This is a genomic window from Streptomyces sp. NBC_00554 (assembly GCF_041431135.1).
In the GTDB taxonomy this organism is placed as follows: Bacteria; Actinomycetota; Actinomycetes; order Streptomycetales; family Streptomycetaceae; genus Streptomyces.
Genome location: NZ_CP107799.1, coordinates 394943 through 855248, shown reverse-complemented (window position 1 = coordinate 855248; position 460306 = coordinate 394943). Strand labels below are relative to the sequence as shown.

General features: G+C 70.0%; 405 protein-coding genes, 9 pseudogenes and 3 riboswitches (1 of these 417 only partly in view). Of the genes and pseudogenes, 212 read left to right on the top strand and 202 right to left on the bottom strand.

The genetic code is table 11. The annotated features are described in order from the left end of the window. Positions 1-1327 carry the 3' end of a bifunctional cytochrome P450/NADPH--P450 reductase gene (locus OG266_RS03970; protein WP_371542750.1) on the top strand. Its footprint begins 1958 nt before the window's first position, so only the last 1327 of its 3285 coding nucleotides appear in the window; its start codon lies beyond the left edge, outside the window; it ends in the stop codon at positions 1325-1327. Positions 1328-1421: 94 nt separating this feature from the next. Here OG266_RS03970 and OG266_RS03965 read toward each other — a convergent pair whose 3' ends face one another. The 4 genes from OG266_RS03965 to OG266_RS03950 are packed head-to-tail and all read right to left on the bottom strand — an operon-like array spanning position 1422 to position 6004. Then, positions 1422-2780: a GH1 family beta-glucosidase gene (locus tag OG266_RS03965; protein WP_266471970.1), complete on the bottom strand. Its 1359-nt coding sequence runs from the start codon at positions 2778-2780 to the stop codon at positions 1422-1424. A 29-nt stretch (positions 2781-2809) separates the two neighbouring features. Continuing rightward, entirely contained in the window at positions 2810-3682 is an 873-nt protein-coding gene (locus OG266_RS03960; RefSeq protein ID WP_266471969.1) for a carbohydrate ABC transporter permease, read from the bottom strand. Beyond that, complete coding sequence (locus OG266_RS03955) at positions 3675-4673, bottom strand: carbohydrate ABC transporter permease (protein WP_266471968.1); 999 nt, start codon at positions 4671-4673, stop codon at positions 3675-3677. The genes OG266_RS03960 and OG266_RS03955 overlap by 8 nt, the downstream gene beginning before the upstream one ends. A gap of 14 nt (positions 4674-4687) precedes the next feature. Beyond that, on the bottom strand, positions 4688-6004 hold the full coding sequence (locus OG266_RS03950; RefSeq protein WP_371542747.1) for a sugar ABC transporter substrate-binding protein: 1317 nt from the start codon (positions 6002-6004) through the stop codon (positions 4688-4690). Positions 6005-6206: 202 nt separating this feature from the next. Between OG266_RS03950 and OG266_RS03945 the strand changes: the two genes are divergently transcribed. The 3 genes from OG266_RS03945 to OG266_RS03935 all read left to right on the top strand — a co-directional run bounded on the left by OG266_RS03945 (position 6207) and on the right by OG266_RS03935 (position 8859). Further along, positions 6207-7514 (top strand): ROK family transcriptional regulator, encoded by a 1308-nt coding sequence (locus tag OG266_RS03945; protein WP_266471965.1) that lies wholly within the window; start codon positions 6207-6209, stop codon positions 7512-7514. A 145-nt stretch (positions 7515-7659) separates the two neighbouring features. Beyond that, positions 7660-7902, top strand: coding sequence for a hypothetical protein (locus OG266_RS03940; RefSeq protein WP_371542745.1), 243 nt, complete (start codon positions 7660-7662; stop codon positions 7900-7902). 123 nt (positions 7903-8025) lie between these two features. Continuing rightward, entirely contained in the window at positions 8026-8859 is an 834-nt protein-coding gene (locus OG266_RS03935; protein WP_371542742.1) for an alpha/beta fold hydrolase, read from the top strand. 44 nt (positions 8860-8903) lie between these two features. Here the strand turns inward: OG266_RS03935 and OG266_RS03930 are convergent, their stop codons facing one another. Together OG266_RS03930 and OG266_RS03925 are read right to left on the bottom strand one after the other, a co-directional pair. Then, on the bottom strand, positions 8904-9863 hold the full coding sequence (locus OG266_RS03930; RefSeq protein WP_371542739.1) for an SDR family NAD(P)-dependent oxidoreductase: 960 nt from the start codon (positions 9861-9863) through the stop codon (positions 8904-8906). Positions 9864-10206: 343 nt separating this feature from the next. Beyond that, positions 10207-11244 (bottom strand): PHP domain-containing protein, encoded by a 1038-nt coding sequence (locus OG266_RS03925; RefSeq protein ID WP_266471957.1) that lies wholly within the window; start codon positions 11242-11244, stop codon positions 10207-10209. A gap of 113 nt (positions 11245-11357) precedes the next feature. Here OG266_RS03925 and OG266_RS03920 point away from each other — a divergent pair, with 113 nt between their 5' ends. From OG266_RS03920 to OG266_RS03905, 4 genes are all read left to right on the top strand, one after another. After that, a complete protein-coding gene (locus tag OG266_RS03920) occupies positions 11358-11594 on the top strand; it encodes a hypothetical protein (protein WP_266471956.1) in 237 nt (78 codons plus the stop codon). 213 nt (positions 11595-11807) lie between these two features. Next, complete coding sequence (locus OG266_RS03915; RefSeq protein WP_371542735.1) at positions 11808-12221, top strand: hypothetical protein; 414 nt, start codon at positions 11808-11810, stop codon at positions 12219-12221. 3 nt (positions 12222-12224) lie between these two features. Continuing rightward, a complete protein-coding gene (locus OG266_RS03910) occupies positions 12225-12956 on the top strand; it encodes a hypothetical protein (RefSeq protein ID WP_371542732.1) in 732 nt (243 codons plus the stop codon). Next, positions 12953-13330 carry a peptidase inhibitor family I36 protein gene (locus tag OG266_RS03905; protein ID WP_266471951.1) on the top strand — a complete coding sequence of 126 codons (378 nt, stop codon included), beginning with the start codon at positions 12953-12955 and terminating at the stop codon, positions 13328-13330. Before OG266_RS03910 ends, OG266_RS03905 begins: the two co-directional genes overlap by 4 nt. Before the next feature lie 75 nt (positions 13331-13405). Here OG266_RS03905 and OG266_RS03900 read toward each other — a convergent pair whose 3' ends face one another. From OG266_RS03900 to otr(A), 4 genes are all read right to left on the bottom strand, one after another. Continuing rightward, positions 13406-14656 carry a ricin-type beta-trefoil lectin domain protein gene (locus OG266_RS03900; protein WP_371542727.1) on the bottom strand — a complete coding sequence of 417 codons (1251 nt, stop codon included), beginning with the start codon at positions 14654-14656 and terminating at the stop codon, positions 13406-13408. Between the two features lie 139 nt (positions 14657-14795). Beyond that, entirely contained in the window at positions 14796-15362 is a 567-nt protein-coding gene (locus tag OG266_RS03895; protein ID WP_371542725.1) for a VanZ family protein, read from the bottom strand. Between the two features lie 108 nt (positions 15363-15470). Continuing rightward, positions 15471-16121 (bottom strand): DUF4230 domain-containing protein, encoded by a 651-nt coding sequence (locus OG266_RS03890; RefSeq protein WP_371542722.1) that lies wholly within the window; start codon positions 16119-16121, stop codon positions 15471-15473. Between the two features lie 315 nt (positions 16122-16436). Further along, positions 16437-18296, bottom strand: a complete 1860-nt coding sequence (gene otr(A), locus OG266_RS03885; RefSeq protein ID WP_371542720.1) for a tetracycline resistance ribosomal protection protein Otr(A) — start codon at positions 18294-18296, stop codon at positions 16437-16439. Positions 18297-18556: 260 nt separating this feature from the next. On the opposite strand from otr(A), the gene OG266_RS03880 reads away from it, so the two are divergent. Together OG266_RS03880 and tuf are read left to right on the top strand one after the other, a co-directional pair. Further along, complete coding sequence (locus OG266_RS03880) at positions 18557-19510, top strand: ribose-phosphate pyrophosphokinase (RefSeq protein ID WP_266471943.1); 954 nt, start codon at positions 18557-18559, stop codon at positions 19508-19510. 93 nt (positions 19511-19603) lie between these two features. After that, entirely contained in the window at positions 19604-20797 is a 1194-nt protein-coding gene (gene tuf / locus OG266_RS03875; RefSeq protein WP_371542716.1) for an elongation factor Tu, read from the top strand. On the opposite strand, the gene OG266_RS03870 is transcribed toward tuf, so the two are convergent. Then, on the bottom strand, positions 20778-21158 hold the full coding sequence (locus tag OG266_RS03870; RefSeq protein WP_371542713.1) for an anti-sigma factor antagonist: 381 nt from the start codon (positions 21156-21158) through the stop codon (positions 20778-20780). The two genes, tuf and OG266_RS03870, sit on opposite strands and share 20 nt — an antisense overlap. 253 nt (positions 21159-21411) lie before the next feature. Further along, a complete protein-coding gene (locus tag OG266_RS03865) occupies positions 21412-21849 on the bottom strand; it encodes a MarR family transcriptional regulator (protein WP_326718693.1) in 438 nt (145 codons plus the stop codon). Positions 21850-21996: 147 nt separating this feature from the next. On the opposite strand from OG266_RS03865, the gene OG266_RS03860 reads away from it, so the two are divergent. Then, complete coding sequence (locus OG266_RS03860) at positions 21997-23454, top strand: aldehyde dehydrogenase (RefSeq protein WP_371542711.1); 1458 nt, start codon at positions 21997-21999, stop codon at positions 23452-23454. Between the two features lie 67 nt (positions 23455-23521). Beyond that, positions 23522-24628: an NAD(P)-dependent alcohol dehydrogenase gene (locus tag OG266_RS03855; protein WP_371542708.1), complete on the top strand. Its 1107-nt coding sequence runs from the start codon at positions 23522-23524 to the stop codon at positions 24626-24628. A gap of 90 nt (positions 24629-24718) precedes the next feature. On the opposite strand, the gene OG266_RS03850 is transcribed toward OG266_RS03855, so the two are convergent. Further along, positions 24719-25669 (bottom strand): NADP-dependent oxidoreductase, encoded by a 951-nt coding sequence (locus OG266_RS03850; RefSeq protein WP_371542705.1) that lies wholly within the window; start codon positions 25667-25669, stop codon positions 24719-24721. A gap of 70 nt (positions 25670-25739) precedes the next feature. On the opposite strand from OG266_RS03850, the gene OG266_RS03845 reads away from it, so the two are divergent. Beyond that, entirely contained in the window at positions 25740-26687 is a 948-nt protein-coding gene (locus OG266_RS03845; RefSeq protein ID WP_371542702.1) for a GlxA family transcriptional regulator, read from the top strand. Positions 26688-26754: 67 nt separating this feature from the next. Next, positions 26755-27612, top strand: coding sequence for a hypothetical protein (locus OG266_RS03840; protein ID WP_371542699.1), 858 nt, complete (start codon positions 26755-26757; stop codon positions 27610-27612). Positions 27613-27619: 7 nt separating this feature from the next. Here the strand turns inward: OG266_RS03840 and OG266_RS03835 are convergent, their stop codons facing one another. The 3 genes from OG266_RS03835 to OG266_RS03825 all read right to left on the bottom strand — a co-directional run bounded on the left by OG266_RS03835 (position 27620) and on the right by OG266_RS03825 (position 29958). Continuing rightward, positions 27620-28174 carry a TetR/AcrR family transcriptional regulator gene (locus OG266_RS03835; RefSeq protein ID WP_266471923.1) on the bottom strand — a complete coding sequence of 185 codons (555 nt, stop codon included), beginning with the start codon at positions 28172-28174 and terminating at the stop codon, positions 27620-27622. Then, the gene (locus tag OG266_RS03830; RefSeq protein ID WP_266471921.1) at positions 28171-28533 is read right to left on the bottom strand and encodes a DUF1304 domain-containing protein; all 363 of its coding nucleotides are present in this window, start codon (positions 28531-28533) and stop codon (positions 28171-28173) included. The genes OG266_RS03835 and OG266_RS03830 overlap by 4 nt, the downstream gene beginning before the upstream one ends. Positions 28534-28608: 75 nt before the next feature. Next, positions 28609-29958 carry a cytochrome P450 gene (locus OG266_RS03825; protein WP_371542695.1) on the bottom strand — a complete coding sequence of 450 codons (1350 nt, stop codon included), beginning with the start codon at positions 29956-29958 and terminating at the stop codon, positions 28609-28611. 177 nt (positions 29959-30135) lie between these two features. Here OG266_RS03825 and OG266_RS03820 point away from each other — a divergent pair, with 177 nt between their 5' ends. The 6 genes from OG266_RS03820 (at position 30136) to OG266_RS03795 (ending at position 36501) form a co-directional block, all read left to right on the top strand. After that, positions 30136-31728: an oxidoreductase gene (locus tag OG266_RS03820; protein ID WP_371542693.1), complete on the top strand. Its 1593-nt coding sequence runs from the start codon at positions 30136-30138 to the stop codon at positions 31726-31728. A 245-nt stretch (positions 31729-31973) separates the two neighbouring features. After that, complete coding sequence (locus OG266_RS03815) at positions 31974-33842, top strand: ATP-binding protein (RefSeq protein ID WP_371542690.1); 1869 nt, start codon at positions 31974-31976, stop codon at positions 33840-33842. Positions 33843-33847: 5 nt separating this feature from the next. Next, positions 33848-34258 (top strand): roadblock/LC7 domain-containing protein, encoded by a 411-nt coding sequence (locus OG266_RS03810; RefSeq protein WP_266471905.1) that lies wholly within the window; start codon positions 33848-33850, stop codon positions 34256-34258. Then, positions 34255-34626, top strand: coding sequence for a DUF742 domain-containing protein (locus OG266_RS03805; RefSeq protein ID WP_266471902.1), 372 nt, complete (start codon positions 34255-34257; stop codon positions 34624-34626). The genes OG266_RS03810 and OG266_RS03805 overlap by 4 nt, the downstream gene beginning before the upstream one ends. Then, positions 34607-35212: an ATP/GTP-binding protein gene (locus tag OG266_RS03800; protein WP_266471900.1), complete on the top strand. Its 606-nt coding sequence runs from the start codon at positions 34607-34609 to the stop codon at positions 35210-35212. The genes OG266_RS03805 and OG266_RS03800 overlap by 20 nt, the downstream gene beginning before the upstream one ends. Next, positions 35209-36501 carry a cytochrome P450 gene (locus OG266_RS03795; RefSeq protein WP_371542685.1) on the top strand — a complete coding sequence of 431 codons (1293 nt, stop codon included), beginning with the start codon at positions 35209-35211 and terminating at the stop codon, positions 36499-36501. The genes OG266_RS03800 and OG266_RS03795 overlap by 4 nt, the downstream gene beginning before the upstream one ends. A gap of 72 nt (positions 36502-36573) precedes the next feature. Here OG266_RS03795 and OG266_RS03790 read toward each other — a convergent pair whose 3' ends face one another. From OG266_RS03790 to OG266_RS03780, 3 genes are all read right to left on the bottom strand, one after another. After that, a complete protein-coding gene (locus OG266_RS03790; RefSeq protein ID WP_266471895.1) occupies positions 36574-37605 on the bottom strand; it encodes a 7-epi-alpha-eudesmol synthase in 1032 nt (343 codons plus the stop codon). A gap of 229 nt (positions 37606-37834) precedes the next feature. Then, on the bottom strand, positions 37835-39466 hold the full coding sequence (locus OG266_RS03785; protein WP_371542682.1) for an amidohydrolase: 1632 nt from the start codon (positions 39464-39466) through the stop codon (positions 37835-37837). Between the two features lie 39 nt (positions 39467-39505). Beyond that, complete coding sequence (locus tag OG266_RS03780) at positions 39506-41002, bottom strand: APC family permease (protein ID WP_371542680.1); 1497 nt, start codon at positions 41000-41002, stop codon at positions 39506-39508. 127 nt (positions 41003-41129) lie between these two features. On the opposite strand from OG266_RS03780, the gene OG266_RS03775 reads away from it, so the two are divergent. From OG266_RS03775 to OG266_RS03765, 3 genes are all read left to right on the top strand, one after another. Further along, positions 41130-41861, top strand: coding sequence for a TetR/AcrR family transcriptional regulator (locus tag OG266_RS03775; protein WP_371542677.1), 732 nt, complete (start codon positions 41130-41132; stop codon positions 41859-41861). Positions 41862-41910: 49 nt separating this feature from the next. Then, complete coding sequence (locus OG266_RS03770; protein WP_371542674.1) at positions 41911-42375, top strand: pyridoxamine 5'-phosphate oxidase family protein; 465 nt, start codon at positions 41911-41913, stop codon at positions 42373-42375. An 83-nt stretch (positions 42376-42458) separates the two neighbouring features. Further along, positions 42459-42851 (top strand): VOC family protein, encoded by a 393-nt coding sequence (locus OG266_RS03765; RefSeq protein WP_266471875.1) that lies wholly within the window; start codon positions 42459-42461, stop codon positions 42849-42851. A 157-nt stretch (positions 42852-43008) separates the two neighbouring features. On the opposite strand, the gene OG266_RS03760 is transcribed toward OG266_RS03765, so the two are convergent. Both OG266_RS03760 and OG266_RS03755 read right to left on the bottom strand, forming a co-directional pair. Continuing rightward, positions 43009-43452, bottom strand: coding sequence for a nitroreductase family deazaflavin-dependent oxidoreductase (locus tag OG266_RS03760; RefSeq protein WP_371542672.1), 444 nt, complete (start codon positions 43450-43452; stop codon positions 43009-43011). A 124-nt stretch (positions 43453-43576) separates the two neighbouring features. After that, a pseudogene (locus OG266_RS03755) lies at positions 43577-43858 on the bottom strand (carboxymuconolactone decarboxylase family protein); the annotation flags it as partial. 62 nt (positions 43859-43920) lie between these two features. Here OG266_RS03755 and OG266_RS03750 point away from each other — a divergent pair. Beyond that, positions 43921-44121 carry a ferredoxin gene (locus tag OG266_RS03750; RefSeq protein WP_266471869.1) on the top strand — a complete coding sequence of 67 codons (201 nt, stop codon included), beginning with the start codon at positions 43921-43923 and terminating at the stop codon, positions 44119-44121. Between the two features lie 9 nt (positions 44122-44130). On the opposite strand, the gene OG266_RS03745 is transcribed toward OG266_RS03750, so the two are convergent. Continuing rightward, positions 44131-44742 carry a TetR/AcrR family transcriptional regulator gene (locus tag OG266_RS03745; protein ID WP_371542668.1) on the bottom strand — a complete coding sequence of 204 codons (612 nt, stop codon included), beginning with the start codon at positions 44740-44742 and terminating at the stop codon, positions 44131-44133. 92 nt (positions 44743-44834) lie between these two features. On the opposite strand from OG266_RS03745, the gene OG266_RS03740 reads away from it, so the two are divergent. Together OG266_RS03740 and OG266_RS03735 are read left to right on the top strand one after the other, a co-directional pair. Continuing rightward, positions 44835-45293 carry a nuclear transport factor 2 family protein gene (locus tag OG266_RS03740; RefSeq protein ID WP_371542666.1) on the top strand — a complete coding sequence of 153 codons (459 nt, stop codon included), beginning with the start codon at positions 44835-44837 and terminating at the stop codon, positions 45291-45293. A gap of 10 nt (positions 45294-45303) precedes the next feature. Beyond that, positions 45304-45838 (top strand): annotated as a pseudogene (locus OG266_RS03735) (flavoprotein). On the opposite strand, the gene OG266_RS03730 reads toward OG266_RS03735, so the two are convergent. The 7 genes from OG266_RS03730 to OG266_RS03700 all read right to left on the bottom strand — a co-directional run bounded on the left by OG266_RS03730 (position 45822) and on the right by OG266_RS03700 (position 54993). Beyond that, entirely contained in the window at positions 45822-46769 is a 948-nt protein-coding gene (locus tag OG266_RS03730) for a hypothetical protein (protein ID WP_371542664.1), read from the bottom strand. The pseudogene OG266_RS03735 and the gene OG266_RS03730 overlap by 17 nt on opposite strands. 104 nt (positions 46770-46873) lie before the next feature. After that, complete coding sequence (locus tag OG266_RS03725) at positions 46874-48532, bottom strand: ArnT family glycosyltransferase (RefSeq protein ID WP_371542662.1); 1659 nt, start codon at positions 48530-48532, stop codon at positions 46874-46876. 204 nt (positions 48533-48736) lie between these two features. Next, a complete protein-coding gene (locus tag OG266_RS03720) occupies positions 48737-49651 on the bottom strand; it encodes an endo alpha-1,4 polygalactosaminidase (RefSeq protein WP_371542659.1) in 915 nt (304 codons plus the stop codon). Positions 49652-49850: 199 nt separating this feature from the next. Continuing rightward, complete coding sequence (locus OG266_RS03715; protein ID WP_371542656.1) at positions 49851-50657, bottom strand: phytanoyl-CoA dioxygenase family protein; 807 nt, start codon at positions 50655-50657, stop codon at positions 49851-49853. 78 nt (positions 50658-50735) lie between these two features. Further along, positions 50736-51218 carry a universal stress protein gene (locus OG266_RS03710; protein ID WP_371542653.1) on the bottom strand — a complete coding sequence of 161 codons (483 nt, stop codon included), beginning with the start codon at positions 51216-51218 and terminating at the stop codon, positions 50736-50738. Between the two features lie 5 nt (positions 51219-51223). After that, positions 51224-52522 (bottom strand): arsenic transporter, encoded by a 1299-nt coding sequence (locus tag OG266_RS03705; protein ID WP_371542651.1) that lies wholly within the window; start codon positions 52520-52522, stop codon positions 51224-51226. An 80-nt stretch (positions 52523-52602) separates the two neighbouring features. After that, a complete protein-coding gene (locus tag OG266_RS03700; protein WP_371542648.1) occupies positions 52603-54993 on the bottom strand; it encodes a SpoIIE family protein phosphatase in 2391 nt (796 codons plus the stop codon). A 304-nt stretch (positions 54994-55297) separates the two neighbouring features. On the opposite strand from OG266_RS03700, the gene OG266_RS03695 reads away from it, so the two are divergent. Next, entirely contained in the window at positions 55298-58396 is a 3099-nt protein-coding gene (locus OG266_RS03695; protein ID WP_371542646.1) for a glycoside hydrolase family 2 TIM barrel-domain containing protein, read from the top strand. A 379-nt stretch (positions 58397-58775) separates the two neighbouring features. On the opposite strand, the gene OG266_RS03690 is transcribed toward OG266_RS03695, so the two are convergent. The 10 genes from OG266_RS03690 to OG266_RS03645 all read right to left on the bottom strand — a co-directional run bounded on the left by OG266_RS03690 (position 58776) and on the right by OG266_RS03645 (position 68650). Continuing rightward, positions 58776-59930: a PLP-dependent aspartate aminotransferase family protein gene (locus OG266_RS03690; RefSeq protein ID WP_371542645.1), complete on the bottom strand. Its 1155-nt coding sequence runs from the start codon at positions 59928-59930 to the stop codon at positions 58776-58778. Positions 59931-59945: 15 nt separating this feature from the next. Next, positions 59946-61160, bottom strand: a complete 1215-nt coding sequence (locus OG266_RS03685; RefSeq protein ID WP_371542642.1) for an NAD(P)/FAD-dependent oxidoreductase — start codon at positions 61158-61160, stop codon at positions 59946-59948. After that, positions 61157-61483, bottom strand: coding sequence for a bifunctional 3-phenylpropionate/cinnamic acid dioxygenase ferredoxin subunit (locus OG266_RS03680; protein ID WP_371542640.1), 327 nt, complete (start codon positions 61481-61483; stop codon positions 61157-61159). Before OG266_RS03680 ends, OG266_RS03685 begins: the two co-directional genes overlap by 4 nt. Then, entirely contained in the window at positions 61480-62646 is a 1167-nt protein-coding gene (locus tag OG266_RS03675) for an aromatic ring-hydroxylating dioxygenase subunit alpha (protein ID WP_371542637.1), read from the bottom strand. The genes OG266_RS03680 and OG266_RS03675 overlap by 4 nt, the downstream gene beginning before the upstream one ends. A gap of 43 nt (positions 62647-62689) precedes the next feature. Next, complete coding sequence (locus OG266_RS03670) at positions 62690-63652, bottom strand: glycine betaine ABC transporter substrate-binding protein (RefSeq protein WP_371552640.1); 963 nt, start codon at positions 63650-63652, stop codon at positions 62690-62692. 56 nt (positions 63653-63708) lie between these two features. Then, a complete protein-coding gene (locus OG266_RS03665) occupies positions 63709-64476 on the bottom strand; it encodes an ABC transporter permease (protein ID WP_266471830.1) in 768 nt (255 codons plus the stop codon). After that, the gene (locus tag OG266_RS03660) at positions 64466-65470 is read right to left on the bottom strand and encodes an ABC transporter ATP-binding protein (RefSeq protein ID WP_371542633.1); all 1005 of its coding nucleotides are present in this window, start codon (positions 65468-65470) and stop codon (positions 64466-64468) included. The genes OG266_RS03665 and OG266_RS03660 overlap by 11 nt, the downstream gene beginning before the upstream one ends. Beyond that, complete coding sequence (locus OG266_RS03655; RefSeq protein WP_266471829.1) at positions 65463-66110, bottom strand: ABC transporter permease; 648 nt, start codon at positions 66108-66110, stop codon at positions 65463-65465. The genes OG266_RS03660 and OG266_RS03655 overlap by 8 nt, the downstream gene beginning before the upstream one ends. After that, on the bottom strand, positions 66107-67315 hold the full coding sequence (gene solA, locus OG266_RS03650) for an N-methyl-L-tryptophan oxidase (protein ID WP_371542630.1): 1209 nt from the start codon (positions 67313-67315) through the stop codon (positions 66107-66109). The genes OG266_RS03655 and solA overlap by 4 nt, the downstream gene beginning before the upstream one ends. A gap of 69 nt (positions 67316-67384) precedes the next feature. After that, complete coding sequence (locus OG266_RS03645; RefSeq protein ID WP_371542627.1) at positions 67385-68650, bottom strand: PucR family transcriptional regulator; 1266 nt, start codon at positions 68648-68650, stop codon at positions 67385-67387. A 237-nt stretch (positions 68651-68887) separates the two neighbouring features. Here OG266_RS03645 and OG266_RS03640 point away from each other — a divergent pair, with 237 nt between their 5' ends. The 4 genes from OG266_RS03640 to OG266_RS03625 all read left to right on the top strand — a co-directional run bounded on the left by OG266_RS03640 (position 68888) and on the right by OG266_RS03625 (position 73006). Then, on the top strand, positions 68888-69133 hold the full coding sequence (locus OG266_RS03640; protein ID WP_266471821.1) for a hypothetical protein: 246 nt from the start codon (positions 68888-68890) through the stop codon (positions 69131-69133). Between the two features lie 3 nt (positions 69134-69136). Continuing rightward, the gene (locus OG266_RS03635) at positions 69137-69514 is read left to right on the top strand and encodes a toxin Doc (protein ID WP_266471819.1); all 378 of its coding nucleotides are present in this window, start codon (positions 69137-69139) and stop codon (positions 69512-69514) included. A 63-nt stretch (positions 69515-69577) separates the two neighbouring features. Then, on the top strand, positions 69578-70600 hold the full coding sequence (locus OG266_RS03630; protein WP_371542623.1) for a pyridoxal-phosphate dependent enzyme: 1023 nt from the start codon (positions 69578-69580) through the stop codon (positions 70598-70600). A 531-nt stretch (positions 70601-71131) separates the two neighbouring features. Continuing rightward, positions 71132-73006 carry an RICIN domain-containing protein gene (locus OG266_RS03625; protein WP_371542620.1) on the top strand — a complete coding sequence of 625 codons (1875 nt, stop codon included), beginning with the start codon at positions 71132-71134 and terminating at the stop codon, positions 73004-73006. A gap of 33 nt (positions 73007-73039) precedes the next feature. On the opposite strand, the gene OG266_RS03620 is transcribed toward OG266_RS03625, so the two are convergent. The 5 genes from OG266_RS03620 to OG266_RS03600 form a co-directional block, all read right to left on the bottom strand. Further along, on the bottom strand, positions 73040-74017 hold the full coding sequence (locus OG266_RS03620; protein ID WP_371542618.1) for a 2-hydroxyacid dehydrogenase: 978 nt from the start codon (positions 74015-74017) through the stop codon (positions 73040-73042). Then, positions 74014-75183: a lactate 2-monooxygenase gene (locus OG266_RS03615; protein ID WP_266471811.1), complete on the bottom strand. Its 1170-nt coding sequence runs from the start codon at positions 75181-75183 to the stop codon at positions 74014-74016. The genes OG266_RS03620 and OG266_RS03615 overlap by 4 nt, the downstream gene beginning before the upstream one ends. A gap of 145 nt (positions 75184-75328) precedes the next feature. After that, positions 75329-75997, bottom strand: coding sequence for a cyclase family protein (locus tag OG266_RS03610; RefSeq protein ID WP_266471809.1), 669 nt, complete (start codon positions 75995-75997; stop codon positions 75329-75331). Between the two features lie 21 nt (positions 75998-76018). Beyond that, positions 76019-77602 (bottom strand): cytosine permease, encoded by a 1584-nt coding sequence (locus OG266_RS03605; RefSeq protein ID WP_266471807.1) that lies wholly within the window; start codon positions 77600-77602, stop codon positions 76019-76021. A 227-nt stretch (positions 77603-77829) separates the two neighbouring features. Beyond that, on the bottom strand, positions 77830-78387 hold the full coding sequence (locus OG266_RS03600) for a hypothetical protein (protein ID WP_266471795.1): 558 nt from the start codon (positions 78385-78387) through the stop codon (positions 77830-77832). Between the two features lie 309 nt (positions 78388-78696). Between OG266_RS03600 and OG266_RS03595 the strand changes: the two genes are divergently transcribed. After that, positions 78697-79131, top strand: a complete 435-nt coding sequence (locus OG266_RS03595; protein ID WP_266471791.1) for a protease inhibitor — start codon at positions 78697-78699, stop codon at positions 79129-79131. 157 nt (positions 79132-79288) lie between these two features. Then, positions 79289-80593: an MDR family MFS transporter gene (locus tag OG266_RS03590; RefSeq protein WP_371542612.1), complete on the top strand. Its 1305-nt coding sequence runs from the start codon at positions 79289-79291 to the stop codon at positions 80591-80593. Here OG266_RS03590 and OG266_RS03585 read toward each other — a convergent pair. After that, entirely contained in the window at positions 80533-81030 is a 498-nt protein-coding gene (locus OG266_RS03585; protein WP_371542609.1) for an isoprenylcysteine carboxylmethyltransferase family protein, read from the bottom strand. The two genes, OG266_RS03590 and OG266_RS03585, sit on opposite strands and share 61 nt — an antisense overlap. Positions 81031-81137: 107 nt before the next feature. On the opposite strand from OG266_RS03585, the gene OG266_RS03580 reads away from it, so the two are divergent. Then, on the top strand, positions 81138-82700 hold the full coding sequence (locus OG266_RS03580) for a bifunctional phosphatase PAP2/diacylglycerol kinase family protein (protein ID WP_371542606.1): 1563 nt from the start codon (positions 81138-81140) through the stop codon (positions 82698-82700). A 79-nt stretch (positions 82701-82779) separates the two neighbouring features. On the opposite strand, the gene OG266_RS03575 is transcribed toward OG266_RS03580, so the two are convergent. Next, positions 82780-84282 (bottom strand): MFS transporter, encoded by a 1503-nt coding sequence (locus OG266_RS03575; RefSeq protein WP_266471783.1) that lies wholly within the window; start codon positions 84280-84282, stop codon positions 82780-82782. Between the two features lie 180 nt (positions 84283-84462). Here OG266_RS03575 and OG266_RS03570 point away from each other — a divergent pair, with 180 nt between their 5' ends. After that, positions 84463-84816, top strand: coding sequence for an ArsR/SmtB family transcription factor (locus OG266_RS03570; protein ID WP_371542602.1), 354 nt, complete (start codon positions 84463-84465; stop codon positions 84814-84816). Between the two features lie 6 nt (positions 84817-84822). Next, the gene (locus OG266_RS03565; RefSeq protein ID WP_371542598.1) at positions 84823-85359 is read left to right on the top strand and encodes an SRPBCC family protein; all 537 of its coding nucleotides are present in this window, start codon (positions 84823-84825) and stop codon (positions 85357-85359) included. Between the two features lie 4 nt (positions 85360-85363). On the opposite strand, the gene OG266_RS03560 is transcribed toward OG266_RS03565, so the two are convergent. From OG266_RS03560 to OG266_RS03545, 4 genes are all read right to left on the bottom strand, one after another. Continuing rightward, positions 85364-88180, bottom strand: coding sequence for an NHLP bacteriocin export ABC transporter permease/ATPase subunit (locus OG266_RS03560; protein ID WP_371542595.1), 2817 nt, complete (start codon positions 88178-88180; stop codon positions 85364-85366). A gap of 1 nt (position 88181) precedes the next feature. Continuing rightward, complete coding sequence (locus OG266_RS03555) at positions 88182-90404, bottom strand: NHLP family bacteriocin export ABC transporter peptidase/permease/ATPase subunit (RefSeq protein WP_266471774.1); 2223 nt, start codon at positions 90402-90404, stop codon at positions 88182-88184. Continuing rightward, positions 90401-91210: an HlyD family efflux transporter periplasmic adaptor subunit gene (locus OG266_RS03550; RefSeq protein WP_266471773.1), complete on the bottom strand. Its 810-nt coding sequence runs from the start codon at positions 91208-91210 to the stop codon at positions 90401-90403. The genes OG266_RS03555 and OG266_RS03550 overlap by 4 nt, the downstream gene beginning before the upstream one ends. A 90-nt stretch (positions 91211-91300) precedes the next feature. Beyond that, positions 91301-91516 (bottom strand): type A2 lantipeptide, encoded by a 216-nt coding sequence (locus OG266_RS03545; RefSeq protein ID WP_266471771.1) that lies wholly within the window; start codon positions 91514-91516, stop codon positions 91301-91303. A 677-nt stretch (positions 91517-92193) separates the two neighbouring features. Between OG266_RS03545 and OG266_RS03540 the strand changes: the two genes are divergently transcribed. Continuing rightward, the gene (locus OG266_RS03540; RefSeq protein ID WP_371542592.1) at positions 92194-93510 is read left to right on the top strand and encodes a S1 family peptidase; all 1317 of its coding nucleotides are present in this window, start codon (positions 92194-92196) and stop codon (positions 93508-93510) included. 111 nt (positions 93511-93621) lie between these two features. On the opposite strand, the gene OG266_RS03535 is transcribed toward OG266_RS03540, so the two are convergent. Then, positions 93622-95679 (bottom strand): SpoIIE family protein phosphatase, encoded by a 2058-nt coding sequence (locus OG266_RS03535; RefSeq protein WP_371552638.1) that lies wholly within the window; start codon positions 95677-95679, stop codon positions 93622-93624. A 272-nt stretch (positions 95680-95951) separates the two neighbouring features. Here OG266_RS03535 and OG266_RS03530 point away from each other — a divergent pair, with 272 nt between their 5' ends. Both OG266_RS03530 and OG266_RS03525 read left to right on the top strand, forming a co-directional pair. Further along, on the top strand, positions 95952-98393 hold the full coding sequence (locus OG266_RS03530; protein WP_371542589.1) for a SpoIIE family protein phosphatase: 2442 nt from the start codon (positions 95952-95954) through the stop codon (positions 98391-98393). A 63-nt stretch (positions 98394-98456) separates the two neighbouring features. Next, entirely contained in the window at positions 98457-98960 is a 504-nt protein-coding gene (locus OG266_RS03525; RefSeq protein ID WP_371542586.1) for a metallophosphoesterase, read from the top strand. Position 98961: 1 nt separating this feature from the next. On the opposite strand, the gene OG266_RS03520 is transcribed toward OG266_RS03525, so the two are convergent. The 6 genes from OG266_RS03520 to OG266_RS03495 all read right to left on the bottom strand — a co-directional run bounded on the left by OG266_RS03520 (position 98962) and on the right by OG266_RS03495 (position 105833). Then, positions 98962-100074: an XdhC family protein gene (locus OG266_RS03520; protein ID WP_371542583.1), complete on the bottom strand. Its 1113-nt coding sequence runs from the start codon at positions 100072-100074 to the stop codon at positions 98962-98964. A gap of 69 nt (positions 100075-100143) precedes the next feature. After that, positions 100144-101274 (bottom strand): VWA domain-containing protein, encoded by a 1131-nt coding sequence (locus OG266_RS03515; protein ID WP_371542581.1) that lies wholly within the window; start codon positions 101272-101274, stop codon positions 100144-100146. Beyond that, positions 101271-102155, bottom strand: a complete 885-nt coding sequence (locus OG266_RS03510) for an AAA family ATPase (RefSeq protein WP_371542578.1) — start codon at positions 102153-102155, stop codon at positions 101271-101273. The genes OG266_RS03515 and OG266_RS03510 overlap by 4 nt, the downstream gene beginning before the upstream one ends. A 5-nt stretch (positions 102156-102160) precedes the next feature. Then, the gene (locus tag OG266_RS03505; protein WP_371542576.1) at positions 102161-103009 is read right to left on the bottom strand and encodes a xanthine dehydrogenase family protein subunit M; all 849 of its coding nucleotides are present in this window, start codon (positions 103007-103009) and stop codon (positions 102161-102163) included. Further along, positions 103006-105366 carry a xanthine dehydrogenase family protein molybdopterin-binding subunit gene (locus OG266_RS03500; protein WP_371542574.1) on the bottom strand — a complete coding sequence of 787 codons (2361 nt, stop codon included), beginning with the start codon at positions 105364-105366 and terminating at the stop codon, positions 103006-103008. The genes OG266_RS03505 and OG266_RS03500 overlap by 4 nt, the downstream gene beginning before the upstream one ends. Beyond that, positions 105363-105833 (bottom strand): (2Fe-2S)-binding protein, encoded by a 471-nt coding sequence (locus tag OG266_RS03495; protein ID WP_266471752.1) that lies wholly within the window; start codon positions 105831-105833, stop codon positions 105363-105365. The genes OG266_RS03500 and OG266_RS03495 overlap by 4 nt, the downstream gene beginning before the upstream one ends. A gap of 261 nt (positions 105834-106094) precedes the next feature. Between OG266_RS03495 and OG266_RS03490 the strand changes: the two genes are divergently transcribed. Both OG266_RS03490 and OG266_RS03485 read left to right on the top strand, forming a co-directional pair. Then, the gene (locus tag OG266_RS03490; RefSeq protein ID WP_371552636.1) at positions 106095-108068 is read left to right on the top strand and encodes a GTP-binding protein; all 1974 of its coding nucleotides are present in this window, start codon (positions 106095-106097) and stop codon (positions 108066-108068) included. Positions 108069-108204: 136 nt separating this feature from the next. Next, the gene (locus OG266_RS03485; RefSeq protein WP_371542572.1) at positions 108205-110073 is read left to right on the top strand and encodes a cellulase family glycosylhydrolase; all 1869 of its coding nucleotides are present in this window, start codon (positions 108205-108207) and stop codon (positions 110071-110073) included. Here the strand turns inward: OG266_RS03485 and OG266_RS03480 are convergent. After that, a complete protein-coding gene (locus tag OG266_RS03480; RefSeq protein ID WP_371542569.1) occupies positions 110066-111319 on the bottom strand; it encodes a YncE family protein in 1254 nt (417 codons plus the stop codon). The genes OG266_RS03485 and OG266_RS03480 overlap by 8 nt on opposite strands. A gap of 198 nt (positions 111320-111517) precedes the next feature. Here OG266_RS03480 and OG266_RS03475 point away from each other — a divergent pair, with 198 nt between their 5' ends. Next, a complete protein-coding gene (locus OG266_RS03475; protein WP_371542567.1) occupies positions 111518-112201 on the top strand; it encodes a TetR/AcrR family transcriptional regulator in 684 nt (227 codons plus the stop codon). A gap of 56 nt (positions 112202-112257) precedes the next feature. Here the strand turns inward: OG266_RS03475 and OG266_RS03470 are convergent, their stop codons facing one another. Both OG266_RS03470 and OG266_RS03465 read right to left on the bottom strand, forming a co-directional pair. Then, a complete protein-coding gene (locus OG266_RS03470; protein ID WP_371542565.1) occupies positions 112258-113691 on the bottom strand; it encodes a DUF4157 domain-containing protein in 1434 nt (477 codons plus the stop codon). Positions 113692-114041: 350 nt separating this feature from the next. After that, complete coding sequence (locus OG266_RS03465) at positions 114042-115310, bottom strand: glycosyltransferase (protein WP_371552634.1); 1269 nt, start codon at positions 115308-115310, stop codon at positions 114042-114044. Between the two features lie 253 nt (positions 115311-115563). Here OG266_RS03465 and OG266_RS03460 point away from each other — a divergent pair, with 253 nt between their 5' ends. Next, complete coding sequence (locus tag OG266_RS03460) at positions 115564-116559, top strand: hypothetical protein (protein WP_371542562.1); 996 nt, start codon at positions 115564-115566, stop codon at positions 116557-116559. Between the two features lie 30 nt (positions 116560-116589). Here OG266_RS03460 and OG266_RS03455 read toward each other — a convergent pair whose 3' ends face one another. Together OG266_RS03455 and OG266_RS03450 are read right to left on the bottom strand one after the other, a co-directional pair. Next, on the bottom strand, positions 116590-116931 hold the full coding sequence (locus OG266_RS03455; protein WP_371542560.1) for a hypothetical protein: 342 nt from the start codon (positions 116929-116931) through the stop codon (positions 116590-116592). 56 nt (positions 116932-116987) lie between these two features. After that, entirely contained in the window at positions 116988-117677 is a 690-nt protein-coding gene (locus tag OG266_RS03450; RefSeq protein ID WP_266471735.1) for a DJ-1/PfpI family protein, read from the bottom strand. Positions 117678-117903: 226 nt separating this feature from the next. Between OG266_RS03450 and OG266_RS03445 the strand changes: the two genes are divergently transcribed. After that, positions 117904-118365 carry a GNAT family N-acetyltransferase gene (locus OG266_RS03445; RefSeq protein ID WP_371542557.1) on the top strand — a complete coding sequence of 154 codons (462 nt, stop codon included), beginning with the start codon at positions 117904-117906 and terminating at the stop codon, positions 118363-118365. A gap of 27 nt (positions 118366-118392) precedes the next feature. Here the strand turns inward: OG266_RS03445 and OG266_RS03440 are convergent, their stop codons facing one another. Further along, entirely contained in the window at positions 118393-119088 is a 696-nt protein-coding gene (locus OG266_RS03440) for a type 1 glutamine amidotransferase domain-containing protein (protein WP_371542554.1), read from the bottom strand. 107 nt (positions 119089-119195) lie between these two features. On the opposite strand from OG266_RS03440, the gene OG266_RS03435 reads away from it, so the two are divergent. Further along, positions 119196-120122, top strand: a complete 927-nt coding sequence (locus OG266_RS03435; RefSeq protein ID WP_266471727.1) for a LysR family transcriptional regulator — start codon at positions 119196-119198, stop codon at positions 120120-120122. Between the two features lie 16 nt (positions 120123-120138). Here OG266_RS03435 and OG266_RS03430 read toward each other — a convergent pair whose 3' ends face one another. Together OG266_RS03430 and OG266_RS03425 are read right to left on the bottom strand one after the other, a co-directional pair. Next, a complete protein-coding gene (locus OG266_RS03430; protein ID WP_371542550.1) occupies positions 120139-121149 on the bottom strand; it encodes a PHB depolymerase family esterase in 1011 nt (336 codons plus the stop codon). Continuing rightward, the gene (locus OG266_RS03425; RefSeq protein ID WP_371542547.1) at positions 121146-121274 is read right to left on the bottom strand and encodes a hypothetical protein; all 129 of its coding nucleotides are present in this window, start codon (positions 121272-121274) and stop codon (positions 121146-121148) included. Before OG266_RS03425 ends, OG266_RS03430 begins: the two co-directional genes overlap by 4 nt. A 100-nt stretch (positions 121275-121374) precedes the next feature. On the opposite strand from OG266_RS03425, the gene OG266_RS03420 reads away from it, so the two are divergent. Continuing rightward, entirely contained in the window at positions 121375-122226 is an 852-nt protein-coding gene (locus OG266_RS03420) for a helix-turn-helix transcriptional regulator (protein ID WP_371542545.1), read from the top strand. Here the strand turns inward: OG266_RS03420 and OG266_RS03415 are convergent, their stop codons facing one another. Continuing rightward, positions 122227-123075: a bifunctional 5,10-methylenetetrahydrofolate dehydrogenase/5,10-methenyltetrahydrofolate cyclohydrolase gene (locus tag OG266_RS03415; RefSeq protein WP_371542542.1), complete on the bottom strand. Its 849-nt coding sequence runs from the start codon at positions 123073-123075 to the stop codon at positions 122227-122229. A 23-nt stretch (positions 123076-123098) separates the two neighbouring features. Next, positions 123099-123185: riboswitch (ZMP/ZTP riboswitch) on the bottom strand. A 51-nt stretch (positions 123186-123236) separates the two neighbouring features. Here OG266_RS03415 and OG266_RS03410 point away from each other — a divergent pair. Beyond that, the gene (locus tag OG266_RS03410) at positions 123237-124631 is read left to right on the top strand and encodes a hypothetical protein (protein ID WP_371542539.1); all 1395 of its coding nucleotides are present in this window, start codon (positions 123237-123239) and stop codon (positions 124629-124631) included. Between the two features lie 202 nt (positions 124632-124833). On the opposite strand, the gene OG266_RS03405 is transcribed toward OG266_RS03410, so the two are convergent. Then, entirely contained in the window at positions 124834-125199 is a 366-nt protein-coding gene (locus tag OG266_RS03405; RefSeq protein WP_266471709.1) for a nuclear transport factor 2 family protein, read from the bottom strand. Positions 125200-125370: 171 nt separating this feature from the next. On the opposite strand from OG266_RS03405, the gene OG266_RS03400 reads away from it, so the two are divergent. Beyond that, positions 125371-125664 (top strand): hypothetical protein, encoded by a 294-nt coding sequence (locus OG266_RS03400; protein WP_266471707.1) that lies wholly within the window; start codon positions 125371-125373, stop codon positions 125662-125664. 205 nt (positions 125665-125869) lie between these two features. Further along, the gene (locus OG266_RS03395) at positions 125870-127330 is read left to right on the top strand and encodes an aldehyde dehydrogenase family protein (protein WP_371542536.1); all 1461 of its coding nucleotides are present in this window, start codon (positions 125870-125872) and stop codon (positions 127328-127330) included. 46 nt (positions 127331-127376) lie between these two features. Here the strand turns inward: OG266_RS03395 and OG266_RS03390 are convergent, their stop codons facing one another. Beyond that, positions 127377-129131, bottom strand: coding sequence for an ABC transporter ATP-binding protein (locus OG266_RS03390; protein ID WP_371542534.1), 1755 nt, complete (start codon positions 129129-129131; stop codon positions 127377-127379). Positions 129132-129407: 276 nt separating this feature from the next. Between OG266_RS03390 and OG266_RS03385 the strand changes: the two genes are divergently transcribed. The 11 genes from OG266_RS03385 to OG266_RS03335 all read left to right on the top strand — a co-directional run bounded on the left by OG266_RS03385 (position 129408) and on the right by OG266_RS03335 (position 140332). Next, complete coding sequence (locus tag OG266_RS03385; protein WP_371542531.1) at positions 129408-130715, top strand: MSMEG_0569 family flavin-dependent oxidoreductase; 1308 nt, start codon at positions 129408-129410, stop codon at positions 130713-130715. A 10-nt stretch (positions 130716-130725) separates the two neighbouring features. After that, on the top strand, positions 130726-131541 hold the full coding sequence (locus tag OG266_RS03380; RefSeq protein WP_371542529.1) for an amidohydrolase family protein: 816 nt from the start codon (positions 130726-130728) through the stop codon (positions 131539-131541). A gap of 64 nt (positions 131542-131605) precedes the next feature. Continuing rightward, on the top strand, positions 131606-132127 hold the full coding sequence (locus tag OG266_RS03375; RefSeq protein WP_266471696.1) for an MSMEG_0572/Sll0783 family nitrogen starvation response protein: 522 nt from the start codon (positions 131606-131608) through the stop codon (positions 132125-132127). Positions 132128-132137: 10 nt separating this feature from the next. After that, positions 132138-133238 (top strand): MSMEG_0568 family radical SAM protein, encoded by a 1101-nt coding sequence (locus OG266_RS03370; RefSeq protein ID WP_371542525.1) that lies wholly within the window; start codon positions 132138-132140, stop codon positions 133236-133238. A gap of 27 nt (positions 133239-133265) precedes the next feature. Beyond that, positions 133266-134684, top strand: a complete 1419-nt coding sequence (locus OG266_RS03365; RefSeq protein ID WP_371542523.1) for an MSMEG_0567/sll0787 family protein — start codon at positions 133266-133268, stop codon at positions 134682-134684. After that, on the top strand, positions 134681-135571 hold the full coding sequence (locus OG266_RS03360; protein WP_371542520.1) for a carbon-nitrogen hydrolase family protein: 891 nt from the start codon (positions 134681-134683) through the stop codon (positions 135569-135571). Before OG266_RS03365 ends, OG266_RS03360 begins: the two co-directional genes overlap by 4 nt. After that, a complete protein-coding gene (locus OG266_RS03355) occupies positions 135568-136404 on the top strand; it encodes a carbon-nitrogen hydrolase family protein (RefSeq protein WP_266471685.1) in 837 nt (278 codons plus the stop codon). Before OG266_RS03360 ends, OG266_RS03355 begins: the two co-directional genes overlap by 4 nt. After that, on the top strand, positions 136401-137480 hold the full coding sequence (locus OG266_RS03350; protein ID WP_266471683.1) for an MSMEG_0565 family glycosyltransferase: 1080 nt from the start codon (positions 136401-136403) through the stop codon (positions 137478-137480). Before OG266_RS03355 ends, OG266_RS03350 begins: the two co-directional genes overlap by 4 nt. Before the next feature lie 86 nt (positions 137481-137566). Continuing rightward, positions 137567-138652 carry an S-(hydroxymethyl)mycothiol dehydrogenase gene (locus tag OG266_RS03345; protein ID WP_266471681.1) on the top strand — a complete coding sequence of 362 codons (1086 nt, stop codon included), beginning with the start codon at positions 137567-137569 and terminating at the stop codon, positions 138650-138652. Then, entirely contained in the window at positions 138652-139281 is a 630-nt protein-coding gene (locus OG266_RS03340; RefSeq protein WP_371542516.1) for an MBL fold metallo-hydrolase, read from the top strand. Before OG266_RS03345 ends, OG266_RS03340 begins: the two co-directional genes overlap by 1 nt. Before the next feature lie 124 nt (positions 139282-139405). Further along, complete coding sequence (locus tag OG266_RS03335) at positions 139406-140332, top strand: SDR family oxidoreductase (protein ID WP_371542513.1); 927 nt, start codon at positions 139406-139408, stop codon at positions 140330-140332. A 2-nt stretch (positions 140333-140334) separates the two neighbouring features. On the opposite strand, the gene OG266_RS03330 is transcribed toward OG266_RS03335, so the two are convergent. Beyond that, positions 140335-140874, bottom strand: a complete 540-nt coding sequence (locus OG266_RS03330) for a hypothetical protein (RefSeq protein ID WP_371542510.1) — start codon at positions 140872-140874, stop codon at positions 140335-140337. A gap of 50 nt (positions 140875-140924) precedes the next feature. On the opposite strand from OG266_RS03330, the gene OG266_RS03325 reads away from it, so the two are divergent. Continuing rightward, positions 140925-141722 carry an SDR family NAD(P)-dependent oxidoreductase gene (locus OG266_RS03325; RefSeq protein ID WP_371542507.1) on the top strand — a complete coding sequence of 266 codons (798 nt, stop codon included), beginning with the start codon at positions 140925-140927 and terminating at the stop codon, positions 141720-141722. An 11-nt stretch (positions 141723-141733) separates the two neighbouring features. Here the strand turns inward: OG266_RS03325 and OG266_RS03320 are convergent, their stop codons facing one another. Further along, the gene (locus OG266_RS03320; protein WP_371542504.1) at positions 141734-143134 is read right to left on the bottom strand and encodes an aspartate aminotransferase family protein; all 1401 of its coding nucleotides are present in this window, start codon (positions 143132-143134) and stop codon (positions 141734-141736) included. Positions 143135-143194: 60 nt separating this feature from the next. Between OG266_RS03320 and OG266_RS03315 the strand changes: the two genes are divergently transcribed. The 3 genes from OG266_RS03315 to OG266_RS03305 all read left to right on the top strand — a co-directional run bounded on the left by OG266_RS03315 (position 143195) and on the right by OG266_RS03305 (position 145843). After that, positions 143195-144586: a PLP-dependent aminotransferase family protein gene (locus OG266_RS03315; RefSeq protein ID WP_371542501.1), complete on the top strand. Its 1392-nt coding sequence runs from the start codon at positions 143195-143197 to the stop codon at positions 144584-144586. 188 nt (positions 144587-144774) lie between these two features. After that, on the top strand, positions 144775-145470 hold the full coding sequence (locus OG266_RS03310) for a L,D-transpeptidase family protein (protein ID WP_266471662.1): 696 nt from the start codon (positions 144775-144777) through the stop codon (positions 145468-145470). A gap of 184 nt (positions 145471-145654) precedes the next feature. Then, a complete protein-coding gene (locus OG266_RS03305) occupies positions 145655-145843 on the top strand; it encodes a hypothetical protein (RefSeq protein ID WP_266471659.1) in 189 nt (62 codons plus the stop codon). A gap of 49 nt (positions 145844-145892) precedes the next feature. On the opposite strand, the gene OG266_RS03300 is transcribed toward OG266_RS03305, so the two are convergent. Further along, positions 145893-147272 (bottom strand): S1 family peptidase, encoded by a 1380-nt coding sequence (locus tag OG266_RS03300; protein WP_371542498.1) that lies wholly within the window; start codon positions 147270-147272, stop codon positions 145893-145895. Positions 147273-147401: 129 nt separating this feature from the next. Further along, positions 147402-148748 carry an NAD(P)/FAD-dependent oxidoreductase gene (locus OG266_RS03295; protein WP_371542495.1) on the bottom strand — a complete coding sequence of 449 codons (1347 nt, stop codon included), beginning with the start codon at positions 148746-148748 and terminating at the stop codon, positions 147402-147404. A 231-nt stretch (positions 148749-148979) separates the two neighbouring features. Between OG266_RS03295 and OG266_RS03290 the strand changes: the two genes are divergently transcribed. Both OG266_RS03290 and OG266_RS03285 read left to right on the top strand, forming a co-directional pair. Next, entirely contained in the window at positions 148980-149618 is a 639-nt protein-coding gene (locus OG266_RS03290) for an HAD family acid phosphatase (RefSeq protein WP_371542492.1), read from the top strand. A 23-nt stretch (positions 149619-149641) separates the two neighbouring features. Next, entirely contained in the window at positions 149642-150028 is a 387-nt protein-coding gene (locus OG266_RS03285; protein WP_371542489.1) for a PPOX class F420-dependent oxidoreductase, read from the top strand. Between the two features lie 54 nt (positions 150029-150082). On the opposite strand, the gene OG266_RS03280 is transcribed toward OG266_RS03285, so the two are convergent. Beyond that, positions 150083-150757 (bottom strand): hypothetical protein, encoded by a 675-nt coding sequence (locus tag OG266_RS03280; RefSeq protein ID WP_371542487.1) that lies wholly within the window; start codon positions 150755-150757, stop codon positions 150083-150085. A gap of 254 nt (positions 150758-151011) precedes the next feature. On the opposite strand from OG266_RS03280, the gene OG266_RS03275 reads away from it, so the two are divergent. From OG266_RS03275 to OG266_RS03265, 3 genes are all read left to right on the top strand, one after another. Further along, on the top strand, positions 151012-152571 hold the full coding sequence (locus OG266_RS03275) for a sigma-70 family RNA polymerase sigma factor (RefSeq protein WP_371542484.1): 1560 nt from the start codon (positions 151012-151014) through the stop codon (positions 152569-152571). 272 nt (positions 152572-152843) lie between these two features. Next, complete coding sequence (locus OG266_RS03270) at positions 152844-153824, top strand: polysaccharide lyase family 1 protein (protein WP_371542481.1); 981 nt, start codon at positions 152844-152846, stop codon at positions 153822-153824. A 33-nt stretch (positions 153825-153857) separates the two neighbouring features. Then, positions 153858-154664: a pectate lyase gene (locus OG266_RS03265; protein WP_371542478.1), complete on the top strand. Its 807-nt coding sequence runs from the start codon at positions 153858-153860 to the stop codon at positions 154662-154664. A 65-nt stretch (positions 154665-154729) separates the two neighbouring features. Here OG266_RS03265 and OG266_RS03260 read toward each other — a convergent pair whose 3' ends face one another. Together OG266_RS03260 and OG266_RS03255 are read right to left on the bottom strand one after the other, a co-directional pair. After that, positions 154730-155140: a Zn-ribbon domain-containing OB-fold protein gene (locus OG266_RS03260; protein WP_371542475.1), complete on the bottom strand. Its 411-nt coding sequence runs from the start codon at positions 155138-155140 to the stop codon at positions 154730-154732. Positions 155141-155295: 155 nt separating this feature from the next. Beyond that, on the bottom strand, positions 155296-155964 hold the full coding sequence (locus OG266_RS03255; RefSeq protein WP_329550013.1) for a TetR family transcriptional regulator: 669 nt from the start codon (positions 155962-155964) through the stop codon (positions 155296-155298). Between the two features lie 503 nt (positions 155965-156467). Here OG266_RS03255 and OG266_RS03250 point away from each other — a divergent pair. Together OG266_RS03250 and OG266_RS03245 are read left to right on the top strand one after the other, a co-directional pair. Then, the gene (locus OG266_RS03250; RefSeq protein ID WP_371542472.1) at positions 156468-157409 is read left to right on the top strand and encodes an LAETG motif-containing sortase-dependent surface protein; all 942 of its coding nucleotides are present in this window, start codon (positions 156468-156470) and stop codon (positions 157407-157409) included. Positions 157410-157559: 150 nt separating this feature from the next. Further along, on the top strand, positions 157560-158282 hold the full coding sequence (locus OG266_RS03245; protein WP_371542469.1) for a transporter substrate-binding domain-containing protein: 723 nt from the start codon (positions 157560-157562) through the stop codon (positions 158280-158282). A gap of 9 nt (positions 158283-158291) precedes the next feature. On the opposite strand, the gene OG266_RS03240 is transcribed toward OG266_RS03245, so the two are convergent. Then, positions 158292-158675, bottom strand: a complete 384-nt coding sequence (locus OG266_RS03240) for a luciferase family protein (RefSeq protein ID WP_266471628.1) — start codon at positions 158673-158675, stop codon at positions 158292-158294. A 1050-nt stretch (positions 158676-159725) separates the two neighbouring features. On the opposite strand from OG266_RS03240, the gene OG266_RS03235 reads away from it, so the two are divergent. The 21 genes from OG266_RS03235 (at position 159726) to OG266_RS03135 (ending at position 187309) form a co-directional block, all read left to right on the top strand. Then, positions 159726-161204 (top strand): sugar transferase, encoded by a 1479-nt coding sequence (locus tag OG266_RS03235; protein ID WP_266471625.1) that lies wholly within the window; start codon positions 159726-159728, stop codon positions 161202-161204. Positions 161205-161286: 82 nt separating this feature from the next. Next, positions 161287-162603, top strand: a complete 1317-nt coding sequence (locus OG266_RS03230) for a nucleotide sugar dehydrogenase (RefSeq protein ID WP_371542465.1) — start codon at positions 161287-161289, stop codon at positions 162601-162603. After that, positions 162593-163879, top strand: a complete 1287-nt coding sequence (locus OG266_RS03225; RefSeq protein ID WP_371542463.1) for a glycosyltransferase family 4 protein — start codon at positions 162593-162595, stop codon at positions 163877-163879. The genes OG266_RS03230 and OG266_RS03225 overlap by 11 nt, the downstream gene beginning before the upstream one ends. Further along, positions 163869-165236: a Wzz/FepE/Etk N-terminal domain-containing protein gene (locus OG266_RS03220; protein WP_371542460.1), complete on the top strand. Its 1368-nt coding sequence runs from the start codon at positions 163869-163871 to the stop codon at positions 165234-165236. Before OG266_RS03225 ends, OG266_RS03220 begins: the two co-directional genes overlap by 11 nt. Beyond that, on the top strand, positions 165233-166747 hold the full coding sequence (locus OG266_RS03215; protein WP_371542457.1) for a Wzz/FepE/Etk N-terminal domain-containing protein: 1515 nt from the start codon (positions 165233-165235) through the stop codon (positions 166745-166747). The genes OG266_RS03220 and OG266_RS03215 overlap by 4 nt, the downstream gene beginning before the upstream one ends. A 3-nt stretch (positions 166748-166750) precedes the next feature. After that, positions 166751-168685 (top strand): asparagine synthase (glutamine-hydrolyzing), encoded by a 1935-nt coding sequence (gene asnB, locus OG266_RS03210; protein ID WP_371542454.1) that lies wholly within the window; start codon positions 166751-166753, stop codon positions 168683-168685. Between the two features lie 47 nt (positions 168686-168732). After that, entirely contained in the window at positions 168733-170904 is a 2172-nt protein-coding gene (locus OG266_RS03205; protein WP_371542451.1) for a bi-domain-containing oxidoreductase, read from the top strand. Then, positions 170901-172859, top strand: a complete 1959-nt coding sequence (locus OG266_RS03200) for an alginate lyase family protein (RefSeq protein WP_371542448.1) — start codon at positions 170901-170903, stop codon at positions 172857-172859. Before OG266_RS03205 ends, OG266_RS03200 begins: the two co-directional genes overlap by 4 nt. Positions 172860-172868: 9 nt before the next feature. Continuing rightward, complete coding sequence (locus OG266_RS03195) at positions 172869-174410, top strand: right-handed parallel beta-helix repeat-containing protein (protein WP_266471601.1); 1542 nt, start codon at positions 172869-172871, stop codon at positions 174408-174410. 1 nt (position 174411) lies between these two features. Next, on the top strand, positions 174412-175716 hold the full coding sequence (locus OG266_RS03190) for an O-antigen ligase domain-containing protein (RefSeq protein ID WP_371552631.1): 1305 nt from the start codon (positions 174412-174414) through the stop codon (positions 175714-175716). A gap of 2 nt (positions 175717-175718) precedes the next feature. Continuing rightward, a complete protein-coding gene (locus tag OG266_RS03185) occupies positions 175719-176960 on the top strand; it encodes a glycosyltransferase (RefSeq protein ID WP_371542445.1) in 1242 nt (413 codons plus the stop codon). Then, positions 176957-178207: a methyltransferase domain-containing protein gene (locus OG266_RS03180; RefSeq protein ID WP_371542442.1), complete on the top strand. Its 1251-nt coding sequence runs from the start codon at positions 176957-176959 to the stop codon at positions 178205-178207. Before OG266_RS03185 ends, OG266_RS03180 begins: the two co-directional genes overlap by 4 nt. After that, on the top strand, positions 178204-178998 hold the full coding sequence (locus OG266_RS03175) for a glucose-1-phosphate cytidylyltransferase (protein WP_266471591.1): 795 nt from the start codon (positions 178204-178206) through the stop codon (positions 178996-178998). The genes OG266_RS03180 and OG266_RS03175 overlap by 4 nt, the downstream gene beginning before the upstream one ends. Continuing rightward, a complete protein-coding gene (locus tag OG266_RS03170) occupies positions 178995-179642 on the top strand; it encodes a PIG-L family deacetylase (protein WP_326718578.1) in 648 nt (215 codons plus the stop codon). The genes OG266_RS03175 and OG266_RS03170 overlap by 4 nt, the downstream gene beginning before the upstream one ends. Positions 179643-179645: 3 nt before the next feature. After that, a complete protein-coding gene (locus OG266_RS03165) occupies positions 179646-180671 on the top strand; it encodes an NAD(P)-dependent oxidoreductase (RefSeq protein ID WP_266471587.1) in 1026 nt (341 codons plus the stop codon). Beyond that, positions 180659-181942, top strand: coding sequence for a DUF4910 domain-containing protein (locus OG266_RS03160; protein WP_371542439.1), 1284 nt, complete (start codon positions 180659-180661; stop codon positions 181940-181942). Before OG266_RS03165 ends, OG266_RS03160 begins: the two co-directional genes overlap by 13 nt. Continuing rightward, complete coding sequence (locus OG266_RS03155) at positions 181939-183237, top strand: hypothetical protein (protein ID WP_371542436.1); 1299 nt, start codon at positions 181939-181941, stop codon at positions 183235-183237. Before OG266_RS03160 ends, OG266_RS03155 begins: the two co-directional genes overlap by 4 nt. Beyond that, a complete protein-coding gene (locus OG266_RS03150) occupies positions 183234-184181 on the top strand; it encodes a glycosyltransferase family 2 protein (RefSeq protein WP_371542433.1) in 948 nt (315 codons plus the stop codon). The genes OG266_RS03155 and OG266_RS03150 overlap by 4 nt, the downstream gene beginning before the upstream one ends. Beyond that, positions 184178-185419, top strand: coding sequence for a polysaccharide pyruvyl transferase family protein (locus OG266_RS03145; RefSeq protein WP_371542430.1), 1242 nt, complete (start codon positions 184178-184180; stop codon positions 185417-185419). Before OG266_RS03150 ends, OG266_RS03145 begins: the two co-directional genes overlap by 4 nt. Beyond that, positions 185416-185967: a dTDP-4-dehydrorhamnose 3,5-epimerase gene (locus tag OG266_RS03140; protein ID WP_329543747.1), complete on the top strand. Its 552-nt coding sequence runs from the start codon at positions 185416-185418 to the stop codon at positions 185965-185967. Before OG266_RS03145 ends, OG266_RS03140 begins: the two co-directional genes overlap by 4 nt. Before the next feature lie 7 nt (positions 185968-185974). Further along, the gene (locus OG266_RS03135; protein ID WP_371542427.1) at positions 185975-187309 is read left to right on the top strand and encodes a glutamate-1-semialdehyde 2,1-aminomutase; all 1335 of its coding nucleotides are present in this window, start codon (positions 185975-185977) and stop codon (positions 187307-187309) included. A 7-nt stretch (positions 187310-187316) separates the two neighbouring features. On the opposite strand, the gene OG266_RS03130 is transcribed toward OG266_RS03135, so the two are convergent. Further along, entirely contained in the window at positions 187317-188003 is a 687-nt protein-coding gene (locus tag OG266_RS03130) for a phosphatase PAP2 family protein (RefSeq protein WP_371542424.1), read from the bottom strand. 343 nt (positions 188004-188346) lie between these two features. On the opposite strand from OG266_RS03130, the gene rpmF reads away from it, so the two are divergent. The 3 genes from rpmF to OG266_RS03115 all read left to right on the top strand — a co-directional run bounded on the left by rpmF (position 188347) and on the right by OG266_RS03115 (position 190008). Further along, positions 188347-188517, top strand: a complete 171-nt coding sequence (gene rpmF, locus OG266_RS03125; protein WP_371542421.1) for a 50S ribosomal protein L32 — start codon at positions 188347-188349, stop codon at positions 188515-188517. Position 188518: 1 nt separating this feature from the next. Next, complete coding sequence (locus tag OG266_RS03120; protein WP_266471575.1) at positions 188519-189481, top strand: ATP-binding protein; 963 nt, start codon at positions 188519-188521, stop codon at positions 189479-189481. Positions 189482-189615: 134 nt separating this feature from the next. Then, positions 189616-190008 (top strand): SCO5389 family protein, encoded by a 393-nt coding sequence (locus tag OG266_RS03115; protein WP_371542418.1) that lies wholly within the window; start codon positions 189616-189618, stop codon positions 190006-190008. Positions 190009-190066: 58 nt separating this feature from the next. On the opposite strand, the gene OG266_RS03110 is transcribed toward OG266_RS03115, so the two are convergent. Further along, positions 190067-192481: a SpoIIE family protein phosphatase gene (locus OG266_RS03110; RefSeq protein WP_371552629.1), complete on the bottom strand. Its 2415-nt coding sequence runs from the start codon at positions 192479-192481 to the stop codon at positions 190067-190069. A 358-nt stretch (positions 192482-192839) separates the two neighbouring features. Here OG266_RS03110 and OG266_RS03105 point away from each other — a divergent pair, with 358 nt between their 5' ends. From OG266_RS03105 to OG266_RS03080, 6 genes and pseudogenes are all read left to right on the top strand, one after another. Next, positions 192840-193931, top strand: a complete 1092-nt coding sequence (locus OG266_RS03105; RefSeq protein ID WP_266471572.1) for a substrate-binding domain-containing protein — start codon at positions 192840-192842, stop codon at positions 193929-193931. Between the two features lie 115 nt (positions 193932-194046). Continuing rightward, positions 194047-195354: an ABC transporter substrate-binding protein gene (locus OG266_RS03100; RefSeq protein ID WP_266471570.1), complete on the top strand. Its 1308-nt coding sequence runs from the start codon at positions 194047-194049 to the stop codon at positions 195352-195354. A 128-nt stretch (positions 195355-195482) separates the two neighbouring features. Next, positions 195483-196445, top strand: coding sequence for a carbohydrate ABC transporter permease (locus OG266_RS03095; RefSeq protein WP_371542414.1), 963 nt, complete (start codon positions 195483-195485; stop codon positions 196443-196445). Beyond that, a complete protein-coding gene (locus tag OG266_RS03090; protein WP_266471567.1) occupies positions 196442-197359 on the top strand; it encodes a carbohydrate ABC transporter permease in 918 nt (305 codons plus the stop codon). The genes OG266_RS03095 and OG266_RS03090 overlap by 4 nt, the downstream gene beginning before the upstream one ends. A 2-nt stretch (positions 197360-197361) precedes the next feature. Beyond that, positions 197362-198408, top strand: a complete 1047-nt coding sequence (locus OG266_RS03085; protein WP_266471565.1) for a hydroxyacid dehydrogenase — start codon at positions 197362-197364, stop codon at positions 198406-198408. A gap of 13 nt (positions 198409-198421) precedes the next feature. Beyond that, positions 198422-199234, top strand: a pseudogene (locus OG266_RS03080) (alkaline phosphatase family protein); the annotation flags it as partial. Positions 199235-199241: 7 nt separating this feature from the next. Here the strand turns inward: OG266_RS03080 and OG266_RS03075 are convergent. After that, complete coding sequence (locus OG266_RS03075; protein WP_371542410.1) at positions 199242-201689, bottom strand: polysaccharide lyase 8 family protein; 2448 nt, start codon at positions 201687-201689, stop codon at positions 199242-199244. 165 nt (positions 201690-201854) lie between these two features. Between OG266_RS03075 and OG266_RS03070 the strand changes: the two genes are divergently transcribed. Continuing rightward, entirely contained in the window at positions 201855-202550 is a 696-nt protein-coding gene (locus OG266_RS03070) for a peptidoglycan-binding protein (protein ID WP_371542407.1), read from the top strand. A 25-nt stretch (positions 202551-202575) separates the two neighbouring features. Here OG266_RS03070 and OG266_RS03065 read toward each other — a convergent pair whose 3' ends face one another. After that, positions 202576-203310 (bottom strand): glutathione S-transferase C-terminal domain-containing protein, encoded by a 735-nt coding sequence (locus OG266_RS03065; protein ID WP_266471555.1) that lies wholly within the window; start codon positions 203308-203310, stop codon positions 202576-202578. 140 nt (positions 203311-203450) lie between these two features. After that, positions 203451-203516 (bottom strand): putative leader peptide, encoded by a 66-nt coding sequence (locus OG266_RS03060; protein ID WP_353962418.1) that lies wholly within the window; start codon positions 203514-203516, stop codon positions 203451-203453. Between the two features lie 36 nt (positions 203517-203552). Beyond that, positions 203553-203698: riboswitch (SAM riboswitch) on the bottom strand. A 216-nt stretch (positions 203699-203914) separates the two neighbouring features. After that, a riboswitch (SAM riboswitch) is annotated at positions 203915-204028 on the top strand. 45 nt (positions 204029-204073) lie between these two features. Between OG266_RS03060 and OG266_RS03055 the strand changes: the two genes are divergently transcribed. From OG266_RS03055 to OG266_RS03035, 5 genes are all read left to right on the top strand, one after another. After that, complete coding sequence (locus tag OG266_RS03055; protein ID WP_323178354.1) at positions 204074-204190, top strand: putative leader peptide; 117 nt, start codon at positions 204074-204076, stop codon at positions 204188-204190. A gap of 77 nt (positions 204191-204267) precedes the next feature. Next, positions 204268-205527 (top strand): LLM class flavin-dependent oxidoreductase, encoded by a 1260-nt coding sequence (locus OG266_RS03050; RefSeq protein ID WP_371542404.1) that lies wholly within the window; start codon positions 204268-204270, stop codon positions 205525-205527. An 18-nt stretch (positions 205528-205545) separates the two neighbouring features. Continuing rightward, on the top strand, positions 205546-206934 hold the full coding sequence (locus OG266_RS03045) for an NtaA/DmoA family FMN-dependent monooxygenase (protein WP_266471536.1): 1389 nt from the start codon (positions 205546-205548) through the stop codon (positions 206932-206934). After that, positions 206931-208067: an LLM class flavin-dependent oxidoreductase gene (locus OG266_RS03040; RefSeq protein ID WP_266471534.1), complete on the top strand. Its 1137-nt coding sequence runs from the start codon at positions 206931-206933 to the stop codon at positions 208065-208067. The genes OG266_RS03045 and OG266_RS03040 overlap by 4 nt, the downstream gene beginning before the upstream one ends. 15 nt (positions 208068-208082) lie before the next feature. Continuing rightward, positions 208083-209210 carry an LLM class flavin-dependent oxidoreductase gene (locus OG266_RS03035; RefSeq protein WP_266471532.1) on the top strand — a complete coding sequence of 376 codons (1128 nt, stop codon included), beginning with the start codon at positions 208083-208085 and terminating at the stop codon, positions 209208-209210. A gap of 33 nt (positions 209211-209243) precedes the next feature. Here the strand turns inward: OG266_RS03035 and OG266_RS03030 are convergent, their stop codons facing one another. The 6 genes from OG266_RS03030 to OG266_RS03005 form a co-directional block, all read right to left on the bottom strand. Continuing rightward, positions 209244-209699, bottom strand: a complete 456-nt coding sequence (locus tag OG266_RS03030; protein ID WP_266471530.1) for a GNAT family N-acetyltransferase — start codon at positions 209697-209699, stop codon at positions 209244-209246. Between the two features lie 212 nt (positions 209700-209911). After that, positions 209912-210658, bottom strand: coding sequence for a 2OG-Fe(II) oxygenase (locus OG266_RS03025; RefSeq protein ID WP_266471528.1), 747 nt, complete (start codon positions 210656-210658; stop codon positions 209912-209914). Beyond that, a complete protein-coding gene (locus OG266_RS03020; RefSeq protein ID WP_266471525.1) occupies positions 210655-211173 on the bottom strand; it encodes a methylated-DNA--[protein]-cysteine S-methyltransferase in 519 nt (172 codons plus the stop codon). The genes OG266_RS03025 and OG266_RS03020 overlap by 4 nt, the downstream gene beginning before the upstream one ends. Positions 211174-211263: 90 nt before the next feature. Then, complete coding sequence (locus tag OG266_RS03015; protein WP_266471523.1) at positions 211264-212751, bottom strand: AlkA N-terminal domain-containing protein; 1488 nt, start codon at positions 212749-212751, stop codon at positions 211264-211266. A 99-nt stretch (positions 212752-212850) separates the two neighbouring features. Continuing rightward, positions 212851-214788, bottom strand: a complete 1938-nt coding sequence (locus tag OG266_RS03010; RefSeq protein ID WP_266471522.1) for a phosphatase PAP2 family protein — start codon at positions 214786-214788, stop codon at positions 212851-212853. A gap of 172 nt (positions 214789-214960) precedes the next feature. Further along, positions 214961-215860 (bottom strand): BadF/BadG/BcrA/BcrD ATPase family protein, encoded by a 900-nt coding sequence (locus tag OG266_RS03005; RefSeq protein WP_266471519.1) that lies wholly within the window; start codon positions 215858-215860, stop codon positions 214961-214963. 494 nt (positions 215861-216354) lie between these two features. Here OG266_RS03005 and OG266_RS03000 point away from each other — a divergent pair, with 494 nt between their 5' ends. The 5 genes from OG266_RS03000 (at position 216355) to OG266_RS02980 (ending at position 222868) form a co-directional block, all read left to right on the top strand. Beyond that, the gene (locus tag OG266_RS03000) at positions 216355-217488 is read left to right on the top strand and encodes an ROK family protein (protein ID WP_266471515.1); all 1134 of its coding nucleotides are present in this window, start codon (positions 216355-216357) and stop codon (positions 217486-217488) included. 274 nt (positions 217489-217762) lie between these two features. Further along, positions 217763-219094 carry an ABC transporter substrate-binding protein gene (locus tag OG266_RS02995; RefSeq protein ID WP_371542396.1) on the top strand — a complete coding sequence of 444 codons (1332 nt, stop codon included), beginning with the start codon at positions 217763-217765 and terminating at the stop codon, positions 219092-219094. A gap of 53 nt (positions 219095-219147) precedes the next feature. Next, positions 219148-220125 (top strand): carbohydrate ABC transporter permease, encoded by a 978-nt coding sequence (locus tag OG266_RS02990; protein WP_266471509.1) that lies wholly within the window; start codon positions 219148-219150, stop codon positions 220123-220125. A gap of 19 nt (positions 220126-220144) precedes the next feature. Then, positions 220145-221032 (top strand): carbohydrate ABC transporter permease, encoded by an 888-nt coding sequence (locus tag OG266_RS02985; RefSeq protein ID WP_266471507.1) that lies wholly within the window; start codon positions 220145-220147, stop codon positions 221030-221032. Positions 221033-221035: 3 nt separating this feature from the next. Then, positions 221036-222868, top strand: coding sequence for a hypothetical protein (locus tag OG266_RS02980; protein WP_371542392.1), 1833 nt, complete (start codon positions 221036-221038; stop codon positions 222866-222868). Here the strand turns inward: OG266_RS02980 and OG266_RS02975 are convergent. After that, positions 222798-223493: a nucleoside/nucleotide kinase family protein gene (locus OG266_RS02975; protein WP_266474904.1), complete on the bottom strand. Its 696-nt coding sequence runs from the start codon at positions 223491-223493 to the stop codon at positions 222798-222800. The genes OG266_RS02980 and OG266_RS02975 overlap by 71 nt on opposite strands. 26 nt (positions 223494-223519) lie before the next feature. Continuing rightward, a complete protein-coding gene (locus tag OG266_RS02970) occupies positions 223520-223840 on the bottom strand; it encodes a DUF6191 domain-containing protein (RefSeq protein ID WP_266471503.1) in 321 nt (106 codons plus the stop codon). Between the two features lie 148 nt (positions 223841-223988). On the opposite strand from OG266_RS02970, the gene OG266_RS02965 reads away from it, so the two are divergent. From OG266_RS02965 to OG266_RS02955, 3 genes are all read left to right on the top strand, one after another. After that, a complete protein-coding gene (locus OG266_RS02965) occupies positions 223989-224141 on the top strand; it encodes a hypothetical protein (protein WP_266471501.1) in 153 nt (50 codons plus the stop codon). A gap of 75 nt (positions 224142-224216) precedes the next feature. After that, positions 224217-224957 (top strand): HAD family phosphatase, encoded by a 741-nt coding sequence (locus OG266_RS02960; RefSeq protein WP_266471500.1) that lies wholly within the window; start codon positions 224217-224219, stop codon positions 224955-224957. Next, a complete protein-coding gene (locus OG266_RS02955; protein WP_371542388.1) occupies positions 224954-227299 on the top strand; it encodes a glycoside hydrolase family 65 protein in 2346 nt (781 codons plus the stop codon). Before OG266_RS02960 ends, OG266_RS02955 begins: the two co-directional genes overlap by 4 nt. A 16-nt stretch (positions 227300-227315) precedes the next feature. On the opposite strand, the gene OG266_RS02950 is transcribed toward OG266_RS02955, so the two are convergent. From OG266_RS02950 to OG266_RS02930, 5 genes are all read right to left on the bottom strand, one after another. After that, positions 227316-228560, bottom strand: coding sequence for a serine hydrolase (locus OG266_RS02950; protein ID WP_266471498.1), 1245 nt, complete (start codon positions 228558-228560; stop codon positions 227316-227318). 168 nt (positions 228561-228728) lie between these two features. Next, positions 228729-230105: a CAP domain-containing protein gene (locus OG266_RS02945; RefSeq protein WP_371542385.1), complete on the bottom strand. Its 1377-nt coding sequence runs from the start codon at positions 230103-230105 to the stop codon at positions 228729-228731. A 73-nt stretch (positions 230106-230178) separates the two neighbouring features. Next, complete coding sequence (locus OG266_RS02940) at positions 230179-230490, bottom strand: DUF1232 domain-containing protein (RefSeq protein WP_266471493.1); 312 nt, start codon at positions 230488-230490, stop codon at positions 230179-230181. Positions 230491-230574: 84 nt separating this feature from the next. Then, positions 230575-230955, bottom strand: a complete 381-nt coding sequence (locus OG266_RS02935; RefSeq protein WP_266474902.1) for a hypothetical protein — start codon at positions 230953-230955, stop codon at positions 230575-230577. Positions 230956-231182: 227 nt separating this feature from the next. Further along, positions 231183-232106 carry a MurR/RpiR family transcriptional regulator gene (locus OG266_RS02930; RefSeq protein WP_266471491.1) on the bottom strand — a complete coding sequence of 308 codons (924 nt, stop codon included), beginning with the start codon at positions 232104-232106 and terminating at the stop codon, positions 231183-231185. Positions 232107-232270: 164 nt separating this feature from the next. On the opposite strand from OG266_RS02930, the gene OG266_RS02925 reads away from it, so the two are divergent. Beyond that, entirely contained in the window at positions 232271-233104 is an 834-nt protein-coding gene (locus OG266_RS02925) for a DUF1206 domain-containing protein (protein WP_266471488.1), read from the top strand. Positions 233105-233239: 135 nt separating this feature from the next. Continuing rightward, positions 233240-234397, top strand: coding sequence for a glycoside hydrolase family 88 protein (locus OG266_RS02920; protein ID WP_266471483.1), 1158 nt, complete (start codon positions 233240-233242; stop codon positions 234395-234397). Between the two features lie 57 nt (positions 234398-234454). Here OG266_RS02920 and OG266_RS02915 read toward each other — a convergent pair whose 3' ends face one another. The 3 genes from OG266_RS02915 to OG266_RS02905 all read right to left on the bottom strand — a co-directional run bounded on the left by OG266_RS02915 (position 234455) and on the right by OG266_RS02905 (position 239380). Beyond that, complete coding sequence (locus OG266_RS02915) at positions 234455-235765, bottom strand: RICIN domain-containing protein (RefSeq protein ID WP_266471481.1); 1311 nt, start codon at positions 235763-235765, stop codon at positions 234455-234457. A gap of 19 nt (positions 235766-235784) precedes the next feature. Then, a complete protein-coding gene (locus tag OG266_RS02910) occupies positions 235785-237923 on the bottom strand; it encodes an RICIN domain-containing protein (protein WP_266474900.1) in 2139 nt (712 codons plus the stop codon). 122 nt (positions 237924-238045) lie between these two features. Then, positions 238046-239380 carry a ricin-type beta-trefoil lectin domain protein gene (locus OG266_RS02905; protein ID WP_371552626.1) on the bottom strand — a complete coding sequence of 445 codons (1335 nt, stop codon included), beginning with the start codon at positions 239378-239380 and terminating at the stop codon, positions 238046-238048. Positions 239381-239653: 273 nt separating this feature from the next. Here OG266_RS02905 and OG266_RS02900 point away from each other — a divergent pair, with 273 nt between their 5' ends. After that, on the top strand, positions 239654-240430 hold the full coding sequence (locus tag OG266_RS02900; RefSeq protein ID WP_371542379.1) for a TMEM175 family protein: 777 nt from the start codon (positions 239654-239656) through the stop codon (positions 240428-240430). On the opposite strand, the gene OG266_RS02895 is transcribed toward OG266_RS02900, so the two are convergent. Continuing rightward, the gene (locus OG266_RS02895) at positions 240411-242150 is read right to left on the bottom strand and encodes a cholesterol oxidase substrate-binding domain-containing protein (RefSeq protein WP_266471477.1); all 1740 of its coding nucleotides are present in this window, start codon (positions 242148-242150) and stop codon (positions 240411-240413) included. The two genes, OG266_RS02900 and OG266_RS02895, sit on opposite strands and share 20 nt — an antisense overlap. Before the next feature lie 160 nt (positions 242151-242310). Here OG266_RS02895 and OG266_RS02890 point away from each other — a divergent pair, with 160 nt between their 5' ends. Continuing rightward, positions 242311-243294: an aldo/keto reductase gene (locus OG266_RS02890; RefSeq protein WP_371542375.1), complete on the top strand. Its 984-nt coding sequence runs from the start codon at positions 242311-242313 to the stop codon at positions 243292-243294. Positions 243295-243343: 49 nt separating this feature from the next. Here the strand turns inward: OG266_RS02890 and OG266_RS02885 are convergent, their stop codons facing one another. Beyond that, positions 243344-244012, bottom strand: coding sequence for a DUF2238 domain-containing protein (locus OG266_RS02885; protein ID WP_329550007.1), 669 nt, complete (start codon positions 244010-244012; stop codon positions 243344-243346). Between the two features lie 311 nt (positions 244013-244323). On the opposite strand from OG266_RS02885, the gene OG266_RS02880 reads away from it, so the two are divergent. Next, the gene (locus OG266_RS02880) at positions 244324-246750 is read left to right on the top strand and encodes a GH92 family glycosyl hydrolase (protein ID WP_371542373.1); all 2427 of its coding nucleotides are present in this window, start codon (positions 244324-244326) and stop codon (positions 246748-246750) included. 48 nt (positions 246751-246798) lie between these two features. Here the strand turns inward: OG266_RS02880 and OG266_RS02875 are convergent, their stop codons facing one another. Beyond that, entirely contained in the window at positions 246799-247830 is a 1032-nt protein-coding gene (locus OG266_RS02875; RefSeq protein ID WP_371542370.1) for a hypothetical protein, read from the bottom strand. 253 nt (positions 247831-248083) lie between these two features. On the opposite strand from OG266_RS02875, the gene tgmA reads away from it, so the two are divergent. Continuing rightward, the gene (gene tgmA / locus OG266_RS02870; protein ID WP_266471469.1) at positions 248084-248275 is read left to right on the top strand and encodes a putative ATP-grasp-modified RiPP; all 192 of its coding nucleotides are present in this window, start codon (positions 248084-248086) and stop codon (positions 248273-248275) included. Positions 248276-248290: 15 nt separating this feature from the next. Next, positions 248291-249247 carry an ATP-grasp ribosomal peptide maturase gene (gene tgmB, locus OG266_RS02865; protein ID WP_371542367.1) on the top strand — a complete coding sequence of 319 codons (957 nt, stop codon included), beginning with the start codon at positions 248291-248293 and terminating at the stop codon, positions 249245-249247. A gap of 26 nt (positions 249248-249273) precedes the next feature. Here the strand turns inward: tgmB and OG266_RS02860 are convergent, their stop codons facing one another. The 5 genes from OG266_RS02860 to OG266_RS02840 form a co-directional block, all read right to left on the bottom strand. Beyond that, positions 249274-250893 (bottom strand): serine/threonine protein kinase, encoded by a 1620-nt coding sequence (locus OG266_RS02860; RefSeq protein WP_371542364.1) that lies wholly within the window; start codon positions 250891-250893, stop codon positions 249274-249276. 178 nt (positions 250894-251071) lie between these two features. After that, entirely contained in the window at positions 251072-252283 is a 1212-nt protein-coding gene (locus OG266_RS02855; RefSeq protein WP_371542361.1) for a 4-hydroxybenzoate 3-monooxygenase, read from the bottom strand. Between the two features lie 66 nt (positions 252284-252349). After that, positions 252350-255628, bottom strand: a complete 3279-nt coding sequence (locus tag OG266_RS02850) for a family 78 glycoside hydrolase catalytic domain (RefSeq protein ID WP_371542358.1) — start codon at positions 255626-255628, stop codon at positions 252350-252352. A gap of 142 nt (positions 255629-255770) precedes the next feature. Next, complete coding sequence (locus OG266_RS02845) at positions 255771-256391, bottom strand: HAD-IA family hydrolase (protein WP_371542355.1); 621 nt, start codon at positions 256389-256391, stop codon at positions 255771-255773. Between the two features lie 82 nt (positions 256392-256473). Beyond that, positions 256474-257676 (bottom strand): MFS transporter, encoded by a 1203-nt coding sequence (locus tag OG266_RS02840; RefSeq protein ID WP_371542353.1) that lies wholly within the window; start codon positions 257674-257676, stop codon positions 256474-256476. Between the two features lie 89 nt (positions 257677-257765). Between OG266_RS02840 and OG266_RS02835 the strand changes: the two genes are divergently transcribed. Further along, positions 257766-258527: a DeoR/GlpR family DNA-binding transcription regulator gene (locus OG266_RS02835; RefSeq protein WP_371542350.1), complete on the top strand. Its 762-nt coding sequence runs from the start codon at positions 257766-257768 to the stop codon at positions 258525-258527. A 69-nt stretch (positions 258528-258596) separates the two neighbouring features. Here OG266_RS02835 and OG266_RS02830 read toward each other — a convergent pair whose 3' ends face one another. Further along, entirely contained in the window at positions 258597-258956 is a 360-nt protein-coding gene (locus OG266_RS02830) for an excisionase (protein WP_266471454.1), read from the bottom strand. Positions 258957-259024: 68 nt separating this feature from the next. Between OG266_RS02830 and OG266_RS02825 the strand changes: the two genes are divergently transcribed. The 3 genes from OG266_RS02825 (at position 259025) to OG266_RS02815 (ending at position 262424) form a co-directional block, all read left to right on the top strand. After that, the gene (locus OG266_RS02825) at positions 259025-259996 is read left to right on the top strand and encodes a Clp protease N-terminal domain-containing protein (protein WP_371542346.1); all 972 of its coding nucleotides are present in this window, start codon (positions 259025-259027) and stop codon (positions 259994-259996) included. Positions 259997-260333: 337 nt separating this feature from the next. After that, on the top strand, positions 260334-261461 hold the full coding sequence (locus OG266_RS02820) for an FAD-dependent oxidoreductase (RefSeq protein WP_371542343.1): 1128 nt from the start codon (positions 260334-260336) through the stop codon (positions 261459-261461). Positions 261462-261629: 168 nt separating this feature from the next. Continuing rightward, complete coding sequence (locus tag OG266_RS02815; protein WP_329543697.1) at positions 261630-262424, top strand: SDR family oxidoreductase; 795 nt, start codon at positions 261630-261632, stop codon at positions 262422-262424. Between the two features lie 18 nt (positions 262425-262442). Here OG266_RS02815 and OG266_RS02810 read toward each other — a convergent pair whose 3' ends face one another. The 9 genes from OG266_RS02810 to OG266_RS02770 form a co-directional block, all read right to left on the bottom strand. Next, positions 262443-262793, bottom strand: a complete 351-nt coding sequence (locus OG266_RS02810) for a UBP-type zinc finger domain-containing protein (protein ID WP_266471446.1) — start codon at positions 262791-262793, stop codon at positions 262443-262445. Continuing rightward, positions 262790-264283, bottom strand: coding sequence for an ATP-binding protein (locus tag OG266_RS02805; RefSeq protein WP_266471445.1), 1494 nt, complete (start codon positions 264281-264283; stop codon positions 262790-262792). The genes OG266_RS02810 and OG266_RS02805 overlap by 4 nt, the downstream gene beginning before the upstream one ends. Beyond that, positions 264280-265956, bottom strand: coding sequence for an FAD-dependent oxidoreductase (locus tag OG266_RS02800; RefSeq protein ID WP_371542338.1), 1677 nt, complete (start codon positions 265954-265956; stop codon positions 264280-264282). The genes OG266_RS02805 and OG266_RS02800 overlap by 4 nt, the downstream gene beginning before the upstream one ends. Before the next feature lie 118 nt (positions 265957-266074). Further along, positions 266075-267325, bottom strand: coding sequence for a DUF4032 domain-containing protein (locus OG266_RS02795; RefSeq protein WP_371542335.1), 1251 nt, complete (start codon positions 267323-267325; stop codon positions 266075-266077). 56 nt (positions 267326-267381) lie between these two features. After that, positions 267382-268206 (bottom strand): amidohydrolase family protein, encoded by an 825-nt coding sequence (locus tag OG266_RS02790; protein ID WP_371542332.1) that lies wholly within the window; start codon positions 268204-268206, stop codon positions 267382-267384. Between the two features lie 72 nt (positions 268207-268278). Beyond that, positions 268279-269076 (bottom strand): N-formylglutamate amidohydrolase, encoded by a 798-nt coding sequence (locus OG266_RS02785; protein WP_371542330.1) that lies wholly within the window; start codon positions 269074-269076, stop codon positions 268279-268281. Positions 269077-269121: 45 nt separating this feature from the next. Next, positions 269122-269574: a cyclic nucleotide-binding domain-containing protein gene (locus tag OG266_RS02780; protein WP_371542328.1), complete on the bottom strand. Its 453-nt coding sequence runs from the start codon at positions 269572-269574 to the stop codon at positions 269122-269124. Positions 269575-269717: 143 nt separating this feature from the next. Next, positions 269718-270518: a VOC family protein gene (locus OG266_RS02775; RefSeq protein ID WP_266471433.1), complete on the bottom strand. Its 801-nt coding sequence runs from the start codon at positions 270516-270518 to the stop codon at positions 269718-269720. Between the two features lie 156 nt (positions 270519-270674). Continuing rightward, complete coding sequence (locus tag OG266_RS02770; protein ID WP_266471430.1) at positions 270675-270890, bottom strand: DUF4177 domain-containing protein; 216 nt, start codon at positions 270888-270890, stop codon at positions 270675-270677. 129 nt (positions 270891-271019) lie between these two features. On the opposite strand from OG266_RS02770, the gene OG266_RS02765 reads away from it, so the two are divergent. Further along, positions 271020-272492, top strand: coding sequence for an aminotransferase class V-fold PLP-dependent enzyme (locus OG266_RS02765; protein WP_371542324.1), 1473 nt, complete (start codon positions 271020-271022; stop codon positions 272490-272492). A gap of 38 nt (positions 272493-272530) precedes the next feature. On the opposite strand, the gene OG266_RS02760 is transcribed toward OG266_RS02765, so the two are convergent. Next, positions 272531-274234 (bottom strand): ATP-binding cassette domain-containing protein, encoded by a 1704-nt coding sequence (locus OG266_RS02760; RefSeq protein ID WP_371542321.1) that lies wholly within the window; start codon positions 274232-274234, stop codon positions 272531-272533. Positions 274235-274432: 198 nt separating this feature from the next. Between OG266_RS02760 and OG266_RS02755 the strand changes: the two genes are divergently transcribed. Then, positions 274433-275047: a DUF6629 family protein gene (locus tag OG266_RS02755; RefSeq protein WP_266471424.1), complete on the top strand. Its 615-nt coding sequence runs from the start codon at positions 274433-274435 to the stop codon at positions 275045-275047. A gap of 38 nt (positions 275048-275085) precedes the next feature. Here the strand turns inward: OG266_RS02755 and OG266_RS02750 are convergent, their stop codons facing one another. Then, a complete protein-coding gene (locus OG266_RS02750) occupies positions 275086-275505 on the bottom strand; it encodes a helix-turn-helix domain-containing protein (protein WP_266471422.1) in 420 nt (139 codons plus the stop codon). A 94-nt stretch (positions 275506-275599) separates the two neighbouring features. Here OG266_RS02750 and OG266_RS02745 point away from each other — a divergent pair, with 94 nt between their 5' ends. Continuing rightward, positions 275600-276538: an NADP-dependent oxidoreductase gene (locus OG266_RS02745; protein WP_371542317.1), complete on the top strand. Its 939-nt coding sequence runs from the start codon at positions 275600-275602 to the stop codon at positions 276536-276538. Positions 276539-276574: 36 nt separating this feature from the next. Here the strand turns inward: OG266_RS02745 and OG266_RS02740 are convergent, their stop codons facing one another. Further along, complete coding sequence (locus OG266_RS02740; protein WP_371542314.1) at positions 276575-277075, bottom strand: DUF6174 domain-containing protein; 501 nt, start codon at positions 277073-277075, stop codon at positions 276575-276577. 193 nt (positions 277076-277268) lie between these two features. Between OG266_RS02740 and OG266_RS02735 the strand changes: the two genes are divergently transcribed. From OG266_RS02735 to OG266_RS02725, 3 genes are all read left to right on the top strand, one after another. After that, the gene (locus OG266_RS02735; RefSeq protein ID WP_371542311.1) at positions 277269-277799 is read left to right on the top strand and encodes a PadR family transcriptional regulator; all 531 of its coding nucleotides are present in this window, start codon (positions 277269-277271) and stop codon (positions 277797-277799) included. A gap of 139 nt (positions 277800-277938) precedes the next feature. Next, entirely contained in the window at positions 277939-278556 is a 618-nt protein-coding gene (locus OG266_RS02730; protein ID WP_371542308.1) for a hypothetical protein, read from the top strand. Then, complete coding sequence (locus OG266_RS02725) at positions 278543-279907, top strand: carotenoid oxygenase family protein (protein WP_371542305.1); 1365 nt, start codon at positions 278543-278545, stop codon at positions 279905-279907. Before OG266_RS02730 ends, OG266_RS02725 begins: the two co-directional genes overlap by 14 nt. Before the next feature lie 221 nt (positions 279908-280128). Here the strand turns inward: OG266_RS02725 and OG266_RS02720 are convergent, their stop codons facing one another. After that, entirely contained in the window at positions 280129-282030 is a 1902-nt protein-coding gene (locus tag OG266_RS02720) for a long-chain fatty acid--CoA ligase (RefSeq protein WP_371542302.1), read from the bottom strand. Between the two features lie 246 nt (positions 282031-282276). Then, the gene (locus tag OG266_RS02715; RefSeq protein ID WP_371542300.1) at positions 282277-282978 is read right to left on the bottom strand and encodes an alpha/beta fold hydrolase; all 702 of its coding nucleotides are present in this window, start codon (positions 282976-282978) and stop codon (positions 282277-282279) included. Positions 282979-283134: 156 nt separating this feature from the next. Here OG266_RS02715 and sthA point away from each other — a divergent pair, with 156 nt between their 5' ends. Together sthA and OG266_RS02705 are read left to right on the top strand one after the other, a co-directional pair. Further along, entirely contained in the window at positions 283135-284538 is a 1404-nt protein-coding gene (sthA, locus tag OG266_RS02710; RefSeq protein ID WP_266471405.1) for a Si-specific NAD(P)(+) transhydrogenase, read from the top strand. A 62-nt stretch (positions 284539-284600) separates the two neighbouring features. Beyond that, the gene (locus OG266_RS02705; RefSeq protein WP_371542297.1) at positions 284601-285359 is read left to right on the top strand and encodes an SDR family NAD(P)-dependent oxidoreductase; all 759 of its coding nucleotides are present in this window, start codon (positions 284601-284603) and stop codon (positions 285357-285359) included. A gap of 13 nt (positions 285360-285372) precedes the next feature. On the opposite strand, the gene OG266_RS02700 is transcribed toward OG266_RS02705, so the two are convergent. Further along, positions 285373-285846 carry a DUF5990 family protein gene (locus tag OG266_RS02700; protein WP_266471401.1) on the bottom strand — a complete coding sequence of 158 codons (474 nt, stop codon included), beginning with the start codon at positions 285844-285846 and terminating at the stop codon, positions 285373-285375. Positions 285847-286177: 331 nt separating this feature from the next. Between OG266_RS02700 and OG266_RS02695 the strand changes: the two genes are divergently transcribed. Next, the gene (locus tag OG266_RS02695) at positions 286178-289495 is read left to right on the top strand and encodes a S8 family peptidase (protein ID WP_371542295.1); all 3318 of its coding nucleotides are present in this window, start codon (positions 286178-286180) and stop codon (positions 289493-289495) included. Between the two features lie 156 nt (positions 289496-289651). On the opposite strand, the gene OG266_RS02690 is transcribed toward OG266_RS02695, so the two are convergent. Then, positions 289652-289981: a deoxyxylulose-5-phosphate synthase gene (locus tag OG266_RS02690; RefSeq protein WP_266471396.1), complete on the bottom strand. Its 330-nt coding sequence runs from the start codon at positions 289979-289981 to the stop codon at positions 289652-289654. Positions 289982-290036: 55 nt separating this feature from the next. Next, positions 290037-291563 (bottom strand): hypothetical protein, encoded by a 1527-nt coding sequence (locus tag OG266_RS02685; protein WP_371542291.1) that lies wholly within the window; start codon positions 291561-291563, stop codon positions 290037-290039. A gap of 339 nt (positions 291564-291902) precedes the next feature. Here OG266_RS02685 and OG266_RS02680 point away from each other — a divergent pair, with 339 nt between their 5' ends. Then, positions 291903-292235 carry a hypothetical protein gene (locus OG266_RS02680; protein WP_371542288.1) on the top strand — a complete coding sequence of 111 codons (333 nt, stop codon included), beginning with the start codon at positions 291903-291905 and terminating at the stop codon, positions 292233-292235. A 367-nt stretch (positions 292236-292602) separates the two neighbouring features. Here the strand turns inward: OG266_RS02680 and OG266_RS02675 are convergent, their stop codons facing one another. Further along, on the bottom strand, positions 292603-293412 hold the full coding sequence (locus OG266_RS02675) for an SAM-dependent methyltransferase (protein WP_371542286.1): 810 nt from the start codon (positions 293410-293412) through the stop codon (positions 292603-292605). 155 nt (positions 293413-293567) lie between these two features. Between OG266_RS02675 and OG266_RS02670 the strand changes: the two genes are divergently transcribed. After that, a complete protein-coding gene (locus OG266_RS02670) occupies positions 293568-294023 on the top strand; it encodes an RpiB/LacA/LacB family sugar-phosphate isomerase (protein ID WP_329543673.1) in 456 nt (151 codons plus the stop codon). Positions 294024-294060: 37 nt separating this feature from the next. Here OG266_RS02670 and OG266_RS02665 read toward each other — a convergent pair whose 3' ends face one another. After that, positions 294061-294747 (bottom strand): DUF2848 domain-containing protein, encoded by a 687-nt coding sequence (locus OG266_RS02665; RefSeq protein ID WP_371542283.1) that lies wholly within the window; start codon positions 294745-294747, stop codon positions 294061-294063. A 121-nt stretch (positions 294748-294868) separates the two neighbouring features. Here OG266_RS02665 and OG266_RS02660 point away from each other — a divergent pair, with 121 nt between their 5' ends. The 3 genes from OG266_RS02660 to OG266_RS02650 are packed head-to-tail and all read left to right on the top strand — an operon-like array spanning position 294869 to position 297418. Then, a complete protein-coding gene (locus OG266_RS02660; RefSeq protein WP_371542280.1) occupies positions 294869-296224 on the top strand; it encodes an MFS transporter in 1356 nt (451 codons plus the stop codon). A gap of 49 nt (positions 296225-296273) precedes the next feature. After that, positions 296274-297077, top strand: coding sequence for a nitrilase-related carbon-nitrogen hydrolase (locus OG266_RS02655; RefSeq protein ID WP_371542277.1), 804 nt, complete (start codon positions 296274-296276; stop codon positions 297075-297077). Further along, positions 297074-297418: a cupin domain-containing protein gene (locus OG266_RS02650; protein ID WP_371542274.1), complete on the top strand. Its 345-nt coding sequence runs from the start codon at positions 297074-297076 to the stop codon at positions 297416-297418. The genes OG266_RS02655 and OG266_RS02650 overlap by 4 nt, the downstream gene beginning before the upstream one ends. Before the next feature lie 15 nt (positions 297419-297433). Here the strand turns inward: OG266_RS02650 and OG266_RS02645 are convergent, their stop codons facing one another. Continuing rightward, positions 297434-298060, bottom strand: coding sequence for a GntR family transcriptional regulator (locus OG266_RS02645; protein ID WP_371552623.1), 627 nt, complete (start codon positions 298058-298060; stop codon positions 297434-297436). Positions 298061-298166: 106 nt separating this feature from the next. Then, positions 298167-299042 carry an AraC family transcriptional regulator N-terminal domain-containing protein gene (locus OG266_RS02640; protein WP_371542271.1) on the bottom strand — a complete coding sequence of 292 codons (876 nt, stop codon included), beginning with the start codon at positions 299040-299042 and terminating at the stop codon, positions 298167-298169. 87 nt (positions 299043-299129) lie between these two features. On the opposite strand from OG266_RS02640, the gene OG266_RS02635 reads away from it, so the two are divergent. Next, positions 299130-300143: an aldo/keto reductase gene (locus tag OG266_RS02635; protein WP_371542268.1), complete on the top strand. Its 1014-nt coding sequence runs from the start codon at positions 299130-299132 to the stop codon at positions 300141-300143. Between the two features lie 16 nt (positions 300144-300159). Here the strand turns inward: OG266_RS02635 and OG266_RS02630 are convergent, their stop codons facing one another. Beyond that, positions 300160-301173 (bottom strand): endonuclease/exonuclease/phosphatase family protein, encoded by a 1014-nt coding sequence (locus tag OG266_RS02630; RefSeq protein WP_371542265.1) that lies wholly within the window; start codon positions 301171-301173, stop codon positions 300160-300162. Positions 301174-301427: 254 nt separating this feature from the next. Between OG266_RS02630 and OG266_RS02625 the strand changes: the two genes are divergently transcribed. Genes OG266_RS02625 through OG266_RS02615 form a run of 3 tightly spaced genes read left to right on the top strand, consistent with a single transcriptional unit; the run spans position 301428 to position 303962 of the window. After that, a complete protein-coding gene (locus OG266_RS02625; protein WP_371542262.1) occupies positions 301428-302393 on the top strand; it encodes an aldo/keto reductase in 966 nt (321 codons plus the stop codon). 5 nt (positions 302394-302398) lie between these two features. Then, complete coding sequence (locus OG266_RS02620; protein ID WP_371542259.1) at positions 302399-303346, top strand: NAD(P)-dependent oxidoreductase; 948 nt, start codon at positions 302399-302401, stop codon at positions 303344-303346. Continuing rightward, positions 303336-303962 (top strand): TetR/AcrR family transcriptional regulator, encoded by a 627-nt coding sequence (locus OG266_RS02615; RefSeq protein ID WP_371542256.1) that lies wholly within the window; start codon positions 303336-303338, stop codon positions 303960-303962. The genes OG266_RS02620 and OG266_RS02615 overlap by 11 nt, the downstream gene beginning before the upstream one ends. Positions 303963-303967: 5 nt before the next feature. On the opposite strand, the gene OG266_RS02610 is transcribed toward OG266_RS02615, so the two are convergent. Together OG266_RS02610 and OG266_RS02605 are read right to left on the bottom strand one after the other, a co-directional pair. Continuing rightward, positions 303968-304987 (bottom strand): LLM class flavin-dependent oxidoreductase, encoded by a 1020-nt coding sequence (locus OG266_RS02610; protein WP_371542254.1) that lies wholly within the window; start codon positions 304985-304987, stop codon positions 303968-303970. A 752-nt stretch (positions 304988-305739) separates the two neighbouring features. Next, complete coding sequence (locus OG266_RS02605; RefSeq protein ID WP_371542251.1) at positions 305740-306099, bottom strand: hypothetical protein; 360 nt, start codon at positions 306097-306099, stop codon at positions 305740-305742. A 49-nt stretch (positions 306100-306148) separates the two neighbouring features. Here OG266_RS02605 and OG266_RS02600 point away from each other — a divergent pair, with 49 nt between their 5' ends. After that, entirely contained in the window at positions 306149-306724 is a 576-nt protein-coding gene (locus tag OG266_RS02600; RefSeq protein WP_371542248.1) for a hypothetical protein, read from the top strand. Here OG266_RS02600 and ligA read toward each other — a convergent pair. Continuing rightward, positions 306712-308793 (bottom strand): NAD-dependent DNA ligase LigA, encoded by a 2082-nt coding sequence (gene ligA, locus OG266_RS02595; RefSeq protein ID WP_371542246.1) that lies wholly within the window; start codon positions 308791-308793, stop codon positions 306712-306714. The genes OG266_RS02600 and ligA overlap by 13 nt on opposite strands. Positions 308794-309160: 367 nt before the next feature. Beyond that, a complete protein-coding gene (locus OG266_RS02590; RefSeq protein WP_371542243.1) occupies positions 309161-310810 on the bottom strand; it encodes an alkaline phosphatase in 1650 nt (549 codons plus the stop codon). 110 nt (positions 310811-310920) lie between these two features. Here OG266_RS02590 and OG266_RS02585 point away from each other — a divergent pair, with 110 nt between their 5' ends. Both OG266_RS02585 and OG266_RS02580 read left to right on the top strand, forming a co-directional pair. Continuing rightward, entirely contained in the window at positions 310921-311214 is a 294-nt protein-coding gene (locus OG266_RS02585) for a hypothetical protein (protein WP_371542240.1), read from the top strand. Positions 311215-311279: 65 nt separating this feature from the next. Continuing rightward, positions 311280-311720 (top strand): OsmC family protein, encoded by a 441-nt coding sequence (locus OG266_RS02580; protein ID WP_371542237.1) that lies wholly within the window; start codon positions 311280-311282, stop codon positions 311718-311720. Positions 311721-311752: 32 nt separating this feature from the next. Here the strand turns inward: OG266_RS02580 and ppdK are convergent, their stop codons facing one another. Together ppdK and OG266_RS02570 are read right to left on the bottom strand one after the other, a co-directional pair. Next, positions 311753-314440, bottom strand: a complete 2688-nt coding sequence (ppdK, locus tag OG266_RS02575; RefSeq protein WP_371542235.1) for a pyruvate, phosphate dikinase — start codon at positions 314438-314440, stop codon at positions 311753-311755. A gap of 12 nt (positions 314441-314452) precedes the next feature. Beyond that, the gene (locus OG266_RS02570) at positions 314453-315355 is read right to left on the bottom strand and encodes a universal stress protein (protein ID WP_371542232.1); all 903 of its coding nucleotides are present in this window, start codon (positions 315353-315355) and stop codon (positions 314453-314455) included. Between the two features lie 178 nt (positions 315356-315533). Here OG266_RS02570 and OG266_RS02565 point away from each other — a divergent pair, with 178 nt between their 5' ends. Next, entirely contained in the window at positions 315534-316400 is an 867-nt protein-coding gene (locus OG266_RS02565; protein WP_371542229.1) for a universal stress protein, read from the top strand. Between the two features lie 71 nt (positions 316401-316471). Here OG266_RS02565 and OG266_RS02560 read toward each other — a convergent pair whose 3' ends face one another. The 7 genes and pseudogenes from OG266_RS02560 to OG266_RS02530 form a co-directional block, all read right to left on the bottom strand. Next, positions 316472-317512: a zinc-dependent alcohol dehydrogenase family protein gene (locus OG266_RS02560; protein WP_371542226.1), complete on the bottom strand. Its 1041-nt coding sequence runs from the start codon at positions 317510-317512 to the stop codon at positions 316472-316474. An 84-nt stretch (positions 317513-317596) separates the two neighbouring features. Further along, a complete protein-coding gene (locus tag OG266_RS02555) occupies positions 317597-318106 on the bottom strand; it encodes a flavodoxin domain-containing protein (RefSeq protein WP_371542223.1) in 510 nt (169 codons plus the stop codon). A gap of 16 nt (positions 318107-318122) precedes the next feature. Beyond that, positions 318123-318854, bottom strand: a complete 732-nt coding sequence (locus OG266_RS02550) for a CBS domain-containing protein (RefSeq protein WP_371542220.1) — start codon at positions 318852-318854, stop codon at positions 318123-318125. A gap of 13 nt (positions 318855-318867) precedes the next feature. After that, positions 318868-321561, bottom strand: a complete 2694-nt coding sequence (locus OG266_RS02545) for a GNAT family N-acetyltransferase (RefSeq protein ID WP_371542217.1) — start codon at positions 321559-321561, stop codon at positions 318868-318870. 150 nt (positions 321562-321711) lie between these two features. Continuing rightward, positions 321712-322002: pseudogene (locus tag OG266_RS02540) on the bottom strand (glycosyl hydrolase family 65 protein); the annotation flags it as partial. A 111-nt stretch (positions 322003-322113) separates the two neighbouring features. Further along, a complete protein-coding gene (gene gap, locus OG266_RS02535; protein ID WP_371542215.1) occupies positions 322114-323127 on the bottom strand; it encodes a type I glyceraldehyde-3-phosphate dehydrogenase in 1014 nt (337 codons plus the stop codon). A gap of 47 nt (positions 323128-323174) precedes the next feature. Next, on the bottom strand, positions 323175-325556 hold the full coding sequence (locus tag OG266_RS02530; protein ID WP_371542212.1) for a phosphoketolase: 2382 nt from the start codon (positions 325554-325556) through the stop codon (positions 323175-323177). Between the two features lie 75 nt (positions 325557-325631). Here OG266_RS02530 and ppk2 point away from each other — a divergent pair, with 75 nt between their 5' ends. Beyond that, entirely contained in the window at positions 325632-326435 is an 804-nt protein-coding gene (gene ppk2, locus OG266_RS02525; protein WP_266471324.1) for a polyphosphate kinase 2, read from the top strand. A gap of 14 nt (positions 326436-326449) precedes the next feature. Here the strand turns inward: ppk2 and OG266_RS02520 are convergent, their stop codons facing one another. From OG266_RS02520 to OG266_RS02505, 4 genes are all read right to left on the bottom strand, one after another. Next, positions 326450-327328, bottom strand: coding sequence for a universal stress protein (locus tag OG266_RS02520; protein ID WP_371542209.1), 879 nt, complete (start codon positions 327326-327328; stop codon positions 326450-326452). 5 nt (positions 327329-327333) lie between these two features. Next, positions 327334-328356: an alcohol dehydrogenase AdhP gene (gene adhP / locus OG266_RS02515; RefSeq protein ID WP_371542206.1), complete on the bottom strand. Its 1023-nt coding sequence runs from the start codon at positions 328354-328356 to the stop codon at positions 327334-327336. 22 nt (positions 328357-328378) lie between these two features. After that, the gene (locus tag OG266_RS02510; protein ID WP_371542203.1) at positions 328379-329284 is read right to left on the bottom strand and encodes a universal stress protein; all 906 of its coding nucleotides are present in this window, start codon (positions 329282-329284) and stop codon (positions 328379-328381) included. A gap of 152 nt (positions 329285-329436) precedes the next feature. Then, positions 329437-330066, bottom strand: coding sequence for a hypothetical protein (locus tag OG266_RS02505; protein ID WP_266474889.1), 630 nt, complete (start codon positions 330064-330066; stop codon positions 329437-329439). A gap of 276 nt (positions 330067-330342) precedes the next feature. On the opposite strand from OG266_RS02505, the gene OG266_RS02500 reads away from it, so the two are divergent. Further along, the gene (locus OG266_RS02500) at positions 330343-332055 is read left to right on the top strand and encodes a SulP family inorganic anion transporter (RefSeq protein WP_371542201.1); all 1713 of its coding nucleotides are present in this window, start codon (positions 330343-330345) and stop codon (positions 332053-332055) included. Here the strand turns inward: OG266_RS02500 and pflA are convergent. The 4 genes from pflA to OG266_RS02480 form a co-directional block, all read right to left on the bottom strand. After that, complete coding sequence (pflA, locus tag OG266_RS02495) at positions 332049-332792, bottom strand: pyruvate formate-lyase-activating protein (protein ID WP_266474887.1); 744 nt, start codon at positions 332790-332792, stop codon at positions 332049-332051. The two genes, OG266_RS02500 and pflA, sit on opposite strands and share 7 nt — an antisense overlap. Then, entirely contained in the window at positions 332783-335041 is a 2259-nt protein-coding gene (pflB, locus tag OG266_RS02490) for a formate C-acetyltransferase (protein WP_371542198.1), read from the bottom strand. The genes pflA and pflB overlap by 10 nt, the downstream gene beginning before the upstream one ends. Before the next feature lie 172 nt (positions 335042-335213). After that, positions 335214-336044, bottom strand: coding sequence for a universal stress protein (locus OG266_RS02485; RefSeq protein WP_371542195.1), 831 nt, complete (start codon positions 336042-336044; stop codon positions 335214-335216). Positions 336045-336097: 53 nt separating this feature from the next. Beyond that, complete coding sequence (locus OG266_RS02480; RefSeq protein ID WP_371542192.1) at positions 336098-337006, bottom strand: universal stress protein; 909 nt, start codon at positions 337004-337006, stop codon at positions 336098-336100. Positions 337007-337297: 291 nt separating this feature from the next. Here OG266_RS02480 and OG266_RS02475 point away from each other — a divergent pair, with 291 nt between their 5' ends. After that, the gene (locus OG266_RS02475) at positions 337298-337762 is read left to right on the top strand and encodes a cyclic nucleotide-binding domain-containing protein (protein WP_266471305.1); all 465 of its coding nucleotides are present in this window, start codon (positions 337298-337300) and stop codon (positions 337760-337762) included. A 155-nt stretch (positions 337763-337917) separates the two neighbouring features. Then, positions 337918-338619: a response regulator transcription factor gene (locus OG266_RS02470; RefSeq protein WP_266471302.1), complete on the top strand. Its 702-nt coding sequence runs from the start codon at positions 337918-337920 to the stop codon at positions 338617-338619. A gap of 54 nt (positions 338620-338673) precedes the next feature. On the opposite strand, the gene OG266_RS02465 is transcribed toward OG266_RS02470, so the two are convergent. The 3 genes and pseudogenes from OG266_RS02465 to OG266_RS02455 form a co-directional block, all read right to left on the bottom strand. Then, on the bottom strand, positions 338674-340407 hold the full coding sequence (locus OG266_RS02465; protein ID WP_371542189.1) for a GAF domain-containing protein: 1734 nt from the start codon (positions 340405-340407) through the stop codon (positions 338674-338676). A 165-nt stretch (positions 340408-340572) separates the two neighbouring features. Further along, complete coding sequence (locus tag OG266_RS02460) at positions 340573-341136, bottom strand: cysteine hydrolase family protein (protein WP_371542186.1); 564 nt, start codon at positions 341134-341136, stop codon at positions 340573-340575. Positions 341137-341590: 454 nt separating this feature from the next. Next, positions 341591-342594: pseudogene (locus OG266_RS02455) on the bottom strand (LacI family DNA-binding transcriptional regulator). A 243-nt stretch (positions 342595-342837) separates the two neighbouring features. Here OG266_RS02455 and OG266_RS02450 point away from each other — a divergent pair. After that, positions 342838-343584, top strand: a complete 747-nt coding sequence (locus tag OG266_RS02450; protein ID WP_371542183.1) for a class E sortase — start codon at positions 342838-342840, stop codon at positions 343582-343584. 419 nt (positions 343585-344003) lie between these two features. Here OG266_RS02450 and OG266_RS02445 read toward each other — a convergent pair whose 3' ends face one another. Beyond that, positions 344004-344180: a hypothetical protein gene (locus tag OG266_RS02445; protein ID WP_266471293.1), complete on the bottom strand. Its 177-nt coding sequence runs from the start codon at positions 344178-344180 to the stop codon at positions 344004-344006. A 195-nt stretch (positions 344181-344375) separates the two neighbouring features. Here OG266_RS02445 and OG266_RS02440 point away from each other — a divergent pair, with 195 nt between their 5' ends. Next, positions 344376-345302 carry a DUF5829 family protein gene (locus OG266_RS02440; protein WP_371552620.1) on the top strand — a complete coding sequence of 309 codons (927 nt, stop codon included), beginning with the start codon at positions 344376-344378 and terminating at the stop codon, positions 345300-345302. A gap of 29 nt (positions 345303-345331) precedes the next feature. Here the strand turns inward: OG266_RS02440 and OG266_RS02435 are convergent, their stop codons facing one another. Then, positions 345332-346357, bottom strand: a complete 1026-nt coding sequence (locus OG266_RS02435) for a winged helix-turn-helix transcriptional regulator (RefSeq protein WP_371542179.1) — start codon at positions 346355-346357, stop codon at positions 345332-345334. 115 nt (positions 346358-346472) lie between these two features. Between OG266_RS02435 and OG266_RS02430 the strand changes: the two genes are divergently transcribed. Both OG266_RS02430 and OG266_RS02425 read left to right on the top strand, forming a co-directional pair. Then, the gene (locus OG266_RS02430) at positions 346473-348026 is read left to right on the top strand and encodes an AbgT family transporter (RefSeq protein ID WP_371542176.1); all 1554 of its coding nucleotides are present in this window, start codon (positions 346473-346475) and stop codon (positions 348024-348026) included. Between the two features lie 53 nt (positions 348027-348079). Then, positions 348080-349261 (top strand): M20 family metallopeptidase, encoded by a 1182-nt coding sequence (locus tag OG266_RS02425; protein WP_371542174.1) that lies wholly within the window; start codon positions 348080-348082, stop codon positions 349259-349261. A 102-nt stretch (positions 349262-349363) separates the two neighbouring features. On the opposite strand, the gene OG266_RS02420 is transcribed toward OG266_RS02425, so the two are convergent. Together OG266_RS02420 and OG266_RS02415 are read right to left on the bottom strand one after the other, a co-directional pair. Beyond that, positions 349364-349756: a VOC family protein gene (locus tag OG266_RS02420; protein ID WP_371542171.1), complete on the bottom strand. Its 393-nt coding sequence runs from the start codon at positions 349754-349756 to the stop codon at positions 349364-349366. Next, a complete protein-coding gene (locus OG266_RS02415) occupies positions 349753-350055 on the bottom strand; it encodes an ArsR/SmtB family transcription factor (protein ID WP_371542168.1) in 303 nt (100 codons plus the stop codon). The genes OG266_RS02420 and OG266_RS02415 overlap by 4 nt, the downstream gene beginning before the upstream one ends. Before the next feature lie 262 nt (positions 350056-350317). Here OG266_RS02415 and OG266_RS02410 point away from each other — a divergent pair, with 262 nt between their 5' ends. Together OG266_RS02410 and OG266_RS02405 are read left to right on the top strand one after the other, a co-directional pair. Next, positions 350318-350704, top strand: a complete 387-nt coding sequence (locus tag OG266_RS02410) for a hypothetical protein (protein WP_371542166.1) — start codon at positions 350318-350320, stop codon at positions 350702-350704. Positions 350705-350832: 128 nt separating this feature from the next. Next, positions 350833-351369, top strand: a complete 537-nt coding sequence (locus OG266_RS02405) for a DUF2269 family protein (protein ID WP_371542163.1) — start codon at positions 350833-350835, stop codon at positions 351367-351369. Between the two features lie 16 nt (positions 351370-351385). Here OG266_RS02405 and OG266_RS02400 read toward each other — a convergent pair whose 3' ends face one another. The 4 genes from OG266_RS02400 to OG266_RS02385 all read right to left on the bottom strand — a co-directional run bounded on the left by OG266_RS02400 (position 351386) and on the right by OG266_RS02385 (position 357076). After that, a complete protein-coding gene (locus OG266_RS02400; protein WP_371542160.1) occupies positions 351386-352009 on the bottom strand; it encodes a DUF305 domain-containing protein in 624 nt (207 codons plus the stop codon). 70 nt (positions 352010-352079) lie between these two features. After that, positions 352080-352916 carry a DUF1996 domain-containing protein gene (locus OG266_RS02395; protein WP_371552618.1) on the bottom strand — a complete coding sequence of 279 codons (837 nt, stop codon included), beginning with the start codon at positions 352914-352916 and terminating at the stop codon, positions 352080-352082. Positions 352917-353514: 598 nt separating this feature from the next. Continuing rightward, positions 353515-355488: a glycosyl hydrolase family 28-related protein gene (locus tag OG266_RS02390; RefSeq protein WP_371552616.1), complete on the bottom strand. Its 1974-nt coding sequence runs from the start codon at positions 355486-355488 to the stop codon at positions 353515-353517. Positions 355489-355741: 253 nt separating this feature from the next. Further along, complete coding sequence (locus OG266_RS02385) at positions 355742-357076, bottom strand: glycoside hydrolase family 18 protein (RefSeq protein WP_371542157.1); 1335 nt, start codon at positions 357074-357076, stop codon at positions 355742-355744. Positions 357077-357379: 303 nt separating this feature from the next. On the opposite strand from OG266_RS02385, the gene OG266_RS02380 reads away from it, so the two are divergent. After that, a complete protein-coding gene (locus tag OG266_RS02380) occupies positions 357380-358495 on the top strand; it encodes a WD40 repeat domain-containing protein (protein WP_371542155.1) in 1116 nt (371 codons plus the stop codon). A 1173-nt stretch (positions 358496-359668) separates the two neighbouring features. Here the strand turns inward: OG266_RS02380 and fahA are convergent. The 11 genes from fahA to OG266_RS02325 form a co-directional block, all read right to left on the bottom strand. Continuing rightward, positions 359669-360898 carry a fumarylacetoacetase gene (gene fahA, locus OG266_RS02375; protein WP_371542153.1) on the bottom strand — a complete coding sequence of 410 codons (1230 nt, stop codon included), beginning with the start codon at positions 360896-360898 and terminating at the stop codon, positions 359669-359671. Between the two features lie 73 nt (positions 360899-360971). Next, complete coding sequence (gene hppD, locus OG266_RS02370; RefSeq protein ID WP_371542150.1) at positions 360972-362177, bottom strand: 4-hydroxyphenylpyruvate dioxygenase; 1206 nt, start codon at positions 362175-362177, stop codon at positions 360972-360974. Between the two features lie 235 nt (positions 362178-362412). Then, entirely contained in the window at positions 362413-363291 is an 879-nt protein-coding gene (locus OG266_RS02365; protein ID WP_371542147.1) for an amidohydrolase family protein, read from the bottom strand. Positions 363292-363331: 40 nt separating this feature from the next. Continuing rightward, positions 363332-364129 (bottom strand): HpcH/HpaI aldolase/citrate lyase family protein, encoded by a 798-nt coding sequence (locus OG266_RS02360; protein WP_371542145.1) that lies wholly within the window; start codon positions 364127-364129, stop codon positions 363332-363334. A gap of 18 nt (positions 364130-364147) precedes the next feature. Beyond that, a complete protein-coding gene (locus OG266_RS02355; protein WP_371542143.1) occupies positions 364148-365350 on the bottom strand; it encodes a DUF5624 domain-containing protein in 1203 nt (400 codons plus the stop codon). 65 nt (positions 365351-365415) lie between these two features. Further along, positions 365416-366516 (bottom strand): hypothetical protein, encoded by a 1101-nt coding sequence (locus OG266_RS02350; RefSeq protein ID WP_371542140.1) that lies wholly within the window; start codon positions 366514-366516, stop codon positions 365416-365418. Beyond that, on the bottom strand, positions 366513-367244 hold the full coding sequence (locus OG266_RS02345) for an ABC transporter ATP-binding protein (RefSeq protein WP_371542138.1): 732 nt from the start codon (positions 367242-367244) through the stop codon (positions 366513-366515). The genes OG266_RS02350 and OG266_RS02345 overlap by 4 nt, the downstream gene beginning before the upstream one ends. Continuing rightward, a complete protein-coding gene (locus OG266_RS02340) occupies positions 367241-369079 on the bottom strand; it encodes an ATP-binding cassette domain-containing protein (RefSeq protein ID WP_371542135.1) in 1839 nt (612 codons plus the stop codon). The genes OG266_RS02345 and OG266_RS02340 overlap by 4 nt, the downstream gene beginning before the upstream one ends. Beyond that, positions 369076-369960: a branched-chain amino acid ABC transporter permease gene (locus OG266_RS02335; RefSeq protein WP_326718446.1), complete on the bottom strand. Its 885-nt coding sequence runs from the start codon at positions 369958-369960 to the stop codon at positions 369076-369078. The genes OG266_RS02340 and OG266_RS02335 overlap by 4 nt, the downstream gene beginning before the upstream one ends. Beyond that, complete coding sequence (locus OG266_RS02330; protein ID WP_371542132.1) at positions 369957-371186, bottom strand: amino acid ABC transporter substrate-binding protein; 1230 nt, start codon at positions 371184-371186, stop codon at positions 369957-369959. The genes OG266_RS02335 and OG266_RS02330 overlap by 4 nt, the downstream gene beginning before the upstream one ends. A gap of 554 nt (positions 371187-371740) precedes the next feature. Then, the gene (locus OG266_RS02325; protein WP_329543614.1) at positions 371741-372379 is read right to left on the bottom strand and encodes a GntR family transcriptional regulator; all 639 of its coding nucleotides are present in this window, start codon (positions 372377-372379) and stop codon (positions 371741-371743) included. A gap of 317 nt (positions 372380-372696) precedes the next feature. Here OG266_RS02325 and OG266_RS02320 point away from each other — a divergent pair, with 317 nt between their 5' ends. From OG266_RS02320 to OG266_RS02305, 4 genes and pseudogenes are all read left to right on the top strand, one after another. Further along, on the top strand, positions 372697-373401 hold the full coding sequence (locus OG266_RS02320; RefSeq protein WP_371542128.1) for a VanZ family protein: 705 nt from the start codon (positions 372697-372699) through the stop codon (positions 373399-373401). Between the two features lie 68 nt (positions 373402-373469). Continuing rightward, the gene (locus tag OG266_RS02315) at positions 373470-374174 is read left to right on the top strand and encodes a response regulator transcription factor (RefSeq protein ID WP_266471214.1); all 705 of its coding nucleotides are present in this window, start codon (positions 373470-373472) and stop codon (positions 374172-374174) included. Further along, complete coding sequence (locus OG266_RS02310; protein WP_371542125.1) at positions 374167-375270, top strand: sensor histidine kinase; 1104 nt, start codon at positions 374167-374169, stop codon at positions 375268-375270. Before OG266_RS02315 ends, OG266_RS02310 begins: the two co-directional genes overlap by 8 nt. Before the next feature lie 139 nt (positions 375271-375409). Then, a pseudogene (locus tag OG266_RS02305) lies at positions 375410-376891 on the top strand (glycoside hydrolase family 30 beta sandwich domain-containing protein); the annotation flags it as partial. A 130-nt stretch (positions 376892-377021) separates the two neighbouring features. Here the strand turns inward: OG266_RS02305 and OG266_RS02300 are convergent. Further along, positions 377022-377585 carry a DUF4232 domain-containing protein gene (locus OG266_RS02300; protein ID WP_266471204.1) on the bottom strand — a complete coding sequence of 188 codons (564 nt, stop codon included), beginning with the start codon at positions 377583-377585 and terminating at the stop codon, positions 377022-377024. 475 nt (positions 377586-378060) lie between these two features. On the opposite strand from OG266_RS02300, the gene asnB (OG266_RS02295) reads away from it, so the two are divergent. The 4 genes from asnB (OG266_RS02295) to OG266_RS02280 all read left to right on the top strand — a co-directional run bounded on the left by asnB (OG266_RS02295) (position 378061) and on the right by OG266_RS02280 (position 383228). Then, entirely contained in the window at positions 378061-379887 is a 1827-nt protein-coding gene (gene asnB, locus OG266_RS02295; protein ID WP_371542122.1) for an asparagine synthase (glutamine-hydrolyzing), read from the top strand. Between the two features lie 67 nt (positions 379888-379954). Next, entirely contained in the window at positions 379955-381172 is a 1218-nt protein-coding gene (locus tag OG266_RS02290) for an acetyl-CoA C-acyltransferase (RefSeq protein ID WP_371542119.1), read from the top strand. 109 nt (positions 381173-381281) lie between these two features. After that, positions 381282-381827, top strand: coding sequence for a TetR/AcrR family transcriptional regulator (locus OG266_RS02285; protein WP_329543607.1), 546 nt, complete (start codon positions 381282-381284; stop codon positions 381825-381827). A 63-nt stretch (positions 381828-381890) separates the two neighbouring features. Further along, entirely contained in the window at positions 381891-383228 is a 1338-nt protein-coding gene (locus OG266_RS02280) for an FAD-dependent oxidoreductase (RefSeq protein WP_371542116.1), read from the top strand. Positions 383229-383251: 23 nt separating this feature from the next. Here the strand turns inward: OG266_RS02280 and OG266_RS02275 are convergent, their stop codons facing one another. Then, on the bottom strand, positions 383252-383641 hold the full coding sequence (locus tag OG266_RS02275) for a VOC family protein (protein WP_371542113.1): 390 nt from the start codon (positions 383639-383641) through the stop codon (positions 383252-383254). Between the two features lie 85 nt (positions 383642-383726). After that, positions 383727-384479, bottom strand: a complete 753-nt coding sequence (locus OG266_RS02270) for an SDR family NAD(P)-dependent oxidoreductase (protein WP_371542110.1) — start codon at positions 384477-384479, stop codon at positions 383727-383729. A 146-nt stretch (positions 384480-384625) separates the two neighbouring features. On the opposite strand from OG266_RS02270, the gene OG266_RS02265 reads away from it, so the two are divergent. The 5 genes from OG266_RS02265 to OG266_RS02245 all read left to right on the top strand — a co-directional run bounded on the left by OG266_RS02265 (position 384626) and on the right by OG266_RS02245 (position 392114). Continuing rightward, positions 384626-385216: a TetR/AcrR family transcriptional regulator gene (locus OG266_RS02265; RefSeq protein WP_371542108.1), complete on the top strand. Its 591-nt coding sequence runs from the start codon at positions 384626-384628 to the stop codon at positions 385214-385216. 213 nt (positions 385217-385429) lie between these two features. Next, positions 385430-386209 (top strand): hypothetical protein, encoded by a 780-nt coding sequence (locus tag OG266_RS02260; protein WP_266471180.1) that lies wholly within the window; start codon positions 385430-385432, stop codon positions 386207-386209. Further along, the gene (locus OG266_RS02255) at positions 386206-388377 is read left to right on the top strand and encodes a bifunctional serine/threonine-protein kinase/ABC transporter substrate-binding protein (RefSeq protein WP_371542104.1); all 2172 of its coding nucleotides are present in this window, start codon (positions 386206-386208) and stop codon (positions 388375-388377) included. Before OG266_RS02260 ends, OG266_RS02255 begins: the two co-directional genes overlap by 4 nt. Before the next feature lie 2 nt (positions 388378-388379). Then, positions 388380-390560: a bifunctional serine/threonine-protein kinase/ABC transporter substrate-binding protein gene (locus OG266_RS02250; protein ID WP_371542101.1), complete on the top strand. Its 2181-nt coding sequence runs from the start codon at positions 388380-388382 to the stop codon at positions 390558-390560. A 108-nt stretch (positions 390561-390668) separates the two neighbouring features. Then, positions 390669-392114: a glyceraldehyde-3-phosphate dehydrogenase gene (locus tag OG266_RS02245; protein ID WP_371542098.1), complete on the top strand. Its 1446-nt coding sequence runs from the start codon at positions 390669-390671 to the stop codon at positions 392112-392114. A 258-nt stretch (positions 392115-392372) separates the two neighbouring features. On the opposite strand, the gene OG266_RS02240 is transcribed toward OG266_RS02245, so the two are convergent. Next, positions 392373-393257, bottom strand: a complete 885-nt coding sequence (locus tag OG266_RS02240) for a helix-turn-helix domain-containing protein (RefSeq protein WP_371542095.1) — start codon at positions 393255-393257, stop codon at positions 392373-392375. Between the two features lie 142 nt (positions 393258-393399). Here OG266_RS02240 and OG266_RS02235 point away from each other — a divergent pair, with 142 nt between their 5' ends. The 7 genes from OG266_RS02235 to pgm all read left to right on the top strand — a co-directional run bounded on the left by OG266_RS02235 (position 393400) and on the right by pgm (position 401486). Further along, entirely contained in the window at positions 393400-394416 is a 1017-nt protein-coding gene (locus OG266_RS02235) for an aldo/keto reductase (protein WP_371542093.1), read from the top strand. 571 nt (positions 394417-394987) lie between these two features. Next, positions 394988-397027, top strand: coding sequence for a DUF1996 domain-containing protein (locus tag OG266_RS02230; RefSeq protein ID WP_371542091.1), 2040 nt, complete (start codon positions 394988-394990; stop codon positions 397025-397027). A gap of 113 nt (positions 397028-397140) precedes the next feature. Continuing rightward, complete coding sequence (locus tag OG266_RS02225) at positions 397141-397398, top strand: hypothetical protein (RefSeq protein ID WP_329543589.1); 258 nt, start codon at positions 397141-397143, stop codon at positions 397396-397398. Further along, positions 397395-397766: a fic family toxin-antitoxin system, toxin component gene (locus tag OG266_RS02220; RefSeq protein WP_371542087.1), complete on the top strand. Its 372-nt coding sequence runs from the start codon at positions 397395-397397 to the stop codon at positions 397764-397766. Before OG266_RS02225 ends, OG266_RS02220 begins: the two co-directional genes overlap by 4 nt. An 88-nt stretch (positions 397767-397854) precedes the next feature. Next, entirely contained in the window at positions 397855-398736 is an 882-nt protein-coding gene (locus OG266_RS02215) for a PP2C family protein-serine/threonine phosphatase (protein WP_266471151.1), read from the top strand. 8 nt (positions 398737-398744) lie between these two features. Further along, positions 398745-399752: an MASE1 domain-containing protein gene (locus tag OG266_RS02210; protein WP_371542084.1), complete on the top strand. Its 1008-nt coding sequence runs from the start codon at positions 398745-398747 to the stop codon at positions 399750-399752. Between the two features lie 93 nt (positions 399753-399845). Further along, positions 399846-401486, top strand: coding sequence for a phosphoglucomutase (alpha-D-glucose-1,6-bisphosphate-dependent) (pgm, locus tag OG266_RS02205; protein WP_371542081.1), 1641 nt, complete (start codon positions 399846-399848; stop codon positions 401484-401486). Positions 401487-401495: 9 nt separating this feature from the next. On the opposite strand, the gene OG266_RS02200 is transcribed toward pgm, so the two are convergent. From OG266_RS02200 to paaI, 3 genes are all read right to left on the bottom strand, one after another. Next, positions 401496-402116, bottom strand: a complete 621-nt coding sequence (locus tag OG266_RS02200) for a TetR/AcrR family transcriptional regulator (protein ID WP_371542079.1) — start codon at positions 402114-402116, stop codon at positions 401496-401498. Positions 402117-402183: 67 nt separating this feature from the next. Further along, positions 402184-403548: a phenylacetate--CoA ligase PaaK gene (gene paaK / locus OG266_RS02195; protein ID WP_371542076.1), complete on the bottom strand. Its 1365-nt coding sequence runs from the start codon at positions 403546-403548 to the stop codon at positions 402184-402186. Beyond that, the gene (paaI, locus tag OG266_RS02190) at positions 403545-403934 is read right to left on the bottom strand and encodes a hydroxyphenylacetyl-CoA thioesterase PaaI (protein ID WP_371552614.1); all 390 of its coding nucleotides are present in this window, start codon (positions 403932-403934) and stop codon (positions 403545-403547) included. Before paaI ends, paaK begins: the two co-directional genes overlap by 4 nt. Positions 403935-404177: 243 nt before the next feature. On the opposite strand from paaI, the gene paaN reads away from it, so the two are divergent. From paaN to OG266_RS02140, 10 genes are all read left to right on the top strand, one after another. Then, the gene (gene paaN / locus OG266_RS02185; protein WP_371542073.1) at positions 404178-405899 is read left to right on the top strand and encodes a phenylacetic acid degradation protein PaaN; all 1722 of its coding nucleotides are present in this window, start codon (positions 404178-404180) and stop codon (positions 405897-405899) included. Then, the gene (locus tag OG266_RS02180) at positions 405892-407112 is read left to right on the top strand and encodes an acetyl-CoA C-acyltransferase (protein WP_371542070.1); all 1221 of its coding nucleotides are present in this window, start codon (positions 405892-405894) and stop codon (positions 407110-407112) included. Before paaN ends, OG266_RS02180 begins: the two co-directional genes overlap by 8 nt. After that, a complete protein-coding gene (locus OG266_RS02175) occupies positions 407109-407861 on the top strand; it encodes an enoyl-CoA hydratase/isomerase family protein (protein ID WP_371542067.1) in 753 nt (250 codons plus the stop codon). Before OG266_RS02180 ends, OG266_RS02175 begins: the two co-directional genes overlap by 4 nt. Continuing rightward, complete coding sequence (locus tag OG266_RS02170; protein WP_371542065.1) at positions 407858-408724, top strand: 3-hydroxyacyl-CoA dehydrogenase family protein; 867 nt, start codon at positions 407858-407860, stop codon at positions 408722-408724. The genes OG266_RS02175 and OG266_RS02170 overlap by 4 nt, the downstream gene beginning before the upstream one ends. Before the next feature lie 123 nt (positions 408725-408847). Continuing rightward, on the top strand, positions 408848-409822 hold the full coding sequence (gene paaA / locus OG266_RS02165; RefSeq protein WP_329543579.1) for a 1,2-phenylacetyl-CoA epoxidase subunit PaaA: 975 nt from the start codon (positions 408848-408850) through the stop codon (positions 409820-409822). Then, the gene (gene paaB / locus OG266_RS02160) at positions 409819-410103 is read left to right on the top strand and encodes a 1,2-phenylacetyl-CoA epoxidase subunit PaaB (RefSeq protein WP_266471115.1); all 285 of its coding nucleotides are present in this window, start codon (positions 409819-409821) and stop codon (positions 410101-410103) included. The genes paaA and paaB overlap by 4 nt, the downstream gene beginning before the upstream one ends. 14 nt (positions 410104-410117) lie before the next feature. After that, positions 410118-410954, top strand: a complete 837-nt coding sequence (gene paaC / locus OG266_RS02155) for a 1,2-phenylacetyl-CoA epoxidase subunit PaaC (protein WP_371542062.1) — start codon at positions 410118-410120, stop codon at positions 410952-410954. Next, positions 410948-411469, top strand: coding sequence for a 1,2-phenylacetyl-CoA epoxidase subunit PaaD (paaD, locus tag OG266_RS02150; RefSeq protein WP_371542059.1), 522 nt, complete (start codon positions 410948-410950; stop codon positions 411467-411469). Before paaC ends, paaD begins: the two co-directional genes overlap by 7 nt. Next, positions 411469-412563 carry a 1,2-phenylacetyl-CoA epoxidase subunit PaaE gene (paaE, locus tag OG266_RS02145; protein WP_371542056.1) on the top strand — a complete coding sequence of 365 codons (1095 nt, stop codon included), beginning with the start codon at positions 411469-411471 and terminating at the stop codon, positions 412561-412563. Before paaD ends, paaE begins: the two co-directional genes overlap by 1 nt. Positions 412564-412686: 123 nt before the next feature. Further along, the gene (locus OG266_RS02140) at positions 412687-413913 is read left to right on the top strand and encodes a glucuronyl hydrolase (RefSeq protein ID WP_371542054.1); all 1227 of its coding nucleotides are present in this window, start codon (positions 412687-412689) and stop codon (positions 413911-413913) included. A 13-nt stretch (positions 413914-413926) separates the two neighbouring features. Here the strand turns inward: OG266_RS02140 and OG266_RS02135 are convergent, their stop codons facing one another. From OG266_RS02135 to OG266_RS02125, 3 genes are all read right to left on the bottom strand, one after another. Further along, positions 413927-414298: a hypothetical protein gene (locus OG266_RS02135; RefSeq protein WP_371542051.1), complete on the bottom strand. Its 372-nt coding sequence runs from the start codon at positions 414296-414298 to the stop codon at positions 413927-413929. A gap of 27 nt (positions 414299-414325) precedes the next feature. After that, positions 414326-415039 carry an SDR family NAD(P)-dependent oxidoreductase gene (locus tag OG266_RS02130; protein WP_371542048.1) on the bottom strand — a complete coding sequence of 238 codons (714 nt, stop codon included), beginning with the start codon at positions 415037-415039 and terminating at the stop codon, positions 414326-414328. Positions 415040-415359: 320 nt separating this feature from the next. Beyond that, a complete protein-coding gene (locus OG266_RS02125; protein WP_371542046.1) occupies positions 415360-416025 on the bottom strand; it encodes a hypothetical protein in 666 nt (221 codons plus the stop codon). A 431-nt stretch (positions 416026-416456) separates the two neighbouring features. On the opposite strand from OG266_RS02125, the gene OG266_RS02120 reads away from it, so the two are divergent. Next, positions 416457-418157: a xylosidase gene (locus OG266_RS02120; protein ID WP_371542043.1), complete on the top strand. Its 1701-nt coding sequence runs from the start codon at positions 416457-416459 to the stop codon at positions 418155-418157. A 54-nt stretch (positions 418158-418211) separates the two neighbouring features. On the opposite strand, the gene OG266_RS02115 is transcribed toward OG266_RS02120, so the two are convergent. After that, positions 418212-419135: a LysR family transcriptional regulator gene (locus tag OG266_RS02115; RefSeq protein WP_371542041.1), complete on the bottom strand. Its 924-nt coding sequence runs from the start codon at positions 419133-419135 to the stop codon at positions 418212-418214. Positions 419136-419546: 411 nt separating this feature from the next. On the opposite strand from OG266_RS02115, the gene OG266_RS02110 reads away from it, so the two are divergent. From OG266_RS02110 to OG266_RS02100, 3 genes are all read left to right on the top strand, one after another. Continuing rightward, positions 419547-419849: a muconolactone Delta-isomerase family protein gene (locus OG266_RS02110; RefSeq protein WP_329543570.1), complete on the top strand. Its 303-nt coding sequence runs from the start codon at positions 419547-419549 to the stop codon at positions 419847-419849. Between the two features lie 88 nt (positions 419850-419937). Next, on the top strand, positions 419938-421212 hold the full coding sequence (locus OG266_RS02105; RefSeq protein WP_371542039.1) for a YbfB/YjiJ family MFS transporter: 1275 nt from the start codon (positions 419938-419940) through the stop codon (positions 421210-421212). Positions 421213-421402: 190 nt separating this feature from the next. Further along, entirely contained in the window at positions 421403-422008 is a 606-nt protein-coding gene (locus OG266_RS02100) for a GPP34 family phosphoprotein (protein ID WP_371542035.1), read from the top strand. Between the two features lie 52 nt (positions 422009-422060). Here OG266_RS02100 and OG266_RS02095 read toward each other — a convergent pair whose 3' ends face one another. Together OG266_RS02095 and OG266_RS02090 are read right to left on the bottom strand one after the other, a co-directional pair. Further along, positions 422061-422681 (bottom strand): TetR/AcrR family transcriptional regulator, encoded by a 621-nt coding sequence (locus OG266_RS02095; protein WP_371542032.1) that lies wholly within the window; start codon positions 422679-422681, stop codon positions 422061-422063. Positions 422682-422785: 104 nt separating this feature from the next. Continuing rightward, positions 422786-424777 (bottom strand): hypothetical protein, encoded by a 1992-nt coding sequence (locus OG266_RS02090; protein ID WP_371542029.1) that lies wholly within the window; start codon positions 424775-424777, stop codon positions 422786-422788. A gap of 258 nt (positions 424778-425035) precedes the next feature. On the opposite strand from OG266_RS02090, the gene OG266_RS02085 reads away from it, so the two are divergent. The 3 genes from OG266_RS02085 to OG266_RS02075 are packed head-to-tail and all read left to right on the top strand — an operon-like array spanning position 425036 to position 428192. Then, positions 425036-426412: an ABC transporter substrate-binding protein gene (locus OG266_RS02085; RefSeq protein ID WP_371542027.1), complete on the top strand. Its 1377-nt coding sequence runs from the start codon at positions 425036-425038 to the stop codon at positions 426410-426412. Beyond that, positions 426409-427347, top strand: coding sequence for a carbohydrate ABC transporter permease (locus OG266_RS02080; RefSeq protein ID WP_371542023.1), 939 nt, complete (start codon positions 426409-426411; stop codon positions 427345-427347). The genes OG266_RS02085 and OG266_RS02080 overlap by 4 nt, the downstream gene beginning before the upstream one ends. Then, entirely contained in the window at positions 427344-428192 is an 849-nt protein-coding gene (locus OG266_RS02075; protein ID WP_371542021.1) for a carbohydrate ABC transporter permease, read from the top strand. Before OG266_RS02080 ends, OG266_RS02075 begins: the two co-directional genes overlap by 4 nt. A 13-nt stretch (positions 428193-428205) precedes the next feature. Here the strand turns inward: OG266_RS02075 and OG266_RS02070 are convergent, their stop codons facing one another. Further along, positions 428206-429417 (bottom strand): RNA-guided endonuclease InsQ/TnpB family protein, encoded by a 1212-nt coding sequence (locus OG266_RS02070; protein WP_371542018.1) that lies wholly within the window; start codon positions 429415-429417, stop codon positions 428206-428208. Positions 429418-429573: 156 nt separating this feature from the next. Here OG266_RS02070 and OG266_RS02065 point away from each other — a divergent pair, with 156 nt between their 5' ends. The 5 genes from OG266_RS02065 to OG266_RS02045 all read left to right on the top strand — a co-directional run bounded on the left by OG266_RS02065 (position 429574) and on the right by OG266_RS02045 (position 436164). Continuing rightward, positions 429574-431421: a glycoside hydrolase family 36 protein gene (locus OG266_RS02065; RefSeq protein ID WP_371542015.1), complete on the top strand. Its 1848-nt coding sequence runs from the start codon at positions 429574-429576 to the stop codon at positions 431419-431421. Continuing rightward, complete coding sequence (locus tag OG266_RS02060) at positions 431418-432416, top strand: LacI family DNA-binding transcriptional regulator (RefSeq protein ID WP_371542012.1); 999 nt, start codon at positions 431418-431420, stop codon at positions 432414-432416. Before OG266_RS02065 ends, OG266_RS02060 begins: the two co-directional genes overlap by 4 nt. A gap of 101 nt (positions 432417-432517) precedes the next feature. Then, entirely contained in the window at positions 432518-433198 is a 681-nt protein-coding gene (locus OG266_RS02055; protein ID WP_371542009.1) for a TetR/AcrR family transcriptional regulator, read from the top strand. A 237-nt stretch (positions 433199-433435) separates the two neighbouring features. After that, positions 433436-434647, top strand: a complete 1212-nt coding sequence (locus tag OG266_RS02050) for a prolyl oligopeptidase family serine peptidase (RefSeq protein ID WP_371542006.1) — start codon at positions 433436-433438, stop codon at positions 434645-434647. Between the two features lie 167 nt (positions 434648-434814). Then, positions 434815-436164: an MFS transporter gene (locus tag OG266_RS02045; protein WP_371542004.1), complete on the top strand. Its 1350-nt coding sequence runs from the start codon at positions 434815-434817 to the stop codon at positions 436162-436164. Between the two features lie 6 nt (positions 436165-436170). On the opposite strand, the gene OG266_RS02040 is transcribed toward OG266_RS02045, so the two are convergent. Further along, positions 436171-437355 carry a glycoside hydrolase family 64 protein gene (locus tag OG266_RS02040; protein WP_371542001.1) on the bottom strand — a complete coding sequence of 395 codons (1185 nt, stop codon included), beginning with the start codon at positions 437353-437355 and terminating at the stop codon, positions 436171-436173. Between the two features lie 243 nt (positions 437356-437598). Beyond that, positions 437599-440496, bottom strand: a complete 2898-nt coding sequence (locus tag OG266_RS02035; protein WP_371541999.1) for an alpha-L-rhamnosidase — start codon at positions 440494-440496, stop codon at positions 437599-437601. A 393-nt stretch (positions 440497-440889) separates the two neighbouring features. On the opposite strand from OG266_RS02035, the gene OG266_RS02030 reads away from it, so the two are divergent. Both OG266_RS02030 and OG266_RS02025 read left to right on the top strand, forming a co-directional pair. Then, positions 440890-442752: a glycoside hydrolase family 76 protein gene (locus OG266_RS02030; protein ID WP_371541997.1), complete on the top strand. Its 1863-nt coding sequence runs from the start codon at positions 440890-440892 to the stop codon at positions 442750-442752. Positions 442753-442845: 93 nt separating this feature from the next. Further along, a complete protein-coding gene (locus OG266_RS02025; RefSeq protein ID WP_371541994.1) occupies positions 442846-443658 on the top strand; it encodes a maleylpyruvate isomerase N-terminal domain-containing protein in 813 nt (270 codons plus the stop codon). 93 nt (positions 443659-443751) lie between these two features. Here the strand turns inward: OG266_RS02025 and OG266_RS02020 are convergent, their stop codons facing one another. Beyond that, entirely contained in the window at positions 443752-444363 is a 612-nt protein-coding gene (locus OG266_RS02020; protein ID WP_371541991.1) for a glyoxalase, read from the bottom strand. A gap of 118 nt (positions 444364-444481) precedes the next feature. Between OG266_RS02020 and OG266_RS02015 the strand changes: the two are divergent. After that, positions 444482-444685 (top strand): annotated as a pseudogene (locus OG266_RS02015) (IS5/IS1182 family transposase); the annotation flags it as partial. Here OG266_RS02015 and OG266_RS02010 read toward each other — a convergent pair. The 3 genes from OG266_RS02010 to OG266_RS02000 form a co-directional block, all read right to left on the bottom strand. Continuing rightward, on the bottom strand, positions 444654-445937 hold the full coding sequence (locus OG266_RS02010) for an MFS transporter (protein WP_371541988.1): 1284 nt from the start codon (positions 445935-445937) through the stop codon (positions 444654-444656). The pseudogene OG266_RS02015 and the gene OG266_RS02010 sit on opposite strands and share 32 nt — an antisense overlap. Before the next feature lie 278 nt (positions 445938-446215). Next, on the bottom strand, positions 446216-447166 hold the full coding sequence (locus OG266_RS02005) for an alpha/beta fold hydrolase (protein ID WP_371541985.1): 951 nt from the start codon (positions 447164-447166) through the stop codon (positions 446216-446218). A 50-nt stretch (positions 447167-447216) separates the two neighbouring features. After that, positions 447217-447726 (bottom strand): nuclear transport factor 2 family protein, encoded by a 510-nt coding sequence (locus OG266_RS02000; protein ID WP_371541983.1) that lies wholly within the window; start codon positions 447724-447726, stop codon positions 447217-447219. Positions 447727-447890: 164 nt separating this feature from the next. Here OG266_RS02000 and OG266_RS01995 point away from each other — a divergent pair, with 164 nt between their 5' ends. From OG266_RS01995 to OG266_RS01980, 4 genes are all read left to right on the top strand, one after another. Further along, a complete protein-coding gene (locus OG266_RS01995) occupies positions 447891-448370 on the top strand; it encodes a MarR family winged helix-turn-helix transcriptional regulator (protein WP_371541980.1) in 480 nt (159 codons plus the stop codon). Positions 448371-448712: 342 nt separating this feature from the next. Further along, positions 448713-449171 (top strand): transposase, encoded by a 459-nt coding sequence (locus OG266_RS01990; RefSeq protein WP_371541978.1) that lies wholly within the window; start codon positions 448713-448715, stop codon positions 449169-449171. Further along, positions 449168-449530: a transposase gene (locus OG266_RS01985; protein ID WP_371541976.1), complete on the top strand. Its 363-nt coding sequence runs from the start codon at positions 449168-449170 to the stop codon at positions 449528-449530. Before OG266_RS01990 ends, OG266_RS01985 begins: the two co-directional genes overlap by 4 nt. Positions 449531-449623: 93 nt before the next feature. Then, on the top strand, positions 449624-450415 hold the full coding sequence (locus tag OG266_RS01980; protein ID WP_371541973.1) for a class I SAM-dependent methyltransferase: 792 nt from the start codon (positions 449624-449626) through the stop codon (positions 450413-450415). A gap of 76 nt (positions 450416-450491) precedes the next feature. Here the strand turns inward: OG266_RS01980 and OG266_RS01975 are convergent, their stop codons facing one another. From OG266_RS01975 to OG266_RS01960, 4 genes are all read right to left on the bottom strand, one after another. After that, entirely contained in the window at positions 450492-450707 is a 216-nt protein-coding gene (locus OG266_RS01975; RefSeq protein ID WP_371541970.1) for a transposase, read from the bottom strand. Between the two features lie 164 nt (positions 450708-450871). Then, complete coding sequence (locus OG266_RS01970; protein WP_329549956.1) at positions 450872-451375, bottom strand: hypothetical protein; 504 nt, start codon at positions 451373-451375, stop codon at positions 450872-450874. A gap of 151 nt (positions 451376-451526) precedes the next feature. Next, entirely contained in the window at positions 451527-451724 is a 198-nt protein-coding gene (locus OG266_RS01965; protein WP_371541968.1) for a hypothetical protein, read from the bottom strand. Between the two features lie 201 nt (positions 451725-451925). Continuing rightward, positions 451926-452552 carry a hypothetical protein gene (locus OG266_RS01960; protein WP_371541966.1) on the bottom strand — a complete coding sequence of 209 codons (627 nt, stop codon included), beginning with the start codon at positions 452550-452552 and terminating at the stop codon, positions 451926-451928. Positions 452553-452715: 163 nt separating this feature from the next. On the opposite strand from OG266_RS01960, the gene OG266_RS01955 reads away from it, so the two are divergent. Further along, positions 452716-452838 (top strand): hypothetical protein, encoded by a 123-nt coding sequence (locus OG266_RS01955; RefSeq protein WP_371541963.1) that lies wholly within the window; start codon positions 452716-452718, stop codon positions 452836-452838. Between the two features lie 63 nt (positions 452839-452901). Beyond that, positions 452902-453120: pseudogene (locus OG266_RS01950) on the top strand (IS5/IS1182 family transposase); the annotation flags it as partial. 15 nt (positions 453121-453135) lie between these two features. On the opposite strand, the gene OG266_RS01945 reads toward OG266_RS01950, so the two are convergent. Continuing rightward, positions 453136-453693 carry a hypothetical protein gene (locus OG266_RS01945; RefSeq protein ID WP_371541960.1) on the bottom strand — a complete coding sequence of 186 codons (558 nt, stop codon included), beginning with the start codon at positions 453691-453693 and terminating at the stop codon, positions 453136-453138. A 156-nt stretch (positions 453694-453849) separates the two neighbouring features. Beyond that, a complete protein-coding gene (locus OG266_RS01940) occupies positions 453850-454419 on the bottom strand; it encodes a TetR/AcrR family transcriptional regulator (protein WP_371541958.1) in 570 nt (189 codons plus the stop codon). 95 nt (positions 454420-454514) lie between these two features. Here OG266_RS01940 and OG266_RS01935 point away from each other — a divergent pair, with 95 nt between their 5' ends. Further along, entirely contained in the window at positions 454515-456005 is a 1491-nt protein-coding gene (locus OG266_RS01935; RefSeq protein WP_371541956.1) for an MDR family MFS transporter, read from the top strand. Between the two features lie 214 nt (positions 456006-456219). Continuing rightward, positions 456220-456342, top strand: coding sequence for a hypothetical protein (locus OG266_RS01930; RefSeq protein WP_269647887.1), 123 nt, complete (start codon positions 456220-456222; stop codon positions 456340-456342). A gap of 181 nt (positions 456343-456523) precedes the next feature. Here OG266_RS01930 and OG266_RS01925 read toward each other — a convergent pair whose 3' ends face one another. The 5 genes and pseudogenes from OG266_RS01925 to OG266_RS01905 all read right to left on the bottom strand — a co-directional run bounded on the left by OG266_RS01925 (position 456524) and on the right by OG266_RS01905 (position 460215). Beyond that, a complete protein-coding gene (locus tag OG266_RS01925; protein WP_371541953.1) occupies positions 456524-457072 on the bottom strand; it encodes a TetR/AcrR family transcriptional regulator in 549 nt (182 codons plus the stop codon). Between the two features lie 25 nt (positions 457073-457097). Further along, entirely contained in the window at positions 457098-457571 is a 474-nt protein-coding gene (locus OG266_RS01920; protein ID WP_371541951.1) for a nuclear transport factor 2 family protein, read from the bottom strand. A gap of 193 nt (positions 457572-457764) precedes the next feature. Then, positions 457765-457914, bottom strand: a pseudogene (locus OG266_RS01915) (IS5/IS1182 family transposase); the annotation flags it as partial. Between the two features lie 55 nt (positions 457915-457969). Further along, positions 457970-459139, bottom strand: a complete 1170-nt coding sequence (locus tag OG266_RS01910; protein WP_371541948.1) for a TIGR03620 family F420-dependent LLM class oxidoreductase — start codon at positions 459137-459139, stop codon at positions 457970-457972. An 11-nt stretch (positions 459140-459150) separates the two neighbouring features. After that, entirely contained in the window at positions 459151-460215 is a 1065-nt protein-coding gene (locus OG266_RS01905) for an AraC family transcriptional regulator (protein WP_371541945.1), read from the bottom strand. Positions 460216-460306 lie beyond the last annotated feature (91 nt).

Sequence of the window (460306 nt, the reverse complement as noted above, 5' to 3'; positions counted from 1 at the left end):
CGCCTCGGGCGACCTCGGCGGCGCGGTCCGCGCCTTCACGGCCCGACTGTGCGCCGCCCTCCTCGAGCGGCACGGCGACCCCGACGCCACGGACGGCACCGAGGAGCCGATGCCCGCGTACGAGGTCCGCACGGTGACCGGCGGCCCCCTCGACGCGCTCGCAGAGCGGCACGGCCTCGTCCCCATGACCGTCACCGAGGCGTACGACCTCACCGCGCCGGGCCACCCGAGGGCCAAGCGCTTCCTCCGCCTGGCGCTGCCGGACGGCGTGACCTACCGCACCGGCGACCACCTCACGGTGCTTCCCGTCAACGACCCGGACCTCGTCGAGCGGACCGCCACCGCGCTCGGCCTCGACCTGGACACGGTTCTGGACATCCGGGCCGTCCGACCTCGCCGCGACGGAATCACGGTCGACCGGCCACTGACGGTACGTCAACTCCTGTCACACCACGTCGAGTTGCAGGAGCGTCCGACAGCCGACCAGCTGTCCGTCCTCGCCGCGGCCAATCCGTGCCCACCGGAGCGCCGGGAACTCGCGGCGCTCGCGGACGACCCGCGGACACTGGTCGAGGTCATCGAGGCACACCCGGCCCTGCGCGGCGCGCTCGACTGGCCGCCCCTCCTCCAAGACCTGCTCACGCCGCTGCGCCCGCGCCACTACTCGGTCTCCTCGTCCCCGGCGACCGACCCGGCCCGCGTCGACCTGATGGTCTCGCTCCTGGAGGCCCCGGCCCGCTCCGGCAACGGGACGTACAGGGGAGTGGGCTCCTCCTACCTGAACGCGGTCAAGCCCGACGAGACCGTGCTTGCCCGTATCCAGCCCTGCCGCGAGGCGTTCCGGGTCGACGACTCCTCTCCGGTCGTCATGGTCGCGGCGGGCACGGGACTCGCGCCCTTCCGCGGAGCCATCGCAGACCGCCGCGCGCGTATCGCGGGCGGAGTCGAAACGGGAGGCCAACTCACCCCGGCCGTCTGCTATTTCGGCTGTGACGCCCCGGACGCGGACTTCCTCCACGCCGATGAACTCCGCGCCGCCGAGGCCGCCGGGGCGGTCTCCCTGCGCCCGGCCTTCAGCGCGGCCCCTGTCGGGGGAGTCACCTTCGTACAGCACCGGATCGCCGCCGAGGCGGACGAGGTCTGGGACCTGCTGAACGCCGGAGCCCGTGTCTACGTCTGCGGCGACGGCTCCCGGATGGCACCCGGCGTCCGTGAGGCCTTCCGTGCGCTCCACGCCGACCGCACTCCGGGCGGTGACTCCGAGCGCTGGCTGAACGACCTGATCGCGTCCGGGCGTTACGTCGAGGACGTCTACGCGGCCGGATGAGTCCGAACGGACCGGTGGGCCCACCTGAGACAGAGGGCCCACCGGAACGCCCACGCGAGCGTAGGTCTTTCAAATCAGCCGAACCGGCCGGGAATCAGGCCGCGTTCCGCCGCTTCCTCCCATGCGCCCGGATGATGTCCGCGTACCGGTGCCCGCTCCCCTTGATCGTGCGCCGCTGCGTCTTGTAGTCCACGTGCACGAGCCCGAAGCGCTTGTCGTAGCCGTACGCCCACTCGAAGTTGTCGAGCAGCGACCACGCGAAGTAGCCGGCGAGCGGAACGCCCTGGCGGGCCGCCGAGGCGCAGGCCGCGAGGTGCTGCTCCAGGTACTCGGTGCGCTCGGGGTCGTCGACGGTCCCGTCGGGACGCACGATGTCGGGATAGGCGGAGCCGTTCTCGGTGACGTAGATCTTGCGCGCGCCGTAGTCGTTCGTCAGGCGGAGCAGCAGGTTCTCGATGCCGGCGGCGTCGACCTCCCAGTCCATGGCGGTGCGGGGTACGCCGAGACGGCGGACCGTGCGGACTCGGGGCGCCTGGCCGGTGGGGTCGTCGGCGACCGTGGACGGGAAGTAGTAGTTGAGGCCCAGCCAGTCCAGGGGCGCCGCGATGGTCTCCAAGTCGCCCTGCTGCTCGGGGAGTTCGACTCCGTAGACCTCCTGCATGTCCGCCGGGAAGCCGCGGCCGTGCACCGGGTCGAGCCACCAGCGGTTGGTGTGGCCGTCGAGCCGACGGGCCGCGGCCACATCCTCGGGGCGGTCGGTGGCGGCCTCGATGTAGGAGAGGTTGTTGACGATGCCGACCTGGGCGCCGGGGACGGCCGCGCGGATCGCCTGGGTGGCGAGGCCGTGGCCGAGGAGGAGGTGGTACGAGGTCCGCACCGCGGCCGTGAGGTCCGTCCAGCCCGGGGCCATCAGGCCCTCCAGGTGGCCGATCCAGGCCGAGCACAGCGGCTCGTTGAGCGTGGTCCAGTGCTTGACGCGGTCACCGAGGCGGTCCGCGACGACCGCCGCGTACGACGCGAAGTGGTGGGCCGTGTCGCGGACGGGCCAGCCGCCCCGGTCCTGCAGTACCTGCGGCAGGTCCCAGTGGTAGAGGGTGACGGACGGGGTGATGCCCGCCTCCAGGAGGGCGTCGATCAGCCCGTCGTAGAAGTCGAGACCCTTGGCGTTGACCGGGCCGTCGCCGCCCGGCATCACGCGTGGCCATGCGATGGACAACCGGTAGGCGTTGGTGCCCAGTTGGCGCATGACCCCGATGTCCTCGCGCCAGCGGTGGTAGTGATCGCAGGCGAGGTCCCCGTCGTCGCCGTTGTCGATCTTGCCGGGGGTGTGCGAGAAGGTGTCCCAGATGGAGGGGGAGCGGCCGTCCTCGGCGACGGCGCCCTCGATCTGGTAGGCCGACGTGGCCGTGCCCCACAGGAAGTCCTCGGGGAGGGCGGCAAGGTCGATGGTCACGGAAGTCCCTTCGGGGAGAGGAGAGTTGGTCACTTGACGGCTCCCGCGGTGAGCCCGGTGACCAGAAAGCGCTGGAGGAGCAGGAAGCCGGCGACCACGGGGACGCTGACGACGAGCGACGCGGCCATGATCTGGTTCCAGTAGACGTTGTAGAGCGTGGAGTAGCCCTGGAGCCCGACGGCGAGTGTGCGGGTCTCCTCGTTGGTCATCACCGAGGCGAACAGCACCTCGCCCCAGGCGGTCATGAAGGCGTAGACGGCGACCGCGATGATGCCGGGGATCGCGGCCGGCACGACGACCCGGAACAGCGCGCCGAGCGGCCCGCAGCCGTCCACCAGTGCCGCCTCGTCCAGGTCGCGCGGCACGGAGTCGAAGTACCCGATCAGCATCCAGATCGAGAACGGGAGGGAGAAGGTGAGATACGTCAGGATCAGACCGCCGCGGGATCCGAACAGGGCGATGCCGGTGGCGTTGCCGATGTTGACGTAGAGAAGGAACAGCGGCAGCAGGAAGAGGATGCCGGGGAACATCTGGGTGGACAGCACGGTGACCGTGAAGACGCGCTTGCCGCGGAAGTTGTAGCGGCTGACGGCGTAGGCCGAGAAGACCGCGATCACCACCGAGCAGGCCGTCGCGGCGCCCGCCACGATCAGCGAGTTCACGAAGTACCTGGCGAGCGGGATCGTCGTCCAGATGTCGATGTACGGGCGGATGGTCAGGCTGCTCGGCACCCATTGGAACTTCGTCTGGACGTCCTGCAAGGGCTTCAGCGAGCTGGAGACCATGACGTAGACGGGCACCAGGACGAAGCCGGTGAGCAGGGTGAGGAAGATCCGCCGGGTCCAGAGGAAGGACTGCGGCTGGGCCATCGGGGAGCGGAACTTCGTGGAGGTACTAGACATCGGACGTCTTCCTTCCTCGGGAGGTCAGCAGGAGGTAGACGCCCGTCACGACGAGCAGGAAGAGCAGCAGCAGGACGGACATGGCGGAGCCATAGCCGAAGTTCCAGTTCACGAACGACGCCTGGTAGATGTGCACCGAGATGAGGTCCGCGGCCGGCGGAGCTGTTTTGCCGAACAGGACGTACGGCGTGTTGAAGTCGTTGAACGTCCACAGGAACAGGACCAGGATCAGTACCTGGTTGACGGGCCGCAGTGAGGGCAGGGTGATGCGGCGGATCTGCTGCCACACACCGGCGCCGTCGAGGGCGGCCGCCTCGTACAGGTCCTTGGGGATGTTCTGCAGGCCCGCCATGACGATGAGGAAGGCGAACGGCCAGCCCTTCCACACGGACACGGTGAGCAGCGCGTAGAAGGCGTTGTCGCCGAGGAGCCAGAAGGACGGCTTGTCGGTGATGCCGAGCTGGTCGTGCAGGACGTGGTTCACCAGGCCGTTGTCGTGCTGGAACATGAACACCCAGGTGATGACGGCCGCGTAGACGGGCAGCGCGTACGGCACCAGGAACAGGGCGCGCAGCAGACCGCGGCCCCGGAAGGCGTCCTGCATGCAGAGCGCGGCCGCCGTGCCGATCAGCCAGCACAGGCCGACCGAGAGCAGGGTGAAGCCGACGGTGGCGAAGAACGAGTCGAGCAGCGCCTTGCCGACGGGCGCGTCGAAGTCCACCGTCACCTTGTAGTTGTCAAGGCCGGACCAGGGCGCGGTGCCCCAGTCGCGGATGTAGAACTGCGTGAGCTCCTTGAAGCTCATCACGATGCCGATCACCATCGGCACCAGATGGACTAGGAGTTCGAGAAGCAGGGCGGGCAGAAGGAACAGGTAGGGCAGTCCGATGCGTTTGATCCGCCCGGGGCGGCGCGGGCCGCGCGCCGCACCGGGGGAGTTCTTGCGCACCGTGCGATCGCCGGCCTCTTGGGAGGCGGTCGTGGTGGTCATGTTTGTGCTCGCGCTCACTTCGTCGGCATCTGCGTCTGGGCCTTCTCGAGCTGGGCCTTCACCGACTCCGTGGTCACCGGCTTTCCGGCGGCGGCGTCGGCGAACAGGTTCTTGATGGCCGTACCGACGGCCGTCTCGAACTGGGACTCGTCAGCGACCTGCGGAGCCGCGACGGCGCTCTTGGCGAGCGTGTCCTTGAGCACGGCGGTAGCCGGGGTGTTGAAGGCGGCGTCCGTCTGGGCGGTCTTGACCGGCGGGATGGAGCTGTACGCCGTGTTGAGGATCTTCTGCTCGGCGTCGCTGGTCATGAACTTCACGAACTTGGTCGAGCCGTCGAGGTTGTCGGTGTTCTTGAAGACGGACAGGTTGATGCCCATGACCATCGAGTTGACGTTGTCGCCGGTCCCCGGGGCGCCGGACTGCACGGGCACCGGAGCGATGCCGAAGTCGTCCGCGCTCATGCCCTGCGACTCCAGGTTGGCGGACGCGGACTGCCAGAGCAGCATCCCCGTCTTGCCCGTGGCGAAGTCGCTCACGGACTGGTTCTGCGCGTACTCGGCGTTGCCCGGCGCGACGATCTTGTCCGTCGCCATCAGGTCGACGAATTGCTTGACCCCCTCGACCGCGCCGTCGTTGGTGAAGTCCGGCTTGCCGTCGGCGGTGAAGAAGTCGCCCCCGTGCTGCTTGGCGAAGACGACGGCATGGTGGATGTTCTCCGCGGGGTTCGAGCCTTCGAAGGCCGTTCCCCACTTGCCGCCCTTGGAAAGCTTCTTGCCGTCGGCGACGAACTCGTCCCAGGTGGTCGGCGGCTTGGCGATGCCGGCGTCGGCGAACATCTTCTTGTTGTAGTAGAGCGCGTACGACATCGAGTACAGCGGCACCGCGGCCGGGTCCTGGCCCTGCGCGCCCGTGGAGCCGAGCGCCGAGTCGACGAAGCGGTCCTTGCCGCCGATCTTGTCGAAGTTCTTCGTGTCCCAGGGCAGCAGCGCCCCGGTGGCCTGCAGCGAAGCGCTCCAGGTGTTGCCTATGTTCAGGACGTCGGGGCCCTGGCCCGAGGTGGTCGCGGTGAGGATCCGGTTGAGCAGATCCGACCAGGGCACGACCTCCAGTTCCACCTTGATGCCGGTGTCCTTCTCGAACTTGTCGAGTTCGGGCTGGAGGACCTTCTTGTCGATCTCGACGCTGGCGCCCTGGTTGGAGGCCCAGTAGGTCAGCGTCTTCGGCGAGTCATTGGATCCACCGTCCGTCGACGAGCCGCCACCACAGGCGGTCACGGCGGTCAGCATGGAGACAGTGACCGCACCGGCGGCCGCGGCTCGGATTCTGCGCATGGCTCAGGCGTCCCTTTCCGAAGGAGAGTCATGACGGCGTCCGCGGCATGTACAGGCACCCCGCGTACGTCCCTTGCGAGTGTTCACTTCTCGAACGCCCCTCACGACTTAATTTAGGATGTGAGTTAAGACTCGGAAGAAAGTCGCGTCAAGGGATCGCACAGCTGTATCTTTCAAGTCGGGCGAACCGGAGGGGAGCCACATGACGGGGCGGAACGGGCGGACAGTCCGTGACCTGCGGCGGGGCAATCGAACCGCTGTACTGCAACGGTTGTATTTCGACGGGCCGATGAGCCGCTACGAACTGGGTCCGGCCACCGGACTGAGTTCCGGTTCCATCAGCAACGTGGTCGCGGAACTGGTCGCCGACGGTCTGGTCGAGGAGGCCGGCAGCGTCGACTCCGACGGCGGCCGCCCGCGCACCCTGCTGCGGGTGGCGCCCGCCAGCGGCCACATGATCGGCGTGGACGTCGGTGAAACCCGCGTGCGCGTCGAGCTCTTCGACCTCACACTCACCGAACTCGCCCGCACCGAACGCCCGTTGGAGCAGCAGGGCTACGACGTCGAGGTCATCGTCGGCCACATCCGCGACGGCATCGCCGAGGTCCTGGCGGAGACGGACATCGCCCCGGAGCAGCTCCTCGGCGTCGGCATCGGAGTCCCCGGCATAGTGGCCCGTACCCCCGGACTCGGCGCGGTGGTGCACGGCCAGACGATCGGCTGGGACGCCGTCCCGCTCGAATCCCTGCTCCGCCAGACCTGCGAACTCCCCGCCACCGTCCCGTTCTTCGCCGACAATGGCGCCCGCACCCTCGGCCAGGCCGAGATGTGGTTCGGCGCCGGCCGCGGCGCCACCAACGCGGTCGTGGTCCTCTTCGGCTCCGGCGTCGGCGCGTGCCTCGTCACGGAGGACGTGGAGTACGGCAGGGCCGTCGAATGGGGGCATCTGACCGTACGGGTCAGGGGGCGCCGCTGCCGTTGCGGCGCCCTGGGCTGCCTGGAGGCGTACGCGGGGGCGGAGGCGCTCCTGGAACGCTGGCGCGAGGAGGGCGGGCGCCCGCCGGAGGGCGTCGACGAGGAGACGGCGCTGACCGCGATGCTCGCGGCCGCCTACCCGCCCGAGGACGCCCAGGGTGCCCCGCACACCGAGCCCGACGCCGTGGCGCTCGCCGTTCTTGAGGAGACCGCCGAGTACCTGGGCGCAGGCCTGTCCGACCTGATCAACCTCTTCCAGCCCGAGCGCATCCTCATCGGCGGCTGGGCGGGCCTCCAGCTCGGCTCCCGCTTCCTGCCCGCCGTACGCCGGTACGCGTCCTCGTACGCCCTGCGCTATCCGGCCGAGCGTGTCTCCATCGACCTGGGCAAGCTGGGCCCGGACGCGGTCACCGTCGGTGCCGCGATCCTGCCCCTCGCCGACTTCTTCGCCCGCGGCGGCCGACGGGCCGAACCGGTCGGCGAGGGCCCCTCTCCGGCCTGGCGCACGGCGCTGGAGGACCGCGCACCGCACTGATCCTCTGCAGAACGGTTTCGCCACCCACTGCCGAGGTACTCGCGCCGGGCCGGAAACGGCCCGGCGGCGGTGTGTGCGGGCCGTGTCGGCAACGGCCCGGCCCGGGCGTGCCGGCCGCGCCGACCTGCTGATGATTGGGTGCGACATGACTGCATACCGGCCGGAGAGCCCCGGCGAGAACACCGACCCGGTCCCGCGGGACATGCCGGACCAGCAGGTCCAGGATGGCGAGGACCCCTGGGACCCGGCTCCCTCGGCGGATCCCGGCGACGCCGGGCCCGGCACGGACGTCCCCGACACGGACGAGGCGGGCACGGGCAGAAGCGGCGCTCCGCGCTCGGACACCGTCCACCCCGAGGATCCCGAGCCCGGCGAGTCCTCGGGCTGACCTCGACGGGGAGCTCTCACGGGCGGCATGACCCGAGAGGTAATCGACCCGGCCGGGAGCTCCCGGAACCATGAAGGGCGTACCCACTCGACTCGCCCGACACCGGATTCCGGGAGGTTTCCCATGCCGTACTTCGAGAGCCCCGTCGATGGCGCCCGGCTGCACTTCGTCGACTACGGTCCGGCCGGGGGACCGGTGGTCGTGTTCGTCAACAGCTCGTACTTCGGCACGGAGATGTGGGAGTACCAGATGCTGCCGCTCGCCGAGGAGGGGTACCGGTGCGTCGGGCTCGACCGGCGGGGGCACGGGCGGTCCGACGACGTCTGGGGCGGCTTCGGCCTCGACAGCCTGGCCGACGATCTCGACGGGCTGCTGCGGCACCTCGACCTCCGCGACGTGACGCTGGTCGGCCATTCCCTGGGCACCGCCGAAGTCGTGCGCTGCCTGACCCGGCACGGCGTCGACCGGGTGGCCGGGGTGATGCTGGTCGCCGGCATGGTGCCGGGGATCGTCCGGTCGGCGGACCACCCGGGCGGCGTCGACCCGGACCTCATCAGGGCGGGCAACGAGACCTTCCGGCGCGACCGGGCCGCTTTCTTCGCGGACGGCGCCCGCGCCTTCTTCGCCCTGGACCTCCCCGGCAACGAACTCTCCGCCGCGTACGTGCGGTCGATGGTCGACCGTTGCCTCGGAGCGACCGCGCGCGCCTGTGCAGCCCTGGGCAACCTGGTGGCCACCCTGGACGTGGCCCCCGAACTGCCCAAACTCGGCCTGCCCGTCCTCGTCGTGCACGGCACGCACGACACCTCGGCGCCCCTGGAACTGACCGGCCGCCGGGCGGCGGAGCTGCTGCCCGACAGCACGCTCAAGGTCTACGAGAACGCGGGCCACGGCCTGTTCGCCACGCACGCCGGGCAACTGACCGCGGACCTGAGGGAGTTCATGGCCCGCGCCTGACGCCGTACGCAGGCGACAGGCGTTCGGCTGACGCCGTACGAACGTCACGCGAACGCGTTCACCCCGGTCAGCTCCGCCGACAGCTCCCACAGTCGTGCGGCCTGCTCGGGGTCGATCGCATAGGCCTGTACGCCGGTCCGCTCGCCGTCCGCCGGAGCGGGCTCGGCGATGTCGCAGTCCTCGCAGTACACCCCGCCCATACCGGCCAGTTGAGGCGAGGTCGCGGCCCACACCTGAGTGGCCGCGCCCTGCTCCGGCGTTTTGAAGGCGTCGGGGTTCACCAGCTTGCCGTCCTCGTCGATCCAGCCGCGCTCCACCATCTCCTCCTTGGCAAGGTGACGCTGGAGCGGCGTGAGGATACCGCCGGGATGCAGGGAGAAGGCCCGTACGCCGGACTCCTGACCGAGGCGGTCGAGCTGGACGGCGAACAGCACGTTCGCCGTCTTCGCCTGCCCGTACGCCTGCCACTTGTCGTAGCCGGTCTTCCAGTGCGGGTCGTCCCAGCGGATCGCCGAGTTGTGGTGGCCGCCCGAGGACACGGAGACGACGCGCGCCCCGCCGGGTGCGATCGCCGGCCAGAGCCGGTTGACGAGCGCGTAGTGGCCGAGGTGGTTGGTGGCGAACTGGGCTTCCCAGCCGGGTCCGACACGGGTCTCGGGGCACGCCATGATCCCGGCGTTGTTGATGACGATGTCGACGGTGCGGCCAGAGGCGAGGAAGCGCTCGGCGAAGGCGCGGACGCTGTCGAGGTCGCCGAGGTCGAGCTCGTCCACCTCGACACCCTCGATGCCGTCCACCGCCGCACGGGCGGCGTCGGGGCGCCGCGCGGGAACGACGACACGGGCGCCCGCCTTGGTGAGTGCGCGCGTCGTCTCCAGGCCCAGGCCCGAGTACCCGCCCGTGACGATCGCGAGCTTTCCGGAGAGGTCGATGCCCTGAAGGACTTCGTCGGCGGTGCTCCGGGCGCCGAAACCGGAACCGATCTTGTGCTGTGCAGTGGTCATGCCCGGAACGCTACGAATTGGAGAGCACTCGAAGTCAAGGGGACACTCGCCCCCGGGTGAGGGCATGGGAAAGACCCCGACCGGACGGGGGAATCACGGTCGGGGTCGTCAGTGGTGGGCACGGACGGCGGTCGCCTCTCGGCGGGGGCTCCACAGGGCTTCAGCCGAACGATCTTCCCTGTGGGCGAAGGGTTAGGCCCGGGGACACTGTTCCATCCGCACCCACAGTTTGTTCAACGGGGAACTACCGGTAGGTGTTCCCGGGGAGGGGGACGGACCCGGTGACGTGTGTCACGGCGGGTACACCGTGGTCATGCGGGGAGTGGGCGTGCGGTGGCGGACGTCAGGCACCGCTCACGCGAGCCGGGGTCGTCCGGTCCCTGGTCCAGGACAGCAGCTCGTCCGCCGTCCACGTGGTGATCACTCGCTCCGCCGGCACCCCGCACTCCTCGGCCCGCGCGCAGCCGTGGATCTGCCAGTCGAGCTGGCCCGGAGCGTGCGCGTCGGTGTCCACGGAGAACAGCACGCCCGCGTCGACCGCCCGGCGCAGCAGCCGGCGCGGCGGGTCGAGCCGTTCGGGGCGGCTGTTGATCTCCACGGCGGTGCCGGACTCCGCGCAGGCCCCGAAGACCGCGTCCGCGTCGAACTCCGACTCGGGCCGTCCGCGCCCGGTGATCAGGCGGCCCGTGCAGTGCCCGAGCACGTCCGCCAGCGGATTGCGTACGGCGGCGACCATACGGCGGGTCATCGGCCTCGCGTCCATGCGCAGCTTGGAGTGCACGGACACCACCACGACATCGAGCCGCTCCAGCAACTCCGGCTCCTGATCGAGCGACCCGTCGTCGAGGATGTCGCACTCGATGCCGGTGAGCAGCCGGAACGGCGCCCACCGCCGGTTGAGTTCCGCGACCACCGCCAACTGCTCGCGCAGACGGTCCGGAGACAGCCCGCGCGCCACGGTCAGCCGCGGCGAGTGGTCCGTGAGCACCGCCCAGTCGTGCCCGAGCCGCGCCGCGGTCCTGCCCATCTCCTCGATCGGGCTGCCGCCGTCCGACCAGTCGGAGTGCAGATGGCAGTCGCCACGCAGCAGCGCCCGCAGCCCCTCACCCCCCTGGGCGAGCGGCGCCCCGGCCGCCTGCTCGAGCTTCTCCAGATAGCCGGGCACCTGACCGGCCAGCGCCTCCCGCACGACCTGCGCCGTCTTGGGTCCGACGCCCTTGAGCGACTCCAGTGACCCGGCGGCCACGCGCTCTTCCACCTCGCCCTCGGGCAGCGCGGCCAGCACGGCCTCGGCGGTGCGGAAGGCACGTACGCGATAGGTGGGGGCCTGGTCCCGCTCCAGCAGGAACGCGATCCGGTCCAGCGCCTCGACGGGATCCATGGGCACCTCCCTCCTCCAAGCCTTGCCCAGCCGCCGCCGCCCCGCACGGCGGATGGTCACCGCCGCCGGGAAGCGGGAGCGCTGACCGGGGGGAACCGTTCTACGCTCGACTCATGACCGAAATCGCGAGCCCACACCTGTCCTACCCGCGGATCATGGTGCTCGGGGTACAGCCGGGGACGCCGCCGTTCCGGATCATGGAGATCGACGGCGAAGTGGTGGGCCAGGCGAGGGCGCTCACCGACGTACTGACAACGGCCGCGGCCTACGGCATCACGGTGCACGATCTCGACGACCCGGACGTGGTGCGCTGGGTGGGCGGCGACAAGCTGACTTGGATGCCGCACTAGGACCGGCCGGGGCGTCCGGGCCGGCGTCCGGGGAGCGCGCGGACCTGCGGGTTTCGCGCCGGTGTGAGCTGCGAATGGGACGAATGACCCCGCACTCCACCAAAGATCATCATTCGGCGGGAACCGCGCATGCGCCCGTTCTCACGAGGGCACGTTGATCCTGCCGGTGGTCAGGACCCGCCCCGGCGTCGCTTCCTCCCACCAGGAGTCTCCATGTTCCGTGGCTTCGCCATGCCCGCAGCCGCCGCCCTCGCCGCCACCGCTCTGCTGGGCGGCGCCGCCACGGCGACCGCGGCCGGTGCCGTCCCCTCGACAGCCGCCGGAGCCGCACCCGTGACCGCCCTCGGCGCTCCGCAGGCCGGGGACGTCTGCTTCTGGACCGGCGCGGGGCAACACGGATCGTCCTGGTGCTACACACCGCCCGGCTATATGGACGTCCCGGAGTTCCTCCACGACAAGGCCGCCTCCTTCCGCTCCAGCGCGGATTCCGCCGTGTACGCCATCGACTGGGGCCGCGGCACCTGCTACTACCGGCTGATCCGCGCCCACGACCTCGCCGACAACTGGCCCTGGGGCGCCCGGCTCGACGGCGTCGCCGACACCACGATGAACTGCGAGGTCGGCTGACCCGTGCGACCGCACAGCACGCTGCGCGCCACCGCACTCGCGGTGCTGGCGACGCTGGCGCTCGCCGGGTGCGCCACGCCGTCCGCCGAGCGAGGCACCCCCGCGCTGCCCACCACCGAACGCGCCCAGGACGACCTCATCGACACGGCCCAACGGGTGCTCGTGGACGAGTGTCTGGCCCGCCAGGGGCTGTCCGTACGGCACGCCTCGGCCCACGAGCGCCCGTCCGGCCAGGAGGACCGCCGACTCCAGGACGCCCTCTTCGGCCGCGGCCGCCCCGAACTCTCCGTCACCCTCGCCACCGGCTACACCGTCACCGCCCACACCGACGGCTGCCTCGCCGCCGCGCAACGTGAGCTGTACGGGGACCAGCGCCGCTGGTTCCGCACCAGGGTCGTGGTGAACAACCTGCGCGCCGAGGCCCAGCAGCGTATGAAACGCGACCCCGACTACGGTGCCGCGTCGGCCCGTTGGACCCGCTGCGTCACCCCGGCGAACGGGCCCCGGCCCAAGCGCCCCGACACCGCCGTCTCCGCGCGCTGCGCCCGCGAGAGCGGCCTCGCCCGGCTCCGTGCCCGCCTGGAACCGGCCCTGCTGGCCCAGGTACGCGCCGAACGGCGCGAGCAGTTGACCACCTACACGCAGTTGCGCACCCGCGCGCTGCACCGCGCGGCGGCCCTGTACGCCGAGCGGACCGTCCGGGTAACCGAAAAGAAAGGCAACACCTCTTCATGATCGCCAAGCGTCTCGCCACCGCAGCAGCAGCCGCCCTCCTCGCCCTCGGGGGCGGACTGGCCCTTGCCACACCCTCCGGCGCGGCGGACTGTCCCAGCGGCAACTTCTGCGTCTGGGAGAACGCCAACTTCGACGGTCAGCGAGCCAACTGGTCCGGGGACGACGGCTGGTGGGAGAGCTGGATCGCCGACACGGACTCCTCGTGGGCCAACCACGGCATCTCGGGACCGGGCGTCAAGGATCACGTCAAGGTCTACGAAGACGCCTACCAGGGCGGTGCCATGACCATCTGCCTCACCCCGGGCGAGGAGGTCGGCTACAACGGCGTCGCCAACGACCGCGGCGACTCGCACACATGGGCCATGAGCTGCTGAGGGAGGGGTGAAACACGGAGGGTCCGGCAGGGGCAACCCTGCCGGACCCTCCGCCTGCCCGCCCGGGGCGGTCTGTCAGCCAACCGTCCACTTCTGGTTGGCCGCACCGGTGCACGTCCAGATCTGCAGACGTGTGGCATTGGCCGAGTTGCTGCCCGTGACGTCCAGGCACTTGTTGGCCTGGGGGTTCACGATGTCATTGGCCGAACTGACGACCCATTGCTGGGCGGCACTCCCGTTGCAGTCGTAGAGCTGCACGGTCGAGCCGTCCGCGGTGCCGCCGCTCGTGACATCGAGGCACTTGCCGAGGGCGCGGATCGTGCCGTCCGAGCCGACCGTCCACTGCTGGGCGGCGCTCGAGTTGCAGTCGTAGAGCTGTACGGCGGCGCCGTTGGCCGAGCTGGCCCCGGCCACGTCCACGCACTTGCCCGCGAGGCCCCTGATCGGGACCCCGGTGCCCGAGGTGGTGCCCGTCGTCACCTTCACCTCATCGACGACGAGGTACTGCGGGAAGACGGTGGAGCTGTTCGGGTCGCCGGGCCAGTAGCCGCCGACCGCGAGGTTGAGGATCAGGTAGAACGGCTTGTTGAACACCCATGCGTTGCCGCCCACATCGGCGGGCGTGCGCGTCTGGTAGACGATGCCGTCGACCGACCACTTGATTGAGTTCGGCGCCCAGTCGACCGCGAAGGTGTGGAAACCGTCCGCGAACTGCTGGCCGTTCGGCAGGGTGTACCCGGCGCCGATGCCGGCCGAGCCGGAGTATCCCGGTCCGTGGATCGTGCCGTGGATGGTCGACGGCTCGTAGCCGACGTTCTCCATGACGTCGATCTCACCCGACGCGGGCCAGCCGACCGAACCGATGTCGTTGCCGAGCATCCAGAACGCGGGCCACATGCCCTGCCCGCGCGGAACCTTCAGGGTGGCCTCGACACGGCCGTACTGGGCGGTGAACTTGCCGGCGGTGTTCAGCCGGGCCGAGGTGTACTCGCACCTTCCGTACCAGCACTGGTAGTTGGCCGGATTGTCCTTACGAGCGGTGATGACCAGGTGGCCCTGGCCGTCCAGCGCCGCGTTGTTGGCGCCGGCCGTGTACATCTGCCGCTCGTGGTTGTTGACGTTGTCGCCGGTCTCGATCTGCCACTTGTTGGGATCCACGGCCCATCCGCCGGAGCCGTCGAAGGTGTCCTGGAACACCACGGCCGCGGCGGTCACGTCATCGGCGGCCGCGGGACCCGCCTGAGCGGGAGCGATGGCGGCAGACGCGACGAGTAATGCGGAGAGAGCGGCAAAGAGGCATCTTCGGAGCAGGCGTGGGGAAGCCACGACTCTCCCTTCCGTATTGCGACCCGGGGAGAGGGGCGGGCCGACTGAGGTGGGGGGTACATGCTTTGCCTCTTGATTTAAGAAGTGAGGTAAGGGGGTGTCAAGGTTCTGGTCCGGACCAATTATTCACAGTGCCGCGTCAGTCGCTCGTGGAAGTGTTTCGCTTGCGCCGACCGCCGTGCACAGCCCTGCCGAGCCTGCGCCCGAGGAGCAGGTAACCCAGCAGTGCCCCGCTCGTGTTGAGGATGACGTCGTCGATGTCGAAGGCCCGCCCGGTGATGACCGCTCCCTGGATCAGCTCGACCAGCAGCATGACCACCGCGGTCAGCAGGAGGACCCGCAGGACTCCCCGGGCCTTCGGCCACAGCACGGGGAGCAGCAGTCCGAAGGGCACCCCGAGCAGAATGTTCCCGCCGATCTGCCTGAAGGCGTCGCGCATTTCCGGCTGGTTGAGATACGCGTTCAGGGAACGGCCGGGGTGCAGATTGGTGTGGATCAGTGCCTCCGACGCCGGGGACGGTTCCAGCGTCAGCCGGGCCAGCACGACCGCGAACGCCACCATCCCCCCGAGGGCCAGCAGCATGAAGAACAGCCGCACGGGAAGGGGGAGCGACCTCCGCCCCCGCTTCCGCCCCTTCTCCGGTGCCGGTGCCGGCGCCTTGCGACCCGACTTCGCGGTACGAGCGCGCAACGCCGTACGGAGCATGCGATCCTCCAAGTTTCAACTGCCCGATGGATAAAGGTGACTACCCGTGTTGGGGGAATCGATGTCGAACGGCACGGCGGCCGGGTGAGCTTTGCGCCAGGGCGCGGCTCACTTGCCGTACGTGACGTTCACCTCCTTGAAGCCGAGCGAGCTCAGCAGGCCTTCGAGCATGCCGGTGGTGTTCTCCTCGGCGCGCGCGGTGAGGCGGCTGTCCTTCGCGGCATCACTGATGTGCTTCACCGCGAGCTTCTGCACGGCCTGCTCGCCGTTCGGGTTGTCCGAGAAGATGTCGCCGATCCGGTCGAGGAGACCACGTTGCTTGGAGACGGCGTACGAACGATCGGGGTCGAGCGCGGGCTTGCCCAGCGCGGCGTGCGGCAGCCGGAGCGTGGCCGACGTGCGGTCCTCGTTGACCGTCACGTCCTTGTCGGCGAGTTTGCCGAGGTCGACATATGCGTCGACGGTGCCGGCCCCCACGTACAGCGTGCGGGTGCCGCGGAGCGCGTCGGGCAGGTACTTGGCGTCCTTCTCCAGGTCCACGACCACCTGGAAGTTGCCTGACGCGGCGTCGTAACGGCTCATGTCCTGGATCGATTTGAGGAGCGCGGGGCCCGTCCGGTCGTTGGTCTCCGTGCCGAACACATCGCGCAGCCCCGGCAGTACGGCGAGCCGCAGGCCGGCGAACAGCACCACGAGCACCAGCACGAACGCACTGAGCACTTTCGCCCACCCGGGCAAGCGCTTGATGGACGTCGTCATGTCGACGGTCCTCCTTTCCCTGGTAACCGAATGCCCCCCAAATCCCTTGGTAGGCCGACCTGTTGGAGAACCGGTGATGATGACCGGGGTGCGGGGTGCGTCCGGCGCGGGTGTACGCACCGGCGCGTCGGGAACCGCATGCCCCGGGACGGCACTTACCGGCCTCTTTTGCCCCTGCGTGAGGCGACCGGCCCGGGCCGGCCGCACCCCGGCGCGCACCCGGTCACCCCGCGGTTCGCCGTACACCGAGGACGCACCGCGTCTACTCGCGGACCGGATCAGCTGGACGCCACTCGTGCGCCACCGGCCCTCACCTCAGCGGACCACCCGGTCCCCCGAAGCACGGGACCACCACACGCCTTCGCCCCGCGTCAGCCCGGGCAGCCGCAGCTCGACGTCCCGCACATGCCGGGCCGGCAGCTCACCGGTGACCAGCCAGGCGGTACGTCCTCCGGTGGTCTCCTTGAACTCCGCTCCGTACGCGGCCAGTCGAGCTGTCACCGGGGCCAGTGCGTCCAGCGGGAGTTCCACCTCGAAGGAGTGGTAAGGCTCGTACACCCGGGTCCCCGCCCGCTCCAGAGCGCGGCGCAGTACGACCGGGGTCAGTCCGCGGAAGTCGGCGGCCGTGCTGATGGGCGCGGCGAATCCCGAACGGACCAGCGTGACCCGGTAGTCCGTCACCGGCCGGCCCTGCCGACCGGTGAGCAGGGTCGCGTGAACGGTGTCCTCGATCGCCTGGTGGAAGGCCCGGGGGAGGGCGCCGAGTTCGGTCTCGTACGTGAAGACGCCGCCGGAGCCGTGCGGCCCGGGCTCGACGCGCAGCCCGACCGTCGCCCAGAACCGGTTGTCGCCGTGCCGCTGAATCTCCTCGTATGCCTCGCCGGTGCCTTCCGGCCGTTCCAGGAACCGCACCCGGCTCGGCTCGAACTCGGCCTCGATGCCGAAGTCCTGGGCCAGCGTGGCCGAGAGCACCTCCTTCTGCACCTCGCCGTAGAGCAGCAGCGCGGTACTGCCGGACTCGGCGGGCCTGGCATGCGTCAGCGGGTCCTGATCGGCGAGGGCGAGGAGGGCGGTGCGCAACGCGGCCGCCTGCTCGGGGTGTCTCGCCCGTACCGTCGTCTCCAGCGTCGGGGCCGCGAACTGCGGGGCCCTCTCGGTGACTTCGCCGAGCCGGTCGCCGACGCGGATGCCTCCGACGCCCCGGAGCGCGGCGATGTTGCCCGGTGTGAGCGGCACCGCGCCGGGTCGGCCGACCACCTCCAGGCCCAGTGCCCGTCCGGACACCTGCGCCGTCCGCCCGTCGGCCTCACGGCGCAGGAACGTCAACTGCTGACGACGCGTCACCTCACCCCCGTACAACCGGAGATAAGCCGTGCGCTCGCCGCCGGGTCCCGGCCGTACGGCGAAGACCGTGCCGCGCGGTTCGCCGGCGCCGGGGTACACCGGGCGCGGAATCAGCCGGACAAGACCCCCGACCAGTTCGGCGACTCCCTGCCCGCCCACCGCGGACCCGAAGAAGACAGGGTGCAGGGACCCGTCGGCGGTCCGCGCGGCGAGCGCGGCGCGCAGTTCGTCCTCGGTCGGCGCGGGCCCGTCCACGACCGCGGCCAGCACGCCCGTGTCGACCTCGGCGAGGGTGCCGGACGCCGTGTCGTCCAGCGGGCGCGGCACGACCCGGGCGCGGGGGGTGCCGATGTCCCGCACCCCCGTGAGGGGCACGACGTACGGCGTGAGGCGGCGCCGGATGTCGGCGAGCAGCTCCTCCTCCCGCGCCCCCGCCCGGTCGATCTTGTTGACGAAGACGAGCGTGGGCAGCCGCAGCCTTCGCAGGGTCCTCATCAGGACACGCGTCTGCGCCTGGACTCCCTCGACGGCGGAGAGCAGCAGCACCGCGCCGTCCAGGACCTTCAGGGCACGTTCGACCTCGGCGATGAAGTCGGAGTGCCCGGGGGTGTCGATCAGATTGACCTGTACGTCCCCGACGGTGAACGCGGCGACGGCCGAGCGGATGGTGATGCCGCGCTGCCGCTCGATCTCCCCGTCGTCCGTCCGGGTGTCACCGGCGTCCACACTGCCGAGCCGGTCGATCGCGCCGCCGTCGAAGAGCAGCCGCTCGGTGAGGCTGGTCTTACCCGCGTCGACGTGGGCCAGAATTCCGATGTTCAAGGTGTGCATGCGTGGTCGAGTCCTCGAGAACAGTCGTCCGGTAGGGGCGCTGAGAAGTTCCGAGGAATCGGCGCATTCCGTCTCTCCTGTGTTCGAGGGGCTCGCAGGGGTGCTGGTGCCGCCATCATCATGGCGGGTCCCCGGTGACCCTCCGCAACCGGTTTTCTCCCGGTGGGGACACCCGGCGCGGGCCAGTAGCATGAGGCACGCATCCCGGATCGATCATGCCGACCGGCGGCGCATCCTGTTCGATCATGCGAGGAGCGTCCGTGCGTGACATCGCCGTGTTCAGCGGTAGTGCCCATCCCGAACTGGCCGCTGAGGTCTGCGCCCATCTCGGTGTGCCCCTCAGCCCGAGCCGGACCAGCCGGTTCGCCAACGACTGCCTGGAAGTGCAGCTCCAGTCCAATTGCCGGGAGCGCGATGTCTTCCTGGTGCAGCCGCTGGTCAAGCCGGTGCAGGAGAACCTCGTCGAGCTGCTGATGATGTGCGACGCGGCGCGCGGCGCGTCCGCGGGGCGGATCACCGTGGTCATGCCGCACTACTCCTACGCCCGCTCGGACAAGAAGGACATGCCGAGGATCTCGCTCGGCGGGCGGCTGGTCGCGGATCTGCTGGTGGCCGCTGGGGCGAGCCGGGTCCTGGCCATGACGCTGCACTCCCCGCAGGTGCACGGGTTCTTCTCCGTCCCGGTCGACCATCTGCACGCGCTGCGGGAGCTGGCCGCGCACTTCCGCCACTACGACCTGTCGCGTACGACGGTCGTCTCGCCTGACCTGGGCAACGCCAAGGAGGCCGCCCACTTCGCGCGGCTGATCGGTGCCCAGGTGGCCGCCGGTGCCAAGCAGCGGTTCGCCGACGACCGGGTCAGCATCAGCTCCGTCATCGGTGAGGTCACCGACCGGGATGTCATCGTGCTGGACGACGAGATCGCCAAGGGCAGCACCGTTCTCGAACTCCTCGAGCGGCTCCGGGAGCTGGGTCCGCGCTCCATCCGGGTCGCCTGCACCCACGGTCTGTTCGCGGCGGGCGCGCTCAAGCGGCTCAGCGACCAGCCCGACGTCCTTGAGATCGTCTGTACGAACACCGTGCCGATCCCGGCCGAGGAGCACACCGAGAAGCTGCGGATCCTGTCCATCGCCCCGGCGCTCGCCGAGGCCGTGCGGCGCATTCACAACGGTGAGTCCGTCAGCGCCCTGTTCGACACGCCTGAGAACGAATAGACCGGAGTAGTAGCGAGACTTCCTGCTGTCGCTCAGCCAGGGAGCAACGCACAGCAACGCTCGGCGTCACCCAGGTGATCAGGAGGGCTTGCAGTGGCGAAGGCGAAATTCGAGCGGACCAAGCCGCACGTCAACATCGGCACCATCGGTCACATCGACCATGGCAAGACGACGCTCACGGCGGCCATGACCAAGGTGTTGCACGACCAGTTCCCCGACCTGAACCCGTACACACCCTTCGACCAGATCGACAAGGCCCCCGAGGAACGCCAGCGCGGGATCACGATCTCGATCGCCCATGTCGAGTACCAGACCGAGCGCCGGCACTACGCCCACGTCGACTGCCCCGGCCACGCGGACTACATCAAGAACATGATCACCGGTGCCGCCCAGATGGACGGCGCGATCCTGGTCGTCGCGGCGACCGACGGCCCGATGCCGCAGACCAAGGAACATGTGCTGCTGGCCCGGCAGGTCGGTGTCCCGTACATCGTCGTCGCCCTCAACAAGACGGACATGGTGGACGACGAGGAGATCCTGGAACTCGTCGAGCTCGAAGTGCGCGAGCTGCTCACCGAGTACGAGTTCCCCGGCGACGACGTCCCGGTCGTACGGGTCTCCGCGCTCAAGGCCCTTGAGGGCGACACCCAGTGGGGCGCGTCGGTCCTCGAACTCCTCGCGGCTGTCGACGAGTTCGTGCCCGAGCCGGTACGGGATGTGGACCGGCCGTTCCTGATGCCCATCGAGGACGTCTTCACCATCACCGGTCGCGGCACGGTCGTCACCGGCCGCATCGAGCGCGGGATCCTCAAGGTCAACAACGAGGTCGAGATCATCGGCATCCACGAGCAGAAGACGAAGACCACCGTCACGGGCATCGAGATGTTCCGCAAGCTGCTCGACGAGGGCCGGGCGGGCGAGAACGTCGGGCTGCTGCTGCGAGGGGTGAAGCGCGAGGACGTCGAGCGCGGGCAGGTCGTCATCAAGCCCGGGTCGGTGACCCCGCATCTGGAGTTCGAGGCGCGGGCGTACATCCTGTCCAAGGACGAGGGCGGCCGGCACACACCGTTCTTCGACAACTACCGCCCGCAGTTCTACTTCCGCACGACGGACGTGACCGGTGTCGTGACGCTCCCCAAGGGCAACGAGATGGTCATGCCGGGCGACAACACCACCATGCATGTCCAGCTGATCCAGCCCATCGCCATGGAGGAAGGGCTGAAGTTCGCCATCCGCGAGGGCGGCAGGACCGTGGGTGCCGGGCAGGTCACCAAGATCCGGAAGTAGCCTCCGGCTGGCCGAGTGCCTCGTCGAGGGACGCGGACGGGGGCAGCAGGTGTACGAGGCCGGTCACCTTGAGGATCCGCAGGATCAGCGGCTGGGTGCAGACGAGGTGCAGCCGGCCGTCCCGGGCGAGCACGCGTCGCCTGGCCCGGTACAGCAGGCGCAGCCCTGAGCAGTCGAAGAACTCGACCGGCCGCAGATCGATCACGATCTGCGGTGCCGGGCCGCTCGTCGCGGAGTCCAGGAGCGGGGTGATCTCCACCGCCGCGAGGATGTCGATCTCCCCGTGCAGTTCCAGCACGGTGTGACCCTGGTGCCGGTGGACACGCAGATGCCGGGTGGGTGTCGCGGGGTCGTACACCACGACGGCATCACCTCCAACCGGCTGCAGAACCACTCCTCGTCGCAGGGTCCGAAGTCACCAGGGGCCGGGGTGACGGCGCCCGTGATCCTAGACGCGACACGGGGGTACTGGTGGTTGCAAAACCGTTCCTTGCCCTGCAAGTTACCCCCGGTGGAGTGAATTTCAGCATGTTCGATTGACATATGTCTTCGATTTGCGCGGCGCGTCGCCCTACCGGTTGAGTGCCGGTGTCCTCCAAGTTGCGGTACCTGAGTTACGACAGCGCGTGCCAGGCCTTGGACAGCGCTTGGCGGAACTGGTCGGTCTGGTGTGTCGTGAGGTCCCGGACCATGCGTTCCTCCAGTTCCCGGACGGGCCCCGCGTACCGCGCGAGCAGTTCGCGCCCCTGGTCGGTCAGCAGGATCAGGAGTTCGCGCCGGTTGCCGGGGTTCCGCTCGCGGCGCACGAGTCCGCGGTTCTCCAGTGACCGCACCACATCGGCCACGGACTGGGCCGTCACGAACGAGTCCCGCGCGAGCTGCGCCGCCGACAGCCCGTCGTGCCGCTCCAGGACGGTGAGCGAGGTGTACTGCAGTGCAGTGATCCCCGCCGGTTTCACGAGCTCGTCGAGGTGTGAGCGGACGACGAGCTCCACCTGCTTGACCATGTAGAGCAGCGACGGGGGTGCCTTCGTTGCCTGGGTGACGACCATGGGTTCAGCCTAAGGCATTGACAGGAAACCTGTCTGTAAAGAGACTGCGAACCAGACGGTGGACCAACAGGAATCCTGTTGGTTGAAATCTTGGCGATCAATGCTGGGGCGACTGGCGCCGAGGCGATCAAGGCTGAGGAGTGGGCAATGACGACCACCTTCGAGAGCAGCCCTGGGCTGCTGTTCATCGGCGGCCAGTGGCGCGAGGCGGCCGACGGGGCGCGTACGGACGTGATCGATCCGTCCACGGGAGGGGTGTTCACGACCGTCGCGGAGGCGGGCGCGGCCGACGTGGACGCGGCCGTACGGGCGGCGCGGGATGCCTTCGACAACGGGCCCTGGGCCGCCCTGAGCGGTCGAGAGCGCGGCCGGGTGCTGCACCGCGTCTCCGAGCTGATCCGTGAGAACGCCGACGAGCTCGCGGCGCTGGAGAGCCTGGACGTCGGCAAGCCCCTCTCCCTGTGCCGCCCCGTCGACGTCCTCACCGCCGCCGACGAGTACGAGTACTGCGCCGCCCTCGCCCAGACCCTGGACGGCGCCACCCGCGACACCCCGCTCAACGCCTTCGCCTACACACGCCGCGGCCCGCTTGGCGTGGTTGCCGCGATCACGCCCTTCAACTTCCCGCTGATCCTGTCCAGCTCCAAGATCGCCCCGGCCCTCGCGGCCGGCAACGTCGTGGTGCACAAACCCGCCGACGAGACCCCGCTGAGCGCCCTGTACATGGCCCGCCTGCTCCAGCGGGCCGGTGTCCCGGACGGCGTCCTGAACGTCGTCACCGGCAGCGGACCGGTCGCCGGCGAGGCGCTGCTGCGCAACCCCGGGATCGACAAGGTCGCCTTCACCGGGTCCACCGCCGTCGGCCGGTACGCCGCGAGTGTCGCCGGTGAGGCGCTCAAGCCCGTCACGATGGAACTGGGCGGCAACGCGGCACACCTCGTCTTCGAGGACGCCGACCTGGACAAGGCGATCGGCGCGGTCATCAAGGGCTTCGTCTTCAACACGGGGCAGTTCTGCATGGGCGGCCCGCGGCTGCTGGTCGCGCGCCCGCTGTACGACACGGTCCTCGGCATCCTCGCCGACGCGGTACCCGGCGTACCGGTCGGCGACCCGCGGAACCCGGAGACCGTCGTCGGACCCATGGCGGGGGAGAAGCACCTCCAGAAGGTCGAGGAGTACGTCGCGCTGGCACGCAAGGAGGGCGCCCGCATCGTCTGCGGAGGCGAGCGTCTCGACCTGGACGGCGGCTACTACTACAGGCCCACCGTCGTCGCGGGCCTCGCGAACGACTCCCGCGTCATCCAGGAGGAGATCTTCGGCCCGGTCCTCACGGTGCAGCCCTTCGACTCCGAGGACGAGGCCGTCGAGCTGGCCAACTCCACTCCGTACGGCCTGGCCTCGGGCATCCAGACCACCGATCTCGCCCGCGCCCACCGCGTCGCGGACCGGCTCCAGGCGGGCATCGTGTGGATCAACGACTGGGCGATGCTCGACCCCGCGGTCCCGTTCGGCGGCGTCAAGGACTCCGGCTTCGGCCGGGAGTACGGGCCCGAGGCGCTCGCCGCCTACACCAAGGTCAAGTCCGTCGTCGTCTCGCTCGACTGAGCGCGCGCAGGCAAGAACGCAAGCAAGAACGCAAGCAAGAACACAGGCAAGAAGAGGAGTTCACGCGATGTCCACCACAACCCGCGCGGCCGTGGTCGAATCCGGGGGAGCGCCGTTCACGCTCGCCGACGTCGAGCTGGACGAGCCCGGTCCCGGCGAAGCCCTTGTCCGCATGGTCGCAACCGGCCTGTGCCACACCGATCTCGGCGTGGCGAGCGGCGGTCTGCCCTTCCCGCTCCCCGGCGTCCTCGGCCACGAGGGCGCGGGAGTCGTCGAAGCCGTCGGCCCGAACGTCACCGGTGTCGCACCCGGCGACCATGTCGTCCTGTCCTTCACCTCCTGCGGCGGCTGTCACAACTGCCGTGACGGGCACCCCGCTTACTGCGCGACATGGCTGCCGCTGAACCTCATCGGCGGCCGGCGCGCCGACGGCACCAGCACGATCAGCCGCGACGGGGCGCCGCTCGGCGGTCACTTCTTCGGGCAGTCGTCCTTCGCGGAACGGGCGTTGGTGGACGAGCGCAGCCTCGTCAAGGTCGACCCGGACGTGCCGCTGGAGTCGATCGCCCCGCTGGGTTGCGGGGTGCAGACCGGTGTGGGTGCCGTCTGGAACGTACTGAAGCCGCGAGCGGGCAGCACGCTCGTCGTCCTCGGTGCCGGAGCCGTCGGCCTTTCGGCGGTGATGGCCGCGGCGATGACCCCGGCGGCCAGGGTCATCGCCGTCGACAGGGTCGGCGAACGCCTCTCGCTGGCCAAGGAGTTGGGCGCCACCCACACCGTCAACGCGGGCGAGGCCGACGTCGACGACGCGATCGCGCAGCTGACGGACGGCCAGGGAGCGGACGGCGTCATCGAGACCACCGGCAGCGTCGCCGTCCTGCGCAAGGGCGTCGACGCGCTCGCCGCACGCGGCACCCTCGTCGTCGTAGGGGCCCCGCCCTTCGGCACCGAAGTCGCCCTGGACGTCAACGGGTTGCTCTCGGGCAAGCGGATCGTGGGCCTCACCCTCGGCGACAGCGAGACGCAGACGGTCATCCCGGCCCTGGTCCAGCTGGTCAAGGAAGGCCGGCTGCCGCTGCACCGCCTGATCAGCACCTATCCGTTCGCGGACATCGATCAGGCGGTGCGGGACATGAGCGCGGGCAAGACCATCAAGCCCGTGCTGACCTTCTAGCGAACGCCCTCAGCCGACGACTACTGACGAACGATCTCAGTCGACGACTTCCGGCGAACGATCTCAGCCGTCGACTTCCGGCGAACGCCGTCAGCTGACGACGAGCACCAGCTTCCCCGCGGTCCGGCCGGTGTCGCCGAGCGCGTGCGCCTTGGCGGCATCGGCCAGCGGGAACGTCCCGGCGATCGCCGCGCGCAGCTTCCCCGCGTCGACGAGTTCCGCGATCGCCTGCATACCCGCGCGGTCGGCGTCGACGAGCAGGCGGACGGCCCGAACGCCGAGCCGCTCGGCCTCCTCGTAGAAGTCGTCCGAGCCGACCGGCAGGATCGAGACCACGATCCCGCCCGGCCGCAGGACGTGCAGGGAGCGGACCGAGTTGTCGCCGCCGATCGTGTCCAGGACGACGTCCACGTCCTTCACCGCCTCGGTGAAGTCGGTGTCCCGGTAGTCGATCGCCTCGTCCACGCCGATCTCGCGCAGGAAGTCGTGCTTGCCCGCGCTCGCCGTACCGATCACGTACGCGCCCCGCGCCTTGGCGATCTGCACGGCCACATGCCCGACGCCGCCGGCCGCCGCGTGGATCAGCACGCGCTGGCCCGGCTGGACGTCCGCCGTCTCGACCAGCGACTGCCACGCCGTCAGCGAGACCAGCGGCAGCGCGCCCGCCTGGATGTGGTCGACTCCGGCCGGCTTGAGGACGAAGGCGCGGGCCGGGGCGGCGACGTACTCGGCGTGCGAGCCGTGGCCCCACGGGTAGGACAGCATCCCGAAGACCTCGTCGCCGGCCTTGAAGCGGGCGACGCCGACGCCGACGGCCTCGACCACGCCGGAGACGTCCCACCCGAGGACGAACGGCGGCTCGCCGAGGAAGCCACCGGTGGAGCGGTGCTTCCAGTCGGTCGGGTTGACCCCGGCGGCATGCACCTTGATCAGGATCTCGTTGGCCCTCGGCTCGGGCCGTTCCACCTCGATCACTTCGAGGACCTCGGGCTCGCCGAGGACGTGCTGGCTGATGACTCGCATGGTGTTCACAGTGCTCATGGCGTTCAGCCTGCCCGGTGCCGCCCGACAGGAAAATGGCAAGATTGCCAATCTTCGATAAGATCGTGCCATGCGGCATGTGGAACGAGTGGTGGTCCTGGCGCTGGACGGCGTCTATCCCTTCGAGCTGGGCATCCCCAGCCGGATCTTCGGCGCGGCCGACGGTCGCTACGAGGTGCTGACCTGCACCGTCGACGGCCGTCCTGTGCGCACCAACGCCGACTTCTCGGTCGCCGTGGACCATGGACCTGAGATTCTCGAAACGGCGGACACGGTCGTGGTCGCCTCCATGTCGACCCCGGACATCCCGACGGGGCTCCCGGCCGATATCGCCGACGCCCTCGCCCGTATACGTCCGGACGCGCGCATCGTCTCGATCTGCACGGCCGCCTTCGTCCTCGCCGCCGCCGGTCTCCTCGACGGCCGCCGCGCCACCACCCACTGGCAGGTCGTCGACCGCTTCAGGGCCGAGTATCCGCAGGTCGACCTCGACCCGGACGTGCTCTTCGTCCACGACGGCCGGATCCTCACCTCCGCCGGCGCGGCCTCCGGAGTCGACGTCTGCCTGCACATCGTGCGCACCGACCACGGCAGCGAACTCGCCAACACGGTCGCCCGCCGCTGCGTCGTCCCGCCGTTCCGGGACGGCGGCCAGGCCCAGTACATCGAGCAGCCGGTACCCGAGGCCGGGGCCACGAGCACGGCCGCCACCCGCGACTGGGCGCTGACCCGGCTCGGCGAGCCCCTCGCCCTGGCCGACCTCGCAGGGCACGCCCGGATGAGCCCGCGCACCTTCGCCCGCCGCTTCAACGACGAGGTGGGCCTGAGCCCCGGCCGCTGGCTGATCCAGCAGCGTGTCGTCCGGGCCCGGCACCTGCTGGAGTCGAGCGACCTGTCCGTGGACCAGATCGCCGGCCGGGTCGGCTTCGCGACGGGTGCCTCCCTGCGCCAGCACCTGCACGCCTCGATAGGCGTCTCCCCGCAGGCGTACCGGCGTACGTTCCAAGCGGCCCGCTAGGCACTGAACGATCACGGCTGCTCCGGCGTCGGAGGAGGGAACGGCAGTCGGGCAGACAGGGGTGGGGATGCGTAATCGAATCGCGGCGACGGTGATGCTGCTGGGGCTGACAGTCGTGGGGTGCGGCGACGAGGGGATACGTGACGACCTAGTGGTCACCGGAACGCCGCCGGCCACGCCGTACGCCGGGCGCTTGGACCTGCCGTTCCGGGAGAGCGCCGACGGCAGCGAGCGGGAGGCCGAGGAGGGTTTGGGCGCGGCCGGCCGGGCTCTGGAGTGCGACGGTGAGATCTACTGGGGGAGTGGCGGCGATGGCTGGGGCAAGGGGGAGGGCGGCTCGACGCCGGAGGAGGGTCTCAACGCGTACTTCGACATGGTGCAGCCCGAACTGCCGGACCACGGCTACCGGATCGAGAGCGAGCAGGGAGACCGTGTCCTGTTCTCGTACGACGTCGGAGGCAGGACCAAGGTGGCCGTCGTCGTGGCCAAGGACCAGCCGGACCGCCCCGGTTGGGGACCTGAGACGAACGCTTCCTGCGACCCCGCCGAACTGCCCGCGAGCTTCACCGACTCGACGTCGGAGGAGATCTGGACCGACCGCGGCGGCCACCGGGTGGCCACCACCGTGCTGTCCAGTTACGAGGGTGCCGAGCACTGCGGCTGGGAGAGCGCGCACTTCCTGGGGATGGGCCGGGACAAGGACAGCAGGCAGTACGTGCGGGATCCGCAGGGGGTGATGGAGGGCGAGATGCTCACCGCCCCGTACGACGGTGACGTCCGCATGCCCGCCGGCGCGCACGACACCGGATACCGCTACGACGACTGGCAGCTCTGGCTGACGGACGACAAGGCGACGGCGTACATGCGTACATCGGACGGGGTGGAGGCGTGGCCCGAGGCGAAGGACTTCGTGGCCTGCAAGTAGGCCGGCGTCATCGGCTCCGGTGCAGTGCGACGAGCAGCTGCCATACCTGGTGGGCGACTTCGTCCGGAGTGGCGTCGAGCAACCCGTGCAGCCAGTCCGCCAGGACCCCGGCGAAGGTGGCGGCGACGGCGGAGGCGACGAGCGGGGCGTCGGGCGCACCCACGAGGGTGCGCTCGGCGAGGCTGCGGGCGCGCAGATCCCGGTGCAGTACGCGGCCGAGCGGGCCGCCGCCGCCCGGGCTCAACAGGGCGCGGTAGAGGGTGGCGTGCGGGGGGAGCCCGGCGAAGAACGCGAGCAGGGCGGGCGGCGCGGACACCGGATCGGGCCGGCCGCGCCACGCGTGCAGCGCGTCCACGGCCTCCCGTACGACATCGGCGCAGGCGTCGACGGCCAGCGCTTCCAGGTCGGCGTAGTGCACGTAGAAGGTGGCCCGGCCGACCCCGGCCCGCCGCACCAGGGCGGCGACGCCGACCTCCTCCAGCGGGTGCTCGGCACACTCCTCCAGGAGCGCCTGCCGCAGTTTCGCCCGGGTGCGGGCGGCCCGCGGGTCCTGCGGGGTCACCGCGCGACGAGGACGGCGGCCAGGGCGAGCGCGCCCGGCAGCGCCTGCGCGAAGAGGATGCGCCGGTTCGCGGTCACCGATCCGTACACACCGGCGACGACCACGCACACCAGGAAGAAGACCTGCACGCGGAAGCCGGTCGGATCCGCGGCGATCAGCCCCCACACCAGGCCCGCTGCGAGAAACCCGTTGTAGAGGCCCTGGTTGGCGGCCAGCGGCGCCGTCGCCCGCGCCATCTCGGCGTCGAAGCCGTGCAGACCGCGCCCCGGCTTGCGCTCCCACAGGAACATCTCCAGGACCAGGATGTACGCGTGCAGCGCGGCCACCAGGCCCACCAGTACGTTCGCGACCGTTTCCATCGTCGGCAATCCCCACTGCTCAGTCAGGCAAATCTTGGACAGGTGTCCACTATAGCTGGACACCTGTCCAAAAAATCACGCGGCTGCCACGCGAGGACTTGCCGTCATCAGCAGGGTGCTCGGTCGTACGGTGGCCCGGGCCACGGGACGGACGGTCTGGCCCGGGGTGAGCTCCAGACGCCAGTCCCGGACGATCGTCGCGATCGCCGTGGTCAGTTCGGACTGGGCGAAGCGGTCTCCGATGCACTTGTGCTTGCCCGCGCCGAAGGGCAGGAACGCCCCCTCCGCGAGTCGTGCCTGGTTCTCGTCCAGCCACCGGTCGGGGTCGAACTTGAGTGGATCCGGGAAGAGTTCGGGGTCCCGGTGCAGGGCGTGCTGGCAGTACGCCAGTTCGGTTCCGGCCGGGATCTCCCACTCGCCGATGCGGGTCACGTCCAGGGTCCGGCGGGTCACGAGCCAGCCGGTGTGGTGCAGGCGGAGGGCCTCCATGATCACCCGGCCCAGGTAGGGGAGCCGCGTGAGGTCCTCGAAGGTCACCGGACGGTCCCCGAGGACCCCGTCCAATTCGGCGTGGACCTTCTCCCCGACCCCGGGATTGCGGGCGAGTTCGTACAGCACCCAGGACAGGACGGAGGCCGTGGTCTCCGTGCCGGCCACCGCCAACGTCAGGATCTCCGAACAGATCTGATGGCCGGTCAGCGTTTCACCGGTCTCCTCGTCCTCGGCGTTCAGCAGCAGGGACAGCATGTCGCCGGTGTCGCGGCCGGAGTCGCGCAGCTTGTCCACCGCGCCGCCGATGGTGGCCCGGACGGCGTCGCGGGCCGCGGTGAAGCGCCGGTTGGCGGGCAGCGGCAGACGTTCCGCCCAGTCCGGCAGCATGATCCTGGTGCCGACGCCGTTCATGACGACGGACAGGTCGCGGCGCAGCTGGTCGAACGCCTCCTTGTCGATGCTGGAGGAGAAGACGGTCGCGGCGAGCATGTCCAGGGACAGCTTGACCATCACCTCGCGCACGTCGAGCACCTCGCCCGGCTTCCAGCCGGCCGTCGTGGCGGTCACCTGCTCACGCATCAGGTCGACGTACCGGGTGATCTCGGCGTGCCGGAAGGCGGGCTGCAACTGGCGGCGCTTGCGGACGTGTTCGGAGCCCGCTGCGGTGACCACACTGTCACCCAGCAACTGGCCCATCTTCTCGAAGAACCGGCCCTTGTCGAGGGTCGGTCCGAGGTCCACCAGCATGGTGCGGATGAGCACGGGGTCGTTGACGACGATCATCGGCTTGGGGATACGGATCTCGACCAGGCGGCCATAGCTTCGCAGCGAGGCGATGAAAGCGAGGTTGTCGCGCATGAGGGGGGTCGCGTGACCCAGCAGCGGGAGCGAACCCGCCGCCCTGGGTATGGGGGGAGGCGCAGTGATTGTCACGACGGCTCAGTGACTCCTCTTCGCAGTGATCATGGCGCTCACATGACTTCCCTACCTGCCCCCGGCGCCATACGTGTTGTTGGCCACTCTGCCGCCGGGGCCGGCGCGGCCCGGGTTGCCGTGTGCGCCTGCCGGGTAGCGATGCAGCCGTCTTCTGTAGCCGGAGAGGGAGTTGACGTGTCGGGCAGCCTCGCGCCTGCTGGGTGGAGCGGGAGTGAGCGGGGGATGTGGGCCGCTTTCCGCAGGGGGGAGTGGTACACGGACGGGGGCGAGGTCAGGGCGTCCGTCGTACGGAGGCTGCTGCTCGCCCCGCCGCCGCCCGAGCCGGGACATCTGCCGCGACTGAGGCTCAGGGACGTGCGGATCACCGGGCGGCTCGACCTGGCCGAGGCCGTCGTCGCGGGCACCCTACGGCTGCGCAACTGCCGCTTCGAGCACGCTCCTTGCCTGGACGGCGCCTCGCTGGGCGCCCTGGAGATGCGTGACTGCGTACTGCCCGCCCTGTCCGCGGTGGGAGTGACGATCGGCGGGAAGTGCGAGATCGCCGGGTGCCGGGTCGAGGGGCCGATGGATTTCTACGGCGCCTCGATCGGTGGCACGCTGCAGGTGGAGAACAGCCATCTGACCGGGCGCGGTGAACGCCGCGGTGAAGGGGCCCTGCAACTGGTGTGCGCCACGGTGGGCGGGGACATCCAGGCAGGCTGGGGGCTGCGCGTCGACGGCTGCACGGACCTGCGGGACACCTCGGTGCGCGGCAGCGTCGTACTCAAGCGCGCCGAGCTGATCAACCCGGAGGGGAACGCGCTCAAGGCCAACAGGCTGCACATAGGCGGGGACTTGAACTGCCGCGGCGGGCTCGTCGCCGAAGGCACCGTCGACCTGTGCGACGCCCGGGTGGGCGGCGGCGCCCTCTTCGAAGGGGCCTCGCTCGCCGCGGATCACGGACCGGCCCTGCGCGCCCACGGCATCGACGTGGGCGCGGTGTTCAACTGCTGTGACGGGTTCACCGCGCGCGGCAGGGTCACGCTCAGCAGCATCACCGTGCGCAGCCGGGTCTCCTTCCACGACGCGGTCATCGACGTACCGGCGGGGACCCCCGCCCTGACCTGCCGCCGCTCCACGGCCTCCGAACTCGCCCTGCGCCCCCGGGAACCCGTGCGCGGCACCGTCGACCTCAGTCACACCCGGGTGACGATATTGCGCGGCGCACCGGAGAGCTGGCCGAGCACGGTCCGCCTCGAAGGTGTCCTGTACGACAGCCTGTTGCCCCAACTCCCGGCGGTGCAGCGGCTTCCCCTGCTCACCCGCGATCCGGAGGGCTTCACCCCGCAGCCGTACGAGCAGCTCGCGGCAGCGTACGGCCTGCACGGCCACGACGCCGACGCGCGCACGGTGCTGCTCGCCAAGCAGCGGCGGTTGCGCGGCACACTGCCGTGGCCGGGGCGGGTGTGGAGCGGGCTCCAGGACGTCACCGTCGGATACGGCTATCGGCCGATGCGTGCCGTGTGGTGGCTGTGCGCGATCATGCTCAGCGGAATCCTGCTGTTCACGCGATGGCCTCCGCAGGCGCTCGACCCGGGCAAACCTCCCCACTTCCAGGCCGCCATCTACACCTTCGACCTGGTGATCCCGCTCGTCGACTTCGGGCAGGAGGAGGCGTTCAGCCCCCGTGGCGGGCTGCAATGGGCGACCGTCGTGCTGGTCTGCCTGGGCTGGCTGCTCGCGACGACGGCCGCCGCCGGCGCCAACCGCATGCTCCGCAGATCTTGACCTCACCGGGGCCTGGCAGCACGGCCGCCGATCAGATGGGGAGACTCTGCGCATTCCTGTCGGAGAGTGACCGAATACTCACCGATGTGAGAAGGGGAGTTGATCGTTTTGATCTCGGACCAGATAAGCTCCCCTGCGGCGTTGCGAGTTGAAGCGAACACACTCGGTCGCCCAGCGCTGCGTGCTCGGCACGTATCGCGCCTGCATACCCCCCTGTTCGATCGTGTTGCTTTCGAAGGATGCAGATGGAACTCGCCACTCCGCCCCCGGCGGCGCGGGCACCGGTCGCCTGGTACAGCTGGTGGCTGATGCCGCTGGCCTTAGGTGCCGGAACCGTCACGGCCGTGGTCGTGGGACCCGACCAGACCCAGATACCCGCGACCTTCGCCGGCGCCGCGGCCACCGCGGCAAGTGCCGTCTGCGTACGGCTCCTCGTCCGCGCCCAGCTCCAACTGCGCCGGAACTCGGGCGACTTCCGTGCCTCGCAGTCCGAGCTCACCCAGCAGTGGCAGCAGCACGCGTCAGGCCTGGAGCGGAAGTTCGCGGCGGAACACTCCGCTTGGGAAGCCCAGCTGACCGAGCAGGCCCAGACCTATGAGGCGCGGCTCGCCGAGGAGACGCACGCCCTTGAGGCCCGGCTCGCGGAGGATACGCACACCTACGAGGCACGGCTCGCGGAGGAGGCGCACACCTACGAGGCCCGGCTCGCCCAGCAGATGGAGGCCTACGAGGCCCGGATCGCCGAGCAGACCGCGGCCTCCGAGTCCACGCTCGCCGCGCAGACCGAGGTCTGGCAGGAACAACTGGCCGGGCAGCGGGCGGCGGTCGCCCTTCTCGCCGACGAACAGCTGCCCGAAGCACTGAAGCGGCTGCGGGCCGGAGACGCGATCGACGACCTCCTGCCGTCCGTCACACAGTGCGCGGAGGTCGGTCCCGATCTGCAGGCCGAGCTGCGCAAGGTGCTCAGGACTGCGCTGATCGGCGTGGAGCGGGAGTTCGACCGTTCCACCTCGGCCGAACAGGCCGTGATCAGCATCGGCAGCCGTATCCATGTGCTGACCAGCAAGCTGCGCGGGCGTCTGCACGAGATGCAGGGCGAACACGGGCGGTTGCCCGCGGTCGCCCAGGGCCTCATGGAGCTCGACCAGGAGATCGGCCCCGCCGACCGGCTCGCCGCCAGCATCGGCGTGCTCGGCGGCTCCGACCGCCCCGGACGCCAGTGGCAGGAGCCGCAGCGGCTGCTCAGCGTGGTCCGCGGTGGTATCGGCCGTATCAAGGACTTCGACCGTGTCCAGGTGCGCCACCTCCCCGAACTCGGCGTCGACGGCGGTCTGGTGGACCACCTCACGCTGATCTTCGCCCACCTCCTGGACAACGCGGCGCGCTATTCACCGCCCACCGAACCCGTGGTCGTCTCCGGCAAGGAGGTCCCCAACGGCGTCGGCATCGAGATCCAGGACGCGGGCAAGGGCCTCAGCGAGGAGAAGAAGCAGGAGGCCGCCCAGGCGCTCGAAGGCACCGCGGCGGGCCCCGGCCTCGGCGGTGTGTCGGAGGACGCCAACCTCGGTCTGCGCGTGGTGGGTTCACTCGCCCGCCGTTACGGAATCCGGGTCACCTTCGCGGACTCGCCCTGGCTCGGCACCTCGGTGGTCGTCGTGGTCCCGCACAAGTACTTCAGCCAGCTGCCCGCCGCCGTCACCGAACCGGCCCTGGCCGCCGCGGTGACCCGCGAGCCGGTCGAGGCCGAGCCCGAGGCGTCCGCCGAGGAAGCCGTGGACACCACGCCCGGCGGACTGCCCAGGCGCAGGAGCCGGCGGAACGATCCGGCGACACCGTCGGCGCGCCCTGCCGCCGCCGAGCGGGAGGAGACCGTGGCCGCCGTACCGCCGGACGCGTCCTTCACCGGCCTCGCCGCCTTCGCCACGGCCGGCCGCGAGAGCGGACCGCCGCACGCGACGACCACGGACCGCGAACCGGCAGCCGTCGGCGAGAACACCGCGGACCGCGAACCGGCAGCACTCGGCGACACCACCGCGGACCGCGAACGGACCGGCTCCGGCGAGACGACTGCCGGGCGCGAGTTCAACGAGCACCGCACTGAAGAGAGCGACTAGTCCACATGACGCAACAGGGAACCGACGTGAGCTGGGCGCTCCGCGACCTGACGGAGAGCATCCAGGAGATCCGCTTCGCCCTCGTGGCATCGAGCGACGGCAAGGCCATCACCTCCTACGGCGCCGAGGACCCCGACGACGTGGACCGCTTCGCGGCCGTCGTGGCGGGCCTCCAGGCGCTCGCCCAGCCGGTGGCCGAGCAGTTCCCCAAGTACGCCGGGCAGCTGCGGCTCGCGATGATCGAGGTGGACGGCGGCCACCTGTTCGTGGTGCGGGCCGGCGTGGAGACGTACCTCGGAGTGCTCGCCAAGGAAGGCCTCGACCAGGGTCTTCTCGGCCATCAGATGAGGGATCTGGCCCGCAGGATGGGTGAGCTCCTCGGCACCACTCCGCGCCTGGAGGAGCACTCTGGATGAGTGCTCCCCGCCGGCCCACGGACCCGTCCGGTCTCGAGCGCTACTACGTCCTCACCGGTGGTCGCAGCGGACCGGGCGGTTCGGCGTCGAGTCTTGACGTGGCGACCCTGATCGTCTCGCGCGCCGCCCCGTCCCCGGGGATGCAGCACGAGCACGAGGAGATCGTCCGGCGCTGCCGCGAGCCGCTGTCGGTCGCCGAACTCGGCGCCCATCTCGGACTGCCCTTCAACATTCTCGCGGTGCTCCTGACCGATCTGCTGGACGCAGGCGGCGTCGAAGCCCGTAATCCCATCCCGGCGTCAGGCGCCGGCAGCGGGCCCGACCTCGCGCTCCTTGAGGAGGTACTCAGTGGACTTCAAAGGCTTTGACCATCCCGACCGGGGGTCGGACGGCGGCACCCGCTCGGTGAAGGTGATGATCGCCGGAGGCTTCGGCACCGGAAAAACGACCATGGTGCGCTCCGTCAGCGACATCAAGCCGCTGACGACCGAGGAGACACTGACCCAGGCCAGCGCGGACGTCGACAACCTGATCGGCGTCGCGGACAAGACGGAGACCACCGTCAGCCTGGACTTCGGCAAGATCGGCATCAACGACGAACTGGTGCTGTACCTGTTCGGGACGCCGGGCCAGGAGCGGTTCTGGTTCCTGTGGAACGGTCTGTTCAAGGGCGCACTCGGGGCGGTGGTCCTGGTCGACACCCGACGGCTGGCCTCCAGCTTCCGGGCGATCGAGGAGATGGAGCGGCAGGACGTCCCCTTCGTCATCGCCCTGAACGTCTTCCCCGATTCCAAGGACCACCCGGTCGAGGAGATCCGCGACGCGCTGGACATCTCACCGCACATCCCGGTCGTCGCCTGCGACGCCCGTGACCGGGCATCCAGCCGTGACGTGCTCATCGCGCTGATACGTCACCTCAAGGAACGCTCGGCAGTCGCACTGGAGTCCCGATGAACGACCAGCCCTTAAACGGTCCCGACGCTCCCCGCGGCTGCCCCGTCGCGCACGGCGGAGCGGACGGTGGCGCGTCCGGTGGCGCGGACGACCTCACCCGGCTCTACGGGCCGGACGCGGCGATCGACCCGCACGGAATCTACGCGCGGCTGCGCAAGGAGCACGGCGCGGTCGCTCCGATACTGCTCGAGGGCGACGTCCCGGCGTGGCTGGTCCTCGGCTACCGGGAGAACCGGCGGGTGCTCGACAACCCCCGCCAGTTCAGCCGGGATTCGCGTATCTGGCGGGACTGGAAGGAAGGACGCGTGGACAACGCGTCCCCGCTGATGCAGATGGTGGGCTGGCGCCCCGACTGCGTGTCCCAGGACGGTGAACCGCACCGCAGACTGCGTGGCGCGGTCACCGACAATCTGCAGGCCATGGCCGGGCGGGGCATCCGCCGTCATGTCACGCACTTCGCGAACAAGCAGATCGACGCGTTCGCGGACGCGGGGAGCGCCGACCTGGTGGTTGCGTACGCCGAGTACCTGCCGATGCTCGTCCTGACCAGGGTCTTCGGACTCGCCGAGGGAGAGGGACGCAGTCTGGCCGTGTCCTGTGCCCATGTGATCAAGGGCGGTGAGGACGCCCTCGTCCACAACGACCGCATCATGCGCATCCTCGCGGAACTCACCGAGCGCAAGCGCGTCGAGCCCGGCTCCGACTTCACCAGCGGGCTCCTCGAACACCACGCCGACCTCGACGACGACGAGATCCTCAACCATCTGCGCCTGGTGCTGATCACCGCGCACACCACCACCAGCAACCTGCTGGCCCGGGTACTGCAACTGATCCTCACCGACACCTCCCGGCTCGCGGGTCTGGTCAGCGGCCAGCTCAACGTCTCCTCGGTCGTCGAGGACGTCATGTGGAACACCCCGCCGCTGGCCGTCCTTCCGGGGCGCTTCGCCACCGCCGATCTCGAACTCGGCGGACTGCACATCAAGGAGGGCGACCTGCTGGTGCTCGGGCTCACCGCGGGCAACCTCGACCCGGAGATCCGGCCCGACGCGGGCGTGTCCCTGTACGGCAATCAGTCGCACCTCGCGTTCAGCGGCGGCCCGCACGAGTGCCCGGGCCAGAACATCGGCCAGGCCATCATCGAGACGGCCGTCGACGTCCTGCTCCACCGGCTGCCGGGCCTGCGCCTGGCAGTGGCGGCCGACGAACTCACCTCGACCGCCTCGACGTGGGAAGCGCGTCTCGACTCGCTCCCCGTCGAGTTCACGGCGCAGACCGCCGGGGTCTGACCGTTCGTGACCACTTCTGCCCGGCCGGTGCATCCGGCCGGGCAGAAGCCGTTCACGGCGTGAACCGCCGCGTCACACCGCCAGCAGATCGTCCAGCGATCCCTTGCCCGCCAACTCGGCCGTGGCGGCCGGGCCTTCCTTGGCCGCGGCGTAACGCCCCGAGGTCAGCGCCCATTCGTAGTTGCCGTTGATCCAGTGCTGGATCGCCTCCACGCCCATCCGCACCTGGACCCGCTGTTCGGCCGTGAGACCGAGTTCCTCACACATGCGCGGTACCTGGCCCTCGAGTTCGAGGTACTCGTCGAGGCACTCCGTGGTCATCCGGTACGCCTCCGCGGCGGCCTCCTCCCAGGTGCAGCCGCGCTCCCGGTGCAGTACGGCGATCAGGTTGTGGCCGTCCCCTCGGCGTTTCTCCCGCTCGAAGGAGTGGATGTCGTTCATGAACCCGATGGTGTCGGCGGCCAGATCCCGCATCCGGACCATGAGGGGATGCGCCTGCACCTGTGCCGGTACCTCGAAGCCCCGACTGCGTTCACCCGCGTCGATGCTGTGGTGGATGCCCACCGTGCGGCGCCGGAACTCGGCGTACTCCTCGATGCCGAGCGTGCCCGCCAGGCCCCGGGCCGCCAGGTCGACCTCCTCGGTGTGCGCCACCAGGAACCTCCCCCAGGAGGCCGCGAACCGCGTGCGCCAGGTCAGTGACATGCCGTCCGAGAGGTGGGCCCAGACCTCCGCCCAGGCGACGGTGATCGGGCACTCCACCCGCGGCGGGGTCCCGGCGGGCCGCAGCGGAGTGGTTATCAACTCCCGCGCGACCTCGGCTATCCGGTCCGCGCGGTCGGGTTTGCCGGTGTCGAACTGGTCGTCGAAGAGGAAGGCCAGGGAGAACCAGTTCATCAGGACGACCATGTCGTCGGCCGAGGCGTGGGGGTAGGTGCGCGCGGCCGCTTGGGGGAGGTCCCAGGACTGATACTCCTCGAAACCGGCCTGGCTGCGCACCAGGCCCATGTCCCACACCCACCGCAGGTGGCGCTCCCGGGCGTATTCAAGATGCTCACTGACGGGGGTCTTGAACGGGAGGTCAAACCTGACGTCCTGCGACATTCGCGTCCTCTCTTGAGACATTCACAGGCCCCCGCCCCTGCGTGCGGGCGATCGGAGTTGTCGGCCCGCTGACTCGAACTGCCTTCGATGAGCCGAAAGTTGACGACTCAAGTCCGCTTCGAGACTGCCCAGAGCCTAAACGATCTATGGTGTGACCTCCGCAACGCGTGATGCAGGTGTGGTTGCGATCAACTCGCCCCCTCACAGGTGGAGTCGGTGGAGTCGGGTGTCACGCGTCGGGTGCCGCGTACACGCGCTCGCCTCCCACGTAGGTCAGCGCGACCTTCGTCTCCGCGATCGCCTCCGGCGGCCCGGCGAACGGATCGCGGTCGAGGACGGCCAGATCCGCCAGCGCTCCCACCCGTACGCTCCCGGTCCCGTCGAGGTGGTTCGCGTACGCCGATCCCGCGGTGTACGCCGTCAGCGCGGCCGTGAGACCGATGCGCTCGGCGGGCAGGAACACCGGGCCCTGCTCCTCCGGGGCTACGCGGTTCACGGCGACATGGATGCCCTGGAGCGGGTCGGGGCTGCTGACCGGCCAGTCGCTGCCCGCCGCGAGCCTCGCCCCGGACCGCAGGAGCGCCCCGAACGGGTACTGCCAGGCGGCTCGTTCGGGCCCGAGGAAGGGGATGGTCAGCTCGTCCATCTGCGGCTCGTGCGCGGCCCACAGCGGCTGGATGTTGGCCGTGGCGCCGAGGCGGGCGAAACGGGGTACGTCGTCGGGGTGCACGACCTGGAGATGGGCCAGGTGGGGACGCGTGTCGCTCGACCCGTTCGCCTTCCGCGCCGCCTCCACGGCGTCCAGGGCGTCGCGTACGGCCCGGTCGCCCAGCGCGTGGAAATGGCACTGGAAGCCGAGCGCGTCCAACTCGCTCACATACGCGGGAAGTTGCCCCCGGTCGATGAAGCTGGTGCCCCGATTGGCCGTGGCGCAGCCGCACTTGTCGAGATAGGGGTCGAGCAGCGCGGCCGTGCCGGTCTCGGCGACCCCGTCCAGCATGAGCTTGACGCTGGTGGCGCGGAACCGCCCGTGGCTCAACGCCGCTCGTTTCTCGACGAGTTCGGGAATCTGCTCCGCCCCGCGCTCACGGTCCCACCACAGCGCGCCGACGACCCGCGCGGTCAGCGAACCCTCGCGGGCCGCCGTCAGATAGGCCTCGGACGGATCGTCCATCCCGAGGAAGTCGCCGACCAGCGCGTCCTGCCAGGCCGTGATGCCGAGCGCGTGCAGATGCCGCTGGGCGTACAGCAGGGCGGCCAGCCGGTCCGCCGCGGTGGCCGGGGGCGTGAGCCGGCCGACGTACTGCATGGCCCCCTCCTGAAGCATCCCGGTGGGCTCGCCCGACGCGTCCCGCTCGAAACGGCCGTCGGCCGGATCGGGCGTCTCCCGGGTGACACCGGCGAGTTCCAGCGCGCGGCTGTTCACCCAGGCGCCATGGTGGTCGCGGTTGGGCAGATACACCGGCCGGTCCGGTACGACCGTGTCCAGCAGCTCCTTCGTCGGCGTACCGCCCTCGAAGGCCTCCATGGACCAGCCGCCGCCCGTGATCCACTCCCGCCCGGGATGCGCGTCGGCGTACGCGCGGACGGCGGCGAGGGTGTCCTTGGCCGTCTTCGCCCCGGTCAGGTCGCACTGGGAGAGCTCCAGGCCCGCCGGGACCGGGTGGATGTGCGCGTCCTGGAACCCGGGCAGGAGCAGCCGTCCGGCGAGGTCGACCACTTCGGTCCTCGGGCCGATCAGCTCGTGCGCCTCGGCGTGTCCGACGGCGGTGATCCGGTCGCCGGTGACGGCGACGGAAGTCGTGGCCGGCCCGTCGGGGGTGAGGACGGGGCCACCGGTGAAGAGGAGGTCAGCGTGCATGTTCCGTTTCCTTGGGTGAGCGGGTGCGGTGTGTCCTGGTCAGCGTGAGGTGGTCGCCAGCAGTTGGGGCGCGTCGGCGTCGGTGCCCCGGCCGGTGCGGAAGTACGGGGACTTGCGCACCCACTTCGCCCACGCGGCGGCCACGAAACCGGAGGCGATCATCACCGTGGGGGCGAGCAGCAGGAACCAGCCGTTGTCCGCGCTGACTTCGAGGTGGTCGGTGGAGGTGTAGAAGGAGTGGGCGAGGTAGCCGCCGAGCCCGAGCAGCGCCGCGGCACTGAGAGAGGGCAGCACCACCGCCCGGATCCCTTGCCGCCAGTCCTCGCGCAGCAGCCCGCGGAAGCGCACGGCGGCCGCGAGAGCGGTGAGCGCGTACGAGAGGGCGACGACGATCCCGACCGCGTTGACCGTCGCCATGATCATGTCGGCGAGCCGGGGTATCACCAGCGCGAGCGCGGCCACGCCCGTCGCCAGCGCACCGATCAGCAGTGTCCCGGCCGCCGGAGTCCCGTACCGGGAGCTCACCTTGGACCACACGGGCCCGAGCGTACGGTCCCGGCTCATCGCGAACATCCCGCGGGCCGTGGGGATCACCCCGGCCTGGAGCGAGGCGACGGCTGAGAACATCAGGGCCACCAGCGGCAGCGCGGCCAGCGGCTGCGAGGCGAGCCGCTCGCCGAAGAACGCCAGCCCCTCGGCGCCGTGCCCCGCCAACTCCTCTTCCGACAGCACGCGTTGGAAGGCGAGCGAGCCGAGCATGAACAGCCCCAGCATGGTCACCAGCGTGATGATCCCGGCGCGTGACGCGTCCCGGGGATCGCGCACCTCCTCGTTCACCGTGAACGCCGCCTCGAAGCCCCAGTAACAGAACACCGACAGCAGCAGTCCCTGCGCCAGGGCCGTCGCCGAGGGGATCGCGAACGGGTCGAACCAGCTCAGGCTGAAGGGGTGCGGTCCGGTGACGATGCCGTATCCGCAGAAGCCGAGGAGGACGACGTACTCGAAGACGAGCAGCCCGCTCTGCAGCCGCGTGGCGGTCCTGATCCCGGTGACCGCGGTGAACGTGACCGCGACGAGGACCCCGATGCCCACCGCGGTGGTCTGGGCCGTGGAGCCCGGGTCGAGCGCGAGCCCCGCCACCTCATGCACGCCTGCCTGCCCGGCCAGTTGGAGCATCGCCGAGCCGGTCACGGCCGTGGTGTACGCGAGGAACGCCACCGTGGCCACGATGCTCACCCAGCCGACCAGGAAACCGAGCCAGGGATTGAGCGAACGGCCCACCCACACATAGCCGTTGCCCGCGTTCGGCTCGACGCGGTTCAGCCGGGTGTAGGCGCCCGCGATCCCGAGGATGGGCAGGAACGCCAGCAGCATGATGGCGGGCAGATGCAGCCCGACGACCCCGGCGGTCACCCCGAGACCGATGCCGATGCTCGTGGTCGCCGCCGTGCTGGACGCGGCGATGGCGACGCCGTCCACGACGCCGAGGGACTTGCGCAGGGTCGGGGGGTCCACACCGTACGGCTTCTCCGTCATGACCTGCTCCGATCGCACCAGGAGGCGGGCCCGATACCGGCCCGGTGACCGGAAATGAAACTGCCCGGGGCCTTAACAGGTCAACGCCGTTGACATAAGGTGCCCCGCAAGCACCCAGGGAGAGACCATGAACGACCGAGTCGTCCCGCCCGCCGCCCGAAGGCGCCGGCGCCCCACCAAGACGGGTGTCGTGCTCTCCGAGGAGCTGATCGTCGAGACGGCGCTGAGGCTGCTCAAGGAGCATGGCGCCGACGCCCTCACGGTCCGCCGGCTCGGCCTCGCCCTGGGCGCCGACCCCAGTGCCCTGTACCGGTACTTCCACGACACCGACGACCTGCTCCTCGCCATCGCCGACGAGCTCATCGGCCGTACGCTGCGCACCTGGCACCCCACCGGCGACTGGCGCGCCGACCTCCGCGACCTCGGCATGCGGGTGCACTCGGGGTCCCTGGCGCATCCCCAGGCCGCCGTGCTGAGCTCCTACCGCGTCACGGGCCGGATCCACGAGATCCAGGCCGTCGAGACGATCATCGGCGTCCTGCGCGGCGCGGGCTTCCCCGACCCCGAGGCCGTCCGGATCTACCACGCCTTCGTCGACCAGGCCCTGGCCTTCGCGGCCCTCGACGCGGCGAGCGTGGCCCTCCCGCGGGCCGCGCGCGAGGCGGAGGCCGGCGTGTGGCGGGCGACGTACGCACGGCTGCCCGCCGACACACACCCGCACATCGCCGCCACGGCCCGCCATCTGGTCGCCGACATGCGGCGCAGCGCCTACCCGGTGGCGCTCGACATGCTGCTGACCGCGGCGGCGGCCCGACTGGGAGAGATCACCGCGGCGGGGGATGCCCGCCCGTCACAATGAGGGCCGCTCAGCCGTCAATCATGTACGACGTCCACCAGGAGGCTGCTCGATGACGAACCCGCCCGCCCGCACCCCGAAGCAACGCAAGCAGGACACGCTCAACCGGCTGGAGCACGACGAGGACACCTGGGTGGCCACGGCCGACGGCGACGGGGGAACGCCGTACTTGGTCCCCCTGTCCTTCCTCTGGGACGGCGAGACCTTGCTGCTGGCCACGCCCGCTGAAAGTCCGACGGGACGCAACCTGCGGGCGACCGGCAAGGTGCGTCTGGGCATCGGCCCGACCCGCGACGTGGTCATGATCGAGGGCACGGTGCGGTCGCTGGAACCCGTCGAGCTGGCGGACGGGGTCGGCGACGCCTTCGCCTTCAAGACCGGTTTCGACCCGCGCCAACTCACCACTGCCTACCTCTACTTCAGCGTCACGCCGCAGCGCGTACAGGCCTGGCGCGAGGCCAACGAGATCGCCGGACGCGATCTCATGCGGGACGGCGAATGGCTCGTGGCCGACTGAATTCGCCGGACGGGGTACCCGGGGAGGCGTGGCAGCAGGTGGCCGAGGAGCCGTCGGCGCCCGGGAATCCGTACGGAGGAAGCATGACACTGGTCACGGCAGGCGTTGTGGTGCTGGACTGCGCCGAGCCCGAGAAGCTCGCCGCCTTCTACAAAGAGCTGCTGGAAGCCGAGGAGACCGACACGAACGCGAACCGTGTGGAGATCAGGGGCACCGACGGCATCCGGATGGCGTTCCGCCGGGATGTGTCGGCGACGCCGCCGAGCTGGCCGCGTCCCGAGAACTCCTTCCAGGTGCACCTGGACTTCCACGTGGAGGACCTCGACGAGGCGGAGCGCAGGATCATCGGCCTCGGCGGGCGCGCCCTCGAAACGAAGGACCCGTCCGGGCCTTTCGAGGAACGGGGTTACTCGGACCCGGCCGGCCACTCCTTCACGTTGCGCTACGCGGCGGCGACCGCGCCGAAGCAGGACTGACAGCAGGGAAGGGGCAGGGGCGCCCCCGCGGCGCGGGGGCCCTGGCAGGGGAAACCCCGCCGCGACGGGGGGACGCGGCGGGGCCTGAGCGTCGGGTGCCCGGTGGACGCGGGGTCATGCGTACTGAATCCCGCGAATTATCGCCCGACCCCTACGGTCAGTCGGTCGGCTCCAGCACGAAGACCGGGATCTCCCGCTCGGTCTTCTTCTGGTAGTCGGCGTACGGGGGATACGCCGCGACCGCGCGCTCCCACCACAGGGCCTTCTCCTCGCCGGTGACCTCACGGGCCGTGAACTCCCGGCGCGCGGCGCCGTCCTGCAGCTCCAGGCGGGGATCGGACTTGACGTTGTGGTACCAGACCGGGTGCTTGGGGGCACCGCCCAGTGAGGCGACCGCCGCGTAGCGTCCCTCGTGCTCGACGCGCATCAGCGGGGTCTTGCGGATCTTGCCGCTCTTGGCGCCGAGGGTGGTGAGAATGATGACGGGCAGCCCCGTTTCCATCAGTGTCGTCCCCTTGGTGCCACCGGAACTCTCGTACAGCTCCACCTGGTCGCGTACCCATTTCGTCGGGCTGGGTTCGTACTCGCCCTCAAGAGGCATGACTTCCGTCCCATCGTCGCGTCGTGCGGGTTCTGTCTCAGCACAGTTCAACAACCGCACCGGCGCAAGTCATCCCCACCGCTGGATGGCGGGTAATCGCCGCCCGGGGCCGACGCCGGGCCGGTCATCCCCAGGTGGCACCCGCCGGCTCCTTGATCGTCGCGTTGGGCCGGTTGAAGAGGTTCGTCGTCGCGATCCACAGGATGAGCGCGGCGAGCTGCTGCGCGTCGTAGTGGTCGGCGACCTCGTCCCACAGCTCGTCGGACACCGCATCGCCCGAACGGTCGCCGAGCCGGGTCATCTCCTCGGCGAGCGCCGGCGCCGCCCGCTCCGCGTCCGAGTAGTACGGCGCCTCACGCCAGGCGGCCACCGCCCACAGGCGCTCATCGCTCAGGCCCGCCTTCCGGCCGCGCCGCCCACCGGCGCTCCCGGCTGGCACACCCCGCCACCTGGTAAGAAGCTGCGGTCATGAGCAACGACATCTCCATCGACAAGGACGCCTGCATCGGCGCCGGGCAGTGCGCACTCGCCGCCCCGAGCGTTTTCACGCAGGACGACGACGGTTTCAGCGAGCTCCTGCCGGGCCGCGAGGCCGGCGCGGGCGACCCGATGCTGCGAGAGGCGGCCCGGGCCTGCCCGGTCGGCGCGATCACGGTGTCCGGCGCCTGACCACGAGCCCTAGTTCTCCCGGTGCTGCGCCTCCACCAGCAGCCGCGCCGCCGCACTCGCCTGCCCGGCCGGATCCGCGCTCCCCGTGATGCCCGCGGTGACCATGGCTCCCTCGGCGAGCAGGTACAGCTGGCCGGTGAGTGCGGCGGGGAGTCCCGCGTCGGTCACCAGGCCGCCCAGGTAGCTCTTGAACGCTTGTTTGTGGGCGTGGACTTGGGCGGTGACGCGCGGCGAGGTGGCGCCGAGTTCACCGTAGGAGTTGATCCAGGCGCACCCGCGGAAGCCGGGCTCCGCGAACCACAGCCCCAGCCAGTCGAACACCGCGAGGACGCGCCGCTCGGGCTCCCGCTGCCGGTCGACGTGCTCCGCCAGCCGCTGCCGCCAGCGGATGTCACGCCGCTCCAAGTACGCCTCCACCAGCTGCTCCTTGGCGGGGAACAGTTGGTAGAGGCGCTTGAGGGAGACCCCCGAAGCGCCGCGGATGTCATCCATGCCGACGGTCTGGATGCCGCGGCCGTAGAACAACTCCTCGGCGGCGTCCAGCGCCTGCTCGCGGGCGAGGTTCAGCGCCTGTTCGCGGGAGGGGTCCGGTGCCTGGCCGCGGGCGGCTGTGCTGTCCATGTACGGGCCATTCCTTGACGGGAGAACGATCGTTCTCTACGTTAGCAGCCATCGAGGAGAACGATGGTTCTCCCGCTGTCCGAGGAGACTCCATGGCCGACCGCCCGCCCCTCCCGCCGTTCACCCGTGAGACCGCCGCCCAGAAGGTCCAGGCCGCCGAGGACGCCTGGAACACCCGCGATCCCCACAAGGTCTCGCTCGCCTACTCCGAGGACTCCGTCTGGCGCAACCGCGACACCTTCGTGACGGGCCGCGCCGAGATCGTCGAACTCCTGACGGCCAAGTGGGCGCACGAGCTGGAGTACGCCCTGCGCAAGGACCTCTGGGCCTTCGACGGCAACCGAATCGCCGTCCGGTTCCAGTACGAGTGCCGCGACGCCGAAGGCCAGTGGTGGCGCAGTTACGGCAATGAGCTGTGGGAGTTCGACGAGCACGGCCTGATGACCCGGCGCGAGGCGAGCATCAACGACGTACGGATCGAGGAGAAGGAACGCCGGATCCTAGGCCCGCGCCCCGAGGCCGAACGTGGGGACACCTTCCCGCTTCACTAGGGTTTCCCAGGTGAGCGAACACGCCGGAAAACCCTTCCTCTACGTCGTCGTCTGCGCGGCCGGTATCGCGGTGGGGGTCCCTGAACTGATCACCGCGGCACAGGAGCGGGACTGGGAGGTCGGCGTCATCGCGACCCCGCAGGGCCTCGGCTTCATCGACGCGACGGCCCTCGAAGAACAGACCGGCCGCCCGATCCGGTCCGCCTGGCGGTCTCCCGGCGACCCGCGCCCCTTCCCGGCCCCCGACGCGGTGGCCGTGGCACCCGCCACCTTCAACACCGTCAACAAGTGGGCTGCCGGAATCTCCGACACCCTCGCACTCGGAACTCTCTGCGAAGCGTTACGGACTTGGTGTCCCGATCGCCGTACTGCCCTGTGTGAGCGAGGCGTTGGCGGCCCACCCCGCCTACCGGGCGAGTGTCGACCGGCTGGGCGGGATGGGGGTCCGGTTCGGGGAGCCGTACTCCGGAGAGCCTCAACAGGACGGCGGGCGCCCGGAGTTCCGCTGGGAGCGGGTCCTTGACCTGCTTACTCCTGGCAGGTGACGGTGGGGCCGACGAGCATGCCCCCGGTGAACACGGCCTGGCCCTGCGGCATCCAGTAACCCGCTTTGGAGACGACGGTGGAGCAGGTGTCCTTCACCGACACACGGACGACGACGGTGGAGGGCCTGCCCGGCTGGAGATCGGTGAGCGCGCAGTCCAGCGCGTGGCCGCTTCTCGTCGTCGACGGGTAGCTGCCGGTCAGCGGATTCACGCAACGGGCGTCGGACGTGGTCAGCTCCACGCCGGACGACTCCTCGGCGATGATTCCGAGTCGTGCGCTGCCGTCCCCGCGGTCGCTGTCGCGCGCGACCGTGTACGTCAGGGTGGCCACGGTGTTCGGGCGCAGCACGCTCCGGTCGACCTCGATGCGGTGCGTGGGCGGCGCCTTCGGCTCGGTCAGGATCAGCGTGGCGTGGACCTCTCCGCGCAGATCGACACCGGCGGGCGACGAGGTCACGTGCACGCTGCCGCTGACCTCGTAGGTGCCGGGGCCGGGGTACTCCTTGCCGCTGGGGAGCGGGCCCGTCCCCACGGTCTGCCCGTCCCGCCGTACGGTCCAGGTGCCCGAGGTGAGGCAGGCGTACCGCACGGACCCGCGCCGCCCGCAATGGGCCGGAGCCGACACGGACATGTTCGGACCGCCGGTGCCCACGCACAGACTGACCGACGCGCGCTGCCCGCCCTCGCCCTTGAGGGTCCCCGCGTGCGCGCAGAGCGTTGCCGGAGTGGGCGCCGGGACAGGTGCCGGGGCGGTCGCCGAGGGAGCCTCGGACCTGAGCACGGCTTCCGCGGGCGGCGGCCCCCAGGCGGCCCACCCGAAGGCGGCGGCCAGCACCGCCACCACGCCGAGTGTCCTGGACGTCCTACGAGGCGTGGAGCGTGTGAGCACCGGTTCCTCCTGCACGGCCGCGACCGGCCCGGTGCCGGTCATGCGCAGTTGACGATGCGCGACCGGCCGACCGCCGTGAGGCTCCCACGCCGGACCGTCACCTGAGGGCAGGAACCTCACGGGTGTCCGGGGCTTCGGTCCCTGTCCTACGGCCTGCGGAAGATCGTGATGGAGTGACCGACCTCGTCGACCGGTGTGCTGCCCTCGAGCAGCGCGGCCAGCCGTCCCTCGGCCGTGGCGATTGAGGAGTCCGACACGACGAGCAGACCGTGCACGTCGTCCGGCGGCACCTCGCGCGGGTCGGCCGCCTCGATGCCGTAGTACGAGGGCACCCCCGCGCCCTTGTAGACGAGCCAGACCTGCTCGTGCGGGTAACGCTCGTCCAGACGGTCGGCCAGCCGGCCCAGGTCCTGGCCCCAGTCCACGTTCGAGTCGTGCAGCCGCAGATGGGTCTTCGACGGTCCGCCGAACGCCTCGTTCGAGTAGGGCAGGTAGTACGGGTACGTGCGCAGCGAGCTGACGGCCACGAACAGGACCAGGGCCGCCGTGACGACGTAGGCCCAGCGCTGCCGGACCGCGACGACCGCTGCCACCGCCACCGCGAGGAACATCGGAACGAAGAGGGCGTAGCGGACGCCGAGGTCGCGGGAGCCGCCCATCGCCACGGCCAGCAGCAGCGCCGGCGGGATCAGCACGTACGGGGCCGCGGGCCGCAGCCGGCGAACGGCGAACATCGCCACCGCACCGGCCGACCAGAGCACCAGCATGCCGAGCGGAGTCTTCACCAGCAGCGCGGTCGGCAAGTAGTACCAGAGCGCACCGTGATAGTGACGGCCGAACAGGAAGCCGCCCCACTCCTGGTACTCGTAGTTGAACTGGATGCGCATGCCGTCCCGGAACGGCTGCGGGAAGGGCAGCCAGTCGACGAGGAGCCCACGCGTTCCACGGATGACCGGCAGGTCCCCGGGAGCCGTCCAGCGCAGCTGCGGATCGACGACGAGGTACGTGGCCCACACCACGGCCAGGGCCACAAGGGCCACACCGGACGCCGCAGCCACGCCTCGACGCACCTTCGCGGCCGTGCCGAGGTCAGGCACCCGCCAGACGGACACGACAGCCAGGAGCAGCAGCAACGGAACGGCGGCCAGCACGCTCATCTTCGTGGCGATCGCCGCGCCGAGCGCCGCCCCGGCGAGCGGGAGATACAGCAGTGGACGCCGACGCGCCCGCCACAGCAGCCACACCGACGTCAGGAGAAATCCGCAGGCCGGCACGTCGAGGGTGGCGAGCGAACCGTGCGTGATGATGTCGGGCGAGAGGGCGTACAGGGCGAGTGCCACCAACCCGCCCGCACGGCCCACGAGTTCACGGGCGAACGACAGGACGACCAGACCGAACAGCAGCGTCAGCGCGATCACCGGCAGTCGTGCCCACAGCATCAGCCGCCAGGGGTCGTTGCCCGACTCGTACAGCAGACGCTTTCCCAGGGCCGTCTGATCACCCTTGAAGTCGGCGTCCAGGTGCGGGTGGGCGAACACCAGCCCGCTACCGATGATCAGTTTGCCCAGCGGCGGATGTTCCGGGTTGTAACGCAGGCTGTGCTGCTGGACGTAGACCACCGCCGTGCCCACGTACACGGGTTCGTCGATGGTCGGCGTCTGCCGCACGGCCGTCGTGACCATCGCGAACGCCATCTGGGCCAGCAGTGCGACCGCAGCGAGCACGAACAGCCACCGCCGGGGCACGTGGAAACGTCTCGGCGGCCTCCCGCTGTTCTCCGACAGGTGTTCCTCCTGCCTGCCCATGGGGAATGTCAGCATGCCTGTTGGTACGTCCGCTCCGTACGCGCCCACTCATCGAGGGCGGCTTTCTTTGCGCGCCAGTCGGCCCGCCGACCGGTCGTGGTCATCCAGCAGGAGCCACGACCGGGATGCCGAGTATGCACCGTCACATGACCTTCCGGGTCGCGCATGGCGTGCCGTTGGAGCGGAGCGAGGCGGTACCGGGCGTCAGCGGGTCTTGCGGACGTACTCCTCGTCTCCGGGCGTCGACACCATCACATCCCGGCGCACGATGCTCAGCCGGTCACCGAACCCCGAACGGGCCTTGCGCAGACCGCTGTCGGTGTACTCGATCACGACCACCCGGTCGTCGAAGGCCTTCGCGTACGCCCCGCACTCGTCGTACTCGCCACACTCTTCCGCCACCGCGAAGTCGAGCCCGGTCTTGGCCCTGAGTCCCGCCAACTCCACAGTGTTCTTCTGTGCGATGGCGAGATCGCGCGTATGCGCGTGGGCCGAGAGCAGGGTGATGAACGCGGTGGCGTCGTCAGCGGTCAGCAGGTCTTGGGAGCGGGTGTAGCTGTCGTAGTTGTCCGGCTCGACCGCGTCGAAGCCCTTGTCGGCGCAGCCGTCGATCCACTGGTCGACCCGCGCGGCAACGCGCTTGCGCTTGGCCGGTGTGCGGATGTCGAGCAGCACCTCGTCCCAGTCGCCGTCGACGACGAGCTCGCCCTGCGCGTCGCGCAGCAGCAGGTCGGCGGGCCACTGCTTCTCCTCGCCCGGCTGGACCTGGAAAGCGTTGACGTAGCAGATGTTGTAGAGGCCGGGCGCCGGGGACTCGGAGCGGTCGCGGCTGACGATCTGTACACCGGACGGCGGGGGATAGGCGCCGCCGATCTGGTAGTCGAACCCCGCGTGCAGCGGCGGGAGTTCGATGGCTGTCGAGGTGGCCGACCCGGTCGAGGAGACGGTCGGGGTCGGGGTGGGAGTTGTCGGCCTCGGGGTCGAAGTCGTCCCCGACGGTCGCGGCGCGGCATCCGCGCCCTCGCCTTCGTCGGAACCGCAGCCCACGAGCATCGACAGGGCAGCCAGGACAGCGACCGTCCCCAGACCACCGACGCGGGCAACACGCTTGACGGACATGTCCGCTCCAGCAATCGCGAGTACGGCCCCGCCTCGGACGCTCCCGCGATCCTGGCGACTTGGGCCGGACTTGAACCATGTCCGCTACCGGCTGGGCGTACCTCTGCGTGCCGGGTCTCAGCACGGCACGAAAAGATCCAAGCGTGCGGGCACCGCCCACGTCAAGGTGGACCGCTGTCGAGCGGGGACGCCGGTCGCGTCAGTGGGGAGCCGGCGCGGCGAACTCCGTACCGCAGGGTCCCGCGCCCTCGCTCTCGGGCAGGGCGACGGGTGCCCCGCTCATCGTCAGCGTCCGGTAGAAACCGCCGATCCGCTCGGTGGAGCGGCCGACATAGTGGCCGATGAACGAACGGCGGAAGCGGACGGTGCTGCGGTTGGGCCCGGAGCCGTGCACCAGGCTGCCGTTGAAGAACAGCACGTCACCCGGCGCCATGTCGACGGGGACGGAGGCAAGACCGGGCGGCGGGGGCACATAGTCGCGTACGAAGGACAGTTCCGCGTCCGCCTCCTCCGGGCAGAACAGGTCCATGCGGTGCGTGCCCGGTACGACCTCCAGGCCGCCGTTCTCGCGGTCGATCACATCGCAGGCGATCCAGGCGGCCACACAGGTGCCGGGCTCGACCCGCAGATAGAAGTTGTCCTGGTGCAGCGCCTGACCGCGGGCACCGGGCGGCTTGAAGTAGAACATGCTCTGCGCGGCGAGGACTTCCTCGCCCAGCAGCGTTTCCATGATGTCCCGCAGGCGCGGGTCGAGCAGGCGGCGCAGGGAGAGCGCGTTGATGCGGTGCGGGTGCAGGACCCGGGGATAGGCGTGCAGCGGATCGGCCGTACCGTCGGCCTCGGTGGCACGGGGTTCGAAGTGTCCCGGCACCGGGCGCGCGGCGTGCAGCGCCGTGAACTCCGCGCACAGCGCCTCGATTTCGGCGCCGGTGAACAACCCGGGCACCACCGCGAAGCCGTCGCTCTCGAACCGGTCGTGCAGCGCGCTCATGTCCGTGACTGTCATCCGGCCGTCCCTTCTCACCTGTGTCAAAGATGCCCTACGCCGGGTCGCCCTGCCTTGCGACGAGGTCTGCCGGAAGCCTTAGGGCGCGACGCCAGGCAGGGTCGTGACGTCCGGTGCCGTTTCCGGCCAGACCAGCAGCACAGGGCAGGGGACGTGGTCGACGACGAAACGGCCCGCCGGTCCCAGGCTGTGCGGGCCGAGGCGGGAGCGGTCGCCGTCCCGGGCCAGCACGAGCAGGTCGGCGCCCTCGGCGGCGGCGACCACCTCCCGCTCGGCGCGCCCGGTGCGCTCGAGCCGCGTGCAGGGGCGGGCCAGCCGCTCGGCCGCCGCGTCGAGGAGCCGCTGCGCCGAGGAGGTGCCGAGGTCCTCGAGGCGGTCGCCGGGGTCGTGCTCGGAGTGGGCGCGGCCGAGCAGTCCGGCGAAGGCGCCGTGTGCAAGGCCGGGGACGCCGGGCTCGTCGACGTACAGCAGGACCACATCCGTCGCGTGGGGCGCGTGACGGTGTACGGCGTCCACGCACGCGGGCCAGGTTCCCTCGACGAGCCAGACGATCACCCGCATGTGTTTCAGCCTCCGATGACTTGGAGTGAGAGCCACAGGGCCAGTACGGCCGGGATCAGTGCGGCCGGCACGGCGATCAGGCCCAGCCGGGTGAACTCCTTGAGGTCGACACCGTGTTCGTGTTGGTGCACGATACGCCGCCACAGCAGGGTCGCCAGGGAGCCCGCGTAGGTCAGATTGGGGCCGATGTTGACCCCGAGCAGGACGGCAAGGACCGCGCCGGAGCCGGATCCGGCGGCCAGCGGAATCAGTACGAGGACCGCGGGCAGGTTGTTGATCAGGTTGGCCAGCACGGCAGCGAGCGCCGCGATGCCGAGCAGCGCGAGCAGGCCGCTGCCGTCCGGGAGCAGCCGCCCGAGGGCGTCGGCGAGACCGTTGTCGACCACCGCCCGTACGACGATGCCCAGCGCGAGCACGAACGCCAGGAAGGCCGGCGCGCCGGCGCGCACCACGGTGAGCGGGGTGGCCCTCCTGCGGACGAGGGCGCGGGTGGCGAGTACGAGCGCCCCGGCCGCGGCCGACCACGCCGGATCGATGCCGAACGCGGAGGCGACGACGAACCCCGCAAGCGTGCAGCCCACGGTGACCAGCGCGAAGAGCGGCATGGCGGGCGGCTCGTCGACGTCCGGCGTCGGCAGGGCCGCCGCGCCCAGGTCGCGGGCGAAGAAGCGCCGGAAGACCACGTACTCGGCGCCGATCGCGACCAGCCAGGGGAGGACCATCAGCGCGGCGAAGCGGGTGAAGCTCAGACCGCTGGCGCTGAACGCGAGCAGATTGGTGAGGTTGGAGACCGGCAGGAGCAGCGAGGCGGTGTTGGAGAGGTGGGTGCAGGCGTACACGTGGGGCTTGGGGCGGGCGCCCATCCGCGCCGCGGTGGCGAACACGACGGGCGTGAGCAGCACGATGGTGGCGTCCAGGCTGAGCACCGCGGTGATCGCCGAGGCGAGCCCGAAGACCGCGGTCAGCAGACGGCCGGGGCGGTCCGCCGCCCAGCGCGCCATCCACGCTCCACAGGCCCGGAAGAGCCCTTCGTCGTCGCAGAACCGGGCCAGCACCAGCACTGCCGCCAGGAAGCCGATCACCGGTCCCAGATGCGCGGCCTCCGCGACCACGTGGTCCCAGGAGATCGCGCCGGTGACGATGACCAGGGCGGCCGCGGGAACCGCCACGACCGCCTCGGGCCAGTCGAAGGGGCGGATCACGGCGCAGCCGAGCACCACGACGAGCAGGGCGACGGAGAGGGTTTCGGCGAGCGGGGCGTTCAGGGTTCGGTCCTCCGGGACACGGTCGTGGTGCCCGTTCATCAAATCAGGCCCGTGGACGACCGTACGACCGGGGACTTCCTCCGAGGCAGGAGGCCGTCAGCGGACAATCCCCGACTTCGTCAGTCCTCGACCAGCGTCATCTCCGCCCAGATGGTCTTCCCGTCGGCCGTGTGGCGGCTGCCCCAGCGTTGCGTCAACTGGGCGACGAGCAGCAGTCCTCGGCCGCCCTCGTCGAAGATCTTGGCCCGGCGCAGATGCGGTGCGGTGTGGCTGCTGTCGGAGACCTCGCAGATCAGGGTGGTGGCGTCGTGGATGAGGCGCAGCCGGATCGGTGGTTCGCCGTACCGGATGGCGTTGGTGACCAGTTCGCTCACCACGAGTTCGGTCGTGAACGTCGCCTCGCTCAGGCTCCAGTCGTCCAGCTGAGCGACGACCTGCTTGCGGATCGCCGCGACGAGGGCGGGGTCGGCGGGAATGTCCCAGGTCGCCACCTGAGAGGCGGGAAGCCCGTGGGTACGGGCGAGCAGCAGGGCCACGTCGTCCGGGGCGCCGCCCACCGGAAGCAGCGACCGGAGGATGGCGTGGCATGCCGCCTCCAGGGAGTCCGAGGAGGCTTCCAGCGCTTCGCACAACAGCCGATGGCCGGCGTCGATGTCCCGGTCGCGGCTCTCGATCAGGCCGTCGGTGAACAGCGCGAGCACCGTGCCCTCGGGGAGCGCGAGTTCGACGGACTCGAAGGGCAGTCCGCCCAGGCCGAGCGGCGGCCCGGCGGGGAGGTCGATCTCCTGGGCCGGGCCGCCCGGTGGGAGCATGACGGGCGGTGGGTGGCCCGCCCGGGCCAGGGCGCAGCGCCGCGAGACCGGGTCGTACACCGCGTACAGGCAGGTGGCGCCGACCTCGCCGGTGGTGCCCTCCGCTCCGGCCTCCGCGGAGAGCCGTACGACGAGGTCGTCGAGATGGGTGAGCAGTTCGTCCGGGGCCAGGTCGATGTCGGCGAGGGTGCGGACGGCGGTGCGCAGCCGCCCCATGGTCGCCGAGGCCTGGATGCCGTGGCCGACCACGTCGCCGACGACCATGGCGACCCGCATCCCGGACAGCGGGATCACGTCGAACCAGTCGCCGCCCACCCCGGCCCGTGCCGCGGGAAGGTAGCGCGAGGCGGCGTCCACCGCGGCCGTCCGGGCCAGTGACTGGGGGAGCAGACTGCGCTGGAGGGCCAGCGCGGTCTCGCGCTCGCGGGAGAAGCGGCGGGCGTTGTCGATGCAGACCGCGGCCCTCGCGGTGACCTCCTCGACGAGCAGCACGTCGTCGGCGGTGAAGGGGTCGGGCCGCCGGTAGCGGGTGAGGACGGCCACCCCGAGGGTCTGGCCGCGGGCCCGGATCGGCACCGACATCGTGGTGTGGATGCCGAACTGCTCGACGCGCTCGGCGCGCGCCGTGTCCACGGACAGCCACTGCTTCAACGAGGCGGCGGCGTCCGGTGCCACGATCGTCCGCCCCGCGGTCAGGGAACCCGCGTGCGGTGAGACGGCGGGGTAGACCTGGACGTCTCCGGGCTTCAGGACCGCCTCGGGGGAGCCCGGGTGCACCGACTGCTGGGCGGCGCGGCGCAGGGTGATCGGAGCGGTGGGGGGCTCGAGGCGGTGCTCGCCCGCGTGCTCCGGGGGATCCAGCAGATCGACGCTGACGAAGTCGGCGAGCGCGGGCACACAGACGTCGGCGAGTTCCTGGGCCGTTCGTGTGACGTCGAGGGTGCTGCCGATGCGGACGCTCGCCTCATTGACGAGCTGGAGGCGCTCGCGGGCCTTGTGCTGCTCGGAGAAGTCGTGTGCGGCCATGCATACGCCCCGCACCCGGCCCTCGGGGTCGATCAGCGGCGCGATCCGCGCCAGCCAGGCGTGCGCGCGGCTCTCGCCGCCGGTGCGCAGGAACGTCTCCACATCGCGACCCGTGCCGGAGTCGAAGACCTGGAGCAGGTGCTCCTCCAGCTCCTCGCTCTCCGGTTTGCCGCCGATCTCGGAGAGCCTGAGGCCCAGGATGCGGTCCTCGGGCAGACCGACCACGTCGGCCATGGCGCGGTTGACCCCGTACAGCCGCAGGCGTTCGTCGTATACCGCGGTGGGGCATGGAGCCTGCGCCAGCACGGCGGTCGTCAGAGGGTCGTCTAGTGGACGGCGCGGGCTGGCCTCCAGCGGGGTGACCACGAGCCAGTCGCCGGGCTCGTCCTGCCGCGGCGGCCGGTGATGGGCCAGCACCCACACGGACACGGTGGAGCCGTCGCGGTGCCGCAGATCGAGGGTGCCGTACCAGCGCTCACCACGACGGACTCGCGACTCGGCCGGAAAGGTCGCGCCCGCGGCCAGCAGAGCGGCGGCGGGCCTGCCCTCGACGTCCTGCGGGGCATGGCCCAGCAGACGGCGGGCCCCCTCGTTCCAGTGGACCAGGGTGCCGTTCTCGTCGATGACCGCCCGTGCTGTGGCGGCCTCGTCGAAGGGGTGGACCGGGCTCATAGTCGCCACTCCATTGCGCACACTCACAGTGAACAAGCGCGTCACTCCTGTACCAGCGTAGTGCGTGGACGGCCACAGCACTCGGGGCACAGGTCTCCGCACCGGGGGCACGTTCTGTCGATCGCACCGCCCGTCCGGCTGTCGATCGCACCGCCTGTCCGGCCACGCCGGTTTCGGGCCGATCGTGACGCGCGGGACGGAAGTGAGTGCCGGACCCTTGACGGCTGCACGTGTCACCCCGTCAGAATCTGTTTATTCACGATCAGTTGTGATGACTTATGGGCCCTGATGAGGGAGAGCCGCCATGACGGTCACTCGAAGATCGGTATTGATCGCAGGAATCGCCTTACCGGCGGCCGGAGCGCTCGTGGGCGCCGCCGACGCCTGGGCCGTGTCCCCCGGGCACACCCCGGGCAGACGCACGGTCGCCTTGCGCGACGGCTGGCGCTTCGCGCTGGTCGACCCGGGCGGTGTCACCGACCCCACCGGCGCGTACGAGGGGGCCGCGGACCCCGGCTACGACGACTCGGCGTGGCGTGAGGTGGCCGTACCGCACGACTGGAGCATCGAACTCACCCCGACCACCGAACACGGCACCAGCAGCGGAACAGGCTTCCTTCCCGGCGGCCTCGGCTGGTACCGCACCACCTTCACGCTGCCGCCGGCGCTCGCGGGCAAGCGGATCTCCGTGGAGTTCGACGGTGTCTACATGGACTCGTACGTGTACTGCAACGGCACGGAGGTCGGCCGACACCCCTACGGATACACGGGGTTCGCCTTCGACCTCACCGAGCTGCTGCACACGGACGGCACCACCGACAACGTCATCGCGGTGAAGGTCAGGAACCAACTCCCCAGCAGCCGCTGGTACTCGGGCAGTGGCATCTACCGCGAAGCCCGCCTGGTCGTCACGGAGCCGGTGCACGTCGAGCGCTGGGGCACCTACGTCACGACCGAGGAGCTGAGCGACGCGCAGGCGGTCGTCCGCGCGCAGGCGACCGTCGTCAACGCGTCCGGCACCGAGAGCCGGGTCACCGTCCGGTCCAGAGTCGTCGGCCCCGACGGGCGCACTGTGACCCGCGCCGATTCCACGGTCACGGTGGGAGCGGTCCCACAGGTGGAACCCCACGAACTCACCGTGCCCCGCCCGCGGTTGTGGTCCTTCGACGCCCCGCACCTCTACACCCTGGTGACAGAACTGAGCGTCGGCGGGGAAACGGTCGACACCTACCGCACGACCTTCGGCATCCGTCAGGCCACCATCGACCCCGACAACGGCCTCTCGCTGAACGGTGATTACGTCAAACTCCGGGGCGTCAACCTCCATCACGACCTCGGCGCGCTCGGCGCCGCCGTCGGCTCGGACGCCGTGGAACGCCAGCTGACCATCATGAAGACCATGGGCGTCAACGCCCTGCGCACCTCCCACAACCCGCCCTCGCCGCAGGTCATCGCCGCCTGCGAGCGGCTCGGCATCGTCATGATGGTCGAGGCCTTCGACTGCTGGCGGCGCGGCAAGAACACCTACGACTACGGCCGGTTCTTCGACCAGTACGCCGACACGGACATTGCCGAGATGGTCGGCGCGGCCCGCAACTCGCCCGCCGTCATCATGTGGTCCATCGGCAACGAGATCCCCGACTCGACCTCGACGGCGGGTCTCGCCATGGCCGACCGGCTGATCGCCGGCGTCAAGAGGCTCGACACCAGCCGCCCGATCGTCATCGGCTCGGACAAGTACCGCTCGCTGCCCACCGTCGGCTCCCCGGCCGATCTGATGCTCGCCAAGATCGACGGACTCGGCCTCAACTACAACACGGCCAAGTCGGTCGACGCCCTGCACGCCCGCTATCCGAAGCTGTTCCTGTTCGAGTCGGAGTCCTCGTCGGAGACGTCCACGCGCGGCACCTACCAGGAGCCCGAACACCTCAACACCGGCGAGAACCACACCCCGGGCAAGCGCGCGACCTCCTCGTACGACAACAACCTCGCCTCCTGGACGATGAGCGGCGAGTACGGGCTGAAGAAGGACCGTGACCGCAAGTGGTTCGTGGGCGAGTTCCTGTGGTCGGGCATCGACTACCTCGGGGAACCCACGCCGTACGACGTGTTCCCTGTGAAGGCGTCCTTCTTCGGCGCCGTCGACACCGCCGGGTTCCCCAAGGACACGTACCACCTCTTCAAGAGCCAGTGGACCAGCGAGCCGATGGTCCATCTGCTCCCCATGAGCTGGAACCACGAGGAGGGCGACACGGTCGAGGTCTGGGCGTACGCGAACGTCGACACCGTGGAGCTCTTCCTCAACGGAACTTCGCTCGGCACAAGGAGCTTCGACACCAAGAAGACCACCGACGGCCGCCCCTACCTGGAGACCACGGAGGCCACCGGCGACGACAAGACGGTCACCGGGGGTCCCTGGCCCGGCAGTTACACCAGCCCGAACGGCAGTGCGGGCAAGATCCACCTCAGCTGGAGTGTGCCGTACGCGCCCGGCGAACTGAAGGCGGTGGCGCGCAGCGACGGCCGTACGGTCGCCACCGACGTCCTGCGGACGGCCGGGGCACCGCACGCGATACGCCTCACCGCGGACCGCAAGTCACTGACTGCGGACGGGCGTTCACTCGCCTTCGTGACGGCCGAGGTGGTCGACTCCCGAGGCGTGGTCGTGCCCGACGCCGAGAACCTGATCGCGTTCGCGACCGACGGCGGCTCGCTGGCCGGACTCGACAACGGACGCGAGGAGAGCGCCGAGCGCTACCAGGCCAGCACACGAACAGCCTTCCACGGCAAGGCACTTGCCATCGTGCGAGCGGGCACGAAGGCCGGGCCCGTGAAGGTGACGGCACGCTCGGACGGGCTGCGCACGGGGACCGTCTCCCTGCGCGCCACCCACGGGCGCTCCAAGGCGACCACTCCGGCCGCCGCCTTCGAGCCCGACCCGGGTCCGGGCGCCCCGAACCACCCCTTCGCGGACGCCAGTTACTCGGGCCGTCCCGACACCCTGCCCGCCGCGATGCTCGACGGCGACGCGGCCACCGGCTGGTCCAACGCCTTCTACAAGTCGGCGACGGCCCTGCTGCCCGCGTTCAGCGGAGCCCGCCCCGAGGACTGGGTGTCGGTGACCTGGGCCCGTTCCCGCACCGTCGACCGCGTGGAGGTCTCGTTCACCGTCGACGCGACACACACCCTGCCCGCGTCGGTCGAGGTGGAGGTCTGGGACGGTGAGCGATATGCGCCGGTCAAGGGAGCGGCGGTGGACTGGGCGACCGCGTCCGACGCGGCGACGGTGATCACCTTCGACGCGGTACGGGGCTCACGGCTCCGGCTCGTCATGACGAGCCGCCATCCGGGCGAAGCCCACGGGCACCACCGCGTGAGCCGACTGGAGGTGCCCGCGGGCTGAGCGCCCAGAGTCGTGGGTGGCTGAGCGCCATGGTTGTCGTCGGCTGAGCGCCATGGCGCTCGGGTGGCTGGCCACCACGGGGCGCGGGCGGTCGGCCGGCCACGGGGTGTGTCCGGCTGGCCACCACGGGGTGTGGGTGGCTGGCGGCACGGGGTGTGGCCGGTCGGCCACCACGGAGTGTGGGTCGCTGACCGACGCGGCTGATGGGGGGCCGACTGGCACGGCTGACGGGTGGCTGATCGGCGCGGCGCTGCTGGCCCTCCTCATCGTCGACCTCACGGGCATGAGCAAGGCGGAAACAGAACGCATCTGGCTGCTCCCGGCGCGGCTGGTGGCCGGCTGGCCGGCACGGCCTGTGAGTGGCGGGCCGGGCTGCCACTCAGCCGCCCAACGCCCGGTCCAGATCCGCGATCAGCTCGTCGCAGTCCTCCAGGCCGATGGACAGCCGTAGCAGCGAGTCGTCCACGCCGACCGCTGTTCCGGCCGTGGTGCAGTGGGTCATCCGGGCCGGGTGCTCGATCAGTGATTCCACGCTGCCCAGCGACACGGCGAGCGTGAACACCTCGGTGCGTTCGCACACCAGGCCCGCCGCGTCCGCGTCCCCGTCCACCACCAGCGACACCACACCGCCGAACCCGTGCCGCATCTGTTTGGCGGCCAGCGCGTGGTCGGGATGGGAGGCGAGGCCCGGGTAGTGCACCTCGCGCACCGCGGGGTGGCCCTGGAGGAACTCGGCGATCCGCTGGGCGCTCTCGCAGATCTGCCGCATCCGTACCGGGAGCGTCTTGACACCGCGCTGTACCAGCCAGGCCTCCTGCGGCGCCGCCATCGTGCCGAGCATCCCGACATGACGGGTGATCACCTCACCGAGCTCCGGGTCTGCGCACACGACTGCGCCGCCCGTGATGTCGGAGTGCCCGCCCAGGTACTTGGTGGTGGAGTGCACGACCACATCGGCGCCGAGGGCCAGCGGCCGCTGGAGATACGGTGACGCGAAGGTGCTGTCGACCACGAGCAGCGCCCCCGCGTCATGGGCCAGTGCGGCGACGGCGGCGATGTCGGTGACCTTGAGCAGCGGGTTCGACGGTGTCTCGGCCCAGACCAGCGCGGTGACACCGGGACGCAGCGCGGCGGCGACGGCGTCCGGGTCGCCCATGTCGACGGCCGTGTGCTCAAGGCCCCATCGCCGGTAGACGTCCGAGACCAGGTCCCAGGTGCCGCCGTACACGTTGTCCGGGATCACGATGTGCGCCCCGGACCGGCCGAGGGCCTGGAGCACCGTCGTGCTCGCCGCCATGCCGGAGGCCACGGCCACCGCCGATGCCCCACCCTCCAGGGAGGCCAGGCATTCCTGCAGGGCGTCACGCGTGGGATTGGCGATCCGCGAGTAGTCCCAGCCGTCGTCGACGGGCCGGGCGTGCGGTCGTACGAAGGTGGAGGCGAGGTAGACCGGAGTGGTCACCGAGCCGTTGTGCCGTGCCGGGTCGTGTCCGGCGTGCACGGCGCGGGTCGCGAAAGAGCGCTCGGAGGTCATGGTGCGGAGGTCTCCTCATCGTCGGTGGTTCTGGGGGACCTGCGGCGGCGCGGGAGAGGCCGGCAGCGGCCCGGCGGCGGCGATCAGCCGACGGGCCCGGCCGAACAACTTGGGCTGGTTCATGGCCAGTACGGCCGTCGGCACACCGCACCGGCGGAAGACCGCCAGAAAGCTGCGCGACGCGAAGCTGCCGTCCGTGATCTCGACCTGGTCGTCGGGCTCGGCGTGTCCGGCGAACTGGATCCGCACGCCGAACTGGTCGGACCAGAAGTAGGGAGCGGAGGTGTACTCCGCCGTGCTTCCCGGACCGTCGAGCAGCCGTGCGGCCGCGACGGCCGGTTGTTCCAGGGCGGCGGTCCAGTGCTGGGCACGGTGATGACGGCCCAGCCAGGGGTGGAAGGGGCGGGCACAGTCGCCGACGGCCACGACACCGGGCAGGGCGGTGCCGCACGCCGCGTCGCACACCACGCCGTCGTCGAGCACGAGACCGCTCCCCGCCAGCCAGTCCACCGCGGGACGGGAACCGATCGCGACCAGGACCACGTCGGCGGGCAGCTGCCGTCCGCCGGCCAGCCACACCCCGGTCACCCGGTCACGGCCCGCCAGACCGGTCACCTCCGCGCCTGTGATCAGGCGGATCCCGTGCTCGGCGTGGAGCGCGGCACTGACCTCGTTCCCGACCCGGCCGAGGATCCGGGTGAGCGGCGCTGGCCCGCGCTCGACGACGGTGACATCGAGGCCGAGGGTCGCCGCACTGGACGCGGCTTCGGCACCGATCAGCCCGGCGCCCACGACCACCAGCCGTGCCCCCGGCCGCAGTTCGGCCCGCAGCGCCTCTGCGTCTGCGAGAGTGCGCAGCACATGAACGCCCGCCAGCCGCGCCGTGCCGGGCAGCGACAGGGCGCTGCCGCCGGTGGCCACGACCACGCCGTCGCACACCACCCGGGTGCCGTCGTCCAGGTGCACGGCACGCCCCACCGTGTCCAGCAGGACTGCGCGCCGACCTAGCCGCCAGTCCAGGTCCAGCGCGGCGTCGGAGTCCGCCGTCAGGGTGAGGTCGCCGGCCTGCGCGCGGCCCAGGAGGAAGTCCTTCGACAGCGGAGGCCGGTCGTACGGCGGGACGTCCTCCGCGCCGACGATCACCAGCCGCCCGTCGTAACCCCGGGCCCGCAGCGCGCGGGCGGCGGACAACCCGGCCAGTGACGCACCGACCACCGCGACACTCCTCATCCGTCACTCCCGGACGGCACCGTCCCGGCGTCCACGTGAACGACACCGTCGCGCACCTCGACCGCGTACACCCGTACCGGCCCGGTGGCGGGCGGTCCGGTGGGGCGGCCGGTACGCAGGTCGAAGCTCGCCGAGTGCAGCGGGCATTCGACGAGGCAGCCCTCCAGCCAGCCGTCCGAGAGGTACGCCTCCTGATGGGTGCAGCGGTCGTCGACGGCGTACAGCTCTCCGTCGGCGTTGAACACCGCGATGCGCCGGTGCGCGGTCTTCACCACGGCCACCTCGCCGGGCGGGAGTTCGTCCAGCCGGCACACCTCGATCACGACCTTTCCCCCTGCCCTGCGGGGTCCAGGCCCATGGCCTCGTGGTACCAGCGGTAGTACCAGCGGCCGATGATCTCCTGCTCGGTGGGCACCAGGACCCCGCCGTTGCGGTAGGCGCGTGACTTCATGTTCGGCTGGCACCACTCGGACGCGGCGAAGTCCTGCTCGTTGACGCGGTGGAACAGCTCGACGCTGTCCGCGATGTCGTACGGCGCGTCCTGCGCGACCGTCTGCGGCGGGAACAGCCACTCGCACACCACGCGGGTTGTCTCGGGCGAGAGCATCTCGAAGCGGTGGACGATGACATGGTCGGGGAGGAGCGAGATGAAGCAGTTGGGCCGCATCACCATCCCGTAGTACTTGCGGTCGTCATGCTCCTCCAGGCCTCCGATGCGCGGCAGTTCGGCGTTTCCGCTGACGGAGAAGGAGGCCTTGCCCTCGGCGAAGAGGTAACCATCGGTGTCGTACGTCGCGTCCGCGCCCCCGGTGAGATTGCGGAACTGGGGGAGTGTCTCGACGAGTTCGGGGTGGATGGTGCCGCAGTGATAGCACTCCTGGAAGTTCTCCTGGATGATCTTCCAGTTGGCGGCGACCTCGTAGTCGACGCGCTTGCCCAGCACCAGATCGGCGAGCCCGTAACGGGCGAACTTGTCCCGGTCGCCACCGAGCCGGTAGTCGAGCTGCGGCCAGATCTGCTCCTCGAAGGGCTCGGGGTCGGCGGCCAGGCTCACCCAGACCAGGCCGTGCCATTCGGCGAGGTGCACCGGGTGCAGGCTGTAGTCGGCCTTGTCGATGGAGTCCATGGACTGCCAGTTGGGGGCCGTGATCAGACGGCCGTCCAGCTGGTAGGCCCACGCGTGGTACGGGCAGCGGATCGCCTTGCCCGCGTCCCCGGAGTCGGTCAGGCACAGTTGGGCGCCGCGGTGCCGGCACACGTTCAGGAAGGCCCGCAGCTTCTGGTCCCGGCCGCGCACCACGAGCACGGTCTCGTCGCCGAGCGCGGTGCGCACGAACCGGCCGGGCGTGGGCACGTCCTCGGCCCGGCACACGTACATCCACTGCTTCTCGAAGATGTTCCGCTTCTCCAGTTCGAAGACCGCGGGGTCGGTGTAGTAGTGACCGGGCAGCGTCGGCAGGAACACCGAGGCGGGGGCGGTGGTCATCGGCGTACTCCTCTCAAGGGCCGGGGGACCGGGTGCAGTGAGGTCAGTTGAGAAGGCCCTCGGAGTCGAGCCAGTCCTGGGCCGCCTCCTCGGGGGTCAGGCCGTCCACGTCGACGTCCGCGTTGAGTTTCTGCAGGGTCGCGTCAGTGAGCTTCGCGGTGACCGGGGCCATGATCTCGGCGATCTCCGGGTACTTGTCCGCGATGGATTCGGGCAGCGTCAGCGAGGCGTTGTAGACCGGGAAGAAGTGCTTGTCGTCCTCCAGCACCTTGAGCTTGAGCGACTCGATGCGGCCGTCGGTGGTGAACACCTCGCCGAAGGTGCAGGTCTCGCCCTCGCCGGTCTCGTTGTAGATGACGCCGGTGTCGAGCATCTTGATGTTGTCGTCGGGCACGTCGATGCCGTACGTCTTCTTCACGCCCGGCCAGCCGTCGTCGCGGGTGGAGAACTCGCTCTCCAGACAGAAGGTCGCCTTGGACGGGTCGGACTTGGCGAGCGACGCGATGTCGGAGAGCTTGGTGAGACCCAGTTCCTGCGCGGTGTCCTCGCGGAGCGCGAGGGCGTAGGTGTTGTTGAGCGGCGCCGGCTTCAGCCACACGATCTTGTTCTTCGTCAGGTCCTCGTCGCGCACGTCCTCGTACTGCTTCGTCGCGTCCGCGATCGGAGTCGTGTGTTCGAGGTAGCTGATCCAGCCGGTGCCCGTGTACTCCCAGTACAGGTCGATGTCACCGCTGGTGAGGGCCTGGCGGGTGGTGACCGAGCCCTTGATGTTGGTCTTGTCCTCGACCTCGGCGCCATGCGCCTGGAGCACCTTCATGGTGATCTGGCCGAGCACGATGTTCTCGGTGAAGTCCTTGGAGCCGACGGTGAGCGTGGCGCCGTCGAGTTCGTCACCGGCGCTGCCGGTGGCGGCCTGGGTGTCGCCGCCGCAACCGGAGGCGAGCAGCACGGTCGCGGCGGCCGAGGCGAGTAGGGCGGAGGTTCTGGCAGGGCGGGGCAGAGGCATGGACATGGCGTGACTCCGTGCTGGTGAGGTGACAGACGGGAATGGTCGGACAGGCCCTACAGCCCTCTGGGCTTGAGGAGGCTCTCGGCGAGGCTGCCGAGCCAGTCGAGGAGGAAGGCGACGGCGCAGGCCAGCACGCTGCCGGTGACGAGGACCGGCATCCGCTGCAGTTTGATGCCGTTGACGATCATGTCGCCGAGACCGCCCGCGTTGACGAAGGTGGCGATGGTCGCCGTACCGACCGCGAAGACCAGGGCGGTGCGCAGTCCGGCGAGGATCACCGGCACGGCGAGCTTCAACTCGACGAGCAGCAGCACCTGAAGGGGCCGCATGCCCATGCCCCGCGCGGTCTCCACGAGGGAGCGGTCGACCTGCTCGATGCCGGTGATCGTGTTGCGCAGCACCGGGAGCACCGCGGAGGCGACCAGGCCGATGACCGCCGTGCGGAAGCCCACGTCGAGCTGGATGGTGAGCAGGACGAGCAGCCCGATCGCGGGGACTGCCTGTCCCGCGTTGGCGATGACTAGCACCAGTGGAGTCGCCCGGCGCAGCAGCGGCCGGGTGACGAGGATGCCGGCCGGCACGGCTATGACGACGACGAGCAGCGCGGCGGTGAAGCTGAGCCGCAGATGCTCGGTGACCCGCTCCACGATGTATGTGCGGTTCAGCGTCCGCTTCTCGATGGAGTCCAACTCCTGTGCCGAGACCCAGAGATAGAGCACCCCGAGCACCAGGGCGAGGGCGGCCGGGGTACCGAGGTGACGGAGGGCGGCCGGCCGGCGGAGTACCGGGACCTTGACGGGGGAGAGCGATTCAACCGACACGGGTCTCCTCCTGCGCCGACAGGGCCCGGCACACGTCCGGGAATGCCAGCGTCCCCGCGACCGCGCCCGCCTCGTCCACGACGGTGACCGGGTCGCCGCCCCGCTGGAGGATCAGATCCATCACGTCCCGCAGGGAGGCCGAACCGTCCACGGTGGGCAGCGAGTTGGGTGCCTCAGGCGCCGGGCCCAGCTTCACGTCGGCCACGGTCGCCAGGGCCAGTTGCTTCAGATAGGGAGCTGAGCCGATGAAACTGCGTACGTAGTCGTCGGCCGGGGCGGCCAACAACCGCGCCGGGGTGTCGTACTGGACGATCCGCGAGCGGTCGGCGAGGACGGCGATCCGGTCGCCGAGCTTCAGCGCCTCCTCGAAGTCATGGGTGACGAAGACGACCGTCTTGCCCAACTCCCGTTGAAGACGGCGGAATTCGACCTGCAGTCGCTCCCGGGTGATCGGGTCGGTGGCGCCGAACGGCTCGTCCATCAGCAGGACCGGGGGATCGGCGGCCAGGGCACGGGCGACACCGACGCGCTGCTGCTGGCCTCCGGAGAGCTGGCGGGGGTAGCGGGCCCGGAAGGCGGCGGGGTCGAGCCCGGTCATCTCCAGCAGCTCGTCGACCCGCGAGCTCACCTTCGCCTTGTTCCAGCCGAGGAGTTTCGGCACGAGCCCGATGTTCTGCGCGATCGTCATGTGCGGGAAGAGACCGATCTGCTGGACCACGTAACCGATGTGGCGGCGCAGCTCGTTGGGGTCGAGGCCCAGCACGTTCTGGCCGTCGATGCTGACCGTGCCCGAGGACGGTTCGATCAGCCGGTTGATGATCTTCATGGTGGTGGTCTTGCCGCAGCCGGACGGCCCGACGAACATCGTCGTCTGCCCGGCCGGTATCTCCATCGTGACCCGGTCGACGGCGGGTTCGCGCTGTCCCGGATAGACCTTGGTGAGCTCGTCGAGGCGGATGCTCAGGCCGCGACCCGTGCGCGCGGTGTCAAACATGGAGCCCCCTCGGGGTGGTCAGGCGGCGCAGCAGTACGTAGAAGAGGTCGAAGGCGAGTGCGACGAGGACGACGCCGACGGTTCCGGCGATCGCTTCGTTGAGCGCGTTCGCGGAGCCGAGTCGGGACAGCCCGTCGAAGATCGGCAGGCCGAGCCCGGGACCGGCCACGTACGCGGCCATCGCCGCGATGGCCACCACCATCTGGGTGGCGACGCGGATTCCGGTGAGGATGTACGGCCAGGCGAGCGGGAGTTGGACGATCGCGAGCACCCTGGCCGGGCCGAGGCCCATCCCGCGGGCCGCCTCGACGACGGCCGGGTCGACCTCGCCCAGGCCGACGATGGTGTTGCGCAGGATCGGCAGCAGCGAATAGAGGGTGAGCGCGGTCAGCGAGGGCGCCCAGCCGAGGCCGAGCAGTGGGATCAGCAGGCCGAGCAGCGCGAAGGAGGGAAGGGTGAGCAGCCCGCCGGCGGTCGCGGTGGCGGCCGCGGCGAGCCGGGGCCGGTTCCAGGCGAGCAGGCCGGTGCCGACGGAGACGGCCGTGGCGATCAGGACCGCGAGCGCCACCAGCAGGGCGTGCTGGCCCGCCTGGTCGAGGAGCAGGTCGCCGCGGCGCTGCAGATACTCGCCGAAGGTCATGACCCGCCCTCCGGGTTCCGCGCGGCCTCGGCGAACCGGAAGTCGCTCGGGTGGTCGGGGTCCGTGATCGCCGGGCGGTCGACGGTGAAGGCCTCGATGGGCCAGTCCGTGTCGCCCTTGGTCGCCAGGTCGGCGAGGATGTGGCCGATCAGCCCCGCGAACTTGGCGGCGTGCCCGGCCCCCACGAAGACGGAGATGTTGGGGTGTCCCGGCACGGTGTCCAGGACGAAATTCCGGTCGGCCGGGAGGTCGTAGACGCAGGTCTTGCTGAGCAGTTCGGGGCCGACGGCGCCCGGCAGGTACTCGGCCAGGAACTCCGCGACCTCCTCGGTCTGCTCGGGATTGGGTTCGTACGAGCGGGTCTCCTGGGTGACGAAACGGCCCGACATGTCACGGGCGGCCTTCACCGCGGCCTCGCCGTACACCGGGAAACCGTAGAAGGTCCGGTCGTGCCCGTGGAAGATCCAGATGGGGAAGCGGTCCGGTGCGAAGGGGCGCAGGTCGGGGGCCGCGAAGTAGGTGACCTGTTCCTGGGTGAGGGTGAGCGGGATGTCCAGGTCGAGACCGGTCAGCGCGGTCCCGGTCCAGGAGCCGGCGCACACGGTCAGCGTGCCGCCCTCGTACACCGCGTCGTCGGTGTGCACCTCGACATGGCCGGGGTGCGGAACGATCTTCCGCACCGGAGAGTTCTCCACGAAGGTCACGCCGAGCGCGAGCGCCCGTGAGACATGCGCGGCGTTCGCCCGGCGGATGTCGAGGATCCCGGACTCCGCCTGGAACAGGCCGAGTACGTCGTCGCCGATCCGCCACTGCGGCCAGCGCTCGCGCAGGGTGCCCGCGTCCAGGACCTGGTAGCGGTGGCCCTGCTGGGCCAGGGCTCGCGCGTAACTGCCCAGCTCCGCCTCGCCCGCGCTGCCCGCCGGGGCCAGATGCAGACCGCCGGTGATGTGCAGCAGCGGAAGTCCGGTCTCCTTCTCCAGTTCCCGCCAGTGGTCGTAGGAGTCGCGGGTCAGGGCGGTGTAGTCGGTCGAGTGGTACGAGTGCCGGATGATCCGTGAGTGGTCCTCGGAGGCACCGCGATCGTGCCCGAGCCCGAACTGCTCGACGGCGAGGACGTCACCGCCGCTCTGCCTGCCGAGCCAGTAGGCGGCGGCGCTGCCGATGCCCCCGACGCCGAGCACGATGTGCGCGTACCTCTTCTTCATCCGGCATCCTCCCGCTGTGGTGGGCGTGCTGCTGGTGTTCGGAAGAGTCGCAGCAGCGCCCGAGCGGGGTCATCCGGCACGACGTCGGACGTTCGGGGCCTCGCTTTCGACATATGTAGGAAGGGCGGTCCGTCGAGGGAGGGATCCGGGAAGCGTCGCTCCGTGCAGGCGGCGCAGTCCGAGGACCAGGTGCAGCAGCAGCCGGTCGCGGCCGTCGCGCAGACTCAGCCCGGAGATCTGCTCGGCCCGGCCGAGCCGGTAGTAGAGCGTGGTGCGGTGCACGCACAGTTCCCGTGCGGTGCGCTGCACATCGCCGGCGCAGTCGAGATACGTCTCCAGGGTCGGCACGAGGACGGCCGCGGAGGGATCCGCGAACAGGGTGAGCACACCCTGCGGGATCAGCGTGTCGTCCCAGACCGGCGGCGCGAGCTGGGCGAGCAGGGCGTGGGCACCGAGCCCCGACCAGAGGGCGACGGTTCCGGTGTCGGCGGCGGCCAGCGCGATGTCCGCCTGGCGTTTCGCCGTGGGCAGCCCCGCCAGTGCGGGCACGGGGCCGCCGGCCCCGACGCGCCGGCATCCGGCGAGCGCGGGTTCCGCGGTGAGCTCGGCGAGCAGCGCGTGGGCGGCCCGGTCGAGCTGCGCGTCCGGATCGGCCGGGCGCAGCGCGAGGATCACGGTCGCGCGCCGGGGCCGGCACGCGGCGAGCACGGACGCGCCGGGCAACCCCCGGCAGAACCGCTCCACGGCCGCCGCGAAGGCGGGCCCCGCGTCCTCGCCCTCGGCGCCGCCGCCACGGCCGGCCAGCAGCACCGCCACCGGCCCGTCGACATCGAACAGCCCCCGGTCGAGGACCTCTTCGCGGGCCGCACGACGCGTCGCGGCATCCTGGCTCAGCAACTGCTCGACCAACTGCCGCCGTACGCCGTGCTCGTGGCCGGCGGCGAGCCACCGCCCGTACATGAGCGAGCCGAGTGTCTCCGCCGTACGGGTAGCGTCGGCGATCTGGACGTCGGGCAGATCGCCGTACCGGTCGGTGATCCAGACGAAGCCGAGGAGCAGTCCGCGGCAGCGGATGGGAACGTACAGTCGCTGCCACAGCTCGAGGTCCGGGTTCTCCGGGATGTGGCCCGGGCCCGTGGACCGTTTGATCCTGTCGAAGCACACGTCCTCGGGTCGCGTCCTGCGGTGCAGCAGCGACCAGATGCGGGCGGGATCGGCGTCCCCGAAGTCCTCGCTCACCGCGACCAAACGCAGTTCCTGGTCGTCCACGACCACGGCACGCCCCAGGCGCGTGGCGAGTGCGTCCACCAGTGTCTGAATCTGCTCAACACTCATGCCCCACTGTGGCCGCGCGGTGTTACGGCGGTCTACGGGGGAGTGTTACGGGCTTGCGGAGTCGCACCCTCCGTAAGCCCGTCGTCATTGGCGCTCAGTACCTCGGTCGCCCGGTCGTTCGGCGAGCCGGTCGAGGGCAAGGTGCCCAGCCGTGCCGAATGGGCCTCGGGTACCGCAGTACATGCCCCGTGACCTGGTGGTATTTACGGGTAAGTACCCGCGCGGTACCGTGAGCACATGCCAGCTCTCAACGTGGAGTTCAGTGACCGCGAGCTAGAGGATCTGCGGCAGATCGCCAAGGAGCGCGGTACGTCGATGAAGGCCCTGGTGCGGGAGGCCGCCGCGGCGGACATCGTGCGGCACCGGGCGCTGCAGGAAGGCGCGGAGGTGTTCCGCCGGTTCTTCGCGGCGCACGCGGCCGAGTTCGCCGCCGCCTTCCCCGAGGACGAACCACCCGGCGACGGCGAAGGGCGGGCCGCCTGACCCATGGCCCCCGTCATCCATATCGACGTGCCCTGGCTGCTCCAGCGCCACGAAGAGGTAATGCCCGACCAGCCCACGGTCAACGACTTCTCGGCGCTCGTCGCCGCCGTGGCCCGCCACCGCGTCGACCCGCCCCGGCTCGGCGTCGACTCCGACCCGGCCTGGCGCGCCGCCGCGCTCCTGCACACCCTGGCCCTGCTGAAGCCCCTGCCGACCGCCAACGCCCGCTTCGCCTGCTCGGCGGCGGTCGCGTACATGTTCGTCAGCGGTGTCGGTATCGACCCGCCGTACGGCGCCCTCGTCGACCTCGCCCGCGATCTGATCGACGGCAAGACGGACGTCTACGGAGCAGCGGACCGATTGAGGTCCTGGCAGATCTGAGACGGTGCTGCGAGAGCGGATCTGACCCGGTGCAGCGAGAGGGGAGGGTGGCACGCTGGTCGTATGCGCCTGATCATGAGACCTGCCGCCCGGGACTGGAGCTGTCCGCCCGCCCCCGACGAGGTGCGCGCCTTTCACGCCGCCCTGCCCGGCTACGCGCCCACTCCGCTCACTGAACTGCCTCTCCTCGCCGCCGAGTTGGGTGTCGCCCGGGTCTTCGTCAAGGACGAGTCGTGCCGCCTGGGCCTGCCCGCGTTCAAAGCGCTGGGCGCGTCCTGGGCGATCCACCGCATCCTCGCCACGGCCGACGGCCCGCTCACGCTGGTCACCGCCACCGACGGCAACCACGGCCGGGCCGTGGCCCGGACGGCCCGACTGCTCGGGCAGCGCGCCCACGTCCTCGTGCCGAAGGGCGTGCGCCAGGGTGCCGTGGACGCCATCGCCGGCGAAGGGGCGCGGGTGACGCGGGTCGACGGCCCGTACGACGAGGCGGTACGCCGGGCCGCGGCGGTCGCGGACGAGCCAGGCAGCGTCCTGGTGCAGGACACCGCGTTGCCCGGCTATGAGGACATCCCTGCCTGGATCGTGGCGGGCTACTCCACGCTGTTCGCCGAGATCGACTCCCAACTGGCCGCGGCGGGAGCCGAATCGCCTGATCTCGTGGCCGTCCCGGTCGGCGTGGGCTCCCTCGCGCAGGCGGCCGTCACGCACTACCGCAGCCGCCCTGCCCCCGGACCGGTCCTGCTGTCCGTGGAACCCGAAGCGGCGGCCTGCGTGCTGGCGAGCCTCACCCAGGGCCGGCCGGTCAGCGTGACCACCGGTGACACGATCATGGCGGGGCTCAACTGCGGTACCCCCTCGGGCCTTGCGTGGCCCTTCCTCCGGGACGGCCTGGACGCGGCTGTCGCCGTCACCGACGCCGACAGCGCTCGTGCCGTCCGCGACCTCGCCGTCCTCGGTGTCTTCAGCGGCCCCTGCGGCGCCGCGTCTCTGGCGGGCATCCGGGTGGCCGCCGGCCAGGGCCTCACGCTCGACCCCGCCTCGGTCGTCGTCCTGCTCAGCACCGAAGGGCCCGTCGAGAACTGACCGCGGGGGCGTCGGGCGACCCGCCCTCGGGGCCGCCGACCGAGGGCGGGTGGATCGGGGTCGGCGGCCGTTTCGCGCGGGAGAGCCGCCGTCCCGCGCGGGGCCTCCGAGGAGGGGCCGGTTCCAGTGGACTACCTGGTTCCGCGCGCCGGGAGCGTGCGCGGGCCACCGGCGCGAGCGCGCGGTTCACACGGGGCGCATGAAATTTCGAAAGCCGGTGCGAGTCGCGAGAGTTGCGGGCCAGGTCCGACTTACTTTCAGTGGTGCGGAAGTTACTCAAGTGTCTTGTTGGTCATGAGCATTTCGTGCGAGGGTGACCTTCCTGCGCCGGGTCAATGGCGGGTTCGAATCGCTGTTCGCTATTCCGGGCTGTTGAGAGCTCAAAGGGCTCAAGACCGACGGTCGTCGTACGGCGTTCGCTCCGGCCCTTATCCCGGCGCTCCGTCAAAAGGTATGCACCAATCAGGAGCTCCCTTTTCGGCGGTGAAGAACTTCTGTGTGCCGCCTTGCACCTTGGAAGGAACCCGCTCTGTGCACACCCCCCACCCCCCTCGTCCCCCTTATCCTCCCGGCGGTGCTCCCGGCGAATCCGACGAGAGCCTCGCTGCCCAGCTGAGAGGCCGGCCGGAGAGCGAGACCGCCCATCCGGTCGCCCTGCTGATGGCCCGGCACTGGCAGCCCGCGTACGACTACTCGGTCATCTGCCTCGCTTCCTCGGCGAACATCGCCTCCATGGTGACCGCGACCTCCTTCCACCAGGTGCTCGACCGTCTGATGCGCGGCGAGACCGGTGTCGCCCTGCGGCCCCGGCTTCTCGTGACCGTGCGGGACACCGTCAAGGCGTGGTCCGCGGAGGACCGGATATCCGGTGTGCTGCCGGACTTGAGGAAACCCGCCGGGGGTCGCGGTATGCGGGCGGCCAAGTCCATGACGGCCGAAAACCGGAAGCTCGCCGAGCGCTCTTTCCACGCTCTGCCCCCTCTCGCCCAGTCCCTGTTGTGGCACACCGAGGTCGAAGCCGAGCACATATCCGTACCAGCCGGTCTGTCGGGTATGGATACCGACACCGCGTCGGCTGCTCTGGAGCAAGCCCGCGAGCAATTCCGGCAGGGCTGCGTACACGCCCACCGGGAACTCGCGCCGAGCAAGGAATGCGGTTTCTACAACCGGTTGCTGGACGTCCCCATTCGCCGCGGTGGCGCCTTGCTGCCCGATGTCCAACAGCATCTGATGGAGTGCCGCTACTGCCGTTTCGCCGCCGAGCAACTCAGCCATTTCGAGGGCGGGTTGGGCCTTCTGCTCGCCGAATCGGTACTCGGCTGGGGCGCCCGGCGCTATCTCGACTCCCGCCCCGGGCGTGCCCAGCAAGGCGTACGGCCCCGCGGCGGATCCCCGTTCGGCGGCAGGCGCCAGGGCAGCGGCGTCCTCCCGGGAAGCGGACTTCCGGGAAGCGGAGGACGCCATCGCCTGCTGTCCCAGATCCCCACCCCGCGCCGCCTGCCCGAACCGGCACAGCGGCACGCGAAGGCCCTGATCACCGGAGCGGGCGTGGTCTCGGCCACCCTGCTCGTGACCGCCCTCGCCACCAGCCTGTGGTCGGACGACGACAGCGGCGCCGACCCCGCCGCCACCACCGGCGCGAGCAGCAGCCGCACGGTGGCACCCGTGCCCGGCTCCCAGGATCCGCCCGCCGTGTCAGCGCCCCCCACCTCGGCGGGACTCCCCACCACCATCGAGCAGACCCGGCTGCGCAACTTCGCCGCCGACCTGTGCCTCGACATCCGGGGCGGCGAGGCGAAGGCCGGCGCCGAGACCGTACTGGCGGTGTGCTCCTCAGCGTGGACCCAGCAGTGGTCGTACGGGGACGACGGCCTGCTGCGCAGCGTCGCCGACCCCGAACTGTGCCTCGACTCCCGCGCCGACGACGGGTTCGTGGTGCTGGAGCGCTGCGCCGCCGAAGACGCGGCGCGCGGGGCCGATGTGCGCTACGACCTCACCGTGCGGGGCGAGTTGCTGCCCCGATGGAGCGAGCGGCTCGCCGTCGCGCCCAGCTCCACGGACCCCGGCGCCGATATCGTTGTCAAGGTCCGCGACGGCTCCGACGCGCAGCGGTGGCGCACCGACGCCGCCTCGGCGGCCCCCGAGTCGCTGTCGGTCTCGGGCACGAACAGCCCCTCACCAGGGCCCGCGAGCCCCCCGCCGCCCGCCGACGACAGCACACCTGCGCCGCCGGGCGAGCAGCCTCCGGGCGAACAGCCGACGCCCGTACCGGTCGCCCCGGAGGCGACCGAGTCGGAGCCCTACCAGGAACGCCGATCCGTGAACGTCAGCGACGACGCGAGCCCGGAGCCCGTGCTGCCGCTGATCGCGGAACTCACCGCGGTGGTCAAGGGAGTTGGCCTGTAGGGGTTATGAGCGGAGCGGTCGCGGGACGAGGGATCACGAGACGACGTCCCGCGGCGGCTTGCCGTCCATGAATTCGGTGGCGTTCCGGACGGCCGCCCGCGCGATCCGGACGACCGTCTCGCGCGTGACGCCCGCGACATGCGGGGAGAGCACCACGTTCGGGGCCTTGAGCAACCGCAGGGCCGAGGTGGGCGGTTCGGGGTCGAAGACGTCGATGCCCGCTCCGGCCAGGGCGCCCGCCTCCAGCGCGTCCGCCAGGGCGTCCTGGTCGATCAGGGCGCCCCGCGCGGTGTTGACGACGAACGCGGTGGGCCTGAGGAGCGCGAGCCGCTCCGCGTCGAGGAGGTGCCGCGTCTCGTCGGTGAGCGGCATGTGCAGCGTGATGTAGTCCGACGTACGCAGCAGTTCGTCGAGTTCGACATGGCGGGCGCCGCCGAGCCGGGCCGCCGTCTCCGGGTCGACGGACCGCCGGCCCGCGTACACGATGCTCATGTCGAACGCGGCCGCGCGGCGGGCGACTTCCTTGCCGATGTGCCCGAGCCCGATGATGCCGAGCGTCTTGTCGGACAGCTCGGTGAGGGACCGCTGAAGCCTCGGCAGCGCCCAGTCGGCGTCGACGAGCGCGGTGTGCGCCGGGACCAACTGCTTGGCGAGGGCGAGCATCAGCGCGAAGGTCTGCTCGGCCACGTTCTGCTTCTCGGCGCCGCTGGAACCGATGTTGCAGACGGACACGCCGTTGGCGCGCGCGGCCTCCAGGTCGATGTAGTCGAAGCCGTGGTTTGCGCACTGGATCAGCTCCAAGTCCGGTGCCGCGGCGATGTGTTCGGCGGTCACCGGGCCGAGTGCCGTGACGACGACGTGTGCTTCCCGCAGCGCGACCGGGTCCTCGTCGGTGGCTTCGACCACGGTGACACGGGCCCCCTCGGGGAACAGGGTGGCGAGCGCCGCGCCCGCCCTACGGCCTCCGACATGCGGTGGGCCGACGGCGAGCACGTTCTTCGTCTCGGTCATGCGATGTCCTCGATCAGGTCATCGGGACCGATGCTGGAGGGGCGGGCGTGCCCGGACAGGGCCAGCGTGAGGTCGAATTCGGCGAGCAGACAGCGGATGACGTGCTCGACGCCCGCCTGGCCGTCGAGCCCGAGCCCGTAGGCGTACGGACGCCCGACGAGGACGCCCTGCGCGCCGAGGGCGAGCGCCTTGAAGATGTCGTCGCCTGTGCGGATCCCGCTGTCGAAGAGAACGGTCAGCCGGTCGCCCGCCGCCTCCACCACACGCGGCAGCGCGTCCGCCGCGGCGACGGAACCGGCCACCTGGCGGCCGCCGTGGTTGGAGACGACCACGCCGTCCATTCCGGCGCTGGCCGCACGACGGGCGTCGTCCGGGTGCAGGACCCCCTTGAGGACGATCGGGCCCTCCCAGTTCTCCCGCAGGAACTCCAGGTCCGGCCACGTCTTGCCCGGGTCCGCGAACATGCCCACGAAGTGCATGACCGCCGCGTTCGGGTCCTCGTGCACCGGCTTGGCCAGGCCCGCCTGGAACGCCGGGTCGGTGAAGTAGTTGGCGATGCCCACACCGTGCAGGAACGGCAGATACGCCTGGTCGAGGTCGCGCGGACGCCAGGCAAGGAGGGGCGTGTCGAGAGTGACGAACAGCGCGGTGAACCCGGCCGCCTTCGCCCGGTTCAGGAAGCTGAGGGTGACCTCGCGGTCCTTCGCCCAGTACAGCTGGAACCAGCGCTCCGCGTCGCCCATAGCCTCCGCGACCTGCTCCATGGGCGTGCTGGACGCCGAGGACAGGATGTACGGCACGCCCTGGGCCGCGGCGGCCCGCGCGGCGGCGGACTCCGCGTCCGGGTGCATGATCGACAGCACGCCGACGGGCGCGAGTGCGAGTGGAGCGGGCAGTTGGCGCCCCAACACCTCTACGGACAGGTCGCGTTCATGCACATCGCGCAGCATGCGCGGCACGATTCGCCGCCGTTCCAGCGCCTCCCGGTTGGCCCGGGCGGTGCTTCCGTTGCCCGCGCTGCCCGCCACATAGCCGACAGGACCGGGCCCGAGCCGCTGTTCGGTGAGCTCTTCCAGCCGCGTCAGATCGGTGGGCAGCCGGGGTACGGCCCCCGTCATCCCGTTGAGATAGATCTCGTACTGGAAGTCGGCCCAGTGCTTCGCCATCCGTACGTCCTGCCTCTCGTCCCTGAGATCGCGCTGTACGGGGTTGATCCTGGCGACTGTGACAAGGTCCGTCCACTGGGCTGCGCCGCCACCAGCTCTGTTCCGGAGGTGGCGAGTCGGCAGTCCGGGGACCGGGAACGGGCCCTCAGATGCGGCGGATCCGTGCCGTGGCCCTGACGGGAGCCCCGTCGGCCCCCGCCAGCCGCAAGGGGAAGAGGAAGACCTCGATCGAGTACCCCGCGGTCTGCGCGCCGGCCACGAGGTCGAGACCGGTCAGGTTCTCGGCGATCACCCCTCCCGCGCCGCACAGGACCCGGTGCGAGAGAAGGTCCGTGCTGCCGATGGGGTCCACGCTCAGCGCGTCCACTCCGACCGTGCGGACGCCCGCGTTGACGAGGTCCTGCGACGCTTCCGGCGTGAGCCAGGGGTGTGCGAAGTACTGGTTCGTGCCCCAGTACGCCGACCAGCCGGTGGCGAGCAGCAGGATCGCGCCCGGTTGGAGGTGGAGGAGGCTCAGCGCGGGCGCGAGCAGGCCGGGAGTGATCGGCGTCCCGGGCGGGAGACCCCGGACGTCCGCAAGGACCGCCGGTCCCGCGAAGCGTTCCAGGGGCAGCAGGTCGAGCGTGGGCCAGGCCGAGTTCACGTGGTAGGGCGCGTCCACATGCGTCCCGGACTGCGAACCCATGTGCAGCCGCAGGACGTTGACCCCGTCCGTCGCGACCCGCAGCGCCCTTTCCACATCTACCTGCGGGTCGCCGGGATACACGGGCATCCCGGCGACCAGGGGGACGGACAGATCGAGCCAGGACTCCATCAATTCCCCTCCAGGACTTGCTCAGTTGCCCTCGACGGCGAGCGCCGGCGCCGGGTCTTCGGCCTTCGCGCCCGGTCCGGTGATCGCCGCTACCGGAACATCGACCGTACGCGCCAACCGTGCACCCTCCGGCCCGTACACGGCCCGGGGTTCGGGAAAGAGCCGCAGTAGTGAAAGGAAGAGGACGGCGGCGACGGCCAGCGAAAGCGGCAGGCCGATGTCGATTCCGTTCGCCAGATCGCCCAGCGGCCCGACGAACTGCCCGGGGATGTTGGTGAACAGGACGCCGATCACCGCGGCCACCCACCAGGCGGTCATGCCCCGCCAGTTCCAGCCGTGCGAGAACCAGTAACGGCCGCCGCGCTGACGGCGGTTGAAGACCTGGAGAGCGTCCGGGTCGTACCAGCCGCGCCGGGTGTAGAAGCCCAGGATCATCACGACCATCCAGGGCGTGGTGCACGTGATGATCATCGTGGCGAAGGTCGAGATGGACTGCACCAGGTCGAACCCAAAACGCCCGACGAAGATGAACGCGATCGACAGCACACCGACAAGCACGGTCGCTTGGACCCGCGACAGACGGGGGAACACGGACGAGAAGTCGAGCCCGGTTCCGTACAACGACGTCGTGCCCGTCGACATGCCGCCGATCAGCGCGAGCAGACACACCGGCAGGAAGAACCAGCTCGGCGAGATGGCAAGCAGCCCGCCCACGAAGTCGGGGGCCGCCGGATCGACATACTCCGGGGCCTTCGTCGCGATGATGCTCGCGGTCGCCAGGCCGAAGACGAACGGCAGCAGGGTCGCGATCTGGGAGAGGAACGCGGCACCGACCACCCTGCGGCGCGGCGCGTCGGCCGGGATGTAGCGGGACCAGTCGCCGAGGAACGCGCCGAAGGAGACCGGGTTGGACAGCACGATCAGCGCCGAGCCGATGAAGGAGGGCCAGAACAGCGCCTGCGTCGCCGAGTCGGCCGAGGACGTGAAGACACCCGCGTACGAGGGATCGAAGTCACCGGCGAAGGCGATCGCGCCGAGCAGGAACAGGACCGTCGCGGAGGTCACCGCGATCTTGTTGACGAACAGCATGAACCGGAAGCCGTACACGCACACCGCGAGGACCAGCGCGCCGAACAGTGCGTAGGCGACGACGTACGACAGATCGCTGCGCTCCAGGCCGAAGAGCCGGTGCGCGCCGCCGACCAGGGCGTCGCCGGAGCTCCACACCGAGATCGAGAAGAACGCGACGGCCGTGAGCAGGGAGAGGAACGAGCCGACGATGCGGCCGTGCACGCCCAGGTGAGCGGAGGAGGCGACCGCGTTGTTCGTGCCGTTGACCGGGCCGAACACCGCCATCGGGCACAGGATCAGCGCGCCGACGACGACTCCGAGGAGTGTCGCGGCGAGCCCCTGCCAGAAGGAGAGGCCGAAGAGGATGGGGAAGGCTCCGAGGACGCAGGTGGAGAAGGTGTTCGCACCGCCGAAGGCGACCCGGAACAGGTCGAGAGGGGACGCGGTGCGGTCCGCGTCGGGGATGCGCTCGACGCCGTACGTCTCGACCTCGGTGAGCGACGGGGGAGCGGTGGACGGGGAGTTGTCGGACAAGAGTGCTCCAGCGAAGTGCTGCCTGTACCCCTAAGGGCGGTGGAGCGCGTGGTGGCGCGGGGAGAGGGACGGCCGGTTGTCGCCGCTGGGGTGTGCGGCGTGAGCGGATGGCGTCCTCGCGGGGTCTGCCGACGCTAAGGCGGCGCGTCACCACGGCACCAGAGGACGGACCATCCATCTTCCGCGTCTTCGCTGGACGATTGCTCCACAGAGGGTGGGGGCGGGTGTCACTCCTCGTCGTCGGTGGCCGGGGTGTCCTGCGGCTCGGCGTCCGGACCCTGTGCCCGGACCCGCTGCACGTGCTCCAGCGAGTCCCGCAGCTCGGCGAGCCAGTCGTCGGTGTGGCGCTGCACCAGGCGTACGCACCAGGCGAGGGCGTCGCTGCGGCTGCGGGCCACACCGGCGGCGATGAGGGTGTCGAGGACCTGGCGCTCGGGCTGGCGCAGCCGGGTCATGACCGGCGCGGCGATGTGTGTGAACAGGGCGCGCTCGCCGCCGCACTCCACACCCCAGGAGACCTTCTTGCGGAACCGGTGCTCGGCCTCGCGGGCCACCGCGATCCGCTCCTCGCGGGTGCGCTCCCGGAATTCCTGGATACGCGCCTGGAGGGCCGCCTCCTTCTCGGCGTCCGAGGCGCCTTCGGTGAGCCGGGGCTCGGGGATGCGGCCGACGACCGTGATCTCCTCGCGGTCGACCGTCACCTCCGCCAGGCTCTCGAAGAGATCGTCGGGCAGGCGGCCGGCGAACCAGCCGCGCAGCTTCTCGTGCTGCTCCGTTGTAATCATGTAATGACGATTGCTCCGGAAGGGTGGATGCGCAAGGGGGGTCCGCCATGGGCTGAAGCGGAATGTTTCAGGCCTATTGCTGAGGCAGGGGAATCCGGCCAGGAAGGCCCGCCTGATGATCAGTAAGCGCTAGCTTCCGGGCCTGAACGGTCGAATTCTGTGACTTCACGCCACTGATTCAATACTCAAAGTTACTGAAACCTGTGGGTCGGATGTGTCTTTCCGGTCCGGACTCGGCAGACTCACGCTCGCCGAACCGGCACTCAACCGAGCCGGTACGGCCTTCAATCGAGCGGAAGGATGCACACAATGCCGACCACCGCGCGTTGGGCAGCGACTCTCACCCTGACGGCCACCGCCGTCTGCGGGCCCCTGGGCGGATCCGCCCTCGCCGCCCCGGGCCCCGGCCCGTCCGCGCTCTACGCCCCCTCTGCCCTGGTGCTCACCGTGGGCCACGGTGACAGCGCGGCCACCGCCACCGCGGAACGAGCGGTCACGCTGAACTGCGCCCCGACCGCCTCCGGCACCCACCCCGACGCCCCCTCGGCCTGCGCCGAACTCCGCAAGACCGGCGGCGACTTCGACGCCCTCTCGGTGAGAGCCGGCGCGCTGTGCACGAAGGAGTTCCACCCCGTCGTCGTCACCGTCGACGGTGTGTGGCAGGGCAAGCGCGTCGCGTACGAGCGCACCTTCGCGAACGAGTGCGTGAAGAACTCCTATGGGGTGAACGTCTTCACGTTCTGACGGACCGGGATCGCGTGGTCCCCGTGGGCGTCCAACGAGAGCCCGTGACTGGGGAAGGCGGGGCTCGTCGCGAGTGTCACGCGATCTCGTACCGGGGGCCGGCCAGACGGAGTGGGGCCGTCGGCCGGTCCCCGGCATTGCTGCATAGGGTGTGCAGGTGCTCGACCATGAAAATAAGGCCACGGCTCCCGGCGGCCCGAAGACCGTCCCCCGCCGCCGCACCTGGAGGCAGCTGTCTCCCCTCCTGCGCCTGCTGATCCTGACCCAACTCGCCTTCAACATCGGCTTCTTCGCCGTGCTGCCCTTCCTGGCCGAGCACCTCGGTACCGCGATAGGGATGGCGGGCTGGCTCGTCGGTCTGGTGCTCGGACTGCGGACGTTCAGTCAGCAGGGGCTGTTCGTGGTGGGCGGCGCGCTGGCCGACCGGTACGGGGTTCGGCCGGTGGTGCTCGCCGGATGTGCGCTGCGGATCGCGGGCTTCGGATGGCTGGGGTACGCGCGGGAGACCTGGGCGGTCGTCGGCGCCGTCCTGCTGATCGGTTTCGCCGCCGCGCTGTTCTCACCCGCCGTGGAGTCCGAGGTCGCGCGGCAGGCGGTGTGCTGGGAGGAAGCGGGGCGCGGATCCCGTACCCACGTGCTGGCGTTGTTCACCGTGGCCGGACAGGCCGGGGCGTTCGTCGGCCCGCTGCTGGGAGCGCTGCTGCTCGCCGTGGACTTCCGCGCGGTCTGCCTCGCCGGGGCCGCTGTCTTCGTGTTCGTCCTGGCGGGCCACGCGTGGCTGCTGCCGCAGCACATCCCCGGCCGGACGCGGGTGAAGGGCGGGGGAGGCGTCCGCGCGCTGCTGCGCAACCGCCGCTTCCTCGCGCTGTGCTGCGCGTACGGCGCCTACCTGCTGGCGTACAACCAGCTCTATCTCGTCCTCCCCGCGGAGGTCGAGCGCGCGGCGGGCTCACAGGCGCCGCTGGCCTGGCTGTTCGCGCTGTCCTCGCTGCTCGTCGTGACCGCCCAGCTGCCGGTCACCCGCTGGGCGGCGGACCGGCTCGACCTGCGCCGGTGCATGGCCGCCGGGCTGCTCCTCATCGCCGCCGGATTCGGCGTGGTGGCGCTGGCGAGGCCCGCCGCGTGGACGGGTACGGCGGGGCTGGGGCCCGCGGCAGGCTTCGTCGTCCTGCTCACCCTCGGCCAGATGCTCGTCGCACCCGCCGCCCGCGCCTGGGTGCCGGACCTCGCCGCCGACGGCAGGCTCGGCCTCTACACCGGCGCACTGTCCTCCATCTCCGGCCTGATCGTCCTCGTCGGCAGCGCGGGGACCGGCTCGCTTCTCGACACCGGATTCCCGCCCGCCGTGCCCTGGCTGGTCCTCGCCGTCATCCCCGTGGCGTCGATCGCGCTGCTGCCACGTCACGAGGGACCGCGCCAGGGACGCGCCCTCGGCCACCAGCCGGGCACCGCACGCCGGTAGCGCTCGTACTCCGCGCCGAATCTGCCGGCCAGCTCCGGCTCCTCGTACCACCGCGCGAAGGCCCACATCACGAGCCCGGCGATCGCCGCGTACGTCAGGAGTACCGGACGGGCGAACAGCAGGGCCTGCCCGGCGATGGTGGCCACGACCGCCACGTACATCGGATTCCGTACGTGCCGGTAGAGCCCGCCCACCACCAGATGCTCCGTGGGCGCGACCGGCGCCGGGGTGCCCAGGCCCTCGGCGACGAACCGTGCGAAGGCGGAGAGCAGCACCACCGCCCCCGCGGCCAGCGGGACGAGGCCGAGCAGCCGGACGGGCCCCGGCCAGTGACCGGCCTGCCACCCGGTGAGCCACCAGGGGAGGAGGACGGCCACGGTGCCTGGGGCGAGTGCCAGGAAGAGGGAGCTGCCGAACGCTGCCGCGGGTCTGCGCATACGGTCACGATGGCCGCCGTACGCCGTGCCGTAAACCGTGAGGATGCTGCTCCGGTTGGAGTCGCGGCGGAATGCGGTCCGCCCCCGCTCCCGGTAGGAGTGGGGACATGGGCGTACTCGGTGAACTGGATCTGCGGCTGTTCAGGCGGGTGGCCGCCGCCCGGTTCCCCGCCGCGGATCCGGCGCTGCGGCGGCTCAGCCATGCCGCCGACCACGGACGGCTGTGGTTCGGCGCGGCGGCGGGCCTCGCGTTCGTCGGAGGCCGTACCGCCCGGCGGGCGGCCCTGCGAGGTACGGGCTCGCTCGTCCTCGCCTCACTGACCGTCAACACGGTGATCAAGTGGAGTACCCGCCGCCCCCGCCCGCTGCTGGACCACGTACCGCGGATCAGACATCTCGGACGGCAGCCGCACACCACGTCGTTCCCCTCCGGACACTCCGCGTCCGCCGCGGCCTTCGCGACCGGAGTCGCCCTGGAATCCACCGGATACGGCGCTCTGGTCGCGCCCTTCGCGGCATCGGTCGCCTTCTCGCGCGTCTACGTGGGCGTGCACTACCCCGGGGACGTGCTGGCCGGGATGGCGATCGGCGCCGGGGCCGCCGCGCTGACCTGCCGCTGGTGGCCGCCGCGCTCCGCACGGCCGGAGCGGGAGCGGCCCGGGGCCGACGCGCCCGCGCTGCCCGGGGGCCGCGGACTCGTCGTCTTCGTCAACAGCCGGGCCGGCACCGGCGCTCCCACCACGCCACTCCCGCCGGCCGAACGGCTGCGCGGACTGCTGCCCGACGCCGAACTGATCGAACGCGCCCCGGACGACGACTTCGCCGAGCTGCTCGCCAAGGCGGTCGAGCGGGCCTCGGAGTTGGGCGGCGCGCTGGGTGTGTGCGGGGGAGACGGCAGCGTGAACGCCGCGGCTCGCGCGGCGGCCGAACGGGGGCTAGCGCTGGCGGTGTTCCCCGGCGGCACCCTCAACCACTTCGCGCAGGACGTGGGCGTACCCGACTTCGAGGACACCGCCGTCGCGGTCGCCCGGGGCGAGGCGGTGGCCGTGGACATCGGCGTGGCGCGCTCGGCGGCCGGGCACGAGGTGCGGTTCCTCAACACCTTCAGCATCGGCCTGTATCCCGAACTCGTCCGGCTCCGCGAGCACTTGGAGGAGCGCTGGGGCAAGTGGCCGGCCGCGGCCGTCGCCCTCACCCGGGTGCTGCGCACCGCGACCCCCATCGAACTGCGTGTCGACGGCCGCCCCCGGCGCCTGTGGCTGCTGTTCGCGGGCAACGGCCGGTACGTCCCGGACGGCTTCGCCCCCGCCTTCCGGCCGTGCCTGGACGACGGTCTGCTCGACCTGCGTGTGATCGACGGCGCCCACCGGCTCGCCCGCACCAGGGTCATCGCCTCCGCGCTGGCCGGAGCCCTCGGCCGTTCCCGGGTCTACAGCGCCGAACGCGTCTCCTGGGTCGAGCTGGAGGGTCTCACCGGCACGGACACACTCGCGTACGACGGTGAAGTCGCGCCCATGCCGGGTGAGTTGAGGCTGGAGAAACGGCACCGGGGGCTCGTCGTGTACCGGCCGGCCGTACCGCAGAACGAGCTGGCGCAGCAGGCTCGCCTCGCCGCGGCGACGGCCCGCTACCGAAGGCGCGTGAGGGGCCGCCCGACAGGAAACGTATGAGAGGCCGCTGCGCGAGAGACGGATGAGGGGCCGCCGTCTCCCTGCAGACGGCGGCCCCTCGGTCTGAGGTCCGGCGCGATCACATGTGGACGACCTGTGCCGCGTCCGGGTCCTGCTCCAACTTGCCGGGACGGTAGAGCAGGAAGGCGATCACCGCGCCCGCGGCGAAGAAGCCGGCCGACCACCAGAAGGCGGTGGTGTAGCTCTCGATCGTCGACTGCGCCTGGACCAGCTTGTCGGCCGGGTTCTTGCCGGCCAGGTAGCTCGCCGCGGCGCTCGCGGCCAGCGTGTTCAGCAGCGCCGTACCGATCGAACCGCCCACCTGCTGCATGGTGTTGACCGTCGCGGAGGCAACTCCCGCGTCCTCGGCCGCGATCCCGATCGTGGCCAGCGACATCGCGGGCGGCATCACGATGCCGAGGCCCACGCCGATCAGAATCAGCTGCGGCAGCACGGCGGTCGAGAAGGACGAGCCGACATCGATGCCGGTCAGCCAGACCATGGCGATCGCAGCGATCGCGAAGCCCGCCGGGATGACGATCTTCGGCCCGACGCGCGGCACCAGGATCGTGGTGGAGACCTGGGCCATGACCATCAGGGCCGCCATCATCGGCAGGAACGACACGCCCGTCTTGGTCGGGCTGAAGCCCAGGTTCAGCTGCAGGTAGTAGGTCAGGAAGAGGAAGACGCCGAACATTCCCGCGCCGGTGATCAGAATGGCGATGAACGAAGCGGCACGGTTGCGGTCGAGCAGCACGCGCATCGGCAGCAGCGGGTGCTTGGCTCGCGTCTGCCACCGGGCGAACGCCGTCAGCAGCACCCCGCCCGCGGCCAGGAAGCCCCAGGTGGCCGGCGAACTCCAGTCGTGCGTCTCGGCGTTGGAGAAGCCGTAGACCAGGGCGAAGAGTCCCGAGGAAACCAGCAGAGTACCGGGCAGGTCCAGCTTGGAGTTCGCGGCGTCGCGGTGGTTGTTCAGCAGCATCCAACCGCCGACGAAGGCGATGATCGCGAAGATGAGGTTGACGTAGAGAGTCCAGCGCCAGTCGAGCGCGTCGGTCAGCACACCGCCGAGCAGCAGCCCCAGCGCGCCACCGGCGCCGGCGATCGCACCGAACACGCTGAACGCCTTGGCGCGGTCCTTCGCCTCGGTGAACGTCGTGTTCAGCAGCGAGAGCGCGGCCGGTGCGAGCAGTGCGCCGAAGACGCCCTGGAGGGCACGTGCGGTGACCAGCATCCCGAAGCTGGTCGAGGCGCCGCCCAGCATGGAGGCCGCGGCGAATCCGGCGACACCGATCAGGAAGGCGGGCTTGCGTCCGAAGAGGTCGGCGATGCGTCCGCCGAGCAGAAGCAGGGAGGCGAACGCCAGCGAGTAGGCGGTGACGATCCACTGCCGGTTGCCGTCGGAGAAGCCGAGGTCCGCCTGGGCGGACGGCAGGGCGATGTTCACGATGGTGGCGTCGAGGACCACCATCAGCTGCGCGATCCCGATGATCGCGAGGATCCACCACCGCCGCTTCGACGATTGCGCCGGCGCGGCGTCCACCGCACCCGTACGGGCACCTTCAGTCACGGTCTGAGGCATGAGGGAACTCCAGGGAAGTCGCTCTGGGTTTCGTTTACGTAAACGAAACGGTTTCGTACACGTCGAGACTAGACCCCCTCTATCGAAACTGCAACGTTTCGATGAGTGACCTGGATCTCGGCGACGAGCAGGTCCGAGTATTCCTTGACGGGTATATAACCGCAGAGGCATATTGGAGTCATGTCCGATGCCACTCCCTGGGCCGCGCTCGCCGACCCGAACCGTCGCGCGATCGTCGCGCTGCTCCTCGAGCGTCCGCGGCCGGTCGGTGAGATCGTCGAGGCGAGCGGGCTCAGCCAGCCGAGCACCTCGAAGCATCTACGGGTGCTGCGCGACGCGGGCCTGGTGCGGGTCCGACAGGACGCGCAGCGCCGTGTCTACGCTCTCGACCCGGCTCCGATCGCCGAACTCGACGCCTGGCTGTCCCCGTACCGGAAGTTGTGGAACGAGAGCCTCGACGCCCTCGGCCGTCGCCTGGACCGGGCGGCGGGGGAGTCGTCGGACCAGCCCGATGAGCCCTCCCCGAAGGACTGAGCCACCATGTCCGCCGAATCCCCCGCCCCCACCGGCACCTACCTCACCCTCGACGACGGCCGCCCCGCCGTCCGCTTCACCCGGACCTACGACCACCCCGTCGACCGCGTCTGGCAGTTCGTGACCGACCCCGACGAACTGGTCCACTGGTTCCCCTCCCGCGCCGAGATCGATCTGCGCCCCGGCGGGACCGTCACCTTCAGCGGCGACCCGAACATGCCGGAGTCCACGGGCCGGGTCATCGCCGTCGACGCGCCCCGGCACCTCTCCTTCGAGTGGGGCGGCGACGAACTCCACTTCGACCTGGAGGCCCTGGACGACAAGCGCACCCGGTTCACGCTCACCAACGTCCTGGAGGCCGAGAACACCGCCGCTCGTAACGGTGCCGGGTGGGAGGTGTGCCTCGGCGCCCTCGACGCACACGCGCGCGGCGAGGAGCACGAGGGGCCGCACGCCGGGAGCGCCGCCCCCTGGCAGGAGATCTACCGCCGGTACATCGAGGCCGGGATCCCTTCCGGAGCCCCGGTCCCCGGGCACGGCTGACTCCTCACCGCATCTGCCTCCGCACCAGTTCGTGCAGCCGGCCGCCGGTGTCCGCGAGGAGCTGCGCGGGCGGGCCCTGCTGGGCCACCTTGCCGTCCTCCATCACGATGACGCGGTCCGCGTCCATCACGGTGGACAGGCGGTGCGCGATCACGACCCGGGTGGCGTTGAGCGCCCGGGTGCTCTCGATGACCGTGCGCTGTGTCTCGTTGTCCAGGGCGCTGGTCGCCTCGTCGAAGAAGAGGATGCGGGGGCGGCGTATCAGCGCCTGGGCGATCATCAGGCGCTGGCGCTGGCCGCCGGAGACCGCGCCGCTGCCCGAGACGATGGTGTGCAGGCCCATCGGCATGCGCTTGATGTCCTCGGCGAGGCCCGCCATCTCGGCCGCCGCCATCGCCTCCTCCGGCGTGTACGGCTCGGTGCCGCAGATGCAGTCCAGGATCGAGCCGGTGAAGGGCTGCGCGTGCTGGAGCACGACACCGCACTGGCGGCGCACGGCGGACTGGTCGAGGGCCGCCAGGTCCTGGCCGTCGTACAGGACGCTGCCCGAGACGGGCTTGTCGAAGCCGATGAGCAGCCGCAGCAGGGTGGACTTGCCGCAGCCGCTGGGCCCGACGATCGCCACGAACTCGCCCGGCCTGATGTCGAAGGACACGTCGTCGAGGACGAGCGGGCCGTCGTCGGAGTAACGGAAGGAGAGCCCTCGGGCTTCGAGCCCGCCGGACAGAACCCCGGGGCGGGTGCTCGCCACGCGCACCTCGGGTGTCGCGTCGAACACCGGCTTGATCTCCTCGAACATCGGCAGCGCGGCCGCGGCCGAGACGAACGCGCCAGTGATCGAGGTGACCGAGGTGAGCAGCATCGTCATCGAGGTGTTGAAGGTGAGGAACTCGGCGGCCGACAGTGAGTCGCGTGCCGGGCCCGCGAGCAGCATGAACATCAGCAGGGAGCAGAGCGGCAGATACACCGCCCCCATCACCGTCGTCAGGTTCTTGATCCGGCCGACCTTCTGCTGGAGCTCACGGCTGCGCGCGAACTCGCCCGCCCAGGCGGCGTACGCGTAGTTCTCGGCCGCCGCGACCCGCAGCTTGGGCAGGCCGCGCAGGGTCTGGAAGGCCTGGTTGTTGAGCTTGTTGCTGAGCACGACCAGACGGCGCTGCCAGCGCACCTGCCACAGGCCGAGCCCCAGGAACCCGGCAGCGATGACGACGAGCATGCCGATCGCGGCCAGCGCCATAGGGACGCTGTACCAGAGCAGCAGGCCCAGGTTCATCGCGCCGATCGTGCCCGCCTGCGCGAGTGTCGGACCGACGCCCGCGAGAAGGCGGCGGATCGCGCTGATGCCCATGGCGGCGCTGGCCAGTTCACCGGTGGAGCGGGAGGTGAAGAACTTCGTGGGCAGGCGCAGCAGCCGGTCCCAGACGGCCGGCTGGAGCGTCGCCTCGATCCGGCCCTCCAGCCGCAGGATGGTGAGGTTCTGCAGCAGCATGAACGCCGCCGACACCACGCTGGTGATCATGATGGCGAGACAGACCTGCACGATGAGACTGTGCTGGGCCTTCGGCACGTACTCGCCGAGCACCTTGCCGGTGGCGATCGGCACGATCGCGCCGATGGCCACGGTCACCAGACCGCTGATGGCGAGGTTGCGCATGTCGCCGCCGGTGCCCTGGAGGCAGAACCTCATCAGCCGCAGCGGGCTCAGCTTCCGCTCGGGCAGCGGACGGTAGAACATCGTGGCCTGCGGTTCGTACTCGCCCGCGTTGGCCTTCTCGACCGGGGTCTCCCGCCCGGAGGACGGCTGTACGGCGACGTATCCGCCGCGCCGCCACAGCAGCGCCACCGGTGAGCCCGACACGGCACGGTGGCCCACCAGCGGGCCGATGTTGTCGTGCCACCAACGCCCGTCGAGACGTACGGCACGGGTGCGGACGCGCGAGGCGATCGCGATCCGCTCGACCGGGTCGAGCCGGTCGCTCTCCGCTCCGCTCTGCATGGCCTCCGCGAGGGTGATGCCGGCCGCGCCCGCGACCAGTTTGCAGGCCGCGTACGTGGCGTCCGCGTCGGCGGCCGTCGGACGCTTCGCCGACTGCTTGCCGATCGACGCGAGGAGGGTCCGGTCGGCCTGCGCGCGGACGGCCTCGCCCGCCTTGATACCCGCCGCCGTACGGTCCTCGTGGCGCGACTCCAACCGCTCGATCCAGCGGTCGAGTGTGGTGAGGAGCCGGTACTGCTGGTCGACCATGCGCTGCCAGACACCGGAGTCCATCAGCAGGTCGGCCGCCGCCTCCGCCCCGTACAGGGAGCCGTACTGCACACTGCCGGGCGGCACCTGCATCCAGAAGACGTCGTCGTCCGTGAGCGCGGCGGCGTTCTCATGGGCCATCGGCGCCTGGAAGAGGATGGAGAGGCTGCGGCCGACGCCCAGGGCGAGGGCGTATTCCAGCGGGCTCGAAGTCGGCGGTACGTACTGGGCGTTGCCGTACTCGTCGTACGACCAGGTCTGGGTGTCGGGCTGCTGGTACAGCTCGCGCAGCCCGATGCGGCGCACCACGCAGTCGCGCAACGGCCGCCCGACCAGGGTGTGTTGGGGGCCGGTGACCGGGCCGAGCAGCAGGGAGCCCGCTTCGAGGCGGCCGAGGTGGTGCCAGTGGCCCTGCTGTACGGCGTCCACCGCGAACAGGTCCATGGTGCCCGCCGCGACGAGCCACAGGACCTGCGGGCCTTCCAGATCAAGGCGGTTGAGAGTGGAGCAGTCGATCGGCGTGCCCATGCCGCCCAGCGCGCCGAGGACGAGGTCGCCCTCGTTGACCGTGGTCATCTCATCGCTCCTTGACCAGCTCGGCGTACGGACCGCCGGCCGCCACCAGGGCGTCGTGCCGCCCGCGTTCCACGATCGTGCCGTGCTGCAGTACGACGATCTCGTCGCTGTCGCGCACCGTGCTGAGCCGGTGCGCGATCACCACACAGGCGCAGCCGCGCTTGCGCAGGTTGTCGATGACGGTCTGCTCGGTCTCCGCGTCCAGCGCGCTGGTCACCTCGTCGAGCACCAGGATGCTGGGCCTGCGCACCAACGCCCGTGCGATCTCCAGGCGTTGACGCTGGCCGCCGGAGAAGTTCCGGCCGTCCTGCTCGACCCGGCTCTGGATACCGCCGGGGCGGCGCGTCACCACGTCGTACAGTGCCGCGTCCTCAAGCGCCGCGACGACCGCCTCGTCGGGGATCGACGGGTCCCACAGCGCCACGTTGTCGCGGACCGTCCCCTCGAAGAGGAAGACGTCCTGGTCGACGAAGGAGACGGAGGAGGCGAGGGCGCCGCGCGGGATGTCCTCCAGGCGCTGGCCGTCGATGCGGATCGTCCCTTCCCAGGGGGCGTACAGGCCCGAGATCAGGCGGGACACCGTCGACTTGCCGCTGCCCGAGCCGCCGACCAGGGCCACCTGCTGGCCCGGGCCGACCGTCAGGGAGAAGCCGGTGAGCAGCGGTTTGTCGAGCGGGCTGTAGCCGAACGTGATGTTCTCCAGCTCGACATGGCCGTGCAGGCGGCGGGTGGAATCGCCGGTGCCGTGGCGGTCGTACAGCGGGTCCGCCTGGAAGTTCTCGACGTCCTTGAGGCGGGCGACGTCGGCCGCGAAGTCCTGGATGCGGCCCGCGACGCCGTTGAGGCGGGTGATCGGCGCGGTGAAGCGGGTCACCAGGGCCTGGAAGGCGACGAGCAGACCGACCGAGATGCCTCCCTCGATGGCCCGCATACCGCCGATCCACAGGATCAGCGCGCTGTTGAGCGTCGCGAGCATCGGCGCGACCACGCCCAGCCAGGCGCTCGGCACACCGAGACGCTGCTCCTCCTCCAGGGTGGTCGCGTGCTGCCCGGCCCACTTGCGGAAGTAGCCGTCCTCGCCGCCGGTGGCCTTCATCGTCTCGATCAACTGGAGCCCGCTGTACGCCGTGTTGGTGAGCCGCGCGCTGTCAGCACGCAGCTTGGCCGTGCGGGTCGAGCGCAGCCGGATCACCACCCGCATCGCGACCACGTTGAGCAGCGCGACGCCGATGCCCACGGCCGTGAGCTGCGGGTCGTACGTATAGAGGAGTACCGCGTAGAGCACGACCACGACCGCGTCCACACCGGCCGCCGCGAGGTCTCGGGACAGCGTCTCGGCCACCGCGTCGTTGGACTGGAGTCGCTGCACCAGGTCGGCCGGGCTGCGCTGGGAGAAGAAGGTGACCGGCAGCCGCAGCAGATGGCGCAGGAACCGTGCGCTGGAGAGCGTCGAGGAGATGATGCGGCCGCGCAGCAGGTTCGCCTGCTGGAGCCAGGTCAGCACCACGGTCAGTGCCACCGAGGCGCCCATCGAGGCGAACAGCACGCCGAGCAGTGAGGACTGGCCGCCGATGAGGTAGCTGTCGATGTACGTTCGGCTGAGCGCGGGCACCGCGGCGCCGACCACGACCAGGAGCAGACTCGCGAGGACGGCCGCGGGCATCGTGCCCGACGTCCCGCGCAGCCGGGCCGGCATGGCGCCCAGGACGCCCGGCTTGCGGCCGCCCCGGTGGAAGTCGGGGCCCGGCTCCATGACCAGGGCGACGCCGGTGAAGCTGGTGTCGAAGTCCTCCATCGGCACGAACCGGCGGCCCTTGCCGGGGTCGTTGATGTGTACGCCGCGCCGCCCGAAGCGGCGCCCCATGCCGTCGTAGACGACGTAGTGGTTGAACTCCCAGAACAGGATCGCGGGCGCCCGTACTTCGGCGAGCGCAGCCGTGTCCATCTGCATGCCCTTGGCCGTCAGGCCGTAACTGCGCGCCGCTTTGAGCAGGTTGCTGGCGCGCGACCCGTCGCGGGAGACACCGCAGGCGATGCGCAGCTCTTCGAGGGGGATGTGCCGCCCGTAGTGGCCGAGCACCATGGCGAGGGAGGCCGCGCCGCACTCCACGGCCTCCATCTGGAGCACGGTGGGGGTACGGACGGTCTTCCCCTTGCCCTTGGGGACCGGGCGCTTCGGCGCGTTGGCGCGGCGTCTGCCGCGGGTGTCCTGTGCGGCGGTCACGGGAGGAGCCAATCGGCGGGGCGCTGGTCGGCCAGCCGGATCGAGCCCGTGGCCAGGGTCATGGAAGTCAGCTCGAACGGCGGCCCGTCCGCCGAGGACCACTTGAGGCCGCTCTTCGTACTGGACCTGGGGTCGAGACGGACCAGGACGGCCACCGGCCTGCCGTCCTTCGTGAACTGCTCGCCCAGCTGGCTGTCCCCGAGGAACGCGGCGATCTGCTGCTGGGTCTGCACGGTCCGGTCCACCGCCTTCACATGGCCGCGCAGCACCCCGTACTGCTGGGTCGGCACCGACTGGACGGTGAGATCGACGGACGCGTTCTCGGGGATCGTGGCGGCGTTCTCGGCGGGGACGTACACCGTCGCGTACAGCGGATCGCCGGCGTGGGCGACCTTCTCCACGGCCGCGACGTTCGCGCCGGTCGAGATGATCGCGCCGATGGTGGCGGCGAGCGCGGTGATGCGCCCAGCGGCCACGGTGCGGACGACCGCCGTCTCGCCCTCCGCCGTACGGACCTGCAGCACGGGGGCGTTCGCGGCGAGCCGTACGCCCTCCTTGGCGAGGACCGCGGTGACCTGCCCGGCGACCGGGCTCTGCAGCACGTAACTGCCCTCACCGTGCGTGAGGATGGCGGGCGCGCTGACCGTGGACGCCACAGTTCCCGTCACGGCCCAGACGGAGGCCGCGGCCATGACGACGACCGTCACGGACAGGACGAGCCAGCCCTGAGGACGGGCGAAGCGCACCGGAAGGTCGAGTTCATCCGGTGATTGGAGCTTGGCGAGGGCCTGTTGGCGGAACTGCACGGGACTTCCCTCACCTGTTCGAGAGATTTACGGCACCCGAGAGTCCCGGAACCATGGATTGGTTCCGGGACTCAGCGGCATGAAATGCGATCAGAGACCGGCAACCAGGCCGGTGACCGGGGCGGTGTTCAGGCCGGTCACACCCTCGACCGTGCCGACGACCGTGCCCACGAGGCCGGAGACCGGGACAACCGAGTCAACGAGGCCCGTGACGGTGCCAACGGCGTTCAGGGACAGGCCGCCCGAAACGGCGTCGAGGTCGGCGTCCGAGATCTCGGCGGTGGCAACCTGGGGGGTGGAGTTCATGATGGAACTTCCCTTCGTATGCGTATTCATAAGGGGGGAGAGCGGCCCCCTCTGGGGACAGATGGTCGGCCGCGGCCGCAGGCGTCAGGCACCCGTTTCCGGAAGCCCCCGGAGTGACCCGTGACCCCCGCGGTGCAACGGATCAAAGCACGCTGCCGTGGCACGCATCCAATCAACCGACGCTCTCACCAGGGCAATTGAGCGCCAGATCCGGTCATCCGTGCAGGAGCACGCACTGTTCGATGGCGACTTCTTCACATGCCGCGCGTCAACGCCGCGTACATGCGGTTGCCACCCGCTTCCCGAACGGGACACTCCCGCCCCAATGGCCCCGCGTGCCCCTGCCCCCTGTGGAGATCCTTCGCACGCGGTGACTTCGTTGCGTATTCGGTGTGCAGATTCCCCGAAGCCAGGATTCCGGTCAGTGCTGTCGACGGGGTGTGACCGAGTGCTCGCAGAGTGTGCTGTGCGGCTCGTTGCCATGGCCCCTCGGCCGAGATGTGCGTACGTAAAGGTGCGATTGCCTCGCAATCCACGCCTTTGGCCTGCCTAACTCCTGCCATTTGTAAAGGCAGTTGAACACCCCGTGTGACGCGTGCGTATCAACAGGCATCCAGGCGCCCCCCAGTTCAGCTGCAAGACGGTGGCAACGGACCCCGTCCCCAGGAGGTCAGAAGTTGAGTCACAAACGCATACCCAAGCGCAAGGCCGTAATAGCGGCAGGAAGCGTGGCGGCGCTCGGAGCGGCGGCACTTCTGCTGCCCAACGCCATGGCGTCCCAGTCGGACTCGGACGACGCCACCGCCACGGCCAAGACGTTCAAGGCGGCCGATGTCTCGGACCTGGCCTCGCAGCTCGCCTCCCAGCTGGGTGATGCCTTCGCCGGGTCGTACTACGACGCGGGCAACCAGCAGATCATCATCAACGTCGTCGGTAACAACAGCAATGTGATCAACGAGATCGAGGCTGCCGGCGCGGTTCCGAACCAGGTGCAGAACAGCACCGACGCGCTCGAGACCGCCGCCGCGACGCTGAAGGCCGACGCGACGATCCCGGGCACGGCGTGGTCCGTCGACCCGAAGACCAACGAGATCCGCGTCACCGCCGACTCCACTGTCACGGGCAGCAGCTGGGACACGCTGGAGTCGACCGTCGAGGGCCTCGGCTCGGGCGTGGCGACCATCACGAAGTCCGCGGGCACCTTCAAGACCTACGTCGACGGCGGCGACGCCATCTTCGGCGGCGGCGCCCGCTGTTCCCTGGGCTTCAACGTCACCGCGGGCGACGGCGCCCCCGCCTTCCTCACCGCGGGCCACTGCGGTGTCGCGGCCGCCGAGTGGTCGGACGCGCAGAACGGCGCCCCGATCGCCACGGTCGACCAGGCCACCTTCCCCGGCGACGGTGACTTCGCCCTCGTCAAGTACGACGACCCGGCCACCGTTGCCAACAGCGTGGTCAACATCGGCGACGGCCAGACCGTCGAGATCGCCCAGGCCGCCGAAGCCGCCGTGGGCCAGCAGGTCTTCCGGATGGGCAGCACCACGGGCCTCTTCGACGGCTCCGTCCTCGGTCTCGACGCCACCGTCAACTACCCGGAGGGCACGGTCACCGGGCTCATCCAGACCGACGTCTGCGCCGAACCCGGCGACAGCGGCGGCTCCCTGTTCACCCAGGACGGCAGCGCGATCGGCCTGACCTCCGGCGGCAGCGGAGACTGCACCGTCGGCGGCGAGACCTTCTTCCAGCCCGTCACCACCGCGCTGGCAGCGGTCGGCGCGACGCTCGGCGCGGGCGACGCGGCCGGAGACGCCGGAGCCGGTGCGGAAGACCCCGGTGCGGTGGACCCCAGCGCGAGCGCCAGTGACCCGGCGGCCGGCGACGACCAGGCCGGAGCAGGCGAAGAGGCCGGAGCCGGCGAAGAAGCGGGCGACGCGGGTGACGACACCGGCACCGGCCTGGACGACGGCTCGGGGCTCGTGAACATCAACCCCTGACACCCCAGGCACCGGTGACCCACAGCCACTGACCCGGCCGCGGAACACAGCGGTCCCGGTCGGCAGTGGAAAGGTCCGGCCCTCCGGCGGGAGGGCCGGACCGCTCCGCGTTCAGCCGCGTGCCCGCAGGAGCAGCAGCGCGACATCGTCGGGCCGCTCCTGCGCCGCCGCGTCCTCCTGCTGTACGAGGCTGTCGGCCAGTACGTCGAGCGGCTGGTCTCCGTACTCGGCGAGCCGTCGCCCGAGGCGGGCGATGGCGTCCTCGATGTCGACGCCGGGGGACTCGATCAGCCCGTCGGTGTAGAGGGCGAGCACCGAACCGGGGCCGAGCGGGACCTCGGTCGTCGGATACGTCGCCTCCGCGTCGATCCCGAGCAGCGGCCCTCCGGCCAGGTCGAGCACGCGGACCTTGCCGTCCGGCCGCCGCAGCAGCGGAGGCGGGTGGCCCGCACGCGCCATGACGGCCACCCCGCGCGCGGGTTCGAGCCGCAGATAGAGACAGCTGGCGAACAGTTCACTGCCCAGGTCGATGAGCAGCCGGTTGGTGCTCCGCATGACCTCCTCGGGCGGCTGGCCGACGGTCGTGTACGCACGGACGGCCGTACGGATCTGCCCCATCAGGCCCGCTGCCGTGACGTTGTGCCCCTGTACGTCACCGATCACAGCCGCGGCCCGGCCCTGCGAGAGCACCAGATCGTAGAAGTCCCCGCCGATGTCCATGCCCTGGGTGGCCGGGAGATAGCGCGCGGCCGCCTCGATCGAGGGCACCGACGGCAGCGAGTGCGGCAGCAGCGCGGCCTGCAGACCGTGGGCGAGCCGGAGCTTCGCGTCGTAGAGAAGGGCCCGCGCCAGCGCCTGCGCGATCAGACCGCCCAGACTCGTCAGCACGGCACGCTCGTCCGCCGGGAACGCATGCCGTTCCGTGTACGCGAGGACGCAGACGCCCACCGGGCGCCCGGACGCGATGAGCGGCAGATACGCCCACGCCTCCATGCCGTCGGGTGTCGTGTGCCGGGACGGATAGAGGCGCTCCAGCTGCTCACGGGAGTCGAAGAAGGCCGGAACACCGGTGTTCAGCGTCTGGGTACCCGGGGTCTGCGCGTCGAGCGGCAGCCCGTCGAAGCGCTCCACCACATGGGCGTCCGGGTATCCCCGGTGCCCGAGCACGTGCAGGCGTCCGGCCTGCGTGCCGAGCACCACCAGGGCCTGACTGCCCACGGCGGGGGCGATCTCGTCGGCGACCAACTGCACCACGTCCTGCACGCTCGCCGCCTCCGTCAGCGCGCTGGCGAGGCTCAGCACATGGGAGATGGTCACCAGGCCTGGACGGGTGTCGTCGCTGTCCCCCGGGTCGGTGCGCCTCATCTCGGACACCGCCCGGGCCCGCGAGATCCGCACGCTCAGCCCGTTCGTACTGGGATACAGCCGGAACGACAGCCAGTCGCCGGGCGGCCGCAGCGCCACGAAGGACGTCACGTGCTGGCTGAGCAGCGCGGCCCGGTAGCGGTCCTCGTAGACGGGGTCGTTGAGCCAGGGCACGGACGCCCACAACTGGGTGCCCAGCAGACCGCTGACCGGGACGTCGAGCAGCTCGGCCGTCGCCTCGTTGGCGTAGTTGACGCGCCCGTGCAGATCCAGCGCGCACAGTCCGTACGGCAGCCGCGCCACCATCTGTGCCGCCTCCACCGTGCCGAGCGTGCCGGACACGTTCGCCCCGGTGGCCGGCCCGAGCAGATCCGGCTCGGGGTGCACCGGGTGGTGCGCGGCGGCGGCCCGCTCCAGGCGCAGCGCGAGCCGGTCGCAGGCCGCGGTGAGCTGGCCGCGTTCCCGGTCCGACAGCTCGGGCGGATGCGATCCGGGCCAGGTCACGAAGACGGCGCCGTACACCGTGTTCCCGGTGGCCACCGGGAGTGCGGCCAGCGCGAAGGGATAGGGGAGCACCACGGCGACCCGTGGATAGCGGCCGGCCATCTGCTCCTCGCCGCTGACCCAGATCAGCCGCCGCTCGCGTGCCGCCTCGGCGACCGGGATCGGCGCGCTGAGCCCCACCCGCTCCCACGGGGCGGCGAAGGCCCTGGGCAGCCCCGCCATCACCGCCATCTCCAGGACCGGTTCGCCGGGCGCCAGCAGATATACGGCGCCGGAGTGTGCCTGGACCTCGTCCATCATCGCGGCCAGCGCCAGTGACAGCAGCGGTTGTCCGACCGGCGCCGGTCGAGTGGCCGGTGCCTGCCCGAAACCCTGCGAGACGGACACGCCGACCACCTCCTCGCAGGGCCGCGTGATCAGGTCCCAGAGGTCAAGGCTCTCTCCTGGCGGCTCTTCGCGCACGGCGAGCGGGCCGTCCACGACGCCACGCCGTCCTGACAGCGGGCTTTGCCGGGGGCCTGACGTGCCGGGAACGGTCACAGGGGCTGCGCCGGAGCCCCGGAAGCGCTGTAATGACGGACGTGGTCAGTGAGGACGCTGCGGGACGGAGAACGCGCACGCCGCGTGCCGAACTTGCCCTCAAGACGCTCACGACCGACCTGAACCCCCGTGAGCGGCTGCGCCGAGTCCTCGAACAGGCCCTCGTCTTCACCGGCGCGAGCGTCGTCGCGGTGTACGCGTCGGACCCGAACGGCGGCGAACTGAGCCTCGCCGAGTCGGCGGGCGTGCCGAGAACCCTCTACGGGCTGCGCGACAGCTACCCCGTCACCGGCGGATCCCCGGCGGCGGACGCGCACCGCTCCGGCAGGGCGCTCTGGCTCGGCCCCGAGGAAGTCGGCCGCCAGGCCGACGCCCGGCGACTGCCCTCCCAGGACTTCTGGCTGGCCGCCCTGCCCCTGCGCGACGACGGCTGTCTGCTCGCCGTCAGCGAGCACCCGGACGGCTTCGACCCCGAGGACCGGGACTGCCTGGGCCTGATCGCCGAGGCCGTCGTCTGTCCGCCGCCCGCCCCGGAGACGGGCACCGACGAGTTGCCCGCCAGCTCCTTCAGCCTCGCCATGGACAGCGGACGCGTCGAGGTCGACGAGGTGATGCTGGAGCTGTTCGGTCTGAGCCCGGCCGACTTCGACGGCAAGGTGGAGACACTGCTGTCACTGACGGTTCCGGAGGACCTGCCCTCACTGATGTCCGTGGTGGAGGCGGACCACATGTCCATCGGTGACCGCGAGCTGGAGTTCCGGATCCTCCAGCCGTCCGGCGAGCAGAAGTGGCTGCGGCTGCGCGGACACCTCCTGCCCGGCGGCGAGGGCCGCCCGGCACGGCTCGTGGGCACCGTCTCCGACGCCTCCAAGCTGCGCTCCGGCGGCAACGAGGTGGCCCGCGTCCAGCGGCTCGCCGCCGCCCTGGCCACCGCCGGCACCGTCCGCGACGTCGGCCGGGCTGTGGTCGCCGCCCTGCGCAAGCCCCTCCAGGCCGACCGGATCGCCGTAGCGGAACTCGAGGGGGACCGCCTCATCGTCACCGTCCTGGACCCGCCCGAGCCGGAGGCCTGGCCCGAGATGTGGCGGACCGAGTGGCGCTCGGACTGGCCCGACGCGCCCGTACGCGCCATGCCGACGCTCGCCGCGGCCCTGAGCGAGGGGCGCGCCGCGATCTGGCCCGCCGGGACGGACCTGGAACCCGCCCTCGCCGACGTGGGCCCCGGCGGCCTCGCCGTCCTGCCGCTGCCCGCCGCCGGACGCATCGCCGGCGCCTGCCTGATCGGCTGGGACAGCCCGCACGACTTCGGCGCCGACGAACGCGCCCTGCTGACCGCCGCCGCGGGCCTCACCGGCCAGGCCCTGATGCGCGCCCACGCCTTCGACGCCGAACACGAACTGATCGGCATGCTCCAGCGCACCCTGCTCCCGCGCCGCCTGCCCAAGCTGCCCGGCGCGGTCGCCGTCGCCCGCTATCTGCCCACCACCTCGGGCCTGGAGGTCGGCGGCGACTGGTACGACGTGATCCCGCTGCCCGACAACCACGTCGCCCTCGTCATCGGAGACGTCCAGGGCCACAACGCCTCGGCCGCGACCCTGATGGGCCAGATGCGGACGGCCCTGCGCGCGTACGCCGTCGAGGGACACCCCCCGGACGTCGTGGTCTCGCACGCCAACCGCCTCCTCATGGACCTGGAGACCGACCTCTTCGCGACCTGCTGCTATGTCGACGTGGACATGGAGGAGGGCTCCGCCTGGTGCGTGCGCGCCGGGCATCTTCCCCCGGTCCTGCGTCACCCGGACGGCGGAACGCAGATCGCCTGGTCCGAGGGGGGACCGCCGCTCGGCGTCCTCACCCAGGCCGACTTCCCCATGAGCCCGCTGCGCCTGCCGCCCGGCACGATCGTCGCCCTGACCACGGACGGTCTCGTCGAGTCCGCCGTGGTCGACATCGAAGACGGCCTGGACCGGCTCGCCGGAGAGCTGGCCGCCTCCGACCCGGCCCACCTCGGACTCGTGGCCGACCGACTCCTCGCGGGCGCCAACCGCAGCGACGACGTGGCCCTCCTCCTCATGCGCTACGACGGCATGGCGCTGCGCCCGCTCCGCGAGAGCTGGACGGTCTGGCGCGTCCCCGAGGCGGTGCGGCACGCCCGCCGCTTCACCCGGCGCACCCTGCGCTCCTGGGGCGTGGCGGGCGAGGCGGACGCCGCGCTCCTCGTCGTCTCCGAACTCGTCACCAACGCCCTCGTCCACACCGACGGACAGGTCAGGCTCGACCTCACTCTCATCAACAACCGCTTCAGAATCGCGGTCGCCGACAACTCACCCCGTACGCCGATCAAGCCCACCAGCATCGGCTGGGAGGCCACCGGCGGACGCGGCATCCTCCTCGTCGAGGCGATGTCGGCGGCTTGGGGGACGGTGCCGGTCAGCGGGGGGAAGCAGGTGTGGAGCGAAATCCTCCTGGACTAGCGAAATCCTCCTGGACCGACGTCCCGCTACGGTCCGGGCTGACGTCCCACTACGGTGGACAGCGTGCGTCTGCTCCTGATGTCCGACACCCACCTTCCCAAGCGGGCGCGAGAGTTCCCCGCGCCACTTCTGGCCGAACTTCCGCTCGCCGACATCGTGATCCACGCCGGTGACTGGGTGGACATCGAGACCCTCGACCTTCTGGAGAGCCGGTCGACCAGGCTGATCGGCGTCCACGGCAACAACGACGGTCCGGCCCTGCGCGCCCGCCTCCCCGAGGTCGCCCGTGCCGAGCTGGGTGGCCTGCGCTTCGGAGTCGTCCATGAGACCGGCGCCGCCGAGGGGCGCGAGCGTCGCTGCGCGGTCCGCTTTCCCGACCTCGACGTCCTGGTCTTCGGCCACAGCCACATCCCCTGGGACACCACCACGGACACCGGCCTGCGGCTCCTCAACCCCGGCTCCCCGACCGACCGCCGCCGCCAGCCCCACTGCACGTACATGACGGCACAGGTGACGGACGGCCGGCTGACGGACGTACATCTCCACCGGTTGCCCCCGCGCACCTGACTCAGGTCGTCGCCCACCGCCCCGGATGAATCGCCCCGCCCGTCGCCGTGAGCGGAGCCCCGCTGCCGCCCCACCGCAGGGCGACGATCTCCGCGGCGACGGACACCGCCACCTCCTCGGGTGTGCGGGCCCCGAGGTCGAGCCCGACCGGCGAGCGCAGCCGGGACAGTTCGCTCTCGCCGAACCCGGCGTCCACCAGCCGCTTCATCCGGTCGTCGTGGGTCCGCCGGCTGCCCATCGCCCCGATGTACGCGGCCGGGCGGCGCAGTGCCTCCTCAAGGAGCGGCACGTCGAACTTCGGGTCGTGGGTGAGGATGCAGATCACCGTGCGGTCGTCCGTGATCGTGCCCTTCAGGTAGCGGTGCGGCCAGTCGACGACGACCTCCACACCCGCCGGGAACCGTTTCGGCGTGGCGAAGACGGGGCGGGCGTCGCACACCGTGACCCGGTAGCCGAGGAAGTCGCCGATGCGGGCGACCGCGGCGGCGTAGTCGATCGCGCCGAAGACGAGCATGCGGGGTGGTGGCGCGAAGGAGTGGAGGAAGACGGTGACGTCGTCCTCGCGGCGTTCGCCGTGCGGGCCGTAGTGCCGTTGCCCGGTGGCGCCCTGGGCCAGTTCCCCTCGTGCGTCGGCCGTGACGGCCACGTCCAGACCGGTCGACCCGAGCGAGCCGGACACCTCGTCCGGCCACACGGCGAGGGTGGCCCCGCGCGGCGCCGGACCGTCGATCACCGTCGCCACGGTCACCGGGCGGCCCGCGGCCACCGACTCGGCCACCGCCCCGAAGGTGGGATCGTCCTCGCGCGACACCCGGCGGACGAGCAGTGTGATCTCGCCGCCGCAGGTGAGCCCCACGGCGAAGGCGTCCTCGTCGCTGTACCCGAAGGTCTCAAGACGTGCCTCGCCGGACTCCACCACCTCCTGGGCCAGCTCGAACACCGCCCCTTCGACACAGCCGCCGGACACACTGCCCACGGCCTCGTCGCCGGGGCCCACACCCATGGCCGCGCCCGGATCGCGCGGCGTGCTACGGCTGGCGGCGACCACTGTGGCGAGTCCGAAGGGGGACCCCGCCGCATACCACCGGTTCAGCGCCGGGAGGATCTCACGCATCGCTCGCTCCCTTCACGGCGGACCGCGTCTCCGAGTGCGTCTCGGCGTGTGTCCCAGTGTGCGTCTCTCTCAAGGATCCGCTCCTCTCACCACCGCCGCCAGACGCTCCAGCGCGGCCAGGCTGTGCCCCTCGACGAACGCGTCCACGCTCGGCAACGCCGCCGCCATCCCGGCGGCCAGAGGTGCGTAACCGGGCCGGGCCTTGCGCGGATTGGCCCAGATCACCCGGTGCGCGAGCCGGTGCAAGCGTCGCATCTGCCCCGCGAGCAGGGCAGGATCGCCACGCTCCCAGCCGTCCGACAGCAGCACCACGACCGCGCCGCGCGCCATGCCCCGCTGCCCCCACCGGTCGAGGAACCCGCGCAGCATCTCACCGAGCCGGGTGCCGCCGCGCCAGTCCGGGACCGCCGCCGCGAGCGCCGCCATCGCCGTGTCGGGATCACGGTGCGCGAGCTCGCGTGTCACCCGGGTCAGCCGTGTGCCGATGGTGAACACCTCCGTACGGGCGGTGCCGTGTGTCGCCGCGTGCGCGAAGCGCAGCAGTGCGTCGGCGTACGCCGCCATCGAGCCGCTCACATCCACGAGCAGCACGACTCGGCGCGGACGCTCGGCCCGTTCGTGCCGTAGCAGCCGCGCCGGTTCACCACCGCGCCTGAGCAACTCCCGTACGGTGCGCCGCGGATCGACGCTCCCGCGCCGGGCCGGATGCCGCCGTGCGGTGCGCCGCACCTCGCCGCGCAGCGTGAACGCGGCCAGCAGCCGCCGTAGTTGCTCCCGCTCGGCGGCGGTCAGCCCGGCGAGGTCGCGGTGCCGCAGTACGTCCGTGGAGCTGGCCAGCGCGGGTGTCGGCATGGCGTCCTCGGCCCGCGTCGCCTCCCGGGGAGCGGGACCGGCATCGCGTACGGCCATCCGCAGCCGGGGCGCGGGAGCGAACCGGGCCGGCGCCGCGTCGGCCCTCGCGTCGAAGTACCCCGCGAAGACCCGCTCGTAGCGCTCCAGATCGTCCCGGCTCCCACAGAGGGTGAGGCGCCCGGCCCAGTACACGTCGGAACGCACACCGGGATCGAGGACGCCGAGGGAGGCGAGAAAGGCCTGCACACGGTCGGGGCCCACCTCGACACCCGCCGCGCGCAACGCGCGAGCGAACCCGACGAGGACGGCGGACGCGTCGACCGACTGCGGGTGCGCCACGCCCCTCACGCCCCTCGCGCCGCGAGGATCGCCGACAGATCGAGTCCGCGCGCCCGCTCCACGTCCTCCCGGTACTTCAGCACCGAGCCCAGCGTCGTCACCGCCAGCTCGGCGTCCACCTCGGTCGCGCCCAGAGCGTCCAGGGCCTCGGCCCAGTCGATGGTTTCGGCCACCCCGGGCGGCTTGAGGAGATCCTCGGACCGCAGGGCCTGGACCAGCGCGGTCACCTGCTCGGTCAGCCGGGCGGTCACACCCGGCAACCTCCTTCTCACGATGGCGAGTTCACGGTCGAAGCCGGGATGGTCGAACCAGTGGTAGAGGCACCGGCGTTTCAGCGCGTCGTGCACCTCGCGGGTGCGGTTCGAGGTGAGCACCACGACCGGCGGCGACTCGGCGCGCAGCGTGCCCAGTTCGGGGATGGTGACCGCGTACTCCGACAGCAGCTCAAGGAGAAAGGCCTCGAACTCGTCGTCCGCGCGGTCGACTTCGTCGACGAGCAGCACCGACGGCTGGGTCTCGAGGGCCTGGAGGAGAGGCCGTGCGATGAGGAACCGCCGGTCGTACAGCTCCCCTTCGAGCCGGTCGGCATCCGTGACGCCCGCCGCCTCGGCGGCCCGCAGATGGAGGAGCTGACGCGGGAAGTCCCAGTCGTACAGCGCCTGGGACGCGTCGATCCCCTCGTGGCACTGAAGCCGGATCAGCGGGGCACCGGTCGCCTCCGCGAGGGCCGAGGCGAGCGCGGTCTTGCCCACGCCCGCGTCGCCCTCGCAGAAGATCGGCCGGTGCAGCCGCAGCGCCAGGAAGCAGGCCACGGCCAGCCCGTCGTCGACGAGATACCCGGTCTTCTCCAGCCGGGCTCGCACCTCGTCCGGCCCGCTCACCTCGTGCATCCGCGCTACTCCATGGCGGCAAGCACCGCGCGCCGCGTGAGCACCCGGGCGAGGTGTGCGCGGTACTCGGGCGAGGCCGACGGATCGGACGTGGGATGCGTGCCGTCCGCCGCCACCTCGGCGGCCCGCCGGACCGCGCCCTCCACGGAGGCGCCGACCAGCGCGTCCTCGGTCGCGCCGGCCCGCAGCGGTGTCGAGCCCATGTTCGTCAGCCCGATCCGCGACTCGGCGATCTGCCCGTTCTCGCGCCGTACCAGCGCCGCCACGCCGACCACCGCCCAGGCCTGCGCGACCCGCTGGAACTTCTCGTAGTGGAAGCCCCAGTCGTCGGTCGTCGGGATCTCCACCTCCACCAGCAGTTCGTCCGGCCGCAGCGCGGACTGCAGGTAGTCGACGAAGAACTCGCGGGCCGGGATGGCCCGCCGCCCCGCCGGCCCCTCCGCGATCAGCGTCGCGTCGAGCGCGAGGATCACGGCGGGCAGGTCACCGGCCGGATCGGCGTGCGAGAGCGCACCCCCGAGGGTGCCGCGATGGCGTATGGCTGGATCGGCGACCGTTGCTGTGGCCGCGGCGAGCAGTCCCGCGTGCCGGCGCACCAGCGGGTCTCGGATGACGTCGTGGTGCGAGGTCATCGCGCCGATGATCAGCGTGCCCTCACCCTGGCGGACCCCGCGCAGCTCCGGGATCCGGCCGACGTCGACGACGAGTTCCGGGAAGGTGAGCCGCAGCCGGAGCAGCGGCAGCAGGCTCTGCCCGCCGGCGAGCACCTTTGCGTCCTCGCCCGCGTCCGCGAGCGTGCGCACAGCCTCGTCGACGCTCGTGGGCCTCGCGTACTCGAATGCCGGGGGAATCATGCCGACGCCTCCTCGATCGCTTGCCACACCCGCTGCGGCGTACAGGGCATCGCCACCTCGGTCACGCCCAGTGGGCGCAGCGCGTCCACGATCGCGTTGACCACGGCGGGCGTCGAGGCGATGGTCCCCGCTTCGCCAACTCCCTTTGATCCCAGGGGGTTTGACGTGGCGGGCGTCTCGGTCCTGCCGGTCACGAACTCGGGCAGGTCGGCAGCCGAGGGCACGAGATAGTCGGCCATCGTCCCGGATACCAGGTTGCCGTCGTCGTCGTACACGGCCTCCTCGTACAGGGCCTGCGCGATGCCCTGCGCGACACCGCCGTGCACCTGGCCCTCGACGATCATCGGGTTGATGACCCGGCCGACGTCGTCGACACAGACGTACGACCGGATGGTCGTCCGCCCGGTCTCGGTGTCGATCTCCACCGCGCACAGGTGGGTGCCGTGCGGGTAGGAGAAGTTCTCCGGATCGACGAGGTGCTCGGCGTTGATGGTGGGTTCCATGCCGTCGGGCAGGTCGTGCGAGGAGAACGTCTCGAAGGCGATCTCCTGAATGGTCTTGCGTGCGTCGGGCGAGCCCTTCACGGAGAACACGCCGCGGGTGAACTCGAGGTCGTGCTCGTTGGCCTCGAGCAGATGCGCGGCCACCTTCCGCGCCTTCTCCACCACCTTCTGACCGGCGTGGTGCACGGCGGCCCCACCGACGACGAGCGAGCGCGAACCGTAGGTGTCCATGCCCTGCGGCGCCGTCTTGGTGTCGCCGTGCAGCACCTCGATGTCCTCGAAGGGCACCCCCAGCACATCGGCGGCGATCTGACTCCAGCAGGTCACATGCCCCTGCCCGTGCGGACTGGTGCCCGTGACCACCTCGACCTTGCCGGTCGGCAGCATCCGGATGCTCGCCGCCTCCCAGCCCCCGGCGGAGTACCGCAGATCCCGCAGCACCCGGCTCGGCGCCAGCCCGCACATCTCGGTGTACGTGGACACGCCGATGCCCAGGCGCACGACGTCACCGCGCTCGTTCCGCTTCTGCTGCTCCGCCCGCAGCTCGTCGTATCCGAAGAGCGCGAGCGCCTTGTCCGTGGCGGCTTCGTAGTTGCCGCTGTCGTACGTCAGGCCCGCGATGGAGGTGTACGGGAACTCCTCGTGGCCGATCCAGTTGCGGCGCCTCAACTCGACTGGATCCAGGCTGAGTTCGACGGCCAGCTCGTCCATGATCCGTTCGATGGCGTACGTCGCCTCGGGGCGCCCTGCGCCGCGATAGGCGTCCGTGGGCGTCTTGGTCGTGAACACGCCGGTGATGGTGAGGTCGTATGCGTCCATCTTGTAGATGCCCGGGTACATGAAGGCGCCCAGGATCGGGATGCCCGGCGTGACGAGCATCAGATACGCGCCCATGTCGGCGAGGAGATCGACCTTGAGGCCGAGCAGCTTGCCCTCGCGGGTGGCGGCGATCTCGATGTCCTGGATCATGCCGCGGCCGTGGTGGGTCGCGAGATAGCCCTCGGAACGCGACTCGGTCCACTTCACCGGCCGTCCCAGCCGGCGCGCGACGGCGAGGGCGAGCGCTTCCTCGCCGTACACCTGGAGCTTGGAGCCGAAGCCGCCGCCCACGTCGGGGGCGATTACGCGCAGCTTGTGCTCGGGGACGCCCGTGACGACGGACAACATGATCCGCAGGATGTGCGGGATCTGGGTGGAGGAGTAGACGGTGTACTCGCCGGAGGCTGCGAGCGGGGTGACGACGACGGCGCGCGGCTCCATGGCGTTGGGAATGAGCCGCTGCTGGACGTAGCGCCTGCGCAGCACGACGTCGGCGCGCTGCCGGACGGTCGCGTAGTCCTCGCCAGTGGCGAGCGGCCAGTCGTAGCAGCGGTTGGTGCCCTTGTCGGCGTGGACCAGCGGGGCGTCCTCGGCGAGGGCGGCCTCCAGATCGAGGACCGGGGGCAGGGGCGCGTAGTCGACCTCGATGAACTCCAGGGCGTCGGCGGCCGCGTACCGGTCGCGGGCCACGACGACGGCCACCGGGTCGCCCGCGTAGCGGACCTCGTCGACCGCGATCGGCGGGTGGTCGGGGTGGACGATGTCCTCGGTGACCGGCCAGGCGCACGGCAGCGAGCCGAGGCCCTCGGCGAGATCGGCGCCGCTGAACGCGGCCACCACGCCGGGCTGTTCACGTGCCGGAGCGACGTCGATCCGGTCGATGCGGGCGTGCGCCATGGGGCTGCGCAGGATCGCCAGATGCAGCAGGCCGTTGACGCTGATGTTGTCCGTCCAGTTGGTCTGGCCGGTGACGAGCCGCGCGTCCTCCTTGCGGGGCCGGGAACGCCCGACCTCCCGCTCCGTTGTCCCACTCATGTCGAGACCTCCTGTCCGGAGGCGGCGAGGACCGCGCGCACGATGTTCTGGTAGCCGGTGCACCGGCAGAGGTTGCCCTCCAGGGCCTCCCGCACGTCCTTCGCACCCGGCTCCGGGTTCTCGCGGAGCAGATCGCGGGCCGCCATGATCATCCCGGGCGTGCAGTAGCCGCACTGGAGCGCGTGCCGCTCGTGGAACGCCTTCTGCAGCGGATGCCACTCGCCGTCGCGGGCCAGCCCCTGGACCGTCGTCACTTCGCCCCCGTCCGCCTGGACGGCGAGCACCGAGCAGCTCTTGACGGTCACCCCGTCCAGGTCGACCGTGCACGCCCCGCAGTTGGAGGTGTCGCAGCCGATCGGGGTGCCGGTCAGACCCAGCCGGTCACGCAGATAGTGGATCAGCAGGAGACGGGGTTCCACCTCGTCCTCGTACGTCGTGCCGTCCACCTTCACCGAGATACGGGTCATGTGCCCTCCCAGGGAACCGTGCGAGGGGTGGTGGGGAATCAGCCACCGGACGTGATGGGCGTCACTCTAGGACGGCCCCCTGACAGGGGCGAGTGTCGCGACAGGCATTTGTTGAGCGTTAATCCGTTGCCGTGGTGTGCGGCGACCTGCTGCACTGCTCGGGACGAGTTCACCGGGATCAAGGAGCAGCAATGCGCGCACCGTTCATGTCCACCCAGGAAGGAATCACTCCCACTTCAAAGGACATGACACCCGGTGCATATGCTCAACTTGGGAATTCTGGCGCACGTAGACGCCGGTAAGACAAGCCTCACCGAGCGGCTGCTGCACGCCGTCGGGGTCATCGACGAGATCGGCAGCGTCGACGACGGATCCACCCAGACCGATTCCCTCGCGCTGGAACGGCAGCGAGGCATCACGATCAAATCCGCCGTCGTCTCCTTCGCGATCGACGACGTCACGGTCAATCTGATCGACACACCCGGTCACCCGGACTTCATCGCCGAGGTGGAGCGGGTGCTGAGCGTGCTCGACGGCGCCGTGCTCGTCGTCTCGGCCGTGGAGGGCGTACAGGCGCAGACCCGTGTGCTGATGCGGACGCTCCAGCGGCTGCGGATTCCGACGCTCGTCTTCGTGAACAAGATCGACCGGGGTGGTGCGCAGTACGAGCGCGTGCTGGAGAAGATCTCCGCGCGGCTCACCCCCGCGATCGTCCCGATGGGCGCGGTCGGTGAACGGGGGACGAGGGACGCCCACTTCACCCCCTTCGACGACGCCCGGCTGAGGGCGCCGCTGCTCGACCTGCTCGCCGAGCACGACGACGAGCTGCTGGCCGCGTATGTCGAGGGTCGTGTCTCGGACGGCCGGCTCCGCGCCGCACTCGGCCGGCAGACCGGGCAGGCCCTGGTGCACCCGGTGTACTTCGGCTCGGCGACGACGGGCGCGGGTATCGCGGAACTGATGGGCGGGATCAAGGAGTTGCTGCCCTCCGGTGAGGGCGATGCGGACGGCCCGGTGTCGGGGACCGTCTTCAAGGTCGAGCGTGGTCCCGCGGGGGAGAAGATCGCGTATGCGCGGATGTTCTCCGGGACCCTGCGGACGCGTGACCGGCTGAACTTCCGCGACGGCGAGGAGGGGAAGGTCACCGCGATCAGCGTCTTCGACGGCGGCTCGGCCGTCCGTGAGACCTCCGTGGCCGCGGGGCGGATCGGCAAGCTCTGGGGCCTCGGAGACATCCGGATCGGCGACCCCCTCGGCCTGCCGCGGAAATCGTCGTCGGACGAGCTCCATTTCTCACCGCCCACCCTCGAAACGGTCGTGACCCCCTGCCGTCCGGGCGACAAAGGGGCCCTGCACCTCGCGCTCACCCAACTCGCCGAGCAGGACCCGCTGATCGATCTGCGCCAGGACGAGGTACGTAAGGAAACCTCCGTATCGCTCTACGGTGAGGTCCAGAAGGAGGTCATTCAGGCAACCCTTGCCGATGAATTCGGCATTGACGTCCTGTTCCGCGAGACGACACCTCTGTGCATCGAAAGGCCGGCCGGTACGGGTAGGGCCGTCGAGTTCAACGGCAAGGACCCCAATCCCTTTCTCGCGACCGTCGGACTGCGCATCGATCCGGGGCCTCTCGATTCGGGTGTGGAATTCCGCCTTGAGGTCGAACTCGGGGCGATGCCGTACGCGTTCTTCAAGGCGGTCGAGGACACCGTCAAGGAGACGCTGGCGCAGGGAATCCACGGATGGCAGGTCACCGACTGCACGGTCACCATGACGCATTCCGGCTACTCGCCAAGGCAGAGCCACGCCCACCAGGGCTTCGACAAGAGCATGTCCAGCACGGGCGCCGACTTCCGCGGGCTGACACCGCTCGTGGTGATGAGCGCCCTCCGGGAGGCGGGCACGCGGGTGTACGAGCCGATGCACCGCTTCCGCCTGGAGGCCCCGGCGGACACGCTGGGCGCGGTGCTGCCCGTGCTCGCGAAACAGCGCGCCGTTCCGCAGAGCACCCAGACGCACGGCGCGACGAGTGTGCTGGAGGGCCGGATCCCGGTCGCGCAGGTGCATCAACTGGAGCAGCAGCTACCGGGGTTGACGCGTGGCGAAGGCGAGCTGGAGTGCGTCTTCGACCACTACGCGCCGGTCGTTCGCGGCACGGTCGCGGACCGTCCGAGGACCGATCTCAACCCGCTCGACCGGAAGGAGTACCTGCTTAACGTGACGCGCCGGGTCTGAAAGTGACCCGCGCGGGGTTTGAACCTGACGTGCGCCGGGTCTGAACCAGAGCTGCCCCGGCGCCCGGTGAAACGAGAAACTTACTCATGAGTCAGGGGTGTTGACGGCTTCTGGAGCGGCCGCGACTGTAGTGAACATGTCGAAGTTACGTGCGCGTCTGCTCGGCGTCCTCGTGCTCCTCACCGGCTTCCTCACGGCGGCGGGCATCCAGCCCGCCGCCGCGGCCCCCCTCCCCGACTCCCTCTGGTTCGACGAATCCGCGGCTGCCACCCTCACCGTCGAGGACGGCCGCTTCACCGACGGGCTCGGCCGCGAGGTCGTGCTGCGCGGCTACAACGTCTCCGGTGAAACCAAGCTGGAGGAGAACAACGGCCTGCCCTTCGCGTCGGTCGCCGACGCCAAGAAGTCGGCCACGGCACTGCGTGCCCTCGGCGGCGGCAACACCGTGCGCTTCCTGCTCTCCTGGGCGCAGACCGAACCCGTACGCGGCCAGGTCGACACCACCTATCTCGCGGCGGCCACCGCTCAGATCGGCGCATTTCTCGACGCGGGAATCCGCGTCTATCCCGACTTCCATCAGGATCTCTACTCCCGCTACCTCTTCAACTCGGGCAGCTGGTACACCGGCGACGGTGCCCCCAAGTGGGCGGTGGAAGCCGGGAATTACCCCCAGGAGTCGTGCGGGATCTGCATCTTCTGGGGCCAGAACATCACCCAGAACCAGGCCGTGACAAAGGCGTCGTACGACTTCTGGCACAACACGTACGGACTCCAGGACGCCTTCCTCACCACGGCCCAGGCGACCATGGCCTACGTCAAACAGCACCTCACCACCACCCAGTTCGCGAGCGTCGTCGGCTTCGACCCGTACAACGAGCCGCACGCGGGCACGTACGACTCCGGTCAGACGAGCCGCACGTGGGAACGCGATGTGCTCTGGCCCTTCTATGTGAAGTTCCGGGCCCGGATGGACGCGGCCGGCTGGCAGGCCAAGCCCGCCTTCGTCGAACCGAACCTCTTCTGGAACGCCAACATCAGCTCCCAGAAGCAGGAGGGCGGACTGCTGGACGCGGGCACCATCGGCCCGCGCTATGTGTTCAACACCCACTTCTACGACCAGAAGGCGATCTCGGGCATTCTGATGTGGGGCAAGGCGGGGGACGGCCAGTACGCCACCGACTTCGGGACGGTGCGCGACCGGGCGTCGGCCGCCGGCACGACGGCGACCATCAGCGAGTTCGGCCACCCGCTGGCCGGGTCGGTCTCGGACAAGGCACCGACCGTCCTCAAGGCGATGTACCAGGCCTTCGACTCCCGCCAGCCGGGCGCGAGTTGGTGGTCCAATCCGTCCGCCTCCGGCCCGGTCCTCTCCGCCACCCAGTGGCAGTGGGACATCTACAACGGCCGCCATCACGAGCTGATGAACGACAACCCGGACAAGGTCCTGACCACCGGTGACGCCTGGAACGACGAGGACCTCTCCGCCGTACGCCTCGACGACTCGGGTACGGTCGTGCTGCGCCAGGACGCCCGCCTGCTGGACCGCGTCTATCCCAGCGCCACGGCGGGCACGGCGGTCGCCTTCACCTACGAGGACCGGTCGCGGGACGGTTCCACGACGCTGACCTGGAACCCGGTTCCGAGCTCCCTGCCCAATGTCTCCCAGCTCGTGGGATCAGGTCAGTACAGCCTTCTGGTCTGGCGTTCCGACGGCACGAGCGCTCCCACGGAACTCCATCTCCCGGCGTCCTTCCCGACGTCGTCCACCACAGTCGTCTCCGACCTCGGTACGACCGCCACCCCGCCCTCGTACACCACGACGACCCCGATCGCGGTGGCCCCCGAGCCGGGCGGCACCGGAAGCCGCCGCCTCCTGCTCACCGCTGCCGGCTCGGGGACTCTGCACTACGCGCTGGTCACGAACGGGGCGACCGCTCCGTCCGCCACTCTGCTGAGCGCGGCCCGGACCGAACTGGCGTCCTGGGCTGCGACGAAGTTCAACTAGCCGACGGAGCCGACCAGTTCGCCTCCACATGGCCGAGGCGAACGCGCTGGGGGTGGTCGCCGACCGGCACCGACACCGTCTTCAGCCCAGTGGCGAAGTCGATGGCGGTGACCTGGTCGGCGCCGCTCTCGGAGATGACACAGGACTTGCCGTCACCGCTGACGGTCGCCCAGTACGGCTTGGAGGCGGTGACGAGCGGGCCCTCCTGGAGGGTCGCCCGGTCCACGACGGTCGCGTAGTCGTCCATCGTGCCCGCGATGCACAGCTTGGTGCCCGCGGGGTTGATCGAAATGCCGTGGTGGCGGGAGTCGTTGACCCAGGTGGTGCGGTCCGTGCTGGTCGCCGGGTTCTTCGGGAGGGTCTTCACCCGGGTGATCCTGTCGGAGGCGATGTCGTACTCCAGGAAGCCGTTGAAGAACGACACCTGGAAGTACAGCTTGGACTCGTCGGCGCTGAACGCGGCGGGCCGTACCGCGTCGGAGTAGTCCGTGAGACCGATCGCGTCCAGCCGCTGACGCATGTCGATCACCTTGACCTGCTGGAAGGTGGCCGCGTCGACGACGGTGATGTACCGGTTGCCCTTCGTCCAGTCCAGCCACGGGTCGTCGAGGGCGGTGTTGACGTCACCGATGGCCATGTTCCAGATGTACTTGCCGTCGCTCGTGAAGATGTTCTCGTGCGGCTTGTCACCGGTGGCGAAGGAGCCGAGCTGCTTGCCGGTGTTGATGTCGAGGACGTGCACGGTGTTCCCGGTCGAGGCGGAGACCGCGACACGGGTGCCGTCCGGAGAAACCGCCATGTGGTCGGAGCGGTAACCGGACACGGCGAAGCGCCAGTTGATGTTCCCGGTGGCGAGGTCGATGGAGACGACATCGGCGAAGCTCGGGCGGGAGACGACCATCGACTTGCCGTCGGGCGTGGAGTACATGTCGTCGACGAACTGGTCGTGGCCCTCCCCGACGCCGTTGCGAATGGCGAGGAAGTAGATCCACTTGATCGGATCGGCGTTGATCGCGGCCAGCCGGGCTTCCTTGTCCGGCACGACGTTGATCCGGCCGATCTTCGCGAAGTCACCGGTGGACTTGATGACATCGGCGGTGCCGTCCCAGTTGTTGCCCACGAACATCACCTCGCGCAGCTCGGCGGCTGCGGAACTCTGCGCGGTGGCGGCGGTGGCCGTACCGCCGAGAGTGAGGGCGAGCGCGACGGCGACGGAGCAAAGGCGTCTGGGTCTGAGGACAGACATGTGGGTCCCTGTCGTAGGTGGGGAGTGCGGGTGGAAAGTTGCCTGTGGCAAGCGCATGACAAGGGAGAATCTGAACAGGCGCGCGTTCAGAGTTGACTTACTGGAAAGTAAGGAGGGGGCGGCCCTCTTCACAAGGGTCCGTACACGACAAAATTGCCGGAGCGTGAACGGTTCACCGGATGGACGGAGGGAGGACGCGTGGCGGGCAGGCTCAAACAGCCGACAGGCCGTTACGGGGGCAGAACCGCCGAGGAGCGGCAGGCCGAGCGCCGCCGCCGTTTCCTGGAAGCAGGACTCCAACTGTTCGGCGACAGCCTGGGCTTCAGGTCCACGACGGTCGCCGCACTGAGTGAGGCGGCGGGCCTGTCGACCCGTCAGTTCTACGAGGAGTTCCGCACCCTCGAAGACGTCCTGGCCGCCCTGCACCTCCAGGTCAACGACTGGGCCGAGGGGGCCGCCCTCGCCGCCCTCGCCGAAGCGGGGGACCTGCCGCTTCCCGAGCGCGCCACCGCGATCTTCCGTGCCTACGCAGCGAACGTGACGAGCGATCCGCGCCGCATCCGCATCACCTTCGTCGAAATCATCGGCGTGAGCCCACGGTTGGAGGAACAACGGCTGGCCCGCCGTTCCCGCTGGGTGGAGTTCATCTGCGCGGAGGCGGCCGCGGCCGCCGTCCGCGGCGAGGCCGCACCACGCGACTACCGCCTCGCCGCGACGGCCTTCATCGGCAGCGTGAACGGGCTGCTCCACGACTGGAACGCCGGGTGGGTGGACGCGACCCTCGACGAGGTGGTCGAGGAACTCGTCCGGCAGTTGCTGGGGTTCCTGCGGCCCGCGGGGTGGGATCCGGACGACAACCCGCACTGCGACGGCGGCCAGTGACGTCACCTCGCGGATCAGCCTGAAGAAGGTGATTTTCCTGGGCCGGGGCGGCTGGGTCAGGGAATCCTGAGCTCGCTGTAGGTCACGGTGACGGTCTTCCCGGGGCGCAGTATGTCCAGGCTGTGGTCCTCGACGACGACGGACGGCGGGTCGACGTTCCTGTCGCTGATCTCGATCCCCGCCAGGAACAGCCGGGGGCTCTCGGGCATCCAGCCGAGGAGCGGGACGTACCGGCTGTACTCCTCCGAGCGCACTGTGATCGTGAGGTATACGGGCTTCGAAGGGTTGTCGGCCTTCGTGCGGCGGGCCCATGGCATCGAGCCCTGCCTCGACATGTCGATGTCCCGCTCCAGTTGCTCGGCGAGCCGCTTGTGGACCAAGTAGCTCAGCCCCGCGAAGACAAGGGCCCACGCCAGTGCCTGTCCACCGGCCTTGAGTCCGGCTCTCCAGGGAGACGCGGGCCGCATCGACGGCGTGACCACCGGCGTCGGTGACGGTTCGACGACCGGCGCTGTCGTGGGTGACGGTTCGACGACGGGCGCCGTCGTGGGCGTCGCTGTGGGTGTCTGCGGTACCTCGACGGGTGGCGGGGTGCTCGGCGTCGGTGTGGGTTTCGCGGTCGGGGCGGAGGTCGACGGGGGTGGGGGGAGGGGGGCCGACGGCGCCGGTTTCGGCGGCAGATGCTCGACACCTGCGGCCGCGAGCCTGGCTGACACGCCCGTCGTCCGGCCGCCCTCGCTCGTGACGACGAGCTTGACCGCGGGCGGGAGGGGCTTGCCCGTGGTGAGGGCCGCCCTCGTCTGCCGAAGCAGCCCGAGCAGCCGGATGCGCCCCGGCACGTCCTTCGTGGCCTCGACCCGCTGGATCAGGCCGTCAAGGTTCTTCCCCAGGTTCCGAGCCGGGTCGATCGCGGTGGCGCTGCTGACATTCCCGGTGACTGCGAGGGACTTGTTGTCGGCCAGGTGCACCTCGCCGGTCCGGGTGTTGTAGGCGACGCCGTCGAAGCCCGACTGCGTCACGCCGTGACCGCCTGCGCCGCTGGGGCCTTCGAAGAAGATCCAGCCCTCGGACTCTTTGTAGTGCGTGAACCCCATCGCCTGCTCGCCCGCGTATCCGCGGGCGTGCCGCGGGTCCATCGGTTGCCGTGCGACACCGACTGCCGTCCCGCGGACGACTGGTGGCGGCTTGCGGCCGTCCGCCAACGCCATTGCGGCCGCCTCCGCGTCTTGCTCGAACGGGCTGTCGACCTCGGCTCCGGCCGCAGGTCCCCCGAGCCGCTGCTGAACGACGTGGATCAGCTCGTGTGCGAGCGCGTGCTGTCCGGCACGCGTCCGCAGCGACGGGACGTCGCCGCCGAGGACGATGTCGTCTCCCACGGTGTAGGCACGGGCCTCCATCCGACGGGCCGACGTCGCGGCCGCCCCGTCACTATGGATCCGGACGTCGCTCAGGTCGTACCCGAGCAGCCCCTCCATCGTCGACCGCATCATCGGAGCCAGGGGCGCACCTGACGACCTGGCGGAGAGCCACGACGTGGCCTCGGCAGACATCGCAACGCCGGCTCGGGGTGGGGCGGAACGGTGGACCACCGCCCGTTGCGCATGCCGGGTCACGTGCCACCCCTCTCCGTGCTCCTGCCGCGAGCGCCGCACACCCTGCCGCCCCGACGTCACCGAAGCGTCACTGTGGCATCACCGTCACGCGGTGCCGCCGCGGTGACGAAGACATCTCGCACTGCCGGTAAGCCTGTTCACGTGCTTCGACCACCGGTGCGGAGCCGAGCCTGCGGCCCCTGGGCTGTCCCAGAGCCTGACTTTCGAGGAGCGTGGCGTCAGGGCCACTACCCAGCGAGCCGGTTCACTCCATCGAGGACAGGGCTCACCCCGTCCTCAGTACCGATGCCGGCAGCCAGACTCTGGGCACGCCGCCGATACGACGGTTCCGTCGTGGCCCGTACGAGAGCCGCCTCGAGACGGTAGGAGGTGAGGCCGCGCAGCGGCACGGCCCGGGGTGCTACGCCGAGGGAGACGAGGCGGGCCGCCCAGAACCCCTCGTCGAACTGGATCGGTAAGGGCACGGCCGGCACCCCGGCCCGCAGCCCGGCCGCCGTCGTACCCGCGCCCCCGTGATGGACCACCGCGGCCATCTGCGGAAAGAGCACGGAGTGCGGTACCTCATCGACCGTGAACATGTCGTCGCCGGCGCCTCGCAGCCCACCCCAGCCCCGCTGGATCACCCCGCGCAGCCCGGCTGCCCGCAGGGCGCGTACGACTTCGGCGCTGAGCCACTCGGGATCGGGCACGGTGGCGCTGCCCAGACCCACGAAGACCGGGGGAGGCCCTGAGTCCAGGAAGTCCCGCAGTGGCAGCGGGAGTTGGCCCCTCTTGTTGCCGTCACCGCCGTCACCGCCGTCGCAGTCGTAGCCGTCGTACGGCCACCAGTACCCGGCGACATCCAGCCCGGCACGCCAGTCGCGCGGGCGTCGCACCACAAGAGGACTGAACCCGTGGTACACGGGCCAGCCCTCCCGCTCGCGGGCGCGACGCGCGGCGCCGGGACCGCTGCGCGGCAGACCGAGCCGGGCCCGTAGGGTGCGCACGGTCTGGGCGAACACTCGCTCCACGGCCATGTTCACGCCGTACCCGGCCGCCCGGTTCACCGCGGGCCCCCAGGAGCGGACCCCGGTCACCGGAGGTGCGAACTCCCTTGTGGGAGCGAGGGGTTGGAGATACACCCCCATGCTTGGCAGGGACAGCCCTTCGGCGACGGCATGCCCGAGTGGTCCCAGGGAACTGGACAGCAGGAGTACGTCGCTGGCGTGCGCGGCCTCGATCAGGTCGTCGGTCATCTGCCCGACCAGGGACCTGGCCATCTCGACCACCCGGATGAGCTTCCCGGCCCCGCTGGTGCTGCGGTGCAGCCCCTGCCCGCGTACCGACTCCAACTCGGCCCGCGGATCCACCGGCAGCGCGTGAAACGCGACCCCCGAACCGGCCACCAGCCGCGCGAAACACCCATGCGTCACCAGGGTGACCTCGTGCCCGGCACGCGCAAGACCGTGCCCGAGACCGGTGTACGGCGCCACGTCGCCCCGCGAACCCGCGGTCATGATCGCTACTCGGACGACGGTCAGTATGGCGCGATTCACGGCCGGGGTCCCGCAGGTGGGTCCTCGATGAGCTCGGCCTGCGCGATCGTGTCCACGCGGTGGTCTTCGCTTTCGGCCAAGGCTTGGTGCGTCCAGGGGGCTGGCGTCGCAGCGACCTGGCCATGGCGCAAAGTCGCTCTAGCTCGCCTCCAACCGGAATGATCGAATCGGTCCTTGATTCGATCTCAATGGTGGGAGTTCTGGCGTGCGTTCCATGTCGTACGAGGATCTGTACCGTGAAGTGTCCGCGGATATCGAGGCGGAGCGGGAAGAGACTCTCGAACGGCTCGGCAGATCGGCGAAAGCGGTCAAAGAGGCGGTCGCCGAACTCCTACGTCATCGCAAGTTCAAGTACCCGCTGTCAGTACTGCCGATGATCGTCCATGGCATTGAGACCGGCACGCTCCGACCGGCTGTTCCGCTGGCCGTCGTGCATGAGCTGTGGTGGACTTCGGCGTGCTATCTGGACGACCTGGCCGACGGGCAGGGAGCGTTTGTCGCCGGTGACCTCAGTGAGAGCGAGGCGCTGCTCGCCACGGTCATCAGCGGAAATCCGCTTCCTGTTCTCGTCGTCAACTCGCCACGGATTCCGGAGTCGGTGCGCGGAGCTCTCACGGCGGAGGTCGTGAACTGCTGGATCGTCGCGACCGAGGGGCAACTGAGCGACCTGGGCGGGGACGTGGGTGCCGTGGCGCGGGACTCGGTGGTCACGGCGTACAGAGGGAAGTCCGGCGCACCCTTCAGCGCGATCACGGCAATGGCTGCGGAACTGGCGGGTGTTGAGAAAGGAAGGGTGGAGCTCTGGCGTGAGTTCGGCAATGTCTTCGGTGTCCTGTGGCAGATGTTCAACGACCAGGAAGACATCCTGTCCGGCCGCAACGAAGACCTGCTGAACGGCACGGTGACCTACCTTTTCGCGTGTGCCGTTGAGGAGGCGGCTCCCCATTACCGGGAGCGTGTCCTTGGCCTGCACGCCGACGCCAGGAATTCTCATCACGCCAGAGCGGAACTCACCGAAGTACTCCTGGCACCGGACGTTCTGCGGCGCTACGAAGAGGACATCGACACATTCCGCCATGAGGCGCACGCCATTCTGGACGAACTGGGCGGCGACGAAGCCTATGTGCCGGTGCTGCGGCAGCTCGTGGACCACTCCTCCCGGATGCTTCTCCAGCCCGGCCTCGTCAGCGCGGGGGCGGCTTCGGCGTAGGGAAGCCGGCGAGGGCGGAGTCGATCCTGGTCATGGGAGCTTCTTGGGCTCCTGGACCGCGGCCTCTGCCCGGACGGGGCGACGGCTGCCGGTGACCTTGGAGGCCGGCAGACGTCCGGCCTTGGAGGTACCGGTGAGGGTGTCGCCCTCGACCGTCACGGCGAAGGCCAGGTTCAGGCGCAGGGGCTTGGTGATGGCCTGAGTCCAGGTGAGGCGGTCGCCGTCGAGGGCGACGTCGCCGAGCGGGACTTCCTCTCCCGCCCCGTGGGCCGTCCCGGTCAGGACGCCGTCCTGCCGACGGAGTTCGACCACGGCCTTGATCTTGCCGATGGGGGTGGAGACGGACAGGTCCCAGGTGCCTTCGACGGACATGCTGTTCTTCCTCACGGTGCGGTGCGGGATGGACGTACGCGTGAGCCTGTGGCTGGTCAGAGGCCGACGGGCGCAGGGCCCTGGTGGCGCCAGACCGTGCCGCGGCGCTCGTGGGCGAACAACTCCTCGACCGCGTGGGCGATCCGGGGGCCCACCTCGCGCTCCAGCAGATACAGGGCCAGGTCGAGTCCGGAGGTGACACCGGCGCCCGTGACGAGGTCGCCGTCGTCGACGACGCGGGCGCGGACCACGTGCACGCCGGTGGCGTCGAGCATGTCCAGGCCCAGGTGATGGGTGGTGGCGTGGCGGTCCTCCAGCAGGCCGGCCATCGCCAGGACGAGCGAACCCCCGCACACCGCGGCGGTCGTCACCTCCGGATTCCCCATCGCCTCCTTCATCAGCGCGGGCAGTTCGGTGGCCAGCGTGCGGCCGAGCAGCACGGGGATGAACTCGTCCTGCCGCCACTCCCCGGCCCCCGCGTCCTGGTCAGGGACCTCACCGGGCTCTCCGACCCGGCCCGAGGCGCCAGGAACCAGGATCAGGCCCGCCCGCCCGGGGTCGAGGGCGCCGGTGGCCCGCAACGCGAGGCCACCGGTACCGCTGACCACCTCGCGCGCCCCCTCGGCGGAAACCAGTTCCACGCTCACCGCGCCGCCGGACGCGGTACCGCCCGCGTACAACACCTCATAGGGGGCGATGACATCGAGCGGATCGAAGCCGTCGAACAAGACGATCTGGGCGTGCATGCGAATTCCTTCGGACGCTGTACGGAAGCCGGGCTCTGCGCCGGACATCTCGACGCTAAACCGGCCACCGAACCGTCTCCCAGTGGCATTGATGACAGCTTCCAACGGGATATCGCCATTGCTCGGAGGGCGGTCATAGCCGGGAGAACCGCAGGCCATCGCATACTTCTCCCGCCCGCCTGCAGGGTGCGAAGATCGAGAGACCTACATCTGACCGGGGGCGTGGATGAGCGTGCTGATCAGGCCTGCGCGGGCGGCGGAAGCCGAGATCCTCAGCGACTTGGCACTGCGATCCAAGGCGCATTGGGGCTATGACGCGGACTTCCTGGACGCGTGCCGGGACGAACTCACCGTCGGCGCAAGTGAAGTCGCACACCGGCGAGCCACGGTGGCCGACGAAGACGGCCGCATCCTGGGCTTCACGACTCTTGAGGGGAAGCCACCCATAGGCGTTCTGGGGATGATGTTCGTCGAGCCGCAGTCCATCGGCCGGGGGATCGGCCGACTGCTGTTCGGGCACACCATCGCTGCCGGACGAGACCTGGGGTTCACCCGGCTCACGATCGACGCGGACCCGAACGCCGAGCCCTTCTACCGTGGGATGGGCGCGGTGCGCATAGGAGACGTCCCCTCGGGTTCCATCGCCGGGAGGGTGCTGCCGCAGATGGCCATCACCATCCAGCGCTGAACCAGCCCTGTTCGACCGGTGGCCGGCTCAGGCGAGTGTCTTGAGGAGGGCGGTTGCCAACTCGGCGGAGGAGCCCGGGTTCTGGCCCGTGATCAGGTTCCGGTCGGAGACCACGTACGAGGCCCACGGCTCGCCCTCGGTGTACTCCACGCCGAGCGCGACGAGGCGGTCCTGCAACCGCCACTTGACCTTGTCGCCGAGTCCGGACTGGGCTTCCTCGGCGTTGGTGAACCCGGTGACGCGGTAGCCGCCGAGCGGCGAGGTGCCGTCCGGCTGCTCGGTCGCGAGCAGGGCGGCCACGCCGTGACAGACCAGCGCCAGGGGCCGGCCGGCGTCCAGGGTGGCGGTGATCAGCCGGGCGGAGTCGGCGTCCGTCGACAGGTCCTCCATCGGGCCGTGACCGCCGGGGTAGAAGACCGCCAGGTAGTCGGCGGGGTCGACATCGGCCAGAGCGATCGGCCGGCGCAGTACGGCTGCCTGGTCCAGCAACGCGGCGACGGCCTCGGCGCCCTCCGCTCCGCCGTTGAACTCCGGTGCGAGGCTCGCCGGATCGACCGTGGTCGCTGCGCCGCCCGGGGTGGCGACGACCACCTCGTGCCCGGCCTCGGTGATGGCGCGATAGGGGGCCGCGAACTCCTCGGCCCAGAAACCCGTGGGATGCAGGGTGCCGTCGTTCAGCGTGAGATGGTCGGCCTTCGTCATGACGAAGAGGATCTTGCCCACAGTGCGTACTCCTTCGGTGCTGATCCGGCGGCGGCAGACCGCGCACGCCGGTTGACGGTCCCGACGGTAGATCGCCGTGCCATCGTAAAACCAATAGGCTCCTCCCTATGCCCGATAGGAATACCGATGGAATGCGGACCGGCGACAAGGCGTTGGATCTGACCCAGTTGCGCACGTTCCTCGCCGTGTACCGGGCCGGTTCCCTCACCGAGGCGGCCCGCCGTCTGAAGCTCGCCCAGCCCACCGTCACCAGCCAGATCCGCTCCCTGGAGCGGCAGCTCGACCGCCAGCTCTTCGAGCGGCTGCCCCGTGGAGTCGCCCCCACCGCCGTGGCCGACGACCTGGCCGCCCGGATCGCGGCCCCCATGGACCAGCTCGCCACGGTGGCCGACCGCGACACGTCGGGCGTCACCGAGCCGGTACACCTGGGAGGGCCCGCCGAACTGCTGTCCGTCCGTGCGCTGCCGGCCCTCGCGCCGCTGGTGGCGCAGGGGCTGCAACTACGCGTCACCCCCGGGCTGGCCGACGACCTGCTCGACGGTCTGCGCGCCGGGCGCTTCGACCTGGTCCTGTCCGCCGTGCGTCCGCGCGGGCGCTCGGTTCTGGCGACACCACTGATGGACGAGGAGTTCGTCCTGGTGAGCGCGCCGTCCTGGGCCGCCCGCATCGGCCCGCTCACCAGCGACGACCCCCACCCTCTGCACGCCGTCCCCCTGGTCACGTACGCCGAGGACATGCCGATCGCACGCCGCTACTGGCGCCACGTCTTCCGCACCCGGCTGACCCTGCGGCCCGCCTTGGTGATGGCCGACCTGCGCGGCGTCCTGTCCGCCGTCGCCGCGGGAGCGGGATTCACCGTACTTCCCAGCTACCTGTGCGCCGACGAGCTGCGGACCGGCGCCCTCGTCGCTCTCGTCGAGCCCGAGGACCCGCCCATCAACACGGGCTTCCTCGCCCAGCGCACCGGATCCGTGCTCGGCCACGACGCCGTGCGGGTCCGGGACGCACTCCTCGACGCCGCCCGGTCCTGGTAGGCCGGAGCCGAGGCGCTTACCGCGGGCGCCGATGAGCGTCCGCCCGCATGACCTCGCTGAAGAAGTCCCAGATGGCGGCCGGGGCATTGAGCGTGTGATCGGTCCTGCCCATGAGCCGGGGGAAGCGGTAGTCGGGATTGGGGATCGTGTGGCCGCCGCCGGAGACCGCGAACGCCACGACGGGAGCCTTGCCGGGCTGGGAGTAGCGGGTCTCGGTGACCAACGGACCGTCCGCGCCGGACCCGTCCAGAGGCAACGTTGCGGGCGGCCAGCTGGTCGGAGGCTCGGTGATGCCGTTGACCTCGGCGAAGGCACGGGCGGTGGCCTCGGCGGACAGGACCGTGCCGCGCTTCTGGAAGCCGAAGATGCTTGCCTCGCCGCCCTCGTACGGCATGATCGGGTCGCGCGTACCGGCGACGAGCAGCACCGGCAGCGGACGCTTCGGCTCCGTGACGGTCCACTGGTCCGGAGTGGGCAGGCCCGCCCCGATCACCGCGATGGCGGCGATCCTCTCCGGCGTCCGGGCGGCGAGACGGAAGGCCATCTGCCCGCCGTTGGAGAAGCCGGTGACGAACACCCGGGCGGGGTCGATGCCGTGACGCTCCCGGAACCGCTCGACGAGCGCGCCGATCAGCCCTTCGTCGTCGACGTCCTCCTTGCGGGCGGGGGTGACCGCGGCGGTGCGGCCGTCGTTCCAGCCGCGCTTGTAGCCGTCCGGATACACCACCGCGAACCCGTGCCGCTCGGCCAGCTTGTCGAAGCCGTATCCGGTGGCCGTACGAATGGTCTTCCCGTCCTGCTGCGAGCCGTGCAGTACGAACAGCAGCGGCGCGCCGGGCGGCAGATCGGCGGGAACGAAGGCCCGGTACGCACGCGACCGGTCGTCCACGGTGATCGTGGCCACCGTCACCGGGGCGCTCAGCTGCGGCTCAGCGGGCTTGGGGCTGTGCAGGAAGTACCCGTACGCGGCGGCGCACACCAGCGCCACCACGCCGATCACGGCCAGTGCCGTCACCGACGCGCTCACCGGCGTGCCCCCTGGTCCATCGCGCAGGAACGGACGGTCACCGTCTGCTCTGCCACCACGCCGCCTGCATGGTCGGCCGCGCCCGTCATGAATACCCGCATCGCCTTGCCCTCACTTCGTTCCACGTCGTTCTGCCTGTGCCTTCACCTTGCGGTGGTGGCTCGGGGGTATCCAGGGACCAGGAGTCCGTGGCTGGCCGACGTGCCCCGCCGTACCGTGGTGACCATGGACAAGCACGCTCTCGCGGAGTTCCTGCGCGGCAAGCGGGAACGCGTACGCCCGGAGGACGTCGGTCTGCCGCACGGGCCCAGGCGTCGCACTCCGGGGCTGCGCCGCGAGGAGGTCGCCCAGCTCGCGCACATTTCCGTGGACCACTACAGCCGCCTGGAACAGGCCCGAGGACGCCATCCCTCGCACGCCGTCCTGACCGGCATCGCCCGCGCGCTGCGCCTGTCCGACCAGGAGCGCACCCACCTCTTCCGCCTCGCCGGAGAGGCGGCACCCGAGCCTGCCCAGGGGCCCTCGCAGGTCGTGGACCCCGGCACGCTGAAGCTGCTGGATCGCCTCACCGACGCCGGAGCCCTCGTGCTCGACAACACCTGCCGGGTGCTGGCCTGGAACCCCCTGGCGGCAGCCCTCTTCGAGGACTTCTCCGCCCTGACCGGCTCGGACCGCAACGTCATCCGCCGCTACTTCCTGCACCCCGACCCCGAGCACCGCGGCTACGGCATGACCCGGCCCCACCGGTTCGTGACCGCCGCCGTCAGCTATCTGCGCGTCGCCACCGCCCGCTACCCGGACAACGCCGAACTCCGCGGCCTCGTCGACGAACTGCTCGCCGGCAGCGAGGACTTCGCCCGGCTGTGGAACTCCCACGAGCTGCGCATCGAACACCACAACCACCAGGAGATCCAGCACCCCCAAGTCGGGCCGATCGACCTGGACTTCGACGTCCTGACCGTGCCGGGCCAGGACCACCAGCTGATCATCTTCACCGCTGAACCCGACTCCCGCGCCTACCGGACGCTGCAACTGCTCAAAGTCATCGGCACCCAGCGCATGGACATCGCCACCTGATCAGACGCCGAGTTGCCGTTCGGCTCCGGTCACCGTCTGCTCCAGCAGGACCGCGATCGTCATCGGGCCGACGCCACCCGGCACGGGTGTGATCAGACCGGCCCGGGCGGCGGCGGTGTCGAAGTCGACGTCGCCGACGTTCCCGGCGTTGTAGCCCGCGTCGATGACGACGGCTCCTGGCTTGATGTCCTCGCCGCGGATCAGCCGGGGCCGCCCCACGGCGGCCACCACGATGTCCGCCTCCCGTACAACCGAGGACAGATCCGTCGTACGGGAGTGGCAGTACGTCACCGTCGCGTCGCGGCCGAGCAGCAGCATGCCGACCGGCTTGCCGAGGATCGCGCTGCGGCCCACGACGACGGCACGCTTGCCGGCCGGGTCGACGTCGTACTCGTCGAGGAGCCGCATGATGCCCCCCGGTGTGCAGGACACGAAGCCGGGGAGCCCGAAACTCATCGCCGAGTACGAGCTCAGCGTCACCCCGTCGACGTCCTTCTCCGGCGCGATGGCCTCGAACGCGGCCCGCTCGTCGATGTGCGGACCGACAGGGTGCTGGAGCAGGATGCCGTGCACGGTGGGGTCGGCGGACAGCTCGTCGAGCGCGCCGACCAGTTCGGCCGTGGTGGTTTCGGCGGGCAGGGTGACGTGCCGCGACTCGATACCGGCCTTGCGGCTGCGGTTCTGCTTCATCCGGACGTAGGTGACCGAGGCGGGGTCCTCGCCGACCAGCACCGTCGCCAGGCACGGCGACGCACCGGTGCGGTCCTTGAGGCCGGCCGCACGCTTCGCGGTCTCCTCGACGATGCGGCGCGCGAGACCGGCGCCGTCCATGAGCTGGGCCTGGGACATGAGCTGCTCCTGAGCGTTATCGACACAATCGCCCAGGCGCGCGGCAAAGACCCGTTCGTCAGACCGCTCCCCGGTGGTACTCCACCTCAGCGCCAGTCACGGCCCACCGACCAGCCTAGCTCGTACGATGATCGGCCGGGCGGCAGGGGGAGAGGGCACCAGTGACGGACGTACGGCACGACATCCTCAAGGGACTGGCGCGGAATCCTGCCGCGCCGAACGGTGTGCTGCTGCGCCTCTTGAGCCCGGAGGCCTCGTCGGCCTGGTTCTGGCTGTGCCTCCGGCCCGATCCGCCCGCCGAGCTCGTCGACGCGATGATCAACCACTCCGACTTCCGGGTACGCGGCAGCATCGCCGAGAGCTGGAACGCGGACCCGGCCGACCGCGCCCGGCTGGTCGACGACCCCGAGCCGAAAGTCCGGATGGCGCTTGCCTCCGGACCGGAACCGTTCCGGACGGACGTCGCGCCACTGCCCGACGCCGCCTACGAGCGACTCCTGTCCGATCCGGACAAGGACGTGCGCTACTGGGCGGTGCGTTCCCGGAGCATCCCGCCGCGGATCCTGGCCGGGTACGCCGACCACGCGGACGCCGCCGTACGCGCCGCGGTCTGCGGGGTGTGGGACGGACTGACCCCGGCCACCCGCGAAACGCTCCTCGCGGATCCCGACACCGAAGTCCGCCGCGCCGCCGCGCTGCGTGCCTGCGTCGACGACGCAGCCCTGACCGACGAACTGCTGGACACTCTCGACAAATGGCCGCGCGAAGACGTGCTCATGAAAGGCCGGCTGACCCGCGCCACGGCCGAGCGGCTCGTGGCGAGTGAGGACTCGGAGGAGCGGCACGCCGTCGCCTCGAACCCGTCACTGCCGCCGGACCTGGTCGCGCGCCTCGCCTCGGACCCCGAACACCACGTCCGTCTGGCGATATCGGTCAGACCCGACCTCACCGAGGACGAGCGAGCCGCCGTCGACTACCGAGTCGACCCGAAGGACCGGACCGGCCCGGTCCGCTGGGTCTGGAACCTCGGCGCCGATGACATCGACGTCCTGCGTCGGTGCGCGACCTCCAGCCATGTCCTGCTGCGCCGGTCCGCCGCCGCCAACCGACACCTGCCGGCCGACCTCGTCGAGCCTCTGGCGCACGACGAGGACTTCGCGGTCCGGCTCCTGACCTGCGAGTACCAGCCCGCCGCTCCGCCGGATGCGCTCCTGGCCATGGTCTTGGAGTGGGCCGGTTACACCCGTGCCGACATGCTGGCCCGGCCGCAGTTCCCCAGGAAGGGTCTCGTCCGGTACGCCGAGGACAAGAATCCGTCCGTACGCATGCTGGCCGTGTACGACCCGGACGCCTCACCGGAGTTGATCGAGCGCCTCAGCCACGACGCGTCCACCGGCGTCAGATACACGGCCGCCGGTGACCCCCGTCTTCCGCTCGCCCGTATCGAGGAACTGCTCACCCAGCAAGACACGGCCCAGCCCGCCGCCGGCAATCCCGCGCTTCCGGTGGAGGTCATGCACCGACTGCTGGACGAGTCGGTCCCTGGGGTTCAGTGAGGCCGGATCCGGCGGGTTCGGCGAGAGGGCGCACGTGTTCCCCGCAGCGCTGAGCGCAGCACGGAGGCGGACACCCGTACCCCCGCCGCGGACAGTGGCCGGGGCAGGCGATTCCGGTGCGTCCGTGACCGGCCCATGCCCGCGCTCGCCGAGAAGGTCCAGGTCAGGTGCGAACTGATCCGGACCTTCGGCCAGTGCCTTCCTACTCGTCCCATGCCTGCAGCAGCGTGTGTTCGACGATCTTGCCGTCGCGCAGCGACATCATCGAGCTGGCCAGTACCTTCACGCCGTCCGGGTACTGGCAGGACTCGGTGAAAGCGACGTGGTTGCCGTCGACGACGCACTGCTCCAGCTTGTGCGTCATGTCCCGGCTGTAGACGTCGTTGAGCATGTCGGCGATCTCGCCGCGACCGTGTTTGACCATCGGGTGACTGGGCTGGGTGTTGTGGTCGACCACGCGGACTTCCGCGTCGTCGGCGTAGAGCGACAGCAGATCTGCCGCGCTGTGTCCTTCAATGCCCCGGCGTAGCGCTTCGGTGTCGAAGGCGGGGCCTAGCGCGCTGCCCATGATGACCTCCTTGAAGGCCGCGGCCCACCGAGGAGCGGGCCGCGAAGGGCCTCTCCCTCGAGACTCCTCCGACGCGGGGCGCACGGCAAGCGCAGCGGGACCTGTGAGCCTCTCGGGTGAGCGGCGGGGGCGGGCCGTGTCCGCCCGGGCCCCGGAGCCGTTGCTGAAAGCATGATCTCAACACGACGTATTGTCGCCGCCGTTGGTCTCGCCGTCGGTGTCACGGGCCTTGCCGCGCCGATGGCGAGCGCCGCGGTCTCCGAGGCGCCGAAGCCGCTGAACCCGATCGCCGAGCTCGACCGGCTCGCTGTGAGCGACATTCCCGCGGAGCACCAGGCGCAACTCCCGAAGGTCTCGCAGCAGCTGGCAGGCCTCAACGGCCTGAACGAGGGCCTCAACGAGATGCACCAGCTGACCGACCTGGTCGCGCCAGTCACCAGCGTGCTCCCCGCCATTCAGCCGTAGTACGGCGTCCGACAGGTTCGTCTGCCCCCGGTACTTCGGTGCCGGGGGCAGACGCGTATGCCCTTGACTTTCGTGTGGTCCGGTCGGAGCATCCTAGTAGGTTAGTGAATGGAATTTCACGTGGCGAACAACTTGCGGCGTGAACTCCCTATTGTTGTCGTGAACCACCGCGTACCGACGTCGTTACGTACCGAAGGAACCCGCCATGGCCATCACCCGTGAACTGTTCATCGGCGGCAAGGACGTGCCCGCCGCCTCCGGCCGCACCGCCGAGGACATCAATCCCTACACCGGCGAGGTGTACGCGACCGTCGCCGCGGCAGGTCCCGAGGACGTGGCCCTCGCCGTGGGCGCCGCCGACGCGGCCTTCGCCGACTGGGCCGCGCTCGCCCCCTTCGCCCGCCGCGCGATCTTCCTCAAGGCCGCCGACCTCCTCGACGCCAAGGGTGAGGAGGTGGCCGAGCTGATGGCGCATGAGGCGGGCGGCACCCGTCCGTGGGCGTACTTCAACGTGGGGCTTGCCGCGAACATCCTGCGTGAGGCCGCCGCCGCGATCACCGCGCCGCGCGGTGAGGTACTCAGCGCCCAGGAGGCGGGCGCGCTGGGCCTCGCCATCCGCGAACCGCTGGGTGTCGTCGCCGCCTTCGCCCCCTGGAACGCTCCCGTCATCCTCGGCGTACGGGCCGTCGCGGCGCCGCTCGCGGCGGGCAACACCGTCGTCGTGAAGCCCAGCGAGGACGCGCCGATCGCGTGCGCGCTGCTCGTCGCCGACGTGCTGCGCGAGGCCGGACTGCCGGACGGTGTGCTGAACGTGGTCACCAACGCCCGTGAGGATGCCGCCGAGATCGCCGAGGTGCTCATCGCCGACCCGCGTGTCCGCGCCGTCAACTTCACCGGCTCCACCGGAGTCGGCCGGATCATCGGCACGCACGCCGCCGCGCATCTCAAGCCCGCCGTACTGGAGTTGGGCGGCAAGAACGCGGTCGTCGTGCTCGACGACGCCGACGTGGACTACGCCGTCGACGCCGTCACCTTTAGCGTGTTCATGAACTCCGGCCAGATCTGCATGTCCGGCGACCGCATCCTCGTACACGAGTCGCTCGCCGAGGAGTTCACGGAGAAGTTCGCCGCGAAGGTCGCCCAGCTCCAGGCCGGCGACCCGGCCCACCCGCACACGGTGGTCGGCCCGCTGGTCAGCGCCTCCGCCGCGCAGCGTGTCGCCGCGCTCATCAAGGACGCGGTGGCCAAGGGCGCCACGGTGCTCACCGGTGGCGGGGAGCCGGAGGGCGCGGTGCACCCGGCGACCGTCCTCACCGATGTCCCGAAGGACGCGGACATCTACTACGCGGAGGCGTTCGGCCCGGTCTGCGTGATCGAGACCTTCGCCGACGACACCACCGCCGTCGACGTGGCCAACGACACCGACAACGGCCTGACCTGCGGTGTCATCACCGAGAACGCCACGCACGGGCTGGCGGTCGCCCGCCGTATCCGCACTGGCATCGTGCACATCAACGACCAGTCCGTCGCCGACGAGCCGCACGCGCCCTTCGGTGGCGTGAAGGCCTCCGGCTACGGGCGCTTCGGCGGTCGCTGGGGCCTGGAGGCGTTCTCCAACACCCGCTGGGTGACCATCGCCACGCAGCAGGCGCACTACCCCTTCTGACCCGGCGTGCGGAAGCCCCCGGGAGGTCCGTCCGGGGGCAGGCCGCTCAGCCGGCGGTGGCGAGGAACTGCGTCGCCGCCAGCTCCGCGTAGAGCGGGTCGCCGGCCACGAGTTCGCGGTGGGTGCCCACCGCGCGGACGCGGCCCGCGTCCATGACGACGATCCGGTCGGCCATCGTGACGGTGGACAGCCGGTGCGCGACCACGAGGACCGTCGTCGTACGGGAGACATCGGCGACCGTGTCGCGCAGCGCGGCCTCGTTCACCGCATCGAGCTGCGACGTCGCCTCGTCGAGGAGCAGCAGACGGGGCCGGCGCAGCAGAGCGCGGGCGATGGCGACCCGCTGCCGCTCACCGCCCGACAGCTTGGTGCCGCGGTGGCCGACCAGTGTGTCCAGACCGCGCGGCAACCGGGAGACGAGGCCGTCGAGGCGGGTCGTCTTCAGGACGCGTGTGACCTCGGTGTCGTCGGCGTCCGGGTTGCCGAGCCGCAGGTTGTCGAGGAGGGAGCCGGACAGGACCGGGGCGTCCTGCTCCACGTAGCCGATCGAGGAACGGAGCTGCGGCAGATCCCAGTCGTCCAGCCGGCGGCCGTCGAAGGTGATGACGCCCGCCTCGGGGTCGTAGAACCGCTCGATGAGTGAGAAGACGGTCGTCTTGCCCGCGCCGGAGGGGCCGACGAACGCCGTCATTCCGCGGGCCGGGACGCCGAACGTCACGCCGTGGTGGACGTAGGGCAGATCGTCGCCGTACCGGAAGCGGACGTCGTCGAAGGCGAGCGCGGCGGGCTCGGCACCCGGGGTCGGCAGCGGCGCGGGCAGGGCCGCGGGCTCGGCGGGGAGCTGCAGCGCCTCCTGGATGCGGGCGAGGGCGGCGGCGCCGGTCTGGTACTGCGTGATCGCGCCGACGACCTGCTGGATCGGCGACATCAGATAGAAGACGTAGAGGAGGAAGGCGACGAGCGTGCCGACGTCGATGGCGCCGGTCGCGACGCGCGCGCCGCCCACCGCGAGCACCGTGATGAACGCGATCTGCATCGCAAGACCGGCCGTATTGCCCGCCGCCGCCGACCACTTGGCGGCGTGCACGCTCTGCCGCCACGACTCCTCGGCGGCCGCGTGGATGACCTGCTCCTCGCGGTGCTCGGCACCGGACGCCTTGATCGTGCGGAGCGCGCCGAGGATCCGTTCCAGCGAGGCGCCCATCACGCCGACGGCGTCCTGGGCCTTTTTGCTCGCCCGGTTGATGCGCGGCACGATCACACCGAGCACGGTGCCCGCACACAGGATCACGGCCAGCGTGACACCCAGGAGCACGGGGTCGACCAGGCCCATCATCACCACCGTCGCGACGAGGGTGAGGCCTCCGGTCCCGAAGCCGACCAGCGAATCGGTCGTGACCTCGCGCAGCAGTGTCGTGTCGGAGGTGATCCGCGCCATCAGATCGCCCGGCTCGCTGCGGTCGACGGCCGGTATGCGCAGCCGCAGCAGATACGAGGACAGGGCGCGCCGTGCCCCGAGCACCACCGACTCGGCGGTACGCCGCAGCACGTACGAACCCGTCGCGCCCACCGCCGCGTTGGTCACCACCAGCGCCGCCATGCCGAACAGGGCCCCCGCGATGGGCCGGTCGTGCGACAGGTCGTCGATGAGTCCCCGCGCCACCAGCGGCAGCACAAGGCCGGTGGCCCCGGTCGTGAGCGCCAGCAATCCGCCCGCCAGCAACGCCCATCGATGCGGTCGTACGTACCCGATCAGCAGGCGCCACGCGGGTGCCTCGGGTTTGGCTGCGGTGATGCTCACGGCGCTCCTTGTGAGGGATCTGTGCGGAGCATTCAGGCTACGTCGGTGAGAGGGGTGGACGTCGCGCGCGGGCATCTCGACGGCGTCGAAGAAGCCGATGGATTCGATGGGAAATCTTGCCTGCCAGGCAACGAGTGAGGGTTTGGTAACCCCGCTTTGTTCCGGATGAAGCGATCCGGCAATCGGGCGTGGCTGAAGTGGTTCTCACAAGCAGCGGCGAGGTGCGAGACCCGAGACGGTCGCGCCTGACAACTCGCCCCACGCATGGAGGACTTCATGCCTGAGCTGTACGGAGCCCATTATCCGGTAGCCGTGGTCGGTGGTGGTCAGGCGGGACTCTCCGTCAGTCACTGTCTGCGCGAGCGCGGGATCGCACACGTGGTGGTCGAGGCGAACCGGGTCGGCCACGAGTGGCGCGAGCGGCGCTGGGACTCCTTCTGCCTGGTCACGCCCAACTGGCAGTGCAGACTGCCAGGTCACCCCTATGCGGGACCCGATCCGGACGGGTTCATGGTTCGCGCGGAGATCGTGCGCTACCTGGAGGAGTACGTCGCCCGTTTCGATCCGCCGCTGGTCGAGGGCGTGTCCGTCACCGGGCTGCGCCGCTCACCGGGCGGAGTGTTCGAACTCACCACCAGTGCGGGGGAGTTCACCGCCGATCAGGTGGTGGTCGCCACCGGCCCGTACCACACCCCCTCCGTCCCGCGGATGGCCGAGCGGCTGTCCGGCGTCGTCGAGCAGATCCACTCCTCCCGCTACCGCAACCCCTCTCAACTCCCCGACGGGGCGGTCCTGGTGGTCGGCACCGGACAGTCCGGCTGCCAGATCGCCGAGGATCTGCACCTCGCGGGGCGCCAGGTCCATCTGGCCGTCGGCAGCGCACCCCGGGTGGCGCGCTTCTACCGCGGCCGGGACTGCGTCGCCTGGCTCGACGAGATGGGCCACTACGCCAAGGGCATCGACAGCTTCGACGACGTCTCCGCCGTCCGGATGCGCGTCAACCACTACGTCACCGGACGCGGCGGCGGCCGGGACATCGACCTCCGCGCCTTCGCCCGCGACGGAATGCGCCTCTACGGGCGGCTGACCGGCATCGACGGCGGGATCCTGGAGTTCGCCGACGACCTGAAGGTCAACCTCGACCGGGCCGACGCGGTGGCGGACGGCATCAAGGACGCCATAGACGCGCACATCACCGCGCAGGGCGTACCGGCGCCGGACGAGGCCCGCTACATCCCCGTGTGGGAGCCGGCCGAACAGCCGGAGGCGCTCGACCTGGCCGAGGCCCGCATCACCTCCGTCATCTGGTCCACCGGCTTCACCCGCGACCACCGGTGGATCGAGATACCCGTCTTCGACGGCCGCGGCTACCCCATGCACTGGCGAGGGGTCACCAGCACCCCCGGCCTGTACTTCCTGGGCCTGCCCTGGCAGTACTCGTGGGGTTCCGGCCGCTTCGAAGCCGTCGGCAGGGACGCCGAGTTCCTCGCGGACCACATCGACGCCTCGCGCCGTCTCGCCGACGTCTGCGGCACGCTCACCGGCGCCCCCACCGAGCTCGCCTCCGCACTCCCCGTCGGCTGAAAGCACGGACATGGTCTTCGACGCGCACCGCCACATCGGTGTCCTCCCCGCGTACCCCTTCTACGGCGGCCCGCCCGTCACCCCCGACACCACCGCCCGCGCCACCGTCAAACAACTCCTCACCGACCTCGACGCAGAGGGCACCGAACGCGCCCTCGTCCTCCCCAACTACGGCGTCCCCGACCCCGACATCGCCTTCTCCTTCAACGAGTTGGCCATCGAAGCCGCCCAGACCGACGACCGCATCCGGGCAGGCCTGTGGGTCTCCCCGCGCCCCGAGGACGAGCACCGCACCGCGCACGCTCTCGCCCTGGCCCGTGAGGACGGTGTACGTGCCCTCAAGCTCAGCTTCCTCCTGGGCGGGCGGCCCTCCGACCCCGCCTGCCGCCCGCTGCTCGACCGGATCTTCCACGAGGCCGGGCGCCTGGACCTCGTGGTGCATGTGCACACCTCACCCGGCGCCGCCTCCGACATCGACGAGGTCGGTCTCCTCGTCGACTGGTACGCCGATCAAGTCCCCGTCCATCTCGTCCACTTCGGCGGCGGGATGAGCGGCCACATCAAGCTCGCCGGCTCCCGCTTCTTCGACTGGATCGAGTCCGGCAAGCGCGTCTACACCGACCTCTCCTGGGCCATCGGCTTCGCCCCTTACTGGCTGGCCCGGGAGATCGAGCACCGCGGTATCGGCCACGACCGGGTGCTCTTCGCCAGCGACCAGCCCTGGGGCGACTTCGCTGGCGAGTACGCCCGGATGACCGCCGCGGCCGGCGGCGGCGAACTCGGCGAGCGGGTCTTCCGGGACACCTTCGCCACGCTCTACGACTGATCCATCCCGCTCTCACGCACGCCCAAGAAGGATCCCGTTCTCACCCACGTCCAAGGAGACAGCCATGTCCGAAACCGTCGAACTCACCGAGATCGAGCAGAAGTCCCTCACCGAGATCCCGCACCCGTCCCTCCCCGAGGGCACCAGCATCTACGGCGACACCAAGGTCTTCCCCGACTACAAGGCCGAGGACGGCGAGACGTACTTCACCCTCGTCCACGGCATCGCCCACGAGTCCTCGGTTTCTTTCGTCGCCGTACTGCAGGCGACCCGCGCCCTGCGCAAGGGCTTCGAGACCGCCATCTACTTCTACGGGCCGGGCTCGCTCAACTGCCTTGCCACGCGCGGCTTTCCGACCGTCGGCAACTCGGCCTTCCCCGGCGAGCACAACATCAACAACCAGCTCAAGACGTTCATCGCCGAGGGCGGCAAGGTCTACTGCTGCCGCTTCGGACTGTCCCTGCACGGCGCCCGCGAGGAGGACCTGATCGAGGGCGTCATCCCGACCCACCCGCTCGACGTCCAGGACGCGCTGATCCACTACGCGCGCAAGGGCGCCATCATCAACTCGACCTACCAGCTCTGAGGGGCAAGCCGTGAGCGTTGGCACCGGTACACAGACGAGGGGGACGGGTCCGGTCGACGTCCGGATCACGACCCGCGCCGAACTCGCCCTCCACGGAGTCCGGTTGGAGGCTCCCGTACGGCGGCCCGACGGCGCGGGACCGAGTGACGACGGGCATGTCCTTGTCGACGGTGCCAACGCGGCGCTGCCCCGCAACCCCGACAGCCCGTACTCGGTCCGGGACGGCCGCGTATGGCTCGGCGACGACGACACCGGCCTGACCCTGACCGCCGTACAGCGCCCCAGGTTCTACGACCTGACCACCGCCGACGGCATCCCGTACGAGCACATCGCCCGCCTCCACGGCTCCGACGTCCTCGCTACGACCGTCGTGCAGACCTGTATCCGCTACGCCGAGTCCGACCGCTGCCGCTTCTGCACCATCGAGGAGTCCCTGCGTTCCGGTGCGACGGTCGCCGCCAAGACCCCGGCGCAACTCGCCGAAGTCGCCGAAGCGGCCGTCCGGTTGGACGGCGTCCGGCAGATGGTGATGACCACCGGCACCACGACCGGCCCGGACCGGGGCGCCCGCAATCTCGTACGGTCCGTGCGTGCCGTCCTCGAAGCCGTGCCGGGACTCGCCGTCCAGGTGCAGTGCGAACCGCCCGCCGACCTGCTCTGGATCCGTAAGCTGCACGAGGCCGGGGCCACGGCCATCGGCATCCACATCGAGTCCCTCGACGACGCGGTACGGCGGCGCTGGATGCCCGGCAAGTCGACCGTGCCGCGGGCGGAGTACGAGGCCGCGTGGGACGAGGCGGTCCGGGTGTTCGGGCCCAACCGTGTCTCCACGTACCTGCTGGTCGGCCTCGGCGAGGATCCCGACGAACTCGTCGCGGGTGCCGGGAAGTTGATCGACCGGGGTGTCTATCCCTTCGTCGTCCCCTTCCGCCCGATGGGCGGCACGCTGGCCGCCCGCGACGGTGCCGAGGCGCCGGATGCCGAGCTGCTGCGGCACGTCACCGAGGGGGTTGCGGCGAAGCTGCGGGCGGCGGGTATGACCGGCGCGGATCAGCGGGCCGGCTGTGCGGCTTGCGGGGCGTGCAGTGTGCTCAGGACGGCGGGTGGTTGAGCCGTGTACCTCGACGGATCGACGACCATGCCAGTGCCGACGGCGACGGAACGCGCGGAGGACATACTCGCGCTGCTCGGCGACCGCAGCACACTCGCCCGGCAGCCCGACTTCCACATCGAAGAGGCAGCGGGCAAAGGTGAGTTGAATGCCCACCGGCGGTTGCGCCGGGACATCTTCGTCCACGAGCAAGGGCTCTTCGCGGTTCATGACCTCGATGACCGCGACGACGACCCTCGCACCCTGGTCCTGGTCGCCAAGGACCGTTCTGGCGCGGTCCTCGGAGGCGTGCGGCTCGGCCCTGTGGACGACGGCCCGGACATCGGCTGGTGGGCGGGCGGCCGTCTGGTCGTCGCGCCCGGCGCCCGGGGCCCGCAAGGGATCGGCGCCGCACTGGTGCGGGCCGCGTGCGCGCGGGCGGAGGCCGAGGGCGTCCTGCGCTTCGACGCCACCGTCCAGATCCGAAACCGGCTGCTGTTCAGGCGACTTGGCTGGCAGTCCGTCCGGGAGGTGATGGTCGCGGACAGTCCCCATGTCCTGATGCGATGGCCGATCCGGCGGATCGCCGCGCAGGCCGCCGCCACCAAAGCCCCGCTCGGACAGCTGCTCGGCTCGCTGCCACCGCCGCCGCGCGGCTACGTCGGTGACGACGGCGCACCCGTCCCCGGTACGGACGTGATCGCCGCCTGCGACGCGATCGTGCCGTCCATGGTCGAGCGGGACCCCGACTGGGCGGGCTGGTGCTCGGTCCTCGTCAACGTCAACGACCTTGCGGCGATGGGAGCTTCACCCGTCGGGCTGCTCGACGCGGTGGGCGCGAAGGACGCCGCGCATGCCGCGCGGATCCTTGCCGGACTCGGCCGCGCCGCCCGGGCTTACGGTGTCCCGGTCCTCGGCGGCCACACCCAACTCGGCGTGCCGGCCGCCTTGTCGGTGACCGCGCTCGGCCGCACGGACCACCCGGTGCCGGGCGGCGGCGGACGACCGGGGCACGCGGTGCGGCTCACCGCCGACCTCGGGGGCGGCTGGCGCCGGGGTTACCGGGGGCGCCAATGGGACTCGTCGAGCCACCGTCGTACCGACGAACTCCGCACGATGACCGGGGCGGTGGCCGCGGTTCGGCCCGCCGCCGCCAAGGACGTGTCGATGGCCGGGATCGCCGGGACTCTCGGCATGCTCGCCGAGGCGAGCGGATGCGGCGCCGTGCTCGACATGGCCGCCGTACCGCGGCCCGGAGCGGCGACCATGGGCGACTGGCTCACCTGCTTCCCGGGCTTCGCGATGCTCACCGCCGACGCGCCGGATGCGCCGCCCCTCCCGGCCGGCCCGGCCACGGGCGCCGTCTGCGGAGAGCTGACCGCGGGGCACGGAGTCGGGCTGCGCTGGCCCGACGGAGAGATCACCGAAGCCGTCACCGGACCGGTGACCGGAATGGGGACCGCATGAACACCCGCCGCACGAGCACCCACGAGACGAGCACCCACGGCGCAAGGCCCCTTCGGATGGCCGCCGTCGCCGCCGAGTTCGGCCGTGATCTCGAAGAGGACTTCGCCGTCGTGGAACGGCTGATCAAGGAGGCCCGGGCCGAGGGTGTACGACTTCTCGCACTCCCGGAGGCGTGCCTGGGCGGCTATCTGCTCAGCCTCGACGACTCCGCGTCCGACGAAGGCCCGCCCCCGCTCACCCTCGATGGCCCCGAGATCCGCCGACTGGCCGCCCTGGCAGGGGAGTTGACCGTCGTCGCGGGCTACTGCGAAGCCGACGGCGACGCCCGCTACAACAGCGTCGTCTGCGTCAACGGCGACGGCGTGCTCGGCAATCACCGCAAGGTCCACCAGCCGCTCAGCGAGGACGCCAGCTACGCGTCCGGCGACCGCTTCCACGCCTTCGACACCCCGGTCGGCCGGATCGGCATGATGATCTGCTACGACAAGGCGTTCCCGGAGTCCGCGCGGGCGCTGGCCCTTGACGGCGCCGAGATCGGCGTCTGCGTCTCGGCCTGGCCGGGCGCCAGGACCCACGCCACCACGGACCTGGTCAACGACCGGTGGAAGCGCCGCTTCGACCTCTTCGACCGGGCCCGTGCCCTGGAGAACCAGATCGTATGGATCTCCGCCAACCAGGCAGGTACCTTCGGGTCGCTACGCTTCGTCGGCAGCGCCAAAGTCGTCGACCCCGGCGGTGAGATCCTCGCCGACACCGGGGTCGGAGCCGGTCTGGCGATCGCCGAACTCGATGTCGCCCAGGCCCTGGAGACCGCCCGCCGCTCGATGGGGCACCTGCGCGACCGGCGCCCGGAAACCTACACGCACGCAGGAGCAGTCAGCCCATGAGCACCATCCGGATCGCGGCCGCCGCCGCCCACTTCGGCCGCGACCTGGAGTTCGACCTCGCCCGCATCGCCAAGATCATCGAGGACGCCCGGGGCTCCGGCGCCGGACTGCTCGTGCTGCCCGACGCCGCGCTCGGCGGCTACCTCGCCGACCTGCGACACCCCGACCCCCAAGCCCTGCCGCCCGCACTCAAGCCGGACGACCCGCTGATCCTCCAAGTCGCCCGCCTCGCCGCCGAGATGGTCGTCTGCGTCGGCTACTGCGAGGACGGCGGGACCGAGCACTACAACGCTGCCGTGTGCGTCAGCGGCGACGGAGTCCTCGGCCGCCACCGCAAGGTCCATCTCCCGGCCGGCGAGGTCGCCGCGTACGCGCCGGGCGACCGCTTCGACGCCTTCGACACCCCCGTGGGCCGCATCGGCATGCTCATCGACTACGACAAGACGTTCCCCGAGTCCGCCCGCTCCCTGGCCCTGGACGGCGCAGAGATCCTCGCCTGCCTGTCCGCCTGGCCCACCAGCATCACCAACCGGGCCCCGCGCATGGCCCAGGACCGGCAGGCCAAGCTCTTCGACCTGTACGACCAGGCCCGCGCCGCCGAGAACCAGGTCGTCCTCGCCTCCTCCAACCAGACCGGTGCCATGGGCGGCATGCGCTTCCTCGGCCAGTCCAAGGTCGTCGGCCCGGGCGGCGACATCCTCGCCCGCACCTGGGCCAAGGCGGGCCTCGCCGTCGCCGAGGTCGACGTCGCCGCCGAGATGGACCGCGCCCGCCGCGTCCTGCGCCACCTCGACGAGCGCCGCCCCGCCGCCTACCGGGAGGTTCCGTCGTGAAGATCGCCCTGCTCAGCTACTCCACCAAGCCGCGCGGCGGCGTCGTCCACACCCTCGCCCTCGCCGAGGCACTGGCCGCGACCGGTGCGGACGTCACGGTCTGGACGCTCGGCCGGGGCGGCGACTCCGGCTTCTTCCGGCCCGTGGACCCCGCCGTGCGCGTCCACATCGTGCCGTTCCCCGACGGCCCGCCGGACGAGACCGTCGGCGCACGCATCCTGCGCTCCATCGCCACCCTCCGCGACGCCTTCGACGCCGGCCCGTACGACATCGTCCACGCCCAGGACTGCATCAGCGCCAACGCGGTGGGCCGCTGCGTCCGCACCGTCCACCACCTCGACCACTTCACCACCCCCGAGCTGGCCGCCTGCCACGAACGGGCCATCGTCGAGCCGTACGCGCACATCTGCGTCTCGCGATCGGTCGCCGACGAGCTCGCCGACGGGTGGGGACTGAAGCCCGCGGTCATCCCGAACGGGGTGGCGTACGAGCGTTTCGCCGCCACGGACCGGGCGGCGCGCGCCGCGTGGCGCTCCCGACTGGGCCCCTACGTCCTCACCGTCGGCGGCATCGAGCCACGGAAGGGATCGCTCGACCTGCTGGAGGCGTACGCCGTTCTGCGCGCCGAACAGCCCGGTGTGCGGCTGGTGATCGCGGGCGGCGAGACCCTCTTCGACTACCGGGACTACCGTGCACGGTGGGAGACCCGCGCGGTGGAGCTGGGCGTGGAGCCCGTCGTGCTGGGCGCCGTCGCCGACGACGAACTGCCCTCACTCGTGGCAGCCGCCGACGCCTTCGCCTTCCCGTCCCTCAAGGAGGGCTTCGGGCTGGCCGCGATGGAGGCGCTCGCCGCCGGGGTCCCGTTGGTCGTCCGGGATCTTCCCGTGCTGCGTGAGGTGTTCGGCCCGGCCGCCCGTTTTGCGGACTCACCGCAATCCCTCGCCGCCGAACTGGGCCGCGCGCTCGTCTCGTACGACCCGGTTCGCGCCGCGGCCGGCCGGAAGCTGGCCGCCGGCCACACCTGGGCGGAGGCCGCCGCGCACCACCTGGCCTTCTACCGGTCGGTCACGCCGTAGGGTCGGTGGAGAACTTGTGTCTGATCCGGCCGGGAATCAGCCGCAGGTTCTGACGGAACGTCGACCTTACGGAAGGGTTCACCAACATGGCGCAGGAAGTACGGGGCGTGATCGCACCGGGCAAGAACGAGCCGGTGCGTGTCGAGACCATCGTCGTGCCGGATCCGGGGCCGGGCGAGGCCGTCGTACAGATCCAGGCATGCGGGGTCTGTCACACCGACCTGCATTACAAACAGGGCGGCATCAGCGACGACTTCCCGTTCCTGCTCGGCCATGAGGCGGCGGGCGTGGTCGAGTCGGTCGGCGCGGGCGTCACGGACGTCGAGCCCGGCGACTTCGTCATCCTCAACTGGCGTGCGGTGTGCGGGAATTGTCGTGCGTGTCTGCGCGGGCGGCCCTGGTACTGCTTCAACACGCACAACGCCAAGCAGAAGATGACGCTCACGGACGGCACCGAGCTGTCCCCGGCCCTGGGCATCGGCGCCTTCGCGGAGAAGACCCTGGTCGCCGCCGGCCAGTGCACCAAGGTCGACCCGGCCGTGTCTCCCGCGGTGGCCGGGCTCCTCGGCTGCGGCGTGATGGCCGGCATCGGCGCGGCGATCAACACCGGGAACGTCGGCCGGGGCGACTCGGTCGCCGTCATCGGCTGCGGAGGCGTCGGCAACGCGGCGATCGCCGGGTCCCGCCTCGCCGGAGCGGCGAAGATCATCGCCGTCGACATCGACGACCGGAAGCTGACCACCGCGTCGAAGATCGGCGCCACGCACACTGTCAACTCCGCCCAGACCGACCCCGTGGAGGCGATCCGCGAGCTCACGGGCGGCTTCGGTGCCGACGTCGTCATCGAGGCGGTGGGCCGCCCGGAGACGTACAAGCAGGCCTTCTACGCCCGTGACCTCGCGGGCACGGTCGTCCTCGTCGGCGTACCGACCCCCGAGATGAAGCTCGAACTGCCGCTGCTCGACGTCTTCGGACGCGGCGGAGCGCTCAAGTCGTCCTGGTACGGCGACTGCCTGCCCTCCCGCGACTTCCCGATGCTGATCGACCTGCATCTGCAAGGGCGCCTGGACCTGGGTGCGTTCGTGACCGAGACGATCGCCCTGGACGCGGTGGAGCCCGCCTTCGAGCGGATGCACCACGGCGACGTGCTGCGTTCGGTGGTGGTGCTCTGATGACCGCGCGTATCGAGCACCTCGTCACCTCCGGCACGTTCTCGCTCGACGGCGGCACCTGGGACGTCGACAACAACGTGTGGATCGTCGGAAACGATCACGAGGCGATCGTGATCGACGCCGCCCACGACGCCGACGCCATCGCCGAGGCGATCGGCGACCGGCGCCTCCTGGCCATCGTGTGCACACACGCTCACAACGATCACATCGACGCCGCTCCCGCCCTCGCGGAGCGCACCGGCGCCACCATCTGGCTCCACCCCGACGATCTGCCGCTGTGGAAGCAGACCCACCCCGACCGCCTCCCCGACGCCTGGCTCCAGGACGGCCAGGTGATCGAGGCGGCCGGCGCCGACCTGAGAGTCCTGCACACTCCGGGACACGCTCCGGGCGCGGTCTGCCTGTACGACCCGGGCCTGGGCACCGTCTTCACCGGCGACACGCTCTTCCAGGGCGGCCCGGGAGCCACCGGGCGCTCCTACTCCCACTTCCCGACGATCGTCGACTCGATCCGCGACCGGCTGCTCACCCTCCCGGCCGACACGACCGTTCGTACGGGACACGGTGACTCGACCACTATCGGAGCCGAGGCCCCGCACCTGGAGGAGTGGATCGCGCGCGGTCACTGACCCGCGCGGCAATGCCCCAGACGCGCCGGAGAAAGACGACAGGAGATGTCCGGCTTCCGCGGGACCCTCGTAGGGACGCATGCGTGAAGGCATCGCGTGAGCTCTACGAGCACGGAGGTCGGACATGTCGGGGCCGCAGCAGAACACGTTGGAAGGCAAGGTCGCACTCGTCGCCGGGGCGACACGGGGCGCGGGTCGCGGGATCGCCGTGGAGCTCGGCGCGGCCGGTGCCACCGTTTACGTGACCGGCCGCAGCACGCGCGGGAAGCGTTCGGAGTACGACCGTCCCGAGACCATCGAGGACACCGCGGAGCTGGTCACGGCGGCGGGAGGCCGCGGTATCGCGGTCCCCACCGACCATCTGGTCCCGTCCGAGGTCGAGGCCCTGGTCGCCCGCATCGCGGACGAACAGGGCCGCCTCGACGTCCTCGTCAATGACATCTGGGGCGGCGAGACGCTCTTCGAGTGGGACTCGACGGTCTGGGAACACGACCTCGACAAGGGCCTCAAGCTGCTGCGCCTCGCCGTCGAGACGCACGCGATCACCAACCACCACGCGCTGCCCCTGCTGCTGCGCAACCCCGGCGGCCTGGTCGTCGAGATGACCGACGGCACCGCCGAGTACAACCGGAACACCTACCGCGTCTCGTTCTTCTACGACCTCGCCAAGTCCTCGGTCCTGCGCATGGCGTTCGCGCTGGGACACGAACTGGGCCCGCGTGGAGCCACCGCGGTCGCGCTCACCCCCGGCTGGCTGCGCTCGGAGATGATGCTCGAGAACTTCGGCGTGACGGAGGAGAACTGGCGCGACGCCCTGGAGCGCGTCCCGCACTTCGGCATCTCCGAGACACCCTTCTACGTGGGCCGCGCCGTCGCCGCGCTGGCAGCCGACCCGGACGTCGCCCGCTGGAACGGCGACTCGCTCTCCAGCGGACAACTCGCCCAGGTGTACGGCTTCACCGACCGCGACGGCAGCCGCCCGGACGCCTGGCGCTACATGGTCGAGGTCCAGGACGTCGGCAAGGCGGCGGACGCGACGGGCTACCGCTGAGGTCATCCGCGTCCAGGGGGCGGCGGGATCTCCCACCGCGCCGAGTGGCCAGGTGGAAGGGCCAGATCCCTGCGGACCGCCGAGTAGTACTCCTCGCGCCCGGCGCGCTGACGGTCCAGCAGGACCTGCCATGCCTCCGGATCGCGGACACGTTCGCTCAGGAACCGCTCCATGTCGATGACCGAGAGGACCCAGACACGCGCCTTGTCCACCACCTCCTGCGTGCCGAGCAGCAACAGCGTCTCGCCCGCCGGATCGCGGCCGACGGTCGCTTCGGCCAGGAGGGGAGCGGCATCCTCGGGGGACAGAGGGTGCGGGTGGGGGTCGTTCCCGAGGTGGGCGGCGATGCGGTACGTCAGAGTGACGGCCTTCTTGAGGGCCGTCGCGTAGTCCGAGTACACCGCGAGCCGCCGCTCCTCCCAGCGAGCCGCCTGTTCGCGACGGAACCGGACCTGCTCGCCCCGCATGACGGCCAGATACGAGCCGAGGGCGCCGACGACCACGCCGATCAGCGCCGGTAGTTGTTGTATGAACGCGGACATGGGCGCACGTTATCTGTCGCCGTGACGATCACGGCACTACCGTCCGTCCCATGACTGCGATGAGGCGTTTCGAGGGCTATGGGGTACTGATCACCGGCGCGGCCCGAGGCATCGGTGCGGCCACCGCCCGCAGGCTGGCCGAGGAAGGCGCCCAGGTGCTCGTCACGGACGTGGACCTGGCCGAGGCGGAGAAGACGGCGGCGGCGATCCGCGAACTGGGCGCGCGGGCCGAGGCGTTCACGTGCGACGTGGGGGAGCGGGCCTCGGTGGAAGCGGCCGTGGCGCACGCCGTGGACACCTTCGGCTCGCTCGATGTGCTGGTCAACAACGCGTACGGCTGCACCCCCGACGCCCCGCTCTTCGAGGACGAGCCCGACGAGGTGTGGGCCCGCGACCTCGACCTCACCCTGACCGGCGCGTACCGCTGCTCCCGCGCGGCCCTCCCTCACCTGGTGGCCTCGGGCCGCGGCGCAATCGTCAGCATCGGCTCGGTCAACGGCCTCCAGGACTTCGGCAACCACGCCTACAGCGCCGCCAAGGCAGGGCTGGTGTCCCTCACCCGCACCCTGGCCGGGCACGCCGCCCCGCGCGGTGTACGCGTCAACCTGGTGGCACCGGGCACGGTCCGCACCACGGCGTGGGAAGGCCGCGACGCTGATCTCGAAGTGGCGAGCGGGCTGTATCCACTGGGACGGGTCGGTGAGCCGGAGGACATCGCGGCCGCCGTCGCCTTCCTCGCCTCCCGTGACGCTGCCTGGATCACCGGGACGACACTGTGCGTAGACGGCGGCCTGCTGGCGGTCAACACCGGTTTCCGGCAGGCGGTCCGGCAGCGGGGCGACTCCTGAGGCCGTCTCTCTCAAGGCCGTCCGATACGGCTGTGCAGCTGGAGCGCGTCGAACACGCGGTCCGTATCGGCCTCGGACGTACGCCAGTTGCTGAACGCCGCCCGCAGCGCGTGCGTTCCGTCGTAGAACGTCGGAGTCACGAAGGCCTCGCCGGAGGCGGCGATCGCGCGGGCCAGCCCGTGCACCCGCTCCTTGCCCGGATCATCGGCGAGGGTGAAGCACACGACGTTGAGCCGGACCGGCGCCAGGAGCCTCAACCGCGGCTCCTGAGTGATGCGTTCGCCCAGGTGCCGGGCGAGCGAAACGTTCCGCTCGACGATCTCGCGGTGCCCCTCCCGTCCGTAAGCCGTGAGCGCGAACCAGGCAGGCAGGGCACGCAGCCGACGCGAGTTCTCCGGTGTGAGGTGGACGAAGTCGGGGTCGCCGGTCGGCGGACCGAGGTAGGGCGAGGAGTTGTGGAAGACCCGCACCTGGAGGTCCTGGCGGCGGGTGAACTGGACGGCCGCGTCGTAGGGGACGTTGAGCCACTTGTGCAGGTCGACACAGACGGAGTCGGCCGCGTCGATGCCCTCGACGAGATGTGCGTACGAGGGTGACAGCGCGGCGAAGCCACCGAACGCGGCGTCCACGTGCAGCCAGAAGTCGTACCGCTCCTTGAGCGCGGCGATGGCCCGCAGGTCGTCGAAGTCGACGGTGTTCACGGTCCCGGCGTTCGCGACGACGATCGCCGGGCGACCGCCGAGGGCGTCGAGGGCGGCGGCCAGCCGCTCGACATCGATCGCCTCGCGATTCCCGGACAGCAGGGGTACCGGGCGCAACCGGTCGCGCCCGATGCCGAGCACGGACAGCGCCTTGGTGATGCTGGAGTGCGGACTGCCGGACAGCACCTCGACCGGACCGAGCGCGCCGACTCCCTCCTCCGACACGGACACACCCTGGCGCTCGCCGAGCCACTCCCGCCCGATGGCCAGCCCGACCGTGTTGGACGCGGTCGCCCCGGTCACGAAGGCACCGCTGTGCCCCTCGCTCAGCCCGAACAGCTCGCGCAGCCAGCCCAGGGTCTCGTGCTCCAGAGCGGTCGCGGAGGAGTCCCCGCCCCCGGCCGCGTTCTGGTCGTACGCACTGGTCAGCCAGTCCCCGGTGAGCGCGGCCGGCGTCGCGCCACCGGTGACGAAGCCGAGATAGCGCGGGCCCGCGGAGCCGGAGAAGCCCGGAGCCCAGCGCTCGGCGAAGCGGGCCAAGGCGCCTTCGGCGCCGGTTCCCCGCGCCGGAAGGGGCTCGAGGTCGGGCGCCTTGCCGAGGTGGGCCACGGGACGGTCGTCCACCCCGCTCACCTCGCGGGCGGCGAAGTCGCGGGCGGACTGGAGGAGTTCGGGGAGCCGGGCGAGGTCCTCGGCGAGTGTGCGGTCCATGGCGGCAGCGTAGGCGGACGGCACGCGAAAATCCTGGTCCACTTGGGGGAAACTGGACCAATGCAGAGAGGATTCGCCGCCGCGCTCGGCAACTGGCGCACCAAGGAAGGACCGCTGGCCCGGTCGCTGGCCACCGCCGTACGCGAGGCCGTGGTCGACGGCCGTATCCCCGCCGGGACCCGGCTGCCGTCCGAGCGAGAGCTCGCCTTCGCCCTGGAGCTCAGCCGCGGCACCGTGGTCACGGCCCTCACCCGGCTGCGGGACGACGGCTGGCTGCACACCCGGCACGGCAGCGGAAGCGTCGTACGCCTGCCCGCGCGCCTCACCGAGCGCACCACCCCCTGGTCCCTGGACCGGGGCGGCGCAGGCGACGCGGACCTCGACCTGACCCTCGCCGTCACGGCGGCACCCCACGAGGCCTACCTCGCCGCACTGGGCCGGGCCGTCGAGCGCAGCGCGGCCCTCCTCGTCGACTCGGGCGTCGCGACCGCGGGACTGCCCCGGCTGCGCGAACTCCTCGCCGAGCGTTACACGCGCTCGGGCCTGGCCACCCGCCCCGAGCAGATCCTGGTCACCTCCGGCGCACAGGCCGCGCTGACACTCCTCGTCGACCGGCTCCACACGGACCGCCGCTCACCGGTCGTCGTGGAGAGCCCCACCTACCCGGGCGCCCTCGCCATCCTGCGCCGCCGCCGGGCCCGCCTGCTGCCGGTGCCGGTGCCCGCCGCGCACGGCTGGGACACAGAACGGCTCGCCGAGACCGTACGGGCGAACGGTCCCCAACTCGCCTACCTCATCCCGGACTTCCACAATCCCACCGGCGCCCACATGACCGCCCCGACCCGGGCGGCGGTCGCCGCCCTCGCGGAACGGCATGCGCTGACCGTCGTCGTCGACGAGACGATGCGCGACCTGGACCTGCGGACGCCGCCCGGCACCGAGCCCCATCTGTCCGGTGCCCGGGTGATCCAGATCGGCTCGGCGAGCAAGGTGCTGTGGAGCGGACTGCGGGTCGGCTGGATCAGGGCGAGCGCGGACCTCGTACGCGAGGTACTGCGCAACCCGCTGCAGGCGCAGCTCTCGCCACCACCGCTGGAGCAACTGATCGCCGCCGAGCTGCTGGGCGACGGTGACGGAGGCGGCGACGGCCTGGACGCCGTCCTCGCCGACCGCCGTGCCCGCCTGCGCCGGCAGCGCGACCACCTGGCGGGCCTGCTCGCGGGCACGGGATGGACGTACACCGTCCCGGACGGCGGACTGTCGCTCTGGCTGCACCTGGGTGAGCCGACCACGGCCACGGAGCTGGCGGCGCGCGCCGCGGGACGCGGGCTGGCCGTGTCGCCCGGTCCGCTGTTCGCGGCCGACCGGGCGAGCCTGGCCCACCATCTGCGGCTGCCGTTCACGGCGACGCCGGACGTGCTCACGCGGGCGGTGGCTCTGCTCACGGGCTGACCCACGGCGTCCACGGCGTCCACGGCATTCACATGGCAACCACGGATCGCCTGCTTCAGCTGCCTCCGCCGCGGCAATGTCACCGTTTCGTCGCAGCCTGACCAGCCCTACAACGCACAGCCCCCGACGCGGGTCTAGCAGTGAGACATCGCGAGACGTGCGAGAAGAACGCAAGGGAAAGGTCCGTCATGGGGGACATACGCAGACGCGGAGCAGTCGCGCTCGGCATCACCGGACTGGTGGCGCCGCTGACGCTCGCGCTGGGCGCGGGGCCCGCGCAGGCCGCGAGCTGTACGACGCAGGCAGGTCCGTATCAGAAGAAGGTGGAGAAGTTCCTCGGCCGCCCGGTCGACGGACGGCAGTCCACCGCCGACTGCAAGGCCATCCAGGCCTTCCAGAACAAGCACGGCATCACCCCGAACATCGGGTACGCGGGACCCGTGACCTGGGGTGTGATGGACCTGATGAACAAGCAGAAGGCCGTCGGCAACAAGCCCAACAAGGACGGCAAGTGCCCGGTCAACAAGGGCCGCATCGCCTGCGTCAACCTCACGCTTCAGATCAGCTGGATCCAGGACGGCAGCACGCTCGTCTACGGGCCGGTGCCGGTCCGCACGGGTCGCAACAACTATGAGACCCGCACCGGACTGAAGAAGATCTACTGGCGGGACATCGACCACGTCTCGAGCATCTACAACGTGCCCATGCCCTACAGCCAGTTCTTCGACGGCGGCCAGGCATTCCACTCGGTCGGCCTGAGCATGTGGAACCCGCCCGGCTCGCACGGCTGCGTCAACATGACCAAGACCACCGCCAAGAAGTACTGGTCGCTGCTGAAGAACGGCGACGACGTCTTCGTGTACGGCCGCAAGCCGGGCACCTGACCGGGCCCGGCCGACCGCTCGCCTCGCTAGAGCCGGATCAAGTCGCCGACCTGCTGGGGGAGAAGACGGATGAGTTCGTCCGTGCATTCCCCAGCAGTTCCGCGCAGGCGCGAGTGATGAGCTTCACGGTCCGTAATGTCTCCCGGCGTACCTTTACTCACATCGCCTTCACGTCAAGGTCCGTATGCTTCACACCATGTCCACCACTCCTGAAGCCGCCTCCGAGCGGTCCGCCGCCGAGGTCAACGAGGAGATCCGGGCCCTCTGGTTCCGCACCGGCGGGACGCTGAGCATGGACGAGCGGCGGGAGTACCAGCGGCTCGTCCTGGAGTGGGCGGAAGCCGCCCCGCACTCGCCCACCCGGGCTGCGTGACGAGCCGGCCTCGGCCCCTCTTCCCTCGACCCGCCCGCTGTGAGCCGGGTCACCCCCAACTCTGCGAGTACTGCCGCCGATAGCGGTTGCGGTCCTGCTCCGTGCGGATATAGCGGGTCGCCACCAGCGCGATGATGCTGCCCGCGATGACCAGGAGCCCCGGGCCCACGTTCCTGGGATCCGTGAGCCGCGCGATGAGCGTCCCGGCGGTGCCAGGGATGTCCACCGACTCGACCGCACCCGGTGCGGCGGAGCCCGGGGCGACTGCCGCGCCCTGCGAGGCCGCGGCGGACGGCGCGGCGGAGGCCTGGCCCGTGGGGCTGCTGGAGGCCTGAGGCTGTCCCACCAGGGTGACGCCGAGCTCGGCGAGGGCGGTGGTGACCGGCTGGAAGAACGTCGTGCCGCCCGAGGTGCAGTCACCGTTGCCGCCGGAGGTCACGCCCAGTGCGATGCCTTCGGAGAACAACGGGCCACCGCTGTCGCCCGGTTCGGCGCACACCGTGGTCTCGATGAGCCCGGAGACGGTGCCCTCCGGGTAGTTCACCGTCGCGTTCAACGCGGTTACCTGACCGTCGCGGAGTCCGCTGGTGCTGCCGCTGCGGAAGACCCGCTGGCCGACGGTCGGATCGGCGACGCCCGTGATCCGTACGCCCTGTCCGCCGCCGATGGCCACGATGTTGTCCCCCGGCGCCTTCCCGGTGTCGTACTGCACGAGGGAGTAGTCGTCACCGGGGAACGACGTGGTGATCGTCCGGCCCACCTGTTGTGTGCCCTGCTCGTCCGCGAACCACACGGAGCCGGCCGGCCCGCAGTGCCCGGCGGTGAGGATGAACTGGCCTTGCGGGGCGGTCACATTGAAGCCCGCCGAACAGCGTCCGCCCGTCGAGAGAAGAGCATCGGCGCCGTTCAGCCGCGTCGTGAACGTGCCCTCGGTCCGCTCCATGCGTACGGAGTCACCGATGCCCTCGGCCAGCGTCGTCATGCGCGACCAGTCGGAGGCGGAGACCGTGCTGTCGGCCCGCACCACCACCTCGTTGTTCTTGTAGTCCACGGCCCAGGCGGTGCCGGTCACCCGGGGCGCCGAACTCAGGATCTCCGTCGCGGACTTGAGGTCCTGCATGCTGTGGTCGACGACCTTGGGGCGGGCGCCCGCCTGCTTCACCTCGGCTGCCGCGCCCGTGTCGGTCACCGCGACGACCGGTTGTCCGTCGGCGGCGATCCAGCTGCCGGCCGTACGCGAGGTGCCCAGGGTGGAGACCAACTGGGCCCCTCTGTCAGCGGCGGCCTGGGTCGAACTCTCGCCGGCACGCGACGTCGCGGACGGTTCGCTCGCCATCGCGTGCGTCACCATCAGCCCTCCGCAGAGCAGCCCTCCGACGGCCGCGATACGCGCCCCCCGTTGGACGATCCGTCGTCGTGCGTGCCTCATCCATGGGCTCCCGAAGCCGAACACCGCGGCGTCTACCACCGCCGGGGGCTCCGGTCGAGAGCCCTCCCTTCATACGTGCGCCCGCGTCCAGGCGTTCACGGCCTCGTCCGACCCGTCAAGAACCCTCTGTCAGGAGCGAGTTCGGGCGGCCACCTCTTCCGGGGTCAGATACGCGTCGGTGTGCTCGAAGTCCCGCAGCGTTCCCTTGCGGCCGGCGAGGAAACCGGTGCGGACGAAGTCATCGCCCGCGACCGCGTTGAGGAACCAGTTGGCGCCGGTGCGGAAGCGGGCCGCGCCGGTGCGCAGCGCGAACAGGTGATAGCCGCGGGCCACGACCTGCGCGGGCACGCCCTTGAGGCCGATGCCGAGCGGCTTGGACACCGCGTCGTGGCCGCCCAGGTCGACGACGAGACCGAGGTCCTTGTGCTTGTACGGGGTGGTGGGCAGCCCGCGCAGCAGCGCCGTCAGGGTCTTCGCGGCGTGCCGTCCCTGCCGGGCGGCGTGCTGGGCGGTCGGCGCGCAGTACGAGCCGTCGCCCTTGACCAGGTCGGGCACGGCGGCCGCGTCCCCCAGGGCGAACACCCCGTCCAGGCCCGGCACCCGGAAATCGGCCTCGACGACGAGCCTGCCGCGTACCGTCTCGGCGCCCAGCGAGTCGACCAGCGGGCTCGCCGCCACACCGGCCGTCCACACCAGCGTCCGTGAGGGCAGCACCCGGCCGTCGGTGAGGGTGACCTTGTCCTCGGTGACGGAGGCGACCGACATTCCCAGGGAGATCTGCACCCCACGCCTGCTCAGCATGCGCAAGGCGCTCGTGCCCAGTTTGTCACCGAGCTCCGGCAGCAGCTTGGGAGCGACGTCGACCAGGTGCCACTTGATCAGGGCGGGGTCGAGACGCGGGTGGTACTGCTTGGCCGCCGCGGTGGTGAGCCGCTGCAGACAGGCCGCCGTCTCCGTGCCCGCGTAGCCGCCGCCGACCACCACGAACTGCAGCCGTGCCGCCCGCTCTTCCTCGTCCGAGGTGGCCGCCGCCAGGTCGAGTTGGGCGATCACGTGGTCACGCAGATACACGGCCTGGGACAGCGTTTTCATGCCGCGCGCCTCGTCGGCGAGGCCGGGGATGTCGAAGGTGCGGGTCACGCTGCCCGGCGTGAGCACCAGGTAGTCGTACGACAGGTCGACGAGCTCACCGGTGATCTTGCGTACGACGCAGATCTTGGCCGCCGGATCCACGCCGATCACCCCGCCAGGCACCAGCTCGGTGCGGCGCAGGATCCGGCGCAGCGAGGGTGCCACCGACTGAGGGGTGATGACACCGGCGGCGACCTGCGGGAGCAGCGGCAGGTAGAGCTGGTAGTTGTTCGGGCTGACCAGGGTGATCCGGGCGTCGGCGGGGGCGAGCGCTCGCTCGAGCCCCCGTGCGGTCTCGACCCCGGCGAATCCGCCGCCGACGATCACTATGTTCGGTGCGTCCATCCCAGCAGCCTCTCTCCCTGTGCCGACAGCGCGGCCCGCCGACCGCGAGCCCAGGCTCACACGGGACGAGCGCGCCTGCCACCCCGCACCGGAGCAGGGAGATCGTTGCCGCGAATTTGTCTACCGAGGAGTAACTTTTGCTTCCCCTCGCGTACATCATGGGGCGTGACCATGACAGGAGCGGCGAGGGGCGAGGCTCCCTCGCCGCTCCGATGCGAGAAGGGGACGGATATGACAGGACGCGGTGTGGGGCGCCGGATAGGCGCGGTGTCGGCGGTCGTGGCGCTGGGGATCGGGGGGACGGTCACCGCCGCGGGGACCGCCGCCGCGGCACCGGTCCAGGCCGTGGCGAGCGTGACGGCGGCGCAGGCCGACGTCGACTACGCCACCTGGCAGAAGGACGTCCAGGCCGTCATCGACCAGGCCACGCCCTACGTCGGGCAGCGCACCGCGCAGGCCGGCGGGCAGAAGCTCGCCGTCGTCTTCGACATCGACAACACCACGCTGGAGACGGACTTCCACCCCTGGTACGTGCTCCCCACGCCGGCGGTCAAGCCCTCCCTGGCGCTCGCCAAGTACGCGAAGTCGCGCGGCGTCGCCGTCTTCTTCGTCACCGCGCGCCCGGGCATCATCTACAGCCTGACGAAGTCCAACCTGACGTCCGTGGGCTACCCGGTCGACGGCCTCTACGTCCGTGATCTGCCGGACCTGTTCGCCGAGGTCAGCGCGTACAAGACCGGCAAGCGTACGGAGATCGAGGCCCAGGGCTACACGATCATCGCCAACGTCGGCAACAACGACACCGACCTCGTCGGCGGCCACGCCGAGCGCACCTTCAAACTGCCCGACTACGACGGTCAGCTGTCCTGACCCCGACTGCTTACACTTCCGCCATGGACGAGGCCTCGCTGGACAAGCTCGGTTCGGGCAAGTATCTGCTCATCACCAGCTACCGCAAGAACGGCACGGCAGTCGCGACGCCCGTGTGGGTGGTGAGGGACGGCGAGGTGCTCGGCGCGTGGACGCCCGCGGACAGCTGGAAGGTGAAGCGGATCCGCAACCGGGCCGATGTCCTGGTGGGTCCGTGCGACGTGCGTGGCAGGCCGACGGGCGACCAGATCCCGGCCACGGCTGAGATCCTCGACGCGGGCGAAACCGCCCACTACCGTCAGCTGATCGCCCGCAAGTACGGCATCTTCGGCCGTCTCAGCCTCTTCGGTAGCCGCCTGCGACGCGGGGTGTCCGGAACGGCGGGCATCCGTATCACCCTGGCCCCCTGACTCACGCGCGCGTACGGGAGCCCGGCGTGGACCAGGCCCCCGTACGCACCGCGTCTACGCGTAGAACGGCCCCGGAGTGCTCCAGATCGTCGTACCGAAGACGTTCGCGTCATCGATGAAGATGTTCACGTTGGTGACCTTGAGGCCGTACTGGGTCGCGGTCATGCCCTCGGGGCAATTCACCTGCACGGCCGGGAAGTTGACGAAGAACGGCGGACCGTAGTCCTGGTCGGGGTAGCGCGCCAACTGACCGAGCAGCCAATTGCTGTCCGGCTCGTAGTACACCCCCGACAACGGCATCTGTTCGGTGCGTACGACGAAACTCGTGCCGTGGTCGAAGGTTCCGTCGGGCCGCAGACAGCCGAAGGTGCGCGCGGTGTCCGCGGACGCGCTGAAGTAGCCCCCGGTGCTGGGGAGTCCGGCCAGATAGCCGGGCTGGCTGCGCACGTTGTGGAGGGTGACGCCGAGACTGAAGCCGCCACAGCCGGGCGTCGGGTTGTAGTCGTGGTAGATGAGCTGGCACTTGCGAGGTCCGAAGGCCGCGTTCGGGTCGGGATTGTAGGGCTGCGGCACCACAGCCCCGTGGAACCTGACAGTCGCCGAGATGCCCCCGTCGGTGGGCGCCGGGATCTCGACACTGGTGTCGGCCTGGGCGGAGCCCGGCCCGGCCAGGACGAGAACGGCCCCCGCGAACAACGCGAGGGCCAGTCTGCCCAGCACTCTGGGCACACGCTTGCTCCTCATGTGAAAAATCCCCCCTCGTGCACGTGGTGCACACACATGAATAGTGGCAGGTACACGCTATAGACCCCTGAGTCCCTCATCCGGCAATCGCCCCAACACTCACAAACGGAGCGTGCGTTGGTCGTTCCCCGAAGCCGGCCATCAAGTACGTGCCCGTGATCCACGGCACCGGCCCCGGTCGCGCCCCCGCCGGACCGCCCCTGGCACACTGCCACCTGTTCGTACTTCAACATCGGGCGGTGGGGCGGGTGCGCTCGCAGGACGTGCAGGAGCGGCCGGACGTCGCGGTGGTCGTGGCGGCGCGGGCCGGTGACCGGCAGGCGCTGGAGCAGCTCGTGCGGGGCTGGCTGCCGTTGGTCTACAACATCGTCGGGCGGGCCCTTGACGGCCACAGCGATGTCGACGACGTGGTCCAGGAGACCATGCTGCGGGCGCTGGACGGGCTGCCTGGCCTGGCGGAACCCGAGCGGTTCCGGTCATGGCTTGTCGCCATCGCCGTACGGCAGGTCCGTGACCGGTGGCGTGGCGGACAGTCCCGTCCGCAGCCGAGCCTGCCCGAGGACCTGGCCCAGGAGGTGGATCCGCAGGCCGACTTCGCCGATCTGGCGATCCTCCGGCTGGCCCTTTCGGGACAGCGCCGTGAGGCGGCGGAGGCGACGCGCTGGCTGGAGGACGAGGAGCGCGAGGTGCTGTCGCTGTGGTGGATGGAGGCGGCCGGTGAACTGAGCCGCGCCGATCTGGCGGCGGCCTGCGACCTCACGCCGCAGCACACCGCGGTACGGGTGCAGCGGGTCAAGGAACGGCTGGAGTCCGCGCGCGCCGTTGTGCGTGCCCTTGCCGCCTCGCCGCGCTGCACGGAGCTGTCGGCCCTGCTGCCCTCGTGGGACGGCCGGCCGTCCGCTCAGTGGCGCAAGCGGCTGGCTCGCCACGTCCGTGAGTGCCCGCAGTGCCTGTTCAGCACCTCCGAGCTGATACCGGCCGAAGGGCTGCTGGGCGGATTCGCGCTGGTGCCGGTGCCGATCGGCCTGGCAGGCCTGGTGCTGACCGAGCTGCTGCCCGCGGGCTCGGCGGCCGGGGCGGCGGCCGGCGGTGCCGCGCAGGGGTCGGGCGGAACAGGGCAAGTGGCCCGGCTGCTCGGCCGGTTGGCGGCCAAGCCGGTGGCGGTGGTGACCGCGGGAGCGGTGGTGCTCGCGGGCGGGGGAGTCGCCTGGTACGCCGCCACGCACTCCGAGACACCCGGGCGAGAGCCCGCGGCCGTGGCCCCGGCACCGCCTGCCGCCTCGTCCGCCACAACGACACCGTCGGTCTCCGCGACGCCGTCGCCCACTCCCACTTCAACCCCGTCGCGTACCGCCGCGACGCGGCTCTCGGGCCCCCACGCCCTGCGGTCTGTCGACGCCTCCGGCCGTTATGTGAGCCAGTCGGGCGACCTCGGCGTCCTCGAACCGGTCGGCTCCGCGAGCTCCGCGCTCACCCGGCAGGACGCCACGTTCACCTTCGTCGCCGGGCTCGCGGACTCCGACTGCTACTCGCTCAGGGACGCCACGGGCAGATACCTGAGGCACTACGCCTTCCGTATCCGACTGGACGCCAACGACGGGTCCGCCATCTTCCAGAAGGACGCGACCTTCTGCCCCCGTTCCGGCTCGGCCGACGGGTCGCTCTCCCTGGAGTCGTACAACTACCCCGGCCGCTACCTCCGCCACCGCGACAACCTCGAGCTCTGGCTCGACCCCGACGAGGAGACCGCCGCGTACCGCGCCAGCAGCTCGTTCGTCGTCGCCGCACCCTGGACCTGACCTTGCCCGGCAGGGGAGTTGGCCGGATGTGTTCTGCGTGAAGCGTTGACTAGAAAGCGCTTACCCCCTACGTTTCCCGTTCAGCGACATGACCCGCGTGTGACATCTCGTATACGAGACATCAGATCTCCGAGCCGCACAACCTGGGCAAGTGGGCCTCCCGGGCCCTTTTGAATCCTCGTACGGATGTCGCCGTGTGCCGCACGCGATTCAACATGGCGAACATCGTGCACGTACATGACCCGCGAGCAATCTCGAAGGGACACACCCGCATGCGTACCCGCCCCCCACAACCGCGTTCTCGCAGACTGCCCCTGACGGTGGCCGCGACGGCCGCCCTGGCCGTCGCCGGTGCTCTCGTCCTGCCGCAGCCCGCAGGAGCCGCCGAGACGTCACCGGTCGGTTTCGGCGCCGGAACCACCGGCGGCGGAAGCGCGACCGCCGTCACCGTCACCACGCTCGACGCCTTCAAGACGTCCGTCACCGGCGACACGGCCAAGGTGGTCCGGGTCAACGGCCTGATCACGCTGAGCGGTCAGGTCGACATCGGCTCCAACACCACCGTCCTGGGCGTCGGTTCGTCGTCCGGGTTCACCGGCGGCGGACTGCGCATCAAGGAGGAGACCAACGTCGTCGTCCGCAACCTGAACATCAGCAAGCCCCTGGCGCCCGCCGACGGGATCACCGTCCAGAAGTCCACGAAGGTGTGGATCGACCACAACTCCTTCTCGGCGGACCGGGACCACGACAAGGACTACTACGACGGTCTGCTGGACATCAATCACGGCTCGGACCACGTCACCGTGTCCTGGAACACCTTCAAGGACCACTTCAAGGGCTCACTCGTCGGGCACAGCGACAACAACGCCTCCGAGGACACCGGCCATCTGCGGGTGACGTACCACCACAACCACTTCAGCAACGTCTACTCGCGCATCCCCAGCCTGCGCTTCGGCACCGGCCACTTCTACGACAACTACGTCGAGGGCGCCGACACCGCCGTGCACTCACGCATGGGCGCCCAGATGCTCGTCGAGAACAACGTCTTCCGCACGACGAAGATCGCGGTGACGACGAACCGCAGCAGCGACGTGGACGGCTACGCCAACCTGCGCGGCAACGACCTCGGCGATGCCGTCACCGAGATCTCGCAGGTGGGCACCTTTACCGCCCCGCCCTACAGCTACACCGCCGAGCCCGCCTCGACCGTCGTCGCCTCGGTGACGTCCGGCGCGGGTGCCGGAAAGCTCTGACCACCCCCACCAGCAGGAAGAAGGAATCGGGACATGACTTCTTCGTTACGTACCCGCGCCACCCGGCGCGCACTGACCGGCGCCCTGGCCGCACTCGGGCTCTCGGTTGGCATGATCATGATGGATGGCGCGGTGTCGCCGGCGAGCGCCGCCACCTGGCCGACCGCGAGCGGCAGCCAGGCGGTCTCCGCCACCATCTCGCTGTCCGGCACCAAGGACTACGGGATGCTGCGCCTGTACGGCACCGGTGATCTGGGCAGTGGCAGCCAGGACGAGGATCAGGGGCCGATCCTGCAACTGGCCGCCGGCACCGTCCTCAAGAACGTCATCATCGGCGCCCCGGCCGCGGACGGCATCCACTGCCTGGGCAGCTGCACGCTGCAGAACGTCTGGTGGGAGGACGTCGGCGAGGACGCGGCGACGTTCCGGGGCTCCTCGTCGTCCAACGTGTACGCCGTCTCCGGCGGTGGCGCGAAGGAAGCCAGCGACAAGGTGTTCCAGTTCAACGGCGCCGGAACCCTGAACGTCTCGAACTTCGCGGTGAAGAACTTCGGTACCTTCATCCGCTCGTGCGGCAACTGCTCCACGCAGTACAAGCGGACGATCAACCTCAACACCATCGAGGTGACCTGGAAGGGCAGCCGCCTCGTCGGTATCAACACCAACTACGGCGACAGCGCGACCCTGAGGGGCATCAAGATCGTCGGGGACACCAGCAAGAAGGTCGTCCCCTGCCAGAAGTACATCGGCAACAACACGGGTGCGGAGCCGACCACCAACGGCACCGGCCCCGACAGCACGTACTGCAAGTACGCCACGTCCGACATCACCTACAGCTGACCCACCGCTGTTCGCGGTGCCGGGGGAGGCTCCGGCACCGCGAACGGCCAAGACTCGCCGGGGTGTCAACTCCAGCTTCGGAACGGCTCGTCGACCATCTGGAACACCGGCTCCCGGCGCACCGGATCCTGTGCGGTGGCGAGTCTGACCCGGTCTCCGCTGTGGATACCGACGAGCGGGCCCATGACCCTGCCGCGAACGGTGAATCCCTCCGCCATCTCGACGAGGGAGACGTTGCGCGCCGCCGGGGTGTTGCGATGGATCACGGTCGAGTGGCGCACGATGCCCGTGCCCGCGCTCGCTTCGGTCCGCAGATCGCTGCCCGCGCAGACCGGGCAGAGGAGCCGTTGGTACATCGCGGTGCCGCACCACTGGCAACGCTGGAAGAGGAGGGTGTCCGGGGCCGAGGTCCCGGCCGAAGTCCCGTCCGTCGCGGGGCCGACACCTGGATGAAGGGCGATTCCTGGGTGGTACACGATGTCATCTCCCTGCGCTCCGCCGGAATCTGATGTGCTCGGATCGCCGTGCACGAGCCACAGGGTATGGCACTGAGTGCCACTTGTGAAGGCACTCGGTACCCTCAGTGTCTCCGAATGTGTGGGCTCGAAGGTGAGGGGGAGGGGGTGCGTGGTCAGTCCCGCCCGAGAGTCGACTCGATTTCCCGGACGACGCGCCACATCGGCGCTCCCCGTCGGGAGATGACGACGACCACGTCCTCCTGGTCCTCGACCGCAGTGTCACCGGGCCGGTCGCCGAATGTTCCTCGCACGTAACCGAGCGCGTGGTCCACCGCGGCGGTCGCGTTGCCCTGTCCGTCCGAACGCAGCCAGGAGCGCAGGGCGTTGTTGTGTGCGGCGACCACGCCCGCCGCGATGACATCGGCCTGCAGGGTGCCGTCGCGCCGGCCGGCGAAACGTCCGCGCAGATACTCGGCGAGGGCTCGCTCGTACCGCCAGACGACCGACAGTTCGTACGCGCGCAGGCCGGGGACCTTCCGGGTGAGGCGGTAGCGCTGGACGGAGAACGTCGGGTTCTCGGCGTACATGCGCAGCACGAGCCGGGCCGCGTCGCAGACCCGCTGCACCGGATCGTCCTCGTCGGCACCCTCGCTGAGGAACGCCGTCATGTCGGCCAGGCAGCGCTCGTGGTCCGGGAAGACCACATCCTCCTTGGACGGGAAGTAGCGGAAGAAGGACCGCCGGCCGACTCCGGCGAGCGCCACGATGTCGTCGACCGTGGTCTGCTCGTAGCCGCGTTCCAGAAAGAGCTGGAAGGCTGCCGCGACCAGGGCGTCCCGCATGGGTGGCTTCACGGTCGTCGCGTCGGCGGCCTCGCGGCTCCGGGGTCCCTCGCTCATGGACGGGAACCTAGCACCGAGCGGGAGGAATGGCACTCAGTGCGCAGTGCTGAGGGGACTGAGTGCCTTGTGTGTGCGTGGTCTCCCGCTGGGCTGAAGTGGCTGGGCTGATGTGTGTGGGGGGGGGCGACCACCCCGCGGTGCATGCCGCCGTACAAGCCGTACGAGCCGTTCGTGCAAGCAGTAGACGCCGTTCGAGCGGCACGGATGCCGGTTCCGGATCACGTGATTCCCCATGTGTCTGAAATGCGATGACCTGTGAAGTCGCCGTGTATTCAGCGAGGTTGACAGCCTCCACGCGCTGATCGACTATGTGGTCGAGCTGTGGCCCATTTGACCAATGCGCCCAGTGATTCTTCGACCACTTACCCCCGGTTCGGCCCCCGGCTGCTTCGCCATGCCGTGCTGCCGTCGACCGGGTCCCGCAACATCAAGATGGGATCTGCATGTCCATAGCGAGACGTGTCACCCTCCGCTGCCTGCTGGGGACGGGCGCGGTGGTGCTCGCCCTCTCGGCATCGACGACCGGCGCCTGGGCCACCGGCACCCCCGGTGGCGACGGCTGGGAAAAGACCGGCGGCGACTACAAGCCCGGGAATGGCGCGGGAACGAAGACCGAAACCGATCGTTGCCAGTTCTCCCTGGACGGGACGAACTTCTACGACTCGGTCCGTGTCGACGACCAGACCTTGAAGCCCACCGACGACGGCAAGGTCCACATCAAGGTCCGTACCGCCGGTGACGCCTCCACCTGCACCGCCTCGCTCGCCTCGTACCGCGCGCACGGTGCCACCTTCAACACCTCCGGCGAGCAGGTCTTCCACGACTTCGACACGGTGACGGTCAAGCCGGGCGGCACGGACTCCCTGGACATCTCGGTGCCCGACGTCGGCTGCTACGCGCAGATCGACCTCTACCGTGGCGCCGTCAAGTTCGACGGCCTTTTCGATGCCAACGACGGCTTCGAGCACGGTGACCTGCCCAAGGGTCCGGACCGCCCGGTCATCAAGGACAAGCTGATCGCGGCGTGGAACGGCGGCACCAAGGACTGCACGGCGCAGCCGCCGACCACTCCGGAGACGCCTCCGGCCTCCTCGCCCCCGGCGTCGACTCCGCCCGCCTCGACGCCGCCCGCGTCGACGCCCGGCACCCCGACTCCGTCGGAGCCCGCCGAGTCGACGACGCCGGCGACTCCGTCGGAGTCCGAGTCGACCACGCCCGCCGCCCCGTCGCCCAACGGCGGTGGGTCCACTGCGCCCGGCGACCTCGCGGAGACCGGCGGCGGCAACACCCTGCCGATCGCCGCAGGCGCCGCGGCCCTCCTCGCGGCCGGCGCCGCGATCACCGTCGTCACCCGCCGCCGACGCGCCACGGGCACCCGCGCCTGACGCACGGCGTCCCTGGGCATCGACGGTTCTGAAAGGCCCTGGCACTCATTCAATACGTGAGTGTGAAAGGCCCCGGCACTCATTCAGTACGTGAGTGCCGGGGCCGCTCGCGTTCCCGAGCCGCCAGGAGGCGTGTCCTAAACTCCGCCCATGACGATCCCGACGGCCGCCCTCATCGAAGACCTGGCGCCCCAGGGCGTGTTGCGGGCGTCGATCAATCTGGGCAATCCGGTACTGGCCCAAGGCACCCCGACCGCGCCGGCCGGCGTGACCGTCGACATCGCGCGCGAGGTCGGTGCTCGGCTGGACGTGCCGGTGGAGCTCGTCTGCTTCGACGCGGCACGGAAGTCGTACGAGGCCCTGAAGACGGGCCGCGCCGACCTGTGCTTCCTGGCCATCGAGCCAGCACGGGAGGCCGAAGTCGCCTTCACCGCGCCGTACGTCGTGATCGAGGGCGTGTACGCCGTGCCCCGTCACTCGGACCTCACCACGGTCGCCGACGTCGACCGGGCGGGCGTACGCATCGGCGTGAAACGCGGGTCCGCCTACGACCTCTTCCTCTCCCGCACGCTGGAACACGCGAGCGTCGTGCGCGGTGAGGAGGGGGTCGACGCGTTCCGCGCCCAGGACCTCGAGGTCGCGGCCGGTATCCGTCAGCCGCTGGCCCAGTACGTCGCGGCACATCCCGAACTCAGGCTGATCGAGGGCCGGTTCATGCAGATCCGCCAAGCGGTGGGCACGACGGTGAACCGACGGCCCGAGACCGTCCAGTTCCTGCGCGACCTCGTCGAGGAGCTGAAGGCCGACGGCTTCATCGCGGACGCCCTGCGCCGCGCGCACCAGTCGGACTCTCTGGTCGCCCCGCCCGGATAGAGGGAGAGCCTACGGTCGGCGCGGAAGTGCCATGCCGCGGCGATCATTGCAATCCGGCGATGGTGAATCGTCCGGAACCGGCCACGACTGGTGGGCATGGAGCGCGAAACTCACCAAGGTCAGCAGAAGATCGATGTCCGAGTCGACCTCAAGACGTATCGTCACCCAGCGCGAACCGGGCACCATACGGACCGCGGTCACGTTCTTCAAATGGTCCTCGAAACGCAGGATGGCAGGGACCGTGAGGTGCAGGTCGACGTCCTGTTCCGAATGGAAGTGGACGATCTCGCCCTGCTCCGAGCACAGTGCCCGCCCCGTGCCGCAGCTCGGCAGGGCTTCGGCCAGGTCCGGCCAATTCGCCAGTCGCGTCATGGCGCGCAGGGCCAACGTCATGACGACATCATGACCCGCTTACCGTCCGTCCACCAGGATTTGGGCAACTCGTCACTGGTACGCATGGCCTGAATGTCTGGATACCGGATCGAAATTCGAGGCCCGGCACACCGCGCTGCATATGGGCCGACTCCGAGTGATTTCGAATGCTCCCTGAGTAACCGCGGATTGATTCACGCCATTTCAGAAGAAGACCGTGGTCATCCTGGACCTGAGTCGAACCGCTGCTGACCTGGGCCTGAGCGTTGGCGACTGTGGACAACTGCCTTTCAGATCCGGCGAGTTACCGCGATTTCCCGGCTGAGTGGCCGACTGCCGGTCGGGCTTCTGCTCGTAGAGCCCCCGCGTGCATGGCAGGGCCTACCAATGGTTGCTGAAACGACTTCAGGGTCGCCGCATGGCCGGTCTGCGGTGGTAGTTCGACTTCGTCCGCTCTGCCAACCGGGCCGCGCTCAGGGCCTGTCCAGCGGGTCTTGCCGGTGAGCACGGGGCGGCGGATGCGAGCCAGGACGCCTCCGGGTTGCCGGTGCCGACAACCCGGAGAACTCCCGTCATCGCAGGTCACAAGGCTTTCTTAGTCATCAAAGCACCCGCGGACGGTCACCCTTCCCTGACCCAACTTCAAATAGTGAGCACAAATTACACACATCCCTCTCTTCAGACCGGCCCCGATGGTCTAGATTGACCGTGCTTCACATGCTGGGACACGAGGCGACAAATCAGCATCTATGTGTCAGGCGCTGCGGACAGCCAGCCGCTGCGCCTCCACCCCCAGACGTGGGGGTGATCAATTCCTGGAGCCGAGAGGGTCCTTGGGTGCGGGATCACCCGAGGTTTCGACGGGTTCCCGCGCACCTCGAGGGTCTGGCGGGGCAGGCAAGTCCGCTGCCGCCAGGCCGGATTGATCGAGTGGCGCTGAAGTGGCCGCGATGGCGTGCGTGGGGGCCGGGGGGCTCCCGAGGGGAGGGACTGTGCGGGGGGCGGGGGCCTCCCGATGGGGAGCGACAGTGTTGGACGACGAAGTCGAACCACTGGGAACCGGGGGGTTCTGTGCGGCAGGGGGGAATAGTCGGCCCTTTTCCGTCGGCGCGCGAGCGTTTGGCGGACGGGGCGATCAGCCAGCCGGCGAAAGACTGGGAGCAGCGGTACCGCCGTACCGTGATCACCAGCGATACCGTGGCCACCGCCTGTGTGGTGGCCGCGATAGGCAACTTCTTCGGGGCCCGGGACGCGGCCAACTGGCACGAGAAATGGGTAATTCTCGCTTTCTGTACCGAACTGCTGGTACTGGGAGCGCTTGCGGTGAGCCGGTCGTGGGCTCCGGCGGTGCTGGGTCAGGGCGCCGAGGAGTTCCACCGGCTCGGACGCTCACTGTTCATGGCGGTCGTCGTGCTGGCGCTCGGCGGGATCGCCCTCACCTCGCGCAACATCAAGCTCTGGATCTTCGTCGCGATACCCGCGATCGCGCTCGTCACCATGACCGAGCGGTATCTGCTCCGCCTCTGGCTGCACAAACAGCGCAAGGAAGGGCAGTGCCTGAGACCGGTGCTCGCTGCCGGGAGCCCGGCCACCGTGCGCGATCTGATCAGCAGAACGCGCAAGTTGCCGCATCTCGGCTGGCGAGTGGACGCGGTGTGCACGACGGACGGTCTCGGGGTCGACGGTGACCAACTGGACGGAGTGCCGGTCGTCGGGCGACTGGCGGACGTAGCCGACCATGTCCGCCGCGACGGCTACCGTGTCGTCGCGGTCACACCGGACCCGCACTGGTCACCGGACCGGCTGCAACGGCTGGCCTGGAACCTCGAAGGCAGCGAGGCCGAGATGGTCGTGGCCCCCGTACTCATGGAGGTGGCCGGCCCGCGGCTGCACGTCGACGCGGTGCTCGGGATCCCGCTGCTGCGGGTCAGCATGCCGACCTTCACCGGGGGCCGCCGGGCGATCAAAGGGGTCGTCGACCGGATGGGCGCGGCGGTCCTGCTGATGCTGTTCGCGCCATTGATGGTGCTCGTCGGGCTGCTCGTGCTGGTGGACAGCCGGGGCGGGGCGTTCTACCGCCAGCGCAGGGTCGGCAAGAACGGCCGCGAGTTCACCATTCTCAAGTTCCGCACCATGGTCACCGGCGCTCACGGGGCACGTGCCGAGCTTGCCGCCCGCAACGATGGCGCAGGGCTGCTGTTCAAGCTCCGCCGGGATCCGCGGGTGACCCGGGTGGGAGCAGTACTGCGCCGGTACTCGATCGACGAGCTCCCGCAGCTTTTCAACGTGCTCACCGGATCGATGTCGCTCGTCGGTCCGCGGCCTCCGCTGCCGGAGGAGTCCGCCGCGTACGGCCCGGACATCCGGCGGCGTCTCCTGGTCAAGCCGGGGCTCACCGGCCTGTGGCAGATCAGCGGACGCAGCGACCTGTCGTGGGAGGAGGCGGTCCGGCTGGACCTGCGCTACGTGGAGGACTGGTCGCTCGCCCTGGACACAGTGATCTTGTGGAAGACGCTGCGTGCGGTGCTCTACGGGCAGGGGGCCTACTGATGGGCGGGAGTCTGCAACTCAACGGTCCCGCCGGCGCGCGGACCGCAGGCCCTCAGGGCCTGCCTGGGGGGAGGAACGGGTCATGAGAGTCAGCGTTTTCGGGCTCGGCTACGTGGGCTGCGTGTCGGCCGCGTGCCTGGCCAGCATGGGTCACGAGGTCATCGGGGTGGACGTCAACCAGGTGAAGGTCGACCTGGTCAACGACGGCAAGGCCCCGGTGGTCGAGGAGCGGATAGGGGAGCTCACCGCCGAGGTCGTGCGGACCGGAGCGCTGCGCGCCACCGGCGACGTCCGTGAGGCGATCATGGACAGCGAGATATCCCTGGTCTGCGTGGGCACGCCGTCGGAGCCCAACGGCAGCCTGTGCACCACGTACTTGGAGCGGGTCACCGAGCAGATCGGCGCCGCGCTGGCCGAGCGGGGTGGGCGGCACACCGTCGTGTTCCGCAGCACCATGCTCCCGGGCACCTGCCTGAACCTGCTGGTACCGATCCTGGAGAAGTACGTCGGCGGCACCGCCGGGGTGGACATCGGGGTCGCGGTCAACCCGGAGTTCCTGCGCGAGGGCACGAGCGTGCGGGACTTCTTCGACCCGCCGAAGACCGTCATCGGCGAGCTCGACCCGGCAAGCGGCGACGCGGTGATGGCGCTGTACGACGGCGTGCCCGGCGAGGTGTTCCGGGTGCCGGTCCCGACGGCCGAGGCGATCAAGTACGCGGACAACGCGTTCCACGGCCTCAAGATCGGCTTCGCGAACGAGCTGGGCGCGGTGTGCCAGGCGCTCGGGGTGGACTCGCACCAGGTGATGGACGTGTTCCTGGCCGACCACAAGCTCAACATCAGCTCCGCCTATCTGCGGCCCGGCTTCGCCTTCGGTGGCTCCTGCCTCCCCAAGGACCTGCGCAGCCTGGTCCACGCGGCGCACCGGGCCGACGTCTCGGTGCCCATCCTCGCCCACGTGCTGCCCTCCAACTCCGACCATCTGCAGCGCGCGGTGGACCTGGTCGAGCGCACCGGCAAGCGCCGGGTGGGCCTGTTCGGGTTGTCCTTCAAACCCGGCACCGACGATCTCCGCGAGAGCCCACTCGTCGAGCTGGCCGAGAGGCTCTTCGGCAAGGGGTACGACCTGCGGATCTACGACGCCAACGTGAGCCTCTCCCGACTGATCGGCGCGAACCGCGAGTACATCGAGACCCGGCTGCCGCACCTCGGGCAGCTGCTCGCGGACTCCGTCGGTGAGGTGCTCGAACACTCCGAGGTATGCCTGGTCGGGACCAGGGATCCGGGCGTGCTGTCCGCGCTGCCCCATGGCGAAGGACCGGTGCTGATCGACCTCATCCACCTTCCCGACGCCGAGGCGCGCCGGGCCGAACCGGGGTACGTGGGCCTTGCTTGGTGACAGATCCTTCGAAGACACAGCCGGCGGCGACCGGCCGGACCGGCGCGCGCTGATCCTGGTGGAGAACCTGTCGGTGCCGTTCGACCGGCGGGTGTGGCAGGAGTGCACGACGCTGCGCGACGCGGGCTGGGAGGTGCACGTCATCTGCCCCCGGGGGAGCAAGCGGGACACCGAGCTGGAGGCGGAGATCGACGGGGTGCGGATCCACCGCTACCCGTTGCGTGCGGCCACCGGCGGTCCTGCCGGCTATCTGCGGGAGTACGGATCGGCGTTGTGGCACACGATCCGGCTGGCCCGCAAGGTCGGCCCGGTCGATGTGGTCCACGCCTGCAACCCGCCCGACCTGCTGTTCCTGCCTGCACTGTGGCTGAAGCGGCGCGGCGCGCGGTTCGTCTTCGACCAGCACGACCTGGTACCCGAGCTGTACCTCTCCCGGTTCGACCGCGGCGAGGACCTGCTGTACCGCGCCGTGTGCGCGCTGGAACGGCGGACCTACCGGGCCGCGGACATCGTGCTCGCCACGAACGAGAGCTACCGGGACGTCGCGCTGCGCCGTGGCGGCCGGCGGCCGGAGGACGTCTTCGTGGTGCGCAGCGCGCCCCAGACCGACCGGTTCCAACCGGTGCCGCCCGAGCCGGAGTTGAAGCGCGGCAAGCCTCATCTGCTCTGCTACCTCGGCGTCATGGGCCCGCAGGACGGCGTCGACTACGCCCTGCGCGCCCTCGCGAAGCTGCGCGACGAGTTCGGGCGGACCGACTGGCATGCGGTGTTCGTCGGCTCCGGCGACGCCTTCGACGCGATGGTGGAGCTGTCCCGGCAGCTCGGGCTCTCCGAACAGGTGCAGTTCACCGGGCGCATCCCGGACGCCGACCTGGTGCGCTACCTGTCCACCGCGGACGTGTGCCTTTCCCCCGACCCGCGCAATCCGCTCAACGACGTGTCGACCATGAACAAGGTCCTGGAGTACATGGCGATGGGCCGGCCCATCGTCTCGTTCGACCTCCGGGAGGCGCGCGTCTCCGCCGGTGACGCCGCCCTCTACGCGCCCGCCAACGACGAGGCCGAATTCGCCAAGCTCATCACGCTGCTCCTCGACGATCCGGAGAAGCGGGCCCGGATGGGCAGGATCGGCCAGGAGCGGATCAGCGGAGAGCTCTCCTGGCGGAACTCGCAAGCGTCGCTGCTCGCCGCCTATGCCGCTGCGTGCCGTGACCACACTCCGGTGTCGCGGGCGACCCGGTCAGCACAGGGAAGAGGCAGCACCATTGAGCGATGACACGATCCGCCTGGTCACGATCGGACGGATTCTCCGCCGACGGTGGCGGCTGCTCGCCGCCCTCGCCGTGGTGGGCGCACTGGTCGGCTACGGCGCCTCGGTGGTGTTCCCGCCGCAGTACACGACGTCGGCATCGGTACTGCTGCCGGGGCAGTGGGAAGAGCGCGAGCTGCTGACCCAGGTGGACATCGCGACCAGTTCGACCGTGGTCGACCGCGCGGCCTCCGCTCTCGAGTGGAGCGGAGTCAGCGGCACCGAGCTGCAGGACCAAGTGAGCGCCAAGGCCGCCGACGGGAACATCATCAAGATCTCAGGTACGGCCGACACCCCGGAGCGCGCACAGCAGCTCTCCGACCGGATGGCCCAGCAATTCGTCAAATTCGCCGCGCAGATCGCAGGCGGCAGCACCGACCCCGACGCGGCCACCGGGACCGAGGCGCTGCGGCAGACGGTGGCGGAGACCAACCGCCGCATCACCGACCTGGCCGATGCGGCCGATCCGGGGCAGACCGTGGAGAGCGTGCAGGCCCGCACCGAGCTCGAGAAGCTGCGCACCTCGCTGGAAGAGGCCATGACGAAGCTGGACGAGGCCGACCTGGCGACCAACAAGGCCGGAATGGTCGTCATGGGGTCGGCGGCCCGGCCGACAGGCGAGGCGCCGCCGACGAGGATGCAGCTCATCGTCGCCGGGGCGCTGCTGTTCTTCCTGTTCGCGGTCATCGGCCATCTCGTCGCAGCACGGGTGAATCGCCGACTGCGCACCGAGCCGGAGATCGCCGCGGCGCTGGGCTCGGCGCTGCTCGGCACCGTCGACGTACCGGGTGAACCGCCCACGCACAAGCCGGAAGACCGTGGCCAACGGGCCCGGCTCCGCCGACTCCTCGGCGTCGACACCCGGTGGGACATACCAACCCCGCTGCGGTCCGGCGACGAGGCCGGCAGGCGGATCCGCTACCGGCGGGTGTGCGCTCGCCTCCGGGACCAGTTCCCGGCCCCCCGACGTCTGCTGGTTGTCGTACCGGACGGCGACGAGATCGCCCTCCGGGCCGCCGGGCAGCTCGTCGCCGAGGCCAAGGGCGATCCGCTGCTGCGGGTGGTGGAGGTTTCGGTGGACCGGCCGATGGTGCCGGACCGCGACACCGAGTCCGGTGCCCTGGTCGTGCTCAGCGCGGGCAGCTGGACCGCTGAGGAGCTCGCCGGAATCGCCGAGGCGTGTGCGGACGGCAGACATGAGGTCGTCGGCATCGTCGTCGCCGGCGCGGTCAGCGCCGGTCCGACGCGATCTGCCGGCCATCCTCCGGACGACGCCACTGCGGCGCTCTCGGTTCGCGGCAACGCGACGGGAGGTTCACTGTGACGACGAGCACGACTTCGGAGTCGTCGGCAGCCACTCCGCTCTTCGACCTGCAGGGACTGGTGGTGTCGGTGCGCAGGCGCCGCCGCCTCTGGTGCTCTCTGGCGCTCCTGGGGCTGCTGATCGGCGCGGCCGTGGCGGTCCTGCGGCCCCCGCCGCCGACAGCGGTGACCAAGGTCCTGGTCGCGCATGAGGACGATCAGCCGAACGACACCGGAACGCTGATGCGCACCGACGTCGCGCTGCTGGGGACCACGCGGATCGCCGACAAGGCCCTGCAGGCCCTCAAGTCCCCGGAAAAACCGGAAGACTTCATGCGGGATTACCGGGGGACCGGCCTGACCAACAACCTGCTGCAGATCGACGTGACAGGTGACAGCGACGCGGAAGCGGTGGCCAGGGCCAAGGCGCTGGCCGACGCGTTCGTCGTGGACCATGTGAGCCGGATGCAGGAAGCGGCGAAGGCCGAGGCCAAGGCCCTCGCCGACCAGCGTGACCGCATGCGGGTCGAACTCGCCCAGGTCAACAGGGAGATCGGGGACGGATCGCCGGAGAGCGACCCGAAGTCGTCGGCGAGCATCGAGTCGCTCTTCGCCCGCCGGGCGGAGCTCAACTCGCGGATCGCCGATTACGACCAGCGCGCCGAGGAGGCGCGCACCGGCACGCCCAAGGTCATCGCCGGCACGCAGATCGTGGACGCACCGCGCGCGGTGAAGCACTCCCTGCCCAAGGCCGCTGCCACCAACGCCGCGATCGGATTCGTCCTTGGACTCGTCCTCGGACTCGCGGTGGCCGCGGTCGGCACGGTGGTGGCGGACCGCCCCGTGCTGCGCCGGGACATCGCGGCGAACCTGGGCGCCTCGGTCATCGCGGAGCTGCCCCGCCGGTCGGGCAGGCTGTGGCGGCGCCGACGGACCCGGGCGGCACGCGAACGCCTCACCGCGACCCTGGCCCGTACCGTGCGCGGCTCCGCGGAACCGGTGTCGCTGCTGGAACTGGGCTGTGCGCGCAACACAAGCAGGATCGCCATGGACCTCGCCAGGGCACTGGCGGCGGAGGGGCCGGTGGTCGTCATCGACGGGCTGCCCGGCCTGCAACTCGGGGGCCGCCGCCCGAAGCCAGGAGACCCGACCGTGGTCACCGGCGCGCGTGCCGCTGACCTGTCGCACGAGGAGCGCCGATTCGGTGTCGGCTCGGTGGCGCCCGGCACGGCGTGGACCGCCCTCCAGGACCTCGGTACGCAGACCGTGCTCGTCGTGCGTGCCGGGCACGGCAGCGCCGCATGGCTGCACACCGTGGCGCGGCAGCTCGCGGACCTGCTCATTCCGGTGATCGGTGTGGTGCTGATCGACCCCGATCCGCGGGACCGGACCGACGGCACCCTGTGGGACGGGCTGCACACCGCACTGCGCGGCCACAACGAGCGGTTGGCCCGGGAGAACGCGACGGGCCGGCCGCGGACGGAGCGGCCGTCGTGGGCACGAGTCCCGGACATCGACCAGGAGGCGCAGTAAGACATGTGTGGCATCACAGGCGCGTACCACTGGCCTGACGGGAAGGTCGTGACCGACCGGCTCACCGAAACCCTCGCCCACCGCGGTCCGGACGGGGCGGGCCGGTACAGCCACTCCGCCGGTGACGGCGAAGTGCACCTCGGGCACCGCCGGCTGGCCATCATCGACCTGTCCGAGACCGGCGCCCAGCCGATGGTCTCCGACGGCCTCGTCCTGACGTACAACGGCGAGCTGTACAACGCTCCAGAGCTGCGGGCCGAGTTGGCAGCCGCAGGGGTGCGCTTCCGCGGTACCTCCGACACCGAGGTGCTCCTCGAGGCCTGGCGGCGCTGGGGCACGGACTGCCTGCCCCGGCTGCGCGGCATGTTCGCGTTCGGGATCTTCGACGAGCGAACCGGTGAACTGGTGCTCGCCCGCGACCAGTTGGGCATCAAGCCGCTGTTCCTGCTCCGGCGCGGCGAGGGTCTGGTGTTCGCCTCCGAGCTCAAGGCGCTCGCCGCCGTGACCGGCGGGTCGCTGGAGGTGGACCAAGCGGCGCTGGTGGCCTCGCTGTTGTACTACTGGGTGCCGGACTCGCGCTGCGCGTTCCGCGAGGCGGAGAAGCTCCCGCCGGGGAGCTGGCTCCGGTGCCGGCCCGACGGCCGGGTGGAGCGCGGCCAGTACTGGAACCTGAGGGATGTCGCCGCCGAGGGCAGGGAGCGGGCCCGGGACGGCGAGCAGCCGGACCTGGCCGCCATCGTCGAGGAGTCGACCCGGCGCCATCTGCTCTCCGACGTACCCGTGGCGACCTTCCTCTCCGGCGGTCTGGACTCCAGTTATCTGACCGCACTCGCGGCCCGCGACCGACCCGGGATCTCCGCCTACACCATCGGATTCCGCGCCGAGGACGCAAAGTTCGAGGCCATGCCGGACGACCTGCGCTATGCCCGGCAGGTGGCCGAACAGTTCGGCGTCGACCTGCATGAGATCGAGATCGCTCCGAATGTGCTCGACCTGCTGCCGCAGATGACGTACCACCTGGACGAGCCGATCGGCGACCCCGCCGCGATCAACACATTCCTGATCTGCCAGGCCGCCCGGGAGGCCGGGGTCAAGGTGATGCTCTCGGGGATGGGTGCCGACGAGCTGTTCGCCGGGTACCGCAAGCACCTGGCCAACCTGCTCGCCCTGCGCTACCAGCGCATCCCGCGGCCTCTGCGGCGCGGCTTGTCCGCGGGCGTGGACCGGCTGCCGGTCGCCACGGCCCGCCGCGGGTACCGGTCGGTGCGCTTCGCGAAGCGGTTCCTCTCCTTCGCCGACCTGCCGGAGGAGACCGCGTTCCGGCGCAGCTACACCATGTACGACCAGGACGAGCTGCTCGCCCTGGTCAATCCGGACCTGGCCGGGACGGTCGAGGACGTGCTGACCGAGCACGCGGACATCTACCAGGACAACGACCTCGACGACTTCGTGAACCGCATGTGCCTGGGCGACGCCCGGATGTTCCTGCCTGGCCTGAACCTCGCCTACACGGACCGCTCCAGCATGGCCGCCTCGACCGAGGTGCGGGTGCCGTACGTGGACGTCGAGGTGGTCAAGGCGGCGTTCACCGTGCCCGGCGATCGCAAGATCGTCGGGCGGCAGGGCAAGGCCGTCCTCAAGGAGGCGGCCACCTCGATCCTGCCGCGGGAGATCGTGTACCGGCCCAAGGGCCTGTTCAGCGCGCCGTTGCGCGCCTGGATGAGCCGGGATCTGGCACCGCTGGTGCGCGAAGTGGTCAACGACGGCGTGCTCGTCAACTCCGGGATCCTGCGCCGCGACGCGCTGGCGCGCATGGTCGCCGAGGACGCCGCCGGGCAGCGGGACTTCTCCAAGCATCTGTGGCATGTGCTGACGCTCGAGTACTGGTACCGCGACGCGACCTCCGGGTCCGGACAGAGCACTCGCTCGGCGGCGTAGAAGACGGCGAAGACGGCGAAGACGGCTGAGAAACAAGGGGACTTCGAGTGAAGCAGGTCGTACAGAACTACAAGAGCGGCGAGCTGGCGGTGCTCGACGTTCCGGTACCGGGGTGCAAGCCGGGCGGTGTCCTTGTCCGCACCGCCTACTCGCTGATATCCACCGGGACCGAGCTCATGAAGGTGTCCGAGGCCGGCATGTCGATGCTGGGCAAGGCCCGCTCCCGGCCGGACCAGGTGGCCAAGGTCATGCAGAGCGTGGCCACCAACGGGGTGCCCGCCACCTACCGCAAGGTGATGGGCAAGCTCGACTCCTACACGCCGCTGGGCTACTCGCTGTGCGGGGTGGTCGAGCAGGTCGGCACCGGGATCGACGACGTGAAGGTCGGCGACCTCGTGGCCTGCGCCGGCAACGAGCACGCGCTGCACGCCGAGCTGAACTGGGTGCCGAAGAACCTCTACACCCCGGTTCCGGACGGCCTCGCGCCGCGGCACGCGGCCTTCGGCACCGTCGGGTCGATCGCGATGCAGGGTGTGCGCCAGGGCGAGCCGCAGCTCGGCGAGGTGGCCCTTGTCATCGGCCTCGGTCTGATCGGGCAGCTGGTGGTGCAGCTCCTCGCCGCCGCGGGGGTCCGCGTCGTCGGCGTCGACCCCGACCCGGTGCGCTGCGAGCTCGCCGAGCGCCTGGGCGCCGCGGCCTGCGGCGATCCCGCGTCCGCGGCCGTCGAGGCCGCCGTCGCCGAACTCACCGACGGTCACGGCGTGGACCAGGTGTATCTGGCCGCCGGCGGGGGCAGCAACCAGCCCGTCGAGCTGGCCGCCCGGCTCTGCCGGGACCGCGGCCGGGTCGTCGACATCGGCAAGTGCCGCCTGGACCTGCCGTGGAACGCGTACTACGAGAAAGAGCTCGACGTCCGGTTCTCGCGCTCGTACGGCCCCGGGCGCTACGACCCGGCGTACGAGCTCGAGGGGCGGGACTACCCGATCGGCTATGTGCGCTGGACCGAGCGCCGCAACCTGGCGTGCTTCCTCGATCTCCTCGCCCGCGGCAGCGTCGACGTGGAGCCCCTGGTCTCCCACGTCGCCGACTTCGACGACGCCGTCGAGACGTACCAGCGCCTGAAGGACGGCGAGTTGAAGGCCGTGGCCGTGCTGTTCCGGTACCCCGAACATACGGGGGAGGCGGAGGCTCCGGTGGTGGCCGTGCCCGCGGTGAACGTGAAGCCGAATCCGACCCGGGCCGCCAAGACGCCCGTACGGCTCGCGTTCGTCGGCGCGGGAAACTACGCGACGTCGATGCTGCTGCCGCACCTGGCACAGCGCGAAGGTGTCGAGTTGTCGACCGTCGTCACCACGACGGCACTGTCCGCGGCCAACGCACAGCGGAAGTTCGGCTTCGCCGAGGCGACCACCGACCTCGACGCCGTACTCGGCGACAAGTCCATCGACGCGGTGTTCGTGGTCACCCGGCACAGCTCGCACGCCGAACTGACCCGGCAGGCCCTCCTGGCCGGCAAGACGGTGTTCGTGGAGAAGCCCCTGGCTCTCACCGAGGACGAGCTGGCCGGAGTGCTCGCGGCGGTGGAGGAGTCCGGCAACGACCGGCTGCAGGTGGGCTTCAACCGCCGGTTCGCGCCGCTGCTCCAGGAGGCGAAGAAGCGGTTCGGCGCCCGGACCGGTCCGGCGAGTCTCCGCTACCTGGTCAACGCGGGCCTCCTCGGGCACGGCAGCTGGTACCTCCAACAAGGCACGGAGGGCTCGCGGTTCGCCGGCGAGGGCGGACACTTCATCGACACGGCGAGCTGGCTGCTCGAGGCCGACCCGGTCTCGGTGTACGCGGTAGCCACGGCCGGCAACGAGGACCTGCAGGTCGTGCTGCGCTACCCGGACGGGTCCACCGCCACCATCAGTTACGTCACCACCGGCGCGGCGAGCTTCCCCAAGGAGACGCTGGACCTGGTCGCGGACGGCAAGGTGCTGCGGCTCGACGACTTCGTCCGCGCCAGTGTGTACGGCCGCAAGCGGTGGGTCAGTTCGCGGCTGCCCAAGACCCGGGACAAGGGCCAGAACGCCGAACTGGCCGCGTTCATCAAGGCGGTGCGGACCGGCGGGCCGATGCCGGTGCCGCTGGAGTCGCTGGTCGCCACCACGGCGGCCACCCTCGCCGTGCAGACAGGCCTGGTCGGCGGCGCGCCGGTGACGCTGGCGAGGGCACGATGACCATGAGCGTGGGCTGGTACCTGCGGCGGCTGTCCCGGATGGGACCGCGGGAGGTCGGCGGCCGGGCGGGCGACGCGGTGCGCAGGCGGCGGTGGCGGTCGGCGCGGCCGGACTGCCCGAGTGTGCCCGTCGCCCGGTTCACCGCGGTGCTGCCCACCGGGACGATCGCCGCGATACCTCCGGACGCCGCCAAACGTCTCATCGCCGAGGCGGACCGGCTGATGTACGGGCACGTCGAGTACTTCGGGGTGGTCCGCGACGACCTGACCGACCCGGACTGGTGGTACGACCCGAAGACCGGGCGCCGGGCTCCGTGGGGCTACGCCTTCGACGTGCCGTACCGGAACGAGGACGCGGTCGGGGACATCAAGCAGATCTGGGAACTGTCCCGGCACCAGTACCTCACCGTGCTCGCCGCCGCCTACGCGATCACCGGGAACGAGCGGTACGCCGAGCGAGTTGCCGAGCATTTGCGGTCGTGGTGGGCGGCCAACCCACCGCTGCGCGGCGTGCACTGGATCAGCGGCATCGAGCTGGGCATCCGGCTGCTGTCCTGGGTGTGGATCCGCCGGCTGCTCGACGGCTGGCCGGGCGCGGCCGGGCTGTTCGAGGACAATACGGTGGCGCTGAACCAGATCTGGCACCACCAGCGCTGGCTGGCCGCCTTCCCCAGCCGGGGCTCTTCGGCGAACAACCACATCATCGCCGAGGCCGCCGGGCAGTTCGCGGGGGCCTGCGCGTTCGACTGGTTCCCCTCCTCGACGCGCTGGCGAGCCGACGCGCTGCGGTCCCTGGAGCGGCAGCTGCGCGGCAACACCTTCGCCTCCGGCCTCAACCGCGAGCTGGCCACCGAGTATCACGGCCTGGTGCTGGAGCTCGGCCTGGCCGCGGTGGCCGAGGCGGATGCCGCCGACGTGCCGGTCCCCGCGTCGATCCGGCTGGTGCTGCTGCGGATGACCGACGCGCTCGCGGCCATCGTGGACAGCCGGCTACGGCCGCCGCGCCAGGGGGACGCGGACGACGGGCACGGCCTGGTCGTGGACGGCACGGGCACCGAGCGCTGGGCCTCGCTGCTGGCCACCGGGGACGCCGTCTTCGGCCGGCTCGCCTGGTGGCCGACGGTGACCGGCACCGATGTGCGCACCCCGCTCCTTGCCGCACTCATCCGGCCGTACGCGAAGGACGGAACCGTGACCCGCCCTTCCAGCCGCCCGGCCCACTTCGCCGACGCGGGGCTCACCATCCTGCGCGGTCCGGGAGAGATCTGGGCCCGCTGCGACGGTGGTCCGCACGGCTTCCTCTCCATCGCCGCGCATGCCCACGCGGACGCGCTGTCCGTGGAGGTCCGGCACGACGGGGTCGACGTGCTCGCCGACCCGGGGACGTACTGCTACCACGGGCAACCGGGTTGGCGGCAGTACTTCCGGTCGACCCTCGGCCACAACACCCTGCAACTGGACGGCAGTGACCAGTCCGTCTCCGGCGGCCCGTTCCTGTGGACGCGGCAAGCCCGCAGCCGCGTCCTGGCCGTGGATACGTCCGACGCCTCCGACGGTGGGACGGCCCGCTGGTCCGCCGAGCACGACGGTTACCAGCGCTCCGTGCACCGCCGCCGGGTGGAGCTGACAGCCGCGAGCCAGGAGCTGAGAGTGGTCGACGAGGTGCGCGGCCCGCGCCGGGCCGTGCAGTTGGCGTTCCACCTCGGCCCGGCGATCACCGCGGACCTGGCGGACAACCGGGCTCGGCTCACCTGGACCCGGGACGGTGAGGACCGCTCCGCGGTGCTCGACCTGCCCGGGCAGCTGTCCTGGCGGGCGCATCGCGGCGAGACCGCCCCGCCGCTGGGCTGGTACTCCGCCGGCTTCGGGCGAAAGGAACCCAGCACAACCCTGATCGGCACCGGCTTCACCGACGGCGCGGAAGGCTTCACCACCGTGCTCAGGTTCAGAGGCTAGGGGGGGCGAATGGGGATCAAGAGGCGGTACTGGGCGTTGGCGGCGGCACCGCTGGCGCTGGCCCTGTTGACGGCGACCGGCTGTGAGAGCACTTCGGGAACCAAGACGGATCCGAAGGCCGCGCCATCCACGTCCGCCACGTCCGCGGCCGGATCCGTGGCCGGGGTGTGCGCCAAGCCCGCGGCCGGGCCGGCGAAGGCGCCGGCGGGCGCGGTGACCGTCGACCCCGCGGTGGTCGGTGACCTGGCAGCGAAGACCAAGAGCAGCCCCCCGAACACCACGTTCTGGCTTCGACCGGGCAAGCACACGCTCGACCCGGACCGCTACGCCCAGGTCATCCCCAAGGAGGGGGACCGCTACCTCGGGGCACCGGGCGCGGTGCTGGACGGCCGGAAGAAGAACCAGTACGCGTTCGGCGGCAGCGCCCGCAACGTCACCATCCGCTACCTGACCGTGCAGGGTTTCGTGGCGCCGCCCGACGAGGGCGTGGTCAATCATGACTCGTCCGACGGATGGGTGATCGAGCACGCGACGATCCAGAACAACTCCGGCGCCGGGCTGATGGCCGGTGCCCGCCAGCAGGTCCGCGCCAGCTGCCTTCGCGACAACGGTCAGTACGGCATGAACGCGTACAAGGCCAACGGCCGCATCACCGGCCTGGTGGTCGAGGGCAACGAGATCGTGGGCAACAACACCGGCGACTGGGAGCGTCGGCGGGAGGGCTGCGGCTGCACGGGAGGCATCAAGTTCTGGGCCGTCAACGGCGCCGACATAAGCGGCAACTGGGTGCACGACAACCGCGGAACCGGGTTGTGGGCGGACACCAACAACAACGACTTCCGCATCGAGGACAACGTGCTCGAGGACAACGACGGTGCCGCGCTGATCTATGAGATCAGCTACAACGCGGTCATCCGGAACAACACGATCCGGCGGAACAACTGGGTCGAGGGCCGCAGGGAAGCCGACCGCGGCGACAACTTCCCGTACGGGACCGTCTATCTGTCCGAGTCGGGCGGCGAACCACGGGTCCCAGCCCGCACGGACAAGATCGAAATCTCCGGGAACGTGTTGGAGAACAACTGGTCCGGGATCACCCTGTGGGAGAACGCCGACCGGTTCTGCAACAGCCCGGCCAACACCTCTTCCGGTGACTGCACGTTGCTGGTGAAGAACACGAACCGCTGCGTGCAGCCGGCGATCGCCACCGCACCGCTCTACGCCGACTGCCGGTGGAAGACCCAGCGGGTGGACATCCACGACAACCGCTTCGTGCTGGACAAGTCCGTAGTCAAGTGCACGGTGATGTGCGACCGGATGGCGGTCCTCGCCAACTACGGCACCTATCCGGACTGGTCGCCGTACAAGGGCGAGCTGGTGGCTGAAACGATCACCACCAAGCAGCACAACCGCTGGCACGACAACGTCTACCTCGGACCATGGAAGTTCGTCGCCCAGGACCAGAGCCGGGTGTTCGACTTCGGCGAGTGGCAGGGCACGCCCTACCAGCAGGACGCGGGCAGCACCCTCGCCCAACGGGCCGGTGGTTGAGATGGGCGCGGACCTGCGGCGCCGTGGGCTGCCGGGCGGACCGGACACGGCGGGCACGCAGCCCGGCGCCGAACCGCGCCCGGCCGGCACGCCGAAGACCGTCGGGCTCGTCTGGGGGCTGCTGGTCCTCAACACGCTCGGCTCCGCCGGGGCGAAGACCATCGTCCCGCTGCCCCGCTCCCTCATCCAGATGGTCACCATGGGCGCGCTGGTCGCCGCGTTCGCGCTGGCGCTGGCGGTCAATCTCCGGCTGCGCTTCCGAGCCAGCGCCTTCCTGTTCCTGCTCACTCTGCTGCTGGTGCCGAGCGTGATCTCCAGCGTGGACCTGGAGTCCGGGTTCGGCGCGCTGTTCCGCTGCGCCCGGCTGGCGCTCTTCATCGGCACGCTGTGGCTGCTCAGCCGCTGGTGGGACGGCGGCCTGTCGTTCGTCCGGCATCACATCCGGATGTACTTCGCGGTGCTCGGGTCGGTGGCCGCGGGGCTGGTCATCTCACCGGGCGCGGCCCTGCCCGAGCTCTACGGCGGACGCCTCGTCGGCGCGTTGTGGCCGCTCACCCCGCCGCAGATCGGACAGTACGCCGCGGTGATCATCGGGCTCACCGTGCTGCTCGTCCTGGGGCGCCGGACCGACAGGGTCAGCGCGGCGGTGGTCATCGTGCCGTCGCTCGTCCTGCTCGCGCTGACCCACACCAGGACGGCCACGCTCGGCCTGCTGATCGGGCTGGTGTTGGCGATCGGCTCGCTCATCCTGACCAGCGCCGCCGCCCGCCGGTTCTTCTCCTGGACGGTGCTGTGCGCCACGGTGGCCGCGGTGGGGTTCAGTTCCGCGCTGCAGGCGTGGTTCCTGCGCGGGCAGACCCAGGAGAACTTCTCCAATCTCACCGGTCGGGCCAAGGTCTGGGACGCCCTGCTGGCAGCGCCCCGGACGGCCTCCGAGCAGCTGTTCGGCACGGGCTTGGGCGACAAGTCGTTCGGCGGGCTGCCGATCGACAACAGCTGGCTGGCCGTCTACCAGGAACAGGGCCTGACCGGTGCCGTCATCGTGGCGGCGATCATCGTTGTGCTGGGCGGCGTCGCACTGCTGCGGCCACCGTCGCTGCAGAGGGCCTGTGCGATCTTCCTGATCAGCTACTGCGCGATCGCGTCGTACACCGAGGCAGGCCTTGGCGACGCCTCGCCGTACCTGCTGCATCTGGCCTTGGCCGCTTCACTGCTGGCGGCACCTGCCGAGGCCACGTCGCTCCCGACGCCCGCAGTCCCTCGACGACGCGTCCCACGCTGGGCCCAGAGATCGGAGGTGACCTGACCATGCACGTCCTCGTGGTGCACAACTACTACGCCTCGGCACAGCCGAGCGGGGAGAACAAGGTCGTCGACCAAGAGGTCGAGTTGCTGCGCGCGGGCGGCCACCGGGTCGAGGTGTTCGAGCGGCGCAGCGACGACATCGCCGCCCTGTCCCTGCCGGGCAAGGTCGCGGTGCCGCTCCTTGTGCCGTGGAACCCGGGGGTCCGCGCGGAGCTGGCCGCCCGGCTGCGCGCCGAGCGGCCGGACGTGGTCCACGTCCACAACGTCTTCCCGCTCCTGTCGCCCGCGGTCCTGGCCGCCTGCGCCGACGCCGGTGTGCCCGCCGTCGCCACGCTGCACAACTACACCCAGGTCTGCCCGCCCGGCACGCTGCAGCGGAACGGCCGGCCGTGCACCGAGTGCGTCGGCTCTGCACCACTGCCCGCCGTCCGGCACGGCTGCTACCGCAACTCCCGGCTTGCGACGGTGCCGCTCGCGGTCAGCCTGTCGGTCAACCGGCGGCGGTGGTGGTCCGGTGTGGAGCGGTTCTTCTGTCTCACCGAGGCGCAGCGCGATGTCCTGGTGGGGGCCGGCATGCCGGCCGAGCGGCTGGCGGTGAAGCACAACTTCGTGCCGGACCCGGGCACTTGTCGAACGGGCCCCGGCGAGCATCTGCTCTACCTCGGCCGGCTCGCGGAGGCCAAGGGCGTGCGGCTGCTCATGGCCGCGTGGGACGAGATCGCCGCGAGCGGCGGTGTGGGCGTGCCGCTCGTGATCGCCGGCGCGGGGCCGCTGGAGCGGGAGGTGACCACCTGGGCGGCGGGCCGGGACGACGTGCGCTACGTCGGCCTGTACGACACGGCGGACTGCCAGAAGGCTCTCGCGCGGTCGGTCGCCGTGGTGGCTCCCTCGACGTGGCTGGAGGCGTTCGGCCTGGTGGTCGTGGAGGCCATGGCGGCCGGGGTCCCGGCAGTCGCCGCCGGTCACGGCGCCTTCGTCGAACTCGTCGAGGACGGGGTGACCGGGCTGCTGCACCGACCGGGCGAGCCCGCCTCGCTCGCGTCCTGCATACGCCGGATCGCGGCCGATCCGAACCGCAACCAGGAGATGGGCCAGGCGGCCCGGCGCCGCTACGAGCGGGACTTCAGCCCGGCCGTCGGCCTCGAGCGCCTGGTGGAGGAGTACCGCACCGCGATCGCGGGTCGGTCAGCACAGACTCGCGGTGGGGACACCCGAGCGAGCAGGGGGGATGGGGACAGAAGATGACACGATGCCGACTCTGCGGCTCGACGACGCTGGCGAGCGTCGTCGATCTGGGGGCGACCCCGCCGTGTGAGAGCTTTCTCGCCGCGGACCAACTGGACCAGCCGGAGCCGGCGTACCCGCTGCACCTGCGGGTCTGCACCGACTGCTGGCTGGCGCAGATCCCGCCGCTGATCACGCCGGAGGAGACGTTCAAGGAGTACGCGTACTTCTCCTCGTTCTCGACCTCCTGGGTGGAGCACGCGCGCACGTTCGTCGACGGCGCCGTACAGCGGCTGGATCTCGGCGCCGACGCCTTCGTGGTCGAGGTCGCGAGCAACGACGGCTACCTGCTGCGGCACGTGGTGGACCGGGGGATCCGCTGCCTGGGCATCGAGCCCTCGGTGAACGTCGGTGCCGCGGCGCGGGAGGCGGGTGTGCCCACCTTCACGGACTTCCTGAGCCCCGACACCGGCTCGGCCGTCCGCGCCGAACACGGCCCGGCGGACCTGGTCGTGGCCAACAACGTGTACGCGCACATCCCCGACGTGGTCGGGTTCACCCAGGGGCTGCGCGCCCTGGTCGCCGACGACGGCTGGGTCTCCATCGAGGTGCAGCACCTGCTGACCCTGATCGAGGACAACCAGTACGACACGATCTACCACGAGCACTTCCAGTACTACACGGTCGCGTCCGCGATCCGGGCCCTCGCCAGCGGCGGACTCGCGCTCGTGGACGTCGAGTTGCTGCCCACGCACGGCGGCTCCATCCGGCTGTGGGCCCGGCCTGCCGAGGTGGCCGGCGAGCCGTCGCAGCGGGTGGCCGACGTGCTGGACCGGGAGAAGGCCGCCGGACTGCAGGAGCTGTCCGGGTACACCGAGTTCTCCGCCCGGGTGGCCAAGGTGCGCCGGGACCTGCTGCGGTTCCTCATCGAGGCGGCCGAGCGCGGTGAGACGGTCGTCGGCTACGGCGCCCCGGGCAAGGGCAACACCCTGCTCAACCACTGCGGCATCCGGCCCGACCTGCTCGCGTACACGGTCGACCGCAACCCGTACAAGCACGGCAGGTTCACCCCCGGCACCCGCATCCCGATCCTGCCGCCCGAGCAGATAGCCGCCGACAAGCCGGACTACGTACTCGTCCTCCCGTGGAACCTGCGGGCCGAGCTGGTCGAGCAGCTGTCCTTCGTGCACGAGTGGGGCGGTCGGCTGGTCTTTCCGATCCCGGAACTGAGCATTGTCGAGGTCGCCTTGAAGGAGGTCACAGCATGAAGGTCGTTCTGTTCTGCGGCGGTTACGGGATGCGCATGCGCAACGGAACCTCCGACGACGTGCCCAAGCCGATGGCGATGGTCGGGCCGCGCCCGCTGATCTGGCACGTCATGCGCTACTACGCGCACTTCGGGCACACGGAGTTCATCCTGTGCCTCGGGTACGGGGCGCACCACATCAAGAACTTCTTCCTCAACTACGAGGAGACGGCGTCCAACGACTTCGTGCTGCGGGGCGGGCGGACCGAGTTGCTGTCCACCGACATCGCCGACTGGACGATCACGTTCGCGCAGACCGGCATCGAGTCACCGATCGGGGAGCGGCTGCGCCGGGTGCGGCACCACCTGGACGGCGACGAGATGTTCCTCGCCAACTACGCCGACGTGCTCACCGACGCCCCTCTGCCGGAGATGATCGACAGGTTCTCACTGCGCGACGCCGGTGCGTCGATGATGGTGGTGCCGCCGCAGTCCTCGTTCCACTGCGTGGAACTGGGCGAGGACGGCCTGGTGGGGGGCATCACCGCGGTGAGCGACATGCCGCTGTGGGAGAACGGGGGCTACTTCGTGCTCCGCCAGGAGGTCTTCGACCACATACCGGAGAACGGGGACCTGGTCGCCGACGGATGTGCCCAACTGGCCAAGCGCGGGCGGCTGGTGGCGCACCAGCACCGCGGCTTCTGGAAGCCGACCGACACCGTGAAGGAGCGAGCCGCGCTCGACGACGCCTACACCCGGGGCGAGCGCCCGTGGGCCGTGTGGGAACGGGACGGCGCGGGGGTGCGCGCGTGATCCGGCTCGGGGCCGGTCGTCTTGACCGGATCGTCGCGGTGGGCGCGCACTGCGACGACATCGCCATCGGCGCCGGCGGCACCCTGCTGACGCTGTGCCACGCGCGGCCGGGTGTCCGCGTCGACGCGCTGGTGCTCTCCGGCGGCGGCAGCGACCGCGAGGAGGAGGAGCGCGCCGCGCTCGCCGCCTTCTGCCCGGGTGCCGACCTGCGGCTGACCGTGCTGAAACTGCCGGACGGCCGGATGCCCGCGCACTGGGAGGAGGCCAAGGCCGCGGTCGAGGAACTGCGCGCGGCGACCGAGCCGGATCTGGTGCTCGCGCCGCGTACCGATGACGCGCACCAGGATCACCGCGGCCTGGCACAGCTGCTGCCCACCGCGTTCCGAGACCACCTCGTGCTCGGCTACGAGATCGTCAAGTGGGACGGCGATCTCGGCCGTATGGGGGCGTACCAGCCGCTGTCGCCGGAGATCGCCGAACAGAAGGTGCAACTGCTGCAGGAGCACTACCCCTCGCAGCGGCACCGGCCCTGGTACGACCGGGAGGCATTCCTCGGCCTTGCCCGGATCCGCGGCATCGAATGCCACGCGCGCTACGCCGAGGCGTTCGCCGTCACCAAACTCACTCTGAACCTGGGGGAATGAACCTTGCGCGTACTGCTGACCGGACACCAGGGCTATCTGGGCACCGTGATGGCCCCGGTGCTCGCGGCCGCCGGACACGAAGTCGTCGGCCTCGACGCCGGCCTGTTCGCCGACTGCGTGCTTGGCCCGCAGCCCGCGGACCCGCCCGGGCATCAAGTGGACCTGCGCGACGTCACGGCCGAGCACGTGGCCGGGGTGGACGCCGTGATCCACCTGGCCGCGCTGTCCAACGACCCGCTGGGATCGCTGGCGCCGGAGCTCACCTACGACATCAACCACCACGCCTCCGTACGGCTGGCCCGGCTGGCCCGCGAAGCCGGAGTGCGGCGCTTCCTGTACGCGTCGACCTGCTCCGTCTACGGCGCCTCCGGTGGAGAGGGCCTGGTCACCGAGGACGCCCCGCTGCGCCCGGTGACGCCGTACGCGGAGTCCAAGGTGCGCGTGGAGGACGACCTGCACGCGCTCGCCGACGGCGACTTCACCCCGGTGTTCATGCGCAACGCCACCGCCTTCGGCTACTCGCCCCGGCTGCGCGCCGACATCGTGCTCAACAACCTGGTGGGCCACGCACTCCTGTCCGGCGAGGTCCTCGTGCTCTCCGACGGCACCCCCTGGCGCCCGCTGGTGCACGCCGCCGACATCGCACGGGCCTTCACGGCCGCGCTGACCGCGCCGCGCGAAGCGGTGCACGACCGGGCGTTCAACATCGGCAGCGAGATCAACAACGTCACGGTCGCCGAGATCGCCGAGCAGGTCGCCGAGGCGGTGTCCGGCGCGAAGGTGGTGATCACCGGGGAGAACGGTGCCGATCCGCGGTCGTACCGGGTGGACTTCTCCCGGTTCCGCGCCGCGATACCCGGCTTCGACTGCGAGTGGACGGTGCAGCAGGGCGCGCTCGAACTCGCCGACGCCTACCGGAAACACGGCCTGACCCGGGAGGACTTCGAGCAACGCTTCACCCGCCTTGCCGTGCTGCGCGCGGCGTCCGACGCAGGGACCGTCGACGACACCCTGCGGTGGCGCCGATGACCGCGGCAGGCGAGGAGATGCACGCGCTGGTGGAGCGGTTGTACCCGCTCTGCCGGAGCATCACCGGCGACGGTGTGCGCGCCACCCTGGAGATCGTCAACGAGTACATCCCGCTGCAGATGCACGAGGTGCCGACCGGTACCCAGGTGCTCGACTGGACGGTGCCGCAGGAGTGGAACATCCGGGACGCGTACGTCGCCGACACCGCCGGCAACCGGGTCGTCGACTTCGCCGCGTCCAGCCTGCACGTGCTCGGCTACAGCGTGCCGGTGTCGCGGACCATGCCGCTGTCCGAGCTGCGCGAACACCTGCACACCCTGCCGGACCACCCGAGTTGGGTGCCGTACCGCACCAGCTACTACAAGCCGGAGTGGGGGTTCTGCCTGGCCCAGGAGGCCTTGGACGCGCTGCCGGACGGCGAGTACGAGGTGCACATCGACTCCACACTCGCCGACGGCCACCTCACCTATGCCGAGCATGTGGTCCCCGGGCAGGTCGCCGACGAGGTGATCGTCTCCTGCCACGTCTGCCACCCGTCGCTGGCCAACGACAACCTGGCCGGCATCGCGGTGGCGACGTTCCTGGCCCGGGCGCTGGCGCAGGAGACGCCGTACTACACCTACCGGTTCATCTACGCGCCCGGCACCATCGGGGCGATCACCTGGCTGGCCCGCAACGCGGAGCGGATCGAGCGAGTCAAGCACGGTCTGGTGCTGGCCTGCGCCGGTGACTCGGGCCAACTCACGTACAAGCAGAGCAGGCGCGGCGACGCGGAGATCGACCAGGTGATGCGGCATGTGCTGGCCGCCTCCGAACGCCCCCACCACGTCACCGAGTTCACTCCGTACGGCTACGACGAGCGACAGTTCTGCTCGCCCGGGTTCAATCTCGGCGTGGGCTCGCTCAGCCGGACCCCGTACGCCGGCTACCCCGAGTACCACACCTCGGCGGACAACCTGGACTTCGTCTCCCCGGAGGCGATGGCGGACACGCTCGCGGTCTGCCGCGAGGCGTTCGCCGTGTTGGATCGCAACCGGCGGTACACCAACCTCAGCCCGTACGGCGAACCTCAGCTGGGCCGGCGTGGGTTGTACGACTCGCTCGGCGGCCGCAGCGACGCGAAGCAGGCCCAGATGGCCATGCTCTGGGTGCTCAGCCTCTCCGAGGGCGAGCACAGTCTGCTGGACGTCGCCGAGCGGTCCGGGCTGCCGTTCGACACCGTCGCCGCCGCGGCCGGTGCCCTGCACGGCGCCGGGCTGATCAAGGCATGACGCCGATGACCACCGAGGGGGAGAAGGCGAAGGCGCCGCCCGGATCCGCCAGACGGGCCCTCGTCGGCCGGCTGTCCTGGGGACTGGCCGACCAGGCGGCCTCCAGCGTGAGCAACTTCGTGGTGGGCATCTACGTGGCCCGCTCGCTGGGCGTGACCGCGTTCGGCGTGTTCAGCCTCGCCTGGGTGACCTACGGCGTGGTGCTCAACGTCTCCCGCGGCCTTGCCACCGATCCGCTCGTGGTGCGTTTCAGCGGCGTGCCGGACGCGTCCTGGCGCGGGGCGGTTGCCCGGTCGTCGGGTACCGCCCTCGGCGTAGGTGCGGCCCTCGGCGTGGTGTGTCTGGCGGCCGGGCTGGGCCTCGGCGGCCGCGTGGGGCCCGCGTTCGCCGCCCTTGGTGTCATGTTGCCCGGGCTGCTCCTGCAGGACGCCTGGCGGTTCTCCTTCTTCGCCGCCGGCGCCGGGCGGAAGGCGTTCGTCAACGACGTCGTGTGGGGTGTCGCGCTCGTCCCGGCCATGGTGGTGGCGGCCCGGGTGGGCAGCGTGGCCGCTTTCGTGCTCGCCTGGGGCGCCTCCGCCACGGTGGCGGCGGGCCACGGCTACATCCAGTCCGGCATCCGGCCCCGGCTGACCGAGGCGCGCGGGTGGCTTCGCGAGCAGCGCGATCTCGGCTACCGGTACCTGGTCGAGAACGTCAGCCTCAGTGGCGCGAGCCAGCTGCGGGCGTACGGGCTCGGCGCGATCGTCGGGGTCGGCGCGGTGGGTGCGGTACGGGGCGCCGAACTCCTGCTCGGCCCGTTCCTCGCCGTGCTCATGGGGCTTTCGCTGGTCACCGTCCCGGAGGCGGCACGGGTCCTGCGGCGGGCCCCGCAGCGGCTGGGGAAGTTCTGCCTCCTCCTCGGCGGCGGGCAGGCCGCCGCCGCGCTGCTCTGGGGCGGGGCACTGCTGCTGATGCCGAACCGGCTCGGCCAGTTCACGCTGGGCGACGTCTGGCACTCCGCCTCGGAACTCATCGTGCCGGTCACCCTCGGCGTCGCGGGCGCGGGCCTCGGCACCGGCGCGGCGGCCGGGCTGCGCGCGCTCGGCGCGGCTCGGCGCAGCCTGCGCTCCCAACTGTTCGCCTCCGCCTGCTACGTCAGCGGCGGGCTGGGTGGGGCGGTCGTCGCCGGCACGGTCGGCTCGGCCTGGGGCGTCGCCGCCGCAACCGTCAGCAGTTCCGCCGTGTGGTGGCTGCAACTGCGGTCCGCCCTGCGCGAGCGCCACCGCAATCCCATCCCCGAAGTGAGGACCTCATGACCGCCCAACCCAGGCTGAGCATCGGCCTGCCCGTGTACAACGGCGAGGAGTACCTGGCCGAGTCGCTCGATGCCCTGCTCGGTCAGACCTACGAGGACTTCGAGCTGGTCATCTCCGACAACGCCTCGACCGACGGCACCCAGGAGATCTGCCGCAAGTACGCAGCCCGGGACTCGCGCATCCGATACCTCCGGCTGCCCCGGAACATCGGCGCCACGCCGAACCACAACCATGTGCTCGCCGAGTCCCGCGGCGAGCTGTTCAAGTGGGCGTCGCACGACGACCTTTACGGCCGCGACCTGCTGCGGCGCTGCGTCGAAGCGCTGGACGAGCGGCCGGACATGATCCTCGCGCACACCGGCCAGGCGGTCATCGACGGCGACGGCCAGGTGACGGTCCCCTACGACTACGGGCTCGCCACCGACTCGCCGCACGCGCCGGAGCGCTTCCGCAGTCTGCTGTTCGAGCCGGGTGGCGACGACTTCTACGGGGTGATGCGGGCCGACATGCTGCGCCGGGTGAAACCGATGGACAGCTACCACCACGCGGACCGCACGTACGTCGCCGAGATCACCCTGCACGGGCCCTTCCACCAGGTGCCGGAGCTGCTGTACTTCCGCCGCGACCACCCCACGCGCGCCGAGCGGGCGAACCCTTCCAAGCGCTCCCGGTGCGTCAACCTGGACCCGCGCCGGGCAGGCCTGCTGCACCCGACGCCCCGGCTGCTCGCGGAGTACATCTGGGGCTTCGCCTCGGCGATCCGGCGGGCGCCGTTGTCCCCGGCCGACCGGCGCGCGTGCTACCGCCACCTGGCCGCGTGGATGACCAGCCGGGTCCGGCCGGGCGCCGGCGAGCGGATCGAGGACCGCGCCCCGGTCGATCCGGCCCAGCTCACGGTCTCCGTCGACGCCCTCGTCGCCGGCCGCGAGGGGAGGCAGGCATGACGTCCGGGGACGAAACTCCGGTGCGCGTCGGGGTGTTCGGCCTGCTCGGCTCCGGCAACCTCGGCAACGACGGATCGCTCGAAGCCCTGCTCGGGTACCTCCGCGCCGCACACCCGGAGGCGCTGGTGGACGCGCTGTGCGGCGGGCCCGAGGCCGTGACGACCCGGTTCGGGATCCCCGCGACGCGGCTGCACTGGTACCGAGGGGAGTACCGGACCGCTTCGCGTGCGGGCGCCATCGCGGGGAAGGGCCTGGGCAAACTCGTCGACGTCTTCCGCACCGCTGCCTGGGTGCGCCGGCACGACGTGGTGATCGTGCCGGGCATGGGCGTCCTGGAGGCCACGCTGCCGCTGCGGCCGTGGGGCTTCCCGTACTCGCTGTTCCTGCTCTGCGCATCCGGCCGCCTGTTCTCCACCCCTGTCGCGCTGGTCGGCGTCGGCGCCGCGACGATCGGCAACCGGCCTACCCGGCTCCTGGTCCGCTGGTCGGCGCGGCTGGCCGCATACCGGTCGTACCGGGACGCGCAGTCCCGCGACGCGATGCGGACGATGGGCGTGGACACCGCGCGCGACGAGGTCTACCCGGACCTCGCGTTCGCTCTGCCGACGCCGCGGGCGAGCGCGCCCTCGGACCCGTCGGCACCGCCTGGCCCGGTCTGCGTAGGCGTCATGGACTTTCACGGCGGCAACGACGATCGCGCCCGCGCCGATGAGATATACCGGCGCTACCTCGACGGGACGATCCGGTTCGTCCGCACGCTGGTCGAGGAGGGCAGGGCGGTCCGGCTGCTCACCGGTGACGAGTGCGACGCGTCGGTGGTCGCCGCGATCCTCGACGCGGTGGACTCGCCGCTGGTCACCGATGCCGAGCCGTCCTCACTGGCCGACCTGATGAAGGAGATGGCGGCTGCCGACACCGTGGTGGCGATCCGCTACCACAACCTGATCTGCGCGCTGAAGACCGGTACGCCGGTGCTCGCTCTCTGCTACGCGGCGAAGAGCGACGCGCTCATGGCGGAGATGGGCCTCGGCGCGTACTGCCACCCGGCGCGCGAGGTCGACGCCGACCGACTGCTCGAGCAGTTCCGCGCGCTGGAGAAGCGTTCGGCCGAGCTGCGCCAGACCCTCGCCGAACGGAACCTGGCCGCTGCCCGGCGACTCGAGCACCAGTTCAACTCCTTGACCGCGGCCCTGTTCCCGGCGACCGACCACGTCCACACCTTGCGGAAGGCTCCATGAAGGCGATCGAAGTCCCGGAGATCACCGGCGCGTACCTGTTCGAGCCGACGCCGTACGCCGACGAGCGCGGCTTCTTCTGCCGCACCTTCGACGCCGACGTGGTCCGCTCGGTGGGCCTCGACCCGGACGCCTTCATCCAGGACAGCCTGTCCCGTTCGGTCCGGGGGGTGTTGCGCGGCCTGCACCTGCGCTCCGGCGCAGGCGAGGCCAAGCTGGTGCGGTGCTCGTACGGGAGGATCTTCGACGTCGTCGTGGACCTGCGGCCGGGCTCGCCGACGTACCGCAGCCGGGCCTTCTTCGAGCTGTCCGGCGAGACACAGGTGACGCTGTACATCCCGGCGGGGTGCGCGCACGGCTTCCAGGCGCTGACCGAGACCGCCGACACCTCGTACCGGATCGACCGCCCGCACGATCCGGCCGAGGACGTGACGATCGCCTTCGACGACCCGGAGCTCGCCATTCCCTGGCCGCTGCCGGTCACATCGATGTCCCAACGGGACCGGGAGGCGCCGAGCCTCGCCAAGGTCCTGCAGCACAAAGAAAGTTGAGGTCGGCGTGCCCACCGAAGACACCCAAGAACTCCTCCTGCCCCGCTCGCGGATGGCGAACGAGCGGCTGCACGCCCTGATCCCCGGTGGCGCGCACACCTACGCCAAGGGCGACGACCAGTACCCCGAGAACCTGGCTCCGGTCATCAGCCACGGCCGCGGTGCCCACGTGTGGGACGTCGACGGCAACCGCTACATCGAGTACGGCTCCGGCCTGCGGTCGGTGAGCCTCGGCCACGCCCACCCGCGCGTGCTCGAGGCGGTGCGGAGGGAACTCGACCGCGGCAGCAACTTCGTCCGGCCGTCCATCGTGGAGGTCGAAGCTGCGGAACGCTTCCTGGCCACGGTGCCGACCGCCGAGATGGTGAAGTTCGCGAAGAACGGCTCCGACGCCACCACCGCCGCGGTGCGTCTAGCCCGCGCCGTCACCGGGCGCCCGCGGGTGGCCATCTGCGCCGACCATCCGTTCTTCTCCGTCGACGACTGGTTCATCGGCACCACGCCGATGTCCGCCGGCATTCCGGCGGCGACCAACGAGCTCACCGTGGCGTTCCCTTACGGGGACCTGGCCGCCACGGAGGAGCTGCTCTCCCGGTACCAGGACGAGGTCGCCTGCCTGATCCTCGAACCCGCCACCCAGTCCGAGCCGCCGCCCGGCTACCTCGCCGGCCTGCGCGAGCTGGCCGACCGGCACGGCTGCGTACTGATCTTCGATGAGATGATCACCGGCTTCCGCTGGTCCGAGGCGGGTGCCCAGGGCATGTACGGCGTCGTCCCCGACCTCTCCACGTTCGGCAAGGCGTTGGGCAACGGGTTCGCCGTCTCCGCGCTGGCCGGACGCCGCGAACTGATGGAGCGGGGCGGGCTGCGTCACTCCGGCGACCGGGTGTTCCTGCTGTCCACCACGCACGGTGCGGAAACGCACTCCCTGGCAGCCGCGATGGCCGTGCAGACCACCTACGTCGAGGAGGGCATCACCGCGCGGCTGCACGCCCTCGGCGAGCGGTTGGCCGCCGGTGTCCGCGACGCCGCGGCCGGGATGGGCGTCGGCGACCACATCGTCGTCCGGGGCCGGGCCAGCAACCTGGTCTTCGCCACCCTCGACGAGAACGGGCAGCCGTCGCAGGAGTACCGCACCCTGTTCCTGCGCAGGCTCCTCGCGGGCGGGGTGCTGGCCCCGTCGTTCGTGGTGAGCAGCGCGCTCAGCGACGCCGACATCGACCGCACCGTCGATGTGGTGGCTCAGGCATGTGCGGTGTACCGGAAGGCACTGGACGCCGCTGACCCCACCCCCTGGCTGGCCGGGCGGCCGGTGAAGCCCGTGTTCCGCCGCTTGGTGTGACGGGACGTCACCGACGCTCGTGCTGACCGGCGTCGGCCGTCCGGTCGACCAGCCGGTCAGCCGTCCGGTCGACCAGCCACGCGGTCGCCGGTATCACCGCCAGCGCGGTGCACCAGCCGCCGAGGACGTCGGTCGGGTAGTGCGCGCCCAGGGCGACCTGCGCCCATCCCATCGTGGCTCCGGCAACCACCGCCGCGGCGAGTACGAGTAGCGTGCCGGCCGTCCTGTCGAGGCCGAGCCGGGCGGTCGCGAGCAGCGCCACCATGAGGGCGAGCGCGGTGAGGAAGGCGGTGTGCCCGCTCGGGTAGGACAGGTTGTCGTCGCCGTGGATGGTGCGTCCCACCAGCGACTTGAGCAGCGTCGCCGTCCCTACGGTCATGCTGACGCCGACAACGATGAGTACCGCCGCGCGAGGACGCCGAAGCAGCAGGCAGCCTGTCACGGCGGCCAGGACCAGCAGCGCCGCTCCGGCGGGCTCTCCCAAGAAGTCCGTGGCCAGGGCGACGCGTCGCCAGGGCGGCCGCACACTGTCCGCCGTCGGGTCGATGATCCACCTGTCCACCCTGCCGGGCTCGCTGTGACCGGCGTACAGGACCCCGAGCACGATGACCACCAGCGCGGCCAGGGCCGCGATCAGCCCGAGCCACGCGCGCAGCGATGGGGGCAGCGTCGCGGGCGCCGGCCGGCCGGTCACACGCCCACCGCGTCCGGTCGACCTGCGGTAGTGACCTTCTTGCCTGCCGTACGCAGCGTCGGGCGTTGCGGGATTACGTCGTCGCCCTGCAGGCGCCCTGGCACGTACTGGTCTTGGCCGATTTCCCGGTCCGTCCCGGCCAGGCGATCCAACGCGAGCCCCCCGTCGTGTCCGACCTCACTTGTCACCCTAACCAACAAACCGGTCGCGGCAAACCGCCGTCGGAATGCCGGAGTTGTAGCGGGCCGACAAGTGGCGCCATGCCGAGCGAGCCCAGCTTGGTAATGGGATCCATTTTCATATAGCGTGAGCTTCGCCAGCCCACCCACCACAGGAGACCGACATGGCCGTCCCCAAGCGGAAGATGTCCCGCAGCAACACCCGCCACCGCCGCGCCCAGTGGAAAGCGGCCCCCGTGCAACTCGTCACCGTCACCGTGGACGGCTCGTCCCACCTCGTACCGCAGCGACTCGCCAAGGCGTACGAGCGCGGGCTGCTGCGCCCGGGGGGCTGACGTGCGCGCTGCCTTCGTCGGGAAGGGCGGCAGCGGCAAGACCACGCTGTCGGCCCTCTTCTCCCGCCACCTCGCGCACTCCGGAGCGCCTCTCGTCGCCATCGACGGCGACATCAACCAGCATCTGGCCCAGGCCCTCGGTCTCGGCGACGACGAATCCTTCACCGCCGCGCCCCTCAGCGCACGGCTGGGCGAGATCAAGGACTTCTTGCGGGGTGACAATCCGCGCATCACCTCACGCGAGGCCATGGTCAAGACCACCCCGCCGGGACGGGGTTCGCGTCTGCTGAGGCTCCTTGGCGACGACGCCGTGCACTCCCACCACATCCAGGACGTGGACGGCGTACCCCTGATGGTCACCGGCGAGTTCGACGAGAGCGATCTCGGAGTGGCCTGCTACCACTCCAAGCTCGGAGCCGTCGAGCTGTACCTCAACCATCTCGTCGACGGGCCCGGTGAGTACGTCGTCGTCGACATGACCGCCGGCGCGGACGCCTTCGCCTCGGGCCTGTTCACCCGGTTCGACATGACCTTCCTGGTCGCCGAGCCCACCCGCAAGGGTGTCTCGGTGTACCGCCAATACCGCGACCACGCCGAGGAGTTCGGGATCCCGATCGCGGTGATCGGCAACAAGGTCACCTGCGAGGACGACGTTCTCTTCCTCAAGGAGCACGTCGGCGACGACCTCCTGACGTACTTTCAGCACTCCTCCTGGGTACGGGCACGCGAACAGGGCCGTCCACAGGGCGACTTGGAACCGCACAACCGCCACGCCCTGAGCCAGCTGCGGACCGCACTGGACGCCCGTACGAAGGACTGGACGGCCTTCCAGGCACATGCCGTCGACTTCCACCTCCGCAACGCCGCCGCCTGGGCCGACCGGGCCACCGGCAGCGACCTCTCCGCGCAGATCGACCCCGGCTTCCGGCACGGCCCGGCAGCCTTCGCACCGAACCCCGCATGAGCGACCACGACACGGCCGACGAGGCGGCTGCGGCCCGCCGTCGGCGCGGCTGTGCGCAGCCGAAGACGCGGCCGTACACAGCCGACGCACCACCGCGCACCACCCGAACCAGCTAGCGACAGGACTGCCCTTTCATGTCACTCGACGTCTCCCCGAAGCTGCTCGCCGAAGCCGAACGCGGTCAGGTCCGCGAACAGGACTTCGTGGAAACCGTCCGAACCTCCCTGCCTTACGCCTACGACCTCATCGCCGCCTTGGTCGGCGAACTGCGTGACGGCGCACGGGAGTTCGCCGACAACCACACCCCGCCGCCCTCGGAGAAGGAGCGTGGCCAGCTGCTGCGGGCGCTGGCCAGCGACGCGATCCGCTCCAGCCTGGAGAGGCACTTCGGCGTCACCCTCGCCTTCATGAACTGCCACCGCGTCGCCGTCTTCCGCCCCGAGGCACAGGGCGGCGAGACCCACACCCGGTTCACCTCGCTGCGCTCGCAGATCCTCAACCAGTCGCCCGAATTCCGCGACTGCTGAGCCTGAGCCGACAGATGCGGGTGGGGCCGTTCGGCGGAACGGCCCCACCCCGCGTACGTCAGACCGCCGGATCCGTGAGGGACTGCTCGGCCCAGATGATCTTGCCCTCGGAGGTGTAGCGGGTGCCCCAGCGCTGGGTGAACTGGGAGATCAGGAACAGCCCGCGGCCCCCCTCGTCGGTCGTCTTGGGATGGCGCAGGTGCGGGGCGGTCGCGCCGCCGTCGAAGACCTCGCAGATCAGGGCCTGATCGGTGATCAGCCGCAGCCGGATGGGGCCGGAGGCGTGCCGGATGGCGTTGGTGACGAGTTCACTGACGACCAGCTCGGTGGTGAAGGCCAGCTCGTCCAGGCCCCAGGTGTGCAGCTGCTGCGTGCTCGACTTGCGGGCCTCGGCGACGACGGCCGGGTCGATGGGCAGGTCCCAGGTCGCGACCTGCTGGGCACCCAGCCGACGGGTACGGGCCAGCAGCAGTGCCACGTCGTCGTAGGGCCGCGTCGGCACGAGATCGTCCACGATGCGGCGGCACAGTCCGTCCAGCGGCTGCCCGTGCGCCTCCAGCGCGCGGCGCAGGCGCTCCCTGCCGGCCTCCGGGTCCCGTCCCGTACGGGGTGTGGCGATGAGACCGTCGGTGTGCAGCGCCAGCACACTGCCCTCCGCGAGATTCAACTCGAGCGACTCGAAGGGCAGGCCGCCCACCCCGAGCGGGGGACCGTGCGGGAGGTCGGCGAACGTGACGGTGCCGTCGGGATCGACGATCGCGGGCGCGGGATGGCCCGCGCCCGCCATGGAGCACTGCCCGCTCACCGGGTCGTACACCACGTACAGACAGCTGGCGCCGACCGCCTGCATCCCGCTCGTACGGTCGTCGGCTCCGGTGCCCTCCTCCCGGGCGGCGCGGCTGACCACGTCGTCGAGGTGGGCGAGCACTTCCTCCGGGGTCAGGTCCAGGTCGGCGAGGGTCTGTACGGCGGACCGCAGCCGCCCCATGGCCGCGGCGCCGTCGATACCGTGACCGGCGACCTCGCCCACCACCAGGGCGACCCGGGCTCCGGACAGGGGAATCACGTCGTACCAGTCCCCGGCGAGACCGGTCAGTTCGTCGGCGGGCCGGTAGACGGCGGCGACCTCCACCGCGTCCTGGTCGGGGAAGCGGTGGGGGAGGAGGTTGCGCTGGAGGATCAGGGCCGCGTCGCGCTCGCGGGTGTACCGGCGGGCGTTGTCGACGCAGAGGGCGGCCCGGCCCACGAACTCCTCGGCCAGGCTCAGATCGTCCTCGTCGAAGGGGTCCTGGCGGCTGCGCCGGAAGAACGTGGTGATGCCCAGGGTGACGCCGCGGGCCCGGACGGGCACGATCATCACGCTGTGCAGCCCGAGATCGAGGAAGGAGGCGGCCCGGCTCCCGGGGGTACCCGTGGTCCACTCCTTGGCCAGCGGGTCCAGCCGTTCCTCTCGCCAGGACTCGCCGTCGGTGAGAGATCTGATCGGGGGAGACCCGGCCACGTAGGACGCCACATCGCCGATCCCGACGGCGGTTTCGGGGACCCCGCCCTGCACCGACTGGTGCCCGGCGCGACGCAACGGCACCGCGTCCGCGTCGCTCCGTGGACCGGGCGCCGGCTCGCCTCCCTTGAGCACGGACTCCAGCAGGTCGACCGCGACGAAGTCGGCCAGCCCCGGCACGGCGACATCGGCCAGTTCCTGCGCGGTCTGCATGACGTCCAGGCTGCGGCCGATGTGCTCGCCTGCCCGGTCGAGCAGGGCGAGCCGCCGCCGGGCGCGGTAGCTCTCGCCGATGTCGACGACGGTGTAGTACACACCGATCGGATGGCCGTGGTCGTCCTCCAGACGGATGAACGACATGGCGTGGGACGTCTCGCGGTGCGGCGCGGAGCGTAGGCGGCCCACGTGCTCGTACGCGACCACCGGGTCGCCGGTCTCCAGCACCCGGAGCATCTGCGCCTCGATCCGCTCGGCGTCGAGGCCGGGCTGGATGTCGGCGAGCCGCCGTCCCAGCCGCTGCTCGGGCGGGCCCCCGCCGAACTGCTCCAGCGCGGCGTTCGACCAGACGTACCGCAGGTCCGGGTCCACGATCGCGATGCCCACCGGGGAACGCGAGGTGATCCGCTCAAGGACCGACCGGCTCATGTGCCACCCGGGGCCGTCGGCCAGCTCGGCGAGCAGCACCACGGAGCGGACCGGGGCCCCGGTCGCCCGCAGGGGGACGACACGCACCATCAGCTTGAGCGTGTGCCCGTCCCGGTGCTGCGCGGACAGCAGCCCGACCCAGCCGCCGTCTTCGTGGCACCGATCGGCCAGGTCGGGGATGCGCGCCGCGTCCTCGGGAATCAGCAGGTCGGCCGCGGGCCGTCCCAGCACCTCGCCCGCCGGGTACCCCAGCAGCCGTTCGGCGTCGGCGGTCCAGCTGGTCACCGCCATACGGGCATCGAGGAGCAGTGGCACGGCGTCCGCCATGTCGAAGCGCTGCCGGGCCGGCACGTCCCGTTCCTTGCTCGAACCCACCGCGACCCTCTCCGCTCCCCGAAGGTGGTCTTACCCCCTCGTTGCCCATTCTTCACGTTGTACGACTGTCGCGCGGGCTTTGGTGAGTCGCACGGCGGGCCGTGCCGGGGCCGGATGCGGATTTCGCGGCGGCCCTCGGCCCGTGGCGTCCGAAGAGCCCCTCGGTGTGCTGGTCGCAGGTGGCCGGAGCTCGGGCGATCGTATTGAACGAAAGTGATCGATACGCTTGTGGGCGTACAGTGACCACACGGGATCACGCTCCGCGTTGGCCCGTAGTTCGTCCCGTCCGGCCTTGCCTCAGGGGGAGCCCATGCGACTGCACGTCGACCAGCGTCACGAGCGCGTACTCGAACTCGTCCGGGAGCGCGGCAGCCTCCGGGTCGCCGACCTCGCGGCCGAACTCGGTGTCTCGGCGGTGACCTTGAGGCGTGACGTGGAGACACTCGCCGCGCAGGGCCGGGTGCAACGGCTGCACGGCGCGGTGGTCTGGCCGGGCGACACCACCGCCGAGGCGGAACCCCGGCAGGAGAGCGCCGAAGGCGCCGTGATCGGAATGATCGTGCCGACCACGAACTACATCTTCGCGGACATTGTGCGAGGCGCCCGCGAGGCCGTCGGGGCCCAGGGGGGCCGCCTCGTGCTCGGCATGTCCGGCTATGTCGACACCGAGGACCCGATGCAGGCGGAGCACCTGATCGCGGGGGGCGCGCAGGGACTGCTCGTCGCGCCAAGCTGGTTCGGCGGCGTCCCCGCCGGCGGGCAGGAGAAATGGCTCCTGGAGTGCGAGGTGCCGACCGTCCTGGTCGAGCGCTCCGCGCCGGCCGGGAACCCCGCGGCGGCTCTCGACCGGGTGCGGACGGACCGGGCGCACGGGGCGGCGGTCGCCGTCGGTCACTTCGCGTCCCTGGGGCACCGCCGCATCACCGCCGTGCTGCAGGAGGGGCCGCACGCCGCGCAGATCTCGGCGGGCTATCTCGCGGCGGTGCGGTCGCTGGGCCTGGACGTCGACGAGGGCGCGCCGACCGTCCGCGAGCACGGCGACTACGAAGCCTCCCTCGACTATCTGGCCGAGGCCGTGGAGAAGCGGGGCGTGACGGCGGCCCTCGTACACAGCGACGAGGACGCGATCGTGCTGGTGCCCAAGCTCCAGGCGCGCGGCATCAGCGTGCCCGGGGACCTCGCCCTGATCGCGTACGACGACGAGGTCGCCGGCCTCTCGGACGTGCCCCTGACGGCCATCGCCCCGCCCAAGCGCTCGGTGGGGGAGCTGGCCGCGAAACTGCTGCTCCAGCGCCTCGCGGAACGCCGGAGCGGACAGCATCCGGCGCCCCGTCAACACCTCGAACTTCTTCCCGAGTTGAGGATCCGTTCGTCCTGCGGTGGCGAAGCGCTCGAGGCATGAGCGTTTTTCGATCGTTGTGATTGTATTGGTCGAACGCTCTTGACTCTGATCGTGCGCGCACAAAAGATGTCCTGCATCCGCCTCTTCCCGTACGAGGTCTTGTAGGAGACGTGTCATGTCGCGCACTTCACGCTCGTTCCGCATAGCCGCCACCGCCACCATCGCCGCCCTGGGAATGTTCGCCACCGCATGCGGTGGCGACGGCGGTTCGACCGACACGAAGTCGGACGGCAAACCGGTGACCATCGAGTACTGGACCTGGACTCTCGGGGCCGAATCGACGGCCGAGGCGTTCAACAAGACGCACAAGGACATCCAGGTCGAGTTCAGCGAGATCCCCAGCGGGACCGAGGGCTACAGCAAGCTGGCCAACGCGGTGAAGGCGGGCAACGCACCCGACGTGGCGACCATCGAGTACCAGATGGTCCCGGAGTTCGCGAGCCAGGGAAACCTGGTCGATCTGACCGAGTACGCCGGTGAAACGGTCAAGTCGAAGTTCCCCGAGTCCGTCCAGAGCCTGGTGAACTTCGGCGGCAAGACCTGGACCGTTCCCTACGACGTCGCACCGCAGCTCTACTACTACCGCACCGACCTGTTCAAGAAGTACGGCATCGAAGTCCCCAAGACCTGGGACGAGTTCAAGACGGCCGCCGCGAAGGTCAAGAAGCAGGACAAGAACGCCCGCCTGGCCTCCATGCCGAAGTCCGACCCCGCGCTGCTCGCGGCCCTGTCCTGGCAGGCGGGCGGCAAGTGGTTCGCCACCGAGGGCGACGCCTGGAAGCCTGCCGTGAACGACGCCGCCACCAAGAAGGTCGCCGCCTACTGGGACGGCCTCATCAAGGACGACCTCGTGCAGTCCTTCACCGGCTACAGCCCCGAGGAGACCAAGGCCCGCACCTCCGGCGACACGCTTTCCTTCCTCGGCGCCTCCTGGTCCGCGGGAGGCATGAAGACCGCGATGCCGGACCTCTCGGGCAAGTGGGCCGTCGCTCCCATGCCCAACTGGGGCACAGCCGCCAGCGGCAGCTACGGCGGCAGCTCCTACGGCGTCCTGAAGGGCAGCGAACACGCCGAGGCCGCCGCCGAGTTCATCGAGTGGCTCACCACGAACAAGGCGGGCGTCGAGGCCCGCCTCGCGGACCTGGAGTCGCCGAGCAGCGCCCTGCCGGCCAACCCGGAGATGCGTGAGGTCGCCGCCGCGAGGTTCGACACCTCGTACCTGAACGGCCAGGACCTCTACACGCTCGCCTCCGAGCAGGTCGACACCATCGTCCCCGGCTGGACGTGGGGCCCGAACCAGGTGGACGTCTACACCGCGGTCCAGGACGCGGCGGCCAAGTCCGGCTTCACCGGCGGCGTCGACGCCGGTCAGGAGAAGGCCGAGTCGGGCATCAAGGAGCGCGGGCTGAAGCTCGCCGAGTGACGTGGCGGGTCCGGTCGTCGACGGCCCGTGTCCGCACGGGGCTCGGACACGGGCCGTCGCCGGCCCCCGCCACCGGCTGTCTCCCGCCCAAGCCTCCCTGAAGCGCCCAGCCCGCCAAGGAGCCCACCGTGGCAGTACCCCTCGCCCGAACCGCGAAGCCCGTGAGCAGACTCCCGGGGAAACCCCGGGACACCTCGAATCTCCGACGCAGTCAGCGCCGCGCCGTCGCCCTCCTCATCACCCCGTTCTTCGTCCTCTTCGCCGTGGTCATGGCCGCGCCCATCGGCTACGCCGTGTGGATGAGCCTCTTCCAGGAGCACTCCTCGGGCCTTGGATTCGGCGGCACGGAGCGGGTGTTCTCCGGATTCGGCAACTTCACCAAGGCCCTGTCGGACGCGGGCTTCCGGGACTCCTTCGTACACATCGCGCAGTACTGCGCGCTCTACATCCCGGTGATGATCGGCGGATCGCTCCTTCTCGCGCTGCTGGTCGACTCCGCACTTGCCCGCGCCAAGCGGTTCTTCCAGCTCGCGCTGTTCGTGCCGCACGCGATCCCGGGGCTGATCGCCTCGATCATCTGGATCTACCTGTACACCCCGGGCCTGAGCCCCGTGCTCGACTGGATCGGCGCCCTCGGCGGCTCATGGAACTTCTACAGCAACGACCACGTGCTCTCGTCGATGGTCAACCTCTGCGCCTGGCAGTGGATCGGCTACAACACGGTCATCTTCTATGCCGCCCTCCAGGCCGTACCGCGCGAAGTGATCGAGGCGGCCGTCGTCGACGGAGCGGGCGCCATCCGCACCGCCCTGCGGATCAAGGTCCCGATGATCGCCTCGGCGGTCGTCATGACCGTTCTGTTCACCTGTGTCGGCGCGATCCAGATCTTCACCGAGCCCAAGCTCCTCAATCAGCGGGGTGCGCCCACCATCGACACCGAGTGGTCACCCACCCTGTTCATCTGGAAGGCCGGCTTCGTGCAGCACGACTACGGTCTCGCCGCCGCCGCGTCCCTGATCCTCGCGCTGCTCGGCGTCGTCCTCTCCTACGTCGTCACCCAGCTCGGCAACCGGTGGAAGGCGGCGTCATGAGCACCCTCACCCAGGCGGCAGACCCGGCCGCGGCACCCGCCGAGCGCAAGCCGGCCCCGGCCGCCCGCCGCCGCTCGCCCAACGCTCTGCTCTCCAAGGGCATCGTCAACGGCCTGCTGATCGTCGCCGCCCTGTACACCCTGATGCCTGTCACCTGGCTGCTCTTCGCCGCCACCAAGAACCACGGCGACCTCTTCGCCACAGCGGGCTTCTCCTTCGGAGACTTCAACCTCTTCGCCAACCTGCACCACGTGTTCACCTTCAACGAGGGCATCTACCTGCGCTGGTTCGGCAACAGCATCCTGTACTCGGTCGTCGGCTCCGCCGCCTCGACGTTCCTGTGCGTCGCCACCGGCTACGCCTTCGACAAGTACGACTTCCGGGGCAAGGAGAAGCTGTTCGGCCTGGTCCTTGGCGGAGTGCTGGTCCCCACCACGGTCATCCAGCTCCCGATGTACCTCCTCGCCACCAAGGCCGGCGTCGTCAACACCTACTGGGCGCTGCTGCTGCCCGCCCTGGTCAACCCCTTCGGCGTCTACCTCGCCCGCGTCTTCTCCGAGGGATACGTCCCGAACGAGGTCCTGGAGGCCGCCCGCGTCGACGGCGCGGGCGAGCTGCGCACCTTCGCCGGGATCGCCCTGCCCATGCTCGCGCCCGGCTTCATGACCATCTTCCTGTTCTCGTTCACCGCCAGCTGGAACAACTTCTTCGGCGCCCTCGTGATGCTCAACGACGAGAAGCTCTATCCGGTCAACCTCGGCCTGTTCATGTGGAACAGCGTCACGCAGCAGCAGCCCGAGTACTACTCGCTCGTCATCACCGGCTCACTCGTCGCCGTCGTCCCGCTGATCGTCGCCTTCGTCTGCCTCCAGCGCTTCTGGCGCTCTGGCCTGACCGCCGGCGCGGTGAAGTGACCATGCCCGTACCGGAAGGCACCCTCTTGAACGGCCCGCACGTCGTACCGTCTCCGCGCACCGTCCTTGCCATGGGCAGCGAGATCCACGGTTCCCTGCTCGCCGACGCCGCCTTCGACCGGCTGCGACATGTCGCCTCGGTGGACACCTCGCTGCACATCACGGACTTCACCCGCGCGGATCCCGCCGTCCTGGCCGACACCGAGGTCCTCTTCACCCACTGGGGCGCCCCGCTGCTCACCGAGGAAGCGCTGCGCCGTATGCCCCGGCTGCGGGCCGTCATCCACGCGGCAGGTTCCATCAAGCACCACGTCACCGAATCCGTCTGGGAGCGCGGTATCGCCGTCTCCTCCGCGGCAGCCGCCAACGCCCTCCCCGTCGCGGAGTTCACCCTTGCCGCCATCCTCTTCGCGAACAAACGGGTCCTGGATGCCGCCCGCGCCTACACCCAGGCACGCGAACAGCCCGCGCTCCTCCCGTACTTCACCGGATACGGCAACTACCACCGCACCGTCGGCATCGTCGGCGCCTCCCGCATCGGACGCCGCGTCGCCGAACTGCTCCGCCCGCTCGACCTCGACGTCCTCCTCTACGACCCCTACCTGGACCGGAACGAGGCCCGAGCCCTCGGCGTCGACCTAGTCGACCTCGACGAACTCGTCCGGCGCAGCCACGTGGTCACCATCCACGCACCCCAACTCCCCGAAACACGGCACATGTTCGACGCGCGCCGGCTCGCCCTCCTCCAGGACGGCGCGACGCTCATCAACACGGCGCGCGGCTCCCTGGTCGACACCGACGCGCTCATCGAGCGCCTCGTCTCCGGGCGCGTTCACGCCGTTCTGGACGTGACCGAACCGGACGTACCCCCCGCCGCTTCCCCGCTCTACACGCTCCCCAACGTGCTGCTCACCCCGCACATCGCGGGCTCCCTCGGCAACGAACTCGGCCGTATGACGCACTGGGCCGTCGACGAGGTGCGGCGCTACGCCCAAGGCCTCCCGTTCACCTACGGAGTCGGCCCGGACGAGCTGACCCGCTCGGCCTGAACAGGAGCACCACATGGCCGACCATGTCCTGGTCGTCGGCATCGACGGCGTACGCCTCGATGTGCTGCGCCGGCTGCCCACCCCGCACCTGGACGCCCTCGCGGCCGACGGCTTCCTCACGCCGGTCGAGGTAGACGCGCGCACGCCCACTATGTCCGGCCCCTGCTGGGCGACCGTCGTCACCGGAGTGGGCGTCGACAAGCACGGCGTGTGGAGCAACGACTTCACCGGCCACCGCCTCGACGTCTTCCCCGACTTCGCCACCCGCCTCGCCCGGCAGGACGGCCGCCGCACCTTCGTCGCCGCCGGCTGGCAGCCGCTCATGCAGGTCCGCGACGGAGGACCGCTGTTCAGGGCCCCGTCCAGGTCCGCGTACATCGCCCCGGCCGAGGACACCCCTGCGGCATGGGAGCAGTGCGACGAACGGATCACCGAGGAGGCGGCAGGAGTCCTCGCGCGCGACGACATCGACGCGTCCTTCGTCTACCTCGGCGCTCCCGACGAGACCGCGCACGTCCTCGGCTGCGGAGCCGCGTACAAGGAGGCGGTGCTGCGCGCCGACGAACGCGTGGGACGCCTGCTGGACGCCGTGCGCTCCCGGCCCGCGTACGACGGCGAAAGGTGGACGGTGCTCGTCGTGACCGACCACGGCCATGTCGACGCGGGCGGGCACGGCGGCCGTTCCGTGGAGGAACGCACGGCCTGGCTCATCGCCGACGGCCCCGGCATCACCTCCGCGCCCCCACAGGTGCGCCATGTCGACGTCGCAGCCCAGGTGTTCGCGTCCCTGGGCTGCTCCGCCGACCGGCACTGGACTCTCGACGGGCGGTCTTTCAGCCGAGCTTGACGGTGATCTTCTGGGTGACGCCCGCGGTGGTGCTGAGGTTGCCGAAGGTGAGCGTCAGGGCGGAGCCCGTGGTCGCCGAGGTGACGGTCGACGGCTTGGCGGTCACCGAGGCGACGGCCCTGTTCCAGGTGAGGGTGAGGCCGGTCTGCATGCGCATCGGGTCGCTGACGCAGATGACCGCCGTGCCGTCGCTCTTCTCGCTGATCATCACGGCGCACGGATTGCTCGCGGTGAGATCGCCGACCGTACCGCCGAACCAGAAGTTGACCCCGGTGAAGCCGAGTGAGGGGACGCTGACGCCCTGCTGGCTGTCCGTGTTGGCGAGGACGGTCAGCCAGCTCGTGGCGGCGGCACGCGTCTGCGTCTGGGCGGCGGTCGCGCCCGGCATGAGCAGATAGGCGTACGAGCCGCCGGTCGGGTTGGTGCCGTGGTCGACGTACATCGTCAGGTACTTGCGGTTCAGGACCGTGGTGGCGCCACCCGTGTTGATGGCGCTCCACTTGCCGTCGCGGGCGTCGCGCAGCGCCGTGAAGGTCGCTCCGCCGGGGAAGACGTACCCTCCGTGCCCGCCGATGTGCGCCCACGTCGCGCCGGTGAGCGTCTCCGACCACGGGTAGCTGGCCGGCTTGGTGACGCCGTCGACCTGGAAGGGGGTGCTGCCGGTGGGCCCGAGGTTGCGGTTCTCGATCGTCGACTCGACCGCCGTACCGTCCGTGCATTTGATGCCGGCGCCGAGACAGACGATCGAGTCGTCCAGGCAGAACCACGACTTCTTCGCCAGCAGGGTGCTCTGCAGGCCCTTGAGGTACTGGCCGATCGCGGCCCGCTGACCGTCCGTGGCGCCGCCGACCCAGTTCACGTCCGGCAGGGAGGCGCCCCAGTCACCGCCCGCCGCGTCCGCGAGCACCTTGCGCGAGGCGGTGGTGCCGGGCAGCCGGTAGGGGTCGACGGTGGGCCAGAAGGCGTCGCTGTACTGGCCGTTGCCGAACGTGTCGCCCCACCAATAGAGCATTCCGGAACCGGTGTGCCAGCCGTGCAGGTTCTCTCCGTTGCCGGTCTCGTAGTACGTGATCCGGCGGTCGGCCATGCTGATCGACGCGGCCCAGCCGGGGCGGCGGTGCGTGGCCCGGGACATGTTGGTGAACAGCCGGTGCCCGGTGGGCTCGGCGACGGCGGAGACCGTGGTGTCGTCCTGAACTCCCTTGAGGCGGGCGAGACTTGTGAGCCCGATGGAGGGGTTGCTCATGGGCGGGCTGTAGTAGTCGCGCTGCATCCAGCCCTTCACCAGGCCACGCCACCGGGCGTTCTCCGTGTTGCTCGCGCCCTGCCCGAGCAGCACGATCGCGGCGAGGATCGGATGGCCGCGCAGATGGTCGTCCTGCTGGATCTGCTTGGCGTCGGACGCGGACAGACCGCGGCTGACCGCCCGCCCGGAGACGCCGTCCATGACGAGCCCGTTGTAGAGGAAGGGCGCCCAGGCGTTCTCCACCGCGTCGAAGACGATCTGCCGGTTGGAGTCGGTGACTTCCCAGGTGGATCCGGTGAGCAGCGCGAAGAGCATGCCGAGGCCGCCCAGCATCACCGAACCGTAGGAACCGGTGTAGGGCACGGTGGTGTGCTGGATGAACGAGCCGTCGGTGTAGAGCCCGTCCCCGCCGCTCACGTAAGGGAAGACGGGGGAGAGCGCGTCCCGGGCCAGCGCGACCTTCGCGGAGCTCGCGCCGACGACGCCCCGCAGCGCAAGGACCCGGCACAGGTCGACCCGGTTGGCGCCGGTGCTCGTGCCGGTGTAGGAGGAGACCGCCGAGTCCGGTACGAAGTGGTCCACCGCGTTGAGGTAGTCGGTGAGCTGCGCGGCCGACAACTGGTCGTACATCAGGACGCACACGTCGAGCAGCGCCTGCGGCGCGCCGATCTGCCAGCTGTACCAGTTGCCGTAGCGGACCTGGGTCTCGTTGTAGACCTCGGAGTAGAGGTGGTCGAGCCCGGTGAGGATGTCGTCCCTGAGACCGGTGTCGCCGGTGAGTCCGGTGCCCTGCTGCGTGTACGCCTGGGCGAGCGTGTTGAGCCGGTTGTAACTGGCGTTGAGGTTGCCGGAGTAGCCGTACGACTCCTGGTCGGTGTCCGGTTCAGGATCGGCGTAGCCGAGGTCCGGCCACAGTGAGCCGGACGTGGGCGCCATGGTGGCCTGCAACTGGCCTACGGTGGTGCCCAGTTCGCTGAGCCGGGTCTTGAAGGGTTCGGCTGTGGGGCTGAAGCCCTCGCCGAGGATCAGGGTGCGCCATTTCGCGCGCAGGCTCGCGAACTCGTCCGCGGCGGCGGAGATCTCGGTGGAGGTGAGGGGAGCGGCGCCGGCGGTGGTGTGCACCCCGAGCGCGAGGGCGGTACCGCTGCCGGCGGCGAGGAAACCACGGCGTGACCAACGAGTCGTCATGACGGCGGTTTCTAGCACGGGATCGCTCAAACGCTCAATACCTGTTGATGAATTGAGCGTATCGATCGCTTGCGGTGATGTGGTGTTCGGCTGAACTCCCGAGCCGGTGCCTCCGTATCTCTTCACGGGGATGGCGGGAGACCGCGCGCACGGAAGGAGAGCAGTGTGTCGACACCGCCCGAACGCGGGGGGCAGCCTGTGCGCCGCCCGGCGCTCGAACCCACGTATGTCCAGCGCCGCCGCCGGACGGAGGCCCTCGCCGAACTGCTGAGGGAGTTCCGTGAGGACCAGCAGAGCGCGGACGTGGAGGAAAGATACGAGTCGATCGCCTTACCTCGGGCGCAGGAGGGCGAGACGGAGGAACTGCCGCCCGTCCTGGTCGGCGAGGACTACGCCGCTGGGGCGGAGGCCAAGGGCGCCGCACCGCTTGGGCGTGAATTCAGGCATGACGACGGGCGCGACAAGGGTCTGCGCCGAGCCGCGGTGGTCGTCGGAGTGGCGGCAGCCGCACTGACCGGATTCGCCCTGGCACTTCTGCTGCCCGGCGGCGACGCGGACGCCGAATCGCAGTCCGGTGCCGTCCCGTCCGCCACGGCACCCGTCGCCCAGGCCCCTTCCGGAGCCGCCGACCCGGACGGCGCGGGCACCCTTCGGGAGGGAGACAGCGGCACGGAGGTGACGGAGCTCCAGCAGCGGCTCCTCGACATTCCGGACGTGTACGCCGACGGCACCACGAGCGGCACCTACGACCCCACGCTCACCGCCGCCGTGGCCCGCTTCCAGCTCTGGTACGGGATCCGGGGCGACGAGACGGGCGTCTACGGCAACGACACCCGGGCCGCCCTGGAATCCCGTACGTGACGAGAGGCCCTGCCCGGCAGTCCGATCACAGATGCCGTCGGAAGGCCGGGTGGGCGTCGAGGCGTCGCACATAGTCCTGGAGGAATGCGTACGAGGACAGGTCGCCGGCCGCTTCGAGAGGGGCGAGGGCGACCCAGAGGTCCACATCCGCCGCGGTGAGTTCTTCGCCCAACGCATAGGGGCCGGAGGCGAGTTGACGGTCCAGCAGGTCGAGGGCCGTCGACCGCCTCTCCGGCGGCGCGCCGGGGGTGACATCCCGGTCGAGGAGGTCGCGCAGGGCGTCGATGTCGGCGGCGAGGGCCGACGGGCGAAGCGGGCAGTGGCAGGATCCGGCCCGGTCGGTGAGGAGGTCGGCGAGGTCGCGCAGGATATCGGGCGTGTGATTGCTGACGACGCGTCCGCTCCACCGGTCGCACAGCGCGGGCGCGGTCAGCGGACCGTCGTAGTGGTGCCAGGTTGCCTCGTACGCGCTGCGCAACGAGGAGAACGCGCGGGGAGTGTCGGCGGGGAGCGCCAGGAGCGTGGTGGCGACGGAGTCCTTGAGGCCCAGCAGGTCGAGCGTGATGGAGACGCGCAGCGAGAGGGGACAGTGCGCGGACAGATACAACTCGTAGCGGTGCGGGGCCGGGTAGAAGCCGCCGGCGAGACCGACGCCGATGCGGCTGCGGAAGCGGTGCTGGCGCGTGGCGGGCGTGGCGGTGATCCGGGGGTGCGGGATCGCGTCAAGTGGGCTGGGGGCGCACGTGGTTGGGGTACACACGCGGGACGTTCCGGTGTTTGAGACGTGCGAGGACAGGGTCTCGGACATGACTCTCCCTGGGACGAGGAGGCCACGGTCGCCTTGTGGGCACCGCGGCGGAACGGAGTGACTGCGCTGCGTACCGGTCCGTACCGCTCGGACTAGTAGGCGCTGGAGACCCGCAACAGATCGATGTGCAGGCGCCTCGTCAAACCGCTCTTGGTCATTCCCACCGGTCCCACACTCGGGGCTCGCGAGACGCGAGACCACGCTTGTCCCGCCGCACCGGCGGAACCCGGTCGTCACCCGGGGCACCCCGTCGCGGTGGAAGGGTTGCCTGCCAGCGGGCCGGGGCCGATAACCGTACGGGCAGAGGAAACCTGCCCGAGGGGCGCTGACAATCGTGACCGTCCTCGTCAGTGTCGGTGCGCTCCGTGAGGCCGTCAAGAAGGCCTCCGGCGCAGTCTCACCAGGTGGTCACCGGGCGCGCCTCAGGCCGGCGTCGCGGGGTGGAACAGATTGCGCGGCAGGGTGGTTGACCCTTCCGGGGAGGCACGGCGATGTGAGAACGACCATGATCTCCGGGCATTGCGCACCGCTGTGGCCTCCCGTAACGTCCCCAGCAGGTTATGAGCGTCAGCGTCAAGCCCTGGCTTGCTGACCGGCAACCCTCCTTCGCGGCGGGGTGCTCCAGGTGACGACCAGGCGGTGCCCGTCCCGGGTTCCGCAAGCGCGACGCCGGCGGTCTCCAGTCCGCCGAGCCGAAAGGGCGGAGGTGACGGACGTGCAGACTGTGCCCCGCCTCCGTGTCATGGTTCTCGCCCCGCGCCGCCGCGTGCACCTGTACTCCCGGCCGCACATCGACCTTCAGCGCGTGGCCGGCGCGCTCTGTCGTCCCTGACCTGTCACCTCGCCGCCGCACCCTCCGATCCCGAGGGCCCGGTGATCTCATACGGTCGATCAGGAAGGCACCCAGTCGTGTCGTCGTCATCCTCGCTGCCCTCTCCCACCCCTCCCTCCTCCCCTTCTTCCGCCGCACTGCACCTCGCCGTCGCTCTCGACAGCGCGGGCTGGCACCCGGCCGCCTGGCGCGAACCGGTGGCCCGCCCCGACGAACTGTTCACCGCCTCGTACTGGACCGATCTGGTCAGCGAGGCCGAACGCGGCCTGCTGGACTTCGTGACCATCGAGGACGGGCTCGGCCCCCAGTCCGCGCGCCTAAGCGAACCGGACGGACGCACCGACCAGGTACGCGGCCGACTCGACGCCGTCCTCATCGCCGCCCGCGTCGCGCCGTTGACCAGCCATATAGGACTGGTGCCGACCGTGGTGGCCACACACACGGAGCCGTTCCATATCTCCAAGGCCATCGCCACCCTCGACTATGTGAGCACCGGCCGCGCGGGACTGCGGGTCCAGGCGTCCGCGCGGCGACACGAGGCCGCGCACTTCGGACGCCGTTCGTTCCCGAAGCTCCGTATCGAGGACCTGGAGACCCCGGCCCTGCGGGAGTTGATCGTCGACCTCTTCGACGAGGCCGCCGACTACGTTGAGGCGGTGCGCCGGCTGTGGGACAGCTGGGAGGACGACGCGGAGATCCGGGACGTCGCCACCGGCCGCTTCGTCGACCGCGACAAACTGCACTACATCGACTTCGAGGGCAAGTACTTCAGCGTCAAGGGCCCCTCGATCACGCCCCGTCCGCCGCAGGGTCAGCCCCTGGTCACCGCACTGGCCCATGAGTCCACGACGGGCGCGCCCTTCCGGCTGCTCGGTCGCAGCACCGACATCGGATACGTCACTCCGCACGACGTCGATGAGGCGCGTGCCATCGTCGCCGCGGTCCGCACCGAACAGGAAGCGGCCGGACGCGCCGAGGAGCCGTTGCACCTCTTCGGTGACCTGGTGGTGTTCCTGGACAACGACCCCGCCGCGGCCGTGGCCCGTAAGGAGCGTCTCGATGCCCTCGCGGGCTACCCGTACACCAGCGACGCGAAGGTGTTCACGGGTACCCCTGTGCAACTCGCCGACCTGCTCCAGGAGTTGCAGCAGGCCGGACTGACCGGCTTCCGGCTGCGTCCCGCCGTCGCCGGCCACGACCTCCCGGCGATCACCCGGGGACTGGTACCCGAACTCCAGCGCCGCGACGCCTTCCGGCACTCGTACGAGGCCGACACCCTGCGCGGACTGCTGGGCCTCGCCCGCCCCGCCAACCGCTACGCCGCCGCCCACGCCTGAGCCGGAGGGACCCAACTCATGAGCAAGTCAACGAGCAAGCCGCTCAAGCAGATCCACCTCGCGGCGCACTTCCCCGGCGTCAACAACACCACCGTGTGGAGCGACCCCGAGGCCGGCAGCCACATCGAGTTCAGCTCCTTCGCGCACTTCGCGCGGACCGCCGAACGCGCCAAGTTCGACTTCCTGTTCCTCGCCGAAGGCCTGCGGCTGCGTGAACAGGGCGGCAAGATCTACGACTTGGACGTCGTCGGACGGCCCGACACCTTCACCGTCCTCAGCGCGCTCGCCGCCGTCACCGAACACCTCGGCCTGACCGGCACCATCAACTCCACGTTCAACGAGCCCTACGAGGTGGCCCGCCAGTTCGCGAGCCTCGACCACCTCTCCGGCGGGCGCGCCGCCTGGAACGTCGTCACCTCCTGGGACGCCTTCACCGGCGAGAACTTCCGCCGCGGCGGCTTCCTCCCGCAGGAGGAGCGGTACTCCAGGGCCAAGGAGTTCCTGGCCACCGCCAATGAACTGTTCGACTCCTGGCACGGGGACGAGATCGTCGCCGACCAGGCGAGCGGCACCTTCCTGCGGGACGCGAAGGCCGGGGCCTTCGTGCACAAGGGACAGCACTTCGACATCGAGGGGCAGTTCAACGTGCCGCGCAGTCCGCAGGGCCGCCCGGTCGTCTTCCAGGCCGGAGACTCCGAGGATGGACGCGAGTTCGCCGCCGCCGGCGCGGACGCGATCTTCAGCCGGTACAGCACTCTCAAGGAAGGACAGGCGTTCTACACGGACGTCAAGGGGCGCCTGGCCCGCCACGGCCGCACCCACGACCAGCTGCTGATCCTGCCCGCCGCGACCTTCGTCCTCGGTGACACGGACGCCGAGGCGGAGGAGATCTCCCGCGAGGTGCGGCGCCTGCAGGTGAGCGGCGCCACCGCCATCAAGCACCTCGAGTTCGTGTGGAACCGCGACCTGTCCGCGTACGACCCGGAAGGCCCGCTTCCCGACATCGATCCGGACCTCGGCGAGCACACCATCGCCCGGGGGCGCGCCCAGGTGCGGATGTACCGCGACCCGCTGGCCACCGCCCGCGAGTGGCGGGAGCGCGCGGCCGCCAACAAGTGGTCCATCCGCGATCTCGTCATCGAGACAGGCAACCGCCAGGCGTTCATCGGCTCCCCGGCCACCGTCGCCGAGACCATCAACGACTTCGTCCAGGCGGACGCGAGCGACGGCTTCATCCTCGTCCCGCACATCACGCCGGGCGGCCTCGACGGCTTCGCCGACACCGTAGTCCCGCTGCTCCAGGAGCGCGGTGTCTTCCGCACGGAGTACGAGGGCACCACCCTGCGCGACCACCTCGGCCTGGCCCACCCCGACGCCGAGGCGCCGGCCGAACGAGCCGCGTCATGAAGTTCCTCGCCATCACCCTGATCGTGCACGCGCCGGACCCGGTGACCGGCCTGAAGAAACCGACCAACGAGCGTTTCCGGGAGGTCATCGACAACGCGCTCCTTGCCGAGGAGTTGGGCTTCGACGGCTTCGGTGTGGGGGAGCGGCACGAGCGGCCGTTCATCTCCTCCTCGCCGCCCGTCGTCCTCAGCCACATCGCCGCGCTCACCTCCCGGATCCGGCTGTTCACCGCGGTCACCACGCTCAGCCTCCTCGACCCGGTGCGCGCGTACGAGGACTACGCGACCCTGGACCATCTCTCCGGCGGACGGCTGGAGTTGATCATCGGCAAGGGCAACGGCACCGCCCAGCGGGAGCTGTTCCACGTCACGCCCGAGGACCAGTGGGACCGCAACGCCGAGAGTTACGAGGTGTTCCGGCAGCTCTGGCGGCAGGACAAGGTGACCGCCGCGACCCGCTTCCGCCCCGAGCTCAGCGAGGCGGAGGTGTGGCCCCGGCCGTTCCAGCAGCCGATCCGGGTCTGGCACGGCAGCGCGACCAGCAAGGAGTCGGTGGATCTCGCCGCTCGCTACGGCGACCCGCTGTTCTCGGCGAACGTCACCAACCCCATCGAGCCGTATGCCGAGTTGATCCGCTACTACCGTGAGCGCTGGGAGTTCCACGGCCACGATCCGGCGAGGATCGCGGTCGGCGCCGGGACGGCGGGCTACTACGCGGCCCGTACGTCGCAGGAGGCGATCGCCGCCTACCGGCCGGTCTTCGAGGGGCAGTTGGCATTCCAGAAGAGGCTGGGCCTGGAGCCCGTGTTCCCGACCCTGGAGGACTTCGTGGAGCGCAGCTCGGCGCTCATCGGCAGCCCGCAGCAGGTGATCGAGAAGGTGCACCGCTACCACGAGCAGTTCGGGCACACCGTGCTGCACCTGCACGCGGACGCGAGCGGGCTGACCGGTGCCCAGCATCGCGCCTCACTCGAACTCTTCCAGTCCGACATCGCGCCCGTGCTGCGGCGGGAGATTGCGGACCCGCCGTTCGCGTGGGGGCCGGTGTTCGCCGAGCCGTCGGCGGCGACGTCCGGTCCGCCGGTCACGGATGCACCAGAGCGCGCGTCCGTCCCTGAGCCCGTCGACCGCTGAGGAGGACCGATTCCCATGTCCGACATCCCCCTCGGCGTACTCGACCTCGTCCCGATCCCGTCCGGCTCCACCGCCGCCGACGCGCTGCGAAACTCCATCGACCTGGCCCGGCGGACCGAGCAATTCGGGTACGCCCGCTACTGGTTCGCCGAGCACCATCTCAACCCGGGCGTGGCCGGCACCTCACCGGCGGTCGTCCTCGCCCTGACCGCCTCCGCGACCTCGACGATCCGGCTCGGCTCCGGGGCCGTACAGCTCGGTCACCGCACCGCGCTCTCCACGGTCGAGGAGTTCGGGCTGATCGACGCGCTGTACCCCGGGCGCCTCGATCTGGGGCTCGGTCGCTCCGGCGGGCGCCCGCCCGGTGGGCCCGCCACGCCGCTGCCGACCGCCACCCCGGTCGTCGACGGCCTTGCCCCGAACGGGCTGCGGATCCCACCGCGGTTCTCCTTCGAGTACCTGCTCGGCTCACCCCGCATCGCGCTCCAGCGCAAGCTGCTCCAGCAGCCGAACGCCGAGTCGCAGGACTACGGCGAGCAGATCGACGACGTCCTCGCGCTGCTGGCGGGCACCTACCGCTCCGCGGACGGCATCGAGGCGCATGCCGTCCCCGGCGAGGGCGCCGACGTACAGGTGTGGATCCTGGGCAGCAGTGGGGGACTGAGCGCCGACGTCGCGGGCCGGAACGGCCTGCGGTTCGCGGCGAACTACCACGTCAGCCCGGCGACGGTACTGGAGGCGGCGGAAGGTTACCGTGCCGCGTTCCAGCCCTCCGACGTACTCGACAAGCCCTATGTCAGCGTCTCCGCCGATGTCGTTGTCGCCGAGGACGACGACACCGCCCGCGAACTCGCCGCCGGCTACGGCCCCTGGGTTCGCAGCATCCGCACGGCGGAGGGCGCGATCGAGTTCCCCACCCCCGACGAGGCCCGCGCCCACGTCTGGACCGAAGCGGACCGGGCGCTGGTCCAGGACCGCCTCGACACCCAGTTCGTGGGCTCCCCGGGCCGGGTCGCCGACCAGCTGGAACAACTCCAGGAAGCCACCGCCGCCGACGAGTTGCTGATCACCACCATCACCCACGGCCATGCCGACCGGGTGCGCTCCTACGAGCTGCTGGCCAAGGAGTGGCAGCGCAGGTGACGCGGGCCCCAGGCTGCGGGGTCCGCGTGCACGTCAACGGGACAGAGGCTGCAGCGTTTTGGTGAAGCAGATGCTGAACGGGTTGCGGTCGTACGGAGCGTACGGCCGCACCCGCTGCCAGCCCTCCCGTGCGTAGAGCGCCTGGGCCTCCGGCTGGAACTCGCCCGTCTGCAGCCACAACCGCCCGACACCGAGCCCGAGCGCGGAAGACTCCACCGCCCGGAGCGCCGCTCGGGCGAGACCCCGGCCGCGGTGACCGGGATGGACGAACACCCGCTTCACCTCGTGCCGGTCGGGCAGCCTGCGCAGCGAGGCGGTGGCCACCGGGACGCCGTCCGCGTACGCGACCCAGGTGACGACGATCTCCTCGGCCGTCGGCTGGGGCGGGCGTACACGGCGGTGGGCGACCGGTGCGTAGCGCGGCGCCAGCTCGGCGGACATCTGTTCGCGGAGCAGGGCCGGAGCCGGGGCGTCCCAGTCCTCGGTCACCCAGCGGACAGTTGTGGGCGGCAGGGGTATGACGGTTCCTTGTGAACGGGTGTGGGCTGAGAGCCCGGCCGCGTGATCTTCTCCCTGGAGCATGCGCACATGCTCACACCGGCGGTCAGCCCATGTCTTCGGCTGCGGCTGCCTGTTCGCAGAACGGAAACACCGCGTTCGCAAGCCGCGAGCCGGATTCGCGGCCGAGCCGAAAGGTGAGGTCAGGCGGCGTCGTGGAAGACGAGGCCCAGCGTGTGACGGCGCCCGGAGCGGACGGTGCTCACCCCGTGCCGCATCGGGCCGGTCGACCAGCCGCGCTTGGAGGCCACCGGCCGGTCGCGGGTCGTGAAGACCAGGCCGTGCCCCTGCGGCAGGGTCGTGGAGGAAGCGCGGGACTGCGCACGCGGACGCTGCTCCGTCATGATGAACTCGCCGCCGGTGAAGTCCACTCCGGGGGCGTCGAGGCCGACGACGACCTGGAGCGGGAAGAGCATCTCGCCGAACACGTCGCGGTGCAGGGCGTTCCAGTCGCCGGGCCCGTAACGCAGCAGGATCTGCGCGGACTTGGCCTGCCCGGCCGCATGGCACATCGCCACCCACTCCTCCAGGCGGTCGGGCCAGGGCGCCGGTTGTCCGAGCCTGCCGGCCCAGTCGCGGGCGATCGGCAGCAGACGCGGGTAGAACGCCTCGCGCAACTCCCTTACTGCAACCGGCAGTTCGTGGGTGAAGTAGCGGTACTGGCCGGAGCCGAAGCGGTGCCTGGCCATGTCGACGGTCGTACGGAAGCGGTCGGTGTCGTCGTACAGGGCGGCGATCTCGTGGCACTCGTCGGGCGACAGCAACGGACCGGTGAGCGCGCTGCCGTGTTCGTCGAGCTCGGCGGCCAACGCGTCCCAGTCACCGGCCCCGACGCGATCTGCCACGCGGCTGACCGGGTGCACTACCGCCGCCCGCCTTGTGCCGGTCATGACGACGGGAGAGCGGCCGGAAGCACGTTCTCCAGCTCCAGGAGCCGCTGCTTGCGCTCCAGCCCGCCCGCGTAGCCGGTGAGCGCGCCGTTCGCGCCGATCACGCGGTGGCAGGGGCGCACGACAAGGAGCGGATTCGCGCCGATCGCCGTACCCACGGCACGCACCGCAGCTCTCGACGCGCCGATCTGCGCGGCGATCTCGCCGTAGCTGAGGGTGGTCCCGTACGGGATGACCTCGAGGGCCTTCCACACCCGCTGCTGGAACTCGCTGCCGCCGCCGACGTACTCGATGTCGAAGTGGGTCAGCCTGCCGTCGAAATAGGAGCGCAGCTGGGAGACGATCTCCACGAACGCGTCCGCGTCCTCGACCCAGCCATCCTGGACGACCGCACCGGATTTCTGGCCGGGCATCGACAGCGAGGCGAGCGCCGTGCCGCCCTTCGCCGTGGCCGACTCCTCGCCCACGAGCAGGAGTTCACCCAGGGGGCTGTCGATCGTCGTGTAGACCGTCATCAGTCATGTCCTCTCTTCCGATTCCGTTTCCATCTCTTCCACCTCCAACAATGAGGTGTCGCGGGCACCGATGCCGGCGGGATTCGGACGTCACGCCCCGGCGGGTCGGCGCCGGTCGGCGGCGGCGCTCCAGAAGTAGTGCATGGCGTACGTCCGCCAGGGCCGCCAGGCTTCGGCGTCGACCGCCTCGGCGCCCGCGTGGCGCATCCCGGCCCGGATCGCCACGTCGCCGGTGAGGAGTACGTCCGGGTCGCCCAGGGCGCGCATCCGGATGTAGCCGGCGGTCCAGGGGCCGACACCGCGCAGGCCGAGCAGAGCCTTCTCGGCCTCGTCGCGGTCGGCGCCCGCGTCGAGGCTCACGGTGCCGTCGGCGAGCGCGCCGGCGACCGTACGCACGGTGTCGCGGCGCGCGTCGGGCATGCCGAGCTCGCCGAGTGACGCCTCGGCCAGGGCGTCGGCGGTGGGGAAGACATGCGTGAGCCCGCCACTGGGCACGGCGAGAGGCTGCCCGTAGGCGGCGACCAGAGCGCTGCCGAGCTTCCGCCCGGCGGCCACGGAGACCTGCTGGCCGAGTACCGCGCGGACGGCGAGCTCGTGCGGATCGGCGGAACCCGGGGCCCGTAGCCCCGGGCGCAGCGCGACCAGCGGCGCGAGCGCGGGATCGGCGCCCAGCCGCTCGCCGACCGCGTACGGGTCGGCGTCCAGGTCGAACAGACGCCGGACGCGCTGGGTCGCCGTCGTCAGGTCGCGCAGATCGCCGAGGTGCAGATGGCACGTGAGCCAGCCGGAGCCGAGCACCTCGCCGACCTCCGCGACACCCGTGCCATGGGGCAGGTGCAGGGTCCGTCGGTACGTCCGCGCACCGCGTTCGCCGGTGATCTCCTCGACGCCCGTGATGGCCCGCTCGCCCAGGTGGTCGAACACCTCGGCGGCCGCGTACGGGCCGCGGTGGGCGAGCCGCAGGGGCACCCCGCCCGCTCCGTTCGCCGTACCGACCGATCCGTAGCGTGTGGACCGCCCCGGTTTCGCCGCGCGGAGCCCGCTGGGCGTGAGTGCGTAGATCTCCCGGACGGTGTCGTTGAACTGCCGCACGCTGGCGAAGCCGGCCGCGAAGGCGATCTCGGCGGCCTGCAGGGTCGTGGTCTGGAGCAGGATCCGCGCGGTGTGGGCCCGCTGCGCCCGCGCCAGCGCGATCGGTCCGGCGCCCACCTCGGCGTTCAGCTGCCGCTGTACCTGCCGGGCGCTGTAGCCCAGGCGCGCGGCGAGCCCGGCCACGCCCTCGCGGTCCACGACACCGTCGCCGATCAGCCGCATCGCACGGCCCACCACATCAGCGCGGGCGTTCCACTCGGCCGAGCCGGGCACCGCGTCGGGGCGGCAGCGGCGGCAGGCCCGGAACCCGGAGCCCTGCGCTGCGGCCGCGGTCGGGAAGAAGCGCACGTTGTGCCGCTTGGGTGTGGTCGCCGGGCAACTGGGGCGGCAGTAGATCCCGGTCGTGGACACGGCGAAGAAGAACTCACCGTCGAACCGGCCATCGCGGCTGCACACCGCCTCGTACCTGCTGTCGTCGGTCGTCACGCTTCCACTGTGTGCCAGGACGCGGCTCTGCGCTGGCGGAAATCGGACATCACGCTCGGGGAGGTGGGTGCCGGTCACCGCACCTCCCCGGGCAAAAGATCAGCGCCTGGTCAGCCGTACGGACAGGCCCGCGGCCGTGTACACGGGCACCGCCCGGTACCCGTCCGCCTGTACCTCGATACGACCGAACTGGCCCCGCAGAGAGGGCGCCGCGATCACCGGAACCGTGGTCCCCGTGGCCGGCGGACGGGAAGCGTCCAGCCGGAGCGAGAGGACACTCTCCCCGCCGAGCAGGACCCGCCGGTCCACCGTGAGCGCGGGTATCCGCCCCGCGCGGAGCGTCACGTCCAGGGTCGCGCCGGACGCCTGTGTGTAGGAGCCGCGCACCCGCGTGGCCGTGGTCGCCCGCAGTGTGCCGCCCTGCACCCGGACGTCACCGTGTCCCAGCGCGCCCGCGGAACCGGCGGCCAGCGTGCCCGCTTCCAGCACCGTGCCGCCCGTGTGACGGTTGGCTCCCGTCAGAGTCAGCGAGCCGCTGCCGCGCTTGACGAGGCCTCCGCACCCGGAGATGTCGTTGCGCCAGGTGTCCGCGGCACCGAAGCCCCCGTCGGCCGCGTTCAGGGTGACGGTCACGTCGGAGTCGAAGGCCCCGTACCCGTCGGCGGCGGCGAAGAGGTTGAGGCGCCCCCACTGCTCGTCGCCGTCGAGCAGGACGTACCCGGAGGGCAGCGCGGTCGTACGGAGCACCTCGCGGCGCTGGGCCGCGTCGAGGTAGGGGAGCCGTGTCTCGAGGAGGACCTCGGCGCCCTTGGGCACGGTGATGTCCTCGGAGCGGCCGTGCCGCGTCAGGATGTACGTCAGACGCGGGGTGAGCGCGCGGGAGTTGGCGTCCCGGTCGGCGTACTTGTCGGTCTCGACGTCCGCCGAGTGCGCGTAGGCGTACAGCGTGTCAGCCGTCGTACCGGTCTGCTGCTGGAAGTACGCGGCGGCCTGGGCGCGCGCCGCGGCCTTGAGGGCCGCGTACTGCGGATCGGCCAGCGTGGCGGCGGCCAGCGCGGTGGCCATGGTCCGGCCGCCCATCACGTCGACGGGCGAGTGCATGCCCGACATGATCCGGGTGTGGCTGAGCTCGGAGGCACGTGCCACCAGCTCCTGGAACCGCTCCGGCACGGCGTACGCGAACGCCAGGGCCGCCAGGTAGAAGGCGTTGGTGTGCCCGCTGGGGAAGCCGCCGTCGTCGGCCGTGGTCGCGCTGCGCTGCCACAGCAACTGCGGGGCGACGACCACGTCGGAGTCGTACACGGGGTAGCCGAGCGCGTCGACCTTGCCCGTGTCGACGACCTCGCTGTCCTCCGTCATGCGCCACGGACGCGGGTACTGGAAGGAGTACTTGGCCGGGTTGCCGGAGGCGAACGGGCCGCGCACCGTGTCGACCAGCTTGGCGACCGTGCCGAGCGCGGAGTCGTAGGAGCCCGCGCCCTGGGCGGAACCGGCGGGCGCGTCGGCGGGCACGGCGTCGCTGATCTTGCCCGAAGGAGTGCCGTCGGGTGCGCTGGTGATCGAAGTGACCGCCTTGGCGCCCGACTTGTAGAGGTCGGCGAGCGGGCCGAGGCCGGCGATCATCGCGTAACTCTGGTGCTGCCGGTCATAGATGAATGCCTCCTTCGCCTGTGCCTCGGTGCGGGCGGCGGTGATCCTGGCGCAGTAGCGCATGTTCGCGCGCAATACCTCGGGCTTCAGCGGTGTGCCCGTGTTCCAGGCGCCGCCGGTCTTCCACACCTTGCTCATGCCGCCGAGAATCCGGATGACCGCGTTGGTCTCCGGCGTCGTGTTGGCCACGACGTTGGTGGTGTAGCTGTCGACGAACGCGGTGGAGCCCGTGGCGGCCTTCGCGTCCGTGGCAGCAAGCCAGGTGGCCAGGGTGGGCGCGGCCACCACGCCGGCCGTGGCGCCCAGGGAGGTCTTGAGGAATCCGCGTCGGTTCACGGCGCGTTCGGTGAGCGATGCGGGGGACTGCTTCCCGGCGGAGGACGGCATGGGCTGCCTCTCTTGAGTTCTTCGGCCCTGCGGCCGGCGAGTCGGTGCGATCGGTGCCGGCTCGTGGGGCGCCGGGATACACATGTGTGCTGAATGCGCTTACTGGGGCGCACCAGCGAAGAACTACTGATGAGTAATGTCGGAACGGGGGAGGCACGACGACCAGCACGTGTCAGACGAGTGAACGGGCCATCGCGACGGCTCCCTCGACCGGCGGCGCCCGCAGAGGCCTCGGCCGGGCCGTTGGGACGGCGGTCGCCAGGGAGGACACGAACGCCTCGTACAACGACGGTTGGGCGAGGACCGTACTGCCCGCGACCACGACGTCGTCGACGGTCACGCCGCGTGCGGCGAGCCGCGCGACGAGCGCGGCAAGTGCCCGCCCGCCCTCGGCGATCACCGTGCGGGCGAGGAACGATCCGGCCTCGGCCGCCGCGAACACGGCGGGCGCGTGGCGGCCCCACTCGGCGGAGATGTCCGTGGCGCGCTCAAGGGCCCCGCAGAGCAAGGGGACTTCGGAGACGTCGAACGCGGACAGCAGGCCGAGCGCGAGCGCGTCGGGCTCCTCGCCGCGGTCGTGCGCCGCCCATGCGGCCCGGACCGCCTCGCGGACGAGGCCGGCCGCGCCGCCCTCGTCACCCAGTACCGCGCCCCAGCCGCCGACCTGCACGGGGCTGCCGTCGGCGAGCAGACCCACCGCCACCGAACCGGTGCCCGCGACCAGCCCCACACCCTTGTCCAGGCCCGCGGCGGGGACGAGGAGTTGGGCATCGCCGACGACCAGTGCGGGCGCGTCGAAGTGGAGTTGGAGAGCGGTACGTATCTGCGCGCACTGGCGCGGGGTCTCGCAGTCGTGTCCGCCGACGGCGAGCGCGGAGGGGCGCACCCCCGCCGGAAGGGTGTCGGCGAGCAGTGCGGCCAGCCACCCGGCGGCGGCCACGGGATCGTGCGGCCGCCAGCCGCCGCTCGCGCGCACGCGGTCGGCCACGAGGGTGTCGCCCGAGAGCGCGCGGAGATGCGTCTTGGTGCCGCCCACGTCGATACCGACGACCAGGCATGCGGATTCCTGCACGGATCCTCTTTCGTCGTTCCGCGGTGCTGCGACGGCGGGCGAACCGTGCCTGGAGGAAGGGAAGTGGAGGAACCAGGGCCTGTCTGGCAATTCCCGTCGTCGCCCGGAGGGCGGCCTCGCGCCCGCTGCGGCAGCAGTTCGTGTCGCAGTAGGTGCGTGCTCTCGGCGTGCCGGGCGTAGACCCTCGTACTGGACGTACTTGGGTCTGCGCCCGGTGCGGTGAGAGTGCGTGCATGGCGTCGCGAGGCAGACGGGAATTGCCAGACAGGCCTTAGGGAAGCCCCGGGACGGGCCTCTGGTGGAACACGGCAGGCGAGTACCGTGACGTTCGTTAGGAAGTTAACTAACGAAGTACAGTGCGTCAAGAGGTGTCGCCCACTCGACCGCTCCGCGCGGGGGGTGCGTGACGCCGGCGCCTTCCATCGCCGCATCCGGCAGAGCCGATCCACCCGGCATCGCGGCCCGTGACCTCTGGGGGAACTGTGGAACTCGATGTGGCGAACACCCCCCGTCTGACCGAGAGCGCGAGCGCCGTGTTCGCCGTGCTGGCCCAGGCGGGCACCGCGACCCGGCCGCAGCTCGCGAGCCTGGCGGGCCTGTCCAAACCGACGGTGTCCTCCGCCGTCGCGGAACTGGAGGGCGTCCGGCTCGCCGCGCATTCCGGCACGGCCTCCAGCGGCACCGGTCGCAACGCCGCCGTATACAGGATCGGGCCGGCCGCCGGCACGGTGCTTGCCGTCGACCTCGGCCCCGCCCTCACCCGGGTCCGTGGCTGCGGCCTGGACGGCACCCTGCTCGCCGAGGCAACCGGCTCACGCGCGGAGGCCGTGGAGGTAGTCCATGAGGCCCTCGCGGTGCTCGGCGCGGACGCGCCGCTGCGCACCATCGTCGTCGCGGTCGGCGACGTCACCCCGCCGGAACGCGAGGGTGACGGAACACGGCCGGCGACCGACAAGGGCGGACCCGTCTTCGACGCCGTGGCCGTGGCGCTGCCGCCCGGCGTTCCGGTGCACCTGGAGAACAACGTCAACTGCGCGGCGCTCGCCGAACTCCACGAGGGCGCTGCCCGAGGCCGTCACACCTTCGGCTATCTGCGGGTCGGCGTCGGTATCGGCCTCGGTGTCGTGATCGGGGGCCAGGTGCTGCGCGGCGCGAACGGAGCCGCCGGTGAGCTCGCCCGGCTGCCCTACCCGTGGGACGACGGCCTGGATCCGCGCCACGAGGCCCTGGAGGAGTACATCGGCGCCCGCTCCCTGCTGCGACGGGCCGCCGAGGCCTGGCAGGACGCCGACGGGCCGTGCCCGCGAACCGCCGAGCGGCTCTTCGCCCTTGCCGGTGAGGGCAGACCCGCGGCCCGCACGGTCGTCGACCGCCATGCCGTCGACGTCGGCCGGCTCGCCGCCGCCGTGACCGCAGTACTGGACCCGGGGCTGCTCGTGCTCGGCGGCAGTACGGGCGCGGATCCGCAGCTCCTGCCCGGTGTGCGCGCCGAGCTGGCCCGGCTCAGCTGGCCCACCGAGGTGACCAGCAGCACCGTCGGAGACCTGGGCACGGTCGTGGGCGCCGCCCGGCTCGCGGTCGCCCGGGGAGTCCGAACCGTGACCGATGCCGCGCGAACGAAGGATTGACGGCTTCCGACTCAGTCTGCCAATGTCCGGACAAGCGCTTTCTAGGTCGGCCGGGACGTCGACCTGGGGTGAGCGTCCCGCCCGTGCACCAAGAGGCACGGCAGCCATGCGAGGGCGTGCTCGTGTGACGACGGCCATGGCGGCCGGGGATCCCCACCCGTCAGGATGGCGCGGCCGGGCGAGGCCGCGCTCCGGAAGGTGCCCTTCCGAACAGAATTCAGCCCGTGCCGTGCGACTGGCCGGGAATTCCGTCACGCACATCAAGGAGGACCCGGTGGGTCACCAGATCTCGCGCAGAACCCTCTTCCGCACCGCGAGCGGGCTCGCCGTCGCCGGCGCGCTCGGCAGTGCGCTCAGCGCCTGCTCCGGAGGTACCGGGGCAGGCTCCACGAGCAGCAAGCTGACCATGACCTGGTGGGGCAGCGACGACCGGCACAACGCCTACAAGAAGGCGCTCGCCACGTTCCAGAAGTCGAACCCGAAGATCAAGATCCAGGAGACCTACTCCGGATACGACGGGTACTTCGACAAGTTCAACACCAACATCGCCGGTGGCAGCGCCCCCGACCTGCTCCAGATGGACACCGCGCTGGTCGCTCAGTACGCCCGCAAGGGTGTCCTCGCCCCGATCGACGAGTACGTCGGCAAGACCCTGGACCTGACGGGCTTCGCCAAGACGCTTCTCGCGGCGGGCACCGTCGACGGCAAGCTGTACGGCGTCCCGTCCGGCATCGGCGTCAACCAGCTCACCGTCAACCGCAGCGGCCTGGAGGACCTCGGCCTGAAGCTGCCGGACCGCGAGTGGACCTGGGCCGACCTGAAGAAGATCTCCCAGGACGTCTACAAGAAGAGCGGCGGCAAGATCTACGGCGTCGACGACGGTGGCGGTGGCGCCCTCCAGTGCTTCGAGATCTTCGCCCGTGAGAAGGGCGAGACCTTCTTCTCCGACGACGGCACAAAGCTCGGCTTCACCTCCGCCACCCTCCAGGAGTGGTGGGAGTTCTGGGCCGAGATGCGCAAGCTCAACGCCTCCCCGCCGCCGGCGATCACCTCCGCCGCGCACAACGACCTCACCAAGAACGCGGTCGTCATCGGCAAGGCCCTGTTCACCTTCGACTCCGGTGTCTACGGCGCGGGCGGCTCCATCACCGACGCCCAGCTGGACTTCCTGCCCACCCCGCAGGGCGACTGGTCCGGCGCCCGCGAGGGCAACTTCGTCAACGGCGGTGTCCTGCTGAGCGCCACCAAGGCCAGCAAGAAGGTCGCCGACTCCGTGAAGATCATGTCGTTCTTCGCGCAGGACGACACGGCCATCAAGGACATGCAGCTGCTGCGCGGCATCCCGCCGACGGAGAAGGCGCGCAACCTGATCGCCTCGGGCCTGACCGAGACGGACAAGCTGAACATGGCGAACGCCGACTACATCTCCCAGCGCGTCGGGAAGGCGACCAACGCCCTGCCCGCTCCGGTGCCCCCGCCGCAGGGCGCCGACCAGATCTGGGACCTGCTGTTCCAGTCGAACCTCGCCGTCGCCTTCGGCAAGAAGTCGATCAAGGCGCAGCTGAGCGAGTTCTTCGACCAGGCGCCCGGCATCCTGGGCGCCTAGGCCGGCCTCGCCGCCGCACCACCGAACACCGGGAGAGGGCCAGGGAGATGAGTATGACCACCGCGAAGACCGACGAGGTCGTGAAGGAGCCGCCGGTTCCGGCGACCCCGTCCGACCAGCGGGAGCGCGACCGCATGCGCCGCCGCCTCGCCAGACGGCGGGGCGGAGGCTGGTGGCCGTACGCCTTCCTGGCCCCCTGGTTCATCGGCCTGTTCGGGCTGACGATCTACCCGATGCTCGACTCGCTGTACCTGTCGTTCACCGACTTCGACCTGCTGACACCCCCGCAGTGGACCGGCACCGAGAACTACGAGCGCATGTTCACCCAGGACCCGGTCTTCTGGGACTCGGTGCACGCCACGCTCGTGTACGTCGTGGTGTCCGTGCCGCTGAAGCTGGCGCTCGCGCTCGGCGTGGCCATGCTGCTCAACCGCGACCTCAAGGGCATCGGGCTCTACCGGGCCGCCTTCTATCTGCCGTCGCTGCTCGGCGGCGCGGTGGCCATCGCCATCGTGTGGCGGCAGGTCTTCGGCGGCGACGGCCTCTTCAACGACTTCCTGGCCTGGTTCGGCATCAAGGGCCAGGACTGGATCTCCAGCCCGGACACCGCGCTCTACACGCTCGTCCTGCTCGCCGTCTGGCAGTTCGGCACCCCGATGGTCATCTTCCTGGCCGGCCTGAAGCAGCTGCCGAAGGACGTGTACGAGGCGGCCGCGATCGACGGCGCCTCGCCCGTCACCCGGTTCTTCAAGATCACCCTGCCGTTGCTGACGCCGATCGTGTTCTTCAACGTCGTCCTGCAGATCATCGACGCGTTCAAGACGTTCACCCCCGCCTTCGTGATCAGCAACGGCTCGGGCGGGCCGCTCAACTCGACCATGCTGTACTCCCTGTACCTGTACAAGAAGGGCTTCACCGACCTTCAGATGGGGTACGCCTCCGCGCTGGCCTGGGTGTTGTTCCTGGTCATCGCCGGCTTCACGGCGGTCAACTTCATCGCCAGCCGCTACTGGGTCCACTACGACGACTGAGCGAGGAGTCCGCTACCCCATGTCCGCCATCACCCCGGCCCAGTCCCCGAAGTCGCCGCTCCAGAAGCTGCGTTCGGCCACCGGCTCCCGCCGTATCTACATGCACACCCTGCTCATCGGCGTCGCGGTCGTCATGCTGTACCCGCTGCTGTGGATGCTCAGCAGCTCCTTCAAGCCCGACACCGAGATCTTCACCCACCCCGGACTCATCCCGAACGCGCTGCGCCCGGAGAACTACTCCGAGGGCTGGAGCGGCTCAGGCAACTCCTTCTCCCTCTACATCACCAACTCGCTGATCGTCACCATCGGCGCGGTGATCGGCAACGTGATCTCCTGCTCGCTGGCCGCCTACGCCTTCGCGCGCTTCGAGTTCCGCGGCAAGAAGATCTGGTTCGGCCTGATGCTCGGCACGCTCATGCTGCCCACGCAGGCCGTCCTGATCCCGCAGTACACGATCTTCTACAACCTGACCTGGATCAACACCTACCTGCCGCTCATCGTGCCGAAGTTCCTGGCCACGGACGCCTTCTTCATCTTCCTGATGGTGCAGTTCATCCGCTCCATCCCGCGTGAGCTGGACCAGGCGGCCATGATGGACGGCGCCAACCCCCTCCAGATCTACTGGAAGATCATCCTGCCGCTGATGAAGCCGGCCCTGATCACCACCACGATCTTCACCTTCATCTGGACGTACGACGACTTCCTCCACCAGCTCGTCTACCTCCAGCAGAACGACAAGTTCACCGTCCCCCTCGGCCTGACCCTGTTCATGGACCAGACGAGCGGCTCCTCGTACGGCGCGATGTTCGCCATGTCGACACTCGCCCTCCTGCCCACGCTCATCTGTTTCCTGGTCTTCCAGAAGAGGCTGGTCGAAGGCCTGGCGACCTCCGGCATGAAGGGCTGACACGTGCATCTCCCTCACCAGCGCGGTCCGTTGCACGATCTGCCGGACGATCCCGCCGCGTACGACGCCGTCCTCGCCGCCGTCACCGAGGAGGCCCTCGCCCGGCTCACGCCGGAAGGCAGCCTCGAACACCCCGCCGCCGTGGACGACATCGGGGACACGTCGCTGGGCATCACCTCCCTGCTCGCGCTCGCCTGGCGGCGCACGAAGGACCCGCGCCTGCCGGAGGCCGTCCGGCGCAGCCTCGCCTTTCACCTCCACGAGCGGGTGTTCACCGAGGACAACCCCGGCTACCCGAACCTGAGTGTGCGCAACTCCGGTCTGCCGTACGCCCGTTACGTGGTGGAGGCGGGCGCGCATCCCATCGGTGACTGGCCGAGCACGGTGTGGGCGCTGCTCCAGGCGGTCAATGTCCTGGACACGGCCGACGGGCTCGTCGACGACGAACAGCGGGATGAGCTGCTGAAGTCGGCGGTCGGCTACTGGCGTTGGCTGACGGAGGCGACCTTCTTCAATCCGCAGGAGGCCGGCAACCAGGCCATCGGTTGCATCGTCGGCGGACTGATGCTCTCTCGCCATCTCCCGTCGGGGGAAGGCGAGTTGGTCCGCTCGCACGCGGTCAGCCTGTACGTCGAAGAGATCCGCGCCCATCGCGTACGAGACCGGGGCGCCCTCCTGCCCCCGGAGCACGGCGGCGCCTACGACAACAACTACGGCCCGATCTCCCTCTCCTTCCTCGCCCAGGCCCACCGGATCAGCGGCGAGGAGATCTTCGCCGAGGACGGTGACGCGCTCGCCCGCTACCTCGACGCGCGCCTGACCGTCGGCGGCTTCGACAACGGCGGCCCGCGCTACAGCGAACAGCACTCCGGGTTCGAGTCCGTCCTCGGCCTGCGCTACTTCGGCGACCGCATCGGCGCCGACCTCGGCCGCTACCGGGGCGACACCCGCTGGGGCCGGCACGCGGTCCAGCGGGACGGCGGCATCGACGGCCACTTCGCCTTCATGCTGGTCTGGCAGATCCAGGACACCACGCCCTGGCACCGCACGCCGTCGAAGGACCCCGTACGCCATCAACTCCGCGCGGGCACGGTCTCGGTGGCCTTCGACGACAGGATGACCCCGTCACTCGTCGAGGCGGGCGGCACGTACTACCTGCCCGCCGCCGTCAACCGCCAGCACGGCTTCGGCCCGGTCACCGACGGTTTCCTGCTGTGCCGCCCGATGGGCGAGACCCGGGTCCGCGACCTGCGCACCGACGCGCTGACGGCCAAACTCGTCACCAAGCCCGTCGTCGGCCGCGACCACGTCCTGCGCCACGTCCGATCCCTGTACGTCACGGACGGCGCGAGCCTGTGGATGACCGTCGCCGTGGAACGGCTGGACGGAACCCCCTACCTGCTCGCCGGGCTGCCGTACGCCACCGACGACGGCGACCGGGTGCGCAGGACCGCTGAGGCCGACGTGACCTCCGCCGGCGACCTGCGCCTCACCCACCCGGCGACGGAGAGTGTGGACCACTTCGACGCCCGCGCGGAGACGACGCAGCAGCAGGCGGCCTTCGCCCTCGCGGCCGACCCGCGCGGCTACGGCAACCCGGACGAGGGCTGGCGCCACCTCGTCGCCTCCACCGCCTTCGAAGCGGGACCGGCTCCCGGCGCACCGGAGGACCTGCACATCTTCGCCGTGCGCTACGGCCCCGGCGGCCCGTTCACCCCGGTCTTCGACCTCACCCCCGCGGGACTGACCGTCCGCACCGAGGCGTTCACCGCCCTGATCGGGGACCCCGCGGGCGATGCTCGTGGGGAGCCGGAGCTGGAACTCGGTCCCCGCTGACCGCAGCCCCGACGACCAGGTCGGCGCGGTCCCGCGTGGCGGCGACCAGGTCGGCGTTGCGCTGGTCCGTGCCGAGCACCCACGCGACCGCCGTGTCGTGGTCCTTGCCGAACTCCTCGTGCCGGGCCACGAGACGGCGTACGCGTTCGGTCTCGTCGAGCTCGCAGAACCAGACCTCGTCCAGCTGCGACCGTACCCGGGTCCACGCGTCGTCGCGGAGCAGCAGGTAGTTGCCCTCGGTGATGACCAGGCGGGCGGTGCGGGGGACGGGGACGGCGCCCGCGATGGGCTGTTCCAGGGTGCGCTCGAAGCCGGGCGCGTAGATCAGGTCGTCCTGGTCCTCGCGTAGCCGGCGCAGCAGCGCCGCGTACCCCGCCGCGTCGAACGTGTCGGGGGCACCCTTGCGGTCGCGGCGGCCCAGGCGGTCCAACTCGACGTCCGCGAGATGGAACCCGTCCATCGGCACGTGCGCGACCCGGGCGGGCCCGTCACCGTTCAGTTCCTTGACCAGTCGCTCGGCGAGCGTCGTCTTGCCCGATCCCGGGCTGCCCGCGATGCCGAGGAGGGCGCGGTGCCCAGGACGTACGAGGGACGCGGCACGCCCCAGGAGGTCGTCGAAAGCCATCGGCTCGTCCGAGGTCACGGACCCTCCTACCGGCCGGCCCGCAGTATCCGTACGACAGCCGTCCCGCCGTCCAGATCGACGGTCGTCCGGTTCGGCGGAGCCCCGTCCTCCTCGTCGTCCCGCATCACCAGCGCCGACTGACGCTCCTTGAGCTCGTTCTGCTTGCCCGGCGAGAAACTCGCGTGGAGCTGCTCGAACCCGGTTGCGGATATCTGCCCCTGGCGCGCTCCGTTCCGCCAGGGCAGCATGCCCGACCGGCCCACCCGCAGCAGCAGTTGGTCCACGAAGGCCAGCAGCGTCAGCAGGATGACGAGTCCGGGCAGGGTCATGAAGACGGCGAATCCCATGGCCCCAGTATCCGTGCCCGGAGGTGGATTCCGGCCAGGCGGGTATCGCCTTTGGCCTCTTCGCGGTGAATTCGGCCTATGCTGATGCAGCTGTTGAATTCTGGTCAATATCTGGCGCCCGCAGTGGCCGGACACGGGGAGAAACTTCATGTCGCAGCAGAGCCCCACGCTCGCCCCCCAAAGCTATCGCGCCTACTTCGACCACCTGCTCGGCTGCCCGAAGTGCAGCACCCCACCACGGCGCTGCGACGACGGCACCGCGCTCTACCGGACCTACCGGGCCGACTTGAAGAAGTCCTAGGGCACCTCGACCGCCCCGAGGCCGTGTGGTGTGCGCCACCCCGTGGCCGGGGCCCCTCGGGGCACACTGCACCGTATGACAGAGCAGCTCGGTCTTCCGAAAGAAATCCTGGCCTGCCTCTTCGATCTCGACGGGGTCATCACCAAGACCGCCGTCGTCCACGCGGCCGCCTGGCAGCGGACGTTCGACGAATTCCTCCACCAACGTGACGGCGACGGGTTCCGTCCCTTCACCGACGCCGACTACAACGACCACGTGGACGGACGCCCGCGCGCCGACGGCGTCCGCGCCTTCCTCGCCTCGCGGGGAATCGAACTGCCCGAGGGGTCGCCCGACGACCCGCCGGACAGTCCGACTGTCCAAGGCCTTGGCAACCGCAAGAACAACCTGCTCCTCGAACTGATCCGCAGCGGCGGCGTGGAGGCGTACGACGGCACACTGCGCTATGTCGAGGCGGTCCGCGCGAGCGGTCTGCGGACCGCGGTCGTCTCCTCCAGCACCAACTGCCGGGACATCCTGCGCGCGGTGGGCGCCGAGTCCCTCTTCGAGGTCAGGATCGACGGCGTCGTCGCAGCCGAGCGCAGACTGCCGGGCAAGCCGAAGCCGGACACCTTCCTGGCAGCCGCGCGGGACCTCGGAGCCGACGCGTCCCAGGCAGCCGTCTTCGAGGACGCGCTGGCCGGCATGGACGCGGGCCGCTCGGGCCACTTCGGGTACGTCGTCGGGGTCGACCGCGTCGGCCAGGGAGCCGCCCTGCGCGCGCACGGCGCGGACATCGTCGTACGGGATCTCGCGGAACTGGGGGAGAGCGCGTGATCACTCACACGTCGTACGCCGTCGAGCCGTGGGCCCTGCGTGAGCACGTCCTCAACCTCGACGTACTGCCGCAGAGCGAGTCCGTGTTCGCCCTGTCCAACGGCCATGTCGGCTGGCGCGGCAACCTCGACGAAGGCGAACCGCACGGCCTTCCGGGCTCCTACCTGAACGGCGTCCACGAAGTCCACCCACTGCCCTACGCCGAAGCCGGATACGGCTACCCGGAGTCCGGGCAGACGGTCATCAACGTCACCAACGGCAAGGTGATCCGGCTGCTGGTCGACGACGAGCCGTTCGACCTGCGCTACGGACGGCTGCGCTCCCACGAGCGCGTCCTCGACCTGCGCACCGGTCTGCTCACCCGGAGCTGCGAATGGACCTCACCGGCGGGCGACACGGTCCGTGTGCGCTCCACCCGGCTGGTGTCCTTCACCCAGCGCGCGATAGCCGCTGTCAGTTACGAGGTGGAGGCCGTCGACTCCCGGGTCCGTGTCGTCGTCCAGTCGGAACTCGTCGCCAACGAGCAACTGCCGGGCCGCAACGGAGACCCCCGGGCCGCGATCGTCCTGGAGTCGCCGCTCGAAGGTGAGGAGCACTTTGCCCAGGGCGGGCGGCTGCGACTGGTGCACCGCACCCGGCGCAGCGGGCTGCGCGTCGCCACCGCCGCCGACCACGCCGTCACCGGCCCCGAACCGACCACGACGAGCGGCGAGAGCACCGCCGACGTCGCCCGCCTCACCGTCACCTCCGTCCTGGAGCCCGGACAGAAGCTGCACGTGGAGAAGCTCGTCTCCTACGGCTGGTCGAGCACCCGGTCCCTGCCCGCTCTGCGCGCCCAGGCCGACGCGGCGCTCGCGTCGGCCCAGCACGGCGGCTGGCAGGGCCTCGTCGACGAACAGCGGGCCTATCTCGACGACTTCTGGGCCCGCGCGGACGTCGAGGTGGACGGCGACGAGGAGATCCAGCAGGCGGTACGGTTCGCGCTGTTCCACGTCCTGCAGGCAGGTGCCCGCGCCGAACAGCGCGCGATACCCGCGAAGGGGCTCACCGGATCCGGATACGACGGCCACGCGTTCTGGGACACCGAGACCTTCGTACTGCCGCTGCTCACCTACACCGCACCCGGTGCCGTGGCCGAGGCACTGCGCTGGCGCCAGAACACACTGCCCGCCGCCCGCGAGAGGGCGGCCCAACTCGGCCTGGGCGGCGCGGCGTTCCCCTGGCGGACCATAGCGGGCGAGGAAGGCTCGGCGTACTGGCCTGCCGGGACCGCCGCGTTCCACGTCAACGCCGACATCGCCGACGCCGTCGTGCACTACACGGCCGTCACCGGCGACAAGCCGTTCGAACGCGACACCGGGGTCGAACTGCTCGTGGAGACGGCGCGCCTGTGGCGGTCGCTGGGCCACCACGACCACCAGGGAGGGTTCCACATCGACGGGGTGACGGGCCCCGACGAGTACAGCGCCGTCGCGGACGACAACACGTACACCAACCTGATGGCCCGTACGAACCTGCTGGCGGCCGCGGACGTCGTCGAGCGCCACCCGCGGCAGGCCGAGGCCCTCGGGGTCGACGACGAGGAGAGCGCCGCCTGGCGCGACGCCGCCGGCGCCATGCACATCCCCTACAACCACGAACTAGGCGTCCATGAACAGCACGCCGGGTTCACCAGCTACCAGCGTTGGGACTTCGCCACCACCCGCCCCGACCAGTACCCGCTGATGCTGCACTTCCCGTACTTCGACATCTACCGCAAGCAGGTCGTCAAGCAGGCCGACCTGGTGCTGGCCATGTACAAGTGCAGCCCCTACTTCGACGACGAGCACAAGGCCCGCAACTTCGCCTACTACGAGCCCCTCACCGTCCGCGACTCCTCCCTGTCCGCCTGCTGCCAGGCCGTGATCGCGGCCGAGGCGGGCCATCCGGGTCTCGCCTACGACTACTTGGTGGAGGCCGCGCTGATGGATCTGCGCGACCTGGAGAACAACACCCGGGACGGCCTGCACATCGCCTCCCTGGCCGGAACCTGGATGGCCCTGGTCGCGGGCTTCGGCGGTCTGCGTCACCACGGCGACACCCTGGAGTTCAAGCCCCGGCTGCCGGAGCGCTTCCACCGCCTCGCCTTCAACCTGGAACTCCTCGGCCGCCGGCTGCGTGTGGAGATCGGACCGGCCACCGCCACCTACACGCTCGTGAGCGGCGAACCCCTGGAGATCCGCCACTACCACGAACCGGTCACCGTCGAAGCCGACAAGCCCCAGGGCCTGCGGATCCCGGCCCCCAGGCTGCGCCCCGCCCCCGAACAGCCACCGCACCGGCGGCCGAACAGTCACGGGTGAGGCGCAGCCAGGGAGATCAGTCGCGGGCGATGTTCGGCGCGATGTCCTCGTAGCGCTCCACCTGGTTCACGGTCGCCGAGCTGCGCGCGGCGGCCGTGGTCTGCGGCTTGCCGCAGAAGGCGGATTCCAGCGTGCGGCTGAGGGTGGTGAGCACGGTGCCGTTGTTCGAGGTGTTGGCGAGCGCGGTGACGCTGCGCTTGCCGTCCTTCGAGGTGAACGCGTACGTGTAGTAGCCCTGGACGGTGCCCGTGTGCCCGTACACGGAGACACCGCACGACAGGTCGCGGCGGCGCAGGCCCAGACCGTAGCCTTGGGTGCTGTTCACCGGCGTCCACTGCTGCATCTGAGCGAGCTGGGCGGCGGACATGAGCCTTCCGCCGAGCAGCGCGGAGAAGAAGGTGTTCAGGTCGTGGGTGGTGGAGATGATCGCGCCCGCGCTCTGTGCCCAGGAGACGGTCTGCTCGGTGGAGTCGACCGGGGTGCCGCCTTCGTCGGGCGGGAGGTAACCGTTGGCGTGGCGGCCCGCGATCGCGGTGTTCGGGTGGACGTAGGAGGTGCCGGTCAGCTTCAGCGGCTTGATGATGCGCTTCTGGTACTCCGTGCGGACGGACTGCCCGGTGAGCTTCTCGATGAGCATGCCCCCCACGACGAAATTGGTGTTCGAGTACGAGTAGGCCGCGCCCGGCGCGTTGGTGAGCGGCTTCGCCAGGGACAGGTCCACCAGGTCCTGGTAGCTGAACACCTTGTTGCGGACGGCCTCGAAGCCCGGGACCGTCTGCTCGAACATGTCGTTGGTGTAGTCGTACAGGCCGCTGCGGTGGCTCAGCAGATGGCGCACGGTGATCCGGTCGTCGGGCAGCAGCCCCGGGAGATAGCTGTTCACGGATGTGTCCAGGTTGAGCTTGCCCTCGTCGACCAGTTGCAGCAGCACCACGGCGGTGAAGGACTTGCTGACACTGCCGACACGGAACCGGTCGTACGTGGTGAGGGCGCGCCCGGTGACCCGGTCGGCGTCTCCCTCCGACAGCCGGTGGACCGTGCCGTTGTCGTCGACTCTCACCATCGCGCCGGGCGCCCCCTGCGACAGAGCCGTACGCAGCACCTCGCGCAGCCCCGCGTCATCGGGCGCCGCCAACTCCCCGGCGGCGACGCTTGCTTCACGCACGGTGCCCGAAGGAGTCGCCGCATGCGCGGGGACTGCCAGGAGGGACAGCAGAACCGCGCCAAGCGCCGTACCCGTGCCCACCGTTCCTGAGACCATCTGATTCTTCTCCCGAGTTGCTTCTGCCGGTGCGGATTCCCGGCCCGAGCCGCGCCGCGGATGCGGGCGTATTCACCATCTCTACGCGCAGGAGGGGCTTGTGGGTTGCATTGCCCGTGGAGGAATCAGAAACAGCGAAAGGTGAAGGTGAGTTGGGACGGCGGCGTGTCAGGCGCCGAAGAGCTGCGTCCAGTACGTGCCCGCCTTGCCGCCGCCGGCCAGGCCTATCCCTATGTGGGTGAAGGCGGGCTTGAGGATGTTGGCGCGATGGCCGGGGCTGTTCATCCAGCCGAGGACGACCTCGGCGGGGGAGCGCTGGCCGCAGGCGATGTTCTCGCCGAGGGTGCGGCGCCTTCTGCCCGCGGCGGCCGCCCGGTCCCAGGGCTGGCTGCCGCCGGGGGAGGTGTGGGAGTAGAAGGCACGGGCCACCATGTCGGAACTGTGCGCCTGCGCCGCGTTGGTGAGCAGCGGGTCGACCGACAGGGGCCGTAGACCGGCTGCGGTCCGTTCGGCGTTGGTGAGCGCGACGACCTTGTTCTCCGTCCGCACCAGGTCGCCGGGGCTGAAGGGCCGTGCCCACAGGGCCGTCCAGTACAGGTCGCCGGAGCGGTCGGGGACGTACGCCAGACCGACCTGGCTGAACACGCGCTCGCACAGCGTGGTCCGGGACTGCTCGGCCGAGAGGCAGTACTCCACGAACTCACGTGGTGTGCGGGGGCCGGAGACCAGATGTTCGCCGACGGTGAGATACGCGTATCCGGTCGAGGTGACGCGCTGGTACAAGGAGGTGCCGTCCGGGCTCTCGGAGCTGAGCACCCCGCGGGCGGCCATGTCGGAGGCGTGGGCGCGCGCCGCTGCCGCCAGCCGTGCGTCGAGGGACACGGGCGGGGAACCGGCCCTGGCACGGGCGGAGTTCACCAGGCCGAGGAATCCGTCCGTGTCGGGCACGGCGTTCCCTCGGCCGGTCGGCGCGTTGGAACGGGGCGCGGCGCTCATCCGTCCAGTCGGCCCGCCACGGTGGGCCGCGGTGTTCAAACGGCCGACCGAGGCGCCCGGCGACGCGTCGTCCTCGGCGACATCGACCCCGAAGTCCCGTGCCAGGCCCGCCAGTCCGTCCGCGTACCCCTGGCCCAGCGCGCGCAGCTTCCACCCTCCGCCACGGCGGTAGATCTCGGCGAGTAGCAGCACGGTCTCCCGCTGCGGACGCGGCGGGGTGAAGCGGGCGAGGGTGCGAGGGCCCGGTCCGCCGACATGCAGGGTGGGCGCGGGCAGCCGAGCCAGGGGCGTCGAGGGGTCGGCGGAGCTGATGACCACCGTGACGCGGCTGGCCCCGGCCCGCAGTCGGAGGGGATCGATGGTGAGCCGCTCTCCCTGGAGCCGGGTGCCGGGCGCGGCCGGCTGGTTGTAGAACACGAAGTCGCCGTCGCCGCGCACCTTTCCGCTGTCGTCGGTGATCAGCGCGCAGACGTCGAAGGGGCCCGGCACCCGGAGGGTCAGGATGCCGCCCGGCAGGGGCACGTTGCCCCCGGGAACCAGCTCGGTCATGGTGCCGCCCCGTCGACGTAGTGATCCGTACCGGCCTGCGACGAGGGAGTTCACGTCACAGGCCGTCGGATGGTCAACGGTCCGTCGGCGCTCCGGGGTTCCCGTCGATGCTCGGGCGGTCACCCGCTGCCGGGCGCATCGAGCGCAGAGCCATCAGGAGTACGCCGATGTCGTCCAGGTAGATGGGGTCGGGCAGCAGATCGGCCGGGAGCAGGAGATAGGCGACGGCGCCCCAGAAGACCCAGCGGGGGCCGGACGGAAGCCCGGCACGGCGCAGGTCGCGGCGGGCACGGACGAGCCGGACCAGGAGCGCGATCGCCACCCCGAGCAGGACGGCACCCAGGATCGCGACGATGAGGATGACTGTCCAGGTCGTGGATTCCATGCGTCCGTCCAGGGCTCTCGGCGGGAAGTTGCTCCCTACGTCTTCCCGCTCGTGCCCTTCCTATCGCGCCGGACCGCTCCGAACTCAGGTCCGCGGCACGTTGCCGTCCACCAGAGCCTGGCTGACGGCACGGATGCTGCGGGCGATGTGCTGAAGCTGCAGCACCTCGGCCGCGTACAGCTTGATGGTGTGCTCGATGACCCCCTCGTGCAGGCCGAGGGCGGGCAGTTCGGCACGCGCGGTCTGCAGGGCGGTGCGGGCGACCCGTATCTCGTGCTGCACCTGGATCTGTGCGTGGCGGGCCAGGAGCACGGGGTGCTTGATCAGCGCGGGGTAGCTCGCGTAGCGAGACGGCACCAGCTCGCGCAGCCACCTGACCGCGGATCGCTCCCAGTCGAAGCTGCCTGGGGTCTTGACCTGGCACGGCCAGTCCGAGGTGATCGGTGAGTACGTCGTCAGGGCCATGTTCATCGCTTCCGGGTTACGTCGGCGGGGGAGTCTGGGGCGGCCCCGGTCTAGGGGATGGCCGGGGCCGCCACCACGGCCACCCGGGCCCCAGGGCGGGTAGGAGCGGAGAGCCCCGGGTGGACGCGAGCAGTATTTATATATACCGCCGGTTACGCAAGAACATGAAAATTTTCATGCGTGATTCGGTGTGAAAGATCCGGAGATGTGATGGTTTCGGGGGATTCTCAGTCCTTGAGGAAGAACTGGTGCTGCTCGGCGACCTGCTCGTACTCCTCCAGGCGGGCCTGCGTCCGCTCCGGATCGTCGTCGGTCATGGCCTGGAGCAGCGCCGCCGACATCACGACGGGCGCCGCGTAGGAGTCGAACACGAGGCGCGACCCGGTGCCCGTGGCGAAGGTGACGTCGGCCTCGTCCGCCACCGGGCCGAGCGCCAGGTCGGTGATCAGCGCCACCCGTAGGCCCGCGCTGCGTGCCACCCGTACGGCGGTGAGCGTCTCCTGGGCGTGCCGGGGCATGTCGAAGGCGAGCACCCAGGTGCCGCCCGCCTCGCGGGACTGGAGCAGCGCGTCGTAGGCGACACTGCCGCCCCGGGTCACCAGCCGCACATCCGGGTGGATCCGCCGTGCGGCGTACGCGAAGTACTCGGCCAGCGAGACGGAGATCCGCAGCCCGAGGACGGTCAGTGGCGCCGACTTCGACAGCGCCCGGCCGATGCGGATCACCTCGTCGGGGTCGGCGAAGTCCCGGCGCAGGTTCTCCAGATTCTGGATCTCGGCGTCCACCGCCGCCTGCAACTCGTTGCTCGTGGCCTCCGCCGGTGTGCCCGGCGTGCTGCCGAGGGTGCTGAGCGCGATCGACTGGAGCTTCTCCCGTAGCGCGGGGTAACCACTGAAGCCGACCGCCGCGGCGAAACGGGTCACCGAGGGCTGGCTCACCCCCACGCGCTCGGCGAGGTCGGTGATCGACAGGAACGCCGCCTCGGTGATGTGCTCGATCAGGTACTGGGCGATGCGTCGCTGACCAGGGGAGAGCCGGGGCCCGTCGAACAGTTCCCTGAGCTGGGACGTGGGAGCCACGCCCACCTCAGGGGCCGTCTTCCCCGAGGTGATCGCAGATGCCTGCGCACGTGCCTGCTGCGGCGATGGCACAGATGTGCCTCCTTCGTGTCCCACAAGCACTCAACATAGCTCACGGACAGTGTTGGCCCCGGTGGGTGGCACCGGGCGTGACATGCGCGGTTCCCGTTTCGCCCGCGCCTGCGGGGTACCCGCGACAGCACCACAAGTTGCCTGCTCGAAGGCGGAATTCCCGGATGAGTGATGGAGCGATGGTCCGCAGCGGTCGGCGCCGTGTCCGTCGGGCGGCGACGGGCACGGCGCGGGAGGGCGCAGCCAGGGCCGGGCTGGTCGCGCGGGGTGTGATCTATCTGCTGGTGGGCGTCCTGGCGCTGCGGATCGCCTTCGGAGACGGCGGGCGCGAGGCGGACCGGAGCGGTGCGCTGGAGGAGATCTCCTCGAAGCCCTTCGGGGCCGTCCTGCTGTGGGCCCTGGGTGCCGGACTCGTCGGTATGTCGCTGTGGCGGCTGTCCGAGGCGCTCTTCGGCGCGGTCGGGCCCGATGGCGGCAAAGCCCGGAAGCGGCTCATGTCCACCGTGCGCTGTGTCTTCTACGGCTTCGTCGCTTACTCGGTCCTCTCCTTCGCCGCGGGCTCGGGAGGCTCGGGCTCCAGCGACGAACAGTCCCGGGACGTGACGGCGAAGGCGATGGGGATACCCGCGGGCCAGTGGATCGTGGGCGCCGCCGGAGCCGGCCTTGTCGTGGCGGGTGTGTGGATCGCCGTCCGGGCCGTGCGGCGCAAGTACCGCAAGCATCTGAAGCTCGGCGAGATGTCGCCCCGGACCCGCCGCGCGGTCGACACGGCGGGGGTGGCCGGCGGCGTGGCGCGCGGAGCGGTGTTCGCGGCGCTCGGGGCCTTCGCCGTGCGGGCCGCCGTCGACTACGAGCCCGACAAGGCCAAGGGCGTGGACGACACACTCCGATCCTTCACCGAAACCCCGATGGGCCCCTGGTTGCTGGCATGCGTCGCCGTGGGCCTGGCCCTGTTCGGAGCGTTCTCCTGCGCGATGGCGCGGTGGCGCAAGGTGTGAGAACGGCATGTCCGCGGGCCGGTTCTGTTCCGACGGCCTGAACTCACCTCGGTTCGCGATGACTTGACGACGAGTCATGGACACCGTGTGGCGCGGGAGTTGAGGATGGAGTCCCCATCCGTAGGAGTTGTTCACATGCATAGACGACGCCTGCTCTCCGGCGCGGCCGCCCTCACCGGCTCCGCCGCCCTCGCGCCCTCGCTGACGGGCACCGCGCAAGCCGCGCCCCAAGCCGCCCCGCGCGCCGCCTCACCCGTGCTGCCGACCCCGGCCGAGATCACCACCGTCCTGCGGCGCGTGGCCGACCAGTGGATCGCCACCCATACGAACTCCGGCGACAACGGCTGGGCCAACGCCACCTTCTTCAGCGGGCTGCTCGCCCTCCAGCGCCTGACCGGCAGCGCCCGCTACCTCAACTACGCCCGGAGCTGGGCGGAGAAGCACGCCTACGGACTCAGCGGCGGAGTGACCACCCGCCACGCGGACAACCACAACGCCGGACAGGCCTACCTCGATCTGTACGCGCTCGAGCCCGACGCGCAGAAGCTCACCGCCATCGAGACGTCCCTGCGCCGCATGGTCTACACGGACCAGCCCGCCAAGAACGACGACTGGTGGTGGGACGACGCCCTCCACATGGCCATGCCGCCCTTCGCCCGCCTGGGCGCCCTCCGTCAGGACCCCCAGTTCTGGGAGAAGCTGTACTCCCTCTACAACCACACCAAGCGCATCGAGGGCGGCCCCGGCCTGTACTCCGCCACGACGGGCCTGTGGTACCGCGACAAACGCTTCCTGCCCGGCGGCATCCTGTCCCCCTCCGGCAAACCGGTCGTGTGGTCGCGCGGCAACGGATGGGTGGCGGGCGGACACGTCAAGACGCTCAAGGCCCTCCCATCCACCGAGCGGCACACCGCCGAGTACCGCGACGCCCTGACCCGCCTGGTGAGAGCCTTGGCCGGCGTGCAGCGCACCGACGGCTTCTGGAACGTCAACCTCGCCGACGCCGCCCATCTGCCCGGCCCCGAGACCAGCGGCACGTCCTTCTTCCTCTACGGCACGTCGTACGCGATCGCCGCCGGCCTGGTCGACCGGAACACCTATCTCCCTGTTGCCGCCCGAGCCTGGAACGGCATGGTGAGCACCGCCGTTCACACCGACGGCTTCCTGGGCTACGTCCAGAACGTCGGCGACCGGCCGGAGTCCAGCCAGCCCGTCACCTACGACACCACCGCGAACTTCGGCGTCGGCGCCTTCCTGCTCGGCGGCACCGAACTCGCCCTGCTGCCACGCTAGTTCATGACGGTGCCCCCGCCGCTGGATCGCGGCGGGGGCACCTTGCGCACGGACCGGTCAGGGCTGTGCAGTGAGCGTGAAACTCTGCGCGGCGGAGCCGTCGCACGCTCGCTGAGTGAGCTGAACGCTGTTCGTGGCAGCACTCGCCGCACTCAGGCACTTGCCGCTGTGGCGGGCCGTGAAGTGGTAGCGCCCGGTGCTCTCCTTCACCGGAAGCCACTGCTGGTTCTGTCCGCCCCCGTAGGTCCACAGCTGGAGCACCGCGTTGTCGGCTGTGGAGACGCCGGCCACGTCGATGACCTGCTGCGGGCTAGTGCGGATACCGGCCTGCCGGTAACCGCTGTCGGTCGAGCGGAACTGGAACTGCTGCGCCTGCGTGCCGTTGCAGGCGTACTGCTGGATCGCGGTTCCGTTCGCCGTGGCGGCCGAACGGGCGTCCACGCAGGTGCCGTTGCCGGCGTTCGTCAGTGAGTACCAGGAGGTCTCGGAGATCGAGTCCTCCGGCGGGGTCGTGGTGTCGGCCCCGCCCAGCCACTTGAGACCGTCCAGCAGGAACTGGTTCTGGGTCGCGCTCGCGAACGTCGACGACAGACGCGTGTTGGTCGTGTAGTTCATCGCGTTGTGGCCGAAGTTCGCGTACAGCATCTTGTACTGCGTGTTGGTCCACACGATCGGGTAATAGCCGCTGTACCACGTCTGGTTGGGATCCGTGCCCACCGGGAAGCCGCTGGCGTCGATCGAGGCCAGGATCTTGATGTTCGGGTTCTGCCGCAGATCGTTGGACCAGCTGTACCACTCGCTGACCGACGAGGTGAACGTGGCCGGCAGGTTCTTGGTGGACGCGTGCGTACGGTCCTCGACCTTCAGGACCGTTGCCGTGGGACCCCAGGTGTTCGTCGAGAAGTTACCGGAGCCCAGCAGCGTGTTGTGGTACCACGACCAGGCCGACGCATTGGTCGTGAACGCCGAGACATGGAAGCCCAGCCAGGCGCCGCCACCTCGCATGTACGTCTCGAACCCCGCCCGCTGGGCGGACGTCTGCGGCAAGTCGTCGAGGAACAGCACGACTTGGTACGCGTTGACGCCACCGTTGCTGAGCAGGTCCCAGTTGTTGCTGGCCGTGTAGGTGAAGCCGTTGGCCGCGGCCTGCTTGGGGAACCAGTCGTTCGCGTCCTTGACGAAGTCGATGTGCGCGGCGTCCCAGGTGCCGCTGTAGAGGGCGAGCACCTTGAACGGGGCGGCGGCGGTGCTGGTCTGGGCGGCGGTGCTCGCCTGGGCGGCGGGTGGTGCCGCCAGGCCGAGCAACGTCGCCAGCAGGACAAGTACCTTCAATGCCGCACGTGCCGGACCGGAACTGCTGATGCGCATGGACGATCCTTCCCGTATGTCAGGGGTAGCTGACGAGGTTGGCGACGTTGGTGGAGGAGTTGGACGGGCCGCCGTTGTTGTTGGCGACATGCCGGATCGTGCCCACGCCGCCCAGGGAGACGGTCACCATGTTCGTCAGACGGGTGCCGCCGTTGCTCGGTACCTCGTAGGCACGCTCGGCCGCGACGGCCGGGTTGACGTTGAAGTAGCAGTAGCTGCCGAGCCCCCAGGCCTGATGGCTGGTGACGGAGTCGGCGACCTTGTAGGCGGCGTAGCCCTGCGTGGAGCCGTTCATCCAGGCGGCCTGGTTGGGCGGGTCGTACGGCATCTCGTTCTGGTAGAAGTACGTCTTGCCGCCGTTGCCGTTCCAGATCGTCTGGTACTTCTGGTAGTGCTCCACGAACAGCCCGTACGCCGTCACGTTGTCGCCGTTGACGATGAGCCCGGTGTCCGCGGTGTTGGTGGTCCATCCGACGCCGGTGCCGTGGTCGGCGCGCCAGATCCACATGTGGTCGGCGATGACGTTGTCACTGTTGACCACGAGGCTGGTGGTCGCCTTGCCCACGGCCGCGCCGCCGACGCGGAAGTACACGTCGTGCAGGGACGTCGGGTTGGCGGTGTGGGTGGCGGTGGCGCCGGCCGGGCCGATCTCGACCAGCGTCTGCGAGTTGGTCGTGCCCGCGTCGAAGAGAACGCCCGCGATCTTGACTCCGTCGACGTCGGCGACCTTCATCGCGGTGACGCCGTTGTCCGGGATGAAGGTGGCGAGGCCCAGGCCGAGGATGACCGTGTCCGCACGGTTCACCTGCAGCGTCTGGTCCAGGTGGTAGACACCGGGCGTGACCAGGAGGTTCTTGCCCTCGGCCAGCGCGGCGTTGATCTGCGAAGCGGTCGAGCCGGCCTTGACGATGTAGAACTGGTCGATCGGGAGCGAGCTCCCGGCGGTGGTGCCGCTCGCCCAGCTGGTTCCGGTGGAGTTCGACCGCAGGCTCGGCACGAACACCTGGTAGGCGCCGGCGCTGTCGACGTACAGGTACGGCTTCTCACGCGTGACCGGGCTCTGCGCCACCGTGGTGTACGGCGGGCTGGGGAAGCTGTTGGCCGGCACACCCTGGCTGCCGACGAAGACCATGTTCCAGTTGGAGCCGGTCCAGCTGCCGAGCTGGGAGTTGCGCGTCAGCCACTGCTGCTGGCTGCCGGAGTTCACCTGGCCGTCGATCTTGGTGTCGGCCATGTAACCGCCGCTGGACCAGCCGCCGTCGTCCAGGGCGAGGTTGCCGCGTACGTGCATCCGCCGGTAGGACGAGGCCTGGGAAACGGCCCAACGGTCGCCGCCGCTCGTCGGGTTGACCGAGAGGTTCTCGGCGCCGCGCCAGAAGTTCTGGGTGGCGTTGCCCTGGAACCAGTCGGCCTCGGCGTGCACCGCGCCGTTGATCGTCACCGAGTCCGGGGACTGGCCCAGGCCGAGGACCTGTGTGTAGAAGCCGACGTTGACGTCGGCGCTGTAGGTGCCCGGCTTGAACATCACGGCGTAGCGCTGGGAGCCGAACTGGTTGGTCTGCTGCTGCTGGAAGATGCTGTTCAGCCGGGTCTGGATGGTCGACGCCGACATCGACGGGTCGAACACGACCACGTTCGGGCCGAGGTCGACTCCGTTGGACGGCGGCTGGGTCACGGCCGCCACCTGGAACCGCTGGGCCGCGGACCCGTTGCAGGTGTACTGGACCAACTGCACGCTGTCGGCGGTCGACGCGCTGGGCACGTCCAGGCACTTGCCGCTGTTCCGGTTGACGAAGTGGTAGTTGCCGGCGCCCTCGTCCACGGGCAGCCACTGCTGGTTGTTGCCGCCGCCGTACGCCCACAGGTGGACGAGGGCGTTGTCGGCCGTGGACACGTCGCTCACGTCCACGACCTGGTTGGTGTTGTTGCCGTTGTTGATCCGTACGTAGCCGTCGCTGGTGGTGGTGAGACTCCACTGCTGGGCCGTGGAACTGTTGCAGGTGTACTGCTGCACCGCGGTGCCGTTGGCCGTTGCCGCGGACCTGGCGTCCAGACACTTGCCGCTGCCCGCGTTGACCATGGTGGCGAATCCGGTGGGCAGCGCGGCGGCCGCCTCCTGCGGCGAGGCGATCGTGAGTCCGGTCACCGTGCTCGCCATGACGGCGACCACGGTCAGGAGTTTCGCTGTCCGGTGGCGACCGGACTCTCTCTTTGGTCTGGGCACGGCTTTTCTCCTGTGTGGATGGGGGGTGGAAAAGAGGGGGGTGCGGGCTGTGTCCGTCAGCCGGTGTACCTGGCGAAGATGCTGGTGAACTGCCAGGCGGTCTGGGCCACGCCGGAGCACGTGTCGTCGTTCGGGTAGGCGCCGGAGCAGGGGCGGTCGCGGTTGACCGACCAGAACGTCAGCCGCGCCAGGTGGTGCTGCTGCGCGTAGCTGAGGATGGTCTCGAAGTTGGCGGGGGTGACCGTCTCGTTGACGTCGGTGATCCCGTTCATGGACGAGATGCCCATGCCCCGGTACGCCTGGTCGTCGGTGTATCCGTACGCGTTCTTGAGCGCCGTCTTGAGGCCCTCGGCCGCCTGGATGGTGAGCGTGCCCATGTTCTGGCCGGCCCCGCCGAAGTCGAACGGCATGATCGTCCAGCCGTCGACGGTGAGCCCGGAGGCCGCGGCCCGGTTGATGAGGCTGGTGTCGGGTCCGCTCTGCCCGGTGCCGATGGTGACGTACACCTTGATGCCCGGGTTGTTGGCCTTGATCGTCTTGAGGGCGTCCACGGTGCGCTGCTGGACCGTCGCGTTGCTGTAGGCGTCGGCCTCGATATCGATGTCAATGGCCTTGAGCCCGTAGGCGTTGATGACCTTCTGGTACGCGGCCGCCAGTTCACCTGCGCTGGAGCAGGAACTCTCCAGCTTGTTGCCGCTGTAGCCGCCGAACGACGGGATGACGTCACCGCCGTTGGCGCGCACGGTGTTCACGGTCGTCTGGTCGACCCCGCCGGTCAGCGCGCGGCTGCCGTCCCACTGCGGGTTGCAGTAGCCGTTGCTGAGGACGAACGCAAGGGTGAACCACTTGACGCCGGTGGCGTTCATGACGGTGGTGGGGCTGGGCGGGCTGCCCCAGCCGTTGTAGATGTACGGGGCCACCGCCATCGGCGCGGAGGTGGTGGGAGGCGGGGTCGTGTCCGCGGCGGGCGCGGTCCACTTCTGGTTCGCGGCGCCGCCACAGGTCCAGATCTGGATGGGGGTGCCGTTGGCCGAAGTGTTGCCCGTGACGTCGGCACACTTGTTGGACTGCGTACCGACGAGGTCGCGGGCCGCGGAGACCGTCCACTTCTGGTTGGCGCTGCCGGCGCAGTCCCACAGTTGGAGCCTGGCCCCGTCCGCGGTCGAATTGCCGGTGACGTCAAGGCATTTGCCCAGGGCGCGGATGGTCCCGTCGGAGCCGACCGTCCACTGCTGGGCGGCGGTGCCGTTGCAGTCGTAGAGCTGTACGGCCGTGCCGTTCGCGGAGCTCGCCCCGGCGACGTCCAGGCACTTGCCGGCGAGGCCGGTGATCGTGCCGGTGGCGGCCGCGGCGGGTGAGGCGCTGAGGGCGCCGACGGAGAGAGTGAGCATGATCGTGGCGAGCGTGCCGCGCAGGGCGGCGGAGCGCGCAAGGGATTGTCTGGCGATCAAGATGATCACAGCCCTTCACACGTGGCTGAAGTGGGGGGTTCACGTCCGTGAGCGATGAACGCATGCATGGGACGCTGGTGATCGGTGAACCTATTGGTCTGAACCAGGCACGTCAAGACGTAAACTCAAGATGTGAATTAAGGGGGCCTTGAAAGTGAAGTGGACCTTGAAACGGGGGGCCCGCGCCAGGAGTTGAAGGATTCACAGCCGCTCGTGGTATTTCATGAGCTCAACGAGGCGTCCCACGACTTCAGCCTCGCGCCCGGTTCGACAACGCTCCGCTCGAACCGGCTCACCCACCCCCACGACTCCCAGTGGTGCTGCCCCATGAACAACCGCACGCTCCGACTCCCGCGCCGCGAAACCGTGATCGGCGTGGAACGCCTCCTCTTCTTCGGTGACGCGGTGTTCGCGATCGCCATCACGCTGCTGGCGTTGGACATCACCGTTCCCGAAGGGCTCGCCGACTCCGAGGTCGGTGCGGCGTTGCGGGACGCCGTGCCCAAGATGGGCTCGTACCTGCTGAGCTTCGCCGTGATCGGTGCGCTCTGGCTGGCACAGCACGCGCTGTTCCACCTGGTCGCCACGCTCGACCGCTGGTTGCTCTACCTCTATCTCGCCCTGCTCGCCGTGGTTGCCGCGCTCCCGTTCCCCACGCGGCTCCTCAATGAGTACGGCGATACTGCCGCGGCCACCGTTTTCTACGCCGCGACGATCACACTCGGCATCGCGCTGCTCGCCGCAATGGCCGCCCGTCTGCTGGTGCGGCCGTCCCTCGCCGTGGCGTCCGTGGAGCCCGGGCGCATCAAGGATGCCCTCCGGCGAAGCCTGTTGCTCCTCGGCGTTTTCGCCACCTCGATTCCGGTGGCCTTCGCCTCGCCCACGGCCGGCAAGTACTGGTGGCTCCTGGCGGTCGCGGCGCGCCCGCTGCTCCGAGGTCCGAAGACGCCTGAGCAGCAGGCGCCGGGGGTCACGGGAACAACTGCCTGAGGAAGGCGTTGTCGTACACCCGGTGCGGGTCGAGCCGGTCCAGTACGCCAGCCGTCTGCTCCCAGTCCGGTCCTTCGCCGTCGTCGAAGGAGGCGGGGACGGCGGAGCCGATGACTTCCTGGTCCGACCACGCGGCCTCGTCGGTGTAGGCCCAGCCCTTGGACCACTCGACGCGGGTGAGGGCGTGCCCGCCGTCGTACGTGGTGAGAAGGAAGCGCTCCAACTCCCGGTAGAACGCGGCCGCGTCGGCGGTGCCCGGCAGGGTGAGCACGTCCAGCCAGACGGCCGTGTCCCACTCGGGATGGTCGGCCCGGGGCCGCAACGCCGACAGCAGAGGTGCGCGGGCGTCCGTCGAGTCGGCGTCGGACGGCTCGTCGAGGCCGGTCACCCGGATCTCGACCGATCCGTTGACGGGATAGCTCCCGCGGGCGGCGTAGGTGGTGAGCAGTTCCCGGTAGAACGCGGTGAACTCGGCGACGACACGCTGCACTTCGGCTCGCGAGGTGTGCACGGCATAGCCGTTGGCGGTCACCCGCAGGGTGGTGGGCTTGATGTAGAGCAGCGTGTTCTTGGACGGCCCCCAGATGTCCGCGGACAGCGTGGCGGTCAGTCCCACGGCGGCCGCGGTGAACTGCGCGTTGCCCAGGACCGGAGCCAGGTACCAGGCCGCGTCGGACACGATCCGTCCGGCGAGGTCGGCCACGACCGTGGGGACGTTGTCAGAGAAGGGATAGTTGTACGGCGAGGTCACGCGGCGCGAGGTCAGCGGCTTGCTGGGGGTGACGCTCCAGATCTTCAGCCAGGGGAACTCGGTGAACGCGAACCAGATCGCCTCCGCGCGCCCCGCCTCGTCCAGGAAACTCGCGAAGGTACGTCTGCCGCTGTCGCCGCCCGGCGCCGCGAAGAGCTCGGCGGCGGGGATGTCGGTACGGCTGACACAGCGCAGGTTGGTGTTCGCGCCCGCGCGCAGCACGACCTCGGTGATCAGGGCGCGGCCCAGATGGGTGAGGAGCGCAGCGCAGTCAGCGTCGTCCCGCCCGAAGGTGCGCAGCACATAGGCGTCGCTGTCCGCGTCCCAGACCACCGCCGTCAGCGACAGCACAAGGTTGCTGAGCGAGCCGTACGTGTGTCCGGGCAGCCTGCTCTCGCCGTCGGCGGGAACCGCGGTGCCGTGGGCGTCGATGGCCAGCGCGCCGCCGAGCGTCAGGTCACCGGGGGCAGGGGTCGCGGTGAGGCCGAGACCGCGGTCTTCCAGGAAGCCGAGCAGCGTCTCGAGTGTGACGCCCGTGCCGGCCCGGACGGCGGCGGCGGGGGTGGTGGACTCCAGCGAAAGACCGGTCAGGCCGGGGACGGTGTCGACCAGCAGCACGGGAGCGTCCGCCTCGGTCCCCGCTGGGATGGTCAAGGGCGACCAGCCGTGGGAGGAGCCCCGTGCGCGCACCGTCCAGCCCTGCTGCCGGGCCCAGTTGACCACCTGGACGACCTGGTCCGCGTCGCCGGGCGCACAGGCCCACAGTCCGACGGCGGTGATCTCCCCGTCCCAGTTGCGGTACGCCGACCGGTAGACGTCGACGTCCTCGGGGAACCCGGGCAGTTCGGCGGCCGCCTCGGCCCGGCCCTGGAGCACGACTTGGGAACCGGCGGCGAGCGCGGCGGCGGTCAGCAGGAACCCTCGGCGCGACCATGCGGAGGGCTCTTCACCTCTTGAAGATTCGGTCATGTGTTCCACGCTAGGCAGCGGTTGACACGAATCAGTCCACTGTCGAAGCGCTTCACTCATTCGAGTGACAAACCCTCATAGGAGGTTCTTTGCGGACGCACAGGTATGACCGGTTGGGGTGGCGTCCTTCACGAGGGCGGGGAGGTGCCAGACTGACGGCATGGACGAGCGCGTATTCGGCAGGTCAGGTCAGCAGGCTTCGGTCATCGGTCTCGGCACGTGGCAGTTGGGGGCGGACTGGGGCGACGTGAGTGATCAGGACGCCCTGGCTGTGCTCGAGGCGGCAGCCGAGTCGGGGGTGACCTTCTTCGACACGGCCGACGTGTACGGCGACGGGCGGAGCGAGCAGACGATCTCGACCTTCCTGCGCGGCAGGCCGGACCTGCATGTGCTGGTCGCCACCAAGATGGGCCGCCGCGTCGACCAGATCCCGGAGAACTACGTCCTCGACAACTTCCGCGCCTGGAACGACCGTTCCCGCCGCAACCTCGGCGTCGACCGCCTCGACCTCGTGCAGCTGCACTGCCCGCCGACGCCGGTCTACTCCTCCGGTGAGGTGTTCGACGCCCTCGACGCCCTCGTCGAGGAGGAGCGGATCGCCGCGTACGGCGTGAGCGTCGAGACGTGCGAGGAGGCGCTGACGGCGATCGCCCGCCCCCATGTGGCGAGCGTCCAGATCATCCTCAACGCGTTCCGCATGAAGCCCCTGCGGCAGGTGCTCCCGGCGGCGCAGGAGGCGGGCGTCGCCATCATCGCCCGTGTCCCGCTGGCCTCCGGCCTGCTCTCCGGCAAGTACACCAAGGACACGGTCTTCGCGGCGGACGACCACCGCACGTTCAACCGCCACGGCGAGTCCTTCGACCAGGGCGAGACCTTCTCCGGCGTCGACTACGCGACCGGCGTGGAGGCGGCGGCCGAGTTCTCCTCCCTCGCCCCGGAAGGCGCCACCCCCGCCCAGCTGGCGCTGCGCTGGATCATCCAGCAGCCCGGTGTGACCACGGTGATCCCGGGCGCCCGTTCCCCGGAGCAGGCCCGCGCCAACGCGGCGGCGGCAAAGCTGCCCGAGCTGTCGCAGAAGACCCTCGACGCGGTCGAGGACCTCTACGAGCGGCGGATCAAGGAGCAGGTGGAGGGCCGCTGGTAGCCGCTGGTGCGGGGGCTGCGAGGTGAAGGCGGCGGCCGATCCTGGTCAGCTATTGGCCGCCACCGGAGTGATCCCCCCGCCCCCGGAGAGCCCCCGCCCCCGAGAGCGCGCCCAGCTGCCTGTCATGCAGGCGGCTCAGCACCAGCACCGAGACGGTCGCCCCGATCAGGGCGCAGAACATGTCCCACTGGGTGTCCCAGACATCCCCCTGGGTGGCCAGGAAGTCGTCCGCGGCGTGTCCGCCGATCACCGCGGCCGCCCATTCGAACATCTCGAAGACCGCGCTGAACGCGAGACAGGCGCACACGGTCAGGGGTGCCAGCCAGCGACTGCCGCGCAGCGGTGAGGTCCGGCTCAGCAACTCCCGGACCAGGACGGCAGGAACGAAGCCCTGCATGAGGTGCCCGAACCGGTCGTAGGGATTGCGGTCGAGCCCCAGCCCGTCCCGCACCCAGTCGCCCAACGGGACCTGCGCGTAGGTGTAGTGCCCGCCCACGGCGAGTACGAGCGCATGTGCCGCGAGCAGGCAGTACAGCAGATTCGTGAGGGGAAAGCGCCGCCGGTACAGGACGGCCAACGGCAGCCCGATCAGCACCCACACGGTCTCCAGGAACCAGGTCGTAACGTCGTGCGGGTGCCAGGCGGAGACGGCCAGTCCCGCGACGACGATCACTACGAGCGCGACCGGGAGAATCCTCCGCGGGGCGCGTTCCGGCATGGGGTCGTCGAGCGTCGGCAAGGCGTCGTTCATCGGGCGACGCTTGAGCGAGGCGAGGTGAACTCCGGTCATCGGCGGTCTCCTTGGTCCAGGTGGCCCCATGCTGCTGGAGCACGCGACCGGGGACATGAGTACGCCTACTCACTTCGCGGAGGGCCCTTCCCTGGAAGGCGACCCGATGTCCTCCGGGCCGCAACGCATTCACCCTGCCTTCACCACCCGGACGCGCGGGTCACTTCCCGCCCTCCCGGCAGCCACCTATCCTCGCGCCCATCCCGGCCCGCCCCTACCTGTCGGAAGGTGACCCTCGTATGCGCCCCCAATGGCTGCGCAGAGCAAGACGGTTCGGCACCCGGTCCGCCGCCGTGGTCGCGACCAGCGCCCTGGCCCTGACCATCCCGTTCCCGGCCGATTCAGCCGTTCTCACCGAGCGGCCGGTCTCCTACGTCGACCCGCTGATCGGTTCGTCCAACGGCGGCAACACCTACCCCGGTGCCACCCTCCCGCAGGGGATGATCGCCTGGTCCCCGACCAGCACCACCGGTGACCAGACCAGCACGGGCGCCGCCAACGGCTACCAGTACGACGCGACCCGCATCCGAGGTCTCAGCCTCACCCACGTCAACGGCGCCGGCTGCAACCCCGGCGCGGCGGGCGACGTGCCGGTCATGCCGTTCGTCGGCGACGTCACGTCCTCGCCCTCGGCGGACACCAAGGACGCGGTCTACGCCGCCGACTTCACGCACGCCCAGGAGAAGGCCGTACCGGGGCGCTACACGCTCGGCCTCAAGTCCGGTGCCACCGCGGACCTGGCGGTCAGCAAGCGGGCGGGCGTCGCCGACTTCACCTTCCCGGGCGACCGTCCGGCCAACCTGCTCTTCCGGGTCTCCAACTCCCTCAACGGCAGCGAGGACGCCCACGTCGAGATCGACGCCGCGCAGCGCAAGGTGACCGGCTGGGTGCTCACCGGCGCGTTCTGCGGCCGCCGCGCCAACGGCGGCACGAACAACCGCAAGAGCTACTACAAGCTGTACTTCAGCGCGTCCTTCGACCGCGACTTCTCCTCGGTCGGCACCTGGAAGGACGGCACGCTCTCCGCGGGCTCGACCTCCGCCTCGGGCGGGGAGGGGTACGCCACCGGGGCGGACCGCGCTGGACGCGGTTCCGGAGGATATGTCGGCTTCGACACGAGCTCCGACAACGATGTCCGGATGCGGGTCGGCATCTCGTACGTGAGTCTCGACGGCGCCGAGGCCAACCTCCGCGGGGAGATCGCACCGCACGCGAGCGTCGCCGCGGTGGCCGACGCCGGGGCCCGCGCCTGGGACCGGGAACTGAGCACCGTCCGTGTGGGCGGCGGCAGTCCGGCCCAGCGCACCACCTTCTACACGGCGCTCTACCACTCGCTCATGCAGCCCAACCTGATCAGCGACGGCGACGGCCGGTACTACGGCATGGACGGCGCGGTGCACCGCCTGGCCCGCGGTCAGCAGGCGCAGTACAGCAACTTCTCGGGCTGGGACCAGTACAGAGCGCAGATACAACTCCTCGCCCTGCTGAAACCGAGGATCGCGGGCGACTTCGCGCAGTCCCTCTACAACTTCGCGCGGCAGAACAACGGAGTCTGGGACCGCTGGGTGCACATCAGCGGCGCCACCCACGTGATGACGGGCGACCCCTCGGCGGCGACGCTGGCCACCTTCTACGCCATGGGCGTACGCAACTTCGACTACGAGGGAGCCTTCGACTCGCTCGTACGACAGGCCACCGTGCCGCGCGACGAAGGACTCTCCGACGCGGGCTGCCCGGGACAGTGCGTTGGCCAACGCCCCAACCTCGCCCAGTACTTGACCTCGCACTACGCGGCGCAGGATGTGTGCCACTGCTGGGGCGGCGCCGCCGAGACCCTGGAGGACGCCGTCGCCGACTCCGCCCTTGCGAAGTGGGCCGAGCTGCTGGGCCGGGACCAGGAGGCCGCCGTCTTCACCGAGCGGGGTGACTACTGGGCCAACGTCTTCAACCCCGCCGCCACGACCGGCGCCGGCTACATCCAGGCACGCAGGCTCGACGGGTCCTGGGTGACGCCGTTCAGTCCGGGAAGCGATCTCGGGTTCGCGCAGGGCACCAGCGCGACGTACACCTGGATGGTTCCGCAGGACGTGCAGGGGCTGGCCGCCGCGATGGGCGGCCGCGACGCAGCCGCTTTCCGGCTCGACGGCTTCTTCCACAAGGCGGACGGTTCCTGGTCGGTCCGGGGCGGCGACCCCCTGCGCTACGACCCCACCAACGAACCCGGCATCCACGCACCCTGGCTCTACAACGCCCTGGGGCAGCCCTGGAAGACCCAGGAGACCGTCCGCGAGATCCTCAACACGGTCTACGGCACCGGCCCTTCGGGTCTGCCGGGCAACGACGACCTCGGCACGATGTCCGCCTGGTACGTCTTCTCCGCCCTCGGTCTGTATCCCCAGACCCCAGGCAGCGCCTCCATGCTGCTGAGCGCTCCGCTCTTCCCGAGCGCGGTCGTGGACCGGCCGGGCGGAACCGACATCACCATCAGCGCGCCCGCCGCCGACGCCACGCACCCGTACATCGACGCCGTACGGGTCAACGGGCGTACCACGCAACGCTCGTGGACCGGCGCCGGACTGACGACGAAGGGCGGCACTCTCACGTTCTGTCTCGCCGAACAGCCCAACACCCAGTGGGCGACCGACCCGGCAAACCTGCCTCAGTGATCCCCGCGGCCCCGCGAGAAGCGTTCTCGCGGGGCCGCGGGCAGCCGGTCACTGCTGGGGAGCGGCGCTCCGCAGAGCCGCGATGCAGGTGCCGATCGCCTGCTGGAGCTCCTCCAGACGCTGCACCATGTCGTCCTCGTAGATGTCGTCGGCGTCGTCGAAGGTGAGCTCCTCGAACACCTTCGTGGCCTTCTGCAGGCTGCTGTAGAACTTCGTCCGGCGTTCCTGGACGCGTAGTTCGGGGTCGGCCTGGACGGTCTCGACCACCATGTTCTTCATGGTGTCGTACGCCTCGGTCGCCCACTCGCCGGTGTCCTCGCCCTCGTCCAGCTCGTCGAGGAGGGACAGGTGCCGTTCGGCCTCGGAGCGCAGTTCGGCCGGGGCTTCCAGGGTCTGCCCGGCCGGGGTCTTGATCTGGCCCTTCTCCGCGATCTGGCGCACATAGCCGATCCGGTCGGCCGCCCTGGTCTCGGTGGCCACCGCCTTCTTGAGATCGTCGGTGCGGGCGATGTCCCGGGCCAGCTCGGTCTGGAGCGCCGGGTCCTCCTTCAGCCGGTCCAGGAGCGCGTGCCGCGCGGCCTGGGCGGTGGAGGGGTCGGCGAGGATCGCGGCCCGCAGTGCGGTGGGGTTCTCGGCGACCTCAAGGGCCTTGGTGGGCCGGATGCCCTCGGCCTGGGCGGCCTCCGCGATGGCGGTGCCGCGCTCGGAGGCGGCGCTGGAGCGGGAGACGTAGTACGTGTGCCACACCTCGGCGTCCGGCAGCTCGATGTCCTGGCCCGGGGCCAGCCCTTCGAACTGCGGGACGAGACCGTCGTCGGCCGCCTTGTCCCACGCCTTGTAGTAGCGCATGACCCGCTCGGGCGAGCATCCGGCCAGCTCGGCGAAGTCCTTCGCGGAGATCTTCGGTGTCTCGTCCGCGGACTGCCCGCCGGGCCGCACGCTGCGCGCCACCTTCAGAGCGAAGCTCCAGCCGCCGGTCCGTGCGTAGGCCCCGAAGTCGCGTGCGTCACGCGACACTTCGGGATCCAACGCGCCGAAATCCGCGTCTGATTCATGGGACGGAGCAATGGCTACGGTCACCGGGAACTCTCCTGGGTCGGTGCGGCGTTCAGATCACGGAGGATGAAGCTTTGGCCGAAGCTTCAGCCCTCAGCGAGCAGAGCCACGAGTAAAACGGAAACAAGCGGACACACAAGTAAAACCGAAACGAGCAAGCCGGAAACGACGCGATGTGATGACCTTCACCCCGATGTGGCGGAAAGTGATGAATTCCTTACGGTCGTGAGACGTACGGGTGGGCGTAGAGCATCGTGAGACCGCAGGAGGATCTTTCGTGCGACCGTTCACTCTCAACTACGCCTTGCCCACAGGGCAGTCGGCCGTGACAGCCGCGTACCAATTCGACGTCTCACTCCAACTGAACGTGCTGCCCGACGGCCGACCGGCCGTCAGTGATCGTGCGCTCCTCCTGGCCTCCGGAACCACGACGTCCACGGCCGGCTCCCAGACGCACTTCGACGACTGACGGCAGCTCGCGCGCATGACGGTACTCATTCTCACAGCCGAGCAGGACGTCACCGCCGACATGGTGGTGGCCAAACTGCATCAACAGGGCGTGCCCATGGTGCGCCTGGACCCCGCCGACGTGCCCGGCAAGGCCGTGCTGTCCGCCGACTACGCCCATGGCGACTTCGACGGCTATCTGTCGGTCAACGGCCATGTGCTCAGCATGGGCGGCCTGCGCTCCGTGTGGGTGCGCAGGCCGGGCGAACCGGCGGCGCACGCCGCCGATCCCTCGCCGTGGCTCACCGCCGAGACCCGGCAGGCCCTGTTCGGAATGCTGTACTCCGCCGCGACCCGCTGGATGAACCACCCGCGCAGCGCCGAGCAGGCCCGGCACAAGCCCTGGCAGCTGCGGGTCGCGCACAGCAGCGGCTTCGCGGTGCCGCCCACCGTCATCACGACTGCTCCACGGGTCGCCAAGCAGTTCGTCGAGGAGTACCGCGACGTGGTCGTGAAGTCGGCCTCGGGGCCACCGCCGGGCGAGCCCCCGGTGGCCCTGCCCACCACGCTCATCGGACCCGACACGGACTTCTCCGGCGTCGCGGTCGGCCCCGCGTTGCTCCAGCAGTACATTCCCAAGTGCGCCGACATCCGGCTCACCGCCATCGGCTCGCGCCTGTTCGCCGCCCGCAAGACCGCCGAGCCCGAGCAGGTCGACGGGCGTTTCGGCGACACCGGACACACCTGGGAGCCCATCGACGTGCCCGGCCGTATCGCCCGCTCCGTCCACGAGTACCTGACCTTCACCGGACTGGCGTACGCCGCCTTCGACTTCGCGGAGGACAAGGAGGGCGTCTGGTGGTTCCTGGAGGGCAACCAGGGCGGCCAGTTCGGCTTCGTCGAACTGGAGACGGGCCAGCCCATCGCCGAAGCGGTCGCCCTGTGGCTGGCGCAGCGAAGACCCGATGGCCGTGTCCCCGCAGGGCGGAGATGAGTCACGCCCTGCGGCAGCTCACCGGATCACTCCGGCTGGAAGGACTGGAAGAAGACGTCCAGCGCCTCCTGGTTGGCGGAGTCGTTCCAATCGTCGGCCGGGGTCGTCCAGCGCAGGGAGAAGCCCCGGCTGTCGCCGATGAGGAAACCCCGGCCCAGCGTGCGTTCACGGACCCCGTCGGACACGGAGATCCACTCCATGTCGGCGCCCTTGAAGCCGCGATAGTCCACGGCGCGGATGTCACCCACCCGCTCGTAGTCGGTGGACTCGCTCCGCAGTGATGGCTCCAGCGCCGCCCAGATCTCGACGGGGTCGGGGCCGAGCCGCGTGCTGTAGGTGACGGCCAGTGTGCGCGGATCCCCGCTCGCGCCGAAGGTGACGCGGTAGGAGAGGTCGGCGGAGGTCCCGTTGGTCCGCAGGGGTTTCCAGCCCTCGGGCAGGTCGATGGAGAAGCCCTCGGGCGCGTTGTAGGTGGAGAAGGTGGCCGACGGTGTCTCTTCGACGGTGGGTGAGGAAGACGCCGGGGTCGGGGTCGCCGGTGGCTGCCCGGAGGCGGTGCCCGTGTCGGTGGGCGTCGCGGACGGGCTGCCGGAGGCGGCCGGCGGGGACCCGGAAGCGGTCGGCGAAGGTGCTGAGCCGGACGCGGAGGTGTCCCCGTCGGGCAGCCCGCCGGCCGCGGTGAGTACGGCGAAGCAGACGACGGTGACGACCAGCGCCCCACCCACCAGAACCGGCCGGCCGACAGTGCGTCCGCCGAAGGTCCGCCCCGACCGCCGTGCGGCGCTGTAACTGTCCCGGAAGACGGGCAGTTGCGCAGTGGGCGTCGAGTCGTCGAGTTCCTGCTTGAGGATGCGCGTCAGCGCCTCGCGTACGACCGGCTCGGGCACCCGCTCGAGCGGGTCCCTGCGCAGGAGTCCCAGAATGGCGGGGCTGAGCGGGCCCGCCTTCGCCGGCTGCCGGATGGGCAGCCGGTCCACGGCGCGGAGCGTGGCATCGAGCCGTCCACGGTCCCGGATGGGCGGCCGCCCCTCGACCATCGCGTACATCATCGCGCCGAGCGCCCACAGGTCCGCCGCCGGTCCGGTGCTCTCGCCGCGCGCCTGCTCCGGGGACGCGTACGACGGCGCGGTCACACGTGCCGAGGAGGTGGCCCCCATCAGGCCGAAGCCGCTCACCGTGACCGAGCCCTGATCGTCCACGCAGATCTGCCCCGGGCTGAGATCGCCGTGTGTCTGCCCGTGGCGATGAGCCGCGGCGATGACATCGAGGAGACCGAGCCCGATGCGGGCCGTCCGGATGTAGTTCACGGGACCGTTGCCGAGGAGCGCGCTCAGCGGGACACCGGGGGACCGCTCCGTGACCGTCCAGAGGAAATCGTTGTCCTCGATCACGTCGACGACGGTGGACACCTTGCCGGGGCAGATCAGTCCCATGCGCTCGGACTCGCGCAGGATCCGGGCAGCGGTACGGTGCTCCGCCTGCTCGCGCAGATGGTCCGGGAGCCGCGACCTGGTCAAGGTGACCGGACGCTCGAACTCGACGTCCTGGCCGTGCCAGCCGACGCGGCCCTCTTCCCGGTGGACGACCTCCAGGAGGCGGTATCTTCCGGCGACCAACTCGTCCGTGGGGTCTTGCACCTTGACCATGCTCATCCCTCGCTGCGCACCGGGCTCTCACCTTTCCCGGAAGTACGGAGGATGTGACGTTGAGTGTTCAAAGGAAGACGGATCGGGCACACGCTTTTTTCGCGCAGGGCTCACTGCACGGTGTTTCCGCCCGTGCCGCCGGTCTCGTCGCACGGTCTCTTCGTCCATGCGGCCGCGCTCACCCCACGATGTTCCGGCCTATGTAGGAGTCGGCGAAAGCGGCCGCCGCGGCGGGCGATCCGAGGATCCGCCGCAGCCGGGCACCCGCGGATCCGGCCCGGAAGGGTTCGCCCGACGACGGCCCGTGCAGCAACTCCGCGAACCACCGCGAGAACTCCTGGTACTCCCAGACACGCGCGAGGCAGGCCGCCGAGTAACCGCGCAATGCACTGCCGTCGCCCGTCCCGTAGTAAGCGATCAGCCCGTCGGCCAGGAGCAGGGCGTCGTGCAGCGCGAGGTTCATGCCCTTCGCCGCTATCGGCGCCACGAGGTGGGCGGAATCGCCCGCCAGGAACAGCCGCCCGTACGTCATCGGCTCCACGACGTAGCTGTGCATGTCGAGCACCCGCTTCTCGATCAGCGGGCCCTCGGTGAGCGGCGGGGCGCCATTCACCGCGAGGCGGGCGTGGAGTTCCGACCACACGCGCTCGTGCGGCCAGTTCTCCGGGTCCTCGCCGGGCGCGACCTCCAGGTAGTACCGGGTGACCTGAGGGCTCCGGGCCATATGGGCGGCGAATCCGCGCGGGTTGACACCGAAGACGACGCAGTCGGAGGACGGCGGCGCCTCGGCGAGGAGCGCCAGCCAGCCCACCCCGTAGTCGTACCGGGCGACGGTGCCCTGATCCGGGGTGACATAGGTGCGCGTCACGCCGCGCGCGCCGTCGCAGCCCGCGATGATCTCGCAGTCGATACGGCGACGCTCGCCCGTCGCGGGGTCCGTGTACAGCACCGAGGGCCGGTCCCCGTCGATGCCGTGGAGCGCCACATCGCGTACGCCGAAACGGATGTCGCCGCCCCGAACGTCCGCGTACTCGCGCACCAGGTCGGTGACCAGCAGCGGCTGCGGATAGACGAAGTGCCGGTCCCCGGTCAGCTCGGCGTACCGGAACCGGTGGCGCTCGCCGCCGGTCCGGAACTCGCACTCGCTGTGCGCCTGCGCGCGCTCCACGAGCCGGTCGGCAAGACCCCGCTCCCGCAGCGCGCGCACCGCCCACTCCTCGATGAACCCCGCCCGGGGCCGCTGTTCGATGAACTCGCGGCTCTCGGTCTCCAGGACCACGCAGTCGACGGAGGCGGCCCGCAGGATGTTGCCGATGGTGAGACCGGCCGGTCCCGCGCCGACGATGACGACGGGGACGCGCTGCACAGGGGTGGGGGTGGGGGAGGTCACCCGAACATTATGACGGTGCTCCGTCAGCGCCGGACACGGCAGCAGGGGCGACCGCCCGACCATGCTCTACCCGTCGGCCCGCGCCACGAACTCCCAGCCCCCATGCGGCACTTGGTACACGATGAATCCCCGGTCCGAACGGAGAAACACCGCCCCGCCCGGAGCCGTCACGGCCGAGCGGGCGGCCGCCGGTACATGCACCTCGGCCGTCGCCCCGACCGGCACCCGTACCGACAGCCGGGTCGTCCCGTCGACGAGGGACCACGCGGCTGCCGCCTCCCCGCGCACCGTGTGCACCGACGTGCGGGCCCAGTTCACGCCCGTGCGGCCGTCCGGACGGACCGTGAAGGTGCGGTAGCCCGCGTCGCCGGGACGCAGCCCTGCCACGCTCTCGTAGAGCCACTGCACGACGGTGCCCTGGAAGTAGTGGTCCCGGGAGCGGGAGTCGAGGGGCCACATCTCCCACATGGTGTCGGCGCCGTGGTCGAACCAGTACCCCCAACTCGGGTACGAGCGCTGGGTGGCGATCGCGTGCGCCACTTCGGGGTGCCCCTGCGCGGACAGTTCGCGCAGCAGCACGCTCGTGCCCAGCGCCCCGGTGTTGAGATGGTTGCCGCGCTGGGCGATATCGGCGAGGAGCGAGTCGACGACGCTCGCGCGTGCGCCCGGCGGGACCAGTCCGAAGGCGAGCGGAACGCAGTTGTTCGTCTGGCGGTAATCGGGGTCCTTCGCGGTGCGGTAGTGCCCGTCAGGGCCGAGGAACGCCGCGTTGAACGCCTCCTTGAGGCCGCCCGCGACCTCGCGGTAGCGCGTCGCGATCTCGCTGTCGTCCAGGAGGTCGGCGAGTTCCGCCGTCCCGGTCAGTGCGCGATGCAGATACGCGGTCGCTGTCAGCCGGGTGTCCTCCGGCGGGTTGCCGCCGTAGCCCGGCGGCAGATAGTCGCCGAGAGCGGTCACCGCGAGCCCGTCCCTGAGACGTGAGATCTCCCAGTCCAGGTAGCGGGTGAGCGGCGCCCAGTGGTCCCGGGCCAGCCGCTCGTCGCCGTACACGCGGTACATCTCGCGTACGAGGAAGGGGTATACGGTCGTCCACTCGGGGGACGGGCCGAGGTCGCCGTAGCCCCAGCCGCCGCTCGGCACGATCACCGGCAGCTGCCCATCGGTGTTCTGACTGTCCCTCAGGTCGCCGAGCCACTTCGACAGGAAGCGGTGCACCCCGAACGCGTACGCCATGACGGGCGCACCCAACTGGGCGTCACCGGTCCAGCCGTTCTTCTCGTACATCGGCGTGTCCGTCGGGATGCCGTGCAGATTGTTGAGGAGGGTGCGCCGCATCGCCCGCTCCAACTGCTCGTAGAACGGCTCGGAACAGGCGAACGCGCTTGTCGCCGCCACCCGCGTATGCACGACGCGGCCCAGCACCTGGGAGGGGTCGGGCTTCTCGGACAGTCCACTGATCTGCACATAACGGAAGCCCTTGTACGAGAACTTGGGCTCCCACACCTCGTCGGCACCACCGCCCGCGCACACGTACTCGTCCGTCTGGAACCGGCCCGGCACATGCCCGGTCTCCGCGGACACGCTGCCGTCGGACTTCAGCTTCTCGCCGTGTATCAGGCGAACCGTGGTCCCGGCCTCGGCCCGCACGGTCAGCCTCGACCAGCCGGCCAGGGTCCGGCCCATGTCGACGACGTACACACCCTCGCTCAACTCGCTGATGGCGACCGGGCGTACGGTCTCGATGACCTCGATCGGATCGTGCGCCTGGGCGCGCAGGGTCCCCCGCGGCGCGGCCTGCCGCTGTGCCTCCTGCCAGCCGCGGTCGTCGAACCCGGGGCGCGTCCAGCCCGCGGGTGCCTTGCGTGCGTCGTAACTCTCCCCGGCGTACAAGGAGTTGGAGCGGGTCGGCCCCTCGGTGATCCGCCATTGCCCGTCCGTCGCGACGAGGGTGCGTGAGCCGTCCGGATGGTCGACCTCCAACTGGGCCAGCAGGCGCGGTTCGTCGTGCCAGGGCGGTTGGTGCCAGTTCCACACATTGGGTGTGGTCATGCCGAAGAAGCCGCGACCGAGCGTCACCCCGATCGCGTTCACGCCCCGCCGGACCCGGTCCGTCACGTCGTGCACCGCGTACAGCACCGTCTCGTCGTAGTCCGTGAAACCTGGATCGAGCACCTGCCGCCCGATGCGTACACCGTTGATCTCGGCGTCGTAGTACGCGAGCCCGCTGATGTGGAGCCGGGCGCGCACCACCTCCCGCGGGACGGTGAACTCGCGCCGCAGCAGGGGAGCGGGCTGCTCGGGCACCGCGATCGACACTCCGCCGCCCCAGGGACCCTGCCCGTAGGGCGCGAGCACGACCGCATCGAGCCAGTCGGCGTCCTCGAAGTCGGGCTGCTGCCAGCCCTGTTGCTCACTCTCGGCGGAACGCCATCCCGCTCCCGTGACCAGCTCGACCGTGCCGCCGGAGGCGGTCTCGACGATCAGACGCACGAGGAGCCCGCCCGGATTGACGGACGCGCTGCCGCGGTTGGTCGCCAGTGCGGCGACCACGATCCGGCCGCCGATCGCCCCGCGCACCTGCTCGGTGACATCGGCGAGATGTCCGGTGCGCCAGGCGTCAGTCTGCTCGGGCTGGTGCAGCACCTGCTGCCCGTCGAGGTACAGGGTGAAGTCGTCGTCGGCCGTGGCCACCAGGGTCGCCTTGCGGATCTCCGCGCCCGCGGGGAGGGTGACCGCCCCTCGGAACCAACGGGGCCCGGCGGGAGCCGAGTTGGCGGTCGAGCCGGGCGACCAGATCCAGGACGCCCCCTCGAAGCCCGGCGGCTCGGGCGCGGCTGCGGCACCGATCCAGAACCCCTCCCACGCGTCCTTTGGCAACGTTGTCTCCCACCAGCGCGGCGCACTCCACGCGGACGGGCGGCCCTCGCTGTCCCAGACCCTGACCTGCCAGTGGTAGCGGGTACGGGGCCGCAGCGCGGGACCCGCGTAGACGATGCCGACAGTTCGGTCCGACTCGACCCGGCCCGAGTCCCAGACCAGGTGTCGCCCCCGGACCAGGTCCTTCTCGGTGAGCGCCACTCTCACCCGGTACGCGGACTGCCGGGCGCCTCGTCCGCGGGCGGTCAACTCCCAGGTGAGTCGGGGGTGTTCGACCTCGGTGCCGAGAAGCGTGTCGGCGTACTCGACGGTCGTACGCGCTATGCGCAGCCCGTCCTCGAGCGGGACGCCGGCGCCTGCCTCCGGCGACGCGGACGCGGTGCCGCCGCCGGACCCGAGCGCGATGGAGGTGCCTGCTCCGGCGACGGAGCCGCGCAGGAAGACGCGGCGGTTCCAACCCTTGGCCATGTGTCGCCCCTCAGTGATTGAAACGTTTCATTCAGATCTCAACGATCCTATGAGGAGCGACTGTTGGGCCTCAAGAGGTGTGCAGGCAACTCATGAACGGGAGGGTCGCCGCTGCAACGCCCGGCGGGCCGCGACCTCGGCTTCAGCGGCCTGTCGGCAACCAGGTGTCGATGACGGCTGCCAGCTCGTCGCGGTCGGTGAAGACGTGCCCGTTCATACCGGTGGCCTGCGCGGCGCGGACGTTCTCCTCGCGGTCGTCGACGAAGAGGAAGTCGGTCGGGGCGGCCCGCATGGCGACGACGCAGTGATGGAAGGCTGCCGGGTCCGGCTTCGCCGCTTTGATCTTCCCGGAGAAGGCGATGTGGTCCAGATTGTGCAGCCAGGGCTGCGCGGCGAGGAAGGCGTCCGCGTGGTCCGAGGGGATGTTGGACAGCAGGGCGACCTCGGCGACGCGGCGGAGGGACTGTGCGTAGGCGACCATCCGGCCGTCGACGCGTGACCAACTGTCGATGTCGGTGAGGCGCAGTTCCTCGATCGTGTTGGCGTCGACGGGCCGGGACAGCCATCGCAGTACGGCGGTCCAGTACTCGGACGCGGACTGCCTGCCGGCGTCGTACGGCGGGCGGCAGGCCCAGTACGCCGTGGTGAAGGCTTCGGTGGGTGCGTGGCAGCGGGCGGCCATCTTCTCCAGGGCGCCCGGGCGTTGGTGGCGGGCGATGACCCCGAAGAGGTCGAACAGCACGATGCGTCGGTCGCTGGACATGGTGAGGGTTCCTCCGGGTTCTGGCGGCCGGGGCGGGAGGGGAAGCCTGTGCGGCACGGAGTGAGCCGTGCCGCACAGGCGCTCAGTGGCTGCCGTGTGCCATCTCGAGCGTGCGGTCGGATCCGGTGCGCAGGATCCGGGCGGCCACAGCGGTGATCGCACACAGCAGGATCAGCAGTACGAAGGCGTGGTTGAGGGCGACGAGGTGGGTCAGCCAGCCGATGACAGCGGGGCCGGCGAGCATGCCGACGTAGCCGAGCCCGGCGACGCGGGAGACATTGGCGCCCGCGGCGGAGGGGTCGGCATGCCCGGCCGCGCTGAACAACTGCGGGACACAGCCCGACAGCCCCAGACCGAACAGCGCCCACCCCGCGAACGCGGCCCAGATCCAGGGGGAGACGGTCACGATCGTGATGCCGACGGCAGCGGTCGCCGCGCCGTAGCGCAGGATCGCCATGGACCCGAACCGGGCGACGAGGCGGTCGGCGAGCAGCCGGCCGATGGTCATGGTCGCCGCGAAGGTGCCGTACGCGAAGGCGGCAGTGCTCGCGGGTGCGCCGAGGACGTCCTTCAGGTGCAGCGCGCTCCAGTCGTTGGCGGCTCCCTCGCACAGCATGACCATCAGCGCCAGGGTGGCGAGCATCCAGATGCGCCTGCTGGTGCTGCTGCGCTTGGCGGCCGGGGCTTGCTCGGCCTCCCGCTCGGAATTGGTGTCGACAGCGGCGGGTGCGGCCGGCAGCAGGGCGCGTGCCGACACCAGGGCGATCACGATGCCCAGGGCTCCCATGGCGCTCATACCTATGGCGGGGCTCAGTCCGGCGCTCGCCGTAGCCGCTCCGACCAGCGCGGCGAGGACACCGCCGACCGAGAACGTGGCGTGGAAGGCCGACATGACGGGCCGGCCGTACGCCTTCTCCACGTGCACGGCGTGGGCGTTCATGCTCACGTCCAGGCAGCCGTTGCAGAATCCGAAGACCAGCAGGGCACCTGCCAGCGTCCACGGCTCCCGGGGAAGACCGGGCAGCACCAGGGCCACGCTGGACAGCACGCCGGTGGCGGGGACGACTATGCGCGCCCCGAGACCGTCGGTGAGACGCCCGGCCACCTGCATACCGATGAAGGCCCCCAGTCCAAGGAGCACCAGCAGTCCCCCGAGCGTCGCGTGACTGATGCCCACGCGCTCCTCGACAGCGGGGATGTTCACCACCCAGGTGCCCATCAGAGTGCCGCAGAGGGTGAAGTAGACAAAGGTCGCTGCTCGGGCGGCTCGAAGCGAATCATTCATGACAGCCACCGTAACGAACATCCTGGGCGGTTGAATACTGTCACTTCGCACACATTGAATGTTCGTTTCGTGTGGTGTTCAATCGCGGTATGAGCAACGCAGACCGGCACGGGATGATCGCGCAGGCCGTCAGGGAGTCGGGAAGGATCACGGTCCAGGAACTCGCCGAACTGACCGGCGCCTCCGAGATGACCATCCGGCGCGACCTCGACACGCTGGCGGCGCAAGGCGTCCTCGAGCGTGTCCGTGGCGGGGCGCGCACCCTGCTGCTCAGGGGCGAGGAGCCGCCCTTCGTGCTGCGTGCTCACGAGGCCGTCGACGCCAAGCGCCGCATCGCGGCGGAGGTGTCCTCGCTCATCGCCGACGGTGAGACCGTCCTCCTCGACAGCGGCACCACATGCCTGGAGGTCGCCCACCTGCTGCGCCGGCGGCCGGTCACGGTGATGCCCCTGTCATTGCAGGCCATCCATGTATTCGGCGAGGGCCCGGGCCCGGCCACGCTGATGGTTCCAGGCGGGCAGCCTCGGGCCGCCGAGGGAGCCCTCACCGGCCCCCTCACCCTCGCGTCCCTGGCGGCACTGCGCTTCGACACCGCCGTCATGGGCTGCTGCGGTCTGAGCGCAGCCGACGGCCTGACCGCCTACGACCTCGATGACGCGGCCGTGAAGAAGGCCGGCATCGCCTCCACACGCCGCATCATCGTCGCCGCGGACGGCAGCAAGCTCGGCCACACCGCCTACGCCTACGTCGGCCCCGCCACGCTCCTGCACACCCTCGTCACCGATGCCACGGCACCCGCCGACGAGGTCGCCGCGCTCGAAGGCACCGGCACCGTCGTCAAGGCCGTATGACAAGACCGTCCCGAAGGGCGAGGTGATCGTGCCCCGCGGGCGCTGCCGGCACGCTGCTGCTCGTGCCGGTCACTTCCGTTCCAGTGCGGCCAGCCGCAGCTCAAGCTGGTCGACCCGGTGCCGTAGCAGGGTGACCTGGGCTTCCAGGCTGACTTCCCGTTCCGCCCTGCGTTGAATGCGCGGTGACGCGGCGGCGCGCTCGATCACCGCGTCCAGCTGGACCAGGCGCTGCGGCCCGTTCGGGCCGTCCGCCAGCCGGGACTGGATCTCGCCATTGCGGTACCAGGACCGCAGGGCCGAGCGGGAAACCCCCGTCTCGGCTTCCGCCCTGGCCAGCGTGACCCAGGGCGTCTCGTCCAGCCGCTCGAACAGCTCCAGCTCGTTCTGCCAGCGCGTGAGCCGGTCCTCCCAGTCCGACGGTGTCTCCATCACACCCTCCCTTCAGCACGGTGACCCTATCAATAGCAGTGTATTGACAGGGTTGAGACCCTGGAGCCATGACTTTTGAAAGGTTCACGGTGGAAGCCCGCAAGGTGGTCGTGACGGCTCAGGAGGAGGCGAGGCTGCTCAAGCACAACTACATCGGCACGGAGCACATCCTGTTGGGGCTGCTCGACGCGCCGGACAGCATGGCGGCCAAGGTTTTGCACCGGCTCGGGTACGACAAGGAGACGGCGCAGGTCGACATCGCCGCGCTGGTCGAGCCCGGCACGCAGGAGCTGAGCGGCCACATCCCGTTCGCGCCGAGCGCGAAGAAGACGCTGGAACTCGCCCTGCGCGAGGCGCTGCACCTGCACCACACCTACATCGGTACGGAACACATCCTGCTCGCCCTGGTCAGGGAAGGTGAGGGCGTCGGCGCCAAGGTGCTTGCCGATCGGATCAGTCCGATCAGCAAGATCCGTGCCGCGGTGCTGGCGTCAGTGGAGGGATCGCAGGACGTCGCGGTCGGCCCATGGCCGGTCGGCACATCCGCCACCGAGGACACCGTGTCCGCCGCCAGCGCGCTGGCCGGTGGCGCACCGGTCGGCAGCCATCACCTGCTTGAGGCGATGCTGCGGACGGAGAACAGCATGGCCGCCAAGGTTCTGCGCGAACTCGGGGTCGACCCGGAGGCGGTCGCCGCCAAGATCGACGAACTGGATCCGGAGTCGACCACGGACGCGAACCCGGAGGAGGCCGCCGCACGCAGGATGGAAATCCGGCTGGTCGACGATGAGGTGCACGTGATCCTGCGGGACCCGACAACGGTCACGCTCGCCAAGAAGGTCACCGAGCTGTCCGACGGCCCGATCCAGGGCGTCGGACCGGTGGCCGGCATGTTCGTCCCGCTCTGGCGGTCGACCAACCAGCTGCTGCTGCAGATCCAGAGCGTCCTGGAACCGGAACCCGAAGAAGAGGATGGATCTGCCGCGAGCGGCGTGGCCAAGGTCGTGCGTACGGTCCTCGCGCCCCGGCTCCGCCGGTGAACCGGCGGATCAGCGGGCCGGAACCCGTCGGTGGGGCAGGCGAGGACGGGGGCGTGGTGAGCGAGGATGCGCCGGCGCTGTTCTCGCCGGCGGCCAGGGCGTGGTTCACAGGCGCGTCCACCGACGCGCAGTGCGGCGCCCGGCAGGCCGTCGCCGTTGGCCGGCACGCGCTGGTGGTCGCGCCTCGCCGAACCGTCCGGGGCCGCCCGGCTGACGACGCTCCCGGCCGAGGCGATCGGCGAGTCCGGGATCGCGTTCTGCGCCCCACCGGCGATGGCCGGCGCGCACTACGGGTCGAACTCCCGCGAGCAGGCAATACGGCGAATCGGAGGCGACCGTGACCACCGCCACCACCATCGCCATCGTCGGAGCCGGACTGGGTGGCCTGGCCCTTGCCCGGGTGCTGCACGTGAACGGCATCGACGCCGTCGTGTACGAACGGGAATCGTCACGCGACGCGCGTGGACAGGGCGGCATGCTTGATCTGCACTCAGGAACCGGGCAGCGGGCGTTGCGCGAGGCCGGCCTGATCGACCAGTTCCACGCGATTGCCCGCGGTGAAGGCCAGGACATGCGCCTTCTCGAGCCGGACGGCACCCTGCTGCTGCAGGAGGACACGCCCGATGACGCCCCGCTTGAGCGACCCGAGGTCGACCGTGCCGATCTGCGCAACCTGCTGCTGGACTCTCTCCCCGAACACACGGTGCGCTGGGGGCGCGCGTTCGAGTCCGCCGACAATGGCCTGCTGTACTTGGCCGACGGCAGCAGTGCGACGTACGACCTGCTGGTCGGCGCCGACGGCGCGGCCTCCCGGGTCCGCGCGCTGCTCACCGACGCCCGCCCGGCGCACACAGGCCAAAACGTCGTCGAGCTCGGCATTCCCGACATCGACCGCACCCACCCCGACCTCGCGGCGATGGTCGGGCGCGGCAACTACTGGGTGCTCGGCAACGGACAATCCCTGTCGGCGCAGCGCAACGGTGACGGCCGCGTGCGCATCTACCTCAGCTTCTACGACACCGCCGAGGACTGGTTCGCGACCAGCAGCATCCCGTTCGGCGACCCAGTCGCCGCCCGGGTCCGGCTGATCGACCTGCTCCCCGGCTGGGACTCACGGTTCACCGCGCTGATCGCGGCCTGCGACGATACCGTCCTGCCACGGTCGATCACCACTCTCCCGGTCGGCCTGACCTGGCCGTCGAGGCCGGACGTCACGCTGCTCGGCGATGCCGCGCACCTGATGCCGCCGGTGGGGCAGGGCGCCAACATGGCGCTGCTCGACGGCGCCCTGCTCGGCCTCGCGCTGGCCGCGCACCCGGACGACCTTCCCGCCGCAGTCAAGGAATACGAACGCGAGATGTTCGAACGCACCGGCGCTGCGGGCCGACAGTCTGCGCACATCCAGGAAATCCTGACGTCGCCGGACGCCGGCCGGAAAATGCTCGCGTTCTTCCAACCGGGCTGAAGGCAACCGAACATGACCAGGCAACCGGCCGCACCTTCACGGCCCACGGTGGCGTCCGGGCCGTGTTCGTCCGGCGCCGGGCGCATCGCATGCCGATGCATGGGTAATCGCCGATGATCGTACGGGGAGAACGTGCCCCGGCCCCCGACACCGCAGTGGAGTGTGCTGATGCAGCTGAATCTCGAAGGACGGACCGCGCTCGTCACCGGCTCGACGCAGGGCATCGGGGCGGCGATCGCCCAGGGCCTGGCAGGGGCGGGTGCCCGTGTCGGCGTCAGCGGCAGGGATCCGGACCGTGTGCGGGAGGCCATCGAGCGGTTCGCGGCGCAGGCACCACAGGCGGAGTTCGTTCCCGTGGCCGCCGACCTTGGCACCGAGGAAGGAGCGGCCACGGCCATGGAGGTCCTGCCCGAGGTGGACATCCTCGTCAACAACCTCGGCATCTTCGGAGCCAAACCGGCGCTGGAGATCACCGACGACGAGTGGCGGCGCTACTTCGAGGTGAACGTCCTCTCGGCGGTCCGCCTCACCCGCGCCTGTCTGCCGGGAATGACGGCCCGCGGCTGGGGGCGCATCCAGTACATCGCGAGCGACTCGGCCATCGCGGTCCCGGCCGAAATGATCCACTACGGCATGTCCAAGACCGCGCTGCTCGCCGTGAGCCGGGGTTTCGCGAAGGAGGCCGCGGGGACGGGCGTCACCGTCAACTCCGTTATCGCAGGGCCCACGCACACGGGCGGAGTGGAGGACTTCGTCTACGAACTCGTGGACCGCTCCCTGCCCTGGGACGAGGCGCAGCGCACCTTCATGCGCGAGTACCGTCCGCAGTCGCTCCTGCAGCGGCTGATCGAACCCGAGGAGATCGCGAACCTCGTCGTCTATCTCAGCTCGGACCAGGCATCGGCGACGACCGGGGGAGCCGTACGGGTCGACGGCGGTTACGTCGACTCGATCCTCCCGTAGGAGACGACCTTCGCCGGCTCAGCCCAGTGTTTGCGCCCAGTTCGCCGGAACCCGCCCCGCGGGCCCCGGCGCCGGCTGGTCCAGGGGATGGCTCAGCGGGGGAGCGAGGTCCGGACCCGACTCGTACATCTCGGAGGAGTCGTAGTTCCAGAACCAGTTCTCGCCGGGTTCGAAGCTGCGGACGACGGGATGGCCGCTGCTCTTCGCGTGTGCGGTGGCGTGCTTGGCGGGCGAGCTGTCGCAACAGCCGATGTGACCGCACTGGGCGCAGCGCCGCAGATGCACCCACCATCCCTCGACGGCATCGCATTCGACGCACCCCGTACCGCTCGGCGGGACGCTCGGGTCGATTCCGGCAGGCAGGGTCATGACGGCTCCTGGGAGGTGTCGGGGGCTGTTGACGCGTCGGGGTCGCCCTCCGCGTCGGCATCCGGGTCCACGGCGGTCAGCGGAAGACGTACCTGGAAACGTGTGTCACCCGGGACGGACTCCACATGGAGGCTCCCGTGGTGCTTGTTCACGACGATCCGCCAGGAGATGTCCAGGCCGAGTCCCGTGCCCTCGCCCACCGGCTTGGTCGTGAAGAAGGGGTCGAAGATGCGGTCGCGGATCTCCGCGGGCACCCCGGGCCCGGTGTCGCGGAACTCGACGAGCATTTGGTCGCCGTCGAGTGCGGTGCGCACGGTGAGTTCGCCCTCGCCGCCCATCGCCGAGACCGCGTTGTCGATCAGGTTCGTCCACACCTGGTTCAACTCGCTCGGATAGGCGGGGATGTTCGGCAGCGTGCGGTCGTACTCCTTGACGACCCTGATGCCGGAGCCGATCTTCCCGGAGAGCATCATCAGTGTGCTGTCCAGCAGTTCGTGCACATCGGCGACCTGGTAGGGCGCGCGGTCGATCTGCGAGTACTGCTTGGCGGCGTCGACGAGGTGCGAGATACGGGTCGTGGAGTCCTCGATCTCGTTCATGAGGAGCTCGGTCTCCACGGTGTAGTTGAGCCACCGCACCGCGCCTTCGAGGGTTTGCTCGTCCACGGCCGCGGCGACCTGGTCGAGCCAGTCCGTGTCGAGACCCGCCTGCACGAACGTCGGCGCTAGCTGCCAGCCGCCCGCGATGTCGTGCTCGTCGAACCAGTCGGCGAGAGCGTCCTCCCGGTCGGAGGCTTCGAGCGGGCTGAGCGGGGTGGCCTTGGCGACCTGGTCGGCAGTCCGCTCCTGGATCTCGACGAGCGTTTCGAGCGTGACGCGCTTGTACGGACCGGTCGCGATCACGCCGAGCTTGTGCCGCATCCCGGCGACCCGGTCCCGCAGGGCGGAGGTGGCCCGAACGGCCGCCGCGGCCGGATTGTTGAGCTCGTGCGTCAGTCCCGCGGACAGTGAGCCGAGCGCCAGCAGCCGCTCACGCTGACTGATGGTCCGCTGGGTGTTCTGGCTGCCGAAGAACAGGCCCTCCAGCAGATGGACGGCCATCGGGAACCATTCACGCAGGACCGCGGCGAACACCTCGGCGGGCAGGATGAAGAACCGCGAGGGCTCGGTGACCCGCAGGGAACCCTTGTAGCTCTTCTCGTCCGGACCTCCGCCCAGATAGGCCTGCATGGCCCCCGCATACACCCCGACCTGCGAGCTGCGATTGATCTCCACGTCGTCACCGCCGACCCGGCGCGACATCACGAGGTTGCCTTCGAGGAGCACGAAGAAGCAGGTGGCCGGCTCGCCCTCGCGGTACACGTAACCGGGCTCGAACAATTCCACGCGGCCCTCGCGGCACAGCCGGTCGAGCTGGTCCCCGTCGAGCTTCTCGAACAGGAACAGCTTCGAGAGTTCTTCGATACTGCACGGCATCGGCTGTCCGCTCACGACTGCTCCAGATAACGGTGTACGAGCATCACGGCCATGGCTCCCTCTCCGACGGCGGACGCGACCCGCTTCGCGGACTCGGCACGCGCGTCCCCGGCCACGAACACGCCGGGCACATTGGTCTCCAGGTGGTACGGCGGCCGGTCCAGCTCCCAGTCCTCGGGCGGCTGCCCGTCCAGGGTCATGTCGGGCCCGGCCATGATGAATCCGCGCGCGTCCCTGAGCACGGTCCCCTCCAGCCAGTCGGTGAGCGGGGCCGCCCCGATGAAAACGAACATCCACTGCGCGTCGACGAGTTCGGTGTGCCCGCTCGCCACATCCCGCAGCGTCAGCTGTTCCAGGTGGTCCGAACCGTGCGCGGCCTCGACGACCGTGCCGGCGCGCACAGTGATGTTGGGCGCGTCCGAGATCTGCTGGACCAGGTAGGCCGACATCGAGGCGGACAGGGACGAGCCGCGAATCAGGATGGTGACGGACTTGGCGCCGCGCGCCAGGAACATGGCGGCCTGCCCGGCCGAGTTCGCCCCGCCCACGATGTACACGTCATGGCCCTGGCAGGCGGCCGCCTCCGTGAGCGCCGAACCGTAGAAGACCCCGCAGCCGGTCAGATCAGCCAGCCCGGGCGCGTCCAGCTGCCGGTAGGACACTCCGGTCGCCAGGATCACGGAGTGCGCGGCGATCGCGGAACCGTCCGAGAAGTGGATCGTGCGCGAGGCCCCGGTGACCTCGAGCCCGGTCACCTCCCGCGCGGTGAGGATCTCGGCACCGAACTTCGCCGCCTGCCGCCGTGCCCGGTCGGTGAGCTGCGCCCCGGACACCCCGTCCGGGAAGCCGAGGTAGTTCTCGATCCGCGAGCTCTGCCCCGCCTGACCCCCGGTTGCCGACCGCTCGACGAGGACGGTCCGCAGCCCCTCGGACGCGCCGTACACGGCCGCCCCGAGCCCGGCGGGACCACCGCCGATGACGACGAGGTCGTAGAACTCGGCCGTCGGCGTCGTGGCCAGCCCCACCTGGGCCGCCAGATCCGGATCATCGGGCTCCACCAGCGGCGTACCGTCCGGAGTGATCACCAGCGGCAGCCGTTCCCCGTCCTGCCCGGCGGCGGCGAGCAGCCGTACGCCCTCGGGTGTGTCGGACGAGTACCAGCGGTACGGCACCTGATTGCGGGCCAGGAACTCCCGTACGCCTGAGGAGCGCGCCGACCACCGGTGGCCGACCACCTTGCAGATGCCCACGGGCCGGTAGTCGCTCGCCCGCCACGCGTCGAGGAGGTCGTCCAGGACCGGATAGAGCTTCTCCTCCGGGGGATCCCACGGCTTGAGCAGGTAGTGGTCGAGGTCGATCACATTGATCGCGTCGATCGCCGCGTTCGTGTCCGCGTACGCGGTCAGCAGCACTCGACGCGCGCCCGGATAGACGTCGATCGCCTGCTCGAGGAACTCGATGCCGTTCATCTGCGGCATCCGGTAGTCCGCCAGGATCACCGCCACCTGGTCGCCGCGCAGCTTCAGCTCGCGCAGCGCGTCCAGCGCGGCCTCCCCGGACTCGGCGCGCACGATGCGGTGCGACTCGCCGTAGCGGCGCCGGAGGTCGCGGGCCACGGCGCGCGACACTCCGGGATCGTCATCCACGGTCAGAATGACGGTCCGCGTTGGACTGGCGGCCTGTGCCATACGTCTCCCACCCCGAGCAGGTAAGTGTCGTCCCGGCCGTACGCCCACGGGCGGCCGCGCGGCAGGTACAGGGCCAATCGTATGTACGATCGGTCGGCTTTGCTCTGGAAGCGGGTACTCAGGCGGGCGGGGCAGCGGTGTCCGCCCGTGGTGGCAGGGTCTCCCGGACCTTGGGGAGAATGTTCGTGACGTAGTCGTCCACGACCGTGTCCAGGCCGATGTCGTGCTGAGCGTGCTCGGACAGGTACCAGCGGTGTTCGAGGAGCTCGTGGTACAGCTCGGCCGCGTCCATGGAGCCGCGCAGGTCCAGCGGCACGGCACGGACCGTCGGACGGAACACGTCCCGGACCCAGCGGTGTGCGAGCACCTCGGGGCGGGCGGCGAGCGGGTCGCCCGGCGCGTAGTCGTCCTGGGTGGCCATCCAGCTCTCCAGGTCGTTCAGCAGCCGGCGTGCCTGGTTCTCCTCGGTGTCGAGCCCGGTCAGGCGCAGCAGCTGGCGCTGGTGGTGGCCCGCGTCGACGACCTTGGGGACGAAGGTGACGGTGTCACCGTTCGAGGAGTGCGCTATCTGCATCTCGGCGACGTCGAATCCGAGGTCGTTGAGGCGGCGGATGCGCCGGTCGATGTAGTGGTGCTTGCCCGCCGGGTACACCGATGTACGGGTCAGCTCGTCCCACAGTCCCTGGTAGCGCGCGCAGATCTCCGCACCGAACTCGATCGGGTCCACGGAGGGGTGCAGGGCTCCGGCCGCCTCCAGGTCCAGCAGTTCGCCGCTGATGTTGACGCGGGCGAGATCGAGGTCGTACTCCCGCTGCCCGCTGCTGAGCTGGGGGTGCAGATCCCCGGTCTCGGCGTCCACGAGGTAGGCCGCGTACGCCCCGGCGTCCCGCCGGAACAGCGTGTTGGACAGCGAGCAGTCGCCCCAGGCGAACCCCGCCAGATGCAGCCGGACCAGAAGCACGGCGAGGGCGTCCATCAGCCGGTGCATGGTGGCGGGCCGCATCGTCGTCTCGAACATCGACCGGTACGGCATCGAGCCGCCCAGATGCCGGGTGATCAGCACGGGCTCCAGCGGCTCGCCCTTCTCGTCCGTGCGCTCGGTGACCACGGCGAGCGGGTCCACCGCCGGGATACCGAGCCGGTCCAGGCTGCGCAGCAGCTCGTACTCGCGCACCGCGGGCCGCTCGGCCAGCTCCTTGACCGCCACGACCTCGGCCCCGGCGCGCGCATAGCGCACCACGTGCCGTGAGATGCCGCGCGGCAGCGGGACGAGATAGTGCTCGGGCCACTCCTCCAGGGGCAGCTGCCAGGGAAGTTCGAGCAGGAGCGCGGGATGCTCCGGGTTGGTGGCGCTGATCTGCAAAGCCATCGACGTGCTGCCCTCGTTCAGGGACCTCGGAGTCGAACACGGTCCGGCCCAAGCATCTACGAATGATCCCCGAGGCGGAAGACGGATCGGGCGTTGCCTGCCAGGAACAGCTCGGTGGCCTCGTCGTCGAGGTGCAGGTCGGCGAGGTGTTCCAGGGCCTGAGCGGGAGTGATCATCGGGTAGTTGCTGCCGAAGAGGACCTTGCGGCGTCCCCGGCCGCGCAGATACTCCACCAGCTCGGGCGGATAGCGGCGCGCCGTGTAGGCGCTGGTGTCGATGTAGACCCCTGCGTGCTTGTCGGCCACCGCGATCATCTCCGTGGTCCACGGGTAGCCGATGTGTCCGCAGACGATGGTCAGTTCGGGGAAGTCGAGTGCGACCTGGTCGATGTACGGGATGGGCCGGCCGGTCTCGGAGGGGCGCAGCGGTCCGGTGTGCCCGACCTGCGTGCAGAAGGGGACGCCGAGCTCGACGCAGGCGGCGTACAACGGGTAGTAGAGCCGGTCGGTGGGCGGCAGCTGCCACAGCCACGGCACGATCCTGAGCGCCACGAAGCCCAGCTCCCCGACGGCCCGCCGCAGCTCCCGCACGGCCGCGACCGGCTTGCTCAGGTCCACTCCCGCGACGCCGCGCAACCGCCCCTCGGACTGAGCGACGAAATCCGCGACCTCGTCGTTGCTGATGAGCGGCCCCTGCGGTCCGTACCAGGCGGCGCACAGCCCGGTCTCCACATCGGCGGCGGCCAGCGCGGCCACCGTCGCCTTGACCGACAACTGCTCCTCCAGGAGCCCCTGGCCCGTCCAGCGGCGCAGTGACTCGAACATCTCGTGGTTGGAGTGACGGAGTGTGGGGTGCTGCATCCACGCGTCGACGACCGGCATGATTCCGTGCCTCCCCGAGCCAGTGACTAAGCGATTGCTTACCCTGACCCTAGGGGGAGCCCGGCCACCTGGCTACTGCGATACGGCATCCACGAGAGCCCCCAGCGCGACAGCCAGACGTGCAAGCCCCGGGCCCGCCGGGCCACCCGGCTCGCTCATGTACGTATCCCGCCGGATCTCCACCATCAGAGCCGTGACCCGCGGCTCCCGCTCGTAGTACCGCAGCGGGACGTACGTACCGGAGAACGGGCTGTCGATCCCCACACCGCCGACGCCCGCGAACGCCTTCTCCGCCAGGGCGAGGAGTTCGGGCGGTGTGTGAAAGCCGTCGGTGCCCAGGCAGACGGGCGGCCGGGGACCGTCGCCGTGCAGTTCGTAAGGCAGGCGGGCACTCGGATACGAGTGGACGTCGACGACCACGGCCCGCCCGGTGGCGGCCAGCCGGTCGGCCACCGCCGCCGTCATCGCCCCTGCGTACGGGTGGAAGTAACGGTCGATCAGCGGTCGCGGGTCGGCCTCGGCGGGCCGGAGCGGCGCCCGGTGCGTGGTCCGCGTGTAGACCGCGCCCATGCCGACGGCCCGCATTTCCTCCCGTTCGTCGGGGAAGCGTTCGGGGTCGATCACCAGCCGGGACAGCCGGTTGACGAACCGCCAGGGCGTGACGTCGGCCGCCTTCGCCACCACCGCGGCCAGTTCCGCGGTGTGCGCGTCCGTGATGTGGTCCAACTCGCGCTCCAGCGCCGCGTCGTCGAGCACGATGCCCTCGCGTACCCGCGCCGGAATCTCCCTTGAGGAGTGCGGCACATGAAGGATCACGGGGGAGCCGGCGGCGCCGGGAAGGAGTTCGAAGGAGTCCGGGGTCTCGGTCATACGAGATTCCTACACGGTGGCGCTTGTGGACGGTGGCGCGTCAGCTCACCTGCTGCCGCCGTGGCGCGCGTAGTGCTCGATCAGCGCGGCCCGGGTCGTTTCGAGCCGGTGGGCCAGGATGGCGGCGATCGTCCGCGTCAGGGACAGCTCCAGCGTCGCATCGGCGTCGCAGAGGGTACGCACGTCCCCGGCATCGAATTCATAGGCGCGTACGGGACTGAAGGCCTCGGCGCCGAAGTCCCACCGGTGCGGAGGGAACAGCCATGACCAGCCGAGCAGATCACCGGGCCCCAGCGTCGCGACGGAGATGCGTCTCTCCGCGACCACCCGCTGGTACAGGGAGACCGTTCCGGAACGCACCACCCAGAAACGGTCGGCGGTACCGCCTGCTTCGAAGATCCTTCCGTCCGCTGGGAACGAAACCTCCCGGGCCAGGCTCATCAGCCGTTCGCGATGGTCGGGGGCGAGGGCGGGCAGGAGCCGGAGAGCAGTGGGCATCGCGGACCTCCATCGCGCCGCCGTGGGGCTGAGGGGTCCGGCGGCGCCGGTCGTACCGGTTGTATCCCGTCACCCTCTATTGGAGCCTGATCCGCCGGTTCCGTCGCGTCGTGGGCGAGGAGACTTTGTGCGGACACGGTCCGCTACACGACGGCCTTCGACGTCACCGTGAAGTGCGCTCCGTCGGGATCGCTGAGGATCGCCTCCGTCGAGCCGAGGCCCTCCTGATTGGCGGTGCCGCCATGGGCTCGCGCGGCCCGGGCGCAGGCCTCCACGTCGGGGACGGCGAAATGGATCTGCCAGTGCGGCCTGAGTTCGGGATCGGGCGCGGATCCCACCGCGCCCGAGTAGATCCGGGCGACGACGTCGCCCTGGCTGCGCAGTACGACCTCGCTCTCCTCGTAGTGGACTTCGCAGACTCCCGAGGCCGAGGACGCCCAGCCCAGGACCTCTCCGTAGAAGATCGCGGCGTCGAAGGCGTCGCGGGTGTGCAGCCGTATGAAGGCCGGCGCCGCGCGGCGCCAGGTCTCCCAGCCGGCCACGAGCTCGCCCTCCCAGATACCGAAGACCGCTCCGTCCCGGTCGGCGAGGAGCGCCGCCCGCCCCGGCGGGAACGAGATCGGCCCCACCGCTGTCGTACCGCCGCGCTCATGGCTCCGGGCCACGGTTTCGTCGGCGCTGGACACCGCGAAGTACGGGATCCACGCCACGGCCGTCCGCCACAGGGAGGTCACCGCGGAGATTCCGGCTACGGGCACCCCGTCGACCACGGCGATCCTGTACCCGTCGTCCAGCTTGCTCGCGTGCCACTCCCAGCCCAGTACGGCCTGGTAGAAGCGCTCCGCGGCCGCCAGATCGCGCGTGGTCAGACTGACCCAGCACGGCGCACCGAACACCGACTGACTGGAGACGACCTCTCCGGGGAGTGTGCTGTCGCTCTTCATCGCCGTACCGTTCTGACGTAACCGGCCGGTATCCGCCCAGCAGTCGTAGGCCTCCCGTGCCGGAAGGCCTACGACGGCATCAGTAGTACCTGCGGATCCGCTGTCCCATCAGCTCCAGCATCCCCCGGCTCGGCGCAGCGCGCACCCCGCCAGGGGCTACTGGCGCGGACGCTCCAGGGTCAGGAGCAGCCCTTCCACGGCGCCGGGGCCTATCCGCCCCTTGACGTCGGCGGAGGTGATCGCCTTGAGCGCCCATCCGTCCTCGGCGTGCTTGTTCAGGACCTTCTCCAGCTTGCCGCTGTCCAGGGCGTCGCCGATCAGCGATTCCCGGAAGGTGACGACCTTGTACTCGTACGTATAGGGGTTGCTCATGACTACGTGGTTCTCCTGCGCGTCGGTTGGCGTGGCCGGGGCCAGCCAATCACTGTTCGACGGCGGGGCACAGGGGAGGGCCCGCCTCGCACGGATACCTTTGTTGAAGTTTCATACGGAGGGGACCTGATGGAAAAGGCAGCAGAGACCACCGATCACATACACGCCGACGGAACGGGCGGTTCCGGAGACTTCGCGGACCTGCGGGCGCGCGAGTTCGGCTATCTCGACGAGGGCGGGCACACCTACCTCGACCACACGGGCGCCGGGCTTCCCCCGCGTTCGCTCGTCACGGGCAGCGCGCAGCGGATCACCGGAGGGTTATTCGGCAACCCGCACTCCGAGAGCCCGGCCTCCCGCGCCTCCGGACTCCTGCTCAGCGAGGCGCGCCAAGCGGTCCTGCGGAACTTCAACGCCGATCCCGACGAGTACGCCGTGATCTTCACCCCCAATGCGACGGGCGCCCTGCGACTGGTCGGCGAGGCGTATCCCTTCGCCCGCGGCGGCAGACTCGTGATGTCGCTCGACAACCACAACTCGGTCAACGGCCTGCGGGAGTACGCGCGGGCACGCGGAGCCACGACGGCGTACGTACCCGTGAGCGGGCCCGGACTGCAGATCGACGAGAAGCGGCTGCGGTCCGCGCTGTCCGCGCGCGGCCGGGGAATCGGTCTGCCGGGGAGGCGTGACGGTGGCGGCCGCTCGCGCGGACTGCTGGCCTACCCGGCGCAGAGCAACTTCACCGGCGTACAGCACCCGCTGGAGTGGATAGCGGGCGCCCAGGCGTACGGCTACGACGTACTCCTCGACGCGGCGGCCTTCGTACCGGCCAACCCGCTGGACCTGAGCCGGTACCACCCCGACTTCACCGTTGTCAGCTGGTACAAGGTCTTCGGCCACCCCACCGGCATCGGCAGCCTGATCGCCCGCCGGGACGCCCTCGCGAAGCTGCGCCGGCCCTGGTTCTCCGGCGGCACGATCTACGCGGTCAGCGCCCAGGCGCAGTGGCACGTCCTCGCCGACGACGAGGCCGCGTTCGAGGACGGCACGGTGAACTTCCTGTCCATACCGGACATCACCGCCGGACTCGCGTGGATCGACCGCATCGGCATCGACCGCGTGCACGCCCACGTCACCGAACTGACCGGCCAACTGCTCGCGGGCCTACGGGCGTTGCAGCACAGTGACGGCTCCCCGATGGTCCGGGTGTACGGCCCCGAGCGCGCCGACGCGGCCCGTGGCGGCACCGTCGCGCTGAACCTGCTCGGAGCGGACGGCCGGATCGTCGACGAACGGATCGTCACCCGCGACAGCGCCTCGCGCGGTATCTCCCTGCGCACGGGCTGCTTCTGCAACCCGGGCGCCGGAGAGGCGGCCTTCGCCCTGCCGCTGCGCCGGCTTCGCTCGGCGGCGGGCAAGCAACTCGGTTCCCTGGAGGACTACTTGGAGCTCCTCCAGTTGCCGTCCGCCGGCGCCGTCCGTATCTCGCTGGGGGTGTCGTCACAGGCAAGGGACATCGAGACGTTCCTGACGTTCGTGAAGCAGACCTATCGGGACCGGGTGCCGGGGGCGGCGGGGCTGGCGGCGCGGGTGGGCTGCTGAGCCCGCGGGTGTCCAAGGGGAGCTTTCCGGGAGGGGGTTCATCGCCCCGCCCGGCTCCGCGCCGCCCCCTCCCGGCACTTGCGCACCAGAACCACCCACGTCGCCGCCATGAACAGCAGGGCGAAGCCCGCCAGGATGAACCACCCCCGGCTCGCCGGATGCCCGAAGGAGTCGCCGTACGAATCGAGCAGCGGCGGCCCCAGCGGAGAGCCGCCCCCGCGCCACAGCGACTCCAGGCCGACCCCGCTGCCGAGCGCCTCGAACGCCCAGCGATTGGTCATCGCCCAGCTGATCGCCTCCCCGGCCTCCGTCATCCTCGGGACCGGCACGAAGGCGCCCGAGAACAGCACCTGGGGAAAGCACAGCAGCGGCAGCATCAGCGTCGCCTGCGCGGGCTCCGACACCGCGGCCGACGCGAGCAGTCCCAGCGCGAGCGCGGCCGCCGAGGCCAGCACGCTCGACGCGAACAGCGATCCGTAGGTGCCCCATCCCGCCGCGGGCAGCCGGTCCAGGGCGCGCAGGACGACCAGCAGCAGCGCGTCCGCCACCGCGAGCACGGGAAGCATGGTCGTGAGCTTCGAGGCGACATACGGGCCGATCCGCAGCCCGGCCAGCCATTCGCGACGCAGTACGGGCAGCTCGGTGCAGATCTGCAGCAGCCCGTAGGTCAGCCCGAAGAAGAACGCGCCGAACGCGATCCAGAACATGATCATGGCCGTGGACCCCGGATCGGACGACGCGGGATCGAACGCCCCCGAGCGGAACAGCACCGCGAACATCGCCACGATCATCACCGGCGACCCCGCCAGGACCGCGACCGAGAGCCGGTTGTGCAGCAGCAGCGCGGTACCGCGACGCGTCAGCAGCGCCCACTGCCGCACGGCACCAACACGCGGCACTTTGGCGGACGCTGACGGGGACTCAGGCACGTGGACGTCCTCGGGAGCGGCGCGCTCGACGCGTGCGCCGTCGGCCACCGCCTCGTACACCTCCTCGACCGTGCCGACCCCGAACGCCCCGCACAGAGCGGCCGGTTCACCCGCGTACGCGACCTCGCCGCCGGGGGAGAGGAACACGACCTGGTCGCAGCGGAGCAGATCGGCGAGGACATGCGTGGTGAGTACGACGGTGGTGCCGTCCTCGGCCAGCCTGCGCAAGGTCCGCAGCAGGGCGGCCCCGGTGACGGGATCGAGGCCGGAGGTCGGCTCGTCGAGGAAGAGCACCCTCGGCCGGGTGAGCAACTCGGCCGCGATACAGGCCCGTTTGCGTTCACCGCCGCTCAGCGCGCGCACCGGCGTCGCGGCCCGGTGCGAGAGGCCGAGGGCGTCCAGGACGCGGTCCACACTCGCCGTGACGGTCTCGGTCGGTGTGCCCGGGGGCATGCGCAGACCCGCCGCGTAGACCAGCGTCCGGTGCAGCGGCAGCTCGCGGTGGATGATGTCCTCCTGCGGCACGAACCCGAACTCAGGCCCCGGGGGCCCGGGTTGAGCCCCGTCGTGCAGCACCTCGCCCTCGCTCGGCGCGCTCAGCCCCGCCAGGGTCTGCAACAGAACCGTCTTGCCCGCACCGCTGCTCCCGGCGATCACGGTGAGCCGCCCGGGAGTGACGTCGAACGACACGTCACGCAGCACCTGCCCTGCCCCGCGTACCTGCCGGCCCACCCGACGCGCCTGGATACGCAGGCCGTTGACCGACGGGACGCGAGCATCGATGGAGGCGCGTGGGTGCATGGGCGTCGACATGGATGCAGCATGCCAGGGGAGTGTCTGCCTGCGTGCCCTCGGCCCCATGCTCCCGGTGCGCGGCTCGCTCGCCGGGTGGGACGCGCGAGGAAGGAAACCCCGCGGGGCTGTCGTGTCAGCAAGGCACACCGGTCAACGCACCGTAGCGTTACGCACCGTAAAGGCGGGTTCCTGTGACGGCGGACCGATGGTGACGCGATGTGTTGGAGTGCGACGGCCGACCTGGTGGCCGGTGCCGGTATCGCCGCGGTCGGCGTGGCCTGCGTGGCACGTGTGCGCAGGCCCGGTGATCTCCCGCTGGCCGCACTGCCGTTGCTCCTCGGGGCTCACCAGATCGTCGAGGCCGCGGTGTGGGACGCCGGCGGAGGAACGGGCCCCGCCACCGTCGCCTGGGCCGTCATCGCACTTCCGCTGCTGGCGGTGTGGGTGCCGGTGGGCGTGCTGTGCGCCGCGCCGCGACACGCCAGACGCCGGTTGCTGATCCCGCTGGCCGTCGGCCTCGTGACCGCCACCGCGCTCGCGTACGCGCTCGCCGCTCGTCCCGTCAGAGCCGAGATCCGTGGCCACACCGTCGGCTACTTCGTCGACCTGTCCCAGCCGGAACTCCTCATCGCCGGCTACCTCCTCGCCACCATCGGATCCCTGCTGCTCTCCGGCGATCGAGGACTGACGCTGTTCGGTGTCCTGGTCGCCGTGGGCGCGCTGATCACCTGGGCGATGTGGCAGATAGAGTTCGTCTCGACCTGGTGCGCGTTCGCGGCGCTGTGTTCGGTGGTCCTGTTCGGGTGGGTGCGCCGACGCCCGCCGCCCTGACCTGCCGACGAGTTCCTCGTACGCGTGCGTCGGAGGAGCTACCGGGAGGCGGCCTCCGGGGGTTGGCAGGCGGCGCGCTCGTCGAACTCCTCCCGTGCGGCCCGGATCGCGGTGATGTTCGCCTGCGACCAGTCGGTGATGCGCTGCACCAGCCCGCCCACCTCCTGGCCCAGCCCGGTGAGCCGGTACTCCACGCGTGGCGGCACGGTCGGGTACACGATGCGGGTCAGCAGTCCCTCGCGCTCCAGTGCGCGCAGAGTCTGCGTCAGCACCTTCGGTGTCACGCCGTCCAGCCGCCGGCGCAGCTCGCCGAACCGCATGGGCCTGCCGTCCTCCAGCGCCACGAGCACCAGCATGGTCCACTTGCCGGCGATCAGCTCCAGCACGGCACGGGTGGGGCAGTCGCGCAGAAAGACGTCCACGCCACCGTGTTTCCTCAGGTCGAAGCCGGTATCCATGAGGAACCTCGATATCAGACAAGTGCCTTCTTCCGCACGGTTATTGCCCGGGCGGATCATGGGAGGCACCGAGACCCGCCGACGAGGAGTCCTGATGTCCGCCCGTATGCACGCCATTGTCCAATCCGCGTTCGGCGGTCCGGAGGTCCTCACCTACCAGGAGGCCGATGTCCCGGAACCGGGCCCGGGGGAGGTGCTGCTGCGGGTCGCCGGTGCCGGAGTCAATCCGGGTGACGCGGTTCTCCGGTCCGGCCGCGTGCCGGGGCTGGTCACCCTGCCGTGGACGCCGGGCAACGACGTGGCCGGCGTCGTCGAGCGGCTCGGCCAGGGCGTGACGCGGTTCGCGCCGGGCGACGAGGTGTACGGCATGCTCGCAGTCACCCGGCGCGGCGCGTACGCGGAATACACCGCGGTTCCAGCCGCCGCGCTGGCCCTCAAGCCCAAGAATCTCGACCTGGTGAGCGCCGCGGCCGTGCCCCTGGTCGCTTTCACCGCCTGGCAGGCGTTGACCGTCCTGGCCCGGGTCCGCCCCGGCGACCGGGTACTCGTCCATGCGGCGGCAGGCGGCGTCGGACACGTCGCGGTGCAGCTCGCCAAGGAACTCGGGGCACACGTCATCGGCACCGCCCGGGCGGCCAACCACGACTTCCTGCGCGACATGGGCGCCGACGAACTGATCGACTACACCGCCACCGACTTCCGGATCGCCGTGACCCCGGTGGACACTGTGCTGGACCTGGTCGGCGGTTCCTACGGGCCACGCTCCCTCGATGTGCTCCGGCCGGGCGGTCTGCTCATCGGCGCGTCGATCGACCCGGGAACGGACGAGCAGCAGGCCGCCGCCCGAGGCCTGCGCTATGTCTGGGTCACGGCCGAGCCCTCCGGGGAAGCCCTGGAGCGGATCACCGAACGCATCGAGACGGGCCGGCTGAGGGTCACCGTCCAGCGCACCTACCCGCTCGCCGAAGCCGCCGCGGCCCACCGCGCGATCGAGGAGAAGCGCACCACCGGAAAGATCATCCTGGTTCCGTGACCCCGGGGGCGGTCCAGCTCCCGGCTGCTCAACGGCCTAGCCGCCGGCCGGGGCGTAGGCGCTGATGACGTACAGAGCTTCGTCGTCGATCGCGTTCTTCTCCCAGTCGAGGGAGATCCGGACCGGGTGTCCGTCGGGCGCGTACTCCGCTTCGGCCTCGTCCGCGTTGTCACGCCGGGCCTGCTCGAGTTCCTCCAGCAGCCCGCCGATGGTGGGTATTTGGTCGAGTGACTGCCGCACCACCCGCCGAGCGTTGTCGTCGAGGCCAACGGCCTTTGCCACCTTGCCGAAACGGACCGTAACCCGGAACCTTCCGATCAGACTTCGTTCCCCTTCGCTCGACGTCAGGGTGTAGGCGTACGAGGCGGGCTCCTCCCAGGTGGTCGTGGTCAGCTCCGGGGAGGACTTGGCCGCGGCCTTCCCGCCGGAACCGGAGGATGTCGACGCCTCGGTGCCGCAGGCGGCGGTCGCGAGCAGGAGCCCCCCGATCAGTGCGGCGGCGGGCAGGGGGCGCGGGGTGATGCGCAGGTGGGTCATGGCGGCAGTCCCTTCGAAGACGGCTATTGCTATGACGTCCGCCCGCCGGGGAACGTTCGGGTGGACTGTGGCCGGGCGAGGCGTTGCTCCCGCGCCCGCCCCGCGAGGGTTGCGGCAGACGTGACGGGAACGACAGGTTGTGCAAGGACCATCGCGGAGTGACCTGTCAACTATGGATCATAGGATGGGTGGCATGAGCCTTCGTCACGCAGTTCTGGGCCTCCTCGTCGGCAAGCCCGCCAGCGGCTACGACCTGATGAAACTGTTCAATACGTCGCTGGCCAACGTGTGGCCCGCCAACCAGAGCCAGGTCTACGGAGAACTCGCCCGCCTCACCACCGGCGGGCTGATCGACGTCTCCGCCGAAGGCCCGCGCGGACGCAAGGAATACGCGCTCACGGACGCGGGCCTGGCGGAACTGCGCCACTGGCTGACCGAGGTCGAGCCCAAGCAGGTGCGACACAGCGAAGCGCTGCTGAGGGTGTTCTTCATGGGCGTGCTCACCCCTGAAGAGGCACTGGAAAGCCTCGGCAAGCTGACCCGGCAGGCCGCGGCCGACCATGCCCAGCTGCTGGAGGTGCAGGACTCGGTCGACTGGAGCGAGGAGGGCATGCTCACCGCCAACGGCCGGATCGCCCTCGAATACGGCCTGCGCTTCTTCGCCATGCAGGAGGAGTGGGCCAAGTGGGCGGCCCAGCAGATCGCCGCCGCAGCCACCGAGTGAACCGTGGAGGTGCCTCCGTCCAGGGCGTCCCGCCATCTCCGAGACTTTCACATTCCACGATTGACATGTCGCGAGCAGACCTTCTAGTTTCGACATGTCGGATCTCGAGTGTCAGTACGTCATGGAGAGAGACTCAATCGTGGGCTACTTGCGTGGATTCATCCCCTGGATCGCATCGGGCGTCGTTTCATCCTTCGACCTGCGCTGGGGTGCCCTCGCGGGCTTCCTGACCGGAGTGTTCCTGCTCGTGCAGGACCTTCGCAGGCGCGTCGAGGCGGACTCGCTGATCCTGGAGATCAGCAGCATCTGCTACTTCGCGGTGGTGGGCGTCCTCGCGGTCCTCTTCCCGCACTCGGCCCTTGAGACCTACCAGGACGCGATCTCCTTCACCTGGCTCGCCCTGACCGCCTGGGGGACACTCGCGATCCGTCGGCCCTTCACGCTGGGCATCGCGCGCCGCCAGACCCCGCCGGAAGTCTGGAACCTCCCCGGGTTCTACCAGGTCAACGCCGCCATCACGGCCGCGTGGGGAGCCGGATTCACGTTCATCTTCGCCGCCCTGCTCATCGCCCACTTCACCGAGGCGCCCGCCTGGGTGGGCATCACGGCGCATGTCGTCGGCCTCGTCGCCCCCATGATCTTCACCTCCCGCTACCCCGCCCGCGTCCAGGCCCGCATGGAAGCCGCCGCCGCTGCGCAGTCTCCTGACTCGCTCCTCCCGCAAGCCACCCCCCGAGGCCGTCATGCACAGCACTAGCGACACCTCCGCACCTCACCTGGCCGGCAACTTCGCCCCGGTCCCCGACGAGATCACCGCCCACGCGCTCGACGTCACCGGCTCCATACCCCCGGAACTGACCGGCTGGTACCTGCGCAACGGCCCCAACCCTCAAGAGGCCCACTCCGCCCACTGGTTCATCGGCGACGGCATGGTCCACGGCGTCCGTATCGAGGGCGGCCGGGCCGTGTCGTACCGCAACCGCTGGGTCCGTACCAAGACCTTCACCGACCACTCGCCCGTCTACGGCGAGTCGGGCGTCGACCACACCGCGGGCGTCGCCAACACCCATGTGGTCCGGCACGCGGGACGCACGCTCGCCCTCGTGGAGACCTCGTTCCCTTACGAGCTGAGCTGCGCCCCGGGCCATGAGTTGGACACCGTGGGCCCCTTCGACTTCGCGGGCAGGCTCCACACCGCCATGACGGCGCACCCGAAGACCTGCCCCGTCACGGGCGAGCTGCACTTCTTCGGATACGGAGGCCTGTCGGCGCCGTTCCTCACCTACCACCGTGCAGACGCACAGGGCGAGTTGACGGTGAGCCGGCCGGTCGATGTGCCCGCGCACACGATGATGCACGACTTCTTCCTGACGGCCGGTCATGTCGTCTTCATGGACCTGCCGGCCGTCTTCGACCTGGCCCGGGCCGTCGATCCCCACGGAGGCATGCCGTACTCCTGGCGGCCCGAGAACGGTGCCCGTCTCGGTGTGCTGCGACGGGACGACCCGTACGGCACGGTGCGCTGGTTCGACATCGACCCCTGCTACGTGTTCCACACCCTCAACGCCCATGAGGAGAACGAGGGACAGCGCATCGTCCTGCACGGCATGCGCTATCCCTCGCTGGGTGACGGCGTGCTGGTCGACAAGCCGTCCACGCTGTGGCGCTGGACACTCGACCTCGCCACGGGTGTGGTGAAGGAGGAGCAACTCGACGACAGGCAGGCCGAGTTCCCCCGTATCGACGACCGCCTCGCCGGACTCCCCGCCCGTCTGGGGCACGCCACCTCGGCGCCGCTGCCCTCGGCGGACGGCCCCGAGGACACCCGGCAGCGCGCGGCCCTGCACCGCTACGACCTCCGCGACGGATCGGTGGACAGCCACTACTTCGCGACCGGACGCTTCCCGGGCGAGGCGGCGTTCGTCCCCGCCGACGACCGGCCCGGCGGCCCCGGCTGGCTGATGACGTACGTTTACGACTCGGCCACCGACCGCAGCGACCTGGTGATCCTGGACGCCGACGACCTCTCCCGCCCGCCGGTCGCCACCGTCCATCTGCCCAGGCGCGTCCCCGCCGGATTCCACGGCAACTGGCTGGCCGACGCCTGACCGCGACCGGCACGCCGGCGCATTCCCGCCGACGGTGGTGGAATCAGTACCAGGACCAGTAGTCCTGTGAACCGGAGGGACCTGGTTACCTTGCGTCCCTCGGCGCAGAGTTGTCCCATGAACACCACGATCAGGCAGCCGGAATTCAGGAGCCGCGTGACCCCACTGCGGTCACTTCTGGGAAGCACCTACGTCCCGCGCCGGGGCGGCGCACGTCCGGTTCACCGGAATACGTTGTCGGAGTCGTCCCAGGTCGACGGCTCGCCGTGCGTGTACTCCCGTGGAACGCGCGAGGACGTCTGATACATCGCGTCGATCTCGGCGGCGAAACGCCGTGTGATCGCATCCCGGCGCAGTTTCATCGAGGGTGTCAGCAACCCGTTGGTCATGTCGAAGGACTCCGGGAGAACGCGGAACACCCGGATCGATTCCGAACGGGACACCGTGGTGTTGGCGGCGGCGACGGCACGTCTCACCTCCTCGCGCAGTTCGTTCTCTTCGCGGGCGTCCCGGACCGGGGTCTCACCCTTGGCCCGGGCCGCCCGCCAGTGCGTGACGAATTCGGGATCCAGCGTGATCAGAGCCCCCACGCAAGGCCGGTTGTCACCCACGACCACCGCCTGATGGATCAGCGGATGCACGCGCAGACGTTCCTCGAGGGCGGCGGGAGCAACGCTCTTGCCGCCGCTCGTGATGATGATGTCCTTCTTGCGCCCGGTGATGGTCAGATAGCCCTCGCTGTCGAGACGGCCGATGTCGCCGGTGGCCAGCCAGCCGTTCTGGAACGTGGACTCGGTGGCCTGGGCGTCGTTGATGTATCCCTGGAACACCGAGGGCCCCCACACCAGAATCTCGCCGTCCTCTGCCACGTGGATGTCCGTGCCCGGCAGCGGACGCCCCACGGTTCCGAACTTCTCCCGTCCGACCGGCTGCGCGGTGATGCCGCCGCTGGTCTCGGTGAGTCCGTATCCGTCGTGGATGAAGATGCCGATTCCGGCGTAGAAGAGGGCCAGTTCACGGTTCAGGGGCGAGCCGGCCGAGACCCCGCCGCACACCCTTCCGCCCAGAGCGGTCCGCAGCTTTCTGTACACCGCCTTGTCGTACAGGGAGTGTTGCAGCTTCAGGTCGAAACCGGGGCCGGGGCCTGTGCCCAGCCGGTGGCGTTCCTCGGCCTTGGCGAAGTCCTGCGCGGTGCGGACGGCCCGCTCGAACAGCGCACCGCGGCCTGCTCGTTGGGCCGAGTGCATGAAGTTCTTGTAGATCTTCTCGAAGATGAAGGGGACCGCGTACAGGTAGGTGGGCCGGAAGGAAAGGATCGCCGCGGAGAGGGCTTCCTCGTGCAGATCGGGTTCATGGCCCATCAGGAGGCCACCGCGCATGCAGAGCCCCTGGATCATGAGGCCGTACACGTGGGAGAGCGGGAGGAAGGCGAGGACGGCGGTCTGCTGTCCGGGAGGAGCCGTCGTGTGTTTCCAGCCCGCGAGCAGTGTGTCGGCGGTGCTCGCCAGGCTGCGATGCGTCAGGGCGCAGCCCCTGGGGCGTCCCGTCGTGCCGGAGGTGTAGGCGACGACCGCCGTGGAGTCGGGCAGCACGATCCGGCGCAGCGAGTCGACCGTCGTCGCCGGTATCCCGCGGCCCCGCTCGACCAGCTGTGACAGTGCCCCCGTGTCCAACTGCCAGACGTGGCGCAGGAACGGGAGCGCGGCACACGCCGAGCCGACGGTCATCACACCCTGTTCGTCCTCGACCACCACGCCGACGCAGTGGGCGTCCTTGAGGATCCACTCGACCTGCTCGTGCGAGGAAGTCGGGTAGATCGGCACCACTTCGGCGCCCACCGACCACAGCGCATAACCGAGCACGGTCCACTCGTAACGTGTGCGCGCCATGATGGCCACGCGGTCGCCCGGGCGGATCCCGGAGGTGACGAGTCCCCTTGCCAGATCGACCACTTCGTCCCACAGCTCGGCGGCCGTCACCGGTGTCCACGTCGAGGACGAGGCATCAGGACGGCGCGCGATCTGCGCGAGCCCCGGGTTGTGGCGAGCCGTTTCGAAGAGGCTGTCGGCGAGTCCTCCCTGCATCACGGCCGCAGCCGGTGGAGGAAGTTCGGACTGGTGCATTCGCCGCTCCGGGATTCTCCTCGACACGGCCTCACCGAGAGGCGCTGGGGCCGAGGATTCCCGAATCTAGCCCACCCGGACGACCATCGTGCCGGGATTCACAGAGCAGTCCGTCCGCCGCCGGGTTTCCGTGCGGTGGGCGGGGGTTCTCGCAGGCAGTCCGGCCGGGGCGGAGCCGCCGCGAACGGCCTTCGCGGCGGCGTCGAAGCCGCCGGGGCAGAGCGGTTCCACGGGGTGAACCGCCGCTCAGGATCCCCCGGTTGTCTCGTGCAGAATCCGTGCCAGTTCGCGCGGCCGGGAGAACATCGGCCAGTGGCCGGTGTCCAGCTCGACCAGCCGCCAGTGCTCGCTCTTCAGCAGTTCGGCCACGACGTCGTTCGGCTCGGGGCCGTCGAGCAAGCACTTGATGTACGTCGCCGGAAGCTCGCCGAGTGGGCGCGCCAGCACTGCCGGGTCGGTCAGCGTGGCTCCCGGGTGCGGGGTGGAGCCGCCCACGAACCGCGCGATCTGCTCGTCGGTGAGCCCCTGGCCCTCGCAGTCCGCAGCGGTGAGCGGCGCCCAGAAGCCGCCGTTCCCGGCGAGCGCTGCCTCGAACGCGGCCTGGCCCTGCCACCAGCCCGAGGCGAACGACCCGCCGTTCACCGGGACTTCGGAGTCGACGAAGACCACGTGGGACAGCCGGTCGCCGATCCGCTCGGCGGCCTGCCCCACCGGGATGCCGGCGTAGCTGTGTCCGACCAGGACGACGTCTCGCAGACCGAGGCGTTCGACCTCGTTCACGATGTCCTCCACGTGCGTCTGCCGGCCGACCCGGACGTTCTGTCTGTCGGCGAGCCCGGAAAGCGTCACCGCGTGAGCGCCGTGCCCCGCCGCACGCAGCTCCGGCACCACCTCGTCCCACGCCCACGATCCCAGCCACGCGCCCGCCACGAGTACGAATTCAGTCATGCTCGGCAACGTAGCCGAGGGGTCTGACAATCCGTCCCTGGGACGGCGCGGAGACGGTGCGGAGCCCGAGCGGGAGCCGGAGTTACTCGCACGCTCGGTGAACCGTCACTCGTTCACCCTTTCGGGAGAGGGCTTCGGGCTGTCAGACTCCGGAGGGTGCCTGACTTCGACATGCTTGTCATCGGTTCCGGTCCGGGCGGCCAGAAGGCTGCCATCGCCGCCGCCAAACTCGGCCGCAGGGCCGCCGTCATCGACCGTCCGGACATGGTCGGCGGGGTCTCCATCCATACCGGAACCATCCCCTCCAAGACGCTGCGCGAGGCGGTCCTGTACCTCACGGGACTGACCCAGCGCGATTTGTACGGCCAGAGCTACCGCCTCAAGGAGGACATCACCGTCGCCGACCTGACCGCGCGCACCCAGCACGTGGTCAGCCGCGAGGTCGACGTCATCCGCAGCCAGCTGTCCCGCAACCACGTGTCCCTCTTCGCGGGTACCGGCCGCTTCCTGGACGACCACACCATCGGCCTGCGTGAAGTGAACGGCCATGAACGGGAGTTGACCGCCGAGCACATCGTCATCGCCACGGGTACGCGTCCGGCCCGGCCGGCGACCGTCGAGTTCGACGAGCAGACCATCCTGGACTCCGACAACGTCCTGAACCTGGAACGGGTCCCGCGCTCCATGGTCATCGTCGGGGCCGGTGTGATCGGCATGGAGTACGCCTCCATGTTCGCCGCCCTCGGCAGCAAGATCACGGTGGTGGAACAGCGGCCCGGAATGCTCGACTTCTGCGACGTCGAGGTGATCGAGTCGCTGAAGTACCACCTGCGGGACCTGGCCGTCACGTTCCGGTTCGGGGAGACCGTCGCCGCGGTCGAGCGTCACCCCCGGGGCACCCTCACGATCCTGGAGAGCGGCAAGAAGATCCCCGCGGACGCGGTGATGTACTCGGCTGGCCGGCAGGGCCTCACCGACGAACTCGACCTGGACAAGGCGGGCTTGTCGGCCGACCGGCGCGGCCGGATCACGGTCGACGAGCACTACCGCACCGAGGTGCCGCACATCTACGCCGTGGGCGATGTCATCGGCTTCCCCGCGCTGGCCGCGACCTCGATGGAGCAGGGTCGTACGGCGGCCTACCACGCCTGTGGCGAGCCGGTGAACCGGATGCACGACCTTCAGCCGATCGGCATCTACACCATTCCGGAGATCAGCTTCATCGGCAAGACCGAGGACCAACTCACCGAGGACTGCGTGCCGTTCGAGGTCGGCATCTCCCGCTACCGCGAACTGGCCCGGGGCCAGATCATCGGCGACTCGCACGGCATGCTCAAACTGCTGGTCTCCCCGGACGACCGCAAACTGCTGGGCGTGCACTGCTTCGGTACCGGCGCCACCGAGCTCATCCACATCGGGCAGTCCGTCATGGGCTGCGGCGGCACGGTCGACTACCTGGTCGACGCGGTGTTCAACTACCCGACCCTGGCCGAGTCGTACAAGGTCGCCGCCCTGGACGCGACCAACAAGATCCGGCAGATCGACCGGCTCAGGGACTGAACCGGTCGCACCGTGAAGGGGGCGGCGGGAGGAGAGCGCGGCTAGTGGCTAGGCTCGTGGGCATGCCCACAGCCATGGTCACCGGAGCGACAGCGGGAATCGGCGCGGCCTTCGCCCGGCGGCTGGCCGCGGACGGCTTCGGTCTTGTCCTGCTCGCCCGTGACACCGAACGGCTCCAGCGGGCGGCGGAGGAGTACCGCGCCGCCCACGGGGTCGACGTGGAGATCCTCTCCGCCGACCTCGCCACCGAGGAAGGACTCGCAGCGGCGGAGCAACGGGCCGGTCAGGGCGTCGACCTGCTCGTCAACAACGCGGGCTTCGGGCAGCGCGGCGCCTTCCTCGGCACCGATCTGTCCGAGGAACTCGCGATGCTGCGGGTGCACTGCGAAGCCGTACTGCGCCTGACGCGTGCCGCACTGCCCGGCATGGTGGAGCAGGGGCGCGGGGGTGTGGTGAACGTGGCGTCCGTGGCGGCGTTCTTCCCCCGCGGCACCTACAGCGCCTCCAAGGCGTGGGTCGTCACCTTCAGCGAGAGCCTCCGCCAGGAGGTGAGTGGCAGCGGGGCCCATGTGATGGCCCTTTGCCCGGGCTGGGTGCGTACCGAGTTCCACGAGCGGTCGCGGATGGACACCTCGGGCATCCCCGACTCCCTGTGGCTGGACGCGGACGACCTGGTTGCCGCCGCGATCCGCGACTTCCGCCGCGGCGTTCCGGTGAGCATCCCCGACGCGCGCTACAAGGCCCTCGCCGGGCTCGGCCGCCTGCTGCCCCGCCGACTCAACGCCCGGCTGTCCGCCGGGGCGGGCAGCCGCCACTCCTAGACAGCCGCCACTCCTAGGCAGCCGGCTCGGCGGTCCAGGTGATGCGTGGGGGCTCGACCCGCGCGCACACGGGTGCGCCTTGCGCATCCGTCAGGCCGAGGCGTCCGACCAGCCGGCCATCACGTGCGGCGGTGGCGAGCACTTCGGCGGGGATGGCGTCGATCATCAGCTTGGCGCGGCGGAACATCGAGAAGACGCCGGACTCGTCGACCGTGCCCCAGGACAGGTAGATGAACCGGCGCCCCAGACGGTCCTGCACGTAGGGGCCCTTCACCTCGGTGCCGGTCGGCGAGTCGGCCGTTGTGCACTCCAGCGTCCAGGTCGCCGAAGCGGCGTCGCCGGGCTGCGGGTCGAGGAGTTCGGCCGGTCTGTCGCGGCGCTGCACGGCGACGTGGACATTGCCGTAGGTCACCGCCTTGCCGTCGGCGGAGGCCCCGGGGGAGCAGTTCAGGCCGGGCAGATCGACAGCCTCGATACGGATGCGCATGGCCCCATCATTCCTCCCCACGCCCGCAACGCGGTGCACGGGATCAGGCACTCGCCGACTTGGCCCTTTTCTGCTTCTTCGCGAAGAAAACGATCGGCTTTATCGGTGGCGGAATTCTTTCACACACTGGAAACGCTTGAAGAGGTTTACTGAAAGCGACTGATTGATCTCAACTGCCCATGGTCAGAGGCCTGTTGAGGGAAAGCCCTTGTCATGTTCATACTGTTTGGCCGGGAGCTCAATTGGAGTTTCCTTTCGCTTTGACGTTGTCAGGGGCACCGAATTGAATAGACAGTCGAGCAGTCGACCGCGCCGCTTATGGGTCATTTCGGTGGCCGCGGCTTCCGCCACGGCACTCGTCGCCGGACTTGCCGTGACCCCGGCCGCCGCGGCGGGGAGTGGTGCTTCGTCCACACCGGCCGCGACGGACGCGAGCACCGCGCGGAACTGGATCACCCTTGTCACCGGTGACCGCATCGCGGTCGACGACGAGGGCGAGCCTGTCTCCGTGGAGCGCCCGGCAGGCCGCGAGGACATCCCCATCCAGATCCAGCAGGTCGAGGGCCACACCTACGCCGTGCCCGTCGACGCCGAGCGCCTGGTTCAGGAAGGCCGCGTCGACCGGCGGCTCTTCGACCTCACCACGCTCAGCGAGCCCGCGTATCTGGCCCAGCAGCGCGACGGCCTCCAGCTCATCGTCACCTACCAGGGCGCCCGCCCCGCAGCACGGCAGGACGTACGCACCGCGGGCGACAACGAACTGCGGCGTTCCTTCGGCTCACTGGACGCCGACGCGGTGACCACCCCGCGCGCGGACGCCACGGCCACCTGGGACGCGCTCACCAGTGATCCCGCCGGCGCCGCCCCGTACCGTACGGCCGCCTCCGGCGTCGACACCGTCTGGCTGGACGACATTCGCAAGGCCGACCTGGACACGAGCGTGCCGCAGATCGGCGCCCCCACGGCCTGGGCAGCAGGCTACGACGGCACCGACACGACCATCGCCGTCCTGGACACCGGAGTCGACCAGAGCCACCCCGACCTGGCCGGCCAGGAGATCGCCGAGAAGAACTTCACCACCTCCCCGGACGCCAAGGACCGCTTCGGCCACGGCACCCACGTCGCGTCCATCGCCGCCGGTACGGGAGCCAAGTCCGCGGGCAAGTACACAGGCGTCGCACCGGGCGCGAAGATCCTCGACGGCAAGGTCCTCAACGACAGCGGCTCGGGCACCACCTCCGCGATCATCGCCGGTATGGAGTGGGCCGTCGCGCAGGGTGCCAACGTTGTCAACCTGAGCCTGGGCGGCCTCGACACCCCGGGCATCGACCCGCTGGAGGAGGCGGTCAACCGGCTCTCGGCCGAGACCGACACGCTGTTCGTCATCGCCGCCGGAAACTCCGGCATCGGCGCCGGCGCCGGCACGATCAACTCGCCCGGCAGCGCCGATGCCGCCCTGACCGTCGGCGCCGTCGACAAGAGCGACAAGCTCGCCGGCCTGTCCAGCCGTGGCCCACGGACCGGCGACGGCGCGATCAAGCCCGACGTGACCGCGCCCGGCGTGAACATCGGTGCCGCCGCGGCAGCCGACAGCTACATCGCGCGGATCGGTACGCCCGTCGCGGACGGCTATGTGGCCATCTCCGGCACGTCCATGGCCACGCCACATGTCGCAGGCGCCGCCGCCATCCTGGCCCAGGAACACCCGGACTGGACCGGAGAGCGGATCAAGTCCACGCTCACGGGCTCCACGGTCTCCGGCGGCTACACGCCGTACCAGCAGGGCTCCGGCCGCATCGACCTCGCCCGGGCCGTCGACCAGACCGTCAGCGCCGAGCCGAACTCGCTCTCCTTCGGCAGGCAGGCGTGGCCGCACACCGACGACGAACTCCTCACCGAGCGCCTCACCTACCGGAACGACGGCACCGAACCGGTCATCCTCGACCTGGCCCTGACGGCCACCGGACCCGACGGAAAGCCCGCGCCGGCAGGCGTGTTCACCGTGGAACACCCGCAACTGACCGTCCCCGCAGGCGGCGAGGCGTCCACCACCGTCAGCGCCGACACCCGCGCGGGCACGCTCGACGGCATCTACAGCGCGTACGTCACGGCGAGCGGCGGCGGCCAGACCATACGTACGGCGGCAGTCGTGGAGCGCGAGATCGAGTCGTACGACCTGACCTTCGAGCACATCGCCCGGAACGGCGCGCCCGCCACCAGCTACAAGAGCCACTTCGTGGGCGTCGGCGGACTCGGCAAGGGCCGTTGGGGCGATCTGGGCAACGTGACCGGCACCGACACCATCCGGCTGCCCAAGGGGCGCTACTTCGTCAGCACCTCCTTCTACGTCTTCACCGGCTCCACCTGGACAGGCGTGGACGTCATCAACCAGTCCAACCTGCAGCTCGACCACGACACGAAGGCGACCATCGACGAACGCACCGCAAAGCCCGTCGACATCACCCCGCCAGATCCGCAGGCGACACCGCTCTCCGGCTATGTCGGCGCGGAGATCACCACGTCCGAGTACTGGACCAGTGCCTCCTGGCTGCTCAGCAGCTTCAAGACCTTCACGTTCGGCACCGCGCACCTCGGGCCCGACGCCGCCCCCGGCGAGCTCCAGCAGCGCATCCAGGCGACCTTCCTGCACGACGCGACCGCGTCCGAGTACCACCTGGCGTACCAGGCGGCGGGTACCCGATACACCGACGGCTTCGTCCGCAGCCCCCGGTCCGAGGAACTGGCGAAGATCTCCACCCGGCTCGGCTCGGCCGTCCCGAACAAGCGCGGCTATCTGCTGATCCAGGCCGACACCGGCAAGGGGCCGACCGGGGCCGAGTACATCGTCAGCCGCAACCTGCCGTACGAGCCCACGGTCTACGTCAACACCGACAACGCCACCAGATGGCAGTTGGACTTCCGGCGGTACGACATCGCGACCAACCTTTTCGAAGCCCAGTACCTGGCTCCGTACACGGCGTACGAGCCGGGCAAGAGTTATCAACGAGCCTTCGGCATCGGTGTGTTCGGGCCGAACCTCGGCACCGGGCAGGGGCTCTCACGCACCGGTGACACGATCACCGGCACGGTTCCGCTGTTCGCCGACAGCGACGGCAACTCCATCCCGCTGACGTACACCTCGGCGCGGACCTCGCTCGCCAGGAACGGCACCGAGGTCGGCACGAGCGACGATCCGCTCACCGGCACCGCCTCCTTCACGGTCCCGGCCCGGCCCGCCGCATACCGGCTGACCACTACGGCCACCAGGGCCGCAGGCACCCCCGTCTCCAGCAAGGTCACCGCCAGCTGGACGTTCCGCTCGCAGAACGTTGCCGAGAAGACGGCGCTGCCGGTGTCGGTGGTCCGCTTCGCCCCGGGGCTGGCGGCGGACAGTACGGCCACCGCGGGCTCGACTCTGAAGATCCCGGTGACCGTGCAGGGCGCGGCCGCCGGGAAGCGTCTCGCCGCGCTGCGCGTGTACGTCTCGTACGACGAGGGCCTGCACTGGACCCTGCGGCCCGTCGTCGCCGGCAAGGTCACGGTCAAGACCCCGGAGGCGGGCGGCAGCGTGTCGCTGCGTGCCAAAGCGGTCGACAACCGGGGCAACGCGGTCGATCAGACGATCGTCCGCGCGTACACCGCCCGGTAGCCCACTGCCAGCCGCTCCCGCGCAGTGCTGCGGCCTGCGCGGGAGCGGCCTTGAGCAGCTGGGTTCGATGAGCCGACAGTCGAGTCGGCCTCTCCTCCTGCGTGACCGTTTCCCAAGGCGGGACGGATGCCCCGTGTGCGGCGATCTCGTGAACTGTCAGGGCACATCGGGCCGTACGAGCGCTCTCGCGATGGGCTCTCCGGTGCGCCGCGCGTAATTCATCCGCTCGCGGACCTCGCGCAGCGTGCGGGGCCGGAATCCGGGGCCACCGCAGCAGCTTTTGTGGAAGCGCACGCCCGCGTTGAGGAGAACGGTGAGCGTCCGCCATGCCGCGACGTCCCGCCGCCGGGGCGCGGCGAAGGCCGAGCCGACATGAATCAACGGCTCCGCGCAGCGCGGACAGACCCGCTGCCGCTCCGCGCCGAAAGGCTGCTTGTAGGAGGCCCGGCAAGGCAGGCAGACGTACGAGGTCTTCGCATGGGCCATGTGGGGAGCGTACGCATGCCCCCAGGACGAATTCGACAGAATTTCGTGACCGGACCTATGGCTCCGATCCGGCAGGGATCAGCTCCGGCATGACGGCCTGTGGCAGAGACGGATTGGCCGCCGCGGCTTCCGCCACTTGCCAGTTGTCGTCCGAGAGCAGTTCGACCATGACGTGCGGAGGCAGGGCGGGGTGGCCGGCGGCTATGGGCCGGGCTTGGTCGTCCGTCAGGCAGGCGAGGAGGGACGGGGCCGTGGCGTTGGGGTGCCGGGCGATCTCGCGGAAGGCCTTCTGAACCGGCGGTTCGTGCCGGGCCAGGTACTCAAGCAGTGCCGGTGACGCGGCGGGGTTGGTTGCCACCTTGGCGAGGACGCGGACTCCGTGCCGGTCGACCATGGCCCGCAGTTGGGCTTCGGAGAGGCCCGGATGCGGTGCGACGGACTTGACCACCTTCGCGTCGGGGTCGAGGGCCAGCTGATCGCGGATCCCGGCCGGCAGGTCGCGTCGTTGCGCGACGAGCATCCGCAGGGCCGGATTCGTCGACCTGGCCATGTCCTCGACCTCGGCCGGAGACGCGGCGGCGATCCGGGGCAGCAGGGTTGGACCGGTCTTGGTCACGGCGGCCAACCGGCCGAGCACGTCGAGCGGCACACTCGGGTTGTGCGCGAGACTGCGCCGTACGCCTTGGTCGAGGTCGGTGGCCAGCGCGCGGATCTGAGCATCGCCGATCGTAGGGTTCTCGGCGAGGTCGGCTCGTACACCCGGAGCGGGGTCGCGGGCGAGCCGTTCCCAGAGATCCGGTGGCAGGTCGGGTCGGGCGGCAAGTTGCCAGCGCAGCACCATCGAGGGATGGTCGGCCAAGCCGACGACGGCTTCGACGGGCGTGGCCGGGTTCCGCAGCGCCAACGCCCGCATGTCGTGCACGGTGGACTCGTGGGAGCCGTCGCAGGAGGCACCCGGCAGCAGGTCGCAGTCGGGCTGCGGGCAGCGCGGATCGTGCACGAACGGCGTCCGTTCACGGTCGCAGACCAGGCACCACTGAGCCGGAGGCAGCCCCTCGCCGGTGACCAGCATCGCCAGTACGGCCGGTGGCGTCGCCTCGTTCGCGGCTACCGCACGGCGGACCTCGGCATGCGGATGACTCGCGAGCCCGGTGGCCATCTCCGGCGTGGTCCACAGCGCGAGTTCGGCGACGACTCGTACGTCCGGGTCGGCGGCGAGTGTCTCCACCACATCGGGCGGAAGGCCGGGGCACGCGGCCAGCTTCTCCCGGTGCTCGACGACGGGATCGGCGGCGAAGAGGCGTGCCCACTCCGGCCTTCCGGCCTGCTCGTCGAGCAGAGCGAGCGCGGCTCGAGGCTGTGTCACCGGGTCGATGTCGGAGGCGGTCAGCCGCCCCTCGTAAGCGAGTTGCACAGCGGTCGCGTCGGTCTGCGAGGCAAGCGCAACCACCTGCGCGTGGCTGAGATCCGGGCGAAGAGCGAGCTCCGAGTCGACGGCGTCGTCCGCGAGCGCGATCAACTGGTCGATCAGCAGGGAGGGGAGGGCGGCATTGGCGGCGAGCCCGCACAGGACAGGGTGCACAGAGGCATCCTGCCCGGGACCTGATCGAACCGCCGCTGGATTATGGGGTCGGCAGGCGAACGCCGAGTTCAGGGCTGCGTCGGGGGCCACCCACATCACCAGCGCCTTCCTCCTCGCCGGGTTCCCCCCCAGCGGTCGGAACACTCTGGGAGATCGACAGCACCCACGCCGACCACGTCACCCGGGACTTCTACCGCCGCACCTCGGGCGACACCGCCGACACCTCCGCCCACGCCCTCCACCACCGTCCGAGAGCTACGGCGCCGGATATCGGCCCGCCCTCATGTCTGGGCGGCGTACGTCCAGGCGGGGAGCTGAAGGTCCCCCCGCCGGGGACTCATGGCCGCATCGCGGATGATCCTCTCCGGTGTCATCGAACGAGGAGGATTCGCCGTGCGCGGTTACTGGGACCCTCTGCCCACGGCCCGGCGGCTCGTCGCCGCTGCGGAGTCGACGAGGGAAGTCTTCTCGGGCGTATGGGCGGAACGGAACTGGCGCAACGTCCCGGGCCCGTTCTACGGCGCGGCCACCGACTCCATGATGCTGGGCAGGGTGGATGCGCCGCACCACATCGCCTACGACGACGACCTCGGCGACGGCTTCGGAACGGAGTTCGTCTACCGCCAGCCCGGGAGCGACGCGGAGACCGAGGCCATGGTCGGGGCCGCTTAACTGGAGCTGTACAGCGGATACGGCTGGGACGGCGACGACCACTGGACCCCTGCCACCGTCCGCGCATGGTGGCGCGACCGGGGACGGGTCCGCGACTGGGCCCTGGCCATCGCGGCCGACTGGGGCGCCGACACCCACCTCGACTGGGGCATCAACGGCTCCGCCCAGTACCGCCCCCACTACCACGACGCCGCCCAGGGCCACTTGGACTTCGTCGCCTACATCGACGACGGGCTGGAGGCATACCTCCGCGGCTATGTCTTCTGGTTGGACAAGCGCCGCGCACCGCGCCGGTGGGAGGCTCTCCCGGTCCTCTAGCCGCGGGGGCTTGCTTCCACATCCGACGCGTGGGTTCCACTCTCGCCGGTCAGGGCTTCCGGGCGACGGCGCCGAACTGCGGGAGCGCCGCGGGGGATTCGGCCTCGGCGTGCCATTGCGAGCAGGAGACGATTCCCGGGGTGATCAGGTCCAGGCCGTCGAAGAAGGCGGTGATCTCCGCTCGGCTGCGGGCGGTGATCGGCGGGGTGGCGTTCTTGTTCCAGAAGGCCATGGCCTCGACGTTGCCCTCGCCGCCCAGGTCGGCGTCCGTGGTGGGGTGGGTCAGCGCGAGGTAACTGCCGGAGGGCACCGCGGCCATGACTCGGCGCACGATGTCCTGGGCCTGGCCGGTGTCGAGGACGAAGTTCAGGATGCCGAGCATCATGACCGCGACGGGCCGGTCGAGGTCGAGGGCCGCCGCGGCGCCCTGGACGATGGTGTCCGGTTGGTGGACGTCGGCGTCGATGTAGTCGGTGGTGCCCTCCGGGGTGCCGGTGAGCAGGGAACGGGCGTGGACGAGCACGATGGGATCGTTGTCGACGTACACGATCCGCGACTCGGGCGCGATGCGCTGGGCGATCTGATGGGTGTTGTCCATCGTCGGCAGCCCGGTACCGATGTCCAGAAACTGCCGTACCCCGCACTCGGCGGCCAGGTACGTGACCGCACGCCCCAGGAACTCGCGGTCGGCGCGGGCCACGTCCCGGATGACCGGGAACATGGCGGCGACCTGGTCGCCCACCCGCTGGTCGACCTCGTAGTTGTCCTTGCCGCCGATCCAGTAGTTCCAGACCCGGGCATTGTGTGCCACCGAGGTGTTCAGCCTTGCCGATCCGTCCGGGCGCTGGCTCTCACTCACGCTTTCCCCTCTCCGTACACCCGCGTAGTGCTCTTGGCGAACCTGTGGCGGCAGCGGGCCGTCGCCGCCGCTGTGCTGCCAGTTGATCACGCCGAGGAGCGTCGGCGGCAGAGGCCCGAAGACATCCGGCTCATCCGCTGCGTAGTCTTCGAGGCATGCGGATCTCCGTTTCCTCGGACATGGACGAACCTGTGGCCCGGCACCTCGTCACGGAGTTGCGTGCCCGTGGCCACGAGGTACTGACGCACGGGGCGCTCAAGCCCGGCGACAACACCCAGTGGGCGTTCTGCTCGGAGGCGGCGGCCCGAGAGGTCGCCGCCGGGACCTCGGACCAGGCGGTCGTCTGCTGCTGGACCGGCACGGGCGCGTCGATCGCCGCGAACAAGGTGGCGGGGGTACGAGCGGCCCTGTGCACGGACGCGTACACGGCGGACGGCGCACGCCGCTGGAACGACGCCAATGTACTGGCGCTGAGCCTGCGGTTGACCTCCGAGCCGCTGCTCAGGGAGATCCTCGACGCCTGGTTCGCCGCCCAGGCCGGCGACGACGCCGACGACCAGAAGAACGTGGCACACGTCGGACGCCTGGACCTCGGCAGGACCGGCCCGTAGCGGAGCCCAGCCACCGCTACGGGGACCTCCGGCGCCCTCAGCCGATCGGTTCGGGCATCGGAATCACGTCGTAGGCCAGGCGGATCGTGTCTCCGGTCGCCGGGTCGCCCAGCTCCACGCGCCAGGTCTCGGCGAACTGGTCTACGTCCTCGGTCATCGGGATTGTCCCGGAGATGAGGACGGTGCCGGGGACCAAGTCGCCCCGGGAGCGCAGGATTTCGGCCCAGTAGCCCGGAGTGAGCAACTCGGCGAGCGTGCCGCTCTGGATCTCGGACTCCTTGCCGTCGTGGGTGACCCAGGCCCGCAGGGTGAGCTCGTCGAGGCGCGCCTCGACGTCGGCCAGCCGCCAGGCGCGGCGGGCGAGGACGTCCGGGCCCGCGTTCTTGCTCCAGGCGACCCCGTGCACCTCGAGATCCCGGTCGGTGTGGTCGCAGGCAGCGGTGAGCAGCAGTTCTCCGTCCGCGGCGACGATCAGGGCCCACTCGGCCTCGCCGGAGGTGCGGGCGTGCTGGGCGGCGACCGTGTCGGTCTGCTGGGCGAGGTAGGGGGAGACGGGGTAGAGCGCCGGGGTCACGGACGGCGCGGGCACGCCGAGCTCGGCCAGCTCCGCCACGTGCGCGGCGACATCCTGCTGGCTGCGCCCGGCGTATCCGGCGTTGAGTACCTGGCGTACATCGACGTCACGGACAGAACCGTCGGGCAGTTCGAAGGTCAGCACGGCCACGGGAACTCCTGGAGGGATCGGTTTCGAAGCGGTTAACTTCCGGCGCAGGGGTTGCGCATACGACCTGTATACAAGAAGTATGCCGAAAGGTCGACGTCCCCCGACGCAAGGAACAGGCAGCATGCAGCACACCCAGCAGGCCACGGAGGCGCCGCCGCCGGGCCGCTCCGGCATCCGCCGCGCCTTCTTCGCCAGCCTCACCGGCACCGCCCTGGAGTGGTACGACTTCGCGGTCTACTCGGCCGCCGCCGCCCTGGTCTTCGGCGACCTCTTCTTCCCCTCCGAGGACCCCCTCACCGGCACGCTCCTGGCGTTCTCCACCTACGCGGTGGGCTATCTCTCCCGTCCGCTCGGCGGCTTCGTCTTCGGCAGGCTCGGCGATGTCATCGGCCGCAAGAAGGTCCTCATCGCCACGCTGATCCTCATCGGCGTGGCCACCTTCCTCATCGGCCTGCTGCCCGCGTACGGCACTGTCGGTGTCGCCGCTCCCATCGCCCTGGTCGTGCTGCGCTTCGCCCAGGGCGTCGGCGTGGGCGGCGAGTGGGGCGGCGCAGTCCTGCTGTCCAGCGAGTTCGGGGACCCGCGCCGCCGCGGCTTCTACGCCTCCGCCGCGCAGGTCGGACCGCCCGCCGGCAACCTCCTCGCGAACGGCGTCCTGGCCGCCCTCGGCGTACTCCTGACGGAGGATCAGTTCCTGTCCTGGGGCTGGCGCGTGGCGTTCCTGCTGTCCGGCGTGCTGGTCGGCTTCGGCCTGTGGATCCGGGCCAAGCTGGAGGAGACACCGGTGTTCAAGGCGATGCAGGCCGAACAGAGTCGGCCCGAGGCGCCGATCCGCGAGGTGTTCACCACCCAGCCCCGCGCCCTGTGCGCGGCCATCCTGTGCCGGGTGGGCCCCGATGTGCTCTACGCGATGTTCACCGTCTTCGTCCTCACCTACGCCACCGGCGAACTGGGCATGGCGCGCGGCTCCGCGCTGGCCGCCGTACTCATCGGCTCCTCGCTCCAGGTCTTCCTCATCCCGCTCGCCGGAGCCCTGTCCGACCGGGTCAACAGGCGTCTGCTGTACGGCTGTGCGGCCGTGGCGGCGGGCGTATGGCCGTTCGTGTTCTTCCTGATGGCCGACGGCGGCAGCTGGCCCCTCCTCGCGTTCGGCGTCGTCGTGGGCCTGGCCATCCACTCCGTCATGTACGGGCCGCAGGCGGCTTTCATCGCCGAGCAGTTCTCCCCGCGGCTGCGCTACACGGGCTCCTCGCTGGCCTACACGCTCGCTGGCCTCATCGGCGGCGCGGTCGCACCGCTGTTGTTCACCGCTCTGCTGAGCTCGTACGACAGCTGGGTTCCGCTGGCGCTGTACATCGCCGTCGCCGCGGCCGTCACCATCGCCGGCCTGTCGCTGGGCCGGGACGCGGACGACGCCACGGACGAGGAGATGCCACGCGTCGCACACTCCTCCGAACCCGCCGCCGAGGTTTCCTGATCCCGCGCCGATCCCCGCCCGCATCCATCCCGACGTAGAAAGGCCGCCCGTGCGTATCGCCCTGAGCCAGTTCACCAGCGGAACCGAACCCGACAAGAACCTCGCACTCATCGAGGACGACACCCATCGCGCCGCGGCGGCCGGAGCGCGCGTCGTCGTGTTCCCCGAGGCGTCGATGGCCTGCTTCGGTACCCCCTTGGCACCGATCGCACAGCCCCTCGACGGACCTTGGGCGGATGCGGTGCGCGCCATCGCAGCCGCGGCCGGCACCGTCGTGGTGGCGGGCATGTTCACCCCGGCTCCGCGCGGACGGGTGGCCAACACCCTGCTGGCCACCGGCCCGGGTGTTGAGGCGGCGTACGACAAGATCCATCTGTACGACGCCTTCGGCTACGCCGAGTCGGACACGGTCGCCGCGGGCTCGCGGATCGTCACGATCGACATCGACGGCGTACGCATGGGACTGGCCACCTGCTACGACGTCCGCTTCCCCGAACTGTTCCGGGCGCACGCCGACGCGGGTGCCATCTCGACGCTGCTGGCCGCGTCCTGGGGAGCCGGGCCGGGCAAGCGTGAACAGTGGGAACTGCTGGTCCGTGCCCGCGCCCTGGACGCCACGCTCTGGGTCGCGGCCGTGGACCAGGCCGACCCGGCGGCCGGGGGAGTGGCAGCGCACTCCTCGGCGCCGACAGGCATCGGGCACAGCTTGGTGGTCGGCCCGGACGGGACCGTACGCGCGGGCTTGGATGCGGAGCCGGGCCTGCTGATCGCCGACCTCGATGTCGACGAGGTCACAGCCGTCCGCAAGAAGACGTCGGTGCTGGCCAACCGCCGCCTGGGGCGGGACTCATGAGCAAACCGGAGTTGGAGTTCCACCTGCCCGCGGGGCCCTGGACAGCGCCGGCCCGGGCCGCCGAGGGGATCGAAGAGCGCGTCCTCGCCGAGGACCCGACCGGCGCGCACCGCACCACGCTCGTCCGGTGGGCGCCGGGCACCGACACGTCCGCCGATGGCGTGACCCGGCACGACTTCTGGGAAGAGGTCTGGATCCTCCAGGGCGATCTGCACGACCTCACCCTTGACGAGACGTTCCCGCAGGGCTCGTACGCCTGCCGCCCGCCGGGAATGCCCCATGGCCCCTGGACGACGGCCGAAGGCGTCACCATGCTCGTCTTCACCTACCCGCAGAGGTGACTCGGTCGCCTCTGCCTAACCGGCGAGCAGCACCTTCAGGGTCGACTGCAGATGACTGTCGATCGCGGCGCACGCGGCCGTCGCGTCACCGGCCGCGAGCGCGGTGAGGATGTCCTGGTGTTCGTGGAGCACCGCCTCCTGGCGGCCGTGCTGGTTGTAGAGCGCCACCACCCCTGCCCTGACCTGGCGGCTGCGCAGCCCGTCGTAGTGCCGTTCGAGCAGCCTGTTGCCCACGGCGGACACGAGGGTGGAGTGGAAGAGGTGATCGACGGCGATGAACTCCTTGGCCTGGTCGGGACCGTTCAACTCCCGCTGCTGCTGCAGGAGTTCGCCCAGCTCCTGCAGCGGAGCCCGGTCCGCTCCGATGACCTGCTGGGCCGCGTACCGTTCGACGATCCCGCGCAGCTCCATCAGCTCGGAGATCTCCCGGCCCGTCAGCGGCGACACACGCGCGCCGCGCTTGGGCACCAGCTCGACGAGATCCTCGGCCGCGAGCAGCAGCAGTGCTTCCCGGATGGGCGTGCGCGACACCCCGATCCGGTCGGCGATGTCCTGCTCCGAGAGAAACTCTCCCTGCATCGCCGGATCCGTCAGCACCGTGTCCTTGAGGTACGCGTACGCCTTCTCCCGACCGGACGCCACCACTACCCCCAGAGATCGCATACACCTTGTATACGGAAGCTACCACGCGGTCCACGGCAGCGCGGCGGCCTCGCGTACACCCGATCCGAAGCCTCGCGCCGATCGCTCACCCGGCAGTCGTCAGCCGGCCGCGCAGGCGGGCGGCGTCCTGGGCCGGCGGGAGGCCGTAGGCGCGTCGGTACTCCCTGTTGAACTGGGTGGCGCTCGCGTATCCGACGGCTTCGGCGGCCTGGGCCGCGGTGGTGTCCCCGCCGACCAGTAGGCGGCGTGCCTCCTGCAGGCGGAGGTGTTTTTGGAAGCGCATCGGGCTCATGCCGGTCGCGGCCTTGAAATGGCGGTGCAGGGTGGCCGTGCTCATGTGCGCCGCCACTGCGATCTCCTCCACGGTGAGCGGTGCGCTGTAGTGCGTGCTGATCCATGCGGCGGCGTCCCGGATCCGGGACGCGCCGGAGTCGACCATCGCGAACTGGCGCAGGACCGGGCCGAGCGGACTGCTGAGGAGCCGGTAGAGGATCTCGCTCTCGGTGCGGGCCGCCAGGGGGCGGATGTCCTCCGGGGTGTCGAGCAGCCGCACCCACCGAGTGACCACGTCGACGAGTTCCGGCGTCATCGGCGCGGTGATCTGCCCGCCTGGGCCGGGAAGTGCGCGTGGGCTTGTTTCGTCCAGTTCCAGCAGGAGATCCGTCAGCACCCGGCTGTCGAGGTGCAGTACCGCTGAACGGTACGGCGCCCGCTCGAAGGTGGCGGTGACCGGTAGCACGACCGAGCTCAGGAACATCTCCCCACGGCCGGCCACCCAGCTCCGGTCGCCCGCGAGGGTGCGCTTGGCACCGTCGGCGACGAAGCAGATCATCGGCTCGTACAGCAGGTCGGTGGCGGCGACGAGTTCGTCGAGCGCGACCACCGTCAGGCGGGGCACCGAGGTGGCGGACCACCAGCCGTCCGTGTGCCGGGCGATGGCGGCGGCAAGCTGGTCAAGCACGACGCACTCCCTTGGTGAGAGGATTGGGCAATCCTATGCGATCAGCGCCCCATGACCCGCGGTGGCAGCCCGCCTAGCGTGGACGGCATGACTCAGGACGACACGAACAAGGGCCTGCCCCAGCGCGAACTCGGCACCCAGGGGCTCCGGGCCGGTGCAATCGGCCTCGGCACGATGGGCATGACCATGGCTTACGGCGCGGCCGACGAGCCGGGTGGCATCGCCACCATCCGCCGGGCCCACGAACTGGGCGTCACCCTCTTCGACACGGCAGAGCTGTATGGCATGGGCACCGGCAGCAACGAGCAGCTGCTGGGCCGCGCCGTGCGCACCTTCCGCGACGACATCGTCATCGCCACCAAGTTCGGCTTCGACCTGACCGACCCGAACAAGATCGGAACCGCGCTGAACAGCCGGCCCGAGCACATCCGCGAGGTCACCGAGAACAGCCTGCGCCACCTTGGCACCGACCACATCGACGTGCTCTACCAGCACCGTGTAGACCCGGACGTCCCCATCGAGGACGTGGCAGGCGCGGTCGGCGAGCTGATCGCCGCAGGCAAGGTGCGCTACTTCGGCCTCAGCGAGGCCGGCCCCGACGTCATCCGGCGCGCCCACGCCGTCCACCCGGTCTCCGTACTGCAGACCGAGTACTCGGTGTTCGAGCGTGCCGTGGAGGCGGACGTGCTGCCGGTGGTGCGCGAGCTGGGCATCGGCTTCGTGCCGTACTCGCCGCTGGGCCGCGGCTTCCTCACCGGAGCGGTGCGACCCGCCGCCGAGTACTCCGCCGACGACATGCGCAGCTGGGACGACCGCTGGCAGCCCGGGAACTACGAGAAGAACCTCGCCGCCGTGCGGCGGCTGACCGAGCTCGCGGACTCCAAAGGCATCGCCGTCACACAGCTGGCCCTGGCCTGGCTGCTCGCCCAGGGCGACGACATCGTGCCCATCCCCGGCACCCGCAGCCCCGACCGCGTCGCCCTGAACGCAGCCTCTGCGCAGGTCAGGCTCACCCCCGAGGACCTCGCCGACATCCAGCGGATCCTGCCGCAGGGCGCCGCCGGCTCCCGCTATCCCGAGGCCATGATGCCGGCCTGGTGACCGCGGTCGGCCGGCCCTAGGTCGGCAGCACCGCCAGTACCGCCACGACAGCCCGATGGTCCGTACCCGGCAAGGTGCGCTCGCCCACGGAGACCGCCGCCAGGCCGGAGCCGTGCAGGACGTGGTCCAGCTGGACCATCGGCGGCAGGAGCGGAAGGCCGACCGGCCAGGTGCGGGCCCATCCCTGGCCGAGTTCGGCGTGGGTGTCGGTGAGCCCGGCCGCCAGCAGCCTGCGCATCGGTGTGTGGTCGAGAGTGGCGTTGAAGTCGCCCAGGAACACGGCGTCGGAGCCGCTGCGCCGGGCCAGTGAGGCGAGGGCGGTCATGTCCCGCGTCCAGCGCTCCGCGTCTCCGAGGGGGTAGTAGGTGTGCACGGCCACGAGCTTCACCGTGCGTCCACCGACGCTGATCTCGGCGGTTGTCTGGGGCCACGCGGTGTCGGCGTCCGTCGTACCGCCGTGGGACAGCGGGCGCCGCGAGTAGATCGAGGAGTCGTACTCGGGGTGGAGCTCCTGGTACGGCATCAGCGCGCCCAGACCCGCCTTGTCCAGCGCGGCCACCCCGGCGGGCGGCAGCTGCTCCAGGGCCAGCACGTCGATCCGCTCCGTGCGGACCAACTCCACCACGGCGCGCGGATCGGCACCGCCGACATCGGTGTTGAGGGTGGCGACACGCAACTCCGCTGATCCCGACGGAACATGCCGGCCCGCGGGCACGAACCGCGGTACCAGCGCCCCCACCTGGACAACCACCAGAACCGCGACGCCGGCCACCGTCCATCGCGAGCGCAGAGCGGGAACGGCGACCACGACGCCCAGCACCAGCACGCTGAGAACGGCCGAGTAGGGGAAGAGCACCATGGGCACCGCGAGAGGTGTTCCCGCGTCAAGTCCCGTCAGCCGTACGAGAAGCAGCGCGGCGGGTGCGGCCAGCGCGAGCCCGCAGCCCAGCAGCCCCCACCTACGCACGCGCCGACTGCCTGTCCGCCGCCGGTCGGCGGCGCGCGGGGCGCCAGTCACCGTGCCTGTCATCCGTCCCCACCTTGGAATCGTGCCGGCGAGACGGTGGTGATCACCGGTCTCCCGGGACGGGGACGACAGCACGGGTGCGTACGGTTCCGGCTGCCGACGGCCGCGGGCGCCGCAATGGGCGGCAGTGGATCGGCCAGAAAGGAGAAATGTCCGACTTCGTCTTGCAGTTTCGAAACTATACGTCTAGTTTTGTTATGTGGGGAGGTTGCCCAGGACCCGTAGGGGTCCGGTCTCCCCGGCGTACTGGAGGAGCGATGTACTCGACGCAACTCAGGACAAGCAAGCTGGGCGCCACCGGCATGGAGATCACCCGGGTCGGTGTCGGCGCGTGGGCGATCGGCGGAGGCGGCTGGGAGTTCGGGTGGGGGCCGCAGGAGGACGAGGAGTCGGTCGCGGCGATCCATCGGGCGCTGGAGCTCGGGGTCAACTGGATCGACACCGCTGCCGCGTACGGCTTCGGCCGGTCCGAGCAGGTGGTCGGCCGGGCGATAGCGGGCCTGGCGCGGCGGCCGTACGTGTTCACCAAGGCGTCGCTCCTCGACGACGGCACCGGCCGCGTCCGCCACAGCCTCAAGAGGGAGTCGATCCTGCGGGAGGCCGAGGCGAGCCTGACGCGGCTCGGCGTCGAGGCGATCGACCTCTATCAGATCCACTGGCCGATCCCCGAGGAGGACATCGAGGAGGGCTGGTCGGCCCTGGCCGAGCTGAAGGAGCAGGGGCTGGTCCGGCATATCGGTGTGTCCAACTTCGACGCCGGGCAACTGCGCCGGATCCAGGCGATCGCGCCCGTGGAGACTCTCCAGCCGCCGTACTCGCTGGTCGACCGTGGCGTGGAGGAGGAGATCCTGCCCTTCGCCGAACACGAGGGGATCGGCGTCATCGTCTACTCCCCGATGGGCTCCGGCCTGCTGACCGGCGCGATGACACGCGAGCGGATCGAGCGGCTTCCGGCGGACGACTGGCGCGCCCGCGACCCGCGCTTCGCCGAGCCGCAGCTGTCGAAGCACCTGGCGCTGGTCGCACGGCTGCAGGCGGTCGCGGACCGGCACGGCGTCACGCCGGGGGCCGTCGCGGTCGCGTGGACCTTGCACAACCGCGCGGTGGACGGCGCGATCACCGGATTCCGTCGGCCCGCCCAGGTGGACCCCGTCGTCGCCGCGGCGGGCCTGGAACTCACCGAGCAGGACATCAGCGAGATCGAAGCAAGCGAAGGAAGGTGACGGCCATGACCACGATCGGATTCGTCGGACTGGGCGCCATGGGCAGCCGGATCGCCGGCCGCCTGCTGGACGACAACCAGCTGTACGGCACGAACCGCACCGCGGCGAGGGCCAGCGAACTGATCGGCCGGGGAATGGCCTGGCGCGCAACACCGCGCGAGGTCGCCGCGGAGGCCGAGGTGATCTTCAGCATGGTCACCGACGACGCGGCCCTGCGGGCGGTCACCTCCGGCCCGGACGGGATTCTCGCCGGACTGGCCCCGGGCACCGTCTACGTCGACATGAGCACGGTCAGCCCGGAAGCCAGCCGCGAACTGGCACATCGTGTGCAGGCGCTCGGCGCCACCCTGCTCGACGCCCCCGTCTCCGGCAGCGTCACCGCCGCGGCCGACGGCACTCTCGCCGTCATGGTCGGCGGCCCGGAGGACGCGTTCCGCGCGGTCGAGCCGCTGCTGCGCCAGTTCGGCCGTACGGTCACGCATGTCGGCGCGAACGGCCAGGCACTGCTGCTCAAGCTCGCCATCAACATCAGCCTCGCGTCGCAGATCCTGGCCTTCAGCGAGGGTGTACTGCTGGCCGAACGCGGCGGAATCGACCCGGCGCTGGCAGCGCAGGTGATGGTCACCAGCGCCATCGGATCGCCGACCCTGCAGGCACGCGCCCCGCTCATACTCGACCTGCCCGACCAGGCGTGGTTCGATGTGCAGCTCATGCACAAAGACATCGGGCTCGTCCTGGAAGCCGCCGACGACCTGGGTCTCCCGGTCCCCTCGGCCTCGGTCATCGACACCATGCTGACCAGGGCGGAACAGCTGGGATACGCGCACCGCGACATCGCCTCCCTCTACGAGGTCCTCGACCACACGGCCGCGACACCCCACCAGGGTCCGGCAGGTCGGAGCCCCGTCGGCGTGCCGAAGCGAGCACCAGCGGGAGCCGTGCGTGAACCCTGACCAGCCGGAGGCCGTCCCCCAGCGCGGACGGCCGCGCAGCGAGAAGGCGCGGGAGGCAATCCTCGACGCGGCGGCGGAACTCCTCCTCGAGCGCGGCCTGTCCGCCGTGAGCATGGATACCGTCGCCGCTCGGGCCGGCGTCAGCAAGGCGACGATCTACCGCTGGTGGCCCACCAAGGAGACCCTCGCGGCGGACGCGCTCTATCACGAATGGGCAGACGTCCCGCCGGCCCGCGACACCCGATCGCTCCGCGGCGACCTGCGCAGCCTCCTGCGCCCCTGGGTACGGCTCGCCGACCGGCGTCCGTACGGGCGCGTGATCGCCGCGCTGCTCACCCAGGCGCAGACGGATCCGCAGTTCGCCGAGGAATACCGCACACGCTTTGTCGAGCCCCGTCGTGAGCAGGCCCGCGCGATCGTCCAGCGCGCGATCGAACGCGGCGAGATCTCCGCGGACACCAAAATCGAAGTCGTACTCGACCTGCTCTACGGCCCGGTCTACCACCGGCTCCTGCACGGCCATGCCCCGCTCAGCGACCGGTTCGTCTGCGATGTCATCGACGCCGTCCTGGACGGCGTAGCGCCACCCCGGCCTCCGGCGGCCCCCGCGGACTGATCGGTTCAGACGGCCGCCTGCCAGCCGAGTCGGGGGCCGAGCTTGGTGGCGATGTCGGTGAGGATCTGGACGTAGTCGGCGTGGTCGAAGGTGAAGGGCAGCGCGAACGCGACCTCGTCGATCTCCCGGAACGCCGCGTGCGCGTAGAGCTGTTCGGCGATCTGGTCGCAGGTGCCGACGAGATCGGGGGCGAACATCATGCGCGCGGGTCCCTGCGGAGTGGCGGTACGCGGCGTCCGCTTGCGGGCGTACTCCTCGTACTTCGCGCGCTGCTCCTCCGTGGCACTGTCCGTGGGGATGACGACGAGACCCTGGGAGACGCGGGCACGGTCCCCGTCGGGATGGCGGGCGCGGAAGGCCCTGATGTGCGAGAGCTGGATCTCCGCGAAGTCCTCGGACTCCTCCGCCTTCACCACACTGCTGGTCAGGAAGTTCATGCCGTGTTCGCCGGCCCACTGGGCCGACCGCAGGCTTCCGCCGCCGTACCACATGCGTCGTCCCAGGCCGGGGGAGTGGGGCTGGACGCGGTCGGAGAACACCTCGAAGCCCTCGATGCGGCTGGAGTCCGTGGCCGGTTTGCCGCGCACGAAGTCCAGCAGCCGTTCCATGCGGTCGTAGCTGAAGTCCTCCACCTCGGCGGTGTCGGGGTAGAGCGCGCTCTTGACCCGGTCGTAGTGCATCGGCGGGCCGACGCTGAGGCCCGGATTGAGGCGGCCCCGGGACAGGATGTCCACCGTCGCCAGGTCTTCGGCCAGCCGGAGCGGATTCTCCCAGCCCAGGGGGATGACCGCGGTGCCCAGCTCGATGCGGCTGGTGCGCTGTGAGGCCGCCGCCAGCACGGCGACCGGCGAGGAGATGCCGTACTGCAGATGGCGGTGCCGCACCCACGCGCTGTCGAATCCGAGCCGCTCACCCAGCTCGATGATTTCGAGCGTCGACTCGTGGCCTTGGCCGGGGTTCTCCCCGTCGAACAGCCCGATGGTCAGGAAGCCCAGCTTCCGCAACGGGTTTGAGGGCAGTGGCACAGGGCTCCTCCATCGTCCACGGCGGGTTCCGCCGAACACCAGCGCTAACGCCATTGTCGCAGGCGGGCATCGTGAGGCGACGGTTCGGCTAGGGTCGTCGACCGGGTGCTCCATGGGGGCCGGTTGATACACGGGGGGCGCGACGCATGCCTACACCTGAGGACATCTGGGCTGACGCCGATCTGCCCACGCGTCGCCTTGCGGGGCTGGCTCTCAATCCGTCCGCCCCGGAGGATGTCCTGTTGCGGCTGCTCGCCGACGGGCCTTTGGCGGTACGCATGGTGCTGTGCCGGGATCGGGTTCTCCCCGACGCTGTCGTCGACGCCGTGGTCGAGCACCCCGACAGGTACACCCGCAGCTTCTTCGCGCGTAATCCTCATGTCGATCCGGCCCAGCGGGTACGCCTGTTGGAGGATCCGGACTGGTTCGTGCGCGCCCACCTCGCCGAGGGGCCCCGGGTGCCCTTCCCCGTCCGGCCCAGGCCGCTGCCCGACGCGGCAATTGTGCACATGATCAACACGTACGAAGGTGAACTCCTGGGATCCCACTACTTCTACCAGCAGATTTCTGCCGGGCTGCGCCGGTCCATGCCCACGCATCCGGTCTCGAAGGTCCGCGGTTGGGGGCTCAACGGGTGGAGGCAACTGCCTGCCGACACGCGGGCTGCGCTGCTCGCAGACCCCGACGACGAGATCCGGGAAAGGGCACAGCGGCTTCTCCGAGAAGAAGATCCGGCATGGGTGGAGAGCGCACTACCCGCCCGCTCCTGCCACGCGCGCACCGACATGCTGCTCCACCAGGCCCTCAGCAGAACGGTCGTGGACAGCGTCCTCACCGCTCCGGCCGGCCCGGAGGACAAGGCGATGATCGCCGAGAACCCCAGCCTCCCCGCCGACGTGGTGGCCCTCCTGGCCGCCGATCCGGACCCGGAGGTACGGGGGACGATCGCGCACCGGGTGGACCTCGGCCCATCCGAACGCCGCGCGCTGGTCGCCGATCCGGACCCGGATGTGCGACGGAGAGTTGCGTACCGCGCGGACCTCGGGCCCGCCGAGCGCGGCGCGCTCGCCGCGGATCCCGAGCCGAAGGTGCGGCTGGCTGTGTCGGTCCACCCCGCGCTGAGCGAAGAGGAACGGGCCCGGGATCGCCTACGAGGTCCCCATGGACCAGGACTTCGGCCTCCGGTACGCGCCCGAGGTGCCCCGCGACCACGAGACCGTCCGCCGGCACGCACACTCCGGCCACCCGCAGCTGCGCCGGGAGGCGGCCGTCGACCATGCTCTGCCACCGGAGCTCGTGGGACTCCTTGCCGTCGACGACGACCTCGGCGTACGCGTCCTGCTGGCCCAGAACCATCCGCACGCTCCGGCGCCGCTCCTGCTCCGCAGCTTCCTGGAGTACACCGGCCGCGAACGCGCGCACCTCATCACGCGCCCGAACTTCCCCACCGCCGGGCTGGCCGCCTTCGCCGACCACGAGGATCCCGAGGTCCGGGCATTGGCCGCCCGTGACCCCGGGACCGAACCGGCAACCGCGGAGCGGCTCACCCGGGACCCGGACCCTGCCGTACGGGCCGCGCTGGCGCGTCACCCGAATCTTCCGCCGTCCCGACTGGCGGAACTCCTCGACGACGAACTGGCCCATGCGGCCGCCGCGAACCCGGCGTTGGACTCGGAGATCATCCGTCGGGTGGTGAGGAGCGGCCTTCGCCTCGCGGGGCGGGATCAGTCGAGGTAGTCGTCGATGAGAGTCGCGAACTCGTCGGGGGCGGTCAGTTGGATGCCGAGGGACTCGGCCTTGGCGCGTTTGGAGCCGGCGTTGTCCCCGGCGACGACCAGGCTGGTCTTCTTGGAGACGGTGGAGGAGGAGCGGCCGCCGGCGCGCTCGATCAGTTCGTTCATCTGGTTGCGGCTGAGCTTCTCCAGTGGGCCGGTCATCGCACCGGTGACGACGACCGTCATCCCGGCCAGCGGTCCGCCCGACGGCTCCGCGGAGTCGCTCTCCGCGTCGACGGCGGCAGGGTCGGGAGGGGTGGCGCCCGGCTCGGTCATGTTCACCCCGGCCTCGGCGAGTTTGTCGATGAGTGGGGCCAGTTCGACGAGTTCGGCGACGACGGAGGGGGCCTTCTCGGTGCCGATGCCCTCGACCTGCTCCATCGTTTCGGCATCGGCGGCACGGAGGTTGTCCATGGTGGCGAAATACCGGGCGATCCGACGGGACATGGAGCGGCCGGTGCCGCGGACGCCGAGCGCGCACAGCACCCGCGACAGTGGACGCGTCTTCGCCGTGGCGATCGCCGCGAGGAGGTTGTCGGTGCTGGTCTCGCCCATCCGCTCCAGGCTCAGCAACTGCTCGCGGGTGAGGGCGAACAGGTCGGCCAGGTCGGCGACCAGGCCGGCTTCGACGAGCTGGACGACGCGCGTCGTGCCGAGGCCCTCGATGTCGAGCTGGTCGCGGCCGACGGCGTACGAGAGAGCGGCGACGAGGTGGCAGTTGCGGCCGTTCTCACAGCGCCAGCGCTGTTCGGTGGTGTCGATGGCGGATCCGCACCGCGGGCACACCTCGGGGAACTCGATGGGCTGTTCCTCGCCGGTGCGCAGATGGGCGACGGGAGCTTCGATGCGAGGGATGACATCGCCGGCCCGGTGGACCATGACGTGGTCGCCCAGGCGGAGGTCGCGGCGGGTGATGTCGGCCGGGTTGTGCAGGGTGGCGTACGTGATGGTGGCCCCGTCGATCTCGACGGGTTCCAGGACGCCGCGCGGGGCGATGATGCCGGTTCGGCCCACGTTCCACTCCACCGCCAGCAGCCGGGTGATCTTCTCCACGGCGGGCAGCTTGTACGCGATCGCCCAGCGCGGGGCGCGTGAACCGGATCCCGCGGCCTGCTGGTCGGCGGCCAGGTCGGCCTTGATGACGATCCCGTCGATCCCGAACGGCAACTGGGCGCGCAGCGCGGCGATCTCCTGGACCCGGGCGAGGACCTGCTCGACCGTGTCGGTGGTGCTGCCGGGCACGGCGGTGGTCGCCGTCGTGTTCACCCCGAACCCGGCGGCCTGGGCCATGAGTTCGCTGTGCGCGAGCTCGCCCAGCCGGGCCGCGAGCGCCGGCTCCGTCTCGGGCAGCGGCAGCAGGCCGTAGCAGAAGAACGTCATCGGCACGGTGTAGGCACGCTCCTTGGCGCGCAGGGAGCCCGCCGAGGCGCCGCGCGGGTTCGCGAACGGCTGCCCGCCGTGCGCGGTCCGTACCTCGTTGGCGTGCTCGAACTGCGCGGTGGTCATCAGGATTTCGCCGCGCACCTCCACCGTGACCGGCTCGGCCAGTACGTCCGGCAGGCCTTCGATGGTGCCGATCGCGTGCGAGACGTCCTCCCCGGCCGTCCCGTCGCCGCGCGTGATCAGCCGGGTCAGGCGGCCACCGGTGTAGCGGGCGGCGATCGCGAGCCCGTCCAGCTTCGGTTCGACGCTGAACTGTCCGACGTCGTGGCCGATCCGCCGGGCCAGTGACGCCGTCCAGGCGGTGAACTCCTCCGGCGAGAACACGTTGTCCAGGCTCAGCATCGCCACCGTGTGCGGCACATCCCCCTCAACGGCGCCGCCCGCGACCTTCCCGGTCGGCGAGTCCGGCAGCACCTGATCGGGATGGTCGGCCTCCCACGCCGCGATGCCACGCACCAGCCGGTCGTACGCGTCGTCGTCCAGCACCGACGTGCCGCCCGTGTAATAGGCGGCCGACGCTTTCACCGCGTCCTCGACTGCCTGCGCATAGGCGGTGGCATCCACGATCACTGCAACTGGTGTGGTCATGTCCGTCATCTTGCCCGCCACCACTGACAATGGCCGTGAGCTTGATCCGAGCGCGGGTCAGGTGAGTTCGAGAAGCCCTCTGCGAACGGCTTCCGAGACGGCCGCCTGCTGATGAAGCTGGACACGCTGAAGCACCTCTCTGCCGGGGGGTGAGGTCGTACGGGCCACGGCGCCATGGTCAGTGGTGATTCTGGCGCCGCCGAGAGGCACTTCGCGTCGACCGTACGGAGCGGTGAACAGGCAGGAGGTGGACGCCGCGTTCAACCCAACGGTTGAACGAGAAAGCGAGCAGAGAGCGCCCCTCGGCTTCCTGGGGCGCTCTCCACCATGTTGTTGCTGCTGTCCGGCTCCTGCCGGTTCCGGTGGGTCACACGGCGGTGAGCCCCGGCTCGCCCGCCGCCACGGCCCAGGAAGCGGTGGTGCTCACCGGTGACTGGCGGACCGCGATGCTGTCGACGGTCCGGGCGTCGGTGGTCAACTGCTGCCGGTCGACGTTGAGTCGAAGGTATCCGCGGCGCGAGCCGTCGAAGTAGCGGACGTGCGGATTGAGGATCGGGTTGTAGGCCTTCAGCGGGGCGTCGAAGGCGATGGGGAAGTCGGAACTGACGCTGGTCGCGGTGAACTCGACGGCTACCGGGTCGCTGTCCAGGTCGTCGCGGTCGATCCGCAGATCGCTGAACCACGACGAGTGGATGTCCCCGGCGAGCACGACAGGATTGGCCACCTGGGCGTCCCGCAGGAAGCGCAGGAAGCGGGCCCGGGCCGGGTCGTAGCCGTCCCACTGGTCGAGGTTCGCGATGGGCGGCAGCGGGTGCGTCGGGTCGAGGAAGTTGGGGAACCTGATCTGGCTCATCATCACCTGCTGGGCGATGACGTTCCAGCGCGCCGGGGACCGGCTCAGCCCCTGCCGCAGCCACTTCTCCTGCGTCGCGCCGGTGAGGGTGCCGTCGGTGTTGCCGAGTCCCGCCGCGACGGTGCCGAAGTCGGAGAAGAAGCCGCCGGGCTGGTCGGTGCGGTACTGGCGGGTGTCGAGGACGTTCAGGCGGAGCAGGTCGCCGAAGTCGAAGCGGCGGTAGAGCCGGTAGTCCGAGGAGCCGTTGACGAACCTGCGCCGCAGCGGCATGTGCTCGTAGTAGGCCTGGTAACCGGCGGATCGCTGGCGGGCGAAGGCGGCGGGGTCCTGGTGTCGCGCGCCGGTGTCGTCGATCTCGTCGACGACACCGGCGTAGTTGTTCTCCACCTCGTGGTCGTCCCAGGTGACGATCCAGGGGAAGGCGGCATGGGCCGCCTGCAGAGCCGGATCCGTCTTGTACTGGGCGTGCCGGGCACGGTAGTCGGCGAGCGTGGCCAGCTGGTCGAGGCCGGAAGTCTGTGGGGCGGTGTGCAATCGGTCCGCGTAGATGCTGCTGGGGTCGTACTCGTAGATGTAGTCGCCCACGTGCACGACGACATCGAGGTCCTCCTCGGCCAGCGCGGTGTACGCGGGCCAGTAACCGTTCTGCCAGTCCTGGCAGTTGACCAGACCGATCCGCAGCCCGCGGGGGCGCGAGTGGGGCGCGGGGGCGGTACGGGTCCGTGCTGCCGGGCCGATCTGACGGCCCGTACGGAACCGGAACCAGTAGTCGCGGCCCGGCGCCAGGCCCCGTACATCCGCGTGGACGCTGTGCGCGTGCGCGGCCACGGCGGTCTCCGTACCGCGCCGGACGACCTTGCGGAACCGCTCGTCGGTGGCGACCTCCCACTCCACGCGCACCGGACGCGTCCCCATGGACGCGGCGTCGTAAGGGTCGGCGACCAGACGGGTCCACAGAACGACCCCGTCCGGCAGCGGATCGCCGCTGGCCACACCGAGCTTGAAGGGATCCTGGTGCACCGGCTCCGCGTGCGCGGTACGGATGTTCAGCGCCTGCGCACCCGCGACGACCGCGGAGCCGACCAGCAGGCCGCGCCGACTGAGGGCGGCGGGGCGGGGCCGGGGTCTGGCGGGGGACGAGGACGGTTCGTTCGTAGGTGACACCACAGGCCTCCGTATGCCGATACATGGGCCGAGCCAAGGATCGGGGTGAGCCAAGCACATTGTGAAGGACCAGCCAAGAACAAGTGCCGACTTGTGGAGGGCAGTTGGGGGTGACGGCCGAGGACGCCGGAGCGCGATCGGAGCACACGGTGGCGTGGCTGGTCGCCGAGGGGATCGTGCTCGCAGAGCGCGTGGACTGCAGGTACGGAGGGCGGCCGGTGTACTTGCCGGGGGCGCGATGGTCACAGGTGACGCGCGAGCGACGCTACCTGGAGTCCGCCGGGCCGGCCGTGGTCACCGGCCGTACCGCGTTCTTCGGCCCGCTGGGTTTCGACAGCTCGCCCATCTCCGAAGTGGGCCGCGTGCTTGGGCACCGGACGCGAGTGGTCGAAGGGAAGATCTAGCGTGCGCGCCGCTGCGGGGCCGGCATCCCGGGCGGTCCACGCAGCGTGACACTAATGTCGTCGGTATGACCGATAACACCCTGCGCACCGTCACCATCGAGCGGACCGCCACCGGGCACTTCAAGGCCACGAACGCGCGAGGCGGCACGATCAGCTTCGGCACCAGCTCCGATCCCGACGGCGGCACGGACTTCACGCCGGTCGAGCTGCTGCTCGCCGCGATCGGGGGCTGCACCGCGGCCGACGTCGATGTCGCCACCGCCCGTCACGCGGAGCCCACCGGGTTCACCGTCACGGTGACCGGCAACAAGATCAGTGACGCGCTCGGCAACCGAATGACGGACCTCGCGGTCACCTTCTCCGTAGCCTTCCCGGACGGTGAAACCGGCGACCGTGCTCGCGCGATCCTCCCTCGTGCGGTCAAGACCTCCCACGAGCGGCTCTGCACGGTCAGCCGCACGGTCGAGATCGGTACGCCCGTCACCGCGACGGTGGCGGACGCCTGACCCCTCGGAGACTTGGGCTCAAGCCCTCGTGGTCATCTGCTGTCGCTGGTCTCGGTGGCGGTGAGGGCCGCTCGCCCCGCCTCCAACCGGGCGGCCGGGATCCTGAAGGGCGAGCAGGAGACGTAGTCGAGGCCCGCCCGGTGGAAGAAGTGGATGGACTCGGGGTCGCCGCCGTGTTCGCCGCACACCCCGGTCTCCAGTTGCGGCTTGACGGCACGTCCTGCTTCGACGGCGAACTCCACGAGCCTGCCGACGCCCTCCTGGTCGAGGGTTTCGAAGGGCGACACGGCGAAGATTCCCTTCTTCAGGTACAGCGGGAAGAAGGACGCCTCCGCGTCGTCCCGGGACAGTCCCCAGGTTGTCTGCGTGAGGTCGTTGGTGCCGAAGGAGAAGAAGTCCGCGACTTCGGCGATGCGTCCGGCGGTGAGCGCCGCCCGCGGCAGCTCGATCATCGTGCCTATCGGGCAGTCCACGACTTGGCCCGACTCCGCGGCGACGTCGGCGAGCACGCGCTCCGCCTCCGCGCGGGCCAGCCGCAGTTCCTCGACCGTGCCGACCAGCGGGATCATGATCTCGGCACGCGGCCGGCCGCCGTCCCGCAGCCGCTGGACGACCGCTTCGGCGACGGCCCGTACCTGCATGGCGACCAGCCCGGGCACGGCCAGGCCCAGGCGCACGCCGCGCAGGCCGAGCATCGGGTTCTGCTCGTGCATCCGCTCGACGGCGGCGAGCAGTTCGCGGTCGTGCACGTCCGGGTGCACGGCGCTCGCGACCCGGACGGCCAGTTCCGTCCGGTCGGGCAGGAACTCATGCAGCGGCGGGTCCAGGAGCCGGATCGTCACCGGCAGCCCGTCCATTGCCTTGAGGATGCCGGTGAAGTCCGTCCGCTGAGGCGGAAGCAGGGCATCCAGGGCCTGCGTGCGGGCGGTGTCGTCGCGGGCCAGGATCATCGCCTCGACGAGCGCCCTGCGTGTGCCGAGGAACATGTGCTCCGTCCGGCACAGGCCGATGCCCTGCGCGCCGAGCCTGCGGGCGCGTTCGGCGTCTTCGGGCGTGTCTGCGTTGGCCCGCACTTCGAGGCGGCGCACGGAGTCGGCCTGAGCGAGAGCGCCCAGCACTGCTTCAATCAGCGGTGCGGTGCCCGTTCCGGTCTCCAGCGCACATCCCACGTCGGATGCCGTGAGCGGCAGCGCGCCCAGGTGGACGGTGCCCGCGGTGCCGTCGACCGAGACCGTGGCACCCTCGCGGACCACGACACCCGAGGAGGTGGTGAGCCGGCGCGCGACGGTGTCGACGGTGAGCGACTCGGAACCGCAGACGCAGACCTTGCCCATACCGCGCGCGACGACTGCGGCGTGGCTGGTCTTGCCTCCGCGGCTGGTCAGGACCGCCTGTGCGGCGATCATGCCGGGCAAGTCGTCGGGGGTGGTCTCACGGCGTACGAGGACGACGCTCTCGCCGGTCGCGGCCCGCCGTACGGCCGTTTCCGAGTCGAACACGACGGCGCCGACCGCCGCGCCCGGCGAGGCGGGGACGCCCAGTGCGAGGGGCACATCTGTGGGGTGTGCCTCGAAGCGGGGGAACATCAGTCTGGTCAGCTCGGTGCCGTCCACGCGCATCAGCGCCTCGTCCGCCGTGATCGCTCGCTCCTCACGCAGGTCGTGGGCAATGCGGAAGGCGGCCTCTGCGGTGCGCTGGCCGACCCTGGTCTGGAGGATCCACAACCGGCCACGCTCGACGGTGAATTCGACGTCGCACAGGTCGCGGTAGTGGCCCTCCAGGGTGCGCAGGTGCTCGCCGAGTCGGTCGTACGAGCGGGGGTCGAGGATCTTCAGCCGGTCCAGGGGTTCGGCGTCGCGCACGCCGGCGACGACGTCCTCGCCCTGGGCGTCGGACAGATAGTCGCCGTAGATGCCGGGGGCGCCGGTGGCCGGATCGCGGGTGAAGGCGACGCCGGTGCCGGAGTCGGGGCCGAGGTTGCCGAAGACCATCGCCTGGATGTTGACGGCGGTGCCGAGGTCGTCGGGGATGCGCTCGCGGTGGCGGTAGATCCGGGCCCGGTCGCCGTTCCAGGAGTCGAAGACCGCCCGGATCGCGCGGTACAACTGCTCGACGGGGTCCTGTGGGAATTCCTCGCCCGTTTCGCGGCGGATGATTGCTTTGAACTCCTCGGTGAGGAGGGCGAGTTCGCTCGCGTCGAGGCCGTGGTCGTCGGTCACCGCCCGCTGGGCCCGGTGCTCGGCGATGGCCTGCTCGAACAGGTCGCCGTCCACGCCCAGCACGGTCCGGCCGAACATCTGCACGAGCCGCCGGTAGGAGTCCCAGGCGAACCTCTCCTGCCCGGACGTCTTGGCGAGTCCGATGACCGAGGCGTCGTTCAGGCCGATGTCGAGGATCGTCTCCATCATCCCGGGCATCGAGAACCGGGCACCCGACCGAACCGACACCAGCAGCGGGTCGTCCGGCTGACCGAGCGTGCGGCCCATGGTGCGCTCCAGCGCGGCCAGGGCCCGGGCCGTCTCGATGCCCAGCTCGGACGGTTCGTCACCGGTCGCCAGGTAGACCTTGCAGGCCTCGGTCGTGACCGTGAAGCCCGGCGGTACGGGCAGCCCGAGCCGGGTCATCTCCGCGAGGCCGGCCCCCTTGCCGCCGAGCAGGCCGGCCATCTCGCGGTTGCCTTCAGCGAATCCGTACACGTACTGCGTAGGTGCGCTGGTCATGGCTGAGGCCTCTCACTCGTGCGGGACGACGGCCACGGGGCAGCCGACGTGGTGGATGACGGCATGGGCGACGGAACCGGTGCGCGGGCCCGCCGGCCGATCGGCCAGACGGTGTCCGATGACGAGCAGGCTCGCCCCGGAGGCCGCCCGGAGCAGCGCGGTCGAGGCCTTGTCCGCCACCACCGACTCCAGGACATCGACGTCCGCGTACTTGTCGCGCCACAACTGGAGTACGGCGGACAGGAATCCCTGCCACTCCTCCGCACGCCTTGGTTCACTCACCAGAGCGATGTCCCCGGGGCCGAGGCCGAGGGCGGAGGGCGGCTGCCACGCGTGGACGACCCGCAGGCGGGCGCCACGCAGCCGGGCGGCCTCGAAGGCGAACTCGATCACCTCGTCGCGCGCATTGCTCAGGTCGATGCCCAGCACCACGTCCCGGTATCCGGTGCGCGTGGACGCGCTGCCGTCCTCCGCCGGGAGATGCTCGTCCTCCGCTTCCTCACCCGCGCGTACGAGGACGACGGGACGAGTCGCCTTCGCCACCACGCCCAGGGCGACGGAACCCACCAGGAATCCGGTGAAGCCGCTCAGCCCTCGCGAGCCCAGCACCAGCAGGTCGGCCTGCTCGGCAGCGTGGAGCAGCGCGGCGGTCGCGGGGCCCTCCAACTGCTTGTCGTCAAGGCCTACGCCACGGCAGGCGCCGCGGACACGGGCTTCCGCCTGGCGCAGGGCACGCCGGGCCAGATGCCGCTGAGTGGCGTTCGCCGGCTCGCCTTCCGCCTGGCGGGGGTGCCCGTTCCAGGCGTGCACGAGACGCAGCGGACGCTCACGGCGGACGGCCTCGCGGGCCGCCCACTCGGCGGCGGCCAGGCCCTCAGCGGATCCATCGACTCCGGAAATGACGGGCGCGAGCATGATGCGCACCTCCTGCGCTAGGTCTGCTCCTCCATTCCAGAGTCCGCCTGAGACGGCGCGGGTTGGAGAGGCCGTACGGCACCCGCCCAGGTCCATCCGGCCCATGCACGCGCCCCCGATCCGCGGCCAGGGTGGAGACTCGGAGGGCTTCTTCTCCCTCCAGGGGAGGCGGACTGTCATGGAGCGAGTGATCGTTGCCGGAGTCGACCGGTCGGCGCGCAGCCGTGTCGCAGCCGACTGGGCCGCACACGAGGCGCTACTGCGCGGGTGCTCACTGCACGTGGTCCATGTCTCGCCCTTGAACGGGCTGGATGCGGCGGAACAATGGCCGTACCGGCCGGAGATCGTGGCGGACCAAGGACTGGACCGGGTCATGGCCCGGCACCCGGCTCTGCGGGCCGAGAGCGTCCGGCTCACCGGAACGGCCTCACGGGCGCTGAACTCGCAGAGCAGGGAAACGGAGATGATTGTGCTCGGCCTGCGCGGGGAGGGAGGCCACGCCGGGCTCCCGCTGGGATCGACCGCTCTGGCGGTCGCCGGGGCCGCCGCCTGCCCGGTGGTGCTGGTGCCCAGCGGGCTCGCCTGCGACGGCCCGGTGCGCCGACCCGACAAGGTCACACTCGGTGTCGACGCCCGCGACCCGGCGGACGCGGCCATCGACTTCGCCTTTGACGCGGCAGGCCGCCGCGGCGTGCGGCTGCACGCGTTACATGCCTGGAAGCTTCCCCCCAGCGCCGCCGAGTGGCCCTTTGGCGTGCCGGGGGAGGAGCGTGCCACCTGGGAGGACCACGAGGTGCAGCTGCTGTCCGACGCGCTGCGGCCGTGGCGCGAGAAGTACCCGGACGTCCGCGTTCTGGAGGACGTCGTCCTGTTCACCCCTGCCGAGGGTCTGATCCGATCCTCCGGCAACACCGAACTGATCGTGCTCGGGCGACAAGCCAGTGGTGACGCCAGGGCCGACGGGGCCGACAGCTCCGGTCTGGGCTCTGTCGCGCACGCTCTCCTCCGGCACACCAAGTGCCCCGTGGCCGTGGTGCCTTCCTGATCCACAGGCGAATTGCCCGAGCGGGTCCGCCGTTCCGTCGACCGGCAGACCCGCTCGGGCAAGGGCGCACGTCACGAGGCGAACAGCGCCACCTTGAGCGCGCCGCTCTCCTCCGGCCGGCTGAAGACGTCGTACGCCTCCTGCATCTCCTGCAAGCCGAAGCGGTGGGTGACGAACCCGTCGACGTCCAGCTGCTTCGCGGCCACCATCCGCAGCAGCGTCGGTGTGGAGTACGTGTCCACGAGGCCGGTGGTGATCTTGATGTTGCGGATCCAGAGGTCCTCCAGGTGGAGCGTGGCGGGGCGGCCGTGCACGCCGACGTTGGCGACTCGTCCGCCGGGGCGGATCAGGCGGGTGCAGAGCTCGAAGGTGTCCGGAAGGCCAACCGCTTCGATCGCCACGTCCGCGCCGAGTCCGTCGGTGAGCTCGGTGATCCGGCCGACGACGTCGGACGCCGGGTCGAGTGTCAGATGCGCGCCGTGGAGCGCGGCCATTTCGCGTCGCCGCGGAGCGGGATCGACGGCGATGACACGGCTCGGGCTGAAGAGCCGGGCCGTGAGGATCGCGGCCAGGCCGATCGGGCCGGCGCCCACGACGACCACCACATCGCCCGGCGTCACCTCACCGTTGAGGACGCCCACTTCGTACGACGTCGGCAGGATGTCCGCGAGCATGAGCGCCGCCTCGTTGCCGACCTGCTCGGGCAGCACGTGCGTCGAGGTGTCGGCGAAGGGCACGCGGGCGTACTCGGCCTGGACGCCGTCGATCCGGTGGCCCAGGATCCAGCCTCCGCCGCCCAGGCACTGGCCGTACTGGGATTCCCGGCAGAAGCGGCAGCGGCCGCAGGCGCTGATGCAGGAGATCAGTACCCGGTCGCCGGGACGCACCGTGGTGACGGACGGTCCGACCTCGTGCACGGTACCGACGGCTTCGTGCCCGAGGACCCGGCCCGACTCGACGGCAGGCACGTCACCCTTCAGGATGTGCAGATCGGTGCCGCAGATGGTGACCGCGTCGATCCGCACGATCGCGTCGCCCGGGTCCTGGATGGCCGGGTCGGGAACGTCGTCCCAGGATCGCTTGCCGGGGCCGTGGAAGATCAGAGCCTTCATGACTGCCTCCTTGAGGCGTTGCGCTGCTTCTGCCCCGCATCGTGTGGCGGACGGCTTGCCCGCCCGCCACACGATGCGGACGGTTCAGCTTGATTTCGGTTCGCCCATCAAGCCGGTCGCGATCCGACCTGCCCACGCCTCGATCTCCGCGAAATCGCGGAAGTCTCCGCCCTTGCCGGAGGAGACGATCTTCCGGGCGATGAAGCCCTTCGCGCCCTCTTCGAGGCACCCCCCGAAGGTGACGTGTTCAGTGACGTCGAGCCGGACCATGGCCCGCTTCACGCCGGGTACGGGCGGGATGTTCCGCTCCGAGGCCGAGGCGTCGAGCGGACCGCTGCTGAACAACCACAGCGGTCGCTCGGCCAACTCGCGGCCATGACGACGGACGAAGCGACGGGCATCCTTGTGCCAGCGCCCGGCGTACAGTCCGCCGCCGACCACCACGGCGTCGTACGAGCTCACATCCGTCACGGACCGGGCGGGCACCGCCTCGGCCGGCATTCCCTCCTTGCGCAGGACCTCGGCGATGGTCTCGGCGATCCGCGCGGTTGATCCGTTCGTCGTTCCGTAAGCGACCAACACGCTCCTGGGCATGGCGGTCCGCCTCCTCTCACAGCTTTCGCAGCCAGTCGTCGGTGACGCCGTGCAGTGCCTGCTCGTCCGGCTGGAGGCGTGAGTCGTCCAGCCGGTGGGTGAGCTTGGCGACCACCGCGACGACGCCGTCGATCTGACGCGTCATGGAGACGGCGATCTCCGTCTCGCTCCTGCGCTCCATGTGTCCGTCGAGCGTGACGACGCCTTCGATCACGGAGACCTCGACGGTCCTGGGCGCCAGCCACAGCGTGCGCACCAGCACTTCCGCGATCACCTCGTCACGGATGTCCGCGTCGGGCCGCAGGAAGACCTGGAGCAGATCGCGGCGCGTGACGATGCCGACGAGCCGCTCCTCCTCGTCGAGGACGGGCAGCCGCTCCACGCGGTGCTGTGCCATGGTCCGGGCGGCTTCGACGATGGTGTCGTCGGCGTGCACGGTGACGGGCGGTTCGGTCATCAGCCGGCCGGCGGTGCGGGCCTTCGCCTTCGCGGCCTGCTTCCTGGCGCCGCGGGTCAGCGCGGCGAGCCGGAGGCGGCGCCTCGGCGCGTACGGGTCGGGCGTCTCTGCCTGCCGGACCAGCAGGTCGGTCTCGGAGATCACCCCGACGACCTTCTCGTCGTCGTCTACCACCGGCAGCCCGCTGATCCGGTGGCCGGCGAGCAGCCGCGCCACCTCCTTGAACGGGGTGCCGTACTCGGCGCGGACGACCTCCGTGGTCATCACGGAGCCGACCTTGTTGTGCTTCATGAGTGTTCCTTCCTCAGCGGAGTCGGCGCAGATACGGGTCCTGGGGCCTGCGGGGCAGCAGGCGTACGCGCGCATCGAGGACGGAGACTCCGCCCGGTGTCGCGAGAACGGGGTTGAAGTCGGCCTCGGCGAGTTGCGGCAGGTCGCCCGCCATGCGGGACAGCCGCAGCAGTAGTTGCTCCAGACCTTGGAGGTCGACGGGCCCGCCGCCCTCCGAGCCGAACAGGAGCGGTGCGCAGCGCGGGGCGGTGATCAGGTCGTGTACGTCGTGGTCGGTCAGTGGGGCGAGCCGGGCCGCGTGGTCGGCCAGTACCTCCGTCGCCGTACCGCCGAGCCCGAACAGGACGAGCGGGCCGAAGACCTCGTCCTGGACCACTCCGGCGAACAGTTCCGTACCGCGGGCGGCGAGGGGCTGAACCACCACGCCGGTGAGCAGCCCCGCGAACCGGGTCTCGAAGTCCCGGAAGGCCGCGCGCACTTGGGAGTCGCCCTGGAGGTCGAGGTGGACGGCGTGCTGTTGACTCTTGTGCAACAGGCCCGGCCAATGGGCCTTCATGACCACCCGGCCGTCGGCGCCGCGCAGCCGTTCGGCGGCGATGACGGCTTCGTCCTCGGTCTCCGCCCAGGCCCATGGGAGCTGGGGAATGCCGTAGCAGGCGAGGAGTTCGGCGCAGGTGCGCGGGTCGAGCCAGCCGCCGTTCGGGTGCGCGGCGAGGTAGGTCTCGGCGACGGCCTGGGCGCGAGGGGTGTCGACTCCGGCGAGCTCAGGGATCGTCCCGTCGGGTCGGCTCAGCCACGCCGCACGCCGGGCCGCGTGGGCCAACGCCCGTGCCGCCGCCTGGGGTTCCGCGTACGAAGGGACGGTGCTGCCGTCCGTGGCGGGCAGCAGCCGGACCGGCAGATCCTGCTCGAGTCGCACCGCGGCGACCGGCCGTTCCCGGCGTCCGGGAGCGCGGGTGAGGGACCGGATCAGGTCGTCGCCGGTCGCCGCGGCGACCGCGGTGGGGACGAGGGCCAGCAGTACGGCGTCGATGCCCTGATACCGCATGATCCGGTCCACACAGTCCCTGAGCTGCTCCTCCGTGACGGCGGCGGTGGCGTCGATCGGGTTGCCGACCGCGGCACCGTCGGGCAGCACGGCGAGCAGGTCGTCGACCACCTCCGGGGTGAGCGGCGGGAGGGAGAGTCCCGCCTCCGCGCAGGCGTCGGCGCTGAGCACACCCGCACCGCCCGCGTTGGTGACGATCGCGACGCGGGTGCCCGTCGGGAGTGGCTGGGAGTGCAACAGAGCCGCGGTTTCCAGGAGTTCGCCCACCGACCGGGTCGCGGTGATCCCCGCCTGGGTGAACAGTGCCTGCCGGGTCATGGTGCGCGTCGCCGCTGCTGCGGTGTGCGAGGCAGCCGCGCGGCGGCCCGCGTCGGTGCGCCCCGCGTCGACGGTCAGGACGGGCATACGGCGGGTCACGCGCCGAGCGGTGCGGGAGAACGCCCGCGGGTTGCCGAACGACTCCAGATGCAACAGGGCGAGTTCGGTGCGGCCGTCACTCTCCCACCACTGGAGCATGTCGTTGCCGCTGACGTCGTACTTGTCGCCCAGCGATGCGAAGGACGAGACACCGATGCCGAGCCGGGACAGCCCGTCCAGCAGGGCGATGCCGACGCCTCCCGACTGCACCGCGACGCCCGCCGTGCCGGGACGCGGGTGGTCAGCGGCGAAGGTGGCGTCGAGGGAGAAGTCCGGGTCGGTGTTGGAGATGCCGAGGCAGTTGGGACCGACGAGCCGCATACCGTACGTCCGGCACGCCGCCATCAAGGCCTCCGCCTGCGCGCTGTCGAGTCCGGCGGACACGACGAGGAGTGCCCGCACGCCGGCCTTGCCGCACTCCTCGGCGATGGCCGGGACCGCGGAGGCGGGCACGGCGACGACCGCGAGGTCGGGGATCTTGGGCAGGGCGCCGACCGACGGGTGGGAGGGCACCCCGAGTATCGAGGTGACGCTCGGGTTCACCGCGAAGAGGCGCCGGGTGAAGCCTCCCGTGTGCAGATGGTGCAGGATGGCCCGCCCCACCGACCCGGGCCTGCGTCCGGCGCCGATCACGGCGATCGCGTCCGGTCGCAGCAGCGGCTCCAGGCTGGCCACGCCGGCGGCCCGGCCGCGTGCCTCGACGGCCGTCAGATAGGTGTCGTCCTCGCCGAGTTCGACGGTGCAGCGCACCTCTGGGCCCTCGAAGCGGCGAGCCGTACGCAGTCCCAGGTCGGCGAAGAGCCGCAGGATCTCGTGGTTCTCGCTGAGCGCGTCGGCGCTGAACGTGGTGATGCCCGCAGCGCGGGCGGCCGAGACCAGGTGTTCGAGAAGGAGTGTGCCGACGCCCCGGTGATGCAGCCCGTCGGCCACGGCGATGGAGATCTCGGCCGATTTGGTGTCCTCGCCGGTCTCGTACTCGGCCAGGCCGATCACGTGGTCCTTCGTCTCGGCGAGGAGGGCACGGTATCCGGGGCGCGGCGGCGCGCAGGCCCGGTCGGCGGCCATCACGGCGGAACGGCGGCTCGCCGCGAAGAACCGCAGCCGGAGGTTCTCCGGGGACATCCCCTCGTAGAACCCCCGCAACTGCTTGTGATCGCCTGGCGTGGTCGGACGGATGCACACGGTGGTGCCGTCCGAGAGCAGGGCGTGGACTGTGGGTCGACTGAGCGTGTCGTCCGTCATCGCGGGTCTCCTCCATGCCTCTTGATACTTCGAGCATCCAGCGGATCGGAGGGTGATCCCATGGGCTGTCCGGGGCTACATGGGGGCCGGTCGGCCCTAAGCCCGATGCCCGTGATGGGGGCCGGTGTGCCCCTCGGCGTCGGTGGTCGGTCAGCTCGGCAGGGCGAGCGTGCAGAACTCCCCGGGAGTCACCGACACCGTGCGGTCGGCGAAGGCGACAGAGATCGGATCGCGACCGGAGTCAGGCACGATGATGTGCAACTCCCGGGACTGCAGGCGCAGTTGTGCACCTCAGTGGCCCGGACAGCGGATCGAGAACCCGTACTCGGCCAGCTCCGGCAGCGGTACGGGGTCGAACCGCAGCGCACCGCCCCGGGTCTACAGGCCCGTCAGGCCCCGCTGTACGAGATCGAGCGTGCCCGCCATGGCACCCAGGGGTACGACCCGGCACAGGAGCGCCTGCGGGAGTCCCTGTGCACCCTGCAGCACGGGTACCCGGGGTGCGGGCCCGGTCCACGCCGAAGCGCCGTGTGCCGCTCCGGTCGGTGCTCGTCAGTCGTCGGCCACCAGCGCCGTGAGGTCCAGGAGCCGGTTGGTGTAGCCCCACTCGTTGTCGTACCAGCCGAAGACCTTGACCAGCGTGCCGTTCGCCTGGGTGAGGGCCGGGTCGAAGATGCAGGACGCGGGGTCGCCGATCACGTCGCGGGAGACGATGGGCGCCTTCGAGACGCGGAGGATGCCGTTCAACGGGCCCTCCGCGGCCTCGTCGAAGACCGCGTTGACTTCCTCCACCGTTGCCTCGCGCCGCAACACGACCGCGAGGTCGGTGAGCGAGCCGTCCTCGACGGGGACGCGTACCGCGATGCCGTCCAGCGCACCCGCCATCTCCGGCAGCACCAGACCGACGGCGCGGGCGGCCCCGGTGCTGGTGGGGATGATGCTCAGCGCCGCCGAGCGTGCCCGGCGCAGGTCCTTGTGCGGGCCGTCCAGCAGGGACTGGTCGTTGGTGTAGCCGTGGATGGTGGTCATCATGCCGCGCTCGATGCCGAAGGCGTCGTTCAGCACCTTGACCATGGGGGCGACACAGTTGGTGGTGCAGGAGGCGGCCGACACGATCCGGTCCTGCCGGCGGTCGTACGTCGTGTCGTTGACGCCCATCACGATGGTGGCGTCCGCGTTCTTGCCGGGCGCGGACAGCAGGACCGTGTGCGCGCCGGCCTTCAGGTGCAGGGCGGCGGCGTCGCGGTCGCGGAAACGGCCGGTGGACTCGATCACGATGCCGGCGCCGTAGTCCGCCCAGTGCAGGGCCGCCGGGTCGCGCTCGGCGGTGATGGCGATGCGCCGGCCGTCGACCGTGATCGAGCTGTCGTCGTGGCTGACCTCCCGGCCGATACGGCCGAAGGTCGAGTCGTACTCCAGCAGGTGGGCCAGGGTGGCGGGCGGCGCGATGTCGTTGACGGCGACGACCTCGACGTCCTGGGTGCCCGCTTCGGCGCGGTCGAGTGCCGCGCGCAGATAGGTGCGGCCTATCCGGCCGAAGCCGTTGATGCCGACGCGTACGGTCATGGCGGCGAACTCCTTTGCAGCGCAGGGGACTTGCAGGGTCGGGCTGTTCAGGCGTTCCAGGTCCAGTCCGCGACCTCGGGCAGGTCGGTGCCGTGTTCGCGGATCCAGGCGTGGTGCCGGGTGCGGACGTCGGCCATCTGCTGGCGTACGGCGGCGGCGCGGACGGCTAGGCCGGGTACGCGGTCGATGACGTCCATGACGAGGCGGTAGCGGTCGAGGTCGTTGCGGACGACCATGTCGAAGGGTGTGGTCGTGGTGCCGGACTCCTTGTAGCCGCGCACGTGCAGGTTGGCGTGGCCGGTACGGCGGTAGGCGAGGCGGTGGATCAGCCAGGGATAGCCGTGGTAGGCGAAGATCACCGGCTTGTCGGTGGTGAAGAGGCCGTCGTACTCGAAGTCGCTCATTCCGTGCGGGTGCTCCTCACGGGGCAGCAGCCGGGTCATGTCGACGACGTTGACGACCCGCACGGCCAGCTCCGGCAGATGGCGCCTGAGCAGGGCCGAGGCGGCGAGGATCTCCAGTGTCGGCACGTCTCCCGCGCAGGCGAGCACCACATCGGGCTCGACACCGTTCTCGCTGCCCGCCCACTCCCAGATCCCGGCGCCGCGCGCGCAGTGGGCGCGGGCCTGGTCCATGGACAGCCAGTCGAAGCAGGGCTGCTTGCCGGCGACGATCACGTTGACGTAGTCGCGGCTGCGCAGGGCGTGGTCCGCCACGGACAGCAGGGTGTTGGCGTCCGGCGGCAGGTAGACCCGTACGACCTCGGGGCTCTTGTTGAGGACGTGGTCGACGAAGCCGGGGTCCTGGTGCGAGAAGCCGTTGTGGTCCTGGCGCCAGACGTGCGAGGTGAGCAGGTAGTTGAGGGAGGCGATGGGGGCCCGCCACGGCAACTCCCTCGAGGTCTTCAGCCACTTGATGTGCTGGTTGACCATCGAGTCGACGATGTGCACGAACGCCTCGTAGCAGGAGAACAGTCCGTGCCTGCCGGTGAGGAGATAGCCCTCCAGCCAGCCCTGGCAGAGGTGTTCGGAGAGGATCTCCATGACCCGGCCGTGCCGGTCCAGGTGCTCGTCCACCTGGAGGGTCTGGGCCTGCCAGGCCTTGCCGCTGGCGTTGAAGACGGCTTCCAGCCGGTTGGAGGCCGTCTCGTCGGGGCCCACGAGGCGGAAGTCGCGGCGTCCCGACGTGTCCTTCATGACCTGTTCGAGAAGGTCGCCGAGGATCCGGGTGGGCTCGTGCAGGGTCGCACCCGGCTTGTCGACGGGCACGGCGAAACGGTCCAGCGACGGGATCGGCAGATCGTGTACGAGGAGGCCGCCGTTGGCGTACGGGCTGGAGCCCAGACGCTTGGCGCCTTCGGGCAGACAGGCGAGGACGTCGGCGCTGGGGCGGCCGTCGGCGTCGAAGAGTTCCTCGGGTCGGTAGGAGCGCAGCCAGGTCTCCAACTGGCGCAGGTGGTCCGGGTTTTCGCGTACGCCGCTCAGCGGGACCTGGTGGGCGCGCCACGTACCCGCGACCGGGACTCCGTCGACCTCGCCGGGGCCCGTCCAGCCCTTCGGTGTGCGCAGCACGATCATCGGCCAGTGCACGCGCTCGCTCACGCCGTCCTTGCGGGCCGTGCGCTGCATCAGCGCGATGCGGTCCAGGGCCTGGTCGAAGGCGTCGGCCATGGCGCGGTGGACCTGGTGCGGGTCGTCGCTGGAGACGTGGATCGGCTCGTGGCCGTATCCGCGCAGCAGTTCGTCGAGTTCCGACTCCGGGATCCGGGACAGAACGGTCGGGTTGGCGATCTTGTAGCCGTTGAGGTGGAGGATCGGCAGGACCGCGCCGTCGTGCACCGGGTCGAGGAACTTGTTCGAGTGCCAGGAGGCCGCCAGCGGGCCGGTCTCCGCCTCGCCGTCTCCTATGACGCAGGCGACGAGCAGGTCCGGGTTGTCGAAGGCGGCGCCGTACGCGTGTGCGAGCGAGTAGCCGAGCTCGCCGCCCTCGTGGATCGAGCCCGGCGTCTCGGGCGCGACATGGCTGGGCACTCCGCCCGGGAACGAGAACTGCCGGAAGAGCCGGTCCATACCCACCAGGTCACGTGAGACGTCCGGGTAGGTGTCGCTGTAGCTGCCCTCCAGCCAGGAGTTCGCGAGCACCGCGGGGCCGCCGTGGCCCGGCCCCCACACGCACAGCGCGTCCAGACCCCGGGCCTTGATCACCCGGTTGAGGTGGGTGTACACGAGGTTGAGGCCGGGCGAGGTGCCCCAGTGGCCGAGCAGCCGCGGCTTGATGTGCGCGGGCTCCAGGGGCTCGGTCAGCAGCGGGTTGGCCAGCAGGTAGATCTGGCCCACCGCAAGGTAGTTGGCGGCTCGCCAGTGGGCGTCCAGGGTGCGCAGTTCCTCGTCGGTCAGTACGGTGCTGTCCTGGTGTTCGACCTTGGTCATGGTGACTCCGTAAGTCATCGAGGCACGTCATTGAGGTACGTCATTCGAGTTACGTCATCGAGCGGAGGAGGCGGCATGGCCGAGAAGAAGTCGGCAACGCTGCCGCGTGCGGCGTACGAGCGGGAGCTGCTGCGTCTGCAGACGGAACTGGTGAAGGTCCAGGAGTGGGTGCGGACCGAGGGCAAGCGGCTGGTCGTGGTGTTCGAGGGACGGGACGCGGCGGGCAAGGGCGGCACGATCAAGCGGGTCTCGGAGCACCTGAACCCGCGTGTCGCGCGGACCGTGGCGCTGCCCAAGCCGACCGAGCGTGAGCGCACCCAGTGGTACTTCCAGCGGTACGTCGAGCATCTGCCGGCGGCCGGGGAGATCGCGCTCTTCGACCGCTCCTGGTACAACCGGGCCGGTGTCGAGCACGTCATGGGCTTCTGCACCAAGGAGGAGCACCAGCTGTTCCTGCGCCAGTGCCCGATCTTCGAGCGGATGCTCGTGGAGGAAGGCATCCTGCTGCGCAAGTACTGGTTCTCGGTGAGCGACGCGGTACAGCAGGAACGGTTCCGGCGCCGGTTGAAGGATCCGACGCGGCGCTGGAAGCTCTCGCCGATGGACCTGGAGTCGATCACCCGCTGGGAGGCGTACTCCCGGGCGAAGGACGAGATGCTGGTGCACACCGACATCTCGGAGGCCCCGTGGTTCGTCGTCGAGAGCGACGACAAGCGCCGGGCCCGGCTGAACATGATCGCTCACCTGCTCGGCTCCCTTCCGTATCACGAGGTGCCACCGCCGGTGCTGGAGCTGCCGCCCCGGCCGCCGTCGACCGGCTACCAGCGCCCGCCGCGTGACCTGCAGACATACGTCCCCGACCACGCGGCGAGCCTCTGAGCCGGTCACGGTGCTCACGCCCGCTGCGGGACGACGGCGACCGGGCAGGCGGAGTGGTGCAGGACCGCGTGCGCGACCCGGCCGAGCTGGAGTCCGGAGTGCCCGTGCCGGCGGGCGCCGACGACGAGCAGGTCCGCGGTGGCCGAGGCCTCCAGCAGCACCTTGCGGGCGGGACCCTCGACGGTCCGCCGGCGCACCTGCACCGAGGGGTGATCCCGAGCGGCGTCACGCAGCGCGGCTTCCAGAATCTCCGCGGCCCGCTGCTCGTGGTGGCGGGCGGGTTCTCCGGCCAGCAGCGGATGCTCGATGGTCTCGTGCGCGGGATACCTCCAGGCTCGTACGGCGTGCAGAGTGGCGTAGTGGTCCGCCGCCTCCTCGAAGGCGAAGCGCACGACCGCCGAGTCCGCCGGCTCCTCGCCGACGCCCAGTACGATGCGCTGATCGATCCCCGGCCTGGCCTGGTTGTCGTGGCTGCCACGCAGCACGATCACCGGGCAGTGGGCGCGGGCGGCGACCGCGAGGCTGACCGAGCCGAGCAGCAGCTCGGCGATTCCGCTGCGGCCGTGCGAGCCCATGACCAGTGCGCAAGCGTTGCGGCCCTCGCGCAGCAGGGCGGGCACCGGCTCCTCGGGGAGTACTTCGGTGGAGATCTTCACGTCCGTCTGGCGGCGGTGTGCGCGCTTCGCGGCAGCCTCGACGATCTTGTCGGCCATCACCTGTTCCGAGGACCTGCCGAGGTCGGGGGCGAGCGCGGCACCTTCGTACCGCTCCCACAGCGAGGCGTAGACCAGCCGTAGCGGCACCCCGCGCAGGGCGGCTTCGTCCGCCGCCCAGTCGACGGCACGCATGCCGGGCTCGGAACCGTCGACGCCCACGACCAGCGGAAGCTCCATCGTCCCTACCTTCCCGCGCCGAGATCGAAGACGATCCTGGCTTTGATCTCGCCGCGCAGCACGTCGTCGATGGACTCGTTGACCGTCGCGAGGGGCCGCGACTCGTAGATGACCTTGGTGCGGCCGGCCGCGTGGAGCTGGAAGACCTCGGCCAGGTCCTGCCGGGTACCCACGATCGAGCCGATCACCGAGGTGCCTCTGAGAACGGTGTCGAAGATCGGGACCTGGACGGTGCCGTGCGCCGGTAGGGCCACCATCACCAGTTTGCCGCCGCGCCGCAGCCCGGAGTTGGCCGCGGCGAACGCGGCCTCGTTCACCGCGAGCGCGATGGCCGCATGCGCGCCGCCGTACCGCTGGAGCACCTCGCCCACATCGTGTTTGCGGGCGTCGATGACGAGGTCGGCGCCGAGTTCCGCGGCGAGTTCGAGCTTCTCGTCCGTGACGTCGATCGCCGCCACCTGCGCCCCGGCGATCTTCGCGTACTGCACCGCCAGGTGGCCGAGTCCGCCGACACCGGAGATGGCGACGAGCTGGGTGGGCCGGACGTCCGCGACCTTGAGGGCCTTGTACGTGGTGACACCGGCGCAGGTCAGCGGGGCGGCCTCAAGTGCGCTGATGCCCTGGGGTACCGGCTGGGCGAAGTCGGCCCAGGCCAGCATCTTCTCGGCGTACCCGCCGTCGCAGCCGTACCCGGTGTTGATCTGCTGCTCGCACAGCGTCTCCCAGCCGGACAGGCAGTGCTCGCACCGCCCGCAGGCCTTGCCCAGCCAGGGCACGGCGACCCGCTGGCCGAGGGCGAGATGGGTGACGCCGTCGCCGAGCTTCTCGACGAGGCCGACGCCCTCGTGGCCGGGGACGAACGGCGGGCTCGGTTTGACGGGCCAGTCGCCGCGGGCGGCGTGGATGTCGGTGTGGCACAGCCCGCAGGCCTCGACGCGGACACGGACCTGGCCGGGGCCGGGTTCGGGGTCGGGGCGTTCCTCGATGACCAGGGGCTCACCGAACGCCCGTACGACCGCTGCCTTCATGATGTTCTCTCCTCGGGGCGCGTCAGCCGTGCGCGACGACGGCGACGGGGGCGGTGGAGTGGTGCAGGACGGCGTGCGTGACCGGGCCGATGTGGGAGCCGAGGGGATTGCGCCGGATCCGACGGCCCACCACGACCAGGGAGGCTTCGCGGGAGGCGTCGACCAGGTGGTTCGCGGCCGTTCCGTACCGGGACTCCTCGACGACCTCGACCGAGGGGAACTTCTGCCGCCACGGGCGCAGGACGTCGCTCAGGGTGGTGGCCTCCTGCCGGGACAGCTGGTCGTGGAGTTCGATGTCTGCGGCGAGGCCGTACGCGTAGTACGGCGGCGGGTTCCAGCCGTGGACGACCCGCAGGGAGGTGGCGCGGCGGTCCGCCGCGTCGAAGGCGAACTCGACAAGCGAGGGATCCGGGTCGTCGGTGGCCAGCCCCAGGACCACCGGCCGGTACGGGCCGGCGGCGGACGGGATGCCCGCCGGGTCCGCGAGGTGCTCGTCCGCGGCCTGTTCCCCGGCGCGGACCAGGACCACGGGCCGCTCCGCGTGCGCCAGGACGCCCTGGCCGACCGAACCAACCAGGAACCCGCCGATCCCGCTCATCCCGCGGGAGCCCAGGACGAGCAGTGCGGCGTCCTTCGCCTGGCTGGTCAGCACGTCGGCGGGCCGGCCGGAGAACTGCTCGGCGGTGATCTCCACACCGGGGTGCCGCAGCCGGAGACCCTCGGCGGACTCGCGCGGAATCCGCTCGCTCCAGTGCTGCTGCGTCTCGGCACCGAGGAGCGGCGCCTGCGCCATGGGCTCCGGAACGGGCTCCCAGACGTGGACCAGCTTCAGCGGCAGTCCGCGCAGCTTGGCCTCACGTGCCGCCCATTCCGCGGCCGCCCGGCTCTCGGGCGAGCCGTCGAGGCCCACGATGACGGTGCGTGCCATGGTCTCCACCTCCTGAATCGGGGTTTCCGATTCCAGCGTCGTGTCGAATGGAAGCGTGGTGCAGGGGCCGGAGGTACCCGGCCGGGGCCGTTCGGCCCTATGTCCGGCGGACGCGGCGGGCCCGTGTCGGGTCCCGCCGCGTCCTGCCGTGGTCAGCGGAGCCAGCCGTTGGTGCGGACGAACGGCAGCTTGGCCCAGAGCTTCCCGGCACCGAGGGTGTCGCCGGCGGAGGCCAGCGCGAGGGCGATCAGGACGATGGCGTAGATCAGGTGGTAGTCGACGAAGGGGTTCGAGGACATGCTTGCCGAGCCGTCGGAGAGGTGCCTGGCGGGCGGCCACTCGGCGATCCACATCAGCGCCATCAGAGCGGTGCCCGCGACGGCCGCGAGCCGGAGCGCGAAACCGCCGACGAGGGCCAGGCCGACGCCGAGCAGTCCGGCCATGAACAGCCAGTTCGCCCAGGTGTCACCGGCCCAGGAGTGGAAGGTCGACTCCATCGGCCCGGCGGCCACGCCGCTGAGGAACCCCATGGTCGGCGAACCGCCGTCGATCCAGCCCTTGCCGGACGGAGTGGCGTAGCCGAACCCGAAGGTCTTGTCGAGGAAGGCCCACAGGAAGGCGAACCCGGTGAGCAGGCGCAGGGAGGCGAAGGCGTAGGCCCGCGCGGTGTGCGTGCCGGTGCGAGCCGACACGGCGGACTCCGGGGCGGAGGTGTTCCAGTTCCTGCGGAGCGACGGCAGGTGGAACCCCGGGCTCCGGTGAGGGTGCTCGTGTACGGCCATGGTGGTGATCCCTTCGGGAACGATCCGGTCGATGCCTGACACCGCACACTCTTGTCGTGCCGGGCAGGTGTCGCCGGATGCCGAAGGTCCGTGACCATGGGGCTGAACGGCCCTTTCGGTAGGGCCTGTTGGGCCGCCGGTACGGGGGCGGGGCGGCGTACGGTCCTTCCCCGTACCGGCCGGCGTCTCGCGGACGTCGGCCGGCCGGTGGATCCTGAGGTCGCACACACGTCGTCCCGCTGGTGGATCCCGAGGCCACTCGGCAGAAGGAGGCTCATGTCCCAGAGCTCGGGCGGACACGTTCCGGGGTGGCGCCGCCTGACGCCCGGACTCGCCACTCTCCTGGGCTACCGGCGCTCATGGCTGAAGGGCGACGTGCTGGCCGGGGTGACAGTGGCTGCGTACCTCGTGCCGCAGGTCATGGCGTACGCGGGCGTGGCGGGCCTGCCGCCGGTCGCCGGGCTCTGGGCGATCCTGCCCGCACTCGCGCTGTACGCAGTGCTCGGTTCCTCGCGCCTGCTGTCGGTGGGCCCCGAGTCGACGACCGCGCTCATGACGGCCACCGTGGTGGGGCCGCTCGCCGCCGGGGATCCGGACCGGTACGCCGTGCTGGCGGCCGCCCTCGCGGTGACCGTCGGGCTGCTGTGCCTGGTGGCGTGGGCGGTGCGGCTGGGCTTCGTCGCGGACCTGCTCTCCCGGCCGGTGCTGATCGGCTATCTCGCGGGCGTAGCGCTGATCATGATGGTGGACCAGTTGCCCAAGCTCACCGGCGTAGCGACGACGGGCTCGGCCTTCTTCTCCAAGCTCTGGTCCTTCGTACGACACCTGTCGGAGACCCATGCGCCCACGCTGGTGTTCGCCGCCGCCGTACTCGCGTTCCTGTTCACGGTGGCGCGGTTCTTCCCCGCGGTGCCCGGCCCCCTGCTGGCAGTGGTGCTGGGCACGGCGACCGTGGCCGTCTTCGACCTCGACGACCGGCACGGCATCAAGGTGATCGGCGAGGTCCCGTCGGGTCTGCCCGGCTTCGCCGTGCCGGACCTGACCGAGCTGTCGCACCTGCTGTTGCCCGCCCTCGGTGTCCTCCTTGTCGGCTACACCGACTTCATCCTCACGGCGCGGGCCTTCCGTGACCGCGAGGAGGAGAGCACAGCGCTGGACCCCAATCAGGAACTGCTGGCCCTGGGCGCGGCCAACCTCGGCGCGGGCACCGTGCACGGCTTTCCCGTGAGCAGCAGCGCCAGCCGGACCGCGCTCGCTGCTTCGGCGGGCGCCCGCAGCCAGGCGTACTCGCTGGTCGCCGGCGCGGCGATCCTCGCCGTCCTGCTCTTCCTCAGCCCACTGCTGTCCCGCACCCCGTCGGCCGTCCTGGGCGCGCTCGTCGTGTACGCCGCCGTCCGCATGATCGACCTGGCGGGCTTCCGACGACTGGCATCCTTCCGCCGCCGGGAGCTGCTGCTGGCGCTCGGCTGCCTGGTCGGCGTCCTGGCCCTGGACATCCTTTACGGCGTGATCGTCGCCGTCGGCCTGTCCGTCGCGGAGCTGCTTACCCGCGTGGCCCGCCCGCACGACGCCGTCGAGGGGGTGGTGCCCGGCGTGGCCGGCATGCACGACGTCGACGACTACCCTCAGGCCCGTACGATCCCCGGCCTGGTGGTCTACCGCTACGACTCGCCGCTCTTCTTCGCCAACGCGGAGAACTTCCACCGCCGGGCCCTGGCCGCCGTCGACGAACAGGCCGAACCGGTCCGCTGGTTCGTCCTCAACACCGAGGCCAATGTGGAGGTCGACATCACCGCCCTGGACGCCGTGGACGCCCTGCGCCACGAACTGACCCGGCGGGGCGTGGTCTTCGCCCTCGCCCGGGTGAAGCAGGACCTCATGGACGACCTGGAGGCGTACGGCCTGACGAAGTCGGTCGGCCCCGACCTGATCTTCCCCACCCTGCCGACCGCCCTGGCCGCGTACCGCGAGTGGAGCCGCACTCAGTAGGCCGCCAGCCCGTACGCACCGAACTGGTCGCGGACCCGCTCGATCAGCCTCGGGTCGGGACCCGGGTTGTCCCGCAGCGGGAAGGGAAGGCCGAGAGCTTCGTACTTGGCGGCACCGAGTTTGTGGAAGGGCAGGACGTCGACCCGCTCGACATTGCCGAGGCCGGCGACGAACCGGGCCAGACCGTCGACGGCCTCCCGGTCGTCGGTCCAGCCGGGGACGAGGACATAACGAATCCACACCGCAGTACCCAGGCGATCGAGGCGGGTGGCGAATTTGAGGGTGGGCGCCAGTTCGCCGCCGGTCAGTTTCCGATACGTGTTGACGTCGAAGGACTTGATGTCCAGGAGCACCAGGTCGGTGTCGGCGAGGAGTTCGTCGGTCGCGCGGGTGCCCAGGAAGCCGGAGGTGTCGAGCGCCGTGTGCAGTCCGGCTTCCTTGCAACGGCGCAGGATCTCGGCGCTGAAGGCGGGTTGGAGCAGCGGCTCGCCGCCCGTGAGCGTCACCCCTCCGCCGGCCGTGGTGACGAAGCCCTGGCACTTCTCGATCTCCGCCATCACCTCGTCGACCGTGACGTCCCGCCCGTCCCGCATGTGCCAGGTGTCAGGGTTGGCGCAGTACAGGCAGCGCAGCGGGCAGCCGCTGACGAAGAGGACGAACCGGGTCCCGGGACCGTCCACGCCGGTGGACAGGTCCCAGGAGTGGATCCGGCCCGCCACCGTGGTCTTCACAGCGATCCGTGGAAGGTGCGGCTGATCACGTCGAGCTGCTGCTCGCGGGTCAGGCGGACGAAGTTGACGGCGTATCCGGAGACCCGGATGGTCAACTCCGGATATTTCTCCGGGTGTTCCATCGCGTCCTCCAGCGTGGCCCGGTCCAGCACGTTGACGTTCATGTGGAAGCCGCCGGAGGCCGTGTACGCGTCGAGGATGCCGACCAGGTTGCCCGCGCGTTCGCTCGGGTGGTGGCCCAGACCCTCGGGTGTGATCGTCGTGGTCAGTGAAATGCCGTCGCGGGCCTGCTCGTACGGCAGCTTGGCGACCGAGAGCGCGGAGGCGGCCACCCCGTGGCGGTCACGGCCGTTCATGGGGTTGGCGCCGGGCGCGAAGGGCTGTCCGGCGCGCCGGCCGTCGGGGGTGTTGCCGGTGTGCTTGCCGTAGACGACGTTGGAGGTGATGGTCAGCACCGACTGGGTGTGCTCGGCGTTCCGGTGGGTGGGGTGCTCGCGAACCTTGGCCATGAAGGACTCGACCAGGCCGACCGCGATGGCGTCGGCCCGGTCGTCGTTGTTGCCGTACGCCGGCCAGCCGCCCTCGGTCTCGAAGTCCACCGCCAGCCCCGTCTCGTCCCGGATCACCTTCACCCGTGCGTACTTGACCGCGGAAAGGCTGTCGGCGGCGACGGACAGACCGGCGATGCCGCAGGCCATGAAGCGGTGGACGGGGTGGTCGTGCAGCGCCATCTCCACACGCTCGTAGGCGTACTTGTCGTGCATGAAGTGGATGACGTTGAGCGTGTTGACGTACGTCGCCGCCAGCCAGTCGAGCACCCGGTCGTACGCCGCCGTCAGCTCCTCGTACTCCAGGTACTCGCCGGTCGACGCAGGCGTGTCGGGCGCGATCTGCTCGCCGTTCATCTCGTCCCGGCCGCCGTTGATCGCGTACAGCAGCGCCTTCGCGAGATTGACCCGTGCTCCGAAGAACTGCATCTGCTTCCCGACCGCCATCGCCGACACACAGCAGGCGATCGCCGTGTCGTCGCCGGTGTGCGGGCGCAGCAGCTCGTCGGACTCGTACTGGACGGCGCTGGTGTCGATCGACACCTGGGCGCAGAACTCCTTGAAGCCCGGCGGCAGTCGGGGCGACCACAGCACGGTCAGGTTGGGCTCGGGGGCGGGTCCGAGGTTGTAGAGGGTCTGCAGGAAGCGGAAAGAAGTGCGGGTGACCAGCGGGCGGCCGTCCGTGCCGATGCCGCCGATGGACTCCGTCACCCAGGTCGGGTCGCCGGAGAACAGCGCGTCGTACTCGGGGGTGCGCAGGAACCGTACGATCCGCAGCTTGATCACGAAGTCGTCGATCAGCTCCTGGGCACGGGTCTCGTCGATGATCCCCTCGTCCAGGTCCCGCTGGAGGTGCACGTCCAGGAAGGTGGAGGTGCGGCCCAGCGACATGGCGGCGCCGTTCTGCTCCTTCACGGCGGCGAGGTAGCCGAGGTAGAGCCACTGCACGGCCTCGTGGGCGTTGGTGGCCGGGCGGGAGACATCGCAGCCGTACGAGGCCGCCATCTCGGTCAGCTCACCCAACGCACGTATCTGCTCGGCGAGTTCCTCGCGGTCCCGGATGATGTGCTCCGTCGAGGGCTGAGCATCCAGCAGGGCACGTTCGGCCCGCTTGGCCTCCATGAGCCGGGCGGTTCCGTACAGCGCCACCCTCCGGTAGTCGCCGATGATCCGGCCGCGTCCGTAGGCATCCGGCAGTCCGGTGATGATCCCGGCCTTGCGGGCGGCCCGCATTTCGTGGGTGTATGCGTCGAAGACACCGTCGTTGTGGGTCTTTCGGTAGGTCCCGAACACGCGCGTGACAAAGGGGTCGGGCTCGTACCCGTACGCCTTCAGCCCGCTCTCGACCATCCGCAGGCCGCCGTTCGGCATGATCGCGCGTTTCAGCGGGGCGTCGGTCTGCAGGCCGACGATCAACTCCCGCTCGCGGTCGATGTATCCGGGTGCGTGCGAAGTGATCGTCGACGGAGTCGCGGTGTCAACGTCGAGGATGCCCCTGCGCCGCTCCTCCGGGAACAGGGCGCTGACCGTCTCCCACACGGCTCGGGTGCGGTCCGTCCGACCCGTCAGGAAGGCGGAATCGCCCTCGTACGGCGTGTAGTTGGCCTGGATGAAGTCGCGTACGTCGATGCGCTCGCGCCACCGCGTCCCGGCGAAGCCATGCCATGCCTGGGGCGCCCGGGTCCCAGCTGTCACCGTTGCAGTCATCGCCGGTTCTCTCCCTTGCTCCGCACTGGAATGCCTCGCTTCCGATACTCGTGACGCGCGACGGGCGCCGGGAGGGCCGGTCAGCGCACAGAGACCTCGCCGTCCGTCCCGGTCCGTGGGGCCGTTCGGCCCATGTCGGTACGTGCGCCCGGTGAAGCCGGTGCGCATCCCTTCACGAGGGGGAGGGCGTGCCGCTCTCCTGCCCGGCGGGAACGACCAGCACCGGGCAGTGCGCGCGATGCAGCAACGTACGAGCCACTGAACCGAGTTGGCGGCCATACCCGCCCAGACCGGCTCGGCAACCGATCACGACGAGGTCGGCCGTACGTGTGGCCTCCAGCAGCGTCTGCGTCGAAGCGGGGGCGGTGTCCTGGGTCTCCACGTGGACGCGAGGGTGCTGCTCGCCCAGTTCCACCAGAACGTCGCCGGCGGTCGGGAAGTGCGACGCGGTCCCTTCGCGTCGGCGCTGCGGCACCGGCGCCGGAGCGGGGTGCCGATGCGCCGAGGACCGAAGGATGCGCAGTCCGGCGCTGCGGCGTTCCGCTTCCTGCATGGCGTACGCGGCCGTGTCCACGTCGTCCTCGGCGTCGAGGACGAGCAGGACCTCGTTGTGCAGGTGCGGCGGAGAGTCGCCTCGTACGACCAGCAGCGGGCCATGAGCGTGCGCGGCCAGGCGCCGGCTCACCGAGCCGAACAGCGTGCCAGCGAACCCGCCGAGGCTCCGGCAGCCGACGACGGTCAGCGCGGCCTCCCGTCCGCGTTCCGCCAGTACGGCCGCCGAGTGCCCCTTGACAGGGACGGTGACGACCGGCAGGTCCGGGTGGCGGTAGCCCACCCGCGAGGCGGCGGATGCCAGCACCGGGCCGGCCTCGTCGAGGTCGGGCACGGCGTACACGATCTCCAGAGCGGTCGCGTGCAGGGCCGCCTCGTCGGCGGCCAGGTCCAGTGCTCGTACGGCGATGACTGTGCCGTCCACACCGACGATGACGTGACGCGTGGTCATGACTTTCCCTCCCTGGGGCCGTTGGGTGCCCTGAGCACCGTCACGGCGTTGGTTCAGTCGTGCGGGACGACGGCCACGGGGCAGCCGACGTGGTGCAGCACCGCGTGAGTGACGGCGCCGACGTGCGTGCCGAGGTGGCCCTCCCGTGTCCGGCGTCCCACGACGACGAGGGAGGCTCCGGCCGACGCGCGTACCAGCGCGGTGGCGGCCCGCCCTTCGGAGACGGTCTCGACCACGGAGACTCCCGGGAACTTCTCGCACCACGGGCGCAGCGTCGCGGCCACGGTGCGTTCCCGTGCCGCAAGCAGCTCCGGCCCGGACACCGGGGCCCACGGTCCGTCGGCCGGCTCGACCCGCGCCGTACCGAAGGCGTGGATCACGTGCAGCGTGGCGCCACAGCGCCGAGCTGACTCGAAGGCGAACTCGATCAGCTCGTCACAGGGGCGCTGGGTGTCCAGGCCGAGGACGACATCGCGATACGGGGACTCGGGTATCTCCTCGGGCGAGATGCCGTCCAGGGCGGGGAGGTGTTCGTCGGCGGAGCTTTCGCCCGCGCGTACGAGCACCACGGGTCGGGAGGACCTGGCGACGACCCGCTGGGACACCGAGCCGACCATGAATCCCGCGACGCCGCTGAGACCGCGGGACCCGAGCACCAGCAACTCCGCGTCCTCGGCCGCCGCAAGGAGGGCGGCTGCTGCGGAGTCGGGCACCAGCCGCTCGACGACCCGTAGCCCGGGGTGCGCTGCACGGATGCTGCTCGCGGCCCGGTCCAGAATCTCTTCGGCCCAGTCGCGCTCGCTCCGGTCCGCGGGGACGGACGGGGCGGGACGCGGGTGCCACTTCCAGGCGTGCACGAGACTCAGCGAGACGCCGCGACGCACGGCCGCACGGGCCGCCCAGTGGGCGGCGGCGAGACTCTCGGCGGATCCGTCGATTCCCGTGGTGATGTGCCGAAGCATGGTGGGCACCTCCTGTGTTCGGTCCTGCCCGATCTCGTACCGAGCCTCGTAGAGGAACGCGCCGGTGCGCAGGGGCCGTACAGCCCCTGCAGGGGACCCTTCGGCCCAAGACCCGTTCGTCACCCGCGCGGTCCGACGATCGGATCGAGGCAGGGGGCGGTACAGGGTGCCGAAGGCCTCTCGTGTGGTGCCGGGTGGCCCGGTCGTGGGGCCGGGTGGCCCATGGTTCGCACCGCGGCACCGGCACACGCTGGAAGCGGCAGGTGAGTACGCCCGTCTTGGAGGCCCGTCATGAACGCTTCGCCCACTTCCAGCATGCTGCGGGCACTGCCCGCCGAGCACCGGGAACGGCTCATGCGCATTGCCCGCGAGGTGTCGTTCCCCCAGGGAATCCGCCTCTTCGAGGAGGGCCGCCGCGCCGACCGGTTCTGGATCATCCGCACCGGCACGATCGACCTCGACATGCACGTGCCCGGCCGCCGGGCGGCCGTCATCGAGACCCTCGGACACAACGAACTGGTCGGATGGTCCTGGCTGTTCGCGCCGCACGCCTGGCATCTTGGTGCCGAGACCACGACGCCTGTACGGGCGTACGAGTTCGACGCCGTGGCCGTACGGGCCATGTGCCAGGACGACCCAGTCCTGGGCCGCACGGTCGCCCAATGGGTGGGTGACATCCTCGCCCATCGCCTGCGCTCGGCCCGTACCCGGCTGCTGGACCTGTACGCGCCGTACGGCAGCGGCAGCCGCCTGTGAGCGCACCCCCGAATCCGACGCGACCCCGGGCCGGCGAGGGCGCAATGTGGGTACGAGTGGGGCCGGTCGGCCCTAGTGCATCCGGTCCCGGCGAGTGATGATCGTCCTGACGGACAGCCCGCAGTCCGTCAGTCACCGGGGAACAAGGGGTCGTCATGGCCGAGGCACGCACCTTCACGGAGCAGAACCCGATCCGTGTCTTCCTGCTGGACGACCACGAGGTCGTACGACGCGGCCTGTCCGACCTCCTGGACGCCGAACCGGACATCTCGGTGGTCGGCGACGCCGAGAACGTCGAGCATGCACTCCTACGCGGCCCGGCCCTTCGTCCGGACGTCGCCGTCCTCGACGTACGCCTTCCCGACGGCGACGGGATCACCGTCTGCCGCGAGCTGCGCAGCCAGATGCCGGAGCTGGCCGTGCTGATGCTGACGTCGTTCGACGACGAGGACGCGCTGCTCGACGCGATCATGGCCGGGGCTTCGGGCTACGTGCTCAAGCAGATCAGGGGCTCCGACCTGGTCTCGGCGGTACGCACCGTCGCCTCGGGCCAGTCCATGCTCGACCCCGCGACGACCGCCCGGCTGATGCGCTCCCTGCGTGCGGACCCCGCAGACACCCCGGCCATCGCCCCCGAACTGGCCAGCCTCTCGCCGCGCGAGCGGGACATCCTCGCGCTCATCGGGGACGGGCTCACCAACCGTGAGATCGGCAAGAAGCTCTATCTCTCGGAGAAGACCGTCAAGAACCACATCTCCCGCCTGCTGGCCAAACTGGGCGTCCAACGCCGGGTCCAGGCAGCGGTCCTCGCCTCCCACCTCGAACATCCCGACTCCGGTGGACGCCCTGCGAGGTGACGCACACCCGGGTCGTCGGGGATGGCATGGGGCCGTACGAGCCCCCTGGTCACCTCAGCCCCCTTGTGAGCCCGTCGGCACGCGCCACACCAGCTGGGTACCGCCGCCCTGCGGCCGTTCGCCGAGTGTGAGCGTGCCGCCAAGTGCGCGAGCCCGTTCCTCGATGTTCTTCAGCCCGCTGCGCGTCACCCCGTCGGGTACTCCGCAGCCGTCGTCCGTCACCGTGAGTGCCAACTCGCCCTTGGCGTACCGCAGATGGACGTCGACGGAGCGCGCGCCCGAGTGCCGGGCCGCGTTGCTGAGCGCCTCGCCGAGCACGGCGAGCGCGTGATCCGCTACGCCGCCGGGGACATCGGTGTCGACAAGGCCCTCGATCCGCAACGCGGGAGTGAAGCCGAACGACGTGGCGGCGGCCTTCACGGCGTCGGACACCCGGGCGCGCAGACCGCTGTCCTCCTTGGTCCGGCCGCCGTGCGCACGCAGCCCGAAGATGGTGGACCGAATGATCTTGATGGTGTCGTCGAGGTCGTCGACGGTCCGCGACAGCCGTTCCGTGCCCTCGGGGTGGTCCATGAACCGCTGGGTGCTCTGCAGGGTCATGCCGGCCGCGAAGAGCCGCTGGATCGCCAGGTCGTGCAGATCGCGCGCGATCCGGTCGCGGTCCTGGAGCAGCGTGATCTGTTCCGCGTCCCGGCGGCGTTCAGCCAGCTCCAGTGCCAGCGCCGCCTGGCCGGCGAAGCCGAGCAGCGGCCCGGTGTCGTCGTCCGAGAACGGCGTACGGCCCGCCAGACGCCCCAGCAGCAACACCCCGCGGGCTTTCCCTCCGGCGCCGAGGGGCACCGCGACCACTGGGCCGAGCCCGGCCCAGTGCGACTCTCCCTCACCGGTGCGGACGTCGTGCTCGATGTCGGCGCTGACCACCGGCTCCGCCGCAGTGAGCGCGGCTCCGACGAAACCCTCCTCGGCGGAAAGGACCAGCCCGCTGCGCCGCTCGGCGTCCGACCCGACCGCGAGCACCGGCCGCAGCTCCGCCGCTCCGGACACGTATTCCGCGATCATCCCGATGTCGGCCGAGGCGATCTCCCGGGCCTGCTCGACGATCAGTTCAAGTACCTCGGCACTGGGAGCGCCCGACAGCAGCGTGCTCGTGACCTCGCCGCTGGCCCGCATCCAGCGCTCACGCAGCCGGGTCTCCTCGTACAGCCGCGCGTTCTCGATGGCCACCCCGGCCGCCACGGCGAGCGTGGAGAGCACCGACTCGTCCTCGGCGTCGAACTCTTCAGCACCGCGCTTCTCGGTGAGGTAGATGTTCCCGAACACCCTGTCGCGCACCCGGATGGGCACACCCAGGAACGAGTGCATCGGTGGGTGATGGGCCGGAAAGCCGTACGAGGACGGGTGCTGGGAGAGTTCTGGGAGCCGCAGCGGCTCGGGGTGCCGGATCAGCTCGCCGAGGATGCCGTGTCCGCTGGGCAGGTCACCGATCTCCGCGCGCTGGTCGTCGCCCATGCCCACCGTCAGGAACTCCGACAGCCGAAGGTCGTCGCCGATCACGCCCAGAGCCCCGTACTCGGCGTCCACCAGCACTACTGCGGCCTCGACGATGCGCCGCAGCACCTGCGGCAGATCCAGCTCCCCGCCGACCGACAGCACCGCCTCCAGCAGGTTGTGCACCCGGTCCTGCGTCCCCCGCGCCGCGTCGATCCGCGCCTGCAACTCATCCAGCAGCTCATCCAGCCGCAGCTTGGGCAGATGCTGCTTGGAGCCCCCGCGACCTTCCCCGCTCATCGCTTCCTCCGACCGACTCGCGCAGACAAGGTGCACCTCAACCGATAGACCTCGCCTTCACCGTACTGGCAGAGGACGCATGTCGAGGCCGTACGTGCAGACAGTGACGTCATGGCCAGGACGTGAGGGGTCGAGTATCAGGGCCTGTCCCCGGACAGCCTCCCGCTATTGCGGTGCGATGGCTTTGAGCCAGTCCTCGACGGCGATGACATCTGCCCACTGCGGGAACAGCTTCTCGGTCAGGACCCGGTGCACCTCGGGGTCCATGTCGAGGCAGGCGTCCGACAGGACGGTGAGGCCGAAATCCAGGTCGATGGCGCGGCACAGGGTGGACAGCACCACGCCGCTGGTGGCGATCCCGGTGAGGACAAGGCTGTCGATGTCGCGAGCCCTGAGGACCAGGTCGAAGTCGCTGCCGGAGAACGCGCTTCCCCGTCTCTTGGTGACCACGACGTCGCCCTGCTGGGGCGCGATGTCGGGGTGGATCCCGGTGCCGGGGGCGCCCTCGGTGAAGAGGCCGGCCCGCACGGCGTTGGTGATCACCCTGTTGCGGGGGCTGACTTCCGGATCGCCCGGCCGTAACGCGATGACCACGTAGATCACGGGAATGCCCGCCACGCGGGCGCCGTCGATCGCCCTGCGCAGGCGCGGCAGGTATCCGGAGCCGTCGTCGGCGATGCCCACGATGTCCCGTTGGACGTCCATCACGAGAAGAGCGCTGTTCGCCATGCTCACCGTCCCTTCGTCACTGGGGAAACAAGACGAAGTCTGGGTGATCGACCGATCCGCGGTGGAGGTTTCGGAGATCTTCATCGGCGTCGGGTCGCGGTGCCCACGGACACGGCGCCACGGTCCGAGCCTCGCACTGGCTGGGCGCGGTCAATCCCGCGGCCTATCGGCGGGTGACCCCGTTGCTGCTGTGGCGGCTGACACCGAGCGGGCCGCAACCCGAGCCCGGATCCACAGACCTGATGCCTGTGGATAGTTTCTCCGAAAACGAAGAAGTGCCTTTCGACCTGCGATGACGGGGTTGGCGGGAAGTCTGCGCCGCCGGGGTTTTCGGTGTGAAGCCATTCGTACGGCGGAGACGCTTGGCTCCGGTTCGGCGGAGCCGTCCGACGGCGGCTCGACCGGGCCGCACACAGCGGCATTTCAGCCCTGGCGACGAGGGAGTCGGAGCCGGCTACGCGGATCCGCGCAGCAGCAACTCCGCCCGGACGACGAGGTCTTCGCCATCGAGCAGGTCGGCCCCGGTCAGCAGCCGGGCGGCCTGGTCGATGGCCAGTGCGCCCACTCTGCGCGTGTCGAGGGCGACCGTGGAGAGCGGAAGCTCGACCAGCGTGCCCAGTCGCAGACCGTCGAAACCGATCACCACGAGGTCCTCCGGGACGCTCCTGCCCAGGCGGCGCGCCTCGCGCAGTGCGCCCATCGCGATGATGTCGTTGAAGGTGAAACCGCGGTGATGTCGGGACGGAGGATGAGCAAGGACTCGAGCGCCTCCCCGCCTCCGGCGGCCGACTGGCTCGAACCGACCACCGCGTCGGCGTCGACCCCGAGTGCCGCGGCGGCCGCCCCGAACCACTCGCGCCGGACGCTCGGTTCGGCGCGGCCGTCGTGGTCGAGCATGCCGATCCGCTCATGCCCGCGCGCGACGAGGTGCGCGACCGCCGCGTGGACGCCGTCCCGCCCGTCTACCCGGATCGAGCTGAACCGCGCGGTCTCGTGCGCACGCCCGATGAGTACCACCGGGATGCCGCGGGTGAGCAAGTCGATCTCCTGCTCGGGCCGGCTGAAGTAGCCGACGACCGCGTCCACTTGGGAACCGATCACCTGCAGTGTGCCGAGCTCCTCCTCGGCGCTGTCCGCGGTGTCGTAGACGACCACGTGTCAGCCGCGGGCCCGCGCCGCTTCCAGGGCGGCCGCGGCGACCTCGGTGAAGTACGGGTTGAGCAGGTCCGGGATCACAAGGCCGACGGTGGTGGTGTCCTGCCGGACCAGCCCGCGGGCGAACCTGCTCGGCCGGTAGCCGAGTTCGAGAGCGGCGTCCAGTACGCGCTGTTTGGTGGAGCCGTCGATCCCGTCCTGGTCGTTCAGCGCCCGCGACACGGTCTGCCGGGACACACCCGCGGAACGGGCGACGTCGTGGATCGTCACCCTCCGAGGCTCCGTTCCCGACGACACCACCACACGTACCTCCGATACCGGTGGGCACCGGTGCGCCTGCGAGGTCCGAGTATGCCTGTGCCGGGTTCTGCGGCGCGAGAGATCCACTGGCCAGGCCGGGTTGTGAGGGTGGCCCTCCGCCGGTGGGAGGTGGCACGGGGCTTCCGTCAGGGAACTCCCGACCTGAGCCTGCCGTTCTCCCTCTTGAGGCAGCCACTCTCCACGCAGTGTGGCGCGACACGACCCCGGCTAGCGATCCCGAGTGCCATGCCCCGTTCCGGAGCTCTTCCCGCCGCGCTCAGCAGCGGCGGCATCATCCTCGTACTCCTGGGCTGCTCCACCAATGGCGCCGCCGAGGAAACCGCCGCAGCCACCAGGACCACGTCGGCGACCACGCCCGCCACGCCCTCCTCCCCGGCAGCGTCGACCGTCGAGCCGACCCCCGCCACCACTGCTGCGAAGCCGGCCCCCGGCGGGACCAACACCCAGGCCCGGACCGCCTCGCTCGCCATACCCGCGATCGCCCTCGAGGACCTGCGCGTCGTCTCCTACGAGGGGACGACCGACGACTGGCCAGGCACCCGGATCCAGAACCGCGGCGTCGCCGCCAGCCCGTACGGCAGCCGTGGCGGTGTCGGCCCCGGCGAGGTCGGCAACTACCTCGTCACGGCCCACCGCCTCTCCGCCGGCGGTCCGCTGCGCGAGCTCCCCGCCCTGGATGAAGGCGACTCGGTCTTCGTCACCTCGGGCGGCACGGTCTACGAGTACGAGATCACCGAGAGTAGAACCACCTCCTTCCGCTCCGACCGCTCGCTCGCCGAACAGCGGGCAGCGGTCCCGGGCCTCCCGGGCAAGCGCCCCACTCAAGCCATGATCACTATCTCCACCTGCGCGACACTCGAGGACAACGCGGCCGGAAACCACTGGCGCGACGACAGAGGGAACCCCGAGCACCGCATCGACAAAATCGGCGTCCTGACTTCGACTTCAACACAGCAGCCGCCGCTGGGTTAGGCCGGGGGAGCCGGTGTCCGAAACCGGCCTACTCGCCCCGGTGCCGCCAGTACCACACGGCGCCGATCACAGCAGCGAGGAGAAAGGCGACCGGCAGGATCAGGCCGGGGATTCGGGCGGCCGTCACTGGGCGCCCCCGACGGGAGACGAGACGCGTGAAGGCGTGGTCTCGGCCATGGTGGTCTTTCTCTCTGCGCTGTGCCGATGTGGGGCGGACGGGCTGGACGTTGTGGTCAATGGCGGGCGGACACACTCGACTTGAGTGCGCGGTCCGCTGCGCGGTATCAAGCCAGATAGTGGCCTCATGCACGGGCTTCTGGCCAGCCCTCGCGCAATCGGAGTTCTGTACTAGGTACCCCCGCGCGGTCTCTCCAACGAACCACGGTGCTCAGACGGGCAATTCGCGGACCCGGGGTCCGTCAGCGCCTGCGTGCCCGGCTGCCCCACCCGCTGCCGATACCCGCCACATGCAGCGCCAGTACGGTGAGGCCGAGGAGCATGACATTCACCGACGTGAACGTGTCGTTCGTGTCGATCTCGGCAGCGTTGATCAAAAAGGCGATGAAGAACAGCACTGCCGCCGCTATACCAAGCATGGAGACGCTCCCTCTTTTCGTTGTGGTGCGCTACGAGTGCCCCCGAATGCCGTTGTCAGACCTTCGACACCGCGGCCCGGCCAGTGCTGACCAGGCGCGAGCACGGCGGTTTCGAGTCGTCGTCCTCGATTCGGCAGCGACCGTGATTCCTTCCGCCCTACGATCGCGCGCATGCTGCTGAGCCGGATGATGCGGATGATTCTGGTCGTCGCTGTGGCCCTCGCTGCCGTCTTCATGGGGGCAGTTGAGGGAGGCGCGAAGACCGCGCGGGCCGAGGGGGGCGCGCCGTCGCCCGATCGGCAGTTGCTGTTCTACAACCACGCGTACGGAGTCCTCGACCGGGAGACCGCCGATGCCATCGAGCACTCCGACTATCTGCGGGACTTCGCCAACTTCCAGGTCCGCACCACGACCGGCGCCGGTGGACAGACCTGGACCGGTCGCTACCTGATGGGCCGCGAGACGTATCTCGAACTGTTCGGGGTCGGCGATCTGCCCGGCCAGGACGGCACCTTCGGCTCCACCGGGATGGGGATCTCGGCCGAGCGCGCCGGCGACCTCGTGACGGTGACGGAGCGGCTGCGGGACCAGGGGATCGCCGACCCGATCGAGTTCCGCCAGACGCGCGACTTCGGCGACGGCGTCCCGGTGCCGTGGTTCGACGCCATCCTCACCACCGACCAGTACGACGGCTTCGGGGCCTGGGCGATGGAGTATCTGCCGGAGTACTTTGCCGACCCGCGCAGCAACACCGAGCCGGCCGACTACCCGGGCGACGTCGGCCGGGAGCGTTACCTGTCCGACGGCTACAGCGACCATCTGATGCGTGACGTGACCTCTGTCCGCCTCGCGGTCACCGAACGGGACCTTGCCGACACTGTGCCGTTGCTTCGGGCCGGCGGGTTCGTCGTCCGGCCTGCGGTGGGCGGTGGCATCGTCGCGCAGGGCGGTGGCACCACGATCCGATTCGACGCCGTTCCGCGCGACCAGGCCGGCCTGCGGCAGATCGGACTGTCGCTCAACCGGCCCGTGGAGTACCGGCACGAGGAACGGATCGGCCGGTCGACTCTCACCGTCGGCCCGGGCGCCCGAGCCGTCTGGAACTTCGACGCCACGGAGTAAGGGGCCATGAAGGCCGGCGCCATCGGGACCTACAGCAGGGTCGGCGCGTGGAATTCGCCGAGACCGGAGGCCAGGTCCCGGTCCAGCCAGTAGCGGCGCGGTTCGGCGAGCATGACGTCGACGCTGACAGCCATGAGGCCGGGGATCCTGGCCAGTTCGTTGTCGATGAAGAGCGCCAGGGCGGAGCGGTCGGCGACCAGGCCGGTGGCGAGGACGGACATGTCGCTGGCCACGTGGGCGGCGAGCCGGGTCTGGGGGAGCTGGTCGATACGGCGCATGACGTCGGGGGTTTCACCCGGAGCCACGCGCAGGCGGAGGATGAAGGCGGTCCGGAAGCCGAGCCATTCGGACACGATCTCCAGGCGAGGCTTGACCCATCCCTCGTCGAGGACCCGGCGGACGACGCGGTGCGCGGTGGAGGTGGCCAGGCCGGCGGCTCGGGCGATGCTCGCCGCTGATGCGCGGCTGTCCTGGATCAGCTGGGCGACGACGGTGCGTTCAGCCTCGCTGAGTGGTTTCGCGGGGGGTGTCGCGGTCGCGGTGCCCTCGGGGCGGGCGCCGGTGAGCTTCAGCAGGCCAGCGCGTTCGGTGTCGGTGAGGAACTGGGGGTCCCAGTTGATGCCCCGGCGCAGGGTGCTGAGGGCGGGCAGGGCGTTGACGCGCCGGACGCCGGGGACGGAGAACATCCGGTCGATCGCCTCGCTGGTGGCGGCCTCGGACGGGGCGTGCACGACGGCGTAGAGCGGGTAGTCGCCGGAGATCTGTGCCAGGAGCTGGAGGTGGGGCAGGTCGCGGAGGCGGTGGAGGACGGCGAGCGGGGTCTCGCCGGTGATGTCCAGGAAGACGTGGACGGGCATCGCCGTGGAGTGCATGCCCCAGTCGGACTGCCCGATCACGCGGACCATCCGCGCCTCGTGCAACCGGTCGTACCGGCGTTTGAGCGTGCTGGCGTCGGCGGCGAGGATCTCGCCGATGTCGTCCCAGGTGGCCCGGGGTGCCAGGTGCAGCGCGCCGATGAGGCGCCGGTCGAGCTCGTCGAGGAGAGGACGGGTCATGGTGCCCCACCTTAGACTGCCGATTAATCCCAACGTTACATCCAAGGGATAGAGAATCTCTCACTCTGATGCCATTGTTCGCAGGAACGTCCCCCCAATGCATCAAGAGGTACCGATGAGTGTCACCTCCGCTCAGCCTCAGCCGACCGAGCCACAGTCGAGGGCCCTGCGCACCGCGTTCCGGAGTCTGACGGCGATCGAGAAGGTCGGTAACAAACTCCCCAACCCCTTCTGGCTGTTCTGGATCCTCGCCGGGATTGTCGCCGTCCTCAGCGCGGTGCTGGCGGCGGTCGGCGCCAGCGCCTTGCACCCCGGCACGCACGAGACCATCGAGGTGCGGAACCTGCTCAGCAAGGACGGCCTCACCATGGCCGTCGAGGGGGCCGTCGACAACTACGCGGCCTTCCCGCCGCTGGCCACCATCCTCACCGTGATGTTCGGCATCGCCGTCGCCGAGAAGAGCGGACTGTTCTCCGCCCTGCTGCGACGCATGGTCGCCCGGGTGCCGGGCAGATACCTCACCTTCGCCCTGTCGATGACGGCCATGGTCAGCCATGTCGCCGGCGACGCCGCCTACGTCACCCTCATCCCGCTCGGCGCACTGGTCTTCCGCGCGGCCGGCCGCAGCCCGGTGCTCGGCTGCGTCGTCGCCTACGTCTCGATCGCCGCCGGCTACGACGCCTCCCCGTCGCTCACCACCACCGACGTCCTGCTGTCCGGGATCTCGACCGCCGCCGCCCACACCATCGACGCGGACTACGTCGTCACGCCGGTGGCCAACTACTTCTTCGGGCTCGGCTCCTCGGTCCTGGTGGCCCTCGTGATCACCCTCGTCGTCGACAAGGTCCTCGCCCGCCGCTCGGACCTGGAGCCCGACGAGCCGGTCGCCGCGCCGAACGCCGCTGAGCTGGCGGAGATCGAGGTCACCGAGCAGCAGCAGCGCGCGCTGCGCGCGACCGGGCTGGTCGCCATCGGCTTCCTCGCGTTCCTGGTGGTGGCCATGGTCCCCTCGTCCTCACCGCTGCGCGGCGAGGGCGGCGGCATCGTCAACTCCCCGCTGATCGGCGGGATGGCGCTCGTCCTGGGCGTGTTCTTCGCCGTACTCGGCACCGTCTACGGCCGGATGACCGGCACCTTCTCCGCCGCCCGCGACAGCATCGCCGCGATGGCCGACGGCACCCGTTCGATGGCGCCGATCCTTGTCCTGTTCTTCGCGATCGCCCAGTTCCTCGCCTACTTCAAGTGGACGAACATCGGCGACATCCTCGCCGTCAAGGGCGCCGAGACGCTGCGCGACCTGGACATGAGCGGCTGGACCGTGCTGGTCGGCATCGCTGTACTGATCACGTTCATGAACCTCGTCATCACCAGCGGCTCCGCGCTGTGGGCGCTTGCCGCGCCGGTGCTCGTACCCATGCTGATGCTCATCGGCATCGAGCCCGAGACCACCCAGGCCGTCTACCGCGTCGCCGACTCGGTCACCAACTGCGTCACCCCGATGAGCCCGTACTTCGTGATGGCCCTGGGCTTCATCCAGCAGTACCGCAAGTCCGCGGGCATCGGCACCCTGGCCTCCTTCACCATCCCGATCGCCGCCGTCCTCTGGGTCGTCTGGGTCGCGTTCTTCGTGGCCTGGTACCTGCTGGGCATCCCGTTCGGCATCGGCTGAGCCCGCCCCTCCGCCAAGAAGCGTCACCCCGGCTTCGTACGAGAAAGCAGACCATGACCGCATCGCCCGCCGCCGCCCTCACCGCCCGCGCCCAGGACGTCTCGTCGGAGATCGTCACCGACATCCTGACCCTCGTCCGCCAGGAGACCGGCAGCTACGATATGCCCGGCCTCGCGGCGGGCCTGGACCTCCTGCGCGAGCTGACCGTCCGCCACCTCGGCCGACCCGACCGCGAAGAGCGTCACCCCGGGGGCGAGTGCGGCGACACGCTCACGTTGACCTACACCGGCACGGGCGCCGGGCATGTCGCGCTCGTCGGCCACTACGACACCGTATGGCCGACTGGGACCCTCGCCGGATGGGAGCAGCCGCAGTCGTCGGGCGACGGTCGGGACAAGCTCGGCGGGCCGGGGATCTTTGACATGAAGACCGGCCTTGCGCAAGGCATTTGGGCCCTGAAGCTGGCCCGGGAGGGCGGCGCACCCGTGCCCACCGTCACCTTCCTCTTCAACGGTGACGAGGAGATCGGCTCCCTGTCCTCGCGGCGGGTGATCGAGGAGGTCGCGCAGAAGGTCGACGTCACCCTGGTGCTGGAGCCGACCGCCCACGGCGCGGTCAAGACCGCTCGCAAGGGTTCCGGGATCTTCCGGGTCACGGCCACCGGCATCGAGGCGCATGCCGGGCTCGCGCCTCAGGACGGGGCGAGCGCGATCACCGCGCTCTGCGAGTTCGTGGTCGCCGCCGCGGCGGTCGCCGCCCCCGACAAGGGCACCACGATCAACCCCGGGCTCATCAAGGGGGGTTCCGCCATCAACGTCGTCGCCGGGCAGGCCACCGCGGGCGTCGACATCCGGGTCAGCAGCGAGGTCGAACAGGCCCGTGTCGACGCCGAGTTGGACGCCATCAAGGTGAGCGATCCCCGCGTCCGCATCGAGATCGACCATGCCTGGAACCGGCCGCCGATGACCCTCAACGCCGCCTCCGCCCCTCTCCTCGGCCTAGCTCGCGAGGTCGCCCGTGAGCAGGGCCGCGACGAGTTGCCCGACGCCGCCGTCGGCGGTGCCAGCGATGCCAACTTCGTCTCCGCCCTCGGCCTGCCCGTGCTGTGCGGCATGGGCGCTGTCGGCGACGGCGCCCATGCCCAGGGCGAGTTCATCTACCCGGACACCGTGCCCGCCCAGACCGCCCTGGTCGCGGGTCTGCTGGGACGACTGGCGGAACCGCTGCGGGGCTGAGCCGTGGTGTCCTGTCCTGAACACGCGTGGCCACGCCGTCGGCGAATTCCAGGGCGAGGGATCAGTCGCCGGCGAGGCCGAGCTCCGTACGCGGCCGACCGTCTACTGCGGCTGTGTCGCGATCTGGATCAGGTTGCCGCAGGTGTCGTCGAAGACGGCGGTGGTGACGGGGCCCATCTCCAGGGGCTCCTGGGTGAAGCGGACGCCGAGGCCGCGCAGGCGCTCGTACTCCGCCTTCACGTCGTCGACGGCGAACTGGGCGAGCGGGATGCCGTCCTGGACGAGTGCGTCGCGGTAGGGCTTGACGGCCGGGTGGCCGGCGGGCTCCAGGAGGAGCTCGGTGCCGCCGGGCTCCTCGGGTGAGACGACGGTCAGCCACCGGTCCTTCTCACCCACCGGGACGTCGTACTTCTTCACGAAGCCGAGGATCTCGGTGTAGAAGTGCAGAGCCTTGGCCTGGTCGTCGACGAAGACGCTGGTCAGATGGATCTTCATGGGGTGCTCTCCGTTGGTCCGGATGGGTCGGGCGCGGGCCATCGCTCGGTTATCTGCCGCAGCGGGGCCGTGTTCAGGTCGTGGAACTTGTAGCGGCCCTCCCGCCTGGTCTCGACGAGCCCGGCGGCCTCCAGTACGGCGAGGTGCTGGGAGACCCCCTGGCGTGAGATGCCGAGCTGATGCTTCATGCTCAGTCGCGCGCAGATCTCGAACAGTGGCTGTCCGGACTTCTCCGTGAGCTCGTCGAGGATGGTACGGCGGGTGGGGTCGGCCAAGGCTTTGAAGAGGTCGTCGGCCACAACCACAGGATAGGCAAGTGATGACTTGCCTATCAAGTCGAGGTGCGGCGCGTTCTCGGTCGGCCTGCCGTCAGGGGACTCGTGGGCAGCGAGGATGTGGCGCAGGGGAGTGGGCGCCGGCGTAACTCATGATCTTGTCCGGCGTTGGTCCGCTCGGGCCTCACGTATCTGCCGACGCCGATCCGTCCGGCCCCCCCCGGAACATGTGCCGACAGGACTCGTGCTCCGTCACGGGCCGGACAGAATACTGAGGCCGCTCGCCATGCACTACATCACCAAGAAGACCGCCTCGGGAATCGGCGTGGCGGCTGCGACTCTCGGCTGCGTCATCGCCGCAGGACCGCCCGCGGCGGCTGCCGGCAAGTGGTGCAACAACTCGGTCTGCATCGAGACCTACGACATCGGCACCTACCTGGGCAGGGTCGAGGTGTCGGTCACCAACACCAACCAGCCGCACCGCATCAGCGCCCGGGTGTGGACCACCAACGGCTGGAGCGCGAACACCAAGGTCGAGGACGTCGCCGCGTTCAGGACATACCGGGATCAGGCCTACCCGCAACGGCACTTCCCTGCGGGCACCCGGCTCTGCGCGGAAGGCTTCCGCGGGGGCGCCAGCGTCGGCCTTCCGTGCGTCACCATCACCGACTGACCTGCGGCCCGCTGGGCTCCATGACGTAGCAGACCAGTTGTGGTCCCGCCCCGTACGCCGAGGCCAGTACGCGGGGATACTCCCGCTGTCAGACGTGCTCACCGCCTCCGCCCGGCACCGTGTGTCAGGTGAAACTGAGCCGCCCCGCACGCCGGGCTTCCCTGGTCGTCCACGTAGTCGCCTCCGCGAGCTGGCTCGGGCTCACGCTCGGGCTGCTCGCGCTCGGGATCACCGCGGCCACCACCGGGTCCGCGGTGACGGTGGAGGCATCCGTCCGAGCGATGAAGCTCTTCGCCGACTGGCTTCTGCTCCCGGTCGCGTTCCTTACGCTCCTCAGCGGGCTGCTGCTGTCCCTGGGTACGCCGTGGGGACTGGCGAGGTACCGATGGGTCTATGCGAAGTTCTGGCTGACCCTGGCCACCACCACCGCAACCGTCTTCGCGCTGCGCCCGGCGGTGAACTCCGCGGTCACCGCCGTTGCCGCGGGCAATCCACTGCCCGACGCCGGAGACGTCCTGTTCGGGCCGATCGTCTCTCTGTCCGCCTACCTCTTCATGACGGTGATCTCGGTCGTCAAGCCCTGGGGGCTGACCCGGCGAGGCCGGAATCTGCGCGCGGCAGCCCGCAGGCCGGTGGATGCCGGGCGCGCCCGCCAGGCCGCCTGACCCCGCTTGGAGGCACCTACAACGGCATGCTCTGCCGGTGCGCCGCGGCCGAGTTCTTCACGGTGGTCGCGAGCTTCTTCACCCGCGGGTCGGCCCCGTTCTTCCGCAGCTCGTCCGACAGTTGCTCGGCGTGGGTGAGGTGCTCGAGCAGTGCGGATCGCAGCAGTCGGTCGAATGGCGCACCTGTTGCGTTGCTGAGCGCCTGCAGTTCCTCGGCGTTGACCATTCCCGGCATGTCATGGCCCTCGTGCGGGTTGTCGTCCGGGACGCCGGTGGTGGTGAGGAGCTCACGAAGGGCTGTCAGGTGGGTCCGGTTGTCGCGGGCGACACCGGCGGCCCAGCGCTGGAGCGCGGGTTCGCCGCTGTGGCGCGGCGCGAGTTCGAGGACGTACTGGGTCTGGTCGTCCATGGCGATCAGCAGCTGGAGCCATGCGATGTCCGTGGTGCTGAAGGTGCCCGTTCCTCCGACTGCCGTTCCGGAAGCGCCCGTTGGGGAGCTGCTGGTGATGGTCGGTTCGGCGGGTGTGCCGGCCCGTTGCTGGGGGCCGGCACACCCGGACACGATCAACAGAGCGCACAGCAGTGTCGTGACGAGCTGTGCCCTGCCCCCACGGCCCGTCTGTGCTGAGGGTTCCGCCATGCTCGTCTCCCGTCTCGGGGCCGTGACGCGTGAGGTGTCCCGCGTGTGCGGAGCAGGTGGGTCGCGCCGATCAGGAGGGATTGCCGTCAGCACCGCACTTGACGATGGCGTTGATGCAGTTCGTGGTCCTGCGTGCCATCTCGGCCGTGGGCCAGGCGTTGAAGAAGTCGGCGTGCATCGTGTAGCCGGCTCCGGATGCCAGACGGAGTCCCGTGGTGCTGCCGGTGACGGGGTAGCGCAGTACCTGGCGCAGCTTCGGCACGGGGACCGGGTGGCTGGCGGGGCACTCCGCGTTCACCGGGTAGGCCATGTGGCTCTTGTGGTCCGCGGAGTCCAGATCCCTGCCGTTCCAGCACTGCGGGAAGTCGAGATACGACTCCAGCATCGAGTCCGCCGGGCAGGTCACGAAGTCCTTGGAAGGGTTGACCTCGCCGTGGTGCAGGCACGACCAGCGGGCGATGGACGTGGGGTCGGTCGTACCCGTCGCCTTCGCGTTGCCGGCGACGATCCGCAGCCCCTGGGGGAGGGGTTGGGTGCGCTGGATGATGTCGTCGCGCACGCCCTCACCGAGGTAGTAGAAAGTGGTTCCGGTGGGCTCGACCGCCTGGTCGTTGCGGTACAGGGTCGGCACCCAGTAGGCCGAGGTGTCGACGGTCGGGCTGCAGGTGCTGGCCGAACCCAGCAGATTCGTCACCGTGGTGTGGGCGTTGGTCACCCGGCTGCCGAAGAAGCTGTGCATGTGGGAAGCGCCGGGCAGCCCGGGGGCGACGATCGGATCGTCCGGGAGACGGTGGCTGTAGGGGCACTCGGCCAGGAACTCCGCCACACGGACGACTTGGGCTCCTGCGGGGGCCGAACGGTCCGCGCCGGTCGGTGTCGAAGCGGCGTACAGCGCGGCGATGACCAGGGTGAACGCCGCCAACACGGCCGTCCAGCCAGGGCGTATGCGCCCTCGGTCTGCGGTGGTGCGGGGGAAATCTGCTAACACGGCACTCCTCCTTGGGGAGTGGTGGGGGTGAGCGGAACCGGTACCGGTAGCGGTTCCGGTACCGGTTCCGGGATCCTGCCTCGGGAGTGAAGCCACATGTCATGGCGATGTCAATGGTTCTCGTCGGCATTAGTACGCCCGCGCACCCGGTTGGCTTCAAGACTTCAAGACCGCCGGAGGGGGAAAGGGCTTTCAGTCTCGCCCGCGGAGGGTCTGCCCTGGTGTCGCCGCGAGACGTTGGGGAACGGCCTGCACAGGGACTACGCGCCCGGCTTGCTCCGTCGCCACGCGAAGGGCAGCGCCGCTCGGTACGGAATGGAAGGGCCTCCGCAGCTGTCGCGAACTGCGCCGCTGCTTCAGGAGGTTGAAGCATCTTTACGCCACGCTGAGACAGGCCGGCGCGGCTGGATACGCCAAGGGACGGCGGTGAGCGCGAGCGGCGGAGCTCGATCGACATCGAGCTCCGCCGTCCGCTGCCCGAACCGCCGTCCCGGCCGAACTTGACGAGCAGGGTCCGCTAGCGGTCGCGCACCGGCAGTACGTTGTCCTCGTTGACCCGGGCCGCGTCCGCGCGAACGGTCACCGACGAGGCGTCCATGGACACCGTGTCGGCCCGCGCGTTGAGCCCACCGGCGTACCTGTTGCCCTCGATGAGCACGTCGTCCGAGCCCCGGAAGACGTACAACCGGGAGGAGTACGGCGTCGTGGCGCCCGCGGCGCGCCGGATCACGTTGTCCGTGAACGACAGCCCGCCGACGCTCTTGGCGTCGACCACGGTGACATCGCCGACCTCGAACGTGTTCCGCTCGATCCGGATGCCGCGGTGCACCGGCTCCGCGGCGTTCAGCACCTGGTTGGTCGGCTCCACGAAGATGACCGGACCGGTCGAACTCACAAAGGTGTTGCGGCGGATGAGGACATCCGAGACCGCTCCCGACTCGTACCACTGGTAGGCGTCGGCGGAGATGTAGATGGCCGCCATCGTCGTCCGCTCGAAGCGGTTGTTCTCGATCACGACGGGCTTGCGGGTGGTCACGAGGATCCCGCGCGTCGGCACGTTGCGGAAAATGTTGCCGGCGATTCGTACGCTCGGCGTGTACGTCGTGTTCTCCACGACCGTGCCGCCGATCTTGACCCCGGAGGGCACCGGCCGGTCCAGAGTGATCGTCATGTCCGTCAGCGAGGTGTCGTGGTCCTGCCCGCTAGGCCCGTCGACGGCGGTCACCTTCGCCGTACCGCCGGGAAGCGGGCGCATCGTCGCGCTGTCGACCAGCTCGACCGTGTCACCGACGTAGAACTGCGGGAACCCGGCAGTCTGCGGATGCTTGTAACTCACCGTCAGACTGTTCGCCGAGGGCTGCGCCGCGACCTGCAGATAGGTGCCGTGGATATTGATCGGATCGTCGTGCGGACCGTCGAAGACGCAATTGGTGATCGACACCTTGCCCTTGATCCCGGACATCTGGATGAAGTCGGCGAACCCGGCGGTGGCACGCCCGGAGTCCGGGTCCGGCGAGAAGTCGACCCGGTCGATGGTGATGTTCTCGCTGAACTGCCCGACCAGGCCGAAGGTCTGGAGCTCGCGGGCGACCAGATTGCGGACCGTGACGTTGGAGGACTCCCAGATGAACGCTCCGGGCTGCTCCCGCTCGATCTGCCGCATCTGGTACACCAGCCCCTGGTCCGAGGGCTTGGAGGAGGTCGCGTAGTCGATCCGTATGCGCTGCCCGCCCAGGTCGGACATCGATGTCACGTCGCTGAACAGCGGGTTGTCACCCCGCCAGGACCGCTGCGCGACCGGGTCCGTGATCTGGGTGTACTCAAGGCCGTTCACGCCGGACCAGTACGGCTGTCCGGTCACCAGGCTGGTCTCTCCGAGCCAGGTCACCTTGTTGTCCGCCACGGTGTACGGGCTGTCGGCCGGCACGCTCAGGATCCGGTAGGCGTGTCCGTTCTCCACCCCGGCCGTGCGGACCGTGGCGTCGATGACCTTCGGCGCGACGTAGTCGAAGGTGAAGCCGGTGAAGGTGACGTTGTGCGAGCGGATGCTCGCGAACGCCGTCTGCAGTCCGTGGAACAGCAGTGTCGACCCGCGGCCGTCCACCACCACATCGCGCATGTCCTCGATGAGCAGCCCGATCGACTTGTCGCGGTACCGCTGATCCGCGCCGACCGTGTTCGACACATACAGCTCGCGCACCTCGGCGCTCTCCGGGTACACCTGGTAGGTGCCCCGTGGGAACACCACCCTGACCGGCCCCTTCACGGTCTTGGCGTGCCGGAGCGCCGCCTTCACCGCGGGCGCCGAGTCGGCGTGCCCGCCGGGATCGGCGCCGAAGTCCGTGACGTCCACGACCGTGGATCTCGCCGCGCCCACCGCCTGCGCGGTCGCGGCCGGCGCGCCGAGCAGGCCGAGGCAGGCGGAGAGAACGGCGAGAACCAGTAGTCCGACAAGGGGGCGAGATCTGCTGGGAGTCCAGTGTCGCTGCACGGTGTTCAAGGTTGCGGCTCCTTGTACTGGCATGGACACGCTGGGGGGCGTGTTGGCGTCATCCTGCCGCAGGAACCCACGAAACAGAACAGCTTCCCCCACTTTCAAAAGTTTTACGGACTCCAGGCCGCGCCCGTGCCCCGGCACCCAACAGATCCGAACTCACCCCGCCCCGCGCAAGGGTGAGGCGGTGGTCTGCCACCGTCTCACCCTCGGAGCCCGGAGTTGACTGCGTAGTTGGGAAGAGCGCGGCTCAGCGCTGGGTGAGCCCCGTGTCCACGGCGCGGATCAACTCGCCGTCAGGGGTGTCCCCGTCGAGCGACCAGAACATCGCCCCGCCGAGTTGGTGGTGGCGGATGTAGGCGGTTTTGGTCTTGAGGACCTGCGGATCGTCGTAGGTCCACAGGGTCGTGCCGTCGAAGAGCCAGGCATGGCCGTTTCTGCGGTCCCGATGAACGGTGTACGTCCCCGAGTCCGCGAGCTTCTTGAGCGCCTCGTAGTCCTCGTACCCCGCCTGCCAGGTCGCCGGCGCGGGGGCTGTCGCGGGCTGGTTGAGGCCGTCGCCGCCCCCGGTCACGCCGGTCCAGCCCTGCCCGTAGAAGGGCATGCCCACGACCAACTTGCGGGCCGGTGCGCCCCGTTGGAGCCATGCGTCGACGGTCTGGTCGACGCTGAAGTCGTCCTTGGCGTACAGCGCGGACTGCTGGTTCGTGGTCGCCTCGCCGGAGACGTGGAAGTCGTAGCCCTGAAGGTTGACGAAGTCCAGGTCCCGCATGATGCGGGGTACCTCGAATCCTGCGTCGATCTTCGCGGGGGCGGTCGGTACGAACGCCGAGAGCTCGTAGTGCTTGCCCTTCTTCTGGGTGGTCGCGTAGGCGTCGAGCTGCCGCCGGAACTCGCGTACGAGCGCGGTGAAGTTCTGCTTGTCCTCGGGGCGGTAGACGGTGTCGGTGTCACCGGCGGAGCCCGGCCACTCCCAGTCCAGATCCACACCGTCGAACAGCCCGGCCGCGGCGCCCTGGCCGCCGCGTGCTCCGTCGACGGGCAGGTTGCCCTTGATGTACAGGTCGAGGCACGAGGCCACGAAAGCCTTGCGGGAGGCGGCCGTTCGCGCCGCGTCGGAGAAGTGGGTGGACCAGCTCCAGCCACCGAGGGAGATCATCACCTTCAGTCCGGGATTCTCCGCCTTGAGCTCCCGAAGCTGGTTGAAGTTGCCCGCCAGCGGCTGCGTGTCGGTGTCGGCGACACCGTCCACGGAGTTCTCGGCGTCCAGCGGGCGCACGTAGTCCGCCCAGGCGTCGGCCTCCCCGGGGATGTTCCCCGTGAAGCACTTGCCGTCCGAGCTGACGTTGCCGAACGCGTAGTTGATGTGAGTGAGACGAGACGCCGCTCCGCTCGCCTCGAGGTCGGCGACCTGGAAGTCACGGCCGTAGACACCCCATTGGGTGAAGTAGCCGACGCTCTTGTACGCGGGGGAGTGGGAAGTCCGAGGGCCATCGGCCGACGCGGGCGCCGTGGCGAGGAGAGTGACCGGAAGGGACGCGGCGCAGGCGACAAGTGCCAGCCTGCTGAGGAGTCTTCGACGCATGCCCGGAAGCTATTGGTCTGTACCATCTGTGGTCAAGGGTGAGGCCGGGGTTGGTCCGTCGGTGGTGCGCCCACCCCGTCCGCAGTCTCACCCATGGGGGAGGGGTAAGAGCCTGGCAATGCGGATTGATGACTCATGTCAAGGCGCGCTCGACCTTTGCCCTGATGCCTCTGTGACGCGGGGTGATGGACATCGTTGCGTCCACAGGCCAGGCGCGCGGATCCGTCGTCACCGTTGCACGGCCGGACAGCGGAAGCCCGCGCTCCGCCTTCCACGGGATGCCGGATAGCGCGAGACTGCACCATGGCATTCCGGGGACGGCCGTCGCCACCTCCGCCGCAGGGACCGGTCGCTACTCTCAGCGGGCACGGCGGAGCGGTGAACGCGGTGGCGTTCAGCCCTGACGGACGGCTGCTGGCGTCCGGGAGCAGCGACAGGACCGTGGTTCTCTGGCATGTCACGGATGCATCCCACCCGACCCGGGCCGTCGGCCTCACCGGCCATCACAGAGCGGTGAACGCGGTGGCGTTCAGCCCTGACGGACGGCTACTGGCGTCCGGGAGCACCGACTGGAGCGTGATCCTCTGGGACGTCACGGACCTGGCGAACCCGACCCGGTCGGCGGTCCTTGTCCATGAACGCCCCGGTTGGTTGTTTCGCGACGGCTGGCGGCAAGGTGGTGTCCACGCGGTGAGTTTCAGCCCGGACGGACGGTTCATCGCCTGTGCCAGCGACCGCGCCGTGATCGTCTGGGATGTCTCCGACCCGGCACGGCCGAGCCGGTGCGCGCGTGTCACCCACCATCGGCATGTCTGGCGGTCAGGTCCCGTCGTATCGGTGATGTTCAGCCCCGACGGACGGTTACTGGCCTCGGGTTCCGACGGCGACAAGAACACCGGGGTCCTGTGGGATGTCAACGAGCCGGCGCATCCGGTCCGAACCGCCGTCGTCCGACCGCAGGCACGCGATTGGTCCAAGGCGTTGTCCTCGGGCGGGGCCCCTGCCGTCCATTCGGTGGGATTCAGTCATGACGGGCGGCTACTGGCCACCGGCAGCGGGGATCTGGGCGTTGTCTCCGGCACCTACGGGTCGTGGCGGCAAGGAGCCGTCACGGTGTGGGACGCCACCGACCCGGCACATCCCGTGAGGACGGGCACAGGCACCCTCCCCCTGGCCAGACTTGGGGACACTGGGCAGATGTATGCGGTGGCGTTCAGTCCGGACGGCCGGTTGCTGGCCTCCGGGTGCGAGAACGCGGCCGTGACCCTGTGGGATGTCACCGACCCCACGCACCTGACCCCGGCCGCCCATCTCGCCGGCCACCACAAGGCCGTAAGGGGTCTGGCGTTCAGCCCGGACGGACGGATGCTCGCCGGCTGCGGCGTCGACACAACGGTGAGGCTGTGGGAAACGAGCTGACGGTGCGCGCCGTTTCCCGTGCTTCGAGGGCCAGGGCAGGACTTGTGGCCCGGCCGGCACTCTGCCAAGGGTTCATGACCACGATCCACACTCCAGCGGACGCCCAAGGCAGTTGGCCAGGCAAAGTGTCACATGCGTGCCCCTGGGGTCTGCGAACGCTGCTTGATGACCCATGTCAAGCCGCGCTCACAAACCTTTGGTTGGCTCGAAGCAAGATTCGCCTATAGGCGGCCGTCCGGTCCCACGCAGGACTCGCACGCATCACAGAGAGTCAACTCGATCGGCCGGGTTTCGCGCAGCGTTCCAGCGTTGCCGCAATGCTCGCAGATGTGCTCGCTGGCGGCCGTGAACCCGGCCACCAGTGAGTCGAGCCTGGCCGCCTCGTCGGACGTCCAGTTTCCACCCGGCTTCCACGGCCGAGGAAATGCCTGGAAGGCTAGGGCCGCCCACTTCTGCTTCACCGCCAGAAGCTCGTACTCGGGAAACGCCGCGACAACCGCCTCGTGGCACCGCAGTACAAGGGCACGCCACCCGGGCCCCACATCGAATTCGAACGAGGAGTCACGGAGGTGACGCCTGAGGGGTTCCAGTTCAGCAGCATGCGCTGCCACAGGACGGCCGTTCATCCCTCCGACCCTTTGGTATCGAACGCCCACACTCGTGCGGGATCGAGGTGGAGTTCGTACGGAGGCGCGGGTGGCATGAGTAGTTGCCGCGGATGGTGTGGCCGAGGTTCGTCGGCCGGCGGGGTGAACGGTGCGCCCCACGGCTCGGGATCAACGGCATAGTGCCCTCGCGGCACAGTGGAGGGGCCCAGTCCCGTTTCCTTGTCCCGATCTTTGTCACGGTCCGAGACTTCCGGGACGGAGGGCTGCTTCACCAAGTCCGGCGTGAGTTCAACTCCGCACTTCGTGCAGTAGAAGACCGTCATACATGCCGTTGTAGCCGCCAAGCGCTGTCGGCGCATCCTTGTTTCCGATGAGGTAGCGGCACCGACGCGGGATTCGGCCGTCTAGCCAAGGCTTGTTCCGTACAGATCAGTCACGTAGCCGTGATCCACCCTTGCGCGGGCCCGCCCGCGGGAGTTGTTGTAGGCCAGAGTTCAGGTGCGTGGCGCTGCTGGGGGTTGTGAACGCGCCTTGGTGATCCACGTCAAGCCTTTGACCCGGGCCGTCAGGACTCGTCTCCGGCGGGCAGGATCCGACCGTTGGCGTCGCCGAGAGCGGGCCGGATCCGGCCGGTGACCTCCCCAAGTCCGATGCGTCCCCCTCGCGGGCCGGGCGCCGTTCCGTTGACAGTCACCTCGTCTCCGTCCTCCAGGAACGCGCGGGTCGATCCGTCCGGCAGCACCAGCGGGTCGGTGCCTCCGGCCGTGAGTTCGATGAGCGACCCGCACTCGTCGGCATGGGGTCCGCTGACGGTGCCCGAGGCGTAGAGGTCACCGGTGCGGGTGGAGGCTCCGTTGGCCGTCATGTGGGCCAGCATCTGCGCGCCGGTCCAGTACATCGAGGCGAACGGGGGCGAGGAGACGAGGTGGCCGTTGAGGTGGACATCCAGGTTCAGGTCCAGGCCCTGCTTGCCGGTGTCGGTGAGATAGGGAAGCGGTTCGGGATCTCGCTCGGGCGGGCTGGTCCAGGCGGCGTCCAGAGCGTCCAGGGGAACGACCCAGGGCGAGACGGAGGTCGCGAACGACTTGCCCAGAAACGGTCCGAGAGGAACGTACTCCCATGCCTGCAGGTCACGCGCGGACCAGTCGTTGACGAGGCAGACCCCGAAGACCCGTTCGCGGAAGTCGGCCACGGACACCGACTGCCCCTGTCGTGAGCCGGTGCCGACGACGAATCCCACCTCGGCCTCGATGTCCAGGCGCCGGGTGGGACCGAAGTCGGGCGAGGCCGCCTCGGGGCTCTTGCGCTGTCCCCGCGGGCGCACGACCGGGGTACCCGACACGACGACCGTGCCGGCCCGGCCGTGGTAACCGATGGGCAGATGCTTCCAGTTGGGGGTGAGCGGGTCGCTTCCAGGACGGAAGAGGCGTCCCAGGTTCGTCGCGTGGTGCTCGCTCGCGTAGAAGTCGACGTAATCGGCCACCTGGAAGGGCAGATGCAGCCGCACGTGCTCGAGCCGGTGCAGATGCCTAGCGGTGGCCCGCTGGTGCCGGCTGTCGCTCAACAACTCGGTCACCCGTGCCCGGACCTGCGTCCAGCGCGTGCGGCCCTGTGCCATGAAGGCGTTCAGCGAGGGCCGCGCGAAGACCGGATCGTCGAGGGCGGCCGCCAGATCGAGCACCTGCTCGCCGACCCGGACTCCGACACGGGGCGCTCCACTGGATGGTGAGAACACCCCGTAGGGCAGATTGTCGATTCCGAACAAGTCGTCGGGTGGCAGGTCGAGCCAGGTCATGGAGTCAACTCCGTTGCTGAGTAAGGCACTTGGCCTACTTGTCGATAGTGGGCCAGGGTCGGGGCTCCCGGCTTCAGAAGTTGCCGCGCTTGGCCTGCTCGCGCTCGATCGCCTCGAACAGGGCCTGGAAGTTGCCCTTGCCGAAACCGAGCGAGCCGTGCCGCTCGATGAGTTCGAAGAAGACCGTCGGGCGGTCGCCGAGCGGCTTGGTGAAGATCTGCAGCAGATAGCCGTCCTCGTCCCGGTCGACGAGGATGCCCCGCCGCTGCAACTCCTCCACCGGGACCCGCACTTCGCCGATCCGGGCACGCAACTCCGGGTCCTCGTAGTACGAATCGGGGGTCGCCAGGAACTCCACTCCCTCGGCGCGCAGGGCGTCGACCGAGGCGAGGATGTCGTTGGTGGCCAGCGCCAGATGCTGCGCTCCGGGACCCTGGTAGAACTCCAGGAACTCGTCGATCTGCGACTTCTTCTTCGCTACCGCCGGCTCGTTCAGCGGGAACTTCACCCGGTGGTTGCCGTTGGCCACCACCTTGCTCATCAGCGCCGAGTACTCGGTGGCGATGTCGTCCCCGATGAACTCGGCCATGTTCGTGAAGCCCATGACCCGGTTGTAGAAGTCCACCCACTCGTCCATCTTGCCGAGCTCGACATTGCCCACCACGTGGTCCAGAGCCTGGAAGATGCGCCGCGGTGCGCCGGGCCGCTTCACGTACGAGGACGTGCGGGCCACATATCCCGGCAGGTAGGGCCCGTTGTAGCGGGAGCGGTCAATCAGTGTGTGCCGGGTCTTGCCGTACGCGGCGATCGCCGCCCGGCGGACGGTGCCGTGCTCGTCGCCGACATCGTGCGGCTCCTCCACCACGGTGGCTCCCTGCGCCCGCGCGTGCGCGACGCACCGGTCGACGTCCGGGACCTCCAGCGCGATGTCGATCACTCCGTCGCCGTGCTCGCGATGGGCGTCGGCCAGAGGACTGCTCGGATCCACCGCACCCTTGAACACGAAGCGGATGGCACCGCTGCGCAGGACGTACGCCTGGTGGTCGCGGTTGCCCGTCTCCGGCCCGGAGTAGGCGATCAACTGCATGCCGAACGCCGACTGGTAGAAGTGCGCGGTCTGCGTGGCGTTGCCCACCACCCACTCCACCGCGTCCCAGCCGGTCACCGGAAACGGGTCGCTGGAGGGGTCGTAGTCCACCAGGCCGACGAGCTGCTGCAGCTGCGTCAGGTCGAGCTCGGCCAGGCGCTCCTGGCTGGTGAGGGTCTGCTCGATGCTCATGACGGAGTTCTCCTTGCATGGATCAGGCCCATGGCGCGAGCCGCCACGGAGGAACGTGAAGTGGGCCGGAACGCGCCGCTGCCGCAGCGCCTGGCCAGGACCAGCACAGACGCTCGACGCGCCCTGTGCAAGAGGTCCAGTGAAATCTGAGCAGACTGTTCAATCTGCTCAGCAATACCTCGAATACGTTGCGCAATTTGTACGGCGAATTCCGCAGCGCTTCTCCCGATAGCGGTCAGTCCGTGTAGAACAGCCTGGCGGGGGAGTCGACCAGGATCCGGTGGCGGTCGGACGCGTCGGGAGCCCAGTCGGCCAGCAGGTTGAGCAGTTCGCCGGTGTCCCGCTGACCGTCGGTCAGATGCGGCCAGTCCGATCCCCACACGAGGCGGTCGGGCCGGGCCGCCACGAGCGCCCGGCCCAGGGGCTCGACGGTGGACAGCGGCTTGTCCTTCGCGATGCGGTACGCCCCGGAGAGCTTGAGGTGGCAGCTGCCTCCGTCGAGGACCCGCACCAGACGGTCGAAGTCCGCCTGCGTCAGCCCGTCCGACTCCTTCATGTATCCCATGTGGTCGATGACGAAGGTGTCCTCGAGGTCAGCGAAGAACGGCAGCAGATCCCGTACGACGGTGCCCGGCGTGTAGAACTGCAGGTGCCAGCCGCGCGGACGGGCACGGTCCGCCATCCTGCGGACGTACGCGATGATGTCGGCGGTCGGCTGGGACGCCCGGGCGAACAGGTCCAGGCGGATCGCCCGCACACCCAGCTCGTGGAACTCGTCGAGCTCCTTGTCGGGGGTGTCCTCCTCGATGCGTACGACGCCACGGCAGCGCGGGCCGGCCTTCCTCAGGACGTCGGCCAGCAGGCTGTTGTCGGTGCCGTAGTACGTGGGCTGCACGAGGACCATGCGTTCGATGCCGAGCCATTCGGTCATCCGCAGATACTGCTGGAGAGTGCCGTCGGGGAACCCGTACAGCGGGTTCGGCACCGCGGTGAAACCGGGCTCGAAGACGTGGAAGTGGGTGTCGCAACTGCCCGGAGGCACCTCGAAGCGGGGCTTGGTGTTGCTCTCCGCGGCGCGCATGGGGGTGGGTTGGGGAAGGTCTGCGGTCATCATCCGTCCTGATTCTTGGCGCAACTGCGCATCCGGGTGGGGGCTAGGGGAGGCAGGTGGAGAGCGCCTGCCGGGCGCGTGCCTGCGCGCCCTCGAAGAGAAAGGCGCTGTCGGTTCCGGTGATGCGCAGCGAGCACACCCCCAGCGGGACGAGCGTGTCGAGGATCGCCGGGTCGCCGATGCCGCCGAGGACCATGAGCTTTCCGTGCTTGCGGCAGGCGTCCGCCAGCCTCTCGACGGCGTCGCGGACACGCGGATCGCCGAACTGCCCTGGCACACCGAGTTCCGCGGTGAAGTCGTTCGCGCCGAGGGACAGCATGTCCACGCCGTCCAGGGCGGCGATCTCGTCCGCGTTCGCGATGCCGGCGGGTGTCTCCAGGAGGATCTGCACGATCGTGGCGTCGTCCAGGGCGGGGTTGAGCTCCTGTGCGGCGATGGGGCGCATCCCGAGCTGGGGGACCATGTTGGTCTGGGAACGCTGGCCGCGTGGGGCGAAGCGGCAGGCGCGGGCGATGTCGCGCGCCTCCTCCACCGTTTCGATGCGCGGCGCGATGATCCCGTGGGCGCCGCCGTCCAGCATCCGGCCGATCATCCCGTACTCGCGCTCGGGGACGCGCACCAGCGCCGTGAGCCCGAGGCTGTCGGCCGCCGCGCACAGCTGGGCGGCGACATCGGTCGACATGGTGGAGTGTTCGAGGTCGACGAGGATGCTGTGGTGGCCGGTCGAGCGGGCGATGTGGACGACGTCCGTGGTGCGGCTGGTGCGGACGGTGAGCATGAGGGTGGGTTCGCCTGAGTGCAGACGCTCCAGGAACCCGCCGGAGAAGGGGTGTTGGGTCATGGCGGAGTCGCTTTCGGGTCAGGCCGCGGCGGAGATGGAGCCGTAGGCGGGGTAGGGCTCGTCGTCGAGGCCGGGGACGGTCACGGCGAGTGGGTCGTTGCCGTGCTCGATGAGCTGCTGGGCCGCGTAGTCGGTGACGGCGCCGGACAGCAGTTGGCGGGGGTCCTCCATGACCAGGCGCAGCCGGGTGACGAGCGTGAACCAGTCCTTGGGGGAGCGGATGCGGGGCTGCTCGGTGATGACCTCGTCGGCCCGGGTGACCGTCCGCTCACCCAGGAGCCCGGGGCGGTCGTCGCCGGGGGAGAACGCCGGATAGCCCTCGAACATCGCCCCGCCGAGCTCGACCGTGACCCTGGTGCCCGCCCACAACTGCCGCAGCACCGGCTCCAGTTCCTCGACCTCGCTGAGGTCTCCGCCGACGGGCGTGGCGAATCCCCGTGCGTGCGGGGCGATGTAGAGGCGGTCCAGCGGCAGGGTGTGCCGCGAGGCGGCCAGTACGGTGCCGGCGACACCGTTCGTACGCCAGGTCACCCCGGCGGTGGGGCGCCCTATCTGCCCGACGACCACCACCATGGCGCGTGCCCAGTCGATGTCCTGGGCGTCGCACCAGGCGATGAGCCGGTGCGCGTTGTCCATCCCGACGAGGAAGAACGTGGCGACCATGATCCGGTTGAAGGACACCGGAAGGTCCGGGTGACCGTCCTCCAGGTACTCCTCGCGCAGCGTCCGGTGGTTGAGGAGGGAAGTGTCGGCCAGCGCGCGCAGGAGATACCGCTCGGTCACGGCGCAGGCGTAGTCGACCATCGTCGCGATGGCCTCCTCCCGGCCCCGGTGGGAGACGGCCGCGATCCGGTCACGCCACAGGGCCGTGCTGTTGGCGGCGCGGGAGCGCCGTACCTGGTGCAGCAGGTTCTCGGCATCGGCCCGCCACACGCCGCCGGGGTCGTGGCGGTACAGCTCGACGAGCGAGGCAAGGGCCGTACCCAGATGAGAGACGGCGGCCAGTTCCTTGAAGCCGCGATTGCTCAGCCGGTAGGGCAGGACCGTCAGCGGCCGTCCGTCGCCCGGATAGAGCGCCATGTCGGCCCCGGTCACCACCAGAAGGGGGTCGCGGGCGTGTGCCCGGGCGGCCGAGACGCGCAGATGCGCGCCGATGGAGCCCGGCCCGGCGGTGTACGCGGTGAACAGGTCGATGAGCTCGGGACTTTCGTGCTCGGACACGTGGATCTCTCTTTCACAAGGCAGGGGTCGGTACGGCAACCGCGCGGCCGCACCGGATCGAGGCTTCAGCCCAGGAAGCGGTAGACGCGGCTCTCGGCGGCGAACCGCAGGTCGGCGCTCAGCGCGTTGGTCTGCACGATCAGCGGGCCCGCCGCGCTGTCCAGGACGGCGATATCGGTGCCGCCCGTCGTCGGGAACTCGTCGACGACGTCGAGCCGGCCCTCGTCCCACCGGTAGACCTGCGACATCAGCGCGGCCGTGGGATGGGCCGGAGTGCCCTCGATGAAATTGACCCGGATCACGTAGAGCCCGCGGTCGGTGCGTACGACGGCGAGTTCACGCGCGCCCGCCCCGATGAGCTTCTGGTGCTCGACGAACCGGTCGGCCGTCGCGTCCCAGCGCAGCACCCGCGAACCGTCGTCGATGCAGGCGATCATCAGGTACGTACCGCTGCCGCCCGAGTCGTCGAACGTGGCGAAGGCCCGGCCCGCTGCCGTGGCCAGCTCCTGGTGCGGGACGAACCTCCCCCCGTGCCACCGGTACAGAACGCTGGGCCCGGCATGGTCGGCATGGGCGAGCCACTCGTGCCCGCCCACCGTGAACGCGTGCCAGTTGTACGCCCATTGGGAGGGGATGTCCTGGAAGCGGGCGAAGCGTGTGCCGTCCCAGGCGTAGATGACGGAGGGCCGGTTCTGTTCGGCGAGTCCGGGGAGGGTCACCCCCTGGGCGAGTGCGAGGAAGTGCCGGCCGTCGACGGTGAAGTGCCGCCACTGCTTCGCGGCGAAGCCGTCGAAGGCCTGGAAGGGCACGAACCGAGTGCCGTCCCATTCGAAGAGCGTGGAGGGGATGGCGTATTCGTACGGGCCCGCGCCGGTACGGATGCTCGCCACCGCGAGGAACGCCCGCTCCCCGATGCGGAAGAACTCGGCGTCCTCGCCGCCCGGCGCAGCAAGGCTTCCCCAGGGCTCGAACCGGTCTCCGTCCCGGCGCAGCAGCAGCACCTCGGTCTCGCTGTCGCCGCCGTTCATGTGGGCGGGCCGACCGGGGATGTCGTAAGCGAGTTGCGGGATCGCGAGCAGTTCCAGACCGTCGACGAGGAACGGCTCGGCGGCCCTGGCGCCGGAACCCGGAAGTGCCTGGACCAGGCTCAGATATGCGCTGTTCATGGTGCCTCCTGTGGGGGAGCGGCGCCGAAGAAGAGCCGGCCCATGTCCGGGTCGGCGAGCAGGGCGTCGGCGGAGCCGGTGTGCAGGACGCGGCCGCCTTCCATGACGACGGCGTGGTCGGCGAGGGTGAGGCCGAAACGGACGTTCTGCTCGACCATCAGGACGGTCACCCCCTCCTGCTTGAGGGTGGTGATGGAGTCGGCGAGCTGCTTGCTCGCCTTGGGGTCCAGGCCGAGCGTCGGCTCGTCGAGGAGTACGACGCGCGGGGTCAGCATCAGGGCGCGCGCGAACTCGACGGTGCGCCGCTGCCCTCCGGACAGGGACGCGGCCTTGTCGTCGGCACGCTCGGCGATCAGCGGGTACAGCTCGGCGATCTCCGTGTAGCGGCGTCGGTTGCGCTCGCGTTCCCGGCGGTTGACGTACGCGCCGAGCATGACGTTCTCGCGCACCGTCAGGGACGGGAACAGCCCGTTGTGCTGGGGTACTTGGACCACCCCGCGGCGCAGGATCTGCGCGGGGGAGCGCCCGCCGATGTCCTCGTCGCCGAGCATCACCTGTCCGCCGCGCGGTCGCAGAAGCCCGCTGCACGCCTTGAGCACCGTGGACTTGCCCGCCCCGTTGGGGCCGACTATGCAGGTGATCGCGGATTCGGCGGCGGCGAAGTCGACGCCGCGCAGGATGTCTCCGGCGCGGCCGTATCCGGCCACCAGGTTCTGGAAGGTGATCATGCGGTGGCTCCCGAGGTCGCCGGGTCGTTGCCCGGGCTCGGCGTGTGGTCACCGAGGTAGGCGTCCAGCACGGCGGGGTCGTGCTCGATCCGTCCGGGCGGTCCGCTCGCGATGACGCGGCCCTGGGCCAGGACGTGGATGTGGTCGCACAGCGACAGCACCAGCGGCATGTTGTGCTCGACGACGACCACGGTCGTGCCGGCCTCGTTGAGCCTGCGGACGATGCCCGCGAGCCGTTCCACGAGCGTCGGGTTGATGCCCGCGGCCGGTTCGTCGAGCAGCAGGATCTCCGGCTCCAGCATCAGCGCCTGCGCGAGTTCGATGAGCTTCTGCTGCCCGTAGGACAGCCCGCCCGCGTGGTGGTCGGCGTAGGCGTCCATGCCGACGAAGGCGAGCCATTCGCGGGCCTGTGCCGCTTCCTTGCCGCTGATCGCGGAGGTCCTCAGCCCCGCCGTGGAGAACGAGCGGCTGGGCACGGCGAGATTCTCCAGCGCGGTGAGCTGCGGGAAGACCCTGGTGGACTGGAAGGTGCGGGCCAGCCCCGAGTGTGCCCGCTGCCAGCGCGGCAGGTTGTCGATGCGCCGCTCGCCGAGGTGGACGCTGCCGCCGTCGGCGGTGAGACTGCCGTCGAGGAGGTTGAACACCGTTGTCTTGCCCGACCCGTTGGGCCCGATGAGCCCGGTGATCGAACCCCGCTCGACGGTGAACGAGCAGCCGTCGACCGCTCGTACCCCGCCGAACGACTTGGCCAGCCCGTCCACCCGCAGCAGCGGTCCGCCCGATGCGCGCTCACGGGCCGGCGAGACAGGGGGCAGCTGGTCGGGAACCTCGGTCAGGCGGATGCCGGCCGTCGCCTGAGGCTCGGTGCGGCGCCGGCGTGCCAGCCAGGCCGCGCCCTCGGTGAGCACGCCCTTGGGGAAGAACAGCACGATCGCGGCAAGCAGGGCCCCGTAGATGATCATCCGCCACGAACCGGCGTCGGGCCCGCTGAGGTTCTGGTTGGTGAACTGGTTGAGCGGCTCCAGGAGGAAGGCGCCCAGGACCGGCCCCCACAGCGTGCCCACGCCGCCGAGGTGCGCGGCGAGCACGATCTGCATGGCGATGACGATGTCGAACATCGAGGCCGGCTCGAGGTAGGCGATGTAGTACGCGTAGACGCCGCCGGCGATGCCGATCGGGAAGGCGCTCGCCGCGAACGCGAGCATCTTGTAGCGGTCGGTGCGCAGCCCGATGCCCTCGGCCTTCGACTCGTCGTCCCGGATCGCCATCAGCCCGATGCCGAACTTGGAGCGGCGGATCGCCCACGAACCCCACACGGTCAGCGCGAGCAGGACCAACAGGTAGTAGTAGAAAGGCCAGTTGAGATACGCGCGGTCCCAGGTGGGCAGCGGCAGCGCGAGCCCGTGGTTGCCGTTCGTCAGTGACCCCCAGTTGGACACCAGCAGCGCGGTGAACTCCAGAAAGGCGAAGCTGACGATGACGAAGGCGATACCGCGCGTACGCCGTCCGACGAGCCCCAGTACGACGGCGGAGGCCGCGGCGACGACACCCCCGGCCGGGGCGGCGAGCAGTGGGGAGACGCCGGTGTGGATCGAGATCAGCGCGGTGGTGTAGGCACCGACGCCGAGGAAGGCGCTCTGCCCGAGGGAGACGTAGCCGGTGTAGCCGGAGATGATGTTCCAGCCGGAGGCCATGACGGCGAGCAGGAACGCCATGATCGCCATGTTCTGCAGATAGGCGTTGTCGTTGACGAGCGGCAGGACGGCGAGGACGACGGCGGCCAGGCCGATGCCGTACGCCCGTAGTCGGCTGTTGCTCAGGCTCGCAATGCTCATGCGCGGCTCATGTCCTCTCGCAGCCGGGCGCCGAGCAGGCCCTGCGGGCGGGCCACGAGCACCAGGATGATGGCCAGATACGGGACCGCGGCGGCCCAGTCGGGGGCGATGTACGTCGAGGTCAGGGACTCGGCGAGGGCGATGACAAGGGCGCCGAGCACACTGCCGGGCAGACTCCCCATGCCGCCGAGCACGATGATGGAGAGCATCAGCCCGATCCAGTGGTCGGCCGAGCTCGGCATGAACGGGTACAGGACGCTCAGCAGCGTTCCGCCCGCGCCGGCCGCCGCCACCCCCAGGGCGTACGCGGCCGCCCAGACGGAACGCACCTCGATGCCGATGAGCCGGGCGCCCTCCGAACTGGACGCCGTGGCCTGGATGGACCGGCCGAGCCAGGTGTGGCGCAGCAGCAGATACAGGCCGGTGAGAACCACCGCGGCGACGAGGCAGGCGTACACCTGGGCCTGCGGGAAGCGCAGCCCGAGCACCGAGAACGAGCGGTTCGCGTAGCCGGGGGTGACCGACTGCGGTTCATTGCCCCAGACCAGCGCGATGACACCCTTGGTGACGAGGGTGAGCCCGAAGGTCGTCACCAGCGCCATCGAGGGATCGGTGGTCCGCGAGCGCTCGATGAAGACGTAGTACGTGGCCCAGCCGACGACCAGCAGACAGGGCGTCGTGATGAACACCAGGAGCAGCGGGTCGATGCCGGTGGCGTTCCACAGCGTGTACGTCAGATAGGCGCTGAGGATGAGCATGCCGCCCTGGGCGAGGTTGACGATCTTCATCACGCCGAAGATGAGGTTCATCCCGGAGGCGACCAGGGCATACACGCCGCCGACCAGGAGCCCCAGGATCACGGTCTGCAGAAACTGGCTCACGACGACCACCCGGGCTTGGGGTTGACCGCCTTGTCGACGGTCTTCTGCGCGGCCGGGGCGACGAACTCGAACTTCCCGCTCTGCCACTGCGCGAGCAGCATGTCGCCGTCCGGGACCCCGCGCGCGTCCCACTTCAGCGGGCCCACGATCGTCTGCACGGTGTGCGAGTGCAGCCAGTCCGCGAGCTTGTCCTGGTCGAGACTGCCCACGCCCTTGACGGCGGCCTCCAGCACCTGGCCCGCCGTGTACGCGTTGGCGGCGTCGTCGCCGGGCGCCGATCCGTAGGCCTGCGTGTACGCCTTCACGAACTCGGCGTTGCCCTTGTAGTCGGCGTTCGGACTCCAGGCGGCCGAGGTGAAGATGCCCTCGGTGTTCTTCGCGCCGATCGCCTTGGGATAGGAGCCGATGAGGCTCGGGGCGTTCGTCTGGTACATCATCTTGGGGCTGAACTGCTGCTTCTGCAGCGCCTTGACGAGGCCCGCGCCGTCGTTGGCGGCGACCGCGCCGTGGATGACCAGGTCGGGCTTGGCGCGGGCGACGGCGCTGGCGATGGGGTCGAAGTTGACGGTGTCCGGGGCGTACTTCTCGCTGTAGACCGTCTTCACGCCGAGCTCGGTGAGTTCCTTGCGGAACTCGTTGATGGTGACGTCGGTGTTGGGGTCGTCCTGTGTGGGATAGGCGGCGGTCTTCGGCCGCTGGTCGGCCGGCAGCGACTTGATGTACTGGACGAACTGCTCCGGGAGGTCCAGCGAGGTGCTGGGCTGGGCGAAGAACAGGTAGTCGTAACCGCGGCTGAATATCTCCTCGGCGCCGCCGGAGGGCTCGACGTAGAGCATCTTGTTGCGCTCGGCCACGGCCGAGGCGGGCAGGTTGAGCCTGGAGGAGAAGGTGCCGAGCAGCAGGTCGGAGCGCTCCTGGCTGATGAGGCGGTTGTAGTTGGTGACGACGGTGTTCTGGTCGAAGCCGTCGTCGAGCACCTTCAGCTCGACCTCGCGGCCCAGCAGCCCGCCGTTCTTGTTCAGCTGGTCGAGCCACACCTTGTAGCCCTCGTAGGCGGGCTTGGAGGCGTCGGCGACCGGGCCCGACAGCGGCAGCGAGGCACCGATCTTGATTGCTCCGCTGCTGCTCGAACCCGACCCCGAGCCGCAGGCTGTGGCGACCAGCAGCACCGCCGCCGTCGCACTGAGCAGGGCCGTGTGTCGTCCGCTTCGGCCGAATCCTGGCATGAGATTCACCTCAAGTTGGTGATCGTGATGGCGGTTCGTAGGGACAGCCCCGCGGACCGGTGCCGTGCCGGGTGGCTCGGACCGGGGTGGAAGACGGCGACCGGAAGTGGTGACGGCTCGTCAAATACGGTTCCGGAGGCGACCGTTGGCGCTTGTCCCTTGCGCGTGGAACGTCTCCCCGGGCGTGTGGAACGCCCGGTGGTGAGTGGTGTCGGCCGGGGCGTCCGCAGGCGCCCTTGCCGTTGATGTGCAATGTATACATTGCACATCAAGGCTCGACAAGGGATCGGACAAGGCTTGCGGTAAAAAGGTGCTACTCGCGGGTAGCGCTATGGCCCGGCTGTATGGGCCGCCTGGTGTGAGCGCCGCTCCAGGGCGCGCGAGGGGGCCATGCCGCGGCGGCAGGATGCCCGAGCTGATGAGATCGGCCGGGGCGTCGGCGGCGCCTTGCCGCGGCCGGCGGCACTCAGGTCAGGGGCCGGGTGCGGCAGAAGGAATCGAGCATGCGGACACCCGCCCGGGTGGGCTGGATCCGCAGGCGGCTGACCCCTTGGTCAGTGGCGGCCTTCTCCGTACATCGCCGCCGCTTCCCGGACGTGCTCGGCCGCCGCGGCCTCGGCCCGTTGAGGGTCGCCGTCGACGATGGCGCTCACGATCGCGTCGTGCTGGCGAGGCGTCAGGTCGCTGCGGCGGTTGATGTTGCTCAGGCTCACGATGGCGAACCGGGCCCAGATGCGGTCGAGCGCGTCCTCCAGCAGAGGATTGCCCGAGAGGCGGGCCAGCATCATGTGGAAGTCGAGATTCGCGCGCCAGGCCCCTGCCGGATCGCCCGCCTCGGCCCGCTCCTCGACATGGCGAGAAGCCTCCTTCAGCCCACTGAGCTGCGCGGGGGACAGCTGCCCCTCGCGCTGCGCGGTCGCGGCGAGCTTGGCGGCCAGCGCGTCCAGCGCGCCGTGCAACTGCATGGCGTGCAGCATCTCCTGGGGGGAGAGTGAACTGACCACCACGCCCCGGCCCGTTGAACTCACCAGACCGTCGCTCTGCAGTCGACGCAGCGCCTCGCGGACCGGGGTCCGGCTCATGCCCAGGTCCTCGCAGATACCGAGCTCGGTGAGCCGGACACCGGGGGTGTAATGCCCGTCCAACAGCCGCTCGCGCAGCCGCCGGTAGGCGATTTCGGCCTGGTTGTGCATCCCTGGACGTTCTTCGGAACGGTCACCGGATGAAAGCATGCACAACGTATACATTGCATTCAAGACCGAGTGCAATGCCTGACCTGGCTCCTGCCCGGATGTTACGCCCCCTGCGACTCCCCGCTCCGGGGAACGGGCCCGCTGACGACCGCCCCCTCCGGCCGGGCCACGTGACGCGCGGCGACGGCGAGAACAAGGTTTCCTGCAAAGCACGCGCCCGCGTCGAGCAGCCCCTTGATCCCGGGGATTCCGGGTATCGCGGGTGTATCGAAAATCGCATACGCCGCCGCAACGGTCCGCCGTCTCCAATGAGGGGCATGAACCGCAATGCATCTCCGGTGGCACCGATCCTCCGCACGCGCAGGATCGTGCTCCTCTGCCTGGTGATCCTCGGGATGGCGAGCGCCGTGTTCCTCGTGCGGGGGCCGCTCATGATGTCGGCTCCGAGGTGCATGGCGGGGCGGTGGCATGGCTGCTTCGACACGTTCAACGGTGTGGTGCTCATGACGTTGGTCGCGCTGCCGTTGGCCTTGCTGGTGGCGTGGGCTCTGGCGTGGCGGCGGCGTGCCGCCGGTGTCACATCGGCGTGGCGGACGTCGCTCGCCGAGGTGGGCATGGTCCACGGGACGGTGCCGTTCCTGTGGCTGACCATGATGCCGGGCGCCGCGCCCGGCACCGTCTCTGGCGTGGTGAGCCTCGTACCGCTTCGGGACCTGGTCACGATGGGGCCGCTCGGGATCGTCGGCAACCTGTTGGTCTTCGCGTCGCTGGGGTTCTTCGCTCCGATGAGGTTCGCGGCGCTGGCGTCGGTGCCGCGGATCCTGGCGCTCGGGGCGGGTTGCTCGGTCCTGGTCGAAGCCGCACAGTACGTCCTGCGCCTCGACCGGGTGTCCTCCGTGGACGACGTACTGGTCAACGCCACCGGCGCCATGCTGGCCGGGCTGGCGTCGCGCCGATGGTGGCGCACCACGGTGGAAGCGCCGTCGGACCAGCCTCGCCCCGTGCCGGCACCGGCAGGCTGAGCCGCGTGTCCGGTGCGCACACGTCTTTGCATACGCCGGCGATAAGTTGTGCTGCTTAGGGTTCAGACATGCGCGTACTGATCGTGGAGGACGAGCCCTACCTGGCCGAAGCCGTCCGTGACGGTCTGCGCCTTGAGGCGATCGCGGCCGACATCGCCGGCGACGGCGACTCCGCCCTGGAACTGCTCAGCGTCAACTCCTACGACCTCGCGGTCCTCGACCGAGACATTCCCGGCCCCTCCGGCGACGAGGTCGCCCGGCGCATCGTCGCCTCCGGCAGCGGCATCCCGATCCTCATGCTCACCGCGGCCGACCGTATCGACGACAAGGCTTCCGGGTTCGGGCTGGGCGCCGACGACTACCTCACCAAACCGTTCGAGCTACGGGAGCTCGTCCTGCGGCTGAGGGCGCTCGACCGCCGACGCGCGTACGCCCGGCCCCCGGTCCGCGAGATCGCGGGCCTGCGGCTCGACCCCTTCCGCCGGGAGGTCTTCCGCGACGGACGCTATGTCGCGCTGACCCGTAAGCAGTTCGCCGTCCTTGAAGTCCTCGTCGCCGCGGAGGGCGGAGTCGTCAGCGCCGAACAGCTGCTGGAACGGGCCTGGGACGAGAACGCCGACCCCCTCACCAACGCCGTGCGCATCACCGTCTCCGCACTGCGCAAACGACTTGGCGAACCGTGGATCATCACCACGGTGCCCGGCGTCGGCTACCGGATCGACACCGGCAGGGACACGAGGGGCACGACAGACCCCGGCGGCACTCATGAATAGACGCCCAGGGCGCAGCGCCCGCCTGAAACTCACCCTCAGCTACGCCGGATTCCTCTTCGTCGCCGGCACTCTCCTGTTGGCCGTCATGTGGGTGTTCGTGCTGCGCTGGCTACCGGCCAACGACCCCAGAGCCCTCCAGGAGACGTTCGGCGCCGTGATCATCGTCGGGCCCAGCCGCTCCGACCTCCTGCGCGGCTTCGCCCCCGCCGCGGCCACAGCGCTGGGCTCCCTCCTCGTGTTCGGCCTCCTGGGAGGGTGGATCCTCGCCGGCCGGATGCTCGCACCCCTCACACGGATCACGGATGCGGCACGGATGGCCGGGAACGGATCGCTGTCCCACCGGATCCGCATGAAGGGCCGCCAGGACGAATTCCGTGAACTCTCCGACGTGTTCGACTCGATGCTCGAACAACTCGAGTCCCACGTCGCCGAGCAGCAGCGGTTCGCCGCGAACGCCTCCCACGAACTGCGCACCCCCCTGGCCATTTCGCGGACGCTCCTCGACGTCGCCCGCAAGGACCCCACGCGCGACCGGGACGAACTCATCGAACGCCTGCACACTGTCAATGCGCGGGCGATCGACCTCACCGAGGCCCTGCTGTTGCTCAGTCGCGGCGACTCCGGGAACTTCACCCGCGAGAGCGTCGACCTCTCCCTTCTCGCCGAAGAAGCCGCCGAAACGCTGCTTCCTCTCGCCGAACAGCGCCGGATCACGCTCGACGTCACCGGTGAGGCGGCCCGGACCAGCGGCTCCGCGGAGCTTCTGCTGCGGATGGTGACGAACCTCGTCCAGAACGCCGTCGTCCACAATCTCCCGGCCGGTGGCACCGTGACGGTCCACACCGAGGCGTACGGCGACACGAGCGTGCTGCGGGTCGAGAACACGGGCCGTCGGCTCCCACCGGAACAGGTACCGACCCTCACCGAACCCTTCCAGCGAGGAACGGAACGCGTACGCACCGACGAGCACGCCGGCGCCGGCCTCGGCCTGGCCATCGTGCACAGCATCGTCCGCGCCCACGACGGGACGCTCGACCTCATCCCCGGCCCCGCCGGCGGTCTCCTCGTCACGGTGCGGCTCCCCGGCACGGCGTAGGCATCGTCCCCGAGCGTGTTCGAGCTCTTGACGTGTCTGGTTCAGACCTTTACTTTTCCCGTGAATTAATCCCACACTGGCCGTCTGGTCACGTATCTGAATGCCTTGCACTGCCCCCACCATTGCGAAGGGCGACAGCATGAGACCAATCCGTTCCTTAACCCGTCTGTCCCGGGCAACTCGCTTCCTTCTCGCCGGTGTCGTCGCGGCGGCGACGCTCGCCGCGACCAGTGGCACCGCTCAGGCGGTGAACGAGCCGGTCAACGTCTGGCTGACGACCACATCCGACTCCGCCGGACGTAACGTGACGCGTGGTCTGGCGCAGCAGACGGCGCTGCGCTTCGGCCCGGCCGGCGGAACCGCCCAGCACACGATCAACATCGACGAGAACACGACGTACCAGCAGTTCGAGGGCGGTGGCGCCTCGATCACGGACACCACCGCCTACCTGCTGCGCGGCGGCCCGATCAGTGCTGCCACCCGCGACACGGTCATGCAGAAGCTGTTCTCCCCGACTGCGGGCATCGGGCTGTCCTTCGTCCGCAACCCCATCGGAGCCTCCGACCTGTCCCGGCCGGGCAATGTCTCGCTCGACGACACCTGCTGCAACCTCAACGACTTCGGGGCCAACGGATACGACACCAACGTCCGCCTCCTGACCGGCCAGGCCAAGCAGCTCAACCCGGCGCTGCGGGTGAAGGGCGTGCCGTGGAGCTCGCCCGGCTGGATGAAGGACAACGGGCGCATGGACCAGATGGGCTGGCTGAAGTGGGAGTACTACCCCATGTACGCCCAGTACTTGGTCAAGTACATCCAGAGCTATCAGGCCGCCGGAATTCCCGTGAATTACATCTCGGTGCAGAACGAGCCCAACTGCTGTCAGGCGAGCAATCCGACGGCGATGAACTACCCGGGCATGAGCTGGAATCCCTCGGGACTCGTGGAGTTCACCAAGAACCACGTCTATCCGGCCTTCCGCGCCGCCGGTATCACCACCAAAGTCCTCGTCCACGACTGGAACTATGGTGACTACGCCAACTTCGGCTCCGCGGTCCTCGCCGACTCTGGCGTCCGCAATGACCCGTTGTTCGGCGGAATCGCCTGGCACGGCTATTTCGGTGACCCTGCGGTCGGCACCCAGGTCCACAACCAGTACCCGACCGTCAAGCAGTTCAGCACCGAGCACTCGGGCGGCACCTGGATCTCCAACCAGCACAACGAGGACCTGGCCGACATCGTCAACTACGCCCGCAACTGGAGCAGCAGCCTGGTCAAGTGGAGCCTGGCGCTGAACCAGAACATGGGGCCGCACAACGGCGGCTGCGGCACCTGCACCGGACTGATCACCGTGCAGGAGGGCGGCTCGCGGGCCGGCCAGGTCGACTACACCATCGAGTACTACACCACCGGCCACCTCACCAAGTTCGTCAAGCCGGGTGCGTACCGCATCGCCTCCACGGCCAACAGCACCGTGCAGAACGTCGCCTGGCGCAACCCCGACGGCTCCAAGGCGCTCATCGCGCACAACGGCGGCACCAGCACCCAGTCCGTGCGCGTCAACTGGGGCAGCCAGTCCTTCGTCTACACGCTGCCGGCCCGAACCACCGCGACCTTCACCTGGTAGACGCACACGACCCCTGCGCCGGCGACCAGTCGGCGTCGCAGAGCGCAAGCGTTCACAGGCTGCCTGCGTGACGTGCCTGGCCTCAGTGGGTCATACGTCGCGCAGGCAGGCGGCGTACGAGGGCTTGTCAGTTCTTGGGTCCGGTGCCCTTGGCCAGCGGAGTGATGTCGATCCGGCCCTTCTGCAGGACGTCGCCGAGCTTCCAGGCTGTCGTCAGATGGTGACGGGAATCGGGCGGGGTCACCTCGAGTGCGGTCGGGTTCTTCTCGGCCTTGGTGGGCTCACCCTTGGCGCCGACGACGGTCCAGTGCAGCGTGGTGTGGACGCTCTGCCCCGGCTTGAGAGTGAGCAAGGGGGTGTGGCCGGGGTCGCGGACGACGTGGGTGGTGACGTTCTTGCCGTGGGAGTTGAGGAGCTGAAGGCCGGTGTACCCCTGGGTGCGTACGGTCTTGTGGGTCTTGTTGGTGAGTACGACCGACGCGTAGCGCTGGCCCGCCCCGGGGCTGAGGGCGTGGATCCGGACGCTCAGGGAGTTGGTGTCCGCCCATGCGGGCCGAGCCGCCGCGGTCCGTGACGGTGACACCGCGGCCGCTTGGGAGGTACCGGCGGTCAGCCCGACAAGAGCCAGGGTGGACACCGCGGCGATCGCACCACCGGTGACACGGCGCCCGATTCGCTTGTTGTTTCGCATGATCGTTCCCCTTCTGGGTGCCTCCTCGTTTGGGGCACCGCTATGGAATAGGAGTGCGGCGAGGAGGGGGCGGTTCGCGGAATTCACGATCTTTACTGTGCGGGATGCTCTGTTGACTCTTGATTGATGCTTTCTTGCATGGTGAAGCAGTGGCGTCGCTCACTCCGGGAGCGCTATTTCGACGAACCCCGGAGAACGTCTGAATTCGGGAGCGGTTCGAAAAACGTCCTGCCGCAATGGCCTCGGAGCTGAGGGCTCGCCGGGCTCGGGGAAGGCCGTGCGGTGCCGACCGGGGGATTCATCCGGGGTTTCCGTGCGCGGAGCGGTGACCCGGCCGAGGCGTGATCGTTTCAGTCTTGGCGGTCGGCGCAGTGAGTCCGGCCGCGGACCTCCACCCGGTGTACGGCGCCTGATGTGCGAGGGGGTCCTGGAGCGTGTCGCGTGCCCCGCGTGCCGGGGCTGGAGAGTTTCGACGATGTGTGGGCTGGCCGGCTATGCGGGGTTCACGGGCTACGTGCCACAGGGGACCGAGGACACCTCCCTCAAGGAGATGACCGGGACGCTCGCGTGCCGGGGGCCGGACGCTTCCGCGACCTGGCACGAGGACTCGGCGGGTTTGGGACACACGCGTCTGGCCGTCGTGGACCCGGCAGGAGGACGCCAGCCGATGGTGGTGACACGCGGCGGACGTACCGACCTGGCGGTGGTCTTCACCGGAGAGGTCTACAACCACGCCCAGTTGCGCACGGAACTGACGGCGCGCGGGCACCGGTTCGCGACCCGCGGCGACGGCGAGGTGGTGCTGCGGGCCGTCGATGCCTGGGGCGAGCAGGCGCCCGCACGACTGGAGGGCATGTTCGCCTACGCGGCATGGGAACCCGGAGCCCGACGGCTCACGCTGGTGCGGGACCGGCTCGGGATCAAACCGCTGTGCTACGCGCGGGGCGGTGACGGGGTGGTGTTCGGCTCCGAGCCCAAGGCGGTGCTGGCCCACCCCGCGGTGGAAGCCCGGCTGGACCTGGACGGCCTGCGGGAACTCCTGCTGTCCGCCCACCCGATGATCAAGACACCGGGACGCAGCGCCTTCGCCGGACTGCACGAGGTCGAGCCCGGCACACTCACCGTTTTCACCCCCGCAGGTGTGCGCAGTCACCGCTACTGGTCGCTCCCCCCGACGGAACACCACGACGATCTGCCCACCACGGTGGCGCGGGTGCGCTCCCTGCTGGAGGAGGCCGTCACCGGGCAGCTCGCGGCCGACGTCCCGGTGAGCGTCCTGCTGTCGGGCGGACTCGACTCGAGCGCCATCGCAGCCCTGGCCCGCCCCGCGGCCGAGACGCTGCACACGCTCTCGGTGGACCTGGGCACGAGCGCCCCCGGGCAGGACGACGCCATGGGACGCGATCTGGACGGCCCCTACGCCGAGCTGATGGTGCGCCACCTGGGCTCTTCGCACCGCCGGGTACGACTGGACGCCCGAAGCCTGGCCGACCCCGCCCTTCGCGCCCAGGCCGGGCGCCTGCGCGACGGACTGACCATGGGGGACTTCGACACCTCACTGCTCCAGCTGTTCCGCGCGGTACGCGAGCACTTCCCGGTCACCCTGGCCGGCGACGGCTCCGACGAACTGTTCGGCGGATACCGCTGGTTCACGCCCCAAGCCGCGGCAGCCGAATCCTTTCCCTGGGACACCGTGCTGGACCGCGCCGATCTCACCCGGCTGCTCGACCCGGCCCTGGCCGCCGCACTGGACCTGCCCGCGCACCGCGCCGAGCTCCACGCCGCCGCGGCCGCCGAGATCGAGCACCTGCCGGGAACCGCGCCCGGCGAGGCGGCGCTGCGCCTGGACAGCTACCTCAACCTGACCCGCTTCCTGCCCTGCCTGCTCGACCGCGCCGACCGCCTCAGCATGGGCGTCGGCCTGGAAGTCCGCGTGCCCTTCCTGGACCACCGCCTCGTCGAGTACGTCTTCAACACCCCCTGGGATTTCAAGACTTTCGACGGCCGGGAGAAGAGCCTGCTGCGCGCCGCCGTCGCCGACCTGCTTCCCGAACCGGTACGGGACCGCCGCAAGAGCCCCTACCCGATGACCCGCGACCCCGCCTACCGGACCGCCCTCACCCGCCAGGCCGACCACCTGATCACCACCGGCAGCCCCGCCGCCGACCTCCTCGACCTGCGGGCCGTACGCAGTCTGCTGCTGGAACCCTCCGGCACGGACCGCTTCCCGCGCGAGGGTCTGGAACTCGTCCTGGACCTCGACCAATGGCTGCGCACCCACCGCCCCACCCTCGACCTCTGACAGCCCGCCTCCGCCCTTCGCGACCACCCGTCACCGTCACCCAGACCCCTCAGGACAGAAACCCGCCATGCAGCACGCCGTGATCACCTCCGCCGTCCGCACCCCCATCGGCCGCGCCCACAAAGGCGCCCTGGCCACGCTGCGTCCCGACGACCTGCTCGCGGGCACCGTCGCCGAGGCCCTCGCCCGCGTCCCCGGCCTCGAATCCGGCCGAGTGGACGACCTGATCGTCGGCTGCGCCCTGCCCGGCGGCGAACAGGGCTTCAACATCGCCCGGATCGCCGCCGTGCTGCTCGGCTGGGACCACGTGCCGGGCGTCACCGTCAATCGCTTCTGCACCTCCTCCCTGCAGGCCATCCGGATGGCCGCCCAAGCCGTGCGCTGCGGTGACGCCGATGTCGTCGTCGCGGCGGGCGTCGAGTCGCAGTCCCGGCTGGCCCATGGCAGTTCCGACAACTGGCCCGACACCGAGAACCCGTCCTTCCGGGAGGCCAGGCGGCGCACCGCCCGGCGTTCGGGGCCGGCGGCCGGGCCCTGGAGCGACCCGCGCACCGGCAATGCCCTGCCCGACCCCTACATCCCGGTCGGCCTGGCCGCCGAGAACACCGCCGACCTCTACGGCATCACCCGCACCGCCATGGACGCGTACGCCGCCCGCTCCCACCGCCTCACCCAAGCCGCCCTCGCCGAGGGCTTCCACTTCGGCGACATCGTCCCGGTGAAGGTCCCCGACGGCACCACCGTCACCTCCGACGACTGCCCGCGTACGGGAGTCACGGTGCAGAGCCTCGCCGCCCTGCCCCCGCGCTTCCGTCCCGACGGCCGGGTCACCGCGGGCAACAGCGCCCCACTGTCCGACGGGGCCGCAGCGGTCGTCGTCATGTCCGAAAGCCACGCCCGCGCCCACGGCCACACGCCGCTGGCCCGCGTCCTGGCCACCGCCGTCTCGGCGGGCACCCCCGAAACAGAAGGCCCGGTCCCCGTCTCCGCGACCCGCAGTGCCCTCACCCGGGCCGGCCTGACGCTGGCGGACATCGACACGGTCGCCGGCAATGAACCCTTCGCCGCCCAAGTTCTCGCCTACTGCGCCGAATTGGGCCTGGACCCCGACCGCATGAATCCCCACGGCGGCTCCATCGCCCTCGGCGAACCCTACGGAGCCGCCGGCGCCCGCCTCACCACCACAGCCCTCAGCACCCTGCGCCACGACGACCTCACCGCCGCCCTGGTCACCGTGGTCGCAGCTGGCGGACAGGGCATGGCGATGGTCCTCGAACGCACCTAGTAGACGCAGGCTCGGTCATACGGCCGCGTTGCCCCACATGACCGCACCACCCTTTGTTGATGCATTTTTGCGTCAACTGATGCATGATTGCATCAGAGGGAGAGGTGGTGTGCCGGTGCGTACGGACATGGATGCGGTGCTGGAGCGGGCGATCCGGGTGATCGCGGAGGACCGGGGGGCGTCCATGGGGGACATCGCCGCGCGGGTGGGGGTGTCGCGGGCGACGCTGACGCGCCTGTTCTCGACCCGCGAGGGGATGATCGACGCGATGGGCCGCAGGATCCTCGCCCACTGCGAGGAGGTCCTCGAAGAGGCCCGCCTCGACGAGGCGCCGGTCGACGAGGCCCTGGCCGTGCTGGTGCGGAACTACGACGTGCTCGCGCAGCTGTGGAGCGTGGTCTACGTGGAGGCGGACGTGCTCGGCGTGGCCGAACTGAGTGATGCCGCCGACGCGGTGGTGGAACGGATCACGGCCTTCGTCGTACGCGGCCAGCGAGAGGGCCTGTTCCGCACGGACATGCCCGCGATGTGGCTCGCCTCCACCCTGTGCTCCCTGGCCGAGTGCGCCTGGGAACTCGTCGGCGAGGGCGGCATGGGCGAACGCCAGGCCCCGGACTACCTCACCAAGCTGCTCCTCGACGGTGCACGCCCCTGACCGCCGGTCGGCCCGCCGACTGCGACGTACACCACCACCGACGACCCCGAAGGAGTGCGGGACATGACCGGAATGACCAGGCGCTGGTTCCTGACCGCCACCGGAGGGGTCGTGGCGGCCGGCGCGGCATCCGCCTGCGACACAACCGCCACCGCAGGCAGCCCGACGACGCCGCACGCGAGCTCCCTGCCCGAGCCGGTCGCGTTCCTGCGCACCTCCTGGTCGACCGACCCGTTCGCGCTCGGCTCCTACTCCTATCTCGCCCCCAGCCCGCTCGGTGTGTCCGTACGCGAGATACTCGCCGCCCCCGTCGGGCGCCTGCACTTCGCCGGTGAGGCAACCTCCGGCGAAGCGCCGGCCACTCAGGCCGGGGCCCTGCTCAGCGGCCGGAGGGCAGCCGCCGAGATCATCGAGGCGGCACGCCCCGGCGAACAAGTGATCGTGGTCGGCTCCGGGTTCTCCGGCCTCGGCTGCGCACGCGACCTGACCGACGCCGGCCTGCGTGTCACCGTCCTGGAGGGCCGCGAACGCGTCGGAGGCCGGACCTGGACGGAACGCCTCGACGGCATCCCGGCCGAGATGGGCGCCTCCTGGATCCACGGGCACCAGGGAAACCCCCTCACCACACTCCTGCACGAAACGGGCGGACGCTCCTACTCGTTCGACTACGACAACGTCGTCGGCGGTGACGAGAAGGCGGTGGCCGAACTCGACACGTACCTGGCGAAGGCCGAGGACGTGGAAGCCCCCGACACCACCCCTTACTCCGCCCTTCTGCCCCGCAAGATGTCACCGGCGCTGCGCTATGCGGTCAACTCCGTCCTGGTGCAGGAGTACGGCGCGGAGCCCGCGGACCTCGCCGTCTCCGCCGACGAGGAAGGCACCGCCGGCGAAGGCAGTGACTTCCTCCTGCCCGACGGCTACGACCGCCTTCTCGCCCACGTCCGCGGCAGCATCCCCGTACGAACCGGCGCCGTCGTCACCGGCATCGCCCGCGACGCCGACCGCGTGGCAGTCACCCTCGACAGCGGTGAGATCCTGCGCGCGGACCGGTGTGTCGTCACCGTCCCGATCGGTGTTCTCAAAGCCGGGAAGATCACCTTCCAACCCGCACTGCCCACCCGGAAACGTGAGGCGATCGAAGCCCTCGGATCCGGACTCCTGGACAAACTCTGGCTCCAATTCCCTTCCGTCTTCTGGGACAAGAAGGCCGACGCCATCGAATGGTTCGACCCCACCGACCCCGGCCGCTGGTCCTTGTGGGTCAACGGACACCGGGCCTTCGGCAAGCCCGTCCTCCTCGGCTTCAACGCAGGCCGCCCCGCTTACGACCACGCCCGTCTCACCGATCGCCAAGTCGTGGACAGCGCCATGGACGCGCTGCGCCGGATGCACGCCTGACCCCCAGGCCGCTCGGACGCTCGTTACGAGCCGAGCTGGGCCAGGCAGAACTCGTTGCCTTCGGGATCGGCGAACACGGTGTGCTTCTCGTGACGTGCGAGAAGTACTGCGCCGAGTTCGGCAAGGCGGGCGGTCTCGGCATCCAAGTCGTCGGCGACCAGGTCCATGTGCACGCGGTTCTTCACGCGCTTGGGCTCCGGCACCAATTGGAAGAACAGACGGGGGCCGCCGTCCTGCGGCTCGAGGAGCACGGTCGGGTCGTCCTCAGGGCCGGCGTTCCCCAGGGCACGGAGGCGCGCGAGTTCGGCATCGTCGTACGGTGCGACGGCGTACCCGTCGAGCACGGCAGCCCAGAATCGGGCCGCCGTAGCGGGGTGGGCCGAGTCGACGACGATGTCACGAAGGCGCGCCATTCGCTCATCGTGCGCTGCGACGGGAGGCGGTGTCACCAGAATTCAAAGGCCTCTTGTGGCGCGAGTGACACCTCCGCACGGCCGATCAGACCTGGACCTGTCCGCCGTCGACGAAGTGCTCGGCGCCGGTGATGAACGAACTCTCCGGCCCGGCAAGGAAGGCGGCCAGGGCGGCGACCTCCTCGGGACGGCCCACGCGCCCGAGCGGGAGTCGCGAGGACAGGGCTTGGTGGAAGGCTTCGGTGCTCTGGCCGAGCCGGTCGGCCAGGTTGGCGATCGCGGGTGTGGCGATGGGGCCCGGGGTGATGACGTTGACGCGGACACCGCGCGGGGCCAGCTCCGCGGCCCAGGTGCGGCCCAGGCTGCGTACGGCGGCCTTGGACGCGGCGTAGACGCCCATGCGGTCGGCGCCTTGGTGGATGGTGGAGGAGGCCAGCAGGATCACCGACGCGGGCTGGGCGAGCAGCGGCAGTGATTTCTGCACGGTCAGCAGGCTGCCCTTGGTGTTCACGCCGAAGACGAAGTCGAACTGCTCCTCCGTGACGTCCTGGAGGCGGGACCCGTCGCCCAGTCCGGCATTGGCCACGACGATGTCCAACTGCCGCCCGTCACCGCGGATGACGTCCATGACATGGTCGAGGTCCGCGGCCTGTGAGACGTCGCACGGCACGGCGATCGCGCCGGGGCCGATGTCCTTGGCCGCGGCTTCGAGTTCGTCCTTGCGTCGGCCGGTCAGGTAGACGCGGGCGCCGTCATCGGCGAAGCGCTGGGCGATCGCCCGACCGATGCCGCTGGAGGCGCCGGTCACCAGCGCTGTCTTTCCGTTCATGGGGCGCATGGCACCCATTCCTTTCGAGATCGCTCTGTCGCTTGCGCTGCTCGTATCCGCTGCACGACCGGACGGCGGTCGACGCATTCTTGACCGCCTCGTCCAGAACCTAGTTCATTCTGGACGGGTCGGTCAAGAATGGGTATCGTGAGGTCATGGCACGACCCCGAAGCTTCGATGAAGGTGAGGTCCTGCGCGCCGCCAGGGACCAGTTCTGGTCGACCGGTTACGCGGCGACGAGGATGGACGACATCGCCACGGCCACCGGTCTGGGCAAGGGCAGCCTCTACGGCGCCTTCGGCGACAAGCACCAACTCTTCCTGCGCACCTTCGACGACTACTGCGCCGGGTTGATCGTGGCCGTGCGGCGGGCGCTCGACGGCCCGGATGACGGCGCCTACGAACGGCTGCGGGCGCATGTGCTGAAGGTGGCGGACGCCACCGCCTCCGATGTCTGCCTGCGCGGCTGTCTACTCGCCAAGGGCACGGCCGAGCTGTCGGAGCAGGATCCGGCCATCGCGGCGACGGCCCGCCGGACGTTCGGGGCCATCGAGGAACTGTTCTCCTCCTGTATCGCGGCAGCGCAGCGGGCGGGCGACATCAAGCAGGACGCGGACCCCACCCGGCTCGCCGGACTCCTCCTGGCCGTGCTGCGCGGGATCGAAGCGCTGGGCAAAGGCGGAAGCAGCCCCGAGTCGCTGCGCGCGATCGCCGAAACGGCTTTGGCTCTCCTGCCCGTGCCGTAGGACGCCAGGGTCCGCAAGAGGTCGGGTCGGGGAAGGCGCGCAGGTCATACGCCGAGTCAATAGCTCCCGCCCGAGCCCGTTCAAGGGTGACGGACTCCGCCGTCGTCGTAGTGCGCCAGCGGCATAGTCGATACGCTCCCTGCGGGGGAACTGGCGTACGGGTGGGGGGAGTTGATGGTGAACGGGAGACCGGTGTGGTTATGCTGCGGCGCTTTGACCGGCGCGCTGTTGCTGGCGGGCTGTTCGGGGACGGGGGACGGGGGGACCGCCGGATCCGACGGTTCCAAGGACCCGACCGCGAGCAGTAGCACACGCTCCAGCCCGGCCCCGAGCCCCAGCCCCACAGGTCTGGACTTCACCCCCGATCCCGGCCGCGCGCCGAAAACCCCCGCGGAGGCCCTGCGCCTGGCCCGAGCCGTCGCGGCGGCGCCGGTCAACTGGGGCCCCGGCTTCGTCAGACGCAGCCCGTACGAGAGTGAACCCGGCAAGTGGCCCGTGCTCGACGCGAACTGCGTCTGGGAGCGTGAGCCGCTGCCCGCGACGGTGCTCGCGACCCTCACCCGCTACAGCGAACTGCCCGCGGAGGACGGCAAGGGCCCGATCCGCGTCGCCGCCGTCGTCACCGTGCACCGCACCGCGAAGGACGCCGACTGGGAGATGGCCGAGACCCTCGAAGAGGCGCTGCGCTGTCCCGACCAGCAGCTGCGCCAGGGCGAGCGAATCAGCGATCTGCTCTCCCAGGGGGCGGGCTACGGCGCGCTGGGCAACTTCAACTCCGAGGACACGCTCACAGAGAGCGGCAAGTACTACAGCGACGAACTCGGCGGCCCCCACTACTACTACTGGGTGCAGAGCCGAGTGGCCCAGGTCACCGTGGCCGTCGTCGGCAGGGGCGCCGAGGGCCGGACCGAGGACGAGGTCGACGCCGCCTTGAACCAGGGAACGGGCCAGATGCTGAGCCTCGTCGAGAGCGAACTGGAGGCGCCGGAATGAGCGGGCCACTGCTCCCCACCGACCCCGCATCGATCGGCGGGCACCGGCTGCTGGCCCGGCTCGGCGCGGGCGGCATGGGCGTGGTCTACCTCGGCCGTACGGAGGCCGGGACGCTGGCCGCCGTCAAGGTCATCCAGGCCGAGTACGCGGACGAGCCGGACTTCCGCGCCCGGTTCCGCCGTGAGGTCGAGACGGCCCGCCGGGTGACCAGCCCCTGGGCGGTGCCGGTCACCGGCGCGGACCCGGACGCGGCGGCGCCCTGGCTGGCCACCGCCTTCGTGCCCGGCCCCTCCCTTGAGGAAGCGGTCACCGGTCACGGCCCGCTGCCTACCCGGAGCGTGGAAGTCCTGGCCAGGATGCTCGCCGCCGCACTGCGCGAGGTGCACGCCGCCGGGCTGGTCCACCGCGACGTCAAGCCCGCCAACGTCCTGCTCGCCGTGGACGGTCCGCGCCTGATCGACTTCGGGATCGCCCGCGCGACCGACGAGACCGCGATCACCTCGCCCGACCTGGTCGTCGGCACGCCCGGCTTCCTCTCACCCGAGCAGGCCGAGGCACGCGGCGCGGCCGTCGGCCCGGCGAGTGACATCTTCTCGCTGGGCTGCCTGCTGGCGTACGCGGCGAGTGGCCGTCCGCCGTTCGGCATCGGCACGGCGGACGCGCTGCTCTACCGCACGGTCCACGACGAACCCGACCTGGACGGCATCGAAGTCGAGGAGGACACTGAAGGCACCGAGCTGCTGACACTGCTGCGCCTGTGCCTCGCGAAGGACCCGGCGGACCGTCCGACGGCCGACCAGATCGGCGCGGTGCTGCTGGTCGAGGACGCCGTCCCGCAAGGCGGACAGCTCGACTGGCTGCCCGAGGACGTCGTACGGGCAATCGCCGACCGCTCCGCCGAAATGCTCGCGCTCCCGGACATCGAGCCGACCGCGGCCGGAACACCCGAGGACACGGAGCAGGCAAAGCCGAGCCGGCGACGCCTGCTCGTACTGGCCTCCGGCGCGGCGGTACTCATGGCGGCCGGCGGAGCCGCGGCCTGGGCCGCACTGCGTGACGAGGACGACTCGGGAACCTCCGCGCCGCAGGCCCGCCGCTGGGCCCTCGGAGTGCAGGCCGATCTGAGCGGCGCGCAGCGGACGGCGGGAGAGGCACAGGAGCGGGGCGCACGGCTGGCGGTCGAGCAGTTCAACTCCCGCAAGGACAAGCCCTTCGAGCTCACTCTGAAGACCGTGGACGACGGCGGCAGCGCGGCGAAGGCACCGGCCGCGGCCAAGAAGCTGATCCAGGACGCCGATGTCCTCGCCGTACTCGGCCCGACCAACGACGAGACGGCCTACGCGGTCCTCGGCGCGTACGACGAGGCCTTGCTGCCGCTGCTGAACGTCTCGGCCGGAGGCCTGATCCTGAGTTCGGAGGAGTACCGGTCCTTCGTGCACTGCCGCCCCAGCGACGCCGCCCTCGCCCTCCCGGTCGGCATCTACCTGATGGGACAGAAAGGGACGCAGCGCGCCGGCCTGCTCCAGGACCGCACCGCGCAGACGTACGCCCAGGAGTCCGCCTCGATCACCGCCACCATGCTGCGCCACCTGGGCCGGCCGGCCTACCCCCGGGTGATCCCGGCGGGCACGGACGACGTGGGACCCGTCATCGCCGACATGCTGAGGGCGGGGATCGGCTCCTTCGTCTACGCCGGCTACGCCCAGGGAGCGGCCCGGGTGGCCCGGGAACTTGCGGCGGTCGGCTTCGACAAGCCGAGACTCGCCTCGCAGGCCGTTGTCGACCCGGAGTTCCTGGAGCTGGCCGGGGACGCGGCCGAGGGATGGGTGCTGACCGCCTCCTTCGTCGACCCCTCCGCCGTGCCCGCGGCGGCGGCCTTCACCGCCGCCTTCCGCAAGCGCTACGGTGCCGCGCCCGGCTACTACGCCGCCGAGGCGTACGACACCGTCAACCTTGTCGTCCAGGAGCTGGTGAAGGCCACGAAGGGCGGACGTCCGCCGGGGCGCAGTGAGTTGGTGGGCCTGCTGCGCAAGAGCACCTACAAAGGCATCACCAAGCAGTTCGCCTTCAGGGCGTCGGATGGCCAGTTCAGCGGCTGGGGCATATTTCTCCACCAGGTCGAGGGCGGCCGGTTCCGATTCCTCGGTGAAGCCCCCTCCGAGGTCTGACTGTGAGCGGGATCCACTCGGAGGGGCACGCAGCAGTGCACGCGCTCAAGCCGGGCGACCCGCCCTTCGTCGGCGGCTACCGGCTGCTCGGCCGGCTCGGCGCGGGCGGCATGGGCGTGGTCTACCTGGCCCGTTCGACGGGCGGGGCGCTGGTCGCGCTGAAGGTGATCCGCGCCGAGTACGCGGCCGACCACGACTTCCGGACCCGGTTCCGGCGCGAGGCCGAGGCCGCGAGCGGGCTCACCGGCCGGTGGGTGGTACCGGTCACCGCGGCGGAACCGGCGGCCCGCGAGCCCTGGCTGGCGACCGCCTTCGTGCCGGGCCCGTCGCTGGCCGAGGCCGTCACGCTGCACGGGCCGTTGCCCCACCAATCGGTATGCGCCCTGGGAGCCCGGCTGGCCGAGGCGCTGACCGAGGTGCACGCCGCGGGCCTGGTGCACCGGGACGTCAAGCCGGGCAACGTTCTACTCGCCCTGGACGGGCCTCGGTTGATCGATTTCGGTATCGCTCGTTCCACCGGTGCCACAGCGCTGACCGCGAGTGACGTGGTGATCGGCTCGCCCGGCTATCTCTCGCCCGAGCAGGCGCGGGGGCAGGGCCGTGACATCGGCCCGCCGAGCGACATCTTCTCGCTGGGCTGTGTCCTGGCGTACGCGGCGACCGGCCGCCGCCCGTTCGGGACCGGCACTCCGGCCGCCATCATCTTCCGTACGGTCCACGAGGAACCGGACCTGGGCGCCGTACCGTGGGCCCTGGTCCCGCTGCTGACCGACTGCCTGGCCAAGGATCCGAGGGCCAGACCCACCGCGCAGGAGGTGGGAGACGCCCTTGCCGGTGGGGGCGAACCCGACGGCGACTGGCTGCCGGCCACGCTGCCCCGGCTGATCGCGGAACGCTCGGCCGCCGTCCTTGCCCTGCCCGACCCCGGGCCGGTCACGCTCATGCTGCCGCCGGAGCGGCCCGCCCTCTCACGGCGCCGCGTGCTGATGCTGGGCTCGGCGGCCGGAGTGGTCATGACCGGCGGCGGACTGGCGGCCTGGGCCGCCTCCAGGCCCACGACCGGTAGCGACGGTGCGACGGGCTCCGGACCACTGCCCCGGTACGTCATCGGGCTGCACGCGGACCTGTCGGGAACGGGCAAGGCGATCGGCCGGGCACAGGAGCGGGGAGCGCGGCTGGCCGTGGAGGACTTCAACTCCCGCTCCCGTGAAGGCCGCACGTTCGACCTGGCGCTGAAGGTCCTTGACGACGCGGGGGAGGCGAAGCGGGCCGAGGACGTGGCCGCAAGGTTCGTTGCGGACCACGACGTGTGCGCCGTCATCGGCCCGACCGGCGATGCCGCGATGGAGGCGACCATTGCCCGCTATGAGAAGGCCCTGCTGCCCATCGTGACCGTGTCGTCCGGCAACGATGTGTACTCCAAGACCTCCACCCGCGCGTTCTTCCAGATCAGGGCCGGCGACAGTGTTCTGTCCACGCCCTTCATCCACTACCTCACCCACGTCGAGAAGAGCCGTAGGACCGCCCTCATCGACGACAGGGCGGCAAGCCGCACGAGTTGGCAGATCGTCAAGGACCTGGCCGCGTTCCCGCCCGCCGATGGCACCACCACCACCCATGTCGTCCCCGCGGACAGCGAGGACTTCGGCCCGGTCGCCGCCGCCGTGCTCGCCGCCGAGGCGGAGGCAGTGGTGTACGGGGGAGCCTCACCGCACCGGGCCGCCCGGTGCGCCCGCGCGTTGGAAGAGGCCGGTTTCCGGGGCACGTGCATGGCGCCGGAACCGGTCCTGGAGGCGGCGTTCCTCACGGAGGCGGGCCCGGCGGCCGAGGGCTGGATCATCAGCACGACCTACGTCGACCCGGCCGCGCTGCCGGCCGCGGCGCGTTTTGTGACGGCCTACCGGAAGCGCTTCGGGGTGAGCACCGTCGGGCGTTTCGCGGTGGAGGCGTACGACGCACTGCTCTTCGTCGCTCAGGGCCTGCGCGAGCTGGGCAGCGTCGAGGCCGAGCGGGGCGCCATGGTGCGCAGGCTCCGTGCGACCACCTACAAGGGGCTCGCCAAGACCATCCAATTCGAGGCGGTGACCGGTGCGTTCCACTGGATCGACGGCCTGTTCCTCCACCGTGTGGAGAACGGCACCCCGCGCTTCCTCGGCCGCTACGACAAGGTCAAGAAGACCTGATCCCGGCAAAGGCGCAGCTCGCAGCGTACCGCTCAGGTGACACCGCCTGAAAGTTCGAAGCGGCGGGGGATTAGCATATGAGCGCCTCCTAGCTCGAAAGATGAACCTGTGACTGTCAATGACGACTCGTTCACCAACTGGAAAAACCGCGAGGAGATCGCGGAATCGATGATCCCCGTCATCGGGAAGCTGCACCGGGAGCGGGACGTCACGGTCCTGCTGCACAGCCGCTCCTTGGTGAACAGGTCGGTGGTCAGCATCCTCAAGACCCACCGATTCGCCCGGCAGATCGCCGGTGAGGAGCTCTCGGTCACCGAGACGCTGCCGTTCCTGCAGGCTCTCACCACGCTCGATCTCGGCCCTTCCCAGATCGACATCGGCATGCTCGCCGCGACCTACCGGACCGACGACAGCGGCCTCTCGGTGGAGGAGTTCACTGCGCAGGCCGTCGCCGGTGCCACCGGTGCCAACAAGACCGACCGCTGCGAGCCGCGCGACGTCGTCCTCTACGGCTTCGGCCGCATCGGCCGCCTCCTTGCCCGCCTGCTCATCGAGAAGGCCGGCTCCGGCAACGGCCTGCGGCTGCGCGCCATCGTCGTCCGCAAGGGTGGCGGCCAGGACATCGTCAAGCGCGCCTCACTGCTGCGCCGTGACTCCATCCATGGCCAGTTCCACGGCACGATCACCGTCGACGAGGCCAACAGCAAGATCATCGCCAATGGCAACGAGATCAAGGTGATCTACTCCGACGACCCGACGTCGGTGGACTACACGGCGTACGGCATCAACGACGCCATCCTCATCGACAACACCGGCAGGTGGCGCGACCGCGAGGGCCTGTCGAAGCACCTCCGCCCCGGAATCGCCAAGGTCGTCCTGACCGCGCCCGGCAAGGGAGACGTCCCCAACGTCGTCCATGGCGTGAACCACGACATGATCAAGCCGGACGAGCAGATCCTGTCCTGCGCTTCCTGCACCACCAACGCGATCGTCCCGCCGCTGAAGGCGATGGCGGACGAGTACGGCGTCCTGCGCGGCCACGTGGAGACCGTCCACTCGTTCACCAACGACCAGAACCTGCTGGACAATTACCACGATTCCGACCGGCGCGGCCGCTCGGCGCCGCTCAACATGGTCATCACGGAGACCGGTGCCGCCTCCGCTGTCGCCAAGGCGCTGCCCGACCTCAAGGCAAGGATCACCGGCAGTTCCATCCGCGTCCCGGTGCCCAACGTCTCGATCGCGATCCTCAACCTGCGCCTCGCGCGCGAGACCACCCGCGAGGAGGTCCTCGACTACCTCCGTGACGTGTCGCTGACCTCGCCGCTCAAGCGTCAGATCGACTTCATCAGCGCCCCCGACGCGGTCTCGAGCGACTTCATCGGCTCGCGCCACTCCTCGATCATCGACGCAGGGGCACTCAAGGTCGAGGGCGACGACGCGATCCTCTACCTCTGGTACGACAACGAGTTCGGCTACTCCTGCCAGGTCATCCGCGTCGTCCAGCACGTGTCCGGGGTGGAGTACCCGACCTACCCGGTTCCGGTGGCCTGATCTCGGCGTACCGGCCGACTCGTCTGCCGGTAGGGCTCTGACCTGGCCTTATTGGCCGGTTGGAGCCCTTTGGACTCGGCCTCTGTGCGCTCTCGTCGTGGCCGCTGTCCGTGGACGGGCTCCTGCTCCTGGCCACGGTCGCCGTAATCGGGCGAATGAACCAAAGACGTAGCGGCTGTTGTCGGTCATGGCCCTGGTCGAGACCGGTACCCGGGCCCTGCTCGGCGCGGTCCTGGGCCCGGTATGCGGCGAGCGGCTTCAGGGCCGTGGGGCGTCCGGTTGTGCGGCTGGTGCCGGGTGCTCCGGGGACCGGGACCAGCTGGCCAGCAGCTTCAGGCGTTCCGCGGAGGGGGACCCTGGTTCGGCGGTGGAGACGCCCAGGGTCTGCTCGGGGTCGTCGGCGGGGGAGAAGGCCTCGTAGCCCAGGACGAGTTCGCCGACCACGGGATGGTGGAAGCGCTTGGTGCCGTGGGTGCGCTGGAACACGTCGTGGTCGGCCCACCAGTGGCGGAAATCGGCGTCCTGGACGGAGAGTTCGCCGATGAGCTCGGCCAGTGCGGGGTCGTGCGGGTGACGTCCCGCGTACAGGCGGAGTGAGGCGACGATGGAGCGGGCGGCGTCTTCCCAATCGGCGTACAGGGTCCGGAAGTGGTCGTCGAGGAAGACCAGGCGGGCCATGTTGCTGCCGCGGGCGGGCAGGGCCTCGAAGTTCGTGTACAGGGCGCGGGCGAGGTCGTTGGCGGCCAGGACGTCCATGCGGCGGCCGTAGACGAGGGCGGGGACGTCGGTGAGGCTGTCGAGCAGCAGGCGCAGACCGGGGCGGACGCGCTGCGGGGGCAGCGGGCGAGGACGGGTGCGGGCCGGTTTGGCGATCCGGAACAGGTGGCCGCGCTCCAGATCGTCGAGGCGCAGGGCGCGGGCGATCGCGTCCAGGACGGACGCGGAGACGTTGAGGTGGCGTCCGCGCTCCAGGCGGACGTAGTAGTCGACGCTGACGCCGGCGAGCTGGGCGACCTCCTCGCGCCGTAGGCCCGGAACGCGGCGGGTGCCGGGCTGGGGTGCCAGGCCCGCCTCCTCGGGGGTGATCCTCGCGCGGCGCGAGCGGAGAAAGTCCCGCAGCTCGCTGTTCGGTTCCTGCGCCATGTCACCACCGTAGACCTGGTGACCTGGGGAGTGGCTGCGCCAAAGGGGGTTTGCCGGACCCCCGGTCAGAGAGGGTCTCCCACCCCGGCCGTGAGCGGTGCTCGTCTGGTGGAAGGCAAGCACGCACCTGGAGGTACCCCTCATGAAGCGCAGGATTCTCGGCGGCACCGGCATGTCGGTCAGCGAATACGCCCTCGGCACGATGATGTTCGGCGCGATGGGCAACACCGACCACGACGAGTCGGTCCGCATGATCCACACGGCACTGGACGCCGGGATCAACCTCGTCGACACCGCCGACGTGTACTCCGGCGGCGAGTCGGAGACGATCGTGGGCAAGGCACTGAAGGGCCGCCGCGACGACATCGTCCTGGCCACCAAGTTCGGGCTGGCGATGGGCGAGGACCCCAACCGGGGCGGCGGCTCGGCCCGCTGGATCCGCCGCGCGCTGGAGGACAGCTTGCGCCGCCTGGACACCGACCACATCGACCTCTTCCAGATGCACCGCCCGGACCCGCACACCGACATCGACGAGACCCTGGGCGCCCTGTCGGACCTGGTCCGGGCCGGGAAGGTCCGCGCGATCGGCGGCTCGTTCTTCTCCCCCGAGGAGATCGTCGAGGCCCAGTGGACCACCGAGCGCCGCGGCCACCAGCGTTTCCGCACCGAGCAGCCGCCGTACTCGATCCTCACCCGCGGTGTGGAGAGCCGGGTGCTGCCCACCGCCCAGCGCTACGGCATGGGCGTGCTGACCTTCGGCCCGCTCAACTCCGGCTGGCTCTCGGGCCGCGCGGATCCCACCACCGGGCACCGCAGTGCCGGCGCGGGGGCGAAGATGTTCGATCTGACCCAGCCAGGCGTAAAGGCCAAGGCCGACGCCGTGCGCGAACTGACCGCGCTGGCCGCCGAGGCCGGGCTGCCGCTGCCTCATCTGGCCACTGCTTTCGTCCGCGCCCATCCGGCGGTCACCGCCGTACTCATCGGCCCGCGCCGTCCCGAACAGCTGACCGACCTCCTCGCCGCGGCCGACGTAGAACTCGGCGACGACATCCTCGACCGCATCGACGAGATCGTCCCGCCCGGCGTCGACGTGAATCCCGGCGACTTCTACATCGACCCCACCCCGCCGATCACCGACAAACGCCTGCGCCGCCACTGAAGCCCGCTCGCCTCCATGCCCGCAGGCACAAGCCGGCCCCGCTCCTATAGCGTGCGCGTCCTTCTGAATGATCTGTCGCGCTCATGGCAGGTGCCGGTCCGGAGGGGGCGCCGACCTATGGGGGGACGCGATGAAGCGACCTGAGCCGGTGTCAAACGGCAGCCCGATTCGCCCGACCGAACCATCACTGACCGCGGCACATCTGTCGCCATGGAGCCGAGCCTTGTCCCGGCTGATGTGCACGGGATGTGCACCGCGGCTGGTCGTTGGGAACATTTCCGCACCTCAGAAGCCCCCTCCCACCACCATGCCGCTGTTCCCGGCGGACTGTCCGATCCGGCGTCCCGGCGGGCGCGGGGGCAGTGGGTCGCCAACCGATGCCGATCGGCGTCGAGTTGCTCTCCCGCTGCCACCCGCCGTCCGCCGCCGGTGGCGCCAGGGGCAGGGGTTTCGGCTGCTCCCTACGAGATTTCTATGAATCCATGAGTTGTTTGAACACACCGGGGCGCGGCTGCGTATTGGGGCGGGGGATTTCCATACCGATCCGACCATCACGCGTAGGAGCCCTTCCTTGAGACGCAACACGCGCAGACGCCCGACAGGCGCACGGCGCGCGACCTCTGCCGCAGTCGCGCTGATACTGGGGGGAGCCGGGCTGGTAACGGTCAACGTCTACGCCTCGGCGACCGAAAGCGGTTCGGGCAGCGAGCCGGACCAGAACAATCAGGTCCTCTCCTCGGCTGGTGCCACGATCGACTGCCCTGACGTCGGCAGTCAGTTGACCACCGTTCCGGACGCGGCCAGGGAAAGCGTCGACAAGGAACTCGCTCTCCTGGACCAGCAGATCACCGAGGCCTATCAGCAACTGCAGGGCCAGGCGCAGGCCGTCGAGCAGGGCGCCGACGTCGCCGACAGCGAGATTCTGAATCCGCTGGCGGAGAAGCGGACGGCGGTGATCGACCGCATCGTGGTCGCCATCGATGCCGCGGGGGAACGTCCGGAAGGACTCGAAGCCCTTGCGACCTGCGCACTGATCGCTCCCGCCAACGAGACCGGCAGCGGTGAGAACGGTGACGCGGGCGGCGACGGTCAGGGCGGTGAGGACCAGAACCAGGGTGGCGACGCCGGAGCGGGCGACCAACAGGGCGGCAACGGCGGCCAGATCGGCAACGGGCCCGTGGCCGCGGACTTCGCGGACATCAACTCGGTCCAGCCGAGCGGGCAGAGCCCGCAGGACCAGGACAACGCCTCCCGCGGCGAGTTCGTCACCAGCTGCGGCGTGAATGCCAACGGCCTGTTCAACTCGGACAACGTGATCGTGGCCCCCGGCGTCACCAACGGCGCCCACCACATGCACGACTACGTCGGCAACCAGGCCAACAACGCCTTCGCCAGCGATGACGACCTGGCCAACGGCGACACGACCTGTGAGGACCCGGGCGACAAGTCGACCTACTACTGGCCCGTGGTGAGGCTGCAGAACGGAACCCAGGAACAGGACGCCGCCACCCCCGGGGGCGGAATCGAAGGCAACGCCGGTGAGATCGTCACGCCCAAGCAGGTCACGCTGACGTTCGTCGGCAGCCCGCAGGGCGAGGTCACCGCCATGCCGCGGCTGCTGCGCATCATCACCGGTGACGCCAAGGCGTTCGTCAACGGCAACGCCAACGCCAACGCGTCGTGGAGCTGCACCGGGTTCGAGGACCGGCAGCTGAAGGACAAGTACCCGGTCTGCCCGCAGGGCAGCGATGTGGTCCGCACCTTCAAGTTCCAGAGCTGCTGGGACGGCGCGAACATCGACAGCGCCAACCACCGCACCCACGTGGCCTTCGCGGACGCCCAGGGCAACTGCCCCAGCGGGTTCCGTGCCATTCCGCAGCTGGTGCAGCGCATCGTCTACGACGTCGAGGCGCCGAGTCTGGACGACGGCGGCCGGACGACTCCGTTGTTCGCGCTGGACTCCTTCCCCGAGCAGCAGCACAAGCCGGTCACGGACCACGGAGACTTCATCAACGTCTTCGACGAGGGCCTCATGCAGGAGATGGTCGACTGCATCAACAGCGGCCGTCAGTGCGGTGCGGGTGCGGACCCGGGCAACGGTTCCGAGGAGCCGCAGGAGCCCCCCGCCTCCGAGGAGCCGCAGGAACCCCCGGCCTCCGAGGAGCCGCAGCAGCCCCCCGCCTCCGAAGAACCCCCGCAGTCCCCGACGCCCAGCGCGGACGACCCGTCCGACGGGCAGGGGAACGAGGAGCCCGGCAACAACGGCGGTGACAACGGCGGCGACAACGGCGGTGACCAGGGCTCGGAGCCGGCCGACGAAGCCTCGTCCGACGCCCCTGTCAACGCGGAACCCAAGGTCGAGACGCCTTCTGCGGCACCGTCGTCCCACTCCGGCTCGGACAACGAGCACGGCAGTGAGGTCGGCAGCCCCGTGCAGACACCGCCGACCGCCGGGAACGACCCGTCCGCAGCCTCGCAGACCGAACCGCAGGCGGGCGGCCAGGGCGGCCTGGCTGCCACAGGCACGCAACTGTGGCCGGCAGCGCTGGGCGGCGTCTTCGTGCTCGCAGGTGTCGTGCTTCTTCTGCGCATGAGGCGCAGGCAGTACTGACACAGCCCCAGGAGGGCGTAAGGACGGTGGCGGGGTCTGCCCAGGCAGGCCCCGCCACCGTTTCCATGGGCGTTCTGCCCCCATTGGTGCTACCACCCTGCTACCTTTGGCGCATGGCTACCGCGAAGAAGCAGACGCAGGTCCGACTGGAACCCGACGTGCTCGCCGCGGGCAAGGACGCCGCGGCCGCCCGTGGACTCGACTTCAACCGGTACGTCGAGCGCCTCATCGTCGAGGACACCACGGGTGCCCGCGCCGCCGGTATGGCCGCCGCGCAGCGCTTCATCGAGGAACACGGCGGCTTCCTCGACGATCTGGAGCGACAGTTCGACGCGCCGTACGCCCAGTCGGAGCCGGGCGCTGCCGCGTGATCGTGCACATCGACGAGTCGTGGATCCTGGAGGTCGCCGAGCAGGCGGGCCGCCGTGACCCGGGCGTGGACGACTACGGCGTGCCCGTCGCCGCCGTCGCCCGCCACCGTGGCGAACTCCTCGACCACCCCGTCTACGACGGCCCCTATGCCCGGGCGGCCGCCCTGGTGCACACGCTGGGCCGTTGCCGCTGGCTGGAGCGCTCGAACCTCACCGTCGCCTGCGCGGTTGCCGTCATGTACCTCGAGGCGAGCAACATCCCCGTCGACCCCACCCGTGAGCAGCTCACCGCGCTCGCGCACGAACTGAACGATCCGCGCTGCACGGCAGCCAGGATCGCCGCGTTCCTGCGCACCTGGAAACCCTGAGGTGCCGGGTCAGCTGTGTCGTTATCATCCGATAGATTGGCAATACGGCCTTTTGTCTTGATGGCGCAGCTCCCTCCTGGGGTGGTCGATGTCCCGCAAGCGACCAACGGACGACAGCGACGAGCTGCTTACCAGACTCGGGTCGCTGACCGCCCAGGCGCGTGAACGCGCGGAGTTCCAGCGCTCACAGGTCGAGCTGGCCATCGCGCTGCAACGCGGCATGCTCCCGGGAGACATGCCGACCGCCCCCGGATTCGACGTGGCAGTCGAGTACGCGCCGGCCTGCTACGGCCTCAACGTGGGCGGAGACTGGTACGACGCCTTCACCTTGCCCGACGACCGCATCGGGCTCTCCATCGGTGACGTTCAGGGTCACAACATCGAGGCGGCCGCGTTCATGGGCCAGGTCCGGGTCGGTCTGCGGGCGCTCGCCTCCGTCACCAGCGAGCCGGGAGAACTCCTCGCCCGGACGAACGACCTCCTCCTGTCCATCGGCGCCGACCTCTTCGCCACCTGCACATTCATGCGGCTCGACCCGTCCACCGGAGTACTGGAGAGCGCACGCGCCGGGCACATACCGTGCGTCTGGGCGACGGCGGACGGAAAATCCGGCGTCACCGAGGACGAAGGGGGCCCACCGCTCGGCATACAGGTGGGCACGGAGTACCCGGTGACCCGGTACCGGCTCACTACCGGCGGAGTGTTCGTGCTGCTGACCGACGGTGTCGTCGAGGGCCCGTCGATGAGCGTCGACGAGGGGCTCGATCAGGTCGTACGGCTCGCGGGCATCGCCGCCGTCGCCGGGCTGTCGGCCGGTTCGCTCGCCGCCGCGGTGATCAAGGGTGCCGAGCGCGTGGGGCACGAGGACGACGCGGCCGTACTGGTGGTCGGCCACGAGGCGCCCGCCGCTACGTCCATGGGACGCGGCGCCACTGCCTCGCCTCGCCGACGGGGCGGCGGCGGTGTCTGATAGCTGCTGTGGTGGGTACACGCGAGCTGCGTCGACCGGTCGTCGTCGCTCTCCAGACGCTGGCAGTGGCTGCCTGCTACTTCGGGGCAGGACGGCTGGGGCTCGTGCGGCGGCTCACGGTCGAGGGCGCGATCTTCACGCCCATCTGGCCGCCCACGGGTGTGGCGGTGGCCGGCCTGTTGATCTTCGGGATCCGTGCCTGGCTCGGGATCGCGCTCGGCGCCCTCCTGGTCGTCCTGTCCATCTCTTCCTTCTCCTCCTTCCAGCCCTCTGCCTTCGGCATCGTGGTGGGCAACACCGTCGCCCCGGTCTGCGCGTACCTCATGCTGCGCAGACTGGGTTTCCGGATCGACGTCAGCCGTTTGCGCGACGGCCTCGCGCTGGTGTTTCTGGCGGCCCTCGGCTCCATGCTGATCAGCGCGACTGTCGACGTCGGTCTTCTGGTCCTCACGGACAAGATCGCCGCTGACAGCTTCGGGCAGGTCTGGCTGGCGTGGTGGGTGGGCGACGCGATGGGTGTCCTGATCGTCACCCCGGTCCTTCTCATGCTGTACGGGATTCGCCCGCCCCTGCGCCCGATGCGGTGGAAGGAAGCCGCGCTACTGGTTCTCGCCGCCTGCGTCCTCGTGCCGCTCGCCACGCACAGCCCGATCAGCCTGCTGTTTCTCGTCTATCCGCTGCTGGTCTGGGCGGCGCTCCGTTTTCAGCACGGGGGCAGCGTGCTGTGCGCCCTCTTCGCCTCCGTCATGGCCACCGTCGCGGCCACCGACGGGGTCGGCCCGTTCGCAGGCCTGAGTGACACCGAGCTGATGATCAAGCTCCAGGCCTTCAACGGATCCATGGCCCTGACCGCTCTGCTGCTGTCCGCCGTGATCACTGAGCAGCGCAACACGAGACGGTCCGTGGAACTGGCCTGCCAGGAACTGGTGCAAGTACTGGAACACCTCACCGCCGGGAACTCCTCGACCAGGCCGCCTACGGCGGACGGCGATGGCCGACAGCTGGGAGCGCCGTGAGCCACCGGTCGTCGCAGCACGGTGCGACCGCGCAGTCCGGTGAGGAAAGATGGGACTACCAACGGAGAACTACCGATGTGGAGGTGCGGGCCCATGCTGCACGAGCGAGCGGGCGATCCGGCCGGCCCCGAGGACCTCGTCGACGTGGCCCGGTTGGTCACTGCGTACTACTCGCTGCACCCCGACCCCGCGGAGCCCGGCCAGCGCGTCGCGTTCGGCACGTCCGGGCACCGCGGGTCCTCACTGACGACCGCGTTCAACGAGGACCACATCGCCGCGACGAGCCAGGCGATCTGCGAGTACCGCGAGAGCCAGGGAACCGACGGTCCGCTCTTCCTGGGCGCCGACTCCCACGCGCTGTCGGAGCCCGCCAAGGTCACCGCCCTGGAGGTGTTCGCGGCCAACGAGGTGTCGGTGCTCCTCGACAGTGCGGACGGCTACACGCCCACACCGGCGGTCTCGCACGCCATTCTCACCCACAACCGCGGCCGGTCCGCGGGCTTCGCGGACGGGGTCGTGGTCACCCCCTCGCACAATCCGCCCGCCGACGGCGGCTTCAAGTACAACCCCCCGAACGGCGGCCCGGCGGCTTCCGAGGCGACCGCCTGGATCCAGGACCGGGCCAACGAACTCATCGCGGAAGGCCTGAAGGGCGTACGGCGCATCCCGTACGCCAGGGCGCTGGCCGCCCCCGGCACCAGCCGCTACGACTTCCTCGGCACCTACGTGGCAGACCTGCCGCAGGTGCTGGACCTCGACGCGATCCGGGCGGCCGGCGTGCGCATCGGCGCGGACCCGCTGGGCGGGGCCTCGGTCGCCTACTGGGGACGCATCGCCGAACAGCACGCGCTCGACCTCACAGTGGTCAACCCGCTCACCGACCCCACCTGGCGATTCATGACGCTGGACTGGGACGGCAAGATCCGCATGGACTGCTCCTCGCCCTACGCCATGGCCTCGCTCATCGAGCAGCGCGACCGCTTCCAGATCGCCACGGGCAACGACGCCGACGCCGACCGTCACGGGATCGTCACCCCGGACGCCGGACTCATGAACCCCAACCACTACCTCACCGCCGCGATCCTCTACCTGTACTCCCACCGCGAGCAGTGGCCCGCGGACGCGGGGATCGGCAAGACGCTGGTGTCGTCCGGCATGATCGACCGGGTCGCCGCCGACCTGGGCCGTCAACTGGTCGAGGTGCCGGTGGGGTTCAAGTGGTTCGTGGACGGGCTGGTCAGCGGCTCGCTCGGGTTCGGCGGGGAGGAGTCGGCCGGCGCGTCCTTCCTGCGCCGCGACGGCTCGGTGTGGACCACAGACAAGGACGGCATCATCCTGGCCCTGCTTGCCTCCGAGATCACGGCGGTGACCGGGAAGACGCCGTCGGAGCACTACGCCGCACTCACCGCACGTTTCGGTGAACCCGCGTACGAGCGCATCGACGCCCCGGCGACCCGCGAGGAGAAGGCCCTCCTCGCCAAGCTCTCGCCGGCGCAGGTCAGCGCGGACACCTTGGCCGGAGAGGCGGTCACGGCGGTACTCACCGAAGCACCGGGCAATGGCGCGCCCATCGGCGGCATCAAGGTGACCACCGACAACGCCTGGTTCGCGGCCCGTCCGTCGGGCACCGAGGACGTCTACAAGATCTACGCCGAGTCGTTCCTCGGCACCGATCACCTCCGCCAGGTTCAGGAGGAGGCGAAGGCCGTGGTGTCGGCGGCGTTGGGCGGCTGACACCGCCGGTCAGCTCGTGGGCCGACCGTGCAGTCCGTCGAAGAGGATGGCGGTCAGCGCGTCGGCCAGCGTTTTCACCGACAGGCCGCGGTCGGGGCGGTACCACTCCACGAGGGAGTTGACGGTGCCGAACAGCAGCCGACTGGCGAGGTGCGGGTCGATGTCGGCCCGTATGCCGCCTTCGGCTGCCGCTCGGGCCATCAGCTCGGCGACCCGGTGGTCGAACTCGCGGCGTCTCGCGAGCGCCCGCTGTTCGACCTCGCTGTTGCCGTGCAGGCGCAGCAGCAGGGTGACGTAGGGCAGCTCGGCGGCGAGGACTTCGACGCTGCGGTGCACGATGCGCTTCATCCGGTCGGTCGCCGTGGTGCCCGGGGCCTGGTCCTCGTCGAGTACGGCGAAGAGGGCGTCCAGGGCCCGGCCGACCGCGAGCTCGAGCAGTTCCTCCTTGCCGGACACATGGTGGTAGATGCTCGACTTGCTGAGGCCCAGGCGCCTGGCCAGCTCTTCCATGCCGGTGCCGTCGTAGCCGCGCTCGTTGAAGACCACGACGGCGACCTCAAGGAGAGAGTCGCGGTCGTAGGCGGGGCGGCCGTTGCGGCCGGCTGGGCTCTGCACGGGTGTCCTGGTCACTCGGCCATTGTGACAACGACGGAGATCGGGGTGCCAATGGCGGACATCATGGTGCTCCTCACGGGAATCACTGCTCCCTCAGATCCCTGACCCGGCGGATCTTGCCGACGGAGCGCTCCAGCGTCTCCGGATCGACGATCGTCACGTCGACGGTCACCCCCACACCGTCCTTGATGCCCTTGCCGATCGCCGCGGAGGCGGCATCCCGCTGTTCGGTACCGGCGCCGGGGCGGGCCTCGGCGCGGACGGTCATGTGATCCATCCGCCCGCGCCGGCTGAGCTCGATCTGGAAGTGCGGGGCGACACCGGGAGTGCGCAGCAGGATCTCCTCGATCTGGCTGGGGAAGACGTTCACCCCGCGCAGGATGATCATGTCGTCGCTGCGGCCGGTGATCTTCTCGATGCGGCGGAAGGCGGGGCGGGCGGTGCCGGGCAGCAGCCGGGTCAGGTCGCGGGTGCGGTAGCGGATGATCGGCAGCGCCTCCTTCGTGAGGGAGGTGAAGACGAGTTCGCCCTCCTCTCCGTCCGCAAGCACCTCGGCGGTGAACGGGTCGACGACCTCCGGGTAGAAGTGGTCCTCCCACACGTGCAGGCCGTCCTTGGTCTCCACGCACTCCTGGGCCACGCCGGGGCCGATCACCTCGGACAGGCCGTAGATGTCGACGGCGTGGATGTCCATGCGCTCCTCGATCTCGCGGCGCATCTCCTCCGTCCACGGCTCGGCGCCGAAGATGCCCACCTTGAGGGAGCTGGTGCGCGGGTCGATGCCCTGCCGTTCGAACTCGTCGAGAAGGGTGAGCATGTAGGAGGGGGTGACCATGATGATCTCGGGCTTGAAGTCCTGGATGATCTGCACCTGGCGGGCGGTCATGCCACCGGAGGCGGGAATCACGGTGCATCCCGCGCGCTCGGCGCCGTAGTGCGCGCCAAGGCCGCCGGTGAACAGGCCGTAGCCGTACGAGATATGGACCTTGTGGCCCGGGCGGCCGCCGGCGGCACGGATGGAGCGGGCGACGACATCGGCCCACATCGACACGTCGTTCTCGGTGTAACCGACGACGGTCGGGCGGCCGGTTGTGCCGCTGGAGGCGTGGATGCGGCGGACCTGGTCCATGGGGACGGCGAACATGCCGAAGGGGTACGTGTCCCGCAGATCCGCCTTGGTGGTGAAGGGGAACCGGGCCAGGTCCGCAAGCGTGTGACAGTCCCCGGGCTTGACTCCGGCCGCGTCGAACTTCTGCCGGTACAGCTCGACATTGTCGTACGCATGCCGCAAAGTGCCCTGGAGCAACCGGAGTTGATGCTCTCGCAGCTCCTCGCGGGTCAGCCGCTCGGCGGCGTCCAGCAGCTCTTCGGGGAGCGGCTCTCCCAGGCGCGCTCCTACGGGCGCCGAAACCGGCGGGGCCGCCGAAGCCGTCTGTTCGCTGCTCATGGAGACTCCTTCGTCTTCGTGCTTCTGATACTGCGGCTGCGCCCGCGGAACTCCGCGATCACCTTGTCGCCGCGCAGAACGCTCACGTCGTAGATGCCGCTGCGGCCGAACCGGGTCCGCTCCCGTGCGGTCGCCACCAGTACGTCGCCCTCGTGCGCCGGGGCGACGAAGTCGATGTCGGCCCCGGCCGCGACGGTGACCGGGCCGTGGCTGTTGCAGGCACAGGCGAAGGCGGTGTCGGCGAACAGGAACAGATAACCGCCGTGAGCGATGCTGTGCCCGTTGACCATCGACGGGGTCACGGTCATCCGGAGTACGGCGGTCCCTTCGCCGTGCTCGAGGAGCTCGATGCCGAGAGCCCTGGACGCCTCGTCCGCGGCGAACATCTTCTCGGTCGGGCTTGAAGCCTCAGCGGGCCCTGCCTCGTCCGCGGGACTTGAGGCCTCCGCGGGATCTGAAGCCTCCGCCGTGCTTGAGGCCTTCGTCGGCGGACCCTCCGTCGGGCTCGAAGCCGTCTCAGTGGTCTGCGTCACCTTTTCCACCACCTTGTGGACCGACCGAACATTCGGTTAGCGTTCGGCACGGCCAAGTAATCCAGCATCACCACTGCCTGTCAAGAGGTGGAACGCATGCCCCAGAACAGCCCCGAGGGCCCCGACTTCTTCGCACGCCACCGCGCGCTGCTGGAAGAGGCGGTCGCCGCGACGGCGGCCCGGGACCACTGGACGCCCTATCCGGAGTCACCCAGCAAGTCGGTCTACGGCGAGGACGCCGCGAAGAACAGGGAAGCCGCCTTCCAGGACCAGCTCGGCGGGCACTTCGAGCTGGCCGGCCACCCCGGCGAGAGGCGCGTGCCGGCCACCGAGACCTCGCCGTACGGCTTCGCTCTCGGCATCACCTACCCCCGTGTCACGGTCGACGAGGCGGTGGCCGCGGGGAAGGCAGCCACCGGCCCCTGGCGTGCGGCGGACCCCGACACCCGTGCCGGTGTCGCCGCCGAGATCCTCGCGCGGCTGAACGCGGCGAGCTTCGAGATCGCGCACGCCGTGCAGCACACCACCGGCCAGGCCTTCGTCATGGCCTTCCAGGCAGGTGGCCCGCACGCCCAGGACCGCGGTCTGGAAGCGGTCGCGTACGCCTGGGCGGAGCAGAAGCGGCACCCGGGCGCGGCCCGCTGGAGCAAGCCGCAGCGCAAGGGCGGCCCCCTGGTGATGGACAAGAAGTTCACGCCGGTGGGGCGTGGGGTGGCGGTGCTGATCGCCTGCAACACCTTCCCGACCTGGAACGGCTATCCGGGCCTCTTCGCCAGCCTGGTCACCGGCAACCCGGTCGTGGTCAAGCCCCACCCGGGCGCCGTCCTGCCGCTCGCCATCACCGTCCGGATCGCCCGCCAGGTGCTGGCCGAGGCGGGCTTCGACCCGAACGTGGTGCTCCTCGCCGCCGAGGAACCCGGAGACCGGAGCGCCGGCTGCCTCGCGCTGCACCCCGACGTCCGGATCATCGACTTCACCGGCTCGACGGAGTTCGGCGACTGGCTGGAGAGCAACGCCCGCCAGGCCGCCGTGTACACGGAGAAGGCAGGCCTCAACACCGTCGTCCTGGACTCCACCGACGACTACCGCGGGCTGCTGGGCAACCTGGCCTTCTCGCTGTCTCTCTACAGCGGTCAGATGTGCACCACCCCGCAGAACCTCCTGATCCCTCGCGACGGCATCACCACCGACCAGGGCGTACGGACCGCCGACGAGTTCGCCGCCGACCTTTCCGCCGCACTGGACAAGCTGCTCGGCGACCCGGCCCGCGCCGCCGGCACCCTCGGCGCGATCGTCAACGACGGCGTACGCGAGCGCCTGGACCGGGCCGCGGTGGTCGGCCGTACGGTGCGTGCGTCGGCGCCCGTCGAACACCCCGAGCACCCCAAGGCCGTCATCCGTACGCCGCTGGTGGCCCGGCTGGACGCGGAGGCCGACCGGGAGACGTACACCCGTGAGTGGTTCGGCCCTGTCTCCTTCGTCATCGGCACCGACTCCACCGAGCACAGTCTGCGGATCCTGCGCGAGACGGTGAGCGCCCATGGTGCGCTGACCGCCGCCGTCCACTCCACCAGCGAACAGGTGCTGGACGCCGCCGAGCTGGCGGCCCTGGACGCGGGAGTGCATCTCTCGGAGAACCTCACCGGCGGTGTCTTCGTCAACCAGTCCGCCGCGTTCAGCGACTTCCACGGCAGCGCCGCCAACCCGGCGGCCAGCGCCACCCTGTCGGATCCCGCGTTCGTGACGGGCCGCTTCGCGACGCTTCAGTCGCGCCGGCCCGTCGCCCCGGTCGCTGCCGAGGAGAGCGCCGATGCCTGAACTCCGTGACGCTGTCTATCTGATCGACGGCGCCCGCACCCCGCAGGGCCGCTACGGCGGCGCCCTGGCCTCCGTACGCCCGGACGACCTGGCGGCCCTGGTGGTCGGTGAGGCGGTCCGCCGCGCCGGAATTCCCGGGGAGGCGGTGGACGAGGTGATCCTCGGTGCCGCCAACCAGGCCGGTGAGGACAACCGGGACGTGGCGCGGATGGCCGTGCTGCTTGCCGGGCTGCCGCACACCGTGCCCGGCTACACCGTCAACCGGCTGTGCGCCTCGGGACTCACCGCCGTGGCCTCGGCCGCCCAGGCGATACGGGCCGGGGAGGCCGACCTGGTCGTCGCGGGCGGCGTGGAGTCGATGACTCGCGCGCCTTGGGTGATGGCCAAGCCCGGCACTCCGTGGGCGAAGCCGGGGGAGGTGCACGACACCTCGCTGGGCTGGCGTTTCACCAATCCGCGCTTCACCGCCGAGGACAAGCCCTCCACGGGCGAGGCGGGGAAGACGACCCTGTCGATGGGCGAGACGGCCGAGGAGGTCGCCGCGCTCGACGGCATCACCCGCGCCGAGTCCGACGCCTTCGCGCTGCGCAGCCATCAGCGGGCGGTCGCCGCTCAGGAGGCGGGCCGCTTCGACCGCGAGATCGTGCCGGTGCCGGTGAAGGACGGCGAGGTGACCCGTGACGAGGGCCCGCGCCCCTCCACGACGCTGGAGAAGCTCGGCTCCCTGCGCACGATCTTCCGCAAGGACGGCATCGTCACCGCAGGCTCGGCCTCGCCGTTGTCCGACGGCGCCGCCGCCCTGGTGGTGGCGAGCGCGGCGGCCGTCGAGCGGTACGGGCTCACCCCGCGGGCCCGGATCGTCACCTCCGCCTCGGTCGGGGTGCAGCCCCACGTCATGGGCCTGGGCCCGGTGCCCGCCACCGAGAAGGCGCTCGCCCGCGCCGGCTGGGGGACCGGTGACCTGGACGCGGTCGAGCTGAACGAAGCCTTCGCCGCCCAGGCACTGGCGGTCGTCCGCCGCCTCAAGCTCGACGAGGCAAAGGTCAACGCCGACGGCGGCGCCATCGCCCTGGGCCACCCGCTGGGCTGCTCCGGCGCCCGCATCCTGCTCACGCTGCTCGGGCGGCTGGAGCGCGAGGACGCCGGGCGCGGCCTGGCCACGCTGTGCGTGGGCGTCGGACAGGGCATCGCGATGCTGGTGGAGCGCGTATGAGCACCAAGTACGAGTACGAGACGCTGCTGGTCGAGGAGCGCGAGGACCGGGTCGTCGTCACCCTGTACCGCCCCGAGGCCCGCAATGCGATCAGCGGCCTGATGATCCGCGAACTGCACGCCGTCTGCGACCTGTTGGAGCAGGACCCGAAACTGCTGCTGCTCACCGGCCACGGCGGCGTCTTCGCAGGCGGCGCCGACATCGCGGAGCTGCTGCGGCGCGGACGGGACGAGGCACTGCGGGGCATCAACAGCCGGCTGTTCGAGCGGGTCCGCAGACTGCCGATGCCCACCGTCGCCGCCGTCGACGGCTGGGCGCTGGGCGGCGGTGCGGAACTGTCGTACGCCTGCGACATCCGTATCGCCGGACCGGACGCCGTCTTCGGCAACCCGGAACCCGGGCTCGGCATCCTCGCCGCGGCCGGCGCCTGCTGGCGGCTGCCCGAACTGGTCGGCGAGTCGGTCGCCAAGCAGGTGCTGCTCGCCGGACGGAACCTCGACGCACCGGCGGCACTGGCCGCAGGGCTGGTCATCGACGTCGTACCGGCGGACAAGCTGCTGGACGAGGCGCACGCGCTGCTCGACCGCATGGCCCGCTCATCGGCCACGGCCCTGCGGCTGACCAAGCTGGTCGTCGACTCGCCCGGCGCCCACCCGGTGGCCGACGACCTCGCGCAGGCCGTGCTCTTCGAGGGCCAGGACAAGAAGGACCGGATGACACGCTTCATCGAGAAGAGGAGCCGGGCATGACCACCGCACCCCCCTCCGCACCCGCGGTCGTCGGCGTCATCGGCGGCGGCCGCATGGGCGCGGGTATCGCGCAGTCCTTCGCCGCGGCCGGGTCGTCCGTGACCGTCGTGGAGAGCGGCGGGCCAGCCGCGGCCGCCGCGCTGGACCGTGTCGCCACCGGCCTGAAACGGGCCGCAGAGCGGGGAAAGCTCACCGAGCCCGCCGAGCAGGTACTCGCCCGCGTCACGACGGCGGATTCGGTGGAGCACCTGCCAACAGGGGCAGAGCTGGTCATCGAGGCCGTTCCCGAGGACCCCGCGCTCAAGGCCCGGCTCCTCGCCCTGGCCGAAAAGGCGGTGAGCCCGACGACCGTGCTGGCCACCAATACCAGTTCCCTGTCGGTCACCGAACTCGCCTCCGTACTCACCCGGCCCGGACGCTTCCTGGGCATGCACTTCTTCAACCCGGTGCCCGCCTCCGAACTGGTCGAGATCGTCGTCGCACCGCAGACCGAGGCCGGCGTCGTCCGCGCCGCCCTGGACTGGACCCACGCCCTCGGCAAGAAGGACGTCGTCGTCAACGACTCACCCGGCTTCGCCAGCAGCCGCCTCGGCCTGGCCCTTGGCCTGGAGGCGATCCGCATGGTCGAGGAGGGTGTCGCCGAGCCGGAGGCCATCGACGACGCCATGCGCCTCGGCTACAAGCACCCGATGGGACCGCTGCGGCTGACCGACCTGGTCGGACTCGATGTCCGCCTGGCCATCGCCGAGTACCTGCACAGCACCCTCGGCGAGCGCTTCGCACCGCCCCGGCTGCTGCGCGAGAAGGTCGCCCGCGGCGAGCTGGGCCGCAAGACGGGACAGGGGTTCTACACGTGGGATTGACCGACGGACAAGGCATGAGGAAGGGCCATGAGGAGACCATGGCGATGAGAGGGCTTGCCCAGCAGGGGAAAAGGCATCAGACTAGGAACCGAACGAATGGTCGGTAGGGGAGTGGGGATGTCGATGACCAGCAGCACACAGGCGACGAGCCTGGAAGAAGACTTCGACGCCACGATCGAGAAGGACCAGCGGATCGAGCCCCGCGACTGGATGCCCGACGGCTACCGCAGGACCCTGATCCGGCAGATCGCGCAGCACGCCCACTCGGAGATCATCGGCATGCAGCCGGAGGGCGACTGGATCACCCGGGCGCCGTCGCTGCGCCGCAAGGCGATCCTCTTCGCGAAGGTGCAGGACGAGGCCGGGCACGGGCTCTATCTGTACTCGGCCGCCGAGACCCTGGGCGCCGACCGGGCGGAGTTGACGGAGGCGCTGATCGAGGGCCGGCAGAAGTACTCGTCGATCTTCAACTACCCGACGCCGAGCTTCGCCGACGTCGGGGTGATCGGCTGGTTCGTGGACGGGGCGGCGATCTGCAACCAGGTGCCGCTGTGCCGCTGTTCGTACGGGCCGTACGCGCGGGCCATGGTGCGGGTGTGCAAGGAGGAGTCCTTCCACCAGCGCCAGGGGTACGAGCTGCTGCTCACGATGATGCGCGGCACGCAGGCCCAGCGGGAGATGGTCCAGGAAGCCGTCGACCGCTGGTGGTGGCCGTCGCTGATGATGTTCGGCCCGCCCGACGACGACTCTCCCAACTCGGCCCGTTCCATGGCCTGGAAGATCAAGCGGCACTCGAACGACGAACTGCGCCAGCGCTTCGTGGACATGACCGTCCCGCAGGCCGAGAAGCTCGGCGTGCGGCTCCCCGACCCGGAGCTGCGCTGGAACGAGGAACGCGGCCACCACGACTTCGGCACCCCCGACTGGTCCGAACTGCAGCGCGTGATCAAGGGCGACGGGCCGTGCAACACCGAGCGGGTCGGCCGGCGCCGGGCCGCCCATGAGGAGGGCGCCTGGGTCCGGGAGGCGGCGACCGCGTACGCGGCGAAGCAGGCAGCGCGCGCACAGGCAACAGCGGCAGAAGGAGCGGCGGCATGACGCAGGACTGGCCCCTGTACGAGGTCTTCGTACGCGGCAAGCGCGGCCTGAACCACGTCCACGTCGGCTCACTGCACGCCGCCGACGACCGCATGGCCCTCACCCACGCCCGCGACCTGTACACCCGGCGCAACGAGGGTGTGTCCATCTGGGTGGTGCGCTCGGAACACATCGCCGCCTCGACGCGCGACGAGAAGGACCCGTTCTTCGCCCCCAGCGCCGACAAGGTCTACCGGCACCCCACGTTCTACGACATCCCCGACGACGTCCCGCACATCTAGGAACAGGAGACGACATGAGTGACGATCACGTCTACCTGTCCCTGGCCGAGGGACACGACGACAGCGACGCCCGCTGGGCGTTCGGCACCGGCTTCGAGGATCCGCTGCACGGCGTCGACCAGACCGTCCCCGACGGGATCGACGCCGGGGAGCTGGCCGCGTACTGCCTGGCCCTCGGTGACGACGCACTGGTCGGCGCACAGCGGCTGGCGCAGTGGTGCACCCGCGCCCCCGAGCTGGAGGAGGAGGTCGCGCTGGCCAACATCGGGCTCGATCTGCTCGGCCAGGCCCGCCTGTTGTACGCGCGTGCCGGGCAGGTGGACGGCACGGGCCGGGGCGAGGACGCCTACGCCTACTTCCGCCACGCGGACGACTTCCGCAACGTCCGGCTCGCCGAACTGCCGGGCGGTGACTTCGCGTTCACCATCACCCGGCTTCTGGTGCTGTCCTCCTGGCGGCTGGCCGTCTTCGAGCGGCTCGCCGTCACCACACCGGACCCGGTGCTGGCCGCCATCGCCGCCAAGGGCGTCAAGGAACTGACCTATCACCGGCAGTACGCCGCCGAGTGGGCGGTACGGCTGGGCGACGGCACCGAGGAGTCGCGGCGCCGGATGCGCGACGCGCTTGCCGATGTCGCCCCCTACGCGGACGAACTCTTCAAGGGAGCGGCGGAGGTACGGGACGAAGTGCTGGCCGTGCTTCGCCAGGTCACCGACGCCGCCGGGCTCGTCCTGCCCGAGGCGGCACCGGTGCCGGGACACGGCCGCGAGGGCGACCACACCGAACATCTGGCCCCGCTGCTCGCCGAGCTCCAGAGCGTAGCCCGCGCCCACCCGGAGGCGACATGGTGACCGTACTGGCCTCGGCCGAGACACGGCGGGCCCGGCGCATCGCCGAGCAGGTGCCCGACCCCGAGATGCCCATGCTCACCCTCGCCGACCTGGGCGTACTGCGTGATGTCGAGGTCGGCCCGGACGGCACCGTCGTCGCGAGCCTGACGCCCACCTACTCCGGCTGCCCCGCCATGGCCGAGATGCGCGCCGAGGTCGCCGCGCGGCTGCAGGACGCCGGGTTCGCCCGGGTGGAGATCCGGACCGTGCTCGACCCTGCGTGGACCACGGACTGGATCACCCCCGACGGCCGCCGCAAGCTCGCCGAGCACGGCATCGCGCCGCCCGGCGCCGCGCCCCGGCACGCTCCCGGGCCCGTGCCACTGACGCTCGCCCCCCTCAGGCGCGCGGTGGCCTGCCCCCGCTGCGGATCGGCCGACACCGAGGAGACCTCGCGCTTCGCGGCCACCTCCTGCAAGGCGCTGTGGCGCTGCCGCGCCTGCCGCGAGCCGTTCGAGTACGTCAAGGAGATCTGATGACCGCCCCGGCCCCGACCCACCAGGCCCGCCGCCGCCCGGCCTTCCACGCGCTGCGGGTCACCGCGGTCCAGCCGCTGTGCGAGGACGCGGCGGCCATCAGCTTCGACATTCCCGAGCACCTCGCCGAGGAGTTCGCGTACCGGCCCGGCCAGTCGCTCACGCTCCGCCGCGAGGTCGATGGACGCGACGAGCGCCGCTCGTACTCCATCTGCTCTCCCGTGGGTGCGCGGCCGCGCATCGGCGTACGAGTCGTCCCCGGCGGGCTGTTCTCCTCCTGGCTGGTGCACGACGTCCGCCCCGGAGACACCGTCGAGGTGATGGCACCGACCGGTGCCTTCACGCCCGACCTGTCGCAACCCGGCCACCACGTCCTGATCGCCGCGGGCTCCGGGATCACCCCGATGCTGTCCATCGCGGAGTCCGTCCTCGCCGCCGACAGCCGCTCACGCGTCACGCTCTTCTACGGCAACCGGCGCACCGACACCGTGATGTTCGCCGACGACCTCGCCGACCTGAAGGACCTCTACCCGGGCCGGTTCCAGCTGGCGCACGTCCTGTCCCGCGAACCGCGCGAGGCGGAGATCCTCTCCGGCCGCCTCGACGCCGACCGGCTCGCCACGCTCATCGACGCCCTGGTCGACGCGAAGGCCGCCGACCACTGGTGGCTGTGCGGCCCGCACGGCATGGTCCGCGACGCCCAGGAGCTCCTCGCCGGACTCGGCGTTCCCGCCGGACACGTCCACCAGGAGCTGTTCTACGCCGACGACGAGCCCGTACAACCCGTCCGTCATGTCGACACCGCCTACGACGGCCCCGTCAGCAAGGTCACCATCACCCTCGACGGCCGCTCCACCACCTCCGCCCTGCCCCGGGACCGCGTCATCCTCGACGGCGCCCAGAAGTCCCGCCCCGACCTGCCCTTCGCCTGCAAGGGCGGTGTCTGCGGCACCTGTCGGGCACTGGTCACGGACGGCACCGCGGACATGCGCCGCAACTACGCGCTCGAACCCGCCGAGGTCGATGCCGGCTATGTGCTCACCTGCCAGACGTTCCCCGTCTCCGACACGCTGACCGTCGACTACGACAGCTGAGCGACGCGGGAGCCCGCGTTCACAGACCTGAACTCATGTCATATGGGTGTACGTCGGCGTGGCTGCCGTGTAAAACTCCTCCAACTCCCTTACAGGGCTGACCAGTTGGAGAGGCAGGCGACCGTGAGCATTCCCCGGCGAACTGTGCTGGCTTCGGCGGCCGGTGTTACGGCGGCGTACGCCTCCGCACCGCAGGCCGCACAGGCGGCGGCCGATCGGACACCGGCGGCGACCGCGCGCACATTGCGCGCGGCGGCCGACTACGCGGTGGACAAGATCCGTGCCGTCGCGCCCGGAGTGAGCGCCTTTCCCGTCGGGACGAAGTTCGAGAAGTGGACCTACTCCCAGAACGGTGACTGGGTCGGCGGATTCTGGCCGGGAACGCTCTGGATGGCATGGCTCTACAGCAAGGACGACGCCTTCCGCACACTGGCGCTCGACTCGGCGAAAAAGCTCGCCCCCCGCCAGTACGACACAGGCACGCACGATCTCGGATTCCTGTTCTCACCGTCGTGGGTGACCGCATGGCGTCTGACGGGTGGCGACACCTGGCGGGCCGGTGCCTTACAGGCGGCCGATTCGCTGATCCAGCGGTACAACCCGCGCGGGCGCTTCATCCGGGCGTGGGGCGCACTGAATGATCCGAACAACGCGGGCCGCGTCATCATCGACACGATGATGAATCTCGACCTGCTGGCATTCGCCAGCCGGCAGACCGGCGACGGCAAATATCTCGACATCGCCGTGGAGCACGCGAAGACCGCTCAGCAGGTGTTCCCGAGACCGGACGGATCGACCCCGCACGTATTCGACTTCGACCCGGCCACCGGAGCGCAGATCGGCCCGGGCACCGTGCAGGGCTATAGCCCCACCTCGTGCTGGTCGCGCGGACAGGCGTGGGGGCTGTACGGATTCACCACGATCTACCGCCGGACCGGGAACCGGCAGTTCCTGGCCACCGCACGCAAACTCGCCGACTTCGCGGTGGGCGCGCTGGGCGCTGACCACGTCCCTGTGTGGGACTACCGCGCACCGCAGCAGCCCCACGACATCAAGGACGCCTCAGCCGGCGCGATCATGGCCTGCGGCCTTCTCGACCTGTCCGCCGTAACGGGCAGGCAGGACTACCGCTCGGTCGCGCTCCGGATACTCACCGCGCTGTCACAGACCTGCCTGACGGACAAGTCCTCCCGCGCCGAGGCGGTCGTCGCCCGCTGCACCCGTAACCGGCCGGCCGAGGACGGGATCGAGATCTCGCTTCCCTACGCCGACTACTACCTGCTGGAAGGCATCCTGCGCGTGCTGCAGCCGCAGGACGTCGACCGGGCGATCGACCTGTCCGCACTCTGAGTACTGACGGCCTCTAGTCGAGGCGGGAGACCTGGTAGTGGGTGATGTACCAGCCCTCCTCCACGCGCTTCACCAGTACGCCGAGCTTGAGCCCGAGGGTGGGGCGGTCGGTGAACGAGAAGTCGACGTCCAGGTAACCGAGTACGAGGTCGTCGGCGAGGCGTCTGGTTTCGAGGATCCGGTACGCGGCCGCCATCCCGATGGGCTGGGAGTCGTAGTAGGCGGCGATCCCCGGCCTTCCGACGCTGTACGGGTGCAGTCCTTGGAAGATCGCGTCCTCGGTGAACTGTGCGGCGACCTGCTGCGGTTCGTGTGCGTCGACGGCCGCCTTCCACCGGTCGAGAACGCCGCGCAGGATCGCTTCACTGTCTGTCGTGCTGCTCATCAGGCTTCTCCTGTTGCCGGAGTCGGGTCAGTGGCCGGCGCTCATTCCGCCGTCCACATGGAGGATCTCGCCGGTGACGAACGGGGCGTTCTCCAGGTAGATCACCGCGTCGACGATGTCGCTCTGCTCGCCCATCCGGCCGACCGGATGCAGAGCGGCGAGGGCCTCATGGGTCTCCTCGGGGTGCATGGGGGTCTTGATGGTGCCCGGTGAGACGGCGTTGCTGCGGATGCCGCGCGTGGCGTACTCGATGGCGAGGGACTTGGTGGCGGACTGCAGGCCGCCCTTGGTCAACGAGGCCAGCACGGAGGGGACATTGGAGTTGGCGTTGTCCACCAGGCTGGTGGTGACGTTGACGATATGGCCGCCGCCCTGGGCGAGCATGTGCTCGGTGGCCAGCTGAGTGATCCGGAAGAAGCCGGCGAGGTTCACACCGGTCACGGCGGCGTAGTCGTCCCCGGTGTAGTCGGTGAAGGGCTTGGCGACGAAGAGGCCGGCGTTGTTGACCAGGGTGTCGATACGTCCGAACCGCTCGACACCGGCGGCGATGACACGTTCGGCGGTGGCGGGGTCGGCGATGTCGCCCTGGACGGTCAGGACGTCCGCGTCGTTGGAGGGGGCGATCGTGCGCGAGGTGGCGACGACGGCGTAGCCGAGCTTGCGGTAGGCGTCGACGAGGCCGGCGCCGATGCCCTGCGAGGCACCGGTGATGACTGCGACCTTCTGGTTCTGAGTGCTCATGATGACCTTTTCCGGGTGGGAGTGGGGCTTCTCGACCGGCCCTTCGATTACTAGCCGACCGGTCGACTAACGCGAAGGTAGGTCGTTCCGGGTGGAGAAGTCAAAGGTCAACAGGGCTCTGGCCAGGACTGACTTCCTCGCAGTTGGAAGGCGCAGCCTTCCAGCCCATGTCAGCGGGAGGGCGCCGGAGTTTTCCTGCCCGACGTGGCTTGGGCAACGGCGAAGGCCGTCTCCTCATCCTGAGGAGACGGCCTTCGGCCTGCGGTGGAGTAAGGGGCGGCAGGATTCGATCCTGAGACCCCTTGCGGTGGCGGCGGTGTCTACTCCCAGCCGACGACCTTGAAGTTCTTGTCGACGAAGACGTGGTGCGGCCAGTTGACGCTGATGTTGTGGACCTCGTACTCACCGCCGCTCAGTTCGACCACGCGGTCGCTGATGCCTCCGGGGACGACGGCCTGCGCGGCCTTGACCGCCTTGTACGCGGTCGTACCGTTGATGATCGTCCCTTCACCCTCGGTGTAGTCAGGGATGTGACCGACCGACTTGTCCGGTGACGGGGTCCCCTGCTGGAAGGCGATCACCCCTGCCGCTTCGGCGGCCGCTGCTCCGCCGTCGCCTCCGCGCTGGACGACGACCTGCGTCGCGGCGATATCCGCGCTGTCCACCACCCCGATGACGAGGACGCTCACACCCTCCTTCACGGCTTTGGCCGAGGCTCCAGTGGTCTTCGTGCCGGAGGTCTCGGTCACCGTCACCTTCACGCCCGTCGCCGTCGTCATGGTGAAGCCCGAGGTGGACACGGTGTCGACGATGCCGGTTGCACCGCCGTCGGACGGGTCGGCCGCGGGGCCGCCGCCCGAGGGTCCGGTGGGCGTCGGGGTCGGCGAGGTCGTGGCCGCGATGGAAGGAGACGACGAGGAATCCGCGGCGGCGGACGTACCGCCGAGGGTGGCTCCGGCCACCGCACACGCCAGCCCGGCAGCCATGGTCCACACACTTCTCCGTGACAGCATCCGCCGCGGGAAGGGCTGGGAGGCTCGTCCGGTCCTGACCGTGGGGGTGGGCTCGGGCGAAGAGTCATGTGTCGGGTCGTGGTCATACATGGTGGGGGTTCCCTTCGCTGGGGCAACTACTTCCCAGCCTGGTCGCCGTTCATATGAGGGCGCTCATGGAGCCCTTAAAAACTCCTAACAAATGTGCCGCCGCACCCCACCAGCCCCTTGCGGCGGGCAAGTTGTCCATCCGCACGGTTCACCTTTGCGACCATTCCATGCATTGCCCCCATGCGGGGCGCGCGCCTTGACGCTCCACGGCCCTCACGACTTAACTCACGCCTTGAGATTTCCGCTCTCGCACCCCCAGATGCCTCGCCCGGGCCCCCGCCCAGGTCATCCCCCCGCGCCTCTCGGAGCCTCATGTGCCCAAGTCCCACCGCACGCCGACCTGGACGCGCCGCAGGGTCCTCGGCGCGACGGCCGGCGGCACCGCGGCCGCCGCACTCGGCGCGGTCGGCATCGCGCGGGCCGCTTCGGCGGCCACCACGAGCGCCACCGCCAGCGCTCCCGGCGACGTCGTCGGCAAGATCACCGTGGGCTACCAGGGCTGGTTCGCCTGCAAGGGCGACGGCGCACCGATCAACGCCTGGTGGCACTGGGCCCCCAACAGCGCCCAGACCCCGTCCCCTTCCAACAACGGCATCAAGGCCTGGCCCGACGTCCGCGACATCACGAAGACGTACCCGACGGCGTTCGGCAACCTCGGCAACGGCCGCACGGCCTCGCTGTTCTCCTCGTACGACCAGCAGACCGTGGACGCCCACTTCCTGTGGATGCAGCAGTACGGCATCGACACCGCCGCGCTCCAGAGGTTCAACCCCAACGGCAGCGAGGGCCCGACGCGGGACGCCATGGCCCAGAAGGTGCGCGGCGCCGCCGAGGCGTACGGGCGGAAGTTCTACGTCATGTACGACGTCAGCGGCTGGACCGCCATGCAGTCGGAGATCAAGACCGACTGGACGAACAAGATGTCCGCCCACACGCAGAGTTCGGCGTACGCGCTCCAGAACGGCAAGCCTGTCGTGTGCATCTGGGGCTTCGGATTCAACGACGACAAGCACGCGTTCAGCGCGGACGCCTGCCTCGACGTCATCAACTGGTTCAAGGGCCAGGGCTGTTACGTGATCGGCGGCGTGCCGACCTGGTGGCGCACCGGCACCGGCGACTCGCGTTCAGGCTGCTCAGACGTCTACCACGCCCTCAACATGATCTCGCCGTGGATGGTGGGCCGGATCGGCAACGCCTCCGACGCCGACAACTTCTACACCCAGGCAACCGTGCCGGACCTGGCCGACTGCGCCGCCCACGGCATCGACTACCAGCCGTGCGTGCTGCCCGGCGACGTCGCCGAACGCCAGCGCGCCCACGGGGACTTCATGTGGCGGCAGGTCTACAACATGGTCAGGGCCGGAGTGCAGGGCATCTACATCTCCATGTACGACGAGTACAACGAGGGGAACCAGATCGCCAAGACCGCCGAGTCGCAGGCCTGGGTCCCCACGGACTCGGGACTGCTCGCCCTCGACGAGGACGGCACGGCCTGCTCCTCGGACTACTACCTGCGCCTGACCGGTGACGGCGGCCGCATGCTCAAGGGTGAACTCGCCCTGACCGCCACCCGCCCCACCCAGCCCTTCGTCAACGGCACTTCCGCGGGCACCCCGGCCACCGCCACGATCACCCTCAAAGCGCGGGCCAACAGCAAGTTCGTCACCGCGGAGAGCGCAGGCGCCAAGTCCCTGATCGCCAACCGCGACTCGGTCGGCTTGTGGGAACGGTTCGACCAGATCGACCTGGGCAACGGCAGCATCGCCCTGCGCTCCCGCGCCAACGGCCGTATCGTCAGCGCGGTCGACGCGGGCGCCTCCGCCCTGATCGCGGACCGCACCGCCATCGGCACCTGGGAGACCTTCCAACTGGTGGACAACTCCAACGGCACGGTCAGCCTGCTCGCCTCCGCCAACGGCAAGTACGTGACGGCCGACAACGGCGGAGCCGACCCGCTCATCGCCAACCGCACGGCGATCGGGACGTGGGAGCAGTTCGACCTCGCGACGGTCTAGTCACTGACCCAGGCGACCAATTCCGGTGCGGGTCCTAGTCACTGGTTCAGGCGGCTAGTTCCGGTGCGGGTCGCCCTCGGGCAACCAGGCGTCCGGGGTGTGGATCCCGAGGTCGCCCACCCTGTTGCAGAGGGCGTCGACGAGGGCGAGGACCGCGGGGCGGTTCTCGCTCTCGCGCCGGACCAGGGACCAGGTCCAGTGCACCTCCGGTGCGACGATCGGGCGTTGGACCAGGTCGGGCGGCAGGGGAGTGGTCTGGCCCTTGGGGGAGTTGATGACCGGACGGTTGCTGCGGCGTACGTGGTCGAAGAACGCGGGTCCGGTGATGCCATTGTCGGCGATGTGTACCGCGCGGGCTCCGGTGTCCCGGGCCAGTTGTTCGGCATAGATGTTCCAGGACGACCAGGAGGTGGTGTCGTCGTCGAGGAGGACGACGGTGCCCCGGGCGGCCACGTCGCTCGTGTCGTCGCCGGTTGCAACGGCGTACAGCCGGTCGGCGCCGATGAGCCGGGCGTGCAGGCCGCGCTTTTCCAGGTCCTCGGTCCGTACCCAGCACACGGCGAGGTCCAGGCTGCCGTCGGCGACCCGGGCGGCCTGGGTGTGCGAGGGCGCGATCCAGGCGTCGATGTGGAGTTGGGCCACCCCGGCGGCGCGGGCGGTCAGGTCGGGCGGGAGCCAGTTGACGTAGCCGAGCCGTACCGGTTCCGAACCGGACAGTCGGCCGGCACGCCGCTGGAGGTCCTCCGCCCGTTCCAGCAGTGCGCGGGTGTGCGGGAGCAGGGCCGAACCGGCCGGGGTGAGGGACACCGAACGGCGGTCACGAACGAACAACTGCACCCCTAGGTCGCGTTCGAGCGCCTTGATCTGCTGCGACAGGGAGGGGCCCGCGATCAGCAGCCGCGCGGCGGCCCGGCCGAAGTTCAGTTCCTCGGCGACCGCAACGAAATACCGCAGTTGGCGCAGTTCCACGCCTGTCATGCTACGTCGGTGAGAGGCCACGCCTCCCAGCAGGGAGCAAGCCCGTCGTGGCGGCGCCCCTGCCGCAGGCGGACGATGAGCGTATGACAACCCGACGGCATGCGAGCGCAGTGGTCCCCGCCGGTATCCGGCGGGTTGAAGCGGTGCAGCCGGTCGCCGACCCGGCAGGACCGACGGGCTCGGAGTTCGCCGACGATCGGCCGCCCGCTTCGACGCTCAGCTGGACGTCCTTCGACGCCCCCGGCAGACAGGCTGAACCTGCCGCCCCCCGGTACGCCGGCCGCCGTCCGATCACACCGCGACGGCCGCCTCGCTGAAAACACCGCGGCAGCCGACCCTCTGAAAACACAGGCCTCCCACCACCCGTACGCCCCGGCCGTCGCCGGACGCCCGACCGAACGGAGCAGGACGATGCGAGAGTTCCTGGTCGAGATCACCACCACCGTCCCCGAGGGCACCAGCCAGGACGAGGTCGACCGGCGGCGCGCCGCCGAAGCCGTCCGTGCCCGGGAACTGGCCGGCACCGGCAACCTGGCGCGGCTGTGGCGCCCGGTCGGAGAGTTGCGCAGCATCGGCGTCTGGCGGGCCGCCGACGAGGACGAGCTCCATGAGAAGGTGCTCGGCACGCTGCCACTGAGCCCGTGGATGACTTTCACCGTCACCGCCCTCGAGTCCCACCCCAACGACCCGGGCCGGACCGACGCCACGCAGTGACGTCACATTCCCCGTCCGTTCACCGCCGAGTTCACGGCGGTGAGTCGTGGCCGCCCGGAAGCCCGCGCGATCTCACAAGGACTTCGTCATGAGCGTACGAGCCCTGCGCGACGCCCGGGCACGAGGAAGCGCGGCGCTCCACTCGCCCTGGGGGCACGTCGTCCAAGCCGCCGCGGCGCTCGCCGCGGGCATGGGGGTCGGCCGGTTCGTCTACACCCCGATCCTCCCCCTGATGCATGCTCAGGCGGGGCTGTCCGCGGGTGCCGGCGCGAATCTGGCCACCGCCAACTACATCGGCTACCTCGTGGGCGCGCTCGCCGGCATCGCGGCCCCCGCGCTGGTCCGCTCACCCGCTCTCCTGCGCACCGCCCTGATCGTGCTGACCGTCAGTCTGGCCGCCATGCCCGCCACACACAGCACAGCCGTATGGATCGCGCTGCGGCTACTGGCCGGAGTGATGAGCGCGCTGATCTTCGTCATCGCGGTCAGTTCCCTTCTCAGCCACCTGCGGGAGCACCCGGCCCACCTGCCCGGCTGGGCCTTCGGCGGCGTCGGCGCAGGCATCGCACTGTCCGGCCTGCTCGTCCTCGTTCTTCGTTCCGCTGCCGACTGGCGGGCCGCCTGGTGGGCCTCGGCCGCACTTGCCGCGGTCCTCGCCGCCGTCTCGTGGAACCTCCGCCCCGAGGCATATCCCACGCCAACCCCCGAATCCGGCAGGGCCCCGGCCGACGGACCGGAGATGCGCACGCACCGCTGGTTCACCGCCCTCTTCGCCTCCTACACGCTGGAGGGCGTCGGCTACATCGTCGCCGGCACCTTCCTGGTCGCCGCGATCGAGCAGAGCCCCCCGGGGTGGATCGGCAGCGGCGCCTGGGTGTTGGTCGGTCTGGCGGCGGTGCCTTCCTCGGCGCTGTGGGCCTGGCTCGGGCGCCGCTGGTCCCGCCCCGATCTGCTGCTGGCCGCGCTCCTCGTCCAGGCGGCCGGCATCGCCCTGCCCGCCCTGATCGGCGGAGTAGCAGCCGCCCTGGTCTCCGCGGTCCTGTTCGGCGCGACTTTCATCGGCATCAGCACCCTTGCCCTCGCAACCGGGGCCCATCTCCGGGTCCCGCGCTCGGTCGCGCTGCTGACCGCCGGATACTCCGTCGGCCAGATCCTCGGTCCCCTGGTCGTCGCTCCGCTGCTCGACCACGGCTACCGCCAGGCGCTGATCCTGGCCGCCGTCGTGGTCCTCGCGGCTGCCACAGCCGCCGCCGTGCTGCGCATCGGCTTCCCGCACGACATGGTGGAAGGGCGACACGCCATCCCGGTACGACGGTCGGCTCCTGCGGAAACCACCCCGGACACGGGCAGACTCGGCGCCTGATGGAGCCGAGCCGCGGTCGGCCGACCGTTCACCGTCCGGTCGTCGGTTTCCGTCCGAGGCGCCCGTCCAAAGCAACCGCTTGTCCGCCGCGGCATCCGGTCTCGCCCCCCGGGGCGTGGTCGGGCACCGGCGACGTATCGTCACCCATGCCTCTGGCGTATCGCCACCTGCCTCTGATGTGGAGCCCGTCATGACCACACCGCGCGACCTGTTGATCATCACCATGGATGTCTCGTCCGGTCGTTCCGTCGAGCAGGGCAACCTGTCGCTGGCGCTCGCGGGAGCCGAACTGATCGACCTCATCGACGCCCAGGCGCTCACCCTGGACGGCGACGGCATCGTGCCCGCAGCGCCGCGGACCATGGGTGACCGGCTGCTGGACGAGGCGGCGGCGTCGCTCACCCGCCAGGCGCCGTACGAGCCCATCGAGGACTGGCTGTGGCGCCGAGGCCGTGACCTGGCCGCGGCCTACCTGGCCGCCCTGGAGGCGGAAGGCCAAGTGGCCCGGCCACGCCACCGCTGGAATCCCATTCGGACCGGCCCGGCCGTGTGGGGCGACGCCTCGGCACGTCGACGGGCGGCCGACCGCTGGACGTCGGGCGAGCCCGTCCTCGCCGGCCTCGCGGCCGCCGCGGGCATCCGCGACGAACCCACCGAAGAGGTCACCGGCCTCGCCGACGAAGCGGTCGTGACCGTACTGGCCGCTGTCCACGACGCGGTGACGGAACTGGAAGCCGTACGGCAACGGCGAAGTATCGAAAACGCGGCCTTCGACAACATCTGGCGCGGCCCGTGACGAAGACACCGGCGGGCAACGAGCTGTGTCCTTCGTCAGCGGCGGACCGGCATCAGACGCCGGCCGCGACCCCGCCCGCCGCGCGGCCACCGAGCAGCGCCAGGGAGTTCCCCCACAGTGAGCCGAGCCGTTGCGTGTTGTTGTAGAGCTTGGCGAAGAGGACCTGCCCCTCCAATTGGGCCACCACCGACCGCGCGGCCTCCCGGGTATCGGTCACGGTGACCTCGTGGCGCTCCAGAGCCTCGGCGATGACCGAGTCGACCATCTCGACCTGGGCCTCGAAGATCTCCTGCAGCCGCATGCGGATGGCCTCCGTCTGGTTGCTCAGCTCCAGAGTGAGGTTCCCGAACAGGCAGCCCGAGACGGTGCCGCAGCTCTGCTGCCCGGCGCGCTGCCCGGCCTCCGTCTCCTCGAAGAGCCGACGTAGCCGGTCCAGTGGTACTGCGTCTTCATTCAGGATGCGCGTCCAGCCGGCCTTCTGGCCGGCCCAGTGCTCGTCGATCACGGCCAGCGCGAGAGCTTCCTTCGATTCGAAGAAGTAGTAGAAGCTGCCCTTGGGTACACCGGCCGTCTTGCAGATCTCGGCCACACCCAGAGCCGAGTAGCCGCGCAGCTCGATGAGTGTCTGCGCGGCACTGAGGATCTTCTCCCTGGCGTCGCTGGTTCGTCCCATGAGTCGAGTGTACGACCGGTCGACTATCTCTTACTAGACCGGTCGGCTAGCGTGAGTGGCCGCCCGGAGAACGAGTGGGTGCTGACCAGGAGGCGGCGTTCGCTTCAGTCGGCCACCTTCACCACCGCTGTCGCCCCCGCCCGAACCGTCGGCGTCGCGTACGTGTACGTCACGCCGTCGACCGTCTTGGTCCGTACGCGCTGGGGGACACCGTTGACCGTGATCTTCTTGTGGACGCCCTGGAAACGGGCCTCCCAGTGGTAGGCGCCGCTGCGCGCGTTGTTCGTCAGCGTGGACTTCGTCGCGCCGTCGTGCCGCACGGTGATGGTGCTCGTGCCGATGGGTATGTCGGCGGTCTGGAGCCACTTCATGCCGGACGGCAGCCGCGACTGCGTGGTCACCGTGCGGTTCGCCGCGTCCGGTGTGATGCCCATCAGGCCCTCGACGGTCTGACTGACCAGGGTGAACGACACCTCGGGGTAGTCACCGTTGGGGCCCTGGCTGGAGTTGATGTGCTGGATCTCCCGCTGGCCGTAGATCTTCTTCATCCACGTCCAGGCTGTGTCGTTGCGGTTGTTCTTGAAGAACATGTCGGGCAGGTACGTCGTCGACTCGATGTTGGGCGACCCCTCAGGACCCAACTCCTGCGTCTGGATGTAGTCGAGATAGGCGTCGTTGCGCGGGCCGGGATCGAGGATCTGCTTCATCGGCACGAACACGCTGTTCTCCTTGCCCCAGCCGGTGACCGGGGCGCCGGACGTGGTGTACGCGCGGACCATGTCGGCTCCGCTTCCGCTGCCGCTCCATTCGTCGTTGAAGTACGCCTTCAGGTCTGCGGCACGCCGGTCGAACGTCTTGGCCAGCGCGGTGTCGCCCTTGCCGCGCGCGAGCGTGGCCATCGCCAGATACGCCTGGTACTGCGAGGCGATGCCGTCCCCGGCCTCGGCGAGGCCGTCGCCGTCCTGCTCGTTGTAGCTGGCGGCGCCGGCGAAGATGCCGTTGCCCGTGCCCTCGGCGACCTTGACCTTGCCGTTGGGCTTGGCGGCGTTGTGCAGGTCGATGAACTCGTCGGTGGAGTGCAGATAGAAGTCCCACAGCGCCGGGTCGTCGACGTAACTCTGGTCGCCGGTCCACCGGTAGGCCTGTCCGGCCTTCTCGACGAGTTCGAAGACGGCCGGCACCTCACGCACGTAGTTGTCCGGGCTCTTGTAGTCGATGCTCAGATAGGTCTGGGCGTCGAAGTTGAGGGCCCACACCGGGAAGTACTTGTGCTCGGCGGTGGCCGAAGACGCGTACGAGCGGAGCATCGTCCTGTTCGCGACGTCGAGGCCGAGGATGTGGGCGCCGGCGAGCTGGTGGGTCATGTCGCGGGAGTAATAGGCGCTGCGGTTGGCGTATCCGGCCCAGTAGGTGGCCGCGTACTGCGCGGTGCCGGTGCCGCCGGTCTGGTACTCGTCGACGTTGATCGGGCCGGTCGTGCCGGGCAGTTGAGCCCAGCTGTTGGCCTTCTTCTTGGCCCAGCCGAACATCTCGACGACCTCGGGGTCGGACGAGGTGACCTTGGGGTCGGCGGGCGCGGCGGGGGAGATCATCAGATCGTCGGCGTTGACCCAGGCGCTGCCGGAGCCGAAGGCGATCTCCAGCCGGTCGCCGGTCTTCAGCTCGACGCGGCTGATGGTGTACCGGGCGTAGGCGCGACGCTGCGGCAGGGTGATCGTCTCGACGGTCTCGCCGTTGCGCCGGACCGTGTATGTGCCGCCGTCGCCGGCGCTCCCGATCCACGCGGAGAAGTCGTAACTGCCGTTCCGGGGCGCAACAAGGCTCAGTTGCGCGCTCTTGCCGGCTCCGGCGTCCAGGTAGAGGAAGCGGGCGCCGCCGTGGGAGTTGCCGGTGCCGACCCCGGTGCCCGCGCCGAAGGTCCAGCCGGTGCCGCCGTTCTCGAAACCCGGGTCGGGGAGGGCGAGTTGGGGCGGGGCGGCGGTGGTGTCCGGCGAGGGAGCCGCGCCGTCTCCCGGAGCTGCCGTGGCCGTCAGTGCGGGGGCCATCGGAGTGAGCAGGGCAACAGCGGTAAGCAGCATGAGCCTTGAGGGCTTCATCGGGTCTCCCGGTCTTCGGTGACGGCGGGTTGGGGGCCGAGTGGTGGCGGAAAGCTAGCAGGGGCCGAAGAGGAGATTCAACGGTCATGCGCAAGAAACATGCAAGACATGCAGTCTGAATGCTCTCTAAGAAGCGATGTCAGACAGAAAGCTTTCACCCGTCTATTGCAAGTCGGATCCATCGCTTGCTAGCTTCCAGCCGCGCCACAAGAGCCGCGCACCCGCCGGAACCCCGGAGCAGCCATGGATGCCTCGCCCGTGAATCAGCCACCGCCGGACGACCCTCCGCGAGGCGGTCTGGACCGACGGCGCCTGCTGGGGATCGGCGGTTCGCTCCTGGCCGCCGGGGCAGGGACCCCGCTGCTCGGCGCCTGCTCGGTGACCGGCGCAACCAAGGCCGGGAGGCTCGGCGATCCGGACCGGGCCGCGATCACCGTCTGGAGCTGGCAGGGCCCCGCAGCCGCCATGAAAGCGCTGGTCCCCGCCTTCCAAACGCAGCATCCCGGGATCGACGTCACCGTCCAGGACATCGGGAACCCGGCGATCTGGGACAAGATCACCACAGCGATGGCGGCCGGCGGACAGGGCCTCGCGGACGTCCTGCACATCGGCGTCGACTATCTCCCCGCCTACACCGAGAAGTTCCCCGACGGTCTCGCCGACCTCGGCCCGCTCGGCGCCAATCGCTACCGCGACGCCTTCGCCGACGGCATGTGGCAGTCCGTCACCCGCAAGGGCAAGGTCAACGCCCTTCCCTGGGAGGCCAATTCGGCGGGGTTCTACTATCGGGCCGACCTCTTCGAGGCCGCCGGTGTCGACGGCGAGGCGCTGGCGACATGGGACGACGCCATCGACGCCGGGAAGAAGATCAAGAAGGCGACTGGGGTCCATCTCCTGGGCATCGACAAGCCCGCCTCGCAGCCGGACGCCGCCAACTTCTTCCAGATGCTGCTCCAGCTCCAGGGCACGTTCTACTTCGACGCCGCGGGCCGGATCACCCTCGGTTCCCCCGAGGCCGTCACCGCGATGACCCTCATCAAGGAGATGAACGACGCCGGCCTGGTCAGCGATCTGGCGGGCGGCTGGACCGCGTTGGAGAACTCCATCAAGTCCGGCACCGCGGCTGTACTGCCCTGGCCGACCTGGTTCGGCAGCATCATCGAGGGCCTGGTGCCCAAGGAATCCGGCAAGTGGAAGGTCCGCCTGCCACCAGCGGTGAAGCCCGGCGGCACCACGGCCGCGACCGTCAACTCCACCCATCTCGCCGTCGCGGGCTCCAGCATGCACCAGGCCGCCGCCTGGGCCTTCGTCGAGTACATCCTGACCAGGCCGGAGTCGCAGGAGGCCATCTACCGCAGCAAGGGCATCGCCCCCGCCCTGCTCAAGGCGTACGAGGCCCCCGTCTTCCACGAGCCGTCGAAGTTCTTCAGCGGCCAGCACAAGGGCGAGATCTTCCTGAACGCCCTCAAGGCACGCTCGCCCGCGGTCAATTACTCAGCCGACTACGCCCGCGCACTCAAGACCGTCGCCGACGCGCAGACCCAGGTGCTGCTCAAAGGAGCCGACCCCGCCCGGGCCCTGCACAACGCCGCCGACCAGCTCGCCCGCCAGACCGGACGGGAGCTCGCCTCATGACCACGACCACCACTGACGGCGTCCTCACAGCCGCTGGCGTCTCCCGCCCGGCGACCGCGCCCCGCCCCACCGCGCGGATCCTGCGCCGACGAGCCGTCCCGTATCTCTTCATCCTCCCCGCGCTCGTCCTCTTCGCCGTCTTCAAGCTGTACCCGATCGGCTCGTCGTTCCTGATGAGCCTGTACGAGAACGTCAACGGCACCCAGGAGTTCGTGGGCGCAGGCAACTACACGCGAGCGCTTGACGATCCGCTGCTGTGGACCGCGCTGAAGAACACCGCCATCATCCTGGTCGTCCAGGTACCCGTCATGCTGGCGCTGGCCGTCGGTATCGCCGTCGCCCTCAACTCGACGGTCCTGCGCGGCCGGGCCTTCTTCCGGCTCGGCTTCTTCATGCCGACGGTGACCGGGCTCGTCGCGTACGGCATCATCTTCGCCGTCCTGCTCAACACCCAGTACGGGCTGGTCAACTGGCTGCTTGGCCTGGTGGGCATCGGCGAGGTCCCCTGGCTGACCGATCCGCTGTGGGCGAAGATCTCCCTCGGCCTCGCACTGACCTGGCACTACACCGGCTACAACGCGGTGATCTTCCTCGCCCGGCTCCAGTCGCTGCCCACCGAGCTGTACGACGCGGCGGCCGTCGACGGCGCCTCCGCCTGGCAGTCGTTCCGCCACGTCACCCTGCCGGGGCTGCGGCCCGCGCTCCTGCTGACGACGGTGCTGTCCACCATCGGCACCCTTCAGCTCTTCGACGAGCCGTACGTCCTGACCGGCGGCGGACCCGACAACGCCACCCTCACCATCGGCGTGTACCTCTACCAGAACGCCTTCAAATACTTCGACTTCGGCTACGCCTCGGCCGTCGCGTACATCCTCACCGTCCTGATCGGCATCCTGGGCATCGTGCAGTTCCGCCTGCTGGGAGAGAAGTCGTGACCCTCACCGCCACCCGGCCGCGGCCAGGCCGCACGCCCCGCTCGCTCCTGGTGACCTCCTCGCTGGGCATCGCCGTGGCGGCCGTCCTGCTGCCGTTCTACTGGCTGATCATCGCCGCCACCCACAGCTCCAAGGAGATCTTCGACAGCCCGCCGCCGCTGCTGCCCGGCGGGCACCTGATGGACAACCTCTCCACCCTTGAGTCCTCGGCGCAGTTCAGCCAGGTCATCGTCAACTCGCTGCTGATCACGGTCATTTACACCCTCGCAGCGGGCGCAATCTGCACACTGGCCGGATACGGCTTCGCCAAGTTCCGCTTCCGCGGCAGCGGCGCGCTGTTCGGGCTGCTGATGCTCGGGCTCGTCATCCCCACGCAGGTCACGCTGATCCCGCTGTTCAAGATGATGGTCGACCTGGAATGGCTGGGCACCTACCAGGCCGTCATCATGCCCAACCTCGCCCTGCCGTTCGGAATCTTCCTGATGCGGCAGTCGATGGCCGCGCTGCCCGACGAACTCATCGACTCCGCACGGATGGACGGCTGCGGAGAGTTCAGGCTCTTCCTCAAGGTCGTCCTGCCGCCGATGAAGCCGGCGCTCGCGGCCCTCGCCATCTTCCTGTTCCTCTTCCAGTGGAACGACTTCATCTGGCCTCTGGTCGTCCTGCGCGACGCAGGCGAGTTCACCATCCCCGTCGCGCTGGCCTCCCTCCAGGGCCTGGACCAGACCGACTACGGCGCACTGCTCACCGGCACGGCCCTCGCCGCGATCCCGATGGCCCTTGTCTTCCTCGCACTCCAGCGCCACTTCGTAGCCGGGCTCCTCGCCGGTGCCGTGAAGGATTGACTTCCTCCCCCGCCTAAAGGCGGGGGGTTCCAGCGGTCGCCCGCTGGGTTTCCTGTTTCACCGACGACTGCCCCGTCCGGGAGGACTCCCGTTGAGGTCTTACACCGCCTCCACAGGCCGAGACGGCCAGCCCGGCCGCCTTGATGTTGCGCGCCGCGTTCACGTCGCGGTCATGCACCGCGCCGCAGTCGCACGTCCATGCGCGGACGTTCAGCGGCAGCTTCGCCCGGATCGTGCCGCAGGCCCCGCACAGTTTCGAGCTGGGGAACCAGCGGTCGATCACCACCAGGTCGCGCCCGTACCAGGCGCACTTGTACTCCAGCATCGACCGCATCTCGGTCCACGACGCATCAGAGATCGCGCGGGCGAGGGTGTGGTTCTTGACCATGTTGCGGACGGTCAGGTCCTCGATCACGACCGTTTGGTTCTCACGGACGAGTCGGGTGGTCAGCTTGTGCAGGAAGTCCCGGCGCCGGTCAGCGATCCGCGCGTGGACCTTGGCCACCTTCCGGCGGGCCTTGGCCCGGTTCGCGCCGTCACCCTTGGCCTTGCGGGACAGCTCCCGCTGCGCCTTCGCCAGGTGCGCCCGGTCACGCCGCTCATGCTTCGGGTTGGCGATCTTCTCTCCGGTGGACAGGGTCACCAGGGAGGTAATGCCCGCGTCGATCCCGACCGCCGCTGGGCTGGCCGGTGCCGGGGTGATGGTGTCGTCACAGAGCAGCGACACGAACCAGCGCCCGGCCGCGTCCTGGGACACGGTCACCGTGGACGGCCGTGCGTTTTCAGGGAGCGGCCGGGACCACACGATGTTCAGGGGTTCGCGCATCTTGGCCAGCGTCAGGGTGCCGTCCCGGTAGCGGAATGCCGAGCTGGTGTATTCGGCGGAGCGGCGGGATTTCTTCCGGGACTTGAAGCGCGGGTACTTCGCCCGTCCCTCGAAGAAGTTGGTGAACGCGCCTTGCAGGTGCCGCAGGCACTGCTGCAGCGGGACCGAGGAGACCTCGGTCAGGTAGGTGAGTTCCTCTGTTTTCTTCCAGGCGGTGAGCATCGCCGAGGTGGCGTTGTAGTTGACCCTCTCCTGCCGCTGGTACCACGCGGTGGTACGGGCTTGGAGGGCCAGGTTGTAGACCTTCCGCACGCAGCCGAATGTGCGCGACAGCTCTGCCGCCTGCGCATCGTCCGGGTAGAAGCGGTACTTGAACGCCCGCTTCACGTGAGTGGCCATATCTCACAAACTAACATGCCAGCTTGTGAAAGCCTACCCGGTATCAACTGGGACCACGCCGATCCGCCCTGGCGGCGAATCGGCTTCTCCTGCCCTGCTCCGCAGGAGTCCGATTCCTCCCTTGCCCAAAGGCCGGGGTTTCCACGGAGGTTCCGTATGACCCTGAGCACCACCCGTCGTGTCACCCCCGGCACGACCATCCAGCCCGTCACCACGGCCGAACTGCCACCGGCACGCTACGAGCCACTCCTCGACGGCGTCCGCATCGCGGTCCTCGCCCACGCGCCCGGCGTCGGAGCGCACTGGACGCTGACCGAACTCGGCGACGGGCAGGCCCTGTTGGAGATCCGGACGGACGGTGGGCCGGCACCGACGGAGGTGAGGATGAGCGTGCCGCTCGGCGACGCGGCCGGCTACTGGCACCCCGGCGCCGGCTGGGAGCGCACCCTCGTCGCCGACTGGGCGGGCCGCTCACGGGTCAGCCTCGTCGACGGCACCGCCGCCGGCTGTCTCTACGACCACGACGGCCGCACCCGGCTCACTTTCGCCGTCGCCGACCCGGTCCCCGAGACCGATGTCGTCTTCGGGGTCTCCGAGGAGAACGACACCCACGTGGTGCACCTGCACCTGGCTCCCGCACCCGACGGCACCCCGCGCCGCATCCTGCTGGCCCGCTCCGCGCCCACGGTCGCGACGGCCATGCGAGGGCTGCGGAAGTGGTTCACCGCGCAACCGCAGTGCGCACCCATGCCGGTCCCCGACAGCGCCAAGTCGCCCGTCTACTCCACCTGGTACGCCTTCAACCAGCGTGTGGACGCCGCATCGGTCGAGGCCGAGGCCCGCCTCGCCGCCTCCCTCGGCTGCGAGGTGCTCATCCTCGACGACGGCTGGCAGGAGTACGGCAGCGGCCGCGGCTACGCCGGGTGCGGCGACTGGCGCCCCGACCCGGCGAAGTTCCCCGACTTCACCGCACACGTGTCCGCCGTACGCGCGCAGGGCCTGCGCTACCTGGCATGGATCGCCCCGCTGCTGCTCGGCCCCGGCGCCGACTGCGCCGGACAACTCACCCCCTACGCCCCCGCGCCCGCCGGTGTCCCCGGCGCCCACGTCCTCGACCCGCGCCGCCCCGAGGTCCGCGACCACGTCATCCGCCTGTGCACCCGACTGGTCGCCGACCACGGCCTCGACGGACTCAAGATCGACTTTCTGGACGAGGCCATGGCGTACCGCGGCGACGGCTCGTACGCCCACCACCCAGGCACCGACATCAGCGATGTCGGCCAGGCCATGACCGTCCTGCTCACCGACCTGCGCGCCGCACTCGAACAGCTGCGGCCCGACGGCGAGTTGCTGCTCGAACTGCGCCAGCCGTACGTCGGCCCCGGCATGGCCCCCTTCGGCAACATGCTGCGCTCCTTCGACTGCCCGGGCGACGCCACCGGCAACCGGGTGCGCACGCTCGACACCGCCCTGCTCGCCGTCGGCGGCGCGGTCCACGGCGACATGCTCCTGTGGGACAAGGAAGCGCCCACGCACGCGGTGGCACGGCAGTTGATCGGCTCCCTGCACTGCGTCCCGCAGATCTCCGTACGGCTGACCGACCTGTCCGGCGAGCACCGCGAGACGCTGGCGTTCTGGCTCGCCGAGTGGCGGCGACTGCGGCCGGTGCTGCTGCACGGAGACGTCGAACCCGGCCGGCCCGACGAGCTCTGCACCCTGGTCACCGCTGCACGCGGAACGGCCTGCGTCACCACCGTGCACAGCGACCGGATCGTGCCCGTCGACACCACCGCCTACGACGACATCACCCTGGTCAACGGCACGGCGTCGGACCGTCTTGTGGTGGAGATGACCGGCGGGCAACGCCCGTTGCGCATGACCGTCCGTGACGAACGTGGACGTATCATCGACGACTGCGAACGGTCGCCGGCACCGGGGCTGCACATCGTGCCCGTACCTCGCTCGGGGCTGGTGGCACTACGGGCGGCGGAGGGAACAGAATGAAGGTCGGCATCACCGAGGTCGCGGACCGGGCGCAGGTGAGCGAGGCCACGGTCAGCCGTGTCATCAACCGGCGTCAGGGTGTGTCACGCAAGACCCGCGAGGCGGTCGAGCAGGCGATGGCCGACCTGGGGTACGAGCGGCAGACGCGGGGTCAACTCATCGCGGTCATCACGGAGTTCGTCTCCAACCCGTTCTTCGCCGACGTCTGCGAACGCATCGAATCCACCCTCGCCCCGCACGGCCTCAAAACGATCCTCTGCCCGTGCTTCCCCGGCGGAGTGCAAGAGCTGGACTTCGTGACCTCGCTCGCCGACCGGGGCGTCGCCGCCGTCGTCTTCCTCTCGTCCAGCAACACGATCGAGGGCGCGGACCCGGAGGCGTACGAACTCCTGCGCTCCCGCCGGATCCCGTTCGTCGGGGTCAACGGCCAGTTCGAGGGCGTGAGCGAGGCGCCGGTGTTCTCCACGGACGACCTGCTGGCCGCCGAACTCGCCGTCGACCATCTGTACCGGCTCGGCCACCGCCGTATCGGCATGGCATCGGGCCCCGTCGGAAACCGCCCCGCCGACCGCCGGGTCAGCGGCTTCGTCTCCTCGCTCGCCAGACGCGGTGTCGAGGACCCGGAGCAGTGGGTGGTCCGGCAGTCCTACACCGTCGAAGGCGGCCAGTCCGCCGCGATCTCGCTGCTTGGCCGCGGCGCCACCGCCATCGTCGCCGCCAGCGACTACATGGCCCTGGGCGCGATCCGCGGCGCGCGCCGCCAGGGGTACGAGGTCCCGGGCGACGTGTCGGTCGTCGGCTACGACGGCGCCATGATCATGGACTTCGTCGACCCCCCGCTCACCACGGTCCGCCAGCCGGCCGACCGCCTGGCCTCGGAGGTGGCCCGCAGCATCCTCGCCCTGGTCGGCAACCGCGACGTCCCCGTCGGTGAACTCCTCTTCGACCCCGAGCTGGTGATCCGGGCGAGCACGGCGGCGCCGAAAGCGCGGTGAGGCACGTGGGAAGCCGGTAGTTCCGGGGGCGGGGGACTGTGGCCGGTCCGCTGTAGCATGAACCGGAAATTCACCGCCTTTCTGGGAGTCGAGCGATCGAGATGGCGTCGAGCCCCGGCACTGACCGGCCCCCGTTGCGCCGGGATGCCGAGGCCAACCGCCGTCGTGTCCTGGCCGCGGCCCGTGAGGTGTTCCGGGAGCGGGGGGTGGAGGCGAGCCTCAGTGACATCGCCGCTCATGCCGGGCTGGGCCTGGGGACCGTGTACCGACGCTTCTCGAGCAAGGAAGAGCTGGTGGACGCGCTCTTCGACGACATGGTCGACACCCTCGCGAGTGCGGCGGAGGAGGGTCTCGCCGACCCGGACGCGTGGCGTGGACTGGTGACGAGCATGGAGAAGGCCTGCGAGGTCCAGGCCTTCGACCGGGGACTGCGCGAGGTGATGCTCGGCGCCTCGGTCGGCCCGCGGCGACAGGCTCAGGTCCTCGCTCGGATCACGCCCGCGATGGATGCCTTGATCGGCCGCGCGAAGGAGCAGGGCGCGCTGCGTGCGGACGTGATGCCCGTGGACATCCCCATGATTCAGCTGATGGTGGCCGCGATCACCGACCGCACGGGGCAGCCCGATCTGTGGCGCCGGTATCTGCGGCTGATCCTGGACGGCCTTCGGGCGGAGCCCGGCGCGGCCTCCGACCTGCCCGAGATCGCCATCGGTGACACCGGGTTCATGGACTCGCTCGACGAGTCGAGCGAGCGCGAGGCCCGCGAACGGGCTCCTCGCTAGGTCCCCGTCGCGGTCGGAACGGGTCCGCGGGATCCGCCCGCCGCCCGGGCTCACCGGCCCCTTGTCTCCTCGTACTCAAGGCACCTCACTGCCTGCTGTGATCCCAGCCCACGCATGGCGCTGAACACTGCCCTGCCCGCACACAAGTGGGAATCGCATTCCCACTTAGTGCTATCGTGCCTCAGGAAGTGGGAATCGAGTTTCCACTTGTTGAGTTCGGGTGACCGGAGGAGAACGATGGCCAAGGAAGAGAACATGAAGGCGGCCGGGGGCAGGAAGTCCAGGAGGGCCGGTATGGGACTTGCGGCATCCGTGGTGCTCGGGCTGGCGCTGACGGCCTGCTCCTCGGACAGCGGGAGCACGACCGCCGACGCGTCGGCCTCGAAGTCGACGGAGTGCCCGGCCTCCCAGGCGGCGGGCGGACAGGCGGGTTCCGGAGCCCCGAGCGGAGCCCCGAGTGGGGCGGCCGGAGGTGCGTCCCTGTCCTTCGCGAAGACCGTCAAGGCGAGCGACACCAGCACCAGCACCGTCATCGACCCGACCGGTGCGCAGATCCAGTGCGGGACGGTCGAGGTCGCCACGCACAGCGACGTCGTCTACTCCACGCCGACGACGGCCGACGGCAAGAAGGCGGAACTGAAGCTGGATCTCCAGGTCCCCGAGACCGACGGCAAGAAGCCGCTCGTCGTCTACATGACCGGCGGCGGCTTCTCCATGGCTGACAAGACCGGCAACCTGAATCAGCGGACGTACGTCGCCGAGCAGGGCTACGCCGTCGCCAGCATCGAGTACCGGACTGTCACCAGTGGCGCCACCTACACGGAGACGCTGCAGGACGTGAAGTCCGCGATCCGTTACTTGCGGGCGCACGCCGACGAGTACGGCATCGACCCGGCGAACGTCGCGGTGTGGGGGCAGTCCGCCGGTGGCTATCTCGCCGCGATGGCAGGAACCACCAATGGCGTCGAGGAGTTCGAGGCCGGCGAGAACCTGGACCAGAGCAGCGACGTGCAGGCGGTCGTCGACGAGTTCGGTCCCGGCGACCTGTCCAAGACCGCCTCCGACTTCGACGCCGCGACCCAGAAGACGTACCTGGCCGCCGGTACCAGCTCTGCGCAGTTCGTCTTCGGTGCCGGCACCAAGAAGTCCCTCGACGACGACCCGAGTGCCATTGAGGCCGCGGATCCCAGCACGTACGCGGACTCCTCGGACCCCGCCTTCATGCTGCTGCACGGAAGCGACGACCGTCTCGTCTCACCGAGTCAGACCCTGACCCTGCACAACACGCTGCGCGCCAAGGGCGTCGACAGCACCCGCTACGTCCTCAAGGGCGCGGACCACGGTGACCTGTCGTTCATGGGCGGAGACTCCTCGGCCGGGCTCAAGTGGTCGACGGAGCAAGTGATGGGCGACATCGTGACGTTCCTCGGCAAGCACCTCGGCGGCTGACCGACCCGCCCTGGTCACCCGTAAATCCCACCCCGCCCCCGTCACCCGAAAATTCTTGGCCGCCGGTCACGAGTTTTCGGGTGAAGAGAACTTCATCAGGCGAACGAGTCTTCTACTCCCAGCAGTGCACCGCATTCCCACTCCGCTCACACCCCAAGGGGTCGACGATGACTCTTCCCGGCACTAAAGACGCACACCCCCGGCACACCTTCCGTTCCGTCTTCCCGGTACTGGCCCTGTGCTGGCTGGCGGTGTTCTTCGACGGCATGGACGTCAACATCTACGGGGCCGTCATGCCGCACATGCTCGAGGACGACGGCCTCGGCCTGACCCCTTCGACCGCCGGTACCATCGGCAGCTGGACCACCTTCGGCATGCTCATCGGCGCGCTCACCGCGGGCAACATCACGGACTGGCTCGGCCGCCGGCCCATCCTGGTGAGCAGCGTGACGCTCTTCTCCCTCGGCTCCGCGCTCTGCGCCATGGCCGGAACGACCACACTGTTCGGCGCCGGGCGGTTCATAGCCGGACTGGGGCTCGGCGGCCTGATGCCGCTGTGCCTCGCGATGGTCATGGAGTTCGCCCCGCCCCGCCGGGCCGCACTCACCACGGGGCTGCTGATGACCTCGTACCACGCGGGCGGTATGGCGGCGACGGTCCTCGGGCTGACCGTCGCCCCCTCGGCGGGCTGGCGCTGGGTGTTCTGGGCCGGCGTGCTGCCGGCCGTGATCGCCGTCCCCCTGCTGGCGAAACTCATGCCCGAGTCGCCCGCTGTCCTGCTCTCCCGCGGCCACCACGAGCAGGCCGACCGGGTCGCCGACCGCTACGGCCTGCCCCGGCCCACACCGGTCGCGAGCCCGGCCGCCGGAGCCCGGGGCCGACTGGACGCCGTCCTCGCACTGTTCCGCCCCGAATCCCGTTGGGCGACCCCGCTGTTGTGGCTGGCGTCCTTCTGCGGACTGCTCCTCGTCTACGGAGTCAGCACCTGGCTGCCCACCATGATGAAGGCCTCCGGCTACGGAATGACGTCCTCCGTGAGCTTCCTGCTGGTCATCAACGCGGGCGGAATCGTGGGCATGCTGATCGCCGGCCGGGCCGCCGACCACTTCGGACCGGTACGGGTATCGGCGATCTGGTTCACCCTGACCGCGGCAGGCGCGCTACTGCTCCAGTCGCACCTGCCGCTCGGCCTGACCTACGTCGTCGTGGCGCTGACCGGCGTCTGGCTGTTCAGCGCCCAGGTGATGGTGTACGCGACCTCGAACTCCCTCTACCGGGACAGCGAACGGGCCACCGGACTCGGCTGGGTCACCGGTGTGGGCCGCGCCGGCGCCGTCGTCGGACCGTCACTGGTCGGCACCCTCGCCTCCAACGGCAGCGAGAGCTGGGGCTTCACCGCCTTCGCACTGGCCGGAGTGACCGGGGCGATCGCCATAGCCCTGGTACCCGCCGCCGGCCGACTTGGCAGCCGTGCCCGTACCGGCCCGGTGCCGACGCCCGCCGCGTCGGACGCCTGAGAGGTTCTACGAGAACGACGTCAGGGTCAGACGGATCCCGGCGGGGGCGGTGTCCTGGATGTACGAGGCGAAGTCGGCCACGTCGTCGAAGGCGAAGCCGTAGGCCTTGCCGTCGGCCGTGGCCGCGTGCACGGCCTTGGCATAGTGATTGGTGAGCGAGGTCCGGTAGAACGACGCCGGGTCGGTGGTGGGCTGGGACGCGGTGCTCACCAGCGTCGTACGGTTGAACGCCGCGCCCAGAACAGCGGCGACCGGCCCGGTCGTACCATCGTTGGGGGCGGCGAGCGCACCGTCGCAGAAGAGGACGTCGCGGGTGGAAGGCTTGGCGAAGGCGGCGGTCGCCGGTCCGGTGAAGGAGAGGGTGCCGCCGCCGACCCGGCCGGTGAAGGCGCCCGCGTTCGTGGTGATCGTCAGGTCCTTGCCGGCGTAGGTGCTCCAGGCCTCGTCGATGTACGAGGCGAAGTAGTCCTTGGCGAAGAGCCCGGCGTCCAGGCCGTGTCCGGGTGCGATGACCCGCACATCGTCCACGACCAGCGGGGCGAACGCGTCGACGGCCCTCACCGCGGAGAAGACCTTGTCGCGCCCGCCCGGGACCAGGGTTCCGGTGGTCTGGTCGGCGGAACCGGTGAGCCGGATCGCCATCGGCACGCTGAACATGTCGACCATGGTCGTGTTGCAGAACATCCCGGCCGCGTTGTACGTGAACTCGGCGCAGTCGTGCAGCACGTCGTAGTTGGGGTCGGAGGTGACCCACCCCGCCGGGTACTGGAGCGCCGCGTTGCCCGCGCCGTCGGTCACGGCCTTGAACTTCAGCTTGCTGCCCAGCGCGACGTATATACGGCCCGACATGTACGGGATCGACAACGTTGTCTCGCCACTGGACGCCAACGGGATGGCGTAGTCGGTGAATCCGTCGGAGCCGTTGTCGGACAGCGCGATGGGCGCCAGGGCGCCATCGGCGGTGACCCGCACCTGTTGTCCACCCTGGTTGCCGACGATGTAGACATGGACCGAGGAATTGGCGTACGCGCCGGTGGAGTTGGAGACGGTCAGCGGGAGTGCTCCCGCGGCCTTCGTGCCGGAGCCGTCAGGTGCGACCGCTCCCAGCGCCCGAGGCGCGACCAGAGCGAGGCCGGGGCCCGCGACTGCGGCAGCGGCGAGCGAGGCGAACATCCTTCTGCGGGTGATCATGTCAGTCTCTGTTCCTGTCCGGTGTGGGGGGAGAGCCGAACGGGCCCGATGCTACGCAGAAAGATTGCTTTGGCCAATGGATTGCCGGGCTGCTGAAACACCCCTGAACTGCGGGTATTTCAGCATCCCGGCTCCATAAGGGTCTCTTAGGGCCTGCTTAAGCAAAGCCCTCGGGGTGTGAGGCCCTCACGAGTGTCGATCCGCAGGTGCTGAGGATCGACACCGTGGATTCAGTGGCGCCGGTCAGGAGGTGAGGTAGCAGGACTTCGCGACACCGGGGAGTGGATCGCTGCCGAAGGCCGCGCTCGTGCAAGGCGTGCCGCCGGAGAACGACTTGTAGATGAAGCGACCCCGCGCCCCGTACGCGACGGTCTGCGTTCCGCTGAAGCCGCACGTACCGTTCTCGGCGGCACACGAGCCGGCGTAGCCGGGCGGACCTCCGGTGGCGGTGTAACAGGACTTCGACTCACCGGGGATGGGGTCGCCGAAGACGGCATCGGTGCACGCGGTGTCACCGGTGGCCGTGACCTGCTTGAACGCGCCGAAGGCGCCGTACCTCACCGGCTGTCCCGCGGCGGCGGAGCAAGTGCCGTTCTGCGAGGCGCACTTCGTCCAGTTGCCGGCCGGACCGCCCTCGGGCGGCAGGTAACAGCCCTTGGCGACACCGTCGATGGGATCACCGAAGTGGGCATTGGTGCAGGCGACGGAACCGTTGGTGACCTGGTAGGAGAAGGCGCCGTTGGCTCCGTAGGCCACGTTGCGGTTGTAGCCGGGGACCGAACAGGTGCCGCCCTCGGCGGCGCAAGCCGTGTACCCGGGAGGGCCGCCCGCGTCTGCCAGATAGCAGGACTTGACGAGGTTCGCGGCAGGATCGATACCGAACGCGGCGTTCGTGCAGGCCGTACTGCCGGTCACCGTCCGGTAGGCGTACGACCCGGCCCCGTAGGCCATGACGCGTGTGCCGCTGAAGGAGCAGGTGCCGCCCTCGCCGGCGCACCGGGTGAAGCCGGCCCGCAGTTCACCGGTGCCTGGCACCTCGGGCGGCGCCGGGTTGCCCAGGCCGGTGGCGCTCACGCTGTAGCTGCCCGGCGCGACACCGGTGAGGTAGACGTAGGTGTCGTCCTGGCTAGCACCGGTGATGCCCGAAGTGGGCGTGAACGAGCCGTTGTTCCACACCACGGCTCCGTTCACGGACACCGAGACGTTGCCGCCTCCGAACTTGGGGACACCGATCCGGCCGGTGGTGCCGGACGGGCTGGTGAGCTGCGCCGAGTAGGTGCCGGCGCTCGCGTTGCGGGACCAGGACGCGTTCACGGCGCCCTGCGGCATCGTGATGCGGCCCTCGGCACTGGTCAGGTCACCGGGATGCGGGACGAACCGGTAGGCGCCGCTCGCCGACTCCGGTGCGATGCCAAGCACGTCCAAGGTCAGCGTGGAGGTCGGCGCGGACGACCAGCCGTGGGCCATGCTCATGAACGAACCGCCGTACGCCGGGCCGCCGTCGGCACTGATCCCCTCCCAGAACGTGCTGTTGGTACCGATGGGGCTGTCCAGCATGTGCCCCCAGGTACGGCGGATCTGCGCCAGGGCGCCGTAGTCGTCATTCGCGGTGAAGCGGGCGTTCAGCTCCATCCCGCCCGCGAAGGGAGACACATTGCCGCCCCACTCGGGGGTGGTCGGCCCGTACGCGCCCCAGCGGGCTCCCAGCCCGGTGACGATGCTCTTCGACTTCGCCACGGAGTCGGTCAACCCGTACCAGACCGCAAGGGAGTTGCCGTCCTGTGGGTACAGGGCGCTGGTGGGGTTGTCCTTGTACATGCCCTTCGAGACGTCCCACAGCAGGGAGTTCGCCGCGGTCTTGATGGCGGCCGCCTTGCTGTTCCAACTCGCGGCGAGCGCGCTGTCGCCCTCCACCGTGGCCAGCGTGGCCCCGGACCTGAGCGCGGCGTACAGGAGCGCGTTGGCCGAGATGTTCTCGCCGCCCTGCCCGACGCGCGCCCAGTCCTGCGTACGGGTCACATTGAGCAGGTTGCTGCTCCCGATCTTGTTCGTGATGAAGGTCATCCCGCGCTTGTAGTTGGCCCACTGCGAGTCCAGCCAGGCGCGGTCGGCGGAGTACGTGTAGTACGTGGCCGTACCCAGCAGCGTCCACGTGTGGTAGGTGTCGGACCCGGTGAGGTTGAACGGCGGGCCGGACCAGGGGATTTCACCCGCCGACGACTGCGCGTTGTACATCGTGGTGAGCGCGTTGCGCGTGGAGACCAGGTCGTTGGTGGACGCGTACTGGGTCGGTACGGCGATCCCGAGGTCGCCGGGCCACACCGTACGGTCGCGCTTCGCACCGTCCACCAGCACGCTGTCGCCGACACCGACCGTGGCGCTGTTGTCCCAGGCCGAGGACGGCGGCGGCCAGGCCCGTCCCTGGTTCGAGGCGATGGTGTTGAGCTGCACGGTGTACGCACCCGCGAACCAGATGCGGTTCAGCAGGTCGTCGCTGGAGTGGAAGTAGTTGGCGTAGTCGGCCGGGTTCGACTTCCCGGGAGCCGCCGTGAAGTTGAGGCTGACGCCCTTGAGGTCCACCCACCCCGAGGTGTCCAGAAAGACCGTCAGATAACGGAATCCGCCGCGCTGTTGGGCGGTGGGAACCGTGTAGGAGCCGTTGGCGGGCGCCGAACCGTACAGCGCCCCGTCCTCGCCGTCGCGGCCGCTGCTGCGGTCGCTGTTGTTCCCCACGTAGAGGGACGATTCGCTGAAGGCCAGGCCCACGCGCTGGCCGGAGTCGCTGGTGCTGCCGAACGACAACGTTGCCACCCCGCCGACCTCTTTGCCGAAGTCGAGGGTGATGGCCGACTGTGAGCCGGAGATCCGCGTCGACTGGCCGCTCAGGACGTTCGTCGGATTCGCGACGCTGCCCGAGGTGCGGTACACGGCGGTCGGCTTGACCGTACGGGAGGTCGGCGAATAGTTCAGGGCGGCAAGTGCCGTTGGGGACACGGCTGTTGGCGCCCCTTCGCTGGACCCGGTCGACGCGGCGGCCGTCGGGACGAGACCTGCGGTGAGCAGGGCCGTCAGGGCCGCGACGCGGCCGACGGTATGCCGGAAATCTATGTGTCTGGAGTGCGTGAAGCGGCGGCGACGCATGGTTGCCTCCCGGGTTGGTACTGCCAGGTGGGGGAGAGGGTTTTCGGTTGACGCTCGGTTGGTGCGAAGGCCGAAGTGGATCATAAATGAATCGATTCAATTCGATCGTCGCGGCGAGTGAAGCTCATTGCGCAAGGGATTGTGCGAGGCGGCTCGCCGAAGTTGCACCGATGATGGGGGGTCGTGAATGGGGTGTCAACCCGCTGCGTGTGTCACGTTTCAAGGCGGGAATGAATGCGCCTCACGTCATTGACAGGGACTTGCCAGGGCGGTTCACTGCCTCCGAGACAGGTATGGACCAGTGTTTGTCACGGCTGGCCGGCGAGGCCGTCAAGTGACCGACGCTGTGTGCTCGTTGGTGTCCCCATCCCACCCAGGAGTGAGGCGATTTCGATGACGGACCTGCAAGGAGACAACGTTGTCAGACGACGGCTGGTCGGACTGCTCCTCGCGACCGTGGTCGCCGCCGCGACACTGATCCCCCTGTCGACGCCGGCTTCCGCGGCCACCACGGTGTGCGCCCTGTACTGCGACACACGTGATCCCTCGCTGGCCCGGCAGGACACCTTCCCGGTGCCCACCAAGGACCTGAACGGCCGTCAGCTGAAACTCCATGTCTCCGACGCCGACGACATGGCGTGGGCCAGCATCGACGGCGGCACGGCCGGGGACTCGGTCTGGATCGACCGGTCCTGGGACGGCGGGACCACCTGGGACGGACTGCTGGGCAAGGCGAGCGTTCCCGGCACGTGGACCGGCACCAGAACGCTGATGTACAACATCACCGACCCCGGCAACCGCAAACGCGGTCTGGTCCGCGCCTGCGGCGACGCGAACACGGTGGGCTGCACGAACTGGGTGTACCCGACCGTCTGCGACACGCTCTGCGACGGAACCGACCCCGGCCAGGCGGCCGGTGACGACCAGCCGGTGCCGTCGACCACCATCTACGGGCGCACGGTCCGGCTGCACGTCGACCAGAAGAACTCCATGGCCTGGGGCAGCATCGAGGGCGGCGGCGCCGGCGACGAGATCTGGCTCGACCGTTCCTGGAACGGCGGGACGAGCTGGCCGGACGGGTCCTCGCTCGGCCGCACCGGCACACCGTCCGGTTCCACCGCGACCCGCACCAAGATGTTCGCCACCCGCGACCCGCGCGGTCTCCTGTACGGCGGCGCGGTCCGCGCCTGCGGGCGGGAAGCCGGCCACAACGAGGGCAGTTGCACAGCCTGGGTCCGCCCCGCTCCGACCAGGGGCCGTGCGGCTGCGGACGCGCTGATGGCGTCGTACGACCCGTACGAAGGCTGGTGGAAGAGCAGTTGGTGGAACTCCGCCGCGACCCTCACCGCCCTCATCGACTACGCCAAGACCTCCGGCACGCACGACTACGACTGGGTGATCGCGCGTACCTTCGACCAGAACAAGGGCATCTTCCCCGCGGGCGTGCGCAGTTCGGACGCGATCGAGGGCAACTTCACCAGCCGGGCCATCGACGACGCGGGCTGGTGGGCCATCGCCTGGCTGGACGCGTACGACTACACCGGCGACGCCCGCTATCTGAACATGGCGGTCACCATCGCCAACTACGTCCAGGGGTACTGGGACCCCAGCACCTGTGGCGGCGGCGTGTGGTGGGACCGCGAGCGCACGTACAAGAACGCGGTGACGAACGGGCAGTACCTCTGGCTGACCGCGGCTCTGCACCAGCGCATCTCCGGCGACACCGTCTGGCTCCAGCGCGCCAAGACAGCCGCCGCCTGGTACAAGTCCAGCGGCATGATCAACTCCGCGGGACTGGTGAACGACGGACTGACCTCGGCCTGCGCCAACAACGGCAGCACCGTGTGGAGTTACAACCAGGGACTGGCCATCGGCGGGTTCCTCGAGCTGTCGAAAGCGACCGGGGACACCTCGCTGCTCACCACCGCCCGAACCCTGGCCGACGCCGCGATGAGCAGCTCGCAGCTCACCAGGAACGGTGTGCTCACCGAATCCTGCGACGTCGGCTCAGCGGCCTGCGACGACAACCAGAAGCAGTTCAAGGGCATCTTCATGCGCCACTTCCGCGAACTCGCCAAGGCCACCGGATCCACCGCCTACACGTCGTACATCCAGAAGCAGTCGGACACGATCTGGGCGAACGACCGCACCTCCCTCAACGCACTCGGCGAACGCTGGGCCGGCACCAGCCCCAATCAGACCGACTGGCGCACGCAGGCCAGCGCTCTGGGCGCCATCACCGCGGCGGGTGGGTGACACGCCTCGACCGACGGCGGTGGAGCACCCGCGCTGTGCGCCGGCCGCTCCACCGTCCACCGGGGACTGCACCCCGTTGTCTACCGTGACGTCATGACGCGTCCGAGCCCCAGCCCGGTCCACGACCGATATGCCGCCCGAATCATCGACCAGACCGCCCGGCTGACCTCGGCCGTCGAAGGCGCGGACGCCACCGCGTCCGTACCCGGCTGCCCCGGCTGGACCCTCGCCCAGTTGCTGCGCCACGTCGGCGGCGCGCACCGCTGGGCCGAGACGGTCGTACGGACCCGGGCCACCGAGCCCGTCTCGGACGAGCAGGTCAACGACGTCACACCCGACGCGGACGACGACCTTGCCGCGCTGGCCGACTGGCTCACGGAGGGAGCCGCCCTGCTCGCGGACACACTGCGGGCGACGGGTTCGGAGGTCCCGGTGTGGACAGTGGCCCCGGGCGGCACCCCGCACTTCTGGGCGCGCCGCATGACGTACGAAACCGTCGTGCACCGTTTCGACGCGACCGCTGCGGTCGGCGGGACGTTCATCCTCGACGCGGACGTCGCGTTCGACGGCCTCGACGAGTGGGTCGAGTTCAGCACCTTGCCGCAGGCCTACGAGTCGGATTCAGCACGGCGCGATCTGCTCGGCCCCGACCGCACCCTCCACATCCATGCCACCGATGCCCCCGAGGGGACGGGGGAGTGGCTGATCGACCTCACGGGCGAACCCATCACATGGAGCCGCACGCACAAGCAGTCGACCGCCACGGTACGCGGCCCGCTTACGGATCTCCTGCTCCTCCTGTATCGGCGCCGCTCGCCGGCCCCCGCCGAGGCCGTCGAAGTCCTGGGCGAGAAGGGCCTGTTCACCGCTTGGCGGAACGGGGCCGGCTACTGGCTGCGCAAGTGACGTACGAAGCCGGTCGGTGAGCTGAGTGGCAGCCCGTCGGCACTCACGCCTTCTGAGGCCGACCGCTGGGCTTCCGAGGCTCATGTCGGAGCCTCACGCCAGTGTCTCCCAGGCGAATCCGTCCGGGTCGGTGAAGGGCCCGGCGTCGCTGCCGATTGCGAGCCGATGCGATCCAGTGCCCTCCGGCGGCACGCCGGCGACCTTGGCCAGGCCGCTACGCCCGTACAGGGAAAGCTTGACGGGGCTCGACGAGGAGTCGAACTCGACGTACTTGCTGCCGAAGCTCTTCGCCACGGTGAGACCACGGTCGACATAGAACCGCTTGCTCGCGGCCATGTCCGAGACGCCAAGCAGCAGAACGATCTCGTCGATCTGTCGGCTGTCCGGGCCGGAGTCCTTCTTCGAGGAGCTGGCGATCTGCCAGATCGTTCCGTCCGGGGCCTGTACGACGCCGCCGTAGCCCCAGAACGACTTCTTGGCGGGCTTCAGCGTGGTGGCGCCGGCGTCCAGGGCGGCGCCGACGAGGCCGTTGACGATCGACGGCTGGGACACCACGAGCGAGACCGTGAACCCGCGGAAGCCGGAGGTCGGTACCTCCGTGGCCCGCAGGCGCACCTGTTTGCCCAGGCCGAAGGCGTCCGAGTAGAAGTGCTCGGCGGCCACTGGGTCGGCCACTTCAAGGGTGATGCAGTCGATGGAGGTCATGGCATTCACGCTAGGGGAGCCCCGGCCGCGATTGCTTCTTGAATCCTGACCGGTGTTGTCGGCCGGTTCGCCGCGCTCGGCGGCATCACGCATTGCGAAAGGCGAGGACCTGGTCGGCGCCGATCAGGTCCGCAACCGGCTCCGGCGCGGCAACGGGGCGGGCCCGCCGGCCTACGGCGAGCGGCTCTACGAGCGTCGCAACGTGGTGGAAGGGTGCTTCAACCGCCTGAAGCAATGGCGCGGCATCGCCACCCGCTATGGCAAGTCCGCCAAGTCCTACCGAGCAGCCGTCACTCTCGCATCGCTCCTGATGTGCGCGTGACATTTGAAGACAACTCCTGGCGCTTTACGCTCTTCAGGCCGCGTACGGCCGGGATCGCCAGCAGCAGGGCGCAGGCGACGAGCGCCATGGACGTGGACACGTACAGCAGTGGCACGGCCCCGGTGACGAGCGCGAGCGGCCCGGCCACCGCCTGCCCGACGGGCTTCATCACCAGCGAGCCGGCCGCGTCGTACGCGTGTACCCGGCCGAGGACGTCCTGAGGGATGTGGGTCTGCACGCTCGTGTGGAACATGACGATCCAGAAGGCCATGCCCACGCCGCTCACTCCGTAGCACCCGGCGATGAGCGGTGCGGGAAGGTCGAGCGCGACACCCAACGGCATGAACGCCCAAAGGGGCATGGAGAGGGCGCCGGCGCGGAGCGGATACCGCGGACGGAGCCTGATCGCGATGAGCCCGCCCAGCACGCTTCCCGCTCCGAGGGACGACATGACCAGGCCGAACACGGATGCTCCGTGGTCGGTGACGAGCGTGCTGTTGCCGAGCGTCATAGCGGGGCCGGCACCGGCAAGCTGCCAGAGCATGAAGACGACGATGACGCTCCACAGCCAGGTCCTGGCCCGGAACTCCTGCCATCCCTCGACGAGATCGGCCCGGAACGACGATTCGCTGTGCCGCTCGGCCGGGCCCATCGGGACCGAGCGAATCAGGATCAGGCAGGCGCCGCTGGCCGCATAGGTCAAAGCGTCGAGGGCGACCACCGCCGCAGGTGAGGAGATCACCAGCAGGAGGCCGGCCAGCGACGGTCCGATGACGACGGTGACAGACTCCGAGATACGGAGGGTGGCGTTGGCCTTCTGTACGTCCTGGGCTATGAGCGGGGTGATGCTGGCGACTCCCGGCTGGAAGATTGCGCTGCCCGCCCCGATCAGGGCCAGCAGCACCAGGATCTGCCACAACTGCGGCGTACCCAGCAGGAACAGCAGCGCGAGCACTCCCTGAGAGCAGAACCGGGCTGCGTCCGAGACGACCATCAGCCGCCGAGCGCCGAAGCGGTCGGACATCACCCCGCCAAAGATGATCAATGCTGCGAATGGCGCTACGAGCGCGGCGAGGGCGTAGCCCACCCCACTCGCCCCGTATCCGGCGCGGATAACGGCGGCGGTGATCGCGACGGGGAGCATGGCGTCGCCGAGTAGAGAGGTGGTGCGGGCGGTGAAGAACAGCCGGAAGTCCGCTGTCCACAGCGGCGGATCGGACGAGTTCTCCTCCATTTGAAGGTCACGGGTCATGTCCGAGCCAGCCACCGCTCACCGTCCCACGTATGCCGTTGATTCCGACCGAGGCGACGGTCTCACACCGTGACCGTCCTCGGTCAACGCAATTCTTGGTCGGCAGGTTCAGCGCGTACGCGTGTTTGAAGGCATCACATGGCGCCCATGGCCGTCTGACGATCAGAGTCCCAGGCGCCCGTTGCCATCCGGTCCGCATGACCGGACGGGCAGGGCACCGGAATGAGCCCTGGCAGGTGCAGCGGATCAGCCGGGTGTCGCGGAACCGCGGTCGGCGTTCAAGCCGCAGGGGCGGCGAAGAAGGCGGCGAGTCTGTGCGCGACCCAGGCGGGGTTGTCGGCGGGGTAGGCGTGGCCGCTGTCGGGGACGAGGGCGGCCCGGACGTCGTCGGCGAACTGGCGGACGCCTTCGAGGAGCGGTGATTGCGGCAGGCCCAGAACGGCGTTGAGGACGAGGACGGGCATGGGCAGTCTGGTGGTGCTCGCCGCGCGGATGGCCCGGCCGTCCTCCAACAGGGTGGCGTAGTGCTGGAATCCGCCGCGCATGCCGCCGGGGGCGGCGTAGTGCCGGAGGAACTCGGCGCGGTCGGCGTCGGTGAGGCCGCCGGCGGGGGAGCCGATGGCCCAAGCGGGGGTGAGGTAGGCGGCTTCCTTGCCGGCGGTGAGCAGTTCGGCGATGTCGAGTTGCATGTGGAAGCCGAAATGCCAGTAGCCGCCGGTGGCCGGGTTCATGAGCTCTTCGAGTCCGAAGCCCGGCAGCACCGATTCGGAGAGTACGAGTCGGCGGACCTCGCGGGGGTGGGCGGTGGCGTAGGCGTGAGCGACCATGGCGCCGATGTCCATGCCGACCAGGTTGATGCCGGTGGGGTCGGCGTCGTACCGGCCGGTGCCACCGGTGCCTGCCGGGTCGAGCCTTCCCACGAGCTGCCGGACGTCCTCGGCGACCTCGCTCTTGGCATAGCCGCTGTCGGGCTTGCCGGAATCGCCGGTGCCGCGCAGGTCGGGGGCGACGACGGTGAAACCGGCTGCGGCGAGGAGCGGCATCAGACGGCGCCATACCGCCCAGGTGTACGGCCAGCCGTGCAGCAGCACGACCAGTGGTCCCTCGCCGCCGACAACGTAGTGCAGGCGTGTGCCATTGACGTCGGCGTACCGGTGGAAGAAGCCGTCCATGCCCGATACCGGGCCTTCGGCCGGCGGAGCGATGACCGGGGAGCTGTGTGCTGTCATCCTTCTGTCCTTCTGTCCTTGGCGAAAAAGGCGGCTTCTTCCACCGACGTTCAGGCTGCGGTCGCGTCGGCCGCCTGGAAGCGGGCGGCTGCCTCGGCGGGGGCGTTCAGGTTGCCTTCGGACCAGCCGATGCCCTGGACGAGGCGCTCGATGCGCCAGCCCTGCGCGGTACGGCGCATGTGGTTCGTGTACGTGCCGCGCATGAGGAAGAAGTCCCCGCCTTCGGCCCCCTCCAGGTAGTGCTGGGCGTACATGTACGAGTGGCAGACGGCCCGGTCGGGGTCGTGCTCGTCGAACTCGATGACGTGGTTCGGGCTCAGGTGCTGGCGGGCGGTGAATCCGGAGAGGCCGCCGCGGGCGAAGTGGACGAAGTCGTCGCGGGCGAAGTCGTTCGCAGGCATGCCCGCGGCAGAGAAGTCGATGTGCACCGGGTCCGTGAAGCAGGTGGCGTACAGGTCCCAGTCCGCGCGGTCGATCGCGACGGCGTAGCGGATGACGGTGTCACTGATCGCGGCGCGGTCTTCGAGCCGGCGGATACGGGATTCGAGGTCGGAAGTCATGGCTGTTCCTTGTGTGAGGGCGTACCTGGTGGGTGCCTTGAGCACCTTGGGCGCCAAACATACGACCTCGGATCATCCGAAGCAAGATGATCTGGACTAAGAAAATCCCGACCTGGATCATATTATGCTGGATGGACGCCCCAGAGAATCCAGGATGGTGACGCGTGGCCCCCAACGATCGGCGGACAGTGCCGGCAGAGATGTGTGCGCTCACCGGCGGCCCCTCGACCGCGGATCTCACCTGGCTCACGCACCGGGCCGCCGCCGCGCTCGGTGACGTCTTCGACGCGGTGTGCCGGGAGGCGGGCCTCGCAGATATGCGGGACTGGCTCGTCCTCGCGCTGGTGGGCGAAGGGGGGCAACTCACTCAGTCGGAGATCGGTGCGCAGCTCGGCATCGACAAGACGACGCTGGTCTCCCTGCTGGACCGACTGGAGCGGGAGGGGCTGATCGTCCGCACCTTCTCCGCACGTGATCGCCGGGTCCGCATCCCGGAGGCGACCGCCGAAGGGCTCACCCTGCACGACAAGGTGGCCGCGGCGCGCGATGAGGCGATCCATCAGCGGCTGGCGACCATCCCGGCCGCCCAGCAGGCGCTCCTGCGGTCGATGCTGTGGAGCATCGCCATGGGCTCCCCTCAATGAGGTGTTCTCGGCAACGTGACGGGTGTGGAGAGTCGCCGTTCGGTCCGTAGGTCGCCGCGCCCTCAACACCCAGCTCGGCTCGGTCGAGTCCACGCTCGGCATCATCGCCGAGTACATCGACACCTGACCGGATTGGGGCACGGCACGGCGGGCCCCCCAACCCCCGCCCTCGGGAGGGAGGTTGAGTTGTCCCGGCACCGTTGCTACCCCTCCGACACCTACGGCAACGAATGGCCCTCATCGAGCCCCTCCTCCCGCCGCCGGCCTGCGAGCCCCCCAAGGGGGGACGCCCGCCCCGAGAAGCACCCGCGCCGTGAGGTCGTCGGCGCGATCTGCTACGTCGTGGACAGCGGATGCCAGTGGGAGGGCCCCACCCCGCGATTTCCCGCCCTGGCAGACCTGTTACAACTTCATGGCCCGCTGGGCGCCGAGATCACCATCGTCTGGCCCGACTCCGGCTATGCCGGCCAGCTCGTGACCTGGGCAGAGAAACATCTGAATCTGACCCTCAAGACCATCAGCCGTCCAAATGACGCCGTCGGGTTCGTCATCCTGCCCCACCGCTGGGTCGTCGAACGCTCACTCGCCTGGATCATGCAAACCCGCCGTCATGCCCGCGACTACGAACGGCTCATCCAGCACTCGGAATCTCTGATCACCTGGGCTGCGATCACGCTGATGACCAGGCGCATCACCCGGCGGTCCTCCCGCAGGAGCGGACAGCCCGCCTCTCGCGCGCCCGTGTGCGCGGCGAGCACGTCGACGCTTTCCTCGACGAGCTGTCCAACCTGCCCAGGGTGATCGGCGCGCCGATAACCGTTGCGTGGAACGCCAAGGAAGACCTCCTGGACCTGCTTGCCACCGCCCTGACCCGCCCAGACCGGGAACAGGTCCGCGATCTGCTGTACCGGTTCTACCGCCGATGCGCCGACGCCGACCTTCCCGAACTGCAGCGCCTGGCCACAACCGTCGAGACATGGTGGCCAGAGATCCTTGCGTTCCTGCGCACTGGGATCACCAACGCCGGCTCCGTAGGCACCAACCGGGTCATCAAGACCATCGCCCGCGACGCCTACGGCTTCCGCAACCCCGGCAACCAGCGCTTACGCACCCGCTGCGCGACCACCCGTCGAGCCCGTGGGCACCTCGATGCCCGCTAATTTCGTTGAGCCCGCACCCTGCAATCGTGTTGGCTGGCGGCACCGAACTGTCAGTACCGCAGGTGTCCGCTTGGCTGTAGCAGGGAGTTGAACGTGCAGGACATTGTTGTCGACCCCGTTGCCCACAATCGGGCAGCCTGGGACAAGTATGTCCAAGAGGGCAACGAGTGGTCGAGGCCGGTGAGTTCTGAGGATGTCGAGCGCGCCCGCATGGGCGACTGGTCGATTGTTCTCATCGGGCGTGAGCCAGTCGACCGCTCCTGGCTGCCGACGGACCTGACCGGCAAGGACGTGTTGTGCCTGGCCTCCGGCGGTGGCCAGCAGGGTCCGATCCTCGCCGCCGCAGGGGCGCGGGTCACCGTATTCGACAACTCACCCCGCCAGCTCGGCCAGGACCAGATGGTGGCGGCGCGCGACGGACTCGAGCTGCGCACCGTCCTAGGCGACATGCGCGACCTCAACGCCTTCGGCGACGCAACATTCGACGTCGTATTCCATCCGGTCTCCAACCTATTCGCACCAGACTTGGCACCGGTGTGGCGTGAGTGCTTCCGAGTCCTGCGACCGGGCGGAACTCTGCTCGCGGGCTTCCTCAACCCTGATGTGTACTTGTTCGACCACGAGGCGCTCGACGAGCGCGGCGAGCTGAACGTCGTGCACAAGCTGCCCTACAGCGATGTCACGCAGTACTCCGCCGAGGAACGCGCCACGAAGTTCGGCGCGGATGCCGCTCTTGAATACAGCCACACCCTCACCGACCAGATCGGCGGGCAACTCGCCGCGGGGTTCGTCCTCACCGGCTTCGCAGAAGCACCGCACCAATCCAACGAGTCCGCCCAATACATGTCGCACTATTTTGCGACGCTGGCGGTCAAGCCGGGCTGACCCAGCCGTGGGGCCGGCCGAGACGACCGTGTCTCCGAAATGGCCAAGTGGAGCGCTGTGCCACCCCGGGCAGCCGTCAGTGTGACCGTGGGTGCAATAGCGCTGCGCCCACACCTGCGGTCGACCGGCTTGCCCCGCTGTGGTCGCCCAGATAGGCCCACTGGCAGCCGGTGCGGTCCACGTAGAGGATCGCGTTCATGATCTCGCGCAGATCGTGCTGGGTCGGCCGGCCGAAGTCCAGGGCCCAACTGCGGCGTTCGAAGCGCCATGCGGACAGCGCCGGCTCGATCAACTCCTAGCGGGCATCGGACAGATCACTCGGATTTCTGGGCCCAGCGTGCTGATCGGACTGGCGTCGGATGTTGCTGTTCCGCGTGGTCCGTTCGGCCGTCCGTCGGTGTTGTGCGTTTTCCGTCGGCTGGCGGCCGTCCACGGGCGGCCGCCAGTGCTGCGGGGTCAGGACACCACGACGTTGACCACTTGATCGACGATGTCTCCGGGGGTGGGCGGGGTGTTCCCCGGGTCGTAGAGCGCCGTGACCCGGTAGGTGCCGGAGGGTGCGGTGACCGTGAGCGGGCCTTCTTCGTTGACGACGCAGTTGTCCCCGGCTCCTCGGGTGGTGTAGAGCGGCTGGCCGCGGTAGAAGTTGATCTGCGCGCCGGTATCGACGTTCACGGCCTGGAATCGGATCGGCGTGCCGGGCAGAACGCCGTTCCCGCCCAGGCGGAAGGTGTCGCCGCGGAAGGTGTGGAAGGTCGGGACGCCGAGGCTTCCGTCCCCGTTGTAGCCGGAGAAGTAGATCCTGCCGGGCTTGGTCAGGTAGGCGTGGCCGGGGGTGTTGCAGCGGTCCGCGGCCTGCGCGGGCGTGGCCAGCCCCGTGGGGACGACAACTGTCAACGTGGCGCAGGCCATCAGGGTGAGTGTGAGCTTGAGCGGGCGTGGGTGGGCATGAAGAGTCACTGGCGAACCTCCTGTGCAGATGGCTCGGGCTGGTTCCGAACTGGGTTGCGGCAAACGTCGTTGCCCTGAGGTATTCGCCACCGGACGACGACCGGATGTGGCGGACACCCGACTGCATGCAGGACCTCATCGGTACTCGGCGCGCCACCGCTCAGGCGCTGTCCACGAGAACAGCCGGCCGGCGGCGAACCCGACGAGAGCCAACGGACTTTCCGCGCCGTCCGGAGGTCGCCTCGAAGGCGATGCCCGACGACACCGCCCGTGCGGATCGCCGCCCATCGACGCCGATCCGCACGGCAAGCAGCGGGTCAAGCTGCAGACTCACCCTCACGGCCTTCGTCTTGGTCACGTGCACCTTGGTCGGAGCACATGATCAGACGAAGGCCGCCCCCACATCCGGCGAATCCCCAGGTGAGCCAACCCGTTCGAGACGCTGTTCGATGACCTCTGATACGAGATCTTCACCGTTCGCCAAGTGATCTCGACGGCCAGCAGGTTTCTGCCACCGGCGATGGCCGTCCAACGGCGCCAGCCCCGCCGACGGTCGTCGCTAACCGCCTGAGGGGTGCGAGGCGGGACGGGTGAACAAGTGTGCGTGCCGTACCCCGGCCTTGCGTAGTTCGTCTGCCACGATGCGCAGCGCGGTGCGGGCCATGTGCGGAAACATCCCGCCCTTGCAGTCCATCCACACGCGGGGGACCGTGTCGTCGACGGCGACGTAGTTGGGGCTGTAGAGGTCGGTGTCGGCCATGGCATCGTCGGCCTCCTCCGGCGAGAGTTCGCGGCCGTCCTCGAGCACGCACCCCAGGCGGCGTTCCGCGGCGGTGAGCGCCGCGACCGCACGGGCCGGGTCGTTCGACTCGACGGCGATCTCCCAGTGCTGTTGAAACATATCGCCGTTGCCCCCCAGGATGCGCAGCGCGCCCGGGTCCACCGTGATGCCGCCCGGCTCGCTCTCCGAGACCACGGCCCGACGCATCAAGAATGCGCTTTGGTCGGTTTCCAGGCATGCCTCGGCCACGTGCCAGAGCATCTGCGGGCCGGAACCGCCAACCGCCTCCTCGAACAGGCTGTGTGCGCGTTCCCAGTCCCCCGAGTCCAGGGCCTGGCACCCGCGTCTGAAAGCGATCTCGGCAGGGTGATCGACAGATGGCAGGCGGGAGTCATTGGTATCCACAGTCGATACCTACCACCCAGTTCTGACATACGGTCACTGAGCTGCCGAATCAACCGGCAGCGCCGACACAGACCTGACCGGTCGAACTCGCCTGGCACATGGTCAAGTTCGGGCTGGCGTTGCTTGAGCTGCTGATGTGAGGTTCAGGAACAGGCACTCACGTGTGGACCGTGAGCGGCTCGGCACCTGGTCCCTGATGGCCGGCACCGAGCGGAGCACCGCGCACTCCGTGAACACCGTGAACACCGTGACCGACGTGACCGACAAGGGCAACGCGTTCGCCTGAGGGCGCACACGCGCCGTAGATGTGCATGAACATCGCACCAGCCTTTGACATCGCGACATGTGCAGACCCATCACCCAGGTCGGTCACCGCCTGCGGCGAGGTCGCGCCGGGGGTCGCCCGCCCGGCCTCGATGCTGAGGCGTACAAGCAGCGCAACACCGTCGAGCGATGCGTCAACCGTCTCAAACAGGGGCGCGGTCTGGCCATGCGAACGGACAAGCTCGCCACCGCCCACCAGGCCGCGCTGCGCCTCGCCGCCATCCTCATCTGGACCCGACGATGACCGACGATCCGGAACCTATGACAGTGGCTCACCGCCAAGGCCCGTCCGGCTGACGCCCCGTGGCGAGAACGTCATGGGCCCTATCCAGCCTTGGCGGACGAACGCGATCTGGGACGGCAACGGTGACACCGGATCGATTGCCCTCCCGCGTGACCAGTTCTCCAACAGTCCCTCCGTCGTCTCGACGGCGGACACCACCATGGTCACCTTCAACTCCCCGTCGCTCCAGGTGTTCCACAGCGCCCAGCCCGCAGACCTCGGCTCCACACCGATCCGAGCGCACACCTCTTCGTACCCTTCGTCCACCCCGGCCGGCATGGTCCCGGGCTTCAGCACTGAGGCTCCGACGAGTCGGACCAGAGGCCGATCCTCCTCCGTACAGCCATCGCCCTCGAAGTGGTACCTGCGCAGTGCCCGAGCAAGCGTGTTCACGCCGCGCTGGAGCGGTGTCGACTCTTCCGGGTCTGCCTCGAACGAGAGCCATCCTTCGTTGGATGCCTCCACGCTGACGCGGTTGGCGAGGCGCTCGATCTCCCGGAGATAGTCCAGTTCGCTGAGCTCGGGTGAGGTCATGGCCCGAAGTTTCGCACCAGGTCATTCTGGGCCGACACAGGTTATCCATACGGCGTGCATCACCATGCGCACCGCAGGTTCCAAGAGGCAGACCCTGGCTGTGGCGCGCCATGAGGTTGGTGCCACGAAGTCATCGATCGTGGGCTGCGCGGGCGGTCAGTGCACCAAGGGGAGGAAGATCGTGTCGACGATCTCCTCGAGGACGTGATCGGGCACCGGGGCGAAGGTCGAGAGAATCTCATGGCGCAGCAGGACAAAGGGGAGGGTCTTGATGCGCTCGGTCAGGAGCTCCGGCTTGATCTCGCCGCGATCGATGGCGCGGTCGAAGAGCGTGTCGAGCGCTGCCTTGCGGCCCGTCGCGACGGGATCGAAGAGGTCGCTGGGGCTTCTTCCGGTTTCCCGGTAGTAGCTGGCCAGGTGCGCGTACATCACGGTGACCAGCTGCACATGGGCGGTGGCGATTTCCCGCATGAGGGTGAGGACGTCCTCCCGCAGGCTTCCCGTGTCGGGAACGCCGGGGCGGGACTCCTTGAGGACGTGGACTATGGTCGCCCGGATGAGTTCGTCGCGGTCTGACCAGCGGCGGTAGAGCACGGGAGGGCTGGTGCCCGCGCGCTTGACGACGCCGTCCATGGTGAATCTGGCGTAGCCGTTGTCGGTGAGTTCGTCCCAGGCCGCATCGAGGAGTGCCGTCTCCAGTGCTGCTCCGTGGCGCCGCTGAGCCATCGCGCCCTTCCTGATGTAGATAGACTTGTCTTTCTTACTGTACCGGCTTACCTTGAACAGAGTAAGAAAGGCTTCTCTATCTTAAGGTGCCGACCGTGAGCACTTCCCACCAGGCCGGGCCCGCCCCCGCCGAAACCGGCCGCGTAGACCCTGCCGTGTGGCGCATGGCGATCACCCTGATCGTCGGCGCTCTCGGTGTCGTCTTCGACACCACCATCGTCAGCGTCGCTCTGAACGACCTGTCGAAAGACCTCGACGCCCCGCTGTCGACCATCCAATGGGTCAGCACCGGCTACATGCTGGCCGTCTTCATCACCATCCCGCTCGCCGGATGGGCCCAGTCACGGCTCGGCGGCAGGCACCTGTGGATCGTCGCCCTGGGCGGGTTCCTGGGCGGCTCAATCCTGAGCGCCCTGGCCTGGAACGCCACCAGCCTCATCGTCTTCCGCCTCGTCCAGGGCCTCGCAGGCGGCATCATGATGCCGCTGATGTACACCCTGCTCGTACAGGCCACCAAGGGCCGCAACATCGGCAAGGTCATGGCCGTCATCACCGTTCCCACGGCGCTCGGCCCGATTCTCGGCCCCGTCCTCGGCGGCCTCATCCTCTATCTGGCCGACTGGCGCTGGCTGTTCTTCATCAACATCCCCTTCTGCCTCGTCGGCATGTGGCTCGCCCGGCGCAATCTGCCCGACGACCGACCCGCACCCGACCACCCCCGCGCCCGCCTGGACGCCGTCGGCCTGCTCCTGCTCTGCCCGGGCTTCGCAACCCTCCTCTACGGCCTCTCCCAGGTTGACGGCCGCACGGGCTTCGCCAGTGCCCAGGTCCTCATTCCGCTGCTCGCCGGGCTCGCCCTGGTCGGGGGCTTCACCGCCTGGGCGCTCACCCGGGCCGCCGACTCCCTGGTCGACGTGCGCATGTTCCGGCACCGCTCGGTGGCCTCGTCCTCCACCCTGCTTTTCCTGGGCGGCATCTCCCTGTTCGGATCGATGCTGTTGCTGCCCCTGTACTTCCAGCAGGTCAGGGGCGCGACCCCGCTCGGCGCCGGACTGCTGCTCATCCCCCAGGGGGTCGGCGCCCTCGTCGCCCGCGGCCTGGCAGGTAGGTACATGGACCGCGTAGGCCCGCGCGCGGTGGCCCTCGTGGCCTTCGCCTTCGTCGCCGCGTCCACCGTGCCGTTCGCTTTCGTCACCGCCGACACCAGCGAAATCCTGCTCATGGCCGCGCTGTTCATCCGCGGCATCGCCCTGGGCGCGGCCATGATCGCGCCCATGGGCGCCGCCTACGTCGGGCTGGAGCACGAGGAGATACCTGACGCCAGCATCATCACCCGCGTCGCCCAGCAGATCGGCGGCGCAGTGGGCATCGCCATCCTCATCGTCATCCTCCAACAGAACATCGGCGACGCCCACACCCCCAATGCCCTGGCCAACGGCTTTGACCACGCGTTCTGGTGGTCCGTGGCCCTTACCGCCGCCGCTGTCCCGCTCTGCCTGCTCCTGCCCAGCCTTCCTCAGCCGGCGACCCCCGCCGACAACAAGGCAAGGAAGATCAGCAAGAGGGCGGATCCGACCGCACATTGAGTGGTGTGCATCGTGAAGTTGCTGGTCACGGATCTGATGTGAGGGTCGGGAGGGCTACTCACGCTGGTTGTCGGCCGGTGTCCACGGCGAAGATCGTCTGACATGTCGTTCGGAGCGGTCCTCGGTTTGTGCTGCGCCGACCGCTGTGCCGCTCTTACGATCCGTGGCCGGGCAGGGCCGGGTCGGTACGCCGGGAGAGCGTGGGAGGGTGGGGATGAGGGAGCTGGAGCGGATCACGGCTCGCCGCAGTGAACTGGACACGCTCGCTGCGCAGTTGGCCAAGCAGCTACAGGAGGTCCAGGCCGAGAGGGAGGAGCTCGTGATCGCCGGGTCCTGAACCGGCTGGCCGAGCAGGACCGGGCCGCGGCGGAGGCCGCCGCGGCCGTCACCCCGACACCCGCCCGGGAGGAGGCTGACCCGGACGAAGCACGCCCGCGGCTGAAGAAGCCGAGTTCCATCGGCCGAGTTGGCCTACGAGGAGGACTCGGGACCGTCGGCGCCGAACTGCCAGTGTCGGGTCATCGAGCGGTGAGGACGTGCGCCCACGGCTCATCGATGTCGGCCAGACCTAGCACGGCCACCACGTTGTCGAGCATTCCGGCGCCGAACCAGCGCCGCACGGCCTCGTCGTCGCCCAGCAACTGCCGAACGGTGTCAACCTGCTTGGCGTAGCACCGGCGCACGGCCTGCTCCACCATCGGCTCACCGACGGCACAGTTCGCGTGCATGAGGAAACGCAGGATGTTCCGGTCCGCGACGAGCGCGGCGTAGGCGCCGCGCGCCGCGTCCAACGCCGCCTCGGGCGCCGGCCCGGCCCCACCCGACGCCGGCGAGTGAGCGACCAGCGTGTCGGTCATGACGACAGACACGTGGTCGACCACCGCCGCGAACAGTGCTTCCTTGTTCGGGTACAGGCGATAGAGATACGGCTGAGAGACGCCGACCCAGTCTGCGATCTCGTGCGTCGTCGTACCGTAGAAACCCTTTTGCGCGAAGCAGTCGACCGCGGCGGCCACGATGGCCCGACGTCGTTCGTCACTCTTCGTGCTGGTACCGGCGGCAGGCATGGGCGTCAGTCAAACACGGCTCCCCTCAGCCTCCAAAAGCCACGCTGCGGTCGGAGCCGGACGGCACGTCGTGGGGCGTGAGCGCCTCGATCGCCACCAGCGGGTTCCAGTAGTCCAGGTAGTGGGTGATGCGCGCGTCGTCATCGGTCCGGACGACGGAGATGCACGTCTGCTCGTACGGCTTGCCGGTCGGCAGCGCCGTGCCCTTCGAGCGGAATTCGGCGATCACCAGACTCGGATCGACCGTCTCGTGGAACACCAGGCCGACGAACTCCACGTCAAAGGTCTCGGGAAAGTTGCTCATGTGCGCGCGCAGTGCGTCTCGCCCCGTTACCCGCTGGGGCACGCCGGTCGGCGCGTACGGGAACTCGAGCACCGCGTCCGGGGCGAACAACTTCACCCACTCCTCGGTGTGTCCGGCAGCGGTGAGGCGCAGGTGCTCGGCCACGGCGTGCTGGGCAGCGGCGCGGCGGGCGGCGTCGTCTTCCGTGACTGTCATTTTCACTCCTACATTAGTGGTCGACCTATAACCTACCATGCCGTGTGCCGTTGTGCGGGTAGTCGAGCAGGAGGCGACGCGAGGGGATCCCGGTCCGGTTCACGCAGAGGATGGCGTTCAGAAAACGCCCCCTCGGCGGCGGGCGGCGACCCGGCACCATCGGCGCCCGTCACGCTTCGGCGAAGATCGTCGGTCACCGGGAGACTTCGCGGTTCGTCAGGACCAGCAGAGCCCTCACCAGGGCGGTCGCCCACTTCGGGTCGGTGCGTAGCTTGCCGAGTACGCGCCAGTTCTTCAGGCGGGCGAAGCCGTGCTCGACCGGCGCCCGTACTGCGGCAAGGCTCCGGCCGCGTACCGGTGAGCGCGCACGACCGTGGAGGCCACCGAGACGGCCCAGTTCACGCGCCTACGAGTGCGGGTGCGAGCTCGCGCCACGCTTCGGTCGGTACGTCGAGGGGCGATTCCATCAGGGCCTGGACGCAGACGTGGTCGGCTCCGGCGGCAAGATGCTCGCGTACGCGGCTGAGGATCGCCGCTTCGTCGCCCCATGCGATGAGTGCTTCGGCCAGCCTGTCGGAGCCGCCGCGGACGAGGTCCGTTTCGTCGAAGCCGCCCCGCAGCCAGTTGTTGCGGTAGTTCGGCAGACCGGTGTAGATGTCCAGGTGGGCGTGCGCCCGACGCATCGCGGTCTCGCGGTCCGAGGTGAGCACGGCGCCCGTCTCGACGGCCACGAGCTTGTCCGGCCCAAGAGCCGCCCGTACCTCGGCGGTCTGGGCCGGTGTCACCAGATACGGGTGGCTGCCGTCCGCGAGTTCGCGGGTCACCTCCAGCATCCGGGGACCGAGGGCGGCGACCAAGACGGGCGGGCGTGGTTGTTCGGCCTCGGCGGCGTAGAAGGTCGCTTCCGCCATCGCCGTGAGGTACTCGCGCATGGCGGCGACCGGTTTGCCGTAACTGCCCCCGCGCACCCGCTCGACCAGTGGCCGGTGGCTGACTCCGAGCCCGAGCACGAACCGCCCGCCGTGGGCCGCGGCCAACGTGCGGGACGCCGCGTTGGCCGCGACCGCGTCGCGGGCCCAGATGTTGGCGATGCCGGTCGCCACGCGCATGCGCTCGGTGGCGGCGAGCAGCAGCCCTGCCTGGGTGAAGGCCTCCCGGCCGTAGGCTTCGCCGAACCACAGGGTGCCCCAGCCCTGGGCTTCGAGCTCGGCCGCGATCTGCCCTGCTGCCGCCGGAGGTACCGCGTCCAGGCTCGCAGTCCAGATCCCCACGCGCCCGAGCCCTGCTTCTTCAACCACCGTCATGCCGTAGCTCTCTCCAGACTCGATACGTGGCGGGTCGCCCGGTCGGCAACCCTCGCCGCGGTCGGCTTTCCGCGCGGGGTGGAAGCATTCGCCGTTGGCGTCGCCGACTGAGGTGAGGACGTCCTGGTCGAGGCTACGTACGGTCTCCATCGCCTCGATGAACAGCAGCCTGTCGTGGATGTCCTGCATGACAGACGGTACGAGCCCGGCCGGGCCGGTGCCGTGACCGTGCCGCTCAAGGTCATTGACCTGGGCGTACGCCAACGGCGAGTGGCTCAGCCGCCCGGCTGGTAGGAGCGGGGGGCAGAGCCGGTCCAGCGTTTGAAGGCGCGGTGGAAGGCGCTGGGTTCGGAGAACCCCAACTGCTGCGAGATGTCTTCGATGGAGACGGAGCCCGCGGCCAGCGCCGCGATAGCCACATCACGCCGCAGTTGGTCACGGATCCGCTGGAAGGAGGTGCCCTCCGCCGCGAGCCGACGGCGCAGGGTCTGCGCGCTCACCGCCAGCCGTGCCGCGACCTCCTGCGGATCGGGCATCCGGTCCGGCAGCGACTGCCCGAGCAGCCGGCGCACCTGAGCGGCGGCGGTGCTGCCGTAGTCCAGGCGGGCGAGAACATCGCCGGGAGCACGGCGCAGGAAGGCAAGCAGCGCTGCCTCGTCCTGGAGCACCGGTCGATCGAGGACCGCGCGGTCGAAGACGAGGGCGGTGCGGGGAGCTCGGAAAGAGCATGGGGCGCCGTACAGAAGGTCGTACTCCAGAGCGTGCTCCGGCGCCGGGTGGCTGAACTCCACCCGGGTGAGGTTGATCCTTTGGCGGATCAGCCAGCCGGCGAAGCGGTGCGCGACGACGGTGGCGGATTCGGCGAGGTAGTGATCGGGGTCGTCGAAGGCGCTCAGGTCGAAGACAACCCGCGCCTCGTCGTGCGCGTCGGTCTCTACCGCCGGCTTCTCCTCCAGATGGAACCGGGGTCCGCCGGGGAACAGCCGGTAGAAGGCGCCGCCACGGTCCAGCGCGGTGCGCAGATCGGGGCTGCAGTGCACCACGGCATGGCACATCATCGCGAAGGTGCCCACCTTCAGGGGTTGTGGCCCGAGGCCCTGCAACTCGTCGTCGAGTGCCTGCCACACCGCCTTGGTGAGCCGGGCGAACTGCTGGGGCGACACCCGGGCGAGCGGCACTTCAAGCAGACTCGGGGGGATGGCCGCCCGTTCGAGGAGCGCGGTGATGTCCGCGCCGTGCCGCTCGGCTCCGCGCAGCGAGGCCCGCACATGGTGGATGGCGACCGAGCGGGCCGGCGCGCCGTACGCGGGAGGCGCGTTGTCCTCGGGAGGTGCGGGCATGACCGCCGATCGTACGGGACTCAGCCGGACACGCAGGTCAATGACTGCGAGCGCTGCGGTCATGACGGCCCGATGTGCCGCCCGCCTACCG

Coding starts and splice junctions, on each gene's coding strand:
- OG266_RS03960 (WP_266471969.1), bottom strand. CDS start 3,682: ATGTCTAGTACCTCCACGAAGTTCCGCTCCCCGATGGCCCAGCCGCAG.
- OG266_RS03955 (WP_266471968.1), bottom strand. CDS start 4,673: ATGACCACCACGACCGCCTCCCAAGAGGCCGGCGATCGCACGGTGCGC.
- OG266_RS03950 (WP_371542747.1), bottom strand. CDS start 6,004: ATGCGCAGAATCCGAGCCGCGGCCGCCGGTGCGGTCACTGTCTCCATG.
- OG266_RS03945 (WP_266471965.1), top strand. CDS start 6,207: ATGACGGGGCGGAACGGGCGGACAGTCCGTGACCTGCGGCGGGGCAAT.
- OG266_RS03940 (WP_371542745.1), top strand. CDS start 7,660: ATGACTGCATACCGGCCGGAGAGCCCCGGCGAGAACACCGACCCGGTC.
- OG266_RS03935 (WP_371542742.1), top strand. CDS start 8,026: ATGCCGTACTTCGAGAGCCCCGTCGATGGCGCCCGGCTGCACTTCGTC.
- OG266_RS03930 (WP_371542739.1), bottom strand. CDS start 9,863: ATGACCACTGCACAGCACAAGATCGGTTCCGGTTTCGGCGCCCGGAGC.
- OG266_RS03925 (WP_266471957.1), bottom strand. CDS start 11,244: ATGGATCCCGTCGAGGCGCTGGACCGGATCGCGTTCCTGCTGGAGCGG.
- OG266_RS03920 (WP_266471956.1), top strand. CDS start 11,358: ATGACCGAAATCGCGAGCCCACACCTGTCCTACCCGCGGATCATGGTG.
- OG266_RS03915 (WP_371542735.1), top strand. CDS start 11,808: ATGTTCCGTGGCTTCGCCATGCCCGCAGCCGCCGCCCTCGCCGCCACC.
- OG266_RS03905 (WP_266471951.1), top strand. CDS start 12,953: ATGATCGCCAAGCGTCTCGCCACCGCAGCAGCAGCCGCCCTCCTCGCC.
- OG266_RS03895 (WP_371542725.1), bottom strand. CDS start 15,362: ATGCTCCGTACGGCGTTGCGCGCTCGTACCGCGAAGTCGGGTCGCAAG.
- OG266_RS03890 (WP_371542722.1), bottom strand. CDS start 16,121: ATGACGACGTCCATCAAGCGCTTGCCCGGGTGGGCGAAAGTGCTCAGT.
- OG266_RS03865 (WP_326718693.1), bottom strand. CDS start 21,849: ATGGTCGTCACCCAGGCAACGAAGGCACCCCCGTCGCTGCTCTACATG.
- OG266_RS03860 (WP_371542711.1), top strand. CDS start 21,997: ATGACGACCACCTTCGAGAGCAGCCCTGGGCTGCTGTTCATCGGCGGC.
- OG266_RS03855 (WP_371542708.1), top strand. CDS start 23,522: ATGTCCACCACAACCCGCGCGGCCGTGGTCGAATCCGGGGGAGCGCCG.
- OG266_RS03850 (WP_371542705.1), bottom strand. CDS start 25,669: ATGAGCACTGTGAACACCATGCGAGTCATCAGCCAGCACGTCCTCGGC.
- OG266_RS03845 (WP_371542702.1), top strand. CDS start 25,740: ATGCGGCATGTGGAACGAGTGGTGGTCCTGGCGCTGGACGGCGTCTAT.
- OG266_RS03840 (WP_371542699.1), top strand. CDS start 26,755: ATGCGTAATCGAATCGCGGCGACGGTGATGCTGCTGGGGCTGACAGTC.
- OG266_RS03830 (WP_266471921.1), bottom strand. CDS start 28,533: ATGGAAACGGTCGCGAACGTACTGGTGGGCCTGGTGGCCGCGCTGCAC.
- OG266_RS03815 (WP_371542690.1), top strand. CDS start 31,974: ATGGAACTCGCCACTCCGCCCCCGGCGGCGCGGGCACCGGTCGCCTGG.
- OG266_RS03810 (WP_266471905.1), top strand. CDS start 33,848: ATGACGCAACAGGGAACCGACGTGAGCTGGGCGCTCCGCGACCTGACG.
- OG266_RS03805 (WP_266471902.1), top strand. CDS start 34,255: ATGAGTGCTCCCCGCCGGCCCACGGACCCGTCCGGTCTCGAGCGCTAC.
- OG266_RS03795 (WP_371542685.1), top strand. CDS start 35,209: ATGAACGACCAGCCCTTAAACGGTCCCGACGCTCCCCGCGGCTGCCCC.
- OG266_RS03790 (WP_266471895.1), bottom strand. CDS start 37,605: ATGTCGCAGGACGTCAGGTTTGACCTCCCGTTCAAGACCCCCGTCAGT.
- OG266_RS03785 (WP_371542682.1), bottom strand. CDS start 39,466: ATGCACGCTGACCTCCTCTTCACCGGTGGCCCCGTCCTCACCCCCGAC.
- OG266_RS03780 (WP_371542680.1), bottom strand. CDS start 41,002: ATGACGGAGAAGCCGTACGGTGTGGACCCCCCGACCCTGCGCAAGTCC.
- OG266_RS03775 (WP_371542677.1), top strand. CDS start 41,130: ATGAACGACCGAGTCGTCCCGCCCGCCGCCCGAAGGCGCCGGCGCCCC.
- OG266_RS03770 (WP_371542674.1), top strand. CDS start 41,911: ATGACGAACCCGCCCGCCCGCACCCCGAAGCAACGCAAGCAGGACACG.
- OG266_RS03765 (WP_266471875.1), top strand. CDS start 42,459: ATGACACTGGTCACGGCAGGCGTTGTGGTGCTGGACTGCGCCGAGCCC.
- OG266_RS03760 (WP_371542672.1), bottom strand. CDS start 43,452: ATGCCTCTTGAGGGCGAGTACGAACCCAGCCCGACGAAATGGGTACGC.
- OG266_RS03750 (WP_266471869.1), top strand. CDS start 43,921: ATGAGCAACGACATCTCCATCGACAAGGACGCCTGCATCGGCGCCGGG.
- OG266_RS03745 (WP_371542668.1), bottom strand. CDS start 44,742: ATGGACAGCACAGCCGCCCGCGGCCAGGCACCGGACCCCTCCCGCGAA.
- OG266_RS03740 (WP_371542666.1), top strand. CDS start 44,835: ATGGCCGACCGCCCGCCCCTCCCGCCGTTCACCCGTGAGACCGCCGCC.
- OG266_RS03730 (WP_371542664.1), bottom strand. CDS start 46,769: ATGACCGGCACCGGGCCGGTCGCGGCCGTGCAGGAGGAACCGGTGCTC.
- OG266_RS03725 (WP_371542662.1), bottom strand. CDS start 48,532: ATGGGCAGGCAGGAGGAACACCTGTCGGAGAACAGCGGGAGGCCGCCG.
- OG266_RS03720 (WP_371542659.1), bottom strand. CDS start 49,651: ATGTCCGTCAAGCGTGTTGCCCGCGTCGGTGGTCTGGGGACGGTCGCT.
- OG266_RS03715 (WP_371542656.1), bottom strand. CDS start 50,657: ATGACAGTCACGGACATGAGCGCGCTGCACGACCGGTTCGAGAGCGAC.
- OG266_RS03710 (WP_371542653.1), bottom strand. CDS start 51,218: ATGCGGGTGATCGTCTGGCTCGTCGAGGGAACCTGGCCCGCGTGCGTG.
- OG266_RS03705 (WP_371542651.1), bottom strand. CDS start 52,522: ATGAACGGGCACCACGACCGTGTCCCGGAGGACCGAACCCTGAACGCC.
- OG266_RS03700 (WP_371542648.1), bottom strand. CDS start 54,993: ATGAGCCCGGTCCACCCCTTCGACGAGGCCGCCACAGCACGGGCGGTC.
- OG266_RS03695 (WP_371542646.1), top strand. CDS start 55,298: ATGACGGTCACTCGAAGATCGGTATTGATCGCAGGAATCGCCTTACCG.
- OG266_RS03690 (WP_371542645.1), bottom strand. CDS start 59,930: ATGACCTCCGAGCGCTCTTTCGCGACCCGCGCCGTGCACGCCGGACAC.
- OG266_RS03685 (WP_371542642.1), bottom strand. CDS start 61,160: ATGAGGAGTGTCGCGGTGGTCGGTGCGTCACTGGCCGGGTTGTCCGCC.
- OG266_RS03675 (WP_371542637.1), bottom strand. CDS start 62,646: ATGACCACCGCCCCCGCCTCGGTGTTCCTGCCGACGCTGCCCGGTCAC.
- OG266_RS03670 (WP_371552640.1), bottom strand. CDS start 63,652: ATGCCTCTGCCCCGCCCTGCCAGAACCTCCGCCCTACTCGCCTCGGCC.
- OG266_RS03660 (WP_371542633.1), bottom strand. CDS start 65,470: ATGTTTGACACCGCGCGCACGGGTCGCGGCCTGAGCATCCGCCTCGAC.
- OG266_RS03655 (WP_266471829.1), bottom strand. CDS start 66,110: ATGACCTTCGGCGAGTATCTGCAGCGCCGCGGCGACCTGCTCCTCGAC.
- solA (WP_371542630.1), bottom strand. CDS start 67,315: ATGAAGAAGAGGTACGCGCACATCGTGCTCGGCGTCGGGGGCATCGGC.
- OG266_RS03645 (WP_371542627.1), bottom strand. CDS start 68,650: ATGAGTGTTGAGCAGATTCAGACACTGGTGGACGCACTCGCCACGCGC.
- OG266_RS03640 (WP_266471821.1), top strand. CDS start 68,888: ATGCCAGCTCTCAACGTGGAGTTCAGTGACCGCGAGCTAGAGGATCTG.
- OG266_RS03635 (WP_266471819.1), top strand. CDS start 69,137: ATGGCCCCCGTCATCCATATCGACGTGCCCTGGCTGCTCCAGCGCCAC.
- OG266_RS03630 (WP_371542623.1), top strand. CDS start 69,578: ATGCGCCTGATCATGAGACCTGCCGCCCGGGACTGGAGCTGTCCGCCC.
- OG266_RS03620 (WP_371542618.1), bottom strand. CDS start 74,017: ATGACCGAGACGAAGAACGTGCTCGCCGTCGGCCCACCGCATGTCGGA.
- OG266_RS03615 (WP_266471811.1), bottom strand. CDS start 75,183: ATGGCGAAGCACTGGGCCGACTTCCAGTACGAGATCTATCTCAACGGG.
- OG266_RS03610 (WP_266471809.1), bottom strand. CDS start 75,997: ATGGAGTCCTGGCTCGATCTGTCCGTCCCCCTGGTCGCCGGGATGCCC.
- OG266_RS03600 (WP_266471795.1), bottom strand. CDS start 78,387: ATGATTACAACGGAGCAGCACGAGAAGCTGCGCGGCTGGTTCGCCGGC.
- OG266_RS03595 (WP_266471791.1), top strand. CDS start 78,697: ATGCCGACCACCGCGCGTTGGGCAGCGACTCTCACCCTGACGGCCACC.
- OG266_RS03585 (WP_371542609.1), bottom strand. CDS start 81,030: ATGCGCAGACCCGCGGCAGCGTTCGGCAGCTCCCTCTTCCTGGCACTC.
- OG266_RS03580 (WP_371542606.1), top strand. CDS start 81,138: ATGGGCGTACTCGGTGAACTGGATCTGCGGCTGTTCAGGCGGGTGGCC.
- OG266_RS03575 (WP_266471783.1), bottom strand. CDS start 84,282: ATGCCTCAGACCGTGACTGAAGGTGCCCGTACGGGTGCGGTGGACGCC.
- OG266_RS03570 (WP_371542602.1), top strand. CDS start 84,463: ATGTCCGATGCCACTCCCTGGGCCGCGCTCGCCGACCCGAACCGTCGC.
- OG266_RS03565 (WP_371542598.1), top strand. CDS start 84,823: ATGTCCGCCGAATCCCCCGCCCCCACCGGCACCTACCTCACCCTCGAC.
- OG266_RS03560 (WP_371542595.1), bottom strand. CDS start 88,180: ATGACCACGGTCAACGAGGGCGACCTCGTCCTCGGCGCGCTGGGCGGC.
- OG266_RS03545 (WP_266471771.1), bottom strand. CDS start 91,516: ATGAACTCCACCCCCCAGGTTGCCACCGCCGAGATCTCGGACGCCGAC.
- OG266_RS03535 (WP_371552638.1), bottom strand. CDS start 95,679: ATGATGGACGAGGTCCAGGCACACTCCGGCGCCGTATATCTGCTGGCG.
- OG266_RS03530 (WP_371542589.1), top strand. CDS start 95,952: ATGACGGACGTGGTCAGTGAGGACGCTGCGGGACGGAGAACGCGCACG.
- OG266_RS03520 (WP_371542583.1), bottom strand. CDS start 100,074: ATGCGTGAGATCCTCCCGGCGCTGAACCGGTGGTATGCGGCGGGGTCC.
- OG266_RS03510 (WP_371542578.1), bottom strand. CDS start 102,155: ATGCACGAGGTGAGCGGGCCGGACGAGGTGCGAGCCCGGCTGGAGAAG.
- OG266_RS03505 (WP_371542576.1), bottom strand. CDS start 103,009: ATGATTCCCCCGGCATTCGAGTACGCGAGGCCCACGAGCGTCGACGAG.
- OG266_RS03500 (WP_371542574.1), bottom strand. CDS start 105,366: ATGAGTGGGACAACGGAGCGGGAGGTCGGGCGTTCCCGGCCCCGCAAG.
- OG266_RS03495 (WP_266471752.1), bottom strand. CDS start 105,833: ATGACCCGTATCTCGGTGAAGGTGGACGGCACGACGTACGAGGACGAG.
- OG266_RS03490 (WP_371552636.1), top strand. CDS start 106,095: ATGCTCAACTTGGGAATTCTGGCGCACGTAGACGCCGGTAAGACAAGC.
- OG266_RS03485 (WP_371542572.1), top strand. CDS start 108,205: ATGTCGAAGTTACGTGCGCGTCTGCTCGGCGTCCTCGTGCTCCTCACC.
- OG266_RS03480 (WP_371542569.1), bottom strand. CDS start 111,319: ATGTCTGTCCTCAGACCCAGACGCCTTTGCTCCGTCGCCGTCGCGCTC.
- OG266_RS03470 (WP_371542565.1), bottom strand. CDS start 113,691: ATGATGCGGTCGACGATGGAGGGGCTGCTCGGGTACGACCTGAGCGAC.
- OG266_RS03465 (WP_371552634.1), bottom strand. CDS start 115,310: ATGACCGCGGGTTCGCGGGGCGACGTGGCGCCGTACACCGGTCTCGGG.
- OG266_RS03460 (WP_371542562.1), top strand. CDS start 115,564: ATGTCGTACGAGGATCTGTACCGTGAAGTGTCCGCGGATATCGAGGCG.
- OG266_RS03455 (WP_371542560.1), bottom strand. CDS start 116,931: ATGTCCGTCGAAGGCACCTGGGACCTGTCCGTCTCCACCCCCATCGGC.
- OG266_RS03450 (WP_266471735.1), bottom strand. CDS start 117,677: ATGCACGCCCAGATCGTCTTGTTCGACGGCTTCGATCCGCTCGATGTC.
- OG266_RS03445 (WP_371542557.1), top strand. CDS start 117,904: ATGAGCGTGCTGATCAGGCCTGCGCGGGCGGCGGAAGCCGAGATCCTC.
- OG266_RS03435 (WP_266471727.1), top strand. CDS start 119,196: ATGCCCGATAGGAATACCGATGGAATGCGGACCGGCGACAAGGCGTTG.
- OG266_RS03420 (WP_371542545.1), top strand. CDS start 121,375: ATGGACAAGCACGCTCTCGCGGAGTTCCTGCGCGGCAAGCGGGAACGC.
- OG266_RS03415 (WP_371542542.1), bottom strand. CDS start 123,075: ATGTCCCAGGCCCAGCTCATGGACGGCGCCGGTCTCGCGCGCCGCATC.
- OG266_RS03405 (WP_266471709.1), bottom strand. CDS start 125,199: ATGGGCAGCGCGCTAGGCCCCGCCTTCGACACCGAAGCGCTACGCCGG.
- OG266_RS03400 (WP_266471707.1), top strand. CDS start 125,371: ATGATCTCAACACGACGTATTGTCGCCGCCGTTGGTCTCGCCGTCGGT.
- OG266_RS03395 (WP_371542536.1), top strand. CDS start 125,870: ATGGCCATCACCCGTGAACTGTTCATCGGCGGCAAGGACGTGCCCGCC.
- OG266_RS03385 (WP_371542531.1), top strand. CDS start 129,408: ATGCCTGAGCTGTACGGAGCCCATTATCCGGTAGCCGTGGTCGGTGGT.
- OG266_RS03380 (WP_371542529.1), top strand. CDS start 130,726: ATGGTCTTCGACGCGCACCGCCACATCGGTGTCCTCCCCGCGTACCCC.
- OG266_RS03375 (WP_266471696.1), top strand. CDS start 131,606: ATGTCCGAAACCGTCGAACTCACCGAGATCGAGCAGAAGTCCCTCACC.
- OG266_RS03365 (WP_371542523.1), top strand. CDS start 133,266: ATGCCAGTGCCGACGGCGACGGAACGCGCGGAGGACATACTCGCGCTG.
- OG266_RS03360 (WP_371542520.1), top strand. CDS start 134,681: ATGAACACCCGCCGCACGAGCACCCACGAGACGAGCACCCACGGCGCA.
- OG266_RS03355 (WP_266471685.1), top strand. CDS start 135,568: ATGAGCACCATCCGGATCGCGGCCGCCGCCGCCCACTTCGGCCGCGAC.
- OG266_RS03345 (WP_266471681.1), top strand. CDS start 137,567: ATGGCGCAGGAAGTACGGGGCGTGATCGCACCGGGCAAGAACGAGCCG.
- OG266_RS03340 (WP_371542516.1), top strand. CDS start 138,652: ATGACCGCGCGTATCGAGCACCTCGTCACCTCCGGCACGTTCTCGCTC.
- OG266_RS03335 (WP_371542513.1), top strand. CDS start 139,406: ATGTCGGGGCCGCAGCAGAACACGTTGGAAGGCAAGGTCGCACTCGTC.
- OG266_RS03330 (WP_371542510.1), bottom strand. CDS start 140,874: ATGTCCGCGTTCATACAACAACTACCGGCGCTGATCGGCGTGGTCGTC.
- OG266_RS03325 (WP_371542507.1), top strand. CDS start 140,925: ATGACTGCGATGAGGCGTTTCGAGGGCTATGGGGTACTGATCACCGGC.
- OG266_RS03320 (WP_371542504.1), bottom strand. CDS start 143,134: ATGGACCGCACACTCGCCGAGGACCTCGCCCGGCTCCCCGAACTCCTC.
- OG266_RS03315 (WP_371542501.1), top strand. CDS start 143,195: ATGCAGAGAGGATTCGCCGCCGCGCTCGGCAACTGGCGCACCAAGGAA.
- OG266_RS03310 (WP_266471662.1), top strand. CDS start 144,775: ATGGGGGACATACGCAGACGCGGAGCAGTCGCGCTCGGCATCACCGGA.
- OG266_RS03305 (WP_266471659.1), top strand. CDS start 145,655: ATGCTTCACACCATGTCCACCACTCCTGAAGCCGCCTCCGAGCGGTCC.
- OG266_RS03300 (WP_371542498.1), bottom strand. CDS start 147,272: ATGAGGCACGCACGACGACGGATCGTCCAACGGGGGGCGCGTATCGCG.
- OG266_RS03295 (WP_371542495.1), bottom strand. CDS start 148,748: ATGGACGCACCGAACATAGTGATCGTCGGCGGCGGATTCGCCGGGGTC.
- OG266_RS03290 (WP_371542492.1), top strand. CDS start 148,980: ATGACAGGACGCGGTGTGGGGCGCCGGATAGGCGCGGTGTCGGCGGTC.
- OG266_RS03285 (WP_371542489.1), top strand. CDS start 149,642: ATGGACGAGGCCTCGCTGGACAAGCTCGGTTCGGGCAAGTATCTGCTC.
- OG266_RS03270 (WP_371542481.1), top strand. CDS start 152,844: ATGCGTACCCGCCCCCCACAACCGCGTTCTCGCAGACTGCCCCTGACG.
- OG266_RS03265 (WP_371542478.1), top strand. CDS start 153,858: ATGACTTCTTCGTTACGTACCCGCGCCACCCGGCGCGCACTGACCGGC.
- OG266_RS03255 (WP_329550013.1), bottom strand. CDS start 155,964: ATGCGGGACGCCCTGGTCGCGGCAGCCTTCCAGCTCTTTCTGGAACGC.
- OG266_RS03250 (WP_371542472.1), top strand. CDS start 156,468: ATGTCCATAGCGAGACGTGTCACCCTCCGCTGCCTGCTGGGGACGGGC.
- OG266_RS03245 (WP_371542469.1), top strand. CDS start 157,560: ATGACGATCCCGACGGCCGCCCTCATCGAAGACCTGGCGCCCCAGGGC.
- OG266_RS03240 (WP_266471628.1), bottom strand. CDS start 158,675: ATGACGTTGGCCCTGCGCGCCATGACGCGACTGGCGAATTGGCCGGAC.
- OG266_RS03230 (WP_371542465.1), top strand. CDS start 161,287: ATGAGAGTCAGCGTTTTCGGGCTCGGCTACGTGGGCTGCGTGTCGGCC.
- asnB (WP_371542454.1), top strand. CDS start 166,751: ATGTGTGGCATCACAGGCGCGTACCACTGGCCTGACGGGAAGGTCGTG.
- OG266_RS03200 (WP_371542448.1), top strand. CDS start 170,901: ATGACCATGAGCGTGGGCTGGTACCTGCGGCGGCTGTCCCGGATGGGA.
- OG266_RS03195 (WP_266471601.1), top strand. CDS start 172,869: ATGGGGATCAAGAGGCGGTACTGGGCGTTGGCGGCGGCACCGCTGGCG.
- OG266_RS03190 (WP_371552631.1), top strand. CDS start 174,412: ATGGGCGCGGACCTGCGGCGCCGTGGGCTGCCGGGCGGACCGGACACG.
- OG266_RS03185 (WP_371542445.1), top strand. CDS start 175,719: ATGCACGTCCTCGTGGTGCACAACTACTACGCCTCGGCACAGCCGAGC.
- OG266_RS03180 (WP_371542442.1), top strand. CDS start 176,957: ATGACACGATGCCGACTCTGCGGCTCGACGACGCTGGCGAGCGTCGTC.
- OG266_RS03175 (WP_266471591.1), top strand. CDS start 178,204: ATGAAGGTCGTTCTGTTCTGCGGCGGTTACGGGATGCGCATGCGCAAC.
- OG266_RS03155 (WP_371542436.1), top strand. CDS start 181,939: ATGACGCCGATGACCACCGAGGGGGAGAAGGCGAAGGCGCCGCCCGGA.
- OG266_RS03150 (WP_371542433.1), top strand. CDS start 183,234: ATGACCGCCCAACCCAGGCTGAGCATCGGCCTGCCCGTGTACAACGGC.
- OG266_RS03145 (WP_371542430.1), top strand. CDS start 184,178: ATGACGTCCGGGGACGAAACTCCGGTGCGCGTCGGGGTGTTCGGCCTG.
- OG266_RS03140 (WP_329543747.1), top strand. CDS start 185,416: ATGAAGGCGATCGAAGTCCCGGAGATCACCGGCGCGTACCTGTTCGAG.
- rpmF (WP_371542421.1), top strand. CDS start 188,347: ATGGCCGTCCCCAAGCGGAAGATGTCCCGCAGCAACACCCGCCACCGC.
- OG266_RS03115 (WP_371542418.1), top strand. CDS start 189,616: ATGTCACTCGACGTCTCCCCGAAGCTGCTCGCCGAAGCCGAACGCGGT.
- OG266_RS03110 (WP_371552629.1), bottom strand. CDS start 192,481: ATGGCGGACGCCGTGCCACTGCTCCTCGATGCCCGTATGGCGGTGACC.
- OG266_RS03105 (WP_266471572.1), top strand. CDS start 192,840: ATGCGACTGCACGTCGACCAGCGTCACGAGCGCGTACTCGAACTCGTC.
- OG266_RS03100 (WP_266471570.1), top strand. CDS start 194,047: ATGTCGCGCACTTCACGCTCGTTCCGCATAGCCGCCACCGCCACCATC.
- OG266_RS03090 (WP_266471567.1), top strand. CDS start 196,442: ATGAGCACCCTCACCCAGGCGGCAGACCCGGCCGCGGCACCCGCCGAG.
- OG266_RS03085 (WP_266471565.1), top strand. CDS start 197,362: ATGCCCGTACCGGAAGGCACCCTCTTGAACGGCCCGCACGTCGTACCG.
- OG266_RS03075 (WP_371542410.1), bottom strand. CDS start 201,689: ATGACGACTCGTTGGTCACGCCGTGGTTTCCTCGCCGCCGGCAGCGGT.
- OG266_RS03045 (WP_266471536.1), top strand. CDS start 205,546: ATGAGCAAGTCAACGAGCAAGCCGCTCAAGCAGATCCACCTCGCGGCG.
- OG266_RS03040 (WP_266471534.1), top strand. CDS start 206,931: ATGAAGTTCCTCGCCATCACCCTGATCGTGCACGCGCCGGACCCGGTG.
- OG266_RS03035 (WP_266471532.1), top strand. CDS start 208,083: ATGTCCGACATCCCCCTCGGCGTACTCGACCTCGTCCCGATCCCGTCC.
- OG266_RS03025 (WP_266471528.1), bottom strand. CDS start 210,658: ATGACCGGCACAAGGCGGGCGGCGGTAGTGCACCCGGTCAGCCGCGTG.
- OG266_RS03020 (WP_266471525.1), bottom strand. CDS start 211,173: ATGACGGTCTACACGACGATCGACAGCCCCCTGGGTGAACTCCTGCTC.
- OG266_RS03010 (WP_266471522.1), bottom strand. CDS start 214,788: ATGCCGTCCTCCGCCGGGAAGCAGTCCCCCGCATCGCTCACCGAACGC.
- OG266_RS02990 (WP_266471509.1), top strand. CDS start 219,148: ATGACCACCGCGAAGACCGACGAGGTCGTGAAGGAGCCGCCGGTTCCG.
- OG266_RS02985 (WP_266471507.1), top strand. CDS start 220,145: ATGTCCGCCATCACCCCGGCCCAGTCCCCGAAGTCGCCGCTCCAGAAG.
- OG266_RS02975 (WP_266474904.1), bottom strand. CDS start 223,493: ATGGCTTTCGACGACCTCCTGGGGCGTGCCGCGTCCCTCGTACGTCCT.
- OG266_RS02970 (WP_266471503.1), bottom strand. CDS start 223,840: ATGGGATTCGCCGTCTTCATGACCCTGCCCGGACTCGTCATCCTGCTG.
- OG266_RS02965 (WP_266471501.1), top strand. CDS start 223,989: ATGTCGCAGCAGAGCCCCACGCTCGCCCCCCAAAGCTATCGCGCCTAC.
- OG266_RS02960 (WP_266471500.1), top strand. CDS start 224,217: ATGACAGAGCAGCTCGGTCTTCCGAAAGAAATCCTGGCCTGCCTCTTC.
- OG266_RS02950 (WP_266471498.1), bottom strand. CDS start 228,560: ATGGTCTCAGGAACGGTGGGCACGGGTACGGCGCTTGGCGCGGTTCTG.
- OG266_RS02945 (WP_371542385.1), bottom strand. CDS start 230,105: ATGACCGAGCTGGTTCCCGGGGGCAACGTGCCCCTGCCGGGCGGCATC.
- OG266_RS02940 (WP_266471493.1), bottom strand. CDS start 230,490: ATGGAATCCACGACCTGGACAGTCATCCTCATCGTCGCGATCCTGGGT.
- OG266_RS02935 (WP_266474902.1), bottom strand. CDS start 230,955: ATGGCCCTGACGACGTACTCACCGATCACCTCGGACTGGCCGTGCCAG.
- OG266_RS02925 (WP_266471488.1), top strand. CDS start 232,271: ATGAGTGATGGAGCGATGGTCCGCAGCGGTCGGCGCCGTGTCCGTCGG.
- OG266_RS02920 (WP_266471483.1), top strand. CDS start 233,240: ATGCATAGACGACGCCTGCTCTCCGGCGCGGCCGCCCTCACCGGCTCC.
- OG266_RS02915 (WP_266471481.1), bottom strand. CDS start 235,765: ATGCGCATCAGCAGTTCCGGTCCGGCACGTGCGGCATTGAAGGTACTT.
- OG266_RS02910 (WP_266474900.1), bottom strand. CDS start 237,923: ATGGCGAGCACGGTGACCGGACTCACGATCGCCTCGCCGCAGGAGGCG.
- OG266_RS02905 (WP_371552626.1), bottom strand. CDS start 239,380: ATGCTCACTCTCTCCGTCGGCGCCCTCAGCGCCTCACCCGCCGCGGCC.
- OG266_RS02895 (WP_266471477.1), bottom strand. CDS start 242,150: ATGACCGAATCTTCAAGAGGTGAAGAGCCCTCCGCATGGTCGCGCCGA.
- OG266_RS02890 (WP_371542375.1), top strand. CDS start 242,311: ATGGACGAGCGCGTATTCGGCAGGTCAGGTCAGCAGGCTTCGGTCATC.
- OG266_RS02885 (WP_329550007.1), bottom strand. CDS start 244,012: ATGCCGGAACGCGCCCCGCGGAGGATTCTCCCGGTCGCGCTCGTAGTG.
- OG266_RS02880 (WP_371542373.1), top strand. CDS start 244,324: ATGCGCCCCCAATGGCTGCGCAGAGCAAGACGGTTCGGCACCCGGTCC.
- tgmB (WP_371542367.1), top strand. CDS start 248,291: ATGACGGTACTCATTCTCACAGCCGAGCAGGACGTCACCGCCGACATG.
- OG266_RS02860 (WP_371542364.1), bottom strand. CDS start 250,893: ATGGTCAAGGTGCAAGACCCCACGGACGAGTTGGTCGCCGGAAGATAC.
- OG266_RS02850 (WP_371542358.1), bottom strand. CDS start 255,628: ATGGCCAAGGGTTGGAACCGCCGCGTCTTCCTGCGCGGCTCCGTCGCC.
- OG266_RS02845 (WP_371542355.1), bottom strand. CDS start 256,391: ATGTCCAGCGACCGACGCATCGTGCTGTTCGACCTCTTCGGGGTCATC.
- OG266_RS02840 (WP_371542353.1), bottom strand. CDS start 257,676: ATGAATGATTCGCTTCGAGCCGCCCGAGCAGCGACCTTTGTCTACTTC.
- OG266_RS02835 (WP_371542350.1), top strand. CDS start 257,766: ATGAGCAACGCAGACCGGCACGGGATGATCGCGCAGGCCGTCAGGGAG.
- OG266_RS02830 (WP_266471454.1), bottom strand. CDS start 258,956: ATGGAGACACCGTCGGACTGGGAGGACCGGCTCACGCGCTGGCAGAAC.
- OG266_RS02825 (WP_371542346.1), top strand. CDS start 259,025: ATGACTTTTGAAAGGTTCACGGTGGAAGCCCGCAAGGTGGTCGTGACG.
- OG266_RS02815 (WP_329543697.1), top strand. CDS start 261,630: ATGCAGCTGAATCTCGAAGGACGGACCGCGCTCGTCACCGGCTCGACG.
- OG266_RS02810 (WP_266471446.1), bottom strand. CDS start 262,793: ATGACCCTGCCTGCCGGAATCGACCCGAGCGTCCCGCCGAGCGGTACG.
- OG266_RS02800 (WP_371542338.1), bottom strand. CDS start 265,956: ATGGCACAGGCCGCCAGTCCAACGCGGACCGTCATTCTGACCGTGGAT.
- OG266_RS02795 (WP_371542335.1), bottom strand. CDS start 267,325: ATGGCTTTGCAGATCAGCGCCACCAACCCGGAGCATCCCGCGCTCCTG.
- OG266_RS02790 (WP_371542332.1), bottom strand. CDS start 268,206: ATGCCGGTCGTCGACGCGTGGATGCAGCACCCCACACTCCGTCACTCC.
- OG266_RS02785 (WP_371542330.1), bottom strand. CDS start 269,076: ATGACCGAGACCCCGGACTCCTTCGAACTCCTTCCCGGCGCCGCCGGC.
- OG266_RS02780 (WP_371542328.1), bottom strand. CDS start 269,574: ATGCCCACTGCTCTCCGGCTCCTGCCCGCCCTCGCCCCCGACCATCGC.
- OG266_RS02775 (WP_266471433.1), bottom strand. CDS start 270,518: ATGAAGAGCGACAGCACACTCCCCGGAGAGGTCGTCTCCAGTCAGTCG.
- OG266_RS02770 (WP_266471430.1), bottom strand. CDS start 270,890: ATGAGCAACCCCTATACGTACGAGTACAAGGTCGTCACCTTCCGGGAA.
- OG266_RS02765 (WP_371542324.1), top strand. CDS start 271,020: ATGGAAAAGGCAGCAGAGACCACCGATCACATACACGCCGACGGAACG.
- OG266_RS02760 (WP_371542321.1), bottom strand. CDS start 274,234: ATGTCGACGCCCATGCACCCACGCGCCTCCATCGATGCTCGCGTCCCG.
- OG266_RS02755 (WP_266471424.1), top strand. CDS start 274,433: ATGTGTTGGAGTGCGACGGCCGACCTGGTGGCCGGTGCCGGTATCGCC.
- OG266_RS02750 (WP_266471422.1), bottom strand. CDS start 275,505: ATGGATACCGGCTTCGACCTGAGGAAACACGGTGGCGTGGACGTCTTT.
- OG266_RS02745 (WP_371542317.1), top strand. CDS start 275,600: ATGTCCGCCCGTATGCACGCCATTGTCCAATCCGCGTTCGGCGGTCCG.
- OG266_RS02740 (WP_371542314.1), bottom strand. CDS start 277,075: ATGACCCACCTGCGCATCACCCCGCGCCCCCTGCCCGCCGCCGCACTG.
- OG266_RS02735 (WP_371542311.1), top strand. CDS start 277,269: ATGAGCCTTCGTCACGCAGTTCTGGGCCTCCTCGTCGGCAAGCCCGCC.
- OG266_RS02725 (WP_371542305.1), top strand. CDS start 278,543: ATGCACAGCACTAGCGACACCTCCGCACCTCACCTGGCCGGCAACTTC.
- OG266_RS02720 (WP_371542302.1), bottom strand. CDS start 282,030: ATGCACCAGTCCGAACTTCCTCCACCGGCTGCGGCCGTGATGCAGGGA.
- OG266_RS02715 (WP_371542300.1), bottom strand. CDS start 282,978: ATGACTGAATTCGTACTCGTGGCGGGCGCGTGGCTGGGATCGTGGGCG.
- OG266_RS02705 (WP_371542297.1), top strand. CDS start 284,601: ATGCCCACAGCCATGGTCACCGGAGCGACAGCGGGAATCGGCGCGGCC.
- OG266_RS02700 (WP_266471401.1), bottom strand. CDS start 285,846: ATGCGCATCCGTATCGAGGCTGTCGATCTGCCCGGCCTGAACTGCTCC.
- OG266_RS02690 (WP_266471396.1), bottom strand. CDS start 289,981: ATGGCCCATGCGAAGACCTCGTACGTCTGCCTGCCTTGCCGGGCCTCC.
- OG266_RS02680 (WP_371542288.1), top strand. CDS start 291,903: ATGGCCGCATCGCGGATGATCCTCTCCGGTGTCATCGAACGAGGAGGA.
- OG266_RS02670 (WP_329543673.1), top strand. CDS start 293,568: ATGCGGATCTCCGTTTCCTCGGACATGGACGAACCTGTGGCCCGGCAC.
- OG266_RS02660 (WP_371542280.1), top strand. CDS start 294,869: ATGCAGCACACCCAGCAGGCCACGGAGGCGCCGCCGCCGGGCCGCTCC.
- OG266_RS02650 (WP_371542274.1), top strand. CDS start 297,074: ATGAGCAAACCGGAGTTGGAGTTCCACCTGCCCGCGGGGCCCTGGACA.
- OG266_RS02635 (WP_371542268.1), top strand. CDS start 299,130: ATGACTCAGGACGACACGAACAAGGGCCTGCCCCAGCGCGAACTCGGC.
- OG266_RS02630 (WP_371542265.1), bottom strand. CDS start 301,173: ATGACAGGCACGGTGACTGGCGCCCCGCGCGCCGCCGACCGGCGGCGG.
- OG266_RS02625 (WP_371542262.1), top strand. CDS start 301,428: ATGTACTCGACGCAACTCAGGACAAGCAAGCTGGGCGCCACCGGCATG.
- OG266_RS02620 (WP_371542259.1), top strand. CDS start 302,399: ATGACCACGATCGGATTCGTCGGACTGGGCGCCATGGGCAGCCGGATC.
- OG266_RS02600 (WP_371542248.1), top strand. CDS start 306,149: ATGGACCAGGACTTCGGCCTCCGGTACGCGCCCGAGGTGCCCCGCGAC.
- ligA (WP_371542246.1), bottom strand. CDS start 308,793: ATGACCACACCAGTTGCAGTGATCGTGGATGCCACCGCCTATGCGCAG.
- OG266_RS02580 (WP_371542237.1), top strand. CDS start 311,280: ATGACCGATAACACCCTGCGCACCGTCACCATCGAGCGGACCGCCACC.
- ppdK (WP_371542235.1), bottom strand. CDS start 314,440: ATGACCAGCGCACCTACGCAGTACGTGTACGGATTCGCTGAAGGCAAC.
- OG266_RS02570 (WP_371542232.1), bottom strand. CDS start 315,355: ATGCTCGCGCCCGTCATTTCCGGAGTCGATGGATCCGCTGAGGGCCTG.
- OG266_RS02565 (WP_371542229.1), top strand. CDS start 315,534: ATGGAGCGAGTGATCGTTGCCGGAGTCGACCGGTCGGCGCGCAGCCGT.
- OG266_RS02560 (WP_371542226.1), bottom strand. CDS start 317,512: ATGAAGGCTCTGATCTTCCACGGCCCCGGCAAGCGATCCTGGGACGAC.
- OG266_RS02555 (WP_371542223.1), bottom strand. CDS start 318,106: ATGCCCAGGAGCGTGTTGGTCGCTTACGGAACGACGAACGGATCAACC.
- OG266_RS02550 (WP_371542220.1), bottom strand. CDS start 318,854: ATGAAGCACAACAAGGTCGGCTCCGTGATGACCACGGAGGTCGTCCGC.
- OG266_RS02545 (WP_371542217.1), bottom strand. CDS start 321,561: ATGACGGACGACACGCTCAGTCGACCCACAGTCCACGCCCTGCTCTCG.
- gap (WP_371542215.1), bottom strand. CDS start 323,127: ATGACCGTACGCGTCGGCATCAACGGCTTCGGCCGGATAGGCCGCACC.
- OG266_RS02530 (WP_371542212.1), bottom strand. CDS start 325,556: ATGACCAAGGTCGAACACCAGGACAGCACCGTACTGACCGACGAGGAA.
- ppk2 (WP_266471324.1), top strand. CDS start 325,632: ATGGCCGAGAAGAAGTCGGCAACGCTGCCGCGTGCGGCGTACGAGCGG.
- OG266_RS02520 (WP_371542209.1), bottom strand. CDS start 327,328: ATGGAGCTTCCGCTGGTCGTGGGCGTCGACGGTTCCGAGCCCGGCATG.
- adhP (WP_371542206.1), bottom strand. CDS start 328,356: ATGAAGGCAGCGGTCGTACGGGCGTTCGGTGAGCCCCTGGTCATCGAG.
- OG266_RS02510 (WP_371542203.1), bottom strand. CDS start 329,284: ATGGCACGCACCGTCATCGTGGGCCTCGACGGCTCGCCCGAGAGCCGG.
- OG266_RS02505 (WP_266474889.1), bottom strand. CDS start 330,066: ATGGCCGTACACGAGCACCCTCACCGGAGCCCGGGGTTCCACCTGCCG.
- OG266_RS02500 (WP_371542201.1), top strand. CDS start 330,343: ATGTCCCAGAGCTCGGGCGGACACGTTCCGGGGTGGCGCCGCCTGACG.
- pflB (WP_371542198.1), bottom strand. CDS start 335,041: ATGACTGCAACGGTGACAGCTGGGACCCGGGCGCCCCAGGCATGGCAT.
- OG266_RS02485 (WP_371542195.1), bottom strand. CDS start 336,044: ATGACCACGCGTCACGTCATCGTCGGTGTGGACGGCACAGTCATCGCC.
- OG266_RS02480 (WP_371542192.1), bottom strand. CDS start 337,006: ATGCTTCGGCACATCACCACGGGAATCGACGGATCCGCCGAGAGTCTC.
- OG266_RS02475 (WP_266471305.1), top strand. CDS start 337,298: ATGAACGCTTCGCCCACTTCCAGCATGCTGCGGGCACTGCCCGCCGAG.
- OG266_RS02470 (WP_266471302.1), top strand. CDS start 337,918: ATGGCCGAGGCACGCACCTTCACGGAGCAGAACCCGATCCGTGTCTTC.
- OG266_RS02465 (WP_371542189.1), bottom strand. CDS start 340,407: ATGAGCGGGGAAGGTCGCGGGGGCTCCAAGCAGCATCTGCCCAAGCTG.
- OG266_RS02460 (WP_371542186.1), bottom strand. CDS start 341,136: ATGGCGAACAGCGCTCTTCTCGTGATGGACGTCCAACGGGACATCGTG.
- OG266_RS02450 (WP_371542183.1), top strand. CDS start 342,838: ATGCCCCGTTCCGGAGCTCTTCCCGCCGCGCTCAGCAGCGGCGGCATC.
- OG266_RS02445 (WP_266471293.1), bottom strand. CDS start 344,180: ATGCTTGGTATAGCGGCGGCAGTGCTGTTCTTCATCGCCTTTTTGATC.
- OG266_RS02440 (WP_371552620.1), top strand. CDS start 344,376: ATGATTCTGGTCGTCGCTGTGGCCCTCGCTGCCGTCTTCATGGGGGCA.
- OG266_RS02435 (WP_371542179.1), bottom strand. CDS start 346,357: ATGACCCGTCCTCTCCTCGACGAGCTCGACCGGCGCCTCATCGGCGCG.
- OG266_RS02430 (WP_371542176.1), top strand. CDS start 346,473: ATGAGTGTCACCTCCGCTCAGCCTCAGCCGACCGAGCCACAGTCGAGG.
- OG266_RS02425 (WP_371542174.1), top strand. CDS start 348,080: ATGACCGCATCGCCCGCCGCCGCCCTCACCGCCCGCGCCCAGGACGTC.
- OG266_RS02420 (WP_371542171.1), bottom strand. CDS start 349,756: ATGAAGATCCATCTGACCAGCGTCTTCGTCGACGACCAGGCCAAGGCT.
- OG266_RS02410 (WP_371542166.1), top strand. CDS start 350,318: ATGCACTACATCACCAAGAAGACCGCCTCGGGAATCGGCGTGGCGGCT.
- OG266_RS02400 (WP_371542160.1), bottom strand. CDS start 352,009: ATGGCGGAACCCTCAGCACAGACGGGCCGTGGGGGCAGGGCACAGCTC.
- OG266_RS02385 (WP_371542157.1), bottom strand. CDS start 357,076: ATGCGTCGAAGACTCCTCAGCAGGCTGGCACTTGTCGCCTGCGCCGCG.
- OG266_RS02380 (WP_371542155.1), top strand. CDS start 357,380: ATGGCATTCCGGGGACGGCCGTCGCCACCTCCGCCGCAGGGACCGGTC.
- fahA (WP_371542153.1), bottom strand. CDS start 360,898: ATGACCTGGCTCGACCTGCCACCCGACGACTTGTTCGGAATCGACAAT.
- hppD (WP_371542150.1), bottom strand. CDS start 362,177: ATGAGCATCGAGCAGACCCTCACCAGCCAGGAGCGCCTGGCCGAGCTC.
- OG266_RS02365 (WP_371542147.1), bottom strand. CDS start 363,291: ATGATGACCGCAGACCTTCCCCAACCCACCCCCATGCGCGCCGCGGAG.
- OG266_RS02360 (WP_371542145.1), bottom strand. CDS start 364,129: ATGACCCAACACCCCTTCTCCGGCGGGTTCCTGGAGCGTCTGCACTCA.
- OG266_RS02350 (WP_371542140.1), bottom strand. CDS start 366,516: ATGAACAGCGCATATCTGAGCCTGGTCCAGGCACTTCCGGGTTCCGGC.
- OG266_RS02345 (WP_371542138.1), bottom strand. CDS start 367,244: ATGATCACCTTCCAGAACCTGGTGGCCGGATACGGCCGCGCCGGAGAC.
- OG266_RS02340 (WP_371542135.1), bottom strand. CDS start 369,079: ATGAGCATTGCGAGCCTGAGCAACAGCCGACTACGGGCGTACGGCATC.
- OG266_RS02330 (WP_371542132.1), bottom strand. CDS start 371,186: ATGCCAGGATTCGGCCGAAGCGGACGACACACGGCCCTGCTCAGTGCG.
- OG266_RS02325 (WP_329543614.1), bottom strand. CDS start 372,379: ATGCACAACCAGGCCGAAATCGCCTACCGGCGGCTGCGCGAGCGGCTG.
- OG266_RS02320 (WP_371542128.1), top strand. CDS start 372,697: ATGAACCGCAATGCATCTCCGGTGGCACCGATCCTCCGCACGCGCAGG.
- OG266_RS02315 (WP_266471214.1), top strand. CDS start 373,470: ATGCGCGTACTGATCGTGGAGGACGAGCCCTACCTGGCCGAAGCCGTC.
- OG266_RS02310 (WP_371542125.1), top strand. CDS start 374,167: ATGAATAGACGCCCAGGGCGCAGCGCCCGCCTGAAACTCACCCTCAGC.
- OG266_RS02300 (WP_266471204.1), bottom strand. CDS start 377,585: ATGCGAAACAACAAGCGAATCGGGCGCCGTGTCACCGGTGGTGCGATC.
- asnB (WP_371542122.1), top strand. CDS start 378,061: ATGTGTGGGCTGGCCGGCTATGCGGGGTTCACGGGCTACGTGCCACAG.
- OG266_RS02290 (WP_371542119.1), top strand. CDS start 379,955: ATGCAGCACGCCGTGATCACCTCCGCCGTCCGCACCCCCATCGGCCGC.
- OG266_RS02280 (WP_371542116.1), top strand. CDS start 381,891: ATGACCGGAATGACCAGGCGCTGGTTCCTGACCGCCACCGGAGGGGTC.
- OG266_RS02275 (WP_371542113.1), bottom strand. CDS start 383,641: ATGGCGCGCCTTCGTGACATCGTCGTCGACTCGGCCCACCCCGCTACG.
- OG266_RS02270 (WP_371542110.1), bottom strand. CDS start 384,479: ATGCGCCCCATGAACGGAAAGACAGCGCTGGTGACCGGCGCCTCCAGC.
- OG266_RS02265 (WP_371542108.1), top strand. CDS start 384,626: ATGGCACGACCCCGAAGCTTCGATGAAGGTGAGGTCCTGCGCGCCGCC.
- OG266_RS02255 (WP_371542104.1), top strand. CDS start 386,206: ATGAGCGGGCCACTGCTCCCCACCGACCCCGCATCGATCGGCGGGCAC.
- OG266_RS02240 (WP_371542095.1), bottom strand. CDS start 393,257: ATGGCGCAGGAACCGAACAGCGAGCTGCGGGACTTTCTCCGCTCGCGC.
- OG266_RS02235 (WP_371542093.1), top strand. CDS start 393,400: ATGAAGCGCAGGATTCTCGGCGGCACCGGCATGTCGGTCAGCGAATAC.
- OG266_RS02225 (WP_329543589.1), top strand. CDS start 397,141: ATGGCTACCGCGAAGAAGCAGACGCAGGTCCGACTGGAACCCGACGTG.
- OG266_RS02215 (WP_266471151.1), top strand. CDS start 397,855: ATGTCCCGCAAGCGACCAACGGACGACAGCGACGAGCTGCTTACCAGA.
- pgm (WP_371542081.1), top strand. CDS start 399,846: ATGCTGCACGAGCGAGCGGGCGATCCGGCCGGCCCCGAGGACCTCGTC.
- paaK (WP_371542076.1), bottom strand. CDS start 403,548: ATGAGCAGCGAACAGACGGCTTCGGCGGCCCCGCCGGTTTCGGCGCCC.
- paaI (WP_371552614.1), bottom strand. CDS start 403,934: ATGTTCGCCGCGGACGAGGCGTCCAGGGCTCTCGGCATCGAGCTCCTC.
- paaN (WP_371542073.1), top strand. CDS start 404,178: ATGCCCCAGAACAGCCCCGAGGGCCCCGACTTCTTCGCACGCCACCGC.
- OG266_RS02180 (WP_371542070.1), top strand. CDS start 405,892: ATGCCTGAACTCCGTGACGCTGTCTATCTGATCGACGGCGCCCGCACC.
- OG266_RS02175 (WP_371542067.1), top strand. CDS start 407,109: ATGAGCACCAAGTACGAGTACGAGACGCTGCTGGTCGAGGAGCGCGAG.
- OG266_RS02170 (WP_371542065.1), top strand. CDS start 407,858: ATGACCACCGCACCCCCCTCCGCACCCGCGGTCGTCGGCGTCATCGGC.
- paaA (WP_329543579.1), top strand. CDS start 408,848: ATGACCAGCAGCACACAGGCGACGAGCCTGGAAGAAGACTTCGACGCC.
- paaB (WP_266471115.1), top strand. CDS start 409,819: ATGACGCAGGACTGGCCCCTGTACGAGGTCTTCGTACGCGGCAAGCGC.
- paaC (WP_371542062.1), top strand. CDS start 410,118: ATGAGTGACGATCACGTCTACCTGTCCCTGGCCGAGGGACACGACGAC.
- paaD (WP_371542059.1), top strand. CDS start 410,948: ATGGTGACCGTACTGGCCTCGGCCGAGACACGGCGGGCCCGGCGCATC.
- paaE (WP_371542056.1), top strand. CDS start 411,469: ATGACCGCCCCGGCCCCGACCCACCAGGCCCGCCGCCGCCCGGCCTTC.
- OG266_RS02135 (WP_371542051.1), bottom strand. CDS start 414,298: ATGAGCAGCACGACAGACAGTGAAGCGATCCTGCGCGGCGTTCTCGAC.
- OG266_RS02130 (WP_371542048.1), bottom strand. CDS start 415,039: ATGAGCACTCAGAACCAGAAGGTCGCAGTCATCACCGGTGCCTCGCAG.
- OG266_RS02125 (WP_371542046.1), bottom strand. CDS start 416,025: ATGGCTGCCGGGCTGGCGTGTGCGGTGGCCGGAGCCACCCTCGGCGGT.
- OG266_RS02115 (WP_371542041.1), bottom strand. CDS start 419,135: ATGACAGGCGTGGAACTGCGCCAACTGCGGTATTTCGTTGCGGTCGCC.
- OG266_RS02110 (WP_329543570.1), top strand. CDS start 419,547: ATGCGAGAGTTCCTGGTCGAGATCACCACCACCGTCCCCGAGGGCACC.
- OG266_RS02105 (WP_371542039.1), top strand. CDS start 419,938: ATGAGCGTACGAGCCCTGCGCGACGCCCGGGCACGAGGAAGCGCGGCG.
- OG266_RS02100 (WP_371542035.1), top strand. CDS start 421,403: ATGACCACACCGCGCGACCTGTTGATCATCACCATGGATGTCTCGTCC.
- OG266_RS02095 (WP_371542032.1), bottom strand. CDS start 422,681: ATGGGACGAACCAGCGACGCCAGGGAGAAGATCCTCAGTGCCGCGCAG.
- OG266_RS02090 (WP_371542029.1), bottom strand. CDS start 424,777: ATGAAGCCCTCAAGGCTCATGCTGCTTACCGCTGTTGCCCTGCTCACT.
- OG266_RS02080 (WP_371542023.1), top strand. CDS start 426,409: ATGACCACGACCACCACTGACGGCGTCCTCACAGCCGCTGGCGTCTCC.
- OG266_RS02070 (WP_371542018.1), bottom strand. CDS start 429,417: ATGGCCACTCACGTGAAGCGGGCGTTCAAGTACCGCTTCTACCCGGAC.
- OG266_RS02065 (WP_371542015.1), top strand. CDS start 429,574: ATGACCCTGAGCACCACCCGTCGTGTCACCCCCGGCACGACCATCCAG.
- OG266_RS02060 (WP_371542012.1), top strand. CDS start 431,418: ATGAAGGTCGGCATCACCGAGGTCGCGGACCGGGCGCAGGTGAGCGAG.
- OG266_RS02055 (WP_371542009.1), top strand. CDS start 432,518: ATGGCGTCGAGCCCCGGCACTGACCGGCCCCCGTTGCGCCGGGATGCC.
- OG266_RS02050 (WP_371542006.1), top strand. CDS start 433,436: ATGGCCAAGGAAGAGAACATGAAGGCGGCCGGGGGCAGGAAGTCCAGG.
- OG266_RS02045 (WP_371542004.1), top strand. CDS start 434,815: ATGACTCTTCCCGGCACTAAAGACGCACACCCCCGGCACACCTTCCGT.
- OG266_RS02040 (WP_371542001.1), bottom strand. CDS start 437,355: ATGATCACCCGCAGAAGGATGTTCGCCTCGCTCGCCGCTGCCGCAGTC.
- OG266_RS02035 (WP_371541999.1), bottom strand. CDS start 440,496: ATGCGTCGCCGCCGCTTCACGCACTCCAGACACATAGATTTCCGGCAT.
- OG266_RS02030 (WP_371541997.1), top strand. CDS start 440,890: ATGACGGACCTGCAAGGAGACAACGTTGTCAGACGACGGCTGGTCGGA.
- OG266_RS02025 (WP_371541994.1), top strand. CDS start 442,846: ATGACGCGTCCGAGCCCCAGCCCGGTCCACGACCGATATGCCGCCCGA.
- OG266_RS02020 (WP_371541991.1), bottom strand. CDS start 444,363: ATGACCTCCATCGACTGCATCACCCTTGAAGTGGCCGACCCAGTGGCC.
- OG266_RS02010 (WP_371541988.1), bottom strand. CDS start 445,937: ATGACCCGTGACCTTCAAATGGAGGAGAACTCGTCCGATCCGCCGCTG.
- OG266_RS02005 (WP_371541985.1), bottom strand. CDS start 447,166: ATGACAGCACACAGCTCCCCGGTCATCGCTCCGCCGGCCGAAGGCCCG.
- OG266_RS02000 (WP_371541983.1), bottom strand. CDS start 447,726: ATGACTTCCGACCTCGAATCCCGTATCCGCCGGCTCGAAGACCGCGCC.
- OG266_RS01945 (WP_371541960.1), bottom strand. CDS start 453,693: ATGACCTCACCCGAGCTCAGCGAACTGGACTATCTCCGGGAGATCGAG.
- OG266_RS01940 (WP_371541958.1), bottom strand. CDS start 454,419: ATGGCTCAGCGGCGCCACGGAGCAGCACTGGAGACGGCACTCCTCGAT.
- OG266_RS01930 (WP_269647887.1), top strand. CDS start 456,220: ATGAGGGAGCTGGAGCGGATCACGGCTCGCCGCAGTGAACTGGACACG.
- OG266_RS01925 (WP_371541953.1), bottom strand. CDS start 457,072: ATGCCTGCCGCCGGTACCAGCACGAAGAGTGACGAACGACGTCGGGCC.
- OG266_RS01920 (WP_371541951.1), bottom strand. CDS start 457,571: ATGACAGTCACGGAAGACGACGCCGCCCGCCGCGCCGCTGCCCAGCAC.
- OG266_RS01905 (WP_371541945.1), bottom strand. CDS start 460,215: ATGCCCGCACCTCCCGAGGACAACGCGCCTCCCGCGTACGGCGCGCCG.